Origin of the sequence: Halopseudomonas litoralis (assembly GCF_900105005.1) — a bacterium.
GTDB lineage: Bacteria > Pseudomonadota > Gammaproteobacteria > Pseudomonadales > Pseudomonadaceae > Halopseudomonas > Halopseudomonas litoralis.
The window spans coordinates 1601670-2063042 of the sequence record NZ_LT629748.1; the positions used below are offsets into that span (position 1 = coordinate 1601670).

The window sequence follows — 461373 nt, forward strand, 5'->3', positions numbered from 1 at the left end:
ACACCGGGCATGCGCGACAGAGCCGTTTCAATCTTGCCGACGCAACTTGCACAGTCCATACCTTCGATATGATATTGCATGAGGGTTTCTCCTTTGATGGAGACATCATGGACCCTCTAGTGGCTTCAGAGTCAAGCAGCCAGAGTCCGCCTGAAGCCAATCAAGCGGTTTTGATTTTTTGCGGCATAAGCCTATAGTAGCTCTAGTGTTCAGACGGGAGAGATGGCAATGTCAATCAAGATCGGCGAGCTTGCCAAGCGCACAGAATCCACAGTGGAAACCATTCGCTATTATGAAAAGGAAGGGCTATTGCCAGAGCCTGCCCGCAGCGAAGGGAATTATCGATTGTATAACGAGGAGCACATCGAGCGTCTGCAGTTTATTCGGCATTGCCGTACGCTCGATATGACCCTGGACGAAGTGCGCACCTTGCTTCAGTACCGGGATACGCCTTACGAAGATTGCGGCGACGTGAATATTTTGCTGGATGAGCATATTCGCGCGGTGGAGATACGTGTTGAAGAGCTGCTGCAATTGAAGCAGCACCTGACGGTTTTGCGCGAGAAATGTTCGAACCCCGCACCGACGGCGTCATGCGGGATCTTGCAGGCGCTTTCCGATCGCTCCTGCCACGATTAGAAGCACCGGTTTTTCTGAAATAACCCGTAATGAAGAGATCTATGACTAGCAAAGCTTCTTTCGATCCTTGGGTATTGCTGCTTCTGGCCTGGCTGCTGGCATTGTTCGCGACACTCGCCGCACTGTTCATTGGCGAAGTGATGGGGCAGGTACCCTGTGTGCTCTGTTGGTTTCAACGCGCATTCATGTTTCCTCTGGCGGTGATCCTGGCCGTGGCTTGTTATCGCTCAGATTTCGACAGCTGGCGTTACGCATTGCCCCTCGCTGGTATCGGTGCCTTGCTTGCCCTCGGCCATAGCTTGTTATATGCCGGTCTGATTCCACAGCGTATTCAACCTTGCAACGCCACCGGGCCGTCTTGCTCAGACGCCAACATGACCATTCTCGGTGGCATCCCGTTGCCGCTGCTGGCACTGGGTACATTTGTCGCTATCGCCATCCTGCTTCTTATCATCCGTCGGAGAACCGCCCAATGAATCGCCGTACCTTAGTAGTCATCATCAGCGCCTTGCTGCTGGCCGCCTTCGCCGCCGCTGCCTTCTTCTATCAGGGCGCTACGCCGCCACCCCAGAAGCAGGCCGCGCCCACTGCGCAGGGCGCTAGCGCACTGGTGCGATCCCACTCGCCAGTCCTTGGTCCAGTCAACGCACCCGTCACCATCGTCGAGTTCTTCGACCCTTCCTGTGAGGCCTGCCGCGCGTTCTATCCACCCGTGAAAAAGATTCTCGCCGAGAATCCCAACGACGTGCGTCTCGTGCTGCGCTATGTGCTGTTCCACCGAGGCTCCGAAGAAGTTTCCCGTCTGCTGGAGGCGTCCCGCAAACAGGAACTTTTCCCGCAAGTGCTGGAAGCGGTGCTTATTGCTCAACCCGGCTGGCATGATGACCCTGAGGTTGCCAAGGCCTGGGAGGCAGCTGCTTCGGTTGGACTGGACATCGACAAGGCACGCACCGATATGAACTTGCCCGCAGTCGACGCCGTACTCAAGACTGATATGCAAGACGTCGAGACAGTTGGCATTCGGGGCACGCCGACCTTCTTCGTCAACGGCCAGCCGCTGACCGAGTTTGGCCCCGAGCCGCTGCGCCAACTGGTGCTCAGTGAGCTCGCCAAGGCTAGGCAGTAACGCCATGCACTGGCTGGAGAACCGTATACCGCCACCCCTGGTTGCGACCCTATTCGGCCTGCTGATGTGGGTCGCCGCTCATCAGCTTCCCGGCGGCCTTGAACTGACTATTGAGTGGCGTGTGGGCGCGGGCCTGGTGGCTCTGCTGCTGGGTGCGGCTATCTGTCTGGCCGGCGTATTGTCTTTCCACCATGCCCGCACCACGGTTAACCCGCTGAGACCGGAGACGGCTTCGGCGCTGGTCTCAGCGGGCGTCTACCGCTACACGCGAAATCCGATGTACCTGGGCTTCGCCACTGCTCTGGTGGCCTGGTCAATTTTCCTCGCTTGGCCACCGGCGCTGCTTGGGGTTCTGGGGTTTGTTCTGTATATGAACCGCTTCCAGATTGGTTCGGAAGAACGGGCGCTGACCAGACTGTTCGGCGACGAATTCGCACGATACTGCAACCGAGTCCGGCGCTGGATATAGTTCTTCCAAACCAGCGCTGGACTGGCTCGTAGATATAGCTCCTCTAGGCGCTGGGTAATTACAGCGGCAGTGGCACTGCGTGTTCTCGGATTTATGATGGATCAGCAGTCGGGGAAGTCCTGCCGGCGGGGGCGTGTTCGGGCTATTGCTTTGGTTTGGCTTCAGGGAACGGCGCATCCGCCAGTTCGATTTCGATGGTAGCAATGTCGTCATTGATTAACTCTTCCAGCAGCAGCGCTTAATGCACGCCCAGCTGTTCATTGCGTCGGGCAAATTTGTGGCGCTTGAGGGTAGCCACTTTATGGGTCAGCTTCTCGATGAGCGCATCCACGATCTGCCAAAGTTAAGTCTTTGTTATCCCCGCGATCTAGCAGTTTCGTAGCGACGCAGGCACGGAGCTGACCGGCGGAAAGCTGGTTGAAGTCTGGACACTGAGTCATGCCTGGCTTGCAGTATGCCAAATCCCTGACCTCTCACGAGGTTCCCATACTTGGTTATTCGGGTAATTCTTGTTTGGAAGCTTCGCTATTTTAAGTTTTAGTCTTAGGTATATGAGAGTGCTAGCTGATCTCATCATGATATTATATTTTACTTCGATATGAGTTCTGTTTTCTTGAGAACTTGAAGGTTGGATGTCATTTTTATATGGTTTATTACAGAAATGTAATGCTCTGTCCACTCTTTTGATAGCTCCCGTTTCGTATAATCTAGACTGATGCTTAACAGGAGTTATAAATATGGTTTTATTTAGGGTTCTCTTGGTTGTTTCAGCTTTGTCAATGTCTGCAACAGCTATAGCCAAAGGAGATGGCGATTCCACCTATAGGCCTTTGATGCAAAAAAATGAAAAGGCGATGCAAGAATATGCGGCGGCGCGCGGGCTAGCTCCGCCAAAGGTGACGCAGTACCAGTATGGTATGAAAATGGACGTTGCAAAAGTCGTCAATATGACTCGTGTCGACTCCAGCTGTAATGTTCAGCCAGCCAGAATGACCTATAAAGATTCCAACGGAAATTTACATACTCTTGAGTATCGTAAGATGGGTGTGTGTAGGACTCATGGTTAGAAATGGCTAGAAAATATGCGTAATTTTTGGTCATGAATGGATAAAGATCGTGACGAGGTCGCGAAGGAACCACTGTATCTCCTTGTCAATGAAACATGAATCACATGACTTTAATGGAAGATTACTCGTGGATTGCACGTAGATTACAGTTTCGTAATGAATGATGAAACCGGGTTTGCACATATTGTTAGTCGAAGCTGACTCATGCTAGCTTGTTAACGTAGTTTACCTGTTTGAGTGTTATGAATTTTTGCATTTTTGGAGTTTCCCATGCATATGATTAGTAAATTGATAATCCCTTTTGTTGTTATGCTGTTTGCAACAGTCAGTGTGGCAGAAGATGGAAGCAATAATGCTCTTAGCGGGGTTAGGCCGGCTGGTGCTCCGCCTCATGTACAAACAGACGGCGGCGCCAAAAAATCACAGAAACAAGTTGAGGATAATAAAAAAGAAGTGGCAAAAGACAAATGAGGAATAGTTGTAGTCTTTGGAAGTGAAGGGCAAGGCTGACTTGTTTTGAGTTGTATGGTTCCTGATGCTTGATATGCTTTGTTTGTTCTGTTTGCATTGTGTTCTTTAGTGTCCACTTATCGTCTTGGTTGAGGATGGTGGACACAGTTAATTTTGGTTGTTTGTTCACAATATCGGTTCAGTGTGCGGTTTTTTGATTGTTAGTCTGGCTGACATGCTTGCTGATTTCGTATTATAATAAATAAGTTAAAAGTCTAGAGTGATGTTGGCTGTAGAGCTTGGTCTCTGCTGCTCGAAATCGGAAAAAATATCTATACGTTTTATTGGATGTTGGGGAATTCTAGATAAAAAACAATGATACCTTCAGGTTTGCTTGATACTTTAGCCTTGCCGCCATGTAAGGTCATGATGGATTTAACTATAGCCAGTCCAAGCCCAGTGCCTCCCTCTATACGTGAACGGCTTTCATCAATCCTATAGAATCGTTCAAATAAGTAGGGAAGGTGTTCTTGAGGGATCTCATCACCAAGATTCTCGACTGATAACACAATGCTTTTCCGTATGACTCCTATTGTCACCTGGACGTTGGAGTGGATAGAGGCATGATTAATGGCGTTCGACAAAATATTATATATTGCACGCTGTATCATCAGCCTGTTTCCGTGAACAACACCGGTCCCCGCCATATTTAAGGTTATTTTTTTTTCCTCTGCAATGACATTAAGTAAATCAATTACACTGGCTGCTTCTTCCTCTAGACGAATAAACTCAAAAGGAGGTAGGCTGGTTAGGCTGCCAGTCTGAGCCAAAAACAACATATCGGACACGATATGGGAGACGCGTTCCAGCTCTTCGACGCAGCATTCAAGGACGTTTTTATATTCTTCTGGCGGTCTTTTTTTAGATAATGTCACTTGTGCCACTCCCATGAGGTTTGAGATTGGGGAGCGTAATTCATGTGCAAGGTCGTCGGAGAATTGTGAAAGTTGTTGAACTCCATCATCAAGGCGATTTAGCATGAAATTTATTGCTTTTGCTAATTCACTCAACTCTTGCGGAAGTTTGTCATCAGCTATTCTGTGAGTAAGATCCCTGGTTGACACTCTGGATGCGATTTGACTGAATTTTGTTAAAGGGGCTAGTCCTCTCTGAACGATAAACCAGGTGCCAGCGCTAATTAAGATAAGAAGAAAGGGTAAAAAGAAAAGCGCTGCTTTCAAACTCGTGTATATAAGGTCTATATCTTGGGTTCTATCGAGTGATAGCAGCACCTTTACTTTGACGTCATTATCAAGCTCTATGGCTTTTGAGACAGTCAAATAGCGTAATCCGGTCTCATTTGTCCATGATTGGAACCGAGGGTTCTCGGTCGCTGCGATGGCGGATAGATATGAGGGCGAGGAGTTTTTGCCAATATTAATCAGTTCTTCCAGCTGCGGATATAAACCATATACTGCCAAATCCAGGTTGTCATGACCCATAACTATGTCATATAAAGTGTGTGGGTAATCTGCCAGATTATTACCGTTTGCGTCGTCTTTCAAGCTATGTTCAATTTGAATCAGCTTGCTTTTTAAATCATTTTTTGCTATCGAGTCAAGCTGAAAGGCCAGCGTTAGATATATTGACAATGCTACAATTATGACCAGCATTGCCCCCATGGCACCAACAGAAATTCCTAGCCGAAGAGATAGCCTTAATGGCTTCACGGTCTTTCCTCTAAAACATAACCCACACCTCGAATCGTATGAATTAGTTTTTTCTCAAATGGTTCATCAATTTTGGCACGAAGTCTTCGGATGGAGACCTCAACAACATTGGTGTTGCAATCAAAATTCATATCCCATACTAACGAAATAATCTGGGTGCGCGAAAGCGCTTCGCCAGTATGCCGCATCAGTAAGTGTAGGAGTGCAAACTCTTTACTGGTTAGATCAATGCGCTCCGAACCGCGAAACGCCCGATGCGTTTCTGGTTCCAATTCCAGGTCGCTTACCTTCAGTACGGAGGACGCTGATATATTTCCGCTACGCCTTAATAAGGTGCGGATACGAGCCAGCAATTCTGGAAATTCAAAGGGTTTTACTAAATAATCATCCGCGCCTAAATCGAGCCCTTTCACTTTGTCAGATAAACGGCCTCGGGCTGTTAACATCAGGACACGGGTGCTGTTACGGTCTCGTATGTATTTCAATACATCCCAGCCGTCCAGTTTAGGAAGGTTTACGTCTAGTATTACTAAATCGTAGTGCTGCTCATTGATAAGATGAAGAGCATCAATGCCGTTTGAAGCTTTGTCTGCAATGTAACCGCTCTCACTTAAACCTTGATGTAAGTAGCTTGCAGCTTTCTCCTCATCTTCAACTATCAGTACGCGCATTTTTTACTCATGTTGGGTGTGGTTGCATTGTCCATAATAAGTTATGACGTTGCTATTGATTGAGTCGGGCACTCTTGAGTTCTTTGACGAAATCGATAGTAATATACATGATCGTGAAGTGGTTTTAAATGACATTTTTGTAATCTTGAGGACATCTTGATGTCAGTGGAAAAAGAGTAGAATCTCCGAGTCCCGTAACTTGTTCTCGTCACGTTTTTCTAGCTGCGACTCGGATGTGGGGTGGCGTTATTGATTTGTATAACTGTGTGCCGTGAATGAGATGGTTATCTCAGCTTCGGCGCTGAATCCAACAATGAGCTGTTGCTGGGCCTCGGCTAACCCATCGATCCATATCAATAGCTTAAGGGGGATCCATCATAAATTCGGAGGATTTCATGTTCACGCCGTCTGGCTGGCCGTTCCATACGATTGTATTCGCTGCGGCTGCTGCAGCACTTGTGTTTGCTCCACTTGCGCCGGCCGCTCCAGCACCAGCCTATGAAGAATTGGTCAGGCTTCTCGACCAGGCCCCGGCTACGCTCGAAGCTGAAGCATTATTTGAAGCCGCCAGTGGTCGCGCGCAGCAGGCTCGCGCGCTGCCTAATCCTACTATCTCGTTGGATGCCGATAACGCTTACGGTAGTTCTCCATACAGCGGCTACGAAGGTGCTGAGACCACATTTTCGGTCAGCCAGCCTTTGGAGTTGTGGGGTCAGCGAGGTGCGCGTATCGGAGCTGCCGAAGCAGAAGCCAAAGCCGCTTCTCTTCGCCGTGACCAATCGTTATCAGCCGTCGCTGGTCGCTTGGCGCTGATCTATGCCGAAGCAGAAACGTCCTCGTTGCAGCATGAGTTGGCTGTCGAAGCGTTGTCGCTGACGCAGGCGGATGCTGATGCGGTGATGGCCCTGGTGAAAGCTGGTCGCGAGGCAGAGCTTCGCGGCGTTCAAGCTGAAAGCGAAGTGGAAGCTGCTCGTGCAGTTGCAGACGAAACACTGGCAAATCGGAACGCTGCATTCGCGCGCCTCGCGGCAGTTGCAAACTTGACCGAGCCGGTCACATCTATTGACACTAGTTTGCTAGACAGAACACCTAAGCCCTTCATGTCGGATGGCGTTAACCCCTTGGGGGTTAGGGTTGCTGAGGCCGAGTTGGCTGCCGCTGGTCGTTATGTGAACGTGGAGAGACTCCGCGCACGTCCTGATGTCAGCGCTTCGCTTGGTGTTACACGATACGAAGAGTACGAAAGTCAAGCATTCAGCTTTGGTATTAGCGTATCTGTTCCGCTTTTCGACAGAAACAAGGGTGCTATCAGTGCAGCCCGAGCCGAGCAGCGAGCTGCCGAGGCGCGGTTGGCCAGTTTGAAATTGGAAGCGCGGGCAGATCGTAGCGCTGCACAAGCTCAGCTGGAGGCAGCGGTTGCCCGCACCCGGGCAGCCGACAAAGGCGTGACGGCCGCAGAAGAAGCTTATCGCTTGGCACGCGTTGGTTTCGATGCAGGGCGCATTTCGCAGTTGGAGTTGCGCAGCATACGATCTGACTTGATTGCCGCACGCAATACCTCCGTGGAATCCCGATTAGCGCGCGTCCGCGCAGCTGTTGAACTCGCGCGCCTCGACGGCCGCACCCCATTTTAGGAAGTAAAGATGACATCCACTAATATCCGTCTCCTTTGTGGAGCAACCGTTATTGTCTTGGCCGCCGCTGGGGCTGGTTTTGGGCTTGCCCAGTCAATTCCGCAGACAGAGCACGCTACTCACGCTGAGACTGATGCTCAAACCGAGCACGATGATCATGATGATCATGATGAGCCTGATGCTAAAGCTGGGCACGATGATCATGGTGAGAACGGGGAGCACGACGAAGAAGCCGAGGAAGGTGTCGTCGTATTAACAACGAGGCAAATCGAATCTGCGGGCATCAGCATCGTAGGAGTGGGCAGAGGCGGTGGTACTGAGTATCGTCTATCGGGTCGGGTCGAGTCTGCGGTGGATGCTCGGGCGGTCGTAGCAGCAATCACCGGGGGTAGAGTCGAACAATTACACGTCGCGCCGGGCTCATTAGTTAAGGTCGGTCAGCCCCTGGCCGTTTTAGTCAGTGGCGATGCGGCTACGGTACGCGCGAATGCGGATGCCGCAATTGCCGAAGCTGAGGCTGCACGCCTCGTCTATCAACGCGATGTTAACCTTGTTGAACAGGGAGTTGTGGCTCGCCAGGACATGGAAGCATCACGCGCCCGCTCACTTGCCGCCGACGCGGCTGCCAGGGCAGCGCAAGCGCAGGTCGCAGCGAGCGGCTCACCCAACGCCTCGGGGCGCATAAACATCGTCAGTCCAATCGCGGGAGTAGTCGGCGCAGTGCATATCACGGCGGGTGGCTTAGTCGCATCGGGGGGCGCCATTGCGGAAGTCTCGGATCCAAGCCGTGTGGAACTTATTTTCAACGCTCCTCCGAAATTAGCATCTGAGGTGACCTCTGGAACCCGTCTCCAAGTCACGGGTCCGTCCGGTAGTTTCGAAGCCGTGGTCGTGGGCGTAGCGGCTAATGCACGTGAGCAAAGCGGTGCAACCGTTATTCGCGCGCGGTCAAGCTCAAATGCTCTACCGCCTGCCGGGTCACCCATGTCAGCGATCGTCGTTACAGATGATCAGGAAAGTGGTCTGATCGTTCCCGCCGACGCGATTCAAACCGTTGATGGGAAATCAGTGGTGTTTGTGGCCGAAGGGAATGGATTCCGCGCTACGCCGGTGCTCGCGGGTCGACGCGCTGGTGGAAATATAGAAATTTTAAATGGGCTTTCGGGTGATGAGCGCATCGCCGGCACGAATGCATTCCTGCTCAAGGCGGAACTTGCCAAAGGCGAAGCCGAACACGCTCATTAAGGACTTTCCATATGTTCAAAATTATTATCGAAACAGCGGTGCGCTTCCGCTGGGCGATGACTTTCGCCGCCGCAGTCATCGCGATGTATGGGCTTTTTCAACTCACCAAGCTCCCGGTCGATGCCGTGCCGGATATCACCAACCGCCAGGTACAAATCAATACGATCGCGCCGGCGCTCGCGCCCGGACAGATTGAGCGTCAGGTTACCTTTCCGCTGGAAACGGCGTTAGCTGGTACTCCGGGACTGACAAGTACCCGCTCGATCTCGCGCAACGGGTTCTCTCAGGTCACGGCCATCTTCACTGATCAGACCGACATTTATTTCGCGCGGCAGCAAGTGGCCGAACGAATGCGTGAAGTTCAGGAGGATCTGCCCGAAGGGGTCGCACCGATGATGTCGCCGGTGACCACGGGCTTGGGCGAGGTGTTGATGTGGACGGTGGATTTCATACCTTTCGATCCGGAGAATGTTAAACAACCGAACGAGCCTGGCTGGCAAGCTAACGAAGTTTATCTGACGCCGGAAGGCGAACGGCTCACTACTCCAGAGGAGCGGGCCACCTATCTGCGCACTGTGCAGGACTGGATCATTGCGCCGCAGATGCGCTCGGCTCCAGGACTTGCGGATGTCGACACGATAGGCGGCTATGTAAAGGAATACGCTATCCGTCCGAATACCGAACGGTTGGCCGTCTATGGCTTGAGTCTGGGCGATCTTGTGCAGGCGCTCGAGCGCGCCAACGTCCAGGCCGGTGCCGGATACATACAGCGTGCGGGTGAGGGGCTGATCGTTCGAACCGATGCCCTTGCGCAGACGGTTGACGATCTGGCTCAGGCCCCGGTTGTCAATCGTGATGGCCTCGTCATCCGCGTCTCAGACGTGGCAAGCGTGAATTTAGGGCGGGCGCCGCGATTGGGGGCCGCGACGCGCGATGGACACGAAGCCGTTCTCGGCACTGCATTGATGATTGCCGACGGCAATAGCCGCACCGTGGCACAGGCTGCGGCTGAACGCTTGCTTGAGGTCAACCGTTCGCTGCCACCAAGCATCGTGGCCGAACCTGTGCTCGATCGTAGCGTGCTAGTGAATTCCACAATCAAAACGGTAGCCAAGAATCTGACGGAAGGCGCCCTGCTGGTCATTGTGGTGCTTTTTCTACTGCTCGGTAATTTCCGCGCGGCAGCTATAACGGCACTAGTGATTCCATTGTCATTCCTGTTCGCGGTAATTGGCATGAACCGCTTTGGAATCAGTGGCAATCTCATGAGCCTAGGTGCGCTCGACTTCGGCATCCTTGTCGATGGTGCGGTGATCGTTATCGAGGCTACCTTGCTCATGCTCGGTCAGAAAAGAGCTGAGCTGGGGCGTCCATTATCTGCGGGTGAGCGGTTGGGAGTGGCGATCCAGGCTGCGCGCAAGATGGCGCGCCCTGCCGCGTTTGGCCAGGTCATTATCCTTTTGGTATTCGCACCGATTCTCACCCTGGAAGGTGTCGAAGGTAAGACCTTTCAGCCGATGGCAGCGACGTTCATGCTTGCCTTGGCCGGTGCCTTCATTTTCTCGTTCACCTTTGTACCGGCGATGGCTGCGCTGTTTGTGCGCGAACCCAAGGCCAAGCCTGGGGACGTTGCTCATAAACAGGAAGAGGGGGGAGATGGCGAGCATGAGACGCGGGCAATCCGCTTTGTGCGTAGCAAGGTCGAACCGATCATTCGCACCGCAGTAAGACGGCCACGTTCCGTATTTGCAGGTGCCATCATCATGCTCATGATTGGCGCCACAACGTTCATGTCGTTGGGCCGCGAGTTTATGCCTACGCTAGATGAGGGCAACCTTGCCATGCAGGCTCTTCGAGTTCCATCGGCTTCGCTTGAACAGTCGCTGTCGATGCAACTTGCGCTAGAGAAGGCACTCACGAGCGAACCGGAGGTCGAGACAATCTTCTCTCGTACCGGGACAGCGGAAGCGGCCCTTGATCCAATGCCAACCAACATTTCTGACAGCGTAATTGTGCTAAAGCCGCGCGCAGAATGGCCCGACCAGTCGCTCAGTAAGGAAGAGCTGATCGGCCGCCTCGAATCGATAGTCGGAAATCAGATTGGTAATGCATTTGAATTCAGTCAACCCATCGAATTGCGTTTCAACGAGCTCATATCCGGTGTACGTACTGACCTTGCCGTCATGGTTTTTGGGGACGACTTCGAAACTTTGCAGGGTACCGCAGATCAGGTCGCGCTCAAGCTGCGGGGAGTAGAGGGCGCTGCAGATGTCCGCGTGGAACAGGTTTCTGGACTGCCAACGCTCACTGTCCGAGTTGATCACACCGCTGCTGCGCAATACGGGTTGACGGCCGCCGATGTGAGCGAGGCGGTGGCAACGGCCGTCGGTGGTACTTCCGCCGGAAAGATCTTTGAGGGCGACCGCCGTTTCGATGTGGTTATCCGGTTTGCTGAAGATGCGCGCAATGATCCGGCGCAGCTTGCGGCGCTGCCCATTGTCGCGCCGGATGGCACGATGGTGCCGCTGTCCTCTGTCGCACGAGTGGAAATAAGCGAAGGTCCCAACCAGATCAGCCGCAACAATGGCAGCAGACGGATCGTCGTGCAGGCCAACGTGCGCGGTCGCGATCTGGGTGGGTTCGTTCAAGAAGCACAGGTTGCGGTGGATGACGTGCAGCTCCCCGCAGGTGTATATCTAACCTGGGGCGGGCAGTTCGAGAACCTACAGCGTGCAGAGGCACGACTGATGATGGTGATCCCAGTTGTCTTCTTGATGATTGGCGCGCTGCTGTACATGGCACTAGGTACATTCCGTGAAGCCGCGCTGGTGTTCGTCTGCGTGCCGTTGGCACTGGTTGGAGGTGCATTAGCGCTGCTGGTACGTGGCATGCCCTTCTCCGTCACGGCTGCCGTGGGTTTCATCGCTGTGTCAGGTGTTGCTACGCTTAACGGCCTAGTACTGATGCAGGCGATTCGCGAACGCCTGACCGCCGGCGACTCGCCGATAGAGGCCGCAGCCGCAGGCGCAGCCAGCCGCTTGCGTGCGGTGTTGACTACTGCACTGGTTGCGATCGTCGGCTTTATTCCGATGGCGATCGCGGCAGGCTCGGGGGCCGAAGTGCAGAAGCCGTTGGCGACTGTCGTTATCGGCGGTCTGATCACGGCAACTGTATTGACCTTATTGGTGCTGCCCACATTTGCCGCGCAGACGTTGACACAACATCGTCCGAAGCGCCACGCGACATGAGGCCCGATATTGCTTTGCAGAAGCGCATCCTGGGGCAGGTGCTGTTGTGGAATCTTGCTCTGTTCGCTGGGCTGGGAGTAGCCGGCTGGATGGCTGACTCAAGCGCGTTGCTCGCCAACGCAATAGACAACGGATCGGATGCGGCTGTTTATCTACTGAGTTACCTGGCAATAGATCGTCGTCCCGCGTGGAAACGCGGGGCGGCAACGATGTCAGGGATAATGTTGTTATTATTTGCCGCCGCCGTTCTGGCGGATGTCGTCAGACGTTGGCTCTACGGTGCGGAGCCGCTGGGGCCGGTGATGATGGTGTTGGCGTTAATGGCTGCTGGAATCAACCTGTGGTGTATTGTTCTGCTGCGGCGTGTCCGATCCAATGATGTCAACATGAAGGCAGCGGAGACCTTCAGCTTTAACGATTTTATTTCCAATGGCGGTGTAATCGTGGCAGGTGGGCTCGTGCTCTGGCTCGGTTCGTCCTGGCCGGATCTCGTGGCGGGGGCCTTGATTGCGGCTGTCGCTTTCAAAGGAGGAGTCGAAATTCTGAGGAATGTGCGCGATGACAGACAATCCGGTAAGTAGACGGACCCTTGTCATTTAGACGCCTACGCCGGTTAACATGCCTCGTTGTAGCCACAAAGGGGCAGATTTCCTTTTCGATGCCATATCGGCGTCGAAGTTCTAGAATGAGGCTTCATGGAACTCCGACACCTTCGTTGCTTTATTGCAGTTGCAGAAGAGCTTCACTTTGCGCGAGCAGCCGAGCGGCTGCATATTGAGCAGTCGCCGCTGTCGCGCGCCATTAAGGAACTGGAGGAAGAGCTGGGCGTATCGCTGTTTGCGCGTACTACGCGCAGCACGCGGCTGACCCGCGCGGGCACCTTATTCCTTGAGCATGTACCACGGGTATTCGCCGCACTTGAGCAAGCACGCGACAGCGTCAGGGCAGCAGCCAATGGTTTCCATGGTCAACTACGCATTGCCTTGTCTGATGGTATTACGCCGTCGCGATTGCCCGCTGTGTTGGCACAGTGTCGCTTGGACGAACCCGAGGTCGATATTCGTTTGTTTGAGGTGCCGCTGTCGCAACAGATCAAGGGACTGATTGATGATCTGTATGACGTGGGTTTTGCGCAATCTGACGAGGTAGGCGATGGCATCCTCGCCGAGCCTGTCTGGACTGACCCGCTGATGGTCGCAGTGCCTGAACGGCACCCTATCCTGAGTCACAAGCGCATACCTCTGGACGAGGTGCTGCGCTATCCGCTGGTCATGTGTGACCCGGTCGTATGCGAAGGTCATGCGCGTCAGGTCGCCCGTGTGTTGCGCGCTGTAGATGCAGAGCCGCTGGTGGCTGAACAGGTTGCTTCTTTGGACTTGATGATGACGCTGGTGTCGGCAGGATTTGCGCTGGGGCTGGCAGGTGCTTCGCAAATCATCGCCAACCGTGAGCCAGGTGTTGTGGCGCGGCCCCTCGCGGGGCGTTCGCCGGTTCTCACAACCTACTTGCTGTGCCTGAATGCTGAACCTTCTCAAACATTATCCCGTTTTATCGAGCGGGTGAGTGCCATTGAACTGGCGCGAGAGAACACGCCTTCCGCTGCACCAAAACCTGATACCCCGGAGGAAATCGAGTCATGAACAAGATCATGCTGTTTCTGCTTGTTGTTGTGCTGGCGGGCTGTGGTCCATCCGAACCTGCCGCCACCGAAACGGTGGAGTCACTGGCAGCCGACCCCGTGCGGTTGAAGGAGTTACGGCAGCAGTGCAAGCTGGATCGTGCCAAGCTGGGCGATGCGCTGTGCAACCGAGTGTCCGAAGCGACGCGCAAGCGGTTTTATGGCGACGGTGAGGTGCCGTACACGCCATCGGAGAACCCACCGAAGTTCTGATTGTGGGCAGTTCGCCTCCTGTTTTCTGTTTCTTTCTGCTTTCCCGCTCAACACGCCGCAATGCGCCTTCGCTTGCGGCGTTTTTCCTGCTTTCGCCGCTGCGCGCATTCATGCCTTTTTCTCGATCTTTGTCCCGATAACGGTCTTTGACCGGCACTGACCCGGCACCGATCCTCGTGATTGCGGCACGTTGCTGTGTCGCCTTTCAGCGCAATGTTGCGCAGGAGTATCGGAGGCCAGGCAATGCAGGGGACGAATGTGCTGTTCGGGCAGATCGCCGTCGTATTCGGCATCGTGATCGCCGGCGTGTGGAGTGCCACACAATGGACAGCCGCCGCGCTGGGCTATCAAGTACGCCTTGGCACGCCCTGGTTCGATTTCTTCGGTACGCCGATCTATCACCCTTGGAAGCTGTTCGAGTGGTGGTTCTTTTTTGATGCCTACGCATCGCATGTGTTTGATATCGGTGGTGCCATTGCCGGCGGCAGCGGTCTGGTAGCCGTGGTGGTCGCCATCGGTATGTCGATCTGGCGTTCTCGCCAGTCCAAGTTGGTTACAACCTATGGTTCCGCCCGCTGGGCCGATACGGCAGAGATTCGCAAAGCCGGACTGACCAACCCGGCAGGTGTCTTTCTCGGCTTGCACGATGACCAGTATCTGCGCCACGAAGGCCCCGAGCATGTCTTGACCTTCGCGCCGACACGGTCAGGCAAAGGCGTCGGATTGGTGGTGCCCACGCTGTTGTCATGGCCCGCGTCCGCCGTCATCCATGACATCAAGGGCGAGAACTGGCAGATCACCGCTAGCTGGCGCTCGCGCTTCTCACACTGCCTGCTGTTCAATCCCACCGATCCCCAATCTGCTGCCTACAACCCGTTGTTGGAAGTCCGTCGCGGCACGCATGAAGTGCGCGACGTGCAGAACATCGCGGACATTCTGGTCGATCCCGAAGGGGCGCTGGAGAAGCGCAACCACTGGGAGAAAACCTCCCACGCGCTGCTGGTCGGCGCCATCTTGCATGTGCTGTACGCGGGTGAAGACAAGACGCTGCGCGGGGTCGCCAACTTCATGTCCGATCCGGCGTGCCCGTTTGAACTGACCTTGCACCGGATGATGACCACGCGGCACCTGGGCGAGACGCCGCACCCGGTTGTCGCCTCCGCCGCCCGTGAAGTGCTGAACAAGAGCGACAACGAGCGTTCGGGCGTGCTGTCCACGGCGATGTCGTTCCTTGGCCTGTACCGCGACCCCACGGTGGCCGAAGTCACTTCTCGATGCGACTGGCGTATTGCCGATCTCATATCAGCTGAGCATCCCGTGTCGCTGTACCTAGTGGTGCCGCCGTCGGATATCAACCGCACCAAGCCGTTGATCCGACTGATCCTTAACCAAATCGGCCGACGTTTGACCGAATCGCTGGATGGCAGCGATGGCGTGGAGCGCCGTCACAAGCTGCTGCTAATGCTTGATGAGTTCCCGGCGCTGGGGCGGTTGGACTTTTTCGAGTCGGCGCTGGCCTTCATGGCGGGCTATGGATTACGCGCTTTCCTGATTTCGCAGTCGCTCAACCAGATCGACAAGGCTTACGGCCAGAACCATTCGATCCTGGACAACTGCCATGTGCGGGTGACATTCGCCACCAACGACGAGCGTACCGCCAAGCGCATCTCCGAAACCCTGGGCACAGCAACCGAGCTGCGCGCCCAGCGTAACTATGCAGGCCACCGGCTCGCGCCGTGGCTGGGCCACCTGATGGTGTCGCGTCAGGAAACGGCGCGACCACTGCTGACGCCGGGGGAAGTGATGCAACTGCCCACGGATGAATCGGTGGTGATGGTGGCAGGTCATGCGCCGATCAAGGCGAAAAAGCTGCGCTACTACGCTGACGCCAATTTCAAGCGCCGCGTGTTGCCGCCGCCGACACTGACGGACGGTGGTTATGCCGATGTCCCGCCGGCACGCGCAGATGACTGGAGTGCGTTAGCTGTTCCTGCCATGCCGGATGTTGCTGCAACGGCTGCAACGGCTGCAACGGCTGCAACGGCTGGGCCGGGAGATTCGGGCGATGACGGCGGCCCACGCCAGCAACCGGAGCTGTCCGACGCCACCACCTACAGCCCTGAACCGGAATACCCGACCAGCGACCTCTCGCTGCTCGATGACGATGATTTTCCGCTGCCTCTCTCGGCCTCTCTCCCAAGCCAGCTTGATCCGACGCTGCAACGCACGGCGCGGCTGGCATCCCTTGATCCTGACGATGGAATCCAGCTATGAGCCAAGCCCGCCTGAATCTCTTCATCCACCCCGATCATGCCAAGCGCCTGAACGAACTGGCCGCCAAAAAAGGCGTGTCCAAGTCGTCCATTGTCGCCGCCGCGCTGGCGTCCTGGCTGTCGCCGGACGCGGGCGACCAGCGCGAGGCCGCCATCGCCAAGCGGCTGGATCGGCTGTCGCGCCAGTTCGAGCGGCTGGAGCGCGACCAGAATATCCAGATTGAGACGCTGGCCCTGTTTGTCCGCTACTACCTGACGGTGAGCACGCCGGTTCCCGAAGCCCATCAGGATGCCGCCCGCGCCCAGGGCAAAGCGAGGTTCGAGCAGTTTGTCGAACAGTTGGGCCGCCACCTGTTGCGCGGTCGCAACCTGGTGCGTGACGTGGTGGAAGAGCTGCATCCCGAACCGGTACGAATGGATGACGTGACAGCGCCGTTTGACGAGCGGGAGCGTGTCTCATGAACGCCGCGCCGCAGTCTTCGCCATCTTCTCTATCCACCTCGCTGGATCGCCGTATCCAGATGCTGCGCACTGCCATGGGGCCGCTGATCGCCGCCGCGCTGGAAGACCCGGATGTGGTGGAAATTATGCTCAACCCCGACCGCACGCTGTGGGTGGATCGCCTGTCTTCGGGCCGTGCACCGCTGGGTGTGGAAATGTCGGAAGCCGATGGCGAACGCATCATTCGGCTGGTGGCGGCCCACGTCGGCGCGGAAGTCCACCGTGGTCAGCCACTGCTGACCGCCGAGTTGCCGGAAACCGGCGAACGCTTCGAGGGCATCTTGCCACCGGCTGCGCCGGGGCCTGCCTTCGCTTTGCGCAAGCGCGCTGTGGGCGTGATTCCGCTGGAGCGCTATGTCACCGACGGCATGATGACCGCCGCCCAAGCGAACTTTCTGGTGCGGGCGGTGCATGAACGGCAAAACATCCTGATTGCCGGTGGCACCAGTACTGGCAAGACCACGCTCGTCAATGCCTTGCTGGCCGAGATCGCCGCCACCGGCGACCGGGTGCTGGTTCTTGAAGACACCATCGAACTGCAATGCGCCGCGCGTGACCATGTGCCGCTGCGTACCCGCGCCGGGGTTGTGACCATGCAGGAACTGGTGCGCGCCACGATGCGCCTGCGACCCGATCGCGTGATCGTGGGGGAAGTGCGCGGCGGCGAGGCGCTGGATCTTATCAAGGTCTGGGGCACCGGCCATCCCGGCGGTATTGCCACCATCCATGCCAGTTCCGCGCTGGGCGCGTTGCTGCGCCTGGAGCAACTGATTCTCGAAGTCGCCGTGAATCCGCCGCGTGCACTGATCGCCGAGGCGGTCAATGTCGTCGTCTACATCGCCGGTCGCGGCCGCAAGCGCCGCATCGACACCATTGCCCGCGTCGTTGGCTTCGACGGCATGGGCTATCACCTGACGGATGCGTTGGAAGCGTCGCTTCCCGAGCTACCGCCTGTTTCAGATATTCCTTCCTCAATCCCCAAACACTCTGGAGAACGCCATGACGCCTATTGATGCTTTCCGTCTTTCTGACAATCCGCTTTTCAACTTGGCACGGCTGCGCAGCTTGGCCCGTCCTGCCGGACAGGGACTGCTGCTCGCCGCTCTGATGCTATTGCTGGTCGGCACAGCGCACGCCGCCGGGTCTTCAATGCCCTGGGAAGGACCGTTGGAATCTATCCTCGACTCCATTCAGGGGCCGGTGGCGCGCATCGTCGCGGTCATCATCATTATTGCCACCGGCCTGGCGCTGGCCTTTGGCGACACCAGTGGCGGCTTTCGCAAGCTGATTCAGATCGTCTTCGGCCTGTCCATCGCCTTCGCCGCATCCTCGTTCTTCCTGTCGTTCTTCAGCTTCTCCGGCGGGGCCATCGTATGAGTGCCCCTGATGAGTTTGCGCTTGGCTTTGAAGTACCGCTGCATCGCTCGCTGACCGAACCGATCCTGCTGGGCGGTGCGCCGCGCACGGTGGCGATTGCCAACGGCACGCTGGCCGCCGCTGTCGGGCTGGGCCTGCAATTGTGGATTCCAGGCTTGGTGCTGTGGATCGTTGGTCATTCGCTGGCGGTCTGGGGTGCGCGGCTTGATTCGCAGTTCATGGCCGTGTTCGCCCGGCATATCAAGCATAAAGCGCTGCTGGACGTGTGAGGGGAATGCCATGTTGAATCTCGCCGAATACCGTCAACGTCCCGCGCTGCTGGCCGACTGGTTGCCCTGGGCCGGGCTTGTCGCGCCGGGCGTTGTTCTGAACAAGGATGGATCGTTTCAGAGAACGGCCCGTTTCCGTGGGCCAGACCTGGACAGCGCGACACACAGCGAACTGATCGCCACATCGGCGCGGCTCAACAATGCGCTACGCCGTTTGGGGTCGGGCTGGGCTTTGTTCATTGAGGCCGAGCGCCGAACAGCGGCGGATTATCCGCACTCGGACTTTCCCGAACCGCTGTCCTGGCTCGTGGATGAGGAACGCCGCGCCGCGTTTGAAGAGTCGAGTAGCCACTTTGAAAGCGCTTATCACCTGACGATGGTCTTTCTGCCGCCGGAGGAGTCCCGTGCCCGTGCGGCCAAGCTGCTGTATGAGAACACGCCCAGCGCGGGTGTGGATTGGCGCGAACGTCTGGCCGCGTTTATCGCAGAAACGGATCGGGTCTTCGACCTGCTCGATGGTGTGATGCCGGAGATTGCCTGGCTGGATGACAGCCAGACACTGACCTATCTGCACGCGACCATCTCAACACGGCGTTACCCCATTGGTGTGCCAGAAGTGCCGTTCCATCTCGACGCGCTGCTGGCCGATTCGGCGCTGGTCGGTGGTCTGGCACCCATGCTGGGCGACCAGCACCTGCGGGTGGTGTCGGTGCGCGGTTTTCCAACGTCGACCTGGCCAGGGTTGCTGGATGACCTGAACCGTCTTGGCTTTGCTTATCGCTGGTCAACCCGGTTCCTGTGTATGGACAAGGCCGAGGCGGAAAAGGAACTGGTCCGGCTGCGCCGCCAGTGGTTCGCAAAAAGAAAGAACGTGGTCGCGCTGTTGCGTGAAACCATCTTCCAGCAGGAAAGCCCGCTGGTCGATACCGATGCCGACAACAAGGCAGCCGACGCGGATGCGGCCTTGCAGGAGATGGGCAGCGACCAGGTGGCGTTTGGTTATGTTACGGCGACGGTGACTGTTCTTGATGACGATGCGGCCCGCGCCGATGAAAAACTGCGCCTGATCGAGCGCGTTATTCAGGGCCGGGGGTTTGTCACTATTCCCGAGACGCTGAATGCCGTCGATGCCTGGCTGTCGTCGATTCCGGGCAATGCCTACGCCAACGTGCGCCAACCCATCATCTCGACCTTGAACCTCGCGCATCTGATGCCGGTGTCGGCGGTATGGGCGGGGCCGCAGCGCAATGAGCATCTGGATGGGCCGCCCCTGATTGTGACCCGCACCGATGGCGCGACGCCGTTCCGGCTGGTCACGCACATCGGCGACGTGGGCCATACCTTGGTGGCTGGCCCGACCGGTATGGGCAAGTCGGTATTGCTGGCGACGCTGGCCTTGCAGTTCCGTCGCTATCCCGGTTCGCGCATTTTCGCCTTCGATATGGGCTGCTCCATGCGCGCCACCATCCTGGGGCTGGGCGGCGAGCATTACGACCTGGGCAATGACGGCGAGATCGCCTTCCAGCCGCTGGCCCGTATCGACCAGGAGGGCTATCGCACCTGGGCCGCCGAGTGGGTCGAAGGACGGCTGCTGCATGAGGGTATGGCGATTGGCCCGGACGAGAAGGCGGTTATCTGGTCGGCGCTGGGCAGCCTTGCCGGTGCGCCGGTGGAACAGCGCACGCTCACCGGCCTGTCGGTGTTGCTGCAATCCAACGCGCTACGTCAGGGACTGTCGCCCTATGTGCTCGGCGGTGCCCACGGCAAGCTGCTTGATGCGGATTCGGATCGCCTGGGTTCCGGTTCCGTGCAGTGCTTCGAGATGGAAGAACTGATGCACAGCAAAGCGGCGGTGCTGGCCGTGCTGGGTTATCTGTTTGCACGCTTTGATGAACGCTTCGATGGTGCGCCCACGCTGTTGATTCTCGATGAGGCCTGGCTGTTTCTCGATGACTCGGTGTTCGCCGCGCGCATCCGCCAGTGGCTCAAGACCCTGCGCAAGAAAAACGTGTCGGTGATCTTCGCCACGCAGAGTCTGGCTGACATCCAGAACTCCAGCATTGCTCCGGCCATCGTGGAGAGCTGCGCCAGTCGCATCTTTCTGCCCAATCCGCAGGCGACCGAGCCGCAGATCCGTTCGATCTACCAGGGCTTCGGCTTGAACAGCCGCCAGATCCGCATCGTCGCCGAAGCGGTGCCCAAGCGCGACTACTACTACCAGTCGCGGCTGGGAAATCGCCTGTTCGACCTCGATCTGGGACCAGCCGCGTTGGCCTTTGCGGGCGCGTCCTCGCCGCAAGCGCAACGCGATATGGACCGCGTGCTGGCCGACACCAGCCTGTCCGATTTCGCGGCCGCCTGGCTGCGCCATTGCGGTCTGGACTGGGCGGCCGATGTGTTGCCATCCGCGCCATCTGCCGCTGCCGTTCTTTCTCAACCACTGGAGAACCTGCCATGAAGACCCGACCCCGTTTGCTGTCCGTTTCACTTGCTGCCGTGCTGGCTGGCTCTCTACTACTGGTACAGCCCGCGACCGCCTTCACCGTGATTGATCCGACCAACCTGATCCAAAACACGTTGACCGCGATCCGCACGCTGGAGCAGATCAACAACCAGATCAATCAGCTTCAGAACGAAGCGCAGATGCTGATGAACCAGGCGCGCAATCTGGCCAATCTGGATTTCAACATCGTCAACCGTCTGCGCTCGACCCTGGCGACCACCGAACGGCTGATTGCCGAGGCGCAAGGGCTGGCCTATGACGTGACGGCCATGGATCGGGAGTTTGCACGGCTCTATCCCGATCACTATGCCGCCACCGTCAGCGGCGACCAGATGGCCCTTGATGCGCGGGAGCGCTGGAAGAACACCCTCGACGGCCTGCACACCGCGATGCGTATGCAGGCGCAGGTGTCGCAGAACCTGGCGCAGGACGAAAGCGCGCTGGCTGATCTGGTCGGCCAGAGTCAATCAGCTACGGGCGCACTGCAAGCGGCCCAGGCCACCAACCAGCTTCTGGCCTTGCAGGCAAAGCAGTCCATCCAGGCGCAGCAACTCCAGATCACGCAGGACCGCGCGGCATCGCTGGAACTGGCGCGCCAAGCGGCGGCGACCGAGCGTTCCCGTGAGGTGCGACGGCGCTTCCACGGGGACGGCACGCCGTACACACCACATCCCGTGCGGTTCTACGGCAACTGATGGAGATCGGCCATGAATGACGTGACGGTCATTGACCGCTTCCTTGATACGTTCTCGCGCTACATCGACTCGGGCTTTGGACTGCTGCAAGGCGAAGTCGCGTTTCTCACGGCCACGTTGATCGTCATCGACATGACCATCGCCGGGTTGTACTGGGCCATGAGCCACGCGACCGGCCAGGGCGATGACGTCATCGCCAAGCTGCTGCGCAAGGTGCTCTATGTCGGTGCCTTCGCCTACATCATCGGCAACTTCAACTGGCTGGCGGGCATTGTGTTCCGGTCATTTGCCGGTCTGGGTCTGATGGCTACCGGCTCGACCTTGAGCATGGAGAACTTTCTGCAACCGGGAAGACTGGCCAAGGTCGGTATCGACGCGGGCGCGCCGATTCTGGAGCAGATCGGTGATCTGGCGGGGTTTCCCGAGGTCTTCACCAACCTTGACCCCATCGTGGTGCTGTTCCTGGCCTGGCTGGTGGTGATTCTGTGTTTCTTTGTACTGGCGGTGCAGCTGTTCATCACGCTGATCGAGTTCAAGCTGACCACGCTCGCCGGTTTTGTACTGGTGCCGTTTGCGCTGTGGAACAAGACCTCGTTTCTCGCTGAAAAGGTGCTGGGCAATGTGGTGTCGTCGGGCGTCAAGGTGTTGGTGCTGGCGGTGATTGTCGGCATCGGCTCGGGCCTGTTCGCGGAATTTCAGACCGTGCCGGATGAGCCCTCCGTTGACCATGCGTTGGTGGTGATGCTGGCGTCCCTGGCATTGCTTGCCCTCGGCATCTTCGGGCCAGGCATTGCCACCGGACTGATTTCTGGCGGGCCGCAGCTTGGAGCCGGAGCCATGGCCGGTGCGGCTGTCGGTGCAGCCGGTACAGCCGTGGCTATTGGCGCTGCGGCCACCGGTGCCGGGGCTGCGGTAGCCGCTGGAGCGCGGATGGCACCCGGCGCAGCCCGCATGGCAGCCAGCGGTGCGCGCTCGATGGCGTCCACCGCCAGCAGCGCCACATCCGCATTTCAGGCGGGTTCAGCAGGTGTCGGAGGTGGTTTCAAAGGCGCTGCCGCTGGCGTGGGCAATGTTGCGAGGACTGGTGCCCACGCGGCTAACCAGAAGGTTACCGCCGGGGGGCACTCGCTTAAAGAGCGGGCTGCCGCCGCCATTGCTCCCGCTCCACAGGCATCCGGCGTCAGTGCCGGTGCCGGTGCTGGTGCGGCATCTGGCAGCGGTTCTGCCGCACCAGATAGCGAAGGGGCACCCGTCAAGCAGGAACAACCCGCTTGGGCCAAGCGCCTGCATCGTCGCCAGCAGATTACTCAGGCCGCTACGACAGCCGCACACACGCTGCGCGGTGGCGACGGCGGTGGCTCGGGTTCTGGCCCGAGTCTGCGCGATTCCGATTCATAAGGAGAGAAGATCATGCGATTCAAACGACCGCAGGTGCGCTATGCCGATACACCGCAACCTGCTACCCCGTACCAATCCGCTGCCCAGGTCTGGGATGAGCGGATTGGTTCAGCCCGCGTGCAGGCGAAGAACTGGCGCTTGATGGCCTTCGGTTGCCTGGTGCTGGCCTTGCTGATGGCAGGCGGCCTGGTCTGGCGCTCGGTGCAGTCCATCGTCACGCCCTACGTCATCGAGGTGGATCAGGCAGGTCAGGTGCGTGCGGTGGGCGAAGCCGCCACGCCCTATAAGCCCAACGACGCCCAGACCGCGCACCATCTGGCGCGCTTTATTGGGCTGGTGCGCTCGCTGTCCATCGACCCCATCGTGGTGCGGCAGAACTGGCTCGACGCCTATGACTACACCACCGACAAGGGGGCGGCGGTACTCAACGATTACGCTCGCACCAATGACCCGTTCACCCGCATCGGTAAGGAATCGGTGACGGTGCAGATCACCAGCGTAGTCCGCGCCAGCGACACGTCATTCAACGTGCGCTGGACGGAACGCCGCTACGCCAATGGCGCGGCCGCCGGACTGGAGCGGTGGACGGCGGTGGTGTCCACCGTCCTGCAAACCCCACGCAGCGAAGAGCGCCTGCGCCGCAACCCGCTGGGCATCTACGTCAATGGTCTGGCGTGGAGCCGTGAACTGGATTCATCTGAAGGAGTAAAGCCATGAATGTGGATTTCAGTAAATACGGCTTGCCGCTGATCCTGTTGATTCTGTTTGCCTTGTCGGGCTGCGCCACACAGGGCAAACCGCCGCCCGCCATTTCGCTGGATGAGCCGGTGCAGGCACAGGCGCTACCAGAGCCGCCCGCACCCATTGAGGTGGTGGCGGTTCCCGAACCCTTGCCTTTGCCCGCGCAGTTGAAACCACTGCCGGGTATGGAGGAGGTGAAACCCGTGCCAGAACCGACAGATGAAAAGGTGCGGGTGTCGCGGGCCAATCAGGAAGCGCGCATCGCGCCCACGCGGGAAGGCTACGTCAATGCCATCCAGGTCTGGCCGTACACCGATGGCGCGTTGTATCAGGTCTATGCGTCCGTGGGCCGCGTGACCGTGATCGCGCTCCAGCCCGGCGAGGATCTGGTGACGGTGGCCGCTGGCGATACCGTGCGCTGGATCGTCGGCGACACGTCCAGCGGCAGCGGTGCTGATCTGCGCGTCAATGTGCTGGTCAAGCCCATCCGCTCGGGCCTCAAGACCAATCTGGTCATCACCACCAGCCGCCGCACCTATCTTCTGGAGCTGACTTCAACCGAAAAGGCGTGGATGGCGTCGGTATCCTGGGACTACCCGAAAGACCGAATGCTGGCCTTGCAGCGCCAGGCGCACGCGGCCAGCGCTGCCGCGCCGGTCGATACCGGCTTGTCGCTGGAAAATATTCGCTTCCGCTACGCGATCAGCGGCAGCAATCCGCCGTGGAAGCCGGTGCGGGCGTTTGATGATGGCGAGAAGGTCTATATCCAGTTCCCCGGTGGGATTGCCCAAGGCGAGCTACCACCACTGTTCGTGATCGGCGCACAGGGTGATGGCCAACTGGTGAACTACCGCTTTCGCTCGCCGTACTACATCGTGGATCGCCTGTTTGGCGCGGCTGAATTACGCCTCGGGGCCGACAAGGGCGACGTGGTGCGTATCGAGCGCACCGATGGCGTAGCGCAGAGGAATTGACCATGAACCAGGATAATCCCGCTGATGTTCCGGTGCCGGACGTGCCGCCCAAAGCGGCCCCGGACACCGTGGCGCTGCGCGCTCAACCGCGTTCGGTGACGCGGCTGAACCGCCGCATGCTCGCCGCGTTGTGCGGCGGCCTGGCGGTCGCGGTACTGGGTGCCTTGATGTGGTCACTGCAACCGCAGCGGCGTGGGGCTAACGAATCGACCGAGCTGTACAACGTGGATCGGGTGTCGCGCTCCGAAGGGCTCGACCAGCTTCCGGCTGATTATTCCAAGCTGCCGCCGACCTTGCCTCCCAATGTGCCTGAACTGGGGCCGCCGCTGCCGGGCGACCTGGGGCCAGCCATCGTGAGGTCGCAGCAGCCAGCCGTGGCCGCTTATGCGGCCCCAGGTCATGACCCGGTCGAGGCGGAACGTCTGGCGCGCTTGAAGGAGGCCGAGGAAGCGGCGGCTTCGTCGGTGTTCTTCCGAACGGGCACGCAAACGGCTGCGCCGGTAGCGCAATCACAGGTCGAATCCGCACCGGGCTTTGCCGCCAATGCGGCCTTCGACCCACTGGCCGCTGGCCCGGCCTCGACGGCAGCCCAGCCAGCCGATCCGACTGCCGTGCAAAACCGGCAAGACCAGAAAGAAATGTTCCTGGCTGGTGGTTCTACGGAAACTCGTAATTCCGGCAATCTGCAAATGCCAGCCTCACCGTACCAGGTCATGGCCGGGACGGTGATTGCCGGGGCATTGGTGACCGGCATCAAGTCCGACCTGCCGGGCGATGTGATCGCCACGGTGACGGAACCGGTCTACGACACGGCCACCGGAAAACTCCTGCTGATCCCGCAGGGTTCGCGCATTCTGGGTAAGTACAACAGCCAGGTGAGTTACGGCCAGAGCCGGGTGCAGGTGATGTGGAACCGCATCATCCTGCCGGATACGTCCTCGCTGACGCTCGACAATCTGGTTGGCACCGATGCCGCTGGCTACGCCGGTCTGGAGGATGGCGTCGATTGGCATTGGGATCGTATCTTCGCCGGTGCCGTACTGACGACCTTGCTGGGCGTTGGTGCAGAACTAGCCGCACCGGAGAACCGACAGGACGGTGATCGCATCATCATCGCCGGGCGCGACAGCGCACAGGACAGTATCAATCAGGTCGGGCAGGAAATGACCCGCCGCAACCTCAACATCCAGCCCACACTGACCAATCGGCCCGGCCTGCCGGTTCGGATCATTGTTAACAAGGATTTAGTTCTGCGCCCGTACCAGCCCTTATTTTTCAATCGAGGTACATCACGATGAATACACCGACCAAGAAATTGCGGCTGGGGCCGCTACCCAAGACCGAGACCGTCAAGTTGACCTTCGCATGCCCGGTCAGCTTGAAAGCTGACTTGGAACATTATGCCGCACTGCATGCGCAGACCTACGGCGAAGCAGTCGATGCCGCGACGCTTATTCCGCACATGCTGGAAGCATTCATGGCGGGGGATCGGGGATTCAGGAGAGGGAACGCGGGTAAGGCTGTGCCACCAAAACCATGCTGATAATGCACAGCGGCTATGCCGCGCGCCCTTCATTCTACGAATTGGCCTGAAGAAAAAGTCAGGATCGCTTGTAGCTCTTCAGCAAAGCCTCGGGGATGAGCGTCAGGTTTCCTCTTGCCCTTGAACAGGCAACATAGAGCTTGTTGCGTGTCTCCGCGTTGATATCCCGAAAGTTTCCATTTTTCCATGCTTTTACGTTAGCGGGATTAAGAACCACACAGACGTCCTGGTATCGGTCTACCCCTTTTGATGCCCCCCAGTTTTGGGAATGGCAAGCATATTTGTGGTGCTCCTTATAGAACAGCTTCACGGTCTCTGGATCTTCATAGAGGGCGAGCACTGCCTTCGGGTCATCCTCGTACTTAACGACGTTGTCCCAGTCGTTATGGGATTCGATTGTGATTCCGATCTTCTCCGTGATGAAATCACAAACATTTTTACTGCATCGGTGACTCTTCTTGAGACTGTCCGTATCGACATCCAGCTTAGCCGCTTTGAACTTGGCCTTGTAGGCTGTGTAGTCGTTATGAAGGCTAACGTTCACGTTCCCATCGCGACTAGTGTCAAATGTGTGCTGAAAAAAGTCACCGACAAACGTGATGTGTAGCTTGGCAGCGCTGATTGCTGTTAAGAAATTGAAGTCATGCCCCGCAAAATCCTGGACTTCGTCCACAAAGAAGACATCGAAATATTTCTCCATACGCGCCACGACAGAGCCAACCAGATTAGATTGCTCAATGAGCTTGGCAAGGCGGTTGGCGTAAAGCCGACGGCTGGGAGAAATGTAGCGCCGGTCGTCTGTCAATGCATACCGAGGAAATGTCGGCGGGAGCTTGAATATCACTCCTTTGGTGTTCTTCTTCGAACGCAGAAACGGTCGGTAGCAGAAGCTGTGTAGAAACCTAAAGTAGGTATAGAGTGTGACGTTTGTCGGAAAGTAGCCGAACCGCTGGATGATCTTGCTGCGCAGATTATCGTGATTCGACTCGGTGTACGTGACGATGAGGAAGCGTTGCTCCTCATCGAGGCTTGCGACAAGGCGGGAGGTTTTGCCAGAGCCGGCAACGGCAAAGACTACGCTCTTATCCATGCAATCGCCTGCTGAATGTAATCTGGCGCGATGAGTTCAGCACCCTTTTTTTCGAGTAGTTGGAACGCGGCGTCCGTCTTGTTCTTCAACATGTACTCTTCTACGGTTAGTGTCTTGCGGCCCGCTGCGAACTGACCGTCACAAATGGCCTTGTTATCTTGGTAAACGCAAACTTCGAAGGTGTACCGCGCATCGTTGGTGTCCGCGAAAACCTGGATGGAAGCCGAGGCAAAGTCAGCGTAGTTAGCGACACAATTTTCCTGGTAGTCGCCATCGTTATCACGGATGACGGCGACCTTGATATCGAGCAGCTTGGCGAGTTCAAGGTAGCGCTTAAAACTCGTGCCATCCACAGATATCACATGGATACCGTCTGCGTCGGTGCTAACACCTTTGGCGCTATTCTTATAAAGGGCATCCATGAGAATGAACTCGGCATCGCCCTCCACAAGTATTGCCTTCTTACAAAGAGCAAGCTCCAGCACGTTGTTGTCAGGGGCCTTCATAAAGAAATTGGCTGTCTCCTGGCTGAGATCCTTGAGGGAGGCTGATCGAGACGGGCTCTCCTCGCTCAATATAATCACCTTCTTGAGGTTCAGTCGTGTTGCGATGAAACTGCTGTGCGTGGCGATAAAAAGTTGTTTTTTGACAGATGCCCTAATGCGCTCGATAAGCTTGTGCATATGGACATGACTCAGATGGTTCTCAGGCTCTTCGAGAAGCAGAACATCGAGAACGTGTTCGCGGTTGCGTAAAGCAAACTCCGTCTTGATAAAGCACTGGCGGCCTTTGCCCTTGCTGTCGATTGGAATATTATTTTCCGTGATAATGATGTCCGTTTCGACATTCGCTTTCGGACTTGTACGGATATCAAATTTGTAGATATCCAACGTATCATTCATCGCCTTGAAGACATCATCCTTAAACTGTAACTTGGCCTTTCGGTACTCGAAACCGTGAAGATTGCGCTGAATGACAGATGCGTGCGCCGCGTACATGGAGCGGGTGTACTCACGGGTGGCGTATTCGTTGTTGATCTGAGAGCTGTCGATGATTAGATGCTTGAGTGGTTTTTTGTATGGAAAGAAAGCCTCGTCCGTGAAGGTTAGGAACTGGACGCCGTAGTACTCGAAAGGGAAATTGTCATGTTTCTCGGCCAAGATTGCCTGAATCTCCTTGGTGTACTCATCAACGGGCTTGCACACCATCTTGATGCCAAGATGATCTGTCCCCTTGCTATTGTTTCGCCCGTCGAGATCGTGGTGGCCGTCAATCCCGTCAATGTATACCTCCACTAGAAGTTCTGGAAGATCAGTGATTTTCCTCTCGCCGCCCAAAAAATCTGCGACGCAATCTGCATTGAAAATGGTTTCAAGGCCGAGCGATTCCACCTTGCTTCGGCTGGCACTGAGTACGATATCCAGTGCTTGGAGAACGGAGCTTTTTCCCGCCTCATTACCACCAACCAAAATATTCAGTTCAGGATCGAACTCTAGTTCAAGACTTTTGAATCTTTTGAAATTTTTCAGAACCAACCTTCTTATAGTCCCCACCACTTTCCCTTCCCATGAATAATTGCTTTTTTGTCTAGAGGATTCCCCCCCCATCACTGACAGTGATTGTTCTCCCTACTGCGTATCAGTGAAGACTCAAATTTAGCTTTTTATATGCGCTATTGGCAGGATAGGTCTGTAGGCTTCATCTTTCCAGTGCTATCGAAGCAAGGGTGCGAGGTCGGCTTCGCGCATCCAGGCGGTCAAGCTAAGTGGCAGGATATTACCCGACCAATACTGGTTTTGTTTGCTGATGTGAGGATGCGCAGCTCGGGGCGCTGCGCATCCTTCGTTCTGGATAGGGAGCGAAGGAGCGGGCTATGATGGTGCAAGAAACCTGCTGCTTGTTAGCAATCGTTCTGCTACAGCGCGACCGAGCTTCCTTTCTCAAGGCTCTTATCTGGCTCCCAGCCCACAACGCAGCACTCCCTCCAAGCGGCTGAAGCAGAGCTAACTCCTTGCTCCTTATAGAGTTTCAGGCTCTTGTGATTTGCGCGAGAGACTTGACATTGCCCATTTTTTATGCCCGGAGATCCTGCATGACCATCAACGTCGACGACGTAAAGTTGCTCAAGTCCCAGCGCCTGACCGACGAGGAAGACGGTGGCGGCCGGGCCACCGGTGAGGCGGTGACAGATGGGGAGATGAACAACCTCTTTCCCGACATCAGCCGCCTTGACCGCACCCTGGGCCGCATCGCCCTGCGCAAGGTGTTCGCCGGGGTGATGACCGACAATGCCGATCCTTACCTCGGCGCCCACTCAATCGTCACTGAGGCCCCGGCTGACCCCCGCGTCAGTGTGCTGCTGTTCAATACTGACTCCCAGACGGATGAGCGGGCCGATGCTCGCTCCATTATCGAGGGGTACGTCGTGCCCAGCACGACGGCAGCCTTCGAACTGCTCGGTGACCAATTCGCTGGTCAGCGGGCAGTAACGGGGCTGCAGCGGGTGGAAGCGCGCCTGCCCGAGGTGGGCGAGGTCTATCAGCTGGTGGACGGCACCTACTCGCAGTACGTGCGCATCCAGGCGGTTGAGCCGACGGTCGAGGAGTTTGTCTGGGCATACGATAGTGGCAGCTTCGTCACCTTCACCCGCCGTCGGTTGTCGCTGAGTATTTCCTCGCCACTGCTGCGCAAGTTCCCCGGTGGCCAGCCACACCCGACAGGTACCACCCCGAAAAACCTGAACGGCGCGGACAAAAGCCAGGTGCTGTCCACCCAAGTGGCCGACGCCGCCCGATACTTCGGCATCAGCCCCTTGGCCAGCGCGATCACCGCGGGCGACATGAATCTGGATGTGCAGTCGGTGTACGCGCAACTGGTACCCAGTGCCACCCGGGAAAGCGCCCTGACCAACCAGCCCGGTGGCGCGCGCGGCAGCTACCAGGTTGCCAGCTCGCCCAGCAATCGCACATTTGCATTGACCTTCACCCAGGTGGAGGCGGGGCACAGCAGGGCATTCTTCACCACCGGCGTTTATCCGCAGTCGGTCAACCTGAGTATCGGCGGTGGTGTTTACGCAGACGACGGCGCGGGTGAGCTGACCCACCGCAGCGGCAGCAGCGGCTTCACCAGGATCACCATCGACTATGAGACTGGCGAGATCAACGCCTGGCGCTCCTCGGCCTTCACCGGATCGGCATCGGTCACCTACCGGCCTGCGGCCTCCGTCACCGGGCAGGCGGTTACCGGCAAAATCGACATCACCCTGGGCAGCCGCGGCTACGCCTACACACTGAACCTCTCGGCAGCCAAGCCCCGGCCGGGCACCCTGGCCGTCAGCTTCATGGCGCTGGGCAAATGGTACGAGCTACGCGATCGCGGCAATGGTGAGCTGACAGGCGAGGGCAGTGGCACGGTCGACTTTGCCAGTGGCGCCGTGAGCGTCAGCCTGGCGGCGTTGCCGGATGTCGGCTCCAGCCTGATCTACAGCTACATCGGGCAGCTGGATGACAACGTCATCAGTCATGTTGGAGTGGGGCCGGCACCGGATCTGCAGTTCGAGCACCGCTTGCCTCACGACGGCATCGAGCCGGGCAGCGTGACGGTCACCCTGACCATTGGTGATGAGCCGGTGGCGATGACAGACGAAGGGGACGGCACCCTGACCGGCGCCGCCGGTACCGGACGCATTGTCTACGCCACCGGCATGCTGACCTTGAAACTGGCCACCACGCCTGACGCGGCCAGCAGCATCCTGTTTGACTATCAACGCGCCGGGACCGATATCGACGTGCCACTGACCGCCAGCCCGGACACCGGGGGCATCATCACCGGCACCATTCCCGGCGCACCGCTCAACCCAGGGAGCGTGCAGATGCGTTGGCAGAGTCAGCGCAAGGCCACCATTCCCAGCACCAACAACGCGACCACTGCTTACACCGGCACTGTGCTGGTGGACCACGAAGCCGCCGACGACGGCACCGGCAACTGGATCGGTTACCTGGGCAGCATCAATTACACCACCGGGGCATTCAGCCTGCAGGTGGAGCAGGCCTACGACTACCACGAGCACGAAGTGCGCTATGAACTGATTGAGGTATAAGCATGGCCATATTGGCAGGAAAGCCCTACCGCTCGGTGGCCAAGGCCACGTCCACCGTGGTGCCCCGGCAGGAGATATTCGGCGGTACCGTGATGGTGCGGGCGCAATCAGCCGGCACCGACTACGAGCCGCAGACCGACGGTATTGCAGCGCCGGAGCTCACCATCGATGTGTTACCCGGCAGCGCTGACCCCATCGTCCCCGGGAGCCTCATCTTCGAATGGGGCGGTCAAACCTATATCGATCGTTCGGGCGTGCTGTTCCGCTCCATCAGTACGGCCACCAACGCTGGAGTGGCGGTGGGCACCATCGACTATGCAGCCCGCAAGGCCACACTGCAGACCTACCCAGCCGCCCAGGGCGGCGCGATCAACCGGCTGGCCTGCCTGACCAGCAATGGCGGCTTCTCGACCACGGACTTGTACTTCCGTACACCTGGTGCACCGCTGCGGCCGGCGAGCCTGCAGATCACTGTGGTGCGGGCAGATACCTCCGAGATCGTCACCGGCACGGCGGACCTGAACGGCAACGTCTCTGGCGGCGGCATCATCCACGGCACCGTGGATGCCCAGACCGGCGTTGTCAGCCTGCGATTCAACACCGATCCGGAGGACGCGGTCGGCGTGACCGCAGTGCCGATTATCGCGGCGCTGGTCACCTACAACGCAGTGGTGCAAACCAGCATGCCGATGTCGGCTGATCTGCTCGGGCTGGACCCGGTGCGCCTGCCAGCCGATGGCCGTGTGCCGATCTACCGTGAAGGGGATGTGCTGGTCATTCACCACACCGCCGAGCAGGACGTGACCCCAGAGGCTGGCCAGACCGTGGCCCTGGGCAGGGCGTACCAAGCTGCCATTGAGGTGGCGGACAGCCTGGGCGCGCCGCTGGACCCGGCACAATACAGCGTTGACCGCGAGTTGGGGCTGATCACCTGGGCCACGCCGGTGCAGCTGCAGGACCCCGACGGCGGCCCACTGACGCCACCGCTGACCCTGCGCGACCGGGTCGAGCATATGACCGTCTGCACCGAGGTGCAGATCACCGGCGCCGTTGGCATCGGCTCGCCCATGCCGTGGGACCTGCCAGCCGGGGAGACCATGGTCAGCAGTGCAGTCACCTGGGGCGACCTGCAGGCCCGGCTTTACCGCTGGTTCACCCAGCAAACCTGGAACCAGAGCTCGCCCAACTGGACCGATGCGCCTATCGGCGGCAGCACCACGGCCCAGTACAACCAGCTGAACTACCCGCCGATCATCACCAACATCGGCGCGATCGCGGGCAAGTGGGCGTTGGTGTTCACCAGCGCCACGTCCTTCAACGTGGTGGAAGAAAAGCTCGGGGTAATAACTACGGGCAACACGACATCCGACTGCGCCCCCATCAACCCGGCTACAGGGTCGCCGTACTTTACGATCCGGCGGGAAGGGTGGGGCAGCGGCTGGGCAGCAGGCAACGCCGTTCGGTTTAACACCGACGCCTGCCTGGGGCCGATGTGGGTAGTGCGGACCGTGCTGAGTGGGCAGGGCACAGTGGATGATGATCGGTTGAGATTGCAGATTAGAGGGGATGCGGACTGATGGCTGATGCGATTTTGTACTCAAGTATGGATGCCGCCGGCCCTGGCTTGCCCACTGCCGGCTCGCATGTTGAGCGAATGTACAACGTTCTAGTGCCCTGTTTGGTTACCGGCTATGGCGCGGGAGCTGAAGCGAAACCGGGGCAAAGTTGGTCCTTAGCGCATGCCGAGCTGCCGAATGGGTTTACGCTCCAAGCTCCGGATGGCGTGTATTACATCTTTTATAAAGGGTCCGGACTGCGCTATAGAGAAACGTATTGCCAAGTTTACATGGCGGAAGCGCTTAGCTTATTTGAATACCCGCCCATAGGAACAAACGTCCGGTCTGGAGATTACAGTCCCGATTATTGGGCGGGCGTTACCGACCGACTATGGACGAGTGCTCTTTGTGCAACGCGCACAAATTCAGCCTGGTGGCTTATAGCGCGAGGGGCGCAAGTTATATTTTCCACGGTCGGTATGGATGTTGATTCCACTTTAGGGTCAAGTGCATCCTCATTATCGGATCACGGCGATTTAAGTTTTTTGGGTAGCCTTGTGCTTAAAGCGCCTAACGCCCCAATTGCAGGTCCCCAGAACGCCTTTTTCCTTGGCGGTTTGAAATGGCCGGAGAATCTCGACTCTGCAGGATCGTCTTATCGCCGAGGCGGGAATATGTTCGGAGAAAATATTCGATTAAGAGACCCCTTGACCGGAATTGTTGAGCAGGGCGCTCTGGGCGCGATTGAAGGGAATCCAGCAAAACACAATGGACAAACCTACGCACACTTTCAAGCAGACCCACTCGGGACAGACCTGGCGCTTCAGCGCGTAGATGCGTTTATGCCAGGTCAAGGGAGTATCGGGTACATACCGGGTATGTTCTATGGAGGCCGTGCCGCGCACTACCGAGTTTCAGATTTGCTTTCACTTCTAGGGCTTGGCTCGACCTATTCCGCAACGCTCACCCCCGCAGAGATAGACGGTGAATTGTTTTACGTTGTGCCCACTTACTGGGGCTCACTGCTCGTTAGTTTGGCCGAGAAATACTGGACATGAACAGGTACCTTGCGCTGACCGCTTCGCTCTTCGAGTCCTCGCAACACCGTCGCGCTTTTTTCTCGCAGTCAGTTACGAAAAAAGTTTTCAGGGCAGACATCTCCTTAGCTCCCAGAGTGCCGGTATCTATGGCTGTACGCAGAGAGGGTATGCCATCAACTGATTACATGGCGACTTTAGCTTCTGAGTTCGCGCCCAACATGCATCTGGCAATTTTCACAAGCCAGAGTCGGCAGGGCACTCAATGGTTTTTACGAGAAGCAATCTATCTGCCGGTAATTGCTCAAGCGTATGAATACACTGAGCCCCGCTTGGGGATGACGCGGTGGCCCACCATTGGAGAAGGTTCAGATAGTTTATTATTCAATATCACCGAGGGCTCAGGTGAAAACCAGGTGTCCACTGTACCGGCAACGGTAGATTTGCTGGCTGCTGTGGACTCGGCGCGGGCAGTACGGCAGGCCGTTATCGTTGAGCGCATGGACGATGGCCAGTGGCGTGTGGCCGGCTATGGCGAGAGTCAGCAAGAAACGCTGGCCGCGCTCAATCTGCAGGTGACCACCTCGGGCACATTGTATGCGGTAGGCCTCGATGATTACGGCATCCGCTTCGTTCCTTCGTTGGCAGTCGCTGCTGGCCAACGCATCAGGCCCAACCGGTTTGCCGGGTGGCTTTACGAGATCACCGAGCCCGGCGTTCTGCCCGCAACCGAGCCGCAATGGTGGCCCATAGAGGGTGACAACCCCTCGCGCCAACTGGGCACCGCCCGGGCGATTGCCGTGCGTTACTACCGACCCCTGGCGCTGGGGCCAATCACAGCCGAGATGCTTTGATGATTGCTACTGAAGTGGATGCCGGCTGGCGAACAGCGCGGCAGGTCAGCGCACGCCCGGCCGCCAGTGCTTGGAGTCGCAAGCCTGAGCGCAGTCTGAATCGTGCCAGCGCCTGGGGCGATGCCCAGCCGACCGAGAAAACGACACGCACCGACTGGGCAGCTGTGCCGGCACTTGATCAAGGTCAGACTGGTCGCTGGGAATCGGCATCGCCAACAGACGGCGGGAGCGTGGCGGCAGGATTCGTTCAGGTGCCCAGCAAAGACCTTGGGTTGGCAGGAGCATGGGATCACAGCATTCGGCCGGCTGATTGGAGGGTGACAGTCTCCTATAACCCGGCGCCGGCAAAGAAGGACGCCAGTACCGCGCCACGCTATCAGCGGGTGGATGAATATGGCCCGCGATACGACGCAGCATTGGAGGTTGGGCGCAGCCTCTATGTGCCGGGCAACGGCCCGCTGGTGTTTAACTTCGGTGATGAACGGTATGCGCCGAGCAATTCCCCGTCGGTGTTCTTCGACTTCCGCTATGTGCCGCCCGCCCGGGTCATCCAGCCGGTAGACAGCGGCGCTGCGTTCAGCTGGCGGCCTGCACGACAGGTGGGAATACCGATGCAATTGCTGTGGGGCAGGGGGCGCCCTCTCGACCCCATTCCGACGGGCATCGATTACCCGGACTACACCGGCCCGATCACCATCATCGTACCGCCGCCGGCCGAGCCGGATATTCTGGAGACCTACATGATTGCGAACAGCGTCAGCCTGGCGGTGCTGCCCGATCGCACGCCTCTGGATGCCACCGGCATCCGGGTCGGGCTCGATATCGACAGCTTCGCCTGGACCCTATCCGCCAACCTGTTCGGACGCACCTCTCTGGCCCAGGTGCGCCCCGACGCCAACGGCCCGAAAGAGGTCGAGCTGACCATCAACGGCCACACCTGGGTATTCATCGTGGAACGCTACTCCGGTACCGGCAAACTCGCTGATGAGCGCTACACCATCACCGGCGTTAGCCAGACCCAGCTGCTGGCCAAGCCCTACGCCCCAGCTCGTAGCCAGAGCAACACGGTACCGCTCAACGCACAGCAGGCCGCTGAACTGGAGTTGCAATATACCGACTTCATCTTGCACTGGGACACCTGGAACGCCGGGCCACCAGACTGGACACTCCCGGCTGGGGCGTTCAGCTATGAATCCAAAACCCCGATGGAGGTAATCGCCGAGCTGGCCGAAACAGCCGGCGGCATCGTCAGCCCCTCGCGCAACAGCCGAGAGCTCACAGTGCTGCCTCGCTACAAGCAGCCGGTCTGGCAATGGTCCAGCGCCATCATGGATCGCATCATCCCTGCCAACATTGTCGCCTCCTGGGGCAGCGAGTGGCAACCGCAGCCGGAGTGGAACAGTTGCTACGTCAGCGGCACCAACCACGGCGTCAGCGTCAACGTCCGCCGCGCCGGTACCGCAGGTGATGAGCCTGCACCGGATGTCTTCCACGACTGGATCACCGGCGAACAAGCCGGCCGAGCCCGCGGTATCGCTGAGCTGTGCAAAGGCGGCAACCAGGAGATCATCACCCTGGACCTGCCACTATTCCCGCAGCAAACCGCACCGGGCCTGGTGGAGCCGGCCATGCTCTGTGAAGTGCGGGACATTGAAGAAACCTGGCGCGGCCTCTGCCTCGCCACCGAGATAACCGCCGAAGGCATCGGCGCCTCCCGGGTCAAGCAAACCCTCAAACTCGAACGCCATCACCGGGAGGGCGCATGAGCACAGTCAACCCATGGAAACGATTTATCGGCCTGCTACCAGGCGGCACGCGCACCGTCGGCACAGTCGCCAGCGTGGACCTGCAGAACGGGACCAGCATCATAACCCTGCGCAACGGGAGTCAGATCAGTGCAAAGGGCACCAGCGTGGGGCGGGGGTTAAAGGCGTTTGTGGTGGATGGGCAGGTGATGGGGCAGGCGCCGGGGCTGGTGCAGTATGAGGTGGAGGTATGACCAAGCTATATTTCAAAGTGAAAGCCCCAGAAGGTCTGAGGCTTTCACGCTAAATGGTCAGGTGAGTGCTAATTAATCCCCGTCGCCAGGCGGCGGTGTAGTAGTACGGCAGCTGGCTGGGAAGTATTTGTTGTTGTCTGCAGTGCTAGGCTTGCACTGCCACAAAATCGGGCCGGAGTATCCTGCAGCGATAGTTGCACCTGCAGTGGTTTGCGGCGTCATCACAACAGTAGATCCGTCTAGACCAGTAACATTTGTGCCTTTGATAGTGGCGGTGACCACGCCACTGGTTACATTAACTTTCTCAACATACTGTGAGGTGATGTCTCCTTCGGCATCCAACCCAGCAGCCTCGTTGTTAGCAGGTAGAGTTCCTTCTGATTGAAAGTACTCTGCAACAGCAGTACGGCCTGAGGAGGCAAAGGTCAATACTTCAGACATCTTTGCGCGGTTAGTGTAATCCTGATAAGCCGGCAGCGCGATTGCAGCCAAAATACCGATGATCGCCACTACGATCATCAGTTCGATAAGCGTAAAACCTTTTTGCATTTGAGCTTTCATTTAAATCTCCATATTTTTTGAAAGGCCGTATGACCTATCTGAGGCATAGCAGGTACCGTGCCAGCTTCTCGATTCTGCATCAGTCTGGGTCTGTACCTTGCGTAAACTGTGGCCTTGCGGAGGTCATCACGCGGAGTCCCCACGACAGGGTTGTGGTTTGTTATCCTATTGGCAGCACTGTTTGGCACACCTACTACTGTGCCAAATGCCAGAATGGCACACCTGATGGTGTGCCAAATCCAATTCAAGGGACGAACCGTGGACGCAATCAGCCTGGATACAGCCATCCTGATCACTGGGATCAGCAAGCGGACCCTCTGGCGCCGGGTCACCGAAGGCCAGCTCACCCGTCTGGAAACAGACGAGCGCGGCCGAGCCATGGTCGCCTTCAGCGAGATCGCACCGCAGATCAACATCCCGATCGAGCCGGAAGATTATGAGCTGCTGGTCGATGCCGACGCCGGCGATGCGGACGCGCAGAACGACTTGGCTCAACTGCTGATCGACATCAATCTGTTGGATATGGGCATGCACTGGTTGAAGCAGGCCGTCGACCAGGAACACCCAGACGCCATGCACAACCTAGCCAAGCTGCACTTTAAAGGCATCGGCGTGCCGAAGGACGAGAACGCCGGCCTGATGTGGCTGGCCAAAGCCTCAGCCCACGGCCACGTGATCGCGCGCCAGCAAATGGATGCATTGGTGTCTCGAACAAACTGACGCAGTAATCACTCACCAAACCCGCCACCCGGCGGGTTTTTTATTGCCTGGAGAAAACCATGCCAGTAATCACTGAAGAAAAGGCCGGCGGCATCAACGTGCTCGCCTTCCTGGATATGCTCGCCTGGAGCGAAGGGACGAGCACCATCAAAGCCTCAGATGACGGGTACAACGTGTTCGTCGGCGGGGCGCTGTTCACTGACTACAGCGATCACCCACGCCGGTATGTGAAGCTGCCCCGGTACGGCATTACATCCAGCGCGGCCGGGCGGTACCAGTTCCTGGCTCGCACCTGGGATGCCATCGTTCGCAACTACGGATTCCGCGGCCGCTTCATTCCCGAGGCGCAGGACCTGGCTGCTATCAAGCTTTTGATGGAGTGCGGCGCCTACCGGCTGATCCAACAGGGTCGTATTGAGGATGCCGTAGCCAAGGCCGCGCCGATCTGGGCCAGCCTGCCCGGGGCAGGGTATGGCCAGCGTGAACATAAGCTCGCGCAACTGCTGGAGATCTACGAAGGAGAGCATGCCGCCGAGCAGCATACTGAGCATGAACTGGTGGCTGTGTACTCGGACTGCGGGGGCGCGCTGGCATGATCGCCGTCCGCGTCCTGGCGCCATACATCATTGCGCTGGCAATTGGCTCCCTGGTCGGATCGTGGGCCACCAGCAACCACTGGCAGACGCGTTACAGCGAGCAGCAAACAGCCCACACCGAGCTGCTGCGCCGGACCGCCGAGGCCAATGCCGCAGTAATCCTGCAGCAGCAGGCTAAGCAGCAGGAACAGTCCTGGCGCCTGGCTGAACTGGATACCAAACACACGCAGGAGCTATCTGATGCACTATCTGAAAACCGCCGCCTCGAAGATCTGTATTCTGCTGCTGATGGCGAGCGCCGCAGGCTGCGCATCGAAGTTATCGTCGCCCGTAACGATGCCATCGTGTCCGAAACCACCAGCGCCCGCAGCGTGGGCGATGCAGCCCCCCTCGAACTCAGTGGAGCAGCTGGACGCTCTGTTTGGAATATTCGAGCCGGAATGATCGAAGATCAGAAGAAGCTGTTGTATTGGCAGGAGCGGGCGAAGGCGGTCACTGCAACGGAAGAATGAGCCCCGCCCCCCCTCATTCCTCACATTTCCCACCTCTCGCTCCTATCGATTACTCCGCTCGGCACAGCCATGACTGCGCATACATCACGCCATCAATCTCCTCTGTCCCCGTCAGCACCATTCCATTGGGCGCCATAGAGTGCAGCTGACAGTCCATCAATTCCGGCCAGGGCGGCTCGCTCAGCGGCCACGCTCCCCGGATTGACGCAACCACAGATGACCGGCCCATCACGCAGCTTTCATGATTGATCGCCACGTCGACCCGCTTGCCTTGGTCTTTGCTCAGCTCTTTTGGCGTAAACGGCACGCCGCGGCGTCGCATCAGGGTTACTCTGAAAATCATGGTCCACCTATACTGTATTTATAGCCAGTATATTGCGGAGCGAGGGAGATATGGAATATTGCCCGGACGGGCGGAGGGGGGATGTAAATCTGATCCGCAATTATTTGAAGGCCCGCGCCGTTATTGGCCTGCAGAGGCATCAAAATTATGTAATTGCGGACTTAATATTGTCATAACATGCTGATTTTGTTGGATATGTCGATGGACTTAAAATCCCTCGGAGGAAACTCCGTGCCGGTTCGATTCCGGCTCCGGGCACCATTTTTAAATCACATGTTTACCGAATTTTACGGAGTGCTTTCACGGTCCGTAATTCAGCTACGCTGTCCGCCCCCGCCGTTTTCTGTCCATCCCGGCTCCCGAAGCGCCCAATAGATTATTGTATCCAGTAGATCGCCAACCTCTCGAGCAGCTATAAAAGCTCAACCAAAGCAAGCCGACGATCCAAGCGCTTTTCTCCAGGCTGTTGTCATGACGTATCCTGATGGCTGCGATAAAGCTCAGGGCAGTTGAATACCGCCAGATTCTGCGTGCAGCCGCCGCAGCTGCTGTACGAGCAGGCTGATGTTGGCGCCGGTGGCATTCAGCTGTAGACGCTGTTGTGCATTCATCAGCGACAGCAAGCGGTTCTCCAAATCCTCAGCCGTAGCCAGCAGCGCCTGCTGTTTTCCAGCGGCAAGCTGAAGAAAACGCTGCGACTCCTGCGGTTGCGGTAATCCGTAACCCTCGCTCAACAGCTCGCCGGGCCGGCTGAGAAAGCTGCTGCCACTCAGCAGTCCCTGCATCATCTGGGCAGCTTCGGTCAGCTCTTGTGGGGCATCGGCAGCCAGGAACCGCTGTTTGAGATCCTGCTGTATCTCCAGCACATGCCGACGCTGAATGGCTTGCTCCAGCACCAGCAAGGCGGCAGTTGATCGGGTGTCCGCTGCGGTAAACCAGGCTTGGCGATCGCTGGCCGGACTGGTGAACCAATCCTCCAGGCGGTCGAAGGGCACCTGCTGCTGGCTGCGGAGCACCTCGAACATGTAATTGTAGCGTTCCCGATATGAGTCGAAATAGTAGCCCTGGCGCAAGGCTGCCTGGCGGTCCTGCAAGGGGGTCAGGTCCGCCAGCCCGCGGGCGTGGAGCAGTTCAAGCAGGCCGGTGGGCGTCAGGCTGTCCAGATCATGCAACTGGGGAAGTGCGCTGCCGCTGCGTAGCAGCTTCAGGGTTTCGACTGCGCAGTTGTTGCTGATGAAATAGTAGGTGCCGTCATAACTCCAGTGCAGAGTGGCGGCCTGCTCAACGAGTCGGTGACGGGCCTGTGCATTGATCCGCAACGGGACCGAACTGAGGTCGCGCAGTTCGAGTTGAGTGTACTCATCCACCACTTTCTGCAGCGGCAGCATGAACAGACGGGAGGGGTAGTTGCCAATCAGCCCATCGAGGCTGGACAGCTGCAGATCATCGACGAAAGCGCGGAAGGACAGCACCAGATGGTGATCCAGATCCAGCAGACAGTCGGGGCCTGGCTCTCGACCCGGAGCGCAGATTACCAGGCGCAGCATGCTGTGGCCCCACCGGCTTACCCACTTGTCATTGGGCTCCGCCAGCATGTAATGCACCGCGTAGACCCGCTCTGGATCGAGCCAGCCAAGAGCAGGGCGCTCTGTATCCAGACCAGCGTACAGGTAAGGAATTTCAGCGGGGCAATCAGACGCTGCTGGCGCCCAGTCGAAATGGTCCTTCAGATAGGCATGCAGCCCCGGGCGGCGGCAGGAATATTGCGGATCAAGCAGAAAGTATTCGAGATTGACTGCCAGATATTCCGCCGGGCTGTACAGCTCGTACTGGTCGGGACTGCGGTAGGACTGACGATTTACCCGCTCGCGGACGCCGCGACGGCCTGCCTGTTGTGGCCAGCCGGCCAGATCGAGAAAGCGCGGGTCATCGCTCAGGGTAAAACGACGCTCGGTCTGGCCCCGGCATTCCGCCGGTAGCCCGGCCTTGCCCTGGGTGCGATAGCGAGTGCGGCATTGACGTAACAAGGTCTGCTGCTCAGCACGCCAATAGCGCCCCTGATCATGCAAATGAGCCAGCTCATGAATCAGTGTGGCAAGCAGTTCCCGGCGCAAGGTGCCGTGCTGACGCACCTCGGGAAAAGCACCTTCGCGCCCGGCGGTGAGGTCCGCCAGCCAGCGTTGATTGAGCTCCAGCGTGCCGCTGGGCGTGGCGCGACCGAAGACCGCCTCGGGTAGCCGCTCGCTCCAGCGCACCGGCACCTGTCGGTCCATCTGCTCCACCAGCAAGGGTGGCAGCAGCACAGTGGCCTCGGCAAGCAGCGCCTGACTGGCCTGCGTATGGGGCGGGGTGAGCTGGCGCTGGTCCAGCACCAGCTGCAACTCGGCCTGGGCGAGGGGACTGCTTATCAGCAAGCCAACAAGTAAAAAACGCCTTATGGCAGACCGCATCTTATCCAAACTGACCGGTCGCCTCAGCTCTCAGGTCGCCGCTGACAAAGAAATGCCTCACAGCGCCAGAATTGCCTCGGCCAGTTGCATGTCGGTGGCTTCCAGATCGGGGGAGGCTTGACGGATATGGACCAAGGCCGCCTCGAGACGGGCACTGCGCAACTGGCCGTCACTGCCGACAAAGCTGGCTGCGTCCTCGCGGGCCTCCAGCACGATCTTGTTATTGCCGGAGGTGGCGTCACTGGTCGCGTCAATGGTATTGATCAGAGACCCGGCCACGGCGTCGGTGGTGCCAATGAAACTACTGCCATGGGCGCTGCCAGTGAGGGCAATGAGGCTGGTAGCAATTATCAGGGGAATGCGTTTCATGATAAATATCCTTTTGGGCTCGGGGGCGTTGAAGACTTTCTATTGCACAGGCCAAGGGGAAAGCGCGGCTCGGTGCCAGCACATTGATTACTATAGCCTGCACCAAGCAGGAAGGCATTGTAGGCTTGCCGAGGAGGGGTATGAAAGGGCGAGCAGCCAAGAGTGGCGTTTTTGTAGGGCCAGAGTGGAGCTGAACTTCAATCGGTGTGCTCAGTCCAAAAGGCTACGCAAGGTTAACGGAGCGGCATATGACCATTTTTGAAGCATTACGGATCAGCCATGACAAGCAGCGCGAGTATGTTGACGCTGTGCTACGCACCAGTGGAGATACCCCGGAACGGGTGGATGCCTATCAGCAACTCAAGGAGGAGCTTTACGCCCACGAGACGGCGGAAGAGCGCTATTTCTACATTCCCCTGATGGGCCATGAGAATGGCGTTGACCTGAGCCGCCACGCCATTGCCGAACATCACGAAATGGATGAACTGGTTGAAAAGCTGGATGAGATGGAAATGTCCAGCTCGGCCTGGTTGTCCACGGCAAAAGCCTTGGGCGATAAGGTGCTGCATCATCTTGAGGAGGAAGAGCAGAAGTTCTTTCAGATGGCGGGCAAGCTGCTTACCGACAAGCAGAAGGCAGAACTTGCCGAGCAGTATAACGATGAATATGAGGCGTTGCTGCAATAGGTCTGACCCGAACGCGAACCGAGGCTGACACAGCTTTCCAACAATGTGAAATCAAGAATCGCTATCCCGGCATTTCGGCCGGGATGCACTACATTCGGGTATGCTGTGGCTTTGTATCAGCAGCAGGGCAGCAAATATGTCGGATTATGATTTTGACCTTTTCGTTATCGGTGCCGGATCGGGAGGGGTGCGTGCCAGCCGTATGGCAGCGAGTTTTGGCGCGCGGGTAGCGGTCGCCGAAGATCTGTATCTGGGGGGCACCTGTGTCAACGTCGGCTGCGTGCCGAAGAAGCTTTTCGCCTATGCGGCCCATTTCGCTGAGGATTTCGGTGATGCACAGGGCTATGGCTGGGATCTTTCCAAGGCGCGGTTCGATTGGCAGCGTCTGGTTGAAAACAAGAATACCGAGATCACCCGACTCAATGGCATTTATCATAATCTGCTGACCGCCGCTGGGGTGACCCTGGTGCATGGCCGGGCTCGATTGATTGACTCTCATACCGTGGCCGTGGGGGATGCCAGCTACACGGCAGAACGCATACTCATTGCCACCGGCGGCTGGCCGTTCATCCCTGAATTCCCCGGTCATGAACACGTGATCAGTTCTAACGAGGTCTTCTATCTCGAGCAATTGCCCAAGCGCGCCATGGTGGTCGGTGGCGGCTATATTGCGATCGAATTCGCCAGCATTTTCCATGGCCTGGGTTGCGAGACCAGCCTGCTTTACCGTGGAGCACAGTTCCTGCGCGGTTTCGATCAGGGGCTGCGCGACCATATGGTTGTGACTATGCAGAATAAGGGCGTCGATTTGCAGTTCGATGCGGACGTTGCCCATATCGAGAAGCAGGCCGACGGCAGTCTGCTGGTATCACTGAAGAACGGTGAAACCCTGGAGACCGATCTGGTTCTGTATGCCACCGGACGAAGACCGAAACTGGACGGCCTGGGTCTGGAAAATACCAAGGTGACGCTGGATGACAAAGGCTTCGTCGCAGTAGACAAACTTTATCAAACTACTGATCCGGCCATTTTTGCTATCGGTGACGTGACCGCTACCATTCAATTGACACCCGTGGCGCTGGCAGAAGGTATGGCGCTGGCAAGGCGTCTGTATTGCCCGGACGAGTATCGACCGGTGGATTACAAGGATATCGCCACCGCCGTGTTCTGCATCCCGAACATCGCCACGCTGGGGCTTACCGAAGAGCAGGCGCGGGCCTGCGGGCATAAACTCGATATCTACGAGAGCCGATTTCGTCCGTTACGCAACACATTGGCGGGCAACGATGAGCAGAGCTTCATGAAAATGCTTGTGGACCAGCAAACCGATCAAGTGCTGGGCATCCATATGGTCGGGCCCGACGCAGGCGAGCTCATTCAGGGGCTGGCTGTGGCGATCAAAGCAGGGGCGACCAAGGCGGTGTTTGATGCCACGCTGGGTATTCATCCCACCGCGGCGGAAGAGTTCGTCACTATGCGTACGCCGACTCGAAGCGACTGAGCCGGCGCTGTGCCGCCATGACGCTCAGTGATGACTGTGAGCGTCATGGTTGGGGGAGGCGGGTGCGGGTTCACCCGTCACCATGACTTCAACCTCTACCTCGCCGGCATGCTCGAAGCTCAGCGTCATCGGGTAACTGCTACCCTCGACCAGCGGCTGTTGCAGACCGAATAACATGAGGTGATGGCCGCCAGGCTTGAACTCCACCTGTGCCCCTGGTGCGATCTCAACGCTGTCGATCTGCTGCATCTTCATCAGCCCGTCCTGGTGAATATGCTGGTGCAACTCCACTCGCCCGGCAATGGTGGATGCCGCACCGATCAAACGGTCAGTCCGATCGCCCTTGTTCTCCAGCACCAGATAGGCAGCACCTGTGGGTGCCACCGGCGGCAATGCTCGTGACCAGGGGTGGTTAACATGAATATCGCCTACCGTAAAATCATGTGCCAGTGCCTGGGCGCCAAGTAGCGTCGCGCCGAGTAATATACTCAGTTGGGTTAATCGCATGGTTGATCCTCGATAGGGCGGGCCGGTGGGCCTGTGGATGGGAGCTGATTATCGCTCGGTCATTATGGACAGCAGTCAAAGGCTGAGGCAAGCCAGAGCTGTTATGTCCAACGCATCACAAAACGCTTCAATACTTTCATAAATACATGGAATATGGCTTTTCGCTACCACGCAAATGGCCGACACTTGTGGTCATATATCAGACAGAGCATTTCATGAACGAAAGACGAAAACTGGAGCGCCATCACGTGAGTAACAGCCTGGAGGTATATGACCTGGACAGCGGAGAACTTCTCGGTCGCGTGGTGGATCTTCACGCCGAAGGGTTGATGTTACTCAGTGAACAGCCGATCGAGTTGAACAGAGCCTGGGCGCTGCAGGTGAATCTGCCGATGAATCTCAACGGTATCAGCGAGTTCATGCTTGATGCGGAGAGCCGCTGGAATCGCGAAAGTATCGCCGGCGGCCAGTATTGGACCGGCCTGCAATTCACCCACCTGCCTGATGACTCCCGCTCGTGTATCGAACGTATGGTGTCCAGTCAGTGAGCGGAAGGACCGCTCAAGCCCGGGTCAGATGATTGTCCCAGCGCAGGGCATGCCGGCTGATCAGTTCCGGCTTCGCGCCGGTTGTCTGAATGCGGTACAGGCCACCATGTCCGGATGATACGACAAAATTGCCGTCAGGCTCCGCCAGCACACCACCGGGGTCGGGTACCGAGACAAGCCCCATCGGTTGCCCCGAGCGATAATCCAGCAGCATGACGCAATTCCCTCGCGGTGCGGTGATGGCAGCGACGCCGTAGCGGGAGTTGATCGCAACGCTGGCGGTGTAGTTGCTCAGTTTTGCCTGTTCCTGCTCCGTCAGCGCTATCTCGGAAAACTCTCCACTGTCGGTGTCCAAGCGGGCAATGAGTGGCGGTGCTTCCCATTTCGGCCCCTCGAATTGATAACCGGCAATGACGATACCGTCGCGGCTGATGTCAAGGTGGTGACAGCTGAGCTGGTGATGGGAGGGCGTGCAGCGCTGCAGCACCTCACCGCTTTCACGATCCATCATTACCAAAGCAGGCTGCATTGTCTCCACATTCAGTTTGATACGGCCATAGTCGGGATGGGTCTTGATGCCACCCATGGCGACCACAAGGCGTTCTCCATCCGGATGCAGGCGCAACTCATGGGGGTCCATGCCGCCTACGGGAAAATCATGCAGATGGCGGTAGCCCTCGTCTGCAGCGTAGACACGTATATGGCCCGCCCCGCTGGAGTAGTGATTGGCGGTGGCATAGAAGCGACTGCCGTCCTCGCTGAAAACCCCATGGCCATAGAAGTGGAAGCCCTCACCAGCCTCAACTTTCGCTTCAAGAGTACCTTCCAACATATTGATTACATAAAGATTCAACCCGGGCCGGCGAGATATGATCACCGCCTGGTTACCCCTCGGGTGCAGACAGCCACTGTGGCAGCGCTCGACCACCGGAATACGGAACAGCTGCTGGCCGGCGCTGTTGGCCGCTACGATGAAGTGCCCTTCGATGGCGTCGTCGACCGAGCTGAGAAAACGTAAGTCCGGCAAGCTGCTGCCATTACCTGCAAGGGCGCCGGCACTGCAGGCCGCTGCAATACTCAACAGGCTGAACTGGATGAATTCGCGACGCTGCATCTCAGTCCCCATCACTGGAGTTGAAGCCACGGATAATGCCCAGCTCGCTGGCGATATTGCCGGACAGCAGTTGGTTCAGCTTGTCCACTTCGATGAAGACCAGCTGCAGGCTGCGATAGCCGTCGTCATTGGCGAGCAGCTGTTGCATATCTGCCTGCTGGTGCTCCAGCCGCTTGATGGTCGCGGTCAATTGCTGATCAAGACGCACGGCCAATTCGGCCCCTTGGTCATTACTCATCAATTGGCGTAGACCCGGCAGAAAGTACTGCTGCAAACCGACAAGACTGGCCTGGATACCCGCCAGCGAATGCTCGCTGCGCCAGGCGTCGGCAATGTACGGATTGCGGCGCGGCTTGCCTTCGAGCCCCATGGGTGCTGCCAGACGCTTGTTGCGCACGATCTCGAGGCCATGCATGGCGGCCAGCACTGTGGTGTTCTGGAACTGGGCGTTATCCAGGTAGTGAGGGCGAAATGCCTGCCATTGCTGTTGCAGTTGAACAGTATTTTCCTGCAGCAGGTTGCTGATGCCGGTCACCAGTTCACAGGCGCGCTGCTCGGGCAGAGGATGCTGCTTTGCCGCCAGCGGATCGAACAACAGGTATTCCAGAGCCGGAAAGCCCTTGACCGCCACACTGTCGGCCTTGAGCTGTTCAGCATTGATCGGCTGCTCGCTACCAAGCCAGTAGTTGACCTTGCGGGCGATGGTATTCTTGGCGTCCGGCCAGAACTGGAATTGCCAGGACAGATTGTCGCGCTCGATTGGTCCGAAATCGACAAAGCGCACCGCTTGCCAACTGTCGAATGCCTGGTACCAGGCGGATTCAAGCGTTTCACGCCCGTCGTCCGAGGGCGCTGCGCAATAGGCCGTGGCAGCCTCGTTCAGCGATGCCGTGGCAGTGGCGAGCGTCGCGTAACCCTCGGCGAGGGAGCTGTGCCAGAGGTCTCTTGGTGTTTCCGCCCAGGCAGTACTGCAAAAAGAGGCGGCAAGCAGCGCTGTGGTGCCCCATTTCAAGGTACGCAGGCTCAGGTTGGATAATGAAGACATGTGGGATCCGTTACAGGGAGTGCAGAAAGGTAAGCAGCGATTGACGCAACTCTGTCGGTAATTCGCGATAACGTTCGGTGGTTGCCTGCGCTTCACCACCGTGCCAGAGAATGGCCTCTTCCAGCGTACGTGCGCGGCCGTCGTGCAGGAAACCTGCCCGCGAATTGATCTGCTGGGTCAACCCCAGCCCCCAGAGCGGCGGGGTGCGCCATTCATTGCCGTCGGCCAGAAACTCCGAGCGGCCATCAGCCAGGCCTTCGCCCATGTCATGCAGCAGCAAATCGGTATAGGGCCAGATCACCTGATTACTCAGCTCGGGGCGGCCCGCCACAGTGCCGGTAGTATGCCGCGGCGTGTGGCAGGCAGCGCAACCGATCTCATTGAATAGCTCTGCACCCGATTGCGCGGCGGGGTTATCCATCTCACGGCGCGCCGGTACGGCCAGGCTCATGGCATAGAAATTGATGAAGGCAGCAATTTTGTCACTGACCTCGGGCGTACCACCATCAGCAAACCGATCACATTGCTGCGCGGCAGTGCAGTCGGTGTCCGGTACGAGGTTGGAGCTCAGTCCCATGTCGCCGGCGAATGCGGCCAGACTCTGTTGCATGACGCTGACCTCGGCCGCCTTCAGGCCGAACCGACCCAGGGCGGTACGTTGTTCGATACGGTCCCAGACTTGATTGGCGCGCCCGGAGATACCGTCACCGTCCTCATCATCCGGGTCCTCAGCCGCCAGGATAGTCGCCTCTGAGATGGCTTCCAGCAGGCCGAGACCGATCATCGGTGGCGCAACGCGGGGCGAGATCATCAGATCGTCGGACAGGGCGCCATAGTTGGGATTGTCGATGCGGTACAGCGGCCGCCGCAGCTCTACCTTGCTGCCATCCTCCAATGTTTCCTCGAACAGCTGCCATTCGACGTGCAGCTGCGCCTCCGGCTCCATCCCCGGAATGGCGGCGGTCTGCAGTTGGCTGCCATATACCGGGTCAGGTACAAAACCGTGTTGTCGCAGCACTTGCGGATCGGTATCCGGGCCGGCGGGGACCGATAGCCGCAGAAATAACGAAACCGCCGTCTCCCCCGGCGCTGGCGGATGACCGCGACCGTCCTTGATATGGCAGCCCTGGCAGGAATTGGTGTTGAACAGTGGACCCAAGCCATCGCGAGCATCGGTGCTGGAGGGCGCGATAACCCAGGGGTTGCGGAAGAAGCTGTTGCCCACGCTGAAATCCAGGCGGCTGGATATAGGTAGATTGCCCAGCGGCAAGGAGTAGGCATTGTGGTCGCTTTGCATCACAGTGCCGGCGCCACCGGAGTTGGAGGTATCTTGTACTGGAAAGTCAGCGCCCAGACAGAGGCCGGTGAACAGGAGCGCCGCAAGAGGTGTCAATGACAACAATTTCATGAAAGTGGATTCGTGGCCTGGATGGAAGCCCAACGCTGCGCTTCGGCAGCGTTGGGCTTGCCGAGGCGCAGGAGGCTGTTGGTTGATCAGAAAGAGTGGCCGGCATCATCGGGCTGCAGAGATTCAACGCCTACCACGGCGGCGACCTGCTCGATGGAACCGGTCTGTTGCGCCAGCGCAGCGATGGCGTCATTGATGATGGTGGCGCCGGCTTCATTGCCTGGTGCGATCATCATGTCGAAGGCCATGGCAGAATCGCCTTCAGCGGCGTCCTTCATGCGCGTCAGCGCCTGCATGGTGTTGTCCAGATCGCTACGCAACGTCTGGTCCAGTTCGGGATTCTTTGCTGCTACCAGCGCCGAAAGGGAAGGGCCTTCGATGGTCGATCCGTCCAGGCGCTGATAGCTGCCCAGGTAGATGTTCTGGATGCCCTTGCCGTTGTAGTAATGCGAATTGTGCGTGTTGTCGCTGAAGCAGTCGTGCTCGTCTTCGTAAGAGTTGGCTTCAAGAGCGACCTTCATACGTTCGCCCGCCAGCTCTCCCAATGACAGTGAGCCCATGCCAAACAGCATCTTCTGGAATACTTCCTGATTCGGAAGGGCCAGCAGCTCGGCGCGGTAATTACCGGCCTCGTCGTCCGACCACTGCGTGACCATCCACTGCAGATCGCTGACCAGCAGGTCGGTCGCGGCGTCCAGATAGGCGCTGCGGCGATCACAATTATCATTGGTGCAGTCGTCACCCTGGGCAAAATCGGTCACCGGACGTTGACCGGCACCGGCTTCAAACCCATTCATGTCCTGGCCCCACAGCAGAAACTCGATGGCGTGGTAACCAGTGGCGACGTTAGCTTCGGAACCGCCCACTTCATTGAGGTCGGCCAACAGCTGGGGAGTCAGTTTGCTGACATCCAGCGTCTTACCACCGAGCATCAAGCTCTGACTGGCGATCAGATTGGCGGTGGCGCCTTCATTGCCCAATTCATGCTGATAGTCATCGGCAGCGACATAATCGATCAGTCCTTCGTCCAGCGGCCAGGCGTTGAGCTGGCCTTCCCAGTCATCCACCACGACGTTGCCGAAGCGGAAAACCTCGGATTGCTGGTAGGGAACGCGAGCCTCAAGCCAGGCCTGACGTGCGGCTTCCAGATTGGCTTCCACGGGGTCGGCAATCAACGCATCGACAGCCTTGTCGAGCGCCTGGGCGCTGGTCAGCGCATCCTGGTAGACAGCATGGGCGAGGTCGGCATAGTGGTTGGCCACTTCGCTTTCGCTGATATCAGCGGAAGAGGACGCCTGCGGGTTCGAATCGGAAGCCGCCTGCTGCTCATTGGTCTCGATTGCAGGCGCTTGCACAGCCTTATCTTCGCTATTGTCGCATCCTGCCAGGAAAATGGCAGCGGAAATGGTCAGAGCAAGTGAGGTATAGCGAAGGGTGCAAGGCATGGAAGGCGTCCGGTTATTGTGAGAATGATTTTCGTTGCGATTATATGCTTGTATCCTCATATTGCAATAAAGAGCGCAATAAAAATCCTGATAAATAATGATAATTATTCTCATTGACAGATAGCATTGGCCCGACAATACTCGGTTCATCTATCAGTTTCGGAGATTGATCATGACAAAAGTGACCCTGATGGCAGGAAATTCCCGATCCCTGTGTCGCGCCTGGCACGCGTTGCAGGAACTGGAGCGCAGCCGGGATGAGAAATGCAAGGCACCTGGCTGCCCGGTCAAATCCGAGGGTGCGCGCAAGATCCGTAGTAGGCCGAGCAGCGATATTTGAACCAACCTGAAAAACCCCTGCCAAACGCAAGACAAGGCAAAGAGGAGGTTGGTATGTCAGATCATCGCACTTACAAGAAGCTCGAGATTGTCGGCTCGTCGAAAAACAGCATTGAAGACGCCATCAATAATGCCGTCGCCGAATGCAGCAAAAGTTTGAAGAATGTCGAGTGGTTTGAAGTTATGGAAACCCGGGGGCATATCGTTGATGGCAAAGTTGCCCATTATCAGGTCACCGTGAAGGTCGGCTTCCGCATCGAAGACAGTTGACCGGACGATCAAACCGGTGGCCTCTGCGCCGCTGGCTCGCTCCTCCCCGGGTTTTCATTTCTACCTTACCGCAGCGGTTTGCGTCCTTGCATCGCGGTGTCTACTCTCAAAGCAGCGCGGTCGTCACGATCGCGTGCCCATTGGGTTTGCAGATACGCAGACCGAGCGCGGCTCCTTCCATCCAAGCGCAGGAGGACACATGACCCTTTCCCGCCTGAAATCTCCCCGGTTGTTCCGACAGCAATGTTATGTCAACGGACAATGGCAGAACGCTAGCAGCGGCGAGACTTTGGCAGTGGACAATCCGGCCAACGGTGATGTGCTTGGTCATGTGCCGGTTCTCTCGGCGGCGGAGGTGGGTGCGGCAGTGGATGCGGCCTCCAGTGCACTGCGCCAATGGCGTAAACGGACCGCGCAGGAGCGGGCAGACTGTCTGCTGGCATGGCATGATCTGATGCTCGAACACAAGGAAGATCTGGCCACATTGATGACCTTGGAGCAGGGCAAGCCGCTGGTTGAATCCCAAGGCGAGATTGACTATGCCGCCTCCTTCATTCGCTGGTTCGCCGAAGAGGCCCGGCGCATGTACGGTGAGACCATTCCAGGCGCCCGTATTGGTCAGCATATCGTGGTGACCCGCCAGCCGGTGGGCGTCTGCGCAGCGATCACGCCCTGGAACTTCCCCGCCGCCATGATTACCCGCAAGGCAGGCGCGGCGCTGGCCGCCGGCTGTACCATCATCGTCAAACCGGCCAGCGCCACGCCGTTTTCTGCCCTGGCTCTGGCAGTACTGGCGGAGGAGGCGGGAATTCCCCATGGCGTATTCAACGTGGTGACCGGCAAGGCCGGAGAAATCAGCGAAGTGCTGACCCGCAGCCCCGTGGTACGCAAGCTGAGCTTCACCGGCTCGACCGATGTGGGCCGCCGTCTCATGGCCCAATGCTCAGAGCACATACAGAAGGTTTCTCTGGAACTGGGCGGCAACGCCCCATTCATCGTGTTTGATGATGCGGACATCAGCCGCGCAGTAGAAGGCGCCATGGTTTGTAAATTCCGCAATACCGGGCAGACCTGCGTCTGTGCCAACCGCTTTCTGGTGCAATCGGGTGTGCATGATAAGTTTGTCGCCGCATTGGCTGAAGCCATGGGCAAGCTGCGGATAGGTGACGGCTTCGAGCCGGGCGTGACGCAGTCGGCGCTGATCAACGGCGATGCGGTGGAGAAGGTGATAGAGCACTTCGACGACGCCATGGCCAAGGGTGCCAAACGGGTCTGCGGCCCGGCCCCGGACGCTGACCGAGGCAATTATGTGCAGCCGGTGTTGCTGACCGACATCAACACCAACATGACACTATGCCATGAGGAAACTTTCGGTCCGCTGGCTGCGGTGCTGCGCTTCGACACCGAGGAAGAGGCTATCGAACTGGCCAATGCGACCCCCTTTGGCCTGGCGGCGTATTTCTATAGCCGTGATATTCACCGAGTATGGCGGGTGGCGGACGCGCTCGAGGCGGGCATCATTGGTATCAACGAAGGGCTGATTTCCAACCCCATGGCGCCCTTCGGTGGTGTCAAGGAATCCGGTCTGGGGCGAGAAGGGTCGCGCCATGGCCTGGATGAATATACCGAGCTGAAATATCTCTGCATGGGAGCCGAGTGAGTGCTGCAAACCGAAGCGTTACCGCCAGAGGTGCGTCTTGTCAGCAATCAACATGGACGTCGCTTTCTGCAAATAGAACATCCGGCGGTGCAGGCATGCATCGCCTTGCAGGGCGCGCACATCATCGAATGCATTCCCGCTGGGCAGCCGCCGCTGCTGTGGATGAGCCCGATGGACCCGTGCAAGCCGGGCACTGCCCTGCGCGGCGGTGTTCCGGTCTGCTGGCCTTGGTTTGCTGATGAGCGCGACGGCCCCGCGCATGGCATTGCCCGTACCAGCGACTGGCAGTTGCTTGAGGCAAGGGCGGATAGCACCTCGGTACATCTCGTATTGAGGTTGCCGCAGGAGGACATTGCTCGGCAACTGCCGGATGAAGGTTGGACGGTCAAGATCGAATTCACCTTGGGAGTCGCGCTGGAAATAGCGCTCACCACTACTCACACCGGCACCGGACCTCAACGACTGAGCCAGGCGCTGCACAGTTACCTTCCGGTTGCAGACATAGCGAAGGCGGAGGTAACCGGCCTGCAGGGCTGCTGTTATATCGACAAGCTGAATGGCGCAACGCTCACCCAGCAGACAGCTGTGAGATTCGACGCAGAAGTCGACCGGATCTATTTCAACCATAACGCTGATCTGCAGTTACGTTCCCGGACTGACGTGTTGGACATCCACCGGGAAGGGAGCGAATCGGTGGTGGTCTGGAACCCGTGGCTGGAAAAGAGCCGGCATTTAAGTCAGTTTCCGGACGATGGGTATCGCACTATGGTCTGCATTGAGGCAGCGAATGCAGGGCCGGACGGCCGCACGCTCGAGCCGGGCAGCACTCACACGCTGAAAACCGTCATCAGCCGTACGTCGTCGAAACAGAGCCGATGAACGATGTTGTTATCCTAAAACCTACCTCGAAGGAGTGCTCACATAAATAACTTGTAGATGTTATGGTTCAGGTGCTTACTGAGTTGTCGGCAGGTTCCGGCAAGTCTGATCCGTCAATTACTGGAGGACTCAACTATGTGGACCAAACCCAGCTATACCGATCTGCGCATTGGCTTCGAAGTCACCATGTACTTCGCCAACCGCTAATCGCGAGCGCACTGCTTGGCCTATTCGGCATGCTGAATCGGTCAAGCAGTCGCACCTAAGGTCTATACCATGCTGATCCATATTCTAGGCTCTGCTGCGGGTGGTGGTTTTCCGCAGTGGAACTGCAATTGCCGCAATTGTGACGGCTTGCGCAAAGGGCAGATCAACGCCCGACCCCGCACCCAGTCCTCGATAGCAATATCGGACGGCGGCGGCAATTGGGTGTTGTGTAATGCTTCCCCGGATATTCGTACCCAGCTGGAGCAGACGCCTGTGTTGCAACCGGGCCGTTATATGCGAGACACCGCCATCGGCGGTATCATTCTGATGGATAGCCAGATTGATCACACCACGGGGCTGCTGACCCTTCGTGAAGGCTGTCCCCACCAGGTCTGGTGCACGGAGATGGTGCATGAGGATCTGACCACCGGCTTTCCGTTGTTCAACATTCTCGATCACTGGAATGGCGGGCTGCAGTGGAATCGCATAGAGCTGGACGCGGGTTTCACCGTTCCCGCCTGCCCGGCCCTGCATTTCACTCCGATCCCGCTGCGTAGCGCCGCGCCGCCGTATTCGCCGCACCGTAACAATCCGCATCCCGGTGACAACATCGGTTTGCTGGTGCGTGATACCAATACCGGTAGCGTCCTGTTTTATGCGCCGGGGCTGGGGCAGCTGAGCAGCCCGGTCCGCGACGCCATGGCCACTGCCGATTGCCTGCTGGTGGACGGAACCCTATGGCGCGAGGATGAAATGTCCCACGCCGGTGTCGGGACCAAGCTCGGCAGTGAGATGGGGCATCTGCCGCAGAGCGGGGAGGGCGGCATGATCGAGGTGCTGAATGCCTACCCGGAAAGCCGCCGCGTGCTGATCCATATCAACAACACCAACCCGATTCTGGACGAAGACTCGCCTGAACGCGCCGAGTTGACGCGCCACGGCATCGAAGTCGCCCATGACGGGCTGGTGATCAATCTGTAAGGAGAGCAGCGTGTCAGCTGAGCCAATGAGCCGCGCCACGTTCGAGAAGGCCCTGCGTGACAAGGGCCGTTATTACCACATTCACCATCCGTTCCATATCGCCATGCATGAAGGCCGCGCCACTCCGGAGCAGATCCGCGGCTGGGTGGCCAACCGCTTCTATTACCAGCTGAATATCCCGCTCAAGGATGCCGCCATCCTGGCCAACTGCGACGATGCCGCAGCGCGCCGCGAATGGGTGCAGCGGATCATTGACCATGACGGTGAATCCGATGGCGACGGTGGAATTGAAGCCTGGCTGCAATTAGGCGAAGCCGTGGGCTTGAATCGGGAAGAGCTGCTGGATCAGCGCCATGTATTGCCCGGCGTGCGTTTTGCTGTGGACGCTTATGTCAACTTCGCCCGCCGCGCCAACTGGAAGGAAGCCGCCAGTTCCTCACTGACCGAGCTGTTCGCGCCGCAGATACACCAGTCGCGGCTGGATAGTTGGCCACAGCATTATCCCTGGATCGATCCACAGGGCTATCGCTACTTCCGCACCCGCCTGGGTGAAGCTCGCCGGGACGTCGAGCACGGGCTGCGTATCACCCTGGACCATTACCAGACCTTCGAGGCCCAGCAACGCATGCTGGAAATCCTGCAATTCAAGCTGGATATTCTCTGGAGCATGCTCGATGCCATGTCACTGGCCTACGAGCTGGGGCGCGCGCCTTATCATCCAGTTACCGACCAACCCGTATGGCATCGAGGGCTGACTGTATGACATTACCGCCACTGACCGCTGTGCCAGCCTTCAGACCAGGCTATCGGATGCAATGGGAGCCAGTACAGGACTGCCATGTGCTGCTCTATCCGGAAGGCATGGTCAAACTCAATGACAGCGCCGCTGAAGTGTTGAAACGAGTTGATGGTCAGCGTCCGGTCAGCGAGATCATTACCGAACTGCAAGCCTGTTTCCCGTCTGCACCCGCACTGGATGAAGACGTGCTGGCATTTATCGGGGAGGCCCATGAGCAACACTGGATCCGTTTCCGCTGAGCTGCCCACCCGGCCTGAACAGGGACCACCCTTGTGGCTGTTGGCCGAACTGACCTATCGCTGCCCGCTGCAGTGCCCCTATTGCTCCAACCCGCTGGAGTTTGCCGAACACAAGCAGGAACTCACCACCGCGCAATGGATTGACGTGTTCAGCCAGGCGCGGGCGCTTGGCGCCGCCCAGCTGGGATTCTCCGGCGGCGAGCCGCTGGTGCGCGATGATCTGGCCGAGCTGATCAAGGCCGCGCGGGATATGGGCTACTACACCAACCTGATCACCTCCGGCATGGGGTTGAACCAGGCGCGCATCGACGAGTTTCTGGACGCCGGGCTGGATCATATCCAGATCAGCTTCCAGGCCTCGGATAGCGAGGTCAACAACATGTTGGCCGGCTCGCGCAAGGCCTTCGACCAGAAACTGGCGATGGCCCGCGCGGTCAAGGCCGCTGGCTACCCAATGGTGCTGAACTTCGTTACCCACCGGCACAATATCGACCAGATCGAGAAGATCATCGAGCTGTGTCTGGCGCTGGAGGCCGATTTCGTCGAGCTGGCGACCTGCCAATACTACGGCTGGGCGCACCTGAATCGCGCTGGGCTGTTGCCCACCAAGGCGCAACTGGATCATGCCGAAGCCGTGACCAATCGCTATCGGGCCAAGCTGGCGGCAGATAATCACCCTTGCAAACTGATTCTGGTCACACCTGATTACTACGAAGACCGACCCAAGGGTTGCATGAACGGCTGGGGCAATATTTTCCTGACCATCACCCCCGATGGCACTGCCTTGCCTTGTCACAGCGCCCGACAGTTGCCGGTGAGCTTTCCCAAGGTCCCCGAGCATAGCCTGTCGCATATCTGGTATGACTCCTTCGGCTTCAATCGTTATCGGGGCGATGACTGGATGCAGGAGCCCTGTCGCTCCTGTCCGGAAAAACATATCGATTTTGGTGGCTGTCGTTGCCAGGCCTATATGCTCACCGGTGATGCAACCCAGGCTGATCCGGTCTGCAGCAAGTCGCCTCACCATCATCAGATTCTGGCCGCGCGGGCAGAGGCCGATCTGCCCCAGCCACCGATTGAGGAGCTGACTTTCCGCAATGAACGTACTTCCCGAATCATCTGCAAGAGCTGAGCGTGCAGGGTACTGGCACAGTGACTTTTCCGCCGCCGATGCCGTGGCCGCAGGCACTGATTATGCCGATCTGAGCTGTGATGAGCAGCGGGTGCTGTGGGCGGAGTTTTTTCCGGAGGAGGGACTGAATGCCATTGTCGAGTGGACTCCTGGGGGCACGCGGCGCCTGACGCCGCCAGGCTATGGCGTGCGCAGTCGGGTCTATGAATATGGCGGCGGCGCGTTTTGTATCACTGGCGACAGCCTGGTGTTTGTGAACGAGGCCGATCAACAGCTCTACCAGCAAATGTTCGATAGTCTGGACTGTAAGCAGCTGACCTTTGCTGCAGAATGCCGTTACGGCGGCCTGGTGTTCGACCCATTGCGCCAGCGAGTTATCGCTATTGAAGAACAACATGCTGCTGATACGGTCATTCATCGACTGGTCGCGATCGGTCTGCAGGGCACCCGACAGTTACTGGCCGAAGGTTCAGATTTCTATAATAGCCCCTGCCTCAGCCCGAATGGCCAGCGCCTGGCCTGGATCGAATGGCAACGCCCCGAGCTGCCCTGGACCAGCAGCGCACTGTGCTGGACCGAGCTGGACCATGAGGGGCTGCCGGGCCAGGTGGAACGCATGGGCAACAAAGAGTCCGTGCATCAGCCGCTATTCAATGACCGCAACCAGTTGCTGTGCCTGACGGATCGCAGCGGTTATTGGCAGCCCTGGCGACAGCTTACCGACCAGCAGTGGCAGCTGCTGCCATCGCAGGCTGCTGACCACTCGCCCGCGCCAGGGCAGCTCACCCCTCACCATTATCTGGCTTTAGCGGATGGCTGGTTGGCGCTGAGCTGGAGCGACTATGGCTACGGCTGCCTGGCTCTGCGCCATGCTGACAGCGCCGAGGAGCGGCGGCTGGCCGAGGGCTATACGCGTTTTCGTGCCTTGGCGCATAACAGCACTGGTCTGTTCTGTCTGGCCAGCTCCCCCGAATGCAGCGCAGCCGTGTTGCATATCTCCCTTGCCACCGGGGCAATCAGCGTGCTGGCTCAGGCACCCGGCGCGCTACAGGCGGAAGATATTTCCCGTCCCGAACGCCTGTCGTACCTGACTGCCCAGGAGGAGACGGCCCACGGCTTTTACTATCCGCCGCGCAACAGCCAGGTAAAGCTCCCGGAAAATGAGCGCCCGCCGCTGGTGATCTTCACCCATGGTGGGCCGACCTCGGCTTGTTTCCCGGTGCTGGATAATCGCATTCAGTTCTGGACCCAACGCGGCTTTGCCGTCGCCGATCTCAACTATCGCGGCAGCGTCGGCTTCGGCCGTGCCTATCGGCAGCGAATGCAGGGCAACTGGGGAGTGACCGATGTGGAAGACGTGCTGGCTGCCATTGATCATCTGGCTGAGCACGACCTCATTGACCCCGACCGGGTATTTATCCGGGGCCAGAGCGCGGGCGGTTTCACCACCTTGAACAGCCTGGTGCGAGCCAGCAGTCGATTCCTCGCTGGTGCCAGTCTGTATGGAGTGAGTGATCCCCTGCAGCTGCGTGCGGTTACCCACAAGTTTGAAGGCGACTATATCGACTGGCTGATTGGCGACCCGATCAGCCAACCCGAACGGTATCAGCAACGCTCGCCGCTGGAGCAGGCCAGGGCCATCACCACGCCGGTGATTTTCTTCCAGGGTATGCAGGATGCGGTGGTGTTGCCAGCGCAAACCGAGCAGATGGTTGAGGCATTGCGCGAGCGGGGCGTGCCGGTGGAATACGTGTCATTTGATCACGAGCGCCATGGTTTCCGCCAAGCCAAAAACCTGCAGACAGTATTAGAAAGAGAGTTAAGTTTCTATCTCAAGTACCTGTAATCAATATGAATCAGCCACCCAAGCAGAGCAAGTTCTACATGCACCCATTGGATTTCCCACGCACGCCCGACGACGGCCGGCGCTACCAGCTATACAGAGCCCCCTCCGGTTTGCTCTGCCTGCTGATCAGCGATTCGGCCGCCGATACCGCCAGCTGCGTTGTCCAGTTCGGTGTCGGTAGCCATGATGAGCCACAGCATCTGCCCGGGTTGGCGCACTTACTGGAACACATGCTTTTCATGGGCTCGGCTGCCTATCCGCAGGCCGGCTCTTTTCCGCAACTGGTAGGCGAGTGGTCTGGGCGCTTCAACGCCAGCACCGCAGCAGAACGCACCCGCTACCATTTCAGCGTCAGTCCTGCTGGACTGAACGCCTGCCTAGCGCAATTGACCGATATGCTGGCAGCCCCGCTGTTCAGCCCCGAGGCGGTGGCGGCGGAACGGCAGGTAATCGATGCCGAGTTCCATACCCGGCTGGCGGACGACGCGCTGCATGAGCAGGCCGCGCTGGGTCAGGTATTCCATCCCGATCACCCCCTGAGCCGTTTCAGCGCGGGTAACCGGGTCAGCCTGCAGCCGGAACCTCCAGCCCTGGCGCAGGCGTTGCGGCAGTTTCATGCAGCGCATTACCGCGCGCCGAACGGCTGCGTACTCATCCATGCGCCGCTACCGGTGGAGCAACTCATGCTGCAGGCCGACAAGCTGGCTGAGCGCCTGCCGGCATCGGCTCCAACGCCACGGGAAAGCACAGGGCCGTTGTTCTCGCCGGAGCATTTACCCGGTCTGTTGCGCTGGCAGAGCCGGGGTCAGCATGAACAATGGCTGTTGCTGTTTACTCTGGATAACGTGCACGCCCCAGAGGATGCCAAAGCCCTGCGTTGGCTGTGCGAGTGGCTGGCCAGCCCCGCACCTGCCGGCGGGCTGGGTTGGTTGCGGGCGCGGGGCCTGGCTGCGCAGTTGAGGGTGAGCACTCAACGTTATGCCGGTCCGCAAACCCTGCTGCGGATCGAGCTGGAGCCCCTGATTGATGCCAGCGACTATCCGGCACTGCTTGACGGCTTTTTCGGCTGGCTCGAGGCGTTGCGGACAACACCGACACAGGAGTGGCCCCAGACTGCGCGACAACAATTGGCTGACCAGGCCTTTGCTGATGGCCCGCAAGGGGAGCCAGCGCTGCGCTGGTTGACGGCGCTGGCAGAACGTACGCTCTACGAGCCAGCAGAACAGATTCTGGAAAGCACTGGTCACTGGGCTGATCTAGCCGAATCAGCATGGCATAAGCTTCTGACGCAAATTCAGCCTACGCAGTTGCTGCTCGCCCAAAGCCAGGGTGACGGCGCCGCGTTGCTCCAACAAGCAGACTGGACGGATACCCGCTTCGCCTGGAGCCGTCTGGCTTGCCAACCGGACTCACATAGCGCCGACAGGCTACCGACAGCAGACTGGCCCATCTGGACCGTCACGACCCCGGATACAGCGCACGGCGTTGCAATAGCCAGCTTACCGGGGTTGCGCGTGGTTCCCGTCCCGCAAGCTTCCACAGGGCAGGGCAGAGAGACTACCCGTATCGCCTGGTGCTGGCCCTCTGGTACTCAGGATCGCGAGCAGCGCGAACGTCTGATCGCCCGATGGTCCATACAGCTGGAACCCTTGAGCAACTGGACCAACGCCTGTGGTATCAGTCTGTCGTGGCACGAAGCGACAGACCAGATTTCCCTGGAGCTGCAAGGCCCACAGCAGATGCTTTGGGCCGCAGCCTGCGCTGCGCTGGCTGCCTTGACGCCGCAACCTGATATGACACTGCAGCGTCTGGTCGAGCACCGTCATGCCAGAACCGAGGATCAGCGCCGCCATGCCTTGCCTGCCTATCGTTTGCTGGACGAGCTGGATGTCGTATTGAATCCGGCACCTGACCACTCTGCGCCGACTACCGAGGCCGATCCCACAGTAGCCCAGATAGCCTGGCTGTATCCGGAGGGTTGGCAGTCGCAGCAGTCAGGGGCGCTGGCGGCCAGCCTGCAAAGGCTTTGCCCGCAACTGAGTCAGGAGTTTCATTGGCATCCGCCGAAGAGTCAGCGCTTGGAGGAGGGCACCGAGATCATTCAGGTGGATTGCCAGCACGCTGACCGGGCGCAGATCCTCTATTGTCAGGCCAACAGCGACAATATCTCTGAACGCGCCGGTTGGCAGTTGTTGCAGCAACTGATCAGCGCATCCTTCTTTGACCAGCTGCGCACCCGGCAACAGCTCGGTTACTGGGTGGTTGCCCGGTACCATGAAGTGGCCGGTACCCCAGGGCTGATGCTACTGGTGCAATCGCCGAGTCATGATCATGATCAGATTGAGGCGGCGATAACCGCGTGGATGGAAAGCGAGCAGGCCCGCCTGGCAGCATTGCCCTTTGCTCAGATCCAGCAGCAGGGGCAAAGGCTGGCGGATCATTTGCGAACGCAGTCCACATCACCTGCCGGTCAACTGGAGTTGTATTGGGCGCGCGGCCTGGGCCTGCCGGACGCCTCGATCAGTGAGCAATGCCTGGCTCTGGAGCAACTAAGCCACGAGCTATGGCAGCAGACGCTACAGGATTGGCTGGGACAACCGCGGCGCTTGCACCTGTTCAGCCAGTTGGTGTAATCCGCACCTCACACGGGTGTTTTGCGCTGCACAGAGACGATTCGTTCCGCCGGCACACGCAACTGGCGCAACAGGTATTCCTTGAATTCAGGAGCGTAGGGCTGCAGATCGATGGCTTGGGCCATGCATCCCAGCCAGGCATCCCGTTCGGTTTCACCGATCGGCCAGCTGGAATGGAACATGGGAATGCTGATCGACCCATAGCGCTCCTGAAACAGTTTGGGACCACCAAGCCAGCCGCTGAGAAAGCAGGCCAGCTTGTCCCGGGGCATGGTCAGATCTTCCGCATGCATACCACGGATATTCTGCGCCTGTGGCCAGCTGTCCATGATGCGATAAAAGTCGTCCACCAGCCGTCGAATTCCCTCAATTCCACCGGCTGCCTGATAGGAGGCGTCTTTGGTGCCGTACAGTGGTGGGTGCTCAGACATATTCATTTCCTTTCGAGGGCAGGGGAGTAGTGCCGCAGTTTTAGCAGTACGGCACCATTTCGCGGAGATTGCCTAGATATCGAGGACAATCTTGCCAAAGTGCTGATTGGATTCCTGATAGCGAAAAGCCTCTACCATGGCATCCAGATCAAAATGGCGATCCACCACTGGCCGCATGCCATTGGCGTCAATGGCCCGCACCATATCCATCTGTTGTTGGCGACTACCCACCAGAACACCCTGCAAACGCAGCTGCTTGGCCAGGGCCGGGACTATGGGAAGATCACCGGCCACGCCGCTGAGAATACCGATAACCGCAATGTGGCCGCCGACCCGGGCTGCTGCCATGGATTGCTCCAGCGTAGCCGGGCCGCCCACATCAAGAATGCAGTCAACGCCGCCAGCACCAGCCAGTTGGCGCGCGGTTTCACCCCAATTGGCGTCCTTGCGGTAGTTGATCAGATGATCAGCACCCAGCTCCCGCAGACGCTCCAGTTTGGCATCGCTGGAAGAGGTAGCAATCACCGTTGCGCCCAACATCTTGGCAAACTGCACAGCAAAAATGGAGACGCCACCGGTTCCTTGCACCAGAACGGTGTCGCCGGCTTTTACCCGCGCATCATCTACCAGAGCGCGCCAGGCGGTAAGACCTGCCGTGGTCAGCGTGGATGCTTCGGCATGAGTCCAACCTGCGGGCGCGAGGGTGAATGAGGTGGCCGGGGCGGTGACCGCCTCGCGGGCATAACCGTCAATTCCATCGCCGGGCACCTGGGTAAAACCCTCAACATGGGGACGACCATCGAGCCAATCGGGAAAGAAGGTACTGACCACAGCATCGCCAACCTTGAATTCCGTCACACCAGAGCCAACCGCGGTAACTTCACCAGCGCCATCAGCCATGGGGATGCGCTGTTCGGTCGGGCCCCAGATGCCACTGACGACAACGTAGTCGTGGTAATTCAACGAGTTGGCACGAAGACGAACACTGATTTCTCCAGCAGCCGGGGCAGCATGCTCGCTCGTACTGACAATAACCTTATCGAAACCACCGCCAGGTTGTACGTAGATCGTCTTGTTGCTCATGTGTATTCCTCGAACTGCTGAAAGGGTTGTCTATTCTATCACCAAAGGGGAATCGGGGCTCAGGCGCACCAAATGTGGGACAGGGAGCCGCAGATGAATACGCAATTTAACATAATATAGATTATGCGAGCTATAAGGCGAGCAGTCATTCCTGCGTTATTTCGTTTCCGATATTAGCCATTATCGGATATTGCATGTGTGTTAATCTGTATGCCTGCTTCATCATATCTGTGGCTCTGGATTATTTCGTCATGTCCCAACCGGTTCCCTTGTTTGATACCTACAAGAATTTCCAGTTTCTCACCCGCCACAACCTGGACGGCGAATTGTCCGCCGTTCTGGATGCCTTCGAGAGATTCTCCAATCCAACCGAGGCCATGGATGGTTATTCAGTGGTCAAGCTGTTCCTGAAATCCTATGCGGCCAATCAGGCCACGTTCAACAGCTACCGCACCCATGTCGAGCGTTTGTTGTTGTGGTCACTGCTGGTGTGCAAGAAGCCTATCCTGCATCTGCGCCGTCAGGATGCTGAAGCTTTCCTGGAGTTCTGTCTCAATCCACCTGACAACTGGGTCGGTCCGGTGACCAAGGCGCGCTTTGTGCGTATCGGTGGCCGCAAGAAAGCCGATTCCGATACCTTTGTGATCAATGTCGATTGGCGTCCGTTCAACTACACGGTGAGCAAGGCCACCCGCAAACTGGCCGATGAAACTGATTCCGCCATGCCGGAGATTCAGGCCTATCAGATGTCGCAGACCACTATTGCCCAGGTATTCACTGTTTGCGGCAGCTTCTACCAGTTCTGTATTGATGAAGATTACACCGACGCCAACCCATTTCGCGCGGTCAAGCAGAAATCCCGATACAAGCAGAGTGTGGTTTCCCAGGTGACCAGTCGCTCGTTGACCCAGCTGCAATGGGAGTTCGTGATCGAAACCGCCGAACACATGGCTGATCAGGAGCCTGAGTTCCACGAGCGTACCTTGTTCATTCTCACCACGCTGTTTTCGATGTACTTGCGGGTGTCGGATCTGACTGGTCGGGATAATTGGCAGCCGACCATGGGCAGTTTCAAGAAAGCCGGAGATAACTGGTGGTTTCATGTGGTGGGTAAAGGCAACAAGGCGGCCAAGGTGAGTGTCCGCGACAGCTATCTGCCCTACCTTGTCCGTTATCGCACCAGCCTGGGGTTGACTGACCTGCCCTACCCTGGTGAACAAACGCCATTGCTGTCTTCACTGGATGGCCGCACCGGCTTGTCTGGTCGAAGGATACGGGAATTGATACAGATGGTGTTTGATGCGGCTTGTGCACGCATGATTGCGGAAGGACTGCATGAGGATTGTGACGCTTTGCGGGCAGCCAGCCTGCATTGGCTGCGACACACTTCGGCGACACTGGATGCGCCGTTCAGGGACATGAAGGACTTGCAGGCGGATCTACGTCATGAAAGCCTGTCCACCACCCAGGACAGTTATTACGACTCGTTGGATGACCAACGGGCCAGTTCGATCAAGGCGATTCCGATCAAGGGCCGCTAGGATCCAGGGCGCTGCACTCAGGCAGCACCCTGTAACTGCAAAACCTGATCAGATGTTCAGGACAGAGCAGCCAGCGCCTTGTCGTAATCAGGCTCGTTGCCGATTTCCGACACCAGTTCGCTGTACAGCACCTTGTCGTTCTCATCCAGCACCACCACGGCGCGAGCAGCCAGACCGGCCATGGGCCCGTTATCGATGGACACACCATAATTGCGGATAAACTCACCGCCGCGAAGAGTCGACAGATTCACCACGTTATCCAGGCCTTCGGCAGCGCAGAAACGCTTCTGGGCAAAAGGCAGATCAGCGGAGATGCACAGCACCACGGTGTTGGGCAGGCTGCCGGCCTTGCTGTTGAAGGTGCGGACCGAGGTGGCGCAGGTCGGAGTGTCCACGCTGGGGAAGATATTCAGGATCTTGCGCTTGCCGGCGAACGAGGACAGGCTCTTATCGGACAGATCCAGGCCAACCAGGCTGAATGCCGGGGCGTTGTCGCCCGCGGTGGGAAACTGGCCGCCAACGGTGATCGGATTGCCCTTCAATGTAACATTCGACATGTGAAACTCCTTCAATCTCGCAAGTGATGCATCAGAAATCGATGCGGTAGAAAAAATCCAATGAGCTGGCCAGGCCGCCCACTGCTTCCAGATACAGCCGTTTGGTCAGATCGTAACGCAGCGCCAATTGGTTTGCCTGCTCAAATACCCCTACACCATAGCGCAAACTCAGTTTTTCGGTGATATAACCTGTTGCCACTACGCTGGTGGTCAGGCCGCTGCCTTCCGTATCAAGCTGGAAGTCCTCGATACCCAGCGAGCCGGCAATATTCTTTGCCACCGGTGTGCTACCGGCCATGCCCAGAGCCAGTGCCGCCTGGCCAAGAATATTGCTATCGCCACTGTCGGCGCCCAGAGGACGGCCGAGGATCAGATAGGACAGCGCCTGCTCCTGAGCCATGGTCGGCTCTGCAAAGACTTCGGAAACCGGTGCGTCCGCCGGGCCGGTCAGACGCAGCCCGGCGATAACGTCATCAACCCTGCGTATGGCTTCGATATCCAGATAGGGTTTGCTGACTGGGCCAGCGAACAGAATCTGCGCACGGCGCAGCTCCAGGCGTTGCCCATAGCCTCGGAAGCGACCATCAAGGATGTTCAAGTCGCCGCTGGCGGTCATGTTTTCCCTGATCTGCAGCAGCCCGCTCAGTCGTCCGCTGAGGCCGAAGCCGCTGAAGTGCAGCTGATCCCCGATCGCCAGCTGGATATCTGCGGTGATGCCCATCGGCAGGGATTCTTCCATTTCCTCGGTGGCACCGATGATTTCCGCATCCGCCGATACCCTGACGGCTGCGGGTGGCAGTTCACGCACGGTAATCTCGCCCTCGGGAATGGCGATGGTACCGGTGAGATTGAGATTGTTGTCAGCCAGGCCGATATGCAGATCGGGGCTGGCCAGCAAATCGGCGTAGGGGTCTACCCGAATGGGCAGGTTGTTGCCGGTGAGGCTGATATCAACGGCCAGAGAGGGGGCCCAGGCGGCGGTACCCGCAAGCCTGCCCTGCCCCTCGACACTCTGCCATTGACCATCGATGTCCGCCTGCTGCCCCGCTATGCCGACACGTACCTGCAGTTGTTCAAAGCTGACCGGTAGTTCTGGCCCGCTGATCTGGCCATCGATCAAACGGATATCACCGTCGATCTGCGGCTCGGTCAATGTACCTGCGATCATGCCGTTGCCGATCAGGTCACCGCTGAGTGTGTCCACCTGGGGCAAAAAAGGTCGCAGAATGTCCAGCCGCACGTCAGAGAGATGGAAGCGGCCATCGAGACGTTGAGCGCCGCCAGGGTCGGCAATATCAGCCTGCACATCGAGGTTGCCGAGCCCTTCGCTGACCAGTTGCAGGCGACTACGAGCCTGTGCGGGGTCAAGCTGGGTGGTGAACTCCAGCGTCTCGTAGGGGAACGTCAGCTCCTGATCCGCATTGCTGACCCTGAGTTCACCGTTACGGCTGCTGACCACCACATTGGCGCGGGGTTTTGCATCCACAGCCTGACGGAACTGCGCTTCGGCATCCAGCGTCGCATCCCAGATGAAGTCTTCCGGCAGCCATTCCTGCAGCGACGCCAAGGGAAAGTCGGTGAGTCTCACGTCCAATTGACGGTCGGGCATCAGCTTCTGTTCACCGTTGAAGCACAGCTGGCTGGTCAGATGGCTCCAACAGTGCGCGCCCAGCCGCAGATCACCACTGGCCAGCCGATAGCTCAGCGCCGCCGGCTCGTTCAGAGCCCAGACCATCTCCTCGGCAGCGAGCGTGCTGTCACGTAGCTGCCCTTGCCAGCGCTGGTCATCCAGGCTGCCGGACAACCGCGTATCGAGCTCAACCACACCACCTTGCAGATCCAGAGCCAGATGATGCCTAGCTCGCGTACCGTCGAATGTCAGACTGAGATCGCCCAGTCGGGTATCGCCACTGCGCAGCCGCCTGGCTGACAGATTGAAAGTGCCGGGCAGCTGCTCGTTGAGCGTGACCCGCCCATCGACAGCCAACCCGAGCAAACCGAAGTCCTCGTAACCCAGTCGTTCGCCCTGCAATGCCAGGGTCAGCTCAGGTTCACTCGCCGGTCCCGAGGCCAGTGTCGACCCGGACAGGCTACCACTCAGCCCCGGCCAAAGAGTGGCCAGCTGCGCCAGTTCGATATCGAACCGGCCATTAACTGTCTCGCCCCACTGCCCTTCCCCAGTGATGCTGTTAGCCCCCTGACGCAAGAGCAGATCGTCGACCCGCCAACCGGTATCCGCGCTGGCCAACGCACCGGATAAGACCAGAGGCTGCCCCCGTAATGTGCCGTCCAGGTCCCAATCTGCGACCAGTTGCAGCTCTCCCGCCGCGAGAGTACCGGTACTGGTGACGGGGCCATTGAGCGAGCCGGGCAGTTCGGCCACGAACATCTGCGGGTTCAGCTCTTCAAGTAACAGGCTGACATCCCAGGCGATATTTTCGAGCAAGGTCACAACACCCTGCCCGGTCAGACGACCTTGATCTGTAATCAGCGTCAATGGCGCAATGGTGATCTTCTCGGGCGTGCCGGCCAAGGCAAGCGCCAGGTCGGCATCACGGCCACCGACACCGCCAAGCTGAGCCTGCAACGCGGAGTCGAATTGATCATCGCGAAGATTGGCGTTGAGGTTCAACCGACGGATTTCCAGCGGCCCGATATCCTGTGGGTAGAGCCATTGCCAGGGGAACTGCTGCATCGCCAGGCTGGCATCTGCCGTCAGCACATCCGACCAGTCGGCGTTGGCAGCAAGGGTCAGCTCCCGCTCCGGCTGACCCGTCACGCCCAGGCGCAGATTCAGATCGGAAACGCCCGTCGTCAGGATCTGTCCCTGCAGGTTCAGGTCAATCGGCCCGCCCTCGCCCGGCATGCTGCTGGTGGCTCGCAGGGCAAGGCCTTCCTCCAGATTGCCTTGGAGATTCACCACTGGATTGTTAAGGGTCAAGGTACTGGGTAAGGACTCCAGCGCGAGAAAGGATTCACCTTGCCACTGGGCCGCGAGCGGCAGTTCGGCCAGCAATGGCTGGGCATTGAGCGTCAGTATCCCAGGCAGATAACCGGTGCTGCGTGCTTCCAGTTCCAGTTCTGCCGCGCTGCCACCGAGACGGGCACGCAGTTGCCAGGGGCGATTATCCACCGCTGGCAGATCCAGATCAGCCAGCACACGCAGCGGCCAATCACCGCTCATGCGTACATCGCCCTCGAGCTCCCAGGTCAGATCAGGGCCGGTGCCGCTGAAACGGGTTATATGCAGCTGATCACCGCTGGCGTGAGCCTGCAGGGAAATATCAGTCAGCAGCGCCTGCTCTTCATTCAGCCACAGGCTGCCGATCCGGGCTTCCTGCAGCTGCACACCCATTGGCAGGTTCAGGTTGGGTAGACTGATGTCCCGCCGAGGTTCACCGGGGCTGTCATCCGGTGTGGTCAGAATGTTGATGCGTTCTGCACTGAGCAGATCAATACACAGGCGTCGTCCGGCCAGGCAATCCGGGGACCAGGAAAACTCGACATTATCGATGCTTACAGCGATTCCAGCATCTTGCCAGCCAATGCTGGCGAATTCCCAACCACGCCAGAGCTGGCCACCGGAAAATTCAAGCTGCAGGCGCGGCTCCAGTTCTGGCAGTTTTGCCATCAGCCAGCGATTGACGCCTTCGTTGGACAGCAGCGCCGCAAGCAACAGCACCAACAACAGCGGCACGATCAGCAGAATCAGAAATCCGCGCAACAATGCCTTGAGCAGAAATCGCGTCACAGTTCAGCCCCCATGGAGAAATGCAGGCGAACACCTTCATCCGGATCGCTCACGGATTTGGCCAGGTCCAGGCGAATGGGACCAACCGGCGAGACCCAGCGGATACCCAGGCCGGCGCTGGTTTTCATCGGGTCCTCCCAACTGTCTACCGCGTTGCCGTGATCGATAAACACGGCCGCACGCCATTTCGGGCGAAATTCATATTGGTATTCCGCACTGGTTGCCATCAGGTAGCGTCCGCCGACCCGCTCTCCGGTTTCGTCGGTCGGTGCAAGAGTTCGATAGTCATAGCCACGCACGCTCTGATCGCCACCGGCAAAGAAACGCAGCGACGGGGGCACGCTGGCAAAACCATCGCTGGCAATACCTCCGAGTTGCGCCCGGGCCAGAAAACGGTGATTGTCCCAGAGTGTATACAGGCCCTTGACTGCCATGTTCAGTCGAAGAAAGTCGATATCCGACAACACACCGGCTTTGGCGCCCTGCAGATCCATCATCATGCTGTAGCCCTGGCTGGGGTCCATGCTGTCGTCACTGATGGTGCGTTGAAAACCGAGGCTGGGGATCAGCAAGGTGCTGCGCCCGGAATCGCTACCCAGGGAGTAGCGCTCCTGTTCCAGGCGTAAACCTATGCTGCGGTTCCAGCCGTTATCCAGTCGCCGCTGAAACAATCCGCCGAGCACCATGGTCTGACTTTCGGTATCGTCGATGTGTTCACGCTGCCAGCCGGAGAAAAAACGCAGGTGACTGGACTGCGGCGGTGTGAGAGGTATTTGGTACCAGGATGTCACCTTTTGTCGTGGCTCGGACAGTTCCAGCTCGGCACCGCGACTGTGGCCCCGGGAGTTGAGCCAGTGTTGCTTCCAGTCCGCCTTAGCTCGGGGACCAACGTCCGTGGAGAAACCGCCACCAAAACCGAGCGAATGGGGATCGCGCGCCTTGAGTTCGGCGCGCACCGGGATCTCGCCATCCACCGCCTGATCCGGCGGGGCCGATACCTGCACCGCCTCGAAGTAGCCGCTGGACAGCAGTTCGCGATTGAATTCGGCGATCAGGTCAGCATCGTAGGGCACACCGGGGTAAAAAGGCACCATGCGCTGCAGCAGGTCAAGGTCGAATGGCGTCTCCGAGAAGCTCACGCTGCCAAGTCGATAACGGTCCCCTGTATCGTAACGGAGGACAACATCGGCGAGATTCTCCTCCACATCGATCAACAGACGGTTTTCCAGAAACTCGCTGGAGAAATAGCCGTAACGCAATGCCTGGTTTTCCAGCAGGGATTTTGTGTCTTCATAATGGCCATGATGCAATTGCGCGCCGGGCATCAGATGACGGCTGCGCGGAAAGCGAAAATAGTCGGCATCCCGTCCTGAGCCACTTACCTCCAGGGTGACCTCATCCAATAGTACCGGCTCACCCAGGGTTACCTCCAACAGCAATACCGGATCCGCATCGGAACCGGTCACCCGCGGGCGAACCCGGGGATGATAATAGCCCAGAGCCTGAAGCGCGCTGAGCGCCTGCTCCCGGCTGGAGCGAGCCAGGCGCCACATGCCCTCCCGACTGGAAGCCGATACCGGTCCGATGAAGGCCTCTATGTTCTTTCTCGCCGCATCGTTGCGCGGCTCTACCTTCACTTCCAGCTCGGCGCGAGCAGCTGCGGTGAACAACAGTAACGCCAGCAGCGTAAGAAAACGGACCATATTTTATTCCAGCTTCAAGTCTGTACCGCAGGACGCGGTAACAAATCATCATGGGATGCTAACATGGTGACCGTTTCAGGCCGATAGGCATCCCGGCTTCTTCGTGTTATCAGGATAGGAATTGTAATGAAAGTTGTCTCGTTCAATATCAACGGCTTGCGTGCCCGTCCGCATCAGTTGCAGGAAATCGTCAACAAACATGCCCCCGACGTCATTGGCCTGCAGGAAACCAAGGTGGACGACCCTGCCTTTCCACTGGAGTCCGTCCAGGCGCTGGGCTATCACGTGCATTTTCACGGGCAGAAAGGCCATTACGGCGTGGCTCTGCTGACGCGCGAAGAACCGCTCTGGGTACGTAAAGGCTTTCCTGATGACGGTGAAGAAGCACAATGCCGCATGATCAGCGCTGCCCTACCCTGCGCTGATGGCACCCCGCTGATCGTTTTCAATGGTTATTTCCCCCAGGGTGAAAGCCGCGATCATCCGATCAAGTTTCCGGCCAAGACCAAGTTCTACGCCGACCTGCAGGCTCATCTGCAGCAGGATTTCAGCGCCGATCAACGGCTGGTGGTCATGGGGGATGTGAATATTTCGCCGCAGGATGGTGATATCGGCATTGGTGAAGCCAATGCCAAACGGTGGCTGCGCACCGGCAAATGCAGTTTCCTGCCCGAGGAGCGTGAGTGGCTGCAGAAGCTCAAGGACTGGGGGTTGATCGACACCTTCCGACATATGAACCCTGATGTGACAGATCGTTTCAGCTGGTTTGACTACCGCAGCCGCGGCTTTGAGGACACGCCAAAACGCGGCCTGCGTATCGATTTGGTAATGGCCAGCCTGGGGCTGATCGATCAATGTGTCGACACCGGTATCGATTACGACATCCGTGCGATGGAAAAACCATCAGATCATGCTCCGGTCTGGGCAAAGTTCTCCGTTTGAAGCAGCAGGCTGACGGGGTTTACCCCGCGTCAGCCTATCCACCGCTGTCAGGCCATTTCCTCTTCCGGCACATCCAGTACCAACTCGCCGTCTCGCAAGGTGACATGCACCGTCCCGCCATGCTCGGCAAGATCGCCAAACAGGATCTGTTCAGCCAGCGGTCGCTTGATCTTGTCCTGGATCAGACGAGCCATTGGTCGCGCGCCCATCAGCGGATCATAGCCATGCTCTACCAACCAGTCGCGTGCGCTGTCGTCCACATCCAGCAATACATGCTTGTCTTCGAGTTGCGCCTGAAGTTCGATAAGGAATTTGTCCACCACGAACTTGACGCTGTCGTGACTGAGTCGGCCGAACTGGATGATGGTGTCCAGCCGGTTGCGGAACTCGGGAGTGAAGGTTTTCTTGATCACTTCCATCGCATCGGTGGAATGGTCCTGTGTAGTGAAGCCGATGGATGATCGCGCCATGGATTCCGCGCCGGCGTTGGTGGTCAACACAATGATGGCATTACGAAAATCCGCCTTGCGCCCATTGTTGTCAGTCAGTGTGCCATGATCCATGACCTGCAGCAGCAGGTTGAACACTTCCGGGTGGGCCTTCTCGATTTCGTCGAGCAACAGAACGCAATGCGGGGTCTTGTTGATAGCCTCGGTGAGCAGCCCGCCCTGGTCAAAACCGACGTAGCCCGGAGGCGCGCCGATCAGCCGAGAGACGGTATGTCGCTCCATGTATTCAGACATGTCAAAACGAATCAACTCCACCCCGAGACTCTTGGCTAACTGGCGAGTCACTTCAGTCTTGCCCACCCCTGTAGGGCCGGAGAACAGGAATGACCCCACCGGTTTATCGGCCGACTTCAGCCCCGCACGCGACAGCTTGATTGCCGTGCTCAGGGCGCCGATGGCTTGATCCTGACCGAAAACAACCAGCTTCAGATCGCGCTCGAGGTTCTTCAGCTGTTCCTTGTCGCTGGTGGATACATGTTTTGGCGGGATCCGCGCGATTTTGGCGACAATAGCTTCGACTTCGGCGACGTCAATGCATTCGGGGCGCTCGTTCTTTGGCTTCAGGCGCTGATAGGCACCCGCCTCGTCAATGACGTCAATCGCCTTGTCCGGCATATGCCGGTCATTGATGTACCTATCGGCCAACTCGGCGGCAGCCTTCAGCGACTCGTCGGTATAGCGAATGCTGTGGTGGTCCTCGAAGCGGCTGCGTAGACCCTTGAGAATCTGAATGGTATCGCTGACCGAAGGCTCGATGACATCAACCTTCTGGAAGCGTCGGGCCAACGCACGATCCTTCTCGAAGATGCCGCGAAATTCCTGGAAGGTGGTCGAACCGATGCAGCGGATCTCGCCGGACGAGAGCAACGGCTTGAGCAGGTTGGACGCATCCATAACCCCACCCGATGCCGCACCGGCCCCGATGATGGTGTGGATCTCATCGATAAACAGGATAGCCTGGGGCCGCTTCTTCAGCTCCTTGAGCAACGCCTTGAAGCGCTTCTCGAAATCCCCACGGTATTTGGTCCCTGCCAACAATGCACCGAGGTCAAGCGAATAGACGACCGCCTCGTTGAGGATATCCGGTACTTCGCCGTCAACGATGCGTTTGGCCAGCCCTTCGGCAATGGCGGTCTTGCCCACCCCGGCCTCGCCGACCAGCAGCGGGTTGTTCTTGCGCCGGCGCACCAGAATCTGGGCTACGCGCTCGACTTCAGAGGCGCGCCCCACCAGCGGATCGATCCGCCCGAGCCGTGCCTGCTCATTCAGATTACTGGCGTAGGACTCCAGCGGATTGTTGGATGCAACCGCTTCGCCCGCCTCCTCGTCCATGCTCTCCGGATCGACCTGCATGCCTTCATTGTCGTCGGCCACCTTGGAAATGCCGTGGGAGATGAAGTTGACAATATCGATTCGCGCAATATGTTGCTGCTTGAGGAAGAAGACTGCCTGGCTTTCCTGCTCACTGAAGATCGCCGCCAGGACATTGGCCCCATTGACTTCGCCCTTGCCCGAACTCTGCACATGAAATACAGCACGCTGCAGAACGCGCTGGAAGCCTAGCGTAGGCTGGGTTTCACGTTCATTATCCTGAATGGGGATCAGCGGCGTGGTGGAGTCGATGAACTCCGCCAGGTCGCGCCGGAGCCGGTCCATGTCCGCACCGCAGGCGCGTAAGACCGCGAGCGCAGCCTGATTATCGAGCAAGGCGAGCAACAAATGCTCAACTGTCATGAATTCGTGGCGTTTGCTGCGAGCATCCTTGAACGCCAGGTTCAGGGTGATCTCCAGATCTCTATTAAGCATACTGCCCCCTCATCATGCGACTCTGGTCGCTTTATTACGCATCGCGTTCTATCTGACACATCAATGGGTGCTGGCATTCCCTGGCATATTCATTCACCTGGGCAGCCTTGGTTTCGGCAACATCCCGTGAATAGACCCCACAAACCGCTCTGCCCTCAGTATGGACCCTCAGCATGATCTGTGTAGCCTTTTCCCGATTCAGCATGAAAAAGGTTTCCAGAACCTCCACGACAAAATCCATCGGTGTGTAGTCATCATTGAGCATGATGACCTGATAGCGTGCGGGCGGCTGCAGTTCCGGCTTCCCGGTCTCGACCGCCAGGCCATCATCTTCCTCGTGCTCCGGTTGACCGGGGCTTTGCATAAAAGTTGGTTGAATTTCCATCGTTGCAAACATCTTATGTGTCACTGGTGGATATGAGGCTACAGGTAAAATGTGCGCTGGTACACAGCTTGCCAGCTCTCAACTTGACTTATAGCGATTCAATGTTAATAAGTGTAACAAGCGTGATACGCAGGCGTTGTCCAGGCTGCCATGCGACACGTGAGGACGTACCGGGATCACTACCCATAGAGTATGGGGACAGCAGAGGAATGCAGTATGGAGATAGGTAAGGTCAAATGGTTCAATAATGCCAAAGGCTATGGTTTTGTCGTGGCCGATGGTCGCACTGAAGACCTTTTTGCCCACTACTCAGCTATCCAGATGGATGGGTACCGAACACTCAAGGCAGGCCAGCCTGTACAGTTCGACATCATCCAGGGCCCAAAAGGCCTGCATGCAGTCAATATTCAAGCCGTTGGTGAGGCTGTGCGCAAGTCAGCTGAAGTAACGGAGGCGACTGAAATGGAGATAGTTGTTTAACTGAGATACCTGCCCGCGTGTGTCCTCGCTGTACCGGGCATTTTCATGCACACAAGCCGGCATTTGCCGGCTTGTGTGTTATTGCCTGCCTGATGTTGCGATTACATTGCAGCGATCAGGTCATCACCAAACTCGGAACACTTGCGCAGCGTGGCGCCATCCATCAAGCGTTCAAAGTCATAGGTAACCGTCTTGTTGGCGATAGCGCCTTCGGTACCCTTGATGATCAGGTCTGCAGCTTCTACCCAGCCCATGTGACGCAGCATCATTTCAGCGGACAGGATCAGTGAGCCCGGGTTCACTTTATCCTGGCCTGCGTACTTGGGGGCTGTGCCGTGGGTCGCTTCGAACATGCCGATCGAGTCGGACAGGTTGGCACCCGGTGCGATGCCGATGCCGCCCACTTCCGCGGCCAGCGCGTCGGACAGGTAGTCACCGTTCAGGTTCAGGGTAGCGATAACGTCATACTCGGCCGGGCGCAGCAGGATCTGTTGCAGCATGGCATCAGCAATGGCGTCTTTCACCACGATGTTCTTGCCGGTGTTGGGGTTCTTGAACTGCATCCACGGACCGCCGTCCAGCAGCTCGGCGCCGAACTCGTCACGAGCGACTTCATAGCCCCAATCCTTGAAGGCACCTTCGGTGAACTTCATGATGTTGCCCTTGTGCACGATGGTCACAGAGCTGCGATCGTTGTCCACTGCATACTGCAGCGCTTGGCGAACCAGACGCTTGGTGCCTTCCTGGGAAACCGGCTTGACGCCGATACCGCAGTTTTCAGTGAAGCGGATCTTGGTAACACCCATTTCCTCGGTGAGGAACTTGATTACCTTCTCGGCTTCCGGGGAGCCAGCCTTCCACTCAACGCCAGCGTAGATGTCTTCGGAGTTTTCACGGAAGATCACCATATCAACGTCGCCGGGGTTCTTGACCGGGCTAGGTACGCCGGTGAACCAGCGCACTGGGCGCTGACAGACATACAGGTCCAGCTGTTGACGCAGAGCAACGTTCAGGGAACGGATGCCTCCGCCTACCGGTGTGGTCAGCGGGCCTTTGATGGAAACGACGTAGTCCTTGACTGCGTGCAGGGTTTCTTCAGGGAGCCAGGTGTCCTGGTCGTAGACCTGAGTGGCCTTTTCGCCGGCGAAGACTTCCATCCAGGAAATCTTGCGCTTGCCACCGTAGGCTTTTTCCACGGCTGCATCGACGACTTTCATCATGACCGGGGAAATATCAACGCCGATACCATCGCCTTCGATAAAAGGGATGATCGGGTTGTCAGGAACATTCAGGGAAAGGTCGGCGTTAACGGTGATTTTGTCGCCGCTTGCCGGCACCTGGATCTTTTGGTATCCCATTTTTGACTCCGTTGTGTGTCGTTGTCAGTGAAGATCCGGATGATTGACCCGGATCGGAAGAATACGGTTCTGGTGGACCGCATTGTTGTAGTTTTCCTACATAAAGTCACGTACTTTCTATCTGTGTCTGGCTTTCCACCGCAGAAAACTGCCTATCGAGGGCCGTCTACCGGAGATGACCGGAAGGTTTTGTAGTGAGACTACATTTGCACTACAGCCTTCTGCGTCACAGCTTATGGCGGCTCCTGCCATCCTAGTCTTTTTCTACTCCAAATCCAGCCCCAGTCGCAATAGACCAACGAGGCATTCACCAGGCCCGCCGTTTACGGTAACCTATCGGGCCTGAATCAGGAGTCCTTCATGCGCTTTTTACCCCACGTTACCGTCGCCACCATCGTTGAAGATCAAGGGCGGTTTCTCATGGTTGAGGAAGTCAGCCACGGCCGTGTCGTATTCAATCAGCCTGCCGGGCATTTGGAAGCCGACGAAAGTCTTATAGAAGCCGCCCGGCGCGAAACGCTGGAAGAAACCGCCTGGACAGTTGAGATAACCGGGCTTACCGGCGTTTATCTGTTTCGCGGCGAGAACGGCGTCACCTATCAGCGCACCTGCTTTACCGCACTGCCGGTGGCGCATCAGCCAGACCTGACGCTGGATGAAGGCATCCTCTGTGCCCACTGGCTGACACTCGATGAGATCGAGGCCAGACGGGCCGAGTTGCGCAGCCCGATGGTGCTGGAGTGTATTTTCGATTACCTGAATAAACCGCGGTATCCACTGGATCTGATTCGTTGAGATGAATATTCAAGCCAAAACACCCAGCCAGACCCGGGTTATCGTCGGCATGTCCGGCGGGGTCGACTCCTCCGTCTCTGCAGCTCTTCTCCTTGAACAAGGCTATCAAGTGGAAGGTTTGTTCATGAAGAACTGGGATGAGGACGACGGCACCGAATACTGCACCGCCATGGACGATCTGGCGGACGCGCAGGCGGTGAGTGATCGGCTGGGCATCAAGCTGCATACGGCGAACTTTGCCGCCGAGTATTGGGATAATGTGTTTGAACACTTCCTGGAAGAATACAAGGCTGGCCGCACCCCGAACCCCGATATCCTCTGTAACCGGGAAATCAAGTTCAAGGCGTTTCTCGACTACGCTCTGATGCTGGGCGCAGATCTGATCGCCACCGGACACTACACCCGCCGCGCCGATCGCGCTGGTCAGACACTGCTGCTGCGCGGTGTGGATACCAACAAGGACCAGAGCTACTTCCTGCATGCCGTCGGCGGCGAGCAGATTGCCCGCACACTGTTTCCCGTCGGTGAACTGGAGAAGCCTGAGGTCCGTCGTATCGCCGAGAAGTACCAACTGGCCACAGCGCGCAAGAAGGATTCCACCGGTATCTGTTTTATCGGTGAGCGGCGTTTCAGTGACTTTCTCAAGCAATACTTACCCGCCCAGCCCGGCGATATCGAAACCACCGACGGCCAGGTCATCGGCCGCCACCACGGCCTGATGTACCACACCATCGGTCAGCGTCAGGGCTTGGGGATTGGTGGCCTGCAAGGGGCAAATGACGATCCCTGGTATGTGCTGCGCAAGAACCTGGAACGTAATGTATTGATTGTCGGTCAGGGCAATGAACATCCCTGGCTGTTTTCCAGTGCATTGCGCTGCTCCGGAATATATTGGGTCAATCCCGTCGAGATTACCGAACCCATGCGACTGACGGCCAAGGTGCGCTATCGCCAAGCCGACCAAGCCTGCACCATCGAGCCCGCAGCAGACGGCTATCTGATCCGCTTCGATGAACCTCAGAGGGCGGTGACGCCCGGTCAGTCCGTGGTGCTGTATCAGGACGAAGTGTGCTTGGGCGGTGGCGTTATCGAACAGGCGATTCCCGCCTTTGAAGAGGGCGCCGCATGACGCTTACAGAAGAACAGGTGTTGGCGCTGGGCGGGATATTCGAAGCGGCACTGCAGGTCGACAAGCTGGCCCGCAGCGGTCAATACAGCGAAGGCCCTGTCGGCTGTCTGATACAAAGCATCTTCGAGCGTTCACCGGATGACACCCTCGGTGTTTACGGCGGCTCTCACCACCAGATTCGCGGCGGACTGCAAGCCGTTGGCTCCATGCTCGATCGCGATACTGCAGCTCTGCAGCGGGACGCGCTGCGCTATGCGATGAATCTCATAGCGCTTGAACGGCAATTGGCCAAGCGCGACGACATGCTGGCCGTACTGGGTCAGCGGTTGGATCGCGCACAGCAGCAGATCGGTCATTTCGGATTGCTGCATGAGAATGTCATGGCTTCGCTGGGGAGTGCCTACCAGGACACCTTGAGCACGCTGCGCCTGCGCATCCAGGTGCATGGTGACATGCGTCATCTGCAGCAGCCAGACACCGCCAACCGCATCCGCGCCCTGCTGCTTGCCGGCATCCGCTCCGCGCGTTTGTGGCGGCAACTGGGCGGGCATCGCTGGCAGCTGCTGTTTTCCCGGGGCAAGCTGCTTGAAGCGACCCGAACAATCCTGAATAGCTGACGGTCCGGTATAACATCGCCACGCTGGCCGGGCAGACCAAAGCCTCTCAGGATGGTGTATGATTTGCGGCTTTCAGCCAGCCTTTTATGAGAATTTCCTATGCAACTTTCCTCCCTGACCGCCGTTTCACCCGTTGATGGCCGTTACGGCAGCAAAACCGCCAGCCTGCGCGACATTTTCAGCGAATATGGCCTGATCCGTTTCCGTGTACAGGTTGAGGTTCGCTGGTTGCAGTGCCTGGCTGCTCATCCCGGTATTCCTGAGATCGGACCTTTTTCCGAGCAGGCCAACGCACTGCTTGATCGTCTGGTTGATGATTTCCAGCTGAGCCACGCCGAGCGCATCAAGGAAATCGAGAAAACCACCAACCATGATGTAAAAGCGGTGGAATACCTGCTCAAGGAGCAGGTGGCTGGCCTGCCCGAGCTGCAGGCAGTCAATGAGTTCATCCATTTCGCCTGCACCTCTGAAGACATCAACAACCTGTCCCACGCGCTGATGCTGCGCACTGGTCGCGACGAAGTGGTGCTGCCGCTGATGCGCCGTCTCGCCGATGCGATTCGTGCTCTGGCGGTGGACTTTGCTGATGTGCCTATGCTGTCGCGCACCCACGGTCAGCCGGCCTCCCCCACGACGCTGGGCAAGGAAATGGCCAACGTCGTCTATCGCCTGGAACGCCAGATCACGCAGGTCGAAGGTATCCCGCTGCTGGGCAAGATCAATGGCGCGGTAGGCAACTACAACGCCCACCTGTCCGCCTACTCGCAGCTCGACTGGGAGGCGAACGCGCGTCACTTCATCGAGGAAACCCTGGGGCTGACCTTCAACCCTTATACCACGCAGATCGAGCCGCATGATTACATCGCCGAACTGTATGATGCGGTAGCACGCTTCAACACCATTCTTATCGATTTCGACCGGGACATCTGGGGTTATATCTCGCTGGGTTATTTCAAGCAGAAAACCATCGCCGGTGAAATCGGTTCCTCGACCATGCCGCACAAGGTCAACCCGATCGACTTCGAGAACTCCGAGGGCAACCTGGGTATCGCCAATGCGATCCTCCAGCACCTTGCCAGCAAGCTGCCGATCTCCCGCTGGCAGCGTGACCTGACCGACTCCACCGTGCTGCGTAACCTGGGCGTTGGTTTCGCTCACAGCATCATTGCTTATGAGGCGAGCCTTAAAGGAATCAGTAAGTTGGAGCTGAATGTTCAACGAATTGCTGAAGAGCTGGACAACTGCTGGGAAGTCCTCGCCGAGCCGGTTCAGACGGTCATGCGCCGCTACGCCGTGCCGGATGCCTATGAGAAGCTCAAGGAGCTGACTCGCGGCAAGGGCATCACCCCTCAGGCGCTGCAAACCTTCGTTGATGAGCTGGAGATCCCTGACGCAGCCAAACTGGAACTCAAGGCACTGACGCCCGCCACCTACATCGGCAATGCAGTGGCCCAGGCTCGCCGCATCTGATCTGCGATCCGCGCTCGGCTTCCTGCCGGGCGCGGGTCTGTTTGCCCCTTGCTGTCCCTTCTGTAGCATTTTCATTCCGAGGCCATCATGCCCTTCTCCGTCACCACCCTGCCAGGCGGCATGTCCGCCGATGTATTTCTCCGGGATTACTGGCAGAAAAAGCCGCTGCTGATCCGCCAGGCGTTTCCAGACTTCGAAAACCCATTGACGCCAGATGAGCTTGCCGGCCTGTCGCTGGAAGGCGAAGTGGAATCACGCATTGTCCTGGAACAGGGTGCGACGCCGTGGGAACTGCGCCATGGCCCTTTCGACGAAGACACCTACAAGACCCTGCCGGAAAAGGACTGGACGCTACTGGTACAAGCGGTGGACCAGTTCGTGCCTGAGGTCGCCGAGTTGCTGCAGGCGTTTCGCTTCTTACCCAACTGGCGAGTTGACGATGTGATGGTCAGCTATGCCGCGCCGGGCGGCAGCGTCGGCCCACATTACGACAACTACGATGTGTTCCTGTTGCAGGGTCACGGCCAACGGCGTTGGAAGGTCGGCCAACCCTGCAATCCTGATAGCCCCCTGCAGGAACATCCGGACCTGCGCATTCTCCGTGATTTCGAGCAGCAGGAAGAGTGGGTTCTGAGGCCCGGCGACATGCTCTATCTGCCTCCAGGCCTGGCCCATTACGGCATCGCCGAAGATGACTGCATGACCTATTCGATCGGCTTCCGTGCCCCCAGCCATGCCGAAGTGCTTGCCCATTTCAGTGATTTTCTCGGTCAGTATCTGGGCGATCAGCAACGTTACAGCGATGCTGGAATGAGTACCCCTGACGACCCCGCACAAATCGACGAGCAGACTGTTGAGCGGCTGCAGAATCTCATTCTCGAGCTGGTGCACGACAAAGAGGCGCTAGGCACCTGGCTCGGACGCTTCATGACCGAGCCCCGCTATCCGGAGCTGATTGAAGCGCAGGAGCCTGACGAGGAAGTGCTGACCGAAGCACTGGATAATGGATTTGGCCTGATACGCAATGCCAGCGCCCGGCTGGCTTGGCGCCAGGAGCAGGACCAATACCTGATGCTGTTTGCCTGCGGCGAACATTGCCTGCTACCAACCCGTCTGCGACCACTGGTGCAACTGATCTGCAATCGGGAATACCTGGACGCAGATCAATTGCAGGATTGGCGTCAGGATGCCGAAGCCATGCAGTTGTTACAGCAGTTGCTAGCCAAGGGTGACCTGCTGCTGGAAGGTAACGATGAATGAAGTCGACATCCGTGTGGCGGAGTGGCGCAGTACCAACGCGCTGCGTGACATCCGCCAGACGGTATTCATCGACGAGCAACATGTGCCGCCGGAGTTGGAATGGGACGCAGAAGACGCGCGCGCGACGCACTTTCTGCTGACTGTTGAGCACGCACCGGTCGGCACCGCCCGTTTGCTACCGGATGGGCACATCGGCCGCGTCGCCCTTCTCTCCCAGGCCCGCAGCAAGGGCCTGGGCCAGCAGTTGATGCGCGCCGTCATGGCCTACGCCCGGCAACAGGGTATGGCGCGCCTGCAGCTTTCAGCGCAAACGCATGCCCTCGGCTTCTATAGCCAACTGGGCTTCGTCACCTGCTCGAATGTCTATCCCGAGGCCGGCATTCCCCATCAGGACATGAGCTGGGAGCCAGCAACCTCCGACCCCAGCTGACACCTGCTGCCCTGGCGCGAAGACAGCCGCCCGCGCACAGGTCACTTCAGATGCTAAACTCAGGTTCGGTAACGAGGAGATCGCGCCATGAACCTGCGAACCATGCTGGCAACGCTTGTCACTCTCGCGCTTGCCATCTGTTCTCTCCAGCTCGCTGCAGCGCCGAGAACCGAAGTCATTCCTCTGGGCTACAGCATGGCAGAAGACATGGTGCCGGTAATACAGCCCATGCTCCGCGCTGACGAACGCGTTTCCGCCTACGGCAATCAGTTGATCATCCGTGCCGAACCAGAGCGGCTGCAGGAGATTCGCGTATTGCTTGCGGATCTTGATCGCCAGCCGGCAAAATTGCGTATCACGGTCAGCAACGCCGGCAGCGCGCTTGGCACCCAGAGTGGTTATCGTTTGGACGGACGCCTGGAGACCGGCTCCGGCGATATCGTCGTCGGCCACGCCCGTGGCAACAACCAGGCCCGTATCATCCGCCGCGAAACCCGCGGCGCGAGTGATGGCGCGCGGGTGATCACTGCCAACGAAGGCTATCCCGTGCTGATCCAGACAGGTCAACGGGTTCCTCTGACCAGCACCTCAACCAATATCTACGGCCAAGTGGTCAATCAGACCGAATACCATGATGTGACCTCCGGCTTCTATGCCACCGTACGCCTGAGCGGCGACGTCGCAACCATCAGCCTGAGCGCCAATAATGATCGGATGCATCCCGCCGGGAATGATGTGATCGATGTGCAACGAACCGACACCGTCGTCACCGCGCGCTTGGGTGAGTGGGTCACCATCGGTGGCTTCGATGATACTGAAAGCCAGCGCAGACGAGACATAGGCAGGCGCACTACCACCCGCAGCTCACAACAACAGAGCGTTCGCTTGATGATTGAGCGCCTCGATTAGGCTTTGTTGGAGTTTTGTAGTGTTTTATTAATTTCACTACAATGACATTGACTTCTGTTTTCTTAAACTGCATTATTGCCCCGCTCCCGCTAGCCAGAGCCCCTTAACAGGGTCTCCGGATGTTTGCCTGAACCTAAGGCAGCATCTGTGTCTTAACAGCCCACAAGGCAGTTCGACGAGGTTGCGACTGGAACGAAGTTGTCCTGAGGGACGGGGAAGCGATTTAAACGTAGCAGCTTGCATGACCCGGAAGTGGTTGCATGTTCTGCCGAGCCAATCAGCTTGGGCAAAGTGCGCCAACCAGCTCATCGACTGTTCGTCACTCTCCTATCTTCATGTCATTCTTCAATTCAGTCACTGTTTCGACGCACTGCGGAGTGCCGCAACCCAGGCTCTGGCTGGTGGGTTCGGGGTCGACTAACGTCAGAACCAAACGCAAACTTTGAAGGATTGACCATGTCAGCATATCAGAACGATATCAAAGCAGTTGCCGCGCTCAAAGAAACCGCCGGTAACGGCTGGAACGCCATCAACCCGGAATCCGTGGCACGCATGCGTGCACAGAACCGCTTCCAGACCGGTCTGGATATCGCCAAGTACACCGCTGCTATCATGCGCAAGGATATGGCTGAATACGACGCCGATTCGTCTGTTTACACTCAGTCTCTGGGCTGCTGGCACGGTTTCATCGGCCAACAGAAGCTGATCTCCATCAAGAAGCACCTGAAAACCACCAACAAACGCTACCTGTACCTGTCCGGCTGGATGGTTGCTGCCCTGCGCTCCGAGTTCGGCCCCCTGCCCGACCAGTCCATGCACGAGAAGACCGCCGTTTCCGGCCTGATCGAAGAGCTCTACACCTTCCTGCGCCAGGCTGATGCCCGCGAACTGGATCTGCTGTTCACTGCTCTGGACGAAGCACGCGCTGCAGGCAACACTGCCAAGGCAGAAGAAATCCAGGCTCAGGTCGACAACTTCGAAACTCACGTTGTGCCGATCATCGCCGATATCGATGCCGGTTTCGGTAACGCCGAAGCTACCTACCTGCTGGCCAAGCAGATGATCGAAGCGGGTGCATGCTGCATCCAGATCGAGAACCAGGTTTCTGATGAGAAGCAGTGCGGTCACCAGGACGGCAAGGTAACAGTTCCGCATTCCGACTTCCTGGCCAAGATCAACGCTGTTCGCTACGCGTTCCTCGAGCTGGGCGTGGACGACGGTGTTATCGTTGCCCGTACCGACTCCCTGGGCGCTGGCCTGACCAAGCAGATCGCTGTCACCAACGAGCCAGGTGACCTGGGCGACCTGTATAACGGTTTCCTGGATGGTGATTACATCGAGAATGCCGACGCCATCGAGAACGGTGACGTGGTCATCAAGGCCAACGGCAAGCTGCTCAAGCCCAAGCGCCTGGCTTCCGGTCTGTTCCAGTTCCGCAAGGACACCGGCATCGACCGCGTTGTGCTGGATTGCATCACTTCCCTGCAACACGGCGCCGACCTGCTGTGGATCGAAACCGAGAAGCCGCACGTTGGCCAGATCGCCGAGATGGTCAACCGTATCCGCGAAGTGGTTCCGAATGCCAAGCTGGTTTACAACAACAGCCCGTCCTTCAACTGGACGCTGAACTTCCGTCAGCAGGTATTCGACGCCATGGTTGAAGAAGGCAAGGATGTTTCCGCCTACGACCGTGCCGGCCTGATGAGCATCGAGTACGACGAGACTGAACTGGCCCAGCTGGCTGACGAGAAGATCCGCACCTTCCAGGCTGATGCAGCCCGTGAAGCCGGTATCTTCCACCACCTGATCACCTTGCCGACTTACCACACTGCCGCACTGTCTACCGACAACCTGGCAAAAGGGTACTTCGACAAGGAAGGCATGCTGGCCTACGTGAAAGGTGTTCAGCGTCAGGAGATCCGTCAGGGTATCGCCTGCGTCAAGCACCAGAACATGGCTGGCTCCGATCTTGGTGATAACCATAAAGAGTACTTCGCTGGCGAAGCTGCACTGAAAGCTGGCGGTAAAGACAACACCATGAACCAGTTCTGATCGAACTGACTCGCGGGCCTCGGCCCGGGTGTTGATGAAAAGGCCACCTCCGGGTGGCCTTTTCCGTATAGGTCTTGAGCGGCGAACGGCGAAGTCGCGTACAATGCGCGCTCCATTGCCGGCCATGTTATATCTCGTGGCGGCGCCTCATGCAGCAGCAGGTTTTAGAGAATGGCACGTTTACATCTGGAATTTCCGGAAGATCAGTTCTACTTCACCACTCAACTGACCGTCCGCATCACCGATATCAACTCCGGTAAGCATCTGGCCAACGACTCCATGGTGTCGATGATTTCGGAAGCGCGAGCACGCTTCCTGTATCAGTTCGGCATAGAAGAAGTCAGCGTCAATGATGTCGGCATCATCGTTACCGACCTGGCCACCACCTATCGCAGAGAAGCCTTCGCCCGCGAAGCATTGACCTTCGAAGTTGGCCTGATGGACTTGAACAGATATGGCGGGGATATCATCTTCCGTATCACCAAGGCGCAGGACGGAGAGTTGGTTGCCTTGGCGAAGTCCGGTTTCGTATTCTATAACTTCCTCGCGGCGCGGGTGACACTCATGCCTGAAGATTTCCGATTGCGCTTTCCCGGTGTCAATCAGATTGAAGATTGATAGCGAGAAGAAACTGAGCGATAAAAAAACCCGGTCAATTGACCGGGTTTTTTATTGCCGAAGATCGATTAACGAACTTCAACTTCTGTTTCAACTTCTGCTTCAACACGACGGTTCATGGCGCGGCCGTCATCAGTGCTGTTGTCAGCGATCGGATTAGATTCACCGTGACCGGCAGCGTTCACGCGGGAGGACTCAACGCCTTCGGCGATCAGTGCTTCGCGAACCGAGTTGGCGCGGCGCTCGGACAGATCCTTGTTGTACGCATCAGTACCGACGGAGTCAGTATGACCTTCAACGGTAGTGGTTACCGATGGGTAGGTCTTCATGAACTCAGCCAGGCTCTGGATGTCCTGACGGAACTCTGGACGAATAGTGTCGCGGTCGAAGTCGAACTTGACGTCCAGCTCAACGCGAACAGACTGCATTTCCGGAGCCGGTTCAGGAGCCGGGGCCGGAGCTGGTGCAGGCTCAGCCTGGGCAACAACCGGAGCAGCGCCACCAAAGTTCAGACCTACGCCAACGCCAGCCTGCCATTCAGTGTTGCCATGGTCCAGACCGTACAGCGCATCAACACCTGCCTTGACGAAGAAGTTTTCGTTCAGGTAGTTCTTGATACCGAAACCAGCCACCGCCATGGTGGTGCGGTCGTCTTGGCTGGTACCGATCTGCTCCAGCTCCTGATGGGCAAAACCACCGGAAACGTAGGGACGCAGTGCACCTTCGCCGAAGTGGTAAACGGCTTCAACGTGGGCCAGCTTGCCATCGATGTCTTCGCCATCGTTCGGGCCGCCATCGACTTCCAGGCTCTTATACGTACCCAGGCCGATATTCAACAGTACGTCGTCGGTGACGAAATAACCAAGGCTACCACCGACCAGTGTACCGTCGCTCAGGTTGTGGCGGCTATCGGTGAAGTAACGCTTGGCAAAAGCCTCGACTTCAACCGAACCAGCGCTCTGAGCCATGACCGGCACACCAGAGGCTGCTATAGCAGCACCTACAACGATACCTACTGTGTTTTTCAATTTCATTTTGAATCCCCGTTAAATCCATTCGGACGTTTGGTTTTGCGCAAAACTCGGAAGGAGTATAGCAGAGACTGGAGCATCGCAAGAAAATCCTGAACTAAAAGGGGTTGTTTATATGCCTTTTCAGCTTTTCCAGTGCACGCTTGTATCGCATCTTCGTAGCACTCAAGCCCATGTTCATGATGTCGGATATTTCCTGAAACTCCAGCTCGGCCACGAAGCGTAATACCAGAATCTCCCGATCCACCTGATTTACATGCACGAGCCAATGGTCAAGGCCCTTACTGTCTACAGCTGGACTTTCAGGTTCCTGGGCTTCCTCTTGGCCATCCAGGCTCAGCGCATCGTACAACCGTCGTTTCCGCTTCTCTTTTCGATACTGAGTGATGCACTCATTGTAAGTAATACTATATAGCCATGTCTTGAACTTGGCCTTACCCTCAAAGTGCTTGAGCCCGTTCAGCACCTTCAGCATTACCTCCTGACATACATCATCAGCATCCCTTTCGTTGCCAAGATATCGAGCACATACATTGAAGAGTGTGCGTTGATATCTTCGCATCAGCTCCTCATAGGCAACGGTAGTGTGAAAAAGTTCACGATTGGCGCGCGATACCAGCTCTTCATCCGTCATCTCGGATAATTGGCTGCGGCTGCGTGATGCTGAAGTCTCAGTCAAAACGGGTTATCACTCAGTTGGCTGGGCCGTGCCGCAATCAGCGCGACACCGGTTTATCGATCAGAGTACGGTTGGCTACGGAAATAAGCCGCCCCTCATCATCCATGAGTGTGGTTTTAACGGTGCCGATTTCCTCAATCACACCCTCAGCATCCTCGACCCGGATTCTGTCACCCACTTCATACAGTTCGCGCAGATAGACACCGGCAATGATCTGACTGACGGTTTCCCGGCTGCCCAACCCCATGGCCAATGCCGCGGCTGCGCCGAAGGACACCAGCACGATGGCAATGACGGTGTTGAGCAACTGCGTCTCGATCTGTAACTGTCCGATGGCCAGCGACACCGTGATAATGACCAGCAGGCCCTGCACCAGCCGGCTTATGCCGCCGGCGTAATCAGCGCCGATACTTTCGACGGTACCACGTACCACACCAGCGACCAGGTGTGACAGCAGCAGCCCGGCCAGCAGGATGAGCGCAGCACCGAACACCTTGGGCAAGTAAAGAGTAAAGGCATCCAGCGTCGATGATACCCGCGCCAGGCCAAGGGTCTCGGCGGCGGACACCACAAAGGTGAGAATGATGAACCAGTAGACGATCTTGCCGATGACTGCCGAGACCGGTGAGGCGATGCCGATCCGTCCGAGCATCTTGGTCACCCCCGCTCCGGCCATCAGCCGATCAAGCCCGAGCTTGGCCAATCCCTTACTCAGAACCGCATCGATAATTCGGGCGATGACAAAGCCGAGCAAGACAATGATCAGTGCCGTTATCAGGTCGGGTATGAAGGAGGCTACTTTGGTCCACAAAGCAGTCATCGCAGCCACAAAACTCTGGCTCCAGGTTTCTTGTTCCATGGGATAGGCTCGCTATTAATTCAGATCAGTGGAAGAAGGACCGCGCTGCTCGCGGCGCATGGTGCGGGCTTGTCGCAGCCCCCGTGCACCGCCCTCGCCGATGACCCAGCCCCAACGTGCGAACAGACTGAGCAGATCAAACAAACCGGTGCGCACATGTGCTCGATGCAGGACACGCTCCAACCGCTTGTCGTCCTCACCGGATGGCTGCCCGGCAGCATCCTTTTGCATCAGGCTGCGCAGATGTTGCTCAAAGGGATCGTCCATGGCTATCTCCGAATCAGTGAATACAGACGCACATCGGCCGGGTGATGCCACCCGGCCGATGTATTCATTGAAACACCCGGAGTAGAACTTACTCGGGCATCTGCAATGCAACGGGCGAAACGATAATACCGTTATTGTCGGCATATACGTATTCGCCCGGGCGGAAGGTCACACCAGCGAACGTGACTGCAACATTACGATCACCAATACCGCGCTTGTCGGTTTTCATTGGGTGACTGGCCAATGCCTGAATTCCCAATGCAGTCTGAATCAGCACGTCGACATCACGCACACAGCCGTAGATGATGATGCCTTCCCAACCATTGCGTGCGGCCTTTTCCGCCAGCATGTCACCGAGCAGAGCGCGGCGCAGGGAACCACCGCCATCAACCACCATGACCTTGCCGGTGCCATCTTCGTCAACCAGCTCTTTGACTACCGAGTTGTCTTCGAAACATTTTACCGTGACGATCTCGCCACCAAATGAATCATGGCCACCGAAGTTGCCGAACATGGGCTCGACAACGTCGACGTCGGGATAGGCATCACACAGATCCGGCGTTACATAGTGCATGATTTCTGCTCCTGTACTGATCAGCTGTTGTTTTCCGCAAGGAAGAACCAGGTATCCATCACCGAGTCGGGGTTGAGCGATACGCTCTCGATGCCCTGCTCCATCAACCAGCGCGCCAGGTCCGGATGGTCCGATGGACCCTGACCACAAATACCAATGTACTTGTCAGCCTTGCGGCAGGCGGCGATGGCATTGGCCAGCAACTTCTTGACCGCTGGATTACGTTCGTCGAACAGGTGAGCGATGATGCCGGAGTCCCGATCCAGCCCCAGTGTCAGCTGGGTCAGGTCATTGGAGCCGATGGAGAAACCATCGAAATGCTCCAGGAACTCATCAGCCAACAGCGCGTTGGCCGGCAGCTCGCACATCATGATCAGGCGCAGGCCATTCTCGCCGCGCTTGAGACCGTTCTCGGCCAGCAGCTCGACCACCTGCTGGGCTTCACCGACGGTGCGCACGAAGGGCACCATGATTTCGACGTTGGTCAGCCCCATCTCATCGCGCACCCGCTTCATCGCGCGGCATTCGAGTTCGAAGCAATCACGGAATGCTTCGCTGATGTAACGCGAAGCGCCGCGGAAGCCGAGCATGGGGTTTTCTTCTTCAGGCTCGTACAGACGTCCGCCGATCAGGTTGGCGTATTCATTCGACTTGAAATCGGACAGGCGCACGATGACTTTCTTCGGCCAGAAGGCTGCAGCCAGGGTGCTGACGCCTTCTACCAGCTTATCGACATAGAAGCCGACCGGGTCGCTGTAGCCGGCGATGCGCTTTTCCACGCTGTCCTTGACTTCTGCAGGCAGGCTGTCGAAGTTCAGCAGTGCCTTGGGATGCACACCAATCATGCGATTGATGATGAATTCCAGGCGCGCCAGGCCAACACCTTCATTGGGCAGGTTGGCGAAGTCGAAGGCGCGATCCGGGTTGCCGACGTTCATCATGATCTTGAACGGCAGCGGCGGCATGGCGTCGACGCTGTTGGTGCGAATATCAAAGGACAGACGGCCGGCGTAGATCATGCCAGCGTCACCTTCGGCGCAGGAAACCGTTACTTCCTGGCCGTCGCTCAGCTCGCTGGTGGCATTGCCGCAACCCACCACCGCAGGAATACCCAGTTCGCGTGCAATGATCGCCGCATGACAGGTACGACCACCGCGGTTGGTGACGATGGCGCTGGCGCGCTTCATTACCGGCTCCCAATCAGGGTCGGTCATGTCGGAAACCAGTACGTCGCCCGGCTGGACCTTGTCCATCTCGGATGCGTCGCGAATAATCTTGACTGGACCTGCGCCGATACGCTGACCGATTGCGCGGCCTTCAACCAGCACGGTGCCTTTTTCTTTCAGCAGGTAACGCTCCATGACGTTGACGTTGCTGCGGCTCTTCACGGTTTCAGGGCGCGCCTGAACAATGTACAGCTGCTGGTCGTCACCGTCCTTGGCCCACTCGATATCCATCGGGCAGCCATAGTGTTTCTCGATGATCACCGCCTGACGGGCCAGATTGACCACTTCTTCATCAGACAGGCAGAAACGCGCCCGTTCGGCAGCGTCCACGTCCACGGTCTTGATCGAACGACCGGCGGAAGCTTCCTCGCCGTAGATCATCTTCAGCGCCTTGCTGCCCAGGTTACGGCGCAGAATCGATGGGCGACCCGCTTCCAGAGTGGGCTTGTGCACATAGAACTCGTCAGGGTTGACCGCACCCTGCACAACGGTTTCACCCAAACCGTAGGCACCGGTGATGAATACCACATCACGGAAACCGGATTCGGTATCCAGCGTGAACATCACACCAGCGGTGCCGGTCTCGGAGCGCACCATGCGCTGTACACCGACCGACAGAGCAACCAGCTTGTGATCAAAACCCTGGTGAACGCGGTAGGAAATGGCGCGGTCATTGAACAGCGAAGCGAATACTTCCTTGGCCGCGCGGATGACGTTATCCACGCCACGGATATTCAGGAAGGTTTCCTGCTGACCGGCAAAAGAGGCATCGGGCAGATCTTCGGCGGTAGCGGAAGAACGTACGGCTACCGCCAGGTTTTCGTTGCCGGCTGAAAGCTCGGCAAAGGCGCCACGAATGGCTTGATCCAGAGCCGCAGGGAACTCGGCGTCCATGATCCATTCACGTATCTGCGCACCGGTGCGAGCCAGGGCGTTCACATCGTCCACGTCAAGCGTGTCCAGTGCGGCATTGATACGGTCATTGAGACCACTTTGTTCGAGAAAGTCGCGGTAGGCATCAGCAGTAGTAGCAAAGCCACCCGGTACGGATACACCGGCACCGGCCAGATTGCTGATCATTTCACCGAGCGAGGCATTCTTGCCGCCAACGCGCTCAACATCTCCAACACCCAGTTGCTCAAAGGACACTACGTACTCTAGCAAGGTGATCTCTCCGTCAATCAATGAATAGGTTAGCAGCGCGGGCTTTGCCGTCTGGTCTGCAAGTCACAAATACGCCACAATGCCACTTTGACGCTCAATTCTGGGGGCTCAGGACCGCTGTCCCCGGTAAATTCCGATATCTTAAGGCTTCGCGCATGAAACGCACTGCTTTTTTCATTTCCGATGGTACAGGCATCACTGCCGAGACGCTTGGCCAGAGTCTGCTCTCGCAATTCGAAAATATCCAATTCAGCAAACTGCTGCGGCCTTACGTGGATACCGTGGAAAAAGCGCGGGACATGGTACAACAAATCGATGCTGCTGCCGAGACGGATGGTCATCCGCCGATCATTTTTGAAACCGTGGTCAACCGGGACATCCATCAGGAGCTGGCCCGATCCAAAGGCTACATGATCGACATCTTCTCCACCTTTCTCGCGCCACTGGAGCAGGAATTGGGCGCCGGGTCATCCTATTCGGTAGGCAAATCCCATTCAATTCAGCATAACAGCAACTATCAGGACCGCATCGACTCCGTGCATTTTGCCATGGATAACGATGACGGCGCCCGCACCCATCACTATAAGGAAGCGGACATCATTCTGGTCGGCGTCTCCCGCTGCGGCAAAACGCCCTCCTGCCTCTATATGGCGCTGCAATATGGAATACGCGCTGCGAACTACCCGCTGACCGATGACGACATGGAAAGCCTGCAGCTGCCCGCCGCGCTGAAGCCCTACAAGCAAAAGCTGTTTGGTCTGACCATTGATGCCGATAGACTGGCCAGCATCCGCAACGAACGCCGCCCCAACAGTCGCTATGCCAGCTTCGCCCAGTGCGAGTTCGAGATTCGCGAAGTCGAAAACCTGTTCCGCCGGGAAAACATCCCACACATCAACTCGACGCATTTCTCGGTCGAGGAGATCTCCGCCAAAATCCTGGTACACATGGGCATCGAACGCCGCCTGAAATAACCCGCTACTGCTTTCTCTCTCCCCCGGGGAGCCGGCGGAGCTGGGCGTGCCCAGACAGCGTCGCTCCCCTTATCCTTCGGTATCTCTCCTTTCGAAACATTTACATTTGCCGGTTGAAATTTACAAATTGAGATGTAATATTGCCAGCGTCTGATAATCATTATCAATCTTGTTGGTAGACATACTCTATTGTCTCTCATCCATCCGAAAGGAGTTTCTGATGTTGTCGAACCGTCCTGCCTTTGCAGCACACTATGCCCTTGTCGGCAGTCTTGGCCTCTTGGCAAGCAGCGTTGCGCTGGCCAATGAAGAGACCATCCGCCTGTCCGACACCGTCGTGACCGCCTCGGGCTTCGAGCAGAAGATCACCGAAGCGCCGGCCAGCATCAGTGTGATCAGTCAGGAAGATTTGCAGCAGAATCGGTACAGCAACTTGGCTCAGGTGCTGGAAAATGTGGAAGGCATCGACACCAATCAGAGCACCGGAAAGACCGGTGGCCTCAATATCAGTATTCGTGGCATGGAAAGTCAGCACACGCTGATTCTGATCGACGGCCGCCGGCAGAACGCACCGGGCAACATCGCTCCTAATGGTTTTGGTGAAACCTCAACCAGCTTCATTCCGCCAATGTCCGCCATTGAGCGCATCGAGGTCATCCGTGGCCCGATGTCCACTCTCTATGGTTCAGATGCCCTGGGCGGTGTAGTCAACATCATTACAAAAAAGGTCGGTGATGAATGGAGTGGAACTGTAAGCCTTGATCACACCTTCCAGGAAAATCGCGATTACGGTGATGCCAGCAAAACCAGTTTCTATACCAGCGGCCCGCTGGTGGACGGACTGCTCGGCTTGGCGGTACGTGGCAGCCTCTACAATCGAGAAGAATCCGATCTGATGTTCGACAACGACTCAGAGGTCAGCAAGCGCGGTGCTTCTCCGGTTGAAGGTCGCAATTACACTATCGGTGGCCGTCTGAATCTGACTCCGGTTGCCAACCACGACTTCTATCTTGATTTCGAACGTGGCCGTCAGGTTTACGAGAATGATGAATGTCAGCTGGGTACATTGGATGGCAGGGATAGAAACTGTCAGGGTAATCCTGGTACGGCTAATGGGTATTCTGACCAGCTGCGCTTTGAGCGTGAACAGTATGCCTTGGGCCACAATGCTCATCTGAGCTTTGGTAATCTGAATAGTAGTGTTACGCATAGTACTACTGAGACTCTTGGCCGCACCATCCCTGGCGATATTGGCGTTCCTTACGCGGGCTTCCCGTCAATTATCGGCGGCAATGATCGTGAGCTGGAAACAACCGACCTGATACTCGACTCCAAGCTGGTAGCGCCCCTCGGTGAAGCCAATCTATTCACCATTGGTGGCCAATACCGCGACTCTGAAATGACCGACGGGATTGCCGGCGAGTATTTCGAGCAAGACTCCTGGGCACTGTTTGCGGAAAACGAATGGCGTATGCGCCATGACCTGGCTCTGACGCTGGGTGGCCGGTATGAAGACCACGAAGCCTTCGGTGGTCACTTCACCCCTCGTGCTTACCTGGTTTGGAACACCAATGATAACTGGACTCTGAAAGGGGGCGTCAGCAAGGGCTATAGAACGCCTGACCTGAACGACCTGCATGATGGAATCAACGGTATCACCGGCCAAGGCACGACCATCACTATCGGCAGCCCTGATCTTGATCCGGAAGAAAGCACCAATACCGAGTTCGGCGTTTACTATGACAACCTGACCGGCTTCAATGCCAATGCCACTGTGTTTCATAACAAATTCAAGGACAAAATTTCGGATGGCAATGATATTACCGTCACCGGCCACCCGACCATTTCCGATGGCGACTACTCACAGTTGACCAACATCGGCAAGGCCGAAACCCAGGGGCTGGAACTGGCCGCAAGCTGGATGTTTGCCCCCCGCTGGACCTTGAGCGGGAACTACACCTACAGCGACAGCGAGCAGAAAAGCGGACCGGACAAAGGCGAGCGTCTGAATAACACACCAGAGCATTTGCTCAATGCCAAGCTCAACTGGCATGCAACTGAGCGTCTTTCCATGTGGCTGCGTGGGGAATACCGTGGGGAGCGGACCCGCTTCACCCAACGCTATGCGAACTTGAATGCGGATGACCAGGCAATCGAGCGCCAGGTGGGCGACATGGATGCCTATGAACTGTTCCATCTAGGCGGCGCATACCGCGCCTCAGACAACGTTACTCTGACAGCCACTATCTACAACCTGTTCGACAAGGACTTTCTTGAAGGAACCACCTATGTCGATAGCGCCGGTGATACTCAGTGGTCTTCGAATTATGCCCATATAACACGCGGCACCAGCGGCACTATTCAGGAAGGCCGCCGCCTCTGGCTGTCCGCTACCGTCGACTTCTAAACGAGTCTGACCTGCTTCGGCAGACGCCCGCTTCGGCGGGCGTTTTCATTTCTCCCGTTTCCTCTCCCTCCTCCCTTCCCGCTTTCCTCGTGATAAACGAGAAATATTCCTGTTTATACGCAAAAAACGATAGCCCTTTCGCTCTTGGCTCCTTATACTTCCGCGCACAACCAATAATGATAATGATTCCGTTTAGCATGATGATCACATCAGAAGCCCTTCGGGCAAGGATCAAGGAGCAGCAACAGATGTCGATCAGAACCAGCCTTCCCTCCTACTTCACCGGTGGCGCTGCATTGCTTGCAGCCAGCGTTGCGTTAGCCAATCAGGACGCGGTACAGCTACCGGACGTCACCGTAGTATCGGCTACCGGCTTCGAGCAGAAGATCGCCGATGCGCCTGCCAGTATCAGCGTCATCAGTCGTGAACAGCTTCAGAGCAAACCCTATGCCGGACTGGCAGATGCCCTGCGCGATGTCGAAGGCGTTGACGTGGGTGCGGATCTGGACAAGAACGGCAATATCAGCATCACCATGCGTGGCTTGCCCAAGGATTACACCCTTGTTCTGATCGACGGGCGCAGGCAGAGCGATATCGGCGATATCGGGCCGAACAACTTCGGTAACAGCCAGTTCATGTACATGCCTTCGATGGATGCCATTGAACGTATCGAGGTGATTCGTGGGCCGATGTCCACCCTGTACGGTGCCGACGCCATGGGTGGTGTGATCAATATCATCACACGCAAGGTGCAGGATAACTGGGGTGGGTCGATCAGCCACGCGCTGAGCATCCAGGAAAACTCCCAGTTCGGGGATGACAAGAAAACCGATCTGTTCGCCAGCGGGCCATTGATCGAAGGGCTGCTCGGCCTGGGGTTACGCGCCAGTCTGTATGACCGTGAGCAGAGCGATCCGGGATATAGCGTAGGCACACTGATCAATGGCGACGGCTCGCTGTTCGAGGATGGCGGCAGCTTCGGCGACAAGAAGATCGTTGCTGCGAAGAACTGGAATGCCGGCTTCACCCTGAACCTGACCCCACTGGAAGATCACGATTTCCAGTTCGAATACGATATCGCCAAGCAGCGCTACGACAATACCGAAGGCCAGACCGGCACGCTGGATTCAGTGGATAGTTTGTGGCGTGCCCGTGGCGGCATCATCCAGCCTCGGGTCGGCTATGCGGAAAATCAGCGTGTCGAGCGCGAGCAGTTCGTACTGGCTCACACTGGCCGCTGGAGCTTCGGCACCAGCGATACCAGTCTGACGCGCAGCACCAGCAGTAACCTCGGGCGCTCTTTGCCGCTGACCGTGCAGGAACGAGGCGCCCTGCAGGATATCTGGAATCAGGCCTCCGCAGACCAGGGCGTCGGTACACCCGAACTCACCGATGAGTTGCGCGCAGAGCTGGAAAACACCTTCCTGCCGCGCAACCGCCGCGAACTGGAGATCCGCAACACCATCTTCGATACCAAACTGTCGAGCTCCATTGGTAGTCACCACTTCACCCTGGGCGGTCAGTATTTTCTCGCCGAGATGGAGGATGGTGTGTTCGGCATGGATGGCTCCGCCTATCAGTCCGGCGCGACTCAGGATCATAAACAGTGGGCGCTGTTTGCCGAAGATAACTGGGACCTCACCGAGAAGCTGACCTTCACCTACGGCGCCCGCTACGATGACCACAACATCTTCGGTGCCGAAGTCAGCCCCCGCGGCTATCTCACCTGGCGGACCACGGATAACTGGACGCTGAAGGGCGGCGTCAGCACGGGCTACAAGACCCCGAAACCAAACCAGCTGTTCCCGGGCATCGTTGGCTTTGGCGGCCAGGGCGTAAATCCGATGGCTGGCTCACCGGATCTGCAGCCGGAAACCAGCACCAACTACGAGATTGCGGCGTACTACGACAATCTGACCAACTTCAATGCCAACGCGACGCTGTTCTTCAACGAGTTCAAGGACAAGATCGCGCGCGCCGATGCCATCCCCAACTGCTACAACGCCAGCGGTGTGAAATACCTCAGTTCGGGCTGCGTGGACGTCGGTCCTGGTTGGGCTGAACTGGGATATGACAGCTTCAGCCAGAGCACCAACGTGGACAAGGCGCAGACCAAGGGCATCGAACTGGCGGCACGCTGGGAGATTATTCCCACACTCAGCCTCAGCGGTAACTACACCTATACCGACAGCGAGCAGAAAAGCGGCGCGCAAAAGGGCTTGCCTCTGGTCAACACGCCCGAGCACATGCTCAACGGCACGCTCAGCTGGGACGTACTGCCGCGTCTGAATGTAGCCTTGATCGCCGAACTGCGGGACGAGCGCTACCGCGGCACCGCCGTCAGCGCAGGTCCGACCCCGGTTACCCGCAAGCTGTATTACAAATCCTACGACATCTACCACCTGGGCATGCGCTTTCAGGCCAGCAACGATCTGACGCTGCATGGTCGCGTCAACAACCTGTTGGACAAGGACATGGCGGGGCGTAACTGTGAACCGACCTTCGATGATCTGGGCAATCACGACACCTGGTCCTGCTCGAACGATTACAACGTGACGGAAAAAGCACGCAGCTTGTGGCTGTCGGCCAACTACCGTTTCTGATAACCCCCGTAAACAAGAGAAGGCAATGAAATACCTGCTGATCGGCACATTGCGTCAATGGCACTGGATCAGTTCCGCCCTGTGCCTGGCCGCAATGCTGCTGTTCGCCGTCACCGGCATCACCTTGAATCATGCCGGCAGTATCGAGGCGCAACCCGATGTCCGCACGCTGAAATTGCAACTGCCGGAGGAGCTCGCGCCCCTGCTGGCAGTGGCTGCAGAGCAGCAGCAGCTCCCTGCCCCACTGCACCATTGGCTGGAGAGCATGCTGGCGGTCCGCTTCGATGAGCATGCCGCGGAATGGTCGGATGCTGAGGTCTACGTGGGGATGCCCAAGCCCGGCGGCGATGCCTGGCTGACTCTGGACCTGCACTCCGGCGAGGTGTTTTTCGAAGCCACCGACAGAGGCTGGATTGCCTATGCCAACGACCTGCACAAGGGCCGCCACAGTGGCGCAGCGTGGAGTTGGTTCATCGATATCTTTGCCGGAGTCTGTGTGCTCTTCACGCTGACCGGGCTATTGCTGCTTGGTCGGCAGGCACGCAACCGCCCCAGCACCTGGCCGGTTACCGCCCTGGGTCTGCTGATTCCGGTACTCATTGCCTTGCTGTTCATTCATTGAAAAGAGGATTGTTAATGCGTAAATGGCTTTTATTACCATTGGCTGCTGTTTTCGTCGCGCACTCGGGCGCGGCGCAGCTGGACGTTTCGGTAGAGGTGCCGCGGCTGACAGTCGCGGAATATCACCGCCCCTACGTAGCGATCTGGATCGAGAATACCGAGGGGCACGTCGCCGATCTGGCTGTCTGGTATGACCTGAAGCTGCGAGACAGCGAGGGTGAGAAATGGCTGAAGGACATGCGTCAGTGGTGGCGGCGCAGCGGGCGCTCACTGGAGCTCCCGGTGGATGGGCTTTCCGGCGCCACGCGCGCGGTAGGCGAGCATTCACTGTCGTTCGCTGGAGACCACCCTGCCCTGGCTGCGCTGCAACCCGGGGATTATCAATTACTGGTCGAAGCAGCCCGCGAGGTCGGTGGCCGCGAGCTGGTCCGCGTCCCCTTCAGCTGGCCCATTAACGAACAGATCAAACATCAGGGCACTGGAGAAACCGAACTGGGCAGAATCAGCCTGACCCTCACCCCCTGAACGTCCGATACCGCTGTCGACGCTCTTGTGCTGCGACATTGAAATAAAACCATTCTGGAACAGAACAATATCATGCTGAAACAACTCACTCGCTGGACCGCAATTGCCCTCGCCATCACCCTGCCGCTGTCGGCCAATGCCCATCGCGCCTGGATGCTACCCTCCACCACCGTGCTTTCAGGTGACGATGCCTGGATCACCGTGGATGCCGCCGTCGCCAATGACCTGTTCTATTTCGAGCATCATCCGCTGGTACTGGAAGGTATAGGCCAGTCGCCAGTCCGGGCCAACGGGCCAGGCGAGCCAGCCAGACCCCGCGCCGCCAACCGCCTGGTCATCACCGCCCCGGACGGTAAAGAAGTACCGGCGCAAAATGGCCACGTTGGAAAATACCGCAGCGTATTCGATGTGGAGCTCAGCCAGAAAGGGACTTACAAACTCGCGGTAGCCGGTGCCCCACGCTACTTCGCCCGCTATCAAGAGAACGGTGAGGACCGCCGCTGGATGGGTGATCTGGCTGATATAGGTCAGGCCATACCGGCCGATGTGCAGGAGCTGCAGGTCAGCCAGATGGAATCGCGTATGGAGGTGTTCGTCACCTCCGGACAACCCACCAACAGCGTGTTCACTCCCACCGGGCGTGGCCTTGAACTGCAGCCAGTGACCCATCCCAATGACCTTTTTGCCACGGAAACAGCGGAATTCATCTTCCTGCTGGATGGCAAGCCCGCCGCGGGCGTAGAGGTGAATATCATTCCCGGAGGCATCCGCCATCGCGACCAGCTCAATGACATCAAGCAGACCAGTGGAGCTGACGGCAAGGTCGCCATCACCTGGCCGAGCGCCGGTTTCTGGTGGCTGGAAGCCAAACTGGTGCAGAAAGACGGTGTTCAGCCGCCGCTGACCCAGCGTCGCGTTACTTATACCGCGACCCTTGAAGTCATGGCTCCCTGATGAGTATGCCGGAGCTGTCGGAGCTGCACTGGTTATTCAACAAGCGTGCGCTATGGGCTGCTCTGGCCATGAGTGGCTGGCTGATGCTGTGCTGGATCTGCCTGGGTAAATCCCGGCGCCCTGCGGTAATAAAGTCCGCAGCCGCGCCGGACTGGCTTATTGCCTACGCCAGCCAGTCCGGCGCGGCCCGAGAGATTGCCGAACGGCTTGCTCGGACCTTCCAGCAATGCAACCTGACACCCGTGCTGATGCCGCTCAATACTATTCAGCCGCAGGAGCTGGCCGGTTACTCCCGGGCACTGTTGATCATCAGCACCTATGGCGAAGGCGAGGCACCGGATAACGCTGCTGCATTCTGGCGCAAGGCTGAAGGTACCGAGCCCGACCTGAGCAGCCTTAATTATTCGATGTTGGCTTTGGGTGACGATCAGTACGCTGATTTCTGCGGCTTTGGTCGACGCCTGGCGCATTGGCTCAACGCAGCGGGCGCAACGGCTGCCACACCACGTCAGGATGTGAATCGGTTGGAACCAGGCAGCATCCAGAGCTGGTCTCGCCAGGCTTCGACCTGGGCCGGCGTGCCGCTGTACGATGCAGAGACATCAGGCGCGTTCGAGCAATGGAGGCTACTCGAACGCCTGCAACTCAACCCCAACAGCCCGGGCTCACCGGCCTGGCTGATACGTCTGGCACCCGTTGCCGATATGCCGATCTGGCAGGCCGGAGACCTGGCACAGCTGAGTATTGGTTCGGCCCTGCGCACCTACTCCATCGCCAGTCTTCCGGAAGACGGTGTATTGGAGTTGATTGTGCGTCAGGTCGTCAGTGCGCAAGGCGTCGCCGGCCACGGCTCCGGATGGCTATGCTGCCATGCAGAGCTCGGGGCGACGTTAGATGTCCGGTTGCAGTCCAATCCGGCGTTCCACTTGCCGGAGGGCGATGCTCCGGGGATTTTCATCGGTGCCGGAACCGGGCTGGCCGGCTTGCGCGGCTTGCTCAGGCAGCGCCAACATCAAGGTCGTGGGGATAACTGGTTGATCTTCGGTGAACGCTGCCTGCAGCATGATCTATGGCTGAACGAGGAGCTGGATTCCTGGGCCGCGCAGGGCAAGTTGCTTCTGGATAGATGTTTTTCTCGAGCGGAGCATCGCCCGGAGTATGTGCAACACCGCCTCGCCGCCAAAGCCGACCAACTGCGTCAGTGGGTCGACCGCGGGGCGAGTATCCATGTATGCGGCAGTCTGGCCGGCATGGGCCGGGAGATCCACCGCCTGTTACAGGAGCTGCTGACGGCAGAGCAATGGATGAAACTGCATCAGCAACAGCGCTATCGCCGAGATCTGTACTGAGCCGGAACCTCGAAACGGCGCTGGAACCATAGAGCCTTGGGGTAGTCACATAACCTGACGACCCGCTTCGTTAGTTATCGATAATTCAGGAGTACATACATGGACATCATCAGAATCATCATTGCCATTCTGCTGCCGCCGCTGGGGGTATTTCTGCAGGTCGGGTTTGCCGGTGCGTTCTGGCTCAACATTCTGCTGACGCTGTTCGGCTATCTGCCAGGCATCATTCACGCGGTGTGGATCATTGCTCGTCGCTGAGTACCGATTCAACACGTAGCGCGACTCGATTCCTACCCAGCCTCTTGGCTTCATAGAGCACGGCATCGGCGGTTTTCATCAAACCGTCGATCACCTCCTCCATTTCTCCCGGCCCGCTCCAGCTGGCACATCCGATACTGACAGTCACCTTGCCCCAGATTGACCCTTCATGATGTACGCCCAGCGCCTGTACCGCCCGGCGTAATGAGTCCGCCGCTTCGCCGGCGCCATCGAGATCATATCCTGGAAGCAGTACGGCAAACTCTTCACCACCGACCCGCGCTGGCAGCTCGCCGGTGCGTTTGAAACTGGCATCGAGCAGCCGCGCCAGTGATTTCAGGCACTCATCGCCGGCGGCGTGCCCGTAGAGATCATTGAACCCCTTGAAATAGTCGACATCGATCATCAAAAGACTAACGGGATAACCCAGTCGCAGCGCGCGCCGCAGCTCGCCAATCTGGTGCTCTTCAAAGCGCCGCCGATTGGCCAGACCGGTCAGCGGATCGGTCCGTGATAGCTGTACCAATTCCTGTCTCGCTTGCTCCAGACCAACGACATGATCCCAATGCTGCACCAGACTGAACAACCATTGCCCCGCGCCCAGCAGCAGCTCCTCGCGCTCGGGGGTGAGCTGCGAGTCGCTGTGGCGGCTGCGCACGATATAGCAAAAACTGCGCTGCGGGTTGATGAAGCGGATGAGCCAGGTTCTGCTATTGTGCCGTGATACCGACCACCCCATCTGCCCCGCCCAGAGATTGATATTGCTTGCTTGGTCCAGCCAGTGGTTATCGTCTTCCTTCATCCAGCTGGCACGGACCTTGTTGCTGCCTCGAACATGCGTATCAAGCAACATGCCACCATCCAGCTGCAGATATTGGCCAAGGGCACGCAACCTCTGGCGCATGGCCTGGGGATATTGAGCATGATCGAGGTGCATCAATTTCAGACTGGAGCCGGAAATGAGTTTCAGATAACCGTTGAGGTAAGCCAGTTCAGCGGTGCGCTCATCGACCCGTCGATCCAGATTGTCGCGTTCATTGGCCAGAGCTTCGATCGCACACTCGTGCTGCTCGGCATGATGGGACATGCCTTGCCGCAGGGTATCGAAGCCGCGTGCAACCAGATCGATTTCGTCATACCAGTCGCGCTGCTCCCGCGAAAGAACCAAGCGTGGCGCCCGCTTCTGGGGTTTCAGTGAACCGACATATTCGGCAATCAACTGCAGCGGTCGGCCAACCTCCTTATGCAACGTGCGAAACAGCACAAAAAACAACAGCATGGTGTACAGGGAAAATTCCAGAACACGCTGCAGGACGGAGTTTATTATCCGCTGACTGATCAGATCGTGACGGTAAAACACCTGCAACTCACCCAGTTGTCGCCCACCACCGGAAGGCGAATGAATAGCCAGGACGGAGTCCGCTTCAGCTCCCGCGACGGTCGCTTCACCCGCCTGCAACTGCAGTCCGGTTTCAGCATGCAAGCGCACCGCAGCAACCGACGGGAGCTCCACAATCTGAACAAGCTGCCCTTGCAGCGCGCTGATCTCGATATCCCACAGCGCCGTTTGCAGTAGCGGTATCTGTGTAGAGGTCAATTGACTCTGCAGGAGAGCATAGTCCTGCCTCTGCTCTCGCGTGATCACCAGCACCTGGACGATGGAGACCAGCAGCATGGCAATCAGCGCAAGCATTGTCAGACGCGCAAGCAGGCGCCGGCGAAGCGACTGAAATCTCATTCGTTCAGCTCCAGCCAGCGGTCGAAGGAGAAGTCATAATGGGGTTCACTACTGGTGCCGGAGTTGATGAAGGTGATGCTCAACGCGATGCCGCTCCCGGCATCAGCGTTGAGCATATCAGTACTGCGCGAAGCAGTAGGCAAACCCGGGTTATCGCAGGGTTCAAAAAGCGCACAAGCAAGAGACTCCACCATGAAGGCAAAATGATACCAGAGTCTTGGAGGTCCGTTCATCCGATTAAAGCTGAAACCTCATCGGCCAGATGAACAACACAGCGGTTGCGCCCACCATGCTTCGCGCGATACATGCATGCATCCGCTTTGTTCAGCCAGCTGATGCTGTCGTCTCCGGCATCCAGCAGAGCACCACCGATGGATACGGTCACCGGCCGACCGGCACTGCGCAAATGCGTGGAAATAGTCCTGACGATACTATTGGCCGCGCTTTCCAGGCCGGCCTGATCAATGTTGGACATCAATAATACGAACTCTTCCCCACCCAGACGAAACAACCGGTCCGAACGACGACTGGCGTTGCGAGTAAGCTGAGCGAACTCGACCAGAACTCGATCGCCTTCGACATGCCCTTGCCGGTCGTTGATACATTTGAAATTATCGAGGTCCAGCAACAACAAGCCAAACGGTGTGCCATGGCGGTTGTGGCTGGCCAGCGCGATTTCCATTTCTCTGGTCAGGGTTCGCCGGTTACCCACGCCGGTCAAGGGATCCATGTTGGCCAGGGTCCGCAAGCGTTGGCGCTGTCGCCCGGTGCGCCAGGCGAAGGTGAAGGCAAACAGACTGCACAAGAGACAGGTCGCAGTGAAGATCAGCATCTGCTGCAGATCGACAAATACCTCGCCAGGGTGCATAACGCCATAGATGCAGAGAAACGACAGGGCCAGCAAGGTCGCGATGGTGCTCTGAAGGGGTGGGATGACAAAGAAGTTGAACAGGATCAGACAATAGAACCAGAACAGACCGCCGGCCTGCACGTGGATGGATACAATGACCGCCGCAGTGCCGTATACAGCCGCGAGTATCTGTCCGGCCAGTCTGGTGCTGCCATAGCGCCAGGATATGGCAACGGCTATCAAGGTGGTCAGCAGCAATATTATGTCAACCGCAACCACTAACCAATTATCCTGCCACATCCGGTAAATCGCGAAGGGAGTGACACTGACAATGCCAAACACGCCGACGGTCGAGACTACCGCCAGCTGGGTATCACTCTTCAGTCGGCTCCAGACATCGTGCATCTTGTACATCCATGTATTTATTCTGGCGGTAAAAATACTCTGATCAAGATGCGAAAACAATAGCGGTGTGCCACCATCCAGGGAGGCTTACATGGCTTCGGCGGTATCCCTTATACGCTTGACCATAGCGCGCAGACCGTTGCCGCGGGTCACACTCAGGTGTTTCAGCAGATTGAGGCGGGTGAAATAGGCCTCGATATCGAAAGCCAGAATGGCTTCCGGTGTCTTGCCGTTGTAGGCAGCCAAGACCACAGCGAGCAGCCCCTTGACGATGAAGGCATCACTGTCGGCATCGAAAAACAACTTGCCGTCCTGCGCCCGGCTGGTCAGCCAGACCTGGCTCTGACAGCCGCGTACGATGTTCTGTTCGGTGCGCTGACTGTCATCCAGCGGTGGCAGCTCGCGACCAAGATCAATGATGTATTTGTAGCGATCTTCCCAGCTGTCAAAAAATGACAGCGTGTCGATAATGTCGTCGCTGCTGATATCTGTGCCGAATTGGCTCATGAAAAATCCTTGCCCCTAGAAAAACATACCGGTTTCAAGCTGTGCTTCTTCGCTCATCATCTCGCGACCCCACGGTGGGTCGAACACCAGGTCCACGTGCACCGTCTCGACATTGGGCACCCGACGCACCCGATACTCGACATCCCCGACCAATACCGGCCCCATGCCACAGCCGGGCGCCGTCAGGGTCATGCTGATGTCCACCCGCTTGGCCTGCTGATCGATGATCACCGAATAGATCAGCCCCAGGTTCACCAGGTCCACCGGGATTTCCGGATCGTAAACGGTTTTGAGCGCGGTCCAGACATCCGCTTCGCGGATCAGGTCGTCGGTTGGCTCGGGGAAGGTCAGCAGCTCCGGTTCAAGGCCGAGATTTGCTGCGTCGGTACCATCCACACGGACCATCTGGCCGTTGTAGGTAACCGTGTAATTGCCACCCAGCGCCTGGGTAATGGTTACAAAAGTATCTTTCGGGATCGTCAGCTCTGTGCCATCGGGGACCCGTCGCGCCGGGCAATCTGCCTGGGCGACAACCATACGTCTTTCCATGTCAACTCACACTGAAGCTTTCGCCGCAACCGCATTGGTCTTTGACGTTGGGGTTAATGAAGCGGATCTGGCGGTTGATGCCTTCCTGCACGATATCGATCTGAGTGCCGGAAAGAACCGCCAAGCTGTTCTGATCGACCAGCAATTCAACCTGGTCATCCAGCTGGTAATGCACGTCGCTCTCGGCGCCCTGCTCTACCATGTCGATGACATACATGAAGCCGGTACAACCGCTCTTCTTGATGCTGACCCGTACCGACTTACCCGGTTGATTGGTCAGCTGACGCCGGAAGTGTGCGAGCGCAGCCGGGGTGACAGACACCGCCTGGCTGGTTGGATCAAATGATTCGACACTCATATTCTACTCCTCGACAAGAAACTGTTTCGCCTTGGCCAATGCTTCGAACAGACGATCGATGTCGGCTCTGGTGTTGTAGAAACAGAAGCTGGCGCGCACCGTGCCCGGAATACCCAGCTGGTCCATGATCGGCTGGGCACAATGGTTTCCGGTGCGCACTGCAACACCCTGCTGGTCCAGCAGCATGCCCACGTCATGTGGGTGGGTACCATCCATGAGAAAGCTCAGCACACCGGTACGCTCCGCCGCGGTACCAACCAGAGTGATTCCGGGCATGGCCCGGGCCTTGGCCTCGGCATACTCGAGCAGATCCCGTTCATGGCGTTCTGCTGCGTCGCGGTCAATGCTCTGCAGGTAATCCACCGCCGCGCCCAGAGCGATCACTCCAGCGATATCCGGCGTACCGGCTTCGAATTTGTATGGCAACTGATTGTAGGTAGTGCCGGCAAAGCTGACCGTCTCGATCATCTCGCCACCGCCCTGGTAAGGCGGCATGGTCTCCAGCAGTTCAACCTTGCCATAGAGCACACCAACGCCGGTCGGGCCGAACATCTTGTGTGCTGAAAACACATAAAAATCACAGTCCAGCGCCTGCACGTCCACCTGCAGATGGCTCATGGCCTGAGCACCATCAATCAGGCATACCGCACCGGCAGCATGGGCCAGGCGGATTATCTGCTCGACCGGGTTGACGCTGCCCAGTGCATTGGACACATGCCCGCAGGCAACCATGCGCACACTGTCATCAAGCATGGCTTCGAATGCAGCCAGATCGATGCTGCCGGTATTATCGACCGGGATCGGCTCGACGGTCGCACCCATCTGGGCCGCAATCATCTGCCACGGCACGATATTGGAGTGGTGCTCCATGGCCGAGACCAGTATCCGATCACCTTCCTTCAGTTGGCTACGCCCCCAGCTGGCGGCGATCAGGTTGATGCTTTCGGAGGTGCCGCGAGTCCAGATGACCTGCCGCGCTTCAGGAGCATTGATCAGCCCGGCCACCTTGACACGAGCGTTCTCGAATTTCTCGGTAGCACGTTCGGCAAGGGTATGCGCGCCGCGGTGCACGTTGCTGTTGTCCTGACGGTAGTAGTCCACGATGGCCTGAATGACCGCCTCTGGCTTCTGCGTTGTCGCTGCATTGTCCAGATACACCAGGGGCTTGCCATGAACTTCCTGATGCAGAATCGGGAAGTCCTGGCGCACCTGCTCGGCATTGAAGGTGTTGTGGGTGTCCACTGCCAGATCAGTCATAGTTCAACTGCCCCAGTTGCTCATCGCCCTGACCGAAAAGGGTGGTCAGCCGCGGACGCAGATAGTCCTGTATCGCCTGCTCGGGAACCTGATTGAGCAGCTCGTTGATGAAGCCGAAGCTGAGCATACGAATCGCTTCGGTACGCGTGACACCGCGACTCTGCAGGTAGAACACAGATGTTTCATCAAGCTGACTGATGGTCGCGCCATGGGCGCAGCGCACGTCGTCGGCGTAGATTTCCAGTTCCGGCTTGGTATTGATTTCCGCCTTGGGCGAGGTCAGCAGATTCTTGTTGCTGAGTTCGGCCAGGGTCTTCTGTGCCTGCGGATGGATATGTATCCGACCATTGAATACAGCCTTGGCCGAGTCGCCGATAATGCCGCGGAACACTTCGTTGCTGGTGCAGTTGGGCACCCGGTGTTCAACGTTGGTGTGATAATCGATCAGCTGTTTGTTGCGCGGCAGATAAACACCGTGCAACTCCAGGTGAGCGCCCTCTCCGCGCATATTGACGTGGTAGTCGATACGCTTGAGGCGGCTGCCCTGAGCCAGGGTGAAGCCATGCAGGCGCGCATCGCGGTGCAGGTTCACGTGTACCCCACCCACATGCAGCAGGTCTTCCTGCTCCAGGTTGATGCGGTAGTGCTGCAACTGGGCATTGTTGCCGACCACGATTTCAGTATGGCTGTTGACGAACAGGTTCTGTTGCTCGTCGCCGGAGACGTAGTGTTCTATCAGTTCTGCCTGGCTACTGTCTTCGAGTAGCACCAGCACACGCTGGTTGCTGACCGCCGGCTGCGCTTCCGGAGTGGCTACGTTGAGGATATAGACCGGTTTCTCCAGCTTCGTACCGCGGGGTACATGCAGCAAAATGCCGTCGGCGACCCAAGCGTTGCTCAGGGCGGCGAACAGGTGCTCCGCGGTATTGGCCACGGTACCCAGATGCTGACGAATCAGCGCTTGCTGAGCGGTATCGGCATTGGCGAAGCACACGACACCGACGGGCAGCTCGCTGGAATGTTCAGCGGAAAAATGTCCGTTGATGAACACCAGCCGAGTCGCATCCAGTTCGATGGGATCAATCGCCTGCTGCCACGCACAATTATCAACCTGCGCCCACTGCGCCGGATTGTCATTTTGCAACGCAGTCAGCGGTGTGTATTTCCATAATTCGGTCTTGCGGGTCGGCCATTTGGCGGACGACCAGATGTCAGCGCCACGCACGCGCAAGTCAGCCAGCCATTCAGGGCTGTGCTGACTTGCGGCCAGCGTCAGGGCCTGTTGTTGAAAGTCAGACATGTTCAGCCTTCCCCGTTTTCCAACCAGCCGTAGCCTTTGGCTTCCAGTTCCAGAGCCAGGCTTTTATCGCCCGACTTGACGATACGGCCGCCGGCCAGTACGTGTACGTAATCCGGCACTATGTAGTCCAGCAGGCGCTGGTAATGAGTGACCACGATAAAGCTGCGCTTGCCGTCACGCATGGAGTTCACGCCGTCGGCAACCACCTGCAGAGCATCGATATCCAGACCGGAGTCGGTTTCGTCGAGGATGCACAGGTCGGGCTCGAGCAGCATCATCTGCATGATCTCGTTGCGCTTCTTCTCGCCGCCGGAAAAGCCTTCGTTGACGCCACGCTTCAGGAAGCTGGCATCCAGATCAACGCGCTTGGTGGTTTCCCGGGCCAACTTCATGAACTCGACTGCCGACAGTTCCGGCAGACCGGCGTGTTTACGCTTGGCATCGACGGATACCTTGAGGAATTCCATGTTGCTGACACCGGGGATTTCCACCGGATACTGGAAGGCAAGGAAGATACCTTCACGAGCGCGCTCTTCGGTATCCAGCTCGAGCAGATCCTTCCCCTTGAAGTTCACGCTACCGCCGGTTGCTTCGTAGCCAGGGCGGCCGGATAGTACGTTTCCGAGGGTGCTCTTGCCGGAACCGTTCGGCCCCATGATCGCATGCACTTCACCCGGTTTGATATCGATATCCAGCCCCTTGAGGATATCTTTCTCTTCAACTTTCGCGCACAACCCTTTGATCGATAACATATTTTACGCCTGATAATCTGTATGAATTCGTCTCGACAACCTACAGTGGATCAACCCACCGAGCCTTCCAGGCTGACTTCCAGCAATTTACCCGCCTCTACCGCAAACTCCATCGGCAGCTCCTTGAATACATCACGGCAGAAGCCGTTGACGATCATGGAGACCGCTTTCTCGGCATCCAGCCCACGCTGCTGACAGAGGAACATCTGGTCGTCGCTGACTTTGGAGGTGGTCGCCTCGTGCTCGACTACCGCACTGGGGTTCTTGCTCTCGATGTATGGGAAGGTATGCGCACCGCAGCGGTCGCCGATCAGCAGCGAGTCACACTGGGTAAAGTTGCGGGCACCCTCGGCACCGGGGTTGATACGCACCAGTCCGCGGTAGGAACTGTTGCTGCGTCCGGCAGAAATGCCCTTGGCAACAATGGTCGAGCGCGTGTTCTTGCCAAGATGGATCATCTTGGTGCCGGTATCGGCCTGCTGGAAATTATTGGTCAGAGCCACCGAGTAGAACTCACCGACGCTGTTGTCGCCTTTAAGAATGCAGCTGGGGTACTTCCAGGTCACTGCTGAGCCGGTTTCCACCTGGGTCCAGGAGATCTTCGCGTTGGTATGAGCGACACCGCGCTTGGTTACGAAGTTGTAGATACCACCCTTGCCTTCGGCATCGCCGGGGTACCAGTTCTGTACCGTGGAGTATTTGATCTGGGCATTATCCAGAGCCACCAGTTCCACTACCGCTGCGTGCAGTTGGTTCTCATCACGCATTGGCGCGGTGCAGCCTTCGAGATAACTGACGTGAGAACCCTCATCAGCGATGATCAACGTGCGTTCGAACTGTCCGGTGTTCAGTTCGTTGATGCGGAAGTAGGTAGACAGTTCCATCGGGCAGCGCACGCCCTTGGGGATATAAACAAAGGAGCCATCGGAGAACACCGCTGAGTTCAGCGCGGCATAATAGTTGTCCTTCTGCGGCACCACAGTGCCGAGGTATTTCCTGACCAGATCTGGGAAGCGGCGAATCGCTTCGCTGATCGGGCAGAAAAGCACCCCCGCCTCTTCCAGCTTCTCGCGGAAAGTGGTGACAACGGATACCGAGTCAAAGACCACGTCCATCGCCACGCCGGCCAGCGCTTCCTGCTCATGCAGCGGGATGCCCAGTTTTTCGTAGGTCGCCAGCAGCTCCGGATCGACCTCGGCCAGACTCTTGGGTCGATCAGCCATGCTCTTGGGAGCCGAGTAAAAGGACACGTTCTGGAAGTCGATTTCCGGATAATGCACATGGGCCCAGGTCGGCTCATCCATTTCCAGCCAGGCGCGATAGGCCTTCAGGCGCCATTCGAGCATCCACTCAGGCTCTTCCTTGCGTGCCGAGATAAAGCGAATGACGTTTTCATCAAGGCCAGGTGGCAAGGTGTCGGATTCGATGTCGGTATGGAAGCCGGCGGCGTAATCCGTCTTGATAAGGTTCTCGACTTCTTGAGTCACGGTATCACCTCAGTCCCGCAGCCAGCACTATGGCAGTGACTGCATTGTGTATCAGGCTGCAATACCTCTTGGGGTATTACTCTTCAATTCATACGGCCAAGGGCCGTTTCAGATGATGCGTTCCAGATTGACGACATTCTGACTGGAGCAGGTACCCTTGTCCTGCCGGGTGCGTACTCGCTGAATATCGTCACGGGAAACCAGGTCGGACAGCGTTATGCCTGCGAGAAAGTCGTGCAGACGCTCACTCAGATCAGTCCATAGATAGTGTGTCAGGCAGACGTCGCCATGTTGGCAGTCACCCTTGCCCAGGCAACGAGTGGCGTCCATGGAGTCGTTCACCGCTTCCACTATCTGCGCTACATTGATGGCATCAGGACCACCGGCCAGACGGTAACCGCCACCTGGACCACGCACACTCTCAACCAGCTTGCTGCGCCGCAGCTTGGCAAACAGTTGCTCCAGATAGGACACCGATACGCCCTGGCGCTGGGATATATCTGCCAGGGTGATGGGCCCCTGGTCCTCATGGAGGGCCAGGTCCAGCATGGCTGTAACAGCGTAACGGCCTTTGGTGGTCAGACGCATAACGGTACCCGATTCAGGTTTTCACATGGCCGAAACTATGCAATATCCAACCAATTTAGTCAAGTATTAACCCCTCTTCCTGATAAGGACGTATTACAGATCCACATGGACGAGCGCAGTCGTTTTCCGGCGCATAGTATAGAGTCATTGTCAGAGCCCTTGAAGCAAAAGCGGGAGCATGTTCTGCTTGGGTGAATTCGCGCGAAACAGCTGATACAGGCCGAAATTACGTGTATTGTTCTGTCACTTTTCAATTATGTCCCACCAGGAGTCTTGATCGATGAGCCATGAAAAACAATTCTATATCAACGGCCAATGGGTAGAGCCCAACGGCGATCGCACCGTTGATGTGATCAATCCCGCCACCGAAGAGGTAGCAGCTACCATTGCGCTGGGTAACGAGCAGGATGTTGATGCTGCTGTTGCCGCTGCACGCGAGGCGTTCGAGTCCTTCTCCAAGACCAGCCGTGAAGAGCGTATCGCTCTGCTGGAGCGCGTTCTCGAGGTCTATCAGCGCCGCTCCGATGAGTTTGCCAAGGCCATTTCCATTGAGATGGGTGCCCCGGCCAAGCTGTCGAAATACGCCCAGGCCCCCTCTGGCACCGGTCATTTCGCTGCGGCATTGAAAGCTCTGAAAGAGTTCGAGTTCGAAGAGCGCATCGGCAATACCCTGGTGGTCAAGGAGCCGATCGGCGTATGCGGTCTGATTACCCCGTGGAACTGGCCGATCAACCAACTGGCTTGCAAGATCGCCCCTGCCCTGGCCACCGGCTGCACCATGGTGCTCAAGCCCTCGGAAGTGGCTCCACTTTCTGCGCTGCTGCTCGCCGAAGTACTGGACGAAGCCGGCGTGCCTGCCGGGGTGTTCAACCTGGTCAACGGCGACGGCCCCACTGTCGGCTCGGCCATGTCAGGCCATCCGGATATCGACATGATGTCCTTTACCGGCTCCACCGGTGCCGGCCGCCAGGTTATGAAGAACGGCGCCGAGACCATCAAACGCGTGGCACTGGAACTGGGCGGCAAGTCGGCCAACATCCTGCTGGATGATGCGGATTTCGAGAAGATGGTCGCCCACGGCGTCATGTCTTGCATGAATAACAGCGGTCAGTCCTGTAACGCCCCGACCCGCATGCTGGTACCCAACAGCCGCATGGATGAAGTCGCTGCCATCGCCAAAGCCGTTTCGGCCAAGGTCAAGGCCGGTGCACCGGACGGCGCGGATACGGTCATCGGGCCGGTCGTCTCCAAGGTTCAGTGGAGCAAGATCCAGGACTTGATCGGCAAGGGCATCGAAGAAGGCGCCAAACTGGTGGTCGGCGGTACCGGTCGCCCAGAGGGACTGGACAAGGGCTACTATGTACAACCGACCATCTTCAGCCACGTCACCCCCGACATGACCATTGCCCGCGAAGAAATTTTCGGGCCGGTACTGTCCATCATCGGTTACAAAGATGAGGCCGATGCCATTCGCATCGCGAACGACACCCGGTATGGCCTGTCTGGCTATATCTCCTCCGCTGACCTGGATCGTGCCCGCAACGCTGCCCGCCAGATCCGCACCGGCATGGTCCATCTCAACGGCGCTCCGCTGGATAACAACGCCCCCTTCGGTGGCTACAAGGAATCCGGCAACGGTCGCGAATGGGGCCATTATGGCCTGGAAGATTTCCTTGAAGTGAAATCTATCTTCGGCTATTACGCCGCCGATAAGTAATATCCGGCGCATTGCCTGATCGTTCCCGCGCTCCCGCGTGGGAACGCCTGCCGGGACGCTCTGCGTCCCAATCCCGCCGCCATGCAAGCTGCCAATTCGGACGCGGGAGCGTCCAGGGCGCGGCTCCCACGCAGAGCATGGGAGCCATCGAAAACCGAGTACTGGCTCCAAAGCTGATCGTTCCCGCGCTCCCGCGTGGGAATGCCTGTCGGGACGCTCTGCGTCCCAATCCCGCCGCTATGCAAGCTGCCAATTCGGACGCCGGAGCATCCAAGGCGCGGTTCCCACGCAGAGCATGGGAACCATCGGTAGTCGTATATTGGTGCCTGCCTGTTCCGCAGACTTTGCTAGTCTGAACCTGACGCATTCTTATCGGATGCATGATGAAAGGCGAATAAGGTATGGCGCGCATTGGTGGTTTTTTCATCTGGATATTGACCGGTCTGGTGCTGCTGGTGGCAGCATTGGCGTTGTTTCTGGTGCTGTTCGACTGGAATCTGCTCAAGCCGACGATCAATGAACGGGTTTCCGAGGCCCTTGATCGGCCCTTTGCCATTGAAGGTGACCTGTCGGTGGCTTGGCGGCGCGAGCCGGAGACGGACGGCGGGCGGGCTTGGCTGCCCTGGCCACACATTGCCGCCGAGCAGATGATACTGGGCAATCCGGAATGGGCCGAAGGCGACACCTTTGTCAGTCTGCAGCAGGTGAAGTTGCGCCTGGCGCTGCTACCGCTGCTATCAAAGACCGTACACATCCCACGCATCGATGTGCAGGGACCGGTAGTGAACGCGCAACGCCTGGCTGACGGGCGCGACAACTGGACCTTCGATCTGGGCAGCGAGGATGATGCCTCGGCCGAGGAGTCAGCACCCTGGAAGCTGGATATCGGCACCATTGGTTTTGATCAGGGACAGATAATGGTCGATGACGCGATCAGCAAGCTTCAGCTCGATATGCAGGTCGAGCCCCTGGGTGAACCCATCGCCTTTGATGAGATTGTCGGCAAACCGGAGGAGTCGGCGACGGCCGCTCCCCAGGAATACGTCTTCGCCTGGCGCGCCGAGGGGCGTTACCAGGGACAGACGGTGCAAGGCGAAGGCAAGGTCGGCGGTCTGCTGGCACTGCAGGACGCAGCCCTGCCGTTTCCGCTGGAGGCGGATGTCCGCGCCGGATCCACCCGCATCCGCCTGGCCGGCACCCTGACCGATCCGCAGAATCTGGGCGCGTTGGACCTGAACCTGCGACTCTCGGGCACCAGTCTGGGCAACCTTTATCCTCTGACCGGGGTGACCCTGCCCGATAGCCCACCCTACTCCACCGACGGCCGCCTGAGTGCGCAGCTGCAGGCTGCCGAAGGTGCTACCTACCGCTATCAGGACTTCAATGGCAGCATTGGCGACAGTGATATCCATGGCGATCTGACTTATGTGGCCGGCGAGCCCCGCCCCAAGCTGTCCGGCAGCCTCGTGTCCAACCAGCTGCTGTTCAGCGATCTGGCGCCGTTGATCGGGGCCGACTCCAATGCCGAGAAAGAGGCCCGCGGCAGCAGCGCTCGGCAGCCGGCCGACAAGGTACTTCCAGTCGAGGAATTCCGCACCGAGCGCTGGCGGGCGATGGATGCCGATGTGCACGTGCGCGGTCGGCACATTGTACACAGCGAACAACTGCCGATCACCGACCTCGACGCCCAGGTTCTGCTTGAAGATGGTCGGCTGCATCTGGCACCCCTCAAGTTCGGCATGGCCGGCGGCGAGTTGCAGGCCGATATTCGGCTGAACGGCGGTACCACGCCACTGCAGGGGCAGGCCAAACTGAATGCCCGTGGCTTCAAGCTCAAGGAACTGGCACCCAGTTTTGCACCGATGCAGACCAGCCTCGGCGAGCTGAACGGCGACGCCGACCTGAGCGGGCACGGCAATTCGGTGGCGGCGCTGTTGGGCAGTGCCGATGGCTCGGTGCAGCTGGTAATCAATGATGGCACGGTAAGTCGCAGCCTGATGGAAATTGCCGGACTCAATGTCGGTAATTATCTGATCACTAAAATGTTCGGCGACGAGGACGTGCAAATCAATTGCGCAGTGGCGGATCTGGCACTTGATGATGGACTGATGACTACGCCGATATTCATCATCGATACCGAGAATGCACTGATCCGAGTCGACGGCGAGGTGAACTTCGCCAGCGAAGAGCTGGATCTGGATATCTCCCCCGACTCCAAGGGCATGCGTATCTTCTCCCTGCGCTCGCCCTTGTATGTCCGCGGCTCCTTCAGCGACCCCAACCCGGGCGTACATGCCGGGCCGCTGGCATTGCGGGGTACCGGCATGCTGGCTTTGGGCGCAGTGACCCCGGCTGCTGCGCTGCTGGCGCTCATCGCGCCCAGCGGCGAGCAGACCAGTCAGTGCCAGGAACTGCTGGAGGAAATGCGTAACGACCAGCGCTGAAAGGCGGATACAAAAAAGGGGCTTCGTTCAAGACGAAGCCCCTTTCGTTTTCAGCTACAGAATCAACCCAGCGATTTCACCGCGTCGATCATCTGTACCATCACCTTCTGCGCATCACCGTAGACCATGGAAGTGTTCTCGGCGTAGAACAGTTCGTTCTCCACGCCGGAGTAACCCTTGCCCTGACCACGCTTGACTACATAAGCCTGCTGCGCCATGTCGACGTTGAGGATCGGCATGCCATAGATCGGACTGGATTTGCGATGACGAGCAGCCGGGTTGACCACGTCGTTGGCACCCAGAACGATGGCCACGTCGGCCTGCGGGAAGTCCTCGTTGATATCTTCCAGGTCATGGATGATGTCGTAGGGGACACCGGCTTCGGCCAGCAACACGTTCATGTGCCCCGGCATACGACCGGCGACCGGGTGGATAGCGAACGCCACATCCACACCCTGCTTCTGCAGCAGCTTCACGAATTCATACAGCTTGTGCTGCGCCTGCGCTACCGCCAGACCGTAGCCTGGAACGATGATCACCTTGCTGGCGTAGTACATGGCGATTGCCGCGTCGGAGGCATCCGCTGCTTTCATGGTGCCTTCGATGTCGCCATCTTCGCCACCATCATCACCGCCAAACTGGCTGAAGATCACGTTGCTGACCGGGCGGTTCATGGCCTTGGCCATCATCAGCGTCAGCAGGGTACCTGCCGAGCCAACCACGGTACCGGCAATGATCATCGCCGGGTTCTGCAGCACGAAACCTTCGAAGGCAACAGCCAGGCCGGTGAACGCGTTATACAGAGAGATCACTACCGGCATGTCCGCGCCACCGATAGGGGTAGTCAGCAACACGCCCAGCAGCAGCGCCAGAATAAAGAACAGCGCGATCAACGGCAAGGAAATCACACCATTGATGCCGGTGACCACAATGTAGGCACCCAAGGCCAGCGAGCCGAGGAAAAGCACGCCGTTGATCAACTGTTGCGCTGGCAGGCGGATCACACCGTTCATGCGGCCGTCGAGCTTGGCCCAGGCGACCAGGGAACCGGACAGTGCTACTGCACCGATCAGGCCACCCAATACCGCCAGTACCGAGACCACAACGCCGTGGGACTGGGCGTTGCCGGAAAACAGCTCGGTCGCCGCAATGGCTGCTGCTGCACCGCCACCCATACCGTTATACAGAGCAACCATTTGTGGCATATCGGTCATGGCGACCTTCTTGCCGCTGTACCAGGCCCAACCCAGACCCAGGCCCAATGCGATCAGTACCAGCGCCACGTTCATGGTCAGGTGTTCCTGCGCCGCTTCGCGTACATCAAAGCCGTACAGGAAGGCAGCCAATACCGCCAGCACCATGCCGACGCCGGCAATCAGGATACCGGAGCGCGCGGTGACCGGGCTGGCCATGCGCTTGAGACCATAGATAAATAGCAGTGCCGTGAGAAAGTAAACGGCTTCGATTATAAATTGACTCATTGGATGTTATTCCTTGTCCGCTGTACCTTGGCGCTTGTTGCTGGGCTTGAACATCTCCAGCATGCGCTCAGTCACCACATAACCGCCGGCAGCGTTACCCGCGCCGAGCAGTACGCCGAAAAAGCCGATGACCTGTTCCAGAGTGGAGCCCGCGTTCAACAGTGCCCACATGGCGCCGACCACAACAATGCCGTGGACGAAATTGGAACCGGACATCAGCGGCGTGTGCAGGATGGCCGGAACACGGCCAATGATTTCGTACCCGGTGAAAGCGGCCAGCATGAAGATATACAGAGCCACAAAGCCGGTAATGGTAGTTACTGGATCCATGATTATTCCTCGCCAGGTTCAAGGGCCTTGCGTGCGGCCTCGTTACGGATTTCACCAGCGTGCGTCAGTACCGCGCCGGCCAGGATCTCGTCCTCCCAGTCGATGGCCAGTTCGCCATCCTTGACCATCAGGCCGACCAGGTTCTGCAGGTTGCGCGCATAGAGCTCCGACGCGTGCTCGGCCAGTCGGCTCGGTACGTTCAGCGGCGCGACAATGGTCACAGGACCGACTTCGACGGTTTCGCCAGGGACCGTGAGTGGCGTGTTACCACCCCCTTCAGCCGCCAGATCGATGATCACCGAGCCGGGCTTCATGCCCATGATCTGCGCTTCGCTGATGATTTTCGGGCTGGGGCGACCGGGAATGGCGGCGGTGGTGATCACGGCATCGGCTTGCTGGATATGCCGAGTGACGACCTTCTCCACCTGAGCTTTTTCCTCGTCGGTCAGTTCGCGCGCATAACCGCCCTGCCCGCTGGCAGAAACGCCGGTATCGACGAACTTGCCGCCAACCGATTCGACCTGTTCCTTCACCTCGGCACGCACGTCATAGCCTTCGATCATGGCCCCCAGACGTTTGGCTGTCGCCAGCGCCTGCAGACCAGCGACCCCTGCACCCATGACCAATACCTTGGCCGGACGCAGAGAGCCAACGGCTGTGGTCATCATGGGAAGAATGCGGTTGAGGCTGGTAGCTGCCATGAGACCCGCGGCATAGCCGGTCAGCGCAGCCTGGGAGGACAGAGCGTCCATCGCCTGGGCGCGAGTGATACGCGGTACCAGTTCCATGGCAAAACAGGTGATCTGGCGATCACGCAGTGCCTTGACGATCTCCGGCTCGCGATGAGCATAGACGAAACAGCACAGAACCGTACCTGGTGCCATTTGTTCGATCTCGGCCAGCTCCGGTGGCTGTACGCGGAAGATCAGCTGGGGTGCTGACGGGGTGGAAGTAATCTGTACGCCTTCGTTCTCGAAGGCGCTGTCGGGAATTCTCGCCGCCAGGCCTGCACCTGGTTGTAAAGAACATTCAATACCCAGTTTCGCCAGCTTACTGGCGACAGAAGGGACCAGAGCGACACGCTTTTCATTCTCGCGCGTCTCCCCGGGAATAAACAGACTGACCGACATGGGGGTCTCCTTTTCCTACTTGTTTGTTTTATTCAATCCAAAAATCCGGGCAAGGATACACTAAGAGCAAGTAGACTTTTGTATGGTATTTGAAAAAAAAAGCATTGATTGCGATCAATTTTCCCGCGATACAGAAGTCAAGCAGGTGATTCCCTTTGTTTTTTGATGAATAAAGGTATTTTCACTTCCCATATGGTGCATCAAGGATCAGGCAGCGAGTACAAGCAACCAGACTGGCAAGGTAATAGCGGCCATCACCGTCGACAGGAAGATCACCGAGCCGAGGATGCGGGTGTCCTCCTGCCCCATGGCGAAAGCCAGAACATTGATGCCCGTGGGACAGGCCGCCATCAACACCAGAACCGTGCGCGCATCCGCGGTCAACCCCGGCAACAGCCATCCCATGCCCAGGACCAGTAGCGGAAATATCACCAGCTTGGCGGTGGTTAGCATCGCCATGGTGCCACTCAGGTATAGCCGGTAGCTGGCCAGGCTCATACCGAGCATCAGCAAAGCGGTAGGCAGAGCTGCCGCGGCGAGCATTTCCACGATATGCCACAGCGGGCCGGGAACAGGCAGGCCGGACAGGTTCACCAAGGCGCCCAGGAATAGCCCGATGATCAGCGGGTTGGCCAGGCTGGAGAGCAACGCCTTCCAATCGACCTTCTCGCCACGGTTACCCCAGAAAGCGTTATAGATGCTCTGCAAGGTAAACAGCAGCAGACTGTGGAATACCAGGACGGCAAACAGGTAGACCAGACTTTCCACGCCCAGCATGACCGTAATCAGCGGTATGCCCACCAGCACATTATTCGAATAGCTGGCTGCGAGCCCCATGGAAGAAGGGCGCCCCAGCCGCCGATGCACCCACATGTTGACCGCAATAAACACTGCGAAGGCCGGAATGAAATAGAGCATCAACAGCAAGGGAGAGAGCGCCTCGAGCAGATCCGCCCGGGCCAGCCCGGAGAACAGCAATACGGGCATGAACAGCTTGAAGGTGATAATGCCCAGGGTCTTGTGACCCTCGGTCGGGATAATGCGGCGAGCACCGAGAAACCAACCCAGGAATATCAGACCGAAAACAGGCACCAGGGCGTTAACAACAACCATCGACGTTTCCCCAAACATGTCGGAAAATGCCTCCCGACCAAGCGGGCAAGTGTAGCAGTCTCGCACCCCAGTTTGCCGATGGCGCATTCCAGCCCAGCGACTACATTTATAGCGACAACTGCGAAAGGATCGCCAATGAGCGCAATAATCGATTTCCTGAATACGATTTTCTGGGGCTACGTCCTCATTTACGGGCTGCTGGCCGTCGGGGTGTTTTTCACCCTGCGGCTCGGGTTCATCCAGTTTCGCCATTTCGGGGAGATGGTACGTTCCATTCTAGGCTCGCGGCAGAGCGACCAACACGGTATTTCACCATTCCAGGCGCTGTGCACCAGCCTTGCCTCCCGCGTCGGGACCGGTAACATCGCCGGTGTTGCGGTCGCGCTGTATCTTGGCGGTGCCGGTGCAATTTTCTGGATGTGGGTGGTAGCGCTGGTCGGCATGGCCACCGGTTATGCCGAGAGCACCCTGGCTCAGCTGTACAAGGTTCAGGATCGCAAAGGTCAGTATCGCGGCGGCCCGGCCTTCTATATAGCCAAGGGCCTGAAAGCGCCCTGGGCTGGGGCCATTTTTGCGGTCAGCCTGATCATCTCCTTCGGCCTGATCTTCAATGCGGTGCAGGCCAACTCGATTGCCGATGCCATGGAAAGCGCCTTTGGCCTGCCGAAGACATGGGTCGGGCTGGTGATTGCCATCTTTGCGGGTATCGTAATCTTTGGTGGATTGCGCTCGATCGCGCGATTTGCCGAGTATGTCGTACCCTTCATGGCCGGTGCCTATGTACTGCTGGCACTGTTCGTACTGGCGATGAACATCACTGAGGTGCCCGCCGCCTTCATGTCGATCATCCGCGGCGCCTTTGGTCTGGATGAAGCTGTCGGCGGGGCTGCCGGCTCGATTACCGCAGCGATGCTCAACGGCATCAAGCGCGGTCTGTTCTCCAACGAAGCAGGTATGGGATCGGCGCCGAACGTGGCCGCTACCGCAACCCCGGCACCGCACCATCCTTCATCGCAAGGGTTGGTACAGGCTGCAGGGGTGTTCATCGATACCCTGATAGTCTGCACCGCTACCGCCATCATGATTCTGCTGTCAGGTATTCTCGAGCCGGGTAACGGCGTTACCGGCATTCAGCTGACCCAACAGGCGCTTGAGTCCCATATTGGTAGCGCCGGCAGCTATTTCATTGCCATCGCCATTCTATTTTTCGCCTTCACCTCGATCGTGGCGAACTACACCTATGCAGAAAACGCGATGATCTATCTGGGCATGGGCAATACCCTCGGAATCACCCTGCTCCGGGTGGCCGCATTGGCGATGGTGATCTGGGGTGCCAGGGAGGCAGTACTGACGGTATTCAATGCCGCAGACGCCTCGATGGGTCTGATGGCGACAATCAACCTGATTGCCATTGCGCTGTTGTCCGGCACGGTATCAAAGCTGACCAAGGATTATTTCGAACAACGTAAACAAGGGATCACACCCAAGTTCAAATCAGCTGACTATCCGGAGCTGCACGAAAAGATCGACAGCAATATCTGGAAGTAACTGCCATTCTGACCCGCTCCGTCTTGCACGGAGCGGGTCAGAATGTACTCAGTCCTGCAAACGCCAGGTCGTTCCGCCCTTGGCATCTTCCAGTACCACACCCATGCCGGTCAGCTGATCACGAATACGATCAGACTCGGCCCAGTTCTTGTCCGCACGCGCCTGCAGACGCGCCTGGATGAGGGCTTCCACTTCTGCCGCATCGACCTTGCCGGCTGCTCCGCCCTGCAGGAAGCTATCGGCCTCCAGCTGCAGAATGCCGATGACACTGGCCAGCTCGCGCAGCCGCGCAGCCAGCGCCGCAGCCGCTTGCAGATCAGACTCCTTCAGTCGGTTGACCTCGCGAATCATGTCAAACAGGACAGCGCAGGCTTCAGGCGTATTGAAGTCGTCATCCATGGCAGCGGCAAAACGCTCGGCAAACTCGTCACCACCCGCAGGCGCCGCCTCGGGCAGCCCTTTCAGGGAACGGTAGAAACGCTCCAGCGCGCTCTTCGCTTCCTTGAGGTTGTCTTCCGAATAGTTGATCGGGCTGCGGTAATGGCTGGCGACCAGCAGATAACGCACCACTTCCGGGTGATACTTATCCAGTACCTCGCGGATACTGAAGAAGTTACCCAGGGATTTGGACATCTTCTCGCCATCCACCCGCACCGCCCCGGCATGCATCCAGGACATGGCATAGGTCTTGCCGGTGGCCGCTTCGCTCTGAGCAATCTCGTTTTCATGGTGCGGGAATACCAGATCCGGGCCGCCACCATGAATATCGAAAGTGTCACCCAAGCAGCAGGTAGACATCACCGAGCACTCGATATGCCAGCCAGGACGACCATCGCCCCAGGGCGATGACCAGCTCGGCTCGCCGGGTTTGACGCCCTTCCACAGCACGAAATCCAGCGGGTCCTCCTTGGCTTCGTCGACCTCGATGCGCGCACCGATCTTCAGGTCCTCGATACGCTTGCGCGACAACTTGCCGTAACCGGCAAATTTGCCCACCCGGTAATACACATCGCCGTTGCCTGGCGCATAGGCATACCCCTTGTCGATCAGGGTCTGGATCATGCTGTGCATGCCCTCGACATGATCACTGGCACGTGGCTCCTGGTCCGGGGGCAGTACATTCAACTGCGCCTCGTCCTCGTGCATTGCGGCAATCATGCGATTGGTCAGTTGCTGAAAGCTCTCACCGTTCTCATTGGCTCGACGGATGATCTTGTCATCGATATCGGTAATATTGCGCACGTAGGTCAGATCGTAGCCGCGAGCACGCAGCCAGCGGGAGACCACATCAAAGGCGACCATGACCCGCGCATGGCCGATATGACAGTAGTCATACACCGTCATGCCGCAAACATACATGCGCACGCTGTTGCCTTCCAGCGGCTTGAATACTTCCTTGGTCTTGCTCAGCGTGTTGTAGACATGCAAGGCCATCGCTTATTGCCCCCAGGAGTCGCGCAGCGTGACAGTGCGGTTGAATACCAGGTTTCCGGGCTGGGAATCCTTGCTGTCAGCGCAGAAGTAACCTTCACGTTCGAACTGGAAGCGCTCGTCCGGCGTAGCGTCGGCCAGGGATGGCTCTGCGCGGCAGCCTTTGAGCACAACCAGCGAATCTGGGTTGATGTTATCCAGGAAGGTACCGCCCTCCTCGCCCTTGTCGGGATTTGCCGAGGTGAACAGTCGGTCGTACAGACGCACTTCACACTCGACGCTTTCTGCCGCTGGCACCCAATGAATCACGCCTTTGACCTTGCGGCCCTCTGGGTTCTTGCCGAGGGTGTCCGGGTCGTAGGAACACAGCAGCTCGACAATATTGCCGTCAGCATCGGTGATCGCCTCATCAGCGCGGATCACGTAGCTGCCGCGCAGACGCACTTCGCCACCCGGCACCAGACGCTTGTAGCCCTTGGGCGGGTCGACCATGTAGTCATCCTGATCGATATACAGCTCACGACTGAACGGCAGTACCCGCTCACCGATATCCTGCTTCGGATGGCGCGGCAGCGTCAGCTGTTCCACCTGGCCTTCGGGATAGTTGGTGATGGTGATCTTGAGCGGGCGCAGCACGCACATGGCGCGCGGCGCATGGTTGTCCAGGTCATCACGAATGCAAAACTCGAGAACGCCCATATCGACCACACCGTCAGAACGGGTAACACCGATCCGCTCGCAGAACTCTCGAATCGACGCCGGGGTATAACCGCGGCGGCGGAAGGCGCTGAGTGTGGACATCCGCGGATCATCCCAACCACTCACATGACCTTCATCAACCAGCAGCTTGAGCTTGCGCTTACTGGTCACGGTGTAGTTCAGATTCAGCCGGGCAAACTCGTACTGACGCGGCTTGGCCGGCACCGGCAGGTGCTCCAGAAACCACTCGTACAGTGGACGGTGATCCTCAAATTCCAGAGTACAGATCGAATGGGTGATCTGCTCGATGGCGTCCGACTGACCATGGGTGAAGTCATAGCTGGGATACACGCACCACTTGTCACCGGTCTGGTGGTGATGGGCGTGGCGAATGCGATACAGAATCGGATCACGCAGGTTCATGTTGGGCGCAGCCATATCGATCTTGGCCCGCAGCGCCTTGGCCCCGTCGGGGAACTCCCCGGCGGTCATGCGAGCGAACTGGTCCAGGTTTTCCTCGACACTGCGCTCACGGAACGGACTGTTCTTGCCCGGCTCGGTCAGGTTGCCGCGGTATTCGCGCGCCTGCTCCGGCGTCAGGTCACAGACATAGGCTTTACCCGCCTTGATCAATTCGATGGCCCAGGCATGCAGTTGATCGAAGTAATCCGAGGCATAGCGCACCTCGCCGTCCCACTGAAACCCCAGCCACTCTACATCCTGCTTGATGGCATCGATGTATTCCTGCTCTTCCTTGGCCGGGTTGGTATCATCAAACCGCAGATGGCAGACACCACCGAATTCCTGGGCCAGCCCGAAATTCAGACAGATCGACTTGGCATGGCCGATGTGCAGATAGCCGTTGGGCTCCGGTGGAAAGCGCGTCACGATGTTCGTGTGCTTGCCGCTTTGCAGGTCGGCCTGAACGATCTGGCGCAGAAAATGAGCTGGAGGCGTGGATTCCGGTTTATTCATAAGTATTTCAGGACTCATCTCGGGCAATGCCGCAGGCATTACGGTATGTATCAGTGGGAGAAGGATCGCGTAATCAGGCAGCCCCGATCCCTCCGGCCAAAAGACGTCTATCATACCCTAAACTCATGGATGCCTGAATCCGCCTCAGCTGATAGCATTGCACCTTTCATCCCAACCAATCCGAGGATCATCGCATGGTCAAGCTGCATACCAATTTTGGTGTCATCACCCTGGAACTGTTCGCCGACAAAGCGCCGGAAACAGTCGAAAACTTCAAGCAGTACGTGCGTGACGGCCATTATGACAACACCATCTTCCACCGCGTGATCAGCAACTTCATGGTTCAGGGCGGTGGTTTCGAGCCGGGCATGCAACAGAAAGACACCCGCGCACCGATCAAGAACGAAGCCAACAACGGCGTCAGCAATGACATCGGCACCGTCGCCATGGCCCGTACCATGGACCCGCATTCCGCCAGCGCCCAGTTCTTCATCAACGTTTCCGATAACAGCTTCCTCAACCACACCGCCCCGACGTCACAGGGCTGGGGTTATGCGGTATTCGGCAAGGTTGCCGAAGGTATGGACGTAGTCGAGAAGATCAAAGGCGTACAGACAACCAGCCGCGCCGGTCATCAGGACGTACCCGCTGATGATGTGGTCATCGAACGCGCCGAAGTAGTCGAGTAATACCTGCGGATGCGCTATCTGTTCGTATCAGATCTGCATCTGGAAGCTGAACGCCCGGATATAACCCGGGCGTTTTTGCGTTTTCTTGATGGACAGGCCGGCCAGGCCGACGCCCTTTATATATTGGGCGACTTCTTTGAAGTCTGGCTGGGTGACGACAACCCCAACCCGCTGGCTGACAAGATCAGCGCTGCCCTGCTTGGGCTGTCCCACCAAGGCACGGCCGTGTACCTGATGCACGGCAACCGCGACTTTCTGCTCGGTACGGACTTCTGCCGCCGAGCAGGCGCCACCTTGCTGAAGGACCCTACCCTGCTCGATATCAACAGCGAGCGGGTATTGTTGATGCACGGCGACAGCCTATGCATTGATGACACCGGCTACATGCGCATGCGCCGTTGGCTGCGTAATCCGCTGAGCCTGTTCATTCTACGCAACCTGCCACTGCAGACCCGTCATAAGATCGGTCGCAAATTGCGCAATGAAAGCCAGACCCGTACTCGTTACAAGGCGGCGGATATCACCGACGTCAACCATGACGAGGTCTTGCGGGTAATGCGTGAACACCAGACTACCACTCTGATTCACGGTCATACCCACCGCCCTGCCGTGCATCCGCTGGAGATCGACGGCACACCCGCGCAGCGGATTGTACTGGGAGATTGGGACAAGGCTGGATGGGTGTTGGAGGCGGATGGCCAGGGGTATCGGTTGGAGAGTTTTGTGTTGGAGTGATGACCTCCTCGCGAAACACCCCTCTCAAAAAACAAAACCCCCAGCTCTCGCAAGCCGGGGGTTCTATTGTTGCTGGCAGTCAGGCTCTTACAGCTTGCCTTCCAGCTCAGGTACCGCTTCAAACAGATCAGCTACCAGGCCGTAATCAGCCACCTGGAAGATCGGCGCTTCTTCATCCTTGTTGATCGCGACGATCACCTTGGAGTCCTTCATGCCGGCCAGATGCTGGATCGCGCCGGAGATACCGACGGCGATGTACAGACCCGGAGCAACGATCTTGCCGGTCTGACCGACCTGCATGTCGTTGGGTACGAAGCCGGCGTCAACCGCGGCGCGGGAGGCGCCAACCGCTGCACCCAGCTTGTCGGCCAGGCTGTACAGCAGTTTGAAGTTGTCACCGTTCTGCATGCCGCGGCCGCCGGAAACGACGATCTTGGCACCAGCCAGTTCGGGCCGGTCGGACTTGGCCAGTTCTTCGCCAACGAAGCTGGACAGACCAGCGTCCTGGGCCGAAGCAACAGCTTCAACCGCAGCACTGCCACCTTCGGCAGCCACGGCGTCAAAGCCGGTGCCGCGCACGGTGATGACCTTGATCGCCGCGTCGGATTTGACGGTGGCGATGGCGTTACCGGCATAGATCGGACGCTTGAAGGTATCGGCGCTTTCGACGGCGATGATCTCGGAGATCTGATCCACGTCCAGCAGGGCAGCAACGCGTGGCAGGTAGTTCTTGCCGTTGGTGCTGGCGGCAGCCAGGATGTGAGTGTAGTTCTTGCCCAGCTCGGCGATCAGCAGGGAGATGTTCTCCGGCAGCTGGTGAGCATAGGCAGCGTTGTCAGCCAGCAGTACCTTGGATACACCAGCGATCTTGGCGGCGGCGTCAGCGACGGCAGCGCAGCCAGCGCCGGCAACCAGTACGTCGATGTCACCACCGATAGCCTGGGCGGCAGCCACGGTGTTCAGGGTGGCGGCATTCAGTTCGGTGTTGTTGTGTTCAGCAATAACCAGAATCGTCATGTCAGATCACCTTGGCTTCGTTCTTCAGTTTGTCGACCAGCTCATCAACGCTCTTGACCTTGATGCCGGCGCTGCGGGCAGCCGGAGCTTCGACCTTGACGGTGCTCAGGGTGGAAGCGGTGCTCACGCCCAGATCTTCCGGCTTGACGGTTTCCAGCGGCTTCTTCTTGGCCTTCATGATGTTCGGCAGAGAAGCGTAGCGCGGCTCGTTCAGGCGCAGGTCGGTGGTGACGATGGCTGGCAGTTTCAGCTCAACGGTCTGCAGGCCGCCGTCGATTTCACGGGTGACCTTGACGCTTTCGCCTTCCACATTGACCGCAGAAGCGAAGGTGCCCTGGGCGTAGCCGCTCAGCGCAGCCAGCATCTGGCCGGTCTGGTTGTTGTCGGAGTCGATCGCCTGCTTGCCGAGGATCACCAGCTGCGGCTGCTCCTTGTCGACCACAGCCTTGAGCAGCTTGGCGATGGCCAGCGAGTTCAGTTCGTCGGTGGACTCGACCAGCACGGCGCGGTCGGCACCCAGTGCCAATGCAGTACGCAGCTGCTCCTGGGCAGCAGTCGGGCCTACGGTGACGGCAACGATTTCAGTCGCAACACCCTTTTCCTTCAGGCGTACGGCTTCTTCCACGGCGATTTCGCAGAAGGGGTTCATGGACATCTTGACGTTGGCCAGATCGACGCCGGAGTTGTCCGCTTTCACGCGAACCTTGACGTTGTAATCGACGACCCGTTTAACCGCTACTAATACCTTCATGGTTACCTCGTTGTTGTCGCGTGTTTTCGCGTAACTGCAGGCGAAGCCTGTCTTGAAAAGTGACTACTCAATCACTTATAGTCACAAAAGGACTAAAGCCCGCTTTTCGTAAAGCCCCTTATCATGCCGAGGCTCTTTTGGCGGGTCAATAGCCTTGCAGCAAAAGTAGTATTGAAAAAAAGCCAGCTTTACATCTTTACACTGGTGTGGAGAGGCATGATTGATATAATGCGCCGCTATGTATTCAAGGAAGATCTCTAAATAAAGCGATTTTCGATTCGGCCTGAGAGTGGAGATAAAAATAGTGGAACGCGAATTCATGGAATTCGATGTCGTCATCGTGGGAGCAGGCCCTGCCGGTCTGTCGGCCGCATGCCGCATCAAACAGCAAGCAGCTGATGCCAACCAGGAAATCAGCGTCTGTGTCGTGGAAAAAGGCTCCGAAGTCGGTGCCCATATCCTGTCCGGTGCGGTGTTCGAGCCCCGCGCTCTGGAAGAGCTGTTCCCCGACTGGAAAGAGCTGGGCGCTCCGCTGAACACCCCGGTCAAGCGCGACGACATCTACATGCTGACCAGCGAGCAGAAGTCCACAAAGCTGCCAGATCTCCTTGTGCCGAAAACCATGCACAACGAGGGCAACTACATTATCTCCCTGGGCAATCTGTGTCGCTGGCTCGCTCAGCAGGCCGAGAACCTGGGCGTTGAGGTCTACCCGGGCTTTGCTGCTCAAGAAGCTTTGATCGATGAAAACGGGGTGGTTGGCGGTATCCTCACCGGCGACCTGGGTGTCGACCGTGAAGGTAATCCGAAGGACGGCATGTACACACCGGGTATGGAGCTGCGTGCCAAGTACACTCTGTTCGCCGAAGGCTGTCGCGGACACATCGGCAAGCAACTGATCAAGCGCTACAATCTGGCTTCCGACGCTGATGCCCAGCATTACGGTATCGGCATCAAGGAAATCTGGGACATCGATCCCAGCAAACACGAGCAGGGCCTGGTGGTTCATACCGCTGGCTGGCCGCTGGATATCTCCGGCAGCGAAAATACCGGTGGTTCCTTCCTGTACCATATCGAGAACAACCAGGTGGTTGTCGGCCTGATTGTAGACCTGTCCTACAGCAACCCGCATCTGTCGCCGTTCGATGAGTTCCAGCGCTACAAGCACCACCCGGTGGTCAAGCAGTACCTGGAAGGCGGCAAGCGCGTTTCCTACGGTGCCCGCGCGATCTGCAAGGGTGGTTTGAACTCCCTGCCGAAAATGGTCTTCCCCGGCGGCGCGCTGATCGGTTGCGATCTGGGCACGCTGAACTTCGCCAAGATCAAGGGCAGCCACACCGCCATGAAGTCCGGCATGCTTGCCGCTGACGCAGTGGTTGAAGCACTCAAGGCCGGCCGTGAAGGTGGCGATGAGTTGACCGGTTATGTGGACAGCTTCAAGTCCAGCTGGCTGTATGATGAGCTGTTCCGCTCGCGCAACTTCGGCCCCGCAATTCACAAGTTCGGCGTACTGTTCGGCGGTGCGTTCAACTACGTCGACCAGAACTGGTTCGGTGGCAAGATCCCGGTTACCCTGCATGACACCACGCCAGATCACAAGCGCCTGAAGAAAGCCTCAGAAGCAGAGAAGATCGCCTACCCGAAACCGGATGGCGTGCTCAGTTTCGACAAGCTGTCCTCGGTCTTCATGTCCAACACCAACCATGAAGAAGAGCAGCCGGTTCACCTGAAACTGGCTGACCCGAGCATCCCGATCGAGCACAACCTGCCATTGTATGACGAGCCTGCGCAGCGCTACTGCCCGGCCGGAGTATATGAAGTTGTGAGCAATGATGACGGCAGCAAGCGCTTCCAGATCAACGCGCAGAACTGCGTGCATTGCAAGACCTGCGACATCAAGGATCCTGCCCAGAACATTACCTGGGTTGCACCTGAGGGTGCCGGTGGCCCGAACTATCCGAACATGTAATTTCAGATAGCCACTGCAATAGCAAAAAGCCCCGGCAGAGTGATTTGCCGGGGCTTTTTGTTGGTGGTCACCGGATCAGGCAGCTACCGGCGGCTCCTGCCCCGGCCCGCGCGGATTCGACGGCAGCGGCGGCAAGCCGTGCAAGGCCCGAGCACGCTGACAGTCGGGGCTGTCCTGACCATCTTCCCCATGAAAAGGGAATTCACGGCAAGTGCTCGAGCGCTTTTCATAAATGCTGCAGCGTACTCCACCCCCGACCTCGCCCATCAGCGCGACACAGCGCGGCGATGGCTGGTTGGTGCCCTGCATGCAGCTTAGATGGGGTGTCACCTGCTCGGTCAGTCGCTGGGGCACCAATCCTCCCGGCACCTCATCGCTTTCGCCCCAGTAAAAAGAAACCCTGAAAGTGGCACAACAAGCGCCGCAATTCAGACAGGGTGAGTCGCTCATTTCATCGCAATCCTCATTCGTTTTGATTGCGATTTTTTACGCCTGTCCCGCTTTCTGCGCAAGAGGGCAAAAAAAATATTCCTCGCCAACGCCCTGGCCAACCCTGCCCTTCACAGGTGCTTTCACGATACTATTCAATGACCCTTGCCCAGTTGCCATGGATATTCCGATGTCAGATTCTTCTCTTCTCGCCGGTATGGACCTGCACCGGCTCAGCCGTATTGCCGATCACCTTGAAACCAACTACCTGAGCCCCGGCAAGCTGCCTTGCGCGGTGACACTGGTGGCGCGGCGTGGCCAAGTGGTCTGGCAGCAAGCCCAGGGTCTGATGGATGTCGAGCGGGCCAGACCGGCGACCAGCGATACCCTGTTCCGCATCTACTCGATGACCAAGCCCGTCACCTCCATCGCCTTGATGCAACTATACGAGCAAGGGCGCTTTCTGCTTGATGATCCAGTACACAAATACATTCCCTCCTGGCGCGACCTGCAGGTCTACCAGTCGGGCATTCATCCCAGCTTCGTGACCAGGCCGCCGGCCCGCGCCATGACCATCCGGGACCTGCTTACCCATCAAGCCGGATTGAGCTATGGGTTTTCCTGCCGTACCAATATCGACGCAGCCTATCGCCAGCTCAAGCTGGACGGCCACTCGGGACTGACCCTGGAAAGCCTGATCGACGAGCTGTCGCGTCTGCCTCTGGAGTTCTCGCCCGGCAGCGCCTGGAATTACTCTCTGGCAACCGACGTATGTGGATACCTGGTGCAGCTGTTGTCCGGCATGCCGCTGGATGATTACTTTGCCAAGAACATCTTCCGGCCGCTGGGCATGCAGGACACCTTCTTCACCGTGCCGGGTGACAAGCTGCCGCGCTTCGCAGCCTGTTATCAACATCAGCCGGGCGACACCTTCAGCCTGCAGGATGACCCGCAAACGTCGCACTTCGCCAAACGTCATGGCTATCTGTCCGGGGGCGGTGGGTTGATTTCCACCATCGGCGATTATTATCGCTTTGCCCAGGCCCTGGCCAGTGGCGGCGAGCTGGACGGCGCACGCATCATCGGTCGCAAGACCCTGGAGTTCATGCGCCTGAATCATTTGCCCAACGGCACCGACCTGCCCAGCGTGTCAGTCGGCGGTTTCAGTGAGACGCCCTACGACGGCTCCGGCTTCGGTCTGGGTTTTGCGGTAAAGACCGACATCGCCAAATCTCAGACCATCGGCTCTGTCGGTGAATACGGCTGGGGCGGTATGGCCGGCACCACTTTCTTCATTGATCCAGTGGAGGATCTGCTGGTGGTGTTCATGACGCAACTGATCCCCTCCTCCAGCTACATGATCCGCCAGGAACTGCGGGCTCTGGTATATGCGGCGCTGGTCGACTGAGCAGTGCAGCAACAAGAGCCTTATAAAGTAAGGCAAATCAGGGTATAAGGTCGCTATGAAAATACCCCCACGCATTCAACCTCTGGTCGACGACGGATTGGTCGACGAAGTCATTCGGCCTCTGATGAGCGGCAAGGAAGCTGCCGTCTATGTCGTCCGCTGCGGTAATGAAATCCGCTGCGCAAAAGTCTATAAGGAAGCCGACAAGCGCAGCTTCAAGCAAGCCGTGCTATATCAGGAAGGCCGCAAGGTCCGCAGCAGTCGCCGCGCCCGCGCCATGGAAAAAGGCTCGCGCTTCGGTCGGGAGCAACAGGAGAGTGCCTGGCAGAACGCCGAGGTCGATGCGCTCTATCGTCTGGCCGCCGCTGGCGTACGCGTACCCACACCCTATGGTTGTTTTGATGGCGTGCTGTTGATGGAACTGGTCACCGACGACGATGGCCTGGTCGCTCCTCGCCTGAATGACGTCTCCATGTCCGCTGAGCAGGCCGAAGAAGACCATGCGGTGGTCATGGAGTATGTCAAGCGCATGTTGTGCGTCGGGCTGGTGCACGGCGATCTATCGGAGTTCAACGTGCTGGTGGATGCCTGGGGGCCGGTCATCATCGATCTGCCGCAGGCTGTCGATGCCGCCGCCAACAACAATGCTTTCAGCATGCTGCGCCGGGACGTGGCCAACATGACCGCCTACTATGGCCAATACGCCCCGGCGCTGCTGGGCACCCGCTACGCCGAAGAAATGTGGGCGTTGTATGAAGCCGGCGAATTGGATACCGAGACCGCGCTTACCGGCGAGTTTGCCGAAGAGGGAGGTGAAGCGGATATTGATGCCGTGATGGAAGAGATCAAGGCGGTCCAAGCCGAAGAGCAGGCTCGGCGCGAACGTCTGCTGCAGGCCGAACAGGACGACTGAGTCAGTCGTCCACCCTACCGCGCAGCGACTTGATCTTGCCCCGCTGGGTCTTGCCGTCCACCCGGCGCTTTTGCGAAGCCTTGGTCGGTCTGGTCGGCCGCCGTGCTTTCTCCACCACGGTCGCCGCCTGAATCAGCTGTACCAGACGCGAGATAGCATCTTCCCGATTCTTTTCCTGAGTCCGATACTGCTGCGCCTTGATCACCACGATGCCGTCCTTGTTGATACGCGCATCGCGAAATTGCAGCAGCCGTTCCTTGTAGAAATCCGGCAGGCTTGAGGCCTGGATATCAAAGCGCAGATGAATCGCGCTGGACACCTTGTTGACGTTCTGCCCACCCGCTCCCTGGGATCGGATGGCGCTGATATCCAACTCGTTTTCATCCAGCTCGACGGTGTTGGACAGCTTGATCACTTTGCTCCTGCCTCCTGCAGGAAGCGGACAATCCAGCGCATCATCAACAGGCTGTCTGCTTCAGCGCTGAGCGAAGCCATGCCCGCACGCAGGCGGGCCGGTGGCAGGGTCTGCTGGCGCATTACCATCAGATCGCGACAATATCCTTCGCAGAACTCCGGATGGCCCTGCACGCTGAGGAAACAGTCATCGTACTGAACCAGATAATAAGGACAGAAATCGCTGCTCGCCAGCACCTCGGCCTGGGGCGGCAGGATCGTCACCTGGTCCTGATGGCTGACCAGCAGATCCAGATGCAGCTGGAAGGGTTCCATCCAGGGCTTGCGTTCGATCACCTGATTGAACGACATGCCGATGCCCCAGCCCTTCTCGGACTTCTGTACCGCGCCGCCCAGCGCCTTGGCTATCACTTGATGGCCGAAGCACACACCGATCAAAGGCGCTTTGTGCTGCCAAAGTGTGCGCACGAATTCACATAGCGCTTCAATCCAGGGCAGATCATCATTGACACCGAATTTGCTGCCGGTGATCAGCCAGGCGTCGCAAGCATCGATTGAGTCGGGCAATTCCCCGTCCAGAACCCGGTAAACCGGCAATTCGCAATCAGGAATCAGCTCCTGCAACAGCACCGAAAACATCTCCGGATAATTGCCATAACTGGGCTGCAGGCTGGCTCTCACATCATCACACTGAAGGATACCGATCTTCACGTTTCACCTCGCTACGGTTGCACTTGGCTCATTGTACGTTGGAAAGCGCCGTATGGATGTCATTTCAATTATCATGCTCACGGACATGCTCATACAGCTACAGGAAGATACATGCAATTAACGCCCCGCTTGGCCCGACAGGTTCCCGCATCATTGCAGTGGCTGATCGGCGCCGCCGCACTGATCATCGTGCTGGGCGGCCTCAAGGCCATCAATCATATTCTGACGCCTTTTCTGTTGGCCGCCTTTCTGGCAATCATCTGCGGACCGCCCCTGGGGTGGTTGCAGCGCCGGGGCATTCCCGGCCCGATCTCGGTCCTGCTGCTGTTCTCGGTGGTCGGCCTGTCCTTTTTCCTGCTGTTTCTGGCATTGAAAGACGCTGCTGAAAGCCTTGCGACGCAAGCTCCCATATATCAATACCGCTTTTCCGGCTGGCTGGATGGTATACGCCTGATGTTGCTGGAGAGAGGCCTGCCCAGGGAATTTCTTCCCGAAGCAATCCCTCTGCCCGCCACTGCAACGATCACCGGCATGGCCCGCGGCATCGCCGCCGAAATCGGACAGCTTACCGCGAGCACCTTCATGGTACTGCTGATCTTCATGTTCATGTTGCTGGAAGAGCGCACCCTGTCAGACAAACTCAACGCAGCTTTTCCCAGCAAACCACGGGCCAGAGTCCGTGCCCGGCGCTTTCTTCGCTCGGTCTATCGGTACCTGCTGATCAAAACCGGTGCCAGTGCAACCAGCGGCCTGCTGGTTGGCGCGGGTCTGACCTGGCTGGGCGTGGACTTTGCGATTCTCTGGGGCATCGTTGCCGGCGTGCTGAATTTCATTCCCACCATCGGCTCGATTATAGCGGCGATACCTGGTGTGCTGGTGGCCTTGCTCGGCCTGGGGATTGGCGAAGCTGTTCTGGCACTGGCGCTGTATCTTGCGGTCAACGTCAGTATCGGCAATATCATCGAGCCGCGCCTGCTCGGACGCAGTCTGGGCCTGTCCCCCCTGGTGGTGCTGGTGTCGCTGATGATCTGGGGCTACGTCTTCGGCCCGGTGGGGATGCTGCTGGCCGTCCCTCTGACGATGATCGCCAAACTGGCTCTGGATTCATCGCCCCAGACCCGCTGGGCGGGCATCATGATGAGCGATGAGGTCAGGCCGAATCGACAGTAGGCCCTGAGCCTCAATTCCAGCCCGGCACACCCTGACGGATCAACGCCGAGAAGGCCGGGTCATCCGCCGCATCACGGGCGCGCTGGGTGATCTGTCCTCTGCGTTGCAGTTCCTGCAACGCCATCCCGGGTTCCATACCACCGACCTCATGAACGTAGGACGGCAGATAGCCTGTCAACAACAGCCGGTGATCCAGCGGCAAGCCATCCACTATCTTTTTCATCATGGAAAATACGATAGTGGTGCAGTTGCCGGTCACCGTATGGTAGAAACGCGGGTGCTCAGCGAGGCGATTGGCTTGAACAACGAAGGAGCGAAACAGCTCCCGCGCATCGGTCGGGCTGAGATTGATGTGGTACAGCTCCAGGTCTTCGTTGCGTACATTACTGCGCACCCGCACCACATCGCGCTCATCCGAGGCGATGATGCTGAGTTCGAACTGCTTGAAAAACCCGCCCAGCTCAGAAAACTTTTCGTGCTTCTCCCGGCGGATTTCCACTGAAAACGCCACGTGCTCGCCGTCATCAAAACCGAATGACACCAACACATGGGAAATCGCCGGGAAGCCCCAGTTCGACGTGATCATATCCACCGAGCGCAGCCGAGACAGGTCGTACTCCCGACTTTCCCAATGGATGTCATAATCTTTCTGGCTACGCCAATTGAAGTTGCGTACATGCTGCAGGGTAGCTCGCCGCCCTTCCACTGAGCCGGTGGTGATGTGGGTCAGATCATCAGCCCAGTCGCGCTGATTGCTCGGTTTGATGCTCGCCCACCAGAGCATCAGCAAGGCAAAGAGGACAAGATAGACCAGAATGCTTTGCCACCAGGCGCCTCCCACCCACGACCAATACAGCAGCGCAGACAGACCGCATAACCACAATACCGGCAACCCGTAACGCCCCACGCTGCCCCCCGGAGCCTGAAACCATAGCGCCAGCAGCGCCCATATGCTGCTGAGTAACAGGATGAGCGTGGTCAGAGAGAGTAGGAGCGTTCGGAGCATGCCACGATCTGCAAGGGAAATTCGGGTTCATCCTACGCCAAACACGGGAAACAGGTACAGAGGGGATGAACGCGAGCCGCAACTCGCGTTCGGCACAATCAGCGGCGAACGATTGCGCCATTGCCAACGAGTGCGGCGTCGCCGCCAACTACCTTGGCGTAGGTGGTTTTGGCATTGACTCTGACGACCTGAATATCCGCGACTTTTTCTTCCAATTGTCCCAGAGACTCATGGGTGTAAGGGTCGAACATTTCCTCGCCCAGAAAGAAAACGCTCAGTTTATCTCCGACATTCATCGTCTTGCCGCCCTGGTTGAGGACCACAGTCGCGCCATTGACCGCCACCACCCGCATCGGATAGATATTCGCCAGCGCAGCCTGCACCAGCTCTTCCGCCAACAGCGAGGTGATGCCGGCCTGGGATGAGCCGTATTTGCTGAGCATCGAACGAATATCACGGTCACCGAACCTCAGGGCTACCGAATCAGACCATTTCACCTGCCGGGTCGGTGCCAGAATGATCTTGTAGTCCAGTTGCGCCGAACCAGTATAGGTGGTGATGGTTTCGCCCGTCAGCTGCAAGGTGCGTGTTGAACGGGTACTGCGAACATCCCGGATATGACCGACCACTATGTAATCCGCCCCCAGCACATTCCCGGCTCTCGCCTGTTCGGTCAGCGCGCTGTCATCGCCGACCCAGAGAGCCTTCTCTTGCTGAAACTCGTCACCGAACTCACGATCAAGCACGTTCATCCTGCGGGACTGGGTGAATTGATCGATTATCTTGTTACGCAACTCGGATTCGATACGGGACGCAGGCGTGCTGTCCCCCAGCAACGAGAAGCTGCGGCTGTTGTAATGAAACGGCATGACCGCCAGCGTGCGCCGGCTGTCAGTGGGGAGCCCGGGACGCTCATAACGCGCAACATGAACCCTGACGTCCGCGCGGAAGCTGCCATCACCCTCGGGCTGGACGTCAATCACGTCGTAGCGGGAAACAACCCCGCCGGTCTGCAGATTGAGCGCCCCCTCACGGGCCACCTCAAAACTTGAAGTATGCGTGACCTCCTCGCCGGAGCTGACGCTCTGACGACCGGAAATGGACTGCAAGACCTCCCGGCTTTCAATACTGACACCCGTTACCTGGCGCAGTCCCTGTACCAGCGCGTCCGTTATGGCCAGGGTGCGGTTTGCTCCATACCCGGTGGCATCCACAGCCTGCTCTGCCGCCAGCACCAGTGCGCTGGACAGCAGCAATATTGCTGTCAGAGCAGTTTTGATCAAGCGTTGCATGGTCGCCCCCTCAGAAGTCATCAGCTGACATCAAATCGCGACTTTGGCTGGTACCGCCCTGCCCTGTGGTACGCGGTCGCTGCTGCGTTGCCTGTTGAGTCTGCTGCGGTTTGAAGTTGCGCAACGACCTGGCCTGTTGCTCGGATCGAGGATGCCAGATAAAGACCACGCCATTGATCTCATGGCCGTGCATGGGGTGGTTCTGGGTCCAGCGGAACAGTTCCCGAGTGCCGGCAAGGTCGGAGACGCTGCCGCGGCTACTGATTTCGTTGTTTATGGTGCGCACGATTTCAGTGGTGGCCTCCTCACTCAGGGTCACATCCTGACCCTCAGCAATAGCCACGCCGGTGTTGGTTCGGTTGGTGCGCTGCGTGACAGCTTCGTTGACCATGCCGCTGGCCTTGAACAGGTTGGCAAAGTTGGCAAAGCTTTCCGCACGCGCAGAGATGAATGACAACTCTCGGTTATCAGCCCGTTGCTGAAAATCACTACCGCGGTACGGGTTGCTCGACTGGCCGAAGGAGATCAGCACTGGATATCCCTGCTCGTCGTACATGCGTCGGATACCGAAATCGTCAATCAGCGCCAATGGGTTGGCACGCAGCAGATCGCGCAGTGGCTGGGCGCTGGCCTTGCTCGGATCAGCAGCAACATCGCCTTTGCTTTCGATCACATCATGAACAAACTGACGAAAACGCGGTGAAGCCACCACCGCGACGGCCACCGCATGGTCGCCCTGCTCATTGAAAGCTTCGAACGTCTTGACCGGAATGATGCCAGTCAGATCACCCCTTCCCCGGGAAACAGTAGTTTGCGCAACCGAGCGCTCGAACAGCTTGGCCCGTTTTTCTGCGGGTGCTGCGCGGAATTCCTCAGGATTGATACCCATCTCATCCAGTTGCTGATCCAGTTTGCCACCGGCAACCGCAACCGCCTTGTCAAACAACGCCGCCAGCTTGTTTGCCGAGCGTAAATCTCCAGCGCTGAAGGAAGGCATATTCGAGGGGTCAGAGAACATCTTCTTCACGCTCTCGGTTTTCACGCTCAGGCCCAGAAAACGAATGTAATTGGCCTGAGCCTCGATCATTGCTTCCTTATAGGCCATCACCCTGGCGTTACCCCACTCCCGGCTTTCCGGTTTCACCATGACGGTGGCCGTGGCAACGGTGTAGAACAGCGAGTCGTTGTCTACAAAGGCACGCCCCTGGGGCGAGGCTTCGAAATCCTGTATCAGTTGTGCCAGATCCAGTCCCGGATCGCTGACCTGCGGCTGCGCCGCTGCTGCGATCTGCCCGGCAGCTTGATCCAGTTGTTGTTCATTCATGACCGGCTCGTCGGCCGGTACCTGTTGGGCCTGGACACTGTTGAAGCCGGCGCCAGCTATTGCAAACGCGATGAGAGTCTTGCCAAAAAAAATTTTCATAGTCGTATTCCCTTACCAGGAGGTGCCCTTGTTACTGCCCATTTTGCTGATCTGCTCTTCGCCTTCCCATACGGCGAGGCCGTTGCGCAGATCGCTCAAGGTCAGCTGAAAGTAATATTCAACCAGCTGCTTGCGGTTATCGATCCGGTTATTGCGCTGCAGGATCTTGCCGGACAGGCTCATATCGGGTGCAGCCAGCTGCTGCCTTACCAGCGTCGAGCGATCCACCTTGCGTGACTGACTGAGTTCGGAAAATGCGGTATTCATCTGATCCTCGGCGCCGTTCAGGCCAATCGCGGTAGTAACCTGAACCTTGCCGCTCTGCAACAACTCGACCCGGATCTTCTTGACCAGTTGGTCGGTGTCGATACGTTGCATGGTGTCGTTCAGGATCGTTGAAACCACCATTACATGCTTCTTGCCATCACTCCGATCGACTGCGCCGGAAGCCAGAAGCGACTGGGTAGCGGCGGCGGCGGCCTGTTCGAAGTCAGCGGCGCTCAGCCCCATCGTGACCGGGCGGTCAGCACTGGAGGATGACAGAAGCTGAGTTTGCGGGGCGCAACCGACAGTGAGTAACAGGGCCGCGGCAAGGCAGGCCGAACGGATCATGGTGGGTTTTCCGGTGTACTTCATTAAAGACTCCTGAATTAATAGCTCGCGACCTGAAACACGGGTGCCGTGCCGGCTGCAGTCGCTTTGATATAGACGATGGTGAATTGGGTATCGGGCAGCTCGATCGATAGCGGCGTAGTCATCCCAGGGCCGGAGACCGTCAATTTTCGATCAGCCGGCGGCCGCAGCCTGGCAACCTGTACGTCCTTGGGCAGGGCTGACCAGATTCGGGTATCCGCTCGACTGGTGGTGGCCTGGTAGACTCCGGCAATCAACGCCCCCGCCAGCCCAGCCTGCTCTCTGGCTTTGTATTGAATGAGTCCTTTGGCGAGCGTGCTCATGACGGCTTCGGTTACGCGGTATGGGAACTCCGCCTGGAATTCCGTTTGCACAACACGATCGATATCAGCCAGCGGTGCAGTGCTGCCTAGCTTGCGCTTGCCTGCATATAGATCCAGATGGGTGTAGGCCTGGTCGCGGGTTCTCAATCTCGGCAAGGCAATCTGCGAGTATTCAACCTTGTCGCTCACCAGGTACAGAGGGATCGGCACCAATAGCTCTTCGATGTCGGGGCCAAGACCGTTCTCGAAGATCACCCAGACCGCGGGGTTCAGGTTCTGCTTTTTCCACTGCCCGCGAATCAGCTTGTCGACCACCATCAGATCGGTTCTTACGGCTGGGTTATTCGGATTCATGCCGGCTACTCGACGCAGGGAGTCCCGTGCCTTCCCGTAATCGTCACGATCCTGGCTGGCCAGCAGAAAGAACAACCCGTGAAGATAATCGGTATAAGGGTTGACGAAGTTCGGGTAGACCTCCCAGTTCTGCAGCTCCGGGTAGGACTCATAGATGGACTTTTCCGCCTCCTCCTGACTTTTCGCCATATTCAGGGGCGATGCGGCCGCATCCGCATCCGCATCCTCTTGCTCCTGGCTCTTCGCCTTTTTCAGCTGCTGGGCCTTGATGCGAGTACTGAAATGCTCTTCCGCCCGCCGCTGCCGATCTGCCGCGCGGTTGAATTCAATACGTGCGCTGGAATGGTCCTGCAGAAATATATTGTTCAGCGCCTTGTAGGTATTGATCATTACGCCGTCATACACACTGGGGGAATAACGGTTGAGATTGTTGTTCACCAGCGTGGTAGTGAGCATTTCCACTCCTTTGCGCCCCAGGCTTTCTGTATCTTCGACCTTTGCCAGTTCCTCTGCGGCGTCCAATACGCTGTTGCTCGTGGCGAAATCACCGGAGGCAGTTAATGCGGCTCCGGCCTGAAGCGACCACAACAACTCCGGCTTCGCTCGCTGGCCGAACATGCCCTGGGTACTGGCGATTACCGCTGCGTCCGCCGCAGCGCGATAGTCCCCGGCTTCATACAGTACGTTGAAATCAGCTTTCTTTTGTTCAGGTGCGAGTGTCTGGCAACCACCCAGAACGATACTCGACAGGACCAATAGGAAGGCCCAGTAGGTACGCAAAGTCATCTTGTTTCCTTCGAACAGGCGCGCGCGAACGGATGTCCCCGTGCCGATTGATCAGTTACCGGCGTGGGTATCAGCGAAGCAGCAAAAAAACGGTGAGAGGGGGCTACAGCCCATGGAGCAGATATGATCCGTCATAAAAAACTATACTTCCTTAATGGATACAACGATGCCGAGAGAGGGGGCATACAACCAAAGGGAAAGACTGAAGACCACAGACGCGCTTGAGGAAACGATCATGGCTATCCGCCTGTATTTCAATGTCGCGGTGACATTACTTGCAAAATCCCGGGCTGTCCAGCGTTTAAGGTCGCTACCTTGATCCGACTTGCATGCAAGAGAGGCGCGATTCAGAGCTGCCCTTCGATCGGCAGCCAGCCCAGCATCCACGCAGCAGCGCGGCGGAAGCGACTGGCATGGGGCTCGCTGGTCCAAGTCTTTTCGGCGGTCGTCCAGCGAATTTCGTCGCTGTCGCTCAGCTGCAATTCGAAGGCGAAGTCGTTGGAGGTCCAATGATTGAACAGGTTGGCCAGTTCGATCGCGAGTGCGGGCTGATGCACCAGCACGCCAGCCTCGGTATTGAGCACAATCGAGCGCGGATCGAGATTGACCGAGCCGACAAAGACTTTCTGGCGATCAAATACGAACGCCTTGGCATGCAGACTTGCCAGGGATTCCCCGAGAAAGGCACTGGTCCGCTCCTGCTGGGCCGCCTGGACGCGCAGTTCCCATATCCGTACACCGCCTTTGAGCAACGGCTTGCGGTAGCTGGCATAGCCACTGTGCACGGCAAGTACGTCAGTGGTTGCCAGTGAGTTGGTCAACACCCCCACCTCCACTCCGTGCTCCACCATGTCGAGCAGAAACACCTGACCGCTGGAACCGGGGATGAAATAGGCCGACATCAGCAGCAGCTCCTTCTCACTCGCGCGCGCATGCATGGCCAGCTTGCGCGCGAGGATTGGCATCTGATTGGTGACATGCCCGGGATCGGCCTTGGTGGGCGGATCGGTCAACCACTCTGCAGTGCCCCAGTGCCAATTGATCCGATCATCATGCAGTGCCTGGGCGAAAGGTGATTCGGCCACTGCCTGCAGGTAATCGCTGCCGGCATGTCGTTCGCGCAGAGCCTCGAGCTGCGCACGCAGCCTGGCACCGGCTTTCTTGCCTGTGCGGCGGAACATGCTTTCGACCGGCACCGACTCATTGGCATTCCAATAATCATCGAAGCTGCGCGCCACATCCCGAGTGATCCGGCCCATGCCGAGAATATCGATATCCTGGAAATCCATGGCACTGAGCGAGAAATACTCATCGCCGATATTACGGCCACCGGTGATGAACATCTGGCTATCAACCACCATCAGCTTATTGTGCATGCGATAGTTGATACGTCCGAACTCACCGATCTTGCTGAAGTACTTCAGCACCTTGCCACGCAGCGTAACGGGGTTGAACAGTTTCACCTGGATGCGTGGATGATGATTGAGCGTAGCGACGTCAAAATCACGCAGGCCGCTGCCGATATCATCCAGCAGCAGACGCACGCGCACACCCCGATCGGCCGCGTCGAGCAAGCGCTCGGCGATCAAGCCGCCGGTGACATCACCACGATAGATGTAATATTGCAGGTCCAGGCTGTGTTCGGCCCGATCGATCATTGCCAACCGTGCGGCGAGCGCATCGGTTCCCGTCTGCACCAGGGTGAAACCGGACAACCCGGCACTGTCCTCTGGCTGATGGTCCTGGACGTAACGGCCGATTTCAGAATCCAGATCCGGCGCCGTGGCATAGCTGGGCGGGAGATGCTGTTGCGGTAATGAGATAGCACATCCGGCCAGCATCACCAGCGCACAGATCACCAGCCCCACCTTCCAGGTAGCTGTCTTCACCCTGCTCCGCCATGTTTGCCTTTGATAGCGGTCATTCTAGCAGCGGGCCGGGAGGCAGCGTTAATCGGTCACAACCAACTGGTACTCGGTGGCCCGCCGTCCACGGGTATGCAACACGATATATCCCTCATTGGCTGGTGTCAGATTCTGCGCCTGGGCGGCTTCATAGAGCGCGCGCCAGGTGCCGGCGGCATCATTGCGCTCGCTGTCGAAAATGACACTCAGCACTGTGGTCGCAGGCTGGTTGAGCAACGCGTACCCACTTACGTGCCCGCCATTGGCCGCGACCGGGAAACCGACGTTCATCCTCAACGAGCTGGCCGAATTACCTGCCATATCGGGGACATGCAGTGTCAGCGGCCCGGTCAGCTGCATGCCACCGCGGCGCACCGCCGCGGTGCCGATCTTTATGGCCAACGAGCGCAGCTGCCTGTCGAGATCAACAGGGCTGCTTTCCAGTGGGCGGCTGAACAGCATTGCCGCCGGACGCTGCTTGAGACTGATGCGGTATTCCGCGCCGTCAGCCTGATGCTGCAACACATCGCCTTTACGCAAGTCAACCGGTGGCCGCTCCGCCGCCGGCAGCATTGCATAGGCGGCGCAGACGGGCCCGCGCAGCTGCTCACGATCAGCGTTTGCGAGTACTGCATTGGCCTTCAGCCTCTGGCAGACATCCCTGTCATAGCCGTCCCATGCCTGCCGCGCCGCGCCGGCATCGAGCAGCAACTGGATAACCTCGGCGCCCGCTCCGGACGACGCCAACAGCAATGCCGTCTGTCTGCCCTGCCCGGCCTGACGCCGCTCCGGCCCGCCTACGCCGACATCGCCCAACTGGCGGGTACGCCGGTGTACATCCGCGCCCCGAGCCAGAAGTAGCCGCACGCTTTCAGGCTGATTCTGTTCGGCAGCGGCCATCAGAGCTGTCTTGCCCCAGCGGTTGGCCTGGTCTGCGGCAAAGCCAGCATCAAGCAACAGTTGCAGATTGTCCGGGCGCAGGACCGCAGCCATGGTCGCCGGCGAATTGTCCGGCCCGAGTCCGCGCTGCTCACCGAGTGCGCCGGTTTCGTAGGCGATGAAATCCCGTACGACATGCGTGGGGCCGTTATTCATCAACACGCTGTGCAGGGTGCTGAAGTGTCGTCCGCGCTCCAGATCACCCGCTAACGGCGCGACGGCAAAACGAGACTGATAGCGCGCGTGGGCAGGCAGCGGCAAGGACACAGGCTGTGCGGGAGGGGTCAGGTTTTCCATACTGCGAGCCAGAGTCTCATGCAGCAGCAGATCAGCTGCCGACGTCGCTTCCACGTCATTCAGACCCTGTCCAAGGAACATCTGCCGCAACTCCTGCCATGCCGGTTGCAGCATCGGCATTACCCGGCGATACACCTGCTTGTTGGTCAGGTTACGTTCGGACCAGTCGAACAGAGCATCCAGAGCCAGATCATGGCGCTGACGCAGCGCAGCCTCGCGACCATAACGGGCAAGCGAGTCGGCACCCAGCAGCGGCAGATTGAGCAGCGTCCATTGCAGCTCTTTCCATGCCTGAAAACGATCACGGCGTTCATGCTGGGCCATGGCCGGCAGTGGATCACCGGCGATGCCATCCAGCTCGACCTCCAGGCTGGAATAGGCGGCAAGCCCCGCCAGCGTGTTGGTGCGCGGCGGGGTCAGATAGGTCTGATACAGGCACAGCGGCTGCAGCGTCGCGCCATTCAATCCATAAAGTCCGGCATAGGCGGATTCACCACGGGCGGCAGGCGAATGGAACCCCCAGGTTTCGTTGACCAGTACGTAGGCGCCCTCGCCCCGACGGAAGACATCAATGGAGCCATAGTCGCCGGTTTGCGACGAGGATGCATGGGCACGTCCGCCGTAGTTGGGTTGTTCGGCCACCCAGCGTGGCAAGGTGGCGTCGTCCATGACTGGCTGGCCATTGATGCTCAGACCACTGGCCCGCATCTGGTAGCCCGCGTACAGCCCTGCATTGTAGAGATCGACCTTCACTTGCTGGCCGTCCACGCTGGCAGTAGCAGCCGGCGCATGGCTGCCAGCCAGCAGACGGATGCCGGGCAATCGTGCGGGAGACGGCATACCCTTGCTGCGCAGATCGCGGTTCAGTTTCTGACCGAGTTGTTCGCACATGGCGCCGGCACGGTTGTCCATCAGCCGGTATTCAGCATAGCTGGCCAGGGCGTGAGTACCACCGGCTGTTGGTTCGACTGGCTGCCAGCGGGCCAGCTCGCCACTGCGCTGACGATACATGGCGGTCAGGCAGGCCTGAGCCTGCGCGTCAGGTTCCGCATCCGTGTCGATACCGCACAATTCGCCCCGGCTCAACAGCCATTGGCGATGGTTGGCGGCCAGCAACAGGCTGCCGGTGAGATCCAGCTCCTGCTGTAGTCGGTGTTGGCGGGCGACCAGATCCTTGTCCAACTGCGCCAGCGCGTCAGCCGCACATATCTGGCGATGTACCGCAGGCAAGGCACCACCGCAGGCGAAACTGGCCTTGGTCGAGGGCAATGGTTGGCGCGCCTTCGGCGTGGTATCGAGTGGCGGCTTGGGCGGCACCGGGGCCGCGCAGCCGGCCAGCAGCGCGGCGATGACCAGCAGCCCGAAGGGGGACAGCGCTTTTACCGGCATGATGTGCTCCTTTCCTGGAATCAGTTAATGAATATGGCCGTGCCATAAATGATGTAGCTGCCCGCACCCTGATTGGGCGGCGGCGGGAACGGGCCAGCATTGCGCACAGCCTGTTCCGCGGCGGCGTCCAGCAACTCATCGCCACAACGATCGATTTCATAGCTGATCATGCGGCCGTCTGCATTCACCGTGATCTCGTAGGGGATGTAGCACTGGCGTTTGAAATCGTTGGGGTCACCTTTGTATCCAGGCGGCGGTTTGTACACCGACCCTTCCGGGCGCTTGAGGTTGGCGATTACCCGGTTCTTCACCGTGTCGGCATAGGCGGACGGCACTGGTCGCCCCCGTGTAGCGACCGGGCTTTCCACCGGCGCGGGGGTGGGCGCGGCCCAGTCCTGATTGGCACCGAACGAATGCACCGGCGGACCGGCCGGCTTCGGCGGGGTCGGCGCACGCGGTGGCGGCTTGCGTACCACCGGCCTGGGCGGTTCCGGGGCGGGCTCGGGCTCGGGTTCGGGCTCAGGCTCTGGCTCAGACTCAGACTCTGGCTCTGGCTCTGGCTCTGGCTCTGGCTCAGACTCTGGCTCTGGCTCTGGCTCTGGCTCAGACTCTGGCTCTGGTTCTGGCTCTGGTTCTGGTTCGGGAGGCAATTGCACCAGTTCAACGGCCACCACATCTGAATGTTGCATCACCGGATGGCTGAACCGGCTGCCCATCAACCAGACGATCAGCGCGGCATGCAGCGCCACCGATAGACCGATAACCAGCAAGCGCACCGGCCATGCCCGCTGGAGGGATTCGCCGTTGCGTTTCATCAGGGCTCCAACTCTTCCGAGGCGACCAGGCTGATATGCGAGTACCCGGCCTTCTGCAACAGATTCATCACCCGCATCAAGGTGCCGTATTCCACCGCCTGATCGCCGCGCAGGAATAACCGGGTGTCGCGCCGTTCTCCCGTTGCACCGTGGGTCAAGGCCGCCAGCTGTTCGAGTGCGACCGGCTGTTCCTGAACAAACAGCCCGCCGTTCGCCTGTACGCTGATATAGATGGGATCGGTCGGTGGCGTGTTGGCCGCCGATGCGTTGCTCGGCAGGTCCACCGGCACGTCCACGGTCGCCAGTGGCGCGGCCACCATGAAGATGATCAGCAACACCAGCATCACATCGACGAACGGTGTGATGTTCATTTCCGCATTCTGCTGGTAACTGTGCCGTTTGACCGTCGGCCCGGAATCAAGCTGAATGGCCATGATCAGTGCGCCTCATCCATCTGCCGGGAAACCGATGCCAAGAGCTCGGCGGAGAAGTTATCCAGTGCGCCAACGAAACCGTTGATGTCACGGGCGAACTTGTTGAAGATCATCACCGCCGGTATCGCCGCAAACAGACCCAGCGCCGTGGCCAGCAATGCTTCGGCAATCCCGGGCGCGACAACCGCGAGACTGGCGGATTTCATGGTGGCGATCCCGGCGAAGCTGTTGAGAATGCCCCATACCGTTCCGAACAGACCGATGAAGGGCGCCGTTGCGCCTATGGTCGCGAGCACCCCCATCATCCCACCGAGCCGGGCCAGGTCGCCCTCCTGCACTATGCTGGCGGTCAGCGACATGCGTTGCAGCAAACGGTTGATCTGATCAGCGCTGACATTGCTGCCACGGTGTTGGTCGAAATGCTTCATTTCGGCCTGTGATGCCTGCCACATGCGGCCAACGGCGCTGCAGCTTTTCGAACAGGATGGCCCAGGTCAGCAGCGAGCAGAACACCAGGAACACCATGACCGACTTCACTACCACATCGGCCTGGGTAAACATTTCCCGGACGCCGAAGCGCTCACCGGTCAGCCCGGTAACTTCCCCGAAAACAGTCGCTTCGGTAGCAGTTGGCGACGCGGCGCCAGTTATCGCCGGCTGCGGCGCAGTGGCGGTCGACTCAGGGTCCGCCTGGGCCAATACCAGACTGGCGCTCAGGCCGGTAATGCCCAGCAATGCCAGCAACATTGCCAGCCGCAGCTTTGCCTGCCAGCGGCCAACTCGTGATCGAAGCGTGTTGATATCCATATAAACCTCACTTTGTTGTTATTTGTGGTTCGAGAATCGCATGCAGTGCGGTGACATAACGGCTGAAGGCCTCTCGACCTGCGCGGCTGAGGCACACCCGGGTGCGCGGTTTGCGACCGGCGAAGTCTTTCTTCACCAGCACATAACCGGCCGTTTCCAAAGTCAGCAGATGCGCGCCGAGGTTGCCGTCGGTGGCTTTGACGATCGCGCGCAAGGCGACGAACTCGAGCCACTTTCCAGCCTGGAGCGTATTGAGGGCTGCCATGATCTTCAGCCTGACCGGCTGGTGAATGATTTCATCGGGCGTCTGCATTCACAGCCTCCTGAGCCACAGGCCGGAGAGAATCAGTGTTCCCCCGCAGGCCAGGATCATCCAGGGCCAGAATACTGGCAGCAGGAATACGTAGCCGCCGAGGCACAGAGCCCCCAGCACCAGACCGATGATCATGTAGCGTGGGCGCAACTGAATGCCGCGCAGGATATACAGCACCGACAACAACATGGGCGCCAGCATGGCGCCCTGCTCGGGTGTGAGCGGCCAGAAGATGATATTCAGCGCCAGACAGAACAGCAATATGGCGGCAATAACGGCAAGGTAACGCCAGGCAACAGCGGGAACCTCTTCGCCGGCCCCCATAGAATCAATTGTCCGGACTCCGCCTGGTAGTCCTGGAATCCGGCGGCACGATGTTTGATCAGCGCGATATCACGCAGCGCCTGAGCGGCTTCTTCGGCTGTTGGCCTCATTGCAACGGGGTCCTTTGTTTTTATTTGTAAAGAACTCTATGCCGTAGAGCAAACAAAAACAACATGTGTCTCGATATATTTTTATAACCTTTGTTGTCTCACCCGTTTCGCTGGCTTGCTGCGTCTCGAATTACTCCCAGATGGCCATCAGGCTGAACTCACCCGACGGACAGAACTCTATCTGGAAACCAAACCGAAACGGAAAACCGTTATTGCCCCTTCGATTTCAATGCAACATGACCACCCGTCGCGGTTCCGTTACCGCTCAAAGCGCAGGAGTATGAATGCCATCACCGTCCGCTTTTCGTCCGTCCGCGCCCGCCTGGCTGGCATGCCTGTGCTGTACGGTTGTTGTCACGCTCTCCGGCTGCGGCAACGACGAAGAACCCGCCCCGCCCCCGCCGCGTATTGTCCTTGTCGAAAACGTGCAGGAAGCCCACCCGGGACCGCAGACCCTGCGCTTTGCCGGCGTAGTGGAAAGCGTCACAACCACACAGCTGGCATTTCAGGTAGCCGGTCGGGTTGAACGTATCCTGGTCGATGAGGGCACGCGGGTAACCCGTGGCCAGGCACTGGCCGATCTGGATACCACCGATTACGAATTGCAGTTGCGTGATGCATCCGCCCGGCAACAGCAGTTGCATGCGGACCTGGTACGCAAGCGCAAATTGCTCGCCGAGGGCATACTCGCACCCGCTGCCATCGAACCCCTGGAAGCTGCCCTGGTATCAGCCCAGGTGGCGCGCGACACCGCCGCGCGGCAGATCGAGTATGGCCAGCTGACGGCTCCTTTCGACGGTGTCGTGGCCCAACGCCTGGTTGAGCCCGATATGGTGGTGGATGCCGGCACGCCCATTCTGCGCATGCAGGATAACCAGCACATCGAAGTCAGCGTCGATCTGCCCGAGAGCGCAGCGCTGACCGTGCCGCTCGGGCCCGAGCTGAAAGCGCAGGGCCAACTGGTGCTCGCCGATGAAGTGACGCTGCCACTGGAGTACCGCGAACACAGCACTCAACCCCGGGACGGGGCCAGAACCTACCGGCTGGTTCTGCGTGGCAACCCCCCCGCGGATTACAACCTGCTGCCAGGCATGGCAATGCGCGTAAGCCTGCAACGCCCAGCCCCCGAGCCCCGGGATGATAGCTATCTGCTGCCGATCTCCGCACTGCAAGCTGGGCCGGATGATCAGCATCATGTCTGGCTGGCAGTCGATGGGCATGCCCGCCGCCAACCCGTGCAGTTGCAGGGTATCGAAGCCGACCGCGCCCAGGTAACTGGTCCGTTCGAGGCAGATGCAGCCGTGGTGGTGGCCGGAGGCAGCAAGCTGTCCGAAGGCCAGCCGATAAAAACCAGACAGCGGAACTGATATGGATTTTGCCCGATACGCCATAGGCAAACCGGTCAATATGTGGGTGCTGGTTCTGACCCTATTGGTGGGTGGCAGCATTGCCTTCTTCGAGGTAGGCCGACTCGAAGATCCCGCTTTCACCATCAAGCAGGCAGTGATCAACGTGCCCTACCCCGGCGCCACCGCGCTGGAAGTGGAACAGCAGGTGACCGAGCCGCTGGAGAGCGCCATCCAGCGGATCACCGAAGTGAAGGAAATCCGCTCGCGTTCCATGGATGGGCTGTCCGAGATTCGCGTCGAAATTCAGGACAGATACACCGGCGACGCCCTGCTGCAGATCTGGGACAACCTGCGTAACAAGGTCAATGATGCCCAGGCGGAACTGCCGCCCGACGCCGGACCTGCGGTGGTGGATGACGACTTCGGCGATGTATACGGTATTTTCTATGCCCTGACGGGTGAGGACCTGACCTACCGGGAATTATATGAGTTGGCCAAGGAGTTACGACGCGGGCTGCTGATCGCCGAAGACGTAGGCAAGGTCGAGATCAGCGGCGAGCAGGAAGAGCAGATTCTGATCGACATTGATCAGGCACGCCTTGCGGCATTACACCTCGCCCCCGAAGAAATCATCGCGGCGCTGGATGACGCCGATGCGGCCGTCGATGCCGGAGGGATCCACGCCGGAGAGTTCTTCCTCCGGCTGCAGCCCAGCGGCGCCTTTGACTCGCTGGATGCATTGCGCTCCCTCCCGGTCGGCCAGGGACCGCAACGCATCACGCTGGGCTCCATTGCACACATCCACCGCGGCTATCAGGAACGTCCCCGCCAGATGATCCGCCACAATGGGCAGCCGGCGATTACCTTGGGCGTCAGCGGCATATCCGGCAGCAATATCGTCAAGGTCGGTGAAACGGTCGAGACCCGGCTGCAGGACATGCAGCATCGCATGCCTCTGGGGGCGCAGCTGCATCCGCTGTATGAACAGCACCACATCGTCAACGACGCCGTGAACAGCTTCGCCCTCAACGTGCTGGTCTCGGTATTGATCGTGGTTGCGGTGCTGTGTATCGCCATGGGCCTGCGCGCCGGCGCGATCATCGGCTCGGTGCTGTTTCTATCGGTGATCGGCACTCTGCTGTTGATGTGGTTGTTCGGTATCGAGCTGGAACGGATTTCCTTGGGCGCCTTGATCATTGCCATGGGCATGCTGGTGGACAACGCCGTCGTGGTATCCGACGGCGTCCTCGTTCAGCAGCGCCGCGGCCTGAGTATTCTCGAAGGTTCACAGAGAACCCTGGAGCAGACCCAATGGCCACTGCTGGGTGCCACCGTTATCGGCATCCTGGCCTTCGCCGGGATTGGTCTGTCCCAGGATGTGACCGGCGAGTTTCTGTTTTCCCTGTTCTTCGTGATTGCCACATCTCTGCTGCTGAGCTGGCTATTGGCGCTGATGATAGTGCCACTGTTCAGTCAGTATCTGCTGGAGCGCGATGAGCGCCAGGCGGACAAGGGAAAAGACAAGGACGAAGAGTTATCCGGCGAAGCTGCTGACGAAACGCAGTTGTACCAGGGGCGTATTTATGAGGGTTTTCGCCGCGTAGTGCGCGGCCTGCTGCGACACTCCTGGCTTACCCTGGGTGCACTCATCGTGCTGACCGTGGCTTGTATGCTGGGTTTCAGCCGGGTGCCGCAGAGTTTCTTCCCGGCGTCCAGCACTCCCTTGTTCTACGTCAATCTGTTTTTGCAACCGGGCACCCATATCCGTGAGACCGCGCGACAGGCTGAAGATGTCGAGGACTATCTGGCAGCGCTCGACGGAGTAACCGATGTTTCCACCTTTCTTGGTGCCGGCGCCTCGCGGTTCATGCTGACCTATATGCCGGAACAGTCGGACTCGTCTTTGATGCATTTTCTGGTACGCACTGACGATGCCCAGCGTATCGAGCAACTGGTGCGTGAGATCAATCAGACCCTACCGCCGCGCTACCCGGCCGCGAACGCGCATGCCGCGCAGTTTCTGTTCGGACCCAACGCCGAAGCGAAGCTGGAGGCGCGGATCAGCGGACCGGATATCGACGTATTGCGCGCACTGTCCGCCGAGGGACAGCGCCGTCTGCAGGAACAGGGGCAGGTATTCAATATCCGCGATGACTGGCGGTCACCGGTGCTGGCGTTGAAACCACAGCTCGATCTGGAACGGCTGGCCGATGCCGGACTGACCCGTCAATCAGTGGCCCGCTCCCTGGCGGTTGCCAGCGAAGGCGCACCCGTGAGCCTGTTCCGCGAGAAGGATGAGTTGATTCCCATCATGTTGCGTGCCTCCGAGCAGGATCGGGTAAGCGCAGATAATCTGCTGCAGCGGTTGATATGGAGTGCCGCCAGCAACAGTTACGTACCGTTGGCGCAAGTAGCCCATGGGGTCAAGTTGACCAGCCTGGATCAGGTCATCCGCCGTTTCGATCGCGAGCGCACCATCGCCATTCGCGCCGAACCGCGCGATGGCGAGAACACCAACGCGGCACATCAGCGGATCCGGCCACTGCTCGAGTCCATTGACCTGCCGTTGGACTACCGCTTTGAATGGGGCGGCGACTTCGAACAGTCCTCCAATGCTCAGGAAGCGCTGAGCAGTACGCTTGCCGTACCCTATCTGGCCATGCTGCTGGTTACCGTGTTGCTGTTCGCCCGTGTGCGTCAGCCGTTGATGATCTGGGCCGTGGTGCCCATGGCTATCTGCGGTGTCACTACCGGGCTATTGCTGACCGGTAAACCGTTCGACTTCATGGCGCTGCTTGGCCTGCTCAGCCTGTCCGGCATGCTGATCAAGAACGCCATTGTGCTGGTTAACGAAATAGACCGGCAGATCGCAGAACAGGTGCCACGCATGACAGCCATCATCGAGGCTTCCGCTTCCCGTCTGCGCCCCGTGACCATGGCTGCCGGTACCACCGTGGTCGGCATGGTGCCGCTGATGTTCGATCCGTTCTTCGTCAACATGGCCGTCACCATCATGGGCGGACTCACCTTCGCTACAGCGCTGACGCTATTGGCCGTGCCTTGTCTGTATGCGCTGTTCATGAAGGTTCGCCAGGAGGAAGTCGCATGAGGAGCTCGATCGTCACGCTGTCCGGTCTCACCATGGCGTTGGTGCTGGGCGCCTGTTCCAGCGTTCCGGAACATGCTGCGCCGGAGCTGCCCACACAGTGGTTCAGCCGCAGTCAAAGCGAATCCATCGCCCCGGAGGGTCTGGCCAGCTGGTGGCAGGCATTCGACGACCCGCTGCTTGCCAGTCTGGTCACCCGTGCACTGCAGCAGAACCATGATGTCGAACTGGCAATGTTGCGGGTAGCCAGCTCCCGCGCCCAGTCGCGCCAATCCCGCGCCGGCCTGTTGCCCAGCATCGATCTGCCAGGTAGCGCCAGTCGTCAGCGCATCGAGAATGACCGGGACGTTCCGCCCGGCCTGTTGCGGGATCTGGGGCTGGACGACGACATCCGTATTGAAACCTGGGAACTGGCGCTGCAGGCGAGCTGGGAGCTGGATCTGTTTGGTGCGACCCGGGCACGCAGCCAGGCGGCGCAACAGCAAGTGCGTTCGGCCGAGGCCGAGGCCATAGCGGCACGCCTTGCTGTAGCCGCAAACACCGCCCAGGCCTACGTCCAGCTGCGTGCCCTGCAGAATCAGCGCGAGCTGCTGACCGAAGGTATTGATCTGGCGGCGCAGCTGCAACGCATCGCCGGGCTGTTATTCGATGCCGGAGAAGTCACTCGCCTGGATGTGGAAAGTGCCGCAGCCGAGCACGCAACGCTGCAAGCCGATCTGAGCGAACTGGAGATCAACCTCGCCCAGGCCAGCCTGGCGCTGGATACCTTGCTGGCCCAACCGCCGGGCAGCAGCGCCAGGGAGCTGTCCGCCCATGGCACAATCCCTCTGGCAAGCAGGCCGATTCCGGCAGGCCAGCCAGTGGACCTGTTGCGCCGACGGCCCGACCTGATCGCCGAAGCCGCACGGCTGGACGCTACGGCGTTGCAGTCCCTGGCTGCGCGCCGTGATCTGTTTCCGACGCTGGCGGTCCAGGCTGCCCTGGGCCGTTCGGGAATGGCGCTGAATGATCAGCTGTCCAGCGTCTCGAATTTCACCCGCCTCGGTGCCACCCTCGGCCTGCCGATATTCGATTTCGGCCGCCGCCGTGCCGCCATCGAGATGGCCGATGTTGCCGGTGAGACCCGTTACGTGGCTTATCGTCAGTCATTGGGTGATGCGCTGGAACAGGTTGAACAGGGATTGACTGCCGTGGATGGACAACGGCGGCGGCTGCAGGCTCTGCAGCGCGTGCTGGAGCATTACCAGCGCACCCATGAGCTGGCACAAACCAGTTACCGACTGGGCGAAGCCAATCTGCAGGATGTGCTGAATGCCCAGCGCGGCCTGTTGCAGGGGCGCCAACAGCGACTGGCGGGGCGTACCGCCCTGGCCACCGCTCAGGTGGCCCTGTTTGTCGCCCTGGGCGGCGGCTGGGAGGCCAAGGTGGAAGAACCCACTACGGCAGCTCGTTGAGAATCAACGGGTCGTTGTGGCCACCATGTTGTCGCTCTCGTCAGCCGGGCAGTTGATGAAAGAAGAAGTAGCAAGCCAATGATCATCCGGGTAATAGGAGAACATGAACTGGCCACCTTTCAGGCTATCCACCACCATGCTTGCCACCTCCGGACGCACCGCGGGACAACCGTGGCTACGACCGATGCGACCGTGCCGCGTGATCCAGCTGGGATCAACATAGTCGGCGGGATGAATGACGATGGCACGTTGGCGCGCCAGATCATTGATACCCGGCTCCAGACCGTCCATGCGCAACGAATAGCCATGCTTACCGAAATAGCTTTCCTGGGTGCGGAACAGACCGATACTCGACTGATGGCTACCTTCGATATTGGAAAAACTGCTGGCCAGATTATCGCCCGATCCCTGGCCATGGGCGACCAGGTCCTGCAGCAGCAGGGTCCGGGTCTGTAGATCGAAGATCCACATGCGCTGTTCGGTAGATGGCAGAGAAAAGTCGATGACAGCCAAACGGTTGGCAGGCTCGGCACCGCTGTTGACAGCGCACTGCATGGCCGAGACGGCAGTCAGCAGTACCTGCGGGTTCAGCTCGGGCGCCTGGGCAGCCAGCATGCTGCTCAAGGTGTCCTGCGTGTAGGGTTGTGCAGGTGGATGGATGATGGCGGTTTCCATGGCGGCGCCGGGGCCAGCCACAAATGCAAGACAGGCAGCAGTCAATACGCCAACGCGGCGTAGACAATTGAACATCGAGTTTCCCCTCGGCTCAAAGAAGTCGAACCAATGAAAAAGGTAGAAAAAACAGGTCGCTTGCCGGCTTCTTTGAAAAACCACGCATGGCTTTGCCTATACTGCATCAAGGCCGGCTAACAGAAAGCGCCCCCCAAATTTGTGACTGGGAGATTACCTGTTGCTCAAAAAATGTACAGTGCTATTCGTCAGTTGCCTTTGCTGGGCTACCACATCTGCCCAGGCAGAATTCACCGTCAAGATTGCATTGACGCCCATCCAGGAGAGGTTGATGCAAGGCACTGCAGAGCAGTGCAATGACCTGGCGCAGCTGCGCAGCATGCCCATCGCCGAGGCGCTTGAGCAGCTCTACCAGGCCAACGGCTATATTTCCATCTGGAAACAGGAAGAGCGTCTGCAGAGCCTGCAGGAGGAATTGCAGGAGCTGGCCGGCGATGGCCTGGCGCCAGGGGAATATGCCCACGCCTTCGCTGAGCAACCCGAAGAGGTCTGTGATGAGCTGCGCCTCAGCGGCGATTATCTGCTGGCCCTGGAGCACCTCAGTCGCGGGCGTTTGAACCCGGAAGATCATGAACCCATGTGGCGTCCGGAGGATTATCAACCGCCTTCACGGCTCAGCGTCGCCGATCTGGCCGCACAGGGGCTGGCTGACATGACCAGAGCATTCGACGTTGCCCGCCCCTCCCTTCCGCAATACGTGGAGCTGCGGCGCGCCTATCGCCAGATGGACCGGGAACCGGTCGTCTTCGCAGCTTTTCCCGAGGGGCCGTCGATCAAGGCGGGGCAATCCGATCCACGCCTTCCGCAATTGGCGCAGCGGCTCATGCTGGAAGGCTTCCTGCCCAGCGAGCCGGTCACTGCCGGTCCACTCACCGAGCCGGTAGCGCCATTCACTGATCCCGTGCGCGCCCAACCGCTGCAATACAACGCCCGGTTGCAACAGGCGGTACGTGCCTTTCAGGTGGCAAATGGTTTGCAGAGCGACGGAATCGTCGGTCGGCAGACAGTGGCGGCGCTGAATATCACTCCCGAAGAACGGCTGCTGCAGGTACGTATCAACCTGGAGCGGCTGCGGTGGCTGGATGCCAGCCGTGGTGAGCATGTGCTGCTGGTGAACTCCGCAGGCAGTAACGCGGTATTGTTCAGGGGCAATGAGGTTCAGTGGCACTCCCGGGTGCAGTCAGGCACCCCTGACCGCGCCACCCCGCTGATGATTTCGCGCATCAACCGAGTCACACTGAATCCCAGCTGGACGATTCCGCCGACCATCCTGCAGCAGGACAAGCTGCCAGCCATCCGCGCCAATCCGAGCTATTTCGCCGAGCGCGACCTGCAGGCGCTGGATTTCGAGGGCAACAGGCTCAACCCGGCCGATATCGACTGGTCCAATCCCCAGGGAGTGATGTTGCGTCAACCGCCAGGTCCGAATAATCCGCTGGGGAAAATGGTCTTCCGGTTTGACAACCCATTTGCCGTGTTCCTCCATGACACGCCCAGTCAATCGCTGTTCGAACGGGCCACACGCAACGTCAGCTCCGGCTGTGTACGTGTGGAACAGGCAACCGATCTCGCCGATTACCTGTTCCACAGTCTGGATAACCAGCAGCGCGAGCGCATTACGCGTCTGCAGGCCAACGGCAAGACCCGTGAAGTCAATATCGACAACGGGCCGCAGGTGATTCTGGGCTATTGGACCGTACAGGTAATGGAGAATGGCGAGCTGCGCTATTTACCCGATCCCTATGATATGGACGAGGCACTGTGGAAAGCGTTCAGCGCGGCGGTAAGGCTCTAAACCGGAGCCATCAGAAACCCAACCCCGCGAGCCGCTGGGCGATCGACTGCAGGATATCCAACCCTTGCACGTCGGTCTCCAGCCAGGGCAGACGCGGACGCGGCAGTTGGCTCAATTGAGTATCGATGCGCTGCAGATAAACCGCCTCCTGCTCTCGCCGGCGGCGTAGGAACTCACCGTCAGCCTCGTCGGGAATGACACGGTTGACCAGGGTCGCGACTACCGGAATACCCACTTCGGATAGCGTTGCCACGGCACGTACGGTTTCCAGAATCGGCAGCCGCTCGGGCGTCATGACGAACAGAAAACCGCTGACTGCAGGATCTTCCAGTTTGCGCCGCGCCTGATGAAACAGTCGGCGACGCTCCATCAAGGTTCTGGCGATGTCGCGTGAACGCCGATCCACCGCATTCAGTGAGTCATCTTCCGGGTCGTCAAAAGGTGTGGCTATGTCACGACCTGCTTTCGGCGTCAGATGCTGCAGCACCTTGCCCAGCTCCGCAGATTTCCGGCTGTGCGACAGCAAACCGTCAGTCCAGGCGGCCATGGCTTCCGGCAGCGACAAGAGTCTCAGGGTATGCCCGATCGGCGCAGTATCAAAGATGATCAGGTCATAGGCGCTGTCCGGATCATTGATCAATCTGGCAATTCGCTCAAGCAATGCAGCTTCCTGAGTGCCCGGCGATTGCCGCGTCAGCTGCATCTGACGCTTGAGCTCACCGAGCATTTCCGGTGCGGCAAAACCCTTCATCTGATCCATTACCCGTTTGAGATGGGCATCGACTTCCGCGTCCGGGTCAATTTCCATGGCGTCCAGGTTGGGCAGGATGCGCCGGGGCTTGTCGTCCAGCTCACGGGCAAGCACGTCACCGAGACTATGCGCCGGGTCGGTGGACACCACCAGACAACGCTTGCCCCGTTCAGCAGCCAGCATCGCCAGAGCAGCAGATACTGTGGTTTTGCCCACCCCACCCTTGCCGCCAACCCAGATCAGCCTGCGGCTCAACAAATCAAACATGTTTTTTCTCAGCAGCAACGGAAGTGATCGAGCGGAGAATGTTCCATTCCCATGCGCCGATGCCAATCATGGAAGCGCTCCAAAAGCAGCGGCTGCAGCTCAAGCGTGTAGTAGGCGGCCGGATTCGGCACGCCCATCATTTCGGAAAACACCAGCAGCATGAACAGATCGTCCTCATCACGTCGGGCGCGCGCAATCGCGCCCCGGTAACGACTGCTGTAAGCCTCCTCAAGAAAGAAGCGGGCCTGGTCCAGCCAGCCCCGCTGCTTGGGGTCGCGCCCTTGCGTCACAACTGATTCTGCGCAGCGAGTGCACGGTGACGCTTGAGTGCCGATACGCATTCCATGGTGACCAGAATCGACGCGATCAGCACGACGACATCCAGAATCAGCAGGAAGTAGTTGCCCTGCTCATAGAAAGTGCGCAACTGCAGCACCAGGGCGATAACCGTCATCACCAGCACGAAGCACAAGGGCACCAGGGTGTACTTGATCGGTCGACGCAGGTGCACCAGCATCACGGTGATCACCAACAGGGTCAGCCCTGCCAACAGCTGGTTGGTGGTACCGAACAGCGGCCAGATCAACATACCGCCTGAGCCATCCGCGCCGCCGGCACCGAAGGCCAGCAGCAGGCAGGAAGCAATCGCCAGAATGGTTGCCGGCACCCCTTTCTTCATCCATTCGATGTTGTAGATGTCACCCCACTCCTGAAAGATGTAGCGCTGCAAGCGCAGGCCAGTATCCATGGTAGTGCCGGCGAACAGCGCAGCCATCACCGTCAGCATGGTGGCCGCCAACACCTCGGACACACCCAATGCGTTGGATATGATGAAGGCACCACCCTGCACGAAGGCCGTCACGCCACCCTGACCAAAGGCCGAGTACATGGCTTGCCAATCAGCCAGACTGGCAAAACCGGCCGAGGCAACCAAAATCGCAGCCAGCGCCAACATGCCCTCACCCACCGCACCGAAATAGCCAACGAAGCGGGTGTCTGTTTCACGGTTCAACTGTTTGGAGGTAGTGCCGGAGGATACCAGGCCGTGGAAACCGGAAATCGCCCCACAGGCAATGGTCACGAACAGCAAGGGAATGATGGAAGGAGTACCTGCCGGCACATTGTCGTTGAACATCGGCGCGATCATGCTCGGGTTGAGTACCAGAATGGCGCCATACAGAATCAGCAGGCCGACAAACAACTGCAGACCATTGATGTAGTCACGCGGCTGCAGCAGCATCCATACCGGCAATACCGAGGCAATACCGGCATAAAGGAAAAGCAGCAGAATCCATACTGCATTGCCGGACACTCCGGCGACCTCGGCTGGCATCTGCACCGGCACCGAAGGCCCCAACAGGATCAGACCATACAGCGCGGCCACGCCAACCACCGATACGGTGATCAGGCCGATCTTGCGGCGATAGATCAACTGGCCAACGACCAGCGCCACCAGGATGGCACCCCACACCGGGACCACGGCGGAGGGGAACGACATCATCAGATTGGCGATGACCACCGCAAATACCGCGTTAACCATCAGCAGCAACAGGAAAATAACGATCATGAAGATACTGCGGGCGCGCTTGCCGACGACATCGCCGGTCAGCGAACCGACAGACCTGGCCTTGTTGCGAATGCTGGCCCAGATAGCCCCGGCGTCATGCACGCCAGCAAAGAAGATGGTACCAAACACCACCCAGGCGAATGCCGGTGCCCACCCCCAGATCACCGCAATCGCCGGCCCGACGATAGGTGCCGCCCCAGCGACCGATGTGAAGTGGTGGCCCCAGAGCACGTACTTGTTGGTTGGCACGAAATCGATCCCATCCTCCAACTCGTGCGCGGGTGTGCGAAAGTTCGGGTCCAGGCGGAATATTTTCTCGGCTATGAATTTGGAGTAGATGAAATACCCCAACGCCATCAGCACCAATCCCGTCAGCAGTACAATCACAGCACTCATGCCATGCTCCTTATTTTTATTTATTCAGGGCTTTCGCCACCGCTCATCGCAATGGCAGACACAATATAGCTCATGATTAGAAGCAAAAATGTCCATCGGACGCAAGTTTTCGCGCACCGGAAAGCAAGCTGTCAGCGCCTTGCGGAGTCATATCCAGCGACGTCTGCGAAAAAACGCCAGCAGGCCGACGATGATCCCCAGCATCACTGCCATCACTGCCGGGTAACCCCAGCGCCAACGCAACTCCGGCATCACGTCGAAGTTCATGCCGTAGATCCCGGCGATGAAGGTCAGAGGCATGAACAGACTGGCGAAGATCGTCAGCACTTTCATGATTTCATTAGTGCGCTTGCTGACGCTGGAAAGGTAGAGATCGAGCATGCTGACCAGCAGCTCGCGGATGGTATCGATGTTGTCGATGACATGGATGGCGTGATCATGCACATCGCGCAGATATAGCCGGGTTTCCTCGGAAATCAGCTGGCTGTCGTCGCGGCTCAGCCGGCTGAGCACCTCGCGCAGCGGCCAGATGGATTTGCGCAACAGCAGCATTTCCCGCCGGTAATGATGGATGCGGGCCAGGGTGTCCGGCCCGGGGGCGTCGATCACCTGGTCTTCCAGCGCCTCGACCTGCTCACCGAGAAACTCCAGCATCTCGAAATAGTGATCCACCACAGCGTCCAACAGCGCGTAGGTCAGATAGTCGGTACGCATGAAACGGATACGACGTCCCGCCCGCAACCGCTCACGTACACCTTCGAAGACGTCGCCCGGGCGCTCCTGGAAAGACAGCACGAAATCCGGCCCGAGTACCAGACTGACCTGCTCCGAGTGGATCTGCTGCCGCCCCTGGTCGAACTGCAGCATGCGCAGCACTATGTACAGGTAGCCTTGATATTCTTCCACTTTGGGCCGCTGATCGGTGTTGAGGATATCCTCCATCACCAGTGGGTGCAGGTCGAAGATCGCGCCCATGCCCGACACTACCGAGGCGTCACTGACGCCAGCTACATTGAGCCAGGCGATTCGTTCTTCATCCCCGTTGCGGCGGTAGCTGGCCAGATCCTCGATCACCGACTCGCGCAGTTCGTCAGGGGCATAGTCGATCAAGTGGATGGCAGCGTTGTCCGGCTTGTGCTTGCCGATATGCACAAGAGTGCCCGGCGGCGCTCCGACCTTGGTACCCCGCTTGACCACCAGTTTGCGAGCCATGGCGCCTCCAGATCAGTCCTGTTTCTGCGTTTCGAACCATCTCAGTTTGTTACGCAAGCTGACCACCTCACCAACAATCAGCAGGGTCGGCGGCTTGATTTCGGTCTGTTCGACCAGCGCCGGCATGCTTGCCAGGGAGCCGGTGAGAACCATTTGGTTAGATGTCGTGCCCTGCTGGATCAAGGCAATGGGGGTTCCCGGGTCGCGGCCGAATTCGATCAGCCGACGGCATATCTCCGGCAGTCCGACCAGCCCCATGTAAAACACCACCGTCTGGCCCGGCACCACCAGCTCCGGCCATGGCAGGTTGGTCGTGCCATCTTTGAGGTGACCGGTGACAAAGCGTACCGACTGCGCGTGGTCACGGTGAGTCAGGGGAATACCGGCATAGGCCGAACAGCCGTTGGCAGCGGTAATACCCGGCACCACCTGAAAGGGAATATCGTTGGCAGCAAGCTCTTCGATCTCCTCGCCACCCCGGCCAAAGATGAAAGGGTCACCGCCCTTCAGCCGCAGTACCCGCTTGCCCTCCTTGGCCAGGCGTACCAGCAGCTGGTTGATCTGCTCCTGGGGCACCGCATGATCGGCGCGGGCCTTACCTACGTAAATACGGTCGGCATCGCGGCGACAAAGATCAATGATGCTGTCCGGCACCAACCGGTCATGCAGGACCACATCGGCCTGCTGCATCAAACGCAGCGCGCGGAAGGTCAGCAAGTCCGGATCACCCGGCCCGGCACCGACCAGATACACCTCACCCTGGTAGGACTGACCCTTCTGCTCCCGCAGGCGCTCGATCAGCAGTTGTTCAGCTTCGGCATCACGGCCGGCGAAGACCCGCTCGGCAATATCACCCTGAAAGGCATTTTCCCAGAATACCCGGCGTTGATTGATGGTCGGAAAAGCCGCTTTGACCTGGCCTCGAAACCGCTGGGCCAGCTGCGCCAGACGCCCCCAGGAATGGGGGAACAGGGTTTCGATACGCGCTCGGGTCAGACGTGCCAGTACCGGGGCATGGCCACCACTGGAAATCGCCACCACCAGCGGCGAGCGATCGACAATCGCCGGGAAGATGACAGTGCAGTGCTCGGGGGCATCAACCGCGTTTACCGGCAAGTTGCGCGCCTGGGCGTCAGCGGATACCTGAGCATTCAGCGCTGCATCATCGGTAGCGGCAATAACCAGTTGCGCGCCATCGAGGTGCGCTGGCTGATAACCCTGCACCACCCCTTCGCCGGCCTGCCGTTCGAGCAGCTCAAGCAGTTGCGGCTCGATCTCCGGGGCAACCACACGCAACCGCGCACCGGCTTCAGTCAACAGTCGAGCCTTGCGCAGCGCTATGTCACCCCCGCCGACCACCAGTACAAGACGACCACGCAGGTTATGAAACAGGGGTAGAAAGTCCATCTGTACCTCACTAGTCATGATTCACCCGAGCGTGCGGCACAGGTGGTTGTGGAGGGCCAACTTGGGTGTAGCGCGCCTGCCCTACGCCAGTACACCGCAGCCCACACAACCTTGTCGTCAGCAGGCGCTCGACAACCCGAGGAGCCTCAGCCGATGCGGTCGAGACCGCCCATATAGCCACGCAGTACTTCCGGCACTATCACGCTGCCGTCAGCCTGCTGGTAGTTTTCCAGCACGGCAACCAGTGTGCGGCCAACCGCCAGTCCGGAACCATTCAAGGTATGTGCCAACTCCGGCTTGCCGGTTTCCGGGTTGCGCCAGCGGGTCTGCATGCGCCGCGCCTGAAAGTCGCCACAGCTGGAGCAGGAGGAAATTTCTCGGTATTTGTTCTGACTGGGAATCCAAACTTCCAGGTCATAGGTCTTCACTGCACCAAAACCCATATCCCCAGTGCACAATGCCAGTGCACGGTATGGCAGACCGAGACGCTGCAGCACATCTTCAGCGTGGCCGGTGAGCTCTTCCAGGGCACGCATGGAATCGTCCGGACGCACGATCTGCACCATCTCGACCTTGTCGAACTGATGCTGACGGATCATTCCACGGGTATCGCGCCCGGCAGAGCCGGCTTCACTGCGAAAACACGGTGTGTGTGCCGTCATTTTCACCGGCAGGCTGCTGGCATCAAGGATGCTCTGACTGACGATATTGGTCAGCGACACTTCTGCGGTAGGGATCAGATAGAAATCCCTCTCACCCTCACCCTGAGGAATCTTGAACAGATCTTCCTCGAACTTGGGCAACTGACCAGTGCCCAGCAGTGCCTCGGCATGCACCAGATACGGGGTGTAAACCTCTTCGTAGCCGTGTTCGTTGATATGCAGGTCGAGCATGAACTGGGCCAGTGCGCGGTGCAGACGGGCGATCGGGCCGCGCATGAGAGCAAATCGCGCACCCGAGAGTTTGGCGGCAGTATCAAAATCCAGATAACCATGACGCTCGCCGATGGCAACGTGATCCTCAACCTCGAAGTCAAACTCAGGTGGCGTACCCCAGGTGCGCACCTCCACGTTGTCATCTTCGCTCAAACCAACCGGCACACTGTCATCCGGCAGGTTGGGGATGTTCAGCATGATGCTATCGAGCTCGACCTGAATACCGTCCAGCTCCTGCTTGGCAGCGTTCAGCTCCTCACCCATGCGATCGACATCAGCCAGCAACGGCTGGATATCCTCACCACGGGCCTTGGCCTGGCCGATCGACTTGGAGCGGCTGTTGCGTTCGGCCTGCAGACTCTCGGTACGGGTCTGCACCGACTTGCGGCGTGCCTCCAGCGATTCGAGCAGACTCACGTCCAGTTCAAATCCTCGAGTGGCAAGACGTTCGGCTATCAGTTGGGGTTGGCTACGGACCAGTTTTGGATCAAGCATCGGGCATCATCTTATGGTTGCGGGTGACAGCCTGGCGACTATCTAGTCAGCATCAGGCCGGCCCAGGTGGCGGTCAGACCGAGGCACACACTGAGCAGGATATATCCAAGGGCCATCAGGCCCTGATCATTCTCCAGCAGACGCCAGGCGTCCAGGGAGAAGGTGGAAAACGTGGTGAAGGCACCGAGGAAGCCGATCATCAGCCCCTGTTGCAACAGCGGTGACAGTTCCGGGCGGTTCAGCCACACGCCGTATAGTATACCCATCACCAGGCATCCGAGCAGGTTGATGAGGAAGGTCGCCAGGGGAAATACCGTCGGCCACAACAGGCCGACGCCCAAGGTCATGCCGTAGCGTGATAGCGCGCCCAGCGCACCGCCCAGGGCAATTGCCAGCAGTGTTCCGATCATCGCTTCTCCTGGCGGCGCTTGCTGGTGCTGGCAGCGTCCAGGCCACGCAGATAGTCCAGTTTCTGGCCGATCTTCAGTTCCAGCCCGCGATTCACCGGCCGGTAGTAGCGACGCGGCTCCATCTCTTCGGGGAAGTAGTCCTCACCGGCGGCATACGCCTCTGGCTCGTCATGGGCATAACGGTAAGCCTGGCCGTAGCCCAGCTCCTTCATAAGTTTGGTCGGCGCGTTGCGCAGGTGCAGTGGCGGTTCCAGCGACGGCTGACTGGCGACATCCTGGCGAGCCATCTTGAAGCCCTTGTACACCGCATTGCTCTTCGGCGCACAGGCCAGATAGACAAGGGCCTGGGCAATTGCCAGCTCCCCTTCCGGGCTGCCGAGGCGCTCCTGCACGTCCCAGGCACTGAGGCACAAGGTCAACGCGCGCGGGTCGGCGTTACCGATATCCTCACTGGCCATGCGCACCACGCGCCGGGCGATATACAGCGGGTCGCAGCCGCCATCGATCATGCGCACAAACCAGTACAGCGATGCATCCGGGTCAGACCCGCGTACGGATTTGTGCAAGGCGGACATCTGGTCGTAAAAAGCTTCTCCACCCTTGTCGAAACGCCGACGGTTGTCATTCAGCAGATCACCGACCAACTCGATATCGATGGTGCCGCCGTCCGCCACCAGGTCAGCGGCGATCTCCAACAAGTTGAGTACGCGGCGCGCGTCACCATCAGCGGCGCCAATCAGCACGCTGCGGGCTTGCGGGGTGATATCGAGACGATGGGCTCCCAGGCCGCGTTCGACATCCGTGAGCGCCCGGTCGAGCAAGGCCTCCAGCGCCTGTTCATCCAGCGATTTGAGCACGTAAACGCGCGCCCGGGACAACAGGGCGTTATTCAACTCGAACGAAGGGTTCTCGGTGGTGGCGCCGATGAACAGCAAGGTGCCGTCTTCGACGAACGGCAGGAAGGCATCCTGCTGCGCCTTGTTGAAGCGGTGTACTTCGTCGACGAACAGAATGGTCTGACGGCCGTTCTGCGCGGCATGCTGACGCGCCTGATCCACCGCCAGGCGGATATCCTTGACCCCGGCCAGCACCGCCGAAATAGTCACGAAATGCGCATCGGCAAGTGTTGCCAGCAGCTTCGCCAGGGTGGTCTTGCCCACGCCCGGCGGCCCCCAGAAGATCATCGAATGCAATGCACCCTGCTCCAGGGCCACCCGCAGCGGGCGGCCCTGACCAAGCAGATGTTGCTGGCCGGCGTATTCATCGAGACTCGCAGGCCGCATGCGCGCCGCCAGCGGTTGATGACGCGCAGGACTGGCAAACAGGTCCATATCACTCACTGATGACATCGACCCCGGACGGCACAACGAAGGTGAACTGGCTGTCATCCAGGGGCTGGTTCAGCTCGACATTGCGGAACAGGATGTTGGTACGCTGACCGATAGGGTCATTCATCTGCATGTCGTTGATCATGCCATCGGTGAAGGAGATCCGCAGGTGATCGAACATGGAGTCGGGTTCTCGGGGTGTCAGGGTGAAATCCTGCACATTGCCGCCCTCGGTCCATTCGATAGTGAAATTCTGCTGCAGCTGGCTGACGTCACCTGACAACAACAGCGCCGGAGTATGGCTCAGGCGCTTGTCCATCTTCTGAATGGTGACCTGCTCCAGATCCGGGTCATACAACCACATCCGTTCGCCATCGGAGATCAACAGTTGCTCCAGCGGCGGATCAGTGTGCCAGCGGAACATGCCGGGGCGCTTGAGCGCCAGGGTACCGGTGGTCTCCTGCAGATTGGCGCCGTTGGAGCTGAGCGTCATCTGCGAGAAGCCGCCCGTCATGGTACGGGCCTGGGACAAAAGTTCGTTCAGTCGTTCGGCAGCGCGGGCCTGATCGTCGGCCATCACGGCCAGGGGCAGCGCAGCAAGGCATACGGCTGCAATAGTGGAACGCAGTAGTTTGCGGATCATTTTCGGGTCATTACTCCACTGGGAGACTAGTCACGTACAGGAGGCGGCGCGATCACCTCGCGCGAGCCATTGGTATTCATCGATGTTACGACACCGGCCATTTCCATGGATTCAATCATGCGCGCGGCTCGGTTGTAACCTATCTTGAGCTTGCGCTGGACTGCGGAGATGGATGCCCGACGGCTTTCGGTGACGAAACGCACTGCCTCATCGTACAGCGCGTCTTCCTCTTCACCATCGCTGCCCATGCTGCCACCGTCAAAGCTTCCCGCGCCGCCGTCATCGGCACCGTCCAGAATGTCCTGGATGTAATCCGGCTCACCACGCAGTTTCCATTCATCCACCAAACGGTGCACCTCTTCATCGGAAACAAAGGCGCCGTGCACCCGCACCGGCAAACTGGTGCCCGGCGGCATGTAAAGCATGTCACCATGGCCGAGCAGTTGCTCGGCGCCGCCCTGATCGAGAATGGTTCGTGAATCTATCTTGCTGGATACCTGGAACGCCATGCGCGTAGGGATGTTGGCCTTGATCAGACCGGTGATCACATCCACCGATGGGCGCTGAGTCGCCAGGACCAGGTGAATACCGGCGGCACGGGCTTTCTGCGCGATACGGGCAATCAGCTCTTCGACCTTCTTGCCGACGATCATCATCATGTCGGCGAACTCATCAATCACCACCACGATCACCGGCAGAGTTTCCAGTTCCGGTGGCAGGTCATCCATGCTTTCCCGCCGGAACAGCGGATCGGTCAATGGCTCACCGGCCTTCTGGCCATCCTTGACCTTACGGTTGAAGCCGGCCAGGTTGCGCACGCCCAGGGCCGCCATCAGCTTGTAGCGGCGTTCCATCTCCGCCACGCACCAGCGCAGCGAATTGGCGGCTTCCTTCATGTCAGTTACCACCGGGCACAACAGGTGCGGAATGCCCTCGTAGATCGACAATTCCAGCATCTTCGGGTCGATCATGATCAAGCGCACTTCTTCCGGCTGCGATTTGAACAGGATGCTCAACAGCATGGCGTTGACCCCGACCGATTTACCCGAGCCGGTAGTACCGGCCACCAGCAGGTGCGGCATCTTGGCCAGATCGGCCAGCACCGGCTTGCCGCCGATATCATGCCCCAGCGCCAGGGTGACCGGCGACTGAGCCTCATCGAATTCGCGGGTCTGCAATACTTCCGACAACCGGACGATTTCGCGATCCTCGTTGGGAATCTCGATACCGACAGTGGTCTTGCCGGGAATGACCTCTACCACCCGCACACTGATCACGGCCAGCGAACGCGCCAGATCCTTGGCCAGGTTGGAGATCTTGCTGACCTTGACCCCGGGCGCGGGTTGTATTTCAAAACGGGTGATGACCGGGCCGGGCTGAACCTTCTCCACTTCAGCTTCGACGCCGAAGTCCTTGAGCTTGATTTCCAGCAGGCGAGACATGCCATCCAGCGACTCAGGTGAGAAACCCTTGCTGATCTTGCTCGGCGGGTCGAGCAGCGCGATGGGCGGCAGCGAGCCAGGCACTACCGGCTCAAAGCTCAACGGCGCCTGTCGCTCCTTCTGAGTACGGGTGCTGGACTGCACGGGTTTGGTGTCCAGCGGCTCGATTATCGGTGGTTGGCGCTTTTCCTGTGCAGCAACGTGCTTGGTCAGGGCTTCATGGCGCTGGCTTCGTGAAGCCTCGGCCTGGCGTTTTTCTTCCGTGGCGACACTCGGCTCACGCCGCGCCGCCGGTTCCGAACGTACTGCGGTAACGCGGCTATCCGCTCTGCGCGCACGCCATCCCGCCCAGCCCTGCTTGAACAGGTCGAGCAGATCCAGGGTGATCCGACCGGCAAGGTCCATCACCTTGAACCAGGACAGATTGGTGAACACGGTCAGACCGAACAGGAAAAGCGTCAGGAAAATCAGCGTGCTGCCCTGCATGTTCAATACCGGATAGGCCATTTCGCGCAATAGCTGACCCAAGGCTCCACCCGCTCCTGCCCCTTCCGGGAAGCCGTCCGGCGCAGCCCCATGCAGCGCAGCCAATGCCGTGCCGGCCAGTAGCGTGAGTACAAAACCGATCAATCGCCAGGAGAACAACCAGCCATTCCAGACGAATGGCTGGTGCCGCCGACGGAACATCTGCCATACCTTGACGGCCACAATCAGAGGGAACAGGTAAGCCAGATAGCCCAGCATGAACAACAGCACATCGGCGACCCAGGCACCCATGCGTCCGCCAGCGTTCTGCACGGCCAGCTCACCGCTGCTGCGGGTCCAGCCGGGATCGCCGACGTCGTGCGTAAACAGCGCCATGCATAGGTACAGGCAAAGCGCGATCATGCCCAGCAGCGCCCCTTCGCGCAGGCGCAGACTGAGTTGCTCTTGCCAGGCAAAGTGCTGGCCTTTGTGAGATCGGGTATCCTTCAACGCTCTGGCTTCCGTCATGATTCAGCTGCCTATTGTACAGGTTCTGCAAAGATCAGTTGAATTGACCTGTAAAGATGGGTTGCGTTCCTCCAGTTATGGGAACTATCTTTATTAGAGACAATAACTTAACGCTGCTTCTTGATAAACCTTTTAACAGATCCATTGATCTGAAATGAGAACCGAACAGGATTTGGAATGACCGAACTGAGGTGGCTGGATTCGGATAGCCTGGACTTTCCCCCATCCAACGAAGCGCTGACCAACCCCAATGGCTTGCTGGCGGTGGGAGGCGATTTGACTCCCGCCCGACTGGTGGCTGCCTACCGGCGCGGGATTTTTCCCTGGTACGAGCAAGGGCAACCGTTGCTCTGGTGGTCTCCCGACCCGCGAACGGTATTGCTTCCCTCTTCGCTCCATATCTCGCGCAGCATGGGTAAATTTCTGCGCCAGACCCGCTACACCGTCACCTTCGACCGCGACTTTGCCGCGGTGATCAGCGCCTGCGCCGAGCCGCGCGATTATACCGACGCCACCTGGATCACCGCCGACATGCAGCAGGCCTACATGCAACTGCACCAATGGCAGGTGGCTCACTCGGTCGAGGTCTGGGACGGCGACGAACTGATCGGTGGGCTTTATGGGGTTGCGCTGGGCAAGGTGTTCTTCGGCGAATCCATGTTCAGCCGTCGCAGCAACGCCTCGAAAACCGGTTTCATCGCACTGGTTCTTCATCTTCAGGAGCGCGGCTGCGAGCTGATTGACTGCCAGATGCCGACCGACCATCTGCACAGCCTCGGCGCCAGCACCCTATCCAGAAAAGACTTTGTCGCCGCATTGGGCGAGCTCTGCAATGAACAGGTTCCGACCTGCTGGCAGGCAATGCCAAGGCAGACAGAAAATTGATGCTGCCGACGCAGCTTCTATACTGGGAAAGCACTTTCCAGAGCGACCCCCATGACTGATCTGGCGCACCTGAAATTCTATGCAACGCAGCCACACCCCTGCAGCTACCTGCCTGACCAGCAGGCGGTAACGCTGTTTCTCGACCCGCATCAAGCCATTGATCTGACTACCTACGGCAAACTCTCCGAACTGGGCTTTCGCCGCAGCGGCGAGCACCTCTACCGCCCGCATTGCGCCCAATGCGGAGCCTGCATCCCTGCGCGTATTCCGGCAATCGACTTCACGCCGAACAAGCAACAGAAACGCATTCTGAAACGCAACAGTGATCTGCAGGTACGCACTATCGAGCCGGTGATGAATGATGAAATCTACCAGCTGTATGCCCGCTACATAACCGCACGCCACAGCGACGGCGACATGTATCCACCGAGCCGAGAACAGTTTCGCTCGTTTTTGGTGAGCGAGGACAGCTTCTGCGAGTTCAGCGAATTTCGCGCGGGTGAGCGCCTGCTGGCTGTCGCGGTCACCGACCGCCTGCACAACGGGCTGTCCGCCGTATACACCTTCTTCGATCCAGACGAAACCCGTCGCAGCCTGGGCCGTTACGCTATCCTGTGGCAGGTGGAACAGGCTCGGCAGGCGAATCTACCGGCGGTCTATCTCGGATACTGGATCAGGAACTGCCAGAAGATGAGCTACAAAACCGAGTATCGCCCATTGGAAATGCTGGTCAACCAACGCTGGATCCGCGTTACCTGACCAGGCCCGGGTAAAAATACCAGTCATAACTTGGCTGTTGCCGGCTTTTAAGGCACAATTGTTCACCTTTTTTGCGAGCCCTCATCCCGACGGCCCGCTTTGTAACAGATTGAGAGGCCTTTGCTTAATGGCGAAAGAAGACAGTATTGAAATGGAAGGCACCATCGTGGACACCCTGCCCAACACCATGTTCCGTGTTGAGTTGGAAAACGGCCACGTAGTGACTGCCCACATTTCAGGCAAGATGCGCAAAAACTACATTCGCATCCTGACCGGTGACAAGGTGCGCGTTGAATTGACGCCCTACGACCTGACCAAAGGCCGTATCACCTACCGCGCCCGTTAATTCCCGGACGCCCATCCGCAACGCCCCGGCTTTTTCTGTCAGGGGCGCCGGTTGATCCAGCACAATCCCCCAGCAGCATCCCTGAACGCAAAAACCGTGTGCAAACACGGCGGTCTGCACACGGCTGTCTAGGGAAGGACGACTGAATCAGCGCGTCATATAACGGCCCAGTTCGATCTTGCCGATTGATGCGCGATGCACTTCATCCGGACCGTCCGCCAGTCGCAGCGTGCGCTGCATGGCATACATGTGTGCCAGTGGCGTATCCTCCGACACCCCCGCACCACCATGCATCTGGATTGCCCGGTCGATCACTCGCAGAGCCACGTTGGGCGCCGCCACCTTGATCTGTGCGATCTCGCTCTTGGCAATCTTGTTACCGACGGTATCCATCATGTAGGCAGCGTTCAGCGTCAGCAGGCGCGCCTGGTTGATTTCGATACGTGACTCAGCGATCAGATCGATATTACCGCCCAGCTGAGCCAGGCGACGACCGAAGGCTTCACGCTCCACCGAACGCCGACACATCAACTCCAGCGCACGCTCTGCCGCACCAATAGAGCGCATGCAGTGGTGAATACGGCCCGGCCCGAGGCGCCCTTGAGCAATCTCGAATCCTCTGCCCTCACCCAGCAGCACATTACTGTAAGGTACGCGGACATTTTCCAGCAGCACTTCGGCGTGACCGTGAGGAGCGTCGTCATAACCGAAAACCGGCAGCGGGCGCAGTACCTTCAGGCCCGGTGCATCCATCGGCACCAAAATCATCGAGTGCTGCTGATGGCGCGGCGCATCAGGATTGGTCAATCCCATGAAGATCATTACCTTGCAGCGCGGATCGCAGGCACCGGAGGTCCACCACTTGCGGCCATTGATGACCCACTCATCCCCTTCACGACGGGCGTTGGCCTGCATGTTGGTCGCGTCGGAAGAAGCCACACCCGGCTCGGTCATGCCGAAACAAGAGCGAATCTCGCCGGCCAACAGGGGCTCGAGCCATTGTTTCTTGTGTTCGTCGCTGCCGTAACGCACCAGCACCTCCATATTGCCAGTGTCCGGCGCGCTGCAGTTGAAGGCCTCCGACGCCAGGCCGGAACGCCCCATCAGCTCGGCCAGCGGTGCGTACTCCAGGTTGGTCAGTCCGGCGCCCAGTTCAGACTCAGGCAGAAAGAGGTTCCACAAATCAGCGGCCCGCGCCTTCTCTTTCAGCTCTTCGACAATCGCCGTTGGCTGCCAGCGGTCACCCTCATTGATCTGCCGATGGAAAGTTGCTTCCGCTGGAAATACGTGCTCCTGCATGAAAGCATCAACCCGCTCACGCAGCTGTTTGACCTTGGGAGAGTATCCGAAATCCATATTTGAACACCTTTTCTGATTTTGTTGTGCTTATGTATCTGAGGTACAAAAAAGGTAGATGAGACAAACAGATTTATCTAATCTATTTTCGGCGTGTATAAAGATTCATAAGTTATATATACTCGACCTCGCCTATAAGAGCCTATAAACGAGCCAGATGAAGGATGATGTTGCGATGAACCTCAGTAAAGTAGACCTGAACCTGTTCATTGTGTTCGACGCTATCTATACCGAAGCAAACCTGACCCGCGCCGGACAGATTGTCGGTATTACCCAGCCAGCAGTGAGCAATGCTCTGGCCAGACTGCGCGATACCTTCAATGACCCACTGTTCGTTCGCACCGCCCAGGGCATGGTACCTACGCCGATGGCGCAGAACATCATTACCCCGGTGCGCCACGCCCTGCAGCTATTGCGCGTTTCCGTACAGGAAAGTCGCAGCTTCAACCCCGACCAGGCGAACAAGACCTACCGCATCAGCATGACCGACCTCACCGAGGCCGTGATCCTGCCGCACCTCGCCGCTCGTATCCGGCGCCTGGCACCGAGCATCAATATCGACAGTTTCCTTACCCGCCGCCGGGAAACCACCAAGGAGCTGGCCGCTGGCCGCTTGGACTTTGCCATAGATGCGCCATTGAATACCGACACTCAGGTGCGCCACGTCAAGCTGTTCGAAGACCGCTATGTATGCATCATGCGCAGAGGGCACCCACTGGCAGGAAAAGACAAAATCACGCTGGATGACTATCTGGCGCAATCGCATATTCACATCTCCAGCCGCCGCAACGGCCTGGGTCACGTGGATCTGGCACTCGGCAAGATGGGTATTCAGCGCCGCGTGGTGCTGCGCTCACAGCACTACCAGATGGCACCCCTGGTACTGGAGTCGACGGACATGGTCATGACCGTCAGCGAACGCTTTGCTCTGCGCCATAATCTGCACTGGGTGAAGCTGCCGATCGATGATATTCCGCCGATCCAGACTCATCTGTTCTGGCACGAAAGCACCGATCAGGACCCCGCCAACCGCTGGATGCGCGAGCAGATCATTGAGCTGTCACAACAGCTCGAACGGAAAATGAACAAGGAAAGAGAAGCATCCGCCCAGATTGAAGGCTGATCGTCAACCTCAACCTCTATTCCAGCGCCGGTTCCTCCTGCGATATCGGCGCGAACTGGTCATTCCAGATGTCGCGGTATTTTTCCACCAACCTGCGCGGCTCGCCCTGTCTGACCATCCGGTGCATCCCTTGCGCCAGGGCAGCGCGCAGTGCCGGAGAATTGCAGGCCGAGTTATGAGATACGGTGTAATACAGCGGCTCGTTGATCAACGAACCTTCGAGCACGTCCAACTGCTCAAGAATATTCATCTGCGCAGCCAGCGCCAGGCCCTGATGCCGTTCATAGACAACGTAATCGGTGCGGTCGCGCAGCAGCAGCTCAAATGATTGCTCGATGGAAGGGACAGTATTGATATCGAGGTGGTCGGCGGCATAGGTATCGAAGGCCGCGCCAAAGCTGTTGCTGACCAACGAACTGCCACGCTTGCCGCGCAAGTCATCCCACCCGCTATAGGGAAACGCCTTGCCGCGCTTGACGAAGATGACGCTCGGCACCTCCATGTAGGGCGGATAGACATAATCCATCTCGGCCAGGCGACCCGGCGTCAGAAAAGCGCCGGCAAGCATATCCACCCGACCACTGCGCACTTCTTCCTGGGCTCGGGCCCAAGGGCCGACATTCAGCACATCGACGTGGATACCGCTACCTTCAAGGGCGTTTTCCAGCAGCTCCACTGCCGCGCCGACCAGGCGCTTGGAATCATCGGGATCGACCCAGAGCACAGGCGGGTACTGCGCATTGCCGGTGACGACGATGCGCTCACAGACTCCGCCGGCAGCCAGGCTCGGACTACTGACTCCGAGCAGCGCCAATACAAGCGCTGCCGACAGACATACTCTGCTTTTGAATCCTGTGCGCACCCTCATCGACCATCCTCAATCATGTCATCTGCCCGCAGTATAGCGACAGATCAGGCGGCCGAATCAATCGCACCACTGTGAAAGCGGAATTCCACATCATTTTCAATGATGGCCTGGGCTTCTACCTCGGCAAAAAAGGCAATCCGCTCATCGATCGACTCATCCGCATAATCGCGAGCAAGCTTGAGGTAATCCTGATAATGCCGGGCCTCGGACTTGAGCAGTGATTTGTAGAGCTCACCCAGCTCGGCATCCAGATGCGGTGCCAGTTTGGCGAAGCGCTCGCAGGAACGCGCCTCGATGAAAGCGCCGACGATCAGCGTATCCACCAGCCGTCCCGGCTCCACCGTGCGTACGTGCTGGCGCAGCCGTTGAGCGTAATGACTGGCGGACAGCCCTCGATAGACTATCCCGCGCTTGCCCATCAATGCGATCACCTGCTCAAAGTGACGAAGCTCCTCTCGCGCCAGACGCGACATCTTCTGCAGCAGGTCCGGCTTGTCGATATAGCGGAACATGAGATTCAATGCCGTGGAAGCCGCCTTCTTTTCACAGTTGGCATGGTCAATCAGCAATTCTTCGGGATACTGCAGCGCCTGTTGCACCCAGGTATCGGGAGTAGCGCGCCGCAGGAAAGCGAGCAATTCGTCGGGGAGTGTCATATGTTCACGCAGTCAGATTGATCAACTGGCCATTATACGGATATCCACCCACCTCTGTCAGACCTGCACAGGGAGGTTGACTCAGGTCAACGGCATAACGGCAAAAACCGTCTACATTGATAGATATGTAAGGCATAACACTGCTTTGTCTATAAAGGGAGAAGGTCATGCAAGCCATCAAACGCATACTGGTCGTGATCGACCCGACCAGCGAAGAGAGCGTCGCGCTGGTCCGTTCAAGACTGATTGCTGCCTTCATTGGCGCCGAGCTGCACCTGCTGGTTTGTGAAAACCGTCAGGATTACAAACCCGTGCTGGAAGAGCTCTGTGCAGGGCTGGAAGCGGCAGGCATCAAAGCAAGCTACACCCAGGCATGGCATTCCAACCTGACCGATACCATTGTGCGTACATTGACGGCAGAAGGCTGTGGCCTGGTTATCAAGCAGCACCTGCCGGACAACCCATTGAAAAGAGCCCTGTTGACGCCGGACGACTGGAAGCTGCTGCGCTACTGCCCAGCACCTGTGCTGCTGGCCAAGAACAGTGCTTCCTGGATGCATGGCGCCGTTCTGGCTGCTGTCGATCTGGGCAACCACGACGACCAGCACCATGTTCTGCATGACACCATCGTCAGCCATGCGGCGGATATCGTCGACATGATCAACGGCCAGATGCACCTGATCAGCGCGCATCCGGCCCCCATGCTTTCAGCCGCCAACCCGGTGTATCAGCTGCGTGAGAACATCGTCAGGATCTACGTCGACAAGGCCGCACGCTATCGTGATCAGTACAACATCAGCGAAGCCAATCTGCATATTGACGAAGGCCCCGCCGATACGCTGATTCCCAAGGTGGCCCAGGAGATCGGCGCCAGCGTGACGGTTATCGGCACCGTCGCCCGGACCGGCATCTCCGGAGCGCTTATCGGCAACACAGCGGAGGTGGTGCTGGACCAACTGAGCGGTGACGTTCTGGTGCTCAAACCGGATGACATGATCGCCCACCTGGAAGACCTGCTGGAGAAATGACCACGCACGGCCTGTCGAATACGGCGGGCCGCAATCAGTCATATCGCAGCGCCGTATGACCCGAGACCAAGGTCGCAATATCTCTCGCCTTAACTTTACCCGCCTCTTGCTGTAGAATTCTGCCCGCCGTAAGTGCTGTGTACAGGCGTTTGCCCGCAACCCGTATTCTGTTACCCCAGTACACCAGGTTGCCCCCCACCAGATCGGGCCTGCGCTTGCACCCATCCCTATTTTCGGCATCCTAGGTCCGTGAGGATGACCGTTCCGTCACAAACGGAACAGACTGATGAGGGTAATTATTGTGCTTGAAGCCTATCGCAAACACGTTGAAGAACGCGCCGCACAAGGCGTCGTGCCTCAGCCGCTTAATGCCGAACAAACCGCTGGTCTGGTTGATCTGCTGAAAAACCCGCCGGCCGGCGAAGAAGAATTCCTGCTTGATCTGCTCGCCAACCGTATTCCGGCGGGTGTGGATGAAGCTGCGTACGTCAAAGCTGCGTTCCTGTCTGCTGTCGCCAAAGGTGAAGCCACCTCCCCGCTGCTGAACAAGGTTCGTGCTGTCGAACTGCTGGGCACCATGCAGGGCGGCTACAACATTGCCACTCTGGTGGAGCTGCTGGACAACGAAGAACTGGCGGCCACCGCTGCCGAACAGCTCAAGCACACCCTGCTGATGTTCGACGCCTTCCACGACGTTGCCGAGCGCGCAAAAAATGGCAACCCGCATGCCAAAGCCGTTCTGCAGTCCTGGGCTGAGGGCGAGTGGTTCACCAACCGCCCAGCCGTTGAAGAAAAGATCAGCCTGACCGTATTCAAGGTACCTGGCGAAACCAACACCGACGACCTGTCTCCAGCTCCGGATGCCTGGTCGCGCCCCGACATCCCGCTGCACGCTCTGGCCATGCTGAAAATGGCCCGCGAAGGCATCGAGCCGGCCGAGCCCGGTGTGACCGGTCCGCTGCAGCAGATCGAAGCCATGAAAGCCAAGGGTCTGCCGGTTGCCTATGTCGGCGATGTGGTCGGTACCGGTTCCTCGCGCAAGTCCGCCACCAACTCGGTGCTGTGGTTCTTCGGTGACGACATCCCCAACGTGCCGAACAAGCGCGCCGGTGGTTTCTGCTTCGGCACCAAGATCGCCCCGATCTTCTACAACACCATGGAAGACGCTGGCGCCCTGCCGATCGAGTTCGACTGCAACGACCTGAACATGGGCGACGCCATCGACGTCTACCCGTACGAAGGCAAGGTCTGCAAGCACGGCACTGACGAAGTCATCACCACCTTCGAACTGAAGACTCAGGTGTTGCTCGACGAAGTACGCGCCGGTGGCCGTATTCCGCTGATCATCGGCCGTGGTCTGACCGAAAAGGCCCGTGCTGAACTGGGTCTCGGCGGTTCCGATCTGTTCCGCAAGCCTGAAGCGCCTGCCGAAAGCACCAAGGGTTTCACCCTGGCACAGAAGATGGTCGGCAAGGCCTGCGGCGTCGAAGGCGTTCGCCCTGGCACCTACTGCGAACCCAAGATGACCACCGTCGGTTCCCAGGACACCACTGGCCCGATGACCCGTGATGAGCTGAAAGACCTGGCTTGCCTGGGCTTCTCCGCTGATCTGGTCATGCAATCCTTCTGCCACACTGCGGCCTATCCGAAGCCGATCGACGTCAACACCCACCACACCCTGCCCGACTTCATCCACAACCGTGGTGGTGTTGCGCTGCGTCCTGGCGACGGCATCATCCACAGCTGGCTGAACCGTATGCTGCTGCCCGATACCGTCGGTACCGGTGGCGACTCGCACACCCGTTTCCCGATGGGCATTTCCTTCCCGGCCGGTTCCGGTCTGGTTGCCTTCGCCGCAGCTACCGGCGTCATGCCGCTGGACATGCCGGAGTCGGTACTGGTGCGCTTCAAGGGCAAAATGCAGCCCGGCATCACCCTGCGTGATCTGGTGCATGCGATCCCTTACTACGCGATTCAGAAAGGCCTGCTGACCGTTGAGAAAAAAGGCAAGAAGAACATCTTCTCCGGCCGTATTCTCGAAATCGAAGGTCTGAACGATCTGACTGTTGAACAGGCTTTCGAGCTGTCCGACGCCTCCGCCGAACGCTCCGCAGCTGGTTGCACCATCAAGCTGCCGGAAGATGTCATCGCCGAATACCTGAAGTCCAACATCACCCTGCTGCGCTGGATGATCGCTGAAGGCTATGATGACGCACGCACCCTGGAGCGCCGCGCTCAGGCCATGGAAGCCTGGCTGGCCAACCCGGAGCTGATGCAAGCTGACGCCGATGCCGAGTACTCGGAGATCATCGAAATCGATCTGGCTGAAATCAATGAGCCTATCCTGTGTGCGCCGAACGACCCTGACGACGCTCGTCTGCTGTCCGACGTTGTCGGTCGCAAGATCGACGAAGTCTTCATCGGTTCGTGCATGACCAACATCGGTCACTTCCGCGCCGCCGGTAAACTGCTGGAGAAGAACAAGGACGCTCTGCCGACACGTCTGTGGCTGGCTCCGCCGACCAAGATGGACCAGTGGATGCTCACCGAAGAAGGCTACTACGGCATCTACGGCAAGGCCGGTGCTCGCCTGGAAATGCCCGGCTGCTCGCTGTGCATGGGTAACCAGGCTCGCATCGCAGCCAAATCGACTGCCGTCTCCACCTCCACACGGAACTTCCCGAACCGTCTGGGTGATGGCGCCGACGTCTTCCTGGCCTCTGCTGAACTGGCCTCGGTTGCTGCCATCCTTGGCCGCCTGCCGAGCGTTGAGGAATACATGGACTACGCAGCGGATCTCAACAGCATGTCTGCCGAGGTCTACCGCTACATGAACTTCAACGAAATCGAGTCCTACCAGAAAGCAGCTGCAAGCATTCCGGTGACCGAAATCTGATTATCCGTAATCAGTGAAGAACCCCGCCTTGTGCGGGGTTTTTTATGCTCGGGGAAAACAACCGGAACCGGTCGGGCCTGATTCATGTCAAAAACGCTGTACTCGCACTGAAAGATGACGCAAACAAGAGGATTGAAGACATGAAGAAATGGTTAATCGCCGCGTTTTGCATCACCGGCATGTTTGCTCTGGTCGGCTGTTCCAATGATCACCTTATCCGCACCAGCGACGGACAGATCATCGAAGCAGACGAGAAGCCGGAAATCGATGATGATACCGGTATGATTGAATATGAGGATCACAGTGGGCGGGAAAACCAGATTCAACAGGAAGACGTGCGGGAGATCAAAGAACGTTAAGGGTGCCACACCCCTGCGGGCAGCCCCGCAGGGCGCACTTCCATCGCGTGCTCCGACGAATGAACATTTCCTCATTGGCGACAAGGTAAGCAACATGGCAAGAGTACGACGCTCTCGAATGCGTCAGAAATCTCGCAGACGACGAGCACGACGACGCACATATCTCCTGTTCCTGGAACGTCAGATCGCTGAATGGCGAGACCGCGGTGTACTGCTGGATCGTTTGCGGCGAAAGAGAAAGTAGATCACCTACGACTATCAGGTGGAGAATCAGGAATATGACCATGAACAGCTCCTACACAGATCAAGAACCACCCCGCGCAGAAATCGACATACTCAAAGGGCCCACGCTGATTGAATTTGGTACCGATTGGTGCGGCCACTGCAAAGCCGCGCAACCGCATCTTGCGTCGGCCTTTGATGAGCACCCCGATCTGCGGCATCTGAAAATTGAGGATGGTCCCGGTCGCCCCTTGGGCCGATCCTTCCGTGTAAAGCTCTGGCCAACGTTGATATTCATGCGTGATGGTGAAGAAGTCGAACGACTGGTGCGTCCCACAGATGCAGCCTCGATTCGTCAGGCCATGGCCAGAATTGACTCCTGAAAGGAGTCAGCACGCCACCGCCTGAACTTTCGGCGTATGGAAAGCCATATTGAATAAGGGCACAATACCGCTTTGATTATTCAATAAGAACAAGGCATTCCATGACAGATACCGCTCTGCAAGATCTCCTTTCACCCCACGGCGTCTGTTACGGCTGCGGTGGCGACAACCCCCATGGGCTACAGATCAAAAGCTTTTGGGATGCCGATGATGTCCATGTAATCGCCCGGCATCTGCCGGAGGCAAAGTACTGCGGTTGGCCGGATCTGGTGTATGGCGGTCTGCTCGCCATGCTGGTGGATTGTCATTCCAACTGGACGGCGATGGCCTATCATCTGCGCGCCGAGCAGGCCGATGGCAAGCAACCGACAGAGATCAATTGCGTTACCGGCGAGCTGGGTATCAAGTACATCAAGCCAACCCCGATGGGTGTGGAGTTGACGCTGCGGGCCCGGGTGGATGGTCCGCTGGGTCGCAAGAGCCGTATCATCTGTGAGATCTACGCTGGCGATGTGCTGACTGCCATAGGCGACTCGACCTTTGTGCGGGTAGATGCCGGCAAGCTCGCTGCGCAAGCCCACGCCCGCGAAATCTGACAGGAACAGCGGTGGGGTTTCACCCCGCCGCCGGCAACCACCAGATCAGCAGCAGGGGGATCAGCAGGAAGGACAACAGCGTCGAGCAGATAACCAGACTGGCGACAGTTTCCGGTGAGCGATTGGCCTTTACCGCGAACAGATAGTTGAAGACTGCCACCGGCATCGCCGACTGCAGCACCAGCACCCCTTGAGCCAGCGGTGGCAGATCCAGCGCCAGGGCTATACCCCAGCCGATGGCGGCGCCGCACAGAATACGAAAGCCCCCAAGCAACATGCCCTTCCCCACCTGTTTCGGGCGAATGCTGGCCAGCGACACCCCCAGGGTCAGCAGCATCATCGGAATGCTCATACTGCCCAGCAGATCGACGGTGTTGGCAACCCAGCGTGGTAACTGCAGGTCCAGCATCAATACCGCCAGCGCCACGCCCAAGCTGATGATGACCGGGTTGAGTAGCAATCGCCGCCAGGACTGTGCCGCGCCGGACAGCATCATGCCGACAGTGAAATGCCCCACCGACAACACCACGAAGAAAGCCACAGCCAATGCCAGCCCCGGTTCACCGAAGGCGTACAGGCTGATCGGCAAGCCCATGTTGCCGGTGTTGGGAAACATGTAGGCCGGTACCAGTACCTTGGGATCGGAGTTGATCGCCCGGCTCAATACCCAGCCGATCATCGCCATGATGACGCAGATCACCACGCAGGCCAGTGCCATCTGACCGAACACCTGCAGATCCACCTCCGCGCGACTCAAGGTCGACAGCACCAGGCAAGGCGTACTGACATTGAGCACCAGGCGGGTGACGAACTCGGTGGGATAAGGCTGGCCGGAGCGCGCCCAGCCAAAGCCGATACCGGCGACAATCAACACAGGCGCCATTACTGCGAATAGCTCGATGAGCATTCTGGATCCTTATTTCAGCGCGTCGACCGGGCGCGCATGCATTCGTAACCACGGCGGGTCAGTAGCAACAGATGCCGGGTACTGGCATAGATCTGTCCCGAGGCCTTGAGGCTGTCGATCAGCTCTGGAAATTCATCGGCTGGTAGATAGAAATAATCCACCCCCTCGCTCAGCTCAGCCTCACACGCCTTGAACCAGCGAAAGCTGGTGCCCTTGGATAGCCCATTCAGCTCGTCAAGTTGGCGCAGGCTCAATGTATCGGAGCCTGCGAAATGAATCGGATCGGGGGTCATGCAGGATTTCCGTGAGCCAGATGCCAGAACAGGCCGGCAACCATAGCAGAATTACACCCGTTCAGGGGAGCCGGAAGCCCTCGGACTCCGCGCCAGCTGTACCTGAGGTTGCCGCCGTCGCTCCGTTCGACCTGCTATCTTGGTTGGCAGGATGCGGCACCTGCCGTATTACATTGCCTAATGCTGGGAGGCCTATCCTGTTGAGTTCCACTCTCTCGCGCATCATCAAATGGCTGTTGTTTCTGGCGGTCGTCGCCGGCGCGGTGTTGACTCGACCCTGGGAGTATATTCCACCTGAGTGGCATCCCCTAGAGCCTCTCGCCATCGAGCACCCCATGACGCTGGTAACCAAATGGAAACTGGGGCGAATCAAGGATGATCCTCAGCAGTGTCTGGCCGTGCTGGAGGCGGCGCCGGAGGGAGCGATCGATTATCTGGCGCTGGAAGATTATACGCCCGTTGCCGGCTGCCCATTGACCAATGTCGTGCGAGTCAGTAATACCGGCGTGCGCTTCAGTTCCACGTTCACCATAACCTGCCCACTGGCGGTGGCCTGGGTGATGTTCGAGCGCCAGCAACTGCAGCCGCTGGCGCAACAGCATCTCGGCAGCGCCTTGATACAGGTAGATCACTTCGGCAGTTTTGCCTGCCGCAATATCTACCATCGTGAAGGCGCGCGCCGCAGTCAGCATGCCACCGCAGGTGCCTTCGATGTCGCAGCTTTTCGCTTCGAGAACGGCCAACAGGTTTCGGTTCTGAGCCATTGGGCTGATGACGAGGCGCCAGCCAAGTCGGCCTTTCTCAAGGAAACCCATGATGCAGCCTGCGGCTACTTCGGTACCGTGCTCGGCCCGGACTACAACCAGCCACACGAAAACCATTTCCACTTCGATACCAGTGGTTTCGGCTTCTGTCGCTGATGTTGTAGCGATACACTCCGGGCCTGATGGCTTGACCTTGCCATGATGGGAAGGTTTAGCCTGCATCTGTATTGAATCCATTCAGGCCAGGAGGCAAACCATGAGCGCGTCAATCACTGGCGACCCCGCCGCAACAGCGATCAGCCTGCCTATCGAAGGCATGAGCTGCGCCTCCTGCGTCGGTCGCGTGGAAGCCGCCCTTGGCAAGGTCGAGGGCGTCGGTGCGGTCGCGGTCAATCTTGCCACGGAACGGGCGAATATCCGCCTTACCCGCCAGGTTGACCGCACTGCACTGGTGCAGGCAGTCGAGAAGGCCGGCTATAGTGTGCCTGCCAGCACTATCGAGCTGACTATCGAAGGCATGACGTGCGCTTCCTGCGTCGCGCGGGTCGAGCGCGCACTCAAGGCCGTGCCGGGCGTCTTGGAAGCGAGGGTCAACCTGGCCACGGAGCGTGTCACGGTGCATGGCAGCGCCGCCGCCGATACACTGGTCGCCGCCATTAAAAACGCCGGCTATTCGGCGCAGGTCATCGACGCACTGGACGGTGATGTCAGCGAAGAAGCTACTGCGAAAAAGGACGCAGAACGCGCCACACTCAAGCGCGATCTCATCACTGCTGCCATGCTGGCATTGCCGGTGTTCGTTATTGAGATGGGCTCGCATATGGTGCCGGGGGTGCACGAGCTGATCATGCGTACCATCGGCCTGCAGTGGAGCTGGTATCTGCAGTTCATCCTGACCACCCTGGTGCTGGCCGGGCCCGGCCGGCGTTTCTACCGCACCGGTTTCCCGGCGCTGCTGCGTCTCGCGCCTGACATGAACTCATTGGTCGCGCTGGGCACCATGGCCGCCTATGCCTATTCGGTGATTGCGACATTTGCCGCCGACCTGCTGCCTGCCGGTACAGTCAACGTCTACTACGAAGCCGCAGCAGTCATTGTGGCGCTGATTCTACTCGGGCGGTTTCTCGAAGCCCGCGCCAAGGGGCGCACCTCCGAGGCCATCCAGCGGCTCGTCGGCCTGCAGGCCAGAACCGCACGGGTACGACGCGACGGCAGCACGCTGGATATAGCCGTCGGCGAAGTCGCCCCGGGTGATGTGGTCGAAGTGCGACCCGGCGAGCGTGTACCGGTCGATGGCGAGGTCGTCGAAGGGCAGAGCTATGTTGATGAATCGATGATCACCGGCGAACCCGTACCCGTCAGCAAGTCGGCTGGCAACCCGGTGGTGGGCGGCACCGTCAACCAGACCGGCGCCTTTGCTCTGCGGGCCACCGCCGTCGGCGGCCAGACCGTGCTGGCACAGATCATTCGCCTGGTCGAGCAGGCTCAGGGCTCCAAGCTGCCGATTCAGGGGCTGGTAGACAAGGTGACCATGTGGTTCGTACCCGCGGTCATGCTGGCTGCGGCACTGACCTTCGTCATCTGGCTGATTGTCGGCCCCTCCCCTGCGTTAACCTTCGCTCTGGTCAATGCTGTGGCCGTGCTGATCATTGCCTGTCCTTGCGCCATGGGCCTGGCCACGCCCACCTCGATCATGGTCGGCACCGGTCGCGGCGCGGAGTTGGGGGTGCTGTTTCGCAAGGGAGAAGCTCTGCAGCTGTTAAAAGATGCCAAGATCGTGGCCGTGGACAAGACCGGCACCTTGACCGAAGGCCGCCCCGCCCTGACCGACCTGGAAACCTCGGCCGGCTTTGAGCGCGCCCAGGTACTGGCACGGATCGCAGCCGTCGAAAGCCGCTCGGAGCACCCGATCGCCCGTGCGCTGGTGGATGCTGCCGAACAAGAAGGCCTGAGCCTGCCAACGTTGAGCAACTTCAAATCGGTCACGGGCTTCGGTGTGCGTGCCGATGTCGACGGCGCACGGGTGGAGATCGGTGCCGATCGTTACATGCGTGAACTGGGATTGAGCGTGGAGGTCTTTGCACAGACTGCGGAGCGTCTCGGTGACGAGGGTAAATCCCCCTTGTATGCCGCCATCGACGGACGCCTCGCCGCCATCGCGGCGGTCGCCGATCCGATCAAGGCAAGCACCCCCGGCGCCATTGCCGCGTTGCACGATCTGGGGCTGCAAGTTGCCATGATCACCGGCGATAACGAACGCACCGCCCAGGCCATTGCCCGCCAGCTGGGTATCGACGAGGTGGTGGCCGAAGTGTTGCCCGAGGGTAAGGTTGATGCTGTGCGCCGCCTGAAGGCCGAGCATGGCTGCCTGGCGTTTGTTGGCGACGGCATCAATGACGCGCCGGCTTTGGCTGAGGCCGATGTTGGGCTCGCGATAGGAACGGGTACCGATGTAGCGATGGAAGCAGCGGATGTGGTGTTGATGTCCGGCAACCTGAACGGTGTACCCAACGCCATAGCCCTGTCCAAGGCCACTATCGGCAACATCCGGCAGAATCTCTTCTGGGCCTTCGCCTACAACACAGCCTTGATTCCGGTTGCTGCCGGGGTGCTGTATCCGGTCTATGGCCTGCTGCTGTCACCGATCTTCGCCGCTGGAGCTATGGCGCTGTCGAGTGTCTTCGTACTCGGCAATGCGCTGCGACTGCGACGTTTCCAGGCGCCGATTGCTGCGGCCGAAACCGCAGCCTGATCAGCAAGCAGATAACAGCAAGGCCGACCTGACATTGCAGATCGGCCACCTGCTCAGGTCATTCCATCAGTACGGGCAATTGCCACGGTATTCGGAGATATTGCGGTCGGATTCATGATTCGGACCGCACAGGAACTGGCTATAGCGCGTATCGTTATCCAGGAAACGCTTCATCCAGGATACGCCCATACGGCTGAGTACATCATTGTTGAACCCGCCGCCATTGGCGCAGTAGTGCGAGCCGCCGTCAATCTCGACATAAGCCTTGTCGATGTCATTCGGCAGCTGGTTATAGAACGGCGAAGCATGACTGCGCACCGGCGCGATAAGGTCGGATTCGCAAGCGAAGATCAGCGTCGGAGCCTGTACTCCACTGGCGCGCGCGGTATCCCATGGCGCCAGCGGAATGGCTGCCTTGATACGGCCCTGGCTGGCTACGCGCAATGTGCCGCCACCGCCCATGGACCAGCCGATCACGCCCAGCCGATCGGTATCGATCATGCCATTCACCGGACTGAGGCGACTGGAGTTCTGGTCAACCAGATAATCCAAAGCATTATTGATCTGACGGGCACGGCTCCGCGGCTGGTCAAAACCCGTATTGGTATCGATGGTCATCACCACGAAGCCGTGAGACGCCAGTTTCGGCCCCCACCAGTCGATGGAAGACTCGGCAGATACAAAACCCGGAATCACCACAATGGCAGCCATGGTTCCGGAGGTGCCTGTAGGATAATGAATGGTGCCGCCCCCGAAGCCGCTGGTCAAACTCGACACGTTGCTGGTGCGCACGCTGTGAGGCCCACTAGAGGCTTCAAGGAAGGAAACCGTCGGGTCCGGACCTCGTTCGTAAGCTCCACCTGGATCGCTCGGGTCGTCGACCGGTGGGTTGGTTGCAAATGCAGAAGTGGACAGCATAAGGGCGCCTGCTGCCAGCATGGAGAGCAGCGAGCTGGGTAAGTTCTTATTGATCATTATTACTCCAGGAAAGACTTATTCAGGATTATTGTTAATTACATATAACGCGTGAAGTTGATGTCCCGGATGAGAACTGCCATCAACAGCGATGAAGTATTTGATCTGTCTCAGAGAGCGTCAACGGCCCACAAGCAAGTTCACCCACATGGGTTAAGCGAACAATGTTCTTTGTTATAAGCCTGGTGATCTTGAACTAATACCCGATATAAGGTGACAATATGCCATTATTGAAAACCACTCTTTCGAGTGAGTGGCCAAAGCATGGCCGTAACATATCAATCGACCATCAGAGGCTCCGCATTTACGTGCCTTCATGCAGGTCAATTCCTAACCGACGATTGACGATGAACCGGTGACAGCAGATCATCTCTGCCTGATTGATCGAGGATGAGATAGATGTTTGAAAATGTGGATTGGTTGCCTGACAATTTTGTCATCTCTGATGCCGTGCTGAGCCTGCTGGCCAGCTCGGCCATCCTGATAGTGACTGTCATCATCCTGCGGGCGCTGACGACACGCTTCATACAACGCACGGTGAATTCGCCGGAGCTGCGTGGCAAATGGCTGGTCAATTCGCGTAACGGATTTCTATTGCTGTTGATGCTCGGGCTGGTGATGATCTGGGGCGAGGAGCTGCGTACCCTGGCGCTGTCCATCGTTGCTATCGCCGTGGCTTTCGTGGTGGCGACCAAGGAGCTGATACTCTGCTTCACCGGCTCGATTCTCAAGAGCGGCTCGCGCTCCTTTGTACTGGGCGACCGTATCCAGATAAAGGACCTGCGCGGTGACGTGATCGACCAGAGCCTGTTGGCAACGACTATTCTCGAAGTAGGCCCCGGCAAGCACCTGCACCAACGCACCGGCCGCCGTATTGTCATCCCCAACGCGCTGTTTGTATCCGAGCCGGTGATCAATGAAAGTTTCACCACGCATTATGACTTTCATGTATTCACCGTGCCCTTCAAACGTGAAGACAACTGGCAGGCCGCGCAACAAGCACTACAGATTGCAGCCGACCATCATTGTCAGCCGTATCTGGAGCTGGTACGCCGCTATATGAGCAAGATCGGTAGCCAGCGCGGACTGGTAATGCCGTCGGTTGACCCTCGGGTAACCATCCAGGTCCCTGTCGCCGGGGAGATCCATCTCACGGTCCGGATTCCGGCCAAGGCTGGCGAGCGCAACTTCATCGAGCAGGCGATTCTCACCGAGGTGTTTTCCGAGAACGACTTTTCAGCCCCGCGCCCCGGGCGAGCCGAAGACAGGGCAGCGTCGTCCTCCAGCGAGAGTTTGAGAACCCAGGGTCGCTGAATGCCGTCGTTAAAGATTCTGTAAAGCTTCAAAGGAGCTGTCATGTACAAGTATGTCCTGGTGCTGCACATTCTGTCCGCCACGGTCTGGACCGGCGGACACCTGGTACTGGCGTTGGCATTATTGCCGAAGATCCTGCGTGAGCGGTCGGTCGCCGATCTGCTGGCCTTCGAGTCGGCTTACGAAAAATGGGGCATGTCGGCCCTGGTGATTCAGGTGCTGTCCGGACTATGGCTGGCGCATACCCTGATGCCGGATATCTCCACATGGTTTGCTGCCGACAACTTCATCACCCGGCTCATCCTGCTGAAACTGACCCTGCTGGCACTCACATTAGCCGTGGCGATGGATGCCCGACTGCGAGTGATCCCCAAGCTGTCTGCCGACACCCTGCCGACCATGGCATTGCGCATCCGCTTGATCACCCTGCTCAGCGTCGCCTTCGTCATTGTCGGAGCGACTTTCAGAACCGGCCCTTGGATGTAACCTCGAGAATGCTCCAGGATCTGAGTGAGTTCTTCCACAGGGGCTAACGCCCCTGCACCGTCCTCTGCCCATCCGATTGAGTAATTGACAGATCAGTGCTCGATCGGCTCGAAGCTCTCATCACCGAAATAGGTCGCGTAGTTGTTCAAGGCACCAACGACCTTGACTGCACCACTGGTGCGGGAATCTTCGGTGGCGCCTTCCATGGCACTGGCGCCGGCCATCAGCTGAGTAATCAGGATATGCAACTGAGCATCAGCCTCCCCTTCCAGCCCGCAGTTCTCGATCATGTAAGCCACCTGGCCATTGATTGTTGCAGCCAGACTATCGAAAGCACTGTCAGCGAAATTGCCGGTATGGATATCATCCAGTGACGCGCGCACCCTGCCGCGCAGCTTGCCCATGGCCTCACGTAACGGCTCATCGGTACCCCAAGGCTGACCGTCATTCAGATAAAGCACATGACCTTCGTTCGCATGAACTGCGTGACTGTCGTGATCATGCACATCATTGGTGCTGGTCGCCGCAACCAGAGGCGTGCTGAGGGTCAAGGCGCCCAACGCCAGGGCGAAATAGACACCGGAAGACTTGATACTCATGGTAATTCCTCGTTACTAAAGGTGTGTCTATACAAAAGCAAGTTCCATGCCGCTATATAAATCCTTATTATTCAATTAGATGCGATTAACGGGTGTTTCATACCCTCGTAGATAATGGTCTTTTGCACCCGCAAGGTATTATTAACCCCCTGGAAGTTCCGCCAGAGCTGTGTCTCTTTCACGTGCCGTCCCGTCTATGCTCGTATGATGGCTCATCAGTAGGGACGGACATATGAAAGAGAGGCTGGCGAACGCGCTGCGGGTATTATTGAGCTCCTACGTCACCACGGGGGTGTCTGCCGGTCTCGGGCTGATGCTGATTTCCGGCACCGCCTATCTGCTGCTCGGCCAGTTTGCCGCATCGGTGATGGCCGTGGGTGCCATTGTCTGTGTTCCCCCTGACCACGCCTTGCCCCGCCGCGGCAAGTTCGCCAGTCTGTTACCGGCAGCGATTCTCGGGTTGCCTTTGTTCGCCGGTGTGCAGATGCTGCAGGACCAGCCGTTGTATCTCGGGCTGTTGCTGGTGCCCGCTACCTTCTTTGCTTTTCTCGCCGGTGCCTGGGGGCAGCGCGGACTGCCAATCATCATTTCGATCATGTTCGCCATGACCTTTTCCATGGCCGTTTCGAAACAATCGAACGGCGGCAGCCTGCTGACTACCTGCCTGTATTTTGTGTCCGGATCCCTGTGTTATGTGCTGTACGCCACCGCCGCCAATGCGCTGCTCAATAGCCGTTACCGTGCCCAGCTGCTGGCTCAGTCGATGCTGGCTCTGAGCCGTCTCATGCGCATTCAGGCCGATCGCTTTGACCCTACAACCGACACGCTCCAGGCCGCCGCGTTGATGCAACAACAAGCGCTGCTGGCCGAGCAATTACAGGCTGCGCGTGACCTGCTGCTGGAGTCACCACGCACAGCTCGCCGGCAACAGCGGGCAGCAATACTGATCAACATCCTCGAAATACGTGATCACCTGTTGGCCAGCGAGTTGGATCTTGATCTGGTCAAATCCCGCCCGGAGGCGGCCTCGGTCCTGACCGAGATGCACAAGCTCCTTGACCAGATGGCTGATGAGCTGGATCGACATGCCGATGCCCTGCTGCTGAGCAGGCAACCAGCTCCACTGACCGATTGGCGTCCGGCTCTGGCGGCGCTGAATCGCATGCCCCAGACGATGGCCCGCGAGGAGGTCGGACCTACGCCGTCATTGATCATACTGTTGCGCGGACTGACCAACCGGGTAGGCAATATCAATGACGAGATTTTGCGGATCAACCGATTGGCCAGGGGCAAGGTCGAGCCGGATCTGGCTGCGGTACGCACGGCGTGGAAATTGTTTGTCAGCCCGACCAGTTGGTCGCTGCGCCCGGTGATGGTGCTATGGCGCTGGGATGCTCCGCCACTGCGCCATGCTATGCGCGCTGCGCTGGCGGTCGGGGCTGGTTACTTTCTGTCATTGGCGATGCCGTGGAGCACTCACGGCTACTGGATTCTGGTCACCATAGTGGTGGTGCTGCGCGGGAGCCTGTCGCAGACTCTGGAACGACGCAACAATCGTGTTGCCGGGACTATTCTGGGCTGTTTGCTGGCCGGGGCAATATTATCCACCCAGGCTCCGCCCCTGCTGCTGTTGGTCATAGTACCGCTCGCCCAGGCGGTCTCGCACTCCTTTGCCATCAAGCGCTATATCGTCACTGCGGTATCCGCCACCGTATTGAGCCTGGTTCAGGCGCACCTGATCAGTGCCGTGGATGCACCCATGTTCAACGTGTTGGAGCGCATCGCCGATACCTTTATCGGGGTCGGCATCGCCTGGGCTTTCAGCTATGTGCTGCCCTCCTGGGAACGCAACCAGATTCCCTCGCTGGTCAACCGCACCTTGCAGGCGCAGGCCCGGCACGCAGAGATCGCCCTGAACCTGCGCCAGTTCACAGCAGTGGACGACGAACCCGAACTGGAATGGCGGCTGGCGCGCAAAGAAGCCTATGACAGTCTGTCAGCGTTGGTGCAGGCGACACGAAGATCACTGGCCGAACCCCGTGCAGTGCGCCCCGCATTGGAGCCACTGGAAAGCCTGCTCAGTCATGGTTACCAGTTACTGGCTCAGTTGACCACGGTGAAAACCATGCTGTTGATGCGTCGGGACGAAGATCAGAGCAATATCCAGCCCACCCTGCAAGCGGCGGCCGAGGAGATCAGAAGAACACTGCAAGACGGGGCGATAGCTGCGGAAACACCGGCATTCAGCCGATTGAACTGGGGAGGACAGGAGGAGTTCAGTGACCCCTTCGTGTATGACCTGGAGCCCTGGATACTACGCCGGCTGCAGCTGGCTCAGGATCTGGCAGAAAGCATGCGCCAGGATGCCAGTGCGGCATTGCGACCCGTCGGGGAGCCTGACAGCTCCCCTGAACGAGTTTAAAGAGAGTTTTACACCATATCGCTGTTTGAGCGTTTGGCTTCGCGAAAGTCGCGCAATACCGCGTGGCCGATAAGGCCCAGCATGCCCAGGGTGATAGCGGGCCAGATCAGAACATAGGAACCCAGAATCAATGTTTGCATGATAATTCTCCTTGGTTGAAAGCTCAGCCTCCTGTTGCTGGAGACTGAGGTGATAACACTCACCGAGCGATGACGGCATCGCTGTCCGGCTGATCTTGCGCCGGCTTGTTATAGTCCCCGACGCGCTCTTTGATGAGATCGAAGTCGAAGCGCTCTTTGCTTGTCAGGCTGATACCGATACATACCAGCGTGCTGACGCCGTAGGCAGTCAACGACGCCAGCAATACGGTGAATTCGCGCAGGCTGCCAACGCCGATCCAGGCAACGACGGCACCGGCAATGAAGAAAGCGATCACCCCCATCCGCTTGCCGAAGAAACCGAAGGTCATCAGCCCGCCGACTACGCCAGCACCTACTGCGGCCAACAGCTCTACGCCAACAGCCAGCACGCCGGTCATCGGCACCAGTTCGAAACGCACCAGACAGAACACCAGCAATGCCACGATCACCGCCCAGGTGAAGGCCGCATTGGTTACGCGATTCCAGAAACAGCTGGCAATAACCGGGAACACGATGGCGCCCCAGAGTGCCCCCACGAACACCAGCATGACCAGGATATCCAGAGCGAAACTGGCAAAGATGATGCCGATTACAGTCGCGGTGATCATGGTCATGCGCCCGATCAGCAGCATTTTCTTCGGATCGGCCTTGTTCTTGGCGATGTTCTTGCCATAGACGTCCGCCATCATGATTGCCGACAGCGCCGACAAGTCGGAGTCCGCCGTGGATGACAGTGAACCTATGACCAGAATAAAGAACAATCCTATGAAGAACGGCGGCAGATAGGTGGAAACCATCTGCGGAATCAGGTTGTTCATATTGCCATTCAGCGGCTCGACACCCAGCGTCAGGGCCATCAGGCCGATCATGCCCAGACCGATAACAATCGCACCGTAGCTGATGGTAGCGGTAATGAAGGTCGGTTTGATGTGCGACTCATCCACCGCAAACAGGCGCTGGGAGATGGTCTGATTACCGATCGCATAGGCCAGCACGGCGACGAAGTAAGGCGCCCCCTGATTCAGGAAGGCCTCCTTGGAAAAGATGTTGGCCTGCTCCGCCGTCAGGTTCGACAGGTTGTCCGCCATCACTCCCGGACCACCCATGGAGAACAGCACCGCTGGAATGATGACGACAGCAATCGCCATCATGGCCATCAGCTGGGCGAAGTCGGTGAATACTGAGGCCCTGAAGCCCGAGTACAGCGTGTAGCTGAGTACGCCTGCACCCGCAATGAGAATCCCTGTCTGGAATGACAACGGCGAAAGCACCGACACCAGCGCCCCCGCGGCGGTGAGATTGACCATCAGGCTGATGACACTGCCGAGAATATTGGAGAATGCCAGGATCAACTGACTGGAGGCCCCGTGCCGGGCGTGGATAAGCTCACCCAGAGTGTGTGCATTGGGCGCCAGATCACGGAAACGACGACCGAAGGGGTAGATGAACAGAATCATCAAGGCGCCCCAGAAGCCGTAATGCAGCGGACCGGAGACACCGTAGGTATAACCCGATGTGGCGGCGGCGTAGAAAGAGGCAGCCCAGATCCAGGTTGCGGTCATACTCGCAGCACCCATTCCCAGGCCGATGCGCTGGTTGGCCACCATGAAACCGTCAGCATCGCCCTCGCTCTGCTTGATCCGGGTGGAGAGAAGATAGGTACCGCCATAGAATCCAAACAACAACAGTAATACTGTTACCGTCGAGAACTGAAACAATTCAGAATTCACTGCATAACCTCGAGACTTTCTGCGGAATGATCATCTTGTCTGATGACGGGTTACAACCGAACCACAGAAAACGAAAACAGAGTCACGCCGTTACGCGCAGAAACTGCGAGTACTCGACTTGACGACTATAAGAGACGTAAGAGGAAACAGCGGACTTGCTAATGGTAGCCTTTATAGCAGGCTTGATTGCGTATTACAGATTTCAGGCAGGAAGCTGAATCGAACTTTTTATTGGATTGGTTGAACATTGTTTATTCTCCGACGGGCACTTCTGTCCATTGAGTTGGCTGACTTTGCAAACATCTCCTGAAGCGATGCGAAAACGATCGAACAAGCTTACAGCTCTAATGGATTTTTTTCAACTGCGGAGCCGAGCCATGGCCCTGCTGCCCGCATCACACCAGCGCTGCAGGGCCGTCAAATGGACAAAAACAGATGCAGGCGCTATGATCCGAGCCCTTTCGATCAGCCTCTCACCGCCTTGGTGAGCCATAAACCTATTTAGAGGTGAGACCATGAGCGCACTGCCTGAATGCCCTTCCTGCGGTTCTGAATATACCTATGAAGATGGACCCATGTATGTGTGTCCTGAATGTGCCCATGAATGGTCGAAAGAAGGCGAAACGACGACAGCATCTGATGAGCGCGTCATCAAGGATGCCCACGGCAATATCCTTCAGGATGGCGATTCCATTACCGTGATCAAGGACCTGAAGATCAAAGGTTCCTCATCGGTAGTTAAAGTGGGCACCAAGGTAAAGAATATCCGCCTGGTTGACGGCGATCATGATATCGATTGCAGAATTGACGGTATCGGCGCAATGAAACTCAAGTCCGAGTTCGTCAAGAAAAGTTGACTCCAGAGCCTAATAGTTCCTCACCAGAGTGGCCCCCCAGGCCACTGTCATCGAGCCGATTATCACCAGACTGATCGGCTTGCGCAGGGCGGTATACCAGGCCGGTGCCAAGCCGTTTCTGACCGCCCAGTTATCCGCGATATACAGGGTCGCAAAGGCTAAGAAAAATACCGGAATGGCAAAATCGATCGGTAGGCTCAGAGCGAACCAGCCAAGCAGTGGCGGAATGACTGACAAACCCAGCTGCATCGGCGCCCGGTGACTGGACTCATCGGCACGCATCGCCAGCCCCCAATGGATGGCCCCCATGAAAGCCAGCATTATCGCCGCGAAGGACAGCAGCTCCTCCATTACCCATACGCGCCAGGCTTCAGGAGTCACCCATAGACCCAATGCCCCGGTGACAAAGGGCACCAACCCCGCCATGGCCAGCCCAACGGCGAGCTTGGGCGGATGTGAGGCATTGAACGGATGCATTGCAGCTCCTGAATAGTATTGGCAGGCGAACCCGCTCACATTACAACCGCCGCCCCTCGCCAGGCAAGTCCACTGGCGTCGTCGGTCGTGGCGGGCGCCGGCGCGGCAAGGCGCGCAGCAGATCGCGCAGCGCCCCATTCAGCTGCGCCGACATGGGCTCGGTTTCTCCCGGCACTGTCGCATAGGTCAAACGAATATACTCATCAAAAAAGGCAGCTATTTCTGCCTGCTGACCAGGCAGGTACTGCATCAGGCGTTGTTGCCATGCTCGCGGTCCTTCGCCTGTTCTTACCTGTAGCTGCAGCCCGGCCAGGCGCTTGTTCAGCTTCAGCCAGGCGCGCTGCCTGGGACCCTTCGGGCGTCTTTCAGGGCGCAGGATCCAGAGTGCCATCGGCAACATGATCAGGGCCAGCACGCCGAGTGACAGCATGCCGATTCGCTGCCAGTCGGCCGTGCCCAGCCAACGGCGGAAGAATGCCATCTGCCGCTCACTTTCATAGCCGAGCACGCGCAGCTGCCATTGGTAATTGAGATCATCCCAGAACAACCGCATATCGTTGAACCACCCGATATTGCGGTAGCGCGCCACCGCGAGCGGGGAGTCCTCAAGAAAACTACCCTCACGCTCCAGGGCCTCCTGTAAGCCCTGTTCGATACGTTCCGGCGCCACCTGAAAGGTCGGGTCGACCGACACCCACCCCTGCCCCGGCAACCAGGCCTCAACCCAGGCGTGGGCCTCGAACTGATGCACCAGCACATAATTGCCGCGCGGATTGATCTCGCCGCCCTGGTAGCCCGCAACGACCCGGGCTGGTATACCTGCGGCCCGCAGGACGAAGGTCATGGCACCGGCAAAATGGGCACAGAAGCCACGACGGCTATCAAACAGAAACTCATCGTTACTGTGTTGGCCAAGCAGCTCCGGCCGCAACGTGTAATGGAAGGGTTCCCGGTTGAAGTGAGCCAGCAAGGCTTGCACCAGCTCGGCATCGTCCCTGTAGGTCTGGCGCAGTTCGGCCGCGAAGGCGCGAGTGCGAGGGTCGAAGCCTTCCGGCAGATGCAGATTGATTCTTTGCTGGAGAGTGTCCAACCCCTGTGGTTCGAGCAGACTGTCCAGGCGCGACGTAGCCGTATAGGATATGGCCTGCCCCAGCGGGCGCCGCGCCTGCAGGATGAAATCGCGAGTGAGCATCAACCTCTCATCATCGGAGCTCGCCCCGCGCAGACTGAACACCCAGGGCTGATGGCTGGCGGTGGCGATCACCCGGTAGCTGGTGGGGTCGCCCTGTGGCTGCCAATCCTGCGGCGCGCCTCGGGCATTGAAACGCGAGCTGCTCCAGGTACGCCCATCGAAGCGGCTCAGTGTCATTGCCCGCCAATACAGTTGTGGCTGCGGAGGAATCGCGCCGTCAAAAGCTGCCCGAAAAACCAGCTCGCCAGACCGGGCCAGTTCGGCCATGTCCGCGGGCGTCATGCTTTCTGCCAGCCCGGTGCGGGCTTGTTGCCCGGGTGCGTTTACCGACCAGAGCGGCCCCATGCGCGGGAACAGCACAAACAAGACCACCATCAACGGCACCGCCTGTAACAGCAACACCCCACCGGTACGCAGGGCCCGCGCAGGGTCGTTGCGCCCCGGCGTCTGTTGCAAGCCAACCAGCGCTGCCACCAGCACCAGCAGAGAGAAGCACTGGAATAACGACAGAGGTATGCTCTGGTCAAACAGGAACGCAGTGGCAACGATGAAAAATCCCAGGTAGATCACCACCAACGCATCGCGTGGCTTACGCATTTCCAGCAGCTTGAGCATGAACAGCGTCAGTAGCAGCATTACTGCGGCATCAAGCCCGATCAAGGTGCCCTGCGCCATGAATACGCCCACCGTCACTACCCCCAGTACCAACGCCCGCACCACCAATCCCGGATAGGGCCAGCGCATACGTTGAATCTGTATGCGCCACAGCGCGCAGCCCAGCCACAGCGCGGCCACCCATAACGGCAATCGCGGCAGATGCGGCAACAAGGCGACTATCTGCGCTGTAAGCAACCAGACCAGACTATTGCGCGGAATCAAGGCATGGGTATTCATGAGTTGTCCGCTCCATACAGCGCCAACGCGCGCAGACAGGCGTCCCGATGGACATCGCCCAGTGCCGGCCCGAGGCGCTGCCCGGCCAGCTCCAGGCCATAGGGCCGATGCCGGGTTTCCAGCTGCAGCACCCAACCGGTCAGGCAACCGAGTTGCTGATCGAGGGACTGCCCCGGAGCCTGAGCCAGCGTAAGCCACAGGCTATCCTGTTGCGGCTCGGCGAATACCTTGCTGTGCAGCCCCTGACCTCGAGACCAGGCGCGCCAGTCGAGACGCTTCTTTGAATCGCCCGGTTGATAGGCGCGCAATCCCTGAAAGTCATCAACTCCTTCTGCCAGCAACTGAACGCCCTCCCCCTCGTTACCGGCGCGCATGCCCGGCAGCGGCAGATTCAGCGGTTGCGGATAGACCAGCACCCGCCAGTCCAGGTCCACCAGACTCCAGGCTACGAACCAGCCAAGCGGATAGCGCGTTTCCACTCGCAGACGCCCGGGCTTGAGCCAGCCGCGCCGGGAGGTGGGATGATATAGCGAGAGCGTCGTGCCCTGGTCAGGATGCACATCCACCTGCCGCGGCGAGGTACCCGGCCAGTACAAGGCGATCGCCTGATATTCACGCCGCGCCGCGAGCAATGTCATGGTCAGCGGCGCCTCTTCACCGGCAAACACAGGCAGACTGCCGTTGGCGTGAAGCTCCAGGCCAGCGAGATTGCGATAGGTATGATGCAAGCCGATCCAGAACAGGCTGCCGAGCAGGAATACCACGGCATATACCAGGCTGTTCTGATAATTGATCGCGCCGATCAGCATGATCAGCAATAGCAACAGCAATCCCATCCCGGCCCGGGTCGGCATGATAAAGATGCGCCGGTGATCCAGCCGTACCTGGCTGGCGGCAGGGATGCGTTTTTTAAGCCAACGCTGAAACACCCCGCTGGCCTGACCACCAAGCCGGCCGATCAAACCGCCGGCACCTCATTGAGCAGCCGCTGAGCCAGGCTGCCGCCACCATGCCCTGCCGGGTCATCACTGGCACGCAATCGGTGGCTGACCACCGCTGGCAACACCGCCTGCACATCTTCGGGAATGACATAGGCGCGATTTTCCAGCATTGCCCAGGCGCGGGCCGATGCCAGCAAACCCAGACTGGCACGGGGCGACAATCCCCAGGCGCAAAGCTGGCTTTCCCGCGTGCGGGTGACCAGCCGCAGGATGTAATCAATGATGGCTTCACTCGCCGTCACCTGAGGTACGGCAGCCTGTAATGCCTGCAACTGGGCACGGCTCAGCACCGGAGTGATACTGTCGAGCCGCGCCCGTCCGGTGCCACCCAGCAGCAGGATCTTCTCGGCGGCTGGCGCCGGATAACCCAGGGACAGGCGCATCAGAAAGCGGTCGAGCTGGGATTCGGGCAGTGCAAAGGTGCCACTTTGTGAAGCGGGGTTCTGGGTGGCGATGACAAAGAATGGATCGGGCAGAGGACGCGTCGCTCCATCCACTGTCACCTGCCCCTCTTCCATCGCTTCGAGCAGGGCGCTCTGGCTTTTGGGCGTGGCACGGTTGATCTCGTCCGCCAACACCAGTTCGGCAAAAATCGGTCCGGGGTGAAAAACGAAAGCGCCGGTATTACGATCGAACACCGAGGTTCCGAGAATATCCCCGGGCAGCAGGTCGCTGGTGAATTGAATGCGCTGATAACTCAGCCCCATAACCCGCGCCAACGCCTGAGACAGGGTGGTCTTGCCCATGCCCGGCAGATCCTCGATCAGCAGGTGCCCCTTGGCGAGAATACAGGCAACCGCGAGCTTCACCGCGTGCTGCTTGCCCAAGAGTATTCGGTTGATTGCATCCGTTGCGTTACTCAACACATCCTTCATGTCCACCTCTTTGTTTGCCCAACTGGCAATGTCTGGCGCAACAACGCGGTTCGCGTTGAAACCTCAACAGAGTCTGCTACACATCTTATGGTCCTGCCTGGAGAGTTGAAAGCCCACCGCAATGAGCTGTCACACTCGGTTATCGGAGCCCAGCACCGCAGTCATGCGGCTCTCTCACTCTGCATCTGCCGCAGCCGGCTGATCATGTACCCCACATGCAGGTGCAGGCTGTACAGCTCATGCGCATAGGACAAGGGCACATCTACTCTGGTCAGCTCATCTTCAAGCTTGATCAGCTTGTCTATCTCCCGCTCCAGAACCTGCAGGATTCCACCATTGTGGATCAGCTTGTCCACCCGCCTCAGGTCGGCATACCAGCGGTAGACACGCGCCCGCATGCGCCATGTATAAAGCGGCCCCATGCTCTTCAACAGCGGCAGCATGATGACAATGAAAGGAATCAACAGCACCACGTAACGATCGGCTATGGAGGCAATCCAGAATGGCAGGTAACGCTGCAGAACCGGTACGCCATGCTCATGGTAATACGCTGCCTCGCCGCTCAGCTCCAGCTCCATGGGCTTGGCAGCCGGGAAAGCGCCCGGCGGATCGAGCAGACTGCCGTGGCGCAGTACGTCGGCAGTGGCCTGCAGCACCAACGAGGCCAGGGCCGGGTGAAAGGCTTCGTTGATGACCAGCGTCGCCACGGGTGACAGCAATGCGGTGCGTTGGGCAGGAATGTTACGTGTCAGGTCAAGCAAGCCCTCCGGAATAGTCAGGGTATCGAGAAATGGCAGTCTCGCAGCAAGCGCTTCGGTCTGTGCCAGATCAACCAGTTCCAGTTCCGGATCGGCCAGTAGCTGGCGCACCGTCGCATTGTCCACCGGCAGCACGAAAAACGCCGCGTCCAGTTCGCCGGCCTGCAGCGCTTCGGCAGACGCCCGCGCTGAGAGCCGCTGCCAGTTGCCCGCTGCTACATCCTCTTCACCAGCATGTTCACCAAGCTGGCTGAACACACTGCGAACCACCGCCCAGGTGCCGCTACCCATGCTGCCAACCGACACCCTGCGTTCATGCAGGTCTACCAGCCGGGAGATTCCCGCATCGCGTCGCTGAAACAGCCATAGCGGCTCGTGATAGATGGCCGCAAGCCCTTCCAGCTGCGAGCGTTGATGCGCCTCGATCAGGTCGGTGGTGCCGCTCTGGATCAGTCCCAGCTGGACCTCCCCGGAGCCATCGGTCAGCCGCTGCAGGTTCTCCACCGAGCCACTGCTGGTACGCAGCTCCAGGGTAAGGCCATCCTCATCCAGGCGCTCTTTCAATGCCAGTGCAAATCCGTGATAACCCCCGCTCTCGCCCCCGGTAGTCATGACCAGCGTACGCGGTGGCGCCGGGTCCAGAAAATGGAACAGCCCCCACGCCAGCAACAGTGCCAGCGGTACAATCCATAAATTGGTGCGAACGAATAACGCGACCTGTTTCACCACTCGCATGCAACTCTCTCCTTCTCAAGAATACGCTGACTCAAATAACCCGAACATGACGGACGCGGCACGACCAGGCAAACGCCAAAACCAGCGAGGAGCTTGCAAGAAGTTGCCATTCTGGTACTGTCTATCTATGTCGACGTCCTGTCGGCTTCTTTACTTGTTTCCTACATATTATTTTATTGTTCTCAACAAGGAGTAATGCTGTTCGCCATGAGCAAATCACCTTCTATCGTGCTCACCCGTCTGGATGTACAACGCCTGGATGAGGTGTTGAATACCCTGGACGCGCCGGTCGACCTCCTGGAAGCGCTCGAAAACGAGATGCTGCGGGCCAAGGTCGTGAGTCATACGCGCGTTGCTCCAGATGTGGTCACCATGAATTCCACGGTGCGCTTCGCGGATGAAACCAGTGGCCGCGAAATGGTCCTGACCCTGGTATACCCCGACAAAGCCGGGCCCGAAGGCACTATTTCGGTACTGGCTCCGGTCGGCATTGCCCTGCTTGGCTTGAAGAAAAACCAGAGCATCGACTGGGTCGGCCCCAACGGTCGCCCGCTCAAGCTCAAGATCATCGACATCGAATACCAGCCGGAAGCAAGCGGCGACTTTCATTTGTAAGGCCCGGCGCCCTGCCGGGTCTCGTTGTGCCCTCTCGACTACCATCAAAGCGTATCTGCTGGCGCATCGTGCCCGAGTTCAAGCTCGGCACGATCGGTCCAGTGTTCACCCAGTTCGCCTTTCACCGCAACACCCAGCTCCTTGAATTCCTGAACCTGCTTGACCAGATTGCCGCGACCGTTGATCAACTGATCCCGCGCTCTGCGGTAAGCCTCACCGGCACGATCAAGTCCCTTCTCGACCTGATCCATGCTGCCGAGAAAGGTGCGTAACTTGTCGTGGATGCGGGCAGCGCGTTCGGCCAGCTCGGCAGTGTGGCGGTTCTGGTCCTCGAAACGCCATAGCTGACGCACGATATTCAGGCTGGTCAACAGCGTCGTGGGCGTGGCCACCAGCACATTCTGCTCGATAGCCTTCTGAAACAGGGTTTCATCCGCCTTGAGCGCTTCGACGAAGGCCGACTCTATGGGCACGAACATGAAAACCATTTCCGGCGCATTGAGCCCCGGCAAGTCGAAATAATTGCGTTCGGAAAGTTCGCGGATACGCTGCCCGAAGGCGTGGACATGCTCAGCCAGCGCCACCCGCCGCTCGGTTTCGTCCTCACTGTTGATATAGCGTGTATAGGCATTCAGCGACACCTTGGCATCGATGATCAGATGCTTGTCCTGGGGCAGATAGACCAGCGCATCGGGGCGCTGGCGCTGGCCGTCGCTGGCGGTCATGCTCACCTCGCGGCGGAAATCGATCCCCGCGCGCAGGCCGGAGCGCTCCAGCACGTTTTCCAGGATCAGCTCGCCCCAGTTGCCCTGGGTCTTCTTCTGCCCGCGCAGCGCGGTACTCAGATCGTGAGCTTCCTGGGTGATCTGCTGATTGAGCTGTTTGAGGTGTTGCAGCTCCTGCGCCAGTGCCGCCTGCTGCTGCGTATCCTTGTGGTGGATGTCCTCGACCTTACTGCGGAACTGATCAATCTGTTCACGGAAGGGTTTGAGCAAGGCGTCCAGTGATTGCTGGCTGGTCTGGGTGAAAGTCTGGCCCTTGGCTTCGAAGATACGCCCGGCCAGCTGTTCAAACTCCAACTTGAGCTGTTCGCGGCTATCCTTGAGCAATTGCTGTTGCTCATCGAAGTGTTGCTGACGCTGACTCAAGGTGGTCTGCAGAGTGGAATGCTCCACTCGCAATTGCTCGTGGGTCTGCTGCAGCTGCAGCAACCGCTGTTCCAGAGTCTGGCGCTCACTCTGCAGTTGTTCACGTTGCCGCTGCTGCTCCTGGGCCTGGGTCTGGAAGCGCTCGGCGCTACGCTGCCACTCATTGCATTGCCCTTCCGCTTCGCTCAGGCGTGCCGCCAGCCGATCACGCTCGACGCCCAGGCGGGTCACTGACTCCTGCAGATGCTCAAGGCGGGTCTCCAGACTCAGTTGACCGCCCAGTTGCTGATGCATTTCCAGTTGCTGGCGTCGGCTTTCCTCCAGCAGTTCGTCGACCCGATCCTGCAGCAGCCGTTCTCGGCGCAGCAATACCCAGCCGGTGAGCAGCCAGCCACCCAGCAGGGCCAGGCTGAGCAAGGGCAATAGAAATCGCATTTCATTCAAGGGCATGGGTCATCTCCTTTGGCTACCGGCATTATCCCTGCGTATGGCCGAATATGTAACCGTGGCCGGTAGCCCGTAATATGGCCCATCCCCCGGATGGGTTATATGAATGTTGCAGTCTGGCAGGCATCTGCTATGTTCAGACACACCCCTGCACAATAATAATGTCATCGCACGAAGGATCGTCATGCTGGACGTGGCCACTGCTTCACACCGCCGGTTATTGCTGGTGGACCCCTGCAGCGCCTGCCTGGAGTTGCAGACACGCCTGAGTAATGCCGGATGGGAAGTCATCACGGCGACGCTGGACCATATGGGGCAATCCCCATGCGACCTGGGCATGCTCAGGCTGCAGCCGGCGCATGTTGCCGATCTTGACCGGCTGAAGAGAACGCTCAATCAGACCGGGATTCAGTGGGTAGTGGCCGTGCCTCGCGAACTGCTCGAGCACCCTGGCGTGGCACAGTTCATTGCCGAATGGTTCCTCGACTATCACACCCTGCCCTTCGATGATTCTCGCATTCATATCGCCCTGGGCCGCGCCTGCGGCATGGCCCGCCTGCGCCGCCGCTATCAGCAGCAGGCCTGGCCGAGCGAGGAACTCTTTCTCGGCAACAGTGACGAAGCCCTCGCCCTGCGCAATCTGGTAACTCGCGTGGCGCCGACCGACTCGCCAGTGATGATCCGCGGCGAAAGCGGCTCGGGTAAAGAGTTGGTTGCCCACGGTCTGCATGCCGGCTCCCGGCGCAAGAATGCAGTCTTTGTCGCGGTAAATTGCGGCGCCATCCCGGAACATCTGATCCAGTCGGAATTGTTCGGCCATGAAAAAGGTGCCTTCACCGGCGCCCATCAACGCAAGATCGGCCGTATTGAATCGGCCAATGGCGGCACGCTGTTCCTCGACGAAATCGGCGATCTGCCGCTGGAAATGCAGGCCAATCTGCTGCGCTTTCTGCAGGAGATGCAAATCGAGCGCGTCGGCGGTACCCAGTCCATCAGTGTCGATGTGCGGGTGCTGGCGGCAACGCATGTGGATCTGGAGAAGGCGGTCAGTGAAGGGCGTTTTCGCGAAGATCTGTATTACCGCCTGAATGTGCTGGAAGTGCGCACTGCGCCGCTACGCGAACGCCAGGCTGACATCGTGCCCATGGCCACTCACTTCGCTCAGCTGTATACCGCGGAAACCGGCTACCGGCCGCGCAACTTCAGCAGCGAGGCGATCAGCGCCATGCTGCACCACAACTGGCCGGGCAATGCCCGCGAGCTGGCCAACCGGGTACGTCGGGGCATGGTGCTGGCCGAGGGGCGGGAAATCGAGGCGGTGGATCTGGGACTGGCCAGCGCCGCAGAGCCAGAGGTCGAGAGCTTGCAGACCTGGGTGCTGCGCGCTGAGCGCCAGGCGCTGCATGCTGCTATCAATCACTTTCCCAACAATATGATGCAGGTTGCCCGGCAGCTGGAAATCTCCCGACCAACATTGTATCGGCTGTTGCACAAGCATCATATCCGTTGAGCTGGCCGTCTGGGTCCCGGCCCATCAGAAGTAATAGGGAAACTTCAGGCTCAGGCTGAAATCCGGCGCATCCGGGGTCAGCCCCATGGACAGATTCGGCACCACCGTCAGCCGATCGCTGGCCGCGAGGGTCATGCCAATGTTGAAATAGGCGGCGTTGGCGTCACTGCCGTCCACTGTTTGCCAATTCCCTCCATCGTACCTGATACGGCTGCTGCGACTGATCAGCTCGGAGAAGGATATTGACAGACTCATTCGCTCATTCAAGGCGAAAGCCATACCCAGCCCGAACTGGAAATAATCCCCCAGCTTGACGCTACCGGGAACCTCGATTTCCCGCTGGGCACTGATGTCGCTGAAATCCTCGGCAAAGTTATGCGTATAGGCGAGATTGCCGAACACTACTGCCGGATCCAGCGTCTTGACCAACGATATGCCCGCCGTGGCTGACCAGGCGCCATTACCGGTCGGCAGCGACTCCGGTACTGTCAGGTTGTCGTTGTCAGGAGACTGGTTCAGCTTGATGCCGTAGGGATGATCACCGGTGGGCGCCTTGACACGAAGGCTGAATACCGCATCCGGCCGCCCCGGACTTTCATCAAGAAATTTGTAGGCAACGCCGAAACTGATATCCCCCAGCTTCGGACCTCCTTCCACGACCTGCTCACTGAACGTTGTACTGGCGCCGCCCGCGCCTGCTGATCGATAGGTGGTTTCCCGGTAGATGTAGGGAACGTTGACATCGAACTGCCAACGCTGGCGCCAGTTATAGCGCGCGGTAAGATCAAATGTGAAGGTGTCGGCATTTATCTCGTCCACGCCTATATTGCCCAGGAAGATCGCATCCAGTGCGAGGAAGCCGTTGAGAAACAACTGGCGTGTATCGTAATGGCTGTAGGTCAGGCCGGGTTCGATACTGAAGCTGCCCCCTCCGAAAAAGCCGCTGGCTTCCTGATAGAGCGCCTCCACACTGGGCGCCTGCTCGTTATCATCACGCAAGGATTGCCCATATCCCGACGCGGCGTTGCCCGTGCCCTGACTGGCGGATGCCACACGGGGTGATGCCGTGCGGGCAGTGGGCGCCGCAGCGCTCGATGCGCCTTCGATCTGGCGCAAGCGCTGTTCGAGAATCATCAAGGCATTCTGTTGCGCTTCATAGCGCTGGCGCAACAGCTCGATCTCCTGACGCAACGCACTTTCTTCACTGGTCTGAGCCATCAGATTACCGGTAACTGCCAGCAGCAGTACACAACCAGCCGATCTGCGCATGATGTTCTTCCTTGTATGGATTATCTTGTTCAGTTCTTATTCAATACCCACCGGGGCGCAAGGCGCGCAGCTGCTCCAGCGTACAATTGGCCATATCCTGCCCCAACGGCAGATCGCGCAGCGCCACGCTCAATGTCGCCAGATTGCGCACTGTGTTCAGATCGCCACTGAAATTCGCCTGCTGGGTGATGTTGCCGCCGCCAATCTGCTGCAAGGCGTTGCCCTGACTACCAGCATCCAGGTGGATCTGCAGGCCACCATTGCGAGCGCTGACCAGGACGTTGCCGGCGGCGTTGGTAAAGCCGCTCGCCCCATCCCAAGGCGTCGCAGCCGCATCGGGCTCCGCCGCTCCTGCCGCCCCTCGGGTGATGACGATGTCGAGATTGTTCAGACCATCATTGAAGTCACCCGCGCTGCGCACACTCTGGGAAATACCCTGAACGCCGGTCAGCCCCCCGCCACCCACGATCTGACCGGAGCCGGGCGGCACCGCTGCACCTTGCCCCTGGCCCTCCGTGTTCGGCATAAGCTCGGTAACGGAAATATGGGGTTGCGCCTGGCCGTCAAGCTGAAAGGTCACTCCAGCACCAATAGTCTGGCCGGCGCTGTTTTCCCAGGTGCTGCTCATGGTCACGCCAAAATTAATGATGCGCCCCGGTAGCACATAGCGTCCGCGCAGCTGGGCCAACTCGTCATCATTCAGCTCCACAGCACGGAAAGGATTGTCGGCACTCGCCGGCAGACTGCAAGCCAGCAGGTATACCGTCAGCCACATACATCGTCTCATGGTCTACTCCCTTGTCCGTTGACACCTGCTACCTGTGTGCAGAACATTCAGAAAAAATCACTCTGCAGAAAGCCGAACTCCATCAGTTCGGCATCCTTCACCGGGCTGAATCGGTCCAGTCGATGACGCGCCGTTAACGGCTCCGGCGGTGTCAGTAGCGCGTTTTCCCGGTCATAGCCGGGCCCAATAAGGGCGAACAGAATGCCGTTCCAGCCCTGAGCGAATTCGTCGAGCGTCATCTTCTTGTGCCCCAGCACCGGATCGCCGATGTATACCCAACCATCATTGCTGGCTTGCATGACCACGAAGTGCCGGTAGCCACGGACATCGATCAATACAATGGAGGGTATTTTGACTTCTGACAGTTGAGCTGGCTGCAATCGATACCCGCGAGCTCGCAATCCCAGAGTCTCCGCATATCGCTTCATATCCAGCATGGAAAACCCCATGCTCTGCACCTGCTGCACATCGGCGCCTGCCAACATGCCCTGAATCACCTTCTCTTCACTGAAATCCCGCCCGTAGGCTTCATTCAGTAAGGTCGCCATGGCAGCTGCACCACAACTGAAATCGGTTTGTTGCTGCACCAGATTGGTGAAGCGTCGCTCACGCATGCTCTCCACTGATTTGAACACCAACCCTCCACCGGGCAAGACCGCAAAGGGCTTCTGCGCGGCCTGCAACGGCATACAACAAAGTGGGATCAGAAAGCTGCTCAGCAGCAGAATCAATGGGTGCTTCATTGTTCGCACCTGTTCATAGTCAGAAAGACCGTGGGCCATAATCAGAAAGGACCCGGGAGACCCGGGTCCGGTATCGCTTACGGGCAGGCGTAGCAGCCGGCAGCGATGGACAGCGAGTTGCTCTGCTGGTTGGTGCCGCCAGCAGCCACGTTCACACCTACGTTACCCGACACGCTGTTGAGCGATCCGAGCAGGTTGGCGTTGTTTTGTACATCCTGGTTGGTGGTGGGTTGCTGGCCAGGGTGACCTCCGCCCCAGTGCCCGCCATAACCTGAAGCGACCGTACTGAGACTGGAGTCGCCGGCCTCAACTCCGTTGTAGGTGGTGCTGGAAACCGCCAGCTGCATGACTTCGATCGACGCCTCTGCGTTCTGTGCTTGTTCGGAAGAAGCGATGGTCACATCGTTCTTCTGCTGGTTGAAACCACCAGCAGCCACGTTCAACCCGAGGTTACCCGAGTAGTTGTTGGCCGTGTTGTTCACTTTCGCATTGTTGGTGACATCCAGGTTCGCCAGCGTGTTACCGGCATTGACCTGACCAACAGCGATAGTGGAGGTGGCGGTATTGCCGAAGACAAAATCAGCATCGGCTGTGGAGATCGCAGCGGCGTTGGCCTGCTGGTTGGTATCACCGGCAGCGACGTTGACCCCGGCGTTACCGGAGGAGTTATGCAGAGCATCCTGCACCAAGGCGTTGTTTTCGGTGCCGTCATTATCCACGCGGTTGCCCAGGCTGACCTGAACATCGAGGATCGATGCCGCGGACATGGATGGTTCGCCCTCCGGTTGATTGTTGCCATTGCCAGGCCCGTGATGGTGACCACCACCAGCAGCCATGGCGCCAAATGACAGGGTCGCAGCGACGGCGAACGCGAGAGGTGCAAGCTTGCTTGTTGTTTTCATGATCTATTCCTTGTGTGGCTATCAATTCAGTATCAGTAGGAACTGCGTATACAACTACTCCACCATCCGGATGCTGAGGTTGTTGACCATTCGGTTGCCAACCCCCGCACCCTGATTCAGCTGAACCACACCGCGGCTTTCGGAGAATGCCTGGTCATCTATCTCGACCAGACGCTCCCCTGCCCCGTGTAGCTCCGCAGCTGAATTGAACGACGACCCCGCAGCGCTTTGCGCCAGCACACTGTCGTCGAGGCTTTCGGGCCGCGCACCTGCGCCGAGCCGAAAACCATTGATCTGCTGATTACCTGCGCCAGCGCCCTGATTGATCCCCAGAACGCCGTTGCCATCGCTGAATGATGCGCCATGGATATGCGCGCGCAGATCAGCTCCTGCGTCGATCGCAAACTCACCCTCGCGATGCTGCCCCACGCTTACCGCAGGCATGGCACCCGCTGAGATGGCCCGGGCATTGACCTGCTGTTGCAGCTCGCCGCTCGCCTGATTGATCATCAGGTTGCCTTGATAATGTGCCGCACTGCTGTCAATACTGACCTCGGTTCCCGCTGCCTGTGCTCCCACTGTCAACAGCAAGCCAAGACCCGTCACCGATAATCGAATGCTCATCTCAGCGGCTCCGCAATATCTGCAGCGGCCGCAGACCCTGCTGGACGCTACGGCCGACCTGGCCCCCGGCGCGCCCCGCAGCACCACCGCCATGCCCGGCTGAATTAAAGCCCTTGGCGCCTGCTGCGCTGGGGGCCGGGTTCATCGCCCCACCGGCAGGCAGCACGCTGAACACCTCAGTGAAGCGGCTCCCACTATTGATGCCGGCAAAATCAGTATCGGAGAGTTCCATCGGAGCCAGGCCGGAGGTCAGCGCCTTGTTGAGCAACACATCCCGTCTGGGATTGGCTACCTGGGGACGCGGGTCCGGCTTCAGCTCCTGGCGCACCGCAGCACGGGGCTGCACCTGTCTGGAGATGATAATGTCACCATCTGCGCCATACGCCGGCAGATGACTCACCACACAGATCAGCATCCCCATCAGGCAAACCAGCATCTGGATCTTCAGTGAGGACAAGTACGTTCTCATGACATGGCGTCCGAATTGGCTGTTGTTGTAAGTGATACCCTTCATGACTTGGATAGGAGCAATGTCCGTGCCGGAAATAGAATACTATTTAATTTCAAGCACTTATAATAACCACAGACGCTCCGAGCGAGGCGAGTGTTTCACTCTTGAAACAGCCAGCGACAGGAAGCTACACAGAATCCGCCTGTAAGCCGCAGAACACCGAGTAGATCCCGGATTCCGGGTAGTCTCGAAATTGATACAGTTGGCTGGCGACAGCGGCTTTGCTGACTTGCAGCGGGAAAAGGTGTTTCAGATATGAGTAAGGCGGGGAAAACAGCGGTCAGCGGGTAGAAAATCATGCACGAAAGAGACACTGCGCCGGAGGGACCGGCGCAGCAGGAAGGTCAGTAGATCAACCGCACTTGCTGTCACCGCAAGCCAGACAGGTCAGACAACCGTCCATCTGTACTGCCGCCTTGGTGTGGCACTTGCCGCACATCTGCGCACCGGCGGGATAGGCTTCGGCACTGTCATCGCAATCGGCTGCGGCCTGCGCCGGTGCGCTGGCACTGAGGAACTCGGCGCGCTTCTGTTCCAGATAGGCGCGCTGGTGCTCGTCCATCTCGTCTTCAAGCATGCCGATGCGCTTGAGGTGCTGCTCCAGCACATCGCCGATTTCTGCCACCAGCGAGGGCATCCAGCGGCCTCCGCGCTTCATGTAGCCGCCTTTGGGGTCGAATACGCTGTTCAGCTCCTCGACCAGGAAGGTGCAGTCACCGCCCTTGCGGAACACCGCAGAGATGATCAGCGTCAGCGCCGAAATCCACTGGTAATGCTCCATGTTCTTCGAATTGATGAAGATCTCGAAGGGGCGGCGGGTCTCGTGGTCGCTGCCGGGGTTGAGCACCACGTCATTGATGGTGACGTAGATGGCATGCTCGGAGGTCGGGGTCTTGATCTTGTAGGTCGAGCCTTCGAGGAACTCGGGGCGCTTGAGTTTCTCATGCATCTCGACGTAAGTCGGCGCAGCCGGTTCGGGCGCCTTGGCCGGCTCGTCCGGCTTGACCACTGCGTAGTCGACAATCTTGCTGGTTATCTTGAGTGCCATGTCCATCTTCCTTGCCCTGCAATACGGCAGGGCTGTATTTGTATTGTTACCAGGTCGTCAATTGGGCGCCAGCGGCTCAGAACTTGCCGTAATAGCCTTCCTTGAGCGCATCATACAGGTTGGCTGCCGAGTGCATCTCGCCGTCGTATTCGATCTCTTCTCCACCCTTGGCCTCGATGATGCTGCCGTCTTCCAGTTTGAAGCGATAGGTGGTGTTGGCCAGATCCTGCTCCTTCACCAGTACGCCCTGGAAGGCTTCCGGGTTGAAACGGAAGGTCGTGCAGCCTTTCAGCCCCTTGTGGTAAGCGTACAGGTAGATGTCCTTGAAATCCTCGTAGGGATAATCCGTCGGCACGTTGGCAGTCTTGGAGATCGACGAGTCAATCCACTTCTGCGCCGCCGCCTGCACGTCCACGTGCTCGGTGGGCTTCACGTCATCGGCGGCGATGAAGTACTCCGGCAGGTTGCGCGAGGCGGCTTCCATGTCCGGCAGCGCCTGGGGATCGATGAATTCGCGGTAGGCCAGCAACTCGAAGCTGAACACATCGACCTTTTCCTTGGACTTCTTGCCTGCGCGGATCACGTTACGGAAATAGTGATGGGCGAAGCTCGGCTCGATACCATTGGAGGCGTTGTTAGCCAACGACAGGGAAATGGTCCCGGTCGGAGCAATCGAGCTGTGGTGAGTGAAGCGCGAGCCGTGCTCGGTCAGTGCCTCGACCAGTGCCGCGTCCTCACCCGCGACCTGCTGCATGTAACGGCTGTATTTGGCCCACAGCACCTTGCCCTTGACCTTCTGGCCGATCTTGAAACCGTCCGTCTTCATTTCCGGACGCTTAGCCAGCATGGCCCCGGTCACGGTGAACTCTTCTTCCATGATCGGCGCCGGGCCTTTCTCTTCGCTCAGTTTCAGGCCGGTGCGCCAGCCCTGCAGGGCCATTTCCTTCGACACCTGTTCGGTGAATTCCAGCGATGCGGCATCGCCATAGCGCATGCGCAGCATGGTCATGGTCGAACCCAGGCCAAGGAAGCCCATGCCGTGACGGCGTTTGCGGAAGATCTCGTTGCGCTGCTCTTCCAGTGGCAGGCCGTTGATCTCGACCACGTTGTCCAGCATGCGGGTGAAGATGTCGACTACCTTGCGATACTCGTCCCAGTCGAACCGCGCCTTTTCAGTGAAGGGATCGCGCACAAACAGGGTCAGGTTGATCGAGCCCAGCAGGCAGGCGCCATAGGGCGGCAGCGGCTGCTCACCACAGGGGTTCGTGGCGCGGATCTCTTCGCAGAACCAGTTGTTGTTCATCTGGTTGACCCGGTCTATCAAGATGAAGCCCGGCTCGGCGAAGTCGTAGGTGGAGGTCATGATCATGTCCCAGATGCGCCGCGCCTTCATGGTGCGGAACACCCGGCAGGCGATCAGGCCATCTTCGCGGGTGACGTAACGCTCGTTGCTGGGCCATTCGCGCCAGATCACCTGCTTGGGATCATTGATGTCCACGCCATCAGCTTCGGCCTCCCCTTCGCTCAGCGGGAAGGCCAGCTTCCACTCGCTGTCGGCCTCCACCGCCTGCATGAACTCCTCGGTGATCAGCAGCGACAGGTTGAACTGGCGCAGGCGACCGCCCTCACGCTTGGCGCGGATGAAGTCCGCCACATCCGGATGACCGACATCGAAAGTCGCCATCTGCGCGCCACGACGGCCGCCAGCCGACGATACGGTGAAGCACATCTTGTCGTAGATATCCATGAACGACAGCGGGCCGGAAGTATAGGCGCCAGCGCCGGATACATAAGCACCGCGGGGCCGCAGAGTGGAGAATTCATAGCCGATGCCGCAGCCGGCCTTCAGCGTCAGACCGGCCTCATGCAACTTGGACAGGATGTCGTCCATGGAGTCGCCGATGGTCGCCGACACGGTGCAGTTGATGGTCGAGGTGGCGGGCTTGTGCGCCAGCGCGCCGGCATTGGAAGTGATTCGGCCAGCGGGGATCGCACCGTGGCGCAGCGCCCAGAGAAACTTGTCGTGCCACTCTTCGCGCAGCTTCGGAAGCTCGACCTCGGCCAAGGCGCGGGCGACCCGCTGATAGGTCTCATCGACAGTCTGGTCGATGGCGACACCTTCCTTGGTCTTGAGCCGATATTTGGTATCCCAGATATCTTCCGAGGCCGGCTGCATGGGGAGGCTGGTTACGACATTATGCAGACGTTGAACCTTGGCTGTTTGACTCATCATATTCTCCTGGAATCAGTGTTTTACGGGCTTGACAAACGCGCGCGCCGCCTCTTCCCTGCGCCCGAAAACCACTACTGGTTGTGCATAAGTGCGAATCCTAGCCCCAGATATAGTTAATATCAACAGCAAAGAAAGACTGATTTTCACTTCAAGGGGCTTGACTTGCGCGGACGCCGCAAAGGCTCAGGCGGAGGCCACCGAGCCATCTATCGGAAAGAAAATGCCGTCACTCCAGACGCCGATGCGCGACTGACCCTCAACCTTTTCATCGACCGCCAGGTCAGCCAACTCATAGAACACATTGCGATGAATCAGCGCCTGTAGATTACTGCGCAGCAGCACATAAGGTGACGGCTCATGGGTATCGGTATCGACCCGGACGGTAATCGGATGCTCTTCGCCAGCCACCATGCTGTGGCCCAGGCTGGTAAAGAATGTCAGCCGCTGTTCCCGGCCCTGCCCCTCCACCTCCAGCCGTACCGCAACGAAAGGCACATCATCAACCTTGATCGCCCAACGCTCTACCGGCGTGACCAGGTAGTAGCGACCGTCCTCATCCAGCCGCAGGATGCCTGAGAACAGCTGCGCCAGCGATTTACGGCTGATGGGCCCGCCTTCGTGATACCAAGTGCCGTCGCGGGTGATATGCATGTCCAGCTCGCCAATGAATTCCGGGTGCCACAGATGCACCGGGGCCGGGTCGCGGGCGTCTCCCGTAGTTGATTCCGGCAGGCTGTCGAGCAGCGATTGGGGTGGTGGTTGTCGATTGTCCATGGTTTGCCTCGATGTCGGGGTGGATCAGGCCGCTCAGCGGCTGCCCAGCAGTTGACGGGTATAGTCTTCCATCGGTTCCCGCAGCAGATCTTCCGGGCGGGATTTGTAGAAGGCGAGAAAGCCAGTGCGACTGTTGATGGTGGCAAAGTCGATGACCCGTTCGGTGCTGGCTTCCAGCAGCATCAACTGCAGCACCACCTGATCACGCCCCACATCGCCATCGCTGGCCTGCTGTGCTGTCTGCTGCGCACTGGCGCTGCTCTGAGCACTGGCGAAGCGGGTGTACAGCAGATAATCGAGCCCCTGCTGACGGGTCCGGGCCAGCGCCTCATCCAGCCCCAGCGGCTGCTCGGCGCGGCGCACCATGGGGAACACCTGCACCGCAGCGGCAAAGCCTTCCTCGGCAAGAATATTCGGCCGCGCATAGGCATGGCCGACCGGCACGAAATGACTCTGTGCGATATAGAGGCGGGAGTCGGCCTGCAGGCGGAAGTTGCCACTGCGGCTGATCTGGTAACGATCCAGCAACCCGGCGTCACTGAGGTAGAAACGTCCTTCCTCCTTCATCTGCGAAGGTGTACAGCCCACCGCCAGCGATGCCAGCGCCAGTACGGCGGTGATCCGGGATAGCCCTATGGTCATTTTCATAGTCCACGCATCCGTTCCGGGCGCAGCCCAGCTTGTTCTGGTTGTTGGATGGCTTGGCGCACCTGCGCCTGCAGGCGCGGCTTGTCAGCGCCCAGCACGCCTTTCAATACCAGATAGTTGGAGGCGTGATCACTGCGAAAGACCGTATCGGTCAACTCCAGTGCATTCAGAAACTGTTCGATCTCACGAAACAGCCCAGCCTGATCCAGTGGCTGAAAGTCCGGAAACTGCGCCTGGTAACGGGCCAGACCATTGGGAAAGCTGACCACCAGGGTGGATAGAAAGTCCGGCTGGGTCAGATTCATCAACCGCGCCGAATTCAGCGCGTGCTGCTCACTCAGGCTGTGCCCACCCAGACCATTGAGAATCATCACCGATGTCTTCAGCCCGGCCTCTTTGGCCTTCAACAGAGCATCCGCGGTGGAATCGAAGGTCTCGCCCTTGTTGACGCGCTGGAGCACTTCATCATCACCGGACTCGGCGCCGACATAGAGCATCTGCAAGCCGGCTTCATGCAACTCCCTGAGCTCCTCCACGGATCTGCGTCGCAGGTTGCGCGGCAGGCAATACGAGGTCACCCGCTGCACTTCCGGCATGTGTTCGCGGATCGCCTGCAGAATACGCAGCAGGCGGTGTGTCGGCAGGACCATGGCGTCGCCGTCGGCAAGAAACACCCGTTGCACGATCAACTGCTCACCACTGCGGCGGATCTCATCCAGCACCTGCTGCTCGTCACGCGCGCGAAATTTCTTCTGCGGCGCGGTGTACATGTCGCAAAAAGTGCACTGATTCCACGAGCAACCATTTGTCACCGGCAGGATCAGCGAATGCGCCTCGCTCGGCGGCCGGAATACCGGCTCGATGTAGTCGATGGGAAAACGGGCCTGACCAGACATGGAGCACTCCATAACAAAGTTCGCCGTGCAGTTTACAGGATAGTCCGTCGAACTCCTTCCCCGCCTTCCTCTTTACCATCACCCGTATGGGTTTGGCGCGCACTGGCCGATTCTTTTAAGGTTTGCATGCCAATAGAAGGCGTTGTGCCAGGGTCCTCGGCTGAATAATCAAACGGATAAAAACAATGCTTAAGAAAACCAGTACCACACCCACCCACTTGCTCCTGTCCTCTCTGTCCGCCATGGTGATGGCCGCCAGCCTGAGCGGCTGCCTTTCTGGCGGCGGTGGATCGAGCAACAGCGACAGCGGCGCGCCCGCCAACCCGCTGAAGGTCACCACCGAACAGGGTGACTATATCGGCATCGAGCATGACGGCATGCGTGTGTACCGGGGCATCCGCTACGGGGTCGCCGAGCGTTTCGCCGCGCCCGAGTTGCCGCCGACACATCAGCAGGCCATTGAACTGAGCGAGACCTTCGGTGCCAACTGCCCGCAGGCCGACAGCCCCTTTGGTGAAGCAAGCCTGGATGAGAACTGTCTGTTCTTGAACGTGTATGCCCCGCAGGAGCCTGGCGAATACCCGGTGATGGTGTGGATTCACGGTGGCGCCTTCATCTACGGTTCCGGCGGTGCCAGTTACGACCCGGTCAGGCTGGTGGATCAGGACGTGGTGGTAGTGACACTCAACTACCGTCTGGGCGCACTGGGCTTTCTGCCCCATGCCGCGCTGGGCGACGCCAACTTCGGGCTGCAGGATCAGCAGCTGGCGCTTGCATGGGTGCAGAACAACATCGAGCGGTTCGATGGAGATGCGGGTAATGTCACAATTTTCGGCGAATCTGCGGGTGGGCACAGCGTACTGAGTCAGATCGCTTCGCCGGAGGCAGCAGGTCTTTTCCACAAGGCCATAGTGCAGAGTGGCTCCTATAATGGCGCTCAGGTTCCGCTGACGGACACAGCTTACGGCCCAGTGACCATTCCAGGGGGTCAGACACTTTTCGGCGTTCCCACCGTGGCGCAAACCGATTGCGCAAACGCGACGGATGATCAACTGCCGGCCTGCCTGAAAGAACTGACGGTGGCCGAGATCCTGGCGGCCCAGCCCGGTAATATTCTTCCCGTCACCGGCACCGAGACCTTACCTCTATCCATCAACCAGGCACTGGCCAGTGACAATTTCAACAAGATACCAGTGATGATGGGCAGCAACCTGGATGAAGGCGCACTGTTCAGCCTGCTGGCCGCACTGGAAGGTGCCGACTTCACCACCCCGGCAGGCTATCAGGCCGCAGTTGCCACGCTGCTTGCGGAAGATCCGACGCTGGATGTAGCCAGTATCGCTCAGCATTATCTGAACCAGAGCCTGGCCGCCGACAGCGCCTCGCCCTTCATGGATGCCCATTCCGCCATCGGCACCGACTGGCGGTTCAACTGCCCCAACGATACACAGTGGGGTCTGCTGCAAGGCAAGGTGAATACCTGGGGTTACTGGTTCACCGACCGCAACGCACCAAGCATAATCGGACCAGTGCCCTTCCCGCTCGGTGCAGCGCACTCCTTCGAGATTCAGTACGTACTGAGTTCAGAAGACACCTTGAAGGAGCGCGGCGCTGGCGAAAACCAACTGGCGCTGGCGCGGGAGATGGCTGGTTATTGGGTCAACTTTGCCAAATACGGTGATGATCCGGCTATTGGCCCCAACGCCACCGATGGCGCCGCAGAGGCAATCGAATGGCCCCGACTGAACGGCGACGGTCAGATCCTGCGTCTCGATGCACCAACCCCGGCTGTGGTAGCCATAGACGACTTCCGCGATACCCATCAGTGCGCTTACTGGGCCAATCCACCTAAAATACAGGTGAACTGATCCCTACCTGGCGGCTGCTGCTTCGGCAGTCGCCTTCCCTTCCGATTCATCGTGCTTGGCGGCCGGTAGTATCGCCAGGAAATTACTCCCCGCCACCTTGTGCGCCACCGCCTCGGGCAAGGCGTCGAGGAAGACGTCGAACCCGGTCATGTATTCCCCCAAGCTGCCGAACTTGCCCACCACATCCGAGCCGATCATGAAGCGGTCCGGGAAGCGCTCCACCAACTGCAGCCAGCGCGGATCCGGCTCGCCTTTGCTGTCCAGCAGATAAGGCTCGAGCATGGTCCAGGACAGGTCGATATACAGGTTCGGATACAGACCCAGCAGCCGCTCCACCTCATCGTGGAGGAATGTGAGCTTTTCCTGATGTCGATGAATCTCCTTACTGGTTCCGGCATGAGCCCAGATGAAACGCACCTGGGGATGGTCGCGCAAGGGCTCTTCGAGCTCCGGCAGATACAGCGGGTTGCGTTCGCGCTTGGAGGTGATATTGCTGTGGATCATGACCGGCAGATCATATTCGGCCGCCAGGTAGTAGACCCGGTGCATCGCCTCGCTGTTGGCCCGGGGCGTGTCGCCGGCAGTCAGGGCGGTCAGATCATCATGGCGGGTGAATACTTCACCGATGCCCTGCCACATGCCCGGATACATTTCCAGCATGCGCCGAACATGCTCGTCAGCGTTCTTGTCATTGGGATTGAAACCGGACATGAAAGGATGGAAACGCTGGCGCTGCTCCTCGTCCAACTGCTCCAGAGCATGGGCCACTATCGTATCGGTGGCGCTGTACCAATAAACGGCAGCATCATCGCCGGCGTAATAACGCGGCCGGCGGGGTTCGTCTTCATGCCACTTCTTGGCTACCGACACACCACTGATCATGACGTGCTGGATACCGTGCTTATCCATCTGCTGGAGCAACTCCGCCATGCCGTCGGTTTCCTGAAAGAAATCCACGTAGTGCAGGTGCATGTCGGTATAACGGTAATCACGCGCGTCGGCGGGGACTGCCGACAAGGCGGCAATCAGGCACAGGGCAGAACGTAAGGATGGCAAGTGGGCATTCCTGTTGAAATCGGTTGCCCGGTAGACCTGCCGCTTCGCGCCAAGTTCACCAACCGCCCTCAGACAGGCTCGCCATCCTTCCTGCGTTTGGAGCGGTTACCCATGCGCACGCCGATATCCATCAGAAATTGCATGTAGCCTTCTTTGTCCTCGATCACATCCTGCCAGAACGGCGAGTGATACATGGACATGGCGCCATGCACCATCGCCCAGGCTGCGCAGTAGTGGAAGTACGCAGGGACGTCCTCCAGCTTGCCTTCATCTATCCGCTCTTGAATCACGCCGGTCAGATGGTTGAAGTTCGATGCACGGATGCGGTGCAGCTCCTCGACCAGCTCCGGCATCTGGTTGGTCTTGACCACCTTTTCCTCAAGACGATCAAACAGGCGGTAGCGCTCGGGATCACTCATGCGAAAGGCAAAATATTCGCGCGACAGTGCCTCCCGATCCGCTTCTATATCCTCGGAATGTAGCAGCTCGGCCAGATCGCGCTCGTAATCGAGCATCAGCCGCAGGTAGATTTCGGCCTTGGACTTGAAATGCTTGTAGATGGTGCCCTTGCCGATCCCCACGTCATCGGCAATCATTTCAACCGTGACGCTGTCCTCTCCCTGCTCCAGGAACAGACATAAGGCCGAAGCCAGAATCTCCTGTTCGCGACGCTGGAATTCCCGAACCTTGCGTGATTCTTTCTGCATCTGCTTACCTGCATGAGCGTGACGATGGGAATACATTATGCCAATTTCATGACCAGTTGCACACTTCTGGTATTTATATGACCATAAATTCACTCCCCAGCTATATCGCGTTCCGTTTATCGCCAGGCACGCTATCATCAAACCCAATGCAACCTGGACAGGACCTGACCATGCTCCATGATTTACAGTGGGATATTGAATTCCCCCAAGACCCGCACCTCTGCTATCTGAACCATGCTGCCGTAGCCCCCTGGCCGAAACGTGCGGCTGATGCAGTCACGGCATTCGCCCGGGAAAACATCACCCGAGGAGCACAGGACTATCCCCGCTGGATCCAGCTGGAACACCGTCTTCGCGGTCAGTTTCAGTCCCTGCTGAATGCACCGAGCAAAGGGGATATCGCCCTGGTGAAGAACACCTCCGAGGCCCTGTCACTGGTGGCCATGGGGCTGGACTGGCTGGCGGGAGATGAGGTGCTGCTCAGTGACCAGGAATTCCCTTCCAATCGCATCCCCTGGCAGGCGCTGGAAGGTCGCGGCGTGATTGTCCGTCAGGTCAGCCTCGATGGCGAGGACCCCGAAGCCGCTCTGATAGCGGCAATGGGACCGGCAACCCGTCTGCTGAGTATCAGCTCCGTGCAATATGCCAGCGGCCTGCGCATGGATCTGGAGCGCCTCGGTCGCGCCTGCCGCGAGCGCAATATCCTGTTCTGCGTCGATGCCATCCAGTCATTGGGCGCTCTACCCTTCGATGTGCAGGCTATCGATTGTGACTTTGCCATGGCTGACGGACATAAATGGTTGCTTGGCCCTGAAGGTCTGGGCGTCTTCTACTGCCGCCGTGACGCCCGTGATCGCCTCAAACTGACCCAGTTCGGCTGGCACATGGTCGAAGCCATGGGTGATTACGATCGTGAAGATTGGGTGCCCGCGAGTACCGCACGACGTTTTGAGCCGGGCAGCCCCAATACGCTGGCCCAGCACGCGCTGTCGGCCAGCCTGGATTTATTGCTCGAAGTCGGTAGCAAACGGATCCAGGAAGCACTGCAACAGCGTACTGCCTATCTATTGCAGTCGCTCGGCGGCATAACCGGCATGCGCATCCTCAGTCCAACCGCACCGGAGCGCCGCGCGGGTATCGTCACCTTCACCATCGCCGGCTGTGACAACACCTGGTTGTACCAACAGCTGAAAGAAGCCGGTGTGGTCTGCGCCGAGCGTGGCGGTGGTATTCGCTGGTCGCCGCATTTCTACACACCCCAACAGGTGCTGGACAATGCCTTGAACATTCTCAAACGAGCTCTGACTCAAGACAGAACTGACGCGTCACGATAAGCCTGCCGCCCTTATTCCGAATAGATTTAACGAAGAGGACAATTCGACTGGAAATGTCGTAAAAGTCGGCAATACTTATCACATCAGGTGCGGTACCTCCCCCAAGTATTGCACCTGACAGAAACGGACCCTGTCCGTTTCTGTATCACTCCTAATGGTCTTGACCCGAATTTCTCCCCCGGAATTCGGGTTCTTTTTTTAGTGCTCCTCATGCCAACAAATCGAATCAATAGATAATTAAGAGGCGAAAATTGCGCTATGAACCGGCATTAAACAGATAGATCATAACTCCATCAGGTCGAACCTGTTCTATCGACCTCAATAGAACGTAACCGCTCCATAAACCCCACCTACAACTAACGTTCTGTTCGCGCCATGCTGACCTCCGATATTCCCTCTGGAGGTTTTTTTCATGATGCGCCCTGGTGCCAAGGTTAAAAAAGTCTACCTGTACCCGAAGCCGGTGGACTTCAGAAAGTCCATCGACGGGCTGTCAGCCCTGGTCGAGCTGGATATAAAGGCGGCGGCGTTCGACCCGGTGCTGTTTGTGTTTCTCAACCGGGCGCGCAACAGGGTTAAGATCCTCTATTGGGAGCGCAACGGTTTCTGTCTCTGGCTCAAGCGTCTGGAGGCCGAACGGTTCAAGGCGCCACCGGATATCCGGGACGATGCTATCGAGCTGACCGCAGAGGAGTTGAACTGGATGCTCGACGGTTTTGACCTGTGGCGTAACCGACCGCACAAGGTGTTGAGGCCGCGTTATGTAGCCTGACGCTGGTATAATCCACGGCATGATTTCGCTCCCCGACATCCTGCCGAACGACCCGGATCAGCTCAAGCATTTGCTGATGCAGATGCAATCTCGCGTATCGCAGTTGCAGGAAGAAAACACGCTGCTGCGTCAGCGTCTATTCGGGCGCAAGTCAGAGCAAAGTGCTGATCCGAATTCTCCGCAGCTGGGCATGTTCAACGAAGCCGAAAGCCTGGCCAATGAAACATCCGCTGAAGATGACGAAGAAACGGTTGCTCCCGTATCGGTGAAGAAGCGTGGCAAGCGTAAGCCGCTACCAGCAGAACTGCCGCGCATTGAAGTGGTACATGAGCTGCCCGAGCATGAACTGACCTGTGACTGCGGTTGCCGTAAGCAGGCCATCGGTGAAGAAACCAGCGAGCAGCTGGAAATCATCCCGATGCAGATCCGGGTGATTAAACACATCCGCAAGGTCTACGCCTGCAAGGGGTGTGAAACCGCTCCGGTCACTGCCGATAAACCTGCTCAACTGATCGAAAAGAGCATGGCCAGCCCCAGCGTACTGGCCATGCTGCTAACCACCAAGTATGTCGATGGCGTTCCGCTACACCGCTTCGAGAAAGTGCTGAGTCGCCACGGCATCGAACTGTCCAGGCAAACACTGGCTCGCTGGGTCATCCAGAGCAGTGAGCACCTGCAACCGCTGGTCAACCTAATGCGTGACAGGCTGCTGGCGGGCCCACTGATCCACTGCGATGAAACTCGCCTGCAAGTGCTGAAAGAACCGGATCGTGATCCGACCAGTCAATCCTGGATGTGGGTGCAGACGGGCGGGCCGCCCGATAATCCGGTTGTGCTGTTTGATTACACATCCAGCCGTGCCCAGGATGTACCCTTGCGCTTGCTTGAAGGCTATCAAGGCTACCTGATGACCGATGACTACGCGGGCTACAACGCCGTGGCCGAACAAGCCGGCATCGAACGGCTGGGCTGCTGGGCGCATGCCCGACGCAAGTTCATCGAAGCACAAAAAGCGCAGCCTAAAGGTAAGACCGGGCGCGCCGATATGGCGCTGAGCCTGATCAACAAGCTGTACGGCATTGAGCGTGAAGGCAAGGATGTAAACGCCGGGCAACGCCTGCTGCTGCGCCAGCAGAAAAGTGAACCGGTACTGACTCAGCTCAAAGCCTGGCTGGATAAGACGCATGGTCAGGTAACGCCGCAAAGTGCACTGGGTAAAGCAGTCGGCTATCTGGCCAGCAACTGGAGCAAACTGATCCGCTACACCGAGGCTGGGCACCTACCGATCGACAATAACCCTGCCGAGCGCGCCATCCGCCCATTCGTCATCGGTCGTAAAAACTGGCTGTTCAGCGATACGCCGAAGGGTGCTCACGCCAGCGCCCTAATCTACAGTCTGGTCGAAACCGCCAAGGCTAACGGACAGGAACCCTATGCCTGGCTGCGGTATGTGTTGGAACGACTGCCGCTGGCCAGTAACGCCGAAGAACTGGAAGCTCTGCTACCCTGGAACTGCGGGCAGGTCGCTGTTTACTGATCCCGTTGCAAGGCGGGGTTTATGGAGCGGTTACAATAGAACAGGAGGTATGCAATGATCGAACTGCGTCCTTACCAAGAGCTCGGCGGCGCCCAGCATGGGTGGTTGGAAACACGCCACCATTTCTCCTTTGCTGAATATCATGATCCCAAGCGCATGCACTGGGGGCATCTGCGGGTATGGAATGATGACATCATCGCGCCCCACTCGGGCTTCCCCGGACATCCGCACCGAGATATGGAAATCATCACCTATGTACGCGCCGGTGCCATTACCCACCGCGATCACCTCGGCAATGAAGGTCGCACCGTGGCCGGTGATGTACAGGTAATGAGCGCCGGCACCGGCATCGCCCACAGTGAATTCAATCATGAAGATGAGGAAACGCGACTCTTCCAGATCTGGATCCTGCCCAACGAAAAGGGCTTACCGCCCAACTGGGGTACCCGGCAGTTTCCAAGGAACGAGCGCAGCGGTACTTTCATCACCCTGGCCAGCGGCTTGCCTGAGGACGCCGAGGCCCTTCCGATCCGCGCGGATGCGCGTCTGGTCGCTGCCACACTAAAAGCCGGTCAGACAGCCGACTATCAGCTTGCGCCGGGACGCAAGGCGTATCTGGTACCCGCCTCGGGCAGGGTCGACATCAACGGCGTGAAGGCCGAGATGGGAGACGGAGTCGCCATCCAAGACGAAATCCTTCTGCGATTCACCGCCGAAGACGAGAGTGAAATCGTGCTGGTGGATGTTGCATAAGCAGCTGTAACTGTCTGAACAAAGCTGGAAAAGACTGACTCCAATGGTTGGATCAGCGACCCTGAAAAAGAGGAAACGAAATGACCAAGGTACTAGTGCTCTACCATTCCATGTACGGCCATATCGAAACCATGGCCGGTGCGATTGCCGAAGGTGCGCGCAGCGCAGATGGGGTTGAAGTCACAGTCAAACGCGTCCCGGAAACCATGAATGCCGAGGCCTTTGCCGCCGCGGGTGGCAAGACCGATCAGCAAGCTCCGGAAGCCAGCCCCGCCGAACTGGCCGATTACGATGCGATCATCGTCGGCACGCCGACCCGTTTCGGCAACATGACCGGTCAGATGCGCAACTTCTTCGACCAGACTGGTGGCCTCTGGGCCAAGGGCGCATTGGCTGGCAAGATAGCCAGCGTATTCACGTCCACCGGCACCGGTGGCGGTGAGGAGATGACTATCACCTCCACCTGGACCACCCTGGCGCACCACGGCATGATCATAGTGCCCATCGGCTATACCACCCCGGAACTGTTTGACGTGTCGCAGGTGGGCGGCGGCACACCCTATGGTGCCTCCACCATTGCCGGGGGTGATGGCTCACGCCAGCCGGACGACCGGGAACTGGCCATTGCGCGCCATCAGGGTAAGCACGTGGCGCAGATCGCCAGCAAGCTGACCAGCTGAGTCAGACTGCTGTCAGGGGGAACAGCCGATGGAAGTTTGCCGTGGTGTTCTCCCACAGTCGTTCCAGCGGCTCGTCGCGCAGCTCAGCGAGAAAGGCCGCCACTTCACAGACGAACTGCGGCTCGTTGGGCTTGCCACGATGAGGTACGGGCGCCAGATAGGGTGAGTCCGTCTCAACCAGCAGCCGGTCGGCGGGAATACGCCGCGCTACTTCCCGCAGCGCCTCGGCATTGCGGAAGGTGACGATACCCGACAGGGAAATGTAATAACCCATATCCAGCGCCGCGCGGGCCATATCCCAATCTTCAGTGAAGCAGTGCAGCACCCCGGCATTCGCCAGATCAGCCTCACGCAGCATGCTCAGTGTATCCGCCCGCGCTTCGCGGGTGTGAATGATCACCGGTTTGCCCGTGGTGCTGGCAGCCTGCAGATGACAGTGGAAGGAATCCTGTTGCGCCTGAGCCATATCCGGCTGGTAATGGTAGTCCAAGCCGGTTTCGCCGATGGCCGCTACCCGCGGGTGGTCCAGCGCCTCGAGCAGCCAAGCCAGATCGGTCGGATCATTGCGAGCCAGGTCCAATGGATGAATCCCCACGCTGCACCATACATCTTTGTATTGCTCGGCCAGTTGCTTGACCACAGGTGCATTGGCCGCATCCACACCGATGCAGAGAAACTTGCCGACGCCGCGTTCGCGAGCGGCATTCAGGGCGTTGTCCAGGGAGCCGTCGTGGGCGGTGAGATCGAGTCGGTCGAGATGGCAGTGGGAATCTATCAGCATAGTCACATGGTATGGGTCGGGCGGTCGGACTTGAGCGCGCCGGCCAGGTAGGTTTCGATTTTGCTGCGGGCCGTATTGTCCTGATCACTGAATTGCACACCGATACCAGCCGCACGGTTGCCCTGTGCGCCTCGCGGTGTAATCCAGATGACCTTACCCGCCACCGGGATCTTTTCCGGCTCCTCCATCAGATTGAGCAACATGAATACTTCATCGCCCAGCTGATAGGCTTTGTTGGTGGGAATAAACATCCCGCCATGTTTTACAAAGGGCATGTAGGCAGCATACAGCACCGACTTGTCCTTGATGGTCAGTGAAAGAATGCCGTTGCGGGGTCCTGGCGCAGTCGCAATGCTCATATCGTTGTCCTTTTTTGATACTTCGGCAGGTTCAGATTAGCGTCTTTCCATCAGCTGTTTCCACTGGATCAGCAGGGTTTCGATGAACAGCACCCGATTGAGGTTGGCTTTGCCCACAATCATGCCGCGATGCTCCAGCAACCAGCTTTGCCAGGAGAGCAAGGCCGACATGGGCACGTGGCGGGCCATGTACGGTAACACCTTGGCCATATCGGTGTTGAGTGGCTCTTCGGCTGCTCCGGTTTTCAGGCGCAGCAGATCCAGTGTCCAGTCGCAGAACCAATCTGCCAGCAGCTCCAGCGGCAGGGTTGGCCAACGCTCGGCGAGCCGGGATGCCGATTGCTGGCTTTTCAACAGTTCCTTCACCCCTTCCACTACCTGTTGTCGCAGACTGGCGGCGTCCATTTCATGCAGCGTAACAGCACGCAATGGCGCGCCACCGGCCATCAACAGCAGGGCGGCACGCTGCTCAGCATCCAGATCGGGCAGACTCTGGCTCAGCCAGGCCATGGCATCAGTGTGACTGGGTGTGATCAGCGATTGCACCCGGCAACGGCTGCGAATGGTCGGCAGCAGCCGGCTGGGCTGATCGCTGACCAGCAAAAGATAGGTTTCCGCCGAGGGCTCTTCCAATGACTTGAGCAGCGCATTGGCCGCGTTCAGGTTCATTGCTTCGGCCGGATGCAGAATCACGACCTTGCGGCCGCCCTGCTGCGCCGTCTGCCCCATGAAATCCGCCAGTTGACGAATCACATCGATACGGATGGCCTTGCCCTGCTCTTCCGGCTCCACCAGCAGTCGGTCCGGGTGGCTGCCGGCCTGGCGCAACTGGCAACTGCGGCATTGCCCGCAGGCGCGTTGAGCCTCCGGCCTGAGACATAGCAGATAGGCTGCGAAAGCCTCGGCAAATATCCGCTTACCCACGCCGGGCAAGCCCGCGAACAGAAATGCATGGGCATGACGACTACCGGCGGTGAGGACGTTCCACACCGGCAAATGCCAGGGACAGGACGTTATCGCCTGATCACCCATTGCTGCGCTCCAGCACTTCGTCAATCAGCGGCTGCATGGCGGCGCGTACCGAGGCCAGGTCGCCGCTGGCATCGATTATCCGATACCGCTGCGGATCAGCCATCGCGCGCTGCAGGTAAGTGTTTCTGACGTCCTCAAAGAAGGCCTGTTGCTCGCGTTCAAACCGATCCAGCTCGCTGCGTGCTCTGGCCCTGGCCATACCCAGCTCCACTGGCACATCGAAGATGATCACCAGGTCCGGACGCAAATCGCCCTGAACCCAGTTTTCCAGTGCCGCGATGCGCTGCGAGTCTATACCGCGACCGCCGCCCTGGTAGGCATAGGTTGCATCGGTGAAGCGATCACTGATGACCACCCTGCCCTCGGCCAGCGCCGGGCGAATCAGGCTGTTGAGATGCTGAGCACGGGCAGCGAACATCAGCAGCAGCTCGGTATCGGCATGCATCGGCTCCTCATGCAGGCTGAGCAAGACTTCGCGAATTCGCTCGGCAACCGGGGTACCGCCTGGCTCACGGGTCAGCAGCGGCGTACAGCCACGCTCGGCAAGAGCCTGGGCAAAGACCTTGAGGTTGGTTGACTTGCCAGCCCCCTCCGGGCCTTCAAAGGTAATGAACAGTCCGCTCATTGCGCCGTCCCGTTGTCTGTGGAGCCTGCCGGTGGCGGGCTGGAACGATAATTAGGTGTCCGCCGCAGGATCTGATAGTGACGAACAGCCTTGTTATGCTGTTGCAGCGTTTCGGAAAACACGTGGGAACCGTCTCCGCGGGCAACGAAGAACAGGCTCTTGCCGGGCAAGGGATTGACCGCAGCCAGTAACGCCTCTCTGCCGGGCATGGCAATCGGCGTCGGCGGCAGGCCATCGATGGTGTAGGTATTGTAAGGCGTCGCCCGGCGCAGATCGCTGCGGCGGATATTGCCCTGCCAGTTTTCGCCCATGCCATAGATAACGGTTGGATCGGTCTGCAGGCGCATGCCCTTTTGCAAGCGACGGGTAAACACCCCGGCGATCTCGCCTCTCTCGTGCGGCACCCCTGTCTCCTTCTCGATGATGGAGGCAAGAATAAGCGCCTCGTAGGGACTATCGATCGGCAGGCCTTCCACGCGCTGCTCCCAAGCCGCCTCCAATACCCCCTGCATGCGCTGATAGGCGCGCAGCAGAATGTCACGGTCACTCATGCCCAAGGTATACAGATAGGTATCAGGGAAGAACAGGCCTTCAGGGTGGTCTTCCGCAAGATCGAGTTCCGCCATCACCTGTTCGTTGCTCCAGTCCCGCGGCAGTGTCTGCTCCAGACGTTCAGCCTGTGCCAGCACATCGCGGAACTGATTGAAATTCCAGCCTTCGACCAGGGTAATGCTACGCTGAACCACCTCACCCCGCTGCAACATCACCAGTACCTGCTGCACCGTCATTTCTGGCTCAAGACGGTACTCGCCTACCTGCAACACCGTTTCCGGCATCTGCCACTGCCAATAACGACGCACCCAGTTGGCGCGCTCGATCACCCCGCGCTGCTCCAGCCCGGCAAAAACTCCGGCTGGCGTGCTGCCGGCCGGCACTTCCAGGGTATCGGCGACGTCGATCCGCAGCGGCTGGTCCAGCGTTGACTGCAGAGTAAAATAACCCCAGCCGCCAACAGCAACTAGAAAAAACACTGCTAAAACAATGATTTTTGCAAATATCTTTACAAACAACTTCAACTTAAAACCTGCTTTGCCAAGGTTTGGATAACCCGTGTGTGAGGCCCGACAGACCACTGCCTGTCTTCCAGCGCGACTACCGGCCAGACACCGAAAACGCTGTTGCAGCAGAATACTTCCGCGCTGCGCAGTAGCTCGTCACGGCTGATTGTCCGCTGTACCACACCCTCCCCCATCCCATCCAGATTCTCAACCAGAAAGTCCCGCATGACGCCTCGTACCCCACACTGGTCGAGCGCAGGCGTCAGCCAGCAATCATCCAGGCGGACAAAGAGATTGCTCATGGTGCCTTCAATCGGGTTGCCGGCGAGATCGCAGACCAACCCCTCGGCATAAGCAGCACCTTGCCACTCGCTGCGCGCCAGGACCTGCTCCAGTCGATTGAGATGCTTGATTCCGGCCAGCAGGGGCTGATTGCCCAAACGGGTCATGCAGGGATAGAGGCGGATGCCCTGCTCGGCATGCTGTGGCGAGTAGGCTGGCAGTGGGGAGGACTGCAGAATCCGCGTAAGCTCTGGCTGCGGCGGCATGGCATAACCACGCAGGGACTCGCCCCGCGTGATCGTCAGCTTGATGAGCCCATCGCCGATCTGCTTCGCCAGTTGCTCGATTTCGCTACGGATCAGTGTCAGATCCAAAGGCAGGCGCAAGACCTGCGCGCCCCTGGCCAGACGCCGGAAATGATAGTCCGACAGCGGTGACGTGCCGCGGCGAACCTGAATGGTCTCAAACAACCCATCACCGTAGGCCAGGCCGCGATCCCGCACCGAAACGAGGCTGGCCGGTACACCATTGACCAGACAGTCGGTTACGGTAGGTGCGGCCTTCCCGGTGATGTTCATCAGAGACGGCGGAACACCAGGCTGCCGTTTGTGCCACCGAAGCCGAAGGAGTTGGACACCGCTACGTCCAGCTGTCGCGCCTGGGCTTCGTGAGCCACATAATCCAGATCACAGCCCTCGCCTGGGTTATCCAGGTTGATGGTCGGCGGAGCCACCTGATCGCGCAGCGCCAGAATACTGAAGATGGCTTCAACCGCGCCGGCAGCGCCCAACAGGTGACCGGTCATGGACTTGGTCGAACTCATGGCCAGCGCCCGAGCATGATCGCCGAATACACTGGCCACTGCGCGGGTTTCAGCCAGGTCACCGGCCAGAGTGGAGGTACCGTGAGCATTGATGTAGCCCACCTGCTCAAGCTGCACACCGGCATCACGCAGAGCGTTGCTCATGCACATGGCAGCACCGCGGCCATCTTCCGGAGGTGCGGTCATATGATAGCCGTCGCCACTCATGCCAAAGCCGATCAGCTCGGCATGGATATGCGCACCACGCGCCTTGGCGTGTTCATATTCTTCCAGCACCACAGCGCCGGAGCCGTCGGACAGGACAAAGCCGTCACGCTCGGCGTCCCAGGGACGACTGGCCTTGGTCGGCTCATCATTACGAGTCGACAGCGCCCGCGCCGCACTGAAACCGCCCAGACCCAGACCGCTGGTTGCCATCTCGGAACCACCGGCAATCATCACGTCCGCTTCGCCATAGGCGATGTTGCGCGCCGCCATGCCAATGCTGTGGGTACCCGTGGTGCAAGCGGTAGTCAAGGCGTAGTTGGGACCGCGCAGGCCATACTGGATGGACAGGTAGCCGGCAACCATGTTAACGATCGAGCCCGGCACAAAGAAGGGCGAAATGCGTCGCGGACCGCTGTTCAACAGCAATTCGTGGTTGCGCTCGATATTGGTCAGACCACCGATACCGGAGCCCATGGACACACCGATACGGTCACGATTGTCATCGGTGATATCCAGCCCTGCATCATTCAGTGCCTGAATGCAGGCCGCAATGCCGTACTGGATGAACAGATCCAGCTTGCGCGCCTCTTTGGCCGACATATAGGGCTCGATATCGAAATCGCGGATCGAACCGCCAAAACGGGTGCCAAACGCACTCACGTCCATATGTTCGATAGGGGCGATACCGCTTTGGCCCGCCAAAGCCGCTTGCCAGCTGCTTTCAACCGTATTCCCCAGCGGGGTCAACATGCCCAGGCCGGTTACCACGACGCGTCTACGCGACAAGGGAGACTCCTTAATTCAACATTCGACAGCGGGCTATTGTCCGCATAAAGGGCCGACGCGGCAACTGAATGATGCTCACCCGCCAGTCACCAGTTATTACAGAAGTATTCTATAAAGCGAGCACAAACAAAAAGACCGCAGCTCTGATACCAGGACTGCGGCCTTTTTGATCTGCAAACAGACTGCGTGATTACTTCTGAGCGGAGTTCACGTAGTTGATTGCTTCCTGCACGGTGGTGATCTTCTCGGCTTCTTCATCCGGAATTTCGGTCTCGAATTCTTCTTCGAGGGCCATCACCAGCTCAACGGTGTCAAGGGAGTCAGCGCCAAGATCTTCAACAAAGGAAGCACTGTTGGTTACTTCATCTTCTTTGACGCCGAGCTGCTCGGCAACGATTTTCTTGACGCGTTCTTCGATGGTACTCATACCTTGTTCTCACTCCTGATTTTGCAGTTCCGATAAGCCGGACTGCGGGTAGTTTATAGAAAGAATTCCCGAGATTTCAAGCTGGAAATGCTTCTGTGTCAAAATGGCCCGGTCCGAACGCTCTGCGTCGGGCCGGATTTCCACCAGATAGATCCATCATTCACCCGCAGGCGGATGATGGTTTATCCCATGAACATACCGCCATTGACCGGAATAGTTGCTCCGGTAATGTATCCAGCCGGCTCACCGGCAAGAAACGCTACCACTGCGGCAATTTCCTCGGCCTGGCCGAGACGCCCCAATGGAATCTGCTCAAGCATGACTGAACGCTGATTGTCGTTCAGGGCACGCGTCATGTCCGTATCAATGAATCCAGGCGCCACCGCATTCACGGTGATACCCCGCGAACCGACCTCACGGGCCAGTGCACGCGCAAAACCCTCCATGCCCGCCTTGGCTGCAGCATAGTTGGATTGTCCCCCATTGCCCATACCGGCGACAACGGAACTGATGCAGATGATACGCCCCCAACGGGCTTTGGTCATGCCGCGCAATACCGCCTTGGACAGACGGTAAACCGAGCCCAGGTTGGTGCTGATCACATCATCCCACTCATCATCTTTCATCCGCATAAGCAGATTATCAGCGGTGATACCGGCATTATTGACCAAGATGGCTGGCGCAGCGAAATCCGCAGCAATGCGCTCAAGCACCTCGGAAACCGATGCCGGGTCACGCACATCCAGCTTCATGCCAGTACCTTGATAACCCGCCGCAGTCAGTTTCTCGGCAATGGATTGTGCACCGGATTCACTGGTAGCGGTACCGATGACGATAGCGCCCTGGGCTGCCAGAGCATGGGCGATGGCCTGACCGATCCCCCGACTGGCGCCGGTAACCAGCGCTACTTTTCCTTCCAGACTCATATCAAACTCCTTGGGCAAACCGGGCAGCCGCGGCAGCAAAGCCGTCCGCAGTGTCCAGATTGTGAGTGGCGACGCCCTTGGCGCAGCGCTTGTTCAGGCCCGACAACACCTTGCCGGGTCCGCATTCGACCAGGTCGGTGACGCCCTGGCCAGCGATGTATTCAATGCTCTCCACCCAGCGAACGGGGCTGTACAACTGCTCAACCAACTGCTGGCGCAGCGCGTCGAGATCCGCTGCCGGTCGGGCCGTTACGTTCTGCACCAGGGTGATATCCGGCTGCTGCCAGCTCAGCTGGGAAAAGTCCTGCGCCAACTGCTCGGCCGCCGGCCTCATCAATGCACAATGCGACGGCACACTGACGGGGAGCGCGATCGCGCGCTTGGCACCGGCATTCTTGCAGGCTTCGGTCGCACGCTGCACCGCGGCCGCCTGACCAGCAATAACGACCTGGCCCGGCGCGTTGAAGTTAACCGCACTGACCACCTCACCCTGCGCCGCCTCACTGCATAGCTGGATAATCTGCTCATCAGCCAGCCCGAGAATGGCCGCCATGCCACCCTCACCTTCCGCCACCGCCTGCTGCATCAACTGACCACGACGCTCAACCAGACGCAGCGCATCAGCAAAGCCGATGACACCGGCGGCGACCAGCGCGGAATACTCGCCCAGGCTGTGACCGGCAACATACGCCGGACGCGCATCACTATGGGCCAACCACAGGCGCCACAATGCAATGGAGGCCGCCAGTATCGCCGGCTGGGTACGGTCGGTCCGGTTCAGCTCGGCCTCCGGACCGTTCAGGCAAAGTTGCCACAGGTCGTAGCCCAGCGCATCAGCGGCCTCGACAAAGGTGTCGCCAATCAGGCTGTGCTGCTCGGCCAGACCGGCCAGCATGCCGACAGCCTGCGACCCTTGTCCGGGAAATACGAAAGCGAGGGTTTGAGTCATGCAACCTTCCTCATTTATTTATTGATGGAAACAATTCGTCTTAGGATGACCACATGGTCACACAGGTCACAACAAGTCGCTACGACAACGCACCAACCGCTCGGCGATACGTTGCGGCATATCTGATTGACAGGCCCGCACAGCCTGCGCGATGGCAACCTCCAACGCATACTGGTCCGCGTTGCCGTGGCTTTTGACCACTACGCCTTGCAGGCCGAGCAGAACAGCGCCATTGTAGCGGTCGGGATCAAGGCGCTCGCCCATCGGCTTCAGCGCCCGCCGTAGCAGAGGACCCAACAGGCGCAATATGAAGTTGCCCGACAGCGCACGCCCCAACTCGGCTTGCATATAACTTGCCAATCCTTCACTGGCCTTGAGCAACACGTTGCCGACGAAGCCATCGCAGACCACCACATCGGCACGATCCTGAAACAACTCATGACCTTCTATATGGCCAATGTAGTTCAGTGTTCGGCTGTCACGCAGCAATTCCGAGACCTCGCGCACCCGCAACGACCCCTTGTTGATTTCGCCGCCGATATTCAGCAATCCAACCCGCGGCTGCTGAATATCGGTCAGCTCGGCCACCGCTTCCGAGCCCATCACGGCAAACTCGAACAACTGCCGTGCCGAGCAATCCACATTCGCTCCGAGATCCAGCACATGGCAGAATTTTCCGGCTACCGGCAAAGCGGCCATGATCGCTGGACGCTGAATCCCGTCCACCGTACCCAGCAGGGTTTTCGACAGGACCATGAGCGCACCGGTATTGCCGGCACTCAGGCAGCCATCCGCCACACCGTCACGCACCTGCTCGATAGCCACACGCATGGAGGCATCGCGCTTATTGCGCAGCACACTGGCAGGTAGGTCGTTGGCGAGAATGGTTTCGGAAGTGTGAACAAAGCTGATACGGTCGCCAGGAAGGCGGTGCTTCTGACAGAGACTGGTCATGGGCTCGGGCGAACCAACCAGCACGACGCTCAACCCGGGAATCTGCTGAAGGCAGCGGGCGACGGCGGGAATAATGCAACGGGGACCGAAGTCCCCGCCCATCACATCAATCGCTAAACGGACTGACGTGGACAAGACTTATTCGTCGTTGTCCTTGTTGACCACCTGGCGGCCACGATAGAAGCCGTCCGGGGACACGTGGTGACGAAGGTGAGTCTCGCCGGTAGTTTGATCTACGGACAGAGCCGCCGAGGTCAGTGCGTCGTGCGAACGACGCATACCACGTGCGGAACGAGACTTTTTGTTCTGCTGTACAGCCATGACTTTAAGCTCCTAAGCTTCAGGTATCACGTTTCAACTTGGCCAACACACTGAAGGGGTTGGGCTTTTCAGCTTCTTCCTCAGGCTCCGCCGTATCAGGCTGGTAGCCTGGCGGGTGCTGACATGTTTGCATCGGATGCATCGGCACTGCTGGCAATGCCAGCAGCAGTTCATCTTCGATCAGCGCGTGCAGATCGAGTGCCTCGTCATCCACAATAACCGGTTCATAATGGCGGGGCAGATTTTTCGCCGCCTCGTCACTCGTTACAAAACCCACATCACAATCGGTATCCAGCGTCAGTACGACCTGATCAAGACAACGCTGACAAATCTGCGCAACCTCGACCTGGTAATGCCCGTGCATGGTGTTGATTCCCTGCTCGTCCCGCACGAATGCGAGCTCCACCTGAACATCTCCGGCAGGAGCGTCAAGCAAGGCGCTGAGACGGGGCATGTTGGCGGTGGGCACAGTCCCTTTCAGAACGATTTCACGGTCAACCAGCCGACGTGGCTCTATGTGTGCAGGTATGGGGTCAGACATAAGCGCGCAATTCTAGGCACCACGGGGGCTGCTGTCAAAACTATTTGATGAATAAACCACAGTCTCGGCACCGCCGGGACGGATGAGGCTAGAATAACCCCATTTCCTACCCAAGGACCACAAGATGAGCAATCTGGTTCTCGCCTCCAGCTCTCCCTATCGACGCGCCCTGATCGAGCGCCTCGGCCTGCCTTTTCAACACGCTGCACCCGATGTGGACGAAACACCGCGAGTCGGCGAAACACCGACGCAACTCACGCTGCGCCTGGCGCTGGACAAAGCGCGCGCCCTGGCAGATCGCTTCACCAGCCACCTCATCATAGGGTCGGACCAGGTACTGCTACTCGATGGCCAGCCGGTCAGCAAGCCAGGCGACCATGCCAGCGCACGGGATCAACTCAGGCGCTGCAGCGGCCGCAACGTACAATTCACCACCTCCCTGTGCCTGCTCAACAGTGCCACCGGCCAGTATCAACTGACCAGCGAGCCCTTCAGCGTCAGCTTCCGCGAGCTGGATGACGCCAGCATCGAGCGCTACCTGGAGCGCGAGAAGCCCTATGACTGCGCCGGCAGCTTCAAGGCAGAGGGATTGGGCATATCACTGTTCCGCGCCCTGCAAGGCGACGACCCGAACAGCTTGATCGGACTACCGCTGATCAGGCTATGCGAGATGCTGCGCAATGAAGGTCTGCAACTCCCCTAAAACACCTCGGGTGGTCGAGCATCCGCTCGACGACAGGCTTCGGCCCGTCGGAAACAGGTGTGCGCAGGCTTTTATTGCAGTGTCGGCGCCGTCAGCCCCAGATGAGTGGCCAGGGTATTACCGATACTGGTGCCCAACTGGCGTGAGAAGCGCTGGAATGGCGACTCGCGGTGGGTAAAGTCGACCAGCTCTTCGGTGCCGACAATATCCCGCGCCACTGCCGAGGCACTGGATAAACCATCGATCAGCCCCAACTCCAGCGCCTGCTCTCCCGACCACACCAGCCCGCTGAACATATCCGGATGCTCCTGCAGCCGATCGCCCCGGCCCTTTCTGACCTGATCAATGAATTGCTGATGGGTAGTCTGCAACACGGTCTGCCAGAACTCGCGCTCATCCTGGCGCTCCGGCTGGAAGGGATCGAGAAAGGCCTTGTGCTCGCCGGCAGTGTAGGTGCGCCGCTCAACACCCAGCTTGTCCAGCGTCTCGACAAACCCGAAGCCAGCTGCAGTCACGCCAATGGAACCGACCAAACTGGCCTTGTCGGCATAAATCTCATCAGCTGCGGCAGCTATATAATAGGCACCCGAGGCACCGATATCAGCGATCACCGCGTAGACCTTGATGTCCGGATGCAAGGCGCGCAACCGTTGAATCTCGTCGTAAACGTAGCCTGACTGTACCGGACTACCCCCCGGACTATTGATGCGCAGCACCACCCCACGGGTCTGCTCATCCTTGAAGGCGCGACGCAAACTGGTGACCAGATTATCTGCACTGGCCTCCTGCTTGTCGGCAATGGTCCCGCGCACCTCGATCAATGCAGTATGCGGCTTGCCGGTGGCCGCGCCGCTGTCCAGGCCGGCAAAAGGCGAGAACATGAACAGCATGCCGAGCAGGTAGAGAAACGTCAGACTCTTGAAAAAAATCCCCCACCGTCGCGAACGCCGCTGCTCCTGTACCGATGCCAGCAGGGTTTTCTCCAACAACTCCCAGGCCTTTCTGTCTTCCTTTTGCGCCTTGATCTCGCTGCGCTCAACCATAGGCGCCTCAGTCCATTTATCCTGCTGCATCCATTATGCTCCCGCTAATTGACTGGATCTGAACCGGGGCAAGGCCCAGCCGTGAAATTCATCGAACGAATCGACACAATGCACCGGACGGCAACGCAGCAGCTGCGCATGGGTCATCGCTCCGTAGGTAACCGCCACCGGGCACACACCCGCATTGTGCCCCATACGAATATCAAACTCGCTATCGCCAACCATGCAGGTGTCAGCAGGCGTTACCCCCAGCTCAGCGAGAATCTCCTCGATCATCATCGGATGCGGCTTGCCGGCGGTTTCGTCAGCGCAGCGAGTAATATCGAAATAATCTTCCAGGCCATGCGAGGCCAGCATGCGATCCAGCCCCCGACGCGCCTTGCCCGTTGCGACCGCCAGATGGAATCCGCGGGCGCGCAAAGCCTCCAGAGCCACTCCTACACCATCGAAGAGCGGCGAAGGATCACGCTCCAGCGCCAGATAGTTATCAGCGTAGGCCTCGATCAGCCGGCCCGACAGAAGCGGGTCGAGGATATCCGGATAGAGCACCGTAACGGCATCCGGCAATGCCAGGCCAATGATATCGCGCACCTCACGCGCGGAGCGCACGGGCAGGTCGACATCCACCGCGGCACGCTGCATGGCGAAGACAATATTATCGATGGAGTTGGCCAAGGTGCCGTCCCAATCAAAAATCAGGGTATTCATATCAGTCCTTATCCAGCTGGCGCAGCGTGCGATCCCAGACTTCGCCAGGCTCGGCAGCGACCTGCAACCGCCCCCCTTCCGGCAAGGAAGACTCGAGGGATACCGCATGCAAAAACAACCGCTTACCGCCTTTTTCTCGAATGATTCTGGAAAACTCATCATCCCCGTATTTGGGGTCGCCAGCTATCGGATGACCTGCATGACGGGCATGGACCCTGATCTGATGGGTTCGCCCGGTGATCGGACGCGCCTCTACCAGCGTCGCAAAGTCGCCGAAGCGCTGCACAACGCGAAATTCGGTCAGCGACTCCTTGCCCTCCGGATTGACCTCGACCATGCGCTCGCCGGAGCGCAGATTGTTTTTCAGCAGCGGTGCATGCACCTTCTTTACCGTCGCCGGCCAGCGCCCGCGTACCAGCGCCAGATAACATTTGGTGACACCCTTGCCCGCTCCATCGCCCCGCAACTCCGCATGCAGATGGCGCAACATGCTGCGCTTCTTGGCGATCATCAGACACCCGGAGGTATCCCGGTCCAACCGATGCACCAACTCCAGCTGCTGGGAGTCGGGGCGCAACTGGCGCATTGCCTCGATAACCCCGAAATTCAGCCCGCTGCCACCATGCACAGCCAGGCCGGCCGGCTTGTTGACCACAATCAGTCCCTTGTCTTCGTAGAGGATACTGCTTTCCAGCGCATTGAGAATGCCCTGACCTACCAGTGCCGGCTCATCTGGCTGCGGCAGACGCACAGGCGGAATACGGATACTGTCGCCCGCCTGCAAGCGATATTCAGGCTTGATGCGCCCCTTGTTCACACGCACCTCACCCTTGCGCAGAATGCGATAGATGAGCGTACGCGGCGCCCCCTTGAGGCGGGTCAGCAAATAATTGTCGATTCGCTGACCGGCCTGGTCTTCTGTGATCAGGTCGGTCTGCACGGTAGCGGAGATAACGGATTGTTCGATTTTCATCGGCGCATGATACATTTTTTCATGCAATTGAAGCACTTGATTAATACTGCTATAGTCCGACGAGCTGCGCAAAAGGCAGCTGGAGAACAGAAGCAGTCGAAGCGATTGCCGGCACTCCCAGAAACATTGATGTAGAGCCTTCGCCAGGCAGGAAAAGCACCGCCGGCGAACCTCGATAAAACACGCTGCAGGCCACAGGCCGGCAGAATATCAACCCGCTCCCCCGGAAGACGACGAGCGGCACCGATTCAGATGGGCAAGTGATTAGGTGGAGATGCACAGCTTCAGGATGATGTGACGAGCGCTGACACTTGCAATTATGTGTGTCCCCGTCCCCAGTCCGGCTGATTCCTCCCTAAAAGTTAAGTTTCTCTGTACTCGCCATAACAGACTGAACTGCTGTTGCCCGACGGCACGGCAATTTTGAATTCTGAACAAGGGCAAGGTTGGCCCAAGCAGAAACACGCCTGACACCTAACGGAAGAATCAGGTGCCGTACTCGTGTTCCGGAAAGCATTGGAAACACAACGGTACTTCATGAAAAGAATGCTGATCAACGCAACTCAGCCAGAAGAGTTGCGCGTTGCACTGGTAGATGGCCAGAAACTCTACGACCTGGATATTGAATCCGGCGCACGGGAACAGAAAAAATCGAACATCTACAAGGGTCGTATCACCCGTGTAGAAGCCAGCCTGGAAGCCGCCTTCGTCGACTTCGGCTCCGAACGCCACGGCTTTCTGCCGCTGAAGGAAATCTCCCGCGAGTACTTCACCAAGCAGCCCGAAGGCCGCGTCAACATCAAGGAAGTGCTCAAGGAAGGCCAGGAAGTCATCGTCCAGGTCGACAAGGAAGAGCGCGGCAACAAAGGCGCAGCGCTGACCACCTTCATCAGCCTGGCCGGTCGTTACCTGGTATTGATGCCCAACAACCCCAGAGCAGGTGGCATTTCCCGCCGCATCGAAGGTGAAGAGCGCAACGAATTGCGCGAAGCCCTCAACAGCCTCAACGTTCCCGCCGACATGGGCATGATTGTCCGGACCGCCGGTCTCGGCCGCAGCGCAGAGGAAATGCAATGGGATCTGGATTATCTGCTGCAGCTGTGGGAAGCAATCAAGACCGCCTCTGCCGAGCGTAGCGGTGCATTCCTGATCTACCAGGAAAGCAACGTCATCATTCGCGCCATCCGCGATTACCTGCGCCAGGATATCGGCGAAGTGCTGATCGACAGTGAGACCGTCAAGGAAGAAGCACTCAACTTCATCAGTCAGGTCATGCCGCAGTATGCGAGCAAGGTCAAACTCTACGAAGATCCTGTGCCGCTGTTCAATCGCTTCCAGATTGAAAGCCAGATCGAAACCGCCTTTGATCGCGAAGTTAAGCTGCCTTCCGGCGGCTCGATCGTCATCGACCATACCGAAGCGCTGGTATCCATCGATATCAACTCGGCACGTGCCACCAAGGGTAGTGACATCGAGGAAACCGCACTGCAGACGAACCTGGAAGCGGCCGAAGAGATCGCCCGCCAGTTGCGCCTGCGTGATATCGGCGGCCTGATCGTCATCGACTTCATCGACATGACCCCCGCGAAGAATCAGCGCGCCGTTGAAGAGCGCGTGCGTGAAAGCCTCGAAGCCGACCGTGCCCGCGTTCAGGTGGGTCGTATCTCCCGCTTCGGCCTGCTGGAAATGTCTCGCCAGCGTCTGCGCCCATCGCTTGGCGAAACCAGCGGTATCGTCTGCCCCCGCTGCAACGGCCGCGGCACCATCCGTGACGTCGAGTCCCTGTCCCTGTCGGTGCTGCGTTTGATCGAAGAAGAAGCGCTGAAAGACCGTACCGCAGAAGTTCGTGCTCACGTGCCGGTTTCCATCGCCACCTTCCTGCTCAACGAGAAGCGCGACGTTCTGGCGAAAACCGAAGCCCGCACCAAGGTGCGCCTGCTGGTACTGCCTAACGCCCACATGGACACACCGCATTTCGAGGTCCAGCGCCTGCGCGACGACCAGGAAGCCGTGCTCAACGGCGAGTCCAGCTACAGCATGAGCAGCACCGAAGCTGAGCATGAAGAGCCGGTGCAAGTCAGCCAGACCCGCGCCATCGTGCGCCAGGAAGCGGCCGTTAAGACACCTGCCCATTCGCGCCCCGCTCCAACCCCGGCTCCTGCCCCCGCTCCGGTTGCCGCAGCGAACAAGGCCATCCAGGAATCCCAGCCGGGCCTGATCAAGAGTCTGATCAAATCGTTGGTCGGCATCTTTGCCAGCGACGACAGCCAACCCGAGAAAACCGAGCAGCCTGCTCCCCAGGCCAACCGGAAACCCGCCGGGGATGACAGCCGCAACAATGAGCGTCGCAGCAACCGGAACCGCCGGCCGCGGCCCGACCGCGACGGACGCAGCGATACACGTGGCGGCGCACGCAATAGCGCACGCAGTGGCGAGTCCACTAGCGAGCGCAACGACAAGCCCCAGCGTACCGAGCGCAAGACCAGCGACGCGGTAGCCAGCACCGAAGCGCCCGCACAGACTGCCAGCAAACCGACAGAAGGCGCCAGCCGTCGTCGTCGCCGCAGCCCCAGTGCCAATGCTGCTACCAGCACCGAGAGCACCGAACAACACGCCACCTCGACTGCGCAGGAGCAAAGCCGCGAAGAGCGTCGTCCCCAGCCCCAAGCCGAACGGACTGCGGTGAAGGATGAGGAGCTGCCTGCCGGCCAGACCAATGACCAGGCTGATAGCGAGAACACTGCCGAGGGCGATCGCCCTAAGCGTCGCTCGCGCAATAGCCAGCGTCGTCGCAACAACCGTCGCAGCCGTTCCACTCAGGACGAGAACAACGGTGACAATGCAGCCAATGCAACCACCACCGACGCGTCCAGCAACGACACTGCTGGCACCTCGACCGGTGATGAGCAGAAAACGGCCGCAAGCGCCGAGGTAGTTGTGCCGGTTTCCGCTGCGATTGCCGTTACTGAGGCCGTCGCCGCCAGTGAAGGTCATGAGCCGGCAGAGATGATCAATGAGCCTGCTGTCGAAGCAGCAGCCCCAGCTGTTGCCCAGACACCTGCCGAAGCACCTGTCGAGGCTCCGGAAGATATCCGGCAACCCGTCGAGGCAGGCCTGACTCAGGCAGTCTCCGACATCGAGCAGTCGATTGAAAATGCGGTAGAAGCCTTCACCCAGCAGTCCCAGCGCGACGATGCCGGCAACCAGGTTCAGCCCGAGCCGGAAACCGCTGCAGCTGAGCCGACGCCGGAAGCAGCACCGGAACCGCAGGTTGCCGAACAGCCCGCCGCGCCTGTTGCCGCCGAACCGGAGCCTGCCCCAGTAGCCGAAGAGACCACAGTGGTCACCGAAGCGCCTGTAGCTCAGACACCGGAAGCTGAACCAGCGCCGGTCGCTGCGGAACCACAAGCTCCGGTCGAGGCTCAGGAACAGCCGCAGGAGCCGAAGCAGGAACAGCAGGAACAGCAGAAGCCCGCTCCAGCGCCGCAGGCAACCGAGCAGCAGATTCCTGCACTCACTGAAAGCGGTCGCGCGTTCAACGATCCACGTGAGATCCGCAAACGCCGCATGGAAGCCAAGCGCCTGGCTGAGCAGCAGGCTGAAGCAGACGCCAAGAGCGAAGCGCCAACAGCAGCCGCTGAAACCAGCGCCGAGCCTGCAGCCGAAGCCCCAGCGCAGCAGCCCGCCGAGCCGGTGAGCGAAGCCATGGCCGAAGCACAGGAAGTCATCGAGCAGGTCGAGGAAGCCAAGCCCGGCACCAATGAGCAGCCAGCACCGGCGAGCACATCGGATGAGGCCGCAGCGGACGTCGCCCTCCCCGATACCGACGTAGCCGAGGTTCCAGAACATCCGGCAACCAGCACGCCGGAGCAGCAGGAAGCGCCGGAAAAGGGCGACAATCACTCTGAAACACCTAAGAGCTGATTTTCAGCGCAGCAACAAAAAGGGGATGCCATTGGCATCCCCTTTTTTATTCACATCAGCTATACCGTACTGCCGGCTTAAGCCCCGAACCTGCCTGTATCAACCACCTACCAGCAGCGGCTCCATCTCCAGCTCGACACCAAACCGGCTCAGCACATCCTGCTGGATATCAGCGGCCAGCGCCATGACCTCCATCCCCCGGGCGCCGCCGTAGTTGACCAACACCAGTGCCTGCTGCCGATGCACGCCTACATGCCCCTGACAATGCCCCTTCCACCCAGCTTGCTCTATGAGCCAGCCGGCTGCGAGCTTCACGCTGCCGTCAGGTTGCGGGTAATGCGGCAGCTCGGGCCAGCGTTCGAGCAGAGCCGCTGCACACTCTGCGGTTACCAGGGGATTCTTGAAGAAACTCCCGGCATTACCCAGCTCTGCCGGGTCAGGCAGTTTCGAGCGACGAACCTGGCAGACCAGCTGACTGATCACCCGACTGTCAGGCCGCTGCAATCCCGTGCTTTTCCAAGCCGCCGCCAAGGGAGCGTAATCCAGTCTCGGTATCGGCTGGGTACTCAACCGCAGGCGCACCCGTAGTATGACGAAGCGGCCTGGATGCTGCTTGAATACACTGTCGCGGTAGGCAAACCGGCAGGCCTTGCGCTCGAACTGCTGGACCTCCCCGGTAGTACGATCCAACGCATCGAGGCTATCGAACACATCGCACAACTCAACGCCGTAGGCACCGATATTCTGTACCGGGGCGGCACCAAGGGTGCCTGGAATCAGGGACAGGTTTTCCAGGCCATGGAAGCCATGATCCAGACTCCAGCAGACCCACTGGTGCCAGTTCTCCCCGGCCTCACCTTCGATGACCACACTGCCCGGACGGCGGGCCAACACCCGGCGCCCGCGACTGCGCATAGCGATTACCAAGCCAGGCAGAGGGCCGGCCAGCACCATATTGCTGCCACCACCCAACAGGGTCACCGGCCAATCGTGCTGTCTTGCCATGTCCAATGCGTGACGCAGCTGGGAATCATCTTCGACCAGCACCAATCGCTCGGCCTGCTCGCTGATCCCGAAGCTATTGAGCTCGCGCAAATCGGCCCGGGAAATGATCTCCGGTAACATCAGCGCGAGGCCAGTAGTTGGCGCACCCGCTGCAGGTCCTCGGCGGTATCTACCCCAGCCGGAGGCACCTCGCAGGCGTCGGCGACATGGATACGACAACCGAACCATAATGCGCGCAACTGCTCCAGCGACTCAGCGGTCTCCAGCGGGCTCGCCGGCCACGTCACATAATCGTGCAGAAAATCCACCTTGTAGGCATATAAACCGATATGCCGGCGGAAAGGGATTCCCTGTGGCAACGTGGCCGGGCGACCATCGGCAAAATCATCTCGACACCAGGGCATGGGCGCGCGACTGAAATACAGTGCAAAACCCTGCTGATCAGTGACGACCTTGACCGCGTTGGCATTGAACAGCGTCTCGATGTCCTCCAGCGGCTCGGCCAGGGTAGCAATGCTCGCCGCCGGGAAGGCTCGCAGATTGCCCGCGACCTGGTCAATGAGCGCGGGAGGGATCAGCGGCTCATCACCCTGGACATTCACCACATGGGCATCGGCATCCAGGCCCAGTTGAGTTACCACCTCCTGCAGCCGGTCGGTGCCGGAGGGGTGATCAGCACGGGTCAGGACGACATCCGCCCCGAACTCACGACAGACCTCGACGATGCGCGGATCGTCCGTCGCTACCGTCACGGAAGCTGCCGAACTCTTGCCGGCCTGCTCCCAGACATGACGGATCATCGGCTTGCCGGCGATATCCTGCAGCGGTTTTCCGGGCAGGCGAGTGGAGGCGTAACGGGCAGGTATGATGACGTGAAACATGATCAGTGATCCAGCCTCTCATCGGCGTCCAGCGCGCGCGCCTCGGTCTCCAGCATGACGGGAATACCGTCACGCACCGGGAATGCCAGGCCGTCGGCGCGGCACCACAGTTCAGTCTTGTCCTGATTCTGTACCAGCGGGCCCTTGCATAGCGGGCAGGCCAGGATATCGAGCAGTTTGGGATCCATCGTCAGACTCCGGTCAGGGGGAAATATTCCGGCTGGACGGCAAATGGCTGTCCAGTCTTTCATGCAATGCCGCAGCAAAAGCGGCACTCAGTTGCGCGTCGACACGCAGAAACCACCAGTGCTCCCGCGCAAAGCTCACGCATTTTACCGCGTCCTTTTCGGTCATGATCAGCGGTTCGCCATGATCGAATTCGGCAAAACTCTCAGCATTGTAACGGGCATGATCGGCGAAGGCGTGCAGTGTCGGCACCAGGGCCAGATTCTCCAGCGTTTTGCAGAAGCGCTGAGGGTTGCCGATGCCGGCGACCGCTTGGACTCCGGGATGAGACTTCCACTCGGCCGGCTTGATCCTTTGTCCGGTTTTCAGATTAACCAGTTCCGTCGCCTGCAGCTGCATGGCGAAGGCACCAGCAGTATCCACCTCAGCACCGTTGCGCACTACCAGATCCACCGAGTCCAAGCGGGAGGCCGGTTCGCGCAGCGGGCCTTCCGGCAGACAGCGGGCATTGCCCAGCCCGCGTGCATGGTCAAGCATGACCAGTTCCAGCGTGCGACCCATGCGATAGTGCTGCAGGCCGTCATCGCTGATGATCACGTCAACCTCGGCGTGCTCCAGCAAATGCCGCCCTGCCCGCGCCCGATCCGGGTCGATTATCACCGGCACCTGGCAGCGGCCAGCGATCAATAGCGGCTCGTCACCAACCTGTTCCGGCCCGTCCTCAGCAGGCTGAATACGCCACGGCAACGAGGGCGGTTGCGCACCATAGCCACGACTGATGACGCCTACCCGCAAGCCGCGGGCACGCAGGTGCTCGACCAACCAGATCACCATGGGCGTCTTGCCCGTACCACCGAGGGTGATATTGCCCACCACAATCAGCGGCACTGGCGGTTGCCAACTCGCTTCGGGATTGTCCAGATAGCGCTGTCGACGGTTCAGCGCGACCCGCTGGTACAGCTGCGATAGCGGGCGCAGCAGTACCAGCCAGCTGCGCTTTCCGTACCAGGAGCGCAGCATGAAGTTTTCCAGCGAGAAGCGCTTCACTGCCCCTGCGCTTCCAGCGCGTTGGTGGTCAGGCGCAGACGGCTGAAGCCCTGTTGGCCGGCGGCATCCATCACGGTGATAACCGACTGGTGCGGCGTCTTGGCATCGGCGGTAATCACCACGGGTAACGCCTTGTCACCACCAGACTCACGCTGGAGTGCGGTCTGCAGGGTATCGAGCCCGGGGTTGATCAAGGCCTTGCCATTGATCATGACCTCTCCCGCAGCCGAGATGAGTACTTCGATCTGTTCCAGCGTGCGATTTTCCACCGGATCGCCGGAAGCCGATTCCGGCAGGTCGAGTTTCAGCTGGGTTTCGCGGGTAAAGGTAGTAGAGACCATGAAAAAGATCAGCAACAGGAACACCACATCGATCAGCGGTGTCAGGTTAACGCTGACCTCCTCCCGGTGGGTACGTCGAAAGTTCATGGCTCAGTTCCCTTTGGCCGTGCTGGCAGGCCGCTGGGTTGCCGCACGCGTTGCAGAACCGTTGCCATTTGGCTCCGCATCCCGATTGCCCTGCACAACCTCCACCAACTTGGTAGCTTCCTGCTCCATGGCGACCACCAGCTCATCGACCCGGCGGACAAAGAAACGATGGAAGAACAGGGCCGGAATCGCGACGGTCAAGCCGGCAGCGGTGGTGATCAGCGCCTTGGAGATACCACCGGCCAGAACAGCCGTGTTACCGGTACCTTGCACCATCACGGCGGTGAACACGTCAATCATGCCGATCACCGTGCCCAACAGACCGAGCAGCGGGGTGATGGCGGCGATGGTACCCAGGGTATTTAGGTAGCGCTCAAGCTCATGGATGACCTTGGTTGCGGCCTCCTGAATGCTTTCCTTCATGATCTCCCGACCATGCCGGGTATTGGACAGACCGGCAGCCAGGATCTCGCCCAGCGGCGAGTCGGCGCGCAGCGACTTCAATCGGCTCGCATCGAGCTGACCTTCCTTGACCCAGCGCCAGACCTGCCCCAGCAGATTGGCCGGAGCAACGCGACTGCTGCGCAGCGCCCACAGGCGTTCAAAAACGATGGCTACAGCTACAACGGATGACAATACGATCGGCAACATCAGCCAACCACCGGCACTGATCAGTTCCCACACAGGCGTTCCCTCCAAAATTTATCTACTCTAGCATGCACCCCGTGCCTGTTCAGCCACCTGGGGACGCAGCTTGATCTTCATGCCAGAAGCGTCGTGCACGCTCTCGCCAGGACCATTCCCGGCGGGTCTTCCCTGTGTCGTCCAGGACAAAGCGTATCGCTCCGGCGGTGGCAGTATAAACCGGTTCGGCTTCCAGTTCGCGGTATCGTTCCACAACCAGGGGGTGTGGATGGCCATACTGGCTGTGCCGCCCCGCGCTGAACACCACCCAGCGCGGATTCACCGCTCGGATGAAGGCGTAGGATGACGAACTCCGACTGCCATGGTGAGGCGCCAGCAACAGATCAGCGGTCAATGGCCTGTCGAGCATCTGATACTCGCCGCGGATACCCAGATCACCGGGCAGCAGCACCGCGCTGTTGCCGACAATCACCCGCAGCACGCAGGACTGCTCATTGGGCGGCGCAGGTGGCGGCGGGCTGTACAACACCTCGAAGCGGACGCCGTCCCACTGCCAGTGGTCGCCGGGCATGCAGGGCTGCGCCTGCAGCACCGGTTCGATATCGGCATGTTGTCCCGCCAAGACCCGCGCCACCGGCAAATGGGCTGCCACGAAAGGCGCGCCTCCAGCGTGATCATTATCAGCATGGCTGAGCAGCAGCGTATCCAGCTTGCGCACGCCCAGCGCCATCAACGCCGGATGTACAACCGCCTCACCCAGATCGAAGCCACTGCTGAACCGGGCTCCGGTGTCGTACAGGAGATCATGATTCTCGGTTTGCAGCAGCACCGACAACCCCTGCCCCACGTCCAGCACCGTGACCCAGAGCTGACCGGGCGGCGGACGCTGCTGAGCCGGCAGCAGCAAAGCCAGAAGACACAGCGTGGCGGGCAGCCAGAGTATGCGCGCTACCGGGCTCAACAGTGCGGCAATACCCGCCAGGCCAAGCAGAAAACCTGGCCATCCGGGCTCCGCGAGACGCTCGGGGTCACGCAACTGTGCTATCCAGCCAAGCCCATCAAACAGCCAGTTCAAGGCAACCGCCGCCGCTTTCAACAACCAGGGGAAATCCAGCAGCAGCTCCAGTAATGTACCCAACAATGCTGCAGGAACCACCAGCAGGCTGACCCATGGAATCGCCACTACATTGGCCAGCGGCGCCGTCAGGCTTGCCGGCATACTCCAGAGCATCAACCAGGGCCATAGACCGATAAAGACCACCCACTGCGCTCTGCCCCAGCGCCACCACAGCGAGGGTGCGCCCAATCTGGCGCCCATGCCATACAGCAACAAGCCAACTGCGACAAAGGACAACCAGAATCCAGCCCGCAAGGGCGCAGCAGGATTGAGCGCCACCACTGCGGCAAAGGCCACCAACCAGAAAGTCCACAGTCGAGGCTGGCGATAGAGCAGACGAATCAACAGAGCCAGCACTATCATCAACAATGCGCGCTGCACCGGCACCCCGAATCCAGCCAGCAACGCATACAAGCCGGCGATAGGAATCACCAGCACGATAGCCAACCATGATCGCGGCCACGGCCAGGCCAGCCATCCGAAACGTCCCAGCAGGGTTACCAGTCCGAATACCGCCGCTGCCAGCATGCCCACATGCAAACCTGAAATAACCATGAGATGGCTGGTTCCCGTGGCCTGCAGCACCAGCCAGTCCTCGCGCGCGAGCACGCTCTTGTCCCCCACCACCAGCGCTATCAATCTGACGCCGCCGGGCTGCTGTTCCAGCACCGCGGAAACCCGCGACCGAATTTCGCTGCGCAGCGCCGCGAAACCGGCAAACCGGGGCGCCTCGCTGATCCGTTCGCCACTGCGAATACTGCCCAGCGCACCGATGCCCTGGGCATATAGCCAGGCTTCATAATCAAAGCCGCCGGGGTTGGCCATACCAGCGGGACGCCGCAGGGTTATCTCGAAACGCCAGGACTCTCCGGGATTGACCGGCTGGCCATCAAACCAGTGCACTCGCATCGGTGGCAACGGCTGATCATTTTCCGCCAGGCGCACCTTGTCCAAGGCAAACCGCCAGCCGGTTTCAGTGGCCTCCGGCAGTCCGTCGACCTGCGCCACCACCGTCACTCGGATACCATCCAACGCCGGCGTCAGGCGCTGCGCCAATAAATGATGGTGAAACAGACAGGACCAGAACAAGCCGACACACAGGACGATCAGCCAGCGCAGGCGGCGACGGCGACATAGCAGCAGCGCCAGACACAGCAGCAGCGCGGGCAACCAGACAGGCGGCAATTCACCGAGCCCCAGAGGCAACAGCATGCCAGCTATCAGTGCTGTCAGCAGCAGCGGCACATCCATGCTCAGAAATATCCTGTCATTGTGATTTGTGACGACGGTGGTGGTCGGGCACCTATATTAGGGGCATAATTACAACTTACCCTTCCCGCGATCAGTCTGTGATGCCGCGCCAGCTACTCAAACGCTACATGCCCAGCCCGGAACGGATCAAACGCAGCAAGTCACTGCGCTTCATGGGGACCATTCTTCATGATCCGAATCTCTGGCACATTACCCGTCACAGCGTTGCCCGGGCGATGGCTACGGGCCTGTTTGTTGCCATGCTGCCGATCCCGATGCAGATGCTGCTGTCCGCCTGCATAGCGGTGACCGCCCGGGCGAATCTGCCGATGTCGATCGGACTGGTCTGGCTCACCAACCCGATCACCATGCCGCCGGTATTCTTCATGCAGTACAAGATCGGCACCCTGCTGCTGGGCACACCTGAACGCAGCATGCCGATGGAGTTGTCGATCACCTGGCTGGCAGCAGAGATTCAGCATATATGGCAGCCCATGCTGCTGGGCTCGCTGCTGTCGGGGATAGTGCTGGCCAGCATTGGCTACGCTGGCACTCTGTTGTATTGGCGTTTCTGGGTCGCACGCAACTGGCAGCGTCGCAAAATGCGACGCCGTCGTCAGTCTTAGAGTCTATTGGCTAAAGTCTGTTGCCGCCCGTCAGGCTGGTTGCTGTACCAGACAACCTTCATTCAGCGTCAGCACCCGATCCATCTGTCCCGCCAGGGCCAGATCATGGGTCACCACCAGAAATGCCGTATTCAGCCGCTGACTGAGCTCCAGCATCAGTTGCTGGACACCTCGCGCCGTGTGCTGATCCAGGTTGCCGGTAGGCTCGTCGAGCAGTACGCAAGCTGGCTCATTGATCAGCGCCCGGGCAATGGCCACCCGCTGACGTTCACCACCAGACAGCTCTGCCGGCTTGTGCCCGGCGCGGGCTGATAAACCAACCCGCTCAAGCATCGCCAGTCCCCGCTCACGCGCCTCACTTATCGGTGTGGAACCGATAAGCAATGGCGTACAGACGTTCTCCAGCGCGGTGAACTCGGCCAGCAGATGATGGAACTGATAAACGAACCCCAGTCCGGTATTACGCAACCGGCCGCGCTCGGCCTCCTTGAGTGCGGACATCTGCTGCCCCGCCAGCCACACCTCGCCGGTACTGGGCGTATCCAACCCACCCAGCATGTTCAGCAGCGTGGTCTTGCCCGACCCGGAGCTGCCGACAATGGCGATGCGCTCACCGGCACGCAGGACAAGATCAATCCCACCCAATACCTGCAGCTGTTGCGGGCCCACCGCGTAATGCTTGCTCAGTTTCCGGCATTCCAGTACTACTTCAGTCATAACGCAAGGCCTCCGCCGGTTCGGTACGGGATGCACGCCAGGCCGGGTACAGGGTAGCCAGAAAGCTCATCCCCAGCGCCGCAGTGCAGATGATCACAACATCCGTCCAGATCAGCTGGGACGGCAGATAACTGATGAAATACACATCAGAGCTTAGGAACTGGGTACCCAGCAGACGTTCCAGCCCCGCTACCAGTGCCGACACATTGAGCGCCGCGAGCACACCAAGGATGCCACCGGTCAAAGTACCGACCACTCCGATGACCGACCCCTGCACCATGAAGATACCCATGATGGTGCCCGGCGAAGCCCCGAGGGTGCGCAGAATGGCGATATCGGCTTTCTTGTCCGTCACCACCATGACCAGCGTGGAAATGATATTGAAGGCCGCCACCGCCACGATCAGCAGCAGCAATAGCCCGATCATGGTCTTTTCCATGCGAATGGCGGCAAACAGGTTGCCGTGGCTGCGCGTCCAGTCCTGGGCGTAGTAATCGCCCGGCAGTTGCCCTACCAGCTCCCAGGCCACCTGTGGCGCGCGGAACAGGTCATCCAGGCGCAAGCGTACTCCTTGCATCTGACCCGGCTCCCAGCGGCTCAAACGCGCAGCGTCACCGGCATGGATCATGGCCATCGAGCCGTCCAGCTCAGCGCCGACCTTGAATACACCGGTGACGTGAAAACGTTTCAAACGCGGGAAGACACCTGCCGGCGTTACCGAGGCTTCCGGCATGACGAAGGTCAGCTTGTCACCGACCCCCACATTGAAACGTTTGGCAATCAGCTCACCGATGATGATGCCGAATTCGCCATCGGCCAGGTCACTCAAGGCTCCCGCCTGCATATGCTGGTCAATGATGGAAACCTCGGCCTCCGCCTCGGGAATCACCCCGCTGACCAACACCGGCGCGACGCTGCCATTGTGTGTCAGCATCCCCTGCAGCTGGATGAAGGGGGCCGCTGCGGCCACCTCCGGGTGCGCTTCCAGCTCGGTCACCAATGACCGCCAATCGTCGATTGGTTGATAGCCATTGATGCTGGCATGCGGCACCATGCCGAGGATGCGGGTACGCAGCTCACGGTCGAAACCGTTCATTACCGACAGCACCAGGATCATCACCAGCACACCGAGCGTCAGACCCAGCATGGAGATCAGAGAGATAAAGGATATGAAATGGTTACGACGTTTGGCGCGCGTGTAGCGCAGTCCGATAAAAAACGGCAAAGGTCTGAACATGGAATACCAATTGTTACCTAGTGGGAAAAGCCCGGAAGACTGGCAGTTCGGGCTGTCATGTTACACTGAATCCCGTTTTGGTAAACGGGGCTGATCATGCAAAAAGACACTCCATATGACGTGCATGCTGGTTACTTCCAGATCCAGGATCAGTTGGCGCTGGATTATCGCCCGGCCAATGCACCGACCGACGGCCAGGCATCCCAGCCCGAACAGTCGCCACTCTTCGGCTTGCTCGGCGAACTGCACCTGTTGGACCACGAATCCCAGCACCTGTTGCGTCAGGTAGGCGAACGCGACCGCAATCTCGCTGCCTATCTGAAGATCCTCGGCAAACGGGTCGAGTTGATCGGCCGCGCACTGGCGCTGCAGATGACCGATGACATGGGCGCACCGGTGGCTGTTACCCTGAGCGAGGCCGGCCTGGGTTTTTCGGCGTGTGACGCCCTGGAGGTGGGTAGCTGGATCAGTCTGCGCCTGCTATTGCCTACGCCGGTTGGCCTGAGCGCACCTGCCAGAGTAGTCGATTGTGCACTCGACAACGCTTCCGGACGGTATCTGATACAGGTAAGCTTCGAACAGCTCAATGATGCCCAGCGCCAGCTGCTGGCCCGGCATATTGTTCAGAAACAGGCACAGGAAATCCGTGCCGCGAAAAACAACGAAAGGACCTCGACATGAATCATCTTCTGCCCCTGGTGTTCGCCTCCACCTTACTTGCTGCCGCGTCCGTACAAGCCGAGACCCTGACCATCCCTGTTGGCCAGCAGGCTTCCAGCCAACAGGTCAGTCTGCCGCAACGCGGCACCAGCACCAGTGCAGTCAGGCAGCAACATGGCGAGCCGGTTACCCGTCATGGCGCGGTTGGCGAACCGCCGATCAGCCGCTGGGGCTATGCCGGCTTCAGCGTGTATTTCGAGTACGACAAGGTCGTACATAGCGTGCGTCAGCACAAGACGGCGAGCAACTGAGGGCAAGCATGCTCATATACGGTCATCGCGGCGCCCGTGGCGAAGCCCCGGAAAATACCCTGCCCAGCTTCCGCAAGGCAATGGAGGCTGGCGTTACCCGGGTGGAACTGGATCTGCACCTGTCATCGGACCATCAGTTGATGGTCATTCATGATCCTACACTCAAGCGCACCACAGGTATCAAGGGCAAGGTCGCTGCCCATACCGCTGCCGAACTGATACGTCTCGATGCCCGTCACGGCCTTGCCGAATGGCCAACCCCCTGCCCCATTCCCACACTTGAACAACTGTTTCGCAGTTGCCCCGAGTTCGAGCACTATCAATTGGAGGTCAAAAGCGGATCGACCGTACAATCGCGCCGGGTAATCGAGGCGATCACTGCATTGGTCGGCGATTATGCTCTGCAAGATAAGGTCGTGATCACCTCATCCAGCCGCACCCTGCTCAAATACGCGCAGCAAATTGACTGCGCATTGCCCACCGGGCTGGTCGAGGAATATGGTTTTCTGGATCCAGTGAAAAGCGCACTGCGATATGGCTGCCGCTTTCTGGCACTGAACTGGAAACTGTGCAATCCGGCCAGAATCAAGCAGGCGCAACGTCGTGGCCTGCACGTCTCGGTGTGGACAGTGAATGACCCGCAACTGATGCTCAAGCTCGAGGAGATGGGAGTGGACAGTCTGATCACCGATGTGCCGCAGTTGGCAATGAGGGTGCTGAAAGGCCAGAGTCCATCCCGGCTAACGGAATAAAAGCCAGCCCGCCGTGTCGAGGTGCTACTCGACACGGCGCCTTGACGGTCAGAACAGCCGGCCGAGACCGTCCAGCGCTGCTACCCGGTAGGCTTCAGCCATGGTCGGATAATTGAAGGTGGTGTTGACGAAATACTTGATGGTATTGGCCTCACCTTCCTGGCTCATGATCGCCTGACCGATATGCACGATCTCGGATGCCTGATCGCCGAAGCAGTGAATGCCCAGCACTTGCAGGGTTTCGCGATGGAACAGGATCTTCAGCATGCCTACCGGCTCGCTGCTGATCTGCGCCCGGGCCATGTTCTTGAAAAATGCCTGACCGATCTCATAGGGCACCTTCTCGCTGGTCAGCTCGCTTTCGGTTTTGCCCAGCGAGCTGATCTCCGGAATGGTGTAGATGCCGGTCGGCACATCATTGACGAAACGCCAACTGTCATGCTCGACAATATTGCCCGCAGCCGAGCGTCCCTGGTCAAATGCCGCACTGGCCAGGCTCGGCCAGCCGATGACATCGCCGGCCCCATAGATATTCGGCACACTGGTGCGGTAATTCTCATCCACCAGCACCTGACCACGGCTGTTGACCTGCAGTCCGACATTTTCCAGCCCCAGACCAGCAGTATTGCCAGAGCGACCATTGCACCAGAGCAGCGCATCGGCCTTGATCTTCTTGCCTGATTTCAGATGCAGCACCACACCACCGCCATCCAGGCCTTCGATCTTCTCGTATTCTTCATTATGGCGAATGAGTACAGTGTTATTGCGCAGGTGATAGCTCAGCGCGTCCGAGATCTCATCATCCAGAAAGCTCAGCAGACGATCACGGTTATGAATCAGATCCACCTTCACACCGAGCCCACAGAAGATCGACGCGTACTCACAGCCAATCACCCCTGCCCCATAGATGATCAGGTTACGCGGGGTGTGATTGAGTTTGAGAATGGTGTCGCTGTCATAGATCCGCGGGTGGTTGAAGTTGATATCCGCCGGACGGTAGGGGCTGGAGCCGGTCGCAATGATGACATCCTGCGCTATCAGGCGATCAACAGCGCCTTCGGCGTTGACCAGCTCAATGGTATGCGCGTCGGCAAAGCTGCCCTTGCCGAAAAACAGATCGATACGATTGCGGGCATAGTAGCTGTTTCGGGACGTGACCTGCCGGGTGATGACCTTCTCGGCGCTCTTGAGCACGTCAGGGAAGGAAAATGCACGTGGTTCACCAATCGCTCGGAACATCGGATTGGTGTTGAAATGAATGATCTGTTTGACCGAATAACGCAACGCCTTGGATGGAATAGTCCCCAGATGAGTGCAATTCCCCCCCACCATGCTGCGCTCTTCGACTACTGCCACGCGACGGCCGTTTTTTGCCGCATTGACTGCAGCCCCTTCTCCGGCAGGGCCAGAGCCCAGCACCACCACATCATAGTTATAAACAGCCATTCAATTCGGTCCTGTAACAATACTGAACATGTCTCGCCACGCCTTGCTTACTTCCTGGGCTTGCCCTGTGTGGCGTCGTAGGCGAGTGCCGCCGCGCCAGTCGGACCGGTTTCCTGCCGGGATTCATCACACTTCTTCGGATTACCGCCACAGATACCGCAGCTGCTATCCACCCCGACCGCACCAATGCCCCCGCAGGAACCCGCAATCGGCGGACGCCCCATCATGACACCAACAGCCATACCGGCAACGCACAGCAGCATTACCGCAAAAGCCAGTACCCAGACCATGATTTACTCCTTGCTCTCTTGCAGAGCGATGAATTGGGGTGTGCTTCTGGAAACGAAGCCATCCCCTTTGCGAATAACAAACAATGCTGGAAGCTCGTGCTTGACAGCATACTCCCACCCGGTCTGCGAACCCATGACCAGCAGGACCGTGGACATGCCATCTGCCCAGGCAGCGGACGGATGAAAAACCGTCACCGCAGCCAGATCATGCATCACCGGTTTGCCGGTGACCGGATCGAAGGTGTGTGAGTAACGATGACCTTCATGTTCGAAATAATTCCGATAATCACCGGAGGTGGATACACCGTAGCCACGTAGCGGCAATATTACCTGGGCAACCCGACTGTCATCGCGTGGCTCTTCCACGGCGATACGCCAGGGCCTGCCACCCGGTTTGCTGCCACCCGCCTTCAGCTCGCCGGTAATCTCCACCATATAATCTTTGATACCCATGTCCGCCAGGTGTTCCACCACCTGATCGACCATGTAGCCAGCAGCGATACCGCTGATATCCACCTGCAACGCGGTGTCCTTGCACAACTGACCGTCGCGCACGTGCAGATGTTCATGACCGGTGAGCGCCACGGCCTCGGCCAACTGCTGCTCATTCGGTACGTTCTGAGAAACCCCGTCACCATGGAATCCCCACAACCGCAGCAATGGGGCTAGCGTCAGATCAAAGCGGCCTCCGCTCTCCTGATGCAGGTCCTCGGCCAATAGCACGATATCCAGAATCGCCTGCGGCATGGCCTGGCAGGTGCCGGCTGGCGCTGCATTGAAACGCGACAGCTCGGAGGTCGGCCGCCAGGTCGATGCGACGCTCTCGAACTCCTCCAGCAATGCATCGACCGAGGTCATGACCTCGGCCGGCTCGGGACTCAGCTGCGAGCCGACCCATTTTATCGAGTAAGTGCTGCCCATGGTCGAGCCGTAAATTTCGGAAACCGGCTCGGCAGAATTGAAACAGCCCGTCAGGGCTGCTGCCAGGGCAACAACACCGACGGGCCGGATGATGCGACTCCACATACTATCCGCCGAAGTCATCGAGCAGGATATTCTCGGGCTCCACTCCCAAGTCCTCAAGCAGCTTGATCACCGAGGCGTTCATCATCGGCGGTCCGCACATGTAGAACTCGCAATCTTCCGGTGCCGGGTGGTCCTTGAGGTAATTCTCGAACAAGACGTTATGGATGAAGCCCGTAGGCCCTGTCCAATTGTCTTCCGGCAGCGCGTCGGACAACGCCAGGTGCCACTCGAAGTTGTCATTTTCTTCGGCCAGCTTGTCGTATTCCTCGACGTAGAAAGCCTCACGCAACGAGCGTGCACCATACCAGAAGGAGATCTTGCGCTTGGTCTTGAGTCGCAGCAGCTGATCCATGATATGCGAACGCATCGGCGCCATACCGGCACCGCCGCCGACGAATACCATTTCCGCGTCGGTATCCTTGGCAAAGAACTCACCGAAGGGTCCATACACGGTGATCTTGTCACCCGGCTTCAGATTGAACACATAGGATGACATCTGCCCCGGCGGCACATCATCTCGACCCGGCGGCGGCGTAGCCACACGGATGTTGAATTTGACGATACCGCGCTCTTCCGGGTAGTTCGCCATGGAATAGGCGCGAATTACCGTCTCGTCAACCTTGGACACGTAGCGCCAGACATCGAACTTGTCCCAATCACTCTGGAATTCCGGCTGAATATCGAAATCCCTGTAATTGACCGTGTGCGGCGGACATTCCAGCTGTACATAGCCGCCAGCGCGGAAGTTGACGTTCTCACCCTCGGGCAGACGCAGGGTCAACTCCTTGATGAAGGTGGCCACGTTCGGGTTGGAATCAACCTCGCATTCCCACTTCTTGACCCCGAAAATCTCTTCCGGAATCTCGATTTTCATGTCCTGCTTGACCGGAGCCTGGCAAGACAGCCGCCAGCCTTCCTTCGCTTCACGGCGGGTGAAGTGCGACTCTTCGGTCGGCAGCATTTCGCCACCGCCCGATTCGACCACGCACTTGCACTGGGCACAGGTACCGCCACCACCACAGGCAGAGGACAGAAAGATACCGTTGGACGCCAGGGTCCCCAGCAGCTTGCCACCAGCCGGCACGGTAATGGTGCGCTCGCCGTTGATCTCGATGCTGACATCACCACTGCTCACCAACTTGGAGCGGGCAATCAGGATGACTGCCACCAGCACCAGCACGATCGCTGTGAACATGCCGATGGCGAGAAAAATTTCATAGTTCATCTGCTCACTCCATCCTTACAGCTGTACGCCAGAGAAAGACATGAAGCCCAGCGACATCAGTCCGATTGTAATGAAGGTGATGCCCAGGCCCTGCAGTCCATCGGGAACGTCGCTGTACTTGAGCTTCTCGCGGATCGCCGCCAACAGTGCGATGGCCAGAGCCCAGGACGTACCGGAAGCGAAGCCATAGACCACACTCTCGGACAGGTTGTAATCGCGTTCCACCATGAACAAGGTGCCGCCCATGATGGCGCAGTTCACCGTGATCAGTGGCAGGAACACGCCCAGCGCGTTGTAGAGCGCCGGCACGAACTTGTCCAGCAGCATCTCGAGAATCTGTACGATAGCCGCAATCACACCGATATAGCTCAGCAGACCGAGGAAGCTGAGGTCCACGTCAGGCAGACCGGCCCAGGCCAGCGCCCCATCCTTGAGCAGATAGGTATAGATCAGGTTGTTCGCCGGCACCGTGATGGCTTGCACCACGATGACCGCAATACCCAGACCGATAGCCGTCTCTACCTTCTTGGAAATGGCAATGAAGGTACACATGCCGAGGAAGAACGCCAGCGCCATGTTCTCCACGAACACGGCTTTGACGAACAGGCTGATGTAATGCTCCATTAGTATGCCTCCTGCTTGGAAACCTGCGGGGCCATGCGGAAGTCAGGTGCTTCCACCTGCTCTTTCTTCCATACCCGTAGAGCCCAGATGAACAGACCAATCAGGAAGAACGCGGACGGAGGCAGCAGCAGCATGCCGTTGGGCATATACCAGCCACCATCATTGACCACTGGAATGACAGTGTAACCCATCAGTTTGCCGGCACCGAACAGCTCGCGCACGATACCCAGGCCGATCAGCATGATGCTGTAACCCAGACCGTTACCGATACCGTCGAAGAACGACAGCACCGGCGGGTTCTGCATGGCAAAGGCTTCTGCGCGCCCCATCACGATACAGTTGGTGATGATCAGACCAACGAACACCGACAGCTGCTTGGACAGCGAATAGGCGTAGGCCTTGAGCACCTGATCAACCAGAATCACCAGTGACGCAATGATCACCATCTGCACGATCATGCGGATCGAATTGGGGATCTGGCTACGGATCATCGAGATGAACAGATTGGAAAAACCGCATACCAACGTCAGGGCGATACTCATCACCAGCGCGGTATTCAGGTTCGAGGTGACCGCCAGGGCCGAACAGATCCCGAGGATCTGCAGACCGATGGGATTGTTATTGAAAATCGGGTCCAGCAGGACCTGTTTGATTGTCGGCTGTGACATGATCAAGCCTCCCCTGAGCGCAGGTTATCAATAAAGGGACCGAAGCCGTTCTCGCCCAGCCAGTACTGCAACAGGTTGTTGACCCCGTTGGCTGTCAGCGTGGCCCCGGCCAGACCGTCGATCTGATGGTCGGCATTCGGGCTGGCAGAATCGACACTACCCTTGATTACGCGAATGGCCAGTTGACCTTCGTCATTGAAGATCTCCTTGCCAGGCCACAATCCACGCCAGTTGGGGTTATCCACTTCCCCTCCCAGACCGGGAGTCTCGGCATGCTGGTAAAAGCCGAAACCCTGCACCGTGTTCAGGTCACCCTGCAGGGCCATGAAGCCGTGCAGTGTTGACCACAAACCATAGCCGCGAACGGGCAGAATCAGCGTTTCCATCTGCTGCTCATCGTTTTCAACCATATAGACTACACTGTAGTTTTCACGCCGATTGATCGAGGCGACATCCTCAGCGCCGGACAGATTCTCCGACAGTGCCGGATCCTTGGCAGCCGCCAGTGGATCAAAGGTCTGCGCATCGAACTCATCGCTGAACTTTCCGGTTTCCAGATCAACCAGACGGGCAACAATGCGCTCATTGAACAGGGTCTTGACTTCGGATCCGCTCATGGAAGCCTCTCCGAGGCCAGCGATAGCCAGGATATTGCGCTGCTTGTCCAGCAGGCTGTTCTCAACCTGGATCGGGCGCAGCGCGACTGCCGCGCCTGCCACAAATACCGAACAGACCAGACACACCAGCAGGGCCACTACCAGCGTACGGACGGTGGATTCTTTTTGACTAGACATTACGCGCCAGCCTCCGCTTGATATTGGCTTGAACGATGAAGTGATCGATCAGCGGTGCACACAGGTTGGCGAACAGGATCGCCAGCATCATGCCTTCCGGGAAGGCTGGGTTGACCACGCGGATCAGGACTACCATGACGCCGATCAGCCCACCGAAGATCCATTTGCCAAGATTGGTCATCGAGGCAGATACCGGGTCGGTCGCCATGAAGATCATGCCGAAGGCAAAACCACCGGTGACCATATGCCAATACCACGGCATGGAGAACATCGGATTGGTATCCGAGCCCAGGGCGTTGAACAGCATGCTCAGCGCGATCATACCGATCATCACCCCAGCAACAATGCGCCAGGAGGCAATCTTGGTCATCAGCAGTACCGCACCACCAATGAAGATCGCCAGGGTGCTGGTTTCACCAATGGAGCCGTGCATGGTGCCGATGAAGGCATCCATCCAGCTCAAGCCACCACTGATCAGCGCATCAACACCGCCGGCACCGGCCATGCTCAGCGCGGTAGCGCCAGCGAAGCCATCAACCGCGGTCCAGACCGCATCACCGGAAAGCTGCGCCGGATAGGCAAAGAACAGAAAGGCGCGGCCGGTCAGTGCCGGGTTGAGGAAGTTCTTCCCGGTACCACCGAAAATCTCCTTGCCGATAACCACACCGAAGCTGATGCCGAGGGCGACCTGCCACAACGGAATGCTCGGCGGCACGATCAACGCGAAGAGTACCGAGGTAACGAAGAAACCTTCGTTTACTTCATGCTTGCGGATGGAAGCGAACAATACTTCCCAGAAACCGCCGACGATGAAGGTCACCGCGTAAATAGGTACGAACCAGGTGGCACCGTGGACTATATTGTCCCAGATGCTGCCCGGCTCAAACCCGGCGAACATGCCGATCACGCCAATACGCCAGTTGTCCTGATCCGCCAGCAGTTCAGGATTGACCGCAAAGATGTTGTTGGCCTGGAAGCCGACGTTCCACATACCGAAGAACATGGCTGGAAAAGTACACAACCAGACCGTGATCATCATGCGCTTGAGGTCGATGCCGTCACGCACGTGAGCAGTGGTTCTGGTTACGCTTGAGGGCTTGTACAGAAAGGTATCGGCTGCTTCGTAAAGCGCATACCACTTCTCGTGCTTACCGCCCTTTTCAAAATGATGCTCGATCTTGTCAAGAAAACTGCGCAGTCCCATTGATCAACCCTCCTTCTCAATGCGCGTGAGATTGTCACGCAGGATCGGGCCATACTCGTACTTGCCTGCACATACGTAACTGCATAGCGCGAGATCTTCTTCGTCCAGTTCCAGACAACCCAGCTTCTGAGCCATCTCGGTATCACCGACGATCAGATAACGCAGCAATTGTGTCGGCAGGATGTCCAGCGGCATGATTTCTTCATAGTTGCCGACCGGAATCATGGCGCGAGGGCTGCCATTGGTGCTGGTGGTGAAGTTGAACAACTTGGACGGGGCCAGTTTCGAAACGAAGATGTTCAGAATCGAGTGCTTGTCCGTACCGGCGCGCAGGTAGTGCAGCATTTCACGGTAATTGCCTTCCAGTAACACCGAGACCTGCAGATGGTAGCGCCCCAGATACATTGCCGCACCGCGGGCCACCCGGCCGCCCAGCACGGAACCGGAAATGACGCGGTTATTACCTGGCTTCATTTCACCGGCCACAAGCTCTTCCAGATTGGCGCCGAGGAGAGTGCGCAGCAGACGTGGGCGTTCCACCTGCGGACCGCCGAGCGCGACGACGCGTTCCGCCGACAGTTTACCGGTGGTAAATAACCGGCCGACGGCAACCACATCCTGATAGTTTATATGCCAGGCCTGACGGTTCTCACTGACCGGGTCCAGCATGTGGATGTGGGTGCCCGGCAGACCAGCCGGATGCGGGCCGGCAAAGCTTTCGGTGCGCACACCGGCAATGTTCTCGCCGGGGATCGCTGCGCCATCGGCTTTGCACAGCCAGACGCCAGCCAGGCGAGCCAGCACTTTCAGCCCGTTTTCGAAGTCAGCAGCACAGGTCTGCAGCACGACAGCCGGATCGGCAGCAAGCGGATGGGTATCGATGGCGGTAACAAAAATGGATACGGGCTTGGCATCGACCGCTGGCACCTTACTGTACGGACGGGTGCGCAGCGCGGTCCAGAGGCCGGAGCGGATGAGCTTTTCCCGCACGGATTGCGAGTCGAGCCCTTCCAGGCTGTCGGCGGCATGGCTGCCGAAGTCGATGGCATCGTCGCCCTCGACATCGATCACGACGGACTGCAGCACGCGTTTCTCACCGCGATTGACTGCATTGACAACCCCGCTGACGGGCGCAGTGTAGAGCACCCCCGGTGTTTTTTTGTCACTGAACAGGATCTGTCCTGCTTGCACCCGATCGCCGGCCTGTACTTCCATCGTAGGTTTCATACCGTGGTAATCGAAACCTATGACCGCAACGCTTCTGACTGGACGGGCGTCCTCAATACGTTGCTCGGGTGAGCCGGTGATTGGCAGATCCAAGCCCCGTTTGATGTTTATCATACGAATAGCCTAATCACATAGGGAATTGTTAAGGGTAATGGCTGACGCTTGGAGCGCTGGCAATCGGCTCTGCTGAACCTGAAAGGAGGAGAATCAGACGACGCGACCACAACCCGACCAAAAAATCCCGTTAAGTATAAAGAGCATGGCTGGTCAAAGCTACTCGATACCCGGTTTTTTCAGGCTTTCCTGAGACATGTTGTCGCAACCAGAGCGAAGCATTTGATCTGCATCAAGCCGCCGGTGTCGGCGGCTTCACCAGGGTAGAAATAGACCCATGAAAAAAGGCGCCGAAGCGCCTTTTTTCATTGCCGGATGTTACGCCGGGAAAGCCGGGGAATTGACGCTGGCCAAGTCCTCCAGAATCCGCACAACCTGACAGCTGTAACCGAACTCGTTGTCATACCAGACGTACAGAATGACCCGATTGTCGTTGCAGATGGTCGCTTCGGCATCCACCACACCCGCATGGCGCGAACCGACGAAGTCGGTTGAGACCACTTCCTGACTGTTGGTGAAGTCGATCTGCTTGTGCAGCTCGGAATGCAGCGCCATGTGACGCAGGTAATCATTCACCTCATCACGATCGGTCGACTTTTCCAGGTTCAGGTTGAGGATGGCCATGGACACGTTGGGTGTCGGTACGCGAATGGCGTTACCGCTCAACTTGCCGGACAGCTCCGGCAGCGCCTTGGCCACCGCCTTGGCTGCACCGGTTTCGGTGATGACCATGTTCAGCGCGGCGCTGCGGCCACGGCGATTACCCTTGTGGAAGTTGTCGATCAGATTCTGGTCATTGGTATACGAGTGAACGGTCTCCACGTGACCATTGACGATACCGTACTTGTCATGAATGGCCTTGAGCACCGGCACAATGGCGTTGGTGGTACAAGACGCCGCAGAAACGATCTTGTCTTCCGGAGTGATGGTGCCGTGGTTGATACCATGCACGATATTCTTCAGGTCGCCCTTGCCTGGCGCAGTCAGCACCACGCGGGATACGCCCGGGCACTTGAGATGCTGGGACAGGCCGGCTTCGTCGCGCCACACACCGGTGTTATCCACGACGATAGCATCGTTGATGCCGTAGGAGGTGTAATCGATGCTGCTCGGATCGCCGGCATAGATCACCTGGATCTGGTTGCCATTAGCGGTCAGCGTGTTGCTCTCTTCATCGATGGTGATGGTGCCCTGGAAGGAACCATGCACCGAATCGCGGCGCAGCAGGCTGGCACGCTTGGCCAGGTCATTCTCAGCACCTTTGCGCACCACGATAGCCCGCAGACGCAGCCCATCGCCAGCACCCGCCTTCTCGACCATGATGCGCGCCAGCAGACGGCCAATGCGACCGAAGCCATACAGCACCACATCGCGACCCTGGCGCTTCTCACCCTTGCGGCCAATGACACTGGTCAGTTCCTTGCGCAGGAAGCTGTCAAGGTCGCCATTGCCTTCCGCCGCATACTTGCCGGCCAGACGGGCCAGATCGATGGAGGCAGGCCCCAGATCCAGGTCCAACAGGGCCTTGATCAGCGGAAAGGTGTCATGCACCGACAGTTCGTTGTCATCAATCTGACGAGCGAAACGGTGAGACTTGAGCAGGCTGATAACGGAGCGATTAACCAGGCCGCGGCCATAGATGGAAGTGACCACGTTGTGTTCACGGTACAAACGCCCAATCAACGGGATCATCGCTTCGGCTGTCGCTTCGCGGTCAGTCCAGTTTTCCAGACATTCATCGTATTTGGCTTGAGTCACGGCTGTTCCTTCCAGGTCATGGGAGCTAAAGGGCCAATATTATGCGGTGAGCAGCCGATAGAGGCAATCACCGAACGCATAACGGCTGTCCAGCCTATTCTGGAACAGCCGTTACAGCACTCTCTCAGGTCGATTTCCGGCGGGTAGTGTACAGCGACAACAGCACGCCGCCGGCCAGCAGCCCGAAGGTAACACCCAGGGAAACACCCGCATGTATCTTGATATCCAGGCCATGCACCAGGATCTTGACACCGATGAAGATCAGCACCAGCGCCAGCGCATACTTGAGGTAGACGAAACGGTGCATCATCGCCGCCAGGGCGAAGTACAACGAACGCAGTCCCAGAATGGCGAAGATGTTCGAGGTATAGACGATGAACGGATCCTGAGTGATGGCGAAAATCGCCGGAACGCTGTCCACAGCGAACACCAGGTCAGCGAGCTCGATCAGTATCAGCGCCAGAAACAGCGGTGTGGCAAACAACACCACCTTGCCGGCCTTGTCAGGCATGCGCACGAAGAACTTCGGGCCATGCAGATCATCGGTAACGCGGAAATGCCGGCGAATGAAACTGACCATGCGGTTCTGCGACAGATCAGGATGCGATTCCTCGTCCTTGCTGAAGAACATCTTGATACCGGAGAACAGCAGGAACACGCCGAACAGATAGAGAATCCACTCGAACTCCTGCACCAGCGCCGCACCCAGGCCGATCATGATTGCCCGCAACACGATCACCCCGAGAATGCCTCAGAACAGCACCCGGTGCTGATACAGACGTGGGATACCGAAGAAGCCGAGGATCATCGCCATGACGAATACGTTGTCCATCGACAACGACTGCTCGATCAGAAAGCCGGTGTAGAACTCCAGGGCACTGGCCGAACCCATCTGGAACCAGACCCACAGCCCGAACAGCAGGCCGACGCTGAAATAGCCACCGTAGAGCAGAAGACTTTCACGCACTTCAATCTCGCGCTCTTCCCGGTGCAACACACCCAGATCGAACGCCAGAACAGCAAACACGATGAACAGAAACAGCAGCCACTGCCAGGCAGCAGTGCCGAGAAAAGGGGTGGTCAAAAACGAGATCAGTGGCTCCATCGGGCCCTCCTGTCAAAGTTTGGATAAACTTATGACTCCGACATCACGGTGGGAGCAACCACCGCCAGAGGGGCCCGGCGTCACGCAGCGAGCATGATATAACCGCGCTGCAGGTTCGACAAGCAGCGTTCAAATCAACCGTAGAACGTCTGCAATCCCAGCAAGGATCGGCGCGGAAGGTTAAACTGTTCCTTTTGCGGAACAAGACAAGCCCACCAGCATGCCTGACACATCATTTCTGTTCGCTGCACCGCTGCACAACAACCTCGGCAGCAAAACTGCCTGGGGCAACCTCCCTGCAGCAGCGCGTGCCCTGGCCATCGCCGAGGCGGCGGTCAAACATCCCGGCCTGAGTCTGGTCATCACCCGGGATACCGCCATGGCCGACCGCCTGGAGCAAGAACTGCGGTTCTTCGCGCCAGACCTGCCGGTCGCCAGCTTCCCCGACTGGGAAACCTTGCCCTACGACCGGTTCTCCCCACACCAGGACATCATTTCCCAGCGGCTGCAGACGCTGTACCGTCTGCCCCAGGTAGGTCACGGCATTCTTGTCGTACCCATGACCACCCTGCTGCACCGCATTGCCCCGCGCCCCTTCCTCGGTGGCTCGGTGTTGATGCTGAAGATCGGCCAGCGACTCGACATTGATCGGATGCGCCAGAACCTGGATGCCGCCGGTTACCGCTGTGTCGACACCGTCTATGAGCATGGCGATTACGCGGTGCGCGGCGCGTTGCTGGACCTGTTTCCTATGGGCAGTCGCCTGCCCTTCCGCATCGACCTGTTCGATGAGGAAATCGAGACCCTGCGCACCTTTGACCCGGAAACCCAGCGCTCCATCGACAAGGTCGAGCAGATCCACCTGCTGCCAGCCCGTGAGTTCCCCCTCGACAAGAGTGCCTTGACCGGGTTTCGCGCACGCTTTCGTGAACGTTTCGAGATCGACCATCGGCGCTGTCCGATCTACCAGGATCTGAGCGACGGCGTAGTCCCGCCCGGCATCGAATATTACCTGCCGTTGTTCTTTGAAGAACTCGGCACCCTGTTCGACTACCTGCCAGACAACACACTGCTGTTCAGCCTGCCGGGTATCGAAGATGCAGCCTCCCAGTTCTGGACCGACGTACGCACCCGCTTCGAAGAACAGAGTATCGACCCAACCAGGCCGCTGCTTGCCCCGGCAGAGCTTTTTCTGCCGGTGGAAGAATGCTTCGCCCGGATCAAGGGCTACCCGCGCATCATCTGTCATGACGCAGCGTTGCCGGCCAGCGCTGGCGTCACCAACTTCAATTGCAGTCCACCACCTGAACTGCCGCTGGACAACAAGCAGGACCGGCCCTTGCGCCAGCTGGAGGATTTTCTCGACGGCTTCGCTGGACGCTCGCTGTTCGTCGCTGAAACCGCCGGACGCCGGGAAGCTCTGCTGGAGCTGCTGGCACACATCAAGCTCAAGCCTGAGCCGGTGGACAACTGGCACGAGTTCGTCGATAGCGATATCAGCTGCGGCATCATTATCGCCCCGGTGGATGAAGGCCTGCTATGCAACGACCCAGCTGTTGCGCTGGTCGCCGAAAGCCAGCTGTTCGGCCAGCGGGTGATGCAGCGCAGGCGGCGCGGCAAGGCCACCGACCTCGGCGACACCATCATCCGCAACCTGACCGAACTGCGTGAAGGTGCGCCGGTAGTGCATATCGACCATGGTGTGGGCCGCTATCGCGGCCTGGTCAACCTCAGCGTCGAGGGTCAGGAGGCCGAATTCCTCAAGCTGGAATATGCTGACGAGGCCACACTCTACGTGCCGGTATCCAACCTGCACATGATCGCTCGCTACACCGGCGCCGATGATGACAGCGCCCCACTGCACCGGCTGGGTTCCGAACAATGGCAGAAAGCCAGACGCAAGGCCGCCGAGAAGGTCCGTGACGTTGCCGCCGAGCTATTGGATGTCTATTCCCGTCGCGCCGCGCGCAAGGGTTTCAGCTTCAGCCAGCCGGAACAGGATTACCAGACCTTTGCCGAGGCCTTTCCTTTTGAGGAAACCGCCGACCAGCAGGCTGCGATCGACGCTGTGGTAAAGGACATGACCGGCCCACAACCCATGGACCGTCTGGTCTGTGGCGATGTCGGCTTCGGCAAGACCGAAGTCGCCATGCGCGCAGCATTCCTTGCCGTGCACAGCGGCAAGCAGGTGGCGGTGCTGGTCCCCACCACCCTCCTCGCCCAGCAGCATTACAACAGCTTCAAGGACCGTTTTGCCGACTGGCCGGTGAAGGTCGAGGTCATCTCCCGCTTCAGATCCGCCAAGGAGGTCAAGGCCGCCGTTCAGGAACTGGCCGACGGCAAGATCGACATTCTGATCGGCACTCACAAGTTATTGCAGGGCGATGTGCAATTCAAGGATCTGGGCCTGGTCATCATCGACGAGGAACACCGCTTCGGCGTACGTCAGAAGGAACGCCTCAAGAGCCTGCGCAGCGAGGTGGATATTCTCAACCTCACCGCCACCCCTATCCCGCGCACCCTGAACATGGCAATGACCGGTATGCGCGACCTGTCGATCATCGCCACCCCCCCGGCGCGTCGCCTGTCGGTCAAAACCTTTATCCTGCAGCAGCAACCGGCGGTAATTAAGGAAGCGATACTGCGCGAATTGCTGCGCGGCGGTCAGGTGTACTTCCTGCACAACGAGGTGGAGACCATCGAGAAGTGCGCCGCCGACCTGGCGGAGCTGGTACCCGAGGCACGCATCGGTATCAGCCACGGACAGATGCCCGAACGGGCACTGGAACAAGTGATGCGCGACTTCTATCACCGCCGCTTCAACATTCTGGTGACCTCGACCATCATCGAAACCGGCATTGACGTGCCGAGCGCCAACACCATCATCATTGAACGCGCCGACAAGTTTGGCCTGGCGCAGCTGCACCAGTTGCGCGGCCGCGTCGGGCGCAGCCACCACCAGGCCTATGCCTACCTGCTGACACCGGCAGGCCGCAAGCTGACCGGTGATGCGGAGAAACGCCTCGAAGCCATCGCTGCAGCGCAGGACCTGGGGGCCGGCTTTACCCTGGCCACCCACGACCTGGAAATCCGCGGTGCCGGCGAGCTGCTCGGCGAAGGCCAGAGCGGGCAGATCCAGGCCGTCGGCTTCACCCTGTACATGGACATGCTGGAGCGGGCGATCAAGGCCATCCAGCAGGGCAAGGAGCCCGAACTGGAGAACCCACTCAGTGGCGGCCCGGATATCAACCTGCACCTGCCTGCACTGATTCCCGACGAGTATCTGCCGGACGTACATGCGCGCCTGACACTGTACAAACGTATTGCCAATGCGCAGAACGATGAAGACCTCAAGGACCTGCAGGTCGAGATGATCGACCGCTTCGGGCTGCTGCCGGAACAGGCCAAGACCCTGTTCCTGATCACCGCACTGAAACTGCGCTGCGCTCCACTGGGCATCAGCAAGATAGATGTTGGCCCGGAACACGGCCGCGTGGAGTTCGCTGCCGACACAACCGTGGACCCACTGGTGTTGATCCGACTGATCCAGGACAACCCCCAGCGCTACCGCCTGGATGGCGGCAGCGTATTCCGTTTCAGCGCGCCCATGGCGGCACCTGCCCTGCGTCTGAATACGGTGGAAGCATTGATCGAGCGCCTGCAGCAGGCGCCTGCCGAGAACCCAGGCAAAGGAAAACGCCGATGAACCCGACTCGACTTGTCGCCCGCCTTCTGATGACCCTGACGCTGCTGGCCTGCAGCGCACTGGCGCAGGCGCAGTATCTGGTGGAGGTGCTGGTATTCAGCCAGCCCGGCGCACAGATCGTGCCGGGCGCCTCACCGGAGTACAGCTGGGACCAGCAGGCCGTCTCGCTGGATGACACGACCCGCAGCGACGTCCGAAGCATCGACCGTACCCGGTACAGGCTGGATAGCCAGGCGAGCAAACTGGAGAGCAAGGGCTACACCATCAGATTGCATCGTGCCTGGACTCAACCGACGGAAAGCGGCCTGACGGTTGCGCTTCACCAGGGCAACAGCCTGACCGGATCCAATGCAGACCCGCTGTATCCGGTTCAGGGACTGATCAGCCTGGACGGCGAGCCGCTTACCGCGAAAGTCACCTTCTGGCTCAACCACGCCAGTGAAGCAATGGCCGAGCCGATCAGCGAACGACTGCAGTCAACTCGCCGACTGCGAGTCAACGAGGTTCACTATCTGGATCACAATAGCATGGGCCTGCTGATTCATATCAGCCAGCCCTGAACCTCATAACAAGCCAGCACTCTGCAACAGAGCAACCGACTGCCGCCAACGCGGCTGCGCCTTGTACTCGATACCCGGCGCGCTGCGTGCAAGCAGCTCCTGCCCCCGCGCAGAGGGCTGCATGCCGCTGCGCTGCGCATGCACCAACGCCTGTTCGGCGGCAGCACGGTCATTGCACACCAGCAGCATGTCACAGCCCGACGCCAGCGCAGCATCCACCCGCTCGGCCATACCTCCTACCACATGCGCACCGGCCATGGTCAGGTCATCACTGAAGATCACGCCCCGGAAGCCCAGCTCGGCGCGCAGAATGTCCTGCAGCCAGCGGTGTGAGAAACCCGCCGGCAGACCGTCCACCGCCGGATAGACCACATGCGCCGGCATGATGCCATCCAGCATAGTTGCCAGCGCAGCAAAGGGCTTGAGGTCGGACTCGCGTATGCTCGCCTCGCTGCGCGAGTCCACCGGCAGATCGGTATGCGAATCAGCCTCCGCCCAGCCATGCCCCGGGAAATGCTTGCCGGTCGCCGCCATGCCGGCCAGATGCAGGCCGCGTATATAAGCCTCGGCAAGCTGGATGACCTGCTGCGGATCACCGCCCAGCGAACGGTCACCAATCACCTGGCTGCGACCGTGATCGAGATCGAGTACCGGCGCAAAGCTGATATCGATACCGCAGGCCAGCATTTCGGTCGCCATCAACCAGGCAGCCCCCTCGGCCAGCACCCCGGCATCCGCTGAGGCGCAGTCGGCAATACGGCCAAGCGCGGGCAGGCGCAGCACATCACGACGCAGCCGCTGCACGCGACCACCTTCCTGATCGATCGCAATCAGCATCTCCGGGCGTACCGTACGAATGCTGCGTACCAGCTCACGCACCTGGGCCGGAGTCTCGGTATTGCGGGCAAACAGAATCATCCCGCCCACTTCCGGTTGCCTCAATAACTGGCGATCTTCCGGGGTCAGCCAGGTGCCGGCCAGATCCAGCATCAATGTGCCTTGCTTCAATGAAATACTCCTGAATGGGGTTATTCGATGATCACCGGGCAACCTGCCGGTGTCATGTCAAACAGTGCCAGCATGTCGGGATTGCGCAGACGCACGCAGCCATGGGACAAGGGCGTGCCCATGAGTTGATCGTCGCCTGTGCCATGCAGATAGATGTAGCGGCGCTGTGAGTCACTATCAGCGCCGCGATTGACGCCAACCTCTTCACCACAGAGCCATAGGATGCGCGTCAGGATCCAGTCCCGCTGCGGCTGGGCTTCAGCCAGCTCAGATGACCAGACCTCGCCGGTGGGCCGCCGGCCGATGAAGACCGCACCCAGCGGCTGACCTTCACCAATACGTGCGCGTACCCGATGCCGCCCACGTGGCGTGCAGCCACTGCCATTGAGCTCGCCAGCACCGTTCTTAGCGGTGGACACCGGATAGCTGCACAGCAGCCGACCCGCATTGAAGCCGGTCAGCATCTGTTGTTCAAGGGATATATGGATCAGGTCAAGCCGCATGCTCAGCTCCACTGCAAAGAGCACACGATAACGGATCCCAGGCCCGCAGGTAAGCCCCAGACGAAGGCAGAAAGGCGATTATTCCGCGCTATACAGGTTCCAGCACGCTGCTCGGATGCGTGCCTGCGTCACCCGGAATAGAGCTGCCGGCACGCATGCCTGCGGCCAGGAAGGGCACCATCTGGCGCAGCACTTCCTCTGTACCGGCCCGCGCACCGTATTCGGCCTCCACGATGGCCTTAAGCGCCTTCATGCTCGACAGGGTGAAAGCCGCACTGCCCAGCATGAAATGAACCCGCCAGAACAACACATCCGCGGGCAACTCGGGTGAACTGCGCACCACCAACTCCATATAGCGCTTGAACACCTTACCGTAGACCTCTGCAAGGTACTTGCGCAGATGCCCCTGACTCTGACTGAAAGCCAGCCCCAGCAGGCGCATGAAGGTAGACAGGTCATGCCCGCTGCGCGGTTTTACCGCCAACACCAGCCGCACCAGCATTTCCAGCAGGGATTCCAGGCTCTGATCCGGATTACCGGCCTCAGCGTTACGGTCAAGCTCCTGCTCCAGGCTGCTGACGAAGGGATTGAGAAAGCGGGTGAACACCGCTTGGATCAGCGATTTCTTGGAACCGAAATGATAGTTCACCGCCGCCAGGTTGACCCCCGCCTTGCTGGTGATCAGCCGCAACGAGGTTTCTGCAAAACCTTTCTCCGCAAACAACTGCTCCGCAGCATCGAGGATGCGCTCAACTGTTTCTGACTGTGCCACTGAGTACTCCGACGCCTGGGAACATATGTTTGAAACATACGTTTCAAACACCACCGCTGTCAACTCCATCCTTTTACCATAGCCGCCTCCTTCTGCAAATGCGGAAACCAGCTTGCCCTCTTTATCGAACTGTATATAATCACAGGGACTGTATAAAAACACAGGCCATAAAAATGCAGAAACTGACGGCACGGCAACAGCAGGTCCTGACCTTTATCAAGGACCACATGAACACCAACGGCTATCCGCCAACGCGCGTGGATATAGCCAAGGAGCTGGGCTTTCGCTCACCCAATGCGGCAGAGGATCACCTCAAGGCGCTCGCACGAAAAGGCGCCATTGAAATGATCCCCGGCGCCTCGCGGGGCATTCGCTTGCCCGCCGACAGTGGCGAGCAAGCGCAGCAGGATGCATTGCCGATCATCGGCCAGGTGGCAGCAGGGGCTCCCATTCTGGCAGTGGAAAACATCGAAGATCACTGCCGCATCAGCCCTGCTTTCTTCAGCCCTCGGGCCGATTACCTGCTGCGCGTTCGCGGCATGAGCATGAAGGACATCGGCATCTTCGATGGTGACCTTCTGGCTGTGCACCGCACCAATGAGGCCAGGAATGGCCAGGTGGTGGTGGCACGGATTGGCGACGAAGTGACGGTCAAGCGCTTCCACAAGCAGGGGCGCAAGGTGTCACTGATTGCAGAGAATCCTGATTTCGCGCCCATTGAAGTGGATCTGCGCGAACAGGAACTGATCATCGAAGGTTTGAGTGTGGGTGTTATTCGCCACTGAAGGAGCAAGCCATGCAGTATGCGCGAAATAGAGGTTCAGCGGCACAGCCCGATTTGCTGCATCATGCACTGATGTCATCGCGACTGAAGGCGCAGAGCCTGCCAGCAGCCGCCATGCCCGATTGCGAACCAGCCAATGTCGGCTTCAGCGAAATCTGCCTGAATGGCGCACCGCGTCAATGCCTGCAATGGCTGGCGCCGGTGCTGCGCGACCTCAGCCAGGCCAACATGCCCGGCTGGCTGACATTGATTGATCCGCCATTGCCAGTCAGCCAGAAGTGGCTGCGAGCAGCGGGACTGGATCCGCAGCGCATACTTATCATTCGCCCCAAGCATGGCATGGACGTGGTGGATCTGTGTTGTGAGATTCTGCGACTGGGTTACAGCCATGCTGTGGTCAGCTGGCTGCCCACGTCGACGGGGCTTGGTCAACGATTGGAAATGGCCGCACGCTCAGGCCACTGCGCCAGCCTGAACATTCGCATGGAAAATGCAGGATCTGCTTCAGCACAACATGGGCGGGCGTAATAGTCTTTCAGGGCTTAGCAGGAGTCCGCAGCCGGGCTTACTGCCCGGCCCTGGCCAGCTCAGTGCAGCACGCGGTGCTCGTCGAAATCCAGATCCGGATCTTCTTCCATGATCTGCCCCGCCACTTGCATGCCAGCGCCGATCATCGCCTTGGCCACTTCCACGTAGTTGCCCTGCAGAAAATCCCTGGCTTCCTCGGAGAATTCAATGGTCAACAGCGGCGTGCCCTCCTCGTCCGGACGGCGCAAGGCAACCGTACCGTCGGCAAGCTCTATGATCTCGAGAAAGGGTGAAGGCATTGTCGTCTCCTGGTCAGTCAAGCGGCGCAGTGTACCACAATGACGGCTGCAGCCTGAGCCCGCTCACCATTCCCGCATGCCTTCCCGATAACGGTCGAGCGATTTCGACAGAGCCTCAATCGCCACGCGCGCCTCAGCCAGCTCCCAATCGCCACTCCCGCTTGCAGTGCTGGTAATCAATGTGCCGGCCTTGAGCGGTTCAGACCGTACAGCGCCGGGGGGCACGTGCATCTGCCGCCATGCCCTCAAGGTACCAGCGAGCCAACTGCTGTTGTCATCGCTTTGCAGCACCAACTCGCTCAACTCCGGATTAAGGGGTTGTCCATCGCCGATGGCCTTCAGCGTTTCCTCAACAGCGCTCGCATCCCAGGGCGCCAGACTGTAACGCCCCGAGACTTCGCAGATCAACGCCTGTACCGCGCGATAGATATGGAACAAGGTATGTTCCCGGTGATAACGCGCCATGGTGATGGCGTCCAGCGCTGTGGAGGCGCTGGACGCCTCCCATGACGCCAATGCCAGGCGAGCGAACGTCAGCGCCTGATTGGTGCGGGTATAGGCTTCATTTGCCATGTCAGTTCCGCTCAGCTCTTGGCCTTGGCTTTGGCCTTGCCCTTGCGTGCGTCATCGATATTCCATTTCTTGCCATCGTGGAATGCTCGCCAGCCGCTGGGCTTGCCTTCGATTTCGCTCTGCACGTACTGCTCCTTGCTCTTGCGGCTGTAACGAATCACCGTCGGATTGCCATCCGGGTCAGCAACCGGCGCTTCCAGCAGGAAGTGGTACTTGGGATCAATCGCATCGCGATGCGGCAACAGCTCCTTGACCAGCGGTGCACGCGTCTCCCGGTTCTTCGGGAACTGGCTGGCTGCCAGGAACAGGCCTGACGCGCCATCACGCAGCACATAGACGTCATCCACCTTGTCGCAACGCAGCTCCGGCATCAACACCGGGTCCATCTTCGGCGGCGCTGCCTCACCGCTCTTCAGCAGCTTGCGGGTGTTCTTGCAGTCACTGTTGGTACAGCCGAAGTACTTGCCGAAACGGCCCGTCTTGAGCTGCATTTCATTGCCGCATTTGTCACATTCAATCACCGGGCCGTCATAGCCCTTGATCTTGAACTGGCCCTGCTCCACTTCGAAGCCGCTGCAATCAGGGTTGTTACCACACACGTGCAGCTTGCGCTGCTCATCGACCAGATAGCTGTCCATCGCCGTGGCGCAGATCGGACACCGGCGCTTGGCGCGCAATATTCGCGACTCGCCTTCGTCATCATCCGCCGCCACTTCGTTACCAGGCACCAGGTTCACTGTGGCCTTGCAACGCTCCTTGGGTGGCAGCGCATAGCCCGAGCACCCCAGAAAAACGCCGGTGGAGGCCGTGCGGATCATCATCGGCCGACCGCATTCAACACAAGGAATATCCGTTGGTGTCGGCAGGTTGCTGCGCATGCCCTGCCCTGGATCCGCGGCGCTGGCCGCCTTGAGCTTGAGACTGAAGTCAGCGTAGAACTTGTCCAGCACCTGCTTCCACACCACCTCACCATGGGCAACATCATCGAGCGACTCTTCCATGCGCGCAGTGAAGCTGTAATCCATCAGATTGGGGAAGCTTTCATTCAGCCGCTCGATAACGATATCGCCCATCTTTTCGGCATAGAAACGCCGATTGTTCAAGGCGACGTAGCCGCGCTCCTGGATGGTGGAGATAATCGATGCATAGGTCGAAGGACGGCCAATTCCACGCTTCTCCAACTCCTTGACCAAGCTGGCTTCGGAGTAACGCGCCGGCGGCTTGGTGAAGTGCTGTTTGGGATCCAGCTTGATCAGTTCGAGGACATTGTCCACCTGCATATCAGGCAGCACTTCGTCCTCACCGCCCTTGCCCAGCGGCGGCAGCACCTTGGTGAAACCGTCAAACTGCAGAATACGCCCACGCGCACGCAGTTCGAAATCACCCGCCTGCACTGTAATGGTGGTGGACAGGTATTTGGCCGGCGGCATCTGGCACGCCACAAACTGACGCCAGATCAGCTCATACAGACGCTCGGCGTCGCGCTCCATGCCCTTGAGCTCGGTGGATTTGAGCTTCGCATCGGAGGGACGAATCGCTTCGTGCGCCTCCTGGGCATTGGCTTTGCTGCCATAGACGTTCGGTGTCTCAGGCAAATATTGGGCACCAAAATTCTTCTCTATATAATCCCGCGCCATGCTCACCGCATCGGCCGAGAGAAAGGTCGAGTCGGTCCGCATATAGGTGATATAGCCCGCTTCATACAGTCGCTGAGCCATCATCATGGTTTTCTTCACGCTGAAGCCCAGGCGCGTACTGGCGGCCTGCTGCAACGTGGAGGTAATGAAGGGAGCGCCGGGCTTGGTGCTGGTGGGCCGAGCGTCACGCTTGACCACCTTGTAACCTGAGCTTTGCAGTTGCTCCAGCGCCTTGTCGGTCTGCTGCTTGTTCAGCGGACGAAAGGTCTCGCCATTTTCCTTGACCACTTCAAAGCGTACGGACTCGCTTTTCGGCGTGTTCAGGTTGGCATGGACTTCCCAGAATTCTTCCGGAATGAAGGCACGGATCTCGCGCTCACGATCAACGATCAATTTGACTGCGACCGACTGTACACGACCCGCGGACAGGCCACGGGCAACCTTCTGCCACAGCAACGGGGATACCATGTAACCCACCACGCGATCCAGGAAACGACGCGCCTGCTGCGCATTGACCCGGTTCATATCCAGCTCGCCCGGCTGGGAGAAGGCTTCCTGAATGGCCTTCTTGGTAATCTCGTTGAACACCACACGCCGGTAGCGGCTATCGTCGCCACCAATGGATTCCCGCAGGTGCCATGCTATGGCTTCCCCTTCGCGGTCCAAATCCGTTGCGAGATAGATGGTGTCGGCTTCCTTGGCCAGCCGACGCAGTTCGTCGATGACCTTTTCCTTGCCGGGCAGGATTTCGTAATGCGCTTTCCAATCGTTTTCGGGATCTACGCCCATACGATTGACCAGCTGCATTCTGGCCTTGGTCTGTTTGTCGACTTCCGGCGCAGATGCGGCTTTGCGCGTCCCCTTGGGCTTGCTCTCGGTCTTGCTGCTGCCGCTGGTGGGCAGATCGCGGATGTGTCCGATACTCGACTTCACCACGAAGTCATTGCCAAGATACTTGTTGATCGTCTTGGCCTTGGCTGGTGACTCCACAATGACCAGTGCTTTTCCCATGGGTAACAATATTCCTCAATCAATCAAATCGGCCTGCCCCCGATGGGGCGAGGCGCCAACAGTGCCTGACAAGGGGTGCAGGCGGTCTGGAGGGCCAGAGCCTACACGTCTTCGCTGATAAAGGTAAAGCGTGGAAGTGCTTTGCCGTCCACGACCACCTCTTCAGTAAACATCTCCAGCGGCCGCACCCAGAGGTCACAGTCACCATACAAGGTACGATAGACCACCAGCCGTTCGTCGGTTTCGGAATGTCGCGCAATGTCGATTATCTGGTAGTCCTTGCCTTTATAGTGGCGGTAGCGGCCTGGCTTTATTGTCATGGTGGGTCTCTGCATATTTGGTGGTGGTTGGGTGGGGGCTGGGGGCTTACGTGCAAGACTGCATTTGCCGGTCGGGTCAGGCGGACACGCCGTAAATACTTCCCTGTAGGCTCGCGGTCGCCATCCATGGCGACACGACGGTCCGCCTGACCCGACCGGCAAATACTGTCAGCGATCAATGTAGCTGCTGCAGGAAAACTTTACCCAGATCCTTGAACCCAGCTCTTCAAGGGTCTCTTGCAGCCACTTCACACTTTCCGGCAGCGTTTGGGGGCTGGTCTTGGCGGACCGTTTGATGCCATGGATGGCATCAATGAGCCTACAGGGATGTATTCACGGCGTGTCCGCCAAGGCCAGCCCCCAAATGCAGTCCCTGCACAACATACCAGCACTCGGCACAACCACCAGAGCTATCATTTATTTGGACAGATACCGCATTCCCTCCTCAAGACCCGCCAACGTCAGAGGATACATATGCTCCTCCATCAGATCCTGAATGATGCGGGTTGAGGTGGTGTAGCCCCAGGCGTCCTTCGGGTAGGGGTTGATCCAGATCATCTTCGGGTATTTCTCGCGCAGGCGCGTGATCCAGACGTGACCAGCCTCCTCATTCCAGTGCTCGACGCTGCCACCGGGTTGAGTGATCTCGTAGGGCGCCATGGCTGCGTCGCCCACCACCACCACCTTATAGTCGGCACCGTACTTGTGCAGCAGGTCCATGGTCGACATGCGCTCATTGGTGCGGCGCATATTGTCCTTCCAGACTGATTCATAAATGCAGTTATGGAAATAGAAGTATTCCAGATGCTTGAACTCGGTGCGGCAGGCGGAAAACAACTCCTCGCAGACCTTGATGTGCGCATCCATCGAGCCACCGATATCGAACAACAGCAGCAACTTCACCGCATTGCGTCGCTCCGGACGCATCTGGATATTCAGCAGACCACCGTCACGTGCCGTGTGGTCAATGGTGCCGTCAATGTCCAGCTCATCCGCCGCACCGGAACGGGCAAACTTGCGCAGTCGCCGCAAGGCCACCTTGATGTTGCGCGTACCCAGCTCGACCTGATCATCCAGATTCTTGTACTCGCGCTGCTCCCACACCTTGGCCGCACGCCCCTGGCGCTTGCCAGCATCACCGACCCGGACGCCCATAGGGTTATAGCCACCGGAACCAAAGGGGCTGGTACCACCGGTGCCAATCCATTTGTTACCACCGGCGTGGCGCTCCTTCTGCTCTTCGAGGCGCTTCTTGAATTCCTCGATCAGCTTGTCCAGACCGCCCAGCGACTTGATCTGCTCGCGCTCATCATCGGTGAGCAGCCGCTCGAACTCCTTGCGCAGCCAGTCCTCGGGAATCAGCGCCTCCAGCAGTTCGTTAAGATCCTGCAGACCGTTGAAATAGGCACCGAAGGCCCGGTCGAACTTGTCGAAATGGCGCTCGTCCTTGACCATCACCGTGCGTGCCAGATAATAGAACTCGTCCATATCGGCGAACACCACATGGTTCTTCAGCGCGTTAATCAGATCCAGAAGTTCGCGCACCGACACCGGCACCTTCGCCGCGCGCATTTCGTTAAACAGGTTGAGTAGCATGAATTGCAGCCTCTCAGGGAAACTCGGATAACCCCCTCTCCCCTTGCGGGAGAGGGCTGGGGAGAGGGGGAAGCTGGATCAGCGATTCTGTCGACGCGTCATGAAGGCCAGACGCTCCAGCAGCTGCACATCCTGCTCATTCTTCACCAGCGCGCCATACAGCGGCGGAATGGCCTTGGTCGGATCACGGTCACGCAGAACGGCTTCGGGAATCTCGTCCGCCATCAGCAGCTTGAGCCAGTCGACCAGTTCCGAGGTGGATGGCTTTTTCTTCAGACCGGGCACCTTGCGCACGTCGAAGAAGATATCCATCGCTTCGCTCAGCAGATCCTTCTTGATGTTCGGGTAATGCACGTCGACGATGCGTTGCATGGTCTCGCGGTCGGGGAAGGCTATGTAATGGAAGAAGCAGCGGCGCAGGAAAGCGTCGGGCAGCTCCTTCTCGTTGTTCGAGGTAATGATGATGATCGGGCGCTGTTTGGCCTTGATGGTTTCGTTGGTCTCGTAGACGTAGAACTCCATCTTGTCGAGTTCCTGCAACAGGTCGTTGGGAAACTCGATATCGGCCTTGTCGATCTCATCAATCAGCAGAATGGCACGCTCTTCGGACTCGAACGCTTCCCACAACTTGCCCTTCTTGATGTAGTTGCGCACGTCATGCACCTTGTCGACACCCAGCTGCGAATCGCGCAGACGGCTTACCGCGTCGTATTCATAGAGCCCCTGATGCGCCTTGGTGGTGGACTTGATGTGCCAGGTGATGAGTTTGGCGCCCATGGATTCGGCCAGTTGCTCGGCGAGCATGGTTTTACCCGTGCCCGGCTCGCCCTTGATCAACAATGGGCGCTCCAGCGTGATGGCGGCATTAACGGCAAGCTTGAGGTCGTCTGTGGCGACGTACGACTGGGTACCTTCGAACTTCATGGGGGAATTCCTTGGGGACAGGCCCGGACGCGCCGGGTATTCATGTTGTTTTCACAGCCCCGGACTATAGCCCGCCCCCCGATTGGGTGTAAACGCACAGGCGGGATTCACTCAATGAATAGCGAGCAGAATCATTCCTGATCTTCCTCCAGAACCTGCTCGAACCGAGTGGAAAAGGCTTCGACGAAGGCGTTACGCAGGATCTGGATGAACGCCTGGAATGCGCTCATTTCCGCATCATCGAGACTGCCGCTCAGCTCTATGCGGGTGGCGAACTGATCCTTGCGCTGGTTCTGCAGTACTTCCTGACCGCCATGCACTATGGCTTCCCACAGCCCACGGAAAAAGCCCTTGTCCTCATTGCGTATATCCTGATCCATGTCGAAAACATCGACATTGCGCATCAGCGGCTTCACATAGCCGGTCAGCTGCCGATCATCGATATCAATCTCCATGGTCAGATCACCTTCGCCAGCGCGGAAATCGAATTTGCCGTAGGCTGCGGCAAAATCATTGATGCGGGTCAGATCCAGGCCCAGCATTCGCAACTGCAGGTCCAGATTATCGACTCTGCCCAACGGGTCGAAATGCGCTGCCGCTTCCACCGCAGCATGGCCGAGAAAGCTGGCCGTGCCATCCATGCTCGCACTGCGCTGCCCCTGGGCGTCTGGCGCGTTGGTCAGGTTACGCACGGTCAGCTGGATATCACTGGCATTGATATTGACCGGCGGATCACTGGAAAAATTGCGGAAGAATACGGCGCCGTTGTGCACATTCACTTCGTTCAGACGCACCGGCACCATCTCTTCCAGCTGCGCACGCCAGTCGACACCCTCACCGGTCTGCTTCTGCGCCTCTGATTCACCATCGACGAAGTTGAGTTCCGGTTCGTGAAAATCGACCACACCGATCAGGACACCCTCCTTCCAGAGCGCACGCATCCGTATCTTGATGTCTGTGACCGGCAATTTGACGAAGGGCACCTGGTTTTCGCCATCGGTCTTGGTGATGACCAGCTCGTTGAGCCGATAAGCGCCGTTCCACCAGGTCATGTCCACATCTTCTACATGCCCCTGGTAATCGCCCATATCGGCAAGCTGGTCGTTAAGAAAGTTGCGCACCAGATACGGCAGCATCAGGTGCAGAATGATCAGCAGCAATGCCACTACAGCTACCGTTACCATGGAAATACGCAGTGTCTTGTTCATATTTAAAGTGACTTGCGCCCACAGCGGGAGTTCCACCGATTGACGCCCGTGCGTGTCGGGCATAGGCTGATTCCGCCGCCACATCACAAGGAGAAGCGCCATGAGTCATGTTTTCGCAGATTATTCCCAGTCCATCGGCAACACGCCGCTGGTTCGGATCAACCGCCTCGGGCCTCAGGGCGTCACCATTCTGGCCAAGGTCGAAGGGCGCAATCCGTCGCATTCGGTGAAGTGCCGCATTGGTGCCAACATGATCTGGAGTGCTGAGGCCAGAGGGCTGCTGAAAGAAGGCATGACCATAGTCGAGCCGACATCCGGCAACACTGGCATCGGCCTGGCCTTCGTCGCCGCCGCGCGGAATTATCGGCTGATTCTGACCATGCCCTCCTCCATGAGCCTGGAGCGGCGCAAGGTACTCAAGGCGCTGGGAGCCGAACTGGTGCTGACCGAGCCCGCCAAGGGCATGAAAGGCGCCATCGAAAAGGCCACCGAAATAACCCAGGCGGCGCCCGACACCCATATTCTGCTGCAGCAATTCGAGAACCCCGCCAATCCCGAGATCCATGAAAAGACCACCGGCCCGGAAATCTGGAACGATACCGATGGAGGTATTGATGTGCTGGTATCCGGGGTAGGCACCGGCGGCACCCTGACCGGCGTCGCCCGCCACATCAAGCACACCCGTGGCAAGGCTATTACCGTTGTCGCAGTGGAGCCGGTGACCTCGCCGGTGATTACCCAGGCGATGGCAGGAGAGGAAATCAAGCCAGCCCCGCACAAGATCCAGGGGATCGGCGCCGGATTCATCCCCGGCAACCTTGACCTGAGTCTGGTCGATCGCGTGGAACGCACCACCGACGAGGAAGCCAAGGAGATGGCTCTGCGCATAATGCGTGAAGAAGGCATCCTGTGTGGCATCTCATCCGGCGCCGCCATGGCTGCCGCGGTGCGCATGGCGCAGGAGCCGGAAATGCAGAATCAGACAATAGTTGTCATTCTGCCCGATTCCGGTGAGCGCTATCTGTCCAGCATGTTGTTCAGCGATCTGTTCACCGATCAGGAAATGCTGCCCTGACACCCGGAGTTGCGATACCGGCGACCTTGCGCCGGTATCGATTCCATGCTGCAACACTTCCGCCAACCTCGCTGAATGGCTATCCTGAGCGTATCCACCCCGCCATCAGGTCCGCCCATGCCAGACACCGCCGCGCACATTGCCCAACATCTGTTGAATGCATTCGATGACTATCGAGCGACATTCCGCGATCTGACCGAAGGCGCCCGTGCCCGGTTCGAAATGGCCCAGTGGACCGAGATACAGGACGCGTCGACCGCACGTATCAACCTCTACGATGAGCGCATCTACGCGACCAGGGACAGACTCACGGCCGACCCGCAATGCCGCGACATTCTCGATGCAGATTGCTGGCCCGCCATCAAGCGGGCTTATATAGAGCTGATTGAAGATCGCTTCGATGATGAACTGGCCGAGACCTGGTTCAACTCGGTGTTCTTCAAAATGCACCGCCATGACCAGATCAGTGACCGGACCATGTTCGTGCACAGCACCCGTCCGCCGGTGCGCAAGCCCTCACGCATACAGCTGACACGCGGCTTCATTTCCGGTGGCTGCCTGAACAGCCTGGCCAGGCAGATCCTCGACGAACATGCCTTCGATACGCCCTGGGCTGATTACGAGCGTGACTGTCAGTTGATCATCCGCTGCATGAAACAGGGGCTGCCGGACTGGGCGCAGCTGGACCATGGCCTGACTGTTGAACTGATCCAACCGGTATTCTATCGCAACAAGGGAGCCTATCTGGTCGGGCGGGTTCTGAGCCAGGGCGAACAATGGCCCTTTGTCCTGGCACTGGTGCATCGGGAAAACGAAGGCATCAGCGTGGACACCCTGATCACTGACGAATCGGAAGTCTCCATCATCTTTTCCTTCACCCGCTCCTACTTCATGGTCGATGTGACGGTACCAGCGGAAATGATCGGCTTCCTCAATCGCCTGCTGCCGGGCAAGCAGATCGCCGAGCTCTATACTGCCCTCGGCTTCTACAAGCAGGGCAAGTCGGAATTCTACCGCGCGCTGATCGATTACATGGCGCAGACGCCCGAAGACAGATTTGTCATGGCCGCCGGGGTGCGAGGCATGGTCATGACCGTCTTCACCCTCCCGGGCTTCAATACGGTATTCAAGATCATCAAAGACAAATTCTCGCCCTCGAAGAACATCAGCCGAGCCACTGTCATTGAAAAATACCGCCTGGTGAAACGCCACGACCGCGTAGGGCGCATGGCCGACACCCAGGATTTCGCTGACTTCCGCTTCGCCCGAGACAGCTTCGAGCCCGAATGCCTGAAAGAGCTGCTGGAGGTCGCCCCCTCTACGGTCATCGACCGGGGCGACACCATACTGATCCGCCAATGCTGGACGGAGCGGCGCATGACGCCGCTCAACATCTATCTGGAGACCGCCAGCGAATCCCAGACCCGTGAAGCGCTGCTGGATTACGGCCAGGCTATCAAGGAGCTGGCGGCCGCCAATATCTTCCCCGGCGACATGCTGCTGAAGAACTTCGGCGTTACCCGCCACGGCCGAGTGGTCTTTTATGATTACGATGAAATCAGCTACCTGACCGAGGTCAACTTCCGGCATATCCCCGAAGCCCTCTACCCGGAACAGGAGATGGCTTCGGAACCCTGGTATTCAGTCGGCCCGAATGATGTGTTTCCCGAGGAGTTTCCGGTCTTCCTGTTTGCCGACGTACGGCAACGCAGACTCTTCTCCCAATTGCATGGAGAGCTGTTTGATGCAGATTTCTGGAAGGGCCTGCAACAGCAGATTCTGGATGGCAAGGTGATCGACGTCTACCCCTATCATCGCCTGCAGGACAGGGCTGATGAGGCGTAAAGGCAACCCTTGAAAAATTATCCGACGAAAGGCGTGCTATTTCCGGAAACTGACGTATACTGAATTTCGTTCGTTTTGTTCCGGTAGGCCCTGCAAGTATTAACTTGACTTGGTCGACATTACGGGGCAAAGTGAGCGCGTAGGTTTTCAAGAGATAGAGTAGTAGGCTGCAAGCGCACTTTTAGTTCGTAAGTTTGTCATTCTCGCAATCTTTGATTCCCACGCTTTAATTGAGCTTTGCTCAAGTATTTCAATTTGATAGGAATTATCTGAAATGGCAACTGGTACAGTTAAGTGGTTCAACGACACTAAAGGCTTCGGCTTCATTACTCCGGACGGCGGCGGTGACGACCTGTTCGCCCACTTCTCCGAGATCAAGGTTCAAGGCTTCAAATCCCTTGCCGAAAACCAGAAGGTGTCTTTCGACATCACTACTGGTCCTAAGGGCAAGCAAGCTGCGAACATTCAGGTTATCTAATTTTTTAGAGACCTGAATAGAAAAACCCGGCTCCGGCCGGGTTTTTTAATGCCTGTCATTCCAGCAACCCACCCTGGACTGAAAAATCACTCGCCTGCACCGCCCCGACATCGTACCCTATGCCCATGATCCGAGGGGCGACAGATGTAGCCACCCCTTCTGCTCGCAGCCCCCCTATTCAGGCGTCCAGATTAAAGAGGTTCTCGCAGTGGACAGCAGCAACCAGAAACAGACCGATTCACTTCACCTGAGCTTGTTCCGCGCCGCAGAGGCCATCGTCAGTGAGCTCGGCGCATCCCAGCTGACCTTCGCCACATTGAGTGAGCGCACTGGTGTCGATGAAGCCACACTCAGCACTCTCTTTCCGGACCGCGAGGCCCTGCTCGCCGCCATGATAGAGCATCGTCTGGAGCGCTTCCGGGTACGCTGGGGCGCCTATGAAAGCGTGCTGCCCGATGAGCCCATGCGCGAACTGAAGGCGCTGCTGCTGAGCAACATGAGCGAGTCTACCGAAGAGAAGAACCTCGACTCGGCGATTTTCGCCGCAGCCGCCAGCAATCCGGCATTGCTGCGGACCACCTCGGATGATGTCCAGGGGTTGTTCGACATTCTCGAGAAATCACCACTGGGGCTGGCACAGGCCGCTGTGCTGTTTTTCTCGGTGCGCGGCTACCGCCTGTTCGAGCAGGTCGGTATCTGCCCCATGACCGACAGTCAGCGCACCGAGTTTCAGGAGCAGATCATGCGCCTGGCGCGCATCATGTACGAACAGAACAACGAAGAGTGATCAGGCGGCGGAGCGGTCTGCAGCGCTCCGCCAATATCGCCAGGCCAGGCGCAGGCAGACGAAGCCGATATAGGCCAGCGCGGCCAGCGCCATTGCCAAAGCCAGATCCCCCAGCAGTTTCGGCGCGTGCTCGCCGGTATCCAGCAGCATATCCAACGCCCAGCCAATGGCAGCTGGCGCCAACCAGGGCTCAAATGGCTCAACCCTCGATGGGGTAAACAGAATCACCGCCATCACCAACCACAGCGGCTCGCGCACAAACCACCACCCTATCCAGCGGGTCAATTGCGTCCAGACCAGCCAACAACAAGCTGCAGCGGCAAGATAAATCATCCACACTGTCTGGTATTCCGACTCGTTGAACATGCTGTTTGACCGGTTGGGAGTGAGCGAGCGTCTATAATAGCTTTTTTGCCCCTGGAGTCCTACAACCATGCCGTTATCAACTCGCCGTGATGCGACGCCTGACCCCTATGCCTGGCTGGAACAGCGCAACCTCGACGAAGTGATCAGCCATCTGAATGACGAAAACAGCCATACCGAACAGTGGCTGAGCACCCACAATGATCAACGGACACTCTTGTTTGAGGAAATCCGCGGACGCATCCGCGAGACCGATCTGTCCCTGCCTGCCGTCTGGGGGCCCTGGCTGTATTATCAGCGCACCGAAGCCGGGGCCGAATATCCTCGTTATTTCCGCAGCCCACGGCCAGCCGATAACAGCCTGCAAACCGATTCGGCGCAGGAAGAACTGCTGCTGGACCTGAATGAACTGGCCGGCGAAGACTTTCTGCAACTGGGCGACTTCGCCATCAGCCCCGACCACCAATGGCTTGCCTACAGCCTCGATCGCCAGGGTGACGAGACCTACTGCCTGTATCTCAAGCATCTGACCAGTGGCAACATCAGCGAACTGCCCCTGGACCAGGCGGATGGCAGCCTGGTCTGGGCCAACGACAGTGTCACCCTGTTCGCCGTCAGCATGGATGAGGCCTCGCGTCCGGCCACGCTCTGGCGCCTGCAGTTGGGAACCCCTGCGGTACGTGTCTACCACGAAGCGGATCAGCGCTTCTATCTGCATGCTTACCGCAGCAGCTCTGAACAATGGCTGATACTTGCCAGCGACAGCAAGAACACCAGTGAAGTGCGCGTAGTATCCGCCGAGCAGCCTGCCGGGGATTGGCAACTACTCGACCGGCGCACTACCGGGCATGAATATCATGTCGACCATGGCCCCCATGGGCTACTCATCCGCAGCAATGACCGCGGCGAGAACTTTGCTCTCTATTGCACCGATCCGCATCACCCGCTGCGGCGCAACTGGGAACTGCTGGTGGATGCCGACCCACAGCGTACGCTGGAAGATTTCAGCGTCCAACAGCATGGACTGCTGCTGCATTACCGCGAAGCAGGCCTGACTCGCCTGGAAGTTCGGCCAACAACCGGCGACCACTACGATGTGAGCATGCCGGACGCTGTCTACAGCCTGCACGTGCAAGGCGGCGAGGAATATGCCAGCGAGCATATCCGGCTACGCTATGAGTCGCTGAACCGCCCCGCCCAGGTACGCGCCCTGCATCTGCCCAGCGGTAACCAGAACATCCTGAAAGAGACCCCGGTCGAAGGCCGCTTCGATGCCAATGACTATGAGGTGCGTCGCGAGTGGGCAACCGCGCCGGATGGTACACGGATACCAATCAGCCTGGTGAGCCGGCCCAACAGCCTGGGAGCACCGGCCCCACTCTATCTCTATGGTTACGGCGCCTACGGCGCCAGCATGGACCCCTGGTTCTCGCATGCTCGCCTGTCACTGCTTGACCGCGGCTGGGTGTTCGCCATTGCCCACGTACGTGGCGGCGCCGACATGGGCGAGGCCTGGTACCAGCAGGGCAAGCTTGAACACAAGACCAATACCTTCAGCGACTTCATCGCCTGTGCCGAGCACCTGACCGACAAGCAGTACACCGACAATAACAAACTGGTCATCGCTGGCGGCAGCGCTGGCGGATTGTTGATCGGCAACGTTGTCAACCAGCGCCCGGAGCTGTTCGCCGCCGCCGTTGCCGATGTACCCTTCGTCGACGTATGGAATACCATGAACAACCCTGCCCTGCCGCTGACCATCGGCGAATACGAGGAATGGGGCGACCCGAACGAACCTGAGGTGGCAGAACGAATCAAGTCTTACGCTCCCTATGAGCAGGTCAGCGAGCAGGCCTACCCGGCGATGTTCGTCACCGCGGGCTATCACGATATGCGCGTGCAGTATTGGGAAGCCGCCAAATGGGTCGCGAAACTGCGTCACAGCAAGACCAATGACCATCCATTGTTGTTGCGCACCCAGATGAGCGCCGGGCACGGTGGCGCGAGTGGCCGCTATCAATCGATGAAGGAACTGGCCGAAGAGTACAGCTTCCTGCTGGCGGTTATTGAAGCCCATTGAGACGGCGGGGCGCCCCCTCAGCCAGATGCGCCCCTCTACCTACCAACCAACCATTGAAATACCCCGTCGCAGTCACCACCTCTGTATGACGACATTTGAAATAAGGGTGCTTCATGACTGATCAGGACGCCGTGCCGGACTACATCGAGCAGGAGCAGGCCGACCATCCCGGTACCGGGCTGGCAGTGCCAGACCAACGCCTGCCAAACAAACTCTATCTGCTTCCCATCACCAACCGGCCGTTCTTTCCAGCGCAGGTCATGCCGGTGGTGGTGAATGAGAATCCATGGGCAGAGACCATCGAGCGGGTTGCCAGCACCCCCCATCATGCACTCTCGCTGTTCTGGGTGGACCAGCCTCTGCCGGCCGACGGCACGCTCGACCCCGAGCTGCTGCCGAAGACCGGTTGTGCGGTAAAGATTCACCAGGCAGTCAAGGAAGACGGCAAGATCCAGTTCATCGCCCAGGGACTGACCCGCGTGCGGATAACCCGGTGGCTGAGCCGCAAGCCGCCCTATCTGGTGGAAGTTGAATACGCTGACGCCCCCAGCGATGAGCGTGATGAAGTGCGTGCCTACGCCATGGCCCTGATCAATTCGATCAAGGAATTGCTGCCGTTGAATCCGCTGTACAGCGAAGAGCTGAAGCATTACCTGAACCGTTTCAGCCCGAATCAACCTTCGCCGCTGTCAGACTTTGCTGCCGCGTTGACCTCGGCCAAGGGCAGCGAACTGCAGGACGTGCTGGATACCGTTCCCGTGTTGCGGCGCATGCAGAAGGTACTGGTTCTGCTCAAGCAGGAGACCGACGTCGCCCGTCTGCAGGGCGAAATCAGCGCCGAGGTCAACCGCACCATCAGCGATCAGCAGCGCAAGTTCTTCCTCAAGGAGCAACTCAAGGTCATTCAAAAGGAGCTTGGGCTGTCCAAGGACGACCGCACCGCCGATATCGAACAGTTCCGCGAGCGCCTGAAAGGTAAACAACTGCCCGAGGCGGCGCAGGACAAGATCGAAGAAGAACTCAACAAGCTTTCGGTTCTGGAAACGGGCTCTCCGGAATATGCTGTCACCCGTAATTATCTGGATTGGGCCACCGCCATGCCCTGGGGCCTGACACATACCGACAAGCTTGATATCCCGCGTGCCCGGCGCATTCTGGATCGTGATCATGATGGGCTGGAAGACGTGAAACAGCGCATCCTCGAATTCCTCGCGCTGGGTACTTTCAAGGGCTCCGTGGGGGGATCGATCATATTGCTGGTCGGTCCGCCCGGCGTGGGCAAGACCAGTATCGGCCACTCCATCGCCGAAAGTCTTGGCCGCCCCTTCTATCGTTTCAGCGTAGGCGGGATGCGTGACGAAGCCGAGATCAAGGGGCATCGGCGGACCTATATCGGCGCCATGCCGGGCAAGTTCGTGCAGGCGCTGAAGGACGTCAAGGTGATGAACCCGGTGATCATGCTCGATGAGATCGACAAGCTCGGCAGCAGCCATCAGGGCGACCCAGCCTCGGCGCTGCTGGAAACGCTGGATCCGGAGCAGAACAATCAGTTCCTCGATCACTATCTGGATCTGCGTCTGGATCTGTCCAAGGTGCTCTTCGTCTGCACCGCCAATACGCTGGACAGCATTCCCGGACCGCTGCTCGATCGCATGGATGTAATTCGCCTGTCCGGCTACATCGCTGAGGAAAAACTGGCTATCGCCAAGCATCATCTGTGGCCCCGCCAATTGGAGCGAGCAGGCCTGCGCAAGAGTCAGCTACGCATCACCGACAAGGCTCTGCGCCAGGTGATCGAAGGCTACGCCCGGGAAGCCGGAGTACGCAACCTGGAAAAACAGCTGGCGAAAGTGGTGCGTAAATCGGTAATGAAGCTCATCGATGAGCCGGACCAGAAGCTGAGCATCAAGCCGGAGAGCTTGCAGGAATTGCTCGGCACCCCGGCCTTCCGCACCGAGAAGCCCCTCAAGGGCGTCGGGGTAGTGACCGGGCTGGCGTGGACCTCAATGGGCGGCGCGACCCTGCCGATCGAAGCCAATCGGGTGCACACCCTGAACCGTGGATTCAAGCTCACCGGCAAGCTGGGCGAGGTAATGAAGGAGTCGGCGGAGATTGCCTACAGCTATATCTGCGCCAATCTGCGGGAATACCAAGCGGATACGGCCTTCTTTGACGAAGCCTTCGTGCACATGCACGTGCCCGAGGGAGCCACGCCCAAGGATGGCCCCAGCGCCGGGGTAACCATGGCCAGCTCCCTGCTCTCCCTGGCTCGCAACAAGGCGCCCAGAACCGGCGTCGCCATGACCGGGGAAATCACGCTCACCGGGCAGGTACTGCCGGTGGGCGGCATCCGCGAAAAGGCCATTGCCGCGCGCAGACAGTCCATTTTCGAGCTGATATTGCCGGAAGCCAACCGGGGTGATTACGAGGAGCTGCCCGATTATCTACAGGCCGGTATGACCATCCATTTTGCTGCGCGTTACAGCGATGTGGCCAAGGTGTTATTTGACTGATCGCAAGCCGTGAACCCAGGCGTCCTTCGGACGCCGTCGCGCTCAGCGGTCCTTGCGCTGATCATCCCCGGGCCGTTCGAGGTGGCTGGAGAAGTCGTCTTCCAGCTCACCAATCTCGGGGAAGTCAGTCAGATTGCTTTCGAAATCGGGCTCGGCAGCAGGAGCTCGACGAGCAGCCCGATCAGATGACTTTGCATCCAACCCATCGATAAGGTCCCAATCGGCGTCCAGATCGAAGCCATCCAGATCCAGCGTGGATCGTTCAACATCCGCATTATCGGCAAACATGGCCGTAGTCGACTGCTGCGCCGGCTGTGCCAGATCGGTACGCAAGGCATTGCGAATCTGCGGATAGCGCGCCTTGAGCTCCTCAACCTGAAGAGAGTCACCGCCCAACGCATGTACCGCCACCGCCTGCTCAGCGAAGGCCGGCGCATCGCCCAGCTCAGCCAGCACCCCCAGCTGACTCAGGCGCAGATCGACCCGGGTCGGCTCCATGTTGATTGCCTTGTCGAGCATATTGCGGGCTTCGACAAAGCGACCATAGGTAATATACAACTCCACCCCTTCCAGTGGATCGACAGGGCGGGTGCCGGGCACGGTTATCGGCGGCGGCTCCGGGTGCGGCATGACAGTTGGCGCAGCTTCGGGTTGTCGACGTTGCCGACGCAATACCAGGACACCCGGGATGCCCGCCAGCAGCGCCAGCAGAATTGCCCACCAGCCATTGCTCGATTGCGCTGGCTCAGCGGCAGACTCCGGTTCCGCTGGCGCCTGTGTCAGGTCCGGCACTTGCCGTTCAATTGCACCGGCCACCGGCGGCTCTTCCGCAGGTTCAAGGCTGCCACCCGCTACCGGCTGAGTATCCGCAGGAACTGCTGCTTCACCCTCCGTCGTGGTGGCCTGCTCCGGCAACTCGGCATCGCGCGCCCGGCGCAGCACTTCAATTTCTGCCTGCAGGCTGGCAATCTGACGATCCCGCGCATCAAGCTCGCTCAGCAGCGCATTGAAGCGAGACTCGATCTCGTCGAGGCGGGCATGCAATTGCGCATTTTCAGCCGCTGCAGCTTGCAGCACCGGCTCTTCGATGCGCAGCCGCGCGCGATCAGCTGTCGATGCGGGGACGTCTGTCGGCGGATCTGCCGGAGCGCCGGCCTGTGTCATGGCAGCAGCCGTTTCGGCATTCAACTCCGGGCCTGAGGCCGCGGGCGCGGCTACCATTGCCGATCCGCCGGTCGCATCCACCTGGGGTGCGGTCGGCAGAATCAATGTCTGCCCGGTACGCAACCGGTTAATGTCACCATTCACGAAGGCGTCCGGGTTGAGCGCACGAATGGCCAGCATTTGCCGGCGCACCGGCACCGTTTCGTCGGGCCGGGTCGTCTGCGCAATAACCCAGAGGCTGTCACCCGCCGCTGTCTGATAATGCTGGGCACCAGGCTGCGGCTGAAGATCAGGCAGCGCTGGCTGCGCCGCCTGCCGAGCTGGCCGTGACACGTCGTGCGTCGTGGCAGATTCGGATGCCGCCACAACATGCGCGGAAGCAGTGAGCACTGGCGCAGGCTGATACAGCGGCGGGTCCAGCAGCACGGTATATTCGCGCAGCAACAAGCCGCCGGGGCGATGCAGCTGCACCAGGAAATTGAGATAAGGCTCATTGACCGGTCGATTGGATTCCACCCGTACCGCGAGCCGCTGGTTCACCAGCACCGGAGTGAAGCGCAGCTCGGTGAGAAAGTAAGGGCGCTCAATGCCTACCCTCGAAAAAGCCGCGGCGTCAGCAAGGGACACCCTGATATCGGCGGGCGTAAGACCCTCCGCTCCATGCAGCTCGATAACCGCATTGAGCGGTTGGTTGAGTGCTGAATCCAGCTGCACTTCGCCCAGCCCCAGCGCATAGCTGCTGCCCGCGTATAAAGCAGCCAACGAGGCCACTCCAACGATTACCCGGCGATGGACGTTCATTTTCCCTTCCTTACTTTCGTGATGACTGTTCCCGATTCGCCAACAAGCGAATCAGTGGTGATAACGTCCAGCGGGCACGCATCGTTTGAAATTATTATGCCACTACAATACTGCCATGCGAACCGCGATCTTGTCACAAACCCGTCAAATAAATTACGATTCATTTCTCATTCAGACGAACAGCCATGGAATTGACGCAACCAAGCCCGGCCCCTGCTGGCAGCCTACCGATAAGGTGACTGTGCTGACAATGCTCCTTCACGTGCGCGCTGCCAAGAGCGCCACCAGTTGGGGTAAACTGTCGCTTTGCCAATCCAGCTGGACCCTCCAATGAGCGATGTAGACAAGCTGTTCGCAGCCCCGCTGCCGCAGATCAGTGATTTTGTTTTCGATCACAACGTGGCGCGGGTTTTCCCCGACATGATCAAGCGTTCGATCCCCGGTTATCCCACCATAGTGGAGAACATCGGCGTGATCTCGGCCCAGTACGCCCAACCCGGCACCTTGATCTACGATCTGGGTTGCTCACTCGGCGCCGCTACCCAGTCCATGCGCCGGCACCTGGCTGGTGGGGACAGCCGGATCATAGCAGTCGACAATGCCGAAGCCATGACCGTGCGCTGCCGCGAGTATCTCGCCGCGCAGGATTCAATGATGGAAGAGCTGGTGCCGACGACCGTCGTGCATGAGGACATTCTGCAACTGGAGTTGGAGCCCTGTTCGGTGGTGGTGTTGAATTTCACGTTGCAGTTCATCGCACCCGAGCGCCGTCTGGAATTGCTCACCCGCATTCGTCAGGCCTTGTTGCCCGGCGGCGTCCTGATCCTCTCGGAAAAATTCCGTTTCTCCGATCCGGCTACACAGCAGCACTTGGAGCAAGTGCATTACGCCTTCAAGCGTGCCAATGGTTACAGCGAGCTGGAAATTGCCCAGAAGCGCAGCGCCATTGAGAACATCATGCTGCTGGATACCCGGGAAGCGCATCTGGAGCGCCTGCAGTCTGCCGGTTTCAGCCACGCCTGTAACTGGTTCCAGTGCCTCAACTTCGGTTCAATAATGGCTCACGCATGATCGACTATTCCCGCTTGTACCGCGACCTCGGCGATACCCCCCTGAAGGATTGGCTGGCTGACCTGCCAGCCGCACTGGAACGCCGACTGACGGATGCACGCCGGCACGGCGACCTGCCGCGTTGGCAGGCCTGTCTGGAACAGTTGCCCGACCTGCTGCCCGGCACACTGGAGCTGCAACAGGCGGTGCGTATCGGTCTGGCCGGGGACCTGCCCACCGACCAGCAGCAGGCTCTGGGCGTCGCCCTTCAAGGCCTGCATCCCTGGCGCAAGGGTCCCTTCGAGTTGTTTGGCGTGCATATCGATACCGAGTGGCGCTCGGATTGGAAATGGGACCGTATCGCGCCGCATTTTGATCTTCAGGGCAAGCGCGTTCTGGACGTGGGTTGCGGCAACGGTTATCACATGTGGCGCATGTGGCAGGATGGCGCGAGCATGGTCATCGGCGTGGACCCGAACTTGCTGTTTCTCACCCAGTTCCAAGCCATTCGCCGCTATCTGCCCGAGGCGCCGGTCTGGCAGCTGCCATTTACCCTGGAAGAACTGCCCGAACCCTCCGGCGGTTTCGATACGGTGTTTTCCATGGGCGTGCTGTATCACCGACGCTCGCCGCTGGATCATCTGTTGCAATTGAAGGCCTGCCTGCGCCCCGGTGGCGAGCTGGTGCTGGAAACCCTGGTGATAGAAGGTGACGAGCAGCAGTGCCTGATCCCCGAAGACCGTTATGCACAGATGCGCAACGTCTGGTTTCTGCCATCGGTAGCCATGCTGGAACGCTTTCTGCGCCGCTGTGGATACACGGATGTGCGCTGTGTCGACGTGAACCGCACCAGCCAGAATGAACAGCGCAGTACCGGGTGGATGCGCTTTCAGTCACTGCCGGACTTTCTCGACCCCGGCAACCCGCTACTCACCTGTGAAGGTTATCCGGCACCGCTGCGCGCGACTCTGCTGGCTACCCGCCCCTGAAAGCCGTTTCTCCGTCCGGCGTCAGCCTGCAGCAAAGCGCAGGCTGACGATCCAGCCCAGGGCCAGCCACGCGGGTGGTATTTCCGGCCAGTCATCATCGCCCAGACTACCCAGGTCGTAGCCTGACACGCCGGCTCGCGCCAGCAATCGCTCCAGCCACCATTGCAGACAAGCGCCATCACCCATGACGTGTCGATTGGCCATATCAGTACGCAAACGTATGGGCAGTGACTCGAACAGCAGAATGTCGATAGCCGGAAAAATCTTGCGCTCATTATCCAGGTAGGCGGAACGTGCGGCCGGGGTCAGCTTCAGCAGCCGCGCCAGCGTCTCGAGTTGCGCGGCATATTGCCGGTGACTGTGCAACGGGTCCAGTCGCTGCCGCCACTCCAGCTCCAACTGCTCCACCGCTTCAACCAGTGCCAGCGCACCAGCAGCGGGAGCATCCAGCAGACTACCCAGCAATTGCCGCTGCTCAAGCGGCACCGGCTGCAGCAACAGCGCAAGCTCTGCACTGCTGGAACCTGGCTGCGGCTGCCAGTTACCCAGACGGCCATCAGGCAAACCGCCGGCGCGGGCGCAGCGTACCGGCCAGGTAGCCGGCAGCAGCTGCTCGCGCAAGGCAGACAGGTGTTCGGCCAAGGTGTCTGTCTGCCGGCTCAGCCAGCACTCTGCCTGCCAGCGCCGACGGGATTTATATTTTGTCATCCGTCACCTTGCCCAATCGTTCCCTGATGCCTTGAATGATGCCTCGGTTATCTTCAGCAAGCATCTCCCGGTTCGGCAACGGAACGGCACGACACAGGTCCAGGGTGAAGTGCCCGAGCCGGGCGCTGTACAAGCCAACGCCAACACCCTGTCCCACCCGCGCGGCGAGTTTTTCCAGTACCCCCGACAGCAAGCTGTCGCTGAGCGCGCCTATGGCCATTTCACTGCCTCCGGCCAAGGCGATATTTCTCAGCACATGGCGCGCCAGACGCCAACTGCTCAACTGGCTCATGGGCAACCCGAAGCACACGGCGACCCGCTGCATCATGCGCACGTTGCGCCACACCACCAACAGCAGATCGACCGTCACCCAGGGGCTGGTCGCGACCAGCAGGCCGGTACCTACTGCCTCCCGGCGCAGCATCCGCCGGGCCTGCGTATCCAGTGGTTGATAGAACAGCAGGTTCAACCGACGACTGACTTCCTCGGCACTGTGCGAGGTGTCCAGATCCGCGCAGGCGGTGGTCATTCGCGCGCGCAAGGGCGTATTCTGATAAAGCATCTGCAGTCGATCAAGCCAGTCCACGCTCAGACGTTCGCGCGGGTCCGCCAGGACAGCCTGCATTTCCAGGCGCAACTGCTCCAGATCCGTCAGCCGTGCCCGTTGCCTGCGCACATCCACCCAGGCCTTGAGACCAGTCCCGGCCAGAGCAGCCCCCAGCAGTCCGACCAGCGTTCCGGCCAGCGGTTGCCAATGCCAGGCAGCCAGGGTCCACTGGCCCCATTCAAGTGCGGCACCACCCAGTACCACTGCACCGACCAGCTTGCCCAAGCGGCTTGGCCAGCGGCTGCGCGGCGGTGCGTTCAGCAATCCCGGCTCGGGCAATTCCGCCGCAACCGCCTGTTCCCGTGGCGTCAGCGTGACGTCGCCGAGGATCCGCGTTCGCAGAGTATCTTCGGTGATGGCCGGCTCGCTCATGGTTTCCAGAATCCGGGTCTTGGGTTGATCATTCATAGTGCGTGTCCCTCCACCATCCAACCGATCAGATCATCCATACGGTACTGGGGAAAAGGCTCGTTACGGTGCAATCCGGCAGGTGGGCGCAACTGCAGCAGCTCCGGCCCACTGATCTGCAGATCCAGCGGCAGGTGCTCGGGAACTCCACCCGGTTGATAACGCACCCAGCCACTCTGCCCTTCCAGCCCGGCGACCAAGGCATCACCTTCCTGGCGCGTGGCGCGCACCGCCGCCAGGGGAAATCCGCGTACCCGCACACCACCGTGGCGCACATCCGCCAGGCTGTCGGTCAACAGATCCTCCAGGCATTGCTGCACCGCGCGCTGCTGGCCTGGCGCGACCTGATCCACCTTGGTAGCGCACACCGCCAGCTGACTGATGCGCGGCCGAAACAGCCGGCTCAGCAAACTGTCACGACCATAGCGGAAACTCTGCAGCACCGACTCCAGCGCCGCTTTCAGATCAGTGAGCGCAGGCTGCCCGGCATCCATGGGACCAAGCATGTCGACCAGCAGTATCTGTCGATCCAACCGGCTGAAATGCTCGTCATAAAAACCCTTCACCACGTAGTCGCGATAATAGCGGAAGCGTGCTTCGCAAGCCGACCACCAACTACCGGCGTCACCCTGAGTATGACGATTGGCACTGAGCAACGGGACAAACAGCAGCATCTCGGCAGCGATACCACTACCCGGCAACAGGAAACGCCCCGGCTGGTTGCGGGATAACCCCGCCTCGCTGCGACTGCGCTGCAGAAAGTCGGTCCAGGCGGCGGCCAGCTCGGCGAGCTGAGCTGCGTCCTGCGGTGCCTGTGGGTCAATCGCGGCGAGCGCCTCACGCAGCGGCCCGGCAATACTGCACCGCGGCTCGGCATCCAGCCAGGCGCGCATCTGCTCACACCACTGCCCGTAGTCCATGTCCAGTAACGGCAGGTCAAGCAGCCATTCACCGGGGTAATCGAGAATCTCGATACGCAGCGACCGGGTGCTCTGCAAGCGCTTGAGCAGACCGGTCTGACGAAAGCGCAGATCTATCACCACCCGCGACAGGTCTCGAGTGGACTCGGGCCAACGCGCAGGTTCGCCGGCGAGGGCTTCCAGCGCCTGCAGATAGGCGAAGGGTTGCTCTACGCCATCGCGCTGCCAACGCACTGCTTCCAATCGGTCAAAGGGCGCACGCCGCGCCAGCAACCCGCGCTGATGGTTCTCCAGCTGATTGATCAGACTGGTAATGAAGGTCGTCTTGCCCGCTCGACTGAGCCCGGTGACACCGATGCGCAGATGCGGACTACCCAGGCTGGCTGCTTGTTGCCGAACGCTTTCCAGCCACTGCGGTTGCTTTATTCCTGGCATGCAGGCACTCCCGGAATGATTTATGGTCTATGGGCAGTATCGCACAACAAGGCTAGGGAAAATTTCAATGGCATATGCAGACACGCACAGCAAGGCCGTAGGTTACCTGCTGTGGATTTTCGGGTTCATGGGCGCGCACCGTTTCTACTACGGCAAACCCTGGACCGGCACCCTGTATTTCTTCACATTGGGCCTGTTCTTCATCGGCTGGATCATCGACCTGTTCCTGATCCCATCCATGGATGACCAGGCTGATCAGCGTTTTCGCAGCGGTCGAGTCAATTTCAATCTGACCTGGATCCTGCTGACCTTTCTCGGGGTCTTCGGCGCCCACCGCTTATATATGGGCAAGTGGATCACCGCCATCATCTATTTCTGCACTGGCGGCCTGTTCCTGCTGGGCGTGTTGTATGACTACTGGACACTCAACGAACAGATTTCAGTGAAGAACATGGAAAAGGCCTGGTAACTCCAAGGCCTGCTCCTATACGGGATCGTTACGAGTCAGCAGCTCATCAGGAAGATGGACTATCCAGCCTTCCTGCTGCGGCGGCATCTGCAGGTGATAGCCCTGGTCTTTCAGGTTGGTCAGTACCTGCAGAATGTCTTCGCGTGCCAGTTTGCGCTCTTCGCTGAGCACCATATCCATAGCGTGTTCGGGCTTGCCAAACAGCTTCAACAAGGGCTCCGGCACTTCAGTGACGCCTTTTTCCCTGGGCACGTACAGATACATGCCGTCCTTGCGCGTGCTTCGATAGATGGAACACAGCACCTTCATGCGGTCTGCCCCTTGGTGGAGAATTGATTTGCCAGTGCCAACAGTTCCTCGCCCATCAGCTCGCGTCGCCAGCCGGTAAGCTCCTTCGGCAAGCTATATGGGCCGCATGGATAACCGGTGCGCACCATGGCTTCGAGCACCTTCTTGCGCAATATGATCTCGCTCGCCATACCCAGCCGCTCGGCGTGCTGCTGACCGACCTTGCGCAGCGTTTTCAGCAGTCGATTGGCATCGGCTGGCAGAGGCTCCGGCACGGACTGCGGCCATTGCTCCTGCGGCAGCGCCTGCCCCTGACGGATCAGGTCCAGAATGACCTCTCCATCCTGACGCACCGTGCGCGGATGCATATCATCCAGTCGTGCCAATGCCTGCAGTGAATCAGGTTGCCGCTGCGCCAGGGGACACAATGTGGCCTCCCTCAGAAGACGATTGCGTGCCTGATCGCGCTGCCGCGCCTGATGTTCACGCCAGTCACACAACAGCTGCAGAATAGCCAACTCGGCGGGTTTGAGCCGCCAGGCCTGCTTGATCCGGTGATAGGCCTCGGCCGGCTCCACCATCACCCGGGCATTGGCGACCATATCGGCGGTATCTTCCAGCAACCAATCGGTGAGGCCAGCGGCCTCGATACGCGGCGCCAGTAGTTTATAGACCGCCGCCAGATGCACAGTATCGTCGGCAGCATATTGCAGCTGTCTGTCGCTCAATGGCCGCTGCAACCAATCCGAGCGGGTCACGTCCTTGGGCAGTTCGATGTCCAGCAGCGCACTCACCAGTCGCGAATAGCCCATGGAAAAATCCATACCCAGAAAAGCCGCGGCCAGCTGCGTATCGAACAGCGGTGCGGGCAAGGCGCCACAAAGATGCAGGAACACTTCCAGATCCTCGCCACAGGCGTGCAACACCTTGACCACAGCAGGGCTTTCCAGCAGCGCGACCAATGGCGACCAGTCGGTAATGGCCAGCGGATCGATCAGAAAGGCGCGTTCGCCATCGCCGATCTGGATCAGCCCGGCGATCGGGAAGAAGGTTTCCGTGCGGACAAACTCGGTATCCACTGCCACAAAGGGTAATTGCAGCCACTGCTTGCACCAGTCGGCCAGGTCGGCGTTCTGGTCGATCATGAGAGGGCGAGCCTCGGTTGAGGTCATAAAATATTGTTTCCTTGGCCTGAGCGCACAGTATAACCGACCCATTCCCTCACGCGGACTGCAACTTTCAACGGATGTGTGCAACCACCGATTTTTTCTTTCCCAAGGGGTCAAGATTGATGCACATCAACCGATATAGAGCCATGGCCTTATAGTATGCGCTGCCCGAAGGCCAATCGGAGCAGAACCCACCAAGGAGTCAGCATGGCGTTTTTTCAGCACCTACAGCTCAAGTACAAATTCTGGGCTGTCAACAGCGTGACCTTCATCAGCACCATGTTACTGGTACTGGTCGCGCTCTGGGTGGAGCAGGACCGGATTCATGTGGTGCGTCAGGAGTTGGCCCGCGACATGGTTCTGAGTTCCAGCACGGATACCACCCCTGCCGGGCTGCGCTGGTTGAATGCAGCCTCCTCCAATGGAACTGCCACCCCTTCAGCGCAGTGGATTCCGGCGAGCCGCTTGAACGTCCCGGCGACAGCCAACCTGCACGGCGCCTGGTTAGCCAGCCGTAACGGCGAAGCACAACTGCTCGGCATCGAAAGGCAGGATTATCTCGGCTTACTGCTGGATCGCGCACCGCTTTATGCCATCGTGGTATTGCTGTTGATGCTCGGCGTGCTCGGTGTCTCCCAGCTGCTCATATCCTTTATCACCCGTAATATCCTCGTCCTCCGCGATGCCATGCTCAAGGTTCAGCAAACTGGTGATCTGACCTTACGTGCTGCCGTTGCCTCACGGGATGAGGTTGGCGCCATGGCGCAGGCCTTCAACGCCATGCAGACCGCCCAGCAGGAGGTGGTCGGCACCGTGCGCCAGGCCGCCAGGCAACTGGAACAGGGTACTGATGAAATGGCTCGCCTGATGACCGGGGTAAAGGATGGCATGGTTACCCAGCAAGGCGAAACCGATATGGTCGCCGCCGCCGTCAACGAAATGAGCGCCACTGTCCAGGACATTGCCGGCAACACTGCCGTCACCCGCGATCAATCCACCCAGGCAGATACATTGGCGCGCGACGGGCAGGATCAGGTGTTGCGCGTCAGCCAGACCATTACCGGGCTGGCCACCAGCATCGAGCGCTGCACCCAGCATATGCAGAAGCTCGAAGGCCACAGTCAGGAAATCAGCGGCGTCGTACGGGTGATCCGCGAAATAGCCGAACAGACCAATCTGCTTGCCCTCAACGCGGCCATCGAAGCCGCCCGGGCCGGCGAATCCGGTCGCGGCTTTGCTGTGGTGGCTGACGAAGTGCGGGCGCTGGCGCAACGCGTGCAGAGCTCCACCGATGAAATTCAGCGCATGATCGAGGCCCTGCAGGGCGGCACTCACAACGCCGTGACGGAAATGCAGGACAGCGCCCGACTGACCCATGCCTCGGTCGAACAGGTAGAGCAAGCCGGTACTGCGCTGGCGGAGATCACTGCCTCGGTAAGTCAGATCAGCGATGGCAACAGCGAGATCGCCTCTGCGGTCGAACAACAGAGCGAGGCAGCCGAGTCCATCACCCAGAGCATTATCCAGATTCGGGATGTGACCGAGCAGACCGTGATGCAGACTGTTCAGAGTGCTGCAACCAGCGAACAGCTGGCAACGCTTGCTCATCAGTTGACTGACGCGGTGGGACGACTGAAGACCTGAGTCCGCGCTCCCCTCAACGTGCTGAAGGGAGCGCCATAGGTTACTGCAGAGCGATACGAGCGCGATTGTTTTCAACGGTCGCCGGACCGATACCCTTGACCACAGTCAGTTGATCGACCGACTCGAACTGACCATTCTCCTGGCGATGGGCAACAATGGCTTCGGCCTTGGCCATGCCGATACCTTTCAGACCTTCGGCGATTTCAGCCGCGCTGGCATCGTTGATATTGACCGTGACCATGGGTTCAGCGACGGCTTCAGCGAAAGCCGGCACGGCCAGCCAGGCGGACAAACTGAAGATGACGGCAGCAAGGATCGTTTTCATGATATTTCTCCATTGATAAAGGAATTGAACCGCACATCAAGGGAGAAACCCGAACAACAATCAAACCATAACGCTTCCCTGCGGCACCCCGTCAAACTAGCCCCAAGATCCCTGCAACAACAGCACTTAAAGGCAAATCTGTGAAGAATCTCTCACAACAATGCCGCCTGTCACCAAAAAGGTGACAGCGCAGCATCCGCAATGGCATTATGCCGCCACCGCAATCACCGGAAAAGGACAGCCAAGTGGACGACGCCATACCCCTGCTGGTATGCGACGATTCAAGCATGGCCCGCAAGCAGCTGATCCGCAGCCTGCCGGCAAACTGGCCATTCAGGATCACCCAAGCCGAGAACGGCCTGCTCGGTTTGGAAGCGATTCGCCAGAACGAGGGACGCATAGTACTCCTCGATCTCACCATGCCCGAGCTGAATGGCTTCGACGTACTTGCTCGCATACGCGACGAAGGTCTGCAGGCCGACGTCATCGTCATCTCCGGTGATGTGCAGCAGGAAGCCATTCGGCGCGCCAAGGCGTTGGGAGCCCGATCCTTCCTGCGCAAACCCGTCGACCCACTGGAACTGGAAGCTGCTCTGCTGGCCCTGGGTATGGGGCTCCCCCCTGCTCCACTGCAGCCCGAGAATATCACCTCTCATTGTCTGCCCTCGGTCAGCTTCCGTGATGCCTTTCGTGAACTGGCCAATATATCCATGGGCCGCGCCGCTGAGTTGCTGGCACGGGTGCTGAATGTCTTTATCTGTCTGCCGGTCCCCAACGTCAATATTCTGGAAGTCAGCGAGCTGCAAATGGCCCTGGCTGATGCCCAGGGCAACCAGCAGGTCTCGGCCATCTGTCAGGGCTATATAGGCGGTGGCATTGCCGGTGAAGCCTTATTGATCTTCCATGATTCGAAGATCAGTGATGTCGCCGGCCTGCTGAACAGTCAGTTGAATGCGACTCCGCACCTGGAACTGCTGCTGGACCTCGCGGCCATCATAACCGGCGCCTGCCTCAATGGCCTGTCTGAACAGCTCGACATCCAGCTATCACTGGGACACCCACTGGTGCTCGGCCAGCACTGCACAATCGAGGAACTGATCCGGCTCAATCGCCCCCGCTGGAAACGGACCCTGGCGGTTGAGATCAGTTATGCCCTGGAAAACCATGATATCCAGTTCGACCTCATTCTGCTGTTCACCGAGGACTCGATACCCAAACTGCAGCAGAAGATTGAGCTGCTGATCTGATGCTCACTACGTGCAGGAAGACCCAGCCATGACAGCGCCACTTGATATCAGCGAATTGCACTGGATGCTGGACATCGTCCAGAGCATCGATGTCGGCGTGGTCGTACTGAACCGAGACTATCGAATACAGGCGTGGAACAGCTTCATGGAAAACCACTCCGGCATGTCTGCCAATCAGGTAGCTCAACAGTCATTGCTCGACCTGTTTCCGGAAATCGATCGCCCCTGGTTCACCCATAAGGTCGAAACGGCCATCATGCTCGGCATCCGCACCTTCACCATCTGGGAGCAACGTCCCTATCTGGTGCGGTTCAAGAGTTATCAGCCGATAACCGGACTGGCTGATGAAATGTATCAGAACGTCACCATTCTGCCCCTGCGCTCGATCAGTGCCACGTCCGACCACGTTTGCCTGATCATCTATGATGTGACCAATGCTGCCATCAACAAGCGTCAGCTGCAGGCAGCCAATACTCAGCTTCAGGAACTGGCTCTGCATGACGGCCTGAGCGGTCTGCTCAACCGCCGTCACTGGGAAAACTGCCTGGAGCGCGAGTTCGCTCGCCACAGGCGCCACAATAGTCAGGCCAGCCTGGTGCTGTTCGATATCGATCATTTCAAGAAATTGAATGACAGCCATGGGCATAGGGCAGGCGACGAGGTCATCCGCCAGGTGGCCCGAGTGACCCGCCAGATGGCACGGGAGAGTGACTATGCCGGTCGTTATGGCGGTGAGGAGTTCGTCGTTCTGCTGCCCCACACCGGCCTGGAAGGAGCCCGTCAGTTTGCTGAGCGGCTACGCTGCAGCATCGAGCAACTCAACGTAGATTATGAAGGCCTGGTTCTGACCTGCACCGCCAGTATGGGCGTGGCGTGCATGGAAGAGGACATGCCCGGATATGGCATGCTGATCGAGGCCGCGGACCGTGCGCTGTATCGATCCAAGGCCAATGGTCGTAACTGCATCACCTTGAGTAAAGCCGGGGAGCTTGCCCTGTAACCCTGCAGGTAACGCCCCCCCCACAGCCCTAGCCGCGCGCTGCAGCCAACCCGCGCTGCAGGTCCGCACGCAGATCGGCCACCTCTTCCAGGCCAACCGCCAGGCGGATCAACCCTTCATGAATGCCCGCCGCTTGCCGAGTCTCGGCACTCAGCCGGCCATGGGTGGTGCTTGCGGGGTGGGTAATGGTGCTCTTGGCATCACCCAGATTGGCGGTGATGGAAATCAGACGTGTGGCATCGATGAACCGCCATGCGGCCTCGCGACCACCGCGGACTTCAAAGCTGACCACGGCACCGAAGGCCGACTGCTGCGCCCTGGCCAATTCATGCTGCGGGTGGCTGGGCAGCCCGGCATAATAGACACGCTCGATATCCGGCTGCTCATCCAGCCACTCCGCCAGCTCCTGAGCGGCCGCACAATGGGCGGCCATACGCAGACGCAGCGTTTCCAGCCCCTTGAGAAATACCCAGGCGTTGAATGGGCTCAATGTCGGACCTGCCGTACGCAGAAAACCGACAACTTCCTGCATATGCTCCTTGCGCCCGGCCACGATCCCACCCAGACAGCGGCCCTGACCATCAATGTACTTGGTCGCGGAATGGATGACGATATCCGCACCCAGGTCCAGCGGCTTCTGCAAGGCTGGCGTGCAGAAACAGTTATCCACGGCGAGCAATGCGCCCTGCTCTCTGGCGACCGCAGCCAGCCCACGAATGTCCACCAGCTCGGCCAACGGGTTGGATGGCGATTCGACAAAGAACAGCCGGGTGTTGGGCTTGCAGGCAGCACGCCAGCCATCCAGATCAGCCAGAGTGACATAATCCACTTCCACACCGAAACGCTTGAAGTACTTGTCGAACAGACTGACGGTGGCGCCGAACACGCTGCGCGATACCAGAATATGGTCACCAGCGCTGCACAGACTCATGACAGTAGCCATAATGGCCGCCATGCCGGAGGCTGTCGCCACCGCCTGCTCCGCATTCTCCAGCGCAGCAATGCGCTGCTCGAAGGTGCGTACCGTTGGATTCATGTAGCGCGAATAGACGTTACCGGCGCGCTCGCCGGAAAAACACGCAGCGGCGTCACCGGCGCTGCGGAATACGTAGCTGGAAGTCAGAAACAGCGCTTCACCATGCTCGGCCTCCGGGCTGCGATGCTGGCCGGCACGCACCGCCAAGGTGTCGAAACCGGCCTCTTCAAGATCGCTGTCCAGACGCCCTGGCTGCCAATCGGAAATCATCTTCGCCCCCACTGATCAGTTATTGTGCAGGCCGATATTGGCATTTTCGACATCAGACAGCGCCCTGACTGCATCGTTGCGCGACTGCTCGATCTTGCCCAGATAGGCTTCATTGATATCGCCGGTGACGTATTCGCCGTTGAACACCGAGCAGTCGAACTCGTCGATCACCGGATTACCTTCCTTCACCGCCTCGACCAGATCTTCCAGATCCTGGTAGACCAGCCAGTCGGCGCCGATCAACTCGGCCACTTCTTCGGTGGTCCGGTTGTGGGCGATCAGCTCGTGGGCAGAAGGCATATCGATACCATAGACGTTCGGGTAACGCACCGCCGGGGCCGCCGAGCAGAAATAGACATTCTTCGCCCCGGCTTCGCGGGCCATCTGAATGATCTGCCGACAGGTGGTGCCTCGGACGATGGAATCATCCACCAGCAGCACATTCTTGCCGCGGAATTCCAACTCCATGGCATTGAGTTTCTGGCGCACCGACTTCTTGCGTGCAGCCTGGCCGGGCATGATGAAAGTACGACCGATATAGCGGTTCTTGACGAAGCCCTCACGGAACTTGACGCCCAGGTGATTGGCCAGCTCGACCGCCGAGGTGCGGCTGGTATCCGGGATCGGAATGACTACATCGATGCCGTGATCCGGATGCTCGCGCAGAATCTTCTCGGCCAGCTTCTCGCCCATGCGCAGGCGCGCCTTGTACACCAATACGCCGTCAATGATGGAGTCGGGACGAGCCAGATAGACGTGCTCGAAGATGCAGGGCGCATACTTCGGATTGATAGCGCACTGACGGGTGAATATCTCGCCGTCCACGGTGATGAATACCGCTTCGCCGGGAGCCAGATCGCGGATAGTTTCGAAGCCGAGCACATCCAGCGCGACACTTTCCGAGGCCACCATGTACTCAACACCCTGTTCGGTTTCACGCTTGCCGTAGACGATCGGGCGGATCCCATTGGGATCGCGGAAGCCGACGATACCGTGACCGGTGATCATGGCCACTGCGGCATAACCGCCACGACAGCGGTCATGCACCGTACGCACCGCGTTGAAGATATCCTCTTCGGTCGGATTCAGCTTGCGCTCACTGGCCAGCTCATGGGCGAACACATTGAGCAGCACTTCCGAGTCGGAGTTGGTGTTGACGTGGCGCAGGTCGGATTCGTAGAGCTCCTTGGACAGTTGCTCGACGTTGGTCAGGTTGCCATTGTGCGCCAGGGTGATGCCGTAGGGCGAATTCACATAAAACGGCTGCGCCTCGGCCGAGGTGGACGAGCCTGCCGTTGGATAACGCACATGCCCCAGGCCCATGGTACCCACCAGGCGTTGCATGTGCCGCTGATGAAAGACATCGCGCACCAGCCCGTTGTCCTTGCGCAGGAACAGTCGCTCGTTATCGCAGGTCACGATGCCGGCGGCGTCCTGGCCGCGATGCTGCAGGACGGTCAAGGCATCATAGAGCGCCTGATTGACGTTCGACTTGCCCACTATGCCAACAATGCCACACATGCCTAACCACCTTTCTCGTTGAAAATGAAAAATATCAGCAGCAAAGGTCGACGCCCGATATCAGCGTCCGACCAGACCGAGAATGAGGTTCTTCGACCAGTCCGCCACCAACAGAAAATGAGGAATGAAAGCCGATTCACGCCACCAGACATCGGCCTGCACCGGCGCCAGACTCAGCAAACCGACGGCCACCACAACCAATAACGCACCTCGCGCCGCACCGAACACCATACCGAGAAAGCGATCGGTTCCGGTCAGTCCGGTCACCAACACCAGTTGACCGATCAGATAATTGATCAGACCACCGAGAATCAAGGTCAATACAAAAAGAATGGCGCAGGCCGTGATCACCCGGATGGACGGTGTATCGATGTAACCAGTCAACAGGTCCGCCAATGCGCCACCGAACACCCAGGCAACCAGCCCGGCGATGACCCAGGTCAACAGAGACAATGCTTCCTTGACGAAGCCACGGGTCAGGCTGATCAGAGCGGAGACGGAAATTACAGCGATTATGGCCCAGTCAACGCCGGCTAATGTCACGGTAAGGCATCCAATAACGAAAAACGTATTCTACCAGAGCCGTGCATCGCATCGAAACAGGCAATCGCGAACAGCTCCACAGGCATCACTGATTTGCCGATGCCTGTGGAGACTCTTCAGCGGGCGCGGTTGCCGTCGTCCTGAGCCAGAATCAGACCTTTGCTCTGATGGCGGCGCTGCAGCTCATCGCGCACTCTGGCAGCCGCCTCGCGGCTCTCAAGCGGACCGATGAAAACTCGCACAATAGTCTTGCCATTCGACTGCGCGGAACGGGTATAGGCGTTGTAGCCCTGGCCGGCCAGCGTCTGGCGGAAGCTGTCGGCATTCTCGGTACTGGAGAAACTCGCTTGCTGGATCACCCAGCCGCCAGCAGTAACTGCGGCCGCTGGCGGCTGCTCGACTGGCGCAGGCTCCGGTTCCGGCTCTGATGGGGTCACTGCAGAGTCCGGCTCGGTGACCACCGGCGCGGCCGGCTCGATAGAAGCGGTCTGCGGCAACGGTGTGGCAGTGCTGTCACCCGGAGCGGACTGTGGCATATCCGGCACGGGCGCCGGTTCGGGCAATATCGGCGGTACGGCGACGGCAATCTCACGCTCGTCCAGCACCGGCGCTTCCGGCACCTCCACCTCGACCTGCTCGGTTTCATCCTGCCCGGACAGCAACATGGGCAGGAATACCACCGCTGCCACCACCAATACCAAGGCACCTATGATGCGCTGTTTGAGGCCTTCATCCATTATCTGTCTCCGCCGGTCTGATCGTTAAGCCAGAGTATGGCCTCGGAAACCGAGAAAAACGACCCGAAAATCACGATTTCTGTGTCGGCAGGCGAGTTATCCAGCTGGTATGCAATCGCCTCACCGATGGAGCCAAACGCCATGGCAGTTTCTCCGCCCGCGCTCAATTGTTGCGCCAGTCGCTGCGCATCATGCGAGCGCGGACTCGGCAAAGGCGCCACCGCCCAGGAATCGAACTGGCGGCTCAGTTGCTTCAGGATGCCTTCGAGGTCCTTGTCCGCCAACAAACCAAAAACCGCAATGCGGCGGGCCGGCCTGGCTGCCAGATGCGCTGACAGAAAGGCGGCAGCCTGGGGGTTATGCCCCACGTCCAGGCATAGCTCGCGCACCTGACCATTCCAATGCAATGTGCGATGGTCCAGTCGCCCCGGAACGAAGGCATCGACCAGCGCGGCAGCAATAGTCTCGTCAGGCATATCCAGGCCGGCAGCCCAGAAAGCCTGAACGGCTGAACACAGGTTGTCGCGAGGCAGACGGACCGGCGGCATCTCGATATGCCGGGTGGCTCGCTCACCGCCCTTGCCGAAAAGCGTCCAGGAACCTTCCCTGCCGGGCGTCCACCCATACTCGCGACCCCGCTGCAGCATGCCTACCTGCAGCTCGTTCACCCGCTGCACAAAACGCGGAGGCAGATCAATTTCCGAACACACCAGCGGGCGACCCTGGCGCAGAATGCCGGCTTTTTCATAGCCTACCGAATCGCGGTCATGGCCCAGATAATCGCTATGGTCCAGACCAATGCTGGTGACCACTGCCACATTGGCATCCACCACATTGACCGCGTCCAGACGCCCGCCCAGCCCCACTTCCAGTACCACAGCATCAAGTCCGGCGCGCTTGAACAGCCAGAGCGCCGCCAGAGTGCCGAATTCGAAGTAGGTCAGGGAAATGGCGCCACGGGCCTGGTCGATAGCCGCAAAGGCAGCACACAGATCCGCATCAGTGACCGGCTGACCGTCAATGCTGACACGTTCGTTGTACTGCACCAGATGCGGGGATGCGTAGCAGCCGCTGCGCAGGCCAGCGTGCCGAAGCAGGCTATCCAGCGCAGCACAGGTGGAACCCTTGCCATTGGTACCGGTAACGGTGAACACCAGCGGTGCCGGGTCCAACACATCGAGACAGGAGGCCACTTCGGCCACCCGCTCCAGCCCCATATCGATTTCTGCCGGATGCAACCGTTCCAGTTGCGCCAGCCAATCGGCCAACCCCATGGCCTGCATCAGACGTCGCCAGTCACTTCCGCGTCTGCGATAGGCAGCTCGGGCTCGCTCGTGACCGGGGCCGGCTGATTGGTCAGCAGCGCCAGGATACTTGCCAGCCGGTCGCGCATTTCATGACGCGGGATGATCATGTCCAGCGCGCCATGGTCCAACAGGAACTCGCTGCGCTGAAAGCCTGCAGGCAGCTTCTCGCGCACGGTCTGCTCGATGACACGCGGCCCGGCAAAACCGATCAGCGCATTGGGCTCGGCTACGTTGAGGTCCCCCAACATCGCCAGGCTGGCAGACACGCCGCCGTAGACCGGGTCGGTCATGACCGAAATGAAGGGAATCCCCTCCTCTTTCAATCTTGCCAGCGCAGCACTGGTCTTGGCCATCTGCATCAGCGAGAACAGCGCCTCCTGCATCCGCGCACCGCCGGAGGCAGGGAAGCAGACATAGGGGATACGTTCACGCAGGGCTATTTCGGCACCGCGGACGAATCGCGCGCCAACCACGCTGCCCATGGAGCCACCCATGAAGTTGAACTCGAAGGCGCTGGCCACCAGCGGCATGCCCTTGAGCGAGCCCTGCATGACCACCAGCGCATCCTTCTCACCGGTCTGCTTCTGGGCTGCAACCAGGCGATCCTTGTACTTCTTGGTATCACGGAACTTGAGCTTATCAACCGGCTCCAGTTCGGCGGCAATTTCAGTACGACCATCGGCATCAAGAAAGATATCGAGACGACGGCGCGCATTGATCCGCAGGTGATGGCTGCATTTGGGGCAGACCTCCAGATTCTTTTCCAGCTCGGGGCGGTACAGCACCGCGTCGCAGGATGGGCACTTGCGCCACAGCCCTTCGGGCACGCTGCTCTTCTGCGCCTCGGAACGCACGATGGAAGGAATCAGTTTATCCACCAACCAGTTGCTCATTGCCAATCCTTATCTGTTGTCTGCTTCACCAAAATACACGAATGCGCTGTCGCTCAACGATCCATGGCTGCCCGCATGTCGCGGATGACTGCCGTGATGCCGGCCCGGGCCTGCACCGGATCACCCACATGCGCGGCAATCTGCTTGACCAGAACCGAACCGACTACCACGCCATCCGCCACAGCACCAACGGCAGCGGCGGAGGCGCCATCGGCAATACCGAAACCGACGCCGATCGGCAGATCGGTAACGGTTCGCAGCTGCTCCAGCTTTTCTGCTACTTCGGTGACGTTCAGCGCGGCCGATCCGGTCACACCTTTCAGTGAAACATAATAGACATAACCACTGGCCAGCTCACAGATTTTACGTGCGCGGGCCAGAGTGGTGGTGGGTGCCAGCAGGAAAATGCAGTCCAGACCGTACTCACGGAACAGCGGCACCACCTCTTCAGCTTCTTCCGGCGGCAGATCCACGGTCAGCACACCATCAATTCCCGCATCCGCCGCCTGCTCGGCAAACGCCTGATAGCCCATACGCTCCATCGGGTTCAGGTAGCCCATCAGCACCACCGGAGTGGTCTGGTTGGTGGTACGAAATGCGCGGACCATATCCAGCACATCACGCAGACTGACGTCGTGCGCCAATGCCCGCTCCATGGCCAGCTGGATAACCGGGCCATCGGCCATCGGGTCGGAGAATGGAATCCCCAGCTCGATCACGTCGACCCCGGCCTCAACCAGCTCATGCATCAATGGCAAGGTCATTTCCGGGTTCGGGTCGCCGGCGGTGAAGTAAGGGATCAGCGCCTTACGGCCATCGGCGCGCAGGGTGTCAAAACACTGTTTAATTCGGCTCATGTCACACCTTCAAATGCTGATGCCGTCGATACCGGCGACAGTATGGATATCCTTGTCGCCGCGACCGGACAGGTTCACCACGATGATCTGATCGGGACGCATGGTCGCCGCCAGCTTCATGGCATAGGCAACTGCATGACTGGACTCCAGCGCCGGCATGATGCCTTCGACCTGGGTCAGCTCGCGGAATGCGGCCAGCGCCTCGGTATCGGTGGCGTCAACGTAATCAACGCGCCCGATATCCTTCAACCAGCTGTGCTCTGGTCCCACTCCCGGGTAATCGAGACCAGCAGATACCGAATGAGTCTCGGTGATCTGTCCGTTCTCATCCGACATCAGATAAGTGCGATTGCCATGCAATACGCCAGGCAGACCGCCATTCAAGGGCGCTGCGTGGCGGCCTGTGTCCAGCCCATCACCGGCGGCCTCGACGCCATACATGGCAACGCCCTGGTCTTCCAGGAAAGGATGGAACAGGCCGATGGCGTTGGAGCCACCGCCGACACAGGCAACCAGCGCATCAGGCAGGCGACCGGCCTGCGCCAGGCACTGTTCGCGGGCTTCACGACCGATCACGCACTGGAAGTCACGGACCAGCTTGGGATACGGATGCGGGCCGGCAACAGTACCGATGATGTAGAAGGTGTCATCGATGTTGGTCACCCAGTCGCGCATGGCTTCGTTCATCGCATCCTTGAGTGTCTTGGAGCCAGAGGTAACCGGAATCACCTCGGCGCCCAGCAGCTTCATGCGATAGACGTTCAGCGCCTGACGCTTGACGTCCTCAGCACCCATGTACACCTGACACTTCAGGCCCAGGCGCGCAGCAACCGTAGCCGTAGCCACGCCGTGCTGGCCGGCGCCGGTCTCGGCAATCACCCGGGGTTTGCCCATATGCTTGGCCAACAGCGCCTGACCGATGGTGTTGTTCACCTTGTGCGCACCGGTGTGGTTCAGGTCTTCACGCTTGAGCCAGATCTGTGCGCCGCCGATCTTTGCGGTCAGTCGCTCGGCGAGATAGAGCGGCGATGGCCTCCCCACATAGTGGGCCAGATCGCGGTCGAACTCGGCCTGAAAGTCGGGATCTTTCACCAGCTTTTCATACAGCGTTTCGAGTTCATCGAGCGCATCCATCAGCGTCTCGGAAACAAAGCGACCGCCGTAGGGGCCAAAATGGCCACGCTGATCGGGCACACTTGCATAATCGATAGGGGTTGAATCAGACACGCTTCACCTCATGAATAAAAGCGTTGATTTTGTCGACATCCTTGATTCCCTTGGCGGCTTCAACGCCACCACTGACATCCACCGCCCATGGCGCTGTCATGTCGATGGCCTGGCGTACATTGTCCGCCTGCAGACCACCGGCCAGAACCAGTGTCCAGGGACGTTGTGAAGGAATCATCGACCAGTCAAAGGTCTCTCCGGTACCACCCGGCACGCCGGGCTTGTAACTGTCCAGCAGAATGCCACTGGCGCCTGGCCAATTGCCGGCCAGCGCATTCAGGTCATCCCCTGGGCGCACCCGTACAGCCTTGAGATAGGGCCGGGCAAAGCGCTGGCAGAAAGAATCGGGCTCCTCGCCATGGAATTGCAACAGATCCAGCGGCACCCGCTCCAGCACGGCGCGAATGTCAGCTTCCGGCGCATCGACGAACAGGCCGACTACGGTGACAAAGGGCGGCAACGCCTGAACGATGGCACCGGCCTGCTTGATGCTGACCGCGCGCGGGCTGGCGGCATGAAATACCAGACCAATGGCATCAGCTCCGGCCTGAGCTGCCGCCAGAGCATCCTCCACCCGGGTAATGCCACAGATTTTGATACGCGCCATAGGCAATCACAGACTCTGAATGGGGAAAGCAGACGATAGTAGCAGATCAGCCCTGAGGGCGTCAGTCAGTCCGATTCATTGAGTGCCGATAGAAAATGCGGGCCCAGATAGCGTTGCGGCAGATCAAAGTGATCGGCATAGGTTACGTCGACCAGATACAGACCAAACGCCGGCGCCGTCAGGCCACCGGTTCGACGATCACGCGCATGCAATATCTCACCGGCCCAATCGATCGGTCGCTCGCCACAGCCGATCTGCATCAGTACCCCGGCAATATTGCGCACCATGTGGTGCAGAAAGGCACTGGCACGGATATCCAGCACAATGAACTTGCCGAAACGCACCAGCTTGAGGTGATGGATGGTTTTTACCGGCGACTTGGCCTGACAGGCGACGGCCCGGTATGAGGTAAAGTCATGCTCACCGACCAATACCTGTGCAGCTTCCTGCATCCGCTCGATATCCAGCGGCCGGTAGTTCCAGGTGACCTCACGCCCGAGCTGCGCCGGACGCACCGGATCATTGTAGATCACGTACCGGTAGCGCCGGGCCTTGGCTGAAAAGCGCGCATGAAAATCCATGCCCACCGGCTTCGCCCAGACCAGACTGATATCGTGAGGGAGATTGGCGTTGGCACCATGGAACCAGTTCATCGGCTCCCGCCTGGCGGTACTGTCGAAGTGAATGATCTGGCAGGAGGCATGCACCCCGGCGTCGGTACGCCCTGCGCAGAACAGCTGAATCGGATGATTAGCCACCCGAGACAAAGCCTTTTCGACGGCTTCCTGAACACTCCGCACGCCGGACTGCTGACGCTGCCATCCGCGGTAGGCTGTCCCACTGTATTCAACGCAGGCAGCTACCCTTGAAACAACAGCGGCCGCCTCGGAGGCGGCCGCTTCTACCGTTGTACTACTCATCTATCAGCCAATCTGCCCTATCATTTCGCGAGCGTCCTGCTGCTGTTGTTCGTTTCCTTCCTCAACCACTTCGGCAAGGATATCACGCGCACCTTCCTCATCACCCATGTCGATATAGGCGCGGGCCAGATCCAGCTTGGTGGCACATTCATCGGTATCCGACAGGAAGTCGAAATCGTCATCATCCAGATTGTCGGACGGCATCGGATCCTCATCGAGGGTAACGTCTGGCGCAGCGTCAGACTCAATTTCTGCAGAAGCCTGGTCGGCACTGTTGTCGCCCGCACCTTCCTCTGCATGCATGACTGATTGCAGCTCTGCCTCGAAGCCGGCCAGGTCATCATCGGTAAGGGTAAAACTGTCGTCCGCGGCCGGTGTTTGCGCGTCATCCTGCGTCACCTCAGAGCCGGCCAGATTCGTCGCCTCGAACTCGGCCAACAGATTATCCGCCTGCAACTCATCATCCAGATTCAGTTCGAAGTCATCGTTCGATGGCGCTGGCGACACCCCTTGAGCATCGACCGGCTCCACGACATCCGCTGCGCTGTCGAACATATCGGTATCTGCGTTGGCCGATGCGGGGTCAGACAGCTCTTCATCCAGATCAAAATCCAGATCGAAGCCGGCGCCCTGCTCGTCGGCCGAGTCCGCCAGTGAAGCCGCCGCGTCCTCTTCCAGGCCGAAGTCGCTGAAGTCGAACTGATCGGCATCACTATCCAGTGCAATGGCTCCGCCTTCACCCTCGCCCTCGTTATCGATGACTGGCGCGTCTTCCAGCGACTCCTCCAGCGAGAGCTCTTCTACATCTGCTTCGCTGCCATCATCCATCAATGCTGCACCTGTCATCAGGCCGGCAGCCATCAAGGGGTAGCGGGCATTCATCATTTCCACCGCGGCATCTGCCACACCCATGCGGCGCAAGGCTTCGGCCTGGGCGGAATAGCCCTGAGGATTTTCCCGCAGCGCTTCAACTTCCATCATTTTCAACCGCAGATCCGTACGCTCCGGCTCCTCGTAGATGGCCGACTGCAATGCGTCAGCAGCCTGATCCAGCTTGCCGTAGGCGATCAAGGCATCGGCTTCGATAAGCGGGTCTTCAGCGATGCCCATGTCTTCCTGGCTGTCGGCTTGCGCGTCGGCTAGGGCCACATTGAAGTCGTCGTTGTCACTCTCGCTGCTGTCATCCTCACCACTGACTGCAGTCTGAGCGATGAAATTGTCAGCCAGTTCGGCCTCACGGCGGGCGTTGCGGCGGGCAATAGCCATCAGAATCAACAGCAACAGCAGCAGCGCGACAACGCCGGCGCCCAGCAACAGACTCTGGTTCTGCATGAACCGCTGTAGCAGGGCTTCAGGTGATTTGCTATCCATGCGCGCTTCCTCGCCAGTCGGTGCAACCGGTGCTGGTTGCACCAGAGCAGCGGTACTGTCGGGCTCCGCGGGTGATTGCTCGGCCGGAACAGCCAGCGGCGCTACGGCAATCTGCTCTTCGTCGGTGCTGGTGTCCCCGGCGTCCTCTTCAGCCTCACCGGATTCGGCGCCAGACTCTGCTGCAGCCTCTTGCTCCAACGGGAGATCGGCTTCAACCGGCTCGTCGGCCAGTGCTGTGGTGTCAACCAGCGTAGTGTCAACCTGGGCATTTTCTTCCGGCACCGGCAGAATGTCGGGCAGCTCATCATCACCGTTCAGCTCGCTCTGGAGCGCAGCCAGCTGGGCATCCTTGAGCTCAAGCAGGCGTTGCAGTGTTTCCAATTGGCCCTGAATGTCGGCCAACCGATCATTGAGTTCATCTTTTTCCCGCTCGGTGGAGTCCAACTGCTCCTTGGTACGATCCAGGGCGTCACGCAGGCCACCGTTCTCGCCATCTGCTGCCGAGTCCGTGTTGGTCTCGCTCGCCTCATCAGTACCGGAAAGCAGGCGCAGGGAGTCTTCGTTGCGCGCTTGTGCAGGCGCAGCGCCGGCCACGTCCCGTTCACGCGCATCCAGTTGTCTTGGCGCAGGCTTGGTGGCTGGCCGACGGTTCTGCCAGGCGGTCGTCTGGCTGGCGACCTGCGCTACTGCATCAGCGCGGCTGCGGGTAGCGGCCTGCTCGGCATTCGGCAAGGTCAGCGTCTGGTCAGCTCTGAGGCTGTTGATATTATCGCCGATGAAGGCGGTGGGGTTCAGGTCCTGAATTGCCAGCATGGTCTGATGCACACTGGCGCCTTGCGGACGGTTCTTCAACGCGATGTCCCACAAGGTGTCGGCACGCGTGGTCTTCCACTCACCGGAAGCAGCGCCGCTGGACCCCGGGGTGGCGCTCGACTGAGCTGCGGGTCTTGCCGGAGCTGGGCGGACTATATTGCCGGAAGCAGAGGGAGCCGGCCGGGCTATCGGGGCACTGGCAGCGACCGGCGCCGGCTGATACAGCGGCGGATCCAGCAGCAAGGTGAATTCACGCAGTACGCGTCCGGACGGCCAACGCACTTCCATCAGGAAATTCAGGTACGGTTCCTTGACCGGGCGGGTCGAAGTCACCCTGATGACGGCCTTGCCATCTTGTCTGACAACCGGAGTAAAGGTCAGATCAGTGAGGAAGAACGAACGATCGATACCGGCCTTGCCGAAGTCATCGGGCGACGCCAATACCGAGCGAATCTCACTGCTGCTCAGGTCACGGACCTGCAGCAGCTCAATTTCGGCATCCAATGGCTGATTCAGGGCTGAACGCAGGTTGATCTCACCAATCCCCAGCGCTTGGACCATATTGGATGACATCAGGGCACTAGCTGCGGCGACAGCCAAAACCAGTTTACGAACCATAGCGAAGATCCTTTGCTTTATCGTTTTACACGCGTCCATGAACTCCATCACCGCACTACCGGTTCTCCCCCACCGGCAACCGGCAATCTGAAATCAGTCAAACCAAAAATCAGTGTTTGCCCGGACAATCCTTAAGTGATTGTTACAAATCCGCAGCAAGTATCGATTACAAATGGTCTTTTATCAATAACTCTGCGACAGCAAGACTGTTAAGTGCGACACCTTTTCGAAGATTATCAGACACAAGCCACATACTGATACTGAGCGGATCAAAAGAATCCTGTCGCAGCCGCCCTACCCAGACCTGATCAGTGCCGGTTGCATCGACTACCGGTGTCGGATAACCGCCCGCGGCCGGTCGATCAAGCAGTTTGACGCCGGACGCCTTGCGCAGCAGGGTCGCGGCACGCTTGGCGGTCAGCTCTTCACGCGTGCGAATCTGCATGACCTGAGCGCTGCCAAAGAAAGTCGGCACCAGCACACAGGTAGCGGATATCGGCAATTGCGGCAACTGCAGAATGCGGCGTACATCCTCGGCCAGTTGCGACTCTAGCTGACTATTTCCATTTTCGTCCGCCTCGCCAATCCGCGGTATCAGATTGAATGCAGCCTGCTTCTCCAGAGCGCCCTTCTCCGCCGGCTGCCCATTGAGCAGACGACCGGTCTGCAGCGCCAGGGCCTCGACCTCGTCGCCACCCAGCGTCGACATGGACTGATAGGTAGCCAGAGTAACGGCCTGCAAACCCGCCTGTGCAACCAAGGGCTGCAAGGCGGTCACTGTCTGTACTACCTGAGCATCCGGGCAGGCAACAATGCCGCCGCGCTCACGAACACCCTGCAGCGCTGCGGGGTTTACATCGGCCACCACCAGCGGGACGGAAGTGTCATGCCGGAAAGCACCGCAGGCATCCACCACCAGACAACCGGCTGCAACCGCCTGGGCTGTCCAGCCCATTGCCAATTCGGGATCGACAAACAACACCAGCGCCACCTGTGAAAAATCAAATCGCTCCAGCACCTCGACCCGCTGGCTCTGCCCCTTGAGCATGGGCCGGCCACCGGCACGATCCTCGATATCCAGCAGGTGAATCCGAGCAAAGGAAAAATCCTGGTCATCCAGCACATTCAGCAGGGTTTCTCCTGCCAGGCCACTCACACCCACTATCGCGACATCACCGGTCTTGCTCATAGACATTCTTTCCCGACTGAATCCTGAAAACACAAAGGGCACCCCCGTCATACGGGGGTGCCCAATTATTGGTTGCTACCCGGAGCGAATCAACCCTCGAGCAGAATCCGCAGCATGCGCCGCAGCGGCTCAGCAGCACCCCAGAGCAGCTGATCGCCAACGGTAAAGGCCGACAGATACTGCGAGCCCATATTCAGCTTGCGCAAACGTCCCACCGGCACTTTCAGCGTGCCGGTCACAGCGGTCGGAGTCAGGTCGCGAATGGTGGCTTCCTTCTCGTTCGGCACCACCTTGGACCAGGGATTGTGCGCATCCAGCATGGCTTCGATATCCGCCAGCGGCACATCCTTGTTCAGCTTGATGGTCAGCGCCTGGCTGTGGCAGCGCATGGCGCCGATGCGCACGCAGATGCCATCCACCGGAATCGGACGACCACTGCGACCAATGATCTTGTTGGTTTCTGCCTGGGCCTTCCACTCTTCGCGGCTCTGCCCACTGGGCAGCTGCTTGTCGATCCAGGGGATCAGGCTGCCGGCCAGGGGCACGCCGAAGTGCTCAGCCGGGAAACTGTCATCACGCAGGGTCGCTGCCACCTGGCGATCGATATCCAGGATGGCGCTGGCGGGATCAGCCAGCTTATCGGCAACCGACCCGTTGATCACGCCCATCTGGTTGATCAGCTCACGCATGTTCTGCGCACCGGAGCCACTGGCGGCCTGGTAGGTCATGGCAGTCATCCATTCGACCAGTCCATTCTCGAACAGACCACCAAGCCCCATCAGCATCAGGCTGACAGTACAGTTGCCGCCGACGAAGGTCTTGGTGCCATCACGCAGGGCCTGATCGATGCTCCGACGGTTGACCGGATCCAGCACGATGAGCGACTCATCTTCCATGCGCAGCGCGGAAGCGGCGTCGACCCAGTAGCCTTCCCAACCCTCGGCACGCAGCTTGGGATAGACGGCGTTGGTGTAATCGCCACCCTGACAGGTGATGATGATGTCCATGGGCTTGAGGGCTTCGATGTCGTAAGCATCCTTCAGCTCGGGAATGCCCTTGCCGATATCCGGGCCGGTACCACCCACGTTGGAGGTGGTGAAAAATACCGGATCAATGGATGCAAAGTCATTCTCTTCGCGCATACGCTGCATGAGCACGGAACCTACCATGCCCCGCCAACCGATCAGACCAACTTGTTTCATAACTGCAGACCCCCAGGGGGTAAAATTCTCGACAATTGCACCCGGTTAGCGCCGGGTGCAAATTAAGCAATGCGACAGGTTACAGGTTTTTCAACGCCGCGACCACGGCGTCACCCATTTCCCGGGTGCCGACCTGGCGACAGTCTGCCGCCATGATGTCACCGGTACGCAGGCCCTGGTCCAGTACCTGACTGACCGCTTTCTCGATGGCATCGGCTGCATCCGCTTCAGCAAAGCTGTAGCGCAGCATCATGGATACCGAGAGAATGGTGGCCAGCGGATTGGCAATGCCTTGCCCGGCGATATCCGGCGCGCTGCCATGGCAGGGCTCGTACATGCCCTTGTTCTGCGCATTCAGCGAGGCCGACGGCAGCATGCCGATGGAGCCGGTGAGCATGGACGCCTGATCCGACAGAATGTCACCGAACATGTTGTCGGTAACAATCACGTCGAACTGCTTGGGCGCACGGACCAACTGCATGGCGGCATTGTCGACATACATGTGCGACAGCTCCACATCCGGATAGTCCTTGGCCACCTCCTCCACCACTTCGCGCCACAGCTGACTGGACGCCAGCACGTTGGCCTTGTCCACCGAGCACAACTTCTTGCTGCGCAGACGGGCCATGTCGAAGCCGACGGTGGCGATACGGCGGATCTCGCTTTCGCTGTAGGGCAAGGTGTCGTAGGCCTGACGCTCGCCATTGTCCAATACCCGGCGCTCGCGCGGCTGACCGAAGTAGATGCCGCCGGTCAGCTCACGAACGATGAGAATATCCAGACCGGAAACCACTTCAGGTTTGAGGGTGGAAGCCTCGGCCAGTTGCGGATACAGCAGCGCCGGACGCAGGTTGCCGAACAGCTGCAACTGCGAACGGATCTTCAGCAGCCCGCGCTCGGGGCGCAGCGCCGGCTCAATGGTGTCCCACTTGGGACCACCGACCGCGCCCAGCAGAATAGCGTCAGCCTGGCGTCCGCGCTCCAGGGTCTCGTCAGCCAGCGGCGTGCCGTATCGATCATAGGCCGCGCCACCCAGATCGTCGTAGCTCAGCTCGACGCCCAGGTTGTATTTTTCGCTGGCAGCTTCCAGCACCTTGACCGCTTCGGCAACGATTTCCGGACCAATACCATCGCCGGGGAGAATCAGAATATTCTTTGACATATTGTTGTAAACCTTTGGTTTATATCACTTGATCGCGCCAAACAGCCAGGGTTGCGCCTGCCGGTGTTTCTCTTCGAAAGTACCAATGGCATCAGCGTCCTGCAGTGTCAGGCCGATATCGTCCAGGCCCTCCAGCAGGCAGTGCTTGCGGAAGGCATCGATATCAAAGCTGTAGCTTTTGCCGTCCGGGCGGATAACGGCTTGCGCCTCCAGGTCGACGGTCAACTGATAGCCTTCTTCAGCCGCAGCCTGCGCAAAAAGCGCATCGATATCTTCTTCAGCCAAAACAATAGGTAACAAACCATTCTTGAAGCTGTTATTGAAGAAGATATCCGCAAAGCTCGGCGCCAGCACGGCGCGGAAACCGTACTCATCCAGCGCCCAGGGCGCATGCTCACGGCTGGAGCCGCAACCGAAGTTTTCCCGTGCAAGCAATACGCTGGCGCCTTGATAGCGCGGCTGGTTGAGGACGAAATCAGGGTTCAGCGGACGCACGGAGTTGTCCTGTCCCGGATAACCTTCATCCAGATACCGCCACTCATCGAACAGGTTGGCGCCGAAACCGGTGCGCTTGATCGACTTCAGAAATTGTTTCGGAATGATCTGATCAGTATCCACATTGGCGCGATCCAAGGGTGCGACCAGCCCGGTGTGTTTGGTAAAGGCCTTCATGCAGTCGCCTCCTCTCTGAGCATCTCTCTTACATCAACGAAATGGCCAGCAATCGCTGCCGCTGCCGCCATGGCCGGACTGACCAGGTGTGTGCGCCCGCCATTACCCTGCCGACCTTCAAAGTTGCGGTTGGAGGTCGAAGCGCAATGCTCGCCCGCCTGCAAGCGGTCGGGATTCATCGCCAGACACATGGAGCAACCCGGATCGCGCCACTCAAAGCCAGCCGCCTTGAAGATCACGTCCAGCCCTTCGCGCTCGGCCTGCTCCTTGACCAACCCCGAACCCGGTACCACCATCGCCTGCTTGATGCTTCCGGAAACCCGGCGCCCCTTGACCACGATCGAGGCCGCCCGCAGATCTTCGATGCGCGAGTTGGTGCAGGAACCGATGAACACGCGATCCAAGGCAATGGAGGTGATCGGCTGATTGGCCTCCAGGCCCATGTACTGCAGAGCCCGCTGATAGCCACTGCGCTTGACCGGATCAGCCTCTTTTGCCGGATCCGGCACGTTGGCATCCACCGCCACGACCATTTCCGGTGAAGTCCCCCAGGACACCTGCGGCTGAATCTGCGCGGCATCCAGTTCGACAACAGTATCGAACTCGGCATCGGCATCGGATACCAGCTCTTGCCAGGCGATCACGGCATTATCCCAATCCTCGCCTTTGGGCGAGTAAGGACGGTCCTTGACGTAAGCGACGGTTTTCTCGTCACAGGCAACCAGACCCACGCGAGCGCCGGCCTCGATAGCCATGTTACAGACGGTCATGCGCCCTTCCATCGACAAGCCGCGAATTGCCGAGCCGGCAAATTCGATGGCATGGCCGTTACCGCCAGCAGTCCCTATCTTGCCGATCACGGCCAGTACGATGTCCTTGGCGGTCACGCCAAAGCCCAGCTCGCCTTCGACCAGGACCAGCATATTCTTCATTTTCTTGGCGACCAGACACTGGGTCGCCAACACGTGCTCAACCTCGGATGTGCCGATACCATGAGCCAGGGCAGCGAAGGCGCCGTGGGTGGCGGTATGCGAGTCGCCGCAGACAATGGTCATGCCCGGCAGAGTGGCGCCCTGTTCTGGCCCCACCACGTGCACGATACCCTGGCGGCGGTCGGTCATCTGGAATTCCATGATGCCGAAATCGCGGCAGTTGTCATCCAGCGTGGTGACCTGCAACTTGGAGACCTGATCTTCGATACCGGAAGTGCCCGCAGCACGGTTGACCGTCGGCACGTTATGGTCCGGAGTAGCCAGGTTGGCATCGATGCGCCACGGCTTCCGGTCGGCCAGACGCAGCCCCTCGAAAGCCTGAGGCGAGGTTACTTCGTGGAGCAGATGACGATCGATATACAACAACGCTGACCCATCGTCGCGCTGCTTGACCAGATGACTGTCCCAAAGCTTGTCGTAAAGCGTCTTGGCGGACATGCGTATCTCCTGAATCGGCTGATGACTGCGGTCTCGGAAAACCCGGCGGCAGCTCTTTATTGACGAGATGATGGTAAAAGCTGGCATTCAATAAAACAAATTCATTATATTCATGCATTGGATAACCAATTGGAATCCACATGGATACTGCCAACCTCACTGCCTTTCTCGCTGTTGCCGCTACCGGTTCCTTTTCCCGCGCGGCGGAACAGCTGCACCTGACCCAACCGGCCATCAGCAAGCGCATCGCCACACTGGAGCAGCAGCTCGATGCACGCCTCTTCGACCGCATCGGCAAGCATGTCGGCCTCACCGAGGCCGGACGCGCACTGAAGCCCCGGGCCGAACTCATCATCAATACACTGAACGATACCCGACGTGCCTTGGGCAACCTGTCATCCAGCGTCAAGGGGCGCCTGAGCCTGGCCACCAGCCACCATATCGGCCTGCATCGCCTGCCACCGATACTGCGCCGCTTCACCAAGGCGTATCCCGGCGTAGTGCTGGATATTGAATTCCTTGATTCCGAAGTCGCCTACGAAAAGGTCTTGCAAGGCGAAATAGAACTGGCAGTGATTACCCTTGCGCCGGAAGTCGAAGCGCCGATCATTGCCACGCACATCTGGAATGATCACCTGATGTTCGTCGTTGCGCCGGAACATCCGCTGGCCGAAAGACAGGAAGTGACATTGCAGGAGCTGGCCGCGTATCCGGCAGTATTTCCCGGCATCAATACCTTTACCCACAGGGTGGTGGGTCAACTGTTCGACCGGCACGGCATCAGCCCGCAGGTCAGCATGAGCACCAATTATATGGAAACCATCAAGATGATGGTGTCGATCGGCCTCGCCTGGAGCGTGCTGCCGCAGACCATGATCGATACTCAGGTACGGGCGCTCCATGTTCCCAACGCCGGGCTGGTCCGCCAGCTGGGCTGCATTCACCACAGCGGGCGAACACTGTCCAACGCCGGGCAGGCGCTCATTGCGCTGCTGCGCATGGAAGCGGAACAGGACAGCTGAACTTGCACGCCGCCTGAGGGTCTCAGAAGTAGCTTTGCGGATAACCGCATCAGACAAACGCAGTACACAGGGATTTCATCATGAACAAGTCAATGTTGTCAGGCATCATCATCGGCGCTGTAGTAGCCACTGCAGGGGGAGCCATTGCCGGTTACAGTGCCTTATCCGACAAGACACCCACCCACGCGCAGGTAATCAACGTTGTCGAAATAAAGGAAAACGAGCGCATCCCACGTGAGGTCTGCGAGCAGGTAACCGTGACCCGCCAGAAACCGGTCAAGGACCAGCATCAGGTATTGGGTAGCGTGGCCGGTGCAGTGATCGGCGGCGTACTTGGCAATCAGGTTGGCGGTGGTACCGGCAAGAAAATTGCTACCGTGGCGGGCGCTGCTGCCGGCGGCTACGCCGGTAACAAGACCCAGGAGCGCATCCAGTCCGGCAGCACCTATACCACTACCGAACAGCGCTGCGAAACCGTATACGACAACAAGGAAAACCTGGTCGGCTATCAGGTCGAATACAGCATCGGTGACGAGACCGGCACTGTACGCATGGATCGCCACCCCGGTGAAAAGATTCCGCTGCGGGACGGTCAACTGGTACTGGCTGGACAGTAACAGCTTCGATCACAGCCCGGGCACCCTGCCCGGGCCTTCAATTCACCCGCATCACTCGCCTCGCTCGCCGCCTTTATTGCACCTCTTCCTGACACAACTCCAACCAGCGCTGCATGCCCGCACTGAGGAACTTGTTGCGGTGACGTACAAAATACAGCCCACGTTGAAAATCCCGATGCGGTACCGGTAGCGGCACCAGACTGCCGCGACGAAAAGCATCATCCAGCGTGATCGCAGACAGACAACCCACGCCCAACCCCGCCTCCACTGCGCGCTTGATTGCCTCGGTATGCTGCAGTTCCAACTTGATATTCAACTGGGGCAACAAGCCGTGCAGGGCCCACTCGAAGTTCTGCCGGGTACCGGAGCCCTGCTCGCGCACTATCCACTCAGCCTGCAACAGATCCTCGTCAGTCAGCCAGGGCTTGCCCGCCAGCTCATGGTCCGGTGCGCAGAACACCACCAACTCATCGTCCCGCCAATGCAACATCTTCAGATCCGGATGGCGCGTTTCACCTTCAATCAAGCCCAGATCCAGTTCAAAGTTTGCCAGCTTGCGGATGATGGTCGAGGTATTGGCCACCTCAAGCTCGACCCGCGCTCCAGATTGCTCCAGCATATAGCGCGCCATGATCCCGACCGCCAGGTAGTTGCCAACGCTCATGGTGGCACCCACCCGCAAATGACCAATCTCCCGGTGGCCTCCCATTGCCGCCTCCAGGCCACGGGCCTGTTCCAACAGCGCCTCGGCCTTGGGGCGAATGCTCTTGCCGAGCTCATTGAGCTGTAAACGCTTGCCCACCCTGTCAAACAGCTGGATGTTGAACTGCCCCTCCAGATCCCGCAGCGCACTGCTCGCTGCGGATTGGGACATCGCCAGGCTTTCCGCGGCTCGCGTCAGGTTTTCATGAAAGGCAGCGGCCAGAAAGACTTCCAGTTGGCGCAAGGTGTACTTCATTATCGGTTTTACCGTTTATATATAGAAAAATAAATCACTTAACCGGTAGATTAGTCAAAGGGTAGAATGCACGCAATTCAAAGATCCCTAGGGAGGGAATGATGTCCAAATTCAAGACCGAGCGTGTCCTCAGTGTGCACCACTGGACCGACACTTTGTTCTCGTTCAAGACCACCCGCGATCCGGGGCTGCGCTTCAAGAACGGGCACTTCATCATGATCGGTCTGGAGGTGGACAGTCGCCCGCTGATGCGAGCCTACAGTATTGCCAGCCCGAACTACGAAGACACCATGGAGTTCTACAGCATCAAGGTGCCGGACGGCCCACTGACCTCGCGCCTGCAACACATCAAGGAAGGCGATAACATCATCATCAGCAGCAAGCCTACCGGCACGCTGGTGCTGGATAACGTGCTGTCAGGACGCAACCTGTATCTGCTGAGCACCGGCACCGGTCTGGCGCCCTTCATCAGCATCATCCAGGACCCGGAAACCTACGAGCGTTTCGACAAGGTCATCCTCACTCACGGCTGCCGCTGGGTACGTGAGCTGGCCTATCAGAAGCTGATCACTGAAGACCTGCCGAACCATGAGTATTTCGGCGAGCAGGTGGGCGAGCAGCTGATCTATTATCCGACCGTGACCCGCGAGCCCTATCGCAACGAAGGTCGCCTGTCGGATCTGATGACCAGCGGCAAGCTGTTCGAGGATATCGGTCTGCCCAAGCCAAACTTGGAAGATGACCGCTTCATGCTCTGCGGCAGCCCGGCCATGCTCAAGGACTTGACCGCCATTCTGGATGGCTGGGGCTTCGAGGAATCCCGTCAGGGTGTGCAGGCGCATTACGCCATCGAGCGAGCCTTCGTCGAGAAGTAAGTTCTACGACTGTCATCCCCAGCTGCTCGACCGCATCACATGTGCGAGGAGCCGGGGACGGCAAAGCAACAGCACCTGCCATCCCAAGCCTGCCGGTGACTTCTATCTGCAGCTTACTCTCGGTAGATCATCTGCCGGGTCATGCCACCATCCGCAACGATATTCTGCCCGGTAATGAAAGCCGCCGCAGGGCTCAATAAAAACGCTACCAATTCGCCCACATCTTCCGGCTGCCCCACTCTGCCGACGGCATGCTGCTCATGGTCGACTTGCCGCAGCGGGTCATTGACCTGAGATGTTTCGGCGCGGGTATCAATCCAGCCGGGGCTCACCGCATTGACCCGTACTTCGGGGCCCAGACTCACCGCCATCGCATGGGTCAGTGCTACCAGCCCGCCCTTGCTCGCCGCGTAGGCTTCGGTGTGCGGCTCCGACTGCAGCGCCCGTGTCGAGGCGATATTGATGATGGCACCACCACTCGCACGCAGCAGTTCCAAGCACTGCCGGGAGACCAGAAACGCGCCGGTCAGATTGACTGCCAGCAATCGGTTCCAGAACTCAAGACTCAACTGCTCCAGAGGGCCGCTATCCGGATCGGCAAGACCGGCATTATTGACGAGACCGTCCAGCCGACCGAAATCCTCCTCGATCAACTCGACAGTTGCCTGCACACTGGCCTCGTCAGCCACATCCAGCGGTACGAACTCGACCGTACCAAGACGCGCCAGTTCTTCAGCAGCCAACAGCCCCTGCGCCTCGTCCACATCACCCAGCACTACAGACCAGCCGGCGCGCAATAGGCAGGCGGCGATGCCCTTGCCTATGCCACGCGCGGCGCCGGTTACCAGCGCCACGCGCACTTCGTGCAGCTCACTCATGGGCGCTTCGGTCCCTTCTGCCACCAGATAGCCCAGCCAGCCAGGGGCAACAGAGCCACCAAGGCAATCCAGCGTGTTTTGCCACTACGCGATTCGGTGCTCTGGGCAATGCTGCTGATGGCTGACAGCGCGATGAGCAGCAGCGCAATGCCACCCATGACGACAATGAAATTGGTATTCATGATCCCTCCACCTCCGACTGCCCACCACTATAGACCATGGTCGGGCTGCATCATGAACGCCGGCTCATGGCGGGTCAGTTCAAAGCTGACCCAGCACCGGCGTATCAACCTGCACATCGGCATTCTGTGCCCGGTGGCGCAGCAGGTGATCCATCAATACCATGGCCATCATGGCTTCAGCGATCGGCGTGGCGCGGATGCCGACACAGGGATCATGGCGACCCTTGGTAATCACCTCGACCGGGTTGCCCGCGGTATCGATGGAGCGGCCGGGCGTGGTGATGCTGGAGGTCGGCTTGAGCGCCAGATGAGCGACAATCGGCTGGCCGGAGGAAATCCCGCCCAGTACACCGCCAGCATGATTGCTGACAAACCCTTCGGGCGTAAGCTCGTCCCGATGCTCGGTGCCGCGCTGACTGACCGAGGCGAAGCCGGCGCCGATCTCGACACCCTTGACCGCATTGATATTCATCAGCGCATAGGCCAGTTCGGCATCCAGACGATCAAATACCGGCTCGCCCAGTCCCGGCGGTACGCCTTCGGCAATCACGGTGATCCTGGCCCCTACCGAATCCTGATCGCGCCGCAGCTGATCCATGTAGGCTTCAAGCTCAGGCACCTTGTCCGGATCGGCACTGAAAAAGGCATTCTGGCTGACCGCCTCCCAGTTCTTGAACGGAATCTCGATCGGTCCCAGCTGGCTCATGTAACCGCGTACGGTAATACCCTGACTGGCCAGATACTTGCGCGCAATCGCCCCTGCTGCCACCCGCATCGCCGTCTCGCGGGCAGACGAGCGTCCGCCACCACGGTAATCGCGGATGCCGTACTTATGATGATAGGTGTAGTCGGCGTGGGCCGGACGAAACAGATCCTTGATCGCAGAATAATCCTTGGACTTCTGATCGGTATTGCGGATCAACAGCCCAATTGGGCAGCCGGTGGTGCGCCCTTCGAACACGCCGGAGAGAATCTCCACCTCGTCCGGTTCCTGACGCTGGGTGGTATGGCGACTGGTGCCGGGCTTGCGGCGATCCAGGTCCAGCTGCAGATCAGCGGCAGACAGCGCCAGGCCCGGGGGGCACCCATCAACGATGGCCACCAGGGCCGGACCATGGCTTTCGCCGGCGGTGGTGACGGTAAACAGAGTGCCAAGGGTATTTCCGGCCATGCGCGCTATCCAATTTCAGGTTAATGAAAGGCAGGCAGTATAACCTCCCGTCCGGTACGGGTGACAGTCTGAGATGGTGGCGGTAGTCTTGGCGACCGGAAATCCCATAAAGCGAAGCCGATTGATGCAAGCATTGCTGGACCTTCTGTTACCTGCGGCACTGCCGCCGCTGACCAGCGCTGCGCTGGTGGCCCTTTCCGCGGTCACTTCGGCGATTACCGCATCGCTGGGTATCGGTGGCGGAGTGCTTTTGCTGGCAATCATGGCCACGGTCATGCCGCCCACCGCGATCATTCCGGTGCATGGCATGGTGCAGCTGGGTTCGAACCTGGGCCGTGCAGCCATGACTATCCGCCACATCAACCTGCGCCTGATTCTCTGGTTTGCTCCCGGCGTCCTGCTTGGCGCCTGGCTCGGCAGTCTGTTTCTGGTCGATCTGCCATTGTCGCTGGTGCAGCTGTGCATTGCCGGCTTCATCTTGCTGTTGTGCTGGGGTCCGCCGATACCGGCGATCGCCACCGGACCTGTCGGTACACTGCTGGCGGCCGGAATAACCACCTTCATCAGTCTGTTCGTCGGCGCTACCGGCCCGCTGGTGGCGGCCTTCGTCAAGCAGCAACAGCAAGGCGAGCGCTTTTCGACAGTCGCCACCTTCGCCACCGCCATGTGCCTGCAGCATGCTCCGAAAGCTCTGATCTATGGCGCAGCGGGATTTGTATTTGCCGATTGGCTGGGGTTGATACTGATGATGGTCATTGCTGGCGCGGTGGGCACCTGGCTGGGCCTGAGGCTGCTCAGACGCCTGACGGACAGCAGGTTCACGCTGGTTTTCAATACGCTGCTGACGCTGTTGGCGCTTCGCCTGATCTGGCAGGCTGTCGGCAACCTCTAGGAAGAGCTGGCGAACACGACTCAAGATCGTCGATAGTCTGCCGATAACGGAATATACAGGCAGGAAATGACACTCCCATGAACGAAGAGCACATTGATCCAGAGGTATCCGAGTCGCCCCCTGTGCGCGACCCCTTCGCCCATGCGCGGCCGTCGGAGTTCTACTGGATTCAGCTCAAGCCGGTATTCAAGGGCCGGTTGATGCTGCACGACGAACGTCTGGTGCAGATTGCCGTGACCCGCGAGCGCGTGGCCCAGCTGGAGTTGCTACGCCTGCAGGTCAGAATTGAAGATGAAAGCGTTCCGCCCGATACCAATTTCATCGAAGTACTGGTCGACCATCGCAATCAGCGGGTGCGATTCGGCCCACTGCAGGGCCTGCGGATCTTCCCGCCACAGCGCGGGCTGGCCGGCTTCATGCTGGCTCAGTTGATCGAATGGTGCCAGCGACACTGCGGTGATTATGCAGTAACGCCGATCATCCTGCACCGCGCCGAGGTGCCCAGCGAGGAGGCCCGGCAAGCACGTGAGCGCATACTCAAGCGCGCTGGCTTCCACCAGACTTACAGCGACGATGGGCGGACCGAGGGCAAGGCTCAGGTCAACCGCGTGAGCGATCTTGTTGCCAGCTGGAATGTTGAGCGGGTGCAGCCGCTGCATATCGCTGAAACCCTGCGGCAATTGCGTGAACAGGAGACCCTGAATCGCCAGCAGCAGGCCCAGCTCACATCATTGCAGGCAACATTGGGTGAGTACAAACGCAACGACATCGGTCACCGCTTTGCCATTGGTTGTCTGATCGTGTTTTCGATTTTTCAGGCGTTGATGTTGCTCTGGGTAGTGCTGCGCTGATCGGAACCGGCTGCGCTATCTGATAAACTGTCTCACCTGTTCAATCGAATCCGAAGCAAGCTCCGACCATGACCCAGGACACCAACGAGACGGATGATCTGGAGCTGTTCCGCCAGGCCATCAAGGGCGCCAGGCCGATCACCACTGATCGTGCTGATACCGGCAAGCCGCGCAGCGACCGCGCCCAACTGCAGACGCTTCGCCAACGCGCGACTCAGCCGCAGCATCGTACTCGGGTGGATGGTCTGTCGGACCATTTCGTGATTGATGTGGCTCCCGAGGAAGAGCTGGCCTGGACCGCCAACGGTGTGCAGGAAAGTCAGTTGCGCAAACTGAAAACGGGGCAGATCCCCTTTGATGGCAGCATCGATCTGCATGGCATGACCGTGGAGAAGACGCGCGAGCTGCTGTGGGAGTTTCTTGCCGAGGCCACCTCGCTGGAGGTGCGCTGCGTACGCGTTACCCACGGTAAGGCGCAGCGTAAGGATGGACGCAAGCCCATCCTCAAGAGCCACGTCAACACCTGGCTGCGTCAGCATCCGAAGGTGCTGGGTTTCACCTCCTGCATACCGCGCCACGGGGGTACCGGGTCGGTGTATGTATTATTGCGGCGGGAGATGCTGGAGGGGCGGGATGATTAGGGTTTTCGTGTGCTTTCGCTATGTGCGTAGGGCAGCGCTGGCCGTCAGGGTCAGACCGACACGCTGTGAATACATCCCTGTAAGCTCATTGATGCCATCCCTGGCATCAAACGGTCGGTCTGACCCTGACGGCCAACACTGCCTTGTGACTCCGAGTCTCTGATGGAAAACCGGTAACCTTATTGCCGGCCTGTCTCACTCAAATACCCAATCACCGCCTCTTTGTCCCCCGCAAACACAACCCGCTCTTCCTTGGCTTCGCGCTGATAGGCGTACATGGGATCGTAGTAATCACGCAGCAGCCCCTCGATCCAACCCCGGTGTGCCTGTACATTTCCGCTGCGCTGCTGGGAATCCAGCGCCTGGCGCATCAGCTCGTCGAGTTCCTGGAACCGTTCTCCTCCCAGCCGCTTGCGGATGCGCAACAGGCTGCCCTGCAGGTATTGCGAAAACGCCTGGAATGCCAGCTCGGGGTCTTCAGCGTGAGCGTGCTGCTCGGCGAACTCGGCGCGCATGTCGATGACGTAATCTTCCAGGATGCGTGTCACGCGGTTTTCCAGCGTGTCATCCAGCCAGACCAAAGGCGCGTCCTGCATGGCCCGGAATAATTCGAGCGGCACCGTGCGACTGCCCACCATGCGTCCTTCGTCTTCCAGCACCAGCACACTTGCACCCTGCGCCCGGACTTTGAGCGCTTCGATTGCCAGGCGGTTTTCGAAGTCGATCTGGCCCGGTTGAGGGGTGGCGTGGCGGCCGAAGCTGGAACCACGATGGTGCGCGTGGCCTTCCAGATCAAGGCTGTTATCCAGCGCTGCGATGATTTCGGTCTTGCCGGTGCCGGTCAGACCCGCCACCAGACGTAACGGGCAATCCCGCACGGTCTCTTCAAGGCTGTCGATGAGGAAGCGGCGCATGGCCTTGTAGCCACCGATTATCCGCGGATATTGCACACCGGCTTCGGCCAGCCACTGTTGCACCAGCTGCGAGCGCAGGCCACCACGAAAGCAATACAGGTAGCCGTTCGGGTTGGCTTCGACAAAGGCTTTCCAAGCCGCCACACGAGCCTCTTTCAGCTCGCCGTTGACCAGCTTATGCCCCAGCGCGATGGCCGCTGCCTGTCCATGTTCCTTATAACAGGTGCCAACCTTGCGCCGTTCCTCGTCATCCATCAGCGGCTGATTGACCACCTCAGGGAAGGCGCCCTTGGCAAATTCGATCGGCGCCCGCACATCCATCATCGGCACACCCGTCAGAAACAGGCTGCGGTAGTCGTCAGTGTTTTCGCGCATCAGATAACCTCGACCCATGGGCCGCGATGATGCTCGAGCAATTCGCCGATCGGTTGCAGGACCAGGCCTTCCTCTTGCGCAACTGCGAGGAAAGCCTCCTCGCTGGCCGGATCGATCGCCACCAGCAAACCACCGCTGGTCTGCGGGTCGCATAGCAGGTTGCGCCAGTGTTCCGGCATGTCCGCCAGCTTGTGGCCGTAACTGGCAAAGTTTCGAGTAGTGCCGCCGGGGATGCAGCCGGCCGCCAGGTAATGCTCGACACCGGGCAGTCGCGGCACGGCAGATTCGCTCACTCGCGCCAGGACACCGGAACCTTCAGCCATCTCCGCCAGGTGACCAAGCAGACCAAAGCCGGTGACATCGGTCATCGCCTGTACCGCATCCAGCTGTGCGAAGCGAGCACCGACTCGGTTGAGCTGACACATCAGGTCGCGGGCTACTCCGGCGTCCTCTTGGCGGAGTTTCTTCTGCTTTTCGGCGGTAGTGAAGATGCCGATACCCAGCGGTTTGGTCAGATACAGACGCGCACCGGCCTTGGCAGTGTCGTTGCGTTTGAGCTGGCTGCGGTTCACCTGTCCGGTCACTGCAAGTCCGAATATGGGTTCCGGCGCATCAATGGAATGGCCGCCGGCCAATGGCATACCTGCCTCGGCGCAGACAGCACGCGCGCCGGCCATGACCTGGGCCGCCACGGCCGCAGGCAACAGATTGACCGGCCAGCCGAGAATGGCGATGGCCATCAAGGGCGTGCCGCCCATGGCATAGATATCGCTGATGGCGTTGGTGGCGGCAATCCGGCCGAAATCGTAGGCATCATCGACGATGGGCATGAAGAAGTCGGTGGTGCTGACAATGCCCCGCTCGTCGTCCAGCCCAAACACGGCGGCGTCATCACGGCTGCCGTTGCCGACCCAGAGTTGCGGATAGTCCGGCGTCGGCAGGCTGCAAGCGAGGATCTCATCCAGTACCTGAGGGGAAATCTTGCAACCACAGCCCGCTCCGTGGCTGTATTCGGTCAAACGCACTGCATCGGTCATGAGGGTCTCCGCTGTGAAACTCAAGGCGGCATTCTAACAGTCTGATCTTCGCTACGCTGGTCAAACCATCGGCTTGTTCTTCTCGAACCGATCCAGCGTATCGCTGGCCACCATGCGGCCCAGCTCGATCAGCTCGGGGGCGCGCTGAAATTCGAAGAAGCGACACAGCCGCTTGGGCACGTCGAATATCACATCCGGTGGGTAGCCCGCGATCTTGTACTTGGTCAGGGATGCCTGCATGGTCTCAAAGGACAGGTTGACCAACTCCAACATGCTTGCCGGCCCGATCTGAATGTCTGCCTGTACCGGCTGGGCTTCATCTTCCTGGCGATTCGCTGCTGCTTCCGCGGGTGATACTTCCTCGGTCAGGTATTCCAGCTGGCCCTGGCGGTCACCCTCTTCCTCTTCACTGTTCTTATGCAGCAGATTGCGCCAGCTCAGTGTTTCCATCCATTGATCCCATTGCTGACGGATCGGCGCGGGGCGCTCGATGACGGGTAACGCATAGCCATTGGTGTGGTTGGAGTTGAGATTGACAGCCATGATCAGATCGCAGTGCGCGGAAACCACCGGGATGATCGGCAGCGGATTCAGTAACCCGCCATCCACCAGTACCCGGCTGCCCTGACGCACCGGGGAAAACAAACTGGGAATCGCGGCCGAAGCGCGCATGGCCTGCTGCAGGCTGCCCTGCTGAAACCACACTTCCTGCTGGTTGGTCAGGTCGGTGGCCACTGCCGTGAAGGGAATGCGCAGATCTTCGATATTCACGTCACCGACAATTTCATGTATCCGCGAGAATATCCGCTCACCGCGGATGGCGCCGAGATTACCAAAGCCGAAATCCAGCAGTCGCAACACGTCGAGATAGGCCAGCCCCGAGACCCAGTCTCGGTAGGCCTGCAAGCCGCCCGCAGCGTAGACCCCACCGATTACCGCCCCCATCGAGCATCCAGCCACACATTCGATCGAATAGCCGCGCCGCTCGATTTCCTCGATCACGCCGATATGGGCATAGCCCCTTGCGCCCCCGCTACCGAGTACAAGCGCTACACTTTGCGCCATATTTGCTTCTCCATATTGAATCCCGATTGACGCCGGGCTGCGCTCTCAGCATGATGCTTCGCTCAAGAACCATTCTCTGTTACAAGGCCAGCCGTGATCCAGCCTCGCACCCTTTTTCACTTGAAAATTATTGCCGCCCTGCTCGTTATCGCCATCGCCCTGGCTGCTCTGGGCCATTGGGTTCTGCACAGTGCCGAAGCGCAGCGCAGCGGCACACTGCGCCTGCATGGTCTGCAGGACGAGGTATCGGTTTATTTCGATGCCTGGGGCGTGCCCCATATTGATGCCCAACACGATGCAGACGCCTACCGTGCGCTCGGCTACCTGCACGCCCAGGATCGGCTGTTCCAGCTGGACATCGTACGCCGCATCGGTGCCGGACGTCTGTCCGAACTGTTCGGTCAGGAAACCTATGCAACCGACAAATTCTTCCGCACTCTGGGTATCAGCCGTCATGCCCGGCAGTATGCAGCGCAGCTGGAGCAGAATGCTGACCAGCCCCATGTAAAACTGATCAGGGCTTATCAGGACGGTATAAACCAATATATCGACCAAGGCCGAACGCCTGTTGAATACCGCCTGCTACTGTCGCGTCCGGACTACTTCTCGACGGCGGACATCGCCCATGTCACGGGTTACATGGCCTATTCATTCGCAGAGGCGTTCAAGACCGATGCGCTGGTGGATCACGTGCGCGGCACCCTGGGGGAGCGTAATGCTCAGGATCTGGTCCCCGGCGCGCCGCAAGGGCTGCCCCCGCGCCGACCTGCCGCGCCCGCCAGTGTCGGTCTGCTGCAGCCGTTGCTGGAGCAGGTCGCGCGGGTACAGCAACAACTGCCCGCCGGACAATTTCAGGGTAGTAATGCCTGGGTCGTCAAGGGCGCACTGAGCGCCAGCGACCTCCCCCTGCTGGCCAACGACCCGCATATCGGCTTTGCCGTGCCAGCGGTGTGGTATGAAGCGCATATCCGCACGCCGCAACATGAGGTCTATGGTCATTTCCTCGCGGGCTTGCCGTTTCCCCTGCTTGGCCAGACCCGCCATCACGCCTGGGGACTGACCATGCTGATGAATGACGAAATCGATTTCTATCGCGAACGAGTGAATCCCGACGATCCGGGGCAGGTGCGAGTGGGCGACCGCTGGCAGAACCTGACTGTACACGAGGAAGTCATCAAGGTACGCGGCAAGGAAGACCGTCTGATACGCCTGCGCAGCTCGCGTAATGGGCCGATCATCAATGATCACCTTGCTACCGCTGACACGGAGGGCGATAGCCCACCACCGCCACCGGTGAGCCTGTTCTGGACTTTTCTGACGCCCGGCAGCGACTCCACAGAGGCGTTCTATCGCTATTCGCGTGCGAAAAGCATGGCTGAGTTCGAGGCTGCTGCGGCGCTGCACTGGTCGCCGGGACTGAACGTCATCTATGCCGACGTCAATGACAACATCGCCATGTGGGCCACCGGCCGGCTGAAGCGCTGGCCCAACAGCAACAACAGCTTCAGCCTGCTGGATGCCAGTAACCGCCGTGATGACTTTCTCGGTTACCAGCCGTTCGCCGCCAATCCGAAGAGGATCAATCCTGTTACGGGGTTCATCCACAGCGCCAACAGCCCCTATGCCGAGAACAATCCGCGCCGTGCCCTGCCTGGTTACTACGCGCCGGGAGAGCGTGCCGAACGGCTCGCCACCTTGCTGGAAAGCCGGGACAGCTTTGATTTCTCGGTGTTCAAGGCCATGCAACTGGACAGCCAGCGCCCGCACGCTGTCGCCATGATCGCCGATGCACTGCCGTTGCTCGACAGCCAGTTGCTGGCTACCGATCTGCGCGCCACAGCTGAACAGGCACGGCAGATTCTGGCTGCCTGGGATGGCCGCTTCACCCCGGACAGCGTTGGCGCCCTGCTGTTTCAACGGTGGGAAGACAATCTGCTGGAGGCGCTGTTCGCCGACGAACTGGGTGAGCGCTACGCGCACTTCCGCGACACTTTCATGGCCAGTAAATCCCTGGCCAGCCTGTTCTGGAAACCAGCGTCACCCTGGTGGGACAATCGTCAGCAACCCATCATGGATGGACGCCAGTCGGCCATCGAACAGGCCTGGATCCGCACCATCGACATATTGGCAGAGGAACGGGGCATGGCGCCGGAGGAATGGACCTGGGGTGAGGTCGCCAGCCTGCAACACAAACATCCGCTGGCGGACAAGATTCCCTTTGCCGGTCGCTTGAACAGTGCCAGAGTCACCGTAACCGGTACCAACGGCAGTCTTAATAATATGGTATTCAATCGTGGCGGGCCGGACTATGAGGTTATCGCCGGACCATCGACCCGGCGCCTGGTCGATCTGGCCAATCTCGAATCAACACTGGGTATCAACCCACTGGGTCAGTCCGGCAACCCTTTCGACGCTCATTACGATGACCAGGCTCAGCTGTTCGCGCAGGGCAACTACCGCGCTCAGCTGTTTGACTGGCTGGGAATCCAGGCCCTCCCTGACCGGCTTACCTTGCGTCCGCGCAAGTAGGTAAGAACAGGGGTCAGCGTTTCTCCAGCCGCACTCCGGTCTCCGGCTGCGGCTCGCCTATTTCCAGACGCTGCCGATCAATGCCGCGGTCCAGCAGGCTCTGCACGAATGCCGGAGCCTGCGTGCCATCGACCAGAATCCGCAGTCGATTGTCCGAGCGCAGCATGCGTGCAGTCAGGTCGAGCCAGGCGTCAGTTATCGCGCTGTCGGCCTGCTCAGGTGTAACTGCAGGCAAGAGCAGCTCACCTTCGGCTTTCAGCATCTTGCCCAGCGTCGCGGGCGTAGGGTAGAGCATATCGGTAACGGGCGATGCAGGAGTCAGCTGGTCCAGATGCACATACACCTGGTGGTTGCCGCGGGTAGTGGCGTAAAGACTGATGAAACGCTGCGGCTCGTCATCCAGGCGCAAGGCAAGATATGACTGGTTCTCTTCAGGACCGTACAAGCGGGAGTATCCCAGTACCTGGTTGGCCCACAGACTGCTGCTGCCGCATTCACGCCCCTCGCAGAAGAACAGGGTGGTGTGCGGGTGTTCCTGAAGCTGGTGCACGGCATGCGCCATGGCTTCCTTGGCAGAGTGTCCTTCAGGAATCAACCAGGATGTACGGACCAGCTCGCCCACGGCCTGCACCTCGCGCTCGGCGCGCACCTGGTTGTTGATTCGGCGGATATTGCCAATGACCACGGTGTGCTCTGCTTCAGCATCCACTTGTTGCCGTGCCACTTCGGCACGCGGAAAGGACTCGATGATGGGGGTGGCGGCAACGCTGAGCGGCGCGATACCACAGAGTGCCAGTGCCAACAGCAGCGGTCGCCACTGCGGACGTGCCTTCGATTGCAGATGCATCAATACTCCTTTGAACAGACGGCTCCTGCGATCATGCGGCCGCAGCGCTTTACAGCGGGTTTCATGGCAGCTTTGCCCAGCCACCTCCCGGGGTCAAGCAAGGGTCTTGAAAAAGCTGTTGATAATTGTTGCAACGGCCGGTGCCTGCTCTTCCAGATGCAGGTGATGCCCACCATCCATGCGGTGGGTCTGAATGTGGTTGAAACCTTCGATGCGTTCGACCAACCGCGGATGCTTCCCCATCACGCCCTGATTCGCCAGCACCAGGCAGGTCGGTGTACTTATCGCCTCGGCAAAGGCCACGGCATGCTCGGAAGTCAGGCGCAGCGGCGATGGCAGCATCAACTGGGGGTCGGAGCGCCAGGTCCAGCCGCCCTGCTCGGGCATGAGCCCGCGCTCCACCAGTTTGCTCGCCGCACCGCGGGAGATGGTCGAGGTGCCGCCCAGCACCCGTGCCGAGACCGCCTTGGCCGCACTGTCATATATCGGCTTGCGCTTGGCCGTCAGAGCCTGGCTGGCCTTGAGGAATCGCGCCATCTGCTGAGGAGCATCCGCCGCCTCCCCGGTTACCGGCAGCAGCCCGTCGATCATCGCCGCCCCCAGCAGCCGTTCCGGCATCGAGCCGGACAGAATGCAGCTGATGATCCCGCCCATGGAGTGGCCAAGCAAGGCGAACCGCTCCCACCCCAGGTCATCAGCCACCTGTAATACCGTCGCTGCCTGCTGCCAAAGGCTGTAGCCGCCCGCCGGCAAATGGTCGGAGAGACCGTGACCCGGCAGATCCAGCGCTATCAGATGGATGTTGTCCAGTTGCGGCGCGATCAGGTCGAAGGTGCCGGCATTGTCCAGCCACCCGTGCAAACCGATAACCGGCAAACCGCCCGGCTGCCCCCACACCTTGCCCGCGACTTCGATCGACGGCAGGGTAAAACGTATCTCATGACTATCGCCCATGGATTTCCCATTAATTGAATGAATGCCTGACTGGAATGTAAGGAGCTGGCAGTGCTGGAGGCAAGCAGGTATCGGGGCATGAATGCACCCGCATAAGGGCTGATCAATCAGCCCAGACGATGGTGGTACCGCGCACAGACCAATCTCCAAGCCACTCGTGATAGCGCGCACCGATCACTCCACGCCGCAGCTGCATGGTGCCCGTGACGTAGCCGTTATCAGCACTCCAGTCATCACTGACCACGACCAGACAGCCCAGTCGCCCGGCCCGTGGCAAGGGCTCGTTCAGCGCATGCAGCAAGGATTCCAGCTCTCGCTCAACCTCATGTCGAGCAGCCTCCCGGCCCGGCTCTGTCAAGGTGATGAGCGCCAGAGACAGCGGCAATCCCTCCCCCAGCACACAGGCATGCTGGACAAACCCATGGGCCAGCAGGCGGTGCTCAACGGGCTGCGGAATTATCTGCCGCCCATCGGCCGTATGAAACAGGTCAGTGATCCGCCCACTCAAACGCAGGAAACCATCCTGGTCTATCTCACCTCGATCGCCCGTTCGCAAAAACCCTTGCTCGTCGAGCATGCGCGCGGTTCTTTCGGGGTCTCGGTAATACCCCAGCATGTTGGCCTGACTGCGTACCAATACCTCCTGATTCTCATCAAGACGGCATTCGACACCCGGATTGGGCAGACCGCACCAGCCCGGACGCAAGCGTCCCGGTCGCCCGACGTGAGAGTAACCGCAGTTCTCGGTCAGCCCATACACTTCAAACAGTTTCAGCCCGATCCGGTGATACCACTCCAGCAATTCGGCAGACGCAACATCGCCGCTGGTCACCCCGAAGCGCAACTGATCCAGCCCTTGTTGCTCGAGCATGCTGGTAGCCACACGCTTGCCCAGCAGAGGAATCTTCAACGCCGTATCGAGGATCCGCTGCTGCGCCCGACGCATCACACCCTGGCGGAGCTGTTGCCAGGTCGCTGGTGTGCCGAGAAACAGGGTGGGACGGGCGCGGCGCAGATCATCAATGAAGGTCGCGCGGCTCTGGACAAAGTACACTGTCATGCCCGACAGCAGCGATTGCATCTCGATGAACTGACGTTCCGCCACATGTGACAAGGGAAGGTACGAAAGCACGCGGTCCCGGTCTGTTACCAGAAACAGCCGTAAGAAGTTGCTCGCCGCAAAATGCATACTGGCAAAGCTCAGCATGCAGCCCTTGGGCAACCCGGTAGCCCCACTGCTGTACATGATGCTGGCCAGTTCGGCGGAATCGCGTGCGACCGGTTGCGGCAAAGGATCATTTGCCCGCTGCAGGCTTTCCCAGTCAAGCAGCTGCTCATCAGCTTCAGCCATGGGCATGCCGACCCAAGGTATGCCTGCCGGCAATCCAGAACGCACCCGTTGCCAGTCATCCAGTTTACCGATGATGATGACCCTGACCGCCGCATGCTCGAGCGTTTGGCGGGTGGCATCGTCCGGCAGCGTTGGCGGCAGAGGTACGGAAACGTGCCCAGCCATCCAGATAGCCAGGTCGGAGATGATCCAGTGCGCACAGTTTTTCGAAATGATAGCGATCGTGCTGCGCTCGGGCAGGTTCTGATGTCGTAGCCAACCGGCGAGCCGGCGGGCCTGATCACCGGCCTGGCGCCAGCTCAGTTCCAGCGTGGCGCCGTCAGCCAACGGCTGGATCAACCAGGCTTTATCCGGGTGCAGTTGTTCCTGCCTGAAAAACGCCGCCAACACCGGAACGACTCCCGGCTCTGTATCATTGCCCATGGCACCACTCCACTGTACCGATGATTCTGATTCTCTTATACGACCTGCCGGCGTGCTCTGCCTGCTTTCTTCAGCTATTGCCCGTTGCATCGGCTGGGTTGGTCAGGCTGAGCAAGTCCGCTGCTCCCGCAGCCGGTAATGGCATATCCAGACAGGCCAGTCCCGCAGTCGGCATGGAATAATGCCCCTGACGGTGGCCATCAACCAGCAGGCTGATCAACTGACCAACCAGGGGTTGATGACTGACCAGCAACAATTCGTCCTCAGCGCGATCAGCCAACTGGTCCAGGACAGCCATGGGGTCATCTTCCGGTGTCAGCCAGTCCACCGTGGTAACGCCTCGGCGGAAATTCAGCTCCCGCCGAATCAACTCTGCGGTCTGCTGAGCTCGGCGATATGGACTGGCCAGGATCACATCCAGGGAGTGTCCGGCCAACTGTTCTGCCATACGTATCGCTTCCGCCCGACCGACGTCGGTCAGCGCTCGCTCGGCATCACGGGTCGCCGTGGGCTCAGCCTGGCCATGGCGCAGAATCCATATTCTCATGGCTTCAATCTGCTGCCATCGCCCGGTGCAGCGCCCGGGTCATCCATATCCGAGGGCTGCAGAATCGGCGGCTCGGGCTCGCTGGTATCGGCAACGTGCTCCGGTGGCACCGGCAGGTCTGCGTCTGCCTCGACGTCCACAATGGGATCGACCACATCAGGCACGACCGGCGGCTCCACTGCCCCGGTTTCCGATACAGCGGGTGTCGCCGGGGTACTGGGCGTCACAGGAGCGGCCGGTGGCACCGGCGTCACCGGCGGTACCACCGCGCTATCAGATACCGGATCAACAGTCACGGGGCCTTCCGGCGGCTTGGGTTGCCATTCTCCATCCTCGGCTGGCCATTCCATAAACGGCCAGGGCTTTTCTTCCGCAGCGCCGCTGACATAGCGCCCCATCTGCCAGGCGTATTGCGACAGGCTGTTGCCAAAGCCTGCCAACTGCGCGTTGGGTTCGCCGGTGAATAGGCGGAGCACGATCTGCAATACCAGAATCGCCGCCAACAGCACCTCCACCACCTGCCAGGCCAGGGCGAACAACAACGTATAGACCAGTCGCAGCCAGAAGTCGGCTGAGGTGATATTTTCTTTGAATGCGTTCATTTCTGTTCCTTGTTCAGTGGTGTGCGCGCCATGAAGGCGGAAAACTCGACGTCATGCTTCTGCTCGGCACTCATCAGCCGGCCAATCACATCAGCCGAAGGCTGCTGCTCGAAGATGATCGCATGCAGTCCGGCCACCAGGGGCATATAGATGCCTTCTTCCTCGGACTTCTGCCGCAATACCTTGAGCGTGTTCACACCTTCGGCCACCTGTCCCAACCGGGCAATGCTCTCCTCCAGGGTCTGGCCCTTACCCAGCGCGTGGCCTACCTGATAGTTGCGCGACATCGGGGAAGTACAGGTCACGATGAGGTCCCCCACGCCCGCCAGACCGAGGAAGGTCATGGGGTTGGCACCCATATGTACCGCAAAGCGGGTCATTTCCGCCAGTGCCCGGGTGATCAGCATGCTCTTGGTATTCTCGCCCACACCCATGGCTGCAGCCATACCGGACATGATCGCGTAGACATTCTTCAATGCACCACCCAGCTCGACACCGTAGCGGTCCTGACTGGCATAGACCCGCAGACTCTGGCAACCCAGCACATCCTGCACCTGGGTATTCAGGACGTTATCATCGCTGGCCACCACGGTAGCGGTCAGCGCGCCGGCTGCTATTTCCCGCGCCAGGTTGGGACCGGAGAGAACGGCCACCCGGGCACCGGGCACTTCCTGCTCGATAATCTGGCTCATCATCAGGAAACCCGGCTGCTCGATTCCCTTGGTCGTACTGATCAGACCCTTGCCGGCAAGCCCGGGACCGATCTGCTGCAGCACACTGCGAAAAGCACTGCTGGGGATGGCGAGGAACACCAGTTCGGCCGACTTCAAGGCAGCGGCAACGTCCGTGGTGATGGTCAGGCGGGAGTCGAGTTCGATGCCCGGCAGGTATCGGCTGTTTTCGCCCAGGCGGCGCATGTCGGCAGCCTGCTCTTCATTGCGCAGCCATAGCATGGTGGGAACACCATTGGTCGCCAACAGGTTGGCGAGGGTGGTGCCAAAACTGCCGCCGCCCAGTACTGTTACGGGGACCTTGAGGTCGGTCATGCAAAATCCTTGTGACTGAGAACAGCCGTCAGTATATGTCCGCGAACAATAACAGCGAAGCGGTGATGAAAAAACCTGGCTGGCTGGTTTACTATGCGCCAGCCAACACCACGCCTCGGTTCATGCTCATGTCGTCGCAATACCCCAATGTTCTTTTTACGGCGCTGCTCATCGGCCTGCCCGCCATGACGGCCACGGCCGCCGGTCTGGATGATCCGCAGCTGCCCACTGTGCTCAGTGCAACCCGCCTGAAACAGGCTCCGGCCGAGGTCCCGGGGAGTATGACCGTGCTCGACCGGGCATTGATCCGCGCCAGTGGCGCGCGCAGCATCCCCGAGTTACTCCGTCAGGTGCCCGGCATGCACATCGGCTACCGCCGCGGCAACCAGACCAATGTGAACTACCACGGTACCAATGTCACCGAAGCCCGGCGGCTGCAGGTGCTGGTCGATGGGCGCTCGGTATACCGCTCCGGCTTGGCTACGGTGGACTGGGCGGAACTCGCCCTGAGCATTGAAGACATCGATCGCATCGAGGTCTTCCGCGGGCCGAATACAGCCGCCTATGGCGCCAACGCGCTGATGGGCGTGATCAACATCATTACCCGGCTGCCCCTGGACGCCCAGGGCACCACTCTGAAATATACCCACGGTGATCGCGGTGTACGCGATTGGTATGCCAGCCAGGGCGGTGGTGACTTCCAGCATAACTGGCGTGTGAGCCTTTCCGGCCAGCAAGACGACGGCTTTGATCACGATGATGATGGCAACAACTACCGTGACCGCCTGCGCGCCAGCCGAATGAACCTGCGCCACCTCTGGCAGCTGGCGCCCAATCAATCCCTCGACTGGCAGTTCTCGGCCAGCGAGACGAGCCGCCAGAACGACTACGAATACAGCACCTACCTGGATCACGAGGATGGCAATTCGCCGCTGGATCAAAGTATCAATGCGCACCAGCCCTACGCGGATATTCGCGGGCGGGACTTCGCCACCCAGGGGCTGTGGAAGCTTGATCTGAATCCGGATCATCAGATCCAGATTCAGGCCCATGCCCAACATCTGCAGCGCCTGCGTGACTGGCGTGTATGTGATTCGCCCCTGGTGTTTTCCGATAGCTTGCGCCAGCTCAACTCCCTGAGCCAGCTGGCCGCGCGCAGGGTCAGCAGTTATCTCGACAAATCCGGCCGCACAGAAACGCCGGATCAGTACATCGGCAGGTATCTCAGCAGCGCCGGCGAGACCTACACACCACAGATGCAGCAACTGGCCAATCAGGTTCTGGCTGAAATCGACCTGTACAGCAATGGTCAGCCAGCCTGCTGGGATATCAACGAAAACATCCGGGAAACCCGCTATCAGCTGGAAATCCAGGACTCGCTGCGCCTGTCCCCGCAGCTGCGCCTGCTCAGCGGTGCCAGCTACAGATACGACCGGGTCGACTCGGAAACCTACTTCTCCGGCACCCTGGATAATGCCGTCACCCAGGTGTTCGGCAATCTGGAATATCGCCCGCATCATCGCTGGTTGTTCCAGGCTGGCGGCATGTATGAGAATGATCAACTGATCGGCGACTCCTTTTCGCCGCGGCTGGCCACGCATTTCTTCCTCGCGCCCCAGCACAGTCTGCGCTTCGTCTATGCCGAGGCCGTACGCTCCGCTGACATGTACGAGAACAATGCCGACTGGCGCTACCAGGTGCGCAACCTCAGCGGCCCGGTCACCGGCCCGACGACCTTGTATGGTCATGCCCAGGGGCCTGGCGACCTTGATCAGGAGCGCATGCGTTCGCGCGAGGTCGGCTATAACGGTAATTTCCATCAGCTCGGCCTGCGGGTGGACGTACGGGTTTTCCATGAACGCATCACCGCAATGAACAGCGAGCCGCTGAAAATAGATAATTTCCTGCCGAATAATGACTCGCAGATCCGCTTCAAGGGGGTGGAAACCGAACTCGACTGGCAGGCCGGCCGGGCTGACCGTATTCGCCTGACCCATGCACGGATCGATTACGACGCCACCAGCAAATACGACCAACGTCTTACCGCCCACCATTCAGGGAGCGTGGCCTGGCTGCACAAATGGCCATATGATATCAATACCAGTCTCATGTATTATGGCGCTGATCAATTGAACGAGCGCCGTTTCGAGCGCCTCGATTCACGCATCGAAAAGAACATGGACTTCAGCCAGGACAGCAGCCTGACCATGGCATTGGTCTGGCAATATCGACTCGACGACGAAGCCATGACCTGGGACGAAAATTTACATGACAGTCCCAGTCACTATTACCTCAGCGCTGAGCTACACTTCTGAATCAAAACAGATTGACAAGGATCGTCATGGTGCCCCACCCCAAGAACCGGACCAGATCGTGCATCTGCTTCGCCTGATATTATGGGCGCTGGTATATCTGCTGCCGACGGGCTCGTGGGCAGATACTGTATCGGTGGTCATACCACGTGAAACAGCGCTCACGCGCGTCTTTGTCGAGGCACTCGCCAGCCGCATGCCCATGGATACGCTCGACGTGCAGCTTCTGGCCAAAGCCTCTGTCTCCGATTCTGCCTCGCTGCTCATCACTCTGGGGCACGACGCATTGCATTGGCGCCTGCAACAGTCTTCAACAACACCAACGATTGCCGCTTACGTCACCCTGGACGGGCTGCCACAGTTACCCGACAGTCCTTACCCTGCTTCCATACAGATACTGCTTGCCAGTGCCAAGCCCGAACGGCAGATACGCCTGGCGCAACTGCTGATCCCCCGGCTGGATACCATTGGGCTGCTGTTCAGCGAGCAGCAGCGCTGGCAAAAACCTTTTTGGCAAACTGCTGCGATACAGCAGGGTGTGAATCTCTATGCCCAAGCGGTATCCCAGCAGAGCGAATTACCGCGCCGCCTCACCGATGTACTGAATGAGAGCGAGGTGCTGATCGGTCTGGATGATCCCGTCATCTACAACGCGGAGAACCTCAAAACCCTGCTGCTGACCAGCTATGCACGCAATCGCGTCTTGATAGGCCCGTCGGCACCGTTCATTGCCGCCGGCAGCCTGAGCACCACTTACAGCTCGCCGGAGAATATGGCCGACAGCATCCTCGGTCTATTGCAGCAAGAGTGGCAGCCCGGCGCCATTCGCTATCCTGAGCGGTTTTCAGTATTGAGCAATTCTCAGGTGGCGCATTCGCTCGGCCTGCCCCCGCCGGATGACACCGAACTGATGCGCCGCATCCAGGCACAGGAGCAGAATAGATGAATATTTTTCGACGCGGCAGCATCAACCGCCGTCTGATAACCATCGCCCTGCTCCCGGCCATCCTTCTCGGCGCTATCCTGCTGGCTTATTTCACCCATGTCCGGCTCGATGCACTCAATCTGGAAATGGAAACTACCGGTCAGTTGATTGCCGATCAACTGGCGCCGGCTACCGAATACGGGGTCATAACCGGCAATCTGGAGCTGCTGGAGAATCTGATCAAGGGCTCGTTGAAAATGCCCCATGTGCATAGGGTGGAAGTGCTCGATCAGGATGGCAAAGTACTGGCAATGGAGCAGAAGAGCCCTTCTGTCACCGGTCCGTTGCGCCTGTTCCGTGCCCAGATCGAGCGCCAGCGCATCCCTCTGCACTATGACCTGTTCCTGCTCAATACCGACTCGTGGGAGAGCAGCACCACGCAGCCCATGGGCATGGTGCAGGTCAGCCTCAGTTATCAGCCCTTCGTCGAGCGCCAGCGCAGCATCCTTTTCCGCAGCCTGTTGCTGGGGGCTCTGGTGCTGCTCGCTGCACTCCTGCTGTCGACCCGACTGGCCCGTGCTTTTGCGTTGCCCCTGGTGGAAATGCGCAAAGCCGTTCAAGCGTTGCAGGACGGGCGCCTGAATACTCGCCTGAAGGTTCATGAAAACAATCAGATCGGCGAGTTGATGAGCAATATCAACCGGCTCGCGGTTACCTTGCAGCAAGCCGAACTCCAGCAACGCGAAGCCATGGCCGAACTGGTCGCCGCACGCGAACAGGCCGAGCAGGCCAATCGGGCCAAATCGGACTTTCTGGCGATGATGAGCCATGAACTGCGCACCCCGATGAACGGCGTGATGGGCATGCTGCAATTGCTCGAAACCACCGACCTGACCAACGAGCAGGTCGAGTACTGCCGCATTGCCAGCGAGTCCACCGAGCACCTGCTGAAGGTCATCAACGACATCCTCGATCTGTCGCGTGTCGAACGCCAGGCCTTCGAGCTGGAACATATTCCCTTCGATCTCACTGCCCTGCTGGATAAAACCGCTGTCGCCTTTGGATACGCTGCCAGCAAGAAAGGCCTGGCACTGGATACCGAGTGGAGCGGCCAACCATCGGTCCCGCAGGTACTCGGAGACCCGACGCGTTTGCGTCAGATTCTGGTGAATCTGCTGGGCAATGCGTTGAAGTTCACCGAGCACGGCCTGATCCAGATGCATGCCCATTGGCAGGTAGATGCCAATGCCATACTGCAGCTCACCTGCAAGGTCACGGACAGCGGCATTGGTATTGATCCCGACCGTCTGGAGCGGATGTTCGATGCCTTTCAACAGGGCGACAGCAGTACCTCGCGGCGGTTCGGCGGGACCGGACTCGGGCTGTCGATCGCCCGCGACTTTGCCCGCAAGATGGGCGGTGAGCTGGAGGCAACCAGCCAGCCCGGGGCGGGCTCCTGTTTTACCCTGAGCCTGCCCCTGGTAATGGCTGGCCACACGCCGAGCGCCGACGACAGTCAGCTCTGCGAAGCAGCCCGCCCCGGTGCCCTTCCGGTGCTGCTGGTAGAGGACAATCCGGTTAACCAGATGGTCATGGAGGGCATGTTGCGCAGCCTCTCCCAGCCGGCCGTTCTCGCCGATGACGCGCAACAGGCACTGCAATTGCTCAAGGATCCTGCCCAGGCATTTTCGTTGATTTTCATGGACATCCAGCTACCGGACATGAATGGTTTCGATGTCTACCGTTGGTATCTGCACCACTGCAGCGAGACGCATATCCAGCCCCTTCCCTGCATCGCTCTCACTGCCAGCGCCTCCGATGAAGATCGCCGCCGTAGTGACGAAGCCGGCATGCAGGGCTTTCTCAGCAAACCGGTGACTCGCAAGGCGCTGCGCCAGGTGCTCGAACGCTGGACCTGAACCGGCCTGCATCAGTGCGATTGATCAACGGGCATTTCGCAGCATCCGGGTCATGGATTCGTTCGCAGCAAACAGCGACACTGACGCGTCTCCATCATTTCAGGAATCCAACAGGCATGAGCGCAGTCGTCAGCTACCCGGTCACACTGGAATCACCCTTCACCACCCTCCCCGAACTGCTGGCACTGAATGCCCGCCATCGGGCGAATCACCCCGCCGTCATTCAGGACGGGCAGCAGCTCAACTATGCCGAGTTGGATGCCCAGGTGAATCGGGCCGTTGCTGCGCTGCAGCGTGATGGGCTGCAGCCGGGCGACGCCATCGCCATCTGCGCTGCCAACTCGATCCCCTACACGGTAGTGTTTCTGGCCGCCCTGCGTGCCGGCATGGTCATTGCGCCACTGGCGCCCTCGTCCACCGCCGACGGCCTGATCACCATGTTGCGCGACTCGGCAGCCAGAATGCTGTTTGTTGACCAGCCGGTGGCCGAGGCACTGCAGCCAGTGGCCGAGCGAATCCAGATTCCGCTGTTGAGTCTGGATGACAGCCAGCCGGAAACCGGCTTCAGCCAATGGTTGGCCGACAGCTCACCAACCTCGGTAGAACTCAAGCCCCAGACCCTGTTCAATATCATCTATTCATCGGGCACCACCGGCGAGCCCAAAGGTATAGTGCATGACCACCTCATGCGCTGGTCGCATATTCAGCGCGGCATCGCCTTCGGCTACGGTCCGGATTGCGTCACGCTGATGTCCACTCCGCTGTATTCCAATACCACGCTGGTGTCTTTCCTGCCGACCATAGGCCTGGGCGGCACCTTGGTGCTGATGAGCAAGTTTGATGCGCAGAAATACCTGGAATTGGCGCAGGAACACCGCGCCACCCACAGCATGTTGGTGCCGGTGCAGTACCAACGCATCATGGCGCGGGCCGATTTCGACAGCTACGACCTGTCCAGCTTCCAGATGAAGTTCAGCACCAGCGCGCCCTTCCATGGCGAGCTCAAGGCCGACATTCTGGCACGCTGGCCCGGCGGGCTGGTGGAGTTCTATGGTATGACCGAGGGTGGCGGCTCGTGCATGCTGCTGGCTCACCAGTTCCCCGACAAGCTGAATACCGTCGGCAGACCACTGGACGGCCACGACATGCGGGTAATAGATGAAGAAGGCAATGAGCTGCCCAGCGGCGAAATCGGCGAAGTAGTAGGGCACTCCGTCGCCATGATGAGCTGCTATCTGAACAAGCCGGAAAAAACCGCCGAAGCCGAATGGTACGACCCTGCCGGCAAACGTTTTATCCGCACCGGGGACGTCGGCCGGTTCGATGAGGAAGGTTTTCTCACGCTCATGGACCGGCGCAAGGACATGATCATCAGTGGCGGCTTCAATATCTACCCCAGCGACCTGGAAGCCGTGCTGCGTCAGCACCCCGACCTGCTGGAAGTCACCGTTATCGGCGTACCATCCACCAGCTGGGGTGAAACGCCGGTCGGTTATGCGGTACGCCAGTCCGGCCTCGATACTCCTGCCGATAACATCCTGCAATGGTTCAACGGCCAGGTGGGCAAGACCCAGCGTCTGAATCGACTGATTCTCACCGACGAGCTGCCACGCAGCGCTATCGGCAAGGTACTCAAGCGCGAACTGCGCGACCAGTTCCACAGCGAATTCGGTACTCTGGACTAAGTTCCAACCCGCGACAGCCAGCGCGAGGGCACATAATTTTTTGTCCTCGGCCGGCATCACGGGTATCCTCAACGCCTCGAGCCTGACCGGGTGTGACTTTCACCCCGCTTCAGCAGTCTGAGCTTACGCTGGCGGATATAACGTTAATCAACCCCCGCCATGCCGATACAATAGCGCCCCACCGAACGGGGAAGAGCAGGAGCCTCTATGTCAAAACAAAATGCGTTCAGCCGGGAAGATCTGCTTAAATGCAGTCGTGGCGAGTTGTTCGGCCCCGGTAACGCACAGTTGCCAGCCCCGAACATGCTGATGATCGATCGCATCACCCACATCAGCGAAACGGGCGGCCGCTTCGGCAAGGGCGAGATCGTTGCTGAACTGGATATCCATCCTGATCTGTGGTTTTTCGCGTGCCATTTTGAGGGTGATCCGGTGATGCCGGGCTGTCTGGGGCTCGACGCCATGTGGCAGCTGGTCGGTTTCCACCTCGGCTGGCTCGGTTTTGAAGGCCGTGGCCGCGCTCTGGGTTCCGGCGAAGTGAAATTCTTTGGCCAGGTCCTGCCGACCGCGAAGAAAGTCACCTATACCATACATATAAAACGCACCATCAACCGCGCCCTGACTCTGGGCATAGCCGATGGCACCATGGCGGTCGATGGGCGTGAGATCTACTCCGCTGAAGGTCTGCGGGTGGGTCTGTTCACTTCTACTGATAGCTTCTGAGGATTATCACTATGCGTCGCGTCGTGATTACCGGTATGGGCATTGTCTCCTGCCTCGGCCAGGACCTGGAAAGCGTGGCTGCCAGCCTGAAAGAAGGCAAGTCAGGCATTACCCACAACCCCGAATATGCAGAAATGGGCCTGCGCAGCCAGGTCTCCGGCAGCGTGAAGATTGACCTGGACGCCGCTATCGACCGTAAGGTCAAGCGCTTCATGGGCGATGCCGCGGCGTTTGCCTACCTGTCCATGCAACAGGCGATTGCCGATGCCGGTCTGAGCGAAGAGCAGATCAGCAACCCACGCACCGGCCTGATCGCCGGCAGCGGTGGCGCTTCCACGCTGAACCAGATGGAATCCATCGATATTCTACGCGAGAAAGGCGTGAAGAAGATCGGGCCATATCGCGTGCCGCGCACCATGGGCAGCACCGTTTCCGCCTGTCTGGCCACCCCGTTCAAGATCAAGGGCATCAACTACTCGATCTCCTCCGCCTGCGCCACCAGTGCCCATTGTATCGGCAGCGCCATGGAGCAGATCCAGTTGGGCAAGCAGGACGTGGTCTTTGCTGGCGGCGGTGAAGAAGAGCACTGGAGCCAATCCATGCTGTTCGATGCCATGGGCGCCCTGTCCACCCAGTACAATGACACGCCGGAAAAGGCTTCCCGCGCCTACGATGCCAAGCGTGACGGTTTCGTCATCGCCGGTGGCGGCGGCATGGTGGTGGTCGAAGAGCTGGAGCATGCACTGGCACGTGGCGCGAAGATCTACGCCGAAGTCGTCGGTTACGGCGCCACCTCCGACGGTTACGACATGGTCGCACCCAGCGGGGAAGGCGCGGTCCGCTGCATGCAGCAGGCCATGGCCACCGTTGAAGGCACCATCGACTACCTCAACACCCACGGCACCTCCACGCCGGTAGGCGACGTAGCTGAACTCAAGGCTATCCGTGAAGTATTCGGCGACAAGGCCCCGAAGATCAGCTCTACCAAGAGCCTGTCGGGTCACTCGCTGGGTGCAGCCGGCGTCCAGGAAGCCATCTACTGCCTGCTGATGCTGCGTGACAACTTCCTCACCGCTTCGGCCAACATCGAAGAGCTGGATGAGAACGCAGCGGATCTGCCAATCCTGCGCGAGCGTCTGGACCAGGCAGTCGACCTGATCATGTCGAACAGCTTCGGCTTCGGTGGCACCAACGCCACCTTGATCCTCAAGCGCTGGACCGGCGCCTGAGACTGACGGCGGGCAGAACTCTCTGCCCGCCGCCTTGCTTTACTCCCCAACCTTCCCGCTGCCACCGAAGCAAACCTCAATCGCGCTGAAATATCTCACCGTGACTGCGTCCTACATGTGAGGCAGGGCCGACATCTGCCTGTTGCTCGCTGGTAGTCAATTGCTGCAGAATCTGGCAATCAGCTGCCTCTCTGGCCGCCGCGCAGTGACTGCGCAACTCGATCAACTGACCACTCAGGGCTTTCAGCTCCTCAATGCGAGCAGCAACATGCTCAATGTGCTCATCCACCAGCATATTCACTCCACCACAATCACGATCTGGATTATCCCGATAATCCAGCAGCTGGCGCACTTCATCCAGGGTCATGTCCAGCGCACGGCAATTACGGATGAATAGCAGGCGCTCTGCATGGGCCCGGCTATAGACCCGGTAGTTACCCTCGCTGCGCTGCGGCACCGGCAACAAACCGGCCTGTTCGTAATAGCGGATGGTTACCGTCTTGCAGCCTGTCTTTCTGGCCAGCTCACCAATTTTCATCTCTGCACCCCGACCGTTGACTCTATAGTAACTATAGGGTGCTTACTGTCGTTCAGCAAAGGAGAAAAGCCATGACCAACTGTTGCGGATCTGAACAACCCACCTCTCATCAACTGCCATTATCCACCGGCCAGGCCGTCTCTCAATCGGACTCAGCTCAACCACACTGGTGGCGCCTGACACTGGCCGGCAGCCTGGCACTGACGGCGGAAGTGCTGCACTTCGGTCACTGGGGCCCGGAATGGATAGTCGCGGCCATGGCTATCGCCGCCATTGCTCTGTGCGGCCTCGGCATCTATACCAAGGGTTGGGTTTCGTTGAAGAACTTCAATCTCAATATCAATGCATTGATGAGCATTGCGGTAACCGGCGCAGCGCTCATCGGTCAATGGCCCGAAGCGGCCATGGTCATGTTTCTGTTCGCTGTCGCAGAACGCATCGAAGCCCGCTCACTCGATCGAGCGAGAAATGCCATTCATGGCCTGCTCAGTCTGGCACCGGAAACAGCCATGGCGCAGCAGTCGGACGGCAGCTGGCAGGAATGCAGTCTCAGCGAAATTGCGCTGAGCAGTCGCGTCCGCGTGCGCCCCGGTGAGCGCATAGCCTTGGATGGCGAGGTGCTGAAGGGGCATTCCAGCGTCGATCAGTCCCCCATCACCGGCGAAAGTCTGCCGGTAGAGAAGCGCACCGGTGACATGCTGTTCGCCGGCACCATCAATCAGAACAGCGAACTGGAGTACCAGGTCACCGCTCTGGCTGGAAACACCACCCTTGATCGCATCATCCATGCAGTCGAGGAAGCTCAGGGCTTGCGGGCACCTACCCAGCGTTTCGTTGATCGCTTCGCACGCATCTACACCCCCGCAGTATTTGCACTGGCACTGGCGGTCGCCGTGTTACCGCCATTGTTGATGGGCGGTGAGTGGCAGGAGTGGATCTATCGGGCACTGGTTTTGCTGGTGGTTGCCTGCCCCTGTGCACTGGTGATATCGACTCCGGTGAGCATCGTCAGCGGGCTGGCCGCCGCCGCTCGCAAAGGTATCCTGATCAAGGGCGGTATATACCTGGAGGACGGCCGAAAACTGACTCACCTGGCGCTGGACAAGACCGGAACGCTGACCCATGGCAAACCCGTGCAGACCGATTTCCAGCCTCTGACCAAGGAGTCGATCGACCAGATCCAGTCCATTGCTGCCAGCCTTGCCCAGCGCTCCGACCATCCGGTTTCCACCGCCCTCGCCACCCAGGCCGCCGAGCAGGGAGTTCTTCTGTTGGAGGTGGATGACTTCAGCGTTCTGCTCGGCCGTGGCAGCCGCGGCGAAATCAATGGACGGCGCTACCATTTAGGTAATCATCAGTTGCTGGAGGAATTGGGGCTTTGCACATCAGCCATTGAAGCCCGTATCGAGCATCTGGAGCGTCAGGGCAAGAGCGTTATCATTCTCAGCGAGGAGACCCGCGCCCTTGCACTGTTTGCCGTGGCAGATACGGTCAAGGCCAGCAGCGTTGAAGCCATACGCGAGCTCCATGAACTGGGCGTCAAGACATTGATGCTGAGCGGCGATAATCAGCCTACCGCCACCGCTATCGGCGCTCTGGTCGGTATCGACGAAGCCAGAGGCAACCTGTTACCAACCGACAAGCTCGCCCATATCAAGGCGCTGCAACAGTCAGCACGGATCGGCATGGTCGGCGACGGTATCAATGATGCACCGGCGCTGGCACAGGCAGATATCGGCTTTGCCATGGGCTCCATCGGTACGGACACCGCCATCGAGACCGCCGATGTGGCGATCATGGATGATGACCTGCGCAGGATCCCGGCGTTTATCCGCCTATCCCGACAGACCCATGCGGTGCTGGTGCAGAATATCAGTCTGGCGCTGGGCATCAAGGCGATGTTTCTGGCGCTCACAGTGAGCGGTCACGTAACCATGTGGATGGCAGTATTTGCCGATATGGGCGTGAGCCTACTGGTTACCTTCAACGGTCTGCGTTTGCTGCGCAAATAGCCTGGGGTCGGCTGCCCGCGCGGTCACCCGCCGGGCCAGCAGCGCCATGGTAGCCGCGCCGATGCCGCAGAGCGTGATCATACCGGTCATGGGCATCGCCGTGCCGTTATGCAATATGCCAACCACAGCAGATACTATCCCGGCGATGGCGAACTGCAGGGTACCCATCAAGGCCGAAGCCACGCCGGCCTGATGCCCGTGCCCCGCCAGCGCACAGGCAGACGAGTTGGGTAATACCAACGCCAGCAGAAACATGCACATGAACAAGGGGACCAGCAGCGGCCACAACATCGGCGGCTCGAACAACGCCACCACCGACAGCGCTATGGTGCTGCACATGAACAACACGGTCGTGGTCTTCAGTACATTGAGCGGCGTACGCCAACGCAGCAGACGGCCATTCAGCTGCGCGGCCAGCACGAACCCTGCCGAGTTCATACCAAAGAACCAGCCATAGTGCTCGACCGGTACGCCATAGAGCTCGATAAACACAAAAGGCGAACCGGCGATGTAGGCAAACATGCCAGCCATGGCGATACCGCCAGTCAGCGCATGGAACATGAACTGAGGCTCTTTCAACAACCGACCATAACGTCCCAGAGCGCTGGACAAGGGACTCGGTGGAATATCCTTGGACAAGGTTTCCGGCAGACGAAAGAACACCAGAAACCCGAATACCCCGGCAAATACTGCCAGGAAAGCAAAGATCAGCTGCCAGCCGCCCAGCAGCATCAGCCAGCCACCAGCCAGCGGCGCCAGGATCGGCGCCACGCCCATCACCAGCATCAGCTGGGAGAAAGCTCTGGCTGCCTCGATCGGCGTGCATATATCGCGCACCACCGCCCGGTTTACCACCATACCCGCACAACCACCCAATGCCTGAGCGAAACGCGCTGCGATCAGCCATTCCAGCGTCGGCGCCAATGCGCAACCGATGGATGCCAGGGTAAACAGGCCCAAGCCGAATAACAGCGGCTTGCGGCGACCGAAACGGTCAGCCAGCGGACCGTAGAACAGCTGCCCCAGCGCCAAACCGATGAAGTAGGCCGACAGGCTCAACTGAACGTGCTCGGAATCGGTAGCGAAGAACCTTGCAATAGCAGGAAATGCAGGCAGATAGAGGTCGATCGCCAAAGGCCCGAAGGCACTGAGGCCACCCAGAATGAGTAATAATCGTAAGGTCATGTAACGTCCAGAAGCGGGGGCCGAACGACGTGAAGGTCGGCGCAATCGGACATCATGCCAGATCACGCCGAAATAGATAAACCCTCAGAAAGCGGATGCGACTTGCCAATAGCCCCTAGTTTTCGTGCAAACGCACATTCAACTGATCCACGATCGGTGCCCATTCAGCATCTTCACGCATTTCCTCCTTGAGAAATCGGGCCTGGGCCGGCGTCCAGAAAGGCGCATCGATCAATTTCACGCCCGGTGGCAGGGAATGGCTGGCAAAAAAAGCCTCGATATCCTCCGGTTTGGAAGACAGGCCAAGCTGTTCAAACAGATTACCCAGATCATGGTTCGGCAATTCCATAGATAACTCCTCGTTGCTGGTCACTGTACTAATTAAAGCAGAAGATACGGTTCAGGCCCGGCTATCGTTCGGCTTTCGCTGTTTGACAGCCCCAACATCGGCATGCAGGCCGTTACCTGACTGCTCGCCCTGGCGCGCCCAGGCGATGCCGCGCAGCTGAAAGCAATGCCGGACGCTGGTCTGCCCGCCGGGCCAAGGCAGCAGGCCTGGCAGGTCCATCCGTCACCTCAAGCTTGAAGCCGTGACAGTGGTGCGGGCAAAATACTGTATGCCCACCCAGCCAGAACCCTCAACCACTATCGGCCAGCGCCATCACATGCCCGTCGCCGTCTGCCATGTGCAATGGGCCAGTCCGTGAATTACCGCATCGCCGTGCGGGCACTGTGCGAATTCACCGCCCGCGAGGGCGATCTGGACCTGCGCTTCACCCCGGCCCCCAGCGCCCAGGAAGGCATGGCCGGTCACAGAACCGTGGTGTCCCGACGCGGCCCGGAATACCTGAGTGAGCTCGCCCTGGCCGGCAGTTACCAGGGATTGCTGGTCGCCGGTCGCGCGGATGGTTACGACCCCGCGCTCAATCTGCTGGAGGAAATCAAGACCCACCGCGGCGACGTCAAACGCATCCCGCACAATCACCGACTGCTGCACTGGGCCCAGGTGAAGGTCTATGGCTGGCTGCTGTGCGACGAGTACCAGCTCGACCAGATTGATCTGGCGGTGGTCTACTACAACGTGCTCAGCCAGCAGGAAACGCCGTTCCGCGAACGCTTCGGCGCGGACGCCCTGCGGCAGTTCTTCGAGCTGCAATGCAGCCGTTTCCTTGCCTGGGCCGAGCAGGAAACCGATCATCGTCTGGCCCGCGACCTCAGCCTGACTCAGATGCAATTTCCCTGGCCGACGTTCCGCAAGGGTCAGCGCCAGCTCGCCAACGAGGTATATCGCGCCGCGCGGGACGGGCGCACCCTGATGGCCCAGGCCACCACCGGCATCGGCAAAACCCTGGGCACCCTCTTTCCTCAGCTCAAGGCGTTTCCCGAACAGCAGCTGGACCGGCTGTTCTTTCTGACCGCCAAGACCCCCGGGCGCCAGCTGGCGCTGGATGCACTGGCCAGCCTGCGCGCGGAGCAACCGGACATGCCGCTGCGAGTGCTGGAGCATGTGGCTCGCGACAAAGCCTGTGAACACCCGGATCGAGCCTGTAACGGCGAGTCCTGCCCGCTTGCCAGCGGCTTCTACGACCGCCTGCCGGCAGCCCGTAAGGCCGCACTGGAACGCCGCTGGCTGTCTCGGCAAGCAGTACGTGACACCGCGCTGACGCATGGCATCTGTCCGTACTATCTGAGTCAGGAGTTGTGCCGCTGGAGCGATATCGTCGTCGCTGACTACAACTATTATTTCGACATGACCGCCCTGCTCTACAGCCTGACGGTAGTGAATGACTGGCGCGTGACCCTGCTGGTCGACGAAGCTCACAACCTGATCGAGCGCGGCCGCGGCATGTACACCGCCGAGCTTGATCAGGGCAACTTCCACGCCTTGCGCAAATCCGCACCCAGCGCCCTGAAATCGCCGCTGGACCGGGTCAACCGCCACTGGAATCAACTGCACCGCGATCAGCAGAGCGACTATCAGATCTATCCGGCCATCGCCGACCTGTTCGTGCTCAGCCTGCAGAAGGCTGTCAGCGCCATCACCGATCACCTAAGCGATCAACCCGACGGCAACGATGCCGCGCTGCTGCGCTTCTATCTCGACGCCTTGCTGTTCTGCCGGCTCGCCGAACAGCATGGGCCGCACTCGCTTTTCGATATCACCCGCCGTCAGCTGGGCAGGCGCACCCTATCGACCCTCTGCCTGCGCAATATCGTGCCGGCGCCCTTTCTCCGCGACCGCTTCACTGTCGCCCACAGCACCACCCTGTTCTCCGCCACCTTGAGCCCGCAGCATTACCACGCAGACTTGCTGGGTCTGCCGCAGGACACGCAATGGTTGGATGTGGAGTCGCCCTTTAACGCCGAACAACTGCAGGTGCGCTTTGTCAGCAACCTGTCGACCCGCTATCAACACCGCGCCGAGAGTCTGCAGCCAATCACGCAGCTGATGGCCCAACAATTCCGCGAACGCCCAGGCAATTACCTGGCGTTTTTCAGCAGCTATGCCTATCTGCAGCAGGTACTGGACACCTTTCGCTCAGTCTGGCCGGATATCCCGGTGCGCGAACAGTCACGGCAGATGAATGAAGCGCAGCGCGAGGCCTTTCTCGAAGGGTTCACCGAGGATACCCGCTGCATCGGTTTTGCCGTGCTGGGCGGTGCCTTCGGCGAGGGTATCGACCTGCCGGGTAAACGTCTGGTCGGCGCCTTTATCGCCACCCTCGGCCTGCCCCAGGTCAACCCGGTGACCGAGGAAATAAAAACCCGCATGCAGGCCATGTTCGGCAAGGGTTACGATTACGCCTACCTGTATCCGGGCCTGCAGAAGGTAGTACAGGCGGCAGGGCGGGTGATCCGCACCACCGAGGATCAAGGCGTGGTCTGGTTGCTGGATGACCGCTTCGGTCAGTTGGCGGTACGCCAGCTGTTACCAGGCTGGTGGCAACCGAAGCGCCATCGCCTGGAGCAACAACCTGCTCCAGACACTATTCAGTCATTGTTTCCAGAGTAAGCATCAGCCCTCCTACTGAAGCGTTACTGTTCTTATAGATGGCGGCGTGTTCGCGATTCGGTACTGGCCACAAAAAAGGGCATCCGAGGATGCCCTTAAACCTAAACGTACAGCTACAAACGGATTAACGCACGCCTGACGCCCTCAGCGCTGCTGGGGTGAATTGGTTGTAGGTTGGTGGAGTGCCGCCGTACTGCGGTGCGGAGGCTTCTTCGGTGTACATACCCAGCGCGATATACCGGCCGGCCATCAGGTCGTACAGTGTTTCGAGGGTATAACCCGGAATCTTGTTCTTGTAGTTGAAGGCGATATGGCCTTCGCCTACGCGCCACAAGGTTCCGCGGCCGTCGTAATGATCCGCCAGACCGATTTGCCAGGAGTCCTCATCAACGAAGAAGTTACGCTGCGCATAGATGTGCCGCTGCCCTTGCTTCACGTTACCCTGGACTTCCCAGACACGGTGCAACTCGAAACGGGTGTGCTCGGGGTTGATGTGGCCAGCTTTCAATACATCTTCATACTTCAGGCCGGGCTCGGACAGCTTGCCGGCGTTGTATGGCAGGTACACTTCCTTCTTGCCGATCAGCTTCCAGTCGTAACGGTCAGGTGCACCGTTATACATGGAGAAGTTATCCGAGGTACGCATACCATCCGAGGCGGTACCCGGACCATCGTAGGCCACCTGCGGCGCGCGGCGTACACGACGCTGCCCAGCGTTGTATACCCAGGCCATACGCGGTTCTTTCAATTGGTCGAGGCTATCGTGCACCAGCAGTACGTTACCGGCCAGTCGAGAAGGCGCATTCACCCGCTGCTTGAAGAACAACAGTGTGTTAGGCATGGTCGATGCATCGATATCAGGCATCAGGTTCGGGTAGCCTACTTCCTCTTCCAGCTTGATCAGAGTGAAGGAACCATTGGTTTGCGGCATGGCCTGCATGTACCAGCGATGCACGTTCATGCGATAGCGGGTCATGTGGTTCCAGACAACTTCTGCCCCTGACTTTGGAATCGGAAAGGCAAAGGAAGCGCCAGCAGCAACGTTCTCGATGCCATCGCCGCCATTCACCAACCTGGCCTGACCGGCAGTCGCCTTGACCTGGTCGTAGACCTCCTGCGGGAAACCGATGGAACGCTTGGTCTCATACACGGGCATCCGGAATGTTTCGGGGTAGCGTTCGAACATCGCCGCCTGACCCGGTGTCAACTTGTCCTTGTACTGCTGATAATTCTGGGCCGTGATGACAAACTCCGGCTGATCCCCCTTGTATGGGTTTTCCAGGAAGTTATTGTCCAAAGACCTGCCAGCATCGGTTGGCAGACCACCAGTCCATTCAGGAATGGTGCCCTCGGCATTCCCCGCCTTCTCAGCCCCGATCGGTGTCAGGCTGTTGCCCAACTGGTCGATTTCGGACTGGGTAAGACTTTGTGCTGCAACGCCAGTGGCGATCAAGCTGAGCGCCAGGCCGCAGGCACCGATTATTGTTTTCTGCATATGCATGTTCTTCTCCATAGCCTGCTTAGAAACTTACGCCGACGCTGACGGCGGCAAAATCACGATCAACCAGCGTGTTGTACTTGCCATCAAAGAAGTTGGTGTAACTCAGGCTCGCGTTGTACTTGTTGGCGTAGTCGGCATTCACACCGATGCTGACTGACTTGGCATTTTCCGTAAAGTTGGGGCCATAACCTTCTACGTCATGCGAGAAAGCCATGTTCGGCGTCAGGTTGATGCCAGCAAATACGTTGCTGTAATCCAGTGACGCGCGCATACGATATCCCCACGAGAAGTCAGTGAAGAAGCCATCGTTTTCACACCAGCTGCCTGCGCGAGGGGACTCCCCGGCAGCGCCCGAGTTGGACGAGCATGTGCCGTCAGCCCAAGGGCTCTGACCGAACAGTGAATCGCGACCGTATTTGGTTTCACCATTGCCGCTACCGATTCCGCTGATGTAGTTCGCACCTACTTCACCGATCAACGCAAGGCGACTGGCGCCCAGAATACGATCGACAAAGTGCACGGCACTCATCGAGGCCTGCCAGAACTCCTTGCGATCATAACCCTGGATGTAATCACCAGGTGCCCAAGGATTACCTCTGTGGGTGTTGTCGCCAGGAGCCAATGTGTCGCTGAGCGCAGTACGACTCATATCGCCACTATTGATCTGTATCGGCATATTCGGCCTGTAGCTCAACTCACCAGCGACGGACACACCACCAATATCGGTACCAAAGCTGACGCCGTACAAACGGATATCTTCGGGATATTCAAAGAAGTAACCAGCGGCACCCAGCGCGCCATCGATCCCGACAACTTCCGGCTGCCCAAGCGCTCCCAGGCCACCCTTGATGTTCGAGTACAAAGGGTTACGGCTGTGATAGTTCATGGCGTAAAAGCCGAACTCGGTATTGTTCAGCTCAGGCACGAACCAGCGGAACGCCACACCGAACTGCCCGCTATCGCTAGCTTCTTTATCTTTCCTGGCTCGAACGATGTAAGAGGCATAGGTACCGAGTAGCGGATGAACGAACCCTTCCGTGAGGTCAGGGTCTCCCTGAGGCAAATCCAACCCTGACCAGATCAGGCGATCAGTACACCCACGGCCCACCACATCAGACGTCGAGAAGAAAGTACCGCAGTTATCCGCTACCGTGCCGTGCCACTTGAGCTGGTAGAACGCCTCCATGCTCAGGTTTTCAGTCAGACCCTGCGAGAAATACAGCATCTCGACAGGCTGCAGACCTTCCTTCAGCTCGGCACCCGGCCGGCGAAATGCAGAAGCATCGATGGGGTTGATCGAGTTGATACCGTTCTGGATGAAGACACCCTCGCCCCAGCTGACTACCTGACGACCCAGACGGACGTTGCCTGGATTATTGCCGATCGAGTAGTTGTGGTAAACGAAGGCATCAAGCAACTGGATCCCAGCGCCTTTCTGCAGAGGATGGCGGCCGGAGTCGTCGATATCATAGAAACGCTGACTGCCGTCCTTGGTTTCGAAATCGTACCAATAGTTACCACGGATAAAGGCACCTGAATCGCCGTAGCGCAATTCCAGATCGTGGGAGCCCTTGAAGATCTTGGAAAACACATCCCCCTTTTCATAGTTCAGACGGCCATCATCAGAGGTACGTGCAGCAGCCTCACCGCCTTGGTTCTCACCGTCGATTTCGGTCAGCGTATGAATAAACCGCTTGTCCGGATTGGCGGTCGACATGCTCGCACCAATGGAGAGCTGTGAGTCGAACTGTCCTTGTATCTCACCGATATTGAAGGTCGCTGCATTTGCCGAGCCTGTGAAGCTTGCGAGCCCGATTGCCAGGGGCAACGCGGCCAACGCCCAAGCATGCTTTGTTTTTGTCATTGTGCTGCTCCGTTAGTTAGATCCATACCAGCGGGCTATGCGGAACCCGAAGGTCGGAATCAAGTCTGTCACGGCGCGCCGACCCGATTTGTCTGATTCGGACCAATACCTTGGCCCCCGAGGACATTCAGCTAATGAATGTGATCAATTTCCCATCAGGAATAGTCTGTTGTGATTTTTTGCACAATCGCTGCGATTACTCTATGTTGTGTCTTAACGACAAGACTCGTTACAAATAAAAATAACAAGAGAAGCCAGCATGAACACGATACTTCCACCCCTTCCCTGTCCGCGTCTTCAAGAGCGAGCGTTGTGGGCCAAAGGCATCATCCAGACGCTGAGCCCTTATGGTAAACAGGCCCGCGATCTACCTGAAGACCTCCGTCTTTACAACTCAGCGGATGACATGAGTCTGGTACACGTCAGCCAGACCGACATGAACCGCCTCTGGCACGCTGCGGCTCACCTCAGTCGAGACGATTGTTTTGCATTGCGCATGGGCCAGGCCTTCACCAGCGCAACCTCGCAGTTGCTGGCGTTGGCGGCGCGCTCCAGCGAGACAGCCGAAGCCGGTATCCAACGCATAATACGTTTTGTACAAGTGTTCAGTACACAGGCGCAGCTGTATTCGGTTGAAGACGAGCATCACCTGACGGTGTACTTCGAGCCGAAAGGCGCCGCTCACCCCCTGCATATTGAAGCGCTGCTTTCACGTTGCATCGCCCTTTTGCGCGAGTTGGAAACGACTAACCTGCCGCTGATCATGGAGGTGCGCCTGAGCGGCGACACCGAGAAACGACGCGAAGAGTGTGAGCAGATACTTGGCACCCGGGTGCGCACAGGCTGTAAGCGCGTCGCCGTTCGTCTCAACCGCCGCGCCCTGCAAGCTCCACTGCCAACCAGCGATGCCTTCCTGTTGAAGCGCCTGGACAGCTCTCTGGAAGACATGCTGGAGCACCTGCCCAACGTGGATTTTGCCGAACAGGTCAAACAGCGCATCCGCGTCCTGCTATCCGAACGGGAAGTATCCGAAGACCTGGTCGCCACCCCATTCAACGTCAGCCCCCGTCACCTGCGGCGCAAGCTCAGCGAAACCGGCACCACTTATGAAAAACTGCTCGATGAGGTGCGGATGGAGCTGGCAATCAAGCTGATCCAGGAACACCGCCTGAACCTGGGTCGCATTGCGTTCGAGCTGGGCTTTCTCGACCCGAGCAGCTTCACCCGCGCATTCCGTCGCTGGACCGGCATGAGCCCGACCGCCTTTCGCGAACAGAGTCAGGGTAAATCCGAAAGCTCGGCGCTACCCTAGAAGTAGTAGTATCTCTGCATGGGAACTATCGGATGGTGCTGGGGAGCCTGCGGGCTAATCAGCTCCCCAGTTTGTGATGCTGCTCATACAACAGATCAACGATGCCATTGCTCGGAGCATAGCCTTGCACAGTCGACAGCAAGGTCTCGCGGACCTGATTGTAGTCGTCGTCGCGCACGGCCTGGCGCAGCGCGTCGAGGACTGGCAGCAGTGCAGCCCAGGGCAGGTGGACCTCGTTGGCACGGTGGATCTTGCTGTGTGCGGTAGCTTCGGGGTTGTCGCCGATCAGCAGTTCTTCGTACAGCTTCTCGCCCGGGCGCAAGCCGCTGAAGGTAATACCGATATCACCATTGGTATTGATCTCGTCACGCACCGTCAGGCCCGACAACATGATCATCTTGCGTGCCAGATCGACGATGGTCACCGGCTCGCCCATATCCAGTACGAAGACATCACCACCCTGCCCCATGGCGCCCGCCTGGATCACCAGCTGCGCGGCCTCGGGAATGGTCATGAAGTAACGGGTGATATCCGGATGCGTCACTGTCACCGGACCGCCACGGCGAATCTGTTCACGGAAGCGCGGAATCACCGAGCCGGACGAACCCAGCACATTACCGAAGCGCACCATGGTGAAGCGCGTGCGGTTCACCTGACTCACCTGTGACTCCTCCCCCCACAGCCGCGGCGCCTGCTCCGTGCTCAGCGCCTGCAACACCAGCTCAGCCAGCCGCTTGGTAGAGCCCATCACGTTGGTCGGGCGCACCGCCTTGTCGGTGGAGATCAACACAAAGTTTTCCACCTGACACCTGATTGCCGCCTGCGCGGTATTCAGCGTGCCGAACACATTATTCATGATGCCTTCGGCAATATTGTGCTCGACCATGGGCACATGCTTATAAGCCGCGGCATGGTAGATGGTATTGATATCCCAGGCGCCGATGACATCCTGAAGCCGACCGAAATTGCGGATGGACCCCATAATCGGGACCAGCTGAATTTCAAGCTTGCGGCTGCGAATCCAACCTTCCAGCTCGCTGTGAATCTGATACAGGGCAAATTCGCTATGCTCGAAAAGCACCAGCGTGGTCGGACCGGACTGCACGATCTGACGGCACAGCTCGCTGCCGATCGAACCTCCGGCCCCCGTCACCATCACCGCCTGATCCTTGATGCAGCGCTGAAACAGAGATGGGTCCGGCGGCACTGGATCGCGACCCAGCAGGTCAGCGACGTCCACTTCCTGCAGATCGTCCATTTTCACCTTGCCGCTGGCCAGATCCATGATGCCGGGGATGGTACGCACGTGCACGCCGTGGCCCTGCAGCATGGCGAGGATTTCCTGACGCCGTGAGCGAGTGGCCGAGGGCAATGCCAGCAGCAGTTCCGCCGCCCCGGTTTCAGCGATCATGCTGCCGACCTCTTCACCGGAATAGACGCGCAAGCCAGCAATGGTGCGCCCCACCAAACGCGGATCATCATCGACAAAGGCCACCGCCTTGTACAACCGCCCAACCTTCAGCGACGCCAGCAGTTGCGTACCTGCCGCACCCGCACCGTAAATAGCCACCGGCTGACCACCCGGTTCGCCCTCGCGAGCGGCATGCAGACTGGGTAGACCGGCCGTCAGCCAGTCACCCATGAAATACTCACGCGCCAGCAGGCGCAACCCGCCGATCAGAATCAGGCTCAGCGCCCAATAGGAAAAATACACCGAGCGCGGAAACATTACCTCCCAGCCGAGATCCTTGGCTACCAGCAATATGAAGGCGAACGCCAGAAAGCCCAGCGTCACCGCCTTGGCAATGCAATACAGGGCCACGTTACCGAAATGTCGCATCACCGCACGGTACATGCCCATCCGCACATACAGCGGCACCGCCAGCAGCGGCGCCAGCAGAAACAGGAAGCCCTGGCCATTCTCCGGCCACAGCCAACCCTCATCGCTCAGCCGCAGAAACAACGCCAGCCACAGGGCCAGCGACAGCAGAATCACGTCCGCCACGATCTGAATGGAACGCTTCTGGTTATGGTTCAGTTCGATCAATCGTTCTTTTAACACAGACACTCCAGCCCTCTGATGAGGAGACACAGGCACTTCACCCTGAATGCGACATCAGGATGTTACAAGATGTTCAAGCTTAATGGGAGCAGATTACTGATAGCCTTCCGGATTGTTGGACTGCCAACGCCAGGCATCGGCACACATGGCCTCCAACCCCAGGCTCGCCTGCCAGCCAAGCTCATCCGCCGCCAGAGCCGGATCGGCATAGCAGCTGGCAACATCGCCGGGACGGCGCCCCGTCAGCGTATAGGGCAACTCCCGACCGCAGGCCCGCTCGAATGCGTGCAGCATATCCAGCACCGAATAACCCTTGCCCGTGCCCAGGTTGAACGCCTTGATACCCAGCCTGCGCTCCAGCCATTGCAGCGCTTTCACGTGTCCTTCGGCCAGATCCATCACATGGATGTAATCACGCACCCCGGTGCCGTCCGGCGTGGAGTAGTCGCTGCCGTATACGCTCAACTGCTCGCGACGGCCGACCGCCACCTGAGCGATATAAGGCATGAGATTATTCGGAATATCCGCCGGATCTTCACCGATACGGCCGCTGGTATGCGCGCCCACCGGATTGAAATAGCGCAGCAGCGCCACGTTCCAGCTGGCGTCGGATACATGCAAGTCCCCCAGCATTTCCTCGATCATCAGCTTGGAACGGCCATAGGGATTGGTCGCGCTGGTCGGGAAATCTTCGCAAATCGGCAGCGAGGCCGGGTCGCCATACACCGTAGCGGAAGAACTGAACACCATGTTCTTCACGCCGGCACGCTGCATGGCCTGGCACAGCACCACAGTGCCGCTGACATTGTTGTGGTAGTAACGCAGCGGCTGGGCCACCGACTCCCCCACCGCCTTCAAACCGGCAAAATGAATCACCGCATCAATGGAATGCTGCGCGAACAATGCATCGAGCAAGGTCGCATCGTTGATGTCGCCCTCGATCAGAATCACCGCGTGGCGAGCGATATCTTCAACCCGCCGCACAGCTTCCCGGCAACTGTTGCTGAAATTGTCCAGCACCACCACCTTGTATCCAGACTCCAGCAGTCTGATGCAGGTGTGTGAGCCGATATAGCCCGCCCCACCTGTCACCAAAATAGTTCTACTCATGCTTCTTTCCTTGATCAGATAGCGCCTATGGCCTTCAGCAACCTGTCCGTTTCCTGCTGCATCAGCGCCTGGTCGCCTCGACTTTCCACGTTCAGACGTATTACCGGCTCGGTATTGGAGGCGCGCAGATTGAAACGCCAGTCGGCGAAACAGACACTCAGGCCGTCAGTGTAATCCACATCGAGCGCATCGGGCGCGTATTGGTCTTCTATTGTCTTGATCACTGCCGAGGCATCGCTGACGGTCAGGTTGATCTCGCCAGACGAGGGATAGGCAGCAATGCGCTCCCCAACCAGCTCGGACAGCGGCTTGCCCTTACGGCAAATCAGCTCGGCCACCAGCAGCCAGGGGATCATGCCGCTGTCGCAGTAAGCGAAATCGCGGAAGTAATGGTGCGCACTCATCTCGCCACCATAGGCCGCGTCCTCAGCACGCATACGCTCCTTGATGAATGCGTGCCCCGCCTTGGTCTGCACCGCCACACCGCCGTTCTGCTCGACCTGCTCCACGGTATTCCAGACCAGACGCGGATCGTGAATGATACGCGCACCCGGCTCCTTCTGCAGAAAGGCTTCGGCCAGCAGACCGACAATGTAATAGCCTTCGACAAAACGGCCCTGCTCATCGAACAGGAAGCAGCGGTCGAAGTCGCCATCCCAGGCGATACCCATATCGGCGCCGTATTCCAGCACCGCATCGCGGGTCACACCGCGGTTCTCGGTCAGCAGCGGATTGGGGATACCGTTGGGGAAGCTGCCGTCAGGCTCGTGGCAGATCTTGACCATCTCCACCGGCATATGCAGCTCGGCGAAAGCCTGTTCCAGCGCATCCACCACCGGACCGGCAGCACCGTTACCGGCGTTGACCACCAATCGCAGGGGCGTGAAGGCCGCCGGATCAATGTAGCCCAGCAGGTGTTCGATATAGTCTGCGCGGATGTCGACCAGCTCAAGGCTGCCACGATCCTCATCCGCCACTGTCGGGTCGCGCCCGTCCACCAACTCGTATTCATTGGCCTCGGCCAAAGCGCGAATGTCCGCCAGGCCGGTGTCTGCTGAAATCGGTCGCGAGCCTTCGCGTACCAGTTTGAAACCGTTGTAATCGATCGGGTTATGCGACGCCGTTACCTCGATACCGCCGTCGACGCCCAGATGGAAGGTGGCGAAATACACCTCTTCCGTGCCGGCCATACCCAGGTCCAGCACATCCACCCCTTCGTCCCGCAGCCCATTGGCCAGTGCCGCCTTCAACACCGAAGAGGTCTCGCGCACATCACCGCCCAGCACCACACGCCTGGGCTTGAGCCACTGCGCAAAACCACGGGCAATACGATAGGCAATACCCTCATCCAACTGAGAACCCAACTGCCCACGGATGTCATAAGCTTTGAAACACGTGATCTGCGACATGAATAATCAATTCCTGAGTAAACTCAAAACCTCGTCGTCGAGCAGCGCTCGACAACCCGATAACCCCGGGCGCCCTACCCCAAAATCCGCCGCAACAAGCCCGCCGTCGACGAATCCACACCCTCCAGATCCTCACGCTCGCCGCGAATCCGCGCCAGGGTATCCACCGCCAGCCGCTTACCCATTTCCACGCCCCATTGATCAAACGGGTTGATCCTCCAGATCACCGACTGCACAAATACCTTATGCTCATACATCGCAATCAGCGCACCCAGGCTATAGGGTGTCAACTCATCCAGCAGCAATGTCGAACTCGGCTGGTTGCCACGGTAGCGCTTGTACGCCGGCATGCTCTCCGGATCTTTCAGTGCCGCATCACCCAGCGCCAGCAACCGAGACTGGGCCAGACAGTTTGCCAGTGCCAACTCATGCTGTGAGGCGAGTTCTTCCATCGGTTGATCATGGGCTTCGTGGTAGCGCCTGGCCGGCATGATGAAATCACAGGTCACCGCCTCGGTGCCCTGGTGCAGCAGTTGATAGAACGCATGCTGAGCATTGGGTCCCACATCGCCCCAGATGATCGGACAAGTGTTACGTTCCACGGGTTCACCATCACGCGTCACACTCTTGCCGTTGGACTCCATCTCCAACTGCTCAAAATACATCGGCAAATGCTTCAACCGCCCGTCATAGGGCAGAATCGCCTGGGCGTTGATGCCCAGCACGTTGGTATTCCAGACCCCGATCATCGCCATCAATACCGGCAGATTGCATTCCCACGGCGCCGATTTGAAATGCTCGTCCATAAGATGCGCGCCCGCCAGCATCTGCCGAAAGCCACCCATACCCACCGTCAGCGCGATCGGCAAACCAATCGCCGACCACAGTGAATACCGCCCGCCGACCCAGTCCCAGATCTGCAGTTGGTTCTCTTCGCTGATGCCCCACTCGGTCATCTTCGCCGCCGCGGAAGACACTCCGAGAAAATGACAATGCAGCACCGCACTCTTGTCACCGAGTGTGCGCTGCAACCAATGCCGTGCGGTTTCCGCGTTGCTCAGCGTATCGATGGTGGTGAAGGACTTTGAGGATATGATGAACAGGGTCGAATGGGGATTCAGTTCACGCAGCAATTGCGACAACTGGCTGCCATCCATGGTTGAGGCAAAATGCACCGTCAAGCGGGACGAAGTCGGCACCGCGCTATCGCACAGCGCATCGCTGATCATCAGCGGACCAAGATCCGAGCCGCCGACGCCAATGTTGACCACATCCGTTACTACCTCGCCGGTCACGCCACGCCACTGACCGGCGTGGAGCTTACTGACCACGTGCTCCATGCGGCTCAGTTGCTCATGCACCTGGGCAGTGATATTTTCTTCACCCACCACGCATTCAGCATCCGCCGGCAAACGCAGCGCCCAATGCATGGCGGGGCGGCCCTCGGTGCAGTTGACCTGCTCGCCGGAAAATAACCGGTCGATCCAGTCATTCAGCTTGCTCTCACGCGCCAGGCCGAAGAGTTCAGACAGCGTCTGTTCGCTCAGCCGCTGCTTGGAATAATCAAATAACACAGGCCCGCATTCACAATGCAGGCTCTCAAAACGTTGCGGGTCTGCCGCAAACAACTGCGCCAAATGCTGTTCCTGCATGGTATCGGCGTGGTCCGCCAGAATGCGCCAGCTCATAATTCGCCTCTCATTAATCGTCTCTCACACTCTGATGAGCGTTCCCACCCCACCGCCTCCTCCGATCGTTCCAACGCTCCGCGTGGGAATGCATGCCGGGACGCTCTGCGTCCCATCCCACCGCCTGCAGGCTACTAGCTTTGGGCGTCCTACTCAGATCATCACCGCCGCCCGATACCGTAATAAACAAACCCGCGTCCCTTCATGAACGCCGGATCCCACACATTCCGCCCATCCAGAACCAACGGCACCGCCATCTCCGCCTTCAAACGCGCAAAATCCGGGCTCCAGTACGACTTCCACTCCGTCACCAGCATCAACGCATCCGCGCCCGCTGCCGCAGCGTAAGGATCATCATGCAGCACCAGGTCATCCCGCTCGCCGGCCCACTCAGCCAGCGCCGGCAGCGCTCGTGGATCATGCACATGCACCTGCACGCCCTGGGCCCACAGCGCCTCGATCAGCTTCAGCGCAGGAGCATGATCAATACGTGCCGACTCCGGTTTGAACGCCACGCCCCAGAGCGCCACCTTGCGCCCCTCCAACTGCGTATCGAAGTGCTGCCACAACTTGCGGAACAGCGTCTCCTTCTGGCGCTCGTTGATCTGCAGCACCTCTTCCAGCAACTGCGCCTGCAAACCACTGTGATGCAGCGTACTGGCCAGACTCATCACATCGCGGGAAAAACTCAGACCACCAAAACCACACCCAGGATACAGATAAGCCTCACCGATCCGCGTATCCGCCCCCATACCCTGGCGCACGCGCTCGATATCCACATCCAGACTATCGGCCAGATTGGCCATGTCATTCATATAACTCAGGCGGGTAGCCAACATGCCGTTGATGGCCAGCTTGGTGAATTCAGCCTCACGCGGGCGCATCTGCATGATGCCGTCACGACGGCGATTGAAGGGCCGCAGCAACTCCGCCACCAATCGGCTGGCCCAGGGCATATCCGCCCCCACCAACCAGTGAGTCGGACGAGTGAAGCCCGACAGCGCAGCCCCCTCAGTCAACAGATCCGGCACACTGACCACCGCCCCGAAGCGCGAATCCGCACCCGGTCGATTCAACAGCCCGCGCTGCAAAGCCTCGGTAGTGCCCACCGGAAAGGTCGACTGGTTGACCACCAGAAACTCCGGATCAATATTCGCCGGCAGGCTATCCATCAACTGGTGCGCAAACTCCAACGCATCGGGAGCCAGCGCCAACCACAACACCGTACACTGCGAATCAGGCAGCACACTCAGGGGCGCCACGACCAACCGCCCGGCACGCTTCTGCTCCAGCATCAAGGCTGCCAGACCAGGCTCGCGAAGCGAAAAGTCATCATTGTCCAGCTTGTTCGCAACCGAATCAGCGGACACGTGCAAGGTCACCTGATGCCCGGTCGAGGCCATCGCCGCCGCACTCACCAGCGCACACAAGGTATCGCCATACACTTCAAGGAACATGATCAATCCTCAGCCCTGATAGCGCGTCAACAACGCACGGAAGTCCGCACCCAGCTGCGGATGCTGCAGACCATAGGCCAGCGTCGCTTCCAGATAGCCCAGCTTGCTGCCGCAGTCATAGGAGCGCCCTGCGATGTGCCAGGCTTCTACGCCCTCGTTCTTCATCAACTCGGCAATCGCATCGGTCAACTGGATCTCGCCACCGGCACCCGGCGCCGTATTGGCCAGCAGATCAAAAATACCCGCGGGCAACACATAACGCCCGACAATCGCCAGGTTCGACGGTGCTTCATCACGCGGCGGCTTCTCTACCACGCGCGTCATGCGAGCATGCCCCGCCGGCTGCAGATCAGCACCGTTCAGGTCGACCACACCATATTGGTGCACCAACTCATTGGGCACCGGCTCGACCATGATCTGCGCCTGGCCGGTCTCGGCAAAGCGCTGGGTCATCAAACCCAGATCAACAGCTCCACCGGCCTGCTCCACCAACACATCCGGCAGCATCACCGCAAAAGGCGCATCGCCGACCACTGGCCGCGCGCAGTACACCGCGTGTCCCAGCCCCAGCGCTCGGCCCTGGCGTACCGCGGTCACCTTCAGCTGAGGCGGCGCGATATCACGCAGCACCTGCAGCAGCTCATGCTTGCCGCGCCGTTCCAGTTCCGCCTCCAGTTCATAATTCACATCAAAGTGGTCCTCGATGGCCTTCTTGCTGGAATGCGTCACCAACACAATTTCATTGATCCCTGCGGCCAGCGCCTCTTCCACAACATATTGGATCACCGGCTTGTCCACCACCGTGACCATCTCCTTGGGAATCGCCTTACTGGCAGGCAGAAAACGTGTACCCAACCCGGCAACTGGCAAAACGGCTTTAGTGACCTTCACGGTAACTCCTGAATATTTAACGAATTTCAGAATTTGAGAAAGCGCAGCGGGGAAAGAGTTCATAGAAAGTCGTGCGCCGAGCTCTACTCTTACGTCTGACTATAAAAAGGCACCCCTACCCTTTCGATATGTTCAACAAGGGATGCATTATCAATCAGGTGCAGCAACGATAAGTCAACCGACCATGGCAGCAGCAGGTCGTCGATCTGGTTTTCAATAGCCAATAACGCCGACAGATCCAGCGTTTTCCCCTGTATCGTCAGATCAATATCCGAACCAGGTCGAAAATTTCCCTTTGCACGAGACCCGTATAAAACCACCGCCTCAATCTGCGGCCATTGACTGAAAAGCTCACAGAGCCGTTCCACGGCATATGCGGGTAGGCCATACAACTTCGATGTCATATTTGCTCCGCCCTGACCTGCATGTCGGATTCAAACTGAGCAAATAAATCATGATAGCGACCGAGAATCTTGTCTGTAATCTCGTTGGCCACCGATTCGTTGTAGGTATGGGCCGACTGATTACGACTCTTGATCATTTCCATCCACCCCTCACCATCAGCAATCAGCCCGCTTTTGAAGGCGGTACGAATGGCATCCCTGGAGCCAGTGATGGCTGGGTCCCCCTGATAAAGGAAATAATCTTTCATCACGTTCCAAGCCAATTCGAATACGAATTCAAACGCCTGAATCAGCCCTTGTTTTTCCAAGTCAGTCAGCTCACGTGACTGCGCCAGCTCCACTGCGCTGACCAGTCGAGAGCGTGCACGCTTGTAATTGGCCAGGCGCTGCACCCAGCGAATATCTGGATTGGTCATTAGTTATTCCTTAATTAATGCAAAGCGACCCACAATATAGCAAGAACTTATCCTCTTTCCTCCATCAGGGTGCAGTGTCACCGATCCTCTCATCCCGCCCCACAACACCAAACCCCATCTGCATCATATTCAGATACGGCGAGACATTGCTCTCCTCGCTCTTGCGCTCAAGGAGCCGCTCAAACCTATGAAACTGCGCATCCAGACCAAACAACCCCTGGCGGATATATCGTTCCTCGGCGGCCTCCCATTCAGGCGTGCGCATCGTGGCCAGCCAATCGGCCCACGGACCCTGATTGCCTTTAACCGGGCCGATACGCTCGGCAATATCTCGATATGACCATACCCCGAACTGCAATGGACTATTTACCCAGAAAGGAAAGTAAGGCAAACGACCATCAGCATGAAAAGTGAACTTGCTCGGCTTCAGCCAGGGTTTGGCAGTGCGGTTGAATAAGCGCCGATTCAACTTCCAGCTGGTGGGCACGGCGGCAGCGGTTTTCACCACACAGTGGGACATGAAAGGCTCGTAACTGCGGAAAAGGCGGCGCGTACTGAAGAAGTTGGGAATAGCAAAACGCATGGTCGCAGGCCAGAGCACAAACCATTCATGCGCCGTGATCGGCCGAAACCGGGCAACCGCCTGGTAATGTTGGCGCCGACGCTCGGTGATCTCCACCAACACACTCTCAGGCACCGCATCGTGCACCACCGTCTGCGTGCGAGTCTCACCGTCCAACCCAAACTCCGGCAAGAACGGAAACCGCACCGTCCCCCTGAGCTTGCGCGCGAAGCAGCCCTTCAACAAGGAGTCAGCTAGATAACCACCAAACACCGCCGGGTATCGCTGCAGATCGCAGGTTCTATGGAAACCCAGGCTATGCGCATGCGTATATTGATGCCCAGCCCCGATCAGGGTTGCCGCCTCCGGCAGAATGCTCAGGTAATGCTCGACAGTACGATATTGCGGATGGAAGCTCGCGCCATACACATCCGCCACCTGCGCCGCCAGCTTGCCCTCGCGGTTCATCTGATCAAGAAAGATGTAGGCATCCCGTTTCAGACGACCCGGCAACAGCCCCGACAACGCCCGCGAATCTTCGCCACCACTGATGAACTGCGCCACCTCATCCATACTCTCGGTGACCCTGCCGACATACTCCTCCATGCCCTGCCTGAGGTCCTGCGCAGCAGCATTCAAGGATGGGAACCCCTGGGTCTCTTCTGGCAGCCAGTAGTTGTACTCTCTCCTGCCACCCGCACCGTGCGTCGTCACTGTCCCCGGCGCCCCTTGCAACACGCCCTCATACAGGGTGTGCGGATAGGTCACCACATTGTGCAGAATGAAATCGGTTATCGACACAGTGTCGTAACGCCCGGCAAGCCCAGCGACGGCGGCCACCGCGTCCACATGGGTACCAAACACCAGGCTGTCATCACCTGCCGCCTCATACACCGGGATGAACCCCATCAGGTCGGTCACATACTGGATTTCAGCCGTCTGTTTATCGATCAGGATGACGGCAAAGGGGCCGCTGAGGTCGTTCTCCCAGTCCATGTCCCCCGACAGCCAACGCTGATAGATAGCCCGCGTCGCCTCGCACGACGGCCCCGCCGAGAGAAAATGATTGTCCCGAAAATACAGCACCGGCCCGCCGACAACGGCCATGACATGCCGGTCTGTCTCCAAGGAATCAAAGCCTCGATAATGCCCCTTGCTGACAGCAAGCGTGCCCCACGCGCCCTGATAGGTGATTACCTCTGGCGCGTCAGCCAGGTAAATAGCCTGAATGGCGCGCGCCAGCTCAACGGACTGATCCAGATGGCGGGTAAACAGAAAATCGCTCATTGATCCGTCAGCCGTTCCGCGTCCATTTTCCTCGCCATGATGAGCGTTTTGCCTATCAGATAGAGATTAAGACCTGCACCAACCGCAGAAAATAGCGCAACAGCGATCTGATCATCATTGAACAGCTTGAACCCCACGTATAACGCAGCAGCCCGCAGCCCCAAGCTCACGATCTCGTAAACCAGAAAGAACCCCTGTTTACCCAAGGTAGCGATAGCCGCCACACTGGGGCGATTCACGAAAGCAAAAAACAGCCATAACGCCAGCCACTGCGCATAGGTGCCAGCGGTGAGCCACTCAGCGCCAAACACCAACCCGAACAACCAAGGCCCAAACAGAACCACCAAGCCGAAGGGCAACACACCCGCCGCAGCCAATGCCAGGCTGGCCTTCAACAGCAGCGTGAACAGATTCTCCCGGTGTCGGGCAGCCTCGGTAATGCGCGGATAAAACACATCAAACACCGCCTGGCCTATCAGGCTGCTCGGCATTGCCATGACCAGCCGCCCCAGAGAATACAGCCCTGCCGCTGCCGGCCCGAAAAGGCTGGCCAGCATCAGCACCGGCAAGGCCTGCGACGCAGCATTGATAACGATCTGCGGCGCTCTGTATAAAGGAAAATCCCGATAGCGTCTGGCGAGCGTCTTGAGATCCGCAGCCTCGTCCCGGCCAGCAGTCAGCGGCAAGCTACCCCTGCTGATGCCAGTCCAGATCAGAAGCGCATGCAAACCACTGCCCAGCGTCGCCAGCATCACCAGCGACCCGCCGGCCGGATAAAACCAGCCCGCGGTCACCTTGGCGCCGTTCAGAATCAACGCCTGCAACACAGCGGCCCGGGCAGTTACCTGGAATTGCTTGGTTCTGATGACCCATTGCTGGCAGACCTGCATCAAGACGATCAACACCAGGGCAATGGGGAGCAACCATAAATACGCCTGAATAGCCTCCAGCCCCAAGGCCTGGGTCACCTCAGCACCAAACAGCACCAACAGCGCCGCAATCAGCAATGCCATGACCACAGAAAGAAGCATGCTGAGCCTGGCAAGCCCCACGGCATCGGCGTGCTTGTCCGGCAACACCATGGCGATCGGATAACTCAACGCCGCCAGTGGCGTCAGCACCGCCAAGGTAGCGGTAAAGGTGCCGAACAGGCCGAAAGCTTCAGGCCCATACAGCCGAGTGATGACCGGCGTAAAAGCCAGACTGATCGCCTGAGCCCCCGCAGCGCCGCTGGCAACGATGGCGACGTTTCGCAGAAAGCGGCTTCGGGACAATGTTCTGATTCGCTGAAGCAAGGACGCACCCGAAGATAAAATGTGGAACCGAACCGAGATGAGAACGGCTTCGGGTCATTCTACTTATTTCAGGAAGTCTTGCTCAGGCACACCCCAAACGTTCGCGAACCGTTATGAGAAACACAGCAACCGGGACGGGTGACAGCCCCAGACAACTTTAACGCTTCAAATCTCGGTAGAAGTTCTCATGAGGGCCAACAGCTTCCAGATAGACCAAGCGAACACCGTCATCACGACTGTAGCCCAGCAAGTAAAGCTGGCCGAGACAGCGGAATTTATAGACCCACAGCTCGCTGAGATCGCCCTTCTTCTGTTCGCCAACATCTGGATCCCGTGCTACGACTTCAACTGCGGTATCTATTTCGGTGGCGATGTTGTTATGCAGCTTCTTATAAGCGCGGGCAAAGCGTCGAGTCTGGCGAACCTCCCAGCTCATGTATTGACTGCGGAGCGAGGAACGAAGGCTGTGCTGTCTTCATGTGGCTCGGCCATACTCATCAGGCTTTCGGCGATAAAGGACGCCGGCAAGTCCGGGTTATCGAGCGCGGCACGACCCACTTTGGCCCAAAACTCCACTTGGCCTTGCACAGTGCGAAACTCCGCCTTGGCTGCAATGCGTGCATCACTGACCAAGCCTTCATCAATACGTACGGATATGGTGCTCATCACAACCTCCCACAAACTGAATTACCACAATTGTAGTCACGCGCCTATCTGTGGTCAAATTCAGCTCGACATCCTCCCCGCCCCCAGCAACCGAAACACCTTATCCGTCTGCATCCGCTTGATCTGCATATCGACCAGCACCGTACACAGCACCCGCCCCGGCCCATACCAGGGCTCATCGGCAAAACGATCACGCAATGCCAACTGCCAGGAGAACGGACTGTCCAGCTCCAATCCCTTGAGAATATGCGTACCGGTATGAAAACGCCGATCACTCTTGAACCCCTTCACCACCCGCCCAACAAAAGAGCGTCCCTTATGCGCCAACGGCGAGCCGAAGTTAGCCGGCGCCAACATCAGCAAGCGTTTCAGGGGATTGGTAGAGGGTGTGAAGAAAGTGGTCATCCAATAACGCACAACCAGCGCGCCAGTGCTGTGCACGATCACATCAACACTACGCGGGTCGGTAGGCAACTGCTCACTTTTCCAGGCCCGATTCAGCGCATGGATAAGATCATCAAAGGTGATGTCGTCATCCAGGGAAACGTAATCCCCCAAGCGAACATGCCTGACGTCCGGGATGATCCCCTCAGCCGCCAGATACTTACCCAACCGGGTGAAAGATCGGTGCGTATCACTCCATCCATGAACAATGACCAACATAAGCAACTCCCTGCTCTGAGCGATACACCCAGTATTCCCAGAACAGGGAGCAAGGCAAGGATAGGGCCGGGCCGATGCGCTAAAGTGTGATCGCGTACTCGCCAGCGACCAGGCTGCACGACACCTGAAGGGACGCAGAGCGTCCCGGCAGGCACTCCCACGCGGGAGCGTGGGAGCCGATAACCATCCAGTAAATAGAGCGGGTGTGCTGCTGCATGAGCCAGTGTGGCCAGTTGCCGATGATAAATGCCGGTGGCTTCCAGCGCGATTCTTGAGCCCTGCGGCAACGACTTCAACCAGCGTTTAATAGCGCTGGGGGAGTTGCTGATCGCGTCGATCTGAGGGGAGTCACTGCGAGCGATCACCAGCTCAGCCTTGCTGACATCGATACCCACCAGGATAGGGTCAACAGGTTTTGTCATGGCGCGTCCTCCAAGCTAAAGTAGTCTTTGACTTGTCAGGGCTCACCAGACGCTGGCTTGCAACGTATCGTCGGTCCGAGCGGCTTGGCTCTGCCGATGGATTCTCTATTGGCGTTTATGGTGAGGGTGGGGCGAAATCTCCCACAGTCCGTACCGAAAGGTCGGAAAACGATTGAGCCCCTCCACCCTGACAGGTCCCATTTTGGACCTGCAGGAAAACCATACAAACGATCGGGTGGGGGCTTGGTTTTCTGGGTCTGGTTAGGAGCCCCCGCTCCATGTCCGATGGCTCTCACGCTCTGCGTGGTAGCCGCGCCCTGGACGCTCCTGCGTCCGACCTAGCAGCTTGCAGACGTTGAGACCGGAACACGAGCATTCCACCAGGCAATTACCCACGCTGGAAAGTGGAAACGATCTGGGGCTGCGGACCCGCTCTGTGCCTGCTGGTTTTAGCTGGCCTTCCGGCCCACGTGGGCGCACCTTAGCTGGCCGTCCCACCGTCTGCCTCGCTTTTCTTTGCAGCCTTGAACGACTTGCCAGACGCAGGCCTGTGCCTAGCCATCCCTTTAGGCTTAGCCCCTCTTGAGATGGCACATTCAGAGACGCTGCTGTCTTTAACAGCACTGGTAAGTATTCTGTTCGAACGCATCGCCCCCATGATCCCCATTCGCAAGCCAAACTTGCGCAATATCGAATCGACAGTACTTAGAGTCGGGTTCCCTTTGTCTGTCTCCAACTGATACAGCGCTCTGATGGACATACCGCACATCTGGGCAAAGGTTTCCTGATCGAAACCAGTGACCTCCAAACGAAGCCTACGAATGGCCATGCCAAGGGTTAATTCACCGTCAGTGTGCATCCGAATGATTTCTTCAATCAGTTGCTTACGTTCCTCTCCTGTCATGGCTTTCATAGCAATCCCCATAGTTCAAAGCTCGATTCCAGATTATTTACTGGAATCGCCTTTGACTGGCGAACATCCAGAGGCATATCTACGAGTAAATCCGGCAGTGCTCTGAACTCCTCAGCGGCGTCACGGATACGTTCATACAGATCATCTGGGGCATACCACTCCGGGAAGCAGGCACAGATCTCACGCCACATTGGACTCCCTTTTCTTTCGGCTTCCCATTTCGTTGCCCTGGTTACCCCTTCTGCATCCAGAACCATCGGGGCCAAATCATAAATCGGGGCCAGATCAAACCGCCCCCTGTACCGAAATATGGATGTATTGCGACCGTGATTGTCACTGTTGCCAAGGATTCGGTTAAGCAGGTCTCGGCGTATGTATTCAAAGATAAGCTCTTGAACCTCACCGGCTTGTCCGCTTGAGCACCACAACTCGATCAGCTTCGACAGCACAACCTCATGCTTGAGTCTCGACCCAGGCTCCGTGTTACCAAGTAAGGAGTAGACCGATTCAACCGCGACACGCTCGACGCTTTCGCCATCCACTATGCGGTCAAAGCGTGGCATCCAAAGACTGGGCTTTTCAGCTTCTTCCAGACTCAAACCATTAGCCGAAACGGTATTCAGACCCAGGCTCGAGACGGCTTTGTAGTAATGATACTCCGCACGAAGAATATTCTTGTCGTTCTCCGTCACCTTATTCCGAGCAAATTTAACCAGCGAGTGTGATTGCACCAGAGAATCATCAAGCATGGCATCTGCGTAAAACATCCCGTCCCGCCCCTCGGCCAGCAAAAGCTTAGGTGCCTCACCCTGAGCCCCCGTCGCGCCGCCCAGCGCAGCCCCAGCCTCATAGGCATACTCAAGAAAGTCATTGGTGCGCTCTACAACTTCCTGACGAGCAAAGGCTTCAGCCCCTGTGTTCTCCAGAGCTTCCACGGATTCCTTGACACGCAGATTCCCGATAGGCGATGGCGTACATCTGCCCAGCAGAAACAGATCAAGATCCGTTTCTGGCGGTTTTTCATCAATGAATCGCTTGAGCAGCGACTTTTTTGCATGACCTGCAGGAATGATATCCAGAACGAAAGCAGGGAAGCCTTTGGTATCCTCAGGACTCCAGTTGACAGGCAGGTTAACGCTGACGGCATGATCAAAAACGCTATCTATCACCTCATAAAAGTCATAAAGATACGTCGTCTTGTACGAGGTCGTAATGCGAGTGCTCGCAACTGCTTGCGTATCCGATATGCTCAGATCCAGAGCGTCGTGCCATTCGCCGTTTATAAAGGTTTGTATGGTTAGCGCTTCGTACATTGCAGCAAGCTCACTCGGCATTAAGATGCTGAAAACTCTAGACCATGCACACCTAATCGGCAATATAAATCTTAAAACAAGCTTCATATCGCACAAATTCGGCATTTAAATACCGAAACCGCAACCTCCTCAGTTCAGAGCATGAGCCTGCACTCGATACTTGATGGCAAACCTCATAACCCCACTCCCAACAACCGAAACACCTTATCCGTCTGCATCCGCTTGATCTGCATATCGATCAACACCGTCCTGTCTGGCTTGAACAACTCCATCAACCGCTCCGGGGTGAGTTTTATGCTGCCGATATCGTCATAGCCCACAGTCGAGTACCCCACCGTCCCGGTCTCGCGCACATCCGGCATGGCCGTCACGCTGACGAACAGGGGAATCCCCGCTGACATCACCCGGTCGCGCAGCAGCGTGGTATTGAACAACAGGCTGCGATAGGCCGGGTTATCACCGTAGGCATGGGTCTTATCGAAGATATCCTCCTGGATCACCCCGGTCAGGCGGTTATCCAGCCGCTTTTCATCACGGCTCTTGGCGAACATCTCCCAGAAATAGTCAGGCACGAACGCCTGGGTATCATCCATCAAGCGCACCACCGTGTTCTGATACCCCTGGGTATGGGTTTTGCCAGCGCCCTCTTCCCGCGCCGCTGCCGAAAACACCTTCAGCCTCGCCACAAATGCCGGAAATTCCTCATCCGTCATCTGCAGCGCCTCTCTCACAAAACCCAGCACCGCCGCATTCTTCGGACCACGATCCTTGAATGCCAGGGTGCTGTGGTTGTCTCCGGGAATACGCGCAAAGGCCGTCTCGCCTGCCGACGCCACCAACGCCAACCGGGGGTTGTCCGGGTCAGAGGCAAAGTCGAAGCGGATCAACAAGGGATTCAGATCAGCCGTGGACACCCGCACCGTACCGTCGGTGCCGTTCTCATTGGCCGCAGCAGAAATCCCCGAATACCCAGCCGTCCCGACCAGCACCGTACAAAGCACCCGCCCCGGCCCATACCAGGGGTCATCGGCAAAGCGATCACGCAGCGCCAACTGCCAGGAAAAGGGACTGGCCAGCTCAAGCCCCTTGAGAATATGCGTACCGGTATGAAAGCGCCGATCACTCTTGAAACCCTTGACCACCCGCCCAACAAAAGAGCGCCCCTTATGCGCCAACGGCGAGCCGAAGTTAGCCGGCGCCAACATCAGCAAGCGTTTCAGGGGATTGGTAGAGGGTGTGAAGAAAGTGGTCATCCAATAACGCACAACCAGCGCGCCAGTGCTGTGCACGATCACATCAACGCTACGCGGAGCGGTAGGCAGCTGCTCGCTTTCCCAGGCCCGATTCAGCGCGTGGATAAGGTCATCAAAGGTGATGTCGTCATCCAGGGAAACGTAATCCCCCAAGCGAACATGCCTGACGTCCGGGATGATCCCCTCAGCCGCCAGATACTTACCCAACCGGGTGAAAGATCGGTGCGTATCACTCCATCCATGAATAATGACCAACATAAGCAACTCCCTGCTCTGAGCAATACACCCAGTATTCCCAGAACAGGGAGCAAGGCAAGGATAGGGCCGGGCCGATGCGCTAAAGTGTGATCGCGTACTCGCCAGCGACACCCGACTGCTTCTCGGGGTGTAGCGCGCCCGAGACTGTGAAAGTATTTCCTCGCCTTCGCTCATGAACCCATAAGACGGAATAGGGGCTGTTACCTGCTATTGAGTCACCTGTAGGTGCCAGCGCCCTTCTGAGGGATGAATCGCCCCTAGTTTCGTAGACACCTCCAGGCCTTATAATCAAGGCACCCAGGAGGTTCAAATGAGCAACCCACGCTACACTGAAGAATTCAAAATTGAAGCCGTCAAACAGGTGGCTGACAGACCCCCTCTGGCAGGATAGTTGTCACCCTCCCGTTTTCACCAGATGGGCGGTAAAGGAAACCCATAGTGGCCCGTTATTCCCATGAGCGCAAAGAAGCCGTGCTGAGCAAACTACTGCCGCCCTACAACCTGACCGTGGCGGAGCTGGCCCGTCAGGAAGGCATCTCCGAGCCGACCCTTTATAATTGGCGTAATCAAGCCAAGTCAGAAGGACGCCCCGTGCCAGGACGTAAAGCCAAGTCAGAGCAGTGGTCAGCTGAAGCCAAGCTGGCGACCGTCATTGAAACCGCAGCATTCTCCGAGGCGGAGCTCAGTGAGTATTGCCGTGAAAAAGGCCTGTATCCCGATCAGGTACAGCGCTGGAAAGCCGAGTCTCTGCAAGGTTTCCAGCGCAGTGCGGAGCAGGAGAAAGCCCTGCGCCAACAGGCCCGCAGTGATCGTCAGGAGATCAAGCAGCTGCAGCGCGAGCTACGCCACAAGGAGAAGGCCTTGGCTGAGACAGCCGCCTTGCTGGTGCTGCGAAAAAAGCTCAATGCGCTCTGGGACAACGACAGCAACGAGGGCGAATGACCTCTTCCGCAGAGCGCAAAGCCATCATCACGCTGATCCGGCAAGCCAATGCCGACGGTGCTCGCCTGATCACAGCCTGCGCGGAAGCGGGTATTTGCCTACGCACCTATCGGCGCTGGTATCGTGACGGTGCTGTGCAGCAGGACAAGCGCCCCACTGCGATCAAACCGGCACCGGCCAACAAACTCGCTGCCGAGGAGCGAACGGGTATCATCGAGCTGTGTAACAGCCCAGCATACAGCCGGTTACCGCCCAGTCAGATCGTCCCTGACTTGCTGGATAAAGGAACCTATGTGGCATCGGAGTCGACCTTCTACCGCGTGCTGAGAGCTGCCGGGCAACTACATCACCGTGGCCATAGCCTGGCGCCTCAGCGCCGACGAGAGCCGTCTACACATCAGGCCGATGGACCCTGTGAAGTCTGGTGCTGGGATATTACCTACTGCCCTTCGACGGTGCGTGGGCAGTTTTATTACCTGTACCTGTTCGAGGATCTGTACAGCCGCAAGATCGTGGGTTACGAAGTGTATGAAGCAGAGAGCGGTGAACATGCTGCACAGCTGTTACAGCGATGCCTGTTGCGTGAGCAATGCCTGCACCAGCCGTTGGTTCTGCACTCGGACAATGGCGCGCCAATGAAGGCTCAGACCATGAAGGCCAAGCTGGAGGAGCTGGGCGTGCTGCCATCCTACAGCCGTCCTCGGGTCAGCAATGACAATGCCTTCATCGAATCCCTGTTCCGAGTGCTGAAATACCGCCCGCAATGGCCCTCATCCGGCTTTGCTTCGCTGAGTGAAGCTCGGGTCTGGGTAGAGCGGTTCGTGATCTGGTACAACACCGAGCACCGCCACAGCAAACTCAACTTCGTTACGCCACAGCAACGTCATGACGGTGAAGATGCCGCGCTGCTGGCTCAACGCAAAACGGTGCTGGAACAAGCGAAGCAGAGCAACCCATCACGCTGGGGCACACGCTCGGTCAGGAATTGCGACCCGGCTGGACCGGTGACGCTGAACCCAGAGAAAGAGGCTGACATGCAGCAAGCAGCTTAAGATGAAAGCAGTGACAACTACCTTGATAAACACCGCAGAGGCCATTCTGTTGCCGAAGTAGCCGCCCGATTGGGCGTGTCAGGACACAGCCTTTATCAGTGGATCAAACGCTACTCCAAGCCCACTGAGCGGCGGCAACAGGACGATGAGCTTCAGGCCGAGATTCGTCGACTGAAGTCCGAGCTGAAACGTGTATCGGAAGAGCGAGATATATTAAAAAAGGCCACCGCGTACTTCGCCAGAGAGTCCGATTGAGGTACGCGTTTATCCAGAGCCAAGTGGACCTTTACCCCGTGCGACGCCTGTGCAAGATGATGGCCGTGCATCCCAGCGGTTACTATGCGTGGTGTCGCGACAAGCTGTCTGATCGTGCTCGGGAAGACCAGCGCCTGCTGGGCCAGATTAAACATTCATGGCTTGAGAGCGGCGGTGTGTATGGCTATCGCAAAATTCATCTGGATCTTCGTGAAGCTGGTGAGACTTGCGGCAAGCACAGGGTAGCCCGTCTCATGCGCTGCGAGGGGTTGCGCTCCCAGACTGGTTATCGCCGCCGCCCTGGTCATTACAGTGGCAAGCCTGCTGTGGTTTCACCCAATCACTTGGATCGCCAATTCGATGTAGCGGCGCCCAACGTTGCCTGGGTGACCGATATCACTTACATCCGCACTTACGAAGGTTGGCTGTATTTGTCCGTGGTTATCGACCTGTTCTCTCGTCAGGTCGTCGGCTGGTCGATGAAGCCGCGCATGACGTCTGACTTGGCGCTAGACGCGCTGTTAGCCGCAGTGTGGCGTCGCAAACCGCAAGGATGTGTCATGGTTCATTCGGACCAAGGTAGTCAGTTTAGTGTAAGCGCTCCATAAACTCCACCTACACTCCGGATTCTACCCACGCCATGCTGCGCTCCCGTATTTTCTCTGGAGATTGTCAGCATGATGCGCCCCGGTGCCAAAGTTAAGAAAGTCTACCTGTACCCCAAGCCGGTGGATTTCAGAAAATCCATCGACGGCCTGTCAGCCCTGGTCGAGCTGGATATCAAGGCGGCGGTGTTCGACCCGGTGCTGTTTGTGTTTCTCAACCGAGCACGCAACCGGGTCAAGATATTGTATTGGGAGCGCAATGGCTTCTGCCTGTGGCTCAAGCGTCTGGAAGCAGAACGCTTCAAGGCACCACCTGATATCCGCGATGATGCCATTGAGCTGACTGCCAAAGAACTGAACCGGCTGCTGGACGGTTTTGACCTGTGGGGTAATCGCCCGCATAAGGTGTTGAGGCCGCGTTATGTAGCCTGACGCTGGTATAATCCATGGCATGATTTTACCTTCCGAATCCCTGCCGAATGATCCCACTATGCTCAAGCAAATGCTGCTTGAGGCACTGGCTGGCCGGCAGCTGGATCAGAATACAATCCAGCAGTTACAGGAAGAAAATACGCTCTTGCGTCAGCGCCTGTTCGGGCGCAAGTCTGAACAAAGCGCCGATCCGAACTCCCCGCAACTGGGTATGTTCAACGAGGCTGAAACCCTGGCCGATGAAACACCGGCCGCAGAAGACGAAGAAACCGTTGCGCCCACGCCAGTGAAGAAGCGCGGCAAGCGCAAACCACTACCGGCGGCGCTGCCGCGGGTCGAGATCGTACATGAGCTGCCCGAGCACGAACTGACCTGCGAGTGTGGCTGCCGCAAGCAGACCATCGGTGAAGAAACCAGCGAACAGCTGGAGATCATCCCGATGCAAATCCGAGTGATCAAGCACGTCCGCAAGGTCTACGCCTGCAAGGGTTGTGAAACGGCGCCGGTCACGGCCGACAAGCCGGCGCAATTGATTGAGAAAAGCATGGCCAGCCCCAGCGTGCTGGCCATGCTGCTGACCACCAAGTATGTCGACGGCGTTCCGCTGCACCGCTTCGAGACAGTACTCAACCGCCATGGCATCGAACTGTCCCGGCAAACCTTGGCGCGCTGGGTGATCCAGAGCAGTGAACACCTGCAACCGGTGGTCAACCTGATGCGCGACCAGCTGCTGGCCAGCCCGCTGATCCACTGCGATGAAACCCGCCTGCAAGTCCTGAAAGAGCCGGACCGTGATCCGAGCAGCCAATCCTGGATGTGGGTCCAAACGGGCGGGCCGCCCGATCATCCGGTGGTGCTATTTGATTACACGTCCAGCCGTGCGCAGGATGTACCGTTGCGCCTGCTGGAAGGCTATCAGGGCTACCTGATGACCGATGACTACGCAGGCTATAACGCTGTGGCTGCGCAGCCCGGCATAGAACGACTGGGCTGTTGGGCGCATGCCCGACGCAAGTTCATCGAAGCACAAAAAACGCAGCCCAAAGGCAAGACCGGGCGTGCCGAGATGGCACTGAACCTGATCAACAAGTTGTACGGCATCGAGCGTGAAGGCAAGGACACAAACGATGAGCAACGCCTGCTGCTGCGTCAGCAGAAAAGTGAGCCGGTACTAGCTCAGCTGAAAGCCTGGCTGGACAAGACCCACGGACAGGTTACGCCACAAAGTGCACTGGGCAAGGCCGTTGGTTACCTGGCCAACAACTGGAGCAAGCTGATCCGCTACACCGAAGCTGGATACTTACCCATAGATAACAACCCAGCTGAGCGAGCCATCCGCCCGTTCGTCATCGGGCGCAAGAACTGGCTGTTCAGCGATACGCCCAAGGGCGCCCATGCTAGTGCACTGATCTACAGTCTGGTTGAAACGGCCAAGGCCAATGGACAGGAACCCTATGCCTGGTTGCGGTATGTGCTGGAGCGGCTGCCATTGGTCAACAGTGCAGAAGACCTGGAAGCGCTGCTACCTTGGAACTGCGGGTCGATCGCTATTTACTGATTGGCTGCAAGGTGGGGTTTATGGAGCGCATACAGTTTAGTAGCGGGGACTGGCAGAGTTTCCTGAAGGCGAATCACCTGGTGGGCAGCATGAGCCGCCGCGGAAACTGTCATGACAACGCCGTCGCTGAAAGCTTCTTTCAGTTACTCAAACGGGAGCGAATCAAGCGGCAGATCTATCCGACACGCGAGGCCGCAAGGCAAGACGTGTTCAATTACATTGAGATGTTTTATAACCCAAGGCGTCGGCACGGCACGAGTGGTGACCTGTCACCGGTCGAGTTCGAAAAGCGTCACTACCAGAGCCTGGCGAGTGTCTAGAATACTGGGGGCTATTCAATCCAGCATGGCGGTCAACTCGTCAAGACGGTATGCGCCGGATGTTTACAATCGTTCAGGGTCACGGGAAAGAAGAAAATCGTGCAGGTCTCGCAATCGTGAACGCCCGGTTTGCAGGTCTTGCTCGCTCAAACAGTCAATTATAAAAATCGCATTCGCAGGCGAGAATGCACTGTGTCGGAGGGTAAATTTCGTTGGATTCATAACAAACCTCTTTCGCAGTTCCTTTACCGCCGATCTGTTTGAAATTAGAGAGTGACAGCCATCCTACCAAAAGGGGCCTTTCGAGCACCACGCGTCCCAATCCCAACGACGTGCAATCTGCGAGCCCGGACGCTGGAGCGTCCACTGTGCGGTTCCAACGCAGAGCGTGGGAACCATCGTTTGGGGTCACGCAACAGGTAGGACGGCCTTCGTAATCTTCCCGGTAAATTTCTGAATATTTATCCATAAACAGACAAAATGCCAAGTTTCCACAGCTGAAGACTAAACTACACCCGCCTCCCCCATCACCTCATCAATCACCGCACACGTCTTCCCAATCTCATCCTCAGTCAACGTCGGATGCACCAGGAACATCAAACTGGTCTCACCCAGCTCCTGCGCGACGGGCAGACGCTCAGCCGGACGCCAATCAGTGTTATCGAACGCCTTCTCCAGATACACCTCGGAACAGGAGCCCTGGAAGCAAGGCACACCGCGTGCGGTGATGGCTTCGATGATGCGGTCCCGTGTCCAGCCCTCGGCGAGCTTTTCCGGGCGAACCTGTACATAGCATTTGTAATGAGCGTGAACACAATCATCAGGTAGTGCCGGTACGCGCAGCGCTGCATGCTGACGACTGGTTTCCCAGATATTCTCGGCATTGCGTGTGCGGGCAGCAGTCCAATCAGCCATGCGCTGGAGCTGAATGCGGCCAATCACCGCCTGCAGCTCAGTCATACGCCAGTTGGTACCAAAGCTCTCGTGTACCCAACGGAAGCCCGGCGGATGCTGACGTTCGTACACCGCTTCCCAGCTCTTGCCATGATCCTTGTACGACCACATGCGCGACCACAACTCACGGTCATTGGTCGTCACCATACCGCCCTCACCGCCGGTGGTCATGATCTTGTCCTGACAGAAGGACCAGGCACTGATGTGACCGATCGAGCCAACCGACCGCCCCTTGTAACGGGCACCATGCGCCTGCGCGCAATCCTCGATCACGAACAGGTTGTGCTCGCGAGCCAGCTTCATGATCGGGTCCATATCGCACGGCCAGCCGGCCAGGTGCACACAGATAATCGCCTTGGTACGTTCAGTCAGCACGGCGCGAAGGGTATCCGCCGTAACGTTCTGCGAATCAGCATCCACATCAGCAAATACCGGAACAGCGCCCGACGTCACAATGCTGGATGCCGAGGCCAGGAAGGTACGGGAGGTCACTATCACCTCATCACCCTCACCAATCCCCAGCGCCTTCAACGCCAGGTCCAGCGCCAGTGTCCCATTAGACAGCGCAACGGCATATTCGGAATCAGCCCAGGCAGCAAACTCCTTTTCAAACTCACGGCCTTCCTGGCCAGTCCAGTAGTTGACCTTGTTGGACAGCAATACATCACGCACAGCATTGGCCTCTTCCTCAGTGAAAGAGGGCCAAGGAGAAAAAGGAGTGTTAAGCATGAAAAGCCTTTAATGAAAAGAACTGGAATTGATCAATCACCGCACCCGCGCCGGCACACCTGTGACAACACAAGCATCTGAAATATCCGACACCACGGCAGATCCCGCACCGACCATGACATCACAGCCGATCCGCACCAACTGCCGCACTGAACTGCCAATACCTACCCAACTGCGGTCACCTACACAAACCCCACCAGCCAGATTTACACCAGGGCTCACATGCACCGCATTACCAAGCACACAATCGTGATCGACTGTCGCGCCCGTATTGATGATCGCACCCGATCCAATCTGGCAATCAACATTCACCACTGCTCCGGCAAACAGCACTGATCCCGCGCCGATCACAGCATAGCGGCTCACCACTGCAGAGGGATGTATCAACGTGGGGAGTGTTGCGCCCTGTGCTGATAACGCTTGTAGCTTTGCTCCACGCACCTGGTTATTACCAATAGCAACCAGCACGCCGTCAAACTCACGCAGGGAGACCAACAACGAGCTCGTATCACCGATAACCGGCCAGGCGCCATTGCTTTGCTTGGTAGGCCAGGCATCATCAAAAAAGCTTACCGACTCCCAGCCGCACAGCTCAGCACAATCAGCGACAACCTTACCATGACCACTGGCACCCAGAATGGCCAGTCGCTTCATGAACCGTTACCTGTGAACTTCGACATGGTTGCCTCACCATCTGCGCTGATGCCATCGCGAACTACAACCTTTTTGACCGTCAGGAACAGAATCTTGATATCCAGCCAGAGCGACTGATTGTCGACGTACCAGACATCCAGCTTGAACTTCTCATCCCAGCCGAGTGTATTGCGACCATTGATCTGCGCCCATCCCGTTACGCCGGGGCGCGCCTCATGACGGCGGTACTGCTCCGGTGAATACAACGGCAGGTACTCCATCAACAGCGGACGTGGCCCGACCAGGCTCATATCGCCTTTGAGCACATTCCACAGCTCCGGCAACTCATCCAGACTGGATGAACGCAGAAACTGGCCGAAGGGGGTCAGACGCTCAGAATCAGGCAGAGGATTGCCTACCACATCAATAGCATCCCTCATGGTGCGGAATTTCACCATTTCAAAGGGCTTGCCATTCAAACCGGGGCGAACCTGACGAAACAACACCGGAGAACCCATCTCGCGGCTGATTTGCCATGCGACGATGGTTATGGCTGGTGAGAGCAGAACCAAGGCCACTATAGTGGCTACCACATCAAAAACACGTTTAAGCATCGTTATACACCACCGCCCTGAGATAACTGTGGATTTAACAGCTTGATTCCCATCCCCTTCAACATCTGCGCATTCACCTTATGAACATCATACTTTTCAACGGCAACATCCCGAGCTCGCTTACCCATGCTTGCCACCAAGGCTGGCTGCTCAACAAACCTAAGCATTGCCGCTGCCAATGCGTCTGCATCTTTAACAGGCACCAGAAAGCCATTATCCCCATCCACCACCGTCTCACGACACCCGGGTGCGTCAGTCGTGATGATAGCCCGTCCCATAGCCATCGCTTCTAACACAGTGCGGGGGGTGCCCTCACGATATGAAGGCAATACATAGACGCTCGCATCAGTAATAGCTGGCCGCACATCATCCAACCGTCCCAAGTATTCGATATGCCCCACCTTGATCCATTCATCTATCTCGGAACGGGTAATGGAGTCTGGGTTGGGGTCAATATCACCCACCAAGCGGAACTGAATATCCGAGTGGTGCGTACGAACAGTCGCTGCAGCACGAACATATTCGCGCACACCTTTATCACCCAGTAAACGTGCAATCAGCAAAAAGCGCGGCGGACCTAACGGCAATGATGCAACATCGAAACTAGCCGTATCAATACCGGAGCCATTAACCACTCTGGTAGGCACTGATTCGGGTACAAGACCCAGCTCTCGGAAAAGAGCTTCGTCATCGGGGTTCTGAAAATAGACAAGGTCGGTGCGCTTTAATGCCTGCCTATACAAGCCACGCGCTAACCCTTGCACCAGCTTGCGCTTTCCTCGCGCTTCACCGGTAAAGGCATAGCCAAGCCCTGTGATCAGCGCATAGCGCTTTGGGACCTTTGCTAGCCTAGCTGCCAAGGTCCCATAAATCACCGGCTTTATCGTGTAGCCCAGCACCATATCGGGCTGAATCTCACGCAGAAGACGCACAAAGGTACGTAGAGTAGTCAGATCCTTGATTGGGTTAATCCCCGCACGATGCAGGGGCACATCATGAAGTAAAACCCCCCATTCTCGGAGCTGCCGGCACGTAGCCTCATCCGCGTTCAGATCCGGAGCAATAGTATGTACTTCCAGACCTGCATCACACAGAGCTTTGACCAATGGGCCACGGAAGTTAATAAGAGAGCTGGCTAGCCCAGCGTGAATTACAATGCGCATATACTCTCGAGTGTTTATACCGGTTACAGGTACTGTATCGTGTCTCAGTTAGATTGAGGATGCTCTCTTCAATGAGATCTAAACTACCGCACAGATCTACGATGACCAGTACCAAAGCCACCCCCAAACCTCCTGATTGAGATTAATAAGGCTCTATAATTCCGCCTTACTCTGATTCCGTTCATATCAGAAAACATTTCAAAGTCTCATTTTTTTAAGTTAATATCAGCTAAAGCTACTGACTCGCTATCATGGGAGGTGCGCTTACACGTACGCCCCATAACTGAAATAAGCAGATAAATCAACACAGGAGTAAACATCCATTTTTGTCTGACAGAAATCCCCAAATTCGCTGTCGTCATTGCCAAAACCACCAAAGCTAATAGCGCGTAAACCCAAAGAAAAACCCGGCCACTCTGGATGCGTGCCTTCCTACCCTTGAACAAAGCAAGACCACCAACTATAAACAAGAAGAGCAGAATCATATTGTCCAAGGAGGCAGCCAACTGAAATATACTTCCCGCCTCAATAGGGAGGGGTCTGAATAGATAAGTAAACAGCTGCATCGGGAAGCTCATACTTGAAATATCGACCCCCCCTCCTCCTTGCTGATTGTAACCTTGCCTCTCTTCGGTATACTCCAACAGTGCATCCATATCTGCTCCTGCACCCACACCAGCATAGTCAAGAGCAAACGGAACCATAGCGGCAGCAGCTGCAATGCTGATTCCACCAAAAAGAATCCTTTGTATTAGCGGCAGCCTGGCCTGCAGAACAAAGGCTGCAGATAGGCCTATGATCATCATTGCCGCCATATGTGGCCTTACTAGCAGCATAGATAAAATAGCAAATATCATAAGCCATTTCCTTCGACTGATATCCAACGCTGCCCATAATGCAAACCCTGTAGCCATAAACGAGATCGCATCCTTGCCAACTGCCGAACTCCAGAAGCTGATTGATGGTAATAATATTATCAAGGTCGCCAATCGTTTAAGAAACAGTGGCTTGCCAAATACCGCATGACGCAGGGCCGCATCGAAGGCCACAAGCCCTAAGGTACCAAAAACATTAAAAACCAAAAAACACCCAAGGAATGAAAGCCCAAGAAACACAGAAAAGAAATAAGTTATATATCGCACACCTGCAGTACCAACAGAAAACGCCAGACCGTCAGCTAGAGATGTTTGATAGTACATTAACGCGTCGCCTCCGTTATTTATGACATACCATGCATAAAAAGCACATAAAACAGTATGCCACGCATAAATCAGAGCCAGTCGCCTCACATTTACTGAAAAATAATTACGCGTAAAAAACAATAGCCATCCGCCAAAAATAAATATTATATAAGCAGACAGAACGTGCCAAGCAGTTGAAAAGAACTCCATTATAATTCCACCGATTTTCTATTGAACCGAACCCGTCATCATCATTTTTATGCCAGACCAGCTCTAATCAAAACCACAAAGATCTTTCAATACAGGAATATAATTACAATAATTCATATCTGAGCCAGAGTAGACAACAGATCTCTCCTTCATGGACTTGATATCGGATTGGGATATCGCCATTAAGGAGTTACTTATACTTAAAACATCAAAATCACAGAGAATTCCCGAGCCACTTTCTTTAACGAACTGCTCCTGAAGCGGAATCCCATAATTCGCCAATACTGCCAAGCCAGACCCCATATATTCAGCCAACTTTGTGGGCGATGCTTCATAATATACCGGTGCTGGTGGTATAAGACAGAGACCAACATCAGACCTCTGGAGGTACCCAGGCACTTCTTTTCTATCCACCTTACCAATAAAAGAAAGAACTTCCTTACTAACCAAATCCTCAACATCTGGTTCGATTAGAAGCTGATCAATATCATGTTTAGCTCCTCCAAGAAAAACAAATTTTGCTTGTAGACCCGCATCAACAGCCGCGGCAATACCTTTCAATACTACATCGAGACCTCTGCCCCTCTCATGAGTCCCAATATAAATGAATATCAGAGGAGCATGCACATACATGCCAGCCGTGCTCTGCAGTTGAAATTCCTCATCTGGCAAAAGTGGAATATAAGCAGATTTTAAAGCCTGAGGTACGAGCTTACGTATCCTTTCAACCCCGGCAGGGCTAACTCCCAGGATAGAATCAACCTTTGGTGAAGCCAGATTAATCAATTTCCTAGCTATAAACTTCTTAAATGCACCACCTGAATATTCCTCGTGCGGAAAGCTACTTTGGAAAACTAAAAACTTATAAAATAGCTTTAAAGCTGATACCGCAGATAAAAACACCGGATCATTTCTGACAAAAACGGTTAACCCCCTACCAGTAGCATTAGACTTTCGAACATATCTTAGCGTCAGATAAAAAACCAGGGGAAAGTTAAGAATTCTCCCAAGACCTCTTCGCTGATACAGTACTGGCAGGCAAATTGCATTTAGATATCGATATGGCTTACCAAGTGCTTTTTTATCTTTAGATACAAATAGAAGAACAGTAGCATTAGATTCAATTGGAAAGTGACTGGCCAAAATCCCATCAACAAATGAGTGCGTTGGCGGGCTCCCCTTATCTAAAAAACAAATAAGATTATTTTTCAACTTCAGCTTCCGCCCTTATATTTACAGCAGCACCGATTACCAATAAGAAAAACTCAGAGTGACTCAGCCTGTCCCTACAATGCTCTCTGTACAAACGATCAAAGTCATTATCTATACCCATGAATTCCGAAACAATATGAAATGACTCCTTAAGCAAATCCCGATAATCATCTCTATTAATAAATGCAGTATCGTAATTTATATAATTCAGATTCTCATAAAAAAACCTATTCTTACCAAATACTTTATCTACTAAATACTTACTCCCAAGGAATGAAAGTCGAAAAAACTTCCTAATAAATCGTCGCTTATGAATACCGTAGCTATACTTACTAGGCAAAGAAAAAAAACTTGGATACTGATAGTTCAGATAGCCTAGATATAGATTTTGGTTTTCTTTCAACTTGCGAGGAACCCTACTCCAAAGCTCAATCCATTCAGCAGAAGAAAAAGGAGAAAATATTTTTGCCTGAGTAGAACCACAGGATGGAAGAGACTCCGTCCACTGGTAGCGAGGTGAGTTTCCGCTAATTATTGGGAGGATACAGCTTTTCTGTCTTATATTAAAATACAAGGACAGACTGTCAACTTCAGCGTCTGAAACTATCTCAACCCCTCTTATTCTTTTAAAAGTATCTTTACTAATCGCCCTCCCTCGAACCTGAGTTTTCATAAATGACAGAATAGTCCCATCAAGAGCGTTATTTTTTTTATTCAGAAAACTACCGGTCGTTGGATCCCCCATAAACCCAGACAAAACTAAATCATCTCTTTCACAAACAGCACATCTGGCCAACTTATTAAAATAAGCATCTGGCATATAAGTCCACGAAGAGTTTTTAGCAGATTTTACCAGTTCACTGAAGCTCAATCTAGTATAGTTTAAATTGATCGCCGTATGATTCGTATTAAATGTTTCACCAATATAATTCCCTATATCATAGTCGAACTGTCCTGGCGTACCGAAGGTCACTGTTGTTACCCGATCTGCACCGAGCCTTTCGACCGCTTCTGCCAACAATGCCCGACTATCCCAACCGCCGCTAATAGGCACTACACACTTAGCGTGGTTTGGGAGCTCCGCGAATATCCGGTCGTAAACAGTATTAAGAACGGCATTTATTTCTTTATACCAATCCTCGACACTCAACTCATTATTCGAACAATCATATTTAACCGAATACTCGATCAGCTCAGGTAAAGTATAGCCAAATGATAGGTATTCATCCACTTTCACCTTTATCATTTCATCAGGTAACACCATTAAAACTTTCCTTTTATAAAAATAATATGCGCAAGCGCAGAAAGCATTATACTTTCACTTTAAACCAGAGCCAAGTTCGATATACTCCTGCAATGGATTTTCCAGCCGGTAATTGTCAACAATGATGTCCGGTAACTCATGCTGCACGTCTTTCGTTTTCCAATAACTCCTCATGCAGGCTGTCGGGGTTAAGCCAGACACTATCGATAGGTGTCCAGTTGCGTGTCGGACGGTTCTTCCAGCGAGCTGGATTGGCCTGTTTGGCGGCCTCATAAACGGCGGTACGACTGGCCAGAATATTCCGGTCAAGACCAGCATGGCGCTGCTCCGGTGTAACGAAGCGGATCCCGCTATGGCGGTGCTCGGTGTTATACCAGCTCACAAAGCGTTGCACCCAGCTACGGGCCTGGTCGATGTCCGCGAAGCGCTTTGCAGGGTACGCTGGGCTGTATTTCAAGGTCTTGAATATCGCCTCAGAGTACGGGTTATCGTCGCTCACCGATGGACGGCTGAACGAAGGTACTACACCCAACTTTTGCAGAGTTGCCAGCACTGTAGCCCCTTTCATCGGGCTGCCATTGTCCGAATGCAGCACCAACTGATCGCGGCAGATACGATGACGTAGACAGGCCTTGCTGATCAGGGTCGAGGCCTGTTCTGCAGATTCATTGTGGTGGATCTCCCAACCCACGATCATACGGCTGAAGATATCCATCGCCAGATACAGACGGTAGAACTCGCCACGAACAGCAGCAGGCAGGAACGTGAGGTGAGTAGACCAAGGGAGTCTCACCCTCAGCCCCTCGCAGAACGGTGCGTGAACCTCTCGGCTCACACCGCTCCCATCAAGCAAACGCACCCGACATTCCTAACGCCCAATGTGCAAACAGCCCGGGTCGGGCCTTGAGCAATTTTTCAAAAGTTGCCAATGTTTTCTTCTTACGTCCTCGAAGATGCCTATATTTACGCATAGCCCACCTAATCAGCCGCTGATTCACATAGCGCGACACTCGGTACAACAACGACCGATAGTAGCAACCATAGTAGTTCCACCAGCCTCGCAGGTAGGGATTGATAAACTCAGCAATGTCAATAATCGACAAATCAGTTCGCTGGCCTATCTTCCATGTTCGCACTTTCTGGATTATCCCCTTCAAGGAAGAGTTGCTGATGCCTGGAGCAAACCCGAGAAAAAGCTCTCCGGATTTGTCTTTGACCACTCGTTTCTGAAAGGTATAGCCCAGAAAATCAAAGGATGTATGCTCATGGTTTTCCGTTCTACGCTGATCTTTACAGTAAATTATCTTTGTTTTCTCTGGGTGCAACTCGAGCCCGCATGCCCTGAACCTTTCACGTAGTTTGCCGAGCAGGAATTCAGCCTGCTTTTCAGTTCTACAATGAAGCAAACCATCATCGGCATACCGACACCATTCAATGCTTGGAAAATGCTGGCTTAGCCAGCGGTCAAACGTATAGTGCAAGAAGAGGTTTGCCAGCACGGGGCTTATTACGCCACCCTGCGGGGTTCCTTTCCTGCGCTCTTTCATTTCCCCTTCCGCATCCACCAACGGTGCCGTTAACCAGCGACGGATATAAAGCTTCTCCCACGGGGTTGTCGCGTGCTTATCAACAGCTTTCAACAATAAATCATGTCGAATGTTGTCGAATAACCCGCGGATATCGAACTCCAATACCCATGGATAGCGCCAACACCGCTTTCTAGTCACGTCAATGGCTTGAATCGCCGACTTTTTAGGCCGGTAACCATATGAGTCGGGTAGAAAGCTGGGTTCTACTTGTGGCTCAAATTGTAGCTTAACCACCATCTGCGCAATCCGGTCGGATACGGTTGGTATTCCCAGTATCCGCTCGCCTCCCGACTTTTTCGGAATGGAGACGGCTCGCACAGGCGGCGGCATGTAGCTGCCTGAAGACATACGGTTCCAGATTCTGTAAAGATTGGTTTTTAAATCACGGTCAAAATCCTCCAGCGACAGCCCGTCAACACCAGCAGCCCCTGCATTCTTTTTGACCAATTTATAGGCTTTAACAATTAACCACTTATCAATGTCGAATGGTTTTGCCGGACTTCGACCTTCCTCCTGCACTTGCAGTTGAGACCGACGTTCAGGCTGCTTGATGCTGCCCCTTCGCTCCACCTCCATTACAGAAGCTTCATCACTACTACGAGCAGCTCCGTCCCAGTATCGCGCATCGGTACTCTCGGCCTTATGGTGGTCGCCACTTGTGCCTTCTCCTTTAAACATCACGATGACTGGTTCCCGCAGTTCCCAACAAGAGCCTGATATTGAGTCGCGCCCGCTTTATGCCGGACACCACTTGCGCAGCATTCGGAGTACACCCACAAGCTTATCTCGAGGATGGGACACGCCCTCGATTTTGATGTCATATATGGTTTTCGGCACGTCATCATGGGTTCGTTTTCACTCGCCTCTCAATATCTCACCTGACTGCATCTTAGTGCAGCCTTTTGACCCAATGCTCTTAATGCCTGCAGCTTGGGCTGGTTTGAAGCCTGCTTCCGACAGCCGGCTTCGGCGGGCCTACCACCATCTCTTGCTGAGCTTGTAGCTCAGTCGGATATCCGCTTCCTTGCTTCCTCCCACTGTGCCTCTGCGGCACACTGTCCCACGACCAGACCTGGTTCGGCGCCGTAGCTACCCAGGCCTGCGGCTTTTCAAGTGTACGAGGTGCCGCAGCCCGCCCCCGGTGATGCGCCTGCTCATGCTCTCGCAAAACCCGGTAGAAGCTGGACTCACTGGCAATATAAAAGCCCTGGTCAGCCAACCTGGGAACGATCTGGCTGGGAGGTAAGCTCTGATGTTCCGGACTATTGCACACAGCGAGGATCTGCTCCTTCTCTTGTGCGGTCAGTGCATGAGCGCTGGCCTTGCGGACAGCTCCCTTGCGTTGATCTATCAGCGTTTCACTGCGTTGCCAGCGACGCAGCGTACGATCGGTCAGACCGAGCACTGCACAGGCCGTGTGCTTGCGTGCGCCCGCTTCCACTGCTTCATCAATCAAGGTAATGGCCACCTGTTTCATCGGCTCGGAGATCAGTCGTCCTCGCTGGTGCCCCAGATGGCCCGGGCCTTTTTTGACAGGGTCAGCAAGGCGGCTGCCTCCGCCAGAGCACGCTCTTTGCGCAGCAGCTCTTTTTCAAGTGAGCGGCTCTTCTTGCGCTCAGCTGTCAGCTGCGCCTTGTCAGCCGGATGGCCGCCAGCGCCCATGTTCTCGAAGGCCTCTTTCCAGGCCTCCAGTTGCTCCGGATACAAGCCATGCTCCCGGCAATAGGTCGAGCGTTCGGCCTCATTCATTGAGGCTGTCCGGATGACCGCCGCCAGCTTGGCACGGGCATCCCAACGATCCGGGCTGGACGGTTTGGATGGCACAAGAAATCCTCTGGTCTGAAACTGTTTTTTCCAAGCATACAAAGTTGGCTCCGAAACGCCGGTCTCTCGGCTCAGATGCGCAACACTCCGATTATGAGGCGGCATCATCTTCTTGACGGTCTGCTCTTTGAATTCCGGGCTGTAACTGGGCACTGAACCACTTCGTCCGCTCCCTCAAATATCAATGGTAAACGAGCGGACATCTATTGTGACTGAGGGGGCAGCAGAGCCTAGCCAAAGTTAGCAATAGATCCAGATGATATGCATATCACTGAATACACTGCCACTCTCATGTCTGAAAGATCCTGAGGACGCATTCATTTAATAGTATTAATATGCACATCTCTCGCAACTTAGAATTGCCACTGGTCGAATATTTAATTGACCCGCAAGTATCTGGTATCAATCGCTAATGAATAGCTGCAGATTTACATATAATGGAGCAAGGTGGTTACCTGATTATTAGGTCGCTTAGCACTAGCTTAGCTAGCTCATAGCGCGTTGCATTTTTGCGATGGAAATGACTCGGCAAAATATTCCGTACTTTTTCGAATTAGTTAACAAAATCATTAAATCAAATTTCACGACATTCTTGCAACAATATTGTAAGGATGCTTACTTATTTCAACGAACGAAACAAACACTCATAATCTTTCTTGTTTTCTATTTTAAGTATTACGCTGAACCCAAAATATAATATATAATTCGCATTAGAGATTAGAGATTAGAGATTAGAGGAGGATAGGTTAAACCCCAGCAGCATCAAACCTACGCCACATATCTATCTATTTATAAAAACACTTTATCTAAAGCCCCCCATCACCTCTAGATCTGATAACTCTTGCCGGGTTACCTGCGACAACCACGTTATCATTTACAGGTTTCGTTACAACACTACCAGCCGCCACAATCACCCCATTACCTAGTGTTACTCCTGGCAGTAAAATAGCATTTGCACCAATCCAACAATCACTACCAATAACAACACTTTTTGTAATATGACCACGCAAACTTTCAACATCGATGCCAGCATCAAATACTGATACATTTCGGGAAAATACAACTCTAGACCCTACTACAACCGCGCCTCTAGCTTGTATATAAACGCCAGGATTAAAGACAACACCCTCACCTAATTTAATATTTTTAAAATTTCCAGATGTGACCTTTCCATGTGCCTTGGCTTTCACTCCGACTTTAGCAGACACCAAAGCCGAATGGAAAGCCACGTTTAAATAAGACAAAACTTTACTTATCACCTATCACCTCTAACATGTTTCTCATAAAGTATTCTCCAGCCATTTCGCTATAATCTCTTGCATAATAGGAGCTATTTATTATACTCTTCCGGCTCGCGATCCACTGCTCTATTTTGTTATGTAGATCAGATACATTGCCGACTTCAAAAAGATAACCATTAATTCCTTCTTCCACAATTTCGGCAGGTCCGGTTTCACAATCTGCGGCGATTATAGGCAATCCAGCTATGCATGCCTCGACAAGAACTGTTGGCAAACCTTCAAAGTAACTTGGCAGCAAAACAACATCGCTATTCATCATTAATAATAAGACATCCTTCCTTCTTCCAAGAAACTGAACCTTCCCATTTAAATCAGAATGATTTTTCACGTACTCAAACAATTCAGTATAGCAGGGACCGTCCCCGACAATTATATACTCATAGTCTACATTTTTAAGTTTTGCTAGTGCATCTAGAGCCAAGAACAACCCTTTCTCCCTAGATAGCCGCCCGACCGATATGAATTTTATTTTTTTCTTGCTGAAATCTTTCTTATTTAACAGGGCTAAATCTGTACTTTTATAAATAAGATTTGGGCTATACATGGCTTTACCCCCAAACCCCTTTAGAAACCCTCGCATTTCGTTAACAGCCCCCCTGGAGACACAAAAGTACGCATTTGTAAATATCGAGAAGAATTTTTTTAGCATCAAGTGCAAAAGCCAAACTTTTGTATATTCATTCTTTAGAGAACTTACTGGACTTGAGTGCTCCCATGATATAACTTTCTTTCTAAATTGTAATTCAAACATCTTCCCCAACGCTAGCCAATATGAGTTATGCGCTTGAACACCTATAAAACAATCAAAATCTTTCCTAATCAATTCTCGGGCCCATTTCAGCCTTGATTTATTTGAGCCCCTTTGTAAAAATACAACTGCGTCGGAAAACTGACTACTTACGGTCTGATCAACCTCGGTGTCAGTTGCAATAAAAACATGGCCTCCTTTATCAATCAGATAATTTACAATATTGATTAAAGGTTTGAAATTAGGATAATTATTTATCTTAGGAAAAAAGAACAGAAACTTCAATATCGCATCCACCCAAGAAAGATTGACCTTGTTCGGCAAGCTGAAGGTAATTAATCACGTTTGCTTAGCTTTCCCAATACATTTTTAGCTATATAAGCCTTCACCGTAGAAGAGCTAAAAGAAGAACAGACCAACAACATTACACCCATGATGATCACATAACCTAGACTTTGATATCGATTGTCGTACTCAAACTCAAATAGCAGGGTCATACTTCCTATCAGCGACGCAGGCATTACAATAACCAATATATCTTTCACAATCCACTTCATATGTAAACCAGGCTCTAAACGGTGATGGACATAAGCGAGCCAAACAAACAAGTACGATGCACTTGTAATTAGCCACAGCCATCCCGTCCCGACTCCTCCATATACTGGAGCTATGTAAATCACACTTGGCGTGAGCACTAACAATAAAAAAATATTACCGATTAAATTATAGCGTACATCCCCTTTCGCATATTGCAAATAATACGGGAAAGCAATCAAGCATAGAATACCATTAGTGATTGCATACAACTTCAGTATCGGAGCAACGCTCTCTGCCAGAGCTATGTCACCTGTCCATAAGAATAGAAGCGGCTTCGCACAAACGACCATTGTTATAGCGACAGTTCCCGCAAATACCGTAACCACTTGTGTCGAGTCACGATAAATCTTTATCATTTCATTTTTTCTATCTTCGGCTTGCAGCCTCGCCATTCTGGGCATAATAGCTTTACTTACCGGTCCGCTAATTGACATAATTCCACCTGCCACTAAAACCCCAAGTGTAAAGTATCCGTACTCATCTAGAGGTAATATTCCAGACAGTGAAAGCTTATCCATCTGTATTACGACAACCCATAATGCTGAAGTAAAAGCTATTGTTAATGCAAACCTCAACACTGGCAGAATTGACTTGAGAGAGTACCCAATACTCTGGGAGAGAGTTTCCTTATTAGGCAATAGCGATCTACCTTTCAATAATAATCCAAAAAACTCTAAAATCGCTACTATAAGCTGATGTAAAAAAAAGACCAACGGAGTAAATCCTAAGAAAAACATGACAGGTAACACAATAACAAATCGCAAGGTAGCAATGAGGCTGTTGAATCCACTAAGCCAGACAAACTGTTCATTGCCCGTGACAACCCCTCGATATAGCCCACAAACCCAACGGAGCGCCACACTAATAGATATGATCTGTACCGCTATTATCACATCACCCACCGGTAACTCGTTAACATTAAGCCATCGAGTGGCTATCTCGGCAGATGAGAGAAATAACCCCCCCCCCCAAGCAGAGCTGTCACTATAAAAATAAAACTTAGTGCACGAAATAACTTTCTATAATTCAGTGCAGATGTAGCTCCCCCTAGATACCTCGCTGTTTCGCGACTAATGGTAGGAGTAAGCCCTATATCAAGAAGACTAAACAATGCTTGCAGCATTGTAAAAAACCCAACCAAACCGTATGCCTCTGCCCCCATATATTTTATATATAATGGAAATGTCAAAATCCCAACAGCAGTCACATATATCTGGCTGGCATAATTGAAAACTATATTTTTCTTATACGACAATTCAAAACCTTATTTAATATGGAGTATAAGCTTTTAGCTACACGCATCCTTGTCACATCGTTCTAAGGAAGGTCTGAAGAGCAAGCTCTTCCGGCAGCCATCCTGGCCATTGTTCTCAAGAAATCATTTTCAGAACGACTTCACCGTAATCGGTCACGATTTTGGCGCCTATCGGCGTGATTTGAGCCGTTTAGGCTACCGTACCCGCAACTGCGGGCGGATTTACCCTGTGGTTAATAGCTGTTTCCTGGCCATCCATAGATTGGCCAAGGCAAACAAGGTGTGCAGCTGAGCCGTGTTTTTGGCTAAGCCTTTGTACCGCACCTTGGTAAACCCGAACTGGAACTTGATCACCCTGAACGGGTGCTCAACCTTGGCCCGCGTACTCGCTTTGGCCCGCTCAATGCGGCGCAAGCCTTTCTCGATCAGCTTGGTTTTGCTCAGCGATTTGAGTTTGCCGGGGCGCATGGCGATTGACCAGATCATCTGCTTGCGATCCTTGTGCTCATCACGCTTGTGAACGCCGGTATAGCCGGCGTCACCGCATACGTGGGTTTTTTTCGCCATGCAGCAGTTTATCTACCTGGGTGACATCAGCTGCATTGGCCGCCGTCCCCACTAGACTGTGAACCAGTCCGGTGTCAGCATCAACGCCAATGTGCGCCTTCATCCCAAAGTAGTATTGGTTACCCTTCTTGGTCTGATACATCTCGGGATCGCGTTTACCCTCTTCGTTCTTGGTCGAGCTGGGCGCGTAGATGATAGTCGCATCGACCACGGTGCGGTGGCGCAGCATGAGTCCGTGCTCGGTCAAGTAGCGATTGACTACTTCAAACAACGCCGTGGACAGGCCGAAGCGTTCCAACAATCGACGGAAGTTAAGGATGGTTGTTTCATAAAGAGCTTCTTCCATCGCCGGATCGCTGTAGCCAAACCAGTTCTGCATCAGATGCACCCGCAACATGGCTTCCAGCGGTTAGGCCGGTCGACCACCTTCACCCTTGGGGTAGCGCGGATCGATCAGAGCCAGCAGGGGTTTCCATGGAACGACCTGATCCATCTCTTTAAGAAAGCGCTCTCGGCGGGTCTGCTTAGGTTTACCGGCGTATTCTGCGTCAGCGAAGCTCATCTGTTTCATGCAGCGATCTCGAAAAATAATGCTGCGCCATTTTGACCTTTCAGAAAGTCTTTTTCAGACCTTCCCTAAAGCCTTTGCAAAACTTATATACCACGGCATTGCTTTGGCAATCCCATCTTCAATTATATACTTAGGCTTGTAACCCAATAGCGATATAGCTTTACTCACATCTGCTTGTGAATGGCGTACATCGCCAGCTCTGAAATCACTATAATTCGGTGCTTTCCTATATTTAGTACCGTTCATTTCAAGCGCCAATTGAATCGCGCAAAAAAGCTGGTTTAATGTGGTGCGGTCGCCCAGCGCGACGTTATACACCTGGTTTCGGGCGTCCGTACTCATGGCGGTTGCTGCTAGTAAATTCATTTGAACCGTATTGTCGATGTAGCAGAAATCGCGGCTGGTCTCACCATCTCCGTTGATAAATACGTCTTCGCCCTTGATCATCGCGGCGGTCCATTTTGGAATGACTGCTGCGTAGGCACCTTCAGGGTCTTGCCTTCTGCCAAACACGTTAAAATAACGCAGGCCGATAGTCTGGAAGCCATAGGTTTTGGCAAATACGTCAGCGTACAGCTCGTTGACGTATTTGGTGACGGCATAAGGCGACAATGGCCTACCGATTACATCTTCTACTTTTGGTAGACCCGGATGATCCCCATAAGTGGAGCTGCTGGCAGCGTATGTGAAGCTTTGTACCTTGGCATCGCGTGCAGCCACAAGCATGTTTAGAAAACCGTCAATATTGGTTGCGTTGGTTGTTATCGGATCGTTTATGGAGCGAGGTACTGAGCCCAAGGCAGCTTGGTGTAGCACGTAGTCAACCCCTTCGCATGCTTTGTTGCAATCATCAAGATTGCGAATATCGCCTTCGATGAATTGAAAGCGGGCCCATTGGTCCGCGGTGACGAGGCTTTGTACTTCGTCCAGATTGCGCTGGTGACCGGTGACGAAGTTGTCGAGACCGATTATGTGCTGGTCCAGTTTGAGCAGGGTTTCCAGCAAGTTGGAGCCGATGAAGCCGGCTACGCCGGTAACTAGCCAAGTCTTCGGGCTGGCTGGTAGTTCTTCAAGCAATTGTTCGTAGCGAGTCATTAGTAGTTCTTCGTGTTCGAATTGGCTGAGAGGTTAGGCCGGAAGGGGCTCGGCCTTCCTATGTATCAGAGGCGCAGATCAGACTCTTGGGAAGAAAGCAAGTATTTCAGGTCGTAGAGAACGTGCTCTGCTTTGCCGAAACGGCGGATATTTTCCGCGCCGAGCTCCCTGAATTGATTATGCCCTACGGCAATGATGATGCCATCGTAGCCGTCGATTGCAGGCTCTTCTACCGGGGTTATGCTGTATTCATGTTGAGCTTCTGCCGCAGACACCCATGGATCATACACTTCAACCTCTATATTGTATTCGCCCAGTTCTTTGACGATATCCACTACTTTGGTATTGCGCAGATCGGGGCAGTTTTCCTTGAATGTGAGCCCCATGATCAGTACCTTGGCGCCATCAACATGGATGCGCTTTTTCATCATGCATTTGACCAACTGCGATACAACATAAGCACCCATGCTGTCGTTCAGGCGGCGACCGGCCAGGATGATTTCGGGGTGGTGGCCGATGGATTGGGCTTTGTGGGTCAGGTAGTAAGGGTCGACGCCGATGCAGTGACCTCCGACCAAGCCCGGACGGAATGGCAGGAAGTTCCATTTAGTACCTGCTGCCTCTAGAACGGCTTCTGTGTCGATGCCCATTTTGTTGAAGATCACGGCTAATTCATTGATCAAAGCAATGTTCAGGTCGCGCTGGGTATTTTCAATGACCTTCGCGGCTTCGGCCACTTTGATGCTGGTGGCTTTATGGGTGCCAGCAGTAATAATTTCGTTGTACAGCGCGTCTACGAGGTCTGCCACCTCGGGCGTAGAGCCGGACGTAACCTTCTTGATGTTGGTGACGCGGTGCTCTTTGTCACCGGGGTTGATGCGCTCGGGGCTGTAACCGGCGAAAAAATCCACATTGTATTTGAGGCCGGAGACCTTCTCCAGTACGGGTATGCATTCTTCTTCCGTTGCACCAGGGTAAACTGTGGATTCGTAGATGACGATGTCCCCCTTCTTCAGGCTCTTTCCGATGGTTTCAGATGCCTTGCATAGAGGCGTCAGATCGGGACGTTTGTGTTCATCGATTGGTGTTGGGACTGTGACTATGTAAACGTTGGCTGCTTCGAGATCTGCGGGTGTTGCAGTGTATGACAGCTGAGCAGCCTCTTTCATCTCTTCGTCGTCCACTTCCAACGTGCTGTCGTGGCCTGCGCTCAGGGCATTGATGCGGGATTGGTTGATATCAAAGCCGATGACTGGGCGCTTTTTGCCGAATTCTACGGCTAAGGGCAGGCCAACGTAGCCAAGGCCGATAACGGCGAGTTTGATGTCTTCCAGTTTGAGCATGATTTGTATCCAGTTGGTTCAAAAGTTAGGTAATTGAAGTTTGGGCTATCGCGGCCAAGGCCGCTCCCACAAGAGTGGCGCGGGGCTGCGACTTATTCTACGGTGACGGACTTGGCCAGGTTTCTGGGCTTGTCTACGTCGGTGCCTTTTACCAGTGCTACGTGGTAGCTGAGTAGCTGCAGTGGAATGGTGTAGATGATGGGGGATACGGCTTCGTAAACCCAGGGCATCTTGATGTGGGTGATACCGTCACCATTGTCCAGATCGGCCCTTTCACATGCGAAATTGATCAACTGGCCACCGCGAGCACGGACTTCCTGCAGGTTGGATTTGAGTTTTTCCAGCAGGCTATCGCTTGGGGCGACGCTAACTACGGGCATGTCTTCGTCTACCAGTGCCAGAGGGCCATGTTTGAGTTCGCCGGCAGCGTAGGCTTCGGCATGAATGTAGGAAATTTCCTTGAGCTTGAGCGCTCCTTCCATGGCGATGGGGTAATGGGTGCCGCGGCCGAGGAACAGTGCATGGTGCTTGTTGGCGAAGCTCGCAGCCAGCGTTTCGATTTTGCTGTCCAACTCTAGAGCCTGCGCGACGAGAGCTGGCAGGTTGCGCAATGCACGGATGTTGGCAGCAATCAGTTCGTTGGCACGACCGCGTTCTTGAGCCAGTGCTGTTGTCAGCCACAGCAAAGCCACTAGCTGGGTAGTGAATGCTTTGGTGGAGGCAACACCGATTTCCGGGCCGGCCTGGGTCAACAGGCGCCAATCAGCTTCGCGCACCAACGAGCTGCCGGCCACGTTGCAGATGGCCAGAGTACTCAAATAGCCCTGAGGCTTGGCGTGACGTAGTGCGGCCAAGGTGTCGGCGGTTTCACCGGATTGGGAAATGGTAATAAGGAGGGTATTTGGCGGCACAGCTACCTGACGGTAGCGGAACTCGCTTGCTACTTCTACCTGACATGGCAGGCCGGCTTGTTCTTCTATCCAATATCTGGCGACAAGCCCAGCATGGTAGCTGGTGCCGCAGGCGACGATATGGATGTTTTCGATATCCTTGAGGCGGCTTTCTGCATCCGGGCCGAGGATAGCTGTAAGAACGTGGTCGTCGCCCAAGGTGCCGCTCAGGGTGTTGGTGATGGCGGCGGGCTGCTCGTAGATTTCTTTGAGCATGTAGTGGCGGTACTCGCCCTTGTCCAGACTGTGGGCGGCGTGTTCATAACGCAGCACGGCGTAATCTACAGGCTCGTTGCGTTTGTTCCAGATGTCGCGGCTTTCCACGGTCAGGCGGGCGTGGTCGCCTTCGTCCAGGTAGACGAATTGGTCGGTGACCTGCAACAGCGCCAGCGGGTCGGAGGAGATATAGCGCTCTTCGCTGCCCTCGCCTATCACCAGTGGACTGCCCATACGGGCGCAATATAAGGTATCGGGTTCGTCTTGATGAATGACACCTAATGCATAAGCGCCGTGCAACTCAGACAAGGTGGTGCGGAAGGCGCACAGTAGGTTCTTCTTTTGCGCGTAGTAGTGGGCCAACAGGTGGGCGACTACTTCAGTGTCGGTCTCGGAGGTAAAGGTATAACCCAGATCGATGAGTTTTTTGCGCAGGGAGCTGTGGTTTTCGATGATGCCGTTGTGCACTACGGCCAGGCGCTCGGATACGTGCGGATGGGCGTTGTGTTCGGCAGGTTTGCCGTGGGTGGCCCAGCGGGTGTGGGCGATGCCCAGATGACCGTAGGCTGGGGAGAGTTCCAGGGCTTTTTCAAGCTCGGCCACTTTGCCGGCGGCGCGTACGCGTTTGATTCCGTTGCCAGTGGCCAGTACGGCTACGCCGGCTGAGTCATAGCCGCGGTATTCGAGGCGGCGCAGCCCTTCGATGAGGATGGGGGTGATGTTGCGTTTGGCTATGGCGCCTACGATTCCGCACATTTTTTTGGGTTGTCCTGTTGTTGATTATTTGTTGGAGAGCAGCGTCCTTTCTGAGGGGCCTTTCCCCCTCTCCCCGGCCCTCTCCCGCGAGGGGGAGAGGGAGTCAAGGCACGCTACCGCCACAAGATTTACAGTCGGTTTCTTGAGGACGTTTACACCTATCGATTTTTGGCGCCGGTATCTTGGCGCGCGGCGGCTTTAAGACCGCTGTTATTGCAAAATGTTCAGAGCGTCGTTTTGAGCTGGCTTAAGGGTACTCGTACCTGGTGTTCGCGGTGCAGCATGGTCAACAGGATGATTGCGCGTTCATTGCCGTCTGTTTTGCAGAAGACGGCATCGAGGTCCTTGAAGGGGCCCTCGGTGACGGTCACTTTGCCACCCTCTTCGAACAGGGGTTTGCTGTCGGTGCTTGCTAGGCGTGTTCTCAAATTTTCGATGATCTCGTCCGCAACGGCCAAGGGCTCGCCTGCAAAGGTCACCATTCGCAACACACCGCGTGTGGAGCGGATGCTGTGCCAGTTATCGGTGAGCTTGCACAGGTTGATGAAAAGATACCCTGGGAAGAGTGGCTGTTTTGTGACAACTCTTCGGCCGTGCTGGATTTTTTCTATCGTATGGAAAGGGCAATAGCAGGGGAAATGCTGGTTGCGCAGGTTTTCTTCTGCGCGGGCTTCCTGCCGTGGCTTGCACTGAATCAGATACCATTGCGCTCGCGTGGAGTCGTTAGCCACAAACTTTTCCCTTTTTTGCATAGGCCACTGGATAAGGCATGGCTTACATGCCGTGTGATACCCATAAGGGCCGCGATATTACCTAGTCCGGGCCGATTGTTACAAGTCTTTGCGTTAAGTTGTAATCATCTACCACCAGCTGACAGTTAGCACAACACGACATTGGTTATATCACCTGCTCGTTAAGGAATAACGATTTCAAACGCATGTTTGTATACTTGCGCTTTTTCTTTTAACTGACTTGCCAGTGTTCGCTTTGCTTCAGTGTCTCCGTGGACCAGCCGTACCTCTGTTGGCCACTGGCGCATCCGTGTGATGAAGTTGACCAGTCCTTTTTGATCAGCGTGAGCTGAGTAGCCGCCCAGGGTGGTGACGCCGGAGCGGATGTTGAACCGCTCCCCTTCCAGATCCACATATCCGCCTGCCGGGCCATGCTGTTGGATAGCGTTGCCGGGGGTACCTTGTGCCTGGTAGCCGGTGAAGATGATGTTATGCCTTGGATCTTCAAGCATGGCTTTAAGGTAGTTGATGATGCGCCCGGCGCTGCACATGCCGTTGCCGGTGATGACGATGGCAGGTTGGCGTGTATGGGCCAACCGGTTGACCATGCTCAGGTGTTGGCTGTGGGTACTTACTGTGAGCAGCTGCTCAAAGCCGAGGGGTTTGCGGCCTTTGGCGATTTTGCTCAGCGCTTCTTTTGCCCAATAAGGTTTAAGTTCGCGGTAGAGCTTGGTGAAGCGGGTGGCCAGTGGTGCGTCTAGGATGATCGGCATTTCGCTCCAGTCGCCTTTCTGGCTGGAGATGATGTCTTCCAGTTCGTAGAGCAGTTCCTGGGTGCGGCCTATGCTGAATGCGGGGATCAGTACGGTGCCGCCGTCTGACAATGCCTGTTCGAGTGCGGCCTGGAAGCGTTGGCGACGGGTGCGGCGGTCTTCGTGCAGGCGGTCGCCGTAGGTACTTTCCAGTACGACTACGTCGGCACGGTAAGGCGTATCGGGCGGCGGTAGTAACGGGGCGTGGGGCGCGCCTAGGTCACCGGAGAAGATGATGCGGCGGCTGCGGTTTTCATGCGGGTAGTGGACGTCGCATTCGACCCAGGCGGAGCCGAGGATGTGGCCGGCGCGTTGGAAGCGTATGCGGCAGGTCAGGTCTGGCTGCTCAAGGATGGTTGTCCATTCGCGGTAAGGTTTGCCGTTGAGCATGGGTTCAACCAGTTTTATGAAACGCTCGGCTAGTTGGGCGTCACGTTGGATACCGACCATGAAGGCATCTTCCAGGACGGTAGGTAACAGCATGGCGGAGGGTTCGGTGCAATAGACCGGTCCTTTGAAGCCGGCGGCGATGAGCCAGGGGAGGCGGCCTACGTGGTCGATGTGGACGTGGGTTAGGACCAGGGCTTTTACGTCTGTTATTGGGAATTCTATGCTGAGGGCGTCGGCTTTGGCGCCTCGGCTGGAGGCTTCGGCGCCCTGGAATAGGCCGCAGTCGATGAGGATGCTGGCGGTGGGGCTGAGGTGGAGTTGGTGACAGGAGCCGGTTACGCCGTTGGTGGCGCCGTGGTGTTGGATGTGGGGGTAGGTTGGCATGGGCAGAGTCCTTTCTGTTGTTTAGTTTGTCTGGTCGTCCGGGCGGACGCGGAGCGTCCTTGCATGCGCTCCCACGCTGGAGCGTGGGAGATTCTATGGTTCATGCCAACCTCTTTTATAAGGTTTTGGGCCGATAAACCGTTTGATTCTGCATCAAGGCAAAGGCAATGCGCGCCAACTTTCTTGCCAGCTTGATTAGCGCCTGAATGGGCTTGAGTCCCTGTGACAGATAGGTCTCGTATAGCTCCTTCCAGGCAGTCGTTTTACGGGCAGCCATGGCCGCGTTGTAGAGTAGGCGGCGTAATTCCGGGTCGCCTTTCTTGGTGAGTTTTCGTCGGCCTACCTGCTTGCCAGAGTCTCGGACTTTGACATCCATCCCCAGGTAAGCGATGAAGGCGTCACTGCTCTTGAAGCGACCTCGGTGGAAGGTGTTGGCGAGCGCCATTGAGCTCAGCTCACCAATGCCTTCAATGTCCATGCAGCGTTTTGCATCTGCGTCCCAGCCTACGTCTGCCAAGGCCTGTTTCAAGCGCTGGGTAATCAGCAGTTCAACGCGACGGATATGGGTATCCAGCTGTTTTCTCACCTGCTTCAACTCAGGTATGTCCTGCAAGCTCTGGCTCAACGCCACTCGGGTATGAACCAGCGAGGCTCGACGGCGTATCAGGCTTTGGATGCGATAAAAGGCATCATGCGCAGGGATCCAAGGCTTGAGCTCCTCAAGCTCGTTGCTCAAATAACGCAGGATCAGTCTGGCATCAGACGGGTCGGTCTTGGCTCGGGTACCTACTCCATCGCGATAACGACTGAGCCGATAACCATCCAGTAAATAGAGCGGGTATGCTGCTGCATGAGCCAGTGTGGCCAGTTGCCGATGATAAATGCCGGTGGCTTCCAGCGCGATCCTTGAGCCCTGCGGCAACGACTTCAACCAGCGCTTAATAGCGCTGGGGGAGTTGCTGATCGCTTCGATCTGAGGGGAGTCACTGCGAGCGATCACCAGCTCAGCCTTGCTGACATCGATACCCACCAGGATATATTCCACAGGTTTTGTCATGGCGCGTCCTCCAAGCTAAAGTAGTCTTTGACTTGTCAGGGCTCACCAGACGCTGGCTTGCAACGTATCGTCGGTCCGAGCGGCTTGGCTCTGCCGATGGATTCTCTATTGGCGTTTATGGTGAGGGTGGGGCGAAATCTCCCACAGTCCGTACCGAAAGGTCGGAAAACGATTGAGCCCCTCCACCCTGACAGGTCCCATTTTGGACCTGCAGGAAAACCATACAAGCGATCATCTTCGAGGTGAGCGTAGCGCGAGGGAGCTATGCTTCGGGAAACTTGTTGCATAGACTGTGGCCGGGCGCACAGTTTGGAGGTGAATTGAGTTGCGTCATTAAAATGGCATGAAGCGTCATCTATTATCCGGCACTTCTTGACCTTGAATGGGGTTCTCACTAAAGTTGCGCGCTAGATCGCCCGCATACATCGGATGTCACGGTACTGCATGTTCAAATCTATTTTGGTTGTTTGTGTGGGCAATATTTGCCGGAGTCCTACCGGTGAAGCCCTGTTGAAGCACAGGTTGGCAGATAAAAATATAACGGTTAGCTCAGCGGGCCTGGGTGCTCTGGTGGGTAAGCCGGTGGATGCTACCGCTGCCGAGCTGCTTGATTCTGCGGGTTATCCTCTCCCCGGTCATCAGGCGCGACAGCTCACGCCGGAGATGTTACGTGAGGCCGATCTGGTGCTGGCAATGGAGCAACGCCACCTGCAATCTATCCATTCCCTCGCGCCTGAAGCCCGTGGTAAAACTTTTCTGTTCTCCAAGTGGTCTGATGGCCGGGATGTACCTGACCCCTACCGTCAGCAACGTCCTGCATTTGAGCACGTATACAAGATTCTTGATGAGGCTGCCACTGCCTGGCTGCCCTATCTCAAGTAATGTCATTTCAGTTTAAAGAGAGCCCCTGATGCAGAATCCGCCTGTCGCTGCGCCACAGAAAACCAGTGATGAAATCGACCTATTGGCGTTGTTGGGCGCCTTGCTGGACAACAAAAGCATCATCATCGCCTGCACGGCTTTTTTTGCTGTGGTCGGGGTTATTTATGCGGTATTGGCCACCCCGGTGTACGTCGCTAGCGCCATGGTTCAAATAGAGCAGAAGTCCTCGGGTGTGGGTAGTTTAATTGGTGACAGTGAAATATTTCCAACCAGCTCGGCTGCGGCTACTGAAATCGAGTTGCTCAAATCCCGGCAGGTGATCGGTCAGGCAGTTGACAACCTGAAATTGACCACCGTTGCACAACCTAAGCTGTTCCCGGTGATCGGTTCTTTTAAGAGTCGACGCTTTCAACCCACTACCGATAACCCGGTAGCCACTCCTTTTCTGGGCTTCGACAGCTTTGCTTGGGGTGGTGAGCATCTGGAGGTCTTTCAGCTTGAAGTCCCTCCCTCCTTCATTGGGGCTACGCTTATACTGACTGCAGGGGAAAATGACAGCTACACGCTTTCCAATGCTGATGGTGATCCACTACTGACTGGCACCATCGGGGAAGCGGTCGAGCAAGATGGTTTTAAGGTTCAGGTCGCCGCTTTGACAGCCCGACCAGGCACCGAGTTTCGAATAGTCAAACGCGACCAACTCGGCGCAATTCTGGGGCTTCAAGGTGCTATCCAGGTATCTGAGAAAGGTAAGGATTCGGGAATTCTCACCTTATCGCTGGAAAGCCCAGCCCCTGATTATGCCATCAACGTTCTGAACGAAGTCAGCCGCCTTTACTTGCGCCAGAATATTGAACGCAAATCCGCCGAGGCTCAGCAAAGCCTGGAGTTTCTTACGGATCAGATACCACAGGTGCGCAAAGAACTCGAACGAGCTGAAAATGCGCTGAATCAGTACCAGGCCAGTGCCGGCTCCGTCGATATCAGCATTGAAACCCAATCAATTCTGAGCCAAGTCGTTGAGCTCGAATCCGAGATTTCCGGATTGACACTCAAGCGCGAGGAGTTGCAGCGACGATTTACAAAGGATCACCCCAGCTATCAAGCGTTGATGAGCCAGATGGCACAATTGCAGAGTCGTCGCGACCGCATGCTTCAAGAAGTCGGCGGTCTGCCGGAGACTCAGCAGGAATTGCTGCGTCTCGCACGGGATGTTCAAGTGAGCACTGAAATTTATACTCAGATGCTGAACAAGTCTCAGGAACTGGACATCATGCGGGCCGGCACTGTAGGCAACGTGAGAATCATTGACGATGCGGTAGTTAATACCGCCCAACCGGTTAAACCTAAAAAAGGGGTAATCATAGCTATTGCCACTCTACTCGGCTTGACGCTCGGCTTAGCTATAGCATTGCTCCGCCATGCACTGAACCGCGGTATTGAAAACCCTGAGCTTATTGAGCAACTGGGCCTGCCAGTATATGCATCTGTGCCGTTCAGCAAGGATCAGGAAGTGATGGAGCGCAGTTTCAAAGGTAAGCCTGGCCATGTCCAAGGCTCGCACCTGCTTGCAGCGACCAATCCAGCAGATCTGTCGATCGAGGCGCTGCGGAGCCTGCGCACCAGCCTGCACTTCGCCATGATGGAAGCCAAGAATAATATTCTGATGATTTCCGGCCCGAGCCCGGGGGTAGGCAAATCCTTTGTATCAGCTAACCTGGCGGCCATCGTGGCCCAGAGCGGGCAAAAAGTGCTACTGATCGATGGCGACATGCGCAAGGGCTATCTGCACAAATTGATCAGCACGACCCCAGACTCTGGGCTGTCCGGATTGCTGGTGCATACTCATACGTTGGCGGATGTGATACATAAGACCGAGGTTGAGGGGATGCACTTCATCAGCCGTGGCACCATCCCGCCAAACCCTTCTGAATTGCTGATGCATTCCAATTTCCAGACGCTGCTGGATCAACTGAGCAAGATGTACGATCTTGTTATTGTCGATACACCGCCTATCCTTGCTGTGACGGACGCAGCACTGGTCGGCCGTCTGGCTGGTACCAGCCTGATCGTGACCCGCTTTGGCCTGAACCCGGTCAAAGAAGTGGAATTGACCGTACAGCGCTTCCGGAACAACGGCATTGAGATCAAAGGTGCTATCTTCAACGCTGTGGAGAAAAAAGCCGCTGCATACGGCTACGGCAATTACGGCTATTATCAGTACGAGTACAAATCGGACGCTAAATAATAGATTTGCAATACGGAACCATTATGGTTAAGTGGGTTCCCATGGGTATTCAAGTCGGTATAATCTGACAAACACGCATTTAAGGAGTCGAGTTAATGAAAAAACAAGCAATCGCATTAGTGGCCAGTGGTCTCCTGCTCGCCTCTGGTATGACTTTCGCACAGCAAGATGTTCCTGCTGAAGCAGGCGCGCCCGCAACTGCCGCCGGCACTACCGGTGCTGGTACTGGCGCTACAGGCACTTTGGGCGAATATGGTGGCGTTGCGCTGGGTGTAGCAGCTGTTGGTCTGGCAGCAGCAGCCGCTCTGGACGATAGTAGCGATGGCAGCAGCGGTACCACAGGTACTACAGGTACCACAGGCACCAACTGATCAGTGAATAAGGCTGAACAGCAAGCCACCTGAAACTTTGCTTCAGGTGGCTTTTTTTTACTTGGAACCCCACGGAAGAACACCAACCATGATCCGATTACCGCTTGTCGCTCTGGGCGCCTCCACCCTTCTCCTGCAGGCCTGCATGTTCTCCCCCGGCATGCACATGGATACCGACCGCCTGATCAGTCAGGATTCCGCTGAAAACAGCATGGTAGAGATGGTCCAGATCACGCCCAAGCTGATCGCTCAGGATCAGGCTGTCAATGACAGACTGGTAGTACCTCAGGCTCTGCTTGATTATGAACCCGAAAACTACCGGATCGGCGCTAACGATGCGCTGTTCATTACCGTTTGGGATCATCCTGAGCTCACAGTACCCGGTGGCACGCAACAAACCAATGCGGCAAACGCTCGGGTGGTCCGGGATGATGGCACCTTATTTTACCCTTTCATTGGTAACGTACGCGTTGCCGGTCTGACTCTCGAAGAGCTTCGGGAAATCATCACCACGCGCCTGGCACGCTATATCGAACAGCCCCAGGTTGACGTCAACGTGATGGAATACAATAGTCAGAAAATCTATTTCAGTGGTGCTTTCGAGAACGCGGGTATTCTCCCGGTCAATGCTCAAAGACTGACTCTGCTTCAAGCTATCGGACAGGCAGGCATAGATACGCAGCGTGCAGACCTATCCGACTTGAAAATCATCCGCGAAGGTGTCAGCTATCGATTGGATTATGACCGACTGACCAGCACCACCAGTCGGATTGGCGATGTTTATCTGCGTCCGGGCGATAAGGTACACCTTGGGCTCAATGACGCTCGTAAGGTATTCGTCATGGGTGAAATCGGCCGCCCTGGAGCGCTACCATATCGCACTAGCCAGATGACATTGAGTGAAGTCCTCGCTACCGTTGGTGGCCCTTCACCAATGACGTCAAGCGGCAAAGAAGTTTATGTGATCCGCGGTGTAGAGAGCCTGGACACGGATAAAGCCACGGTATTCCAATTGAATGCGCAGTCGCCGTCCGCTTTCATTCTGGCTAATCAGTTCGAAATGCAGCCTCAGGATGTAGTTTTCGTAGGTGCTGCGGGCATCACGCGCTGGAACCGCTTCGTCAGCCAGCTATTCCCTACTGCTAATATCTTCCGCTCCACACTCGAAATCGAAGATGATATAAACGATCGCAACAATTGAGGATCACCCGGTGAAGACCATTCTCCGCACGGTCGTACTGGGCATGGCCATGGCTGGCGTGACCGGATGCAATTCGCTGTCGGGCGATGCGCTGCAAACCATGAAACTGGCCATATCTGGACCTGAATCGCCAGTGACCATTGAACGGGTAAATGCCGTCAATGGTCCGGCGTTGTCAGTCCGCCTGGGCGTCGCCGAAGCCATGCTGGTAACCAGAGGCAGCGCGACCGGCGTTGTTGAATGGTACGGCATAACGGAAATGCTGCTGACGCAGCATGGACGTGTTACCCAATCTGCCGGACTGCCGTTTGATATCATCGCGCCTCTGGTTAGCGGCGACCCCTTCAACCAAGGGTTATTGACGGTTGCCGATGGGTTGGAGATCACCCGTCAGGTGGATTACCCCGCTCAGTATCTGACTGGCCTGCGCCAGCATGCGCACTATGAACGCGGCCCTCTGGAAGAGGTGGAGTTCATGGGGCAACGCCATATGTTGCAGCGCGTGGATGAGCATATCCGCATGCCGGAGCTGGATTTCAAGGCTACCAATCACTATTGGTTGGAACCTGATACCGGCCTGGTACGCCGCAGCACCCAGTACATAGCCCCGGATCTGCCGCCCTTGCATCTCACTCTGTTGAAAACCGCCGGGGGTCAGCCATGATCGCCCTGCGCTCTTTTTATCACGTCGCCGCGGCGGCTTTGCTCGCCGGCTTTTTGGCTAACCCTCTTGCCGCTGACACCATCACAGTGAGCGGTGCGGTACTTAAACCCGGTGAATATCAATGGCACGAAGGTGCCCGGCTGCAGGACGCCGCGGTTGCGGGCCAGGTCAGCGCCCAGGCTTGGCCGTTGGGCGCCGCCCTGCTCCGCCACAGCGCCATCGAGCCACAGCAGCGCCTGAAAGCCGGTGTTTTGTATGACTTGCGGGCCAACCGAATCCACGCTCAGAGCGAGAATAATGCGGAGCTGCAGCAGTTGCTTGAGCGTCTGAAAGTCTTTGTACAGCGCTTGCCCGTGACTGGCCGGGTGGTTGCGGAGCTAAATCCCTTTCAGTTGCTCCTGGCCAGCAAGAACGATCTATTGGAAGCGGGAGATGAGCTAATCTACCCCCTGCGTCCAGATTCCATCCGGGTGCTCGGCGCGGTAACGGCCGATTGCCAGCTGACATTCGATGCCCAGTTGCAACTCAAGGACTATCTCGGCCAATGCCCTGTTCATCGAGCGGCGGATCGTAATTACGTGCATGTGATACAACCCGACGGTACCACCAAGCGGATTGGCATGGCTCATTGGAACCAACAGCAGGCCACACTGGCCGTTGGTGCCATCATCTATGTGCCCTTCAATCCTGCCGCGCTGTCGCCGGAAGCGCAGGACCTGAACAAGGATATGGCGGCGTTACTGGCTACCCAGTACAGCCTGGGAGGCCGCTTCAGTGAATAAAGCATTTAAAAAGCAGGCGTCGGTTTTCGTACCCGCTCTGTTGGCCTTGGCCATTTTGCCGCAGCATGCTGCGGCTGATCGCTACCGCACCACCCAGAATGACTTCGGTGGTGTCGGCCTGCTGCAAACCCCTACGGCGCGCTTTGCCGAGGATGGTGGGTTCAGCTTCAACGCCAACCGGGTATCGCCCTACAGCCGATACAGTATTTCTGTCACGCCTTTGCCGTGGATGGAAGGAACGCTGCGTTATACCGCTATGACCAACCTTACCTATGGCGGCGAGAATAGCAGTTTCGGTGGAGACCAGAGCAATAAGGATAAGGCAGTCGATGCCAAGTTCCGGCTGTGGCAGGAATCCTATTGGATGCCACAGATCGCGTTGGGCTTTATCGATGCGGCCGGTACCGGTCTGTTCTCGAGTGAATATCTGGTTGCCAACAAGCGCTTCTGGGATCTGGATGTGAGCCTGGGGATGGCCTGGGGTTATCACGGTACTCGGGGGGATATCAGTAATCCGTTTGGCAGCCTGCGTGATAGCGAGCGTGCGGGCCGCGAGGCAGGTGATCGCGGTGGTAACTTTAATACCAGTACTTATTTCAGTGGCCCGGCTGCTTTTTTCGGTGGTGTCGAGTACCAGACACCCTGGGATCGGTTGCGCCTGAAGTTTGAAGTGGACGGCAACGACTATTCATCTGAGCCTGGCGACCCTGAGTTCGAAGTGGCGGACTCGCGCTTCAATATCGGCGCTGTGTTCAAGGTCAATAATGTTATCGATGTCAGCGCTGGCTGGGAGCGCGGCAATACTGCGATGATCGGTATTACCTTCCGTACTAACCTGAAATCACGCGGGCCGGACAAGTTTCTTGACCCTGATCCCGAGCCACGCCGTCCGCTACCTGCGGGTGTGTCGGGGCAGAGCGTGGATTGGGCCAACGTCAGCGACCGCTTGAAGGACAACGCCGGCTTTGAGGTGGAAGAAATCGCCATCAAGGACCGTGAAGTCATTATCACGGGCGAACAGCGGACCTATCGCAACGAGGCCGAAGGCGTTACTCGTGCCTCCCGCGTGCTGGACAACAGCCTGGGTGAAGGCACCTATGACTGGTATACGCTGGTCAACAAGCCCCGCGGCATGGCCGTCAGCGAGACCAGCATCAATGCGCAGCGCCTGCGTGATTATGAGCAGAACAGCGCCGATGTTAGCGATCTTCGGCGTGGCATGGTCAACGCCACGCCCAGCGTAGTGAGCAAGGATGTGATGCACACCGCCGAGCTGGACAAGTTCGACTGGGGCTTGTCACTGGGCTACAACCAGAATATCGGTGGTCCGGACGGCTTCATCCTGTATCAATTCCTGGCACGTGTTAACGCTGAGTACCGCTTCAACCGTAATAACTGGATACGTGGCCACCTGGGCGTCAATTTGCTGGATAACTTTGATAAGTTTGAATATACCGCCGCCAGTAATCTGCCCCGCGTACGCACCCATATCCGTGAATACCTGACCACCTCAGATGTGGTGCTGGAAAACCTGCAGTACACCCATACCCGCCGCCTGGATCGTGATGTGTTTGCCATGGGGTATGTCGGTCTGCTGGAAAGCATGTATGGCGGTGTTGGTGGTGAGGTGCTGTATCGGCCGTTTGACGCCGGTTGGGCGGTTGGTGTGGATGCCAACTGGGTGAAACAGCGCGGCTTCCGTCAGGACTTCGACTTCCGCGACTATTCCACGTGGACCGGGCATATCACTGGTTATTCCGAGACACGCTACTGGGATATTCTGGCCAAGGGTAGCGCGGGCCGTTACCTGGCGGGCGATTACGGTGCGACGCTGGATCTGTCGCGGCGCTTTGCCAATGGGGTGACTGTGGGGGCTTGGGCGACCAAGACGGATGTGTCGTCGGAAGAATTTGGTGAGGGTAGTTTTGATAAGGGGATTTATTTCACCTTCCCGTTCGATGCTTTCTTTGCGAAGTCGACGACGTCCAGCGGTACTATTGCGTGGAATCCGTTGACGCGGGACGGTGGGGCGAGATTGGCCAGACGTTATTCGCTTTACAACATGACTGGCGCGCGGAATATTGATCATTTTAATGATGGTTTTGGGCAAGTGATTGAGTGATGGGCATTGACGCAAGCGCCCCGTCGTCGAGCAGGCGCTCGATAACCCGGGACGCTTGACGTCATGTGGCTGAACCTTCTTCGGCATTGGGGCCGTTATCGTCTGCTTTACCGCATTTTGTTCTTCTCGGTGTTGTTCCTCGGCATGTACCTCGGCATGCGCCCTGGGCCGCCGCCGACGCTGTTCAAGTTCAGCTTTGTCGACTCGGTTTATCACGCCGGTGGATTGTTCGTCTGCACCTTGCTCAGCTACCTTGCCTTCCCTCGGTGGCGTTGGTGGTTGCGTGGTGTGTTGATGTTCAGCGTGGGTGTGGCGGTGGAGTTTGTGCAGTCCTTCCACCCTACCCGTTCGGCGGATATCCATGACATCTATGCCAATAGCATAGGGGTCGGCGCAGGATTGCTGGTGGTGTTGGCTTGGCAGTGTTATGCCACACGCAGGGTATGATCGCCTCGGCTTTGTTGTACAACAATGTTACTTGTCCATGTTATGCTCAAACGCCTTGATTCACTCAATGAGGCGTCATGAGTACGCGTAAACTCCGAACTGTGTCGGTAGTGGAAGCCATTGCTGAGCAACTCAGCGAAGATATCTTCAGTGGCATGTTCCGCCCCGGCGAGACGCTTGTTGAAACCCAGCTCGCCGCACGCTTCGAGGTTCCGCGCCAGACCATTCGTTCCGCCATTGTGGTGCTTATCCATGATGGGATTCTGCGCCGTGAGCCGAACAAGAGTGTGTACATTCCGCAGTTTTCCGAAAGCGATATCCGTGACCTGTTTGCGGTTCGCCGGCTGATTGAGCTTGAGGCGGTTCGCATTCTGACCACTGAAAAGACCCTGCCGAAAGAAGCCGAGAACGCCGTCAGAATCATGGAAGTGCTGTGCGATGCAGACAGCTGGAATGAGGTGCTCAAGTTCGACTTCGAGTTTCATCATGCCCTTATCGCCGCCAGCGGCAGCACTCGCCTGCAGAAGTTTTACCGCAGCATCTCTGCGGAACAGCGTCTGGCACTGACCTACTTCCGCTCCGGCCATGAATCACCCAGCGAGATCGCTCGCCAGCACCGAGTACTGCTGGATTCCATCCGCGCGGGCGATCCTGACGCGGCAGTCGACACGTTCAGAGCCCATCTGGATGAGTCCGAGAGCTTTATCCATCAGACAATACAGTCGCAGCAAGCGCGCGCCAGGGGCTGAGCTGCCGGGGCACGCTCAGCCTCTGGAGGTCAGTTGCCGAGCCAGTTGGGCAGGAACATCGAGATCTGCGGTACGTAGGCGACGACAAATAGCATCACAATCAGCGCGGCCACGAAGGGCAGCGCCGCGAGACTCACCTTCTCGATCGACAGGCCGCTGATCGCACTGGCCACGTTGAGGTTATCCCCCACCGGCGGCGTGGCGAAGCCGATCATCGAAGCCATGATCATGACCACTCCAAAGTGCACCGGGTCCATGCCCATTCCCGTGACCACTGGCACCAGAATCGGGGCGAGAAGAATGATGCCCGCGATGGTTTCCATGAACATGCCGATGAACACCAGCAGGATCAGGATCACCGCCAGAATCACCCAGAACGGCACGGGTAGCGCGCCGAGAAAATCAGCAATGAGGCCGGGGATGCGCTCGAGTGTCAGCACCCGGGCATAGGTCGAGGCCGTCGCAATGATGACCAGGATCATCCCGGAGATCAGGAAGGTCGCCTTCAGCATCACCGGGATCTGCGAGATCTTTGTCTCACTGTAGATGAGCGCGAGCACCAGACTGTAAGCCACGGCGACACCTGATGCCTCCGTGGGGGTGAAAACGCCGCCGTAGATACCGCCGAGTACCACGACGGGCATCAGCAGCGTCCATTTGGCGCGCCACAACGCCGCCCCCCGCTCCTTCCAGCTGGCCTTGGGCACATCGCCGCCATAACCATGCTTCTTGGACATGTGGCGGCTCATGAGGTACAGCAGGAGGATGATGGCGAACCCTGGGACAAATCCCGCCAGGAACAGATCGCCGATGGAGGTGTTGGTGGTAATCCCGTAGATGATGAGCGGAATGCTGGGTGGGATGACGATGCCGATACCCCCACCGGTGGCCACCAGGCCAGCGCTGAATCCGCGTGCGTAGCCCTCGCGGATCATCGCCGGGATCATGATGCCGCCAATCGCCGCGACTGTGGCCGGTCCTGAGCCGCTCAACATGGCAAACACGGCGGTGCCCAGCAAGGTTACCGCGGGCAGGCCCCCGGTCATGTGGCCGACGAAGGCTTTTGCGGCATCGATGAGCCTGCGCGAGAGCCCGCCGTATTCCATGATGACGCCGGAGAGCACGAAGAGTGGCACGGCCAGCAGTGAATAGGAGTCCACGGCGCCGAACATGGTCTGGGTGAGATAGTTGACCGGGACCACGCCGGTCACCAGCACTGAGAGTAGCGATGAGATACCCAGGGCAAAGGCGACCGGCATGCCCAGGATAAGCAGAATCAGGAAGCTCAGAAAGAGTGTGGTTATGCCCATGTGTCAGTCCACCTCGGTCTGTGACGGCGGAATGGGAGCAAAGGGTTGCCGGACAATATCGATGATGGTGCCGGCCGTGTGCTGGAACACGCGGAAAGACATCAGCAGGAGCCCGAGGGGCAGTCCTAGATAAACCAGGTACATGGGAATTTGTGACGCTGGCGCGCGTTGGCCTGTGGTGAGCTGGCGATCGACCATTTCAATCGAGAGCTTGAGCATGAAGATCAGGAAGGCGAGCCAGAGTAGTAAGACGAAAAGACGGATGATGCGTTGGGCCAGAGGCAGCTTCTTGCCTATCAGATCGACGATCACGTTGAACCTGACGTGCCGCTCGTACTTCACCGCATAACTGCCACTGAGATAGACGAACCAGACCAGGGCGTAGCGGGCGACTTCTTCTGACCAGGCGGTCGGGCTGTTGAATACGTACCGCATGATGACCTGAAAAATGACCAGCGTAGCGAAAACGGTCAATGCGACTGTCGCCAGATAGGTCTCCACGTGCTCATCGAAATGCACATAGATACGTTTGAGCATAGGCAGCAATCCCCCGGTGCAGAGACAGTAAGTGCGCCCCTGCCAGGGCTAGCTCCCTGGCAGGAACACATTCAGCAGCGATTACTGGATGGCTTCAAGGTACGTGGTGTTACCTGCCGCCTCGAGAATGGCCTTGAGTTTCTCCGTGTCGACTTTGGACGCATTTTCCTTATAGAAGGGGATGGCGGAATCGATCCACTGTTGGCGTTCTGCATCGGTCAGGTCGGTTACCGTGCCGCCTGCTGCGACAATCTTGGCGCGGATCTCGTCGCTGATGGTCGCTTTGAGGGAACGGATCTTGGCCACCATTTCATCTGCGGCGCCCTGGATGATCTTCTGGTCTTCGGCGGAAAGGCCTTCAAAGAAGTCCTTGCTGATGAGGATGACCTCAGGGTCGTAGATGTGCCGGGTCTCGGTGAGGTAGTGTGCGGGCTCGGTGAATTTGGCCGAGTAGAGCAGTTCGTAGGGGTTTTCAACGCCATCCACTACGCCCTGCTGCAGGGAGGTAAAAACCTCGGGGAATGGCATGGGGGTTGGAGCCGCTCCGATACTCCTCCAGTAGGCGATGTGCATTGGCACCTGCATGGTGCGCAGTTTGATCCCCTTCATCTCGTCAGGTGTTTTGACCGTGCCTTTGACCATCGCCAGGTTGCGGAAACCATTCTCGCCCCAGCCCAGCGCGATCAAGCCACTGTTCTGCAGACCGGCGAGCATCTCGTCGCCCAGTTCACTGTCGAGTACTTTGTAGGCGGTTTCGGCATCCTCGAAGATGAAGGGAAAGTCGAAGACTTCGAGCGATTTGTCGAAGTTGGCCAGAACGCCGACCGAGGGCGCCGTCATTTCGATGTCACCGAACTGCGTGGCCTCGATCATTTCACGCTCGCCGCCGAGTTGGCTGTCCGGGTAGACCTGCACCTTGATGCGTCCGTCGGAGCGCTCTTTCACCAGGTCAGCGAACAGTGCATATCCCTGGTTTTGCGTGTCACCGGCGGAAATGACATTGCCGAACTTGATGGTGTAGCTATCGCCTTGCGCCATAGCGCTGCCACCCCAGAGGGAAATACCGAGTGCAGCAACAACACCGACAGCGATAAGACTAGTCTTGCGAATCATCATGAATCTCCTTTTATTAGACTTGTGTCTGGAGTATTTGGTTGATGGATTCCGGATGCGGGAGATGGTTATCATCGATTTTATACCCCCAACACTGTTGTACAGTAGCACAATCCCCTAACGGGGCAACTTGCTAGTGGCCAAGCACATTGACCACCTCTGGCCCTTACTTTTGACACCTCCCCGGTGGCTCAGACCACCCTTCCCTATGGCTTCGATTACCTGGTCTCGCGCCTGGCGATATTGTAGTAACGGATCTCCTGATATTCCTCGAGGCCCTCATGACTCCCTTCCCGTCCGAGGCCGGATTGCTTCATGCCGCCGAACGGCGCAGCGGGGTTTGAGGGTACGCCGTTGTTGATACCGACCAGACCGGTCTCCAGCTGGTCGGCGACGTTCAGGGCGCGGTCGAGGTTCTCGGTGAATACGTAGCCGGCCAGGCCGAAGGGCGTGTCGTTGGCGCGCTGAATCACCTCTTCCTGTGTTGAGAAGCGGGAAATCGCTGCAATCGGACCGAAAATCTCGGTGTTGGCGATGTCGGCGTCGAGCGGGACTCGATCCAAAACAGTCGCCTCGAAGAAGTATCCGGCGCCCTCGGGGGCACGGCCGCCGGTGCGCAGTTCGGCGCCGCGCGTGACGGCGTCATCGACCAGGCGCTGGAAGTTGTTCACCGCATCCCGATTGATCACCGGGCCCAGGTCCACTCCCTCGGCGATGGAATGGCCGAGTACCATCTGCGACATTCGCTTGCTGAACGCCTCGACAAAGTCGCTGGCAATCCCGTCCTGCACATAGATGCGGTTGGCGGCGACACAGGACTGCCCGCCATTACGCAACTTCGCCAGTATGGCGCCCTCCACTGCCCGCTCGAGATCGGCGTCGTCGAACACGATGAGCGGCGCGTTGCCGCCCAGCTCCATTGAGCTCTTGACGATATTTTGCGCAGCCAGCCCCATGAGCGTACTGCCGACGCTGGTGGAGCCGGTGAAGGAGATCTTGCGCACACGCGGATCGGCGAGGACGGCCTCGCTGAACGCCGATGACTGGGTGGTGGTGACCACGCGCATCAGTTCGCGCGGCACGCCGGCCTCGGCCAGCAGGTCAACCGTGAGCAGTGTGGTAAGAGGCGTGAGTCCCGCTGGCTTGATCACCGATGCACAACCGGCCGCGATGGCGGGCGCGATCTTGCGGGTGATCATCGCCATGGGGAAGTTCCACGGGGCGATAAGGAGCGCCAGACCCACCGGCGCGCGCTTGGTCAGAATCGTCGAGCCACCGGCGGGGTTATCCCGGTAGCCGCCGGCCGGACGCAATAACTCGTCGGCGTACCATCTCACATAGTCGGCAGCGTACTGCACTTCGCCCTGCGCCTCGGCGAGGGTTTTGCCCATCTCACGGCTGATGACGTAGGCCAGCCGTTCCTTGTTGGCAATGAGCACCAGGTAGGCATTGTGTAGCGTGTCGGAGCGGTGGCGAGGCGTGGTCTTGGCCCAGTCGCGACCCGCTTGGTAGGCGATGGCGACCTCCTCGATGGCCTGCTCGGGGCTCAGGCTCGGCAGCGTGGCGATGCGCTGCTCGGTGGACGGGTCGAGCACGGCAAATTCGTTCGCGCCCGGTTCATGATTGCTGAAACCCGGAAGACTTCGCAGCGCCTCGTCCGACGCTGCGAGTCGCTCTGCTGATGGGGTAGGCAGGCTCATCGTGCTCTGTTCTCCTTGGGTTGGCTCAGGCTGTGGCCGTGGCTTTACTCGCCTTCGCTTTGGCGGCGTCCAGTACCCTACGCACCGCACCGACGAGATCGCGTACTTCCTGATCTGTGGTGATAAAGGGCGGGCTGATCTGCACGGTATTGCCGCGCAGTGGGCGAGTGATGAAGCCCTGCTCAATGGCCTGGTCTGTCACGAACTCGGCGCTGACGTCGCTGGAGAGCTCGATGCCGCCGAGGAAGCCACCGACGCGGGTGCTGGTTACAAAGTCGTGGGATTCAATCGCTTTGAGTTCGCGGGCGAGTACTCGCTCCAGTTCGGCAGAACGGGCGACGAGGCCTTCGCGCTCGAGGATTTCGAGGTTCTTCAGCGCCAGTGCGGCGGTGACCGGGTGGCCCGAATAGGTGGTGCCATGACGATAGATGGGCGAGTCGGCGCCTTGTTCAAAGAACGGATGCCAGACGCGCGGTGCGACGAGGGTGCCACCGAGGGCCCCGTAGCCCGAGGTGACCCCTTTGGCGAAGACGATAATGTCCGGCTGCAGCTTATAGCGGCTGGATGCGAACATCTCACCGGTGCGGCCGAAGCCGGTGATGACCTCATCGGCGATGAACAGGATGTCATTCTCGCGGCACAGGCGCTGGATCTCTTCAAAGTAGCCTTCCTGTGGCGGGTGCACGCCACCGGTGCCCATGACAGGCTCGGCGATGTACGCGGCGATGCTCTCCGCGCCCAGGCGCTCGATTGTGGCAGCGAAGGCAGCGGCGTCGTGCATGCCAACGCGCTCGGTGCCGGCGACGAGGGAGTCGGTGCCGTAGCCTTCACGGTTGAAGTCGAGACCGGCAATGCTGGTGCCGTAGGCATGCAGACCGTGGTAGGAGCCCTCGCGGCTGACGATGACTTTCTTGTCTGTGCGACCGACATGGTTCCAGTAGCGGCGAGCTAGCTTGAGTGCGGCATCAATCGAGTCGGATCCGCCGCTGTTGAGAATGACCTTGGCGTCGTCGATGGGCGCAATGCTGACCAGCTTCTCGGAGAGCTCAATCGCTCGGTTATTGGTGTAGCGACCGAACACATGATAGACCTCGAGCGTCTTCATCTGCTCGTAGGCAACCTGCGCCATCTCTTCGCGGCCATGGCCGATATTGGCGTACCAGAGTGACGCGGTGCCGTCGAATAGCCGCGCACCGGTATCGGTGGTGAGATACGCGCCTTCAGCGGACACCACATTGATCTGCCGACCGATAACCGAAGGCATGTGCGCCTGCGCGCTCCATAATGCCGGAGTAGTCATATTGAGCTCCTATCAAAGGAAGAACACCAGGTAAATTGTCATACAATCTCGACCTTACCAACTGTAGTACTGTCTTACAATCTGCTAAAGCTGAAGGCAAGAATTATTTTTTGTGGCGATAAGATCGTACCGTGTGAGAATGCTCCACTCTCCGATTGTTCTCATGCTCCAGCATTCCGATCGTTCCCACGCTCCCGCGTGGGAGTGCATGCCAGGACGCTCTGCGTCCCAGCCCCACCCCCGCGCACCTGCCCGCCCGGACGCCGGAGCGTCCACGGCGCGGTTCCCACGCGGGAGCGTGGGAGATTCTATGGTTCATGCCAACCCCTTTTATCAGGTTTTGGGCCGATAAACCGTTTGATTCTGCATCAAGGCAAAGGCAATGCGCGCCAACTTTCTTGCCAGCTTGATCAGCGCCTGGATGGGCTTGAGTCCCTGTGATAGATAGGTCTCGTATAACGCCTTCCAGGCAGCGGTTTTACGGGCAGCCATAGCCGCGTTGTAGAGCAGGCGGCGTAATTCCGGGTCGCCTTTCTTGGTGAGTTTTCGTCGGCCTGCCTGCTTGCCAGAGTCTCGGACTTTGACATCCATCCCCAGGTAAGCGATGAAGGCGTCACTGCTCTTGAAGCGACCTCGGTGGAAGGTGTTGGCGAGTGCCATTGAGCTCAGCTCGCCAATGCCTTCGATGTCCATGCAGCGTTTTGCATCTGCGTCCCAGCCTACGTCTGCCAAGGCCTGCTTCAGGCGCTGGGTAATCAGCAGCTCAACGCGACGGATATGGGTATCCAGCTGTTTGCTCGCCTGCTTCAACTCAGGTACATCCTGCAAGCTCTGGCTCAACGCTACTCGGGTATGAACCAGCGAGGCTCGACGGCGCATCAGGCTTTGGATGCGGTAAAACGCATCATGGGCAGGGATCCAAGGCTTGAGCTCCTCAAGCTCGTTGCTCAAATAACGCAGGATCAGTCTGGCATCAGACGGGTCGGTCTTGGCCCGGGTACCTACCCCATCGCGGTAACGGCTGAGCCGATAACCATCCAGTAAGTAGAGCGGGTGTGCTGCTGCATGAGCCAGCGTGGCCAGTTGCCGATGATAAATTCCGGTGGCTTCCAGCGCGATCCTTGAGCCCTGCGGCAACGACTTCAACCAGCGCTTAATAGCGCTGGGGGAGTTGTTGATCGTGTCGATCTGAGGGGCGTCACTGCGAGCGATCACCAGCTCCGCCTTGCTGACATCGATACCCACCAGGATAGATTCAACAGATTTTGTCATGGCGCGTCCTCCAAGCTAAAGTAGTCTTTGACTTGTCAGGGCTCACCAGACGCTGGCTTGCGACGTATCGTCGGTCTGAGCGGCTTGGCTCTGCCGATGGATTCTCTATTGGCGTTTATGGTGAGGGTGGGGCGAAATCTCCCACAGTCCGTGCCGAAAGGCCGGAAAACGATTGAGCCCCTCCACCCTGACAGGTCCATTTTGGACCTGCAGATGAACCATACAAACCATCGTATGGGTCGAGCTCTGCGTCCACTTGCCACTCCGATACCAGGTCGTGCCATATGAAGATGCATACACGGGAGCTCTACTTCCGATCGTTCCCACGCTCCAGCGTGGGAACGCATGCCAGGACGCTCTGCGTCCCGACCCCACCCCCGCGCACCCTGCCCGCCGGACGCGGGAGCGTCCAACGTCATCTGAACCGCTCTGTAGTTGGGCCCCGGCCCACGGTCTGCTAGACTCCCGCCCCTTACCAGCCGGGAGTCCGCCATGAACATCAATCTGCCCTATCATCGTTACCATTTCGCCTTGCTGATGAGCCTGTTCGACACGCTGCGGGCGGAGTCTGTGCTGATGACCCAGACACCTGAGGAAAGCAACATCCTGTTTCTGGAGCGCTTCGAGGAGTTGATTACCCAGCTTGAGGCGGGTGATCAGGATGCATTGTATTCCGGTCAGGAAATCCTCTGCCAGATCATCAGCCGCTACCCTCAGGTAGCTCATATGATCCCGCGTGACCTGCTGTGGTATTTCGGTGGGGACTGCCTGCACTACATGCCGGACGAAGAGATCGCCCAGTACCAGCTGCTGGACGAGCACCAGGCCGAGGCCGAGGCGCGCGGTGAGGATTTTGACTGGGAGCAGGCGCGGTTGTTGTTGATGAGCGAGCAGCTGCGTAACTCCTGACTCCCCACCACACCCAGCCCACCGGCCTCAAGCCCCACCACCATACCCACGCAACTCAAGATCGTTCCCACGCTCCGCGTCCCGGTTCCGATCCCCTGCAGGCGGCAAGCTCGGACGCAGGAGCGTCCAAGGCGCGGTTCCCACGCAGGAGCGTGGGAACCGCGCCTTGGGGTGGGCTCTGCGTCCCGGTTCCACCCCCTGCAGTAAGCAAACCCGGACGCCCGCCTTCACCCCAACGCCGTATCCAGAAACATCATCACCGCAAAGCCTACCATCAACCCAATAGTCGCCGGGGTCTCGTGGCCGTGGCGGTGGGTTTCGGGGATGACTTCATGGGAGACGACGAAGATCATGGCGCCGGCCGCCAGCCCCATGCTGACCGGATAGGCGACGGCGAAGGCGCTGGACATGCCGATGCCGATCATCGCGCCCAGCGGCTCCATGAGCCCGGTTGCGGCGGCGACCAAGGCCGAGCGCATGGCTGACAGCCCGGTGGTACGCAGTGCCAGGGCGACGGCCAGGCCTTCGGGGATATCCTGGATGGAGATGGCCGTGGCAATGGACAGACCAACCGGCATATCCCCTGCGGCGAAGCCGACACCGATGGCCATGCCTTCAGGGATGTTGTGCAGTGTGATCGCCATGACGAACAGCCAGACGCGACTGATGCGATCGAACTCGGGACCTTGCCGCCCGCTGACCTCATGGTGGTGCGGCGTGAAGTAGTCCAGCCCTAGCATCAGCAGCACACCCAGCCCCAGACCGAGTACCACGGTGCCGGCGGCTGCCAGGCTGTTGCCGAGAATCCCTTGCGCAGCGTCGATCCCGGGCAGGATCAACGAGAAGGCGCTGGCGGCAAGCATCATGCCGGCGGCAAAGCCGAGCATGCTGTCCTGTCGTCGAGTGGAGATGGTTTTCATGGTCAACGCCAGGAAGGCGCCTACCGACGTGGCGGCAAAACCGGCGGTGCCGCCCATCAGCGCGTGTCGCAGGTTCATGCTGTTGCCACCATTTACCGCGCTGATGACGCTGATGATGATCAACGTCAGAATGACCAGTACCGCTCCGGCCAGTCCGAAGGAGATGTAGGGGCTGCGCTGTGCCTGATCAACCCAGGCGCTGCGCAGTTCTGCTGCCAGTGAAATGGTTTTTGCCATGATCGCTTTTTCGCCGTGACGCCTGTTGGAATCCTGTCAGAAACCGCAGCTCTGGAACGTGCTCAGGCTTTCTGCGGATTGTAAGAGTCTATCAGGGGACAACACGGGCACGGTGTTGATTCATTGCAAGCGGGAGATTGAGGAGATCTATCGGTGGGGGCGGTAGCCGAATTACAGACACAAAAAAACCGCCCAATGGGCGGTTCTTCTGTATTTGGAGCGGGAAACGAGACTCGAACTCGCGACCCCGACCTTGGCAAGGTCGTGCTCTACCAACTGAGCTATTCCCGCAAATCTGACGCCGTAATGGCGTCCCCTAGGGGACTCGAACCCCTGTTACCGCCGTGAAAGGGCGGTGTCCTAGGCCACTAGACGAAGGGGACGTATCCGGACTTCACAGTGCCGAGGTGTTAACCCTGGCTACTTACTGCCAACTCCGCGTTGCGTTGTTCGCTGTAAGTGGCGCGCATTTTAGGCATGGTCCCGGGGGTCGTCAACCCCCCAAGCCAATCTTTTTTCAGGTTTTTTTCATTTCCCACGAAAACCGGGGCCTGCAGGGATGAACGCAGTCTGATGGATCAGTTGATTGTATTGAAGGGGTGGATATGGCATAACGACAGCTTGTCGCTTATGGAGAAAGCTCGTGTCGCCAACGCTTATTGCCGCCCTGGTCCTGGGCGGGCTCGTTTTACTGATCTGCATCGGCTTTCTCAATCAGGCATTTGAACGCGCACGCCTGGAACGTGCCCGCGCCCTGGCTGAGCTGCAGGCGCGGATAAACCATTGTGTCAGCATCAGCTACGACATGCCCGGCCAGTTCATGTCGGCCGAGCTCAAGACCCAGCTGCTGCAGATAGAGGCCGCTTTGCTGGAGCGCCTGATAAAGCTTGATGGCCGTAATGCCAGCCATGTCGATCAGTTGGCTGACGCGCGTCAACAGCTCGACAAGGGCGAGCCGCGGATTGCCAATGCGCCGCTGGTGATTACCAATGAAGCGGCGGCGCAGCAGGCGAAACAGCAGCTGGGCGACCTCCTGCGGCTGTTTGAACAAGCCCGACGCGATGGTTTGATGGATGGCCCCACCTTTCAGCGTTGGAGTCAGCTGTTGAATCAGCATTTGCTGCAGACCACCCTGACTCTGTATCAGGCGATGGCCACTGCGGCGATGCAGGTCGGCAAGCCGCGCGTCGCCAAGCTGCAGTATGAGCGTGCAATTGCCTATCTGAACAAACAACCGCATCCTGACAGCGCCGGGCAACTGGCGGTGTTCCGACAATTGCTGGCCAACGCCGAGCAGACAGCGCTGCGCGCGGAGCTGGCCCCCGATAACCGCTCCAACAGCGAGCTTGGAGCCGGTGTTGAGGCTCTGGAGGAGGATGACGAGGCGTGGAAGAAGAAATCGGTATACGACTGAAGACCCAGATGGAGCTTATTGCATGTCCCTGACTCTCTACGGGGCGATCCTGTCGCCCTTCGTTCGTAAGATTCGTATTCAGCTGGCCGAACAGAACATCGCCCACGAGCTGGTTACCCAACCGCCTTTCAAGCAGCCCGACTGGTATTACGAGATCAGCCCGTTGGGCCGCATTCCGGCGCTCAAGGATGATGATTTCAGCCTCGCGGACTCCAGTGTGATCGCGCAGTATCTGCAGGACACTCGCGGTGGTGCTTCCCTATACGGCAGCACACCCCAGGAAGCCGCACGCGTGCGCTGGCTGGAGAAATACGCTGATTATGAATTGGGCGCACTGGCGACCCTGACGGTATTTCGTAATCGTGTGGTGAAGCCGGTGATGGGCGAGGCCTGCGATGAGGCTGCGATCCAGCGTGCGCTGGAAACCGGGTTACCGCCGTTGCTTGATTATCTGGAGACGCAGCTGGATAACGGACGGTACTTTCTCGGTGAGCAGTTCAGCATGGCGGACATCGCTGTGTGCTGCCAATTGATCAACCTGGCCCACGCCAGCGAGTTGATCGACGAGGAAACCTGGCCGGGCTTGTCTTCGCTGCTGAGCCGAGTGACCGCACGCAGCAGCGTCAGCACCTTGCTGCCGGCAGAGCATCAGCTGGTAGCGAAGATGACGGGGCGAGTTTAGCGCTGTCTGAGATGGGACGCAGAGCGTCCCGGCAGGCGTTACCACGCGGAGCGTGGGAACGATCTTGGTTTGGTGTGGTGACGACAATCAAACCCTGCTCAGCAGCTCCTTCCCCACCCACGAGCGTGCAAACTGCCAGGCACAGCGTCCGTTGCGGTTGCCGCGGGCTTGTGCCCAGCGGATGGCTTCTTTCTGCAGACCTTCGCTCCACTCCCATTGCAGACCATACTCATGCGCCATGACCGCCAGCCAATGCCGCACCACATCGAGGTAGTGATCCTGGCTGAAGGGATAGAACGACACCCACAGCCCAAACCGGTCCGACAGCGCAATCTTCTCCTCGATGGCTTCACCGGGGTGTAGCTCGCCATCCACCATGCTGGCACCGAGGTTGTCGCTGCGCTGCTCTGGCAGCAGGTGGCGGCGGTTGGAGGTGGCATACAGCAGCAGGTTGTCCGGTGTCGCTTCGACAGAGCCGTCGAGTACGGTTTTCAGGGTCTTGTAGGCGCTGTCATCCGCCTCGAAGGCCAGATCATCACAGAACAGCAGGAAACGCCACGGCTGCTCACTGATCTGTGCGACCAGCGCTGGCAGGTGGATCAGGTCGCTCTTGTCTATTTCGATCAGACGCAAACCCGCTTCCGCCCATGTCGCCAGCAACGCCCGTACCAAAGATGACTTGCCCGTCCCGCGCGCGCCCCATAGGAGGGCATTGTTGGCGGGCATGCCTTTGACGAATTGCTCGGTATTGGCTTCGAGCAAATTTTTCTGCCGGTCTACACCGACCAGATCGTTCAACCCGTGCCCGGCCGTTAGCTCCAAGGGCTTGAGCCACCCTCCATCACCCTGCCCGACCCAACGCGCGGCGTGGGTCTGGGCCCAGTCGATAACGGGCGGCACAGGCGGCAGGTTCTTCTCGTAGCGGTCGAGAAAATGGACGACGCGCTGCATGAAGTCGGCGGTGGTGATGTCGGGCATGAGTGGTTCCTGGTTGGTGGTTGAATACTTCTCAAAGCGCAGGTTCTGGGGCGCAGCTCACTCACCCCCTCGGCTCCAGCCTCAAACACACCGAGTTGATGCAATAGCGCAATCCCGTCGGTGGTGGGCCGTCTGGGAAGACATGGCCCAGGTGCGCGTCGCAGCGGGCGCAGAGCACTTCAGTGCGGTGCATGCCGTGGCTGTAGTCTTCGCTGGTGTTGATCGCGTCCTCGCTCACGGGCTGGTAGTAGCTGGGCCAGCCGCAGCCGGCGTCGAACTGGGTGTCTGTGTCGAACAGCGGCGCATCGCAGCATACGCAGTGGTACAGGCCAGGCTCACCCTTGAGGTGATACTCCCCGGAAAATGGCCGTTCGGTACCCTTGAGTCGGCAGACCTGGTACTGGGTGTCGTCCAACTGGGCGCGCCAGTCGTCGTCCGATTTGATTACTTTGTCCATATTTCCTCCGCAAGTTGTGTGCTCGGGCTTTCTTCGCCGGAACCGCAGCCGTATCATGCTCGTTTTGCTTTCGCGGTTACAGCCCCTCTCACCATCCGATGATTTACAGGTAAGTATCATGCAGGTTAGCAAGTCCAACAAATTGGCCAATGTCTGCTACGACATTCGCGGACCCGTTCTGCGTCATGCCAAACGCCTCGAAGAGGAAGGTCACCGGATTCTCAAGCTGAATATCGGCAACCCGGCGCCCTTCGGGTTCGAAGCGCCCGAGGAAATCCTGCAGGACGTGATTCTCAACCTGTCCACTGCCCAGGGCTACAGTGATTCGAAGGGGCTGTTCTCGGCGCGCAAGGCGGTGATGCATTACTGCCAGACCAAGAACATCCAGGGCGTTGGCATCGAGGATATCTACCTCGGTAACGGCGTGTCCGAGCTGATCGTGATGGCGATGCAGGCGCTGCTGAACAATGGCGACGAGGTGCTGATCCCGGCGCCGGATTATCCGCTGTGGACGGCCTCTGTGAGCCTGTCGGGCGGTAAGCCGGTGCATTATCTGTGCGACGAGCAGTCGGATTGGTATCCGGATATCGAGGATATTCGCAGCAAGATCACCCCAAACACCAAAGCCATGGTGCTGATCAACCCGAACAACCCGACCGGCTCGGTGTATCCGCGCGAGGTGCTGGAGCAGCTGGCCGAGGTCGCTCGGGAGCATAAGCTGTTGGTATTGGCGGACGAGATCTACGACAAGATTCTGTACGACGGCACCGAGCATGATTCCTTCGCCGCCATCGCGCCTGATCTGCTGTGCCTGACGTTCAACGGGCTGTCGAAGTCTTACCGGGTAGCGGGTTTCCGCTCCGGCTGGATGATCATCAGCGGCCCGAAACAGAAAGCTGCCAGTTATATCGAGGGGCTGGAGATTCTGTCCTCCATGCGCCTGTGTGCGAACGTGCCGTCGCAGCATGCGATTCAGACTGCGCTGGGTGGGTATCAGAGCATCAATGATCTGATATTGCCCGGTGGCCGCCTGCTGGAGCAGCGCGATCTGGCCTGGGAGATGCTGAACGACATTCCCGGGGTGAGCTGTACCAAGCCCAAGGGCGCGCTGTACCTGTTCCCGAAACTGGATCCGAAGGTGTACCCGATCCATAACGACGAGAAGATGGTGCTGGACCTGCTGCTGCAGGAGAAGATCCTGGTCGTTCAGGGCACCGCCTTCAACTGGCCCTGGCCGGATCACTTCCGCATCGTGTCGCTGCCACGCAAGGATGATCTGGAAATGGCGATCGGGCGGATTGCGAACTTTCTGCATGGGTATCGGCAGTAGGTTTTGTTGAGCCCTGGAACACTTACGACGCGGTTTCCATGCCACACCTGATCGTTCCCACGCTCCCGCGTGGGAACGCATGCAGGGATGCTCTGCGTCCCTGGCTTGGCGCCGCTCTCCCGACACGCTTTGATACAGACTGCCGATTGAATCCCGGCCGGTCAGGCCCAACTATACGGCTAGCTATATCATCCCGAGGAGTTTCACTTAAATGATGCGTATTTTGCTTTTTCTGGCAACCAACCTTGCCATTGTGCTGGTTGCCAGTGTCACCCTGAGCCTGCTGGGTGTTGGCAGTATTCATGATGGTCAGGGCGGCATGAACCTGACGTCGCTGTTGATTTTCTGCGCCGTGATCGGGTTTGCCGGCTCCTTCGTTTCCCTGTTCCTGTCCAAGTGGATGGCCAAGCGCGGCACCGGTACCCGCATCATCACCCAGCCACAGACCCGTCAGGAGCAATGGCTGGTCGATACGGTTGCCGAGCTGGCCCAGGCCGCTAATATCGGTATGCCGGAGGTCGGTATCTTCCCGTCGCGGGCGTCGAACGCCTTCGCTACCGGGTGGAACAAGAACGCCTCGCTGGTGGCGGTGTCCGAAGGCATGCTGCAACGCTTCAGCCCTAACGAGATCCGCGCGGTCATGGCTCACGAGATCGGTCACGTGGCTAACGGCGACATGGTGACCCTGACACTGATTCAGGGCGTGGTGAATACCTTCGTGATGTTCTTTGCGCGCATCATCGGTAACTTCGTTGATCGCGCTGTGTTCAAGAACGAAGGCTCCGGCCCGGGCATCGGTTATTTCATTGCGACCATCGCTGCCGAGCTGATTCTGGGTATCCTCGCCAGCATCATCGTCATGTGGTTCTCGCGCCAGCGCGAATTCCGCGCCGATGCGGCCGCAGCGCAACTGAGCGGCAGCGGCAACATGATTGCGGCGCTGGAGCGTCTGCGTGCCGAGCAGGGCATTCCGGTTGAGATGCCGGGTGAAATGACTGCCTTCGGTATCAACGGCAACCTGAAGAACGGCCTCGCCGGCCTGCTGATGACCCACCCGCCGCTGGAACAGCGCATCGCTGCGCTGCGCGCCGGGAACTATCGCTAAGGTTGTTCAACGGCAGCCCCCACCTGGCGGGCTGCCACTCTCTCCAAACCATTGATTGCCCCTCCCCCGGAAACTTTCTGTCATCCTGTGGTCACAACATTGGTCTATGCTTCGTTTATGTCAGGCATCGCAGAGTTGCCGGCATCTACCCGATTAGAGCTGATTTGGAGAAAAATCAATGAATCTACAGGTACAGCAGAAACAGCGTTCCCTTACCGAGCACCTGCCTCGCCCGTCTCTGCAGGCACGGGGCTTTCTGGTGGATGAGCATGGCCGTGAGATTGCCATAACCGAACGCATGATCCAGCAAGCCTGTGAAGCACTTGATGAACATTGGGTAACGCCCCGCGCTGCCAATGCCCGCTGAAAGCGGCCAGGTCAGCCGAGCTGCAAAAGGATGGTAGGAGCGGCCTCCCACAAAACCGGCCCGCTCGGCCATGGCCATTACCTGGCTTCGCGTTCTCTCAGAACTCACCGCCCGACACAAACCCCGCGGCAATCAAGCGCCGAGCCACCTGTGGCTCGGATGCGGCGGTGTTGATACGAAGCAAATTGCATTCCCGCCGTAGAGGATAATCCTTGCGCAACCGATCAAAACCTTCCCGACTGGCCTGTTCCGATGGTGCAGCCGCCAGCATGGCGCGCAGACGGGCGTCATCATCACGTACGTCGTAGACCTGTCGCAGGGCTTTGCTCAGCAGCCAATCGGCTGGGGTGCCGGCTTCCATCGCCCATTCCCCCGCGCCTGTACGCGGCGCCAGCTGTTCCAGAGTCAGCGTGGCAGGCGAGTCGAGAAAACGGCATAGCGCCTGATAGATCTGTGCGGTGCCGCGCAGCTTGCCATCGAGGCTGTAACCCGCGATATGCGGCGTAGCCAGGGCACATCGGGCGGCAAGTTTGGGGTCGACCAGGGGTTCGGTTTCCCATACATCCAATGCGACCAGCAGGTCCGCGCGCTGCGCCAGAACCGTTTTCAGGGCGGTATTGTCGATCACCGGACCACGGCTGCTGTTGATCAGCCAGGTACCGGGGCGCAGTACGCGCAGGCGTTTTTCATTGAACAGGTGATGAGTCGCATGTTTGCCGTCGGTGGTCAGCGGCACGTGGCAGCTGATGACGTCACAGCGGCTGATCAGCTCATCAAGCTCGACCAGTCCCTCGGCGCCCCGCTCGGCACGGGGCGGATCGCAGAGCAGGGTTTCAATGCCGAGCGCATCGAGTGTGGTGGCGAGCCGCCCGCCCACCTCCCCTACCCCGACGATGCCGACCATCTTGTTCTGCCAGGCGGTGGCACTGCGCTCGGACAGCGTCAGCAGGCAGCTGAGAACATACTCCACCACACCGCGCGCGTTGCAACCTGGCGCGCTGGCGACTTCGACGCCCGCCGCTGCCAGTCCCGGCAGGTCGAGGTGATCGGTGCCTATGGTGCAGGTGCCAACGAAGCGCACCGGGGTGCCGGCGAGCATGGCGGCACTGACCTTGGTCACCGAGCGCACCAGCAGCACGTCGGCGTCACTGACCGAGGTATGATCAATCAACCGCCCCGGCAAACGTGTCAGACGGCCGAAATCGGCGAGAAATTCGTCAAGCAGCGGAATGTTTTCATCAGCGACTATATGCATGGTTCGGGTCCGTGAGGGGCGATGGGGTTATTGTCGGAGTGGTTCCGGCATCTGTCCAGCGCGGGAACCCCGTTGGGGCGGCTCTGCGTCTGAGTTTTGACGCTCTGCGTTCCAACTCCTACCGCCGTGCAAGCTGCCGGTTCGGACGCAGGAGCGTCCAGGTCGCGGTTCCCACGCAGGAGTGTGGGAACCATCGTCTGGGGGGCGAGCTCTGCGTCCCGGTCACCCACCATCGTGCAATCCCCAGCCAAGAAACCGGAATGCCGACTCAGGACCCAGATCGTTCCCACGCTCCTGCGTGGGAATGCATGCGGGATGCTTCTGCGTCCCAACTCTCATCGCCGTGCAAGCTGCCGCCTACAGCCGCTCGATGCTGAAGTCCTGCACTTGCAGCGTGTCGCCGGGCCGGTAGTAGGTTAGTAGTGCGTTGATGAATCGGGCCGGGCGTTCGGGGATGCCTTGGTTCAGGTAGCTTCGCACTTGCTCGACGACGCGCGTCTTGAATGGCGTCGGGTCGGTGGCGTCGCCGCTGAGGTTGTCCAGGCTGACACGAAAGGGATGTCCGGCCGCTTCGCAGAACAACCACTCCAGTGCCTGGGGTTTGACTTCAACCTGCTCGAAGGCGCCCTGCTGCTCGGCAGTGCGCCCATCCGGGGCGTACCAGTAGCCGAAGTCGGCCAGCTGCCGGCGGGCGGCGCCAGCGACGCACCAGTGTGCGATCTCGTGCAATGCACTGCGGTAATAATCATGGGTGAAGATGATGCGGTGCATCGGCTCGTCGGTATCTGCCGGCAGGTAGACTGGCTCCGGCGCTCCGCCCACCAGACGGGTGTTGAATTCGCTGGCAAAACAGTCCGCAAACAGTCGGACCAGATCCTGGCAATCGTGTGTCATTGAGTGATGGACAATATTCGGCAAATTGATAGGATGGGCTGCTTTTCCCTCTTATGCAGTAACGCTAAATGACTCGAAGAAGCCTCTCCCGCGGACGCCGCAGTGTAACAGAACTGCGTGCGCTGATCTGGCTTGCGCTGCCCATCATTGCGGCACAGATGTCGCACACTCTGCTCGGCTTTGTCGACACGGCCATGGCCGGTCGGGTGAGTGCTGTTGATCTGGCTGCGGTGGCGCTGGGCAATTCGTTCTGGGTGCCGACGTTCCTGTTTCTGACCGGCGTGCTGATGATCATCACCTCGAAGGTGGCCGCCAGCAGTGGTACCGGTCGTCTGGAGGAAACCGGGCCGCTGGTGCGTCAGGCGGTCTGGCTGGGTCTGTGTATCGGTCTGGTCTGCGCGGTGTTGCTGTTTTCCGTGGAGCCGCTGCTGTATTGGGCCGGCGTGCAGGAGGAGCTGATTCCCAAGTCCATCGGCTATATCCAGGCGGTGGCACTGGGCTTTCCGGCGGTGGGCATGTATCAGGCGTTGCGCGGGCTGAGCGATGGTCTGTCGCGCACCAAGCCGACCATGGTCATCGGCTTTCTCGGGCTGATTCTCAACGTGCCGGCCAACTATGTGCTGGTGTACGGCAAGCTTGGCTTTCCGGCCATGGGCGCAATTGGTTGCGGTGTCGCGACCACGCTGGTGATGTGGTTCATGCTCGGCTGCATGCTGGTCTATCTGAAACGCTCGACGATCTACGATGCCTGCCGACTGTTCGAGCGTTTCGAGTGGCCGCGCTGGACGGTGCAGCGGCATCTGTTGGGGCTGGGTCTGCCGGTCGGTATATCGCTGTTTTCCGAGACCAGCATGTTCGCGCTGATCGCCCTGCTGATCGGCAGTCTTGGCGCCGTGGTGGTTGCCAGTCACCAGGTGGCGCTGAATCTCACTTCGATCATCTTCATGGTGCCCTTCAGTCTTGGTCTGGCGATCACCGTGCGGGTCGGTCACAACCTTGGTATGAGCGGTGCGCGGGCCGGGCTGTTTGCCGCGAAGGTGGGGATTACCGTGGCGCTGTTGTTCGCTGTGGTGGCTGCCAGCAGTATTTATCTGCTGGCCGATTGGCTGCCGTATCTGTATACCAGCGATCCCGAAGTGCTGGCGCTGTCCACCGCGTTGTTGTTCTATGCCGCGCTGTATCAGTTTTCCGACTCGGTGCAGGTCGCCTGTGCCGGGGCACTGCGCGGCTATCAGGACACCCGCGTGCCGATGCTGCTGACCATGGTCGCCTACTGGCTGGTGGGTCTGCCCAGCGGCTACGTACTGGGCCTGACCGACCTGCTGGGTCCGCCGCAGGGGCCGGCGGGGTTCTGGAAGGGGTTGATCATCGGGCTGAGCGTAGCGGCGACATTCCTGTCAATCCGCCTGGCGATTGTCGGCGGCAGACGCAAGCGGCGTTTTCCGCAGGATGAGAGTCATCTGAAACTCACGGGTTAGTCGCTACCCGTTCTTCAGATGACTTCCACGCTCCGGCGTGGGAACGCATGCCGGGATGCTCTGCGCCCCGGTTTTAACGCGATGCGGGATGCGGGATGCTCTGTGTCCTGGTGTAGGCCGTTTACCGTCATCGGGTTTCGAGTATTACTCCGCATCCCGCTTGCGAATCAGGTAATGAAACTCCCCTTCCCGCTCCTGCTGCTCCAGCAGCTCATGCCCGAGGAAACTGCAGAAGCGCGGGATGTCCCGTTGTGTTGACGGGTCGGTGGCCAGGACTTCCAGACATTGCCCGGCGGCAAGGTCGCGCACGGCGTTGTGCAGCAGCATGACCGGCTCAGGGCAAAACAGCCCGCGGGCGTCGAGTTGGGTTGGTGAGGTCGGCTCGGTTGTCATATAACATCGGACTCTGAAACGTAATGCTGGATTATCCGTAAATCGACCGTCACTTGCCAGTCGCGGCTTACGGGGTAACACTGAGGCTATTCATCACAATATCAAGGAGTAAACATGATCAAGGTACTGATTGAGCGCATTATCGCAGAAGGCCTGGAAGAGCCTTACGAAGCCGCCGCGCGTAACATTCTGCAAAAGGCCATTCAGTCTCCCGGTTATCTGTTCGGAGAATCCTTCATTGATCTGGAACGCCCTAATTATCGCTATGTGATAGTCACCTGGCAGAACCGCCATTCATGGGAGCGTTGGGAAAACTCACCGGAGCGCAAGGAATGCCTGGTCTCGTTTGCTCCGATGCTGATGGAAGAGGAAAAGATCACTCTGCTGGAGCCACTGTAACGCCCATACAGCCGGGCTCGGGCATTGTGCCGGGACACAGCTCGGACGCAGGAGCGTCCAGGGCGCGGTTATCACGCTGGAGCGTGGGAACCATCGGAAATCGAGTACTGGCTCCCCACCAGATCGTTCCCACGCTCCGCGTGGGAATGCATGCAGGGACGCTCTGCGTCCCGGTGTCAGCGCCCGTCTGTTACTCCGGAACCTGCTTCGCTATCTGATAGCTCCCGGCATGCAATATGCGCACATGGCAGGTCACTTCTTCCCTGTCGCTATATAGCTGCTTGCAGGATATGGTGGCGCGGATGTTTGCTTCGTCCAGCGCGTCCTGCACATGCTCCAGACACTGGATGACTTCGCGATAACGCTGTTTCATCGGCAGTTTGAAGTTCATGATGGCTTCCCGGCACCAGCCGCGGGTCAGCCAGCGGGCGAGCATGGCGCTGCTGCGCGCGGGCTTGTCGACGATATCGCAGACCATCCACTGCACCGGCTTCTTCGGCTTGAACATGTAACCATCGGCTTCGATATGCTCGACCTGACCGGTGTCCATCAGGCTCTTGGCCATGGGGCCGTTGTCTACGGCGGTCACTTTCATGTGCCGGTTGACCATTTGCCAGGTCCAGCCACCCGGTGCGGCGCCGAGATCCACGGCGGTCATGCCGGGGGCCAGGCGGCTGTCCCATTCATCCCGCGGGATGAAGTGGTGCCAGGCTTCTTCGAGTTTCAGGGTTGACCGGCTGGGGGCGTCGCGAGGCACCTTGAGACGTGGAATACCCATCGGCCAGGGCGCGGCGTTGCCGGCCCAGGACCAGCCGACGAAGATTCGCTGACCGCTCTCGAAAAACACGTGCAGCCGTGGGGCGTCGGTTTTTGTCGGGCGTACGAAGCGGGTTTTGGTCAGAGCTGTTTCCAGCGGGCGACCGAGTTTCTTGGTCAGCGCGGCGAGGGCTTTGCCATCATTGGTGTCGGCCGTTTCCAGCCACATGCTGGAGGCGATGGGACCTTTGGAACAGGCGGTGATGATGGGCGAGATACGGTCTTCGGCGGGAACATCAAGCCAGGTGCCGACCGCCCACTGGCGGACAAAGATCAGCTGACGGAAGTCGAGCTTTCGCATCAGGCGGCCTGCATCGCCGTCCTCTGGGCAGACAAAACGCACCACGGCGGTGCTGTCGCGGGTAACGGCATAACCTGCGATGCCCTTTTGCGCGGACAACTCCTGCATTTCAGCGGCGGCTTCACTTTCAAAGCCCGGACGGCAATGCAACAACAATTCCTGCATGACAAACCCCAGAGTCAAGATCGGGCGCTACTTTAACGCTGCCAAGGGGTAAGGTGCCAGTGACATTGGTCGCGGGGGAGGCTTTTCGGGTGGCGCGTCCTTAGATGGCGAGGTTTATACGCTTGTCTCAGGTCCGCAGGGCGGGGCGTATATGGTCAGCCCCGGCAAATAGTGAATCCAACTCATCATGTTAATGATAAACTTCGATTTTTCTCATGATAAGGAATAAGGACCATGCTCGAACTCCGCCATTTGCGTACGCTCGCCACGCTTCGTGAGGCCGGCAGTCTGGTGGAAGCCTCCGAGCGACTGCATTTGACACAGTCGGCGTTATCCCATCAGCTGAAGGATCTTGAGCAGCGGCTCGATACCAGCCTGTTTGTGCGCAAGACCAAGCCCATACGCTTCACTACTGCAGGCCTGCGATTACTGCGTCTGGCGGATAATCTGTTGCCGCAGGTGCGTCAGGCGGAACGGGATCTGCAGCGGCTGTCGGGTGGCCAGGCGGGTCGGTTGCATATGGCGATCGAGTGTCATAGCTGCTTTCAGTGGCTGATGCCGACCATTGATCAATTTCGCAATGCCTGGCCGGAGGTGGAGGTGGATTTTGCCTCGGGCTTTTTCTTTGCGCCGCTGCCGGCGTTGGCCCGCGGTGAGCTGGATCTGGTGGTAACTTCTGATCCTCAGGATATTGCCGGGATCAGCTATGTGCCCCTGTTCACTTACGAGGCGATGCTTGCCATCGGCAATCAGCACCCGTTGACCGAGCGCAGCTATGTCGAGCCCCAGGACCTGGCGCGGGAAACGCTGATCTGCTATCCGGTGGAGCGCAACCGTCTGGATATCTTCACCCAGTTTCTGGAGCCGGCTGGGGTCGAGCCGACCGATGTGCGCAATGCTGAATTAACCATCATGATGATGCAGCTGGTGGCGTCGGGTCGGGGCGTGTGCTGTCTGCCGAACTGGGCGATTACCGAATACCTGCAACGCGGCTATGTCAGCGCCCGACCGTTGGGCAGCAAGGGTTTGTTCGGCACGCTGTATGCCGCGGTGCGTGAGGACATGTTGGATATGTCCTACATGCAGGACTTTCTGCTGACCGCGAAGGATATTTCCTTCGCGACGCTGGAGGGGGTCACGGCCAAAATGACATGAGACTTGTGTGAGGGCAACCATGCAGAACATGGGAATCAGCTGCCAGGTTGCGCCCCGCCCCACTGTCATGCGAGTCCAGATCGTTCCCACGCTCCTGCGTGGGAATGCATGCCGGGATGCTCTGCGTCCCGACCCTCACCATTTGTGCAAGCTGCCAGTTCGAACGCTGGAGCGTCCAGGACGCGGTTCCCACGCCGAGCGTGGGAACCATTGTTTGGGGGCGGGCTCTGCGCCCCGCCCCTCCGCCGTGCAAGCAGCCAGCTCGGAAACGAGACGTTGACTCACAACCCGATCGTTCCCACGCTCCTGCGTGGGAATGCATGCCGGGATGCTCTGCGTCCCGACCCTCACCATTTGTGCAAGCTGCCAGTTCGAACGCTGGAGCGTCCAGGACGCGGTTACCACGCGGGAGCGTGGGAACCATCGTTTGGGGGCGAGCTCTGCGCCCCGCCCTCCGCCGTGCAAGCAGCCAGCTCGGAAACGAGACGTTGACTCACTACCCGATCGTTCCCACGCTCCTGCGTGGGAACGCATGCCGGGATGCTCTGCGTCCCGACCCTCACCATTTGTGCAAGCTGCCAGTTCGAACGCTGGAGCGTCCAGGACGCGGTTACCACGCGGGAGCGTGGGAACCATCGTTTATGGAGGGCTCTGCGCCCCGCCCCTCCGCCGTGCAAGCAGCCAGCTCGGAAACGAGACGTTGACTCACTACCCGATCGTTCCCACGCTCCTGCGTGGGAACGCATGCCGGGATGCTCTGCGTCCCTACCCTCACCATTTGTGCAAGCTGCCAGTTCGAACGCTGGAGCGTCCAGGACGCGGTTACCACGCGGGAGCGTGGGAACCATCGTTTGGGGGCGGGCTCTGCGTCCCGGTCCCCACCGCTGTGTGAGCTGCAGCTAGTTCTGGATCCAGGGTTGTAGATCGATTAAGCCCTGTTCTCCTGCATAGTCCCGGGCACTGGAGTAGCGCCAGTGCTCAGGTCGGTCTACATAGCCTCGCTTGACTGGGTTCTGGTGAATGTACTCGAGCTTTTCCTGCATTACCCGTTCACTGCAGACCAACTCGGCATGCGAGCCTTCCTGCCATAGCTGGTAGACCCGATCCTGTTTGTGAGCCCGCTTGGCAAAGCGCAGCTGGCGCAGGGTGCCGGAGGAGTTTCTCTTTTCCAGGTAACTGATGATTTGCCGTGCTGTGAAGGATTTGAAGTTGCGGACTGCCGCGGCCAGGTCTGGCGCCTGGGCAACGTAGTGCAGGTGGTTTTCCAGAATTACGTAGCCATAGAGCCGCAAGCCATGTTGTTCCTGCTGGTAGCGCCAGCTATCGAGCAGGATATCAACCAATGCCGGTTGAGCGAACAGGGGTAGCCACTCCAGCACTGTGCAGGTGAGAAAGTGTGGTTGGTCTGGTGTCGTGATGAGGTAACGGTTGCGTCCCACGCTGCTTCCCTGGAGGCCTGATTCTGGTGAGCTACAGCATAGCGGTGAGCTGTGTGTCCGTCGGCAGGACTGGTCGGATCTGTGACGTGTTGCGCGTTTCTGTGGACGCGGTGCGTGTTTGCCGGCTCGGACGCTGGAGCGTCCAGGGCGCGATTATATGTCCTACATGCAGGACTTTTTGCTGACCGCGAAGGATATTTCCTTCGCGACGCTGGAGGGGGTCACGGCCAAAATGACATGAGACTTGTGTGAGGGCAGCCATGAACATGAGAATCAGCTGCCAGGTTGCGCTCCGCTTCGCTCTGGGGCGGAGCGGCGGGTTCGGACGCTGCAGCGAGCTTTCCCACAATCGTTTCGGCATGGCACTTTGATATGTAACGAGACTGAGACTGCAAAACCGTGAATAAGGTCAATATGTCTAACTATTCACCCTTATAGGCGAGTGTCGCCTTCATAAACAGAGTCTAGGGTTTGTCTCGGACTGGCTTGATGTCGGTCCGTCTATCCCTATCAAGAAAACAACAAGAGACTTCATTATGAAAGCACCTGTATTCAAACTCACCGGCCTTACTCTGGGCATGCTGCTATCTGCTGGCGCCATGGCGGTCAACCCGGGCGATCCCGCCCCAGGTCCAGGCACGGGTACCGGCTTTCCCGGTGTTTCTGATTTCGCCGCTGATGGTCCCTATTCGGTAACCAACAGCAACGTCAACAGCACCTGCGCCGTCTATCGTCCCCGCACCTTGGGCGAAGCCGGTGTGCCGCACCCGATCATTCTGTGGGGTAATGGTACGGGCAGCTCGCCAAGCACCTATCGCGGGCTGTTGGAACACTGGGCCAGCCATGGTTTTGTCGTGGCAGCGGCGCGTACCTCCAACGCCGGTTCCGGTGAAGAAATGATCGACTGCCTGGATTACCTGGTTGATCAGAATGGACGCAGTACCGGCACTTTCTCCGGCCAACTGAACGTCAACCGTGTTGCTACCGCGGGTCACTCCCAAGGTGGTGGCGGCAGTATCATGGCCGGTCAGGACAGCCGAGTGACGGTGAGCGCACCCTTCCAGCCCTACACCATCGGCCTCGGTCATCGCAGCTCTTCGCAAAGCAACCAGAGCGGACCGATGTTCCTGATGACCGGTGGCGGCGATACCATTGCCTCTCCGACGCTGAATGCCCAACCGGTATACAACCGCGCCAACGTACCGGTGTTCTGGGGTGAGCGGCGGTCGGTCAGCCACTTCGAGCCGGTCGGCAATGCCGGTGAGTATCGCGGTCCGTCCACCGCCTGGATGCGCTACCACCTGATGGATGACCAGAGCGCCGAAAGCGTTTTCTATGGCAGCAACTGCGATCTTTGCGGCGACAGAAACTGGGATATCCAGCGCAAGGGTATCAACTAAGAGCGCGGTAAGGCGTTATGCAGAGCCAGCCACTTTCGGGTGACTGGCTTTTTTTATCCCATCTCCAACCCGCTCCGATACCGTTTCGCCACATGGCAATTTGTCTCATTGCTCGCTCTGACTGGCTGACCGATCAGTCCGCCACCTCTTTACCATGGACGGGACACTTTATTCCTTGGTATCATCCCGCCACTATATCTTTCAAAAGTACAATACCAAGGCATCAATTCTATGAGCACCCCAGCTACCCCTCTGTCCATGGCTCTGTCACAACGTCAATCCGACGAGCGAGCCACTCCCATCAGCGCCTTCCGCATGGCTCGCCGCTGGTGGCTTGAAGGTCGCCGCTTGAATCTGTCTTTGCTTGCCGAAGAACTGGGCATAGGTCGCGCAACGCTGATGCGCTGGGTCGGTAATAAGGATCTGTTGATGGGCGAGATTCTCTGGTCGTTGTACAAGGGCATTTATGATCAGGCCATCGAAAAAGCCCGAGCTGATCACCCGGAAAAAGGCATCGACTTTCTGGGTCAGATCTACACCGATGTGAACGTCGCGCTGATCAACGCCAAGCCGATGCATGACTTTCTTGCTGCCGAGCCGCAATGGGGCCTGCAACTGCTGACCTCGAATGTCTCCGGCCTGCAGAAACGGTTGATGGATGAATGGCAGGCTCTGTTCGAAGAGGAGATTCAGGCTGGACGAATCAACCCGGAAATGGATGCCGAAAACCTGGCTTATTTCATTATCCGCATCGGTGAAGGCGCGATTTACTGCGATCTGATCTGCGGCCGCACACCCGTTCCGGAACGCGCCGGCCAGGCGTTTCGCCTACTGGTCAACGGCCACTCTCGCTGAGTTTCCTGAGGGCGGCGCTGCCCTGCTTCAGCGCCGCCGCAATGGCCATTCGATGATGAAGCAGGCTCCACCGAGAGCTTGCGACGCTTCAGCCTGCGCCCTGCCGCCGTGCCAGAACATGATGCGGCGTACTATCGATAACCCGAGGCCATAGCCACCCGACGAGCGCGTGCGGCTCAGGTCCATGCGCATGAAGGGGGTGAAGATCTTTTCCCGGTAGGCTTCGGGAATACCTTGGCCGTCATCCTCGATGGATATCCGACACATGCCGTGCTGTATGCGCGTGGTGATTTTCACCTGGCTGCTGGCATGGCGCATGGCATTGCCGATCAGGTTGGTGATCGCCCGCTGAATGTAGCGCGGCTCGGCATCCACATGCCGCCCCAGCCCCCATGAATTGTCGACATGCTCCAGCTGGATATTGCTGTCCAGCGGTGCCAGCTCGGCCATGACGTGCTCGACCATCCCTGGAATATTGGTGCCTTTCATGGTGATGGCCGGTGCGCCCTGCTCCAGTCTCGCGTAGGTCAGGATCTCGTCGACCAGCCGGTCCAGCTCGCTGAGGTCGCCATCCATGCCGTCGACAAAACGTTTGCGGTCTTCGTCGCTGGTGGCGGTTTCGAGCATTTCCAGCCCGAACCTCAGCCGCGCTACCGGAGTACGCAATTCATGGGACACCGAGCCGATGGTTTCCCGTTGAATGCGCATGAGGCGCTGCACGTGCCCGGCCATTTCATTGAAGGCGCGCGCCAGCCGACTCACCGAATCCTGGCTGTCCATGTTCACCCGGAAATCCAGATTGCCGCTGCTGATATGCACCGCGGCGGCCTCCAGTGTCATCAGACGCTGTTCCAGCTGGCGCACCAATAGATAGATCAGCAGTCCGGTCAGCGTCAGCGCCAACAGCCCCATGATGATCAGCAGTTCCGGCGGGTAGGCGCTCATCTGGTACAGCGGGCCCAGATGCAGAATCCACTCAGTACCGGGGATTTTCAGATACAGCAGTACCGAATAGCCGTCCGGGCCGAGCGCCATGACGGTGTCACTTTCATCCAGGCGGCGGATCTGGTCGGCATCCAGATCCGATTCGTGCTGACGGGTCAGCTGCAACGGGTAACCGAAGCCCTTTTCTCGACGCAGTTCGTGCAAGCGGGCTGGCATATCCGACTCGGGCCGTCGGACCAGCTCGTCGGCAATCAGAAACAGCGTGGCCCGGCCCAGCTGCTCGGAAATCCGCTGGATAGTCGCCGTCAGGATCGCTTCGTCCTGCATATCCACCAGCGCCAGCGCAAGCACATCCTCACCCGCAGGCTGCACCAGTACCCGTCCCTTGATCAATTTCGACCAGCTGGACGAGTCCAGATGCAGGGATTCCAGCGGTTGGATAGCCAGCGGCACGCCCATCAGCCGTTGCCAGACATTCATCGCCTGGCGCCGCTCGGATGCATCCATAGGTTTCAGGTTGTCGGCCATCAACCGGAAGGTACCGCTGGCGATACGCTCGCGATAATCTTCGGCACGGACATCATTGATCAGATGCACACTCAGCAGCGTCACCAGTGACACCGTGACCAGCACCAACAGCATGCCGCCATAGATGCGCAGAAAGATCGAGTTCACGGCAGGTCCAGTTCGGGGGCGACGAACAGATAGCCTTTGCTGCGCACCGTTTTGATCAGTCGCGGCATGTCGGGATCGTCACCGATCTTCGGGCGGATGCGGGAGATGCGGACATCGATGGAGCGGTCCTGACCGTCGTATTCGATGCCTCTGAGCGCAACGAAGGTTTCTTCACGACTGAGAATACGCCCGGCGTTGCTGGCCAGCAGCCACAACAGGTCGAACTCGGCGCCGGTCAGGTCAATCAATTCATTGGCCAGCCAGGCTTCGCGGCGGGTGTTATCAATGACCAGAGCGCCAAAGCTCAGACGGGTAACAGGTATCTGCGGCGCCTCCGCCTCGGTGCGCCGCAGCAAGGCACGAATACGCGCCAGCAGCACCTGGGGCCGAACCGGTTTGTTGACGAAATCATCCGCGCCCAGATCAAGGCCCTTGATATGGTCCTGATCGTCACTGCGAGCGGTCAGCATCAGTATGGGCCGGGCAAAACCGGCGGCACGCAGGCGGCGGCAAATGGACAGGCCATCTTCGCCTGGCAGCATCAGGTCGAGCACGACCAGCGCCGGCGGATGGGCCAGAATGCTGTCGACGGCCTTGGCGCCATCTTCGATCAAGTCGATCTGCAGCCCCTGCGACTGTAGAAACTCACCAATCAAGGCGGCCAGTTTCGCGTCATCTTCGACAATGACAATACGTTCTTTTTCTGCGTGCATCCCGCTACCCTTGGGTTACGTCCGGAAGGAGCCGCAGATTGTATCATCGGCATAAAAAAAGGCCGGCTAAATGCCGACCTTTATCTGTGTGACGGATCAGGCCTTGTCGATCCCATCCTTCAGAGCGTCTTTGGTCCGCCCCTTCACCTGCTGGGCTTCACCCTTGCGCTCCTGCATTTTGCCTTCGGCCTTGGTGCTCGGCTTGTCGCTCATCTGCTTACCTTTACCAACGACTTCGTTCACCTTGCCTTTCATCTTGTCTGTGGTGCTGGTCATGATCTGAACCTCTTTTATGGGTACAGAACAATTGACCGGAGGAAGCGACAGAGGTTGCAATTATTTCACCAGCAGGACTGGTACCGTGACGTCATGCACCACCCGGGTCGCGACTGACCCCATGACCAGATTACCCAGGCTGCCCATACCGCGGGTGCCCATCACGACTGTATCGCAGTTGTACTTTTTAACCGCGGCGACAATGGTCGAGACCACTTCCCCCACGGCTTGGTGCGCCTCATGGCGAATGGCGGCCGCCTGCAGCATCAGCACCGCCTCGGCATTGACTGCTTCGGCATGCTTGAGCGCGCCCTGGCGCAGATCTTCCAGCATGGTTGCAGGTACATAGTTGCCGTAGAGGTTGGCTTCGCGCTGCACGTTCAGCACATGTACGAGAATGTCGGGATAGGCCTTGGAAGCCTCAACCAGATAGTTGACCGCGCGCTTGGCGGAGTCCGACCCGTCAAATGGAACCAGTACGTTTTGCATAGCTACTCCCTCGTGGTGGTTGTTCTGTACCCTGAGGATAGCTGCTATATGACCGCTACGCATTTGATCTGGGTCAAGCCCTCGTCAATACATCAGGTGCGCGGCAGGGTTACGCCACGCTGGCCCTGATATTTACCACCCCGGTCCTTGTAGGACACCTCGCATTCTTCGTCAGATTCGAAGAACAGCATCTGGGCTACGCCTTCGTTGGCGTAGATCTTGGCCGGCAGTGTGGTGGTGTTGGAGAATTCCAGAGTGACGTGGCCTTCCCATTCCGGTTCCAGCGGGGTGACGTTGACGATGATACCGCAGCGAGCATAGGTGCTCTTGCCCAGGCAGATGGTCAGTACGTTGCGCGGGATGCGGAAATATTCCACGGTGCGCGCCAGGGCGAAGGAATTCGGCGGGATGATGCAGACGTCGCTTTTCACGTCGACGAAGCTCTTCTCATCAAAATTCTTCGGGTCGACGGTAGCTGAATGGATGTTGGTGAACACCTTGAATTCGTCAGCGCAGCGTACGTCATAGCCGTAGCTGGACACCCCATAGGAGATCACCCGCTCGCCTTCGTCACCACGCACCTGGCGCTCGACAAAAGGTTCGATCATCCCCTGTTCCTGGGACATGCGACGTATCCAACGGTCCGATTTGATGCTCATGGGTTTGTCCTGATCCAAGCGTGGTTAAAGGCCTGGATCTTAGCATTGCATGGGTATGAAAGTCTTCTGGTTCGGGGCTGCGTAGGTGCTCAGCTCTGGGCGCCCTGCGAGCGCCCTCTCTCAATCGTCGCTGATGCTGATATCCGGCATGGCGCTCTGTCCGGCGCGGGCGGCGATGCGAGCGCCGACGTGGCGGGCCATGTCCTGGTAGATCATGCTGATCTGGCATTCCGGCTCGGCGATGACCGTGGGTTTGCCGCCGTCGGCTTGTTCGCGAATCATCATCGATAGTGGCATTGAAGCCAGCAAATCGACGCCGTACTCATCCGACAGCCGCTCACCACCGCCTTCACCGAACAGATGTTCGGCATGGCCGCAGTTGGAGCAGATGTGCACGGCCATATTCTCGACCACACCCAGCACCGGAATGTTGACCTTGTGGAACATCTCGACGCCCTTGCGCGCATCCAGCAGGGCGATGTCCTGCGGCGTGGTGACGATAACCGAACCGGTGACCGGCACCTTCTGCGCCAGGGTCAACTGGATGTCACCGGTGCCCGGCGGCATGTCGACCACCAGATAATCCAGCTCATCCCAGGCGGACTGGGTGAGCAGCTGCATCAGCGCGCCGGAAACCATGGGCCCGCGCCAGGCCATGGGGGTGTTGTCATCAGCCAGAAAGGCCATGGTCATGACCTGCACACCGTGGGCGCGGGGCGGAACAAAGAACTTCTCGTCACGCACCTGCGGCCGGGTACCCGAGGGTACGCCCAGCATCATGCCCATGCTCGGGCCATAGATATCCGCATCCAGCACACCGACGCGCGCGCCTTCGGCGGCCAGCGCCAGCGCCAGGTTGACGGCGGTGGTGGATTTACCCACGCCACCCTTGCCGGAGGCTACCGCGATGATGTTCTTGACGTTGGCCAGGGCCGGGATACTACCCTGCGCGGGGGCGGCGGGGACTTCCCAGCGGACCTTGATATCGGCCGATTCCACGCCCGGCACGTTCTCGACGGCCACTTTGAGCATCTGAGCGATGCCGTTGATGATGTTGTTGGCCGCATAGCCCAGCACGATGTCCGCGCTGACCCGGGCGCCATCCACTTGCAGTGACCGAAGACAGCCCGCGGCCAACAGGTCGGTCTTGAGATAGGGGTCCTGATAACTGGCCAGGGCCCGTTCTACAGCGGAGCGGTCAATCTGCGTCATGGTGTAATCCTATGGGGAACAAGATCCCCACATGCTACTGCCTGTGACGCCGATTGACCACGTCCTGCAACCTACTCCTGCGGCGTTACCGACTCAGCTGCGTCGTCGCTGGCGTTATCGGTGTGGTCCAGGTCGCCCGGTGTGGGGGATTCGCCAGGCTCGATGCTGTCGTTGGTCTCGGTGGTTTCTACCGGTTCGCCCGCGGACTCCGGCTCACCTTCATCGACCAGCTCCAGCAATGCGTTGAGCAGGTTCTCACCGCGGTCACCGACCATGTCCACAAACACGTCACGGACCGGCAGGCTGCGCTCACGGAACGCCGCGCGCTCTTCCGGGGTGAGGCGGATGATTTCGATGTCGCTGTTCTCGGTGATGATATCGAGGCGCTCGGCATTCAGGCGGGTCTGGACTTCATGGATATAGGGCACCAGCTCCACCACCGCGTCTTCGATGATCTCTTCGTGCTCGTCGGACAGGTTGTCATACCAGTCGCTGTTGGCCATGACGGTGGCGACGAACTGCGCCTGGTTGGCGAAGATCATGTAGTCCTGCACCTGGTAGAAGTCCATCTCCTGATGGGCAAAGACCGGCTGGATGTTGCCATCCAACTGCCCCAGCTGCAGGCCGCTGTACAGCTCGCCGTACTCCATGGTGGTCGGGTTGGCGCCGTAGGCGCTGTAGGTTTCACGCAGCAGGCGATTATCCATGGTGCGGATGGCCAGACCGGCGAAATCCTCGGGGGTGCGTACTGCCTTGTTGGCGGTCCAGACCTGCCAGCCTTCAGGCACGATTGCCAGCGGGTGCAGGTTGCGCTCACGGAAGGCATCGACCAGGTCGTCATTCTTGCGGAACTGCTCGTCGTTGAGAATCTGCGTGTTGCGCAGCTCATCGTCGGTCAATACGAAGCTCAGGCTGAAGAGCTGGGACTCGGGCACAGTGCCGCCGAGAAAGCCCGACCCAAATGCCAGCTGCACCGAACCGGCCTGTACCTGGTCATAGATATCGGTGAGGCCACCGAGCTGACCGTACGGGAAAAGTCGCACTTCGACTTGCCCATCGGTTTTCTCGCTGACGATCTCCGCGAAGCGGTTGGCGTATTCATACTGCACGCTGCCCTGGATTTCTTCCAGGCCGAAACGCCAGACTTCCACCTGTCCGGTTGCCGGTTGTTCGTCGGCTGCCGTTTGTGCCTTCTGCTGCTCGTCATCGCTGCCACAGGCCGCGAGAATCAGCGCCGCAGCGCCTACCCATCCATTTCGCCATTTCATGGAACTTTCCTCTTCGATTGTTCTGATTAGCACTGAAACAGTATCACAGGGTCCGGAGATGTCCATGTGACGGCCCGTGCAATTGGAAAAAAGATGCTGTATTTTGAAAAAAAGCGAAAAACGCAGCGGTATGGCGGCTATATTCTTCGTCATAGAAAGAATCAGGAAGGAAATATAATGCCCGAGCCCGCAGCAAGGCAGGCAAAGCATTCGAACACGAACGCGCTCATCAGGATGCTGAGCCTGGCTGACCGGCTGATCGAGCGGGTGGAGAAATTCATCCTCGGCGGCAGCGTGTTGTTTCTTACCGGCCTGCTGACTCTGCATGTACTGGGCCGACAGCTGCTCGACAGTGGCGTTACCGGCCAGGTCGAGCTGACTCAGTTCAGTCTTGTGATCATGACCTTTGCCGGCCTGGGATACGCTGTGCGCCGGGCCCGCCACATCGCCATGTCGGCGTTCTATGATCAGTTGCGCGGCTGGCCACGCAAGGCTCTGCTGGTCTGTATCTGCATTACCTCGGGTACGCTGATGTTGTTTCTTGCCTGGCATGCCTGGGCTTACGTGGATTCCATCCGCGCCATGAACCGCACTTCCTCCGCACTGAGCATTCCTCTCTGGATTCCCTATCTGATCGCGCCGATCGGCTTTGTCCTGGCTACCATCCAGTATTGGCTGACGGCCTTGCGCAATCTGACCTCGGACAAGCTCTACCGCTCGTTCACCGAGCTGGAGCGCTATGACGAGGTGCCTGTCGATGACAGCAATCAGGAATAACTCATGCTGACGCTGACCCTCATCATTACTGTCCTGTTGCTGCTGCTGGGCTTCCCGATGATGTTTCCGCTGCTAGCAGCCAGCCTCATGCTGCTGTTTCTGGTGTTGCAGATGGACAATGTCGGTTTGCTGATCGGGCAGATGATCAGTGGTGTGCAGACCTGGGCGCTGGCGGCTGTGCCGCTGTTTATCTTCGCCGCCGACCTGATGACCCGCGGGCGTACCGCCAACAGGTTGCTGGATCTGGTGCAGAGTTTTGTCGGGCATCTGCGCGGCGGCTTGCCCATAACCACCGCCGCCAGCTGTACCCTGTTCGGCGCGGTATCCGGTTCGACCCAGGCGACGGTGGTGGCCATGGGCGGGCCGATGCGGCCGAAGCTGCTGGAAAAGGGTTATTCGGACAAGTTCAGCATCGCGCTGATCATCAATGCCAGCGACATCGCCCTGCTGATTCCGCCGAGCATCGGTCTGATTATTTATGGCGTGGTGTCCGGCGCCTCCATCGGCGACCTGTTCATTGCCGGCATTCTGCCCGGCCTGTTGCTGCTGCTGCTGTTCTCGGCCTATTGCTGGATCGCCTCCATTCGCATGGGCATCGAGCCGGAGCCGAAGGCTACCTGGCGGTACCGTTGGCAGGCGCTGAAAAAGGCTGCCTTGCCGCTGGGCTTTCCGCTGGTGGTGGTCGGCGGCATCTATGGCGGCCTGTTCAGCCCGACCGAGGCGGCGGCGATCGCGGTGCTCTATGCGGTGGTGCTGGAGATCGTCATTCTGCGCTCGGTCAAGGTAACCGAGCTGTGGGATATAGCATTGTCCACCGGCCTGATCACCGCCGTGGTGTTCATTCTGGTGGCGGCGGGCAACGCCTTCACCTATACCATTTCCTTTGCCGGCATCCCGCAGGCGATCCTCAATCCGATCATTGCCGATATCGGCCATAGCCAGGTGATGGTGCTGTCGCTGATCGCGGTCTCCTTTTTCATCGGTTGCATGTTCGTTGACCCTATTGTGGTCATCCTCATTCTCACGCCGCTGTTCAAGCCGGCGGTTGCCGCCGCCGGGCTGGACCCGGTGCATGTGGGCATCATCGTCACGCTGCAGGCCGCCATCGGCTCGGCGACTCCGCCCTTCGGCTGCGATATCTTCACTGCCATGGCGATCTTCCGCCGACCGTATTTCGATGTGATCCGCGGTACACCACCGTTTTTCGCTCTGCTGGTACTGGCGACCATCATCCTGATCCTGTTCCCCTCAATCTCCCTGTGGCTGCCTTCACTGGCCAGTTGATATTACAAATAGTTACTATTGTTTGAGACAGTTCTGCCGATAAGCTAGCAAGCAGCACTTTGAGACTCCTGTGTCTCAGGTGACTCACGGATGAAACACAACAACGCCCCGGAAAGGGGCACCGGGGGAACCATGCAGGCAATTTCCACACCCAACGATACCCAAACCGCGTTACCTTTTTCCCCTGCCGGCACCCGCACTGGTACGGGTCTGGCCCTGTCCATCTGTATTCTCGCGCTGGGCGGCACACTGCTGTGGCTGGGCGACGGCTTGATCCGCATGCTGGCGCTGGGTTTGACGGCGGTCTCGCTGTTCTTCATCTGGCAACTCATCCGCGAGCAGCAACAGGCCTCACCGCTGATCAGCCGGCTCGATCAGGCGAACGCGCTGCAGATCGACCTGTCCGCAACAGTCGGACAGGACACGAGCGCCGTCAGCCAGACATTCGACAGCTTCAGCACCCGACTGCGCAGCATGATGCTCGATCTGCAACAGCAGAGCCTGAGCATCGCGCTGGCTTCGGCACGCAACCGGGTTCTTACCGAGCGCACGGAAACCGAGGCCAAGGCACAGCAACAGCTGTCCGAGCTGATCTTCCAGGCCAGTGACCAGACCACCATCGCCCTGCAGGACATTGCTGCCCGCACCAGCAATATCACCGGCATGACGGCACGCAACCTGGATGGGGCAAAGGAATCGCAGACGCAACTGACCGAGGCGTGTAATCGGATGCAGCAGATCAGCGAGGCGATGTCCGGCTTCAAGGGCAATATCGAGGCGCTGGATGCCAGTTCCGGACAGATCCGCAAGATCCTCACCACGGTCCAGGACTTCTCCGCTCAGACCAACATGCTGGCGCTGAACGCGGCCATCGAAGCCGCCCGGGCCGGCGAGCAGGGTCGCGGCTTTGCGGTAGTGGCTGATGAGGTGCGTAACCTGTCGATTCAAGTGGGTAACGCGGCGGATCAGATTGATCGGCTGATGGAGCAGATGCTCGGCGCCATGACCGGGGCCGAGGAGCAGACTCGCCACATGCAGGAGCAGTCGGATAATGCCGGTGTGGCGGTCCGCGGTGCGGCGGATCAGTTTGGTGTGATGGTCGAGGATTTCCAGCTGACCAATGATGATCTGTTGATGGTCAGCAGCGCGCTGGAAGAACTGGCGGTGGGCAACCAGGAAACCCATCAGCACAGCAGCCAGATCCGTGACAGCAGCCTGACCATCAGTCGGAACATGGAACAGAGCTTTGTGCTGGCCGACCACCAGCGCGACGAAAGCAATGTGGTGTTGCAGACGCTGAGCCTGATCCGTCTGGGCGAAGGTCGTCTGGAGCAGGTCAGTGATATATTGCTCACTCGCCGGGGCCGCCTGGAGGCCGTCCTGCAGGAGCTGGATCAACGTGGCGTGGATATGTTCGACCGCAGCTACCAGGCCCTCAAGGACCAGCCGGGCAAACATCGGGTCAGTTGGACCGATTCCTTCCGCCAATTGGTGCAGCCGCTGCTGGATGAGTGGGATTGCGGAGGCGAAGATGGCGTGCTGTATATGACGGCCATTGATGATCAGGGCTACATGGCCGCCGCGCGCACCGCCGCCTCTCAGCCGCTGAGCGGAGACCCGCGCAAGGACGCCATGCGCAGTACCCATATGCGCTTCACCATCAGCAACCCGGTGGAGCTGGAGAACCTGCGCAGATGTACTTACATAAGCATGGGTACCTTCATCCTGCCCGACGGCCGCCCGATCTATGTGCTGTTCGTGCCGCTGATGCTCAAGGATCGCCGCTGGGGAACCCTGACCGCCGGGGTTCTACCGACAGCGCTGGGGCTTGAGTAGAGCGCGATTACTCCTTGACGAGCTGCATGAAGGCCACTGCGCGACCTGCGGCCTGGTTGATCAGATCTGTCTGGGTCAGGCCGCTGCTTTTCAGAGGTTTGAGGTCGTGGTCGCCGGTGTCCAGCCAGCTGACTTGCAGTTGCTCGGACAGCACATACTCAGCCACCTCATCGGGCCTGCCGAGGGGGTCGCGGGTACCTTGGATGATCAGGCCACGAGTGCGCAGCGGGGCCAGATGGTCGGTGCGCAGCTTCTCCGGCTTGCCGGGCGGGTGGAATGGGTAGCCGAAACAGATCAGCCCAGCCGGCTGCAGCTCGTCAGCGAGCAGGCTGGCAACCCGTCCACCCATGGATTTACCGCCGATATACAGCGGCGGCTGGCAAGAACGGTAATGCTCACGAAAGCTGTCCTGCAACGCCGGCATGGGATTGGGCGGCCGCTTGCCGCCCCCTGTCCGCCTGTCGGCCATATAGGGGAATTCGAAACGCAAAACGCGTATGCCGCGCGTGGCCAGAGCGTCGGCGAGCTGGTTCATATAGTCGCTGTCCATCGGTGCGCCGGCGCCATGAGCCAGCAACAGCGTTGCCTGCGTCTGCGTGGAAGGTCTGGTTTCGAGAAAAGATGACGACACGGGTGCTCCAGATATTGTTGCCCTGGGGGTCAGGTAGCGATGCGCTGGCCTCTACCTTACATCGACTACCCGGTTTTCCAACCAGACACCTTGATTCAGGCCATGTGCGACATCATGCCACATCAAGGCCGGAGGCCATCTCTTCACAGCGGCACCCACGGGGACTATCCTTGTTCACCCGGTCATTCGGCCCATGGCCGGCACCGCCCGGCCTCCGGGCAGGCGTCAGGGTACCAACGCGATTTCGCCTTGTCGCGGAAGCTTTCATCGATCAAAAACCTTCCTCGACAAACATCAGCGAACCGCTGTGAATCCCGCCGCGCTGCCCCCTGAAGTGGCCATTACATTGACACGTGTCATTGCAAACAGTATGGGCATTCCTCATACTTGCCGCCGCTTTGACCCCCTTTAACCATTGCTATCCGTGGAATCTCTCGCATGAGCACAGCTACCACTCCGACAGCCTATAACTACAAGGTGGTACGCCAGTTCGCCGTCATGACGGTGGTCTGGGGTATCGTAGGTATGGCATTAGGTGTCTTCATTGCGGCCCAGCTGGTCTGGCCCGCACTCAACTTTGACCTACCCTGGACCAGCTTCGGACGCTTGCGCCCGCTGCACACCAACGCGGTCATTTTTGCCTTTGGCGGTTGTGCCCTGATCGGCACGTCGTTTTACGTGGTGCAGCGCACTACGCAGGCTCGACTGATATCAGACAAAATGGCCGCCTTCGTGTTCTGGGGCTGGCAGGCTGTTATCGTGCTCGCAGTGATCACCTTGCCGCTGGGCTATACCAGCACCAAGGAGTACGCTGAGCTGGAGTGGCCGATCGACATTCTGATCACGCTGGTGTGGCTGGCTTACGGTCACGTGTTCTTCGGCACCATTGCCAAGCGCAAGATGAAGCACATCTACGTAGCCAACTGGTTCTACGGGGCATTCATCATCACTATCGCGGTGCTGCACATCGTCAACAACATGGCGATGCCGGTGAGCATGTGGAAAGCCTATTCCATGTATGCCGGTGCTACCGATGCGATGGTTCAGTGGTGGTACGGTCATAACGCCGTGGGCTTCTTCCTGACTGCAGGCTTCCTCGGCATGATGTACTACTTCGTGCCCAAGCAGACCGAGCGTCCGGTTTACTCCTACCGCCTGTCGATCGTGCACTTCTGGGCACTGATCGGCCTGTACATCTGGGCTGGCCCGCACCACCTGCACTACACCGCCCTGCCTGACTGGGCTCAGACCCTGGGTATGGTGATGTCGCTGATTCTGCTGGCTCCAAGCTGGGGTGGCATGATCAACGGGATGATGACCCTATCCGGCGCTTGGCACAAACTCCGCACCGACCCGATTCTGCGCTTCCTGGTCGTGGCACTGGCCTTCTACGGCATGTCCACCTTTGAAGGCCCGATGATGGCCATCAAGACCGTGAACGCCCTGTCGCATTACACTGACTGGACTATCGGCCACGTACACGCCGGCGCGCTGGGCTGGGTTGCTATGATCTCCATCGGCGCGATCTACCACATGCTGCCGAAGGTGTTCGGTCGTGAGCAGATGCACAGCATCGGCCTGATCAACGCGCACTTCTGGCTGGCCACTATCGGTACTGTTCTTTACATCGTATCCATGTGGGTCAACGGTATCACCCAAGGTCTGATGTGGCGCGCAGTCAACGTTGACGGCACGCTGACCTACTCGTTCGTCGAGGCGCTGGAAGCCAGCCATCCGGGCTTCATCGTCCGCTGGATCGGCGGCCTGTTCTTCCTGATCGGCATGCTGCTGATGGCCTATAACAGCTGGCGCACCATCCGTGCCGCCAAGCCGGCCGAAGCCCAAGCCGCAGCCCAGATCGCCTGAGGAATTGATTGATGAGACAGCATGAGATTGTTGAAAAGAACGTTGGCCTGCTGATCGTACTGATTGTTGTTGCGATCAGCTTCGGTGGCCTGACCCAGATCGTGCCGCTGTTCTTCCAGGACGAAACCACCCAGCCGGTTGAGGGCCTGCGGCCCTACACCGCGCTGGAGCTGGAAGGCCGCGACATCTACATCCGCGAAGGCTGCGTCAGCTGCCACTCGCAGATGATCCGTCCGTTCCGCTCTGAAACCGAGCGTTACGGCCATTACTCCGTCGCCGGTGAAAGCGTCTGGGAACACCCCTTCCTGTGGGGCTCCAAGCGTACCGGTCCGGACCTGGCCCGTGTTGGCGAGCGTTACTCTGATGACTGGCACCGCGCGCACCTGATCAACCCTCGTGACGTGGTACCTGAGTCGAAGATGCCTTCGTACCCCTGGTTGCAGGAAAATGTCCTGACTGGTAAGCACACCGCCCGGAAAATGGAAGTGCTGCGCAAGCTGGGCGTTCCATACACCGATGAAGACATTGCCGGAGCCACTGAAGCGGTCAAGGGCGCAGCTGAAATCGATGCGCTGATCGCCTATCTGCAGCATCTGGGCACTGTCATCTCCGACCGCCGGTAACTACCCCAATGGATATCAACACTCTACGCGGCATCGCCACCATCTTCGCCATGGTGGCCTTTATCGGCATCGTCTTGTGGGCCTACAGCTCATACAAGAAGAAGGATTTTGATGAGGCCGCTCAGCTGCCCTTCGCCGACGACGATGAAGACCAGAAAACGCGTGAGCAGCAAGACACCAGGAGTAATGAAAAATGAGCAATTTCTGGAGCGGGTACATCATTACCCTCACCGTCGTCTTCCTTCTGTTGGTCACCTGGATCCTGTTTGCCACGCGCAAGGGGCAACGGCCGGACCAGACCGACGACACCACCGGCCATGAGTACGATGGCATCGCCGAACTGGATAACCCCCTGCCCCGCTGGTGGTTCATGCTGTTCGTCGCCACCATCGTGTATGCGGTGATCTATCTGATCCTGTACCCCGGCATGGGCAAGTTCCCCGGCGTGTTGGGCTGGACTCAGGTTGGTCAGTACGAGCGTGAAGTCGAGCGTGCTGAAGCGCAGTTTGCACCTATCTTCGCTCGCTACATCGATATGCCGATCGAAGAAGTGGCACGGGATGAAGAAGCAGGCCGCATCGGTCAGCGTCTGTTCGCCACCAACTGCTCGGTATGTCACGGTTCTGATGCGCGGGGCGCCTTCGGCTTCCCCAACCTGACAGACAATGACTGGATCTGGGGCGGGGAACCAGAGCAGATCATGACCACAATACGTGAAGGCCGTCAGGCTGCCATGCCGGCATGGCTGGCGGTAATCGGTGAGCAGGGTGTGCGCAACACGGCAGGTTACGTGCGCAGCCTGTCCGGCCTGGAATCGGACGGCATGGACATCGAGGCCGGCAAGCAGGTGTTCAACACCAACTGCGTGGCCTGTCATGGTCCGGACGGCAAGGGCAACCCGCTGCTGGGCGCGCCTAACCTGACCGACGATGTATGGCTGTACGGTTCCAGCATGCTGCAGGTTCAGCACACCATCCGTGCTGGCCGTAACGGCAACATGCCTGCCCAGGCTCACCTGGGTGACGACAAGCTGCACATGCTTGCCGCCTACGTCTACGGCCTCTCGCTGGAAGACAAGTAACCCTCAGCGACGCCATGTCGCATGGTGCCCACCGCCCGGCCCGGTTATTCTGGCCGGGCGGTGACGCACGTCTCCTGACCAGATCTCTCCTGGCCAGGCTATCCCTTCTTTTAACGATATGGCCAGCCTGATATGAGCGAGAAAATACCCGTTAAAGATGTCTCGGCGAACAAGATCGAAACAGTCGATCTGTATGCCAAGCGCGAAAATATTCATACGCGCTCTTACCAAGGGCTCTTCAAGAACATCCGCCTGATAGGTGTCGCTGCCCTGTTTCTGCTGTTCTTCGGCACCGTCTGGTTGAATATCGGTGGCCAGCAGGCCGTGCTGTGGGATCTGCCAGCGCGCCAGTTCCACATCTTCGGTTCGGTCTTCCACCCCCAGGACTTCTTTCTGCTGTCCTTCCTGCTGATCATCTGCGCCTTCGGCCTGTTCTTCATCACCACTTTTGCCGGTCGTGTCTGGTGTGGTTACACCTGCCCGCAGACAGTCTGGACCTGGATCTTCATGTGGGCCGAGCGCGTCACCGAAGGTGAACGCAACGCGCGCATCAAGCTCGACGCGGCGCCCATGAGCGTCAACAAATTCCTGCGCCGCAGCGCCAAGCATGCATTGTGGATAGCCGTATCGCTGGTGACCGCGCTGACCTTTGTCGGCTACTTCACCCCTATCCGCGGGCTGGTCGTGGACCTGGTCACCTTCAATCTGAATGGCTGGGCCGCGTTCTGGATCTTCTTCTTCACCGTAGCGACCTATGTCAACGCGGGCTGGCTGCGTGAGCAGGTGTGCTTCTACATGTGCCCCTATGCCCGCTTTCAGAGTGTGATGTTCGACAAGGACACCATGGTCGTCACCTATGACTACCATCGCGGCGAAGACCGTGGTCCGCGCAAGAAAGGTGTCGAGCCGGCCGAACTGGGTCTGGGCGATTGCATCGACTGCACCATGTGCGTACAGGTCTGCCCCACCGGCATCGACATCCGCGATGGTCTGCAGCACGAATGCATTCAGTGCGCCGCCTGTATCGATGCCTGTGACGAAGTCATGGACAAGATGGACTACCCGCGTGGCCTGATCCGCTATACCACCGAGAGCAACATGGCCGGGCAGAAAACCCGTATCCTGCGTCCGCGCCTGATCGGCTATGGCATAGCGCTGGCAATCATGATCGGCATGTTCATCCTCACCATCGGCAACATGGCCCAGGTGAACCTGGATGTGCAGCGCGACCGAAACGTTCTGTATCGGGAAGCGCGTGGCGGTGCCATCGAAAACGTGTACATAATCAAGGTCATGAATAAGGGTCAGCAAGCCCGCACCTTCAATCTGACGGTGGAAGGCCACCCGGAGCTGACCCTGCAACTGGCCAATGACCGTCTGACCATCCAGCCCAGCAGCCTGCTGCAGGTGCCGGTCAACGTGCAGTTGGATCCCGAGTTCATGCAAGGTACCAACATACCGATCACCTTCATCGTTACTGCGGCAGATGACGAAAGCATCTCGGCCACATCCGAGAGCCGTTTCATGGGCCCGACAATCAGGTAAACGCATGCAAAACGACGAGAACATACCACCTTGGTACAAGCAGTTCTGGCCCTGGTTTCTGATCGGCATTCTGGTGTTTGCCGTGGTCATCGGTCTGGGTCTGCTGTACGTGTCCATCCTCAACCCCGACAGCATGGTGCGTGACAACTATTACAAGGAAGGCCGGGCGATCAACATGCACATGGGCCGCGACCATCGGGCCAGCGAGCTGGGTCTGAGCGCCCGGTTCTCGGTCGACGAGCTGACCGGTGACCTCAGCCTGCAGCTGGATGGCGAGCTGGAGCAGCAGCCGTCCCAGTTGTTGTTGGAAATCATGTCGCCGACCCACGCCGAGCGGGACCGGACCATGATGCTTCAACAGATTTCCGGCAATCACTACACCGGACAGCTGGAGCGTGGCATTCAGGGCCGCCATTACATCGACCTGAGCGATCCGCTCCTGACGGGTGAAGACGGCTGGCGCCTGACCGGCGAAATCACCTTGGTCATGGGGCAGCAGCACCAGCTCTCCGCAAAATGACCCAACCCACGCCTTGTTATCACTGCGGCGAGCCGGTTCCGGCCGGTTCGTCGTGGTTCAGCGCCATTCTGGGTGAACAGCGCGCTATGTGCTGCCCCGGCTGCCAGGCAGTGGCTGATGCCATCGTCGCTGGCGGGCTTGAGTCCTACTACTCGCACCGCACGGAAAACTCCGCCAACCCCGAAGCCTTGCCGCAATCTCTGCAGGATGAGCTGGAACTGCTCGACCGCAGCGACGTGCAACAACGCTATGTGCACAGCGACGGTGATCAGCAACAGATCCAGTTGCTGATTGAAGGCATCAGTTGCGCCGCCTGCGGCTGGCTGATTGAAAAGCGCCTGCAGCAGATGCCCGGGGTCTTGGAGGCCAATCTCAATCTCGGCAACAATCGACTGAACCTGAGCTGGGACGCCACTCAGAACCGCTTGTCCGCCCTGCTTGGCGAGATCAAGCGCATCGGCTATGTCGGCCATCCCTACGAGCCGGACAAGGCCAGCGAACAGATCGCCCTGGAAAACCGCCGCTACCTGCGCCGCCTGGGTCTTGCCGGGTTGATGTTCATGCAGGTGATGATGGCAACCATGGCGTTGTGGGATGGCTTCAATCAGGACGTGACCCCGCAGATGGCCGTCGCCCTGAGATGGGCGGCGTTGCTGATGACCACCCCGGTGGTACTTTACAGTTGTGCGCCCTTCTTCCTTGGCGCCTGGCGGGATATGAAAAACCGCCGGCTAAGCATGGACGTGTCGGTGTCGCTGGCCATTGGTGGCGCTTATCTGGCCGGCATCTGGGCGACCCTGACCAGTTCCGGCGAAATCTATTTCGATTCCGTGGTCATGTTTGCCTTCTTCCTGCTGGCTGGCCGTTATCTGGAGCGCCGCGCGCGCCAGCGTACAGTGGAAAGCACCGCCAAGCTGGTCAATCTATTGCCGCCCAGCACCATCCGCCTCGATGAAGCAGGACAGCCGCAACGCATCATGCTGGATGAAGTACGCCCCGGCGATCTGCTGGAAATCAAGCCCGGTGAAAGTATCCCCGCCGACGGCATCATTACCCGTGGTCTGAGCAGCATCGATGAATCGGCCCTGTCCGGTGAGTACCTGCCGCTGGCCAAAAAGCTGGGCGATCGCGTCACTGCCGGCACCCTGAATGTGGAAGGACCGCTGCAGATTCAGGTCAGTGCCGTGGGTAACGAAACACGCCTGTCGGCCATTGTCCGGCTGCTGGAGCGGGCTCAGGCCGATAAACCCCGACTCGCGCGTCTCGCCGATCAGGTCGCTCAGTATTTTCTGGTCACGGTCCTGCTGTCCATTGTGGTGGTAGGCGGACTCTGGTGGTGGCAGGTCGATGGGGACACCGCGTTCTGGATCATCATCGCCATGCTGGTCGCTACCTGCCCCTGTGCGCTGTCGCTGGCCACCCCTACCGCGCTGACCACCGCCACCGGAAGCCTGCAGAAGCTCGGCCTGCTGATCACCCGCGGTCATGTACTGGAAGGCCTGAACAAGGTCGATACGGTGATTCTCGACAAGACAGGTACGCTGACTGAGGGCCGCATGACCCTGGAGCGGATTCTGCCCTTCCCCGGCCATGACAGCGATCTGGCGCTGCAGCAGGCACGCATGATCGAGTCCCGCTCCGAGCATCCCATCGCCCGCGCCTTCGGTCGCAGCGCCGCCCAGGCCGACAGCGTCACCAGTCATCCGGGCCTGGGTCTGGAAGGCCTGGGCGGCGAACAGCTGCTGCGCATTGGCAAGCCCCGGTATGTCGCCGAGCTGGGCAACTGGATGGCCCCAGAGGCGCCCGAGCAGACCGGCCAATGGCTGCTGATGGGCGACAGCGACGGTCCGATTGCCTGGTTCGTGCTGAATGACCGACTGCGAGCCGATGCAGGCGCTTTGATCAGTAACCTCAAGGCCCGCGGCATGCGCGTGGTCCTGCTGTCCGGCGATCATGCTCCGGTGGTTGAACGCATGGCGCAGACGCTGGGCATCGAGGAAGCAATCGGCAACGCCACCCCGGCGGACAAGCTGGGCTTCGTTCAGCAATTGCAGAATGAAGGTGCCAAGGTGTTGATGCTGGGTGATGGGGTGAATGACGTACCTGTGCTGGCCAGTGCCGACATTTCCGTGGCCATGGGCGAAGCATCCGACCTGGCCAAGACCAGTGCCGATGCGGTGCTGCTCAGCAGTCATCTGCATGTACTTACGGATTCCTTTGTGGTGGCAGCCAGCACCCGTCGGATCATGATCCAGAACCTGTTCTGGGCAGGCGCCTATAATGCCGGAGTACTGCCACTGGCTGCCCTCGGCATGGTGTCCCCCGCGCTGGCGGCGGCTGGCATGTCGGCCAGCTCGCTGCTGGTGGTACTCAACGCGCTGCGCCTCAATCGCTTGCCCCGTAGCCCGCGGCACTTGAAGCCCACTCCTCGACAGGAGCAGACAGCATGACCATTCTCTACATTCTGATACCGGTCGCCATTGTGCTGGTGATCATAGCCATCTGCGTATTCAACTGGGCCGTCAACAGTGGTCAGTACGATGATCTCGACAGCCCCGCCCACAGCATTCTGTTCGATGAAGAAGACCCTGCGCATCTGGCCGCCCGCAAGTCAGACGATGCAAGATCGGATGCTGCGACGCCGCAGGATGACCAGCCGGACGAGCGCACCTGAACATGGAACTGTTACCGCTGTTTCTCACTGCGCTGGCCCTGGGGTTGTTGGGTGGCGGTCACTGCATCGGCATGTGCGGCGGCCTGATGGGCGCATTGACCCTGGCCATCCCGGTTGAACAACGCCATGGCTGGCGGCTGTGGCGCGTATTGCTGGGCTACAATCTTGGCCGCATTGCCAGCTACAGCCTGGCCGGCGCGCTGGTCGGCAGTCTTGGCTGGCTGATTCAGGATCTGGGCCTGGGACAAGGGCTGAGGGTTCTCGCCGGCCTGCTGATGATCGCCATGGGTCTGTACCTGGCCAGCTGGTGGTCCGGCCTGACACGGATCGAAGCGCTGGGCCGCGGCCTGTGGAAACACATTGAGCCTCACGCCCGCAAATTGCTGCCGGTCAGCCGTTTGCCGCAGGCGATACTGCTGGGCTCGCTGTGGGGCTGGCTGCCCTGCGGGCTGGTATACAGCACGCTGGTATGGGCCAGCAGCCAGGGCGACACGGCGGTATCCGCCGGCCTGATGGCCACTTTTGGCCTGGGTACACTCCCCACCCTGCTGGCCACCGGTCTGTTCGCCAACCGCATGATGGCGATCCTGAAAAAACGCGTCGTGCGCATCACCGCCGGGCTGCTGATCATCCTGTTCGGTATCTGGACCATTCCCGGCCCGCATACGGCCTGGCTCATGGGTGGTCACCACGGCGCCGAACCGCATCATGCAGCGCCCCATTCCGGGCATTGAACCCAATCCAGTGATAGAATCCGGGTTTATACGAATGACGGTTCTGCTGCTGTTCTTTCGCCTGCTCGCTGTAGATAGTTGAGGATCTGCCCTACATGACCAATGCGACGCCATTGCTTGCCCGCGAGCCACACTGCAAGGATTGCAGTCTGGCCTGCATGTGCCTGCCCATTTCGCTGCATGCAGATGAAATGGACGCACTCGACCGTATCGTCAAACGTGGACGGCCGTTGAAAAAGGGTGATGTGCTGTTTCGCCAGGGTGACGAGTTCACCTCGATCTTCGCCCTGCGCACCGGTGCGCTGAAGACCTACAGTCTGTCTGATGGAGGTGATGAACAGATCACTGGTTGCCATCTGGCTGGTGAGCTGATCGGCATGTCGGGCATGGACAGTGGTCGCTATACGGTCACCGCTACCGCGCTGGAAACCACCTCTGTCTGCGAGATCCCCTTCGACACCCTCGACGAGCTGACCGCCGTCCTGCCGCAACTACGCAAGCAACTGATGCGGCTGATGAGTCGGGAATTGCGGGAGGACCAGGAAATGATGCTGCTGCTGTCGCGCAAGAATGCCGATCAACGTATTGCCACCCTGCTGATCAACATGTCGGCACGCTTTCGCATGCGCGGCTATTCGGCCAGTTCTTTCCGCCTGGCCATGTCGCGCGGCGAGATCGGTAATTATCTGGGCCTGGCGGTGGAAACCGTGTCACGGGTATTTACCCGCTTTCAGCAGCAAGGGTTGATCACCGCTGAAGGCAAGCAGATCGAGATCGTTGATTATATTCAACTCTGTGCTCTGGCCGGTGGCCAGAACGAATGAACTGAACCAGGACCCGCTATCCCATGATTTTTGACGAATTCACCATCAAATCGCTGATCCGTCCGGTGCCGGGCTTTCCCAAGGAAGGCGTCACCTTTCGCGACATCACGCCGCTGTACCAGTCTCCGCGCGCCATGCGCATGGTGGCCGACAGCCTGATCCAGCGTTACGTGGAATCACCGATCACCCATATCGGCGCCATCGATGCCCGTGGTTTTCTGCTGGGCGCGGTATTGGCTTACGAGCTGAACAAGCCGCTGATCCTGTTCCGCAAGGCCGGCAAGCTGCCCGCCGACTGCCTTCGCGAAGCCTACTCCACCGAGTACGGAGAAGCGCATATCGAAGTGCATCGCGACTCCCTTAGCGAGGGCGACCAGGTGTTGCTGCTGGATGATCTGATCGCCACCGGCGGCACCTTCCTCGCCGCGGCCCGCCTGGTCACCCAGCTCGGCGCCGAGGTCTACGAAGCAGCTGCGATCATCGACCTGCCGGATCTGGGCGGCTCGCGGCTGATCCAGGATGCCGGCATCGCCACCTTCACTCTATGCGCCTTCGAAGAGGCCGAGTAACTCGATGCCCCAAGAGGCAAGCGCCCCCGCTGTAATCGAGCGGGGCACAGCTGCGTACCGCCGAGCCAGTCTGGCGCTGTTTCTCGCTTCGCTGGTCATCTTCGGCAACCTCTACGCCATCCACCCATTGCTGCCGCTGATCTCTGCGGAGTATCAGGTCAGCACGCTGCGGGCCAGTAATGCTTTCACCCTGAGCAGTCTGACGCTGGGGCTTTCACTGCTGTTGCATGGTCCGTTGTCCGACGCTTTCGGGCGTCGCGCGCCCT

426 protein-coding genes, 2 tRNA genes and 6 pseudogenes (2 of these 434 running past the window's edge) are annotated in these 461373 nt (G+C 58.3%); 181 read left to right on the plus strand and 253 right to left on the minus strand.

What is annotated here, in order from left to right:
* A protein-coding gene (locus tag BLU11_RS07820) for a heavy metal translocating P-type ATPase (protein ID WP_090272812.1) crosses the window boundary here: on the minus strand, nucleotides 1-80 show its 5' end (the start). Its footprint begins 2077 nt before the window's first position; only the first 80 of its 2157 coding nucleotides appear in the window; the start codon lies at nucleotides 78-80; its stop codon lies off the left edge, out of view.
* Between the two features lie 154 nt (nucleotides 81-234).
* Here BLU11_RS07820 and cadR (BLU11_RS07825) point away from each other — a divergent pair, with 154 nt between their 5' ends.
* The 6 genes from cadR (BLU11_RS07825) (at nucleotide 235) to BLU11_RS19240 (ending at nucleotide 3772) form a co-directional block, all read left to right on the plus strand.
* Nucleotides 235-639, plus strand: coding sequence for a Cd(II)/Pb(II)-responsive transcriptional regulator (gene cadR / locus BLU11_RS07825; RefSeq protein WP_172828713.1), 405 nt, complete (start codon nucleotides 235-237; stop codon nucleotides 637-639).
* A gap of 41 nt (nucleotides 640-680) precedes the next feature.
* Nucleotides 681-1115 (plus strand): disulfide bond formation protein B, encoded by a 435-nt coding sequence (locus BLU11_RS07830; protein ID WP_231702291.1) that lies wholly within the window; start codon nucleotides 681-683, stop codon nucleotides 1113-1115.
* The gene (locus BLU11_RS07835) at nucleotides 1112-1765 is read left to right on the plus strand and encodes a DsbA family protein (protein ID WP_090272815.1); all 654 of its coding nucleotides are present in this window, start codon (nucleotides 1112-1114) and stop codon (nucleotides 1763-1765) included. The genes BLU11_RS07830 and BLU11_RS07835 overlap by 4 nt, the downstream gene beginning before the upstream one ends.
* A gap of 4 nt (nucleotides 1766-1769) precedes the next feature.
* Entirely contained in the window at nucleotides 1770-2234 is a 465-nt protein-coding gene (locus BLU11_RS07840; RefSeq protein WP_172828680.1) for a methyltransferase family protein, read from the plus strand.
* A gap of 737 nt (nucleotides 2235-2971) precedes the next feature.
* A complete protein-coding gene (locus BLU11_RS07845) occupies nucleotides 2972-3301 on the plus strand; it encodes a DUF2790 domain-containing protein (protein WP_090272816.1) in 330 nt (109 codons plus the stop codon).
* A gap of 270 nt (nucleotides 3302-3571) precedes the next feature.
* Nucleotides 3572-3772 carry a hypothetical protein gene (locus tag BLU11_RS19240; protein ID WP_157718625.1) on the plus strand — a complete coding sequence of 67 codons (201 nt, stop codon included), beginning with the start codon at nucleotides 3572-3574 and terminating at the stop codon, nucleotides 3770-3772.
* 320 nt (nucleotides 3773-4092) lie between these two features.
* Here BLU11_RS19240 and BLU11_RS07850 read toward each other — a convergent pair whose 3' ends face one another.
* Both BLU11_RS07850 and BLU11_RS07855 read right to left on the minus strand, forming a co-directional pair.
* A complete protein-coding gene (locus tag BLU11_RS07850) occupies nucleotides 4093-5481 on the minus strand; it encodes a heavy metal sensor histidine kinase (protein WP_090272817.1) in 1389 nt (462 codons plus the stop codon).
* Nucleotides 5478-6152 carry a heavy metal response regulator transcription factor gene (locus tag BLU11_RS07855; protein ID WP_090272818.1) on the minus strand — a complete coding sequence of 225 codons (675 nt, stop codon included), beginning with the start codon at nucleotides 6150-6152 and terminating at the stop codon, nucleotides 5478-5480. The genes BLU11_RS07850 and BLU11_RS07855 overlap by 4 nt, the downstream gene beginning before the upstream one ends.
* Nucleotides 6153-6547: 395 nt before the next feature.
* Here BLU11_RS07855 and BLU11_RS07860 point away from each other — a divergent pair, with 395 nt between their 5' ends.
* The 18 genes from BLU11_RS07860 to BLU11_RS07945 all read left to right on the plus strand — a co-directional run bounded on the left by BLU11_RS07860 (nucleotide 6548) and on the right by BLU11_RS07945 (nucleotide 26444).
* Nucleotides 6548-7786, plus strand: coding sequence for a TolC family protein (locus BLU11_RS07860; protein WP_090272819.1), 1239 nt, complete (start codon nucleotides 6548-6550; stop codon nucleotides 7784-7786).
* Nucleotides 7787-7795: 9 nt separating this feature from the next.
* Complete coding sequence (locus tag BLU11_RS07865) at nucleotides 7796-9031, plus strand: efflux RND transporter periplasmic adaptor subunit (RefSeq protein ID WP_090272820.1); 1236 nt, start codon at nucleotides 7796-7798, stop codon at nucleotides 9029-9031.
* Nucleotides 9032-9042: 11 nt separating this feature from the next.
* On the plus strand, nucleotides 9043-12279 hold the full coding sequence (locus tag BLU11_RS07870; RefSeq protein ID WP_090272821.1) for an efflux RND transporter permease subunit: 3237 nt from the start codon (nucleotides 9043-9045) through the stop codon (nucleotides 12277-12279).
* On the plus strand, nucleotides 12276-12860 hold the full coding sequence (locus tag BLU11_RS07875) for a cation transporter (protein WP_090272822.1): 585 nt from the start codon (nucleotides 12276-12278) through the stop codon (nucleotides 12858-12860). The genes BLU11_RS07870 and BLU11_RS07875 overlap by 4 nt, the downstream gene beginning before the upstream one ends.
* A 114-nt stretch (nucleotides 12861-12974) precedes the next feature.
* Complete coding sequence (locus BLU11_RS07880; protein WP_090272823.1) at nucleotides 12975-13919, plus strand: LysR family transcriptional regulator; 945 nt, start codon at nucleotides 12975-12977, stop codon at nucleotides 13917-13919.
* A complete protein-coding gene (locus BLU11_RS07885; protein ID WP_090272824.1) occupies nucleotides 13916-14170 on the plus strand; it encodes an EexN family lipoprotein in 255 nt (84 codons plus the stop codon). The genes BLU11_RS07880 and BLU11_RS07885 overlap by 4 nt, the downstream gene beginning before the upstream one ends.
* A gap of 243 nt (nucleotides 14171-14413) precedes the next feature.
* Nucleotides 14414-16444, plus strand: coding sequence for a conjugal transfer protein TraG (locus BLU11_RS07890; protein WP_090272825.1), 2031 nt, complete (start codon nucleotides 14414-14416; stop codon nucleotides 16442-16444).
* A complete protein-coding gene (locus BLU11_RS07895; RefSeq protein WP_090272826.1) occupies nucleotides 16441-16905 on the plus strand; it encodes a CopG family transcriptional regulator in 465 nt (154 codons plus the stop codon). Before BLU11_RS07890 ends, BLU11_RS07895 begins: the two co-directional genes overlap by 4 nt.
* Nucleotides 16902-17957, plus strand: coding sequence for a P-type conjugative transfer ATPase TrbB (gene trbB / locus BLU11_RS07900; RefSeq protein WP_090272827.1), 1056 nt, complete (start codon nucleotides 16902-16904; stop codon nucleotides 17955-17957). Before BLU11_RS07895 ends, trbB begins: the two co-directional genes overlap by 4 nt.
* Nucleotides 17944-18321 carry a TrbC/VirB2 family protein gene (locus BLU11_RS07905; RefSeq protein WP_090272828.1) on the plus strand — a complete coding sequence of 126 codons (378 nt, stop codon included), beginning with the start codon at nucleotides 17944-17946 and terminating at the stop codon, nucleotides 18319-18321. The genes trbB and BLU11_RS07905 overlap by 14 nt, the downstream gene beginning before the upstream one ends.
* On the plus strand, nucleotides 18318-18590 hold the full coding sequence (locus tag BLU11_RS07910) for a VirB3 family type IV secretion system protein (RefSeq protein ID WP_090272829.1): 273 nt from the start codon (nucleotides 18318-18320) through the stop codon (nucleotides 18588-18590). The genes BLU11_RS07905 and BLU11_RS07910 overlap by 4 nt, the downstream gene beginning before the upstream one ends.
* Before the next feature lie 10 nt (nucleotides 18591-18600).
* Entirely contained in the window at nucleotides 18601-21048 is a 2448-nt protein-coding gene (gene trbE, locus BLU11_RS07915; protein WP_090272830.1) for a conjugal transfer protein TrbE, read from the plus strand.
* Nucleotides 21045-21788, plus strand: a complete 744-nt coding sequence (gene trbJ, locus BLU11_RS07920; protein WP_090272831.1) for a P-type conjugative transfer protein TrbJ — start codon at nucleotides 21045-21047, stop codon at nucleotides 21786-21788. The genes trbE and trbJ overlap by 4 nt, the downstream gene beginning before the upstream one ends.
* 12 nt (nucleotides 21789-21800) lie before the next feature.
* A complete protein-coding gene (gene trbL, locus BLU11_RS07925; RefSeq protein ID WP_090272832.1) occupies nucleotides 21801-23186 on the plus strand; it encodes a P-type conjugative transfer protein TrbL in 1386 nt (461 codons plus the stop codon).
* Nucleotides 23187-23198: 12 nt separating this feature from the next.
* Nucleotides 23199-23903, plus strand: a complete 705-nt coding sequence (trbF, locus tag BLU11_RS07930; RefSeq protein ID WP_090272833.1) for a conjugal transfer protein TrbF — start codon at nucleotides 23199-23201, stop codon at nucleotides 23901-23903.
* The gene (gene trbG, locus BLU11_RS07935) at nucleotides 23900-24901 is read left to right on the plus strand and encodes a P-type conjugative transfer protein TrbG (RefSeq protein ID WP_090272834.1); all 1002 of its coding nucleotides are present in this window, start codon (nucleotides 23900-23902) and stop codon (nucleotides 24899-24901) included. Before trbF ends, trbG begins: the two co-directional genes overlap by 4 nt.
* 2 nt (nucleotides 24902-24903) lie before the next feature.
* Complete coding sequence (locus BLU11_RS07940; RefSeq protein WP_090272835.1) at nucleotides 24904-26199, plus strand: TrbI/VirB10 family protein; 1296 nt, start codon at nucleotides 24904-24906, stop codon at nucleotides 26197-26199.
* A complete protein-coding gene (locus BLU11_RS07945) occupies nucleotides 26196-26444 on the plus strand; it encodes a DUF2274 domain-containing protein (RefSeq protein WP_090272836.1) in 249 nt (82 codons plus the stop codon). Before BLU11_RS07940 ends, BLU11_RS07945 begins: the two co-directional genes overlap by 4 nt.
* Nucleotides 26445-26502: 58 nt before the next feature.
* Here the strand turns inward: BLU11_RS07945 and BLU11_RS07950 are convergent, their stop codons facing one another.
* Both BLU11_RS07950 and BLU11_RS07955 read right to left on the minus strand, forming a co-directional pair.
* Complete coding sequence (locus tag BLU11_RS07950) at nucleotides 26503-27534, minus strand: AAA family ATPase (RefSeq protein WP_090272837.1); 1032 nt, start codon at nucleotides 27532-27534, stop codon at nucleotides 26503-26505.
* Nucleotides 27519-29090: an ATP-dependent nuclease gene (locus BLU11_RS07955; RefSeq protein ID WP_231702292.1), complete on the minus strand. Its 1572-nt coding sequence runs from the start codon at nucleotides 29088-29090 to the stop codon at nucleotides 27519-27521. The genes BLU11_RS07950 and BLU11_RS07955 overlap by 16 nt, the downstream gene beginning before the upstream one ends.
* A 536-nt stretch (nucleotides 29091-29626) precedes the next feature.
* Here BLU11_RS07955 and BLU11_RS07960 point away from each other — a divergent pair.
* The 6 genes from BLU11_RS07960 (at nucleotide 29627) to BLU11_RS07985 (ending at nucleotide 37079) form a co-directional block, all read left to right on the plus strand.
* Nucleotides 29627-31633, plus strand: coding sequence for a hypothetical protein (locus tag BLU11_RS07960; protein ID WP_090272838.1), 2007 nt, complete (start codon nucleotides 29627-29629; stop codon nucleotides 31631-31633).
* A 2-nt stretch (nucleotides 31634-31635) separates the two neighbouring features.
* Nucleotides 31636-33210, plus strand: a complete 1575-nt coding sequence (locus BLU11_RS07965) for a hypothetical protein (RefSeq protein ID WP_090272839.1) — start codon at nucleotides 31636-31638, stop codon at nucleotides 33208-33210.
* Nucleotides 33210-34247, plus strand: a complete 1038-nt coding sequence (locus tag BLU11_RS19245; protein ID WP_157718627.1) for a hypothetical protein — start codon at nucleotides 33210-33212, stop codon at nucleotides 34245-34247. Before BLU11_RS07965 ends, BLU11_RS19245 begins: the two co-directional genes overlap by 1 nt.
* 395 nt (nucleotides 34248-34642) lie before the next feature.
* Entirely contained in the window at nucleotides 34643-35080 is a 438-nt protein-coding gene (locus tag BLU11_RS07975) for a hypothetical protein (protein ID WP_157718629.1), read from the plus strand.
* The gene (locus BLU11_RS07980; protein WP_172828681.1) at nucleotides 35080-36846 is read left to right on the plus strand and encodes a hypothetical protein; all 1767 of its coding nucleotides are present in this window, start codon (nucleotides 35080-35082) and stop codon (nucleotides 36844-36846) included. Before BLU11_RS07975 ends, BLU11_RS07980 begins: the two co-directional genes overlap by 1 nt.
* The gene (locus tag BLU11_RS07985; protein ID WP_090272842.1) at nucleotides 36843-37079 is read left to right on the plus strand and encodes a hypothetical protein; all 237 of its coding nucleotides are present in this window, start codon (nucleotides 36843-36845) and stop codon (nucleotides 37077-37079) included. Before BLU11_RS07980 ends, BLU11_RS07985 begins: the two co-directional genes overlap by 4 nt.
* A gap of 72 nt (nucleotides 37080-37151) precedes the next feature.
* Here the strand turns inward: BLU11_RS07985 and BLU11_RS07990 are convergent, their stop codons facing one another.
* The gene (locus BLU11_RS07990) at nucleotides 37152-37640 is read right to left on the minus strand and encodes a pilin (protein ID WP_090272843.1); all 489 of its coding nucleotides are present in this window, start codon (nucleotides 37638-37640) and stop codon (nucleotides 37152-37154) included.
* A 258-nt stretch (nucleotides 37641-37898) separates the two neighbouring features.
* On the opposite strand from BLU11_RS07990, the gene BLU11_RS07995 reads away from it, so the two are divergent.
* Genes BLU11_RS07995 through BLU11_RS08005 form a run of 3 tightly spaced genes read left to right on the plus strand, consistent with a single transcriptional unit; the run spans nucleotide 37899 to nucleotide 39468 of the window.
* On the plus strand, nucleotides 37899-38360 hold the full coding sequence (locus BLU11_RS07995) for a tetratricopeptide repeat protein (protein ID WP_157718631.1): 462 nt from the start codon (nucleotides 37899-37901) through the stop codon (nucleotides 38358-38360).
* Between the two features lie 59 nt (nucleotides 38361-38419).
* Complete coding sequence (locus tag BLU11_RS08000; RefSeq protein ID WP_090272845.1) at nucleotides 38420-38956, plus strand: glycoside hydrolase family 24 protein; 537 nt, start codon at nucleotides 38420-38422, stop codon at nucleotides 38954-38956.
* The gene (locus tag BLU11_RS08005) at nucleotides 38953-39468 is read left to right on the plus strand and encodes a lysis system i-spanin subunit Rz (RefSeq protein ID WP_090272846.1); all 516 of its coding nucleotides are present in this window, start codon (nucleotides 38953-38955) and stop codon (nucleotides 39466-39468) included. The genes BLU11_RS08000 and BLU11_RS08005 overlap by 4 nt, the downstream gene beginning before the upstream one ends.
* 49 nt (nucleotides 39469-39517) lie before the next feature.
* Here BLU11_RS08005 and BLU11_RS08010 read toward each other — a convergent pair whose 3' ends face one another.
* From BLU11_RS08010 to BLU11_RS08020, 3 genes are all read right to left on the minus strand, one after another.
* A complete protein-coding gene (locus tag BLU11_RS08010) occupies nucleotides 39518-39811 on the minus strand; it encodes a hypothetical protein (protein ID WP_090272847.1) in 294 nt (97 codons plus the stop codon).
* 500 nt (nucleotides 39812-40311) lie between these two features.
* Complete coding sequence (locus tag BLU11_RS08015; protein WP_090272848.1) at nucleotides 40312-42261, minus strand: DUF7844 domain-containing protein; 1950 nt, start codon at nucleotides 42259-42261, stop codon at nucleotides 40312-40314.
* A gap of 57 nt (nucleotides 42262-42318) precedes the next feature.
* A complete protein-coding gene (locus tag BLU11_RS08020; RefSeq protein WP_090272849.1) occupies nucleotides 42319-42630 on the minus strand; it encodes a DUF2388 domain-containing protein in 312 nt (103 codons plus the stop codon).
* A gap of 248 nt (nucleotides 42631-42878) precedes the next feature.
* Here BLU11_RS08020 and BLU11_RS08025 point away from each other — a divergent pair, with 248 nt between their 5' ends.
* Both BLU11_RS08025 and gorA read left to right on the plus strand, forming a co-directional pair.
* Nucleotides 42879-43316, plus strand: coding sequence for a hemerythrin domain-containing protein (locus BLU11_RS08025; RefSeq protein WP_090272850.1), 438 nt, complete (start codon nucleotides 42879-42881; stop codon nucleotides 43314-43316).
* A gap of 136 nt (nucleotides 43317-43452) precedes the next feature.
* Nucleotides 43453-44817, plus strand: coding sequence for a glutathione-disulfide reductase (gene gorA / locus BLU11_RS08030; protein ID WP_090272851.1), 1365 nt, complete (start codon nucleotides 43453-43455; stop codon nucleotides 44815-44817).
* A gap of 24 nt (nucleotides 44818-44841) precedes the next feature.
* Here gorA and BLU11_RS08035 read toward each other — a convergent pair whose 3' ends face one another.
* On the minus strand, nucleotides 44842-45324 hold the full coding sequence (locus BLU11_RS08035) for a copper chaperone PCu(A)C (RefSeq protein WP_090272852.1): 483 nt from the start codon (nucleotides 45322-45324) through the stop codon (nucleotides 44842-44844).
* A 215-nt stretch (nucleotides 45325-45539) separates the two neighbouring features.
* Between BLU11_RS08035 and BLU11_RS08040 the strand changes: the two genes are divergently transcribed.
* Nucleotides 45540-45872: a PilZ domain-containing protein gene (locus tag BLU11_RS08040; RefSeq protein WP_157718633.1), complete on the plus strand. Its 333-nt coding sequence runs from the start codon at nucleotides 45540-45542 to the stop codon at nucleotides 45870-45872.
* Between the two features lie 13 nt (nucleotides 45873-45885).
* Here BLU11_RS08040 and BLU11_RS08045 read toward each other — a convergent pair whose 3' ends face one another.
* From BLU11_RS08045 to BLU11_RS08060, 4 genes are all read right to left on the minus strand, one after another.
* Nucleotides 45886-46986: a DUF1513 domain-containing protein gene (locus BLU11_RS08045; protein ID WP_090272854.1), complete on the minus strand. Its 1101-nt coding sequence runs from the start codon at nucleotides 46984-46986 to the stop codon at nucleotides 45886-45888.
* A 1-nt stretch (nucleotide 46987) separates the two neighbouring features.
* Nucleotides 46988-48031 carry an imelysin family protein gene (locus BLU11_RS08050; RefSeq protein WP_090272855.1) on the minus strand — a complete coding sequence of 348 codons (1044 nt, stop codon included), beginning with the start codon at nucleotides 48029-48031 and terminating at the stop codon, nucleotides 46988-46990.
* Between the two features lie 10 nt (nucleotides 48032-48041).
* Nucleotides 48042-49439, minus strand: a complete 1398-nt coding sequence (locus BLU11_RS08055; protein ID WP_090272856.1) for a di-heme oxidoreductase family protein — start codon at nucleotides 49437-49439, stop codon at nucleotides 48042-48044.
* Nucleotides 49440-49525: 86 nt separating this feature from the next.
* Nucleotides 49526-50884: an imelysin family protein gene (locus BLU11_RS08060; RefSeq protein ID WP_090272857.1), complete on the minus strand. Its 1359-nt coding sequence runs from the start codon at nucleotides 50882-50884 to the stop codon at nucleotides 49526-49528.
* A 172-nt stretch (nucleotides 50885-51056) separates the two neighbouring features.
* Here BLU11_RS08060 and BLU11_RS19250 point away from each other — a divergent pair, with 172 nt between their 5' ends.
* The 11 genes from BLU11_RS19250 (at nucleotide 51057) to BLU11_RS08110 (ending at nucleotide 61869) form a co-directional block, all read left to right on the plus strand.
* On the plus strand, nucleotides 51057-51224 hold the full coding sequence (locus BLU11_RS19250) for a hypothetical protein (RefSeq protein WP_157718635.1): 168 nt from the start codon (nucleotides 51057-51059) through the stop codon (nucleotides 51222-51224).
* Nucleotides 51225-51277: 53 nt separating this feature from the next.
* Nucleotides 51278-51493 (plus strand): dodecin, encoded by a 216-nt coding sequence (locus BLU11_RS08065; RefSeq protein ID WP_090272858.1) that lies wholly within the window; start codon nucleotides 51278-51280, stop codon nucleotides 51491-51493.
* Between the two features lie 199 nt (nucleotides 51494-51692).
* Nucleotides 51693-53153, plus strand: coding sequence for an NAD-dependent succinate-semialdehyde dehydrogenase (locus BLU11_RS08070; RefSeq protein ID WP_090272859.1), 1461 nt, complete (start codon nucleotides 51693-51695; stop codon nucleotides 53151-53153).
* Nucleotides 53154-54032 carry a D-hexose-6-phosphate mutarotase gene (locus BLU11_RS08075; RefSeq protein ID WP_090272860.1) on the plus strand — a complete coding sequence of 293 codons (879 nt, stop codon included), beginning with the start codon at nucleotides 53154-53156 and terminating at the stop codon, nucleotides 54030-54032.
* Between the two features lie 135 nt (nucleotides 54033-54167).
* Nucleotides 54168-54239 (plus strand): pyrroloquinoline quinone precursor peptide PqqA, encoded by a 72-nt coding sequence (pqqA, locus tag BLU11_RS08080; RefSeq protein WP_063607997.1) that lies wholly within the window; start codon nucleotides 54168-54170, stop codon nucleotides 54237-54239.
* 69 nt (nucleotides 54240-54308) lie between these two features.
* Complete coding sequence (gene pqqB, locus BLU11_RS08085; protein WP_090272861.1) at nucleotides 54309-55220, plus strand: pyrroloquinoline quinone biosynthesis protein PqqB; 912 nt, start codon at nucleotides 54309-54311, stop codon at nucleotides 55218-55220.
* 25 nt (nucleotides 55221-55245) lie between these two features.
* The gene (gene pqqC / locus BLU11_RS08090; RefSeq protein WP_090272862.1) at nucleotides 55246-55983 is read left to right on the plus strand and encodes a pyrroloquinoline-quinone synthase PqqC; all 738 of its coding nucleotides are present in this window, start codon (nucleotides 55246-55248) and stop codon (nucleotides 55981-55983) included.
* Nucleotides 55980-56258: a pyrroloquinoline quinone biosynthesis peptide chaperone PqqD gene (pqqD, locus tag BLU11_RS08095; RefSeq protein ID WP_090272863.1), complete on the plus strand. Its 279-nt coding sequence runs from the start codon at nucleotides 55980-55982 to the stop codon at nucleotides 56256-56258. The genes pqqC and pqqD overlap by 4 nt, the downstream gene beginning before the upstream one ends.
* The gene (pqqE, locus tag BLU11_RS08100) at nucleotides 56230-57390 is read left to right on the plus strand and encodes a pyrroloquinoline quinone biosynthesis protein PqqE (protein ID WP_090272864.1); all 1161 of its coding nucleotides are present in this window, start codon (nucleotides 56230-56232) and stop codon (nucleotides 57388-57390) included. The genes pqqD and pqqE overlap by 29 nt, the downstream gene beginning before the upstream one ends.
* The gene (locus BLU11_RS08105) at nucleotides 57356-59236 is read left to right on the plus strand and encodes an alpha/beta hydrolase family protein (RefSeq protein WP_090272865.1); all 1881 of its coding nucleotides are present in this window, start codon (nucleotides 57356-57358) and stop codon (nucleotides 59234-59236) included. Before pqqE ends, BLU11_RS08105 begins: the two co-directional genes overlap by 35 nt.
* Nucleotides 59237-59241: 5 nt before the next feature.
* Entirely contained in the window at nucleotides 59242-61869 is a 2628-nt protein-coding gene (locus BLU11_RS08110; RefSeq protein ID WP_090272866.1) for an insulinase family protein, read from the plus strand.
* A gap of 8 nt (nucleotides 61870-61877) precedes the next feature.
* Here the strand turns inward: BLU11_RS08110 and BLU11_RS08115 are convergent, their stop codons facing one another.
* Both BLU11_RS08115 and BLU11_RS08120 read right to left on the minus strand, forming a co-directional pair.
* Entirely contained in the window at nucleotides 61878-62300 is a 423-nt protein-coding gene (locus tag BLU11_RS08115; protein ID WP_090272867.1) for a group II truncated hemoglobin, read from the minus strand.
* 72 nt (nucleotides 62301-62372) lie between these two features.
* Complete coding sequence (locus tag BLU11_RS08120) at nucleotides 62373-63383, minus strand: zinc-dependent alcohol dehydrogenase family protein (protein ID WP_090272868.1); 1011 nt, start codon at nucleotides 63381-63383, stop codon at nucleotides 62373-62375.
* 251 nt (nucleotides 63384-63634) lie between these two features.
* On the opposite strand from BLU11_RS08120, the gene BLU11_RS08125 reads away from it, so the two are divergent.
* Nucleotides 63635-64924 carry a tyrosine-type recombinase/integrase gene (locus BLU11_RS08125; RefSeq protein ID WP_090276339.1) on the plus strand — a complete coding sequence of 430 codons (1290 nt, stop codon included), beginning with the start codon at nucleotides 63635-63637 and terminating at the stop codon, nucleotides 64922-64924.
* A gap of 56 nt (nucleotides 64925-64980) precedes the next feature.
* Here BLU11_RS08125 and tpx read toward each other — a convergent pair whose 3' ends face one another.
* From tpx to BLU11_RS08140, 3 genes are read right to left on the minus strand one after another with little or no spacing between them, the layout of a single operon-like run.
* On the minus strand, nucleotides 64981-65481 hold the full coding sequence (gene tpx, locus BLU11_RS08130) for a thiol peroxidase (RefSeq protein WP_090272869.1): 501 nt from the start codon (nucleotides 65479-65481) through the stop codon (nucleotides 64981-64983).
* Nucleotides 65482-65512: 31 nt separating this feature from the next.
* Entirely contained in the window at nucleotides 65513-69232 is a 3720-nt protein-coding gene (locus tag BLU11_RS08135; protein ID WP_090272870.1) for a translocation/assembly module TamB domain-containing protein, read from the minus strand.
* A complete protein-coding gene (locus BLU11_RS08140) occupies nucleotides 69229-70935 on the minus strand; it encodes an autotransporter assembly complex protein TamA (RefSeq protein ID WP_090272871.1) in 1707 nt (568 codons plus the stop codon). The genes BLU11_RS08135 and BLU11_RS08140 overlap by 4 nt, the downstream gene beginning before the upstream one ends.
* A gap of 126 nt (nucleotides 70936-71061) precedes the next feature.
* Between BLU11_RS08140 and xthA the strand changes: the two genes are divergently transcribed.
* A complete protein-coding gene (xthA, locus tag BLU11_RS08145) occupies nucleotides 71062-71877 on the plus strand; it encodes an exodeoxyribonuclease III (protein WP_090272872.1) in 816 nt (271 codons plus the stop codon).
* 47 nt (nucleotides 71878-71924) lie between these two features.
* Here xthA and clpA read toward each other — a convergent pair whose 3' ends face one another.
* Both clpA and clpS read right to left on the minus strand, forming a co-directional pair.
* Nucleotides 71925-74192 (minus strand): ATP-dependent Clp protease ATP-binding subunit ClpA, encoded by a 2268-nt coding sequence (clpA, locus tag BLU11_RS08150; RefSeq protein ID WP_090272873.1) that lies wholly within the window; start codon nucleotides 74190-74192, stop codon nucleotides 71925-71927.
* A 34-nt stretch (nucleotides 74193-74226) separates the two neighbouring features.
* Nucleotides 74227-74589, minus strand: coding sequence for an ATP-dependent Clp protease adapter ClpS (gene clpS / locus BLU11_RS08155; protein ID WP_090272874.1), 363 nt, complete (start codon nucleotides 74587-74589; stop codon nucleotides 74227-74229).
* Between the two features lie 204 nt (nucleotides 74590-74793).
* Between clpS and cspD the strand changes: the two genes are divergently transcribed.
* Nucleotides 74794-75057: a cold shock domain-containing protein CspD gene (cspD, locus tag BLU11_RS08160; RefSeq protein ID WP_090272875.1), complete on the plus strand. Its 264-nt coding sequence runs from the start codon at nucleotides 74794-74796 to the stop codon at nucleotides 75055-75057.
* A 101-nt stretch (nucleotides 75058-75158) separates the two neighbouring features.
* Here the strand turns inward: cspD and icd are convergent, their stop codons facing one another.
* A complete protein-coding gene (gene icd / locus BLU11_RS08165; protein ID WP_090272876.1) occupies nucleotides 75159-76415 on the minus strand; it encodes an NADP-dependent isocitrate dehydrogenase in 1257 nt (418 codons plus the stop codon).
* A 360-nt stretch (nucleotides 76416-76775) separates the two neighbouring features.
* On the opposite strand from icd, the gene BLU11_RS08170 reads away from it, so the two are divergent.
* The 9 genes from BLU11_RS08170 to BLU11_RS08210 all read left to right on the plus strand — a co-directional run bounded on the left by BLU11_RS08170 (nucleotide 76776) and on the right by BLU11_RS08210 (nucleotide 85695).
* Nucleotides 76776-77210: an NUDIX hydrolase gene (locus BLU11_RS08170; protein WP_090272877.1), complete on the plus strand. Its 435-nt coding sequence runs from the start codon at nucleotides 76776-76778 to the stop codon at nucleotides 77208-77210.
* 1 nt (nucleotide 77211) lies between these two features.
* A complete protein-coding gene (gene mnmA, locus BLU11_RS08175; RefSeq protein WP_090272878.1) occupies nucleotides 77212-78339 on the plus strand; it encodes a tRNA 2-thiouridine(34) synthase MnmA in 1128 nt (375 codons plus the stop codon).
* The gene (hflD, locus tag BLU11_RS08180; RefSeq protein ID WP_090272879.1) at nucleotides 78336-78956 is read left to right on the plus strand and encodes a high frequency lysogenization protein HflD; all 621 of its coding nucleotides are present in this window, start codon (nucleotides 78336-78338) and stop codon (nucleotides 78954-78956) included. The genes mnmA and hflD overlap by 4 nt, the downstream gene beginning before the upstream one ends.
* A gap of 99 nt (nucleotides 78957-79055) precedes the next feature.
* Nucleotides 79056-80426 (plus strand): adenylosuccinate lyase, encoded by a 1371-nt coding sequence (gene purB / locus BLU11_RS08185; RefSeq protein WP_090272880.1) that lies wholly within the window; start codon nucleotides 79056-79058, stop codon nucleotides 80424-80426.
* A gap of 87 nt (nucleotides 80427-80513) precedes the next feature.
* Nucleotides 80514-81686 (plus strand): ribosomal protein uL16 3-hydroxylase, encoded by a 1173-nt coding sequence (locus BLU11_RS08190; RefSeq protein WP_090272881.1) that lies wholly within the window; start codon nucleotides 80514-80516, stop codon nucleotides 81684-81686.
* A complete protein-coding gene (locus tag BLU11_RS08195; RefSeq protein WP_090272882.1) occupies nucleotides 81679-82116 on the plus strand; it encodes a GNAT family N-acetyltransferase in 438 nt (145 codons plus the stop codon). Before BLU11_RS08190 ends, BLU11_RS08195 begins: the two co-directional genes overlap by 8 nt.
* Nucleotides 82117-82203: 87 nt before the next feature.
* Entirely contained in the window at nucleotides 82204-83025 is an 822-nt protein-coding gene (locus tag BLU11_RS08200; protein ID WP_090272883.1) for a secretin N-terminal domain-containing protein, read from the plus strand.
* Between the two features lie 456 nt (nucleotides 83026-83481).
* Complete coding sequence (locus tag BLU11_RS08205) at nucleotides 83482-85077, plus strand: isocitrate lyase (protein ID WP_090272884.1); 1596 nt, start codon at nucleotides 83482-83484, stop codon at nucleotides 85075-85077.
* A 171-nt stretch (nucleotides 85078-85248) separates the two neighbouring features.
* On the plus strand, nucleotides 85249-85695 hold the full coding sequence (locus BLU11_RS08210; protein WP_090272885.1) for a thioesterase family protein: 447 nt from the start codon (nucleotides 85249-85251) through the stop codon (nucleotides 85693-85695).
* 68 nt (nucleotides 85696-85763) lie between these two features.
* Here BLU11_RS08210 and BLU11_RS08215 read toward each other — a convergent pair whose 3' ends face one another.
* The 6 genes from BLU11_RS08215 to ppsA all read right to left on the minus strand — a co-directional run bounded on the left by BLU11_RS08215 (nucleotide 85764) and on the right by ppsA (nucleotide 91495).
* Nucleotides 85764-86729, minus strand: coding sequence for an OmpA family protein (locus BLU11_RS08215; protein ID WP_090272886.1), 966 nt, complete (start codon nucleotides 86727-86729; stop codon nucleotides 85764-85766).
* 94 nt (nucleotides 86730-86823) lie between these two features.
* Complete coding sequence (gene sigX / locus BLU11_RS08220) at nucleotides 86824-87405, minus strand: RNA polymerase sigma factor SigX (protein ID WP_090272887.1); 582 nt, start codon at nucleotides 87403-87405, stop codon at nucleotides 86824-86826.
* A gap of 37 nt (nucleotides 87406-87442) precedes the next feature.
* Nucleotides 87443-88264 carry a mechanosensitive ion channel family protein gene (locus BLU11_RS08225; protein WP_090272888.1) on the minus strand — a complete coding sequence of 274 codons (822 nt, stop codon included), beginning with the start codon at nucleotides 88262-88264 and terminating at the stop codon, nucleotides 87443-87445.
* Between the two features lie 15 nt (nucleotides 88265-88279).
* Entirely contained in the window at nucleotides 88280-88531 is a 252-nt protein-coding gene (locus BLU11_RS08230; RefSeq protein WP_090272889.1) for a hypothetical protein, read from the minus strand.
* Between the two features lie 88 nt (nucleotides 88532-88619).
* Entirely contained in the window at nucleotides 88620-89105 is a 486-nt protein-coding gene (gene rraA / locus BLU11_RS08235) for a ribonuclease E activity regulator RraA (RefSeq protein ID WP_090272890.1), read from the minus strand.
* Between the two features lie 20 nt (nucleotides 89106-89125).
* A complete protein-coding gene (ppsA, locus tag BLU11_RS08240; RefSeq protein ID WP_090272891.1) occupies nucleotides 89126-91495 on the minus strand; it encodes a phosphoenolpyruvate synthase in 2370 nt (789 codons plus the stop codon).
* Between the two features lie 155 nt (nucleotides 91496-91650).
* On the opposite strand from ppsA, the gene ppsR reads away from it, so the two are divergent.
* From ppsR to BLU11_RS08280, 8 genes are all read left to right on the plus strand, one after another.
* A complete protein-coding gene (gene ppsR / locus BLU11_RS08245; RefSeq protein ID WP_090272892.1) occupies nucleotides 91651-92469 on the plus strand; it encodes a posphoenolpyruvate synthetase regulatory kinase/phosphorylase PpsR in 819 nt (272 codons plus the stop codon).
* A gap of 220 nt (nucleotides 92470-92689) precedes the next feature.
* The gene (locus tag BLU11_RS08250) at nucleotides 92690-94876 is read left to right on the plus strand and encodes a TonB-dependent receptor domain-containing protein (protein ID WP_090272893.1); all 2187 of its coding nucleotides are present in this window, start codon (nucleotides 92690-92692) and stop codon (nucleotides 94874-94876) included.
* Nucleotides 94877-95124: 248 nt separating this feature from the next.
* The gene (locus tag BLU11_RS08255; protein WP_090272894.1) at nucleotides 95125-97479 is read left to right on the plus strand and encodes a TonB-dependent receptor domain-containing protein; all 2355 of its coding nucleotides are present in this window, start codon (nucleotides 95125-95127) and stop codon (nucleotides 97477-97479) included.
* Nucleotides 97480-97504: 25 nt separating this feature from the next.
* Entirely contained in the window at nucleotides 97505-98101 is a 597-nt protein-coding gene (locus BLU11_RS08260; protein ID WP_090272895.1) for a PepSY-associated TM helix domain-containing protein, read from the plus strand.
* Between the two features lie 14 nt (nucleotides 98102-98115).
* Entirely contained in the window at nucleotides 98116-98625 is a 510-nt protein-coding gene (locus BLU11_RS08265) for a DUF2271 domain-containing protein (RefSeq protein ID WP_090272896.1), read from the plus strand.
* A 72-nt stretch (nucleotides 98626-98697) separates the two neighbouring features.
* A complete protein-coding gene (locus tag BLU11_RS08270; RefSeq protein WP_456237240.1) occupies nucleotides 98698-99579 on the plus strand; it encodes a DUF4198 domain-containing protein in 882 nt (293 codons plus the stop codon).
* Nucleotides 99579-100928: a sulfite reductase subunit alpha gene (locus BLU11_RS08275; RefSeq protein WP_090272897.1), complete on the plus strand. Its 1350-nt coding sequence runs from the start codon at nucleotides 99579-99581 to the stop codon at nucleotides 100926-100928. The genes BLU11_RS08270 and BLU11_RS08275 overlap by 1 nt, the downstream gene beginning before the upstream one ends.
* A gap of 99 nt (nucleotides 100929-101027) precedes the next feature.
* Nucleotides 101028-101186: a YqaE/Pmp3 family membrane protein gene (locus BLU11_RS08280; protein ID WP_044499643.1), complete on the plus strand. Its 159-nt coding sequence runs from the start codon at nucleotides 101028-101030 to the stop codon at nucleotides 101184-101186.
* Here the strand turns inward: BLU11_RS08280 and BLU11_RS08285 are convergent.
* The 10 genes from BLU11_RS08285 to iscR form a co-directional block, all read right to left on the minus strand.
* Nucleotides 101170-102924 carry a GGDEF domain-containing protein gene (locus BLU11_RS08285; RefSeq protein ID WP_090272898.1) on the minus strand — a complete coding sequence of 585 codons (1755 nt, stop codon included), beginning with the start codon at nucleotides 102922-102924 and terminating at the stop codon, nucleotides 101170-101172. The genes BLU11_RS08280 and BLU11_RS08285 overlap by 17 nt on opposite strands.
* A gap of 229 nt (nucleotides 102925-103153) precedes the next feature.
* Nucleotides 103154-104179, minus strand: coding sequence for a GGDEF domain-containing protein (locus tag BLU11_RS08290; RefSeq protein ID WP_157718638.1), 1026 nt, complete (start codon nucleotides 104177-104179; stop codon nucleotides 103154-103156).
* Nucleotides 104180-104266: 87 nt separating this feature from the next.
* On the minus strand, nucleotides 104267-104686 hold the full coding sequence (locus BLU11_RS08295) for a SufE family protein (RefSeq protein WP_090272900.1): 420 nt from the start codon (nucleotides 104684-104686) through the stop codon (nucleotides 104267-104269).
* A 15-nt stretch (nucleotides 104687-104701) separates the two neighbouring features.
* Nucleotides 104702-105235 (minus strand): putative Fe-S cluster assembly protein SufT, encoded by a 534-nt coding sequence (gene sufT / locus BLU11_RS08300; protein WP_172828682.1) that lies wholly within the window; start codon nucleotides 105233-105235, stop codon nucleotides 104702-104704.
* Between the two features lies 1 nt (nucleotide 105236).
* Nucleotides 105237-105593 carry a HesB/IscA family protein gene (locus tag BLU11_RS08305; protein ID WP_090272902.1) on the minus strand — a complete coding sequence of 119 codons (357 nt, stop codon included), beginning with the start codon at nucleotides 105591-105593 and terminating at the stop codon, nucleotides 105237-105239.
* 3 nt (nucleotides 105594-105596) lie between these two features.
* A complete protein-coding gene (locus BLU11_RS08310; RefSeq protein WP_090272903.1) occupies nucleotides 105597-106850 on the minus strand; it encodes an aminotransferase class V-fold PLP-dependent enzyme in 1254 nt (417 codons plus the stop codon).
* The gene (gene sufD / locus BLU11_RS08315; RefSeq protein ID WP_090272904.1) at nucleotides 106843-108150 is read right to left on the minus strand and encodes a Fe-S cluster assembly protein SufD; all 1308 of its coding nucleotides are present in this window, start codon (nucleotides 108148-108150) and stop codon (nucleotides 106843-106845) included. The genes BLU11_RS08310 and sufD overlap by 8 nt, the downstream gene beginning before the upstream one ends.
* 2 nt (nucleotides 108151-108152) lie before the next feature.
* Entirely contained in the window at nucleotides 108153-108902 is a 750-nt protein-coding gene (gene sufC / locus BLU11_RS08320; RefSeq protein ID WP_090272905.1) for a Fe-S cluster assembly ATPase SufC, read from the minus strand.
* A 50-nt stretch (nucleotides 108903-108952) separates the two neighbouring features.
* Entirely contained in the window at nucleotides 108953-110389 is a 1437-nt protein-coding gene (gene sufB, locus BLU11_RS08325; RefSeq protein ID WP_090272906.1) for a Fe-S cluster assembly protein SufB, read from the minus strand.
* 108 nt (nucleotides 110390-110497) lie between these two features.
* On the minus strand, nucleotides 110498-110977 hold the full coding sequence (gene iscR, locus BLU11_RS08330; RefSeq protein WP_090272907.1) for a Fe-S cluster assembly transcriptional regulator IscR: 480 nt from the start codon (nucleotides 110975-110977) through the stop codon (nucleotides 110498-110500).
* A 280-nt stretch (nucleotides 110978-111257) separates the two neighbouring features.
* Between iscR and BLU11_RS08335 the strand changes: the two genes are divergently transcribed.
* Entirely contained in the window at nucleotides 111258-112694 is a 1437-nt protein-coding gene (locus BLU11_RS08335) for an aldehyde dehydrogenase family protein (RefSeq protein WP_090272908.1), read from the plus strand.
* Nucleotides 112695-113095: 401 nt separating this feature from the next.
* Nucleotides 113096-115138, plus strand: a complete 2043-nt coding sequence (locus BLU11_RS08340; RefSeq protein WP_090272909.1) for an AsmA family protein — start codon at nucleotides 113096-113098, stop codon at nucleotides 115136-115138.
* Between the two features lie 62 nt (nucleotides 115139-115200).
* Here the strand turns inward: BLU11_RS08340 and BLU11_RS08345 are convergent, their stop codons facing one another.
* From BLU11_RS08345 to BLU11_RS08360, 4 genes are all read right to left on the minus strand, one after another.
* Nucleotides 115201-116619 (minus strand): NAD(P)(+) transhydrogenase (Re/Si-specific) subunit beta, encoded by a 1419-nt coding sequence (locus tag BLU11_RS08345; protein ID WP_090272910.1) that lies wholly within the window; start codon nucleotides 116617-116619, stop codon nucleotides 115201-115203.
* A gap of 6 nt (nucleotides 116620-116625) precedes the next feature.
* A complete protein-coding gene (locus BLU11_RS08350) occupies nucleotides 116626-116949 on the minus strand; it encodes an NAD(P) transhydrogenase subunit alpha (protein ID WP_090272911.1) in 324 nt (107 codons plus the stop codon).
* A 2-nt stretch (nucleotides 116950-116951) separates the two neighbouring features.
* Entirely contained in the window at nucleotides 116952-118079 is a 1128-nt protein-coding gene (locus tag BLU11_RS08355; RefSeq protein ID WP_090272912.1) for an NAD(P) transhydrogenase subunit alpha, read from the minus strand.
* A 207-nt stretch (nucleotides 118080-118286) separates the two neighbouring features.
* Nucleotides 118287-119192 carry an AEC family transporter gene (locus BLU11_RS08360; RefSeq protein ID WP_090272913.1) on the minus strand — a complete coding sequence of 302 codons (906 nt, stop codon included), beginning with the start codon at nucleotides 119190-119192 and terminating at the stop codon, nucleotides 118287-118289.
* 135 nt (nucleotides 119193-119327) lie between these two features.
* On the opposite strand from BLU11_RS08360, the gene BLU11_RS08365 reads away from it, so the two are divergent.
* Entirely contained in the window at nucleotides 119328-120740 is a 1413-nt protein-coding gene (locus tag BLU11_RS08365) for an alanine/glycine:cation symporter family protein (RefSeq protein ID WP_090272914.1), read from the plus strand.
* A 48-nt stretch (nucleotides 120741-120788) separates the two neighbouring features.
* On the opposite strand, the gene cysS is transcribed toward BLU11_RS08365, so the two are convergent.
* Nucleotides 120789-122174: a cysteine--tRNA ligase gene (gene cysS, locus BLU11_RS08370; protein WP_090272915.1), complete on the minus strand. Its 1386-nt coding sequence runs from the start codon at nucleotides 122172-122174 to the stop codon at nucleotides 120789-120791.
* Nucleotides 122175-122177: 3 nt separating this feature from the next.
* On the minus strand, nucleotides 122178-123845 hold the full coding sequence (locus tag BLU11_RS08375) for a glutamine--tRNA ligase/YqeY domain fusion protein (RefSeq protein WP_090272916.1): 1668 nt from the start codon (nucleotides 123843-123845) through the stop codon (nucleotides 122178-122180).
* Nucleotides 123846-124039: 194 nt separating this feature from the next.
* On the opposite strand from BLU11_RS08375, the gene BLU11_RS08380 reads away from it, so the two are divergent.
* A complete protein-coding gene (locus BLU11_RS08380) occupies nucleotides 124040-124534 on the plus strand; it encodes a peptidylprolyl isomerase (protein WP_090272917.1) in 495 nt (164 codons plus the stop codon).
* A gap of 9 nt (nucleotides 124535-124543) precedes the next feature.
* Entirely contained in the window at nucleotides 124544-125269 is a 726-nt protein-coding gene (locus tag BLU11_RS08385) for a UDP-2,3-diacylglucosamine diphosphatase (protein WP_090272918.1), read from the plus strand.
* 87 nt (nucleotides 125270-125356) lie between these two features.
* Here BLU11_RS08385 and BLU11_RS08390 read toward each other — a convergent pair whose 3' ends face one another.
* Together BLU11_RS08390 and BLU11_RS08395 are read right to left on the minus strand one after the other, a co-directional pair.
* Nucleotides 125357-126286 carry an electron transfer flavoprotein subunit alpha/FixB family protein gene (locus BLU11_RS08390; protein WP_090272919.1) on the minus strand — a complete coding sequence of 310 codons (930 nt, stop codon included), beginning with the start codon at nucleotides 126284-126286 and terminating at the stop codon, nucleotides 125357-125359.
* A gap of 1 nt (nucleotide 126287) precedes the next feature.
* On the minus strand, nucleotides 126288-127037 hold the full coding sequence (locus BLU11_RS08395; RefSeq protein WP_090272920.1) for an electron transfer flavoprotein subunit beta/FixA family protein: 750 nt from the start codon (nucleotides 127035-127037) through the stop codon (nucleotides 126288-126290).
* 304 nt (nucleotides 127038-127341) lie between these two features.
* Here BLU11_RS08395 and BLU11_RS08400 point away from each other — a divergent pair, with 304 nt between their 5' ends.
* Entirely contained in the window at nucleotides 127342-129006 is a 1665-nt protein-coding gene (locus tag BLU11_RS08400; protein ID WP_090272921.1) for an electron transfer flavoprotein-ubiquinone oxidoreductase, read from the plus strand.
* Nucleotides 129007-129081: 75 nt separating this feature from the next.
* Here the strand turns inward: BLU11_RS08400 and BLU11_RS08405 are convergent, their stop codons facing one another.
* Nucleotides 129082-129456, minus strand: a complete 375-nt coding sequence (locus tag BLU11_RS08405; RefSeq protein WP_090272922.1) for a YkgJ family cysteine cluster protein — start codon at nucleotides 129454-129456, stop codon at nucleotides 129082-129084.
* 169 nt (nucleotides 129457-129625) lie between these two features.
* Here BLU11_RS08405 and BLU11_RS08410 point away from each other — a divergent pair, with 169 nt between their 5' ends.
* A complete protein-coding gene (locus tag BLU11_RS08410; protein WP_090272923.1) occupies nucleotides 129626-130843 on the plus strand; it encodes a serine hydrolase domain-containing protein in 1218 nt (405 codons plus the stop codon).
* A gap of 55 nt (nucleotides 130844-130898) precedes the next feature.
* Nucleotides 130899-131756: a PA4780 family RIO1-like protein kinase gene (locus BLU11_RS08415; protein WP_090272924.1), complete on the plus strand. Its 858-nt coding sequence runs from the start codon at nucleotides 130899-130901 to the stop codon at nucleotides 131754-131756.
* A gap of 1 nt (nucleotide 131757) precedes the next feature.
* Here BLU11_RS08415 and arfB read toward each other — a convergent pair whose 3' ends face one another.
* Nucleotides 131758-132171, minus strand: coding sequence for an alternative ribosome rescue aminoacyl-tRNA hydrolase ArfB (gene arfB, locus BLU11_RS08420; RefSeq protein ID WP_090272925.1), 414 nt, complete (start codon nucleotides 132169-132171; stop codon nucleotides 131758-131760).
* Entirely contained in the window at nucleotides 132168-132881 is a 714-nt protein-coding gene (locus BLU11_RS08425; RefSeq protein ID WP_090272926.1) for a glutamine amidotransferase-related protein, read from the minus strand. Before BLU11_RS08425 ends, arfB begins: the two co-directional genes overlap by 4 nt.
* A gap of 111 nt (nucleotides 132882-132992) precedes the next feature.
* On the opposite strand from BLU11_RS08425, the gene BLU11_RS08430 reads away from it, so the two are divergent.
* Nucleotides 132993-134051 carry an AI-2E family transporter gene (locus BLU11_RS08430; RefSeq protein ID WP_090272927.1) on the plus strand — a complete coding sequence of 353 codons (1059 nt, stop codon included), beginning with the start codon at nucleotides 132993-132995 and terminating at the stop codon, nucleotides 134049-134051.
* A gap of 10 nt (nucleotides 134052-134061) precedes the next feature.
* Here BLU11_RS08430 and BLU11_RS08435 read toward each other — a convergent pair whose 3' ends face one another.
* The 13 genes from BLU11_RS08435 to BLU11_RS08500 all read right to left on the minus strand — a co-directional run bounded on the left by BLU11_RS08435 (nucleotide 134062) and on the right by BLU11_RS08500 (nucleotide 147090).
* Nucleotides 134062-135057: an Lnb N-terminal periplasmic domain-containing protein gene (locus tag BLU11_RS08435; RefSeq protein WP_090272928.1), complete on the minus strand. Its 996-nt coding sequence runs from the start codon at nucleotides 135055-135057 to the stop codon at nucleotides 134062-134064.
* Between the two features lie 98 nt (nucleotides 135058-135155).
* A complete protein-coding gene (locus tag BLU11_RS08440) occupies nucleotides 135156-136349 on the minus strand; it encodes a hypothetical protein (RefSeq protein ID WP_090272929.1) in 1194 nt (397 codons plus the stop codon).
* A 10-nt stretch (nucleotides 136350-136359) separates the two neighbouring features.
* Nucleotides 136360-137772 carry a DUF6844 domain-containing protein gene (locus BLU11_RS08445; RefSeq protein WP_090272930.1) on the minus strand — a complete coding sequence of 471 codons (1413 nt, stop codon included), beginning with the start codon at nucleotides 137770-137772 and terminating at the stop codon, nucleotides 136360-136362.
* A 12-nt stretch (nucleotides 137773-137784) separates the two neighbouring features.
* Entirely contained in the window at nucleotides 137785-138408 is a 624-nt protein-coding gene (lpoB, locus tag BLU11_RS08450) for a penicillin-binding protein activator LpoB (RefSeq protein ID WP_197674264.1), read from the minus strand.
* Nucleotides 138409-138422: 14 nt separating this feature from the next.
* Complete coding sequence (locus tag BLU11_RS08455; protein ID WP_090272931.1) at nucleotides 138423-139868, minus strand: COG3014 family protein; 1446 nt, start codon at nucleotides 139866-139868, stop codon at nucleotides 138423-138425.
* A 347-nt stretch (nucleotides 139869-140215) separates the two neighbouring features.
* Complete coding sequence (locus BLU11_RS08460; RefSeq protein WP_090272932.1) at nucleotides 140216-141757, minus strand: phospholipase D family protein; 1542 nt, start codon at nucleotides 141755-141757, stop codon at nucleotides 140216-140218.
* Between the two features lie 60 nt (nucleotides 141758-141817).
* Nucleotides 141818-144397 carry an ankyrin repeat domain-containing protein gene (locus tag BLU11_RS08465; RefSeq protein WP_090272933.1) on the minus strand — a complete coding sequence of 860 codons (2580 nt, stop codon included), beginning with the start codon at nucleotides 144395-144397 and terminating at the stop codon, nucleotides 141818-141820.
* 20 nt (nucleotides 144398-144417) lie between these two features.
* Nucleotides 144418-145212: a TonB family protein gene (locus tag BLU11_RS19255; protein WP_157718640.1), complete on the minus strand. Its 795-nt coding sequence runs from the start codon at nucleotides 145210-145212 to the stop codon at nucleotides 144418-144420.
* Complete coding sequence (locus BLU11_RS08480; protein ID WP_090272936.1) at nucleotides 145212-145646, minus strand: biopolymer transporter ExbD; 435 nt, start codon at nucleotides 145644-145646, stop codon at nucleotides 145212-145214. Before BLU11_RS08480 ends, BLU11_RS19255 begins: the two co-directional genes overlap by 1 nt.
* A 2-nt stretch (nucleotides 145647-145648) precedes the next feature.
* A complete protein-coding gene (locus BLU11_RS08485; RefSeq protein ID WP_407920230.1) occupies nucleotides 145649-146074 on the minus strand; it encodes a MotA/TolQ/ExbB proton channel family protein in 426 nt (141 codons plus the stop codon).
* A complete protein-coding gene (locus BLU11_RS08490; RefSeq protein ID WP_090272938.1) occupies nucleotides 146031-146453 on the minus strand; it encodes a hypothetical protein in 423 nt (140 codons plus the stop codon). The genes BLU11_RS08485 and BLU11_RS08490 overlap by 44 nt, the downstream gene beginning before the upstream one ends.
* Nucleotides 146454-146460: 7 nt before the next feature.
* Nucleotides 146461-146766: a winged helix-turn-helix domain-containing protein gene (locus BLU11_RS08495; RefSeq protein ID WP_090272939.1), complete on the minus strand. Its 306-nt coding sequence runs from the start codon at nucleotides 146764-146766 to the stop codon at nucleotides 146461-146463.
* The gene (locus BLU11_RS08500) at nucleotides 146767-147090 is read right to left on the minus strand and encodes a hypothetical protein (protein WP_090272940.1); all 324 of its coding nucleotides are present in this window, start codon (nucleotides 147088-147090) and stop codon (nucleotides 146767-146769) included.
* A 394-nt stretch (nucleotides 147091-147484) separates the two neighbouring features.
* Between BLU11_RS08500 and BLU11_RS08505 the strand changes: the two genes are divergently transcribed.
* Genes BLU11_RS08505 through BLU11_RS08515 form a run of 3 tightly spaced genes read left to right on the plus strand, consistent with a single transcriptional unit; the run spans nucleotide 147485 to nucleotide 153109 of the window.
* Nucleotides 147485-148567, plus strand: a complete 1083-nt coding sequence (locus BLU11_RS08505) for an efflux RND transporter periplasmic adaptor subunit (protein ID WP_090272941.1) — start codon at nucleotides 147485-147487, stop codon at nucleotides 148565-148567.
* Between the two features lies 1 nt (nucleotide 148568).
* Nucleotides 148569-151658, plus strand: coding sequence for an efflux RND transporter permease subunit (locus BLU11_RS08510; protein WP_090272942.1), 3090 nt, complete (start codon nucleotides 148569-148571; stop codon nucleotides 151656-151658).
* A complete protein-coding gene (locus BLU11_RS08515; RefSeq protein ID WP_090272943.1) occupies nucleotides 151655-153109 on the plus strand; it encodes an efflux transporter outer membrane subunit in 1455 nt (484 codons plus the stop codon). Before BLU11_RS08510 ends, BLU11_RS08515 begins: the two co-directional genes overlap by 4 nt.
* Before the next feature lie 3 nt (nucleotides 153110-153112).
* On the opposite strand, the gene BLU11_RS08520 is transcribed toward BLU11_RS08515, so the two are convergent.
* On the minus strand, nucleotides 153113-153859 hold the full coding sequence (locus BLU11_RS08520; protein WP_090272944.1) for a murein L,D-transpeptidase catalytic domain family protein: 747 nt from the start codon (nucleotides 153857-153859) through the stop codon (nucleotides 153113-153115).
* Nucleotides 153860-154130: 271 nt separating this feature from the next.
* Here BLU11_RS08520 and BLU11_RS08525 point away from each other — a divergent pair, with 271 nt between their 5' ends.
* Nucleotides 154131-155654 (plus strand): L,D-transpeptidase family protein, encoded by a 1524-nt coding sequence (locus tag BLU11_RS08525; RefSeq protein ID WP_090272945.1) that lies wholly within the window; start codon nucleotides 154131-154133, stop codon nucleotides 155652-155654.
* Nucleotides 155655-155664: 10 nt separating this feature from the next.
* Here the strand turns inward: BLU11_RS08525 and BLU11_RS08530 are convergent, their stop codons facing one another.
* The 10 genes from BLU11_RS08530 to BLU11_RS08575 all read right to left on the minus strand — a co-directional run bounded on the left by BLU11_RS08530 (nucleotide 155665) and on the right by BLU11_RS08575 (nucleotide 167500).
* Nucleotides 155665-156672 (minus strand): ArsA family ATPase, encoded by a 1008-nt coding sequence (locus tag BLU11_RS08530; protein ID WP_090272946.1) that lies wholly within the window; start codon nucleotides 156670-156672, stop codon nucleotides 155665-155667.
* Between the two features lie 8 nt (nucleotides 156673-156680).
* The gene (locus BLU11_RS08535) at nucleotides 156681-156926 is read right to left on the minus strand and encodes a cory-CC-star protein (RefSeq protein ID WP_197674278.1); all 246 of its coding nucleotides are present in this window, start codon (nucleotides 156924-156926) and stop codon (nucleotides 156681-156683) included.
* A gap of 32 nt (nucleotides 156927-156958) precedes the next feature.
* A complete protein-coding gene (locus BLU11_RS08540; RefSeq protein ID WP_090272948.1) occupies nucleotides 156959-158635 on the minus strand; it encodes a carbon starvation CstA family protein in 1677 nt (558 codons plus the stop codon).
* A gap of 147 nt (nucleotides 158636-158782) precedes the next feature.
* Nucleotides 158783-159847 carry a magnesium/cobalt transporter CorA gene (gene corA / locus BLU11_RS08545; RefSeq protein ID WP_090272949.1) on the minus strand — a complete coding sequence of 355 codons (1065 nt, stop codon included), beginning with the start codon at nucleotides 159845-159847 and terminating at the stop codon, nucleotides 158783-158785.
* Between the two features lie 12 nt (nucleotides 159848-159859).
* Entirely contained in the window at nucleotides 159860-161254 is a 1395-nt protein-coding gene (gene cysG, locus BLU11_RS08550) for a siroheme synthase CysG (protein WP_090272950.1), read from the minus strand.
* Nucleotides 161255-161400: 146 nt separating this feature from the next.
* Entirely contained in the window at nucleotides 161401-162684 is a 1284-nt protein-coding gene (gene serS / locus BLU11_RS08555) for a serine--tRNA ligase (RefSeq protein WP_090272951.1), read from the minus strand.
* 38 nt (nucleotides 162685-162722) lie between these two features.
* A complete protein-coding gene (gene crcB, locus BLU11_RS08560; RefSeq protein WP_090272952.1) occupies nucleotides 162723-163094 on the minus strand; it encodes a fluoride efflux transporter CrcB in 372 nt (123 codons plus the stop codon).
* The gene (locus BLU11_RS08565; protein WP_090272953.1) at nucleotides 163091-164425 is read right to left on the minus strand and encodes a replication-associated recombination protein A; all 1335 of its coding nucleotides are present in this window, start codon (nucleotides 164423-164425) and stop codon (nucleotides 163091-163093) included. Before BLU11_RS08565 ends, crcB begins: the two co-directional genes overlap by 4 nt.
* A gap of 1 nt (nucleotide 164426) precedes the next feature.
* Nucleotides 164427-165065 (minus strand): outer membrane lipoprotein chaperone LolA, encoded by a 639-nt coding sequence (gene lolA, locus BLU11_RS08570; protein WP_090272954.1) that lies wholly within the window; start codon nucleotides 165063-165065, stop codon nucleotides 164427-164429.
* 26 nt (nucleotides 165066-165091) lie between these two features.
* Entirely contained in the window at nucleotides 165092-167500 is a 2409-nt protein-coding gene (locus tag BLU11_RS08575; protein WP_090272955.1) for a DNA translocase FtsK, read from the minus strand.
* 177 nt (nucleotides 167501-167677) lie between these two features.
* On the opposite strand from BLU11_RS08575, the gene aat reads away from it, so the two are divergent.
* The 3 genes from aat (at nucleotide 167678) to infA (ending at nucleotide 169490) form a co-directional block, all read left to right on the plus strand.
* Entirely contained in the window at nucleotides 167678-168385 is a 708-nt protein-coding gene (gene aat, locus BLU11_RS08580; protein ID WP_090272956.1) for a leucyl/phenylalanyl-tRNA--protein transferase, read from the plus strand.
* 51 nt (nucleotides 168386-168436) lie between these two features.
* Entirely contained in the window at nucleotides 168437-169144 is a 708-nt protein-coding gene (locus BLU11_RS08585) for an arginyltransferase (protein ID WP_090272957.1), read from the plus strand.
* A 127-nt stretch (nucleotides 169145-169271) separates the two neighbouring features.
* Nucleotides 169272-169490 carry a translation initiation factor IF-1 gene (gene infA / locus BLU11_RS08590; RefSeq protein ID WP_036989719.1) on the plus strand — a complete coding sequence of 73 codons (219 nt, stop codon included), beginning with the start codon at nucleotides 169272-169274 and terminating at the stop codon, nucleotides 169488-169490.
* 147 nt (nucleotides 169491-169637) lie between these two features.
* Here the strand turns inward: infA and BLU11_RS08595 are convergent, their stop codons facing one another.
* Nucleotides 169638-170846, minus strand: coding sequence for an acyl-CoA dehydrogenase (locus BLU11_RS08595; RefSeq protein WP_090272958.1), 1209 nt, complete (start codon nucleotides 170844-170846; stop codon nucleotides 169638-169640).
* Nucleotides 170847-171021: 175 nt separating this feature from the next.
* Here BLU11_RS08595 and BLU11_RS08600 point away from each other — a divergent pair, with 175 nt between their 5' ends.
* Entirely contained in the window at nucleotides 171022-171969 is a 948-nt protein-coding gene (locus tag BLU11_RS08600) for a LysR family transcriptional regulator (RefSeq protein WP_090272959.1), read from the plus strand.
* Between the two features lie 16 nt (nucleotides 171970-171985).
* On the opposite strand, the gene BLU11_RS08605 is transcribed toward BLU11_RS08600, so the two are convergent.
* A complete protein-coding gene (locus BLU11_RS08605) occupies nucleotides 171986-172837 on the minus strand; it encodes a substrate-binding periplasmic protein (RefSeq protein ID WP_090272960.1) in 852 nt (283 codons plus the stop codon).
* A gap of 44 nt (nucleotides 172838-172881) precedes the next feature.
* Nucleotides 172882-173493, minus strand: coding sequence for a tRNA-(ms[2]io[6]A)-hydroxylase (gene miaE, locus BLU11_RS08610; protein WP_090272961.1), 612 nt, complete (start codon nucleotides 173491-173493; stop codon nucleotides 172882-172884).
* A gap of 167 nt (nucleotides 173494-173660) precedes the next feature.
* Between miaE and BLU11_RS08615 the strand changes: the two genes are divergently transcribed.
* From BLU11_RS08615 to BLU11_RS08635, 5 genes are all read left to right on the plus strand, one after another.
* The gene (locus BLU11_RS08615; protein ID WP_090272962.1) at nucleotides 173661-174521 is read left to right on the plus strand and encodes a universal stress protein; all 861 of its coding nucleotides are present in this window, start codon (nucleotides 173661-173663) and stop codon (nucleotides 174519-174521) included.
* Nucleotides 174522-174822: 301 nt separating this feature from the next.
* Entirely contained in the window at nucleotides 174823-177417 is a 2595-nt protein-coding gene (gene acnB, locus BLU11_RS08620; RefSeq protein WP_090276344.1) for a bifunctional aconitate hydratase 2/2-methylisocitrate dehydratase, read from the plus strand.
* A gap of 140 nt (nucleotides 177418-177557) precedes the next feature.
* Nucleotides 177558-177776: a YgdI/YgdR family lipoprotein gene (locus tag BLU11_RS08625; protein ID WP_090276345.1), complete on the plus strand. Its 219-nt coding sequence runs from the start codon at nucleotides 177558-177560 to the stop codon at nucleotides 177774-177776.
* 284 nt (nucleotides 177777-178060) lie between these two features.
* Nucleotides 178061-178381, plus strand: coding sequence for a thioredoxin family protein (locus BLU11_RS08630; RefSeq protein WP_197674265.1), 321 nt, complete (start codon nucleotides 178061-178063; stop codon nucleotides 178379-178381).
* Between the two features lie 101 nt (nucleotides 178382-178482).
* A complete protein-coding gene (locus BLU11_RS08635; protein ID WP_090272964.1) occupies nucleotides 178483-178977 on the plus strand; it encodes a PaaI family thioesterase in 495 nt (164 codons plus the stop codon).
* 19 nt (nucleotides 178978-178996) lie between these two features.
* On the opposite strand, the gene BLU11_RS08640 is transcribed toward BLU11_RS08635, so the two are convergent.
* Nucleotides 178997-179884, minus strand: a complete 888-nt coding sequence (locus BLU11_RS08640) for an AEC family transporter (protein ID WP_090272965.1) — start codon at nucleotides 179882-179884, stop codon at nucleotides 178997-178999.
* 14 nt (nucleotides 179885-179898) lie between these two features.
* A complete protein-coding gene (locus BLU11_RS08645) occupies nucleotides 179899-180177 on the minus strand; it encodes an ORF6N domain-containing protein (protein ID WP_090272966.1) in 279 nt (92 codons plus the stop codon).
* 200 nt (nucleotides 180178-180377) lie between these two features.
* Between BLU11_RS08645 and BLU11_RS08650 the strand changes: the two genes are divergently transcribed.
* Both BLU11_RS08650 and BLU11_RS08655 read left to right on the plus strand, forming a co-directional pair.
* A complete protein-coding gene (locus tag BLU11_RS08650; protein WP_197674266.1) occupies nucleotides 180378-181097 on the plus strand; it encodes an extensin-like domain-containing protein in 720 nt (239 codons plus the stop codon).
* Between the two features lie 100 nt (nucleotides 181098-181197).
* The gene (locus BLU11_RS08655) at nucleotides 181198-183693 is read left to right on the plus strand and encodes a heavy metal translocating P-type ATPase (RefSeq protein WP_090272968.1); all 2496 of its coding nucleotides are present in this window, start codon (nucleotides 181198-181200) and stop codon (nucleotides 183691-183693) included.
* A gap of 66 nt (nucleotides 183694-183759) precedes the next feature.
* Here the strand turns inward: BLU11_RS08655 and BLU11_RS08660 are convergent, their stop codons facing one another.
* Entirely contained in the window at nucleotides 183760-184668 is a 909-nt protein-coding gene (locus tag BLU11_RS08660) for an alpha/beta hydrolase family protein (protein ID WP_090272969.1), read from the minus strand.
* 399 nt (nucleotides 184669-185067) lie between these two features.
* Between BLU11_RS08660 and BLU11_RS08665 the strand changes: the two genes are divergently transcribed.
* Both BLU11_RS08665 and BLU11_RS08670 read left to right on the plus strand, forming a co-directional pair.
* Nucleotides 185068-185982 (plus strand): mechanosensitive ion channel domain-containing protein, encoded by a 915-nt coding sequence (locus tag BLU11_RS08665; protein ID WP_090272970.1) that lies wholly within the window; start codon nucleotides 185068-185070, stop codon nucleotides 185980-185982.
* Between the two features lie 42 nt (nucleotides 185983-186024).
* A complete protein-coding gene (locus tag BLU11_RS08670; protein WP_090272971.1) occupies nucleotides 186025-186468 on the plus strand; it encodes a CopD family protein in 444 nt (147 codons plus the stop codon).
* Nucleotides 186469-186560: 92 nt separating this feature from the next.
* Here the strand turns inward: BLU11_RS08670 and BLU11_RS08675 are convergent, their stop codons facing one another.
* Complete coding sequence (locus BLU11_RS08675) at nucleotides 186561-187067, minus strand: hypothetical protein (RefSeq protein WP_090272972.1); 507 nt, start codon at nucleotides 187065-187067, stop codon at nucleotides 186561-186563.
* 232 nt (nucleotides 187068-187299) lie between these two features.
* On the opposite strand from BLU11_RS08675, the gene BLU11_RS08680 reads away from it, so the two are divergent.
* The gene (locus tag BLU11_RS08680; protein WP_090272973.1) at nucleotides 187300-189489 is read left to right on the plus strand and encodes an FUSC family protein; all 2190 of its coding nucleotides are present in this window, start codon (nucleotides 187300-187302) and stop codon (nucleotides 189487-189489) included.
* Between the two features lie 8 nt (nucleotides 189490-189497).
* Here BLU11_RS08680 and BLU11_RS19530 read toward each other — a convergent pair whose 3' ends face one another.
* The gene (locus BLU11_RS19530; protein WP_231702293.1) at nucleotides 189498-189629 is read right to left on the minus strand and encodes a putative transporter small subunit; all 132 of its coding nucleotides are present in this window, start codon (nucleotides 189627-189629) and stop codon (nucleotides 189498-189500) included.
* 59 nt (nucleotides 189630-189688) lie between these two features.
* Nucleotides 189689-191359, minus strand: coding sequence for a sodium:solute symporter family protein (locus tag BLU11_RS08685; RefSeq protein WP_090272974.1), 1671 nt, complete (start codon nucleotides 191357-191359; stop codon nucleotides 189689-189691).
* 515 nt (nucleotides 191360-191874) lie between these two features.
* Here BLU11_RS08685 and BLU11_RS08690 point away from each other — a divergent pair.
* Nucleotides 191875-192216 carry a zinc ribbon domain-containing protein YjdM gene (locus BLU11_RS08690; protein WP_090272975.1) on the plus strand — a complete coding sequence of 114 codons (342 nt, stop codon included), beginning with the start codon at nucleotides 191875-191877 and terminating at the stop codon, nucleotides 192214-192216.
* Nucleotides 192217-192225: 9 nt separating this feature from the next.
* Here the strand turns inward: BLU11_RS08690 and BLU11_RS08695 are convergent, their stop codons facing one another.
* The 5 genes from BLU11_RS08695 to BLU11_RS08715 all read right to left on the minus strand — a co-directional run bounded on the left by BLU11_RS08695 (nucleotide 192226) and on the right by BLU11_RS08715 (nucleotide 198148).
* A complete protein-coding gene (locus tag BLU11_RS08695; RefSeq protein WP_090272976.1) occupies nucleotides 192226-192693 on the minus strand; it encodes a DUF3429 domain-containing protein in 468 nt (155 codons plus the stop codon).
* Nucleotides 192694-192733: 40 nt separating this feature from the next.
* Nucleotides 192734-194779, minus strand: coding sequence for a transglutaminase family protein (locus BLU11_RS08700; RefSeq protein WP_090272977.1), 2046 nt, complete (start codon nucleotides 194777-194779; stop codon nucleotides 192734-192736).
* Nucleotides 194776-195741, minus strand: coding sequence for a DUF58 domain-containing protein (locus BLU11_RS08705; protein WP_231702294.1), 966 nt, complete (start codon nucleotides 195739-195741; stop codon nucleotides 194776-194778). The genes BLU11_RS08700 and BLU11_RS08705 overlap by 4 nt, the downstream gene beginning before the upstream one ends.
* Complete coding sequence (locus BLU11_RS08710) at nucleotides 195738-196655, minus strand: AAA family ATPase (RefSeq protein ID WP_090272978.1); 918 nt, start codon at nucleotides 196653-196655, stop codon at nucleotides 195738-195740. Before BLU11_RS08710 ends, BLU11_RS08705 begins: the two co-directional genes overlap by 4 nt.
* Before the next feature lie 161 nt (nucleotides 196656-196816).
* Entirely contained in the window at nucleotides 196817-198148 is a 1332-nt protein-coding gene (locus tag BLU11_RS08715) for a TAXI family TRAP transporter solute-binding subunit (protein ID WP_090272979.1), read from the minus strand.
* A 207-nt stretch (nucleotides 198149-198355) separates the two neighbouring features.
* On the opposite strand from BLU11_RS08715, the gene rnk reads away from it, so the two are divergent.
* Nucleotides 198356-198763, plus strand: coding sequence for a nucleoside diphosphate kinase regulator (gene rnk, locus BLU11_RS08720; RefSeq protein ID WP_090276349.1), 408 nt, complete (start codon nucleotides 198356-198358; stop codon nucleotides 198761-198763).
* A gap of 44 nt (nucleotides 198764-198807) precedes the next feature.
* Here the strand turns inward: rnk and rmuC are convergent, their stop codons facing one another.
* A complete protein-coding gene (rmuC, locus tag BLU11_RS08725) occupies nucleotides 198808-200361 on the minus strand; it encodes a DNA recombination protein RmuC (protein ID WP_090272980.1) in 1554 nt (517 codons plus the stop codon).
* Between the two features lie 181 nt (nucleotides 200362-200542).
* On the opposite strand from rmuC, the gene BLU11_RS08730 reads away from it, so the two are divergent.
* On the plus strand, nucleotides 200543-201868 hold the full coding sequence (locus BLU11_RS08730; RefSeq protein WP_090272981.1) for a sigma-54 dependent transcriptional regulator: 1326 nt from the start codon (nucleotides 200543-200545) through the stop codon (nucleotides 201866-201868).
* 24 nt (nucleotides 201869-201892) lie between these two features.
* Here the strand turns inward: BLU11_RS08730 and BLU11_RS08735 are convergent, their stop codons facing one another.
* The 11 genes from BLU11_RS08735 to BLU11_RS08785 all read right to left on the minus strand — a co-directional run bounded on the left by BLU11_RS08735 (nucleotide 201893) and on the right by BLU11_RS08785 (nucleotide 212303).
* Complete coding sequence (locus BLU11_RS08735) at nucleotides 201893-203137, minus strand: transporter family protein (protein ID WP_407920231.1); 1245 nt, start codon at nucleotides 203135-203137, stop codon at nucleotides 201893-201895.
* A gap of 40 nt (nucleotides 203138-203177) precedes the next feature.
* Nucleotides 203178-203924, minus strand: coding sequence for a hypothetical protein (locus tag BLU11_RS08740; protein ID WP_157718641.1), 747 nt, complete (start codon nucleotides 203922-203924; stop codon nucleotides 203178-203180).
* 47 nt (nucleotides 203925-203971) lie between these two features.
* Entirely contained in the window at nucleotides 203972-204676 is a 705-nt protein-coding gene (locus tag BLU11_RS08745) for a C39 family peptidase (protein WP_407920251.1), read from the minus strand.
* Between the two features lie 68 nt (nucleotides 204677-204744).
* Complete coding sequence (locus BLU11_RS08750; protein ID WP_090272984.1) at nucleotides 204745-205569, minus strand: hypothetical protein; 825 nt, start codon at nucleotides 205567-205569, stop codon at nucleotides 204745-204747.
* A 54-nt stretch (nucleotides 205570-205623) separates the two neighbouring features.
* Nucleotides 205624-206193: a hypothetical protein gene (locus tag BLU11_RS08755; protein ID WP_090272985.1), complete on the minus strand. Its 570-nt coding sequence runs from the start codon at nucleotides 206191-206193 to the stop codon at nucleotides 205624-205626.
* 1 nt (nucleotide 206194) lies between these two features.
* A complete protein-coding gene (locus tag BLU11_RS08760) occupies nucleotides 206195-206650 on the minus strand; it encodes a hypothetical protein (protein ID WP_090272986.1) in 456 nt (151 codons plus the stop codon).
* 406 nt (nucleotides 206651-207056) lie between these two features.
* On the minus strand, nucleotides 207057-207752 hold the full coding sequence (locus tag BLU11_RS08765; protein WP_090272987.1) for a TSCPD domain-containing protein: 696 nt from the start codon (nucleotides 207750-207752) through the stop codon (nucleotides 207057-207059).
* 76 nt (nucleotides 207753-207828) lie between these two features.
* On the minus strand, nucleotides 207829-209985 hold the full coding sequence (locus BLU11_RS08770; RefSeq protein WP_407920232.1) for an adenosylcobalamin-dependent ribonucleoside-diphosphate reductase: 2157 nt from the start codon (nucleotides 209983-209985) through the stop codon (nucleotides 207829-207831).
* 183 nt (nucleotides 209986-210168) lie between these two features.
* Nucleotides 210169-210759, minus strand: a complete 591-nt coding sequence (locus BLU11_RS08775) for a DUF1285 domain-containing protein (protein ID WP_090272989.1) — start codon at nucleotides 210757-210759, stop codon at nucleotides 210169-210171.
* A 33-nt stretch (nucleotides 210760-210792) separates the two neighbouring features.
* A complete protein-coding gene (locus tag BLU11_RS08780; protein ID WP_231702295.1) occupies nucleotides 210793-211407 on the minus strand; it encodes a DUF4823 domain-containing protein in 615 nt (204 codons plus the stop codon).
* Entirely contained in the window at nucleotides 211404-212303 is a 900-nt protein-coding gene (locus BLU11_RS08785; protein WP_090272990.1) for a radical SAM protein, read from the minus strand. Before BLU11_RS08785 ends, BLU11_RS08780 begins: the two co-directional genes overlap by 4 nt.
* 185 nt (nucleotides 212304-212488) lie before the next feature.
* On the opposite strand from BLU11_RS08785, the gene BLU11_RS08790 reads away from it, so the two are divergent.
* Nucleotides 212489-214171 (plus strand): carboxylesterase/lipase family protein, encoded by a 1683-nt coding sequence (locus tag BLU11_RS08790; protein WP_090272991.1) that lies wholly within the window; start codon nucleotides 212489-212491, stop codon nucleotides 214169-214171.
* A 3-nt stretch (nucleotides 214172-214174) separates the two neighbouring features.
* On the opposite strand, the gene BLU11_RS08795 is transcribed toward BLU11_RS08790, so the two are convergent.
* Together BLU11_RS08795 and BLU11_RS08800 are read right to left on the minus strand one after the other, a co-directional pair.
* A complete protein-coding gene (locus tag BLU11_RS08795) occupies nucleotides 214175-215227 on the minus strand; it encodes an amidohydrolase family protein (RefSeq protein ID WP_231702296.1) in 1053 nt (350 codons plus the stop codon).
* Nucleotides 215228-215295: 68 nt separating this feature from the next.
* On the minus strand, nucleotides 215296-215934 hold the full coding sequence (locus tag BLU11_RS08800) for a TetR/AcrR family transcriptional regulator (RefSeq protein WP_090276359.1): 639 nt from the start codon (nucleotides 215932-215934) through the stop codon (nucleotides 215296-215298).
* Between the two features lie 170 nt (nucleotides 215935-216104).
* Here BLU11_RS08800 and BLU11_RS08805 point away from each other — a divergent pair, with 170 nt between their 5' ends.
* The 5 genes from BLU11_RS08805 (at nucleotide 216105) to wrbA (ending at nucleotide 221010) form a co-directional block, all read left to right on the plus strand.
* Nucleotides 216105-217268 carry an aminotransferase class V-fold PLP-dependent enzyme gene (locus BLU11_RS08805; RefSeq protein WP_090272992.1) on the plus strand — a complete coding sequence of 388 codons (1164 nt, stop codon included), beginning with the start codon at nucleotides 216105-216107 and terminating at the stop codon, nucleotides 217266-217268.
* A gap of 412 nt (nucleotides 217269-217680) precedes the next feature.
* The gene (gene tnpB / locus BLU11_RS08810; RefSeq protein ID WP_231702264.1) at nucleotides 217681-218040 is read left to right on the plus strand and encodes an IS66 family insertion sequence element accessory protein TnpB; all 360 of its coding nucleotides are present in this window, start codon (nucleotides 217681-217683) and stop codon (nucleotides 218038-218040) included.
* A 19-nt stretch (nucleotides 218041-218059) separates the two neighbouring features.
* Nucleotides 218060-219577: an IS66 family transposase gene (gene tnpC / locus BLU11_RS08815; RefSeq protein WP_090271992.1), complete on the plus strand. Its 1518-nt coding sequence runs from the start codon at nucleotides 218060-218062 to the stop codon at nucleotides 219575-219577.
* 54 nt (nucleotides 219578-219631) lie between these two features.
* A complete protein-coding gene (locus BLU11_RS08820; RefSeq protein WP_090272993.1) occupies nucleotides 219632-220330 on the plus strand; it encodes a pirin family protein in 699 nt (232 codons plus the stop codon).
* Between the two features lie 80 nt (nucleotides 220331-220410).
* The gene (gene wrbA / locus BLU11_RS08825) at nucleotides 220411-221010 is read left to right on the plus strand and encodes an NAD(P)H:quinone oxidoreductase (RefSeq protein WP_090272994.1); all 600 of its coding nucleotides are present in this window, start codon (nucleotides 220411-220413) and stop codon (nucleotides 221008-221010) included.
* 1 nt (nucleotide 221011) lies between these two features.
* Here the strand turns inward: wrbA and BLU11_RS08830 are convergent, their stop codons facing one another.
* The 13 genes from BLU11_RS08830 to BLU11_RS08890 form a co-directional block, all read right to left on the minus strand.
* Nucleotides 221012-221791 (minus strand): TatD family hydrolase, encoded by a 780-nt coding sequence (locus BLU11_RS08830; RefSeq protein WP_090272995.1) that lies wholly within the window; start codon nucleotides 221789-221791, stop codon nucleotides 221012-221014.
* Between the two features lie 2 nt (nucleotides 221792-221793).
* Nucleotides 221794-222150, minus strand: coding sequence for a PilZ domain-containing protein (locus BLU11_RS08835; RefSeq protein WP_090272996.1), 357 nt, complete (start codon nucleotides 222148-222150; stop codon nucleotides 221794-221796).
* A 36-nt stretch (nucleotides 222151-222186) separates the two neighbouring features.
* On the minus strand, nucleotides 222187-223182 hold the full coding sequence (locus BLU11_RS08840; RefSeq protein WP_090272997.1) for a DNA polymerase III subunit delta': 996 nt from the start codon (nucleotides 223180-223182) through the stop codon (nucleotides 222187-222189).
* Nucleotides 223175-223807: a dTMP kinase gene (tmk, locus tag BLU11_RS08845; protein WP_090272998.1), complete on the minus strand. Its 633-nt coding sequence runs from the start codon at nucleotides 223805-223807 to the stop codon at nucleotides 223175-223177. Before tmk ends, BLU11_RS08840 begins: the two co-directional genes overlap by 8 nt.
* Nucleotides 223804-224865 carry an endolytic transglycosylase MltG gene (gene mltG, locus BLU11_RS08850; protein ID WP_407920252.1) on the minus strand — a complete coding sequence of 354 codons (1062 nt, stop codon included), beginning with the start codon at nucleotides 224863-224865 and terminating at the stop codon, nucleotides 223804-223806. The genes tmk and mltG overlap by 4 nt, the downstream gene beginning before the upstream one ends.
* Nucleotides 224866-224879: 14 nt before the next feature.
* Nucleotides 224880-225725, minus strand: coding sequence for an aminodeoxychorismate lyase (gene pabC / locus BLU11_RS08855; RefSeq protein WP_090272999.1), 846 nt, complete (start codon nucleotides 225723-225725; stop codon nucleotides 224880-224882).
* Nucleotides 225725-226963, minus strand: coding sequence for a beta-ketoacyl-ACP synthase II (fabF, locus tag BLU11_RS08860; protein ID WP_090273000.1), 1239 nt, complete (start codon nucleotides 226961-226963; stop codon nucleotides 225725-225727). Before fabF ends, pabC begins: the two co-directional genes overlap by 1 nt.
* 190 nt (nucleotides 226964-227153) lie before the next feature.
* Nucleotides 227154-227390, minus strand: coding sequence for an acyl carrier protein (gene acpP, locus BLU11_RS08865; RefSeq protein WP_090273001.1), 237 nt, complete (start codon nucleotides 227388-227390; stop codon nucleotides 227154-227156).
* A gap of 182 nt (nucleotides 227391-227572) precedes the next feature.
* Complete coding sequence (gene fabG / locus BLU11_RS08870; protein WP_090273002.1) at nucleotides 227573-228316, minus strand: 3-oxoacyl-ACP reductase FabG; 744 nt, start codon at nucleotides 228314-228316, stop codon at nucleotides 227573-227575.
* 1 nt (nucleotide 228317) lies between these two features.
* Nucleotides 228318-229265, minus strand: a complete 948-nt coding sequence (fabD, locus tag BLU11_RS08875) for an ACP S-malonyltransferase (protein ID WP_090273003.1) — start codon at nucleotides 229263-229265, stop codon at nucleotides 228318-228320.
* A 66-nt stretch (nucleotides 229266-229331) separates the two neighbouring features.
* Nucleotides 229332-230354: a phosphate acyltransferase PlsX gene (gene plsX / locus BLU11_RS08880; protein WP_090273004.1), complete on the minus strand. Its 1023-nt coding sequence runs from the start codon at nucleotides 230352-230354 to the stop codon at nucleotides 229332-229334.
* Between the two features lie 3 nt (nucleotides 230355-230357).
* Entirely contained in the window at nucleotides 230358-230540 is a 183-nt protein-coding gene (gene rpmF / locus BLU11_RS08885) for a 50S ribosomal protein L32 (protein WP_074778555.1), read from the minus strand.
* 19 nt (nucleotides 230541-230559) lie between these two features.
* Complete coding sequence (locus BLU11_RS08890; protein WP_090273005.1) at nucleotides 230560-231081, minus strand: YceD family protein; 522 nt, start codon at nucleotides 231079-231081, stop codon at nucleotides 230560-230562.
* A gap of 124 nt (nucleotides 231082-231205) precedes the next feature.
* On the opposite strand from BLU11_RS08890, the gene BLU11_RS08895 reads away from it, so the two are divergent.
* A complete protein-coding gene (locus BLU11_RS08895; protein ID WP_090273006.1) occupies nucleotides 231206-231784 on the plus strand; it encodes a Maf family protein in 579 nt (192 codons plus the stop codon).
* A 71-nt stretch (nucleotides 231785-231855) separates the two neighbouring features.
* Here BLU11_RS08895 and sppA read toward each other — a convergent pair whose 3' ends face one another.
* From sppA to rluC, 3 genes are read right to left on the minus strand one after another with little or no spacing between them, the layout of a single operon-like run.
* A complete protein-coding gene (gene sppA, locus BLU11_RS08900) occupies nucleotides 231856-232857 on the minus strand; it encodes a signal peptide peptidase SppA (RefSeq protein WP_090273007.1) in 1002 nt (333 codons plus the stop codon).
* Nucleotides 232858-232860: 3 nt separating this feature from the next.
* Nucleotides 232861-233535 (minus strand): HAD-IA family hydrolase, encoded by a 675-nt coding sequence (locus BLU11_RS08905; protein WP_090273008.1) that lies wholly within the window; start codon nucleotides 233533-233535, stop codon nucleotides 232861-232863.
* 1 nt (nucleotide 233536) lies between these two features.
* Entirely contained in the window at nucleotides 233537-234508 is a 972-nt protein-coding gene (gene rluC / locus BLU11_RS08910; RefSeq protein WP_090276366.1) for a 23S rRNA pseudouridine(955/2504/2580) synthase RluC, read from the minus strand.
* A gap of 537 nt (nucleotides 234509-235045) precedes the next feature.
* On the opposite strand from rluC, the gene rne reads away from it, so the two are divergent.
* Nucleotides 235046-238432, plus strand: coding sequence for a ribonuclease E (gene rne / locus BLU11_RS08915; RefSeq protein WP_090273009.1), 3387 nt, complete (start codon nucleotides 235046-235048; stop codon nucleotides 238430-238432).
* Between the two features lie 99 nt (nucleotides 238433-238531).
* On the opposite strand, the gene murB is transcribed toward rne, so the two are convergent.
* From murB to BLU11_RS08950, 7 genes are read right to left on the minus strand one after another with little or no spacing between them, the layout of a single operon-like run.
* Complete coding sequence (gene murB / locus BLU11_RS08920) at nucleotides 238532-239557, minus strand: UDP-N-acetylmuramate dehydrogenase (RefSeq protein WP_090273010.1); 1026 nt, start codon at nucleotides 239555-239557, stop codon at nucleotides 238532-238534.
* Nucleotides 239557-240318, minus strand: a complete 762-nt coding sequence (gene kdsB, locus BLU11_RS08925; RefSeq protein WP_090273011.1) for a 3-deoxy-manno-octulosonate cytidylyltransferase — start codon at nucleotides 240316-240318, stop codon at nucleotides 239557-239559. The genes murB and kdsB overlap by 1 nt, the downstream gene beginning before the upstream one ends.
* Before the next feature lie 2 nt (nucleotides 240319-240320).
* Nucleotides 240321-240506, minus strand: a complete 186-nt coding sequence (locus tag BLU11_RS08930) for a Trm112 family protein (RefSeq protein WP_090273012.1) — start codon at nucleotides 240504-240506, stop codon at nucleotides 240321-240323.
* A gap of 13 nt (nucleotides 240507-240519) precedes the next feature.
* Nucleotides 240520-241524, minus strand: a complete 1005-nt coding sequence (gene lpxK / locus BLU11_RS08935) for a tetraacyldisaccharide 4'-kinase (protein ID WP_090276372.1) — start codon at nucleotides 241522-241524, stop codon at nucleotides 240520-240522.
* A 23-nt stretch (nucleotides 241525-241547) separates the two neighbouring features.
* On the minus strand, nucleotides 241548-241979 hold the full coding sequence (locus BLU11_RS08940; protein WP_090273013.1) for an ExbD/TolR family protein: 432 nt from the start codon (nucleotides 241977-241979) through the stop codon (nucleotides 241548-241550).
* A 3-nt stretch (nucleotides 241980-241982) separates the two neighbouring features.
* Nucleotides 241983-242663, minus strand: a complete 681-nt coding sequence (locus tag BLU11_RS08945; protein WP_090273014.1) for a MotA/TolQ/ExbB proton channel family protein — start codon at nucleotides 242661-242663, stop codon at nucleotides 241983-241985.
* 49 nt (nucleotides 242664-242712) lie between these two features.
* Entirely contained in the window at nucleotides 242713-244992 is a 2280-nt protein-coding gene (locus BLU11_RS08950; protein WP_090273015.1) for a DNA internalization-related competence protein ComEC/Rec2, read from the minus strand.
* A 101-nt stretch (nucleotides 244993-245093) separates the two neighbouring features.
* Between BLU11_RS08950 and BLU11_RS08955 the strand changes: the two genes are divergently transcribed.
* Complete coding sequence (locus BLU11_RS08955) at nucleotides 245094-245618, plus strand: DUF2062 domain-containing protein (protein WP_090273016.1); 525 nt, start codon at nucleotides 245094-245096, stop codon at nucleotides 245616-245618.
* 30 nt (nucleotides 245619-245648) lie between these two features.
* On the opposite strand, the gene lolD is transcribed toward BLU11_RS08955, so the two are convergent.
* Both lolD and BLU11_RS08965 read right to left on the minus strand, forming a co-directional pair.
* Entirely contained in the window at nucleotides 245649-246335 is a 687-nt protein-coding gene (lolD, locus tag BLU11_RS08960; protein ID WP_090273017.1) for a lipoprotein-releasing ABC transporter ATP-binding protein LolD, read from the minus strand.
* Nucleotides 246328-247572, minus strand: a complete 1245-nt coding sequence (locus BLU11_RS08965; RefSeq protein WP_090273018.1) for a lipoprotein-releasing ABC transporter permease subunit — start codon at nucleotides 247570-247572, stop codon at nucleotides 246328-246330. Before BLU11_RS08965 ends, lolD begins: the two co-directional genes overlap by 8 nt.
* 96 nt (nucleotides 247573-247668) lie before the next feature.
* On the opposite strand from BLU11_RS08965, the gene BLU11_RS08970 reads away from it, so the two are divergent.
* Genes BLU11_RS08970 through BLU11_RS08980 form a run of 3 tightly spaced genes read left to right on the plus strand, consistent with a single transcriptional unit; the run spans nucleotide 247669 to nucleotide 249295 of the window.
* Nucleotides 247669-248253: a PilZ domain-containing protein gene (locus BLU11_RS08970; protein WP_090273019.1), complete on the plus strand. Its 585-nt coding sequence runs from the start codon at nucleotides 247669-247671 to the stop codon at nucleotides 248251-248253.
* The gene (locus tag BLU11_RS08975) at nucleotides 248250-248543 is read left to right on the plus strand and encodes a hypothetical protein (RefSeq protein WP_090273020.1); all 294 of its coding nucleotides are present in this window, start codon (nucleotides 248250-248252) and stop codon (nucleotides 248541-248543) included. Before BLU11_RS08970 ends, BLU11_RS08975 begins: the two co-directional genes overlap by 4 nt.
* 8 nt (nucleotides 248544-248551) lie before the next feature.
* Nucleotides 248552-249295 (plus strand): glycerophosphodiester phosphodiesterase, encoded by a 744-nt coding sequence (locus tag BLU11_RS08980; RefSeq protein ID WP_090273021.1) that lies wholly within the window; start codon nucleotides 248552-248554, stop codon nucleotides 249293-249295.
* 48 nt (nucleotides 249296-249343) lie between these two features.
* Here BLU11_RS08980 and sthA read toward each other — a convergent pair whose 3' ends face one another.
* From sthA to BLU11_RS09035, 11 genes and pseudogenes are all read right to left on the minus strand, one after another.
* Nucleotides 249344-250741, minus strand: coding sequence for a Si-specific NAD(P)(+) transhydrogenase (sthA, locus tag BLU11_RS08985; protein WP_090273022.1), 1398 nt, complete (start codon nucleotides 250739-250741; stop codon nucleotides 249344-249346).
* 47 nt (nucleotides 250742-250788) lie between these two features.
* Nucleotides 250789-251031 carry a (Na+)-NQR maturation NqrM gene (gene nqrM / locus BLU11_RS08990; protein WP_090273023.1) on the minus strand — a complete coding sequence of 81 codons (243 nt, stop codon included), beginning with the start codon at nucleotides 251029-251031 and terminating at the stop codon, nucleotides 250789-250791.
* A 3-nt stretch (nucleotides 251032-251034) separates the two neighbouring features.
* Complete coding sequence (locus BLU11_RS08995) at nucleotides 251035-252057, minus strand: FAD:protein FMN transferase (RefSeq protein WP_090273024.1); 1023 nt, start codon at nucleotides 252055-252057, stop codon at nucleotides 251035-251037.
* Between the two features lies 1 nt (nucleotide 252058).
* The gene (gene nqrF / locus BLU11_RS09000; RefSeq protein ID WP_090273025.1) at nucleotides 252059-253282 is read right to left on the minus strand and encodes an NADH:ubiquinone reductase (Na(+)-transporting) subunit F; all 1224 of its coding nucleotides are present in this window, start codon (nucleotides 253280-253282) and stop codon (nucleotides 252059-252061) included.
* Between the two features lie 15 nt (nucleotides 253283-253297).
* On the minus strand, nucleotides 253298-253906 hold the full coding sequence (gene nqrE / locus BLU11_RS09005) for an NADH:ubiquinone reductase (Na(+)-transporting) subunit E (RefSeq protein WP_090273026.1): 609 nt from the start codon (nucleotides 253904-253906) through the stop codon (nucleotides 253298-253300).
* A complete protein-coding gene (locus tag BLU11_RS09010; protein WP_172828683.1) occupies nucleotides 253906-254580 on the minus strand; it encodes an NADH:ubiquinone reductase (Na(+)-transporting) subunit D in 675 nt (224 codons plus the stop codon). The genes nqrE and BLU11_RS09010 overlap by 1 nt, the downstream gene beginning before the upstream one ends.
* The gene (locus tag BLU11_RS09015; protein ID WP_090273028.1) at nucleotides 254577-255368 is read right to left on the minus strand and encodes a Na(+)-translocating NADH-quinone reductase subunit C; all 792 of its coding nucleotides are present in this window, start codon (nucleotides 255366-255368) and stop codon (nucleotides 254577-254579) included. The genes BLU11_RS09010 and BLU11_RS09015 overlap by 4 nt, the downstream gene beginning before the upstream one ends.
* On the minus strand, nucleotides 255361-256572 hold the full coding sequence (locus BLU11_RS09020) for an NADH:ubiquinone reductase (Na(+)-transporting) subunit B (protein ID WP_090273029.1): 1212 nt from the start codon (nucleotides 256570-256572) through the stop codon (nucleotides 255361-255363). The genes BLU11_RS09015 and BLU11_RS09020 overlap by 8 nt, the downstream gene beginning before the upstream one ends.
* 3 nt (nucleotides 256573-256575) lie before the next feature.
* Entirely contained in the window at nucleotides 256576-257913 is a 1338-nt protein-coding gene (locus tag BLU11_RS09025) for a Na(+)-translocating NADH-quinone reductase subunit A (RefSeq protein ID WP_090273030.1), read from the minus strand.
* A 318-nt stretch (nucleotides 257914-258231) separates the two neighbouring features.
* Nucleotides 258232-259671 carry a glyceraldehyde-3-phosphate dehydrogenase gene (locus BLU11_RS09030; RefSeq protein ID WP_090273031.1) on the minus strand — a complete coding sequence of 480 codons (1440 nt, stop codon included), beginning with the start codon at nucleotides 259669-259671 and terminating at the stop codon, nucleotides 258232-258234.
* A 124-nt stretch (nucleotides 259672-259795) separates the two neighbouring features.
* Nucleotides 259796-260776 (minus strand): annotated as a pseudogene (locus tag BLU11_RS09035) (TerC family protein).
* Nucleotides 260777-260996: 220 nt separating this feature from the next.
* Between BLU11_RS09035 and mfd the strand changes: the two are divergent.
* A complete protein-coding gene (gene mfd, locus BLU11_RS09040) occupies nucleotides 260997-264482 on the plus strand; it encodes a transcription-repair coupling factor (RefSeq protein ID WP_090273032.1) in 3486 nt (1161 codons plus the stop codon).
* Entirely contained in the window at nucleotides 264479-265042 is a 564-nt protein-coding gene (locus BLU11_RS09045) for a CsiV family protein (protein ID WP_090273033.1), read from the plus strand. The genes mfd and BLU11_RS09045 overlap by 4 nt, the downstream gene beginning before the upstream one ends.
* A gap of 3 nt (nucleotides 265043-265045) precedes the next feature.
* Here BLU11_RS09045 and nagZ read toward each other — a convergent pair whose 3' ends face one another.
* The 3 genes from nagZ to BLU11_RS09060 form a co-directional block, all read right to left on the minus strand.
* Nucleotides 265046-266032 carry a beta-N-acetylhexosaminidase gene (nagZ, locus tag BLU11_RS09050; protein ID WP_090276374.1) on the minus strand — a complete coding sequence of 329 codons (987 nt, stop codon included), beginning with the start codon at nucleotides 266030-266032 and terminating at the stop codon, nucleotides 265046-265048.
* A gap of 38 nt (nucleotides 266033-266070) precedes the next feature.
* Complete coding sequence (locus BLU11_RS09055) at nucleotides 266071-266553, minus strand: L,D-transpeptidase (protein ID WP_090273034.1); 483 nt, start codon at nucleotides 266551-266553, stop codon at nucleotides 266071-266073.
* An 88-nt stretch (nucleotides 266554-266641) separates the two neighbouring features.
* Complete coding sequence (locus BLU11_RS09060; RefSeq protein WP_090276375.1) at nucleotides 266642-267325, minus strand: TetR/AcrR family transcriptional regulator; 684 nt, start codon at nucleotides 267323-267325, stop codon at nucleotides 266642-266644.
* A 173-nt stretch (nucleotides 267326-267498) separates the two neighbouring features.
* Here BLU11_RS09060 and lexA point away from each other — a divergent pair, with 173 nt between their 5' ends.
* Nucleotides 267499-268110: a transcriptional repressor LexA gene (lexA, locus tag BLU11_RS09065; protein WP_090273035.1), complete on the plus strand. Its 612-nt coding sequence runs from the start codon at nucleotides 267499-267501 to the stop codon at nucleotides 268108-268110.
* Between the two features lie 11 nt (nucleotides 268111-268121).
* Nucleotides 268122-268637, plus strand: a complete 516-nt coding sequence (locus BLU11_RS09070; RefSeq protein ID WP_090273036.1) for a SulA-like leucine-rich domain-containing protein — start codon at nucleotides 268122-268124, stop codon at nucleotides 268635-268637.
* Nucleotides 268638-268696: 59 nt separating this feature from the next.
* On the opposite strand, the gene BLU11_RS09075 is transcribed toward BLU11_RS09070, so the two are convergent.
* The 7 genes from BLU11_RS09075 to BLU11_RS09105 form a co-directional block, all read right to left on the minus strand.
* Complete coding sequence (locus BLU11_RS09075; RefSeq protein ID WP_090273037.1) at nucleotides 268697-268936, minus strand: hypothetical protein; 240 nt, start codon at nucleotides 268934-268936, stop codon at nucleotides 268697-268699.
* A gap of 63 nt (nucleotides 268937-268999) precedes the next feature.
* The gene (locus tag BLU11_RS09080) at nucleotides 269000-269509 is read right to left on the minus strand and encodes a DUF6586 family protein (protein WP_090273038.1); all 510 of its coding nucleotides are present in this window, start codon (nucleotides 269507-269509) and stop codon (nucleotides 269000-269002) included.
* A gap of 11 nt (nucleotides 269510-269520) precedes the next feature.
* On the minus strand, nucleotides 269521-272157 hold the full coding sequence (gene topA, locus BLU11_RS09085; protein WP_090273039.1) for a type I DNA topoisomerase: 2637 nt from the start codon (nucleotides 272155-272157) through the stop codon (nucleotides 269521-269523).
* 101 nt (nucleotides 272158-272258) lie between these two features.
* Nucleotides 272259-272477 (minus strand): DUF1653 domain-containing protein, encoded by a 219-nt coding sequence (locus tag BLU11_RS09090; RefSeq protein ID WP_090273040.1) that lies wholly within the window; start codon nucleotides 272475-272477, stop codon nucleotides 272259-272261.
* 417 nt (nucleotides 272478-272894) lie between these two features.
* Nucleotides 272895-274073 carry a vWA domain-containing protein gene (locus BLU11_RS09095; protein WP_090273041.1) on the minus strand — a complete coding sequence of 393 codons (1179 nt, stop codon included), beginning with the start codon at nucleotides 274071-274073 and terminating at the stop codon, nucleotides 272895-272897.
* A gap of 78 nt (nucleotides 274074-274151) precedes the next feature.
* Entirely contained in the window at nucleotides 274152-274997 is an 846-nt protein-coding gene (locus tag BLU11_RS09100; protein ID WP_090273042.1) for an AAA family ATPase, read from the minus strand.
* A gap of 131 nt (nucleotides 274998-275128) precedes the next feature.
* A complete protein-coding gene (locus BLU11_RS09105) occupies nucleotides 275129-276205 on the minus strand; it encodes a DUF748 domain-containing protein (protein WP_231702298.1) in 1077 nt (358 codons plus the stop codon).
* A 100-nt stretch (nucleotides 276206-276305) separates the two neighbouring features.
* Here BLU11_RS09105 and cysK point away from each other — a divergent pair, with 100 nt between their 5' ends.
* The 4 genes from cysK (at nucleotide 276306) to BLU11_RS09125 (ending at nucleotide 280390) form a co-directional block, all read left to right on the plus strand.
* Nucleotides 276306-277280 carry a cysteine synthase A gene (gene cysK, locus BLU11_RS09110; RefSeq protein ID WP_090273043.1) on the plus strand — a complete coding sequence of 325 codons (975 nt, stop codon included), beginning with the start codon at nucleotides 276306-276308 and terminating at the stop codon, nucleotides 277278-277280.
* Nucleotides 277281-277397: 117 nt separating this feature from the next.
* Nucleotides 277398-279125, plus strand: a complete 1728-nt coding sequence (aceK, locus tag BLU11_RS09115) for a bifunctional isocitrate dehydrogenase kinase/phosphatase (protein WP_090273044.1) — start codon at nucleotides 277398-277400, stop codon at nucleotides 279123-279125.
* A 274-nt stretch (nucleotides 279126-279399) separates the two neighbouring features.
* Nucleotides 279400-279603 (plus strand): cold-shock protein, encoded by a 204-nt coding sequence (locus BLU11_RS09120; protein WP_090273045.1) that lies wholly within the window; start codon nucleotides 279400-279402, stop codon nucleotides 279601-279603.
* Between the two features lie 208 nt (nucleotides 279604-279811).
* Nucleotides 279812-280390, plus strand: coding sequence for a TetR/AcrR family transcriptional regulator (locus BLU11_RS09125; protein ID WP_090273046.1), 579 nt, complete (start codon nucleotides 279812-279814; stop codon nucleotides 280388-280390).
* Here BLU11_RS09125 and BLU11_RS09130 read toward each other — a convergent pair whose 3' ends face one another.
* Nucleotides 280391-280756 carry a hypothetical protein gene (locus tag BLU11_RS09130; RefSeq protein WP_090273047.1) on the minus strand — a complete coding sequence of 122 codons (366 nt, stop codon included), beginning with the start codon at nucleotides 280754-280756 and terminating at the stop codon, nucleotides 280391-280393.
* Between the two features lie 67 nt (nucleotides 280757-280823).
* Between BLU11_RS09130 and BLU11_RS09135 the strand changes: the two genes are divergently transcribed.
* Entirely contained in the window at nucleotides 280824-282833 is a 2010-nt protein-coding gene (locus BLU11_RS09135) for a S9 family peptidase (RefSeq protein WP_090273048.1), read from the plus strand.
* Nucleotides 282834-282946: 113 nt separating this feature from the next.
* Entirely contained in the window at nucleotides 282947-285346 is a 2400-nt protein-coding gene (gene lon / locus BLU11_RS09140; RefSeq protein ID WP_090273049.1) for an endopeptidase La, read from the plus strand.
* A 42-nt stretch (nucleotides 285347-285388) separates the two neighbouring features.
* Here the strand turns inward: lon and BLU11_RS09145 are convergent, their stop codons facing one another.
* The gene (locus BLU11_RS09145) at nucleotides 285389-287311 is read right to left on the minus strand and encodes a type IV pilus assembly protein FimV (protein WP_090273050.1); all 1923 of its coding nucleotides are present in this window, start codon (nucleotides 287309-287311) and stop codon (nucleotides 285389-285391) included.
* A gap of 330 nt (nucleotides 287312-287641) precedes the next feature.
* Between BLU11_RS09145 and cmoA the strand changes: the two genes are divergently transcribed.
* Entirely contained in the window at nucleotides 287642-288382 is a 741-nt protein-coding gene (gene cmoA, locus BLU11_RS09150) for a carboxy-S-adenosyl-L-methionine synthase CmoA (RefSeq protein ID WP_090273051.1), read from the plus strand.
* Nucleotides 288379-289350, plus strand: a complete 972-nt coding sequence (gene cmoB, locus BLU11_RS09155; protein ID WP_090273052.1) for a tRNA 5-methoxyuridine(34)/uridine 5-oxyacetic acid(34) synthase CmoB — start codon at nucleotides 288379-288381, stop codon at nucleotides 289348-289350. Before cmoA ends, cmoB begins: the two co-directional genes overlap by 4 nt.
* A 21-nt stretch (nucleotides 289351-289371) precedes the next feature.
* Here cmoB and BLU11_RS09160 read toward each other — a convergent pair whose 3' ends face one another.
* The 3 genes from BLU11_RS09160 to BLU11_RS09170 are packed head-to-tail and all read right to left on the minus strand — an operon-like array spanning nucleotide 289372 to nucleotide 292428.
* Nucleotides 289372-290058 (minus strand): hypothetical protein, encoded by a 687-nt coding sequence (locus tag BLU11_RS09160; protein ID WP_090273053.1) that lies wholly within the window; start codon nucleotides 290056-290058, stop codon nucleotides 289372-289374.
* Nucleotides 290045-291073, minus strand: coding sequence for a TIGR01620 family protein (locus BLU11_RS09165; protein ID WP_090273054.1), 1029 nt, complete (start codon nucleotides 291071-291073; stop codon nucleotides 290045-290047). Before BLU11_RS09165 ends, BLU11_RS09160 begins: the two co-directional genes overlap by 14 nt.
* Entirely contained in the window at nucleotides 291070-292428 is a 1359-nt protein-coding gene (locus BLU11_RS09170; protein WP_090273055.1) for a YcjX family protein, read from the minus strand. The genes BLU11_RS09165 and BLU11_RS09170 overlap by 4 nt, the downstream gene beginning before the upstream one ends.
* 67 nt (nucleotides 292429-292495) lie before the next feature.
* Here BLU11_RS09170 and BLU11_RS09175 point away from each other — a divergent pair, with 67 nt between their 5' ends.
* On the plus strand, nucleotides 292496-292897 hold the full coding sequence (locus BLU11_RS09175) for an NINE protein (RefSeq protein ID WP_090273056.1): 402 nt from the start codon (nucleotides 292496-292498) through the stop codon (nucleotides 292895-292897).
* A 15-nt stretch (nucleotides 292898-292912) separates the two neighbouring features.
* On the opposite strand, the gene BLU11_RS09180 is transcribed toward BLU11_RS09175, so the two are convergent.
* Both BLU11_RS09180 and rnd read right to left on the minus strand, forming a co-directional pair.
* Nucleotides 292913-293206, minus strand: coding sequence for a YcgL domain-containing protein (locus BLU11_RS09180; RefSeq protein ID WP_090273057.1), 294 nt, complete (start codon nucleotides 293204-293206; stop codon nucleotides 292913-292915).
* Complete coding sequence (rnd, locus tag BLU11_RS09185; protein ID WP_407920233.1) at nucleotides 293203-294357, minus strand: ribonuclease D; 1155 nt, start codon at nucleotides 294355-294357, stop codon at nucleotides 293203-293205. The genes BLU11_RS09180 and rnd overlap by 4 nt, the downstream gene beginning before the upstream one ends.
* A 204-nt stretch (nucleotides 294358-294561) precedes the next feature.
* Between rnd and BLU11_RS09190 the strand changes: the two genes are divergently transcribed.
* Nucleotides 294562-295998, plus strand: a complete 1437-nt coding sequence (locus BLU11_RS09190) for a methyl-accepting chemotaxis protein (RefSeq protein WP_090273058.1) — start codon at nucleotides 294562-294564, stop codon at nucleotides 295996-295998.
* Between the two features lie 40 nt (nucleotides 295999-296038).
* Here the strand turns inward: BLU11_RS09190 and BLU11_RS09195 are convergent, their stop codons facing one another.
* Entirely contained in the window at nucleotides 296039-296323 is a 285-nt protein-coding gene (locus tag BLU11_RS09195) for a ComEA family DNA-binding protein (RefSeq protein WP_090273059.1), read from the minus strand.
* 209 nt (nucleotides 296324-296532) lie between these two features.
* Between BLU11_RS09195 and BLU11_RS09200 the strand changes: the two genes are divergently transcribed.
* Both BLU11_RS09200 and BLU11_RS09205 read left to right on the plus strand, forming a co-directional pair.
* The gene (locus tag BLU11_RS09200; RefSeq protein WP_090273060.1) at nucleotides 296533-297570 is read left to right on the plus strand and encodes a response regulator; all 1038 of its coding nucleotides are present in this window, start codon (nucleotides 296533-296535) and stop codon (nucleotides 297568-297570) included.
* A 28-nt stretch (nucleotides 297571-297598) separates the two neighbouring features.
* Complete coding sequence (locus tag BLU11_RS09205) at nucleotides 297599-298570, plus strand: sensor domain-containing diguanylate cyclase (RefSeq protein WP_090273061.1); 972 nt, start codon at nucleotides 297599-297601, stop codon at nucleotides 298568-298570.
* 28 nt (nucleotides 298571-298598) lie between these two features.
* On the opposite strand, the gene BLU11_RS09210 is transcribed toward BLU11_RS09205, so the two are convergent.
* The 16 genes from BLU11_RS09210 to leuC all read right to left on the minus strand — a co-directional run bounded on the left by BLU11_RS09210 (nucleotide 298599) and on the right by leuC (nucleotide 316885).
* The gene (locus tag BLU11_RS09210) at nucleotides 298599-299816 is read right to left on the minus strand and encodes an O-succinylhomoserine sulfhydrylase (protein WP_090273062.1); all 1218 of its coding nucleotides are present in this window, start codon (nucleotides 299814-299816) and stop codon (nucleotides 298599-298601) included.
* A gap of 15 nt (nucleotides 299817-299831) precedes the next feature.
* Nucleotides 299832-301337 (minus strand): amidophosphoribosyltransferase, encoded by a 1506-nt coding sequence (gene purF / locus BLU11_RS09215; RefSeq protein ID WP_090273063.1) that lies wholly within the window; start codon nucleotides 301335-301337, stop codon nucleotides 299832-299834.
* Nucleotides 301338-301397: 60 nt separating this feature from the next.
* On the minus strand, nucleotides 301398-301880 hold the full coding sequence (locus BLU11_RS09220) for a CvpA family protein (protein ID WP_090273064.1): 483 nt from the start codon (nucleotides 301878-301880) through the stop codon (nucleotides 301398-301400).
* Between the two features lie 116 nt (nucleotides 301881-301996).
* Nucleotides 301997-302617 carry an SPOR domain-containing protein gene (locus tag BLU11_RS09225; protein WP_090273065.1) on the minus strand — a complete coding sequence of 207 codons (621 nt, stop codon included), beginning with the start codon at nucleotides 302615-302617 and terminating at the stop codon, nucleotides 301997-301999.
* Complete coding sequence (gene folC, locus BLU11_RS09230; RefSeq protein ID WP_090273066.1) at nucleotides 302617-303900, minus strand: bifunctional tetrahydrofolate synthase/dihydrofolate synthase; 1284 nt, start codon at nucleotides 303898-303900, stop codon at nucleotides 302617-302619. Before folC ends, BLU11_RS09225 begins: the two co-directional genes overlap by 1 nt.
* Nucleotides 303900-304817, minus strand: coding sequence for an acetyl-CoA carboxylase, carboxyltransferase subunit beta (accD, locus tag BLU11_RS09235; protein ID WP_090273067.1), 918 nt, complete (start codon nucleotides 304815-304817; stop codon nucleotides 303900-303902). Before accD ends, folC begins: the two co-directional genes overlap by 1 nt.
* A gap of 53 nt (nucleotides 304818-304870) precedes the next feature.
* Nucleotides 304871-305674, minus strand: coding sequence for a tryptophan synthase subunit alpha (gene trpA, locus BLU11_RS09240; RefSeq protein WP_090273068.1), 804 nt, complete (start codon nucleotides 305672-305674; stop codon nucleotides 304871-304873).
* A 9-nt stretch (nucleotides 305675-305683) separates the two neighbouring features.
* Nucleotides 305684-306901: a tryptophan synthase subunit beta gene (gene trpB, locus BLU11_RS09245; RefSeq protein WP_090273069.1), complete on the minus strand. Its 1218-nt coding sequence runs from the start codon at nucleotides 306899-306901 to the stop codon at nucleotides 305684-305686.
* Nucleotides 306894-307514: a phosphoribosylanthranilate isomerase gene (locus tag BLU11_RS09250; protein ID WP_090273070.1), complete on the minus strand. Its 621-nt coding sequence runs from the start codon at nucleotides 307512-307514 to the stop codon at nucleotides 306894-306896. Before BLU11_RS09250 ends, trpB begins: the two co-directional genes overlap by 8 nt.
* Nucleotides 307515-307573: 59 nt before the next feature.
* The gene (truA, locus tag BLU11_RS09255; protein WP_090273071.1) at nucleotides 307574-308428 is read right to left on the minus strand and encodes a tRNA pseudouridine(38-40) synthase TruA; all 855 of its coding nucleotides are present in this window, start codon (nucleotides 308426-308428) and stop codon (nucleotides 307574-307576) included.
* 3 nt (nucleotides 308429-308431) lie between these two features.
* On the minus strand, nucleotides 308432-311230 hold the full coding sequence (locus tag BLU11_RS09260; protein ID WP_172828684.1) for a FimV/HubP family polar landmark protein: 2799 nt from the start codon (nucleotides 311228-311230) through the stop codon (nucleotides 308432-308434).
* 166 nt (nucleotides 311231-311396) lie between these two features.
* Complete coding sequence (locus BLU11_RS09265; protein WP_157718642.1) at nucleotides 311397-312419, minus strand: aspartate-semialdehyde dehydrogenase; 1023 nt, start codon at nucleotides 312417-312419, stop codon at nucleotides 311397-311399.
* Between the two features lie 89 nt (nucleotides 312420-312508).
* Nucleotides 312509-313621 (minus strand): aspartate-semialdehyde dehydrogenase, encoded by a 1113-nt coding sequence (gene asd, locus BLU11_RS09270; protein ID WP_090273074.1) that lies wholly within the window; start codon nucleotides 313619-313621, stop codon nucleotides 312509-312511.
* Between the two features lie 79 nt (nucleotides 313622-313700).
* Nucleotides 313701-314783: a 3-isopropylmalate dehydrogenase gene (gene leuB, locus BLU11_RS09275; protein ID WP_090273075.1), complete on the minus strand. Its 1083-nt coding sequence runs from the start codon at nucleotides 314781-314783 to the stop codon at nucleotides 313701-313703.
* A gap of 24 nt (nucleotides 314784-314807) precedes the next feature.
* Nucleotides 314808-315455: a 3-isopropylmalate dehydratase small subunit gene (gene leuD / locus BLU11_RS09280; protein ID WP_090273076.1), complete on the minus strand. Its 648-nt coding sequence runs from the start codon at nucleotides 315453-315455 to the stop codon at nucleotides 314808-314810.
* Complete coding sequence (leuC, locus tag BLU11_RS09285; protein WP_090273077.1) at nucleotides 315452-316885, minus strand: 3-isopropylmalate dehydratase large subunit; 1434 nt, start codon at nucleotides 316883-316885, stop codon at nucleotides 315452-315454. Before leuC ends, leuD begins: the two co-directional genes overlap by 4 nt.
* Nucleotides 316886-317025: 140 nt before the next feature.
* On the opposite strand from leuC, the gene BLU11_RS09290 reads away from it, so the two are divergent.
* Together BLU11_RS09290 and BLU11_RS09295 are read left to right on the plus strand one after the other, a co-directional pair.
* Nucleotides 317026-317907, plus strand: a complete 882-nt coding sequence (locus BLU11_RS09290) for a LysR family transcriptional regulator (RefSeq protein ID WP_090273078.1) — start codon at nucleotides 317026-317028, stop codon at nucleotides 317905-317907.
* Nucleotides 317908-317987: 80 nt separating this feature from the next.
* Nucleotides 317988-318524: a glycine zipper 2TM domain-containing protein gene (locus tag BLU11_RS09295; RefSeq protein ID WP_090273079.1), complete on the plus strand. Its 537-nt coding sequence runs from the start codon at nucleotides 317988-317990 to the stop codon at nucleotides 318522-318524.
* Between the two features lie 73 nt (nucleotides 318525-318597).
* Here the strand turns inward: BLU11_RS09295 and BLU11_RS09300 are convergent, their stop codons facing one another.
* On the minus strand, nucleotides 318598-319482 hold the full coding sequence (locus BLU11_RS09300) for a LysR family transcriptional regulator (RefSeq protein WP_090273080.1): 885 nt from the start codon (nucleotides 319480-319482) through the stop codon (nucleotides 318598-318600).
* A 101-nt stretch (nucleotides 319483-319583) separates the two neighbouring features.
* On the opposite strand from BLU11_RS09300, the gene BLU11_RS09305 reads away from it, so the two are divergent.
* Nucleotides 319584-320357 (plus strand): ferredoxin--NADP reductase, encoded by a 774-nt coding sequence (locus BLU11_RS09305; RefSeq protein ID WP_090273081.1) that lies wholly within the window; start codon nucleotides 319584-319586, stop codon nucleotides 320355-320357.
* Between the two features lie 113 nt (nucleotides 320358-320470).
* On the opposite strand, the gene BLU11_RS09310 is transcribed toward BLU11_RS09305, so the two are convergent.
* The 3 genes from BLU11_RS09310 to aroC all read right to left on the minus strand — a co-directional run bounded on the left by BLU11_RS09310 (nucleotide 320471) and on the right by aroC (nucleotide 322588).
* Entirely contained in the window at nucleotides 320471-321235 is a 765-nt protein-coding gene (locus BLU11_RS09310; protein ID WP_090273082.1) for an SDR family oxidoreductase, read from the minus strand.
* A complete protein-coding gene (locus tag BLU11_RS09315) occupies nucleotides 321232-321417 on the minus strand; it encodes a PLDc N-terminal domain-containing protein (RefSeq protein WP_090273083.1) in 186 nt (61 codons plus the stop codon). The genes BLU11_RS09310 and BLU11_RS09315 overlap by 4 nt, the downstream gene beginning before the upstream one ends.
* Before the next feature lie 79 nt (nucleotides 321418-321496).
* The gene (gene aroC / locus BLU11_RS09320; protein ID WP_090273084.1) at nucleotides 321497-322588 is read right to left on the minus strand and encodes a chorismate synthase; all 1092 of its coding nucleotides are present in this window, start codon (nucleotides 322586-322588) and stop codon (nucleotides 321497-321499) included.
* Nucleotides 322589-322712: 124 nt separating this feature from the next.
* Between aroC and BLU11_RS09325 the strand changes: the two genes are divergently transcribed.
* From BLU11_RS09325 to BLU11_RS09335, 3 genes are all read left to right on the plus strand, one after another.
* Nucleotides 322713-323480, plus strand: a complete 768-nt coding sequence (locus BLU11_RS09325; RefSeq protein WP_090273085.1) for a TSUP family transporter — start codon at nucleotides 322713-322715, stop codon at nucleotides 323478-323480.
* Nucleotides 323481-323557: 77 nt separating this feature from the next.
* On the plus strand, nucleotides 323558-324331 hold the full coding sequence (locus BLU11_RS09330) for a hypothetical protein (protein WP_090273086.1): 774 nt from the start codon (nucleotides 323558-323560) through the stop codon (nucleotides 324329-324331).
* A 68-nt stretch (nucleotides 324332-324399) separates the two neighbouring features.
* Entirely contained in the window at nucleotides 324400-324972 is a 573-nt protein-coding gene (locus BLU11_RS09335) for a Smr/MutS family protein (protein ID WP_090273087.1), read from the plus strand.
* A gap of 179 nt (nucleotides 324973-325151) precedes the next feature.
* Here the strand turns inward: BLU11_RS09335 and mnmH are convergent, their stop codons facing one another.
* The 3 genes from mnmH to BLU11_RS09350 are packed head-to-tail and all read right to left on the minus strand — an operon-like array spanning nucleotide 325152 to nucleotide 328363.
* Nucleotides 325152-326261: a tRNA 2-selenouridine(34) synthase MnmH gene (gene mnmH, locus BLU11_RS09340; RefSeq protein ID WP_090276380.1), complete on the minus strand. Its 1110-nt coding sequence runs from the start codon at nucleotides 326259-326261 to the stop codon at nucleotides 325152-325154.
* Nucleotides 326261-327298: a selenide, water dikinase SelD gene (gene selD / locus BLU11_RS09345; protein WP_090273088.1), complete on the minus strand. Its 1038-nt coding sequence runs from the start codon at nucleotides 327296-327298 to the stop codon at nucleotides 326261-326263. Before selD ends, mnmH begins: the two co-directional genes overlap by 1 nt.
* A gap of 60 nt (nucleotides 327299-327358) precedes the next feature.
* Entirely contained in the window at nucleotides 327359-328363 is a 1005-nt protein-coding gene (locus tag BLU11_RS09350; RefSeq protein ID WP_090273089.1) for a patatin-like phospholipase family protein, read from the minus strand.
* Nucleotides 328364-328456: 93 nt separating this feature from the next.
* Here BLU11_RS09350 and BLU11_RS09355 point away from each other — a divergent pair, with 93 nt between their 5' ends.
* The gene (locus BLU11_RS09355; protein WP_090273090.1) at nucleotides 328457-330892 is read left to right on the plus strand and encodes a penicillin acylase family protein; all 2436 of its coding nucleotides are present in this window, start codon (nucleotides 328457-328459) and stop codon (nucleotides 330890-330892) included.
* A gap of 13 nt (nucleotides 330893-330905) precedes the next feature.
* Here the strand turns inward: BLU11_RS09355 and BLU11_RS09360 are convergent, their stop codons facing one another.
* From BLU11_RS09360 to BLU11_RS09385, 6 genes are all read right to left on the minus strand, one after another.
* Nucleotides 330906-331739 (minus strand): DUF4892 domain-containing protein, encoded by an 834-nt coding sequence (locus BLU11_RS09360; RefSeq protein WP_090273091.1) that lies wholly within the window; start codon nucleotides 331737-331739, stop codon nucleotides 330906-330908.
* A gap of 93 nt (nucleotides 331740-331832) precedes the next feature.
* Nucleotides 331833-332693 carry an alpha/beta fold hydrolase gene (locus BLU11_RS09365; protein ID WP_090273092.1) on the minus strand — a complete coding sequence of 287 codons (861 nt, stop codon included), beginning with the start codon at nucleotides 332691-332693 and terminating at the stop codon, nucleotides 331833-331835.
* 103 nt (nucleotides 332694-332796) lie between these two features.
* Entirely contained in the window at nucleotides 332797-334467 is a 1671-nt protein-coding gene (locus BLU11_RS09370; RefSeq protein ID WP_157718644.1) for an AMP-binding protein, read from the minus strand.
* Nucleotides 334468-334537: 70 nt separating this feature from the next.
* Nucleotides 334538-335014 carry a phosphohistidine phosphatase SixA gene (sixA, locus tag BLU11_RS09375; RefSeq protein WP_090273094.1) on the minus strand — a complete coding sequence of 159 codons (477 nt, stop codon included), beginning with the start codon at nucleotides 335012-335014 and terminating at the stop codon, nucleotides 334538-334540.
* Nucleotides 335011-335616 carry a DUF4389 domain-containing protein gene (locus tag BLU11_RS09380; protein ID WP_090273095.1) on the minus strand — a complete coding sequence of 202 codons (606 nt, stop codon included), beginning with the start codon at nucleotides 335614-335616 and terminating at the stop codon, nucleotides 335011-335013. The genes sixA and BLU11_RS09380 overlap by 4 nt, the downstream gene beginning before the upstream one ends.
* The gene (locus BLU11_RS09385) at nucleotides 335613-336662 is read right to left on the minus strand and encodes an NAD(P)H-dependent glycerol-3-phosphate dehydrogenase (protein WP_090273096.1); all 1050 of its coding nucleotides are present in this window, start codon (nucleotides 336660-336662) and stop codon (nucleotides 335613-335615) included. The genes BLU11_RS09380 and BLU11_RS09385 overlap by 4 nt, the downstream gene beginning before the upstream one ends.
* A gap of 122 nt (nucleotides 336663-336784) precedes the next feature.
* Between BLU11_RS09385 and BLU11_RS09390 the strand changes: the two genes are divergently transcribed.
* The 6 genes from BLU11_RS09390 to fabB all read left to right on the plus strand — a co-directional run bounded on the left by BLU11_RS09390 (nucleotide 336785) and on the right by fabB (nucleotide 345455).
* A complete protein-coding gene (locus BLU11_RS09390) occupies nucleotides 336785-338977 on the plus strand; it encodes a TonB-dependent receptor plug domain-containing protein (protein ID WP_090276382.1) in 2193 nt (730 codons plus the stop codon).
* 58 nt (nucleotides 338978-339035) lie between these two features.
* Nucleotides 339036-339920: a hypothetical protein gene (locus tag BLU11_RS09395; RefSeq protein ID WP_090273097.1), complete on the plus strand. Its 885-nt coding sequence runs from the start codon at nucleotides 339036-339038 to the stop codon at nucleotides 339918-339920.
* Nucleotides 339917-341818 carry an ATP-binding protein gene (locus tag BLU11_RS09400; protein ID WP_090273098.1) on the plus strand — a complete coding sequence of 634 codons (1902 nt, stop codon included), beginning with the start codon at nucleotides 339917-339919 and terminating at the stop codon, nucleotides 341816-341818. Before BLU11_RS09395 ends, BLU11_RS09400 begins: the two co-directional genes overlap by 4 nt.
* Before the next feature lie 116 nt (nucleotides 341819-341934).
* A complete protein-coding gene (locus tag BLU11_RS09405; protein ID WP_090273099.1) occupies nucleotides 341935-343503 on the plus strand; it encodes a class I adenylate-forming enzyme family protein in 1569 nt (522 codons plus the stop codon).
* 207 nt (nucleotides 343504-343710) lie between these two features.
* Complete coding sequence (fabA, locus tag BLU11_RS09410; protein WP_036989562.1) at nucleotides 343711-344226, plus strand: 3-hydroxyacyl-[acyl-carrier-protein] dehydratase FabA; 516 nt, start codon at nucleotides 343711-343713, stop codon at nucleotides 344224-344226.
* Nucleotides 344227-344237: 11 nt separating this feature from the next.
* A complete protein-coding gene (gene fabB, locus BLU11_RS09415) occupies nucleotides 344238-345455 on the plus strand; it encodes a beta-ketoacyl-ACP synthase I (protein ID WP_090273100.1) in 1218 nt (405 codons plus the stop codon).
* Nucleotides 345456-345531: 76 nt separating this feature from the next.
* On the opposite strand, the gene cadR (BLU11_RS09420) is transcribed toward fabB, so the two are convergent.
* The gene (cadR, locus tag BLU11_RS09420) at nucleotides 345532-345993 is read right to left on the minus strand and encodes a Cd(II)/Pb(II)-responsive transcriptional regulator (RefSeq protein WP_090273101.1); all 462 of its coding nucleotides are present in this window, start codon (nucleotides 345991-345993) and stop codon (nucleotides 345532-345534) included.
* A 161-nt stretch (nucleotides 345994-346154) separates the two neighbouring features.
* On the opposite strand from cadR (BLU11_RS09420), the pseudogene BLU11_RS09425 reads away from it, so the two are divergent.
* Nucleotides 346155-348005: pseudogene (locus tag BLU11_RS09425) on the plus strand (heavy metal translocating P-type ATPase); the annotation flags it as partial.
* Here BLU11_RS09425 and BLU11_RS09430 read toward each other — a convergent pair.
* From BLU11_RS09430 to BLU11_RS19260, 3 genes are all read right to left on the minus strand, one after another.
* The gene (locus tag BLU11_RS09430; protein ID WP_090273103.1) at nucleotides 347964-349190 is read right to left on the minus strand and encodes a Bcr/CflA family multidrug efflux MFS transporter; all 1227 of its coding nucleotides are present in this window, start codon (nucleotides 349188-349190) and stop codon (nucleotides 347964-347966) included. The pseudogene BLU11_RS09425 and the gene BLU11_RS09430 sit on opposite strands and share 42 nt — an antisense overlap.
* 115 nt (nucleotides 349191-349305) lie before the next feature.
* On the minus strand, nucleotides 349306-349539 hold the full coding sequence (locus BLU11_RS09435; RefSeq protein ID WP_090273104.1) for a DUF2789 domain-containing protein: 234 nt from the start codon (nucleotides 349537-349539) through the stop codon (nucleotides 349306-349308).
* 51 nt (nucleotides 349540-349590) lie between these two features.
* Nucleotides 349591-349758: a hypothetical protein gene (locus BLU11_RS19260; RefSeq protein WP_157718645.1), complete on the minus strand. Its 168-nt coding sequence runs from the start codon at nucleotides 349756-349758 to the stop codon at nucleotides 349591-349593.
* Nucleotides 349759-349893: 135 nt separating this feature from the next.
* Here BLU11_RS19260 and BLU11_RS09440 point away from each other — a divergent pair, with 135 nt between their 5' ends.
* Nucleotides 349894-352203 carry an ATP-dependent DNA helicase gene (locus BLU11_RS09440; RefSeq protein WP_090276384.1) on the plus strand — a complete coding sequence of 770 codons (2310 nt, stop codon included), beginning with the start codon at nucleotides 349894-349896 and terminating at the stop codon, nucleotides 352201-352203.
* Between the two features lie 124 nt (nucleotides 352204-352327).
* On the opposite strand, the gene BLU11_RS09445 is transcribed toward BLU11_RS09440, so the two are convergent.
* Together BLU11_RS09445 and BLU11_RS09450 are read right to left on the minus strand one after the other, a co-directional pair.
* Nucleotides 352328-353698, minus strand: a complete 1371-nt coding sequence (locus BLU11_RS09445) for a DUF1329 domain-containing protein (RefSeq protein ID WP_090276386.1) — start codon at nucleotides 353696-353698, stop codon at nucleotides 352328-352330.
* Nucleotides 353699-353723: 25 nt separating this feature from the next.
* The gene (locus tag BLU11_RS09450) at nucleotides 353724-355568 is read right to left on the minus strand and encodes a DUF1302 domain-containing protein (protein WP_090273105.1); all 1845 of its coding nucleotides are present in this window, start codon (nucleotides 355566-355568) and stop codon (nucleotides 353724-353726) included.
* A 259-nt stretch (nucleotides 355569-355827) separates the two neighbouring features.
* Between BLU11_RS09450 and BLU11_RS09455 the strand changes: the two genes are divergently transcribed.
* Complete coding sequence (locus tag BLU11_RS09455) at nucleotides 355828-356880, plus strand: helix-turn-helix transcriptional regulator (protein ID WP_090273106.1); 1053 nt, start codon at nucleotides 355828-355830, stop codon at nucleotides 356878-356880.
* A gap of 58 nt (nucleotides 356881-356938) precedes the next feature.
* On the opposite strand, the gene BLU11_RS09460 is transcribed toward BLU11_RS09455, so the two are convergent.
* From BLU11_RS09460 to BLU11_RS09535, 16 genes are all read right to left on the minus strand, one after another.
* Entirely contained in the window at nucleotides 356939-358948 is a 2010-nt protein-coding gene (locus tag BLU11_RS09460) for a polysaccharide biosynthesis protein (protein ID WP_090273107.1), read from the minus strand.
* Nucleotides 358949-359035: 87 nt separating this feature from the next.
* Nucleotides 359036-360052, minus strand: coding sequence for a UDP-glucose 4-epimerase GalE (gene galE / locus BLU11_RS09465; RefSeq protein ID WP_090273108.1), 1017 nt, complete (start codon nucleotides 360050-360052; stop codon nucleotides 359036-359038).
* 14 nt (nucleotides 360053-360066) lie between these two features.
* Complete coding sequence (locus BLU11_RS09470; RefSeq protein ID WP_090273109.1) at nucleotides 360067-361461, minus strand: phosphohexomutase domain-containing protein; 1395 nt, start codon at nucleotides 361459-361461, stop codon at nucleotides 360067-360069.
* A gap of 74 nt (nucleotides 361462-361535) precedes the next feature.
* A complete protein-coding gene (gene pgi, locus BLU11_RS09475; RefSeq protein WP_090273110.1) occupies nucleotides 361536-363149 on the minus strand; it encodes a glucose-6-phosphate isomerase in 1614 nt (537 codons plus the stop codon).
* Between the two features lie 161 nt (nucleotides 363150-363310).
* Nucleotides 363311-364606 (minus strand): nucleotide sugar dehydrogenase, encoded by a 1296-nt coding sequence (locus BLU11_RS09480; RefSeq protein ID WP_090273111.1) that lies wholly within the window; start codon nucleotides 364604-364606, stop codon nucleotides 363311-363313.
* A gap of 9 nt (nucleotides 364607-364615) precedes the next feature.
* Entirely contained in the window at nucleotides 364616-365497 is an 882-nt protein-coding gene (galU, locus tag BLU11_RS09485; protein WP_172828685.1) for a UTP--glucose-1-phosphate uridylyltransferase GalU, read from the minus strand.
* An 89-nt stretch (nucleotides 365498-365586) separates the two neighbouring features.
* Complete coding sequence (locus BLU11_RS09490) at nucleotides 365587-365901, minus strand: nucleotidyltransferase domain-containing protein (protein ID WP_090273113.1); 315 nt, start codon at nucleotides 365899-365901, stop codon at nucleotides 365587-365589.
* Entirely contained in the window at nucleotides 365898-366317 is a 420-nt protein-coding gene (locus BLU11_RS09495; RefSeq protein ID WP_090273114.1) for a nucleotidyltransferase substrate binding protein, read from the minus strand. Before BLU11_RS09495 ends, BLU11_RS09490 begins: the two co-directional genes overlap by 4 nt.
* Before the next feature lie 64 nt (nucleotides 366318-366381).
* Complete coding sequence (locus BLU11_RS09500; protein WP_197674267.1) at nucleotides 366382-368166, minus strand: asparagine synthase-related protein; 1785 nt, start codon at nucleotides 368164-368166, stop codon at nucleotides 366382-366384.
* Nucleotides 368163-369461, minus strand: coding sequence for a lipopolysaccharide biosynthesis protein (locus tag BLU11_RS09505; RefSeq protein WP_197674268.1), 1299 nt, complete (start codon nucleotides 369459-369461; stop codon nucleotides 368163-368165). Before BLU11_RS09505 ends, BLU11_RS09500 begins: the two co-directional genes overlap by 4 nt.
* Before the next feature lie 157 nt (nucleotides 369462-369618).
* Nucleotides 369619-369897: a type II toxin-antitoxin system RelE/ParE family toxin gene (locus BLU11_RS09510; protein WP_090273116.1), complete on the minus strand. Its 279-nt coding sequence runs from the start codon at nucleotides 369895-369897 to the stop codon at nucleotides 369619-369621.
* Nucleotides 369894-370127: a ParD-like family protein gene (locus tag BLU11_RS09515; RefSeq protein ID WP_090273117.1), complete on the minus strand. Its 234-nt coding sequence runs from the start codon at nucleotides 370125-370127 to the stop codon at nucleotides 369894-369896. The genes BLU11_RS09510 and BLU11_RS09515 overlap by 4 nt, the downstream gene beginning before the upstream one ends.
* Nucleotides 370128-370187: 60 nt before the next feature.
* A complete protein-coding gene (locus BLU11_RS09520) occupies nucleotides 370188-370790 on the minus strand; it encodes an esterase/lipase family protein (RefSeq protein ID WP_090273118.1) in 603 nt (200 codons plus the stop codon).
* A 903-nt stretch (nucleotides 370791-371693) separates the two neighbouring features.
* Nucleotides 371694-372125, minus strand: a complete 432-nt coding sequence (locus BLU11_RS09525; RefSeq protein WP_090276391.1) for a helix-turn-helix domain-containing protein — start codon at nucleotides 372123-372125, stop codon at nucleotides 371694-371696.
* A complete protein-coding gene (locus tag BLU11_RS09530; RefSeq protein WP_090276389.1) occupies nucleotides 372122-373438 on the minus strand; it encodes a HipA domain-containing protein in 1317 nt (438 codons plus the stop codon). Before BLU11_RS09530 ends, BLU11_RS09525 begins: the two co-directional genes overlap by 4 nt.
* 173 nt (nucleotides 373439-373611) lie before the next feature.
* A complete protein-coding gene (locus tag BLU11_RS09535) occupies nucleotides 373612-374949 on the minus strand; it encodes an esterase/lipase family protein (protein WP_090273119.1) in 1338 nt (445 codons plus the stop codon).
* 438 nt (nucleotides 374950-375387) lie between these two features.
* Here BLU11_RS09535 and BLU11_RS09540 point away from each other — a divergent pair.
* The 5 genes and pseudogenes from BLU11_RS09540 to BLU11_RS09560 form a co-directional block, all read left to right on the plus strand.
* Nucleotides 375388-376943 (plus strand): IS3 family transposase gene (locus tag BLU11_RS09540; protein WP_407920234.1). Its coding sequence is split into 2 segments (ribosomal slippage): nucleotides 375388-375841 and nucleotides 375841-376943, totalling 1557 coding nucleotides; the frame shifts between segments, so codons are not numbered across the junction.
* Nucleotides 376944-376979: 36 nt separating this feature from the next.
* Nucleotides 376980-377791 (plus strand): annotated as a pseudogene (locus tag BLU11_RS09545) (IS3 family transposase); the annotation flags it as partial.
* Between the two features lie 84 nt (nucleotides 377792-377875).
* Entirely contained in the window at nucleotides 377876-378235 is a 360-nt protein-coding gene (gene tnpB, locus BLU11_RS09550; RefSeq protein ID WP_231702300.1) for an IS66 family insertion sequence element accessory protein TnpB, read from the plus strand.
* Between the two features lie 19 nt (nucleotides 378236-378254).
* The gene (gene tnpC, locus BLU11_RS09555) at nucleotides 378255-379793 is read left to right on the plus strand and encodes an IS66 family transposase (RefSeq protein WP_090273121.1); all 1539 of its coding nucleotides are present in this window, start codon (nucleotides 378255-378257) and stop codon (nucleotides 379791-379793) included.
* A gap of 32 nt (nucleotides 379794-379825) precedes the next feature.
* Nucleotides 379826-380113: pseudogene (locus tag BLU11_RS09560) on the plus strand (IS3 family transposase); the annotation flags it as partial.
* A 504-nt stretch (nucleotides 380114-380617) separates the two neighbouring features.
* Here BLU11_RS09560 and BLU11_RS09565 read toward each other — a convergent pair.
* The 23 genes and pseudogenes from BLU11_RS09565 to BLU11_RS09670 form a co-directional block, all read right to left on the minus strand.
* Entirely contained in the window at nucleotides 380618-381796 is a 1179-nt protein-coding gene (locus tag BLU11_RS09565) for a DegT/DnrJ/EryC1/StrS family aminotransferase (protein ID WP_090273122.1), read from the minus strand.
* A gap of 36 nt (nucleotides 381797-381832) precedes the next feature.
* A complete protein-coding gene (locus BLU11_RS09570; RefSeq protein ID WP_090273123.1) occupies nucleotides 381833-382450 on the minus strand; it encodes an acetyltransferase in 618 nt (205 codons plus the stop codon).
* Entirely contained in the window at nucleotides 382447-383043 is a 597-nt protein-coding gene (locus tag BLU11_RS09575; RefSeq protein ID WP_090273124.1) for a sugar transferase, read from the minus strand. Before BLU11_RS09575 ends, BLU11_RS09570 begins: the two co-directional genes overlap by 4 nt.
* 2 nt (nucleotides 383044-383045) lie before the next feature.
* Nucleotides 383046-384206, minus strand: coding sequence for a glycosyltransferase family 4 protein (locus tag BLU11_RS09580; protein WP_090273125.1), 1161 nt, complete (start codon nucleotides 384204-384206; stop codon nucleotides 383046-383048).
* Nucleotides 384207-384412: 206 nt separating this feature from the next.
* Nucleotides 384413-385597, minus strand: coding sequence for a hypothetical protein (locus tag BLU11_RS09585; protein WP_157718646.1), 1185 nt, complete (start codon nucleotides 385595-385597; stop codon nucleotides 384413-384415).
* 63 nt (nucleotides 385598-385660) lie between these two features.
* Nucleotides 385661-386809 (minus strand): glycosyltransferase, encoded by a 1149-nt coding sequence (locus tag BLU11_RS09590; protein WP_157718647.1) that lies wholly within the window; start codon nucleotides 386807-386809, stop codon nucleotides 385661-385663.
* Complete coding sequence (locus tag BLU11_RS09595; protein WP_090273128.1) at nucleotides 386799-388073, minus strand: hypothetical protein; 1275 nt, start codon at nucleotides 388071-388073, stop codon at nucleotides 386799-386801. Before BLU11_RS09595 ends, BLU11_RS09590 begins: the two co-directional genes overlap by 11 nt.
* Before the next feature lie 136 nt (nucleotides 388074-388209).
* A complete protein-coding gene (locus tag BLU11_RS09600; RefSeq protein ID WP_157718648.1) occupies nucleotides 388210-388866 on the minus strand; it encodes a DDE-type integrase/transposase/recombinase in 657 nt (218 codons plus the stop codon).
* A gap of 52 nt (nucleotides 388867-388918) precedes the next feature.
* The gene (gene ltrA / locus BLU11_RS09605; protein WP_407920235.1) at nucleotides 388919-390343 is read right to left on the minus strand and encodes a group II intron reverse transcriptase/maturase; all 1425 of its coding nucleotides are present in this window, start codon (nucleotides 390341-390343) and stop codon (nucleotides 388919-388921) included.
* 235 nt (nucleotides 390344-390578) lie between these two features.
* Nucleotides 390579-391139, minus strand: a complete 561-nt coding sequence (locus BLU11_RS09610) for a helix-turn-helix domain-containing protein (protein WP_090273131.1) — start codon at nucleotides 391137-391139, stop codon at nucleotides 390579-390581.
* An 11-nt stretch (nucleotides 391140-391150) separates the two neighbouring features.
* Nucleotides 391151-391486, minus strand: a complete 336-nt coding sequence (locus BLU11_RS09615) for a transposase (RefSeq protein WP_231702301.1) — start codon at nucleotides 391484-391486, stop codon at nucleotides 391151-391153.
* Nucleotides 391487-391639: pseudogene (locus BLU11_RS19815) on the minus strand (transposase); the annotation flags it as partial. It lies immediately after the preceding gene.
* Nucleotides 391640-392292: 653 nt separating this feature from the next.
* Nucleotides 392293-392745 carry an acyltransferase gene (locus BLU11_RS09625; protein ID WP_090273134.1) on the minus strand — a complete coding sequence of 151 codons (453 nt, stop codon included), beginning with the start codon at nucleotides 392743-392745 and terminating at the stop codon, nucleotides 392293-392295.
* Nucleotides 392735-393820, minus strand: coding sequence for a glycosyltransferase (locus BLU11_RS09630; RefSeq protein WP_090273135.1), 1086 nt, complete (start codon nucleotides 393818-393820; stop codon nucleotides 392735-392737). Before BLU11_RS09630 ends, BLU11_RS09625 begins: the two co-directional genes overlap by 11 nt.
* A gap of 50 nt (nucleotides 393821-393870) precedes the next feature.
* A complete protein-coding gene (locus BLU11_RS09635; protein ID WP_231702186.1) occupies nucleotides 393871-395034 on the minus strand; it encodes an MATE family efflux transporter in 1164 nt (387 codons plus the stop codon).
* Nucleotides 395035-395066: 32 nt separating this feature from the next.
* Nucleotides 395067-395339 carry a hypothetical protein gene (locus BLU11_RS19535; protein ID WP_231702324.1) on the minus strand — a complete coding sequence of 91 codons (273 nt, stop codon included), beginning with the start codon at nucleotides 395337-395339 and terminating at the stop codon, nucleotides 395067-395069.
* A gap of 270 nt (nucleotides 395340-395609) precedes the next feature.
* Nucleotides 395610-396525: pseudogene (locus BLU11_RS09640) on the minus strand (IS5 family transposase).
* 54 nt (nucleotides 396526-396579) lie between these two features.
* A complete protein-coding gene (locus BLU11_RS09645; RefSeq protein WP_090273136.1) occupies nucleotides 396580-397620 on the minus strand; it encodes an NAD-dependent epimerase/dehydratase family protein in 1041 nt (346 codons plus the stop codon).
* Nucleotides 397621-397685: 65 nt separating this feature from the next.
* Complete coding sequence (gene tviB, locus BLU11_RS09650; RefSeq protein WP_090273137.1) at nucleotides 397686-398963, minus strand: Vi polysaccharide biosynthesis UDP-N-acetylglucosamine C-6 dehydrogenase TviB; 1278 nt, start codon at nucleotides 398961-398963, stop codon at nucleotides 397686-397688.
* 92 nt (nucleotides 398964-399055) lie between these two features.
* Nucleotides 399056-400885, minus strand: coding sequence for a glutamine--fructose-6-phosphate transaminase (isomerizing) (gene glmS / locus BLU11_RS09655; protein WP_090273138.1), 1830 nt, complete (start codon nucleotides 400883-400885; stop codon nucleotides 399056-399058).
* A 224-nt stretch (nucleotides 400886-401109) separates the two neighbouring features.
* Complete coding sequence (rfaH, locus tag BLU11_RS09660; protein ID WP_231702187.1) at nucleotides 401110-401616, minus strand: transcription/translation regulatory transformer protein RfaH; 507 nt, start codon at nucleotides 401614-401616, stop codon at nucleotides 401110-401112.
* Nucleotides 401617-401798: 182 nt separating this feature from the next.
* Nucleotides 401799-403202, minus strand: a complete 1404-nt coding sequence (locus tag BLU11_RS09665) for an MBL fold metallo-hydrolase (protein WP_090273140.1) — start codon at nucleotides 403200-403202, stop codon at nucleotides 401799-401801.
* A gap of 115 nt (nucleotides 403203-403317) precedes the next feature.
* Nucleotides 403318-404259, minus strand: coding sequence for an IS110 family RNA-guided transposase (locus BLU11_RS09670; protein WP_090273141.1), 942 nt, complete (start codon nucleotides 404257-404259; stop codon nucleotides 403318-403320).
* Nucleotides 404260-404703: 444 nt separating this feature from the next.
* Here BLU11_RS09670 and BLU11_RS09675 point away from each other — a divergent pair, with 444 nt between their 5' ends.
* From BLU11_RS09675 to BLU11_RS09715, 9 genes are all read left to right on the plus strand, one after another.
* Nucleotides 404704-405141: a low molecular weight protein-tyrosine-phosphatase gene (locus BLU11_RS09675; protein WP_090273142.1), complete on the plus strand. Its 438-nt coding sequence runs from the start codon at nucleotides 404704-404706 to the stop codon at nucleotides 405139-405141.
* A gap of 28 nt (nucleotides 405142-405169) precedes the next feature.
* The gene (locus BLU11_RS09680; protein WP_090273143.1) at nucleotides 405170-407389 is read left to right on the plus strand and encodes a polysaccharide biosynthesis tyrosine autokinase; all 2220 of its coding nucleotides are present in this window, start codon (nucleotides 405170-405172) and stop codon (nucleotides 407387-407389) included.
* Between the two features lie 95 nt (nucleotides 407390-407484).
* On the plus strand, nucleotides 407485-407760 hold the full coding sequence (locus BLU11_RS09685) for a hypothetical protein (RefSeq protein WP_090273144.1): 276 nt from the start codon (nucleotides 407485-407487) through the stop codon (nucleotides 407758-407760).
* 88 nt (nucleotides 407761-407848) lie between these two features.
* A complete protein-coding gene (locus BLU11_RS09690) occupies nucleotides 407849-408961 on the plus strand; it encodes a polysaccharide biosynthesis/export family protein (protein WP_090273145.1) in 1113 nt (370 codons plus the stop codon).
* A gap of 10 nt (nucleotides 408962-408971) precedes the next feature.
* Complete coding sequence (locus BLU11_RS09695; protein ID WP_090273146.1) at nucleotides 408972-409625, plus strand: YjbF family lipoprotein; 654 nt, start codon at nucleotides 408972-408974, stop codon at nucleotides 409623-409625.
* Complete coding sequence (locus tag BLU11_RS09700) at nucleotides 409622-410407, plus strand: capsule biosynthesis GfcC family protein (RefSeq protein WP_090273147.1); 786 nt, start codon at nucleotides 409622-409624, stop codon at nucleotides 410405-410407. Before BLU11_RS09695 ends, BLU11_RS09700 begins: the two co-directional genes overlap by 4 nt.
* A complete protein-coding gene (locus tag BLU11_RS09705; protein ID WP_407920206.1) occupies nucleotides 410400-412529 on the plus strand; it encodes a YjbH domain-containing protein in 2130 nt (709 codons plus the stop codon). Before BLU11_RS09700 ends, BLU11_RS09705 begins: the two co-directional genes overlap by 8 nt.
* A gap of 63 nt (nucleotides 412530-412592) precedes the next feature.
* Complete coding sequence (locus BLU11_RS09710) at nucleotides 412593-412976, plus strand: VanZ family protein (RefSeq protein WP_090273148.1); 384 nt, start codon at nucleotides 412593-412595, stop codon at nucleotides 412974-412976.
* Nucleotides 412977-413053: 77 nt separating this feature from the next.
* Nucleotides 413054-413725, plus strand: coding sequence for a GntR family transcriptional regulator (locus BLU11_RS09715; protein WP_090273149.1), 672 nt, complete (start codon nucleotides 413054-413056; stop codon nucleotides 413723-413725).
* Nucleotides 413726-413754: 29 nt separating this feature from the next.
* Here BLU11_RS09715 and BLU11_RS09720 read toward each other — a convergent pair whose 3' ends face one another.
* The 6 genes from BLU11_RS09720 to BLU11_RS09745 form a co-directional block, all read right to left on the minus strand.
* On the minus strand, nucleotides 413755-415035 hold the full coding sequence (locus BLU11_RS09720) for a TRAP transporter large permease (RefSeq protein WP_090273150.1): 1281 nt from the start codon (nucleotides 415033-415035) through the stop codon (nucleotides 413755-413757).
* A gap of 3 nt (nucleotides 415036-415038) precedes the next feature.
* Entirely contained in the window at nucleotides 415039-415572 is a 534-nt protein-coding gene (locus BLU11_RS09725; RefSeq protein ID WP_090273151.1) for a TRAP transporter small permease, read from the minus strand.
* Nucleotides 415573-415653: 81 nt separating this feature from the next.
* Nucleotides 415654-416685, minus strand: a complete 1032-nt coding sequence (locus BLU11_RS09730; RefSeq protein ID WP_157718649.1) for a TRAP transporter substrate-binding protein — start codon at nucleotides 416683-416685, stop codon at nucleotides 415654-415656.
* Nucleotides 416686-416903: 218 nt separating this feature from the next.
* Nucleotides 416904-418385 (minus strand): NAD-dependent succinate-semialdehyde dehydrogenase, encoded by a 1482-nt coding sequence (locus BLU11_RS09735; RefSeq protein ID WP_090273153.1) that lies wholly within the window; start codon nucleotides 418383-418385, stop codon nucleotides 416904-416906.
* A gap of 25 nt (nucleotides 418386-418410) precedes the next feature.
* The gene (locus BLU11_RS09740) at nucleotides 418411-419685 is read right to left on the minus strand and encodes an aminotransferase family protein (RefSeq protein ID WP_090273154.1); all 1275 of its coding nucleotides are present in this window, start codon (nucleotides 419683-419685) and stop codon (nucleotides 418411-418413) included.
* A gap of 333 nt (nucleotides 419686-420018) precedes the next feature.
* Complete coding sequence (locus BLU11_RS09745) at nucleotides 420019-420957, minus strand: IS110 family RNA-guided transposase (RefSeq protein WP_090272427.1); 939 nt, start codon at nucleotides 420955-420957, stop codon at nucleotides 420019-420021.
* Nucleotides 420958-421449: 492 nt separating this feature from the next.
* Between BLU11_RS09745 and BLU11_RS09750 the strand changes: the two genes are divergently transcribed.
* Nucleotides 421450-421866 (plus strand): PA2817 family protein, encoded by a 417-nt coding sequence (locus BLU11_RS09750; RefSeq protein WP_090273155.1) that lies wholly within the window; start codon nucleotides 421450-421452, stop codon nucleotides 421864-421866.
* A 227-nt stretch (nucleotides 421867-422093) separates the two neighbouring features.
* Here the strand turns inward: BLU11_RS09750 and BLU11_RS09755 are convergent, their stop codons facing one another.
* The 3 genes from BLU11_RS09755 to BLU11_RS09765 all read right to left on the minus strand — a co-directional run bounded on the left by BLU11_RS09755 (nucleotide 422094) and on the right by BLU11_RS09765 (nucleotide 423406).
* Nucleotides 422094-423023, minus strand: a complete 930-nt coding sequence (locus BLU11_RS09755) for a ZIP family metal transporter (protein WP_090273156.1) — start codon at nucleotides 423021-423023, stop codon at nucleotides 422094-422096.
* Between the two features lie 215 nt (nucleotides 423024-423238).
* A tRNA-Gly gene (locus BLU11_RS09760) sits at nucleotides 423239-423314 on the minus strand.
* 16 nt (nucleotides 423315-423330) lie between these two features.
* Nucleotides 423331-423406 (minus strand) — tRNA-Glu (locus tag BLU11_RS09765).
* A 260-nt stretch (nucleotides 423407-423666) separates the two neighbouring features.
* Between BLU11_RS09765 and BLU11_RS09770 the strand changes: the two genes are divergently transcribed.
* On the plus strand, nucleotides 423667-424437 hold the full coding sequence (locus BLU11_RS09770) for a hypothetical protein (protein WP_090273157.1): 771 nt from the start codon (nucleotides 423667-423669) through the stop codon (nucleotides 424435-424437).
* 22 nt (nucleotides 424438-424459) lie between these two features.
* Nucleotides 424460-425119: a glutathione S-transferase family protein gene (locus BLU11_RS09775; RefSeq protein ID WP_090273158.1), complete on the plus strand. Its 660-nt coding sequence runs from the start codon at nucleotides 424460-424462 to the stop codon at nucleotides 425117-425119.
* A gap of 87 nt (nucleotides 425120-425206) precedes the next feature.
* Here BLU11_RS09775 and BLU11_RS09780 read toward each other — a convergent pair whose 3' ends face one another.
* Entirely contained in the window at nucleotides 425207-426097 is an 891-nt protein-coding gene (locus BLU11_RS09780) for an ATP-binding protein (RefSeq protein ID WP_407920207.1), read from the minus strand.
* 61 nt (nucleotides 426098-426158) lie between these two features.
* A complete protein-coding gene (gene msrB, locus BLU11_RS09785; RefSeq protein WP_090273159.1) occupies nucleotides 426159-426554 on the minus strand; it encodes a peptide-methionine (R)-S-oxide reductase MsrB in 396 nt (131 codons plus the stop codon).
* 118 nt (nucleotides 426555-426672) lie between these two features.
* On the opposite strand from msrB, the gene BLU11_RS09790 reads away from it, so the two are divergent.
* The 3 genes from BLU11_RS09790 (at nucleotide 426673) to BLU11_RS09800 (ending at nucleotide 429356) form a co-directional block, all read left to right on the plus strand.
* A complete protein-coding gene (locus BLU11_RS09790; protein ID WP_090273160.1) occupies nucleotides 426673-427884 on the plus strand; it encodes a pyridoxal phosphate-dependent aminotransferase in 1212 nt (403 codons plus the stop codon).
* 211 nt (nucleotides 427885-428095) lie between these two features.
* Nucleotides 428096-428989, plus strand: a complete 894-nt coding sequence (htpX, locus tag BLU11_RS09795) for a protease HtpX (protein WP_090273161.1) — start codon at nucleotides 428096-428098, stop codon at nucleotides 428987-428989.
* A gap of 178 nt (nucleotides 428990-429167) precedes the next feature.
* The gene (locus BLU11_RS09800; RefSeq protein ID WP_090273162.1) at nucleotides 429168-429356 is read left to right on the plus strand and encodes a PA1571 family protein; all 189 of its coding nucleotides are present in this window, start codon (nucleotides 429168-429170) and stop codon (nucleotides 429354-429356) included.
* Nucleotides 429357-429453: 97 nt separating this feature from the next.
* Here BLU11_RS09800 and pdxB read toward each other — a convergent pair whose 3' ends face one another.
* Complete coding sequence (gene pdxB, locus BLU11_RS09805) at nucleotides 429454-430611, minus strand: 4-phosphoerythronate dehydrogenase PdxB (protein ID WP_090273163.1); 1158 nt, start codon at nucleotides 430609-430611, stop codon at nucleotides 429454-429456.
* Nucleotides 430612-430968: 357 nt separating this feature from the next.
* Nucleotides 430969-431505, minus strand: a complete 537-nt coding sequence (locus BLU11_RS09810) for an elongation factor P hydroxylase (RefSeq protein ID WP_090273164.1) — start codon at nucleotides 431503-431505, stop codon at nucleotides 430969-430971.
* A gap of 68 nt (nucleotides 431506-431573) precedes the next feature.
* On the opposite strand from BLU11_RS09810, the gene BLU11_RS09815 reads away from it, so the two are divergent.
* Nucleotides 431574-432983, plus strand: a complete 1410-nt coding sequence (locus tag BLU11_RS09815; protein ID WP_090273165.1) for an MATE family efflux transporter — start codon at nucleotides 431574-431576, stop codon at nucleotides 432981-432983.
* Between the two features lie 144 nt (nucleotides 432984-433127).
* On the opposite strand, the gene tusA is transcribed toward BLU11_RS09815, so the two are convergent.
* Nucleotides 433128-433376 (minus strand): sulfurtransferase TusA, encoded by a 249-nt coding sequence (gene tusA, locus BLU11_RS09820; RefSeq protein ID WP_090273166.1) that lies wholly within the window; start codon nucleotides 433374-433376, stop codon nucleotides 433128-433130.
* Nucleotides 433377-433490: 114 nt separating this feature from the next.
* On the opposite strand from tusA, the gene BLU11_RS09825 reads away from it, so the two are divergent.
* Nucleotides 433491-433775 carry an antibiotic biosynthesis monooxygenase family protein gene (locus tag BLU11_RS09825; protein ID WP_090273167.1) on the plus strand — a complete coding sequence of 95 codons (285 nt, stop codon included), beginning with the start codon at nucleotides 433491-433493 and terminating at the stop codon, nucleotides 433773-433775.
* Between the two features lie 190 nt (nucleotides 433776-433965).
* Here the strand turns inward: BLU11_RS09825 and rlmM are convergent, their stop codons facing one another.
* Complete coding sequence (rlmM, locus tag BLU11_RS09830; RefSeq protein ID WP_090273168.1) at nucleotides 433966-435057, minus strand: 23S rRNA (cytidine(2498)-2'-O)-methyltransferase RlmM; 1092 nt, start codon at nucleotides 435055-435057, stop codon at nucleotides 433966-433968.
* Nucleotides 435058-435291: 234 nt separating this feature from the next.
* On the opposite strand from rlmM, the gene BLU11_RS09835 reads away from it, so the two are divergent.
* The gene (locus BLU11_RS09835; RefSeq protein ID WP_090273169.1) at nucleotides 435292-436212 is read left to right on the plus strand and encodes a LysR family transcriptional regulator; all 921 of its coding nucleotides are present in this window, start codon (nucleotides 435292-435294) and stop codon (nucleotides 436210-436212) included.
* 899 nt (nucleotides 436213-437111) lie between these two features.
* Here BLU11_RS09835 and BLU11_RS09840 read toward each other — a convergent pair.
* On the minus strand, nucleotides 437112-437651 hold the full coding sequence (locus BLU11_RS09840) for an REP-associated tyrosine transposase (RefSeq protein WP_090273170.1): 540 nt from the start codon (nucleotides 437649-437651) through the stop codon (nucleotides 437112-437114).
* Nucleotides 437652-438187: 536 nt separating this feature from the next.
* Here BLU11_RS09840 and BLU11_RS09845 point away from each other — a divergent pair.
* Nucleotides 438188-439051, plus strand: a complete 864-nt coding sequence (locus BLU11_RS09845; protein WP_090273171.1) for a poly(ethylene terephthalate) hydrolase family protein — start codon at nucleotides 438188-438190, stop codon at nucleotides 439049-439051.
* A 231-nt stretch (nucleotides 439052-439282) separates the two neighbouring features.
* The gene (locus BLU11_RS09850) at nucleotides 439283-439906 is read left to right on the plus strand and encodes a QsdR family transcriptional regulator (RefSeq protein WP_090273172.1); all 624 of its coding nucleotides are present in this window, start codon (nucleotides 439283-439285) and stop codon (nucleotides 439904-439906) included.
* Between the two features lie 27 nt (nucleotides 439907-439933).
* Here the strand turns inward: BLU11_RS09850 and BLU11_RS09855 are convergent, their stop codons facing one another.
* The 7 genes from BLU11_RS09855 to BLU11_RS09885 form a co-directional block, all read right to left on the minus strand.
* Nucleotides 439934-441526, minus strand: a complete 1593-nt coding sequence (locus BLU11_RS09855; RefSeq protein ID WP_090273173.1) for an ATP-binding protein — start codon at nucleotides 441524-441526, stop codon at nucleotides 439934-439936.
* Nucleotides 441523-442239 (minus strand): response regulator transcription factor, encoded by a 717-nt coding sequence (locus BLU11_RS09860; RefSeq protein WP_090273174.1) that lies wholly within the window; start codon nucleotides 442237-442239, stop codon nucleotides 441523-441525. The genes BLU11_RS09855 and BLU11_RS09860 overlap by 4 nt, the downstream gene beginning before the upstream one ends.
* A gap of 96 nt (nucleotides 442240-442335) precedes the next feature.
* Complete coding sequence (locus BLU11_RS09865) at nucleotides 442336-442515, minus strand: CsbD family protein (RefSeq protein WP_090273175.1); 180 nt, start codon at nucleotides 442513-442515, stop codon at nucleotides 442336-442338.
* A gap of 60 nt (nucleotides 442516-442575) precedes the next feature.
* Nucleotides 442576-443004 carry a universal stress protein gene (locus BLU11_RS09870; protein WP_090273176.1) on the minus strand — a complete coding sequence of 143 codons (429 nt, stop codon included), beginning with the start codon at nucleotides 443002-443004 and terminating at the stop codon, nucleotides 442576-442578.
* 92 nt (nucleotides 443005-443096) lie between these two features.
* Nucleotides 443097-443663: a dCTP deaminase gene (gene dcd, locus BLU11_RS09875; RefSeq protein ID WP_090273177.1), complete on the minus strand. Its 567-nt coding sequence runs from the start codon at nucleotides 443661-443663 to the stop codon at nucleotides 443097-443099.
* A 120-nt stretch (nucleotides 443664-443783) separates the two neighbouring features.
* Nucleotides 443784-444875 (minus strand): iron-sulfur cluster carrier protein ApbC, encoded by a 1092-nt coding sequence (apbC, locus tag BLU11_RS09880; RefSeq protein WP_090273178.1) that lies wholly within the window; start codon nucleotides 444873-444875, stop codon nucleotides 443784-443786.
* 71 nt (nucleotides 444876-444946) lie between these two features.
* A complete protein-coding gene (locus BLU11_RS09885) occupies nucleotides 444947-446143 on the minus strand; it encodes a TRAP transporter substrate-binding protein (protein ID WP_090273179.1) in 1197 nt (398 codons plus the stop codon).
* Between the two features lie 177 nt (nucleotides 446144-446320).
* On the opposite strand from BLU11_RS09885, the gene BLU11_RS09890 reads away from it, so the two are divergent.
* The 3 genes from BLU11_RS09890 to BLU11_RS09900 all read left to right on the plus strand — a co-directional run bounded on the left by BLU11_RS09890 (nucleotide 446321) and on the right by BLU11_RS09900 (nucleotide 450040).
* A complete protein-coding gene (locus BLU11_RS09890) occupies nucleotides 446321-446920 on the plus strand; it encodes a TRAP transporter small permease (protein WP_197674187.1) in 600 nt (199 codons plus the stop codon).
* Between the two features lie 3 nt (nucleotides 446921-446923).
* Nucleotides 446924-448204 (plus strand): TRAP transporter large permease, encoded by a 1281-nt coding sequence (locus tag BLU11_RS09895; RefSeq protein WP_090273180.1) that lies wholly within the window; start codon nucleotides 446924-446926, stop codon nucleotides 448202-448204.
* A 90-nt stretch (nucleotides 448205-448294) separates the two neighbouring features.
* A complete protein-coding gene (locus BLU11_RS09900; protein ID WP_090273181.1) occupies nucleotides 448295-450040 on the plus strand; it encodes a methyl-accepting chemotaxis protein in 1746 nt (581 codons plus the stop codon).
* A gap of 7 nt (nucleotides 450041-450047) precedes the next feature.
* Here the strand turns inward: BLU11_RS09900 and BLU11_RS09905 are convergent, their stop codons facing one another.
* Entirely contained in the window at nucleotides 450048-450671 is a 624-nt protein-coding gene (locus BLU11_RS09905) for an alpha/beta fold hydrolase (protein ID WP_231702188.1), read from the minus strand.
* A gap of 438 nt (nucleotides 450672-451109) precedes the next feature.
* On the opposite strand from BLU11_RS09905, the gene ccoN reads away from it, so the two are divergent.
* From ccoN to BLU11_RS09965, 12 genes are all read left to right on the plus strand, one after another.
* Entirely contained in the window at nucleotides 451110-452537 is a 1428-nt protein-coding gene (gene ccoN, locus BLU11_RS09910; protein ID WP_090273182.1) for a cytochrome-c oxidase, cbb3-type subunit I, read from the plus strand.
* Between the two features lie 11 nt (nucleotides 452538-452548).
* A complete protein-coding gene (gene ccoO, locus BLU11_RS09915; RefSeq protein WP_090273183.1) occupies nucleotides 452549-453160 on the plus strand; it encodes a cytochrome-c oxidase, cbb3-type subunit II in 612 nt (203 codons plus the stop codon).
* A gap of 8 nt (nucleotides 453161-453168) precedes the next feature.
* Entirely contained in the window at nucleotides 453169-453357 is a 189-nt protein-coding gene (locus BLU11_RS09920; protein WP_090273184.1) for a cbb3-type cytochrome oxidase subunit 3, read from the plus strand.
* Nucleotides 453354-454241 carry a cytochrome-c oxidase, cbb3-type subunit III gene (ccoP, locus tag BLU11_RS09925; RefSeq protein ID WP_090273185.1) on the plus strand — a complete coding sequence of 296 codons (888 nt, stop codon included), beginning with the start codon at nucleotides 453354-453356 and terminating at the stop codon, nucleotides 454239-454241. The genes BLU11_RS09920 and ccoP overlap by 4 nt, the downstream gene beginning before the upstream one ends.
* Before the next feature lie 132 nt (nucleotides 454242-454373).
* On the plus strand, nucleotides 454374-455786 hold the full coding sequence (ccoG, locus tag BLU11_RS09930) for a cytochrome c oxidase accessory protein CcoG (protein ID WP_090273186.1): 1413 nt from the start codon (nucleotides 454374-454376) through the stop codon (nucleotides 455784-455786).
* A 4-nt stretch (nucleotides 455787-455790) separates the two neighbouring features.
* Complete coding sequence (locus BLU11_RS09935) at nucleotides 455791-456306, plus strand: FixH family protein (RefSeq protein WP_157718650.1); 516 nt, start codon at nucleotides 455791-455793, stop codon at nucleotides 456304-456306.
* A complete protein-coding gene (locus BLU11_RS09940; protein ID WP_090273188.1) occupies nucleotides 456303-458756 on the plus strand; it encodes a heavy metal translocating P-type ATPase in 2454 nt (817 codons plus the stop codon). Before BLU11_RS09935 ends, BLU11_RS09940 begins: the two co-directional genes overlap by 4 nt.
* Complete coding sequence (ccoS, locus tag BLU11_RS09945) at nucleotides 458753-458980, plus strand: cbb3-type cytochrome oxidase assembly protein CcoS (RefSeq protein ID WP_090273189.1); 228 nt, start codon at nucleotides 458753-458755, stop codon at nucleotides 458978-458980. The genes BLU11_RS09940 and ccoS overlap by 4 nt, the downstream gene beginning before the upstream one ends.
* Before the next feature lie 2 nt (nucleotides 458981-458982).
* Nucleotides 458983-459714, plus strand: coding sequence for a sulfite exporter TauE/SafE family protein (locus BLU11_RS09950; RefSeq protein ID WP_090273190.1), 732 nt, complete (start codon nucleotides 458983-458985; stop codon nucleotides 459712-459714).
* A 95-nt stretch (nucleotides 459715-459809) separates the two neighbouring features.
* Entirely contained in the window at nucleotides 459810-460538 is a 729-nt protein-coding gene (gene fnr / locus BLU11_RS09955) for a fumarate/nitrate reduction transcriptional regulator Fnr (RefSeq protein ID WP_090273191.1), read from the plus strand.
* A 23-nt stretch (nucleotides 460539-460561) separates the two neighbouring features.
* Complete coding sequence (locus BLU11_RS09960) at nucleotides 460562-461107, plus strand: adenine phosphoribosyltransferase (protein WP_090273192.1); 546 nt, start codon at nucleotides 460562-460564, stop codon at nucleotides 461105-461107.
* 4 nt (nucleotides 461108-461111) lie between these two features.
* Nucleotides 461112-461373 carry the start of an MFS transporter gene (locus BLU11_RS09965; protein ID WP_090273193.1) on the plus strand. 956 nt of this gene lie beyond the right edge of the window, so only the first 262 of its 1218 coding nucleotides appear in the window; its start codon is at nucleotides 461112-461114; the stop codon falls past the right edge of the window.

Excerpts from the sequence above, each read along its gene's own strand:
- BLU11_RS07830 (WP_231702291.1), top strand. The coding sequence starts at position 681 with ATGACTAGCAAAGCTTCTTTCGATCCTTGGGTATTGCTGCTTCTGGCC.
- BLU11_RS07835 (WP_090272815.1), top strand. The coding sequence starts at position 1,112 with ATGAATCGCCGTACCTTAGTAGTCATCATCAGCGCCTTGCTGCTGGCC.
- BLU11_RS07840 (WP_172828680.1), top strand. The coding sequence starts at position 1,770 with ATGCACTGGCTGGAGAACCGTATACCGCCACCCCTGGTTGCGACCCTA.
- BLU11_RS07845 (WP_090272816.1), top strand. The coding sequence starts at position 2,972 with ATGGTTTTATTTAGGGTTCTCTTGGTTGTTTCAGCTTTGTCAATGTCT.
- BLU11_RS19240 (WP_157718625.1), top strand. The coding sequence starts at position 3,572 with ATGCATATGATTAGTAAATTGATAATCCCTTTTGTTGTTATGCTGTTT.
- BLU11_RS07855 (WP_090272818.1), bottom strand. The coding sequence starts at position 6,152 with ATGCGCGTACTGATAGTTGAAGATGAGGAGAAAGCTGCAAGCTACTTA.
- BLU11_RS07860 (WP_090272819.1), top strand. The coding sequence starts at position 6,548 with ATGTTCACGCCGTCTGGCTGGCCGTTCCATACGATTGTATTCGCTGCG.
- BLU11_RS07865 (WP_090272820.1), top strand. The coding sequence starts at position 7,796 with ATGACATCCACTAATATCCGTCTCCTTTGTGGAGCAACCGTTATTGTC.
- BLU11_RS07870 (WP_090272821.1), top strand. The coding sequence starts at position 9,043 with ATGTTCAAAATTATTATCGAAACAGCGGTGCGCTTCCGCTGGGCGATG.
- BLU11_RS07875 (WP_090272822.1), top strand. The coding sequence starts at position 12,276 with ATGAGGCCCGATATTGCTTTGCAGAAGCGCATCCTGGGGCAGGTGCTG.
- BLU11_RS07880 (WP_090272823.1), top strand. The coding sequence starts at position 12,975 with ATGGAACTCCGACACCTTCGTTGCTTTATTGCAGTTGCAGAAGAGCTT.
- BLU11_RS07885 (WP_090272824.1), top strand. The coding sequence starts at position 13,916 with ATGAACAAGATCATGCTGTTTCTGCTTGTTGTTGTGCTGGCGGGCTGT.
- BLU11_RS07890 (WP_090272825.1), top strand. The coding sequence starts at position 14,414 with ATGCAGGGGACGAATGTGCTGTTCGGGCAGATCGCCGTCGTATTCGGC.
- BLU11_RS07895 (WP_090272826.1), top strand. The coding sequence starts at position 16,441 with ATGAGCCAAGCCCGCCTGAATCTCTTCATCCACCCCGATCATGCCAAG.
- trbB (WP_090272827.1), top strand. The coding sequence starts at position 16,902 with ATGAACGCCGCGCCGCAGTCTTCGCCATCTTCTCTATCCACCTCGCTG.
- BLU11_RS07905 (WP_090272828.1), top strand. The coding sequence starts at position 17,944 with ATGACGCCTATTGATGCTTTCCGTCTTTCTGACAATCCGCTTTTCAAC.
- BLU11_RS07910 (WP_090272829.1), top strand. The coding sequence starts at position 18,318 with ATGAGTGCCCCTGATGAGTTTGCGCTTGGCTTTGAAGTACCGCTGCAT.
- trbE (WP_090272830.1), top strand. The coding sequence starts at position 18,601 with ATGTTGAATCTCGCCGAATACCGTCAACGTCCCGCGCTGCTGGCCGAC.
- trbJ (WP_090272831.1), top strand. The coding sequence starts at position 21,045 with ATGAAGACCCGACCCCGTTTGCTGTCCGTTTCACTTGCTGCCGTGCTG.
- trbL (WP_090272832.1), top strand. The coding sequence starts at position 21,801 with ATGAATGACGTGACGGTCATTGACCGCTTCCTTGATACGTTCTCGCGC.
- trbF (WP_090272833.1), top strand. The coding sequence starts at position 23,199 with ATGCGATTCAAACGACCGCAGGTGCGCTATGCCGATACACCGCAACCT.
- trbG (WP_090272834.1), top strand. The coding sequence starts at position 23,900 with ATGAATGTGGATTTCAGTAAATACGGCTTGCCGCTGATCCTGTTGATT.
- BLU11_RS07940 (WP_090272835.1), top strand. The coding sequence starts at position 24,904 with ATGAACCAGGATAATCCCGCTGATGTTCCGGTGCCGGACGTGCCGCCC.
- BLU11_RS07945 (WP_090272836.1), top strand. The coding sequence starts at position 26,196 with ATGAATACACCGACCAAGAAATTGCGGCTGGGGCCGCTACCCAAGACC.
- BLU11_RS07950 (WP_090272837.1), bottom strand. The coding sequence starts at position 27,534 with ATGGATAAGAGCGTAGTCTTTGCCGTTGCCGGCTCTGGCAAAACCTCC.
- BLU11_RS07960 (WP_090272838.1), top strand. The coding sequence starts at position 29,627 with ATGACCATCAACGTCGACGACGTAAAGTTGCTCAAGTCCCAGCGCCTG.
- BLU11_RS07965 (WP_090272839.1), top strand. The coding sequence starts at position 31,636 with ATGGCCATATTGGCAGGAAAGCCCTACCGCTCGGTGGCCAAGGCCACG.
- BLU11_RS19245 (WP_157718627.1), top strand. The coding sequence starts at position 33,210 with ATGGCTGATGCGATTTTGTACTCAAGTATGGATGCCGCCGGCCCTGGC.
- BLU11_RS07980 (WP_172828681.1), top strand. The coding sequence starts at position 35,080 with ATGATTGCTACTGAAGTGGATGCCGGCTGGCGAACAGCGCGGCAGGTC.
- BLU11_RS07985 (WP_090272842.1), top strand. The coding sequence starts at position 36,843 with ATGAGCACAGTCAACCCATGGAAACGATTTATCGGCCTGCTACCAGGC.
- BLU11_RS07990 (WP_090272843.1), bottom strand. The coding sequence starts at position 37,640 with ATGAAAGCTCAAATGCAAAAAGGTTTTACGCTTATCGAACTGATGATC.
- BLU11_RS08000 (WP_090272845.1), top strand. The coding sequence starts at position 38,420 with ATGCCAGTAATCACTGAAGAAAAGGCCGGCGGCATCAACGTGCTCGCC.
- BLU11_RS08005 (WP_090272846.1), top strand. The coding sequence starts at position 38,953 with ATGATCGCCGTCCGCGTCCTGGCGCCATACATCATTGCGCTGGCAATT.
- BLU11_RS08010 (WP_090272847.1), bottom strand. The coding sequence starts at position 39,811 with ATGATTTTCAGAGTAACCCTGATGCGACGCCGCGGCGTGCCGTTTACG.
- BLU11_RS08015 (WP_090272848.1), bottom strand. The coding sequence starts at position 42,261 with ATGCGGTCTGCCATAAGGCGTTTTTTACTTGTTGGCTTGCTGATAAGC.
- BLU11_RS08020 (WP_090272849.1), bottom strand. The coding sequence starts at position 42,630 with ATGAAACGCATTCCCCTGATAATTGCTACCAGCCTCATTGCCCTCACT.
- BLU11_RS08025 (WP_090272850.1), top strand. The coding sequence starts at position 42,879 with ATGACCATTTTTGAAGCATTACGGATCAGCCATGACAAGCAGCGCGAG.
- gorA (WP_090272851.1), top strand. The coding sequence starts at position 43,453 with ATGTCGGATTATGATTTTGACCTTTTCGTTATCGGTGCCGGATCGGGA.
- BLU11_RS08035 (WP_090272852.1), bottom strand. The coding sequence starts at position 45,324 with ATGCGATTAACCCAACTGAGTATATTACTCGGCGCGACGCTACTTGGC.
- BLU11_RS08040 (WP_157718633.1), top strand. The coding sequence starts at position 45,540 with ATGAACGAAAGACGAAAACTGGAGCGCCATCACGTGAGTAACAGCCTG.
- BLU11_RS08045 (WP_090272854.1), bottom strand. The coding sequence starts at position 46,986 with ATGCAGCGTCGCGAATTCATCCAGTTCAGCCTGTTGAGTATTGCAGCG.
- BLU11_RS08050 (WP_090272855.1), bottom strand. The coding sequence starts at position 48,031 with ATGTCTTCATTATCCAACCTGAGCCTGCGTACCTTGAAATGGGGCACC.
- BLU11_RS08055 (WP_090272856.1), bottom strand. The coding sequence starts at position 49,439 with ATGAAATTGTTGTCATTGACACCTCTTGCGGCGCTCCTGTTCACCGGC.
- BLU11_RS08060 (WP_090272857.1), bottom strand. The coding sequence starts at position 50,884 with ATGCCTTGCACCCTTCGCTATACCTCACTTGCTCTGACCATTTCCGCT.
- BLU11_RS19250 (WP_157718635.1), top strand. The coding sequence starts at position 51,057 with ATGACAAAAGTGACCCTGATGGCAGGAAATTCCCGATCCCTGTGTCGC.
- BLU11_RS08065 (WP_090272858.1), top strand. The coding sequence starts at position 51,278 with ATGTCAGATCATCGCACTTACAAGAAGCTCGAGATTGTCGGCTCGTCG.
- BLU11_RS08070 (WP_090272859.1), top strand. The coding sequence starts at position 51,693 with ATGACCCTTTCCCGCCTGAAATCTCCCCGGTTGTTCCGACAGCAATGT.
- pqqB (WP_090272861.1), top strand. The coding sequence starts at position 54,309 with ATGCTGATCCATATTCTAGGCTCTGCTGCGGGTGGTGGTTTTCCGCAG.
- pqqC (WP_090272862.1), top strand. The coding sequence starts at position 55,246 with ATGAGCCGCGCCACGTTCGAGAAGGCCCTGCGTGACAAGGGCCGTTAT.
- pqqD (WP_090272863.1), top strand. The coding sequence starts at position 55,980 with ATGACATTACCGCCACTGACCGCTGTGCCAGCCTTCAGACCAGGCTAT.
- pqqE (WP_090272864.1), top strand. The coding sequence starts at position 56,230 with ATGAGCAACACTGGATCCGTTTCCGCTGAGCTGCCCACCCGGCCTGAA.
- BLU11_RS08105 (WP_090272865.1), top strand. The coding sequence starts at position 57,356 with ATGAACGTACTTCCCGAATCATCTGCAAGAGCTGAGCGTGCAGGGTAC.
- BLU11_RS08110 (WP_090272866.1), top strand. The coding sequence starts at position 59,242 with ATGAATCAGCCACCCAAGCAGAGCAAGTTCTACATGCACCCATTGGAT.
- BLU11_RS08115 (WP_090272867.1), bottom strand. The coding sequence starts at position 62,300 with ATGTCTGAGCACCCACCACTGTACGGCACCAAAGACGCCTCCTATCAG.
- BLU11_RS08120 (WP_090272868.1), bottom strand. The coding sequence starts at position 63,383 with ATGAGCAACAAGACGATCTACGTACAACCTGGCGGTGGTTTCGATAAG.
- BLU11_RS08125 (WP_090276339.1), top strand. The coding sequence starts at position 63,635 with ATGTCCCAACCGGTTCCCTTGTTTGATACCTACAAGAATTTCCAGTTT.
- tpx (WP_090272869.1), bottom strand. The coding sequence starts at position 65,481 with ATGTCGAATGTTACATTGAAGGGCAATCCGATCACCGTTGGCGGCCAG.
- BLU11_RS08140 (WP_090272871.1), bottom strand. The coding sequence starts at position 70,935 with ATGGTCCGTTTTCTTACGCTGCTGGCGTTACTGTTGTTCACCGCAGCT.
- xthA (WP_090272872.1), top strand. The coding sequence starts at position 71,062 with ATGAAAGTTGTCTCGTTCAATATCAACGGCTTGCGTGCCCGTCCGCAT.
- clpA (WP_090272873.1), bottom strand. The coding sequence starts at position 74,192 with ATGCTTAATAGAGATCTGGAGATCACCCTGAACCTGGCGTTCAAGGAT.
- clpS (WP_090272874.1), bottom strand. The coding sequence starts at position 74,589 with ATGTTTGCAACGATGGAAATTCAACCAACTTTTATGCAAAGCCCCGGT.
- cspD (WP_090272875.1), top strand. The coding sequence starts at position 74,794 with ATGGAGATAGGTAAGGTCAAATGGTTCAATAATGCCAAAGGCTATGGT.
- icd (WP_090272876.1), bottom strand. The coding sequence starts at position 76,415 with ATGGGATACCAAAAGATCCAGGTGCCGGCAAGCGGCGACAAAATCACC.
- BLU11_RS08170 (WP_090272877.1), top strand. The coding sequence starts at position 76,776 with ATGCGCTTTTTACCCCACGTTACCGTCGCCACCATCGTTGAAGATCAA.
- mnmA (WP_090272878.1), top strand. The coding sequence starts at position 77,212 with ATGAATATTCAAGCCAAAACACCCAGCCAGACCCGGGTTATCGTCGGC.
- hflD (WP_090272879.1), top strand. The coding sequence starts at position 78,336 with ATGACGCTTACAGAAGAACAGGTGTTGGCGCTGGGCGGGATATTCGAA.
- purB (WP_090272880.1), top strand. The coding sequence starts at position 79,056 with ATGCAACTTTCCTCCCTGACCGCCGTTTCACCCGTTGATGGCCGTTAC.
- BLU11_RS08190 (WP_090272881.1), top strand. The coding sequence starts at position 80,514 with ATGCCCTTCTCCGTCACCACCCTGCCAGGCGGCATGTCCGCCGATGTA.
- BLU11_RS08195 (WP_090272882.1), top strand. The coding sequence starts at position 81,679 with ATGAATGAAGTCGACATCCGTGTGGCGGAGTGGCGCAGTACCAACGCG.
- BLU11_RS08200 (WP_090272883.1), top strand. The coding sequence starts at position 82,204 with ATGAACCTGCGAACCATGCTGGCAACGCTTGTCACTCTCGCGCTTGCC.
- BLU11_RS08205 (WP_090272884.1), top strand. The coding sequence starts at position 83,482 with ATGTCAGCATATCAGAACGATATCAAAGCAGTTGCCGCGCTCAAAGAA.
- BLU11_RS08210 (WP_090272885.1), top strand. The coding sequence starts at position 85,249 with ATGGCACGTTTACATCTGGAATTTCCGGAAGATCAGTTCTACTTCACC.
- BLU11_RS08215 (WP_090272886.1), bottom strand. The coding sequence starts at position 86,729 with ATGAAATTGAAAAACACAGTAGGTATCGTTGTAGGTGCTGCTATAGCA.
- BLU11_RS08225 (WP_090272888.1), bottom strand. The coding sequence starts at position 88,264 with ATGGAACAAGAAACCTGGAGCCAGAGTTTTGTGGCTGCGATGACTGCT.
- BLU11_RS08230 (WP_090272889.1), bottom strand. The coding sequence starts at position 88,531 with ATGGACGATCCCTTTGAGCAACATCTGCGCAGCCTGATGCAAAAGGAT.
- rraA (WP_090272890.1), bottom strand. The coding sequence starts at position 89,105 with ATGCACTATGTAACGCCGGATCTGTGTGATGCCTATCCCGACGTCGAC.
- ppsR (WP_090272892.1), top strand. The coding sequence starts at position 91,651 with ATGAAACGCACTGCTTTTTTCATTTCCGATGGTACAGGCATCACTGCC.
- BLU11_RS08250 (WP_090272893.1), top strand. The coding sequence starts at position 92,690 with ATGTTGTCGAACCGTCCTGCCTTTGCAGCACACTATGCCCTTGTCGGC.
- BLU11_RS08255 (WP_090272894.1), top strand. The coding sequence starts at position 95,125 with ATGTCGATCAGAACCAGCCTTCCCTCCTACTTCACCGGTGGCGCTGCA.
- BLU11_RS08260 (WP_090272895.1), top strand. The coding sequence starts at position 97,505 with ATGAAATACCTGCTGATCGGCACATTGCGTCAATGGCACTGGATCAGT.
- BLU11_RS08265 (WP_090272896.1), top strand. The coding sequence starts at position 98,116 with ATGCGTAAATGGCTTTTATTACCATTGGCTGCTGTTTTCGTCGCGCAC.
- BLU11_RS08270 (WP_456237240.1), top strand. The coding sequence starts at position 98,698 with ATGCTGAAACAACTCACTCGCTGGACCGCAATTGCCCTCGCCATCACC.
- BLU11_RS08275 (WP_090272897.1), top strand. The coding sequence starts at position 99,579 with ATGAGTATGCCGGAGCTGTCGGAGCTGCACTGGTTATTCAACAAGCGT.
- BLU11_RS08280 (WP_044499643.1), top strand. The coding sequence starts at position 101,028 with ATGGACATCATCAGAATCATCATTGCCATTCTGCTGCCGCCGCTGGGG.
- BLU11_RS08285 (WP_090272898.1), bottom strand. The coding sequence starts at position 102,924 with ATGAGATTTCAGTCGCTTCGCCGGCGCCTGCTTGCGCGTCTGACAATG.
- BLU11_RS08290 (WP_157718638.1), bottom strand. The coding sequence starts at position 104,179 with ATGCACGATGTCTGGAGCCGACTGAAGAGTGATACCCAGCTGGCGGTA.
- BLU11_RS08295 (WP_090272900.1), bottom strand. The coding sequence starts at position 104,686 with ATGAGCCAATTCGGCACAGATATCAGCAGCGACGACATTATCGACACG.
- sufT (WP_172828682.1), bottom strand. The coding sequence starts at position 105,235 with ATGGAAAGACGTATGGTTGTCGCCCAGGCAGATTGCCCGGCGCGACGG.
- BLU11_RS08305 (WP_090272902.1), bottom strand. The coding sequence starts at position 105,593 with ATGAGTGTCGAATCATTTGATCCAACCAGCCAGGCGGTGTCTGTCACC.
- BLU11_RS08310 (WP_090272903.1), bottom strand. The coding sequence starts at position 106,850 with ATGACTGATCTGGCAGTGGACACCCACAACACCTTCAATGCCGAGCAG.
- sufD (WP_090272904.1), bottom strand. The coding sequence starts at position 108,150 with ATGTCTGACTTTCAACAACAGGCCCTGACGCTGGCCGCAAGTCAGCAC.
- sufC (WP_090272905.1), bottom strand. The coding sequence starts at position 108,902 with ATGTTATCGATCAAAGGGTTGTGCGCGAAAGTTGAAGAGAAAGATATC.
- iscR (WP_090272907.1), bottom strand. The coding sequence starts at position 110,977 with ATGCGTCTGACCACCAAAGGCCGTTACGCTGTTACAGCCATGCTGGAC.
- BLU11_RS08335 (WP_090272908.1), top strand. The coding sequence starts at position 111,258 with ATGAGCCATGAAAAACAATTCTATATCAACGGCCAATGGGTAGAGCCC.
- BLU11_RS08340 (WP_090272909.1), top strand. The coding sequence starts at position 113,096 with ATGGCGCGCATTGGTGGTTTTTTCATCTGGATATTGACCGGTCTGGTG.
- BLU11_RS08345 (WP_090272910.1), bottom strand. The coding sequence starts at position 116,619 with ATGAGTCAATTTATAATCGAAGCCGTTTACTTTCTCACGGCACTGCTA.
- BLU11_RS08350 (WP_090272911.1), bottom strand. The coding sequence starts at position 116,949 with ATGGATCCAGTAACTACCATTACCGGCTTTGTGGCTCTGTATATCTTC.
- BLU11_RS08355 (WP_090272912.1), bottom strand. The coding sequence starts at position 118,079 with ATGTCGGTCAGTCTGTTTATTCCCGGGGAGACGCGCGAGAATGAAAAG.
- BLU11_RS08360 (WP_090272913.1), bottom strand. The coding sequence starts at position 119,192 with ATGGTTGTTGTTAACGCCCTGGTGCCTGTTTTCGGTCTGATATTCCTG.
- BLU11_RS08365 (WP_090272914.1), top strand. The coding sequence starts at position 119,328 with ATGAGCGCAATAATCGATTTCCTGAATACGATTTTCTGGGGCTACGTC.
- cysS (WP_090272915.1), bottom strand. The coding sequence starts at position 122,174 with ATGGCCTTGCATGTCTACAACACGCTGAGCAAGACCAAGGAAGTATTC.
- BLU11_RS08375 (WP_090272916.1), bottom strand. The coding sequence starts at position 123,845 with ATGAATAAACCGGAATCCACGCCTCCAGCTCATTTTCTGCGCCAGATC.
- BLU11_RS08380 (WP_090272917.1), top strand. The coding sequence starts at position 124,040 with ATGGTCAAGCTGCATACCAATTTTGGTGTCATCACCCTGGAACTGTTC.
- BLU11_RS08385 (WP_090272918.1), top strand. The coding sequence starts at position 124,544 with ATGCGCTATCTGTTCGTATCAGATCTGCATCTGGAAGCTGAACGCCCG.
- BLU11_RS08390 (WP_090272919.1), bottom strand. The coding sequence starts at position 126,286 with ATGACGATTCTGGTTATTGCTGAACACAACAACACCGAACTGAATGCC.
- BLU11_RS08395 (WP_090272920.1), bottom strand. The coding sequence starts at position 127,037 with ATGAAGGTATTAGTAGCGGTTAAACGGGTCGTCGATTACAACGTCAAG.
- BLU11_RS08405 (WP_090272922.1), bottom strand. The coding sequence starts at position 129,456 with ATGAGCGACTCACCCTGTCTGAATTGCGGCGCTTGTTGTGCCACTTTC.
- BLU11_RS08410 (WP_090272923.1), top strand. The coding sequence starts at position 129,626 with ATGTCAGATTCTTCTCTTCTCGCCGGTATGGACCTGCACCGGCTCAGC.
- BLU11_RS08415 (WP_090272924.1), top strand. The coding sequence starts at position 130,899 with ATGAAAATACCCCCACGCATTCAACCTCTGGTCGACGACGGATTGGTC.
- BLU11_RS08430 (WP_090272927.1), top strand. The coding sequence starts at position 132,993 with ATGCAATTAACGCCCCGCTTGGCCCGACAGGTTCCCGCATCATTGCAG.
- BLU11_RS08435 (WP_090272928.1), bottom strand. The coding sequence starts at position 135,057 with ATGCTCCGAACGCTCCTACTCTCTCTGACCACGCTCATCCTGTTACTC.
- BLU11_RS08440 (WP_090272929.1), bottom strand. The coding sequence starts at position 136,349 with ATGCAACGCTTGATCAAAACTGCTCTGACAGCAATATTGCTGCTGTCC.
- BLU11_RS08445 (WP_090272930.1), bottom strand. The coding sequence starts at position 137,772 with ATGAAAATTTTTTTTGGCAAGACTCTCATCGCGTTTGCAATAGCTGGC.
- lpoB (WP_197674264.1), bottom strand. The coding sequence starts at position 138,408 with ATGAAGTACACCGGAAAACCCACCATGATCCGTTCGGCCTGCCTTGCC.
- BLU11_RS08455 (WP_090272931.1), bottom strand. The coding sequence starts at position 139,868 with ATGACTTTGCGTACCTACTGGGCCTTCCTATTGGTCCTGTCGAGTATC.
- BLU11_RS08465 (WP_090272933.1), bottom strand. The coding sequence starts at position 144,397 with ATGCCGGTAAAAGCGCTGTCCCCCTTCGGGCTGCTGGTCATCGCCGCG.
- BLU11_RS19255 (WP_157718640.1), bottom strand. The coding sequence starts at position 145,212 with ATGAAACGCAACGGCGAATCCCTCCAGCGGGCATGGCCGGTGCGCTTG.
- BLU11_RS08480 (WP_090272936.1), bottom strand. The coding sequence starts at position 145,646 with ATGGCCATTCAGCTTGATTCCGGGCCGACGGTCAAACGGCACAGTTAC.
- BLU11_RS08485 (WP_407920230.1), bottom strand. The coding sequence starts at position 146,074 with ATGAAGCATTTCGACCAACACCGTGGCAGCAATGTCAGCGCTGATCAG.
- BLU11_RS08490 (WP_090272938.1), bottom strand. The coding sequence starts at position 146,453 with ATGGATATCAACACGCTTCGATCACGAGTTGGCCGCTGGCAGGCAAAG.
- BLU11_RS08495 (WP_090272939.1), bottom strand. The coding sequence starts at position 146,766 with ATGCAGACGCCCGATGAAATCATTCACCAGCCGGTCAGGCTGAAGATC.
- BLU11_RS08500 (WP_090272940.1), bottom strand. The coding sequence starts at position 147,090 with ATGGGGGCCGGCGAAGAGGTTCCCGCTGTTGCCTGGCGTTACCTTGCC.
- BLU11_RS08505 (WP_090272941.1), top strand. The coding sequence starts at position 147,485 with ATGCCATCACCGTCCGCTTTTCGTCCGTCCGCGCCCGCCTGGCTGGCA.
- BLU11_RS08510 (WP_090272942.1), top strand. The coding sequence starts at position 148,569 with ATGGATTTTGCCCGATACGCCATAGGCAAACCGGTCAATATGTGGGTG.
- BLU11_RS08515 (WP_090272943.1), top strand. The coding sequence starts at position 151,655 with ATGAGGAGCTCGATCGTCACGCTGTCCGGTCTCACCATGGCGTTGGTG.
- BLU11_RS08520 (WP_090272944.1), bottom strand. The coding sequence starts at position 153,859 with ATGTTCAATTGTCTACGCCGCGTTGGCGTATTGACTGCTGCCTGTCTT.
- BLU11_RS08525 (WP_090272945.1), top strand. The coding sequence starts at position 154,131 with ATGCAAGGCACTGCAGAGCAGTGCAATGACCTGGCGCAGCTGCGCAGC.
- BLU11_RS08530 (WP_090272946.1), bottom strand. The coding sequence starts at position 156,672 with ATGTTTGATTTGTTGAGCCGCAGGCTGATCTGGGTTGGCGGCAAGGGT.
- BLU11_RS08540 (WP_090272948.1), bottom strand. The coding sequence starts at position 158,635 with ATGAGTGCTGTGATTGTACTGCTGACGGGATTGGTGCTGATGGCGTTG.
- corA (WP_090272949.1), bottom strand. The coding sequence starts at position 159,847 with ATGGCTCGCAAACTGGTGGTCAAGCGGGGTACCAAGGTCGGAGCGCCG.
- cysG (WP_090272950.1), bottom strand. The coding sequence starts at position 161,254 with ATGGACTTTCTACCCCTGTTTCATAACCTGCGTGGTCGTCTTGTACTG.
- serS (WP_090272951.1), bottom strand. The coding sequence starts at position 162,684 with ATGCTTGATCCAAAACTGGTCCGTAGCCAACCCCAACTGATAGCCGAA.
- crcB (WP_090272952.1), bottom strand. The coding sequence starts at position 163,094 with ATGATCGGAACACTGCTGGCAATTGCCCTGGGCGGTGCGCTGGGCGCG.
- BLU11_RS08565 (WP_090272953.1), bottom strand. The coding sequence starts at position 164,425 with ATGGACCTGTTTGCCAGTCCTGCGCGTCATCAACCGCTGGCGGCGCGC.
- lolA (WP_090272954.1), bottom strand. The coding sequence starts at position 165,065 with ATGATCCGCAAACTACTGCGTTCCACTATTGCAGCCGTATGCCTTGCT.
- BLU11_RS08575 (WP_090272955.1), bottom strand. The coding sequence starts at position 167,500 with ATGACGGAAGCCAGAGCGTTGAAGGATACCCGATCTCACAAAGGCCAG.
- aat (WP_090272956.1), top strand. The coding sequence starts at position 167,678 with ATGACCGAACTGAGGTGGCTGGATTCGGATAGCCTGGACTTTCCCCCA.
- BLU11_RS08585 (WP_090272957.1), top strand. The coding sequence starts at position 168,437 with ATGACTGATCTGGCGCACCTGAAATTCTATGCAACGCAGCCACACCCC.
- infA (WP_036989719.1), top strand. The coding sequence starts at position 169,272 with ATGGCGAAAGAAGACAGTATTGAAATGGAAGGCACCATCGTGGACACC.
- BLU11_RS08595 (WP_090272958.1), bottom strand. The coding sequence starts at position 170,846 with ATGGATTTCGGATACTCTCCCAAGGTCAAACAGCTGCGTGAGCGGGTT.
- BLU11_RS08600 (WP_090272959.1), top strand. The coding sequence starts at position 171,022 with ATGAACCTCAGTAAAGTAGACCTGAACCTGTTCATTGTGTTCGACGCT.
- BLU11_RS08605 (WP_090272960.1), bottom strand. The coding sequence starts at position 172,837 with ATGAGGGTGCGCACAGGATTCAAAAGCAGAGTATGTCTGTCGGCAGCG.
- miaE (WP_090272961.1), bottom strand. The coding sequence starts at position 173,493 with ATGACACTCCCCGACGAATTGCTCGCTTTCCTGCGGCGCGCTACTCCC.
- BLU11_RS08615 (WP_090272962.1), top strand. The coding sequence starts at position 173,661 with ATGCAAGCCATCAAACGCATACTGGTCGTGATCGACCCGACCAGCGAA.
- BLU11_RS08625 (WP_090276345.1), top strand. The coding sequence starts at position 177,558 with ATGAAGAAATGGTTAATCGCCGCGTTTTGCATCACCGGCATGTTTGCT.
- BLU11_RS08630 (WP_197674265.1), top strand. The coding sequence starts at position 178,061 with ATGAACAGCTCCTACACAGATCAAGAACCACCCCGCGCAGAAATCGAC.
- BLU11_RS08635 (WP_090272964.1), top strand. The coding sequence starts at position 178,483 with ATGACAGATACCGCTCTGCAAGATCTCCTTTCACCCCACGGCGTCTGT.
- BLU11_RS08640 (WP_090272965.1), bottom strand. The coding sequence starts at position 179,884 with ATGCTCATCGAGCTATTCGCAGTAATGGCGCCTGTGTTGATTGTCGCC.
- BLU11_RS08645 (WP_090272966.1), bottom strand. The coding sequence starts at position 180,177 with ATGACCCCCGATCCGATTCATTTCGCAGGCTCCGATACATTGAGCCTG.
- BLU11_RS08655 (WP_090272968.1), top strand. The coding sequence starts at position 181,198 with ATGAGCGCGTCAATCACTGGCGACCCCGCCGCAACAGCGATCAGCCTG.
- BLU11_RS08660 (WP_090272969.1), bottom strand. The coding sequence starts at position 184,668 with ATGATCAATAAGAACTTACCCAGCTCGCTGCTCTCCATGCTGGCAGCA.
- BLU11_RS08665 (WP_090272970.1), top strand. The coding sequence starts at position 185,068 with ATGTTTGAAAATGTGGATTGGTTGCCTGACAATTTTGTCATCTCTGAT.
- BLU11_RS08670 (WP_090272971.1), top strand. The coding sequence starts at position 186,025 with ATGTACAAGTATGTCCTGGTGCTGCACATTCTGTCCGCCACGGTCTGG.
- BLU11_RS08675 (WP_090272972.1), bottom strand. The coding sequence starts at position 187,067 with ATGAGTATCAAGTCTTCCGGTGTCTATTTCGCCCTGGCGTTGGGCGCC.
- BLU11_RS08680 (WP_090272973.1), top strand. The coding sequence starts at position 187,300 with ATGAAAGAGAGGCTGGCGAACGCGCTGCGGGTATTATTGAGCTCCTAC.
- BLU11_RS19530 (WP_231702293.1), bottom strand. The coding sequence starts at position 189,629 with ATGCAAACATTGATTCTGGGTTCCTATGTTCTGATCTGGCCCGCTATC.
- BLU11_RS08690 (WP_090272975.1), top strand. The coding sequence starts at position 191,875 with ATGAGCGCACTGCCTGAATGCCCTTCCTGCGGTTCTGAATATACCTAT.
- BLU11_RS08695 (WP_090272976.1), bottom strand. The coding sequence starts at position 192,693 with ATGCATCCGTTCAATGCCTCACATCCGCCCAAGCTCGCCGTTGGGCTG.
- BLU11_RS08700 (WP_090272977.1), bottom strand. The coding sequence starts at position 194,779 with ATGAATACCCATGCCTTGATTCCGCGCAATAGTCTGGTCTGGTTGCTT.
- BLU11_RS08710 (WP_090272978.1), bottom strand. The coding sequence starts at position 196,655 with ATGAAGGATGTGTTGAGTAACGCAACGGATGCAATCAACCGAATACTC.
- BLU11_RS08715 (WP_090272979.1), bottom strand. The coding sequence starts at position 198,148 with ATGCGAGTGGTGAAACAGGTCGCGTTATTCGTTCGCACCAATTTATGG.
- rnk (WP_090276349.1), top strand. The coding sequence starts at position 198,356 with ATGAGCAAATCACCTTCTATCGTGCTCACCCGTCTGGATGTACAACGC.
- rmuC (WP_090272980.1), bottom strand. The coding sequence starts at position 200,361 with ATGCCCTTGAATGAAATGCGATTTCTATTGCCCTTGCTCAGCCTGGCC.
- BLU11_RS08730 (WP_090272981.1), top strand. The coding sequence starts at position 200,543 with ATGCTGGACGTGGCCACTGCTTCACACCGCCGGTTATTGCTGGTGGAC.
- BLU11_RS08735 (WP_407920231.1), bottom strand. The coding sequence starts at position 203,137 with ATGCGCAGATCGGCTGGTTGTGTACTGCTGCTGGCAGTTACCGGTAAT.
- BLU11_RS08740 (WP_157718641.1), bottom strand. The coding sequence starts at position 203,924 with ATGAGACGATGTATGTGGCTGACGGTATACCTGCTGGCTTGCAGTCTG.
- BLU11_RS08750 (WP_090272984.1), bottom strand. The coding sequence starts at position 205,569 with ATGAAAACAACAAGCAAGCTTGCACCTCTCGCGTTCGCCGTCGCTGCG.
- BLU11_RS08755 (WP_090272985.1), bottom strand. The coding sequence starts at position 206,193 with ATGAGCATTCGATTATCGGTGACGGGTCTTGGCTTGCTGTTGACAGTG.
- BLU11_RS08765 (WP_090272987.1), bottom strand. The coding sequence starts at position 207,752 with ATGGCACTCAAGATAACCAGCAAGATTGTCGACTACGCAGTGGTCAAG.
- BLU11_RS08770 (WP_407920232.1), bottom strand. The coding sequence starts at position 209,985 with ATGATGAGTCAAACAGCCAAGGTTCAACGTCTGCATAATGTCGTAACC.
- BLU11_RS08775 (WP_090272989.1), bottom strand. The coding sequence starts at position 210,759 with ATGGACAATCGACAACCACCACCCCAATCGCTGCTCGACAGCCTGCCG.
- BLU11_RS08780 (WP_231702295.1), bottom strand. The coding sequence starts at position 211,407 with ATGAAAATGACCATAGGGCTATCCCGGATCACCGCCGTACTGGCGCTG.
- BLU11_RS08785 (WP_090272990.1), bottom strand. The coding sequence starts at position 212,303 with ATGTCTGGTCAGGCCCGTTTTCCCATCGACTACATCGAGCCGGTATTC.
- BLU11_RS08790 (WP_090272991.1), top strand. The coding sequence starts at position 212,489 with ATGCTTAAGAAAACCAGTACCACACCCACCCACTTGCTCCTGTCCTCT.
- BLU11_RS08800 (WP_090276359.1), bottom strand. The coding sequence starts at position 215,934 with ATGCAGAAAGAATCACGCAAGGTTCGGGAATTCCAGCGTCGCGAACAG.
- BLU11_RS08805 (WP_090272992.1), top strand. The coding sequence starts at position 216,105 with ATGCTCCATGATTTACAGTGGGATATTGAATTCCCCCAAGACCCGCAC.
- tnpB (WP_231702264.1), top strand. The coding sequence starts at position 217,681 with ATGATGCGCCCTGGTGCCAAGGTTAAAAAAGTCTACCTGTACCCGAAG.
- tnpC (WP_090271992.1), top strand. The coding sequence starts at position 218,060 with ATGATTTCGCTCCCCGACATCCTGCCGAACGACCCGGATCAGCTCAAG.
- BLU11_RS08820 (WP_090272993.1), top strand. The coding sequence starts at position 219,632 with ATGATCGAACTGCGTCCTTACCAAGAGCTCGGCGGCGCCCAGCATGGG.
- wrbA (WP_090272994.1), top strand. The coding sequence starts at position 220,411 with ATGACCAAGGTACTAGTGCTCTACCATTCCATGTACGGCCATATCGAA.
- BLU11_RS08830 (WP_090272995.1), bottom strand. The coding sequence starts at position 221,791 with ATGCTGATAGATTCCCACTGCCATCTCGACCGACTCGATCTCACCGCC.
- BLU11_RS08835 (WP_090272996.1), bottom strand. The coding sequence starts at position 222,150 with ATGAGCATTGCGACTGCGCCAGGACCCCGCAACGGCATTCTTTCACTG.
- BLU11_RS08840 (WP_090272997.1), bottom strand. The coding sequence starts at position 223,182 with ATGGGTGATCAGGCGATAACGTCCTGTCCCTGGCATTTGCCGGTGTGG.
- tmk (WP_090272998.1), bottom strand. The coding sequence starts at position 223,807 with ATGAGCGGACTGTTCATTACCTTTGAAGGCCCGGAGGGGGCTGGCAAG.
- pabC (WP_090272999.1), bottom strand. The coding sequence starts at position 225,725 with ATGAACATCACCGGGAAGGCCGCACCTACCGTAACCGACTGTCTGGTC.
- acpP (WP_090273001.1), bottom strand. The coding sequence starts at position 227,390 with ATGAGTACCATCGAAGAACGCGTCAAGAAAATCGTTGCCGAGCAGCTC.
- fabG (WP_090273002.1), bottom strand. The coding sequence starts at position 228,316 with ATGAGTCTGGAAGGAAAAGTAGCGCTGGTTACCGGCGCCAGTCGGGGG.
- fabD (WP_090273003.1), bottom strand. The coding sequence starts at position 229,265 with ATGACTCAAACCCTCGCTTTCGTATTTCCCGGACAAGGGTCGCAGGCT.
- rpmF (WP_074778555.1), bottom strand. The coding sequence starts at position 230,540 with ATGGCTGTACAGCAGAACAAAAAGTCTCGTTCCGCACGTGGTATGCGT.
- BLU11_RS08890 (WP_090273005.1), bottom strand. The coding sequence starts at position 231,081 with ATGTCTGACCCCATACCTGCACACATAGAGCCACGTCGGCTGGTTGAC.
- BLU11_RS08895 (WP_090273006.1), top strand. The coding sequence starts at position 231,206 with ATGAGCAATCTGGTTCTCGCCTCCAGCTCTCCCTATCGACGCGCCCTG.
- sppA (WP_090273007.1), bottom strand. The coding sequence starts at position 232,857 with ATGCAGCAGGATAAATGGACTGAGGCGCCTATGGTTGAGCGCAGCGAG.
- BLU11_RS08905 (WP_090273008.1), bottom strand. The coding sequence starts at position 233,535 with ATGAATACCCTGATTTTTGATTGGGACGGCACCTTGGCCAACTCCATC.
- rluC (WP_090276366.1), bottom strand. The coding sequence starts at position 234,508 with ATGAAAATCGAACAATCCGTTATCTCCGCTACCGTGCAGACCGACCTG.
- rne (WP_090273009.1), top strand. The coding sequence starts at position 235,046 with ATGAAAAGAATGCTGATCAACGCAACTCAGCCAGAAGAGTTGCGCGTT.
- murB (WP_090273010.1), bottom strand. The coding sequence starts at position 239,557 with ATGTTACCGGAGATCATTTCCCGGGCCGATTTGCGCGAGCTCAATAGC.
- kdsB (WP_090273011.1), bottom strand. The coding sequence starts at position 240,318 with ATGTTTCACGTCATCATACCTGCCCGTTACGCCTCCACTCGCCTGCCC.
- BLU11_RS08930 (WP_090273012.1), bottom strand. The coding sequence starts at position 240,506 with ATGGATCCCAAACTGCTCGATATCCTGGCCTGCCCGCTATGCAAGGGC.
- lpxK (WP_090276372.1), bottom strand. The coding sequence starts at position 241,524 with ATGCTGCGCTCCTGGTACGGAAAGCGCAGCTGGCTGGTACTGCTGCGC.
- BLU11_RS08940 (WP_090273013.1), bottom strand. The coding sequence starts at position 241,979 with ATGAACTTTCGACGTACCCACCGGGAGGAGGTCAGCGTTAACCTGACA.
- BLU11_RS08950 (WP_090273015.1), bottom strand. The coding sequence starts at position 244,992 with ATGGATGTGCCGCTGCTGCTGACAGCACTGATAGCTGGCATGCTGTTG.
- BLU11_RS08955 (WP_090273016.1), top strand. The coding sequence starts at position 245,094 with ATGCCGCGCCAGCTACTCAAACGCTACATGCCCAGCCCGGAACGGATC.
- lolD (WP_090273017.1), bottom strand. The coding sequence starts at position 246,335 with ATGACTGAAGTAGTACTGGAATGCCGGAAACTGAGCAAGCATTACGCG.
- BLU11_RS08965 (WP_090273018.1), bottom strand. The coding sequence starts at position 247,572 with ATGTTCAGACCTTTGCCGTTTTTTATCGGACTGCGCTACACGCGCGCC.
- BLU11_RS08970 (WP_090273019.1), top strand. The coding sequence starts at position 247,669 with ATGCAAAAAGACACTCCATATGACGTGCATGCTGGTTACTTCCAGATC.
- BLU11_RS08975 (WP_090273020.1), top strand. The coding sequence starts at position 248,250 with ATGAATCATCTTCTGCCCCTGGTGTTCGCCTCCACCTTACTTGCTGCC.
- BLU11_RS08980 (WP_090273021.1), top strand. The coding sequence starts at position 248,552 with ATGCTCATATACGGTCATCGCGGCGCCCGTGGCGAAGCCCCGGAAAAT.
- sthA (WP_090273022.1), bottom strand. The coding sequence starts at position 250,741 with ATGGCTGTTTATAACTATGATGTGGTGGTGCTGGGCTCTGGCCCTGCC.
- nqrM (WP_090273023.1), bottom strand. The coding sequence starts at position 251,031 with ATGGTCTGGGTACTGGCTTTTGCGGTAATGCTGCTGTGCGTTGCCGGT.
- BLU11_RS08995 (WP_090273024.1), bottom strand. The coding sequence starts at position 252,057 with ATGTGGAGTCGCATCATCCGGCCCGTCGGTGTTGTTGCCCTGGCAGCA.
- nqrF (WP_090273025.1), bottom strand. The coding sequence starts at position 253,282 with ATGAACTATGAAATTTTTCTCGCCATCGGCATGTTCACAGCGATCGTG.
- nqrE (WP_090273026.1), bottom strand. The coding sequence starts at position 253,906 with ATGGAGCATTACATCAGCCTGTTCGTCAAAGCCGTGTTCGTGGAGAAC.
- BLU11_RS09015 (WP_090273028.1), bottom strand. The coding sequence starts at position 255,368 with ATGTCTAGTCAAAAAGAATCCACCGTCCGTACGCTGGTAGTGGCCCTG.
- BLU11_RS09020 (WP_090273029.1), bottom strand. The coding sequence starts at position 256,572 with ATGGGACTGCGCAGTTTTCTTGACAAGATCGAGCATCATTTTGAAAAG.
- BLU11_RS09025 (WP_090273030.1), bottom strand. The coding sequence starts at position 257,913 with ATGATAAACATCAAACGGGGCTTGGATCTGCCAATCACCGGCTCACCC.
- mfd (WP_090273032.1), top strand. The coding sequence starts at position 260,997 with ATGCCTGACACATCATTTCTGTTCGCTGCACCGCTGCACAACAACCTC.
- BLU11_RS09045 (WP_090273033.1), top strand. The coding sequence starts at position 264,479 with ATGAACCCGACTCGACTTGTCGCCCGCCTTCTGATGACCCTGACGCTG.
- nagZ (WP_090276374.1), bottom strand. The coding sequence starts at position 266,032 with ATGCTGGATCTGGCCGGCACCTGGCTGACCCCGGAAGATCGCCAGTTA.
- BLU11_RS09055 (WP_090273034.1), bottom strand. The coding sequence starts at position 266,553 with ATGCGGCTTGACCTGATCCATATATCCCTTGAACAACAGATGCTGACC.
- lexA (WP_090273035.1), top strand. The coding sequence starts at position 267,499 with ATGCAGAAACTGACGGCACGGCAACAGCAGGTCCTGACCTTTATCAAG.
- BLU11_RS09070 (WP_090273036.1), top strand. The coding sequence starts at position 268,122 with ATGCAGTATGCGCGAAATAGAGGTTCAGCGGCACAGCCCGATTTGCTG.
- BLU11_RS09075 (WP_090273037.1), bottom strand. The coding sequence starts at position 268,936 with ATGCCTTCACCCTTTCTCGAGATCATAGAGCTTGCCGACGGTACGGTT.
- BLU11_RS09080 (WP_090273038.1), bottom strand. The coding sequence starts at position 269,509 with ATGGCAAATGAAGCCTATACCCGCACCAATCAGGCGCTGACGTTCGCT.
- topA (WP_090273039.1), bottom strand. The coding sequence starts at position 272,157 with ATGGGAAAAGCACTGGTCATTGTGGAGTCACCAGCCAAGGCCAAGACG.
- BLU11_RS09090 (WP_090273040.1), bottom strand. The coding sequence starts at position 272,477 with ATGACAATAAAGCCAGGCCGCTACCGCCACTATAAAGGCAAGGACTAC.
- BLU11_RS09095 (WP_090273041.1), bottom strand. The coding sequence starts at position 274,073 with ATGCTACTCAACCTGTTTAACGAAATGCGCGCGGCGAAGGTGCCGGTG.
- BLU11_RS09100 (WP_090273042.1), bottom strand. The coding sequence starts at position 274,997 with ATGAAGTTCGAAGGTACCCAGTCGTACGTCGCCACAGACGACCTCAAG.
- BLU11_RS09105 (WP_231702298.1), bottom strand. The coding sequence starts at position 276,205 with ATGAACAAGACACTGCGTATTTCCATGGTAACGGTAGCTGTAGTGGCA.
- cysK (WP_090273043.1), top strand. The coding sequence starts at position 276,306 with ATGAGTCATGTTTTCGCAGATTATTCCCAGTCCATCGGCAACACGCCG.
- aceK (WP_090273044.1), top strand. The coding sequence starts at position 277,398 with ATGCCAGACACCGCCGCGCACATTGCCCAACATCTGTTGAATGCATTC.
- BLU11_RS09120 (WP_090273045.1), top strand. The coding sequence starts at position 279,400 with ATGGCAACTGGTACAGTTAAGTGGTTCAACGACACTAAAGGCTTCGGC.
- BLU11_RS09130 (WP_090273047.1), bottom strand. The coding sequence starts at position 280,756 with ATGTTCAACGAGTCGGAATACCAGACAGTGTGGATGATTTATCTTGCC.
- BLU11_RS09135 (WP_090273048.1), top strand. The coding sequence starts at position 280,824 with ATGCCGTTATCAACTCGCCGTGATGCGACGCCTGACCCCTATGCCTGG.
- lon (WP_090273049.1), top strand. The coding sequence starts at position 282,947 with ATGACTGATCAGGACGCCGTGCCGGACTACATCGAGCAGGAGCAGGCC.
- BLU11_RS09145 (WP_090273050.1), bottom strand. The coding sequence starts at position 287,311 with ATGAACGTCCATCGCCGGGTAATCGTTGGAGTGGCCTCGTTGGCTGCT.
- cmoA (WP_090273051.1), top strand. The coding sequence starts at position 287,642 with ATGAGCGATGTAGACAAGCTGTTCGCAGCCCCGCTGCCGCAGATCAGT.
- cmoB (WP_090273052.1), top strand. The coding sequence starts at position 288,379 with ATGATCGACTATTCCCGCTTGTACCGCGACCTCGGCGATACCCCCCTG.
- BLU11_RS09160 (WP_090273053.1), bottom strand. The coding sequence starts at position 290,058 with ATGACAAAATATAAATCCCGTCGGCGCTGGCAGGCAGAGTGCTGGCTG.
- BLU11_RS09165 (WP_090273054.1), bottom strand. The coding sequence starts at position 291,073 with ATGAATGATCAACCCAAGACCCGGATTCTGGAAACCATGAGCGAGCCG.
- BLU11_RS09170 (WP_090273055.1), bottom strand. The coding sequence starts at position 292,428 with ATGCCAGGAATAAAGCAACCGCAGTGGCTGGAAAGCGTTCGGCAACAA.
- BLU11_RS09175 (WP_090273056.1), top strand. The coding sequence starts at position 292,496 with ATGGCATATGCAGACACGCACAGCAAGGCCGTAGGTTACCTGCTGTGG.
- BLU11_RS09180 (WP_090273057.1), bottom strand. The coding sequence starts at position 293,206 with ATGAAGGTGCTGTGTTCCATCTATCGAAGCACGCGCAAGGACGGCATG.
- rnd (WP_407920233.1), bottom strand. The coding sequence starts at position 294,357 with ATGACCTCAACCGAGGCTCGCCCTCTCATGATCGACCAGAACGCCGAC.
- BLU11_RS09190 (WP_090273058.1), top strand. The coding sequence starts at position 294,562 with ATGGCGTTTTTTCAGCACCTACAGCTCAAGTACAAATTCTGGGCTGTC.
- BLU11_RS09195 (WP_090273059.1), bottom strand. The coding sequence starts at position 296,323 with ATGAAAACGATCCTTGCTGCCGTCATCTTCAGTTTGTCCGCCTGGCTG.
- BLU11_RS09200 (WP_090273060.1), top strand. The coding sequence starts at position 296,533 with ATGCCGCCACCGCAATCACCGGAAAAGGACAGCCAAGTGGACGACGCC.
- BLU11_RS09205 (WP_090273061.1), top strand. The coding sequence starts at position 297,599 with ATGACAGCGCCACTTGATATCAGCGAATTGCACTGGATGCTGGACATC.
- BLU11_RS09210 (WP_090273062.1), bottom strand. The coding sequence starts at position 299,816 with ATGATTTCCGATTGGCAGCCAGGGCGTCTGGACAGCGATCTTGAAGAG.
- purF (WP_090273063.1), bottom strand. The coding sequence starts at position 301,337 with ATGTGTGGCATTGTTGGCATAGTGGGCAAGTCGAACGTCAATCAGGCG.
- BLU11_RS09225 (WP_090273065.1), bottom strand. The coding sequence starts at position 302,617 with ATGGATGAAGGCCTCAAACAGCGCATCATAGGTGCCTTGGTATTGGTG.
- folC (WP_090273066.1), bottom strand. The coding sequence starts at position 303,900 with ATGCAGGCCATGGGGTTGGCCGATTGGCTGGCGCAACTGGAACGGTTG.
- accD (WP_090273067.1), bottom strand. The coding sequence starts at position 304,817 with ATGAGCAACTGGTTGGTGGATAAACTGATTCCTTCCATCGTGCGTTCC.
- trpA (WP_090273068.1), bottom strand. The coding sequence starts at position 305,674 with ATGAGCCGAATTAAACAGTGTTTTGACACCCTGCGCGCCGATGGCCGT.
- truA (WP_090273071.1), bottom strand. The coding sequence starts at position 308,428 with ATGAGTAGTACAACGGTAGAAGCGGCCGCCTCCGAGGCGGCCGCTGTT.
- BLU11_RS09260 (WP_172828684.1), bottom strand. The coding sequence starts at position 311,230 with ATGGTTCGTAAACTGGTTTTGGCTGTCGCCGCAGCTAGTGCCCTGATG.
- BLU11_RS09265 (WP_157718642.1), bottom strand. The coding sequence starts at position 312,419 with ATGAGCAAGACCGGTGATGTCGCGATAGTGGGTGTGAGTGGCCTGGCA.
- asd (WP_090273074.1), bottom strand. The coding sequence starts at position 313,621 with ATGAAACAAGTTGGTCTGATCGGTTGGCGGGGCATGGTAGGTTCCGTG.
- leuB (WP_090273075.1), bottom strand. The coding sequence starts at position 314,783 with ATGTCAAAGAATATTCTGATTCTCCCCGGCGATGGTATTGGTCCGGAA.
- leuD (WP_090273076.1), bottom strand. The coding sequence starts at position 315,455 with ATGAAGGCCTTTACCAAACACACCGGGCTGGTCGCACCCTTGGATCGC.
- leuC (WP_090273077.1), bottom strand. The coding sequence starts at position 316,885 with ATGTCCGCCAAGACGCTTTACGACAAGCTTTGGGACAGTCATCTGGTC.
- BLU11_RS09290 (WP_090273078.1), top strand. The coding sequence starts at position 317,026 with ATGGATACTGCCAACCTCACTGCCTTTCTCGCTGTTGCCGCTACCGGT.
- BLU11_RS09295 (WP_090273079.1), top strand. The coding sequence starts at position 317,988 with ATGAACAAGTCAATGTTGTCAGGCATCATCATCGGCGCTGTAGTAGCC.
- BLU11_RS09300 (WP_090273080.1), bottom strand. The coding sequence starts at position 319,482 with ATGAAGTACACCTTGCGCCAACTGGAAGTCTTTCTGGCCGCTGCCTTT.
- BLU11_RS09305 (WP_090273081.1), top strand. The coding sequence starts at position 319,584 with ATGTCCAAATTCAAGACCGAGCGTGTCCTCAGTGTGCACCACTGGACC.
- BLU11_RS09310 (WP_090273082.1), bottom strand. The coding sequence starts at position 321,235 with ATGAGTGAGCTGCACGAAGTGCGCGTGGCGCTGGTAACCGGCGCCGCG.
- BLU11_RS09315 (WP_090273083.1), bottom strand. The coding sequence starts at position 321,417 with ATGAATACCAATTTCATTGTCGTCATGGGTGGCATTGCGCTGCTGCTC.
- aroC (WP_090273084.1), bottom strand. The coding sequence starts at position 322,588 with ATGGCCGGAAATACCCTTGGCACTCTGTTTACCGTCACCACCGCCGGC.
- BLU11_RS09325 (WP_090273085.1), top strand. The coding sequence starts at position 322,713 with ATGCAAGCATTGCTGGACCTTCTGTTACCTGCGGCACTGCCGCCGCTG.
- BLU11_RS09330 (WP_090273086.1), top strand. The coding sequence starts at position 323,558 with ATGAACGAAGAGCACATTGATCCAGAGGTATCCGAGTCGCCCCCTGTG.
- BLU11_RS09335 (WP_090273087.1), top strand. The coding sequence starts at position 324,400 with ATGACCCAGGACACCAACGAGACGGATGATCTGGAGCTGTTCCGCCAG.
- mnmH (WP_090276380.1), bottom strand. The coding sequence starts at position 326,261 with ATGCGCGAAAACACTGACGACTACCGCAGCCTGTTTCTGACGGGTGTG.
- selD (WP_090273088.1), bottom strand. The coding sequence starts at position 327,298 with ATGACCGATGCAGTGCGTTTGACCGAATACAGCCACGGAGCGGGCTGT.
- BLU11_RS09350 (WP_090273089.1), bottom strand. The coding sequence starts at position 328,363 with ATGGCGCAAAGTGTAGCGCTTGTACTCGGTAGCGGGGGCGCAAGGGGC.
- BLU11_RS09360 (WP_090273091.1), bottom strand. The coding sequence starts at position 331,739 with ATGCATCTGCAATCGAAGGCACGTCCGCAGTGGCGACCGCTGCTGTTG.
- BLU11_RS09365 (WP_090273092.1), bottom strand. The coding sequence starts at position 332,693 with ATGGGCGATAGTCATGAGATACGTTTTACCCTGCCGTCGATCGAAGTC.
- BLU11_RS09370 (WP_157718644.1), bottom strand. The coding sequence starts at position 334,467 with ATGGGCAATGATACAGAGCCGGGAGTCGTTCCGGTGTTGGCGGCGTTT.
- sixA (WP_090273094.1), bottom strand. The coding sequence starts at position 335,014 with ATGAGAATATGGATTCTGCGCCATGGCCAGGCTGAGCCCACGGCGACC.
- BLU11_RS09380 (WP_090273095.1), bottom strand. The coding sequence starts at position 335,616 with ATGAACGCATTCAAAGAAAATATCACCTCAGCCGACTTCTGGCTGCGA.
- BLU11_RS09385 (WP_090273096.1), bottom strand. The coding sequence starts at position 336,662 with ATGACCGACCTCAAGGTCCCCGTAACAGTACTGGGCGGCGGCAGTTTT.
- BLU11_RS09390 (WP_090276382.1), top strand. The coding sequence starts at position 336,785 with ATGCTCATGTCGTCGCAATACCCCAATGTTCTTTTTACGGCGCTGCTC.
- BLU11_RS09400 (WP_090273098.1), top strand. The coding sequence starts at position 339,917 with ATGAATATTTTTCGACGCGGCAGCATCAACCGCCGTCTGATAACCATC.
- BLU11_RS09405 (WP_090273099.1), top strand. The coding sequence starts at position 341,935 with ATGAGCGCAGTCGTCAGCTACCCGGTCACACTGGAATCACCCTTCACC.
- fabA (WP_036989562.1), top strand. The coding sequence starts at position 343,711 with ATGTCAAAACAAAATGCGTTCAGCCGGGAAGATCTGCTTAAATGCAGT.
- fabB (WP_090273100.1), top strand. The coding sequence starts at position 344,238 with ATGCGTCGCGTCGTGATTACCGGTATGGGCATTGTCTCCTGCCTCGGC.
- cadR (WP_090273101.1), bottom strand. The coding sequence starts at position 345,993 with ATGAAAATTGGTGAGCTGGCCAGAAAGACAGGCTGCAAGACGGTAACC.
- BLU11_RS09430 (WP_090273103.1), bottom strand. The coding sequence starts at position 349,190 with ATGACCTTACGATTATTACTCATTCTGGGTGGCCTCAGTGCCTTCGGG.
- BLU11_RS09435 (WP_090273104.1), bottom strand. The coding sequence starts at position 349,539 with ATGGAATTGCCGAACCATGATCTGGGTAATCTGTTTGAACAGCTTGGC.
- BLU11_RS19260 (WP_157718645.1), bottom strand. The coding sequence starts at position 349,758 with ATGGACCTGCCAGGCCTGCTGCCTTGGCCCGGCGGGCAGACCAGCGTC.
- BLU11_RS09445 (WP_090276386.1), bottom strand. The coding sequence starts at position 353,698 with ATGCAGAAAACAATAATCGGTGCCTGCGGCCTGGCGCTCAGCTTGATC.
- BLU11_RS09450 (WP_090273105.1), bottom strand. The coding sequence starts at position 355,568 with ATGACAAAAACAAAGCATGCTTGGGCGTTGGCCGCGTTGCCCCTGGCA.
- BLU11_RS09455 (WP_090273106.1), top strand. The coding sequence starts at position 355,828 with ATGAACACGATACTTCCACCCCTTCCCTGTCCGCGTCTTCAAGAGCGA.
- galE (WP_090273108.1), bottom strand. The coding sequence starts at position 360,052 with ATGAGTAGAACTATTTTGGTGACAGGTGGGGCGGGCTATATCGGCTCA.
- BLU11_RS09470 (WP_090273109.1), bottom strand. The coding sequence starts at position 361,461 with ATGTCGCAGATCACGTGTTTCAAAGCTTATGACATCCGTGGGCAGTTG.
- pgi (WP_090273110.1), bottom strand. The coding sequence starts at position 363,149 with ATGAGCTGGCGCATTCTGGCGGACCACGCCGATACCATGCAGGAACAG.
- BLU11_RS09480 (WP_090273111.1), bottom strand. The coding sequence starts at position 364,606 with ATGTTCCTTGAAGTGTATGGCGATACCTTGTGTGCGCTGGTGAGTGCG.
- BLU11_RS09490 (WP_090273113.1), bottom strand. The coding sequence starts at position 365,901 with ATGACATCGAAGTTGTATGGCCTACCCGCATATGCCGTGGAACGGCTC.
- BLU11_RS09495 (WP_090273114.1), bottom strand. The coding sequence starts at position 366,317 with ATGACCAATCCAGATATTCGCTGGGTGCAGCGCCTGGCCAATTACAAG.
- BLU11_RS09500 (WP_197674267.1), bottom strand. The coding sequence starts at position 368,166 with ATGAGCGATTTTCTGTTTACCCGCCATCTGGATCAGTCCGTTGAGCTG.
- BLU11_RS09510 (WP_090273116.1), bottom strand. The coding sequence starts at position 369,897 with ATGAGCTGGGAGGTTCGCCAGACTCGACGCTTTGCCCGCGCTTATAAG.
- BLU11_RS09515 (WP_090273117.1), bottom strand. The coding sequence starts at position 370,127 with ATGAGCACCATATCCGTACGTATTGATGAAGGCTTGGTCAGTGATGCA.
- BLU11_RS09520 (WP_090273118.1), bottom strand. The coding sequence starts at position 370,790 with ATGTTGGTCATTGTTCATGGATGGAGTGATACGCACCGATCTTTCACC.
- BLU11_RS09525 (WP_090276391.1), bottom strand. The coding sequence starts at position 372,125 with ATGAAAGCCATGACAGGAGAGGAACGTAAGCAACTGATTGAAGAAATC.
- BLU11_RS09530 (WP_090276389.1), bottom strand. The coding sequence starts at position 373,438 with ATGTACGAAGCGCTAACCATACAAACCTTTATAAACGGCGAATGGCAC.
- BLU11_RS09535 (WP_090273119.1), bottom strand. The coding sequence starts at position 374,949 with ATGTTGGTCATTATTCATGGATGGAGTGATACGCACCGATCTTTCACC.
- tnpB (WP_231702300.1), top strand. The coding sequence starts at position 377,876 with ATGATGCGCCCCGGTGCCAAAGTTAAGAAAGTCTACCTGTACCCCAAG.
- tnpC (WP_090273121.1), top strand. The coding sequence starts at position 378,255 with ATGATTTTACCTTCCGAATCCCTGCCGAATGATCCCACTATGCTCAAG.
- BLU11_RS09565 (WP_090273122.1), bottom strand. The coding sequence starts at position 381,796 with ATGCTTAACACTCCTTTTTCTCCTTGGCCCTCTTTCACTGAGGAAGAG.
- BLU11_RS09570 (WP_090273123.1), bottom strand. The coding sequence starts at position 382,450 with ATGAAGCGACTGGCCATTCTGGGTGCCAGTGGTCATGGTAAGGTTGTC.
- BLU11_RS09575 (WP_090273124.1), bottom strand. The coding sequence starts at position 383,043 with ATGCTTAAACGTGTTTTTGATGTGGTAGCCACTATAGTGGCCTTGGTT.
- BLU11_RS09580 (WP_090273125.1), bottom strand. The coding sequence starts at position 384,206 with ATGCGCATTGTAATTCACGCTGGGCTAGCCAGCTCTCTTATTAACTTC.
- BLU11_RS09585 (WP_157718646.1), bottom strand. The coding sequence starts at position 385,597 with ATGGAGTTCTTTTCAACTGCTTGGCACGTTCTGTCTGCTTATATAATA.
- BLU11_RS09595 (WP_090273128.1), bottom strand. The coding sequence starts at position 388,073 with ATGGTGTTACCTGATGAAATGATAAAGGTGAAAGTGGATGAATACCTA.
- BLU11_RS09610 (WP_090273131.1), bottom strand. The coding sequence starts at position 391,139 with ATGAAACAGGTGGCCATTACCTTGATTGATGAAGCAGTGGAAGCGGGC.
- BLU11_RS09645 (WP_090273136.1), bottom strand. The coding sequence starts at position 397,620 with ATGACTCGCTACGAACAATTGCTTGAAGAACTACCAGCCAGCCCGAAG.
- tviB (WP_090273137.1), bottom strand. The coding sequence starts at position 398,963 with ATGCTCAAACTGGAAGACATCAAACTCGCCGTTATCGGCCTTGGCTAC.
- glmS (WP_090273138.1), bottom strand. The coding sequence starts at position 400,885 with ATGTGCGGAATCGTAGGCGCCATAGCCAAACGCAACATCACCCCCATC.
- BLU11_RS09665 (WP_090273140.1), bottom strand. The coding sequence starts at position 403,202 with ATGCCAACCTACCCCCACATCCAACACCACGGCGCCACCAACGGCGTA.
- BLU11_RS09670 (WP_090273141.1), bottom strand. The coding sequence starts at position 404,259 with ATGACAAAACCTGTGGAATATATCCTGGTGGGTATCGATGTCAGCAAG.
- BLU11_RS09675 (WP_090273142.1), top strand. The coding sequence starts at position 404,704 with ATGTTCAAATCTATTTTGGTTGTTTGTGTGGGCAATATTTGCCGGAGT.
- BLU11_RS09680 (WP_090273143.1), top strand. The coding sequence starts at position 405,170 with ATGCAGAATCCGCCTGTCGCTGCGCCACAGAAAACCAGTGATGAAATC.
- BLU11_RS09685 (WP_090273144.1), top strand. The coding sequence starts at position 407,485 with ATGAAAAAACAAGCAATCGCATTAGTGGCCAGTGGTCTCCTGCTCGCC.
- BLU11_RS09690 (WP_090273145.1), top strand. The coding sequence starts at position 407,849 with ATGATCCGATTACCGCTTGTCGCTCTGGGCGCCTCCACCCTTCTCCTG.
- BLU11_RS09700 (WP_090273147.1), top strand. The coding sequence starts at position 409,622 with ATGATCGCCCTGCGCTCTTTTTATCACGTCGCCGCGGCGGCTTTGCTC.
- BLU11_RS09710 (WP_090273148.1), top strand. The coding sequence starts at position 412,593 with ATGTGGCTGAACCTTCTTCGGCATTGGGGCCGTTATCGTCTGCTTTAC.
- BLU11_RS09715 (WP_090273149.1), top strand. The coding sequence starts at position 413,054 with ATGAGTACGCGTAAACTCCGAACTGTGTCGGTAGTGGAAGCCATTGCT.
- BLU11_RS09720 (WP_090273150.1), bottom strand. The coding sequence starts at position 415,035 with ATGGGCATAACCACACTCTTTCTGAGCTTCCTGATTCTGCTTATCCTG.
- BLU11_RS09725 (WP_090273151.1), bottom strand. The coding sequence starts at position 415,572 with ATGCTCAAACGTATCTATGTGCATTTCGATGAGCACGTGGAGACCTAT.
- BLU11_RS09730 (WP_157718649.1), bottom strand. The coding sequence starts at position 416,685 with ATGATTCGCAAGACTAGTCTTATCGCTGTCGGTGTTGTTGCTGCACTC.
- BLU11_RS09735 (WP_090273153.1), bottom strand. The coding sequence starts at position 418,385 with ATGAGCCTGCCTACCCCATCAGCAGAGCGACTCGCAGCGTCGGACGAG.
- BLU11_RS09740 (WP_090273154.1), bottom strand. The coding sequence starts at position 419,685 with ATGACTACTCCGGCATTATGGAGCGCGCAGGCGCACATGCCTTCGGTT.
- BLU11_RS09745 (WP_090272427.1), bottom strand. The coding sequence starts at position 420,957 with ATGACAAAATCTGTTGAATCTATCCTGGTGGGTATCGATGTCAGCAAG.
- BLU11_RS09750 (WP_090273155.1), top strand. The coding sequence starts at position 421,450 with ATGAACATCAATCTGCCCTATCATCGTTACCATTTCGCCTTGCTGATG.
- BLU11_RS09755 (WP_090273156.1), bottom strand. The coding sequence starts at position 423,023 with ATGGCAAAAACCATTTCACTGGCAGCAGAACTGCGCAGCGCCTGGGTT.
- BLU11_RS09775 (WP_090273158.1), top strand. The coding sequence starts at position 424,460 with ATGTCCCTGACTCTCTACGGGGCGATCCTGTCGCCCTTCGTTCGTAAG.
- BLU11_RS09780 (WP_407920207.1), bottom strand. The coding sequence starts at position 426,097 with ATGCCCGACATCACCACCGCCGACTTCATGCAGCGCGTCGTCCATTTT.
- msrB (WP_090273159.1), bottom strand. The coding sequence starts at position 426,554 with ATGGACAAAGTAATCAAATCGGACGACGACTGGCGCGCCCAGTTGGAC.
- BLU11_RS09790 (WP_090273160.1), top strand. The coding sequence starts at position 426,673 with ATGCAGGTTAGCAAGTCCAACAAATTGGCCAATGTCTGCTACGACATT.
- htpX (WP_090273161.1), top strand. The coding sequence starts at position 428,096 with ATGATGCGTATTTTGCTTTTTCTGGCAACCAACCTTGCCATTGTGCTG.
- BLU11_RS09800 (WP_090273162.1), top strand. The coding sequence starts at position 429,168 with ATGAATCTACAGGTACAGCAGAAACAGCGTTCCCTTACCGAGCACCTG.
- pdxB (WP_090273163.1), bottom strand. The coding sequence starts at position 430,611 with ATGCATATAGTCGCTGATGAAAACATTCCGCTGCTTGACGAATTTCTC.
- BLU11_RS09810 (WP_090273164.1), bottom strand. The coding sequence starts at position 431,505 with ATGACACACGATTGCCAGGATCTGGTCCGACTGTTTGCGGACTGTTTT.
- BLU11_RS09815 (WP_090273165.1), top strand. The coding sequence starts at position 431,574 with ATGACTCGAAGAAGCCTCTCCCGCGGACGCCGCAGTGTAACAGAACTG.
- tusA (WP_090273166.1), bottom strand. The coding sequence starts at position 433,376 with ATGACAACCGAGCCGACCTCACCAACCCAACTCGACGCCCGCGGGCTG.
- BLU11_RS09825 (WP_090273167.1), top strand. The coding sequence starts at position 433,491 with ATGATCAAGGTACTGATTGAGCGCATTATCGCAGAAGGCCTGGAAGAG.
- rlmM (WP_090273168.1), bottom strand. The coding sequence starts at position 435,057 with ATGCAGGAATTGTTGTTGCATTGCCGTCCGGGCTTTGAAAGTGAAGCC.
- BLU11_RS09835 (WP_090273169.1), top strand. The coding sequence starts at position 435,292 with ATGCTCGAACTCCGCCATTTGCGTACGCTCGCCACGCTTCGTGAGGCC.
- BLU11_RS09845 (WP_090273171.1), top strand. The coding sequence starts at position 438,188 with ATGAAAGCACCTGTATTCAAACTCACCGGCCTTACTCTGGGCATGCTG.
- BLU11_RS09850 (WP_090273172.1), top strand. The coding sequence starts at position 439,283 with ATGAGCACCCCAGCTACCCCTCTGTCCATGGCTCTGTCACAACGTCAA.
- BLU11_RS09860 (WP_090273174.1), bottom strand. The coding sequence starts at position 442,239 with ATGCACGCAGAAAAAGAACGTATTGTCATTGTCGAAGATGACGCGAAA.
- BLU11_RS09865 (WP_090273175.1), bottom strand. The coding sequence starts at position 442,515 with ATGACCAGCACCACAGACAAGATGAAAGGCAAGGTGAACGAAGTCGTT.
- BLU11_RS09870 (WP_090273176.1), bottom strand. The coding sequence starts at position 443,004 with ATGCAAAACGTACTGGTTCCATTTGACGGGTCGGACTCCGCCAAGCGC.
- dcd (WP_090273177.1), bottom strand. The coding sequence starts at position 443,663 with ATGAGCATCAAATCGGACCGTTGGATACGTCGCATGTCCCAGGAACAG.
- apbC (WP_090273178.1), bottom strand. The coding sequence starts at position 444,875 with ATGACGCAGATTGACCGCTCCGCTGTAGAACGGGCCCTGGCCAGTTAT.
- BLU11_RS09885 (WP_090273179.1), bottom strand. The coding sequence starts at position 446,143 with ATGAAATGGCGAAATGGATGGGTAGGCGCTGCGGCGCTGATTCTCGCG.
- BLU11_RS09890 (WP_197674187.1), top strand. The coding sequence starts at position 446,321 with ATGCCCGAGCCCGCAGCAAGGCAGGCAAAGCATTCGAACACGAACGCG.
- BLU11_RS09895 (WP_090273180.1), top strand. The coding sequence starts at position 446,924 with ATGCTGACGCTGACCCTCATCATTACTGTCCTGTTGCTGCTGCTGGGC.
- BLU11_RS09900 (WP_090273181.1), top strand. The coding sequence starts at position 448,295 with ATGAAACACAACAACGCCCCGGAAAGGGGCACCGGGGGAACCATGCAG.
- ccoN (WP_090273182.1), top strand. The coding sequence starts at position 451,110 with ATGAGCACAGCTACCACTCCGACAGCCTATAACTACAAGGTGGTACGC.
- ccoO (WP_090273183.1), top strand. The coding sequence starts at position 452,549 with ATGAGACAGCATGAGATTGTTGAAAAGAACGTTGGCCTGCTGATCGTA.
- BLU11_RS09920 (WP_090273184.1), top strand. The coding sequence starts at position 453,169 with ATGGATATCAACACTCTACGCGGCATCGCCACCATCTTCGCCATGGTG.
- ccoP (WP_090273185.1), top strand. The coding sequence starts at position 453,354 with ATGAGCAATTTCTGGAGCGGGTACATCATTACCCTCACCGTCGTCTTC.
- ccoG (WP_090273186.1), top strand. The coding sequence starts at position 454,374 with ATGAGCGAGAAAATACCCGTTAAAGATGTCTCGGCGAACAAGATCGAA.
- BLU11_RS09935 (WP_157718650.1), top strand. The coding sequence starts at position 455,791 with ATGCAAAACGACGAGAACATACCACCTTGGTACAAGCAGTTCTGGCCC.
- BLU11_RS09940 (WP_090273188.1), top strand. The coding sequence starts at position 456,303 with ATGACCCAACCCACGCCTTGTTATCACTGCGGCGAGCCGGTTCCGGCC.
- ccoS (WP_090273189.1), top strand. The coding sequence starts at position 458,753 with ATGACCATTCTCTACATTCTGATACCGGTCGCCATTGTGCTGGTGATC.
- BLU11_RS09950 (WP_090273190.1), top strand. The coding sequence starts at position 458,983 with ATGGAACTGTTACCGCTGTTTCTCACTGCGCTGGCCCTGGGGTTGTTG.
- fnr (WP_090273191.1), top strand. The coding sequence starts at position 459,810 with ATGACCAATGCGACGCCATTGCTTGCCCGCGAGCCACACTGCAAGGAT.
- BLU11_RS09960 (WP_090273192.1), top strand. The coding sequence starts at position 460,562 with ATGATTTTTGACGAATTCACCATCAAATCGCTGATCCGTCCGGTGCCG.